Annotated in this window: 379 protein-coding genes, 3 tRNA genes, 1 other RNA gene and 4 pseudogenes (2 of these 387 cut by a window edge); 219 read left to right on the top strand and 168 right to left on the bottom strand. The window is 68.1% G+C overall.

Annotated features, from left to right (window positions below; genetic code table 11):
• Nucleotides 1–400: the beginning of a cation:proton antiporter domain-containing protein gene (locus tag AC1G9L_RS15865; protein ID WP_019800938.1), read on the bottom strand. The gene continues 866 nt to the left of window position 1, outside the view; the window shows 400 of its 1,266 coding nt (coding positions 1–400); it begins with the start codon at nt 398–400; the stop codon falls past the left edge of the window.
• 171 nt (nt 401–571) lie between these two features.
• Here AC1G9L_RS15865 and AC1G9L_RS15860 point away from each other — a divergent pair, with 171 nt between their 5' ends.
• From AC1G9L_RS15860 to AC1G9L_RS15850, 3 genes are all read left to right on the top strand, one after another.
• Nucleotides 572–1,696, top strand: a complete 1,125-nt coding sequence (locus tag AC1G9L_RS15860; protein ID WP_481069478.1) for a dipeptidase — start codon at nt 572–574, stop codon at nt 1,694–1,696.
• Between the two features lie 465 nt (nt 1,697–2,161).
• Nucleotides 2,162–4,219, top strand: a complete 2,058-nt coding sequence (gene fusA, locus AC1G9L_RS15855; RefSeq protein WP_481069477.1) for an elongation factor G — start codon at nt 2,162–2,164, stop codon at nt 4,217–4,219.
• Nucleotides 4,220–4,348: 129 nt separating this feature from the next.
• Complete coding sequence (locus AC1G9L_RS15850) at nt 4,349–4,831, top strand: hypothetical protein (protein WP_481069476.1); 483 nt, start codon at nt 4,349–4,351, stop codon at nt 4,829–4,831.
• Nucleotides 4,832–5,065: 234 nt separating this feature from the next.
• Here AC1G9L_RS15850 and AC1G9L_RS15845 read toward each other — a convergent pair whose 3' ends face one another.
• A complete protein-coding gene (locus AC1G9L_RS15845) occupies nt 5,066–6,622 on the bottom strand; it encodes an alpha-N-arabinofuranosidase (RefSeq protein ID WP_481071164.1) in 1,557 nt (518 codons plus the stop codon).
• A gap of 408 nt (nt 6,623–7,030) precedes the next feature.
• Between AC1G9L_RS15845 and AC1G9L_RS15840 the strand changes: the two genes are divergently transcribed.
• Nucleotides 7,031–8,095 carry an aldose epimerase family protein gene (locus tag AC1G9L_RS15840; RefSeq protein ID WP_481069475.1) on the top strand — a complete coding sequence of 355 codons (1,065 nt, stop codon included), beginning with the start codon at nt 7,031–7,033 and terminating at the stop codon, nt 8,093–8,095.
• A gap of 27 nt (nt 8,096–8,122) precedes the next feature.
• On the opposite strand, the gene AC1G9L_RS15835 is transcribed toward AC1G9L_RS15840, so the two are convergent.
• Together AC1G9L_RS15835 and AC1G9L_RS15830 are read right to left on the bottom strand one after the other, a co-directional pair.
• A complete protein-coding gene (locus AC1G9L_RS15835) occupies nt 8,123–9,046 on the bottom strand; it encodes an IS110 family RNA-guided transposase (RefSeq protein WP_481069474.1) in 924 nt (307 codons plus the stop codon).
• A gap of 293 nt (nt 9,047–9,339) precedes the next feature.
• Nucleotides 9,340–10,134, bottom strand: coding sequence for a cytochrome c biogenesis protein CcsA (locus AC1G9L_RS15830; protein ID WP_019801594.1), 795 nt, complete (start codon nt 10,132–10,134; stop codon nt 9,340–9,342).
• A 105-nt stretch (nt 10,135–10,239) separates the two neighbouring features.
• Here AC1G9L_RS15830 and ffh point away from each other — a divergent pair, with 105 nt between their 5' ends.
• The 8 genes from ffh to rplS all read left to right on the top strand — a co-directional run bounded on the left by ffh (nt 10,240) and on the right by rplS (nt 17,258).
• Complete coding sequence (ffh, locus tag AC1G9L_RS15825) at nt 10,240–11,619, top strand: signal recognition particle protein (protein WP_019801595.1); 1,380 nt, start codon at nt 10,240–10,242, stop codon at nt 11,617–11,619.
• 22 nt (nt 11,620–11,641) lie between these two features.
• A complete protein-coding gene (locus AC1G9L_RS15820; protein ID WP_481069473.1) occupies nt 11,642–12,916 on the top strand; it encodes a hypothetical protein in 1,275 nt (424 codons plus the stop codon).
• A 79-nt stretch (nt 12,917–12,995) separates the two neighbouring features.
• The gene (locus tag AC1G9L_RS15815; protein ID WP_481071162.1) at nt 12,996–14,060 is read left to right on the top strand and encodes an NAD(P)H-dependent flavin oxidoreductase; all 1,065 of its coding nucleotides are present in this window, start codon (nt 12,996–12,998) and stop codon (nt 14,058–14,060) included.
• The gene (locus tag AC1G9L_RS15810; RefSeq protein WP_019801315.1) at nt 14,057–14,857 is read left to right on the top strand and encodes an aminotransferase class IV; all 801 of its coding nucleotides are present in this window, start codon (nt 14,057–14,059) and stop codon (nt 14,855–14,857) included. Before AC1G9L_RS15815 ends, AC1G9L_RS15810 begins: the two co-directional genes overlap by 4 nt.
• 174 nt (nt 14,858–15,031) lie before the next feature.
• Nucleotides 15,032–15,292, top strand: coding sequence for a 30S ribosomal protein S16 (gene rpsP, locus AC1G9L_RS15805; protein WP_010342240.1), 261 nt, complete (start codon nt 15,032–15,034; stop codon nt 15,290–15,292).
• A gap of 43 nt (nt 15,293–15,335) precedes the next feature.
• A complete protein-coding gene (rimM, locus tag AC1G9L_RS15800) occupies nt 15,336–15,848 on the top strand; it encodes a ribosome maturation factor RimM (protein WP_019801316.1) in 513 nt (170 codons plus the stop codon).
• A gap of 79 nt (nt 15,849–15,927) precedes the next feature.
• Complete coding sequence (gene trmD / locus AC1G9L_RS15795; RefSeq protein ID WP_010342238.1) at nt 15,928–16,710, top strand: tRNA (guanosine(37)-N1)-methyltransferase TrmD; 783 nt, start codon at nt 15,928–15,930, stop codon at nt 16,708–16,710.
• Between the two features lie 131 nt (nt 16,711–16,841).
• Entirely contained in the window at nt 16,842–17,258 is a 417-nt protein-coding gene (gene rplS, locus AC1G9L_RS15790; RefSeq protein ID WP_010342237.1) for a 50S ribosomal protein L19, read from the top strand.
• A gap of 256 nt (nt 17,259–17,514) precedes the next feature.
• On the opposite strand, the gene AC1G9L_RS15785 is transcribed toward rplS, so the two are convergent.
• On the bottom strand, nt 17,515–18,975 hold the full coding sequence (locus AC1G9L_RS15785; protein WP_019801318.1) for an MATE family efflux transporter: 1,461 nt from the start codon (nt 18,973–18,975) through the stop codon (nt 17,515–17,517).
• 515 nt (nt 18,976–19,490) lie between these two features.
• Here AC1G9L_RS15785 and AC1G9L_RS15780 point away from each other — a divergent pair.
• On the top strand, nt 19,491–19,898 hold the full coding sequence (locus tag AC1G9L_RS15780) for an RNA-binding S4 domain-containing protein (protein ID WP_010342235.1): 408 nt from the start codon (nt 19,491–19,493) through the stop codon (nt 19,896–19,898).
• A gap of 420 nt (nt 19,899–20,318) precedes the next feature.
• Here the strand turns inward: AC1G9L_RS15780 and katG are convergent, their stop codons facing one another.
• Nucleotides 20,319–22,574 (bottom strand): catalase/peroxidase HPI, encoded by a 2,256-nt coding sequence (gene katG / locus AC1G9L_RS15775; RefSeq protein WP_019801319.1) that lies wholly within the window; start codon nt 22,572–22,574, stop codon nt 20,319–20,321.
• A gap of 248 nt (nt 22,575–22,822) precedes the next feature.
• Between katG and AC1G9L_RS15770 the strand changes: the two genes are divergently transcribed.
• Nucleotides 22,823–23,518, top strand: a complete 696-nt coding sequence (locus AC1G9L_RS15770) for a helix-turn-helix transcriptional regulator (protein ID WP_481069472.1) — start codon at nt 22,823–22,825, stop codon at nt 23,516–23,518.
• A 57-nt stretch (nt 23,519–23,575) separates the two neighbouring features.
• A complete protein-coding gene (locus tag AC1G9L_RS15765; RefSeq protein ID WP_481069471.1) occupies nt 23,576–24,235 on the top strand; it encodes a glutathione S-transferase family protein in 660 nt (219 codons plus the stop codon).
• A 658-nt stretch (nt 24,236–24,893) separates the two neighbouring features.
• On the opposite strand, the gene mutS is transcribed toward AC1G9L_RS15765, so the two are convergent.
• Nucleotides 24,894–27,506 carry a DNA mismatch repair protein MutS gene (gene mutS, locus AC1G9L_RS15760; RefSeq protein ID WP_481069470.1) on the bottom strand — a complete coding sequence of 871 codons (2,613 nt, stop codon included), beginning with the start codon at nt 27,504–27,506 and terminating at the stop codon, nt 24,894–24,896.
• 144 nt (nt 27,507–27,650) lie between these two features.
• On the opposite strand from mutS, the gene AC1G9L_RS15755 reads away from it, so the two are divergent.
• The 4 genes from AC1G9L_RS15755 (at nt 27,651) to AC1G9L_RS15740 (ending at nt 35,114) form a co-directional block, all read left to right on the top strand.
• Nucleotides 27,651–29,138 carry a tyrosine-type recombinase/integrase gene (locus AC1G9L_RS15755; RefSeq protein ID WP_481069469.1) on the top strand — a complete coding sequence of 496 codons (1,488 nt, stop codon included), beginning with the start codon at nt 27,651–27,653 and terminating at the stop codon, nt 29,136–29,138.
• 57 nt (nt 29,139–29,195) lie between these two features.
• Nucleotides 29,196–29,834, top strand: coding sequence for a helix-turn-helix transcriptional regulator (locus tag AC1G9L_RS15750; RefSeq protein ID WP_481069468.1), 639 nt, complete (start codon nt 29,196–29,198; stop codon nt 29,832–29,834).
• Nucleotides 29,835–29,912: 78 nt separating this feature from the next.
• Nucleotides 29,913–30,308, top strand: a complete 396-nt coding sequence (locus AC1G9L_RS15745) for an H-NS histone family protein (RefSeq protein WP_481069467.1) — start codon at nt 29,913–29,915, stop codon at nt 30,306–30,308.
• Nucleotides 30,309–30,764: 456 nt separating this feature from the next.
• On the top strand, nt 30,765–35,114 hold the full coding sequence (locus AC1G9L_RS15740) for a hypothetical protein (protein WP_019799383.1): 4,350 nt from the start codon (nt 30,765–30,767) through the stop codon (nt 35,112–35,114).
• Nucleotides 35,115–35,224: 110 nt separating this feature from the next.
• On the opposite strand, the gene AC1G9L_RS15735 is transcribed toward AC1G9L_RS15740, so the two are convergent.
• From AC1G9L_RS15735 to AC1G9L_RS15715, 5 genes are all read right to left on the bottom strand, one after another.
• Nucleotides 35,225–35,965: a DNA/RNA non-specific endonuclease gene (locus AC1G9L_RS15735; RefSeq protein ID WP_019799384.1), complete on the bottom strand. Its 741-nt coding sequence runs from the start codon at nt 35,963–35,965 to the stop codon at nt 35,225–35,227.
• A 303-nt stretch (nt 35,966–36,268) separates the two neighbouring features.
• Nucleotides 36,269–37,459 carry a reverse transcriptase family protein gene (locus AC1G9L_RS15730; protein WP_481069466.1) on the bottom strand — a complete coding sequence of 397 codons (1,191 nt, stop codon included), beginning with the start codon at nt 37,457–37,459 and terminating at the stop codon, nt 36,269–36,271.
• 159 nt (nt 37,460–37,618) lie between these two features.
• Entirely contained in the window at nt 37,619–38,890 is a 1,272-nt protein-coding gene (locus AC1G9L_RS15725) for a phosphoribosyltransferase-like protein (protein WP_481069465.1), read from the bottom strand.
• 104 nt (nt 38,891–38,994) lie between these two features.
• Complete coding sequence (locus AC1G9L_RS15720; protein ID WP_481069464.1) at nt 38,995–40,002, bottom strand: DUF4917 family protein; 1,008 nt, start codon at nt 40,000–40,002, stop codon at nt 38,995–38,997.
• A gap of 352 nt (nt 40,003–40,354) precedes the next feature.
• Nucleotides 40,355–40,879 carry a hypothetical protein gene (locus tag AC1G9L_RS15715; RefSeq protein ID WP_481069463.1) on the bottom strand — a complete coding sequence of 175 codons (525 nt, stop codon included), beginning with the start codon at nt 40,877–40,879 and terminating at the stop codon, nt 40,355–40,357.
• Between the two features lie 314 nt (nt 40,880–41,193).
• Between AC1G9L_RS15715 and AC1G9L_RS15710 the strand changes: the two genes are divergently transcribed.
• From AC1G9L_RS15710 to AC1G9L_RS15700, 3 genes are all read left to right on the top strand, one after another.
• Entirely contained in the window at nt 41,194–41,862 is a 669-nt protein-coding gene (locus AC1G9L_RS15710; RefSeq protein ID WP_481069462.1) for a hypothetical protein, read from the top strand.
• 157 nt (nt 41,863–42,019) lie between these two features.
• Complete coding sequence (locus AC1G9L_RS15705; RefSeq protein ID WP_481069461.1) at nt 42,020–42,253, top strand: hypothetical protein; 234 nt, start codon at nt 42,020–42,022, stop codon at nt 42,251–42,253.
• A gap of 91 nt (nt 42,254–42,344) precedes the next feature.
• On the top strand, nt 42,345–43,412 hold the full coding sequence (locus AC1G9L_RS15700) for an ankyrin repeat domain-containing protein (protein ID WP_481071160.1): 1,068 nt from the start codon (nt 42,345–42,347) through the stop codon (nt 43,410–43,412).
• Between the two features lie 242 nt (nt 43,413–43,654).
• On the opposite strand, the gene AC1G9L_RS15695 is transcribed toward AC1G9L_RS15700, so the two are convergent.
• Complete coding sequence (locus AC1G9L_RS15695; RefSeq protein ID WP_019799389.1) at nt 43,655–44,716, bottom strand: hypothetical protein; 1,062 nt, start codon at nt 44,714–44,716, stop codon at nt 43,655–43,657.
• A gap of 326 nt (nt 44,717–45,042) precedes the next feature.
• Between AC1G9L_RS15695 and AC1G9L_RS15690 the strand changes: the two genes are divergently transcribed.
• Nucleotides 45,043–45,384, top strand: coding sequence for a hypothetical protein (locus tag AC1G9L_RS15690; RefSeq protein ID WP_481069460.1), 342 nt, complete (start codon nt 45,043–45,045; stop codon nt 45,382–45,384).
• Between the two features lie 43 nt (nt 45,385–45,427).
• Entirely contained in the window at nt 45,428–46,213 is a 786-nt protein-coding gene (locus tag AC1G9L_RS15685) for a hypothetical protein (RefSeq protein ID WP_481069459.1), read from the top strand.
• Nucleotides 46,214–46,270: 57 nt separating this feature from the next.
• Here the strand turns inward: AC1G9L_RS15685 and AC1G9L_RS15680 are convergent, their stop codons facing one another.
• Both AC1G9L_RS15680 and AC1G9L_RS15675 read right to left on the bottom strand, forming a co-directional pair.
• Entirely contained in the window at nt 46,271–46,654 is a 384-nt protein-coding gene (locus AC1G9L_RS15680) for a hypothetical protein (protein WP_481071158.1), read from the bottom strand.
• Between the two features lie 509 nt (nt 46,655–47,163).
• Nucleotides 47,164–48,165: a hypothetical protein gene (locus AC1G9L_RS15675; RefSeq protein WP_481069458.1), complete on the bottom strand. Its 1,002-nt coding sequence runs from the start codon at nt 48,163–48,165 to the stop codon at nt 47,164–47,166.
• Nucleotides 48,166–48,647: 482 nt separating this feature from the next.
• Between AC1G9L_RS15675 and AC1G9L_RS15670 the strand changes: the two genes are divergently transcribed.
• From AC1G9L_RS15670 to AC1G9L_RS15645, 6 genes and pseudogenes are all read left to right on the top strand, one after another.
• Nucleotides 48,648–49,130 carry a RadC family protein gene (locus AC1G9L_RS15670; RefSeq protein ID WP_019799392.1) on the top strand — a complete coding sequence of 161 codons (483 nt, stop codon included), beginning with the start codon at nt 48,648–48,650 and terminating at the stop codon, nt 49,128–49,130.
• A gap of 91 nt (nt 49,131–49,221) precedes the next feature.
• Nucleotides 49,222–49,902, top strand: a complete 681-nt coding sequence (locus AC1G9L_RS15665) for a thermonuclease family protein (protein ID WP_019799393.1) — start codon at nt 49,222–49,224, stop codon at nt 49,900–49,902.
• Between the two features lie 198 nt (nt 49,903–50,100).
• Entirely contained in the window at nt 50,101–51,126 is a 1,026-nt protein-coding gene (locus AC1G9L_RS15660; RefSeq protein ID WP_481069457.1) for an SMEK domain-containing protein, read from the top strand.
• A pseudogene (locus tag AC1G9L_RS15655) lies at nt 51,127–52,184 on the top strand (XVIPCD domain-containing protein); the annotation flags it as partial.
• A gap of 291 nt (nt 52,185–52,475) precedes the next feature.
• Nucleotides 52,476–52,811 (top strand): hypothetical protein, encoded by a 336-nt coding sequence (locus tag AC1G9L_RS15650; protein WP_267109197.1) that lies wholly within the window; start codon nt 52,476–52,478, stop codon nt 52,809–52,811.
• 39 nt (nt 52,812–52,850) lie between these two features.
• Entirely contained in the window at nt 52,851–53,309 is a 459-nt protein-coding gene (locus AC1G9L_RS15645) for a type II toxin-antitoxin system PemK/MazF family toxin (protein WP_481069456.1), read from the top strand.
• A gap of 311 nt (nt 53,310–53,620) precedes the next feature.
• Here AC1G9L_RS15645 and AC1G9L_RS15640 read toward each other — a convergent pair whose 3' ends face one another.
• The 6 genes from AC1G9L_RS15640 to AC1G9L_RS15615 all read right to left on the bottom strand — a co-directional run bounded on the left by AC1G9L_RS15640 (nt 53,621) and on the right by AC1G9L_RS15615 (nt 58,967).
• Nucleotides 53,621–54,121, bottom strand: a complete 501-nt coding sequence (locus AC1G9L_RS15640; RefSeq protein WP_481069455.1) for a hypothetical protein — start codon at nt 54,119–54,121, stop codon at nt 53,621–53,623.
• A gap of 45 nt (nt 54,122–54,166) precedes the next feature.
• Nucleotides 54,167–55,558: a tyrosine-type recombinase/integrase gene (locus AC1G9L_RS15635; protein WP_019799213.1), complete on the bottom strand. Its 1,392-nt coding sequence runs from the start codon at nt 55,556–55,558 to the stop codon at nt 54,167–54,169.
• A 590-nt stretch (nt 55,559–56,148) separates the two neighbouring features.
• Complete coding sequence (locus AC1G9L_RS15630) at nt 56,149–57,135, bottom strand: hypothetical protein (protein WP_481069454.1); 987 nt, start codon at nt 57,133–57,135, stop codon at nt 56,149–56,151.
• Nucleotides 57,136–57,202: 67 nt separating this feature from the next.
• Complete coding sequence (locus AC1G9L_RS15625) at nt 57,203–57,655, bottom strand: hypothetical protein (protein ID WP_209248999.1); 453 nt, start codon at nt 57,653–57,655, stop codon at nt 57,203–57,205.
• A gap of 108 nt (nt 57,656–57,763) precedes the next feature.
• Nucleotides 57,764–58,627, bottom strand: coding sequence for an ImmA/IrrE family metallo-endopeptidase (locus AC1G9L_RS15620; RefSeq protein WP_019799214.1), 864 nt, complete (start codon nt 58,625–58,627; stop codon nt 57,764–57,766).
• Between the two features lie 19 nt (nt 58,628–58,646).
• Entirely contained in the window at nt 58,647–58,967 is a 321-nt protein-coding gene (locus AC1G9L_RS15615; protein WP_022558645.1) for a helix-turn-helix domain-containing protein, read from the bottom strand.
• Nucleotides 58,968–60,204: 1,237 nt separating this feature from the next.
• Between AC1G9L_RS15615 and AC1G9L_RS15610 the strand changes: the two genes are divergently transcribed.
• From AC1G9L_RS15610 to AC1G9L_RS15595, 4 genes are all read left to right on the top strand, one after another.
• On the top strand, nt 60,205–60,642 hold the full coding sequence (locus tag AC1G9L_RS15610) for a hypothetical protein (protein WP_019799216.1): 438 nt from the start codon (nt 60,205–60,207) through the stop codon (nt 60,640–60,642).
• Between the two features lie 59 nt (nt 60,643–60,701).
• Nucleotides 60,702–61,826, top strand: coding sequence for a DUF4062 domain-containing protein (locus AC1G9L_RS15605; protein ID WP_019799217.1), 1,125 nt, complete (start codon nt 60,702–60,704; stop codon nt 61,824–61,826).
• A 31-nt stretch (nt 61,827–61,857) separates the two neighbouring features.
• On the top strand, nt 61,858–62,358 hold the full coding sequence (locus AC1G9L_RS15600; protein ID WP_481069453.1) for a hypothetical protein: 501 nt from the start codon (nt 61,858–61,860) through the stop codon (nt 62,356–62,358).
• 103 nt (nt 62,359–62,461) lie between these two features.
• Nucleotides 62,462–63,352 (top strand): MobA/MobL family protein, encoded by an 891-nt coding sequence (locus tag AC1G9L_RS15595; RefSeq protein ID WP_481069452.1) that lies wholly within the window; start codon nt 62,462–62,464, stop codon nt 63,350–63,352.
• 224 nt (nt 63,353–63,576) lie between these two features.
• Here AC1G9L_RS15595 and AC1G9L_RS15590 read toward each other — a convergent pair whose 3' ends face one another.
• Both AC1G9L_RS15590 and AC1G9L_RS15585 read right to left on the bottom strand, forming a co-directional pair.
• A complete protein-coding gene (locus AC1G9L_RS15590; protein WP_019799219.1) occupies nt 63,577–63,969 on the bottom strand; it encodes a hypothetical protein in 393 nt (130 codons plus the stop codon).
• Nucleotides 63,970–64,006: 37 nt separating this feature from the next.
• Nucleotides 64,007–64,318, bottom strand: coding sequence for a hypothetical protein (locus tag AC1G9L_RS15585; protein WP_019799220.1), 312 nt, complete (start codon nt 64,316–64,318; stop codon nt 64,007–64,009).
• Nucleotides 64,319–64,486: 168 nt separating this feature from the next.
• On the opposite strand from AC1G9L_RS15585, the gene AC1G9L_RS15580 reads away from it, so the two are divergent.
• From AC1G9L_RS15580 to AC1G9L_RS15565, 4 genes are all read left to right on the top strand, one after another.
• A complete protein-coding gene (locus AC1G9L_RS15580) occupies nt 64,487–64,834 on the top strand; it encodes a helix-turn-helix domain-containing protein (RefSeq protein WP_429003227.1) in 348 nt (115 codons plus the stop codon).
• Nucleotides 64,835–65,176: 342 nt separating this feature from the next.
• Entirely contained in the window at nt 65,177–66,817 is a 1,641-nt protein-coding gene (locus tag AC1G9L_RS15575; protein WP_481069451.1) for a MobA/MobL family protein, read from the top strand.
• Between the two features lie 783 nt (nt 66,818–67,600).
• Nucleotides 67,601–68,404: a hypothetical protein gene (locus AC1G9L_RS15570; RefSeq protein ID WP_481069450.1), complete on the top strand. Its 804-nt coding sequence runs from the start codon at nt 67,601–67,603 to the stop codon at nt 68,402–68,404.
• A 586-nt stretch (nt 68,405–68,990) separates the two neighbouring features.
• Nucleotides 68,991–70,919, top strand: coding sequence for an alpha-L-fucosidase (locus AC1G9L_RS15565; protein WP_481071156.1), 1,929 nt, complete (start codon nt 68,991–68,993; stop codon nt 70,917–70,919).
• 261 nt (nt 70,920–71,180) lie between these two features.
• On the opposite strand, the gene galA is transcribed toward AC1G9L_RS15565, so the two are convergent.
• From galA to AC1G9L_RS15545, 4 genes are all read right to left on the bottom strand, one after another.
• On the bottom strand, nt 71,181–73,742 hold the full coding sequence (galA, locus tag AC1G9L_RS15560; RefSeq protein WP_481069449.1) for a beta-galactosidase GalA: 2,562 nt from the start codon (nt 73,740–73,742) through the stop codon (nt 71,181–71,183).
• Nucleotides 73,739–74,914, bottom strand: a complete 1,176-nt coding sequence (locus tag AC1G9L_RS15555; RefSeq protein WP_481069448.1) for a glycoside hydrolase family 53 protein — start codon at nt 74,912–74,914, stop codon at nt 73,739–73,741. Before AC1G9L_RS15555 ends, galA begins: the two co-directional genes overlap by 4 nt.
• Before the next feature lie 16 nt (nt 74,915–74,930).
• Nucleotides 74,931–77,633, bottom strand: coding sequence for a TonB-dependent receptor (locus AC1G9L_RS15550; RefSeq protein WP_481069447.1), 2,703 nt, complete (start codon nt 77,631–77,633; stop codon nt 74,931–74,933).
• A gap of 327 nt (nt 77,634–77,960) precedes the next feature.
• A complete protein-coding gene (locus AC1G9L_RS15545; protein ID WP_481069446.1) occupies nt 77,961–78,854 on the bottom strand; it encodes a LysR family transcriptional regulator in 894 nt (297 codons plus the stop codon).
• 101 nt (nt 78,855–78,955) lie between these two features.
• Here AC1G9L_RS15545 and AC1G9L_RS15540 point away from each other — a divergent pair, with 101 nt between their 5' ends.
• From AC1G9L_RS15540 to AC1G9L_RS15525, 4 genes are all read left to right on the top strand, one after another.
• A complete protein-coding gene (locus tag AC1G9L_RS15540; RefSeq protein ID WP_481069445.1) occupies nt 78,956–79,963 on the top strand; it encodes a YeiH family protein in 1,008 nt (335 codons plus the stop codon).
• A 121-nt stretch (nt 79,964–80,084) separates the two neighbouring features.
• The gene (locus AC1G9L_RS15535) at nt 80,085–80,732 is read left to right on the top strand and encodes a DUF4142 domain-containing protein (RefSeq protein ID WP_019800446.1); all 648 of its coding nucleotides are present in this window, start codon (nt 80,085–80,087) and stop codon (nt 80,730–80,732) included.
• Nucleotides 80,733–81,002: 270 nt separating this feature from the next.
• Nucleotides 81,003–81,992, top strand: a complete 990-nt coding sequence (locus tag AC1G9L_RS15530) for a cation diffusion facilitator family transporter (RefSeq protein ID WP_019800447.1) — start codon at nt 81,003–81,005, stop codon at nt 81,990–81,992.
• A 319-nt stretch (nt 81,993–82,311) separates the two neighbouring features.
• Entirely contained in the window at nt 82,312–83,235 is a 924-nt protein-coding gene (locus tag AC1G9L_RS15525) for an IS110 family transposase (RefSeq protein WP_481069444.1), read from the top strand.
• 33 nt (nt 83,236–83,268) lie between these two features.
• Here AC1G9L_RS15525 and AC1G9L_RS15520 read toward each other — a convergent pair whose 3' ends face one another.
• Nucleotides 83,269–85,332 (bottom strand): 3-hydroxyacyl-CoA dehydrogenase NAD-binding domain-containing protein, encoded by a 2,064-nt coding sequence (locus AC1G9L_RS15520; RefSeq protein WP_019800038.1) that lies wholly within the window; start codon nt 85,330–85,332, stop codon nt 83,269–83,271.
• A gap of 239 nt (nt 85,333–85,571) precedes the next feature.
• Between AC1G9L_RS15520 and rpoE the strand changes: the two genes are divergently transcribed.
• From rpoE to recO, 9 genes are all read left to right on the top strand, one after another.
• The gene (gene rpoE, locus AC1G9L_RS15515) at nt 85,572–86,192 is read left to right on the top strand and encodes an RNA polymerase sigma factor RpoE (protein WP_010340494.1); all 621 of its coding nucleotides are present in this window, start codon (nt 85,572–85,574) and stop codon (nt 86,190–86,192) included.
• A complete protein-coding gene (locus AC1G9L_RS15510; RefSeq protein WP_481069443.1) occupies nt 86,189–87,151 on the top strand; it encodes a sigma-E factor negative regulatory protein in 963 nt (320 codons plus the stop codon). Before rpoE ends, AC1G9L_RS15510 begins: the two co-directional genes overlap by 4 nt.
• A gap of 90 nt (nt 87,152–87,241) precedes the next feature.
• Nucleotides 87,242–88,774 carry a DegQ family serine endoprotease gene (locus AC1G9L_RS15505; protein WP_481069442.1) on the top strand — a complete coding sequence of 511 codons (1,533 nt, stop codon included), beginning with the start codon at nt 87,242–87,244 and terminating at the stop codon, nt 88,772–88,774.
• 173 nt (nt 88,775–88,947) lie between these two features.
• On the top strand, nt 88,948–90,738 hold the full coding sequence (lepA, locus tag AC1G9L_RS15500) for a translation elongation factor 4 (RefSeq protein WP_019800425.1): 1,791 nt from the start codon (nt 88,948–88,950) through the stop codon (nt 90,736–90,738).
• A gap of 101 nt (nt 90,739–90,839) precedes the next feature.
• The gene (gene lepB, locus AC1G9L_RS15495; protein ID WP_019800426.1) at nt 90,840–91,640 is read left to right on the top strand and encodes a signal peptidase I; all 801 of its coding nucleotides are present in this window, start codon (nt 90,840–90,842) and stop codon (nt 91,638–91,640) included.
• A 20-nt stretch (nt 91,641–91,660) separates the two neighbouring features.
• On the top strand, nt 91,661–92,038 hold the full coding sequence (locus AC1G9L_RS15490) for a DUF4845 domain-containing protein (RefSeq protein WP_010340596.1): 378 nt from the start codon (nt 91,661–91,663) through the stop codon (nt 92,036–92,038).
• Nucleotides 92,028–92,708, top strand: a complete 681-nt coding sequence (rnc, locus tag AC1G9L_RS15485) for a ribonuclease III (protein WP_026143959.1) — start codon at nt 92,028–92,030, stop codon at nt 92,706–92,708. The genes AC1G9L_RS15490 and rnc overlap by 11 nt, the downstream gene beginning before the upstream one ends.
• Nucleotides 92,705–93,610, top strand: a complete 906-nt coding sequence (gene era, locus AC1G9L_RS15480; RefSeq protein WP_010340598.1) for a GTPase Era — start codon at nt 92,705–92,707, stop codon at nt 93,608–93,610. Before rnc ends, era begins: the two co-directional genes overlap by 4 nt.
• Nucleotides 93,611–93,897: 287 nt before the next feature.
• On the top strand, nt 93,898–94,764 hold the full coding sequence (gene recO, locus AC1G9L_RS15475; protein WP_481071155.1) for a DNA repair protein RecO: 867 nt from the start codon (nt 93,898–93,900) through the stop codon (nt 94,762–94,764).
• Nucleotides 94,765–95,088: 324 nt separating this feature from the next.
• Here recO and AC1G9L_RS15470 read toward each other — a convergent pair whose 3' ends face one another.
• On the bottom strand, nt 95,089–95,799 hold the full coding sequence (locus tag AC1G9L_RS15470) for a response regulator transcription factor (RefSeq protein ID WP_481069441.1): 711 nt from the start codon (nt 95,797–95,799) through the stop codon (nt 95,089–95,091).
• A gap of 149 nt (nt 95,800–95,948) precedes the next feature.
• Between AC1G9L_RS15470 and rlmD the strand changes: the two genes are divergently transcribed.
• The 8 genes from rlmD (at nt 95,949) to AC1G9L_RS15430 (ending at nt 102,991) form a co-directional block, all read left to right on the top strand.
• Nucleotides 95,949–97,295 carry a 23S rRNA (uracil(1939)-C(5))-methyltransferase RlmD gene (gene rlmD, locus AC1G9L_RS15465; RefSeq protein ID WP_019801894.1) on the top strand — a complete coding sequence of 449 codons (1,347 nt, stop codon included), beginning with the start codon at nt 95,949–95,951 and terminating at the stop codon, nt 97,293–97,295.
• Between the two features lie 69 nt (nt 97,296–97,364).
• Entirely contained in the window at nt 97,365–97,889 is a 525-nt protein-coding gene (locus tag AC1G9L_RS15460) for a CYTH domain-containing protein (RefSeq protein WP_019801895.1), read from the top strand.
• A 118-nt stretch (nt 97,890–98,007) separates the two neighbouring features.
• The gene (locus AC1G9L_RS15455; RefSeq protein WP_481069440.1) at nt 98,008–98,682 is read left to right on the top strand and encodes a DsbA family oxidoreductase; all 675 of its coding nucleotides are present in this window, start codon (nt 98,008–98,010) and stop codon (nt 98,680–98,682) included.
• 265 nt (nt 98,683–98,947) lie between these two features.
• Nucleotides 98,948–99,955 carry a beta-N-acetylhexosaminidase gene (gene nagZ, locus AC1G9L_RS15450; protein ID WP_019802268.1) on the top strand — a complete coding sequence of 336 codons (1,008 nt, stop codon included), beginning with the start codon at nt 98,948–98,950 and terminating at the stop codon, nt 99,953–99,955.
• Complete coding sequence (locus AC1G9L_RS15445) at nt 99,955–100,509, top strand: hypoxanthine-guanine phosphoribosyltransferase (RefSeq protein ID WP_010342284.1); 555 nt, start codon at nt 99,955–99,957, stop codon at nt 100,507–100,509. Before nagZ ends, AC1G9L_RS15445 begins: the two co-directional genes overlap by 1 nt.
• A gap of 91 nt (nt 100,510–100,600) precedes the next feature.
• Complete coding sequence (locus AC1G9L_RS15440; RefSeq protein WP_019802267.1) at nt 100,601–101,347, top strand: S-methyl-5'-thioinosine phosphorylase; 747 nt, start codon at nt 100,601–100,603, stop codon at nt 101,345–101,347.
• An 88-nt stretch (nt 101,348–101,435) separates the two neighbouring features.
• Nucleotides 101,436–101,642: a transcription antiterminator/RNA stability regulator CspE gene (cspE, locus tag AC1G9L_RS15435; protein WP_003488188.1), complete on the top strand. Its 207-nt coding sequence runs from the start codon at nt 101,436–101,438 to the stop codon at nt 101,640–101,642.
• Between the two features lie 98 nt (nt 101,643–101,740).
• A complete protein-coding gene (locus tag AC1G9L_RS15430; RefSeq protein ID WP_481069439.1) occupies nt 101,741–102,991 on the top strand; it encodes an FAD-dependent oxidoreductase in 1,251 nt (416 codons plus the stop codon).
• Between the two features lie 550 nt (nt 102,992–103,541).
• On the opposite strand, the gene pdeM is transcribed toward AC1G9L_RS15430, so the two are convergent.
• From pdeM to AC1G9L_RS15410, 4 genes are read right to left on the bottom strand one after another with little or no spacing between them, the layout of a single operon-like run.
• Nucleotides 103,542–104,192, bottom strand: a complete 651-nt coding sequence (pdeM, locus tag AC1G9L_RS15425; protein ID WP_481069438.1) for a ligase-associated DNA damage response endonuclease PdeM — start codon at nt 104,190–104,192, stop codon at nt 103,542–103,544.
• A complete protein-coding gene (locus AC1G9L_RS15420) occupies nt 104,182–106,728 on the bottom strand; it encodes a ligase-associated DNA damage response DEXH box helicase (RefSeq protein WP_481069437.1) in 2,547 nt (848 codons plus the stop codon). Before AC1G9L_RS15420 ends, pdeM begins: the two co-directional genes overlap by 11 nt.
• Complete coding sequence (locus tag AC1G9L_RS15415) at nt 106,725–108,317, bottom strand: ATP-dependent DNA ligase (RefSeq protein ID WP_019801065.1); 1,593 nt, start codon at nt 108,315–108,317, stop codon at nt 106,725–106,727. The genes AC1G9L_RS15420 and AC1G9L_RS15415 overlap by 4 nt, the downstream gene beginning before the upstream one ends.
• Entirely contained in the window at nt 108,314–109,318 is a 1,005-nt protein-coding gene (locus AC1G9L_RS15410; protein ID WP_481069436.1) for a ligase-associated DNA damage response exonuclease, read from the bottom strand. The genes AC1G9L_RS15415 and AC1G9L_RS15410 overlap by 4 nt, the downstream gene beginning before the upstream one ends.
• A 96-nt stretch (nt 109,319–109,414) precedes the next feature.
• Here AC1G9L_RS15410 and AC1G9L_RS15405 point away from each other — a divergent pair, with 96 nt between their 5' ends.
• On the top strand, nt 109,415–111,070 hold the full coding sequence (locus AC1G9L_RS15405; protein ID WP_481071153.1) for an acyl-CoA dehydrogenase family protein: 1,656 nt from the start codon (nt 109,415–109,417) through the stop codon (nt 111,068–111,070).
• 1,025 nt (nt 111,071–112,095) lie between these two features.
• Here AC1G9L_RS15405 and AC1G9L_RS15400 read toward each other — a convergent pair.
• The 7 genes from AC1G9L_RS15400 to AC1G9L_RS15370 form a co-directional block, all read right to left on the bottom strand.
• A complete protein-coding gene (locus AC1G9L_RS15400; RefSeq protein ID WP_010342294.1) occupies nt 112,096–112,458 on the bottom strand; it encodes a hypothetical protein in 363 nt (120 codons plus the stop codon).
• Nucleotides 112,455–113,000 (bottom strand): bactofilin family protein, encoded by a 546-nt coding sequence (locus AC1G9L_RS15395; RefSeq protein ID WP_010342295.1) that lies wholly within the window; start codon nt 112,998–113,000, stop codon nt 112,455–112,457. Before AC1G9L_RS15395 ends, AC1G9L_RS15400 begins: the two co-directional genes overlap by 4 nt.
• Nucleotides 113,001–113,104: 104 nt before the next feature.
• Entirely contained in the window at nt 113,105–114,814 is a 1,710-nt protein-coding gene (locus AC1G9L_RS15390; RefSeq protein ID WP_481069435.1) for a sensor domain-containing diguanylate cyclase, read from the bottom strand.
• 129 nt (nt 114,815–114,943) lie between these two features.
• Entirely contained in the window at nt 114,944–115,297 is a 354-nt protein-coding gene (locus AC1G9L_RS15385) for a hypothetical protein (protein WP_010342297.1), read from the bottom strand.
• Between the two features lie 413 nt (nt 115,298–115,710).
• Entirely contained in the window at nt 115,711–115,893 is a 183-nt protein-coding gene (locus AC1G9L_RS15380) for a hypothetical protein (protein ID WP_481069434.1), read from the bottom strand.
• A 7-nt stretch (nt 115,894–115,900) separates the two neighbouring features.
• A complete protein-coding gene (locus AC1G9L_RS15375; protein WP_010342298.1) occupies nt 115,901–116,242 on the bottom strand; it encodes a hypothetical protein in 342 nt (113 codons plus the stop codon).
• Nucleotides 116,243–116,364: 122 nt separating this feature from the next.
• Nucleotides 116,365–117,540 carry an acetyl-CoA C-acyltransferase gene (locus AC1G9L_RS15370; RefSeq protein ID WP_019801371.1) on the bottom strand — a complete coding sequence of 392 codons (1,176 nt, stop codon included), beginning with the start codon at nt 117,538–117,540 and terminating at the stop codon, nt 116,365–116,367.
• Between the two features lie 203 nt (nt 117,541–117,743).
• Between AC1G9L_RS15370 and AC1G9L_RS15365 the strand changes: the two genes are divergently transcribed.
• On the top strand, nt 117,744–120,569 hold the full coding sequence (locus AC1G9L_RS15365) for a S8 family serine peptidase (protein WP_481069433.1): 2,826 nt from the start codon (nt 117,744–117,746) through the stop codon (nt 120,567–120,569).
• A 117-nt stretch (nt 120,570–120,686) separates the two neighbouring features.
• Here AC1G9L_RS15365 and AC1G9L_RS15360 read toward each other — a convergent pair whose 3' ends face one another.
• Nucleotides 120,687–121,787: a Glu/Leu/Phe/Val dehydrogenase dimerization domain-containing protein gene (locus AC1G9L_RS15360; RefSeq protein WP_010342303.1), complete on the bottom strand. Its 1,101-nt coding sequence runs from the start codon at nt 121,785–121,787 to the stop codon at nt 120,687–120,689.
• A 466-nt stretch (nt 121,788–122,253) separates the two neighbouring features.
• Nucleotides 122,254–122,571 carry a YXWGXW repeat-containing protein gene (locus AC1G9L_RS15355; protein WP_041500459.1) on the bottom strand — a complete coding sequence of 106 codons (318 nt, stop codon included), beginning with the start codon at nt 122,569–122,571 and terminating at the stop codon, nt 122,254–122,256.
• A 218-nt stretch (nt 122,572–122,789) separates the two neighbouring features.
• Between AC1G9L_RS15355 and AC1G9L_RS15350 the strand changes: the two genes are divergently transcribed.
• The 5 genes from AC1G9L_RS15350 to AC1G9L_RS15330 all read left to right on the top strand — a co-directional run bounded on the left by AC1G9L_RS15350 (nt 122,790) and on the right by AC1G9L_RS15330 (nt 129,679).
• Complete coding sequence (locus AC1G9L_RS15350; protein ID WP_481069432.1) at nt 122,790–126,353, top strand: methylmalonyl-CoA mutase family protein; 3,564 nt, start codon at nt 122,790–122,792, stop codon at nt 126,351–126,353.
• Between the two features lie 165 nt (nt 126,354–126,518).
• Entirely contained in the window at nt 126,519–127,001 is a 483-nt protein-coding gene (locus tag AC1G9L_RS15345; protein ID WP_481069431.1) for a nuclear transport factor 2 family protein, read from the top strand.
• Nucleotides 127,002–127,318: 317 nt separating this feature from the next.
• The gene (locus AC1G9L_RS15340; RefSeq protein ID WP_481069430.1) at nt 127,319–128,377 is read left to right on the top strand and encodes an HDOD domain-containing protein; all 1,059 of its coding nucleotides are present in this window, start codon (nt 127,319–127,321) and stop codon (nt 128,375–128,377) included.
• A gap of 168 nt (nt 128,378–128,545) precedes the next feature.
• Nucleotides 128,546–129,409 carry a hypothetical protein gene (locus AC1G9L_RS15335; RefSeq protein ID WP_019799129.1) on the top strand — a complete coding sequence of 288 codons (864 nt, stop codon included), beginning with the start codon at nt 128,546–128,548 and terminating at the stop codon, nt 129,407–129,409.
• Nucleotides 129,410–129,427: 18 nt separating this feature from the next.
• Nucleotides 129,428–129,679, top strand: a complete 252-nt coding sequence (locus AC1G9L_RS15330; RefSeq protein WP_019799130.1) for a hypothetical protein — start codon at nt 129,428–129,430, stop codon at nt 129,677–129,679.
• A gap of 56 nt (nt 129,680–129,735) precedes the next feature.
• Here AC1G9L_RS15330 and AC1G9L_RS15325 read toward each other — a convergent pair whose 3' ends face one another.
• Nucleotides 129,736–130,224, bottom strand: a complete 489-nt coding sequence (locus tag AC1G9L_RS15325; RefSeq protein WP_019799131.1) for a pyridoxamine 5'-phosphate oxidase family protein — start codon at nt 130,222–130,224, stop codon at nt 129,736–129,738.
• 333 nt (nt 130,225–130,557) lie between these two features.
• On the opposite strand from AC1G9L_RS15325, the gene AC1G9L_RS15320 reads away from it, so the two are divergent.
• The gene (locus AC1G9L_RS15320; RefSeq protein WP_043095198.1) at nt 130,558–130,731 is read left to right on the top strand and encodes a DUF1328 family protein; all 174 of its coding nucleotides are present in this window, start codon (nt 130,558–130,560) and stop codon (nt 130,729–130,731) included.
• Nucleotides 130,732–130,834: 103 nt separating this feature from the next.
• On the opposite strand, the gene AC1G9L_RS15315 is transcribed toward AC1G9L_RS15320, so the two are convergent.
• Nucleotides 130,835–131,002: a hypothetical protein gene (locus AC1G9L_RS15315; RefSeq protein ID WP_019799133.1), complete on the bottom strand. Its 168-nt coding sequence runs from the start codon at nt 131,000–131,002 to the stop codon at nt 130,835–130,837.
• Nucleotides 131,003–131,135: 133 nt separating this feature from the next.
• Entirely contained in the window at nt 131,136–132,536 is a 1,401-nt protein-coding gene (locus AC1G9L_RS15310; RefSeq protein ID WP_481069429.1) for a trypsin-like serine peptidase, read from the bottom strand.
• Nucleotides 132,537–133,266: 730 nt separating this feature from the next.
• Here AC1G9L_RS15310 and AC1G9L_RS15305 point away from each other — a divergent pair.
• Nucleotides 133,267–136,179, top strand: coding sequence for a TonB-dependent receptor domain-containing protein (locus tag AC1G9L_RS15305; RefSeq protein ID WP_019799135.1), 2,913 nt, complete (start codon nt 133,267–133,269; stop codon nt 136,177–136,179).
• A gap of 152 nt (nt 136,180–136,331) precedes the next feature.
• Here AC1G9L_RS15305 and AC1G9L_RS15300 read toward each other — a convergent pair whose 3' ends face one another.
• Complete coding sequence (locus tag AC1G9L_RS15300; protein WP_481071151.1) at nt 136,332–137,930, bottom strand: outer membrane protein assembly factor BamB family protein; 1,599 nt, start codon at nt 137,928–137,930, stop codon at nt 136,332–136,334.
• Nucleotides 137,931–138,436: 506 nt separating this feature from the next.
• Here AC1G9L_RS15300 and AC1G9L_RS15295 point away from each other — a divergent pair.
• A complete protein-coding gene (locus AC1G9L_RS15295) occupies nt 138,437–139,243 on the top strand; it encodes an SGNH/GDSL hydrolase family protein (protein WP_481069428.1) in 807 nt (268 codons plus the stop codon).
• 96 nt (nt 139,244–139,339) lie between these two features.
• On the opposite strand, the gene AC1G9L_RS15290 is transcribed toward AC1G9L_RS15295, so the two are convergent.
• On the bottom strand, nt 139,340–140,050 hold the full coding sequence (locus AC1G9L_RS15290) for a S4 domain-containing protein (protein ID WP_019800024.1): 711 nt from the start codon (nt 140,048–140,050) through the stop codon (nt 139,340–139,342).
• 68 nt (nt 140,051–140,118) lie between these two features.
• Complete coding sequence (locus tag AC1G9L_RS15285; RefSeq protein WP_010342317.1) at nt 140,119–140,616, bottom strand: M48 family metallopeptidase; 498 nt, start codon at nt 140,614–140,616, stop codon at nt 140,119–140,121.
• Between the two features lie 116 nt (nt 140,617–140,732).
• Here AC1G9L_RS15285 and AC1G9L_RS15280 point away from each other — a divergent pair, with 116 nt between their 5' ends.
• Complete coding sequence (locus tag AC1G9L_RS15280; protein ID WP_019800023.1) at nt 140,733–141,266, top strand: DUF2058 family protein; 534 nt, start codon at nt 140,733–140,735, stop codon at nt 141,264–141,266.
• Nucleotides 141,267–141,373: 107 nt separating this feature from the next.
• Nucleotides 141,374–141,640 carry a DksA/TraR family C4-type zinc finger protein gene (locus AC1G9L_RS15275; RefSeq protein WP_010342319.1) on the top strand — a complete coding sequence of 89 codons (267 nt, stop codon included), beginning with the start codon at nt 141,374–141,376 and terminating at the stop codon, nt 141,638–141,640.
• Between the two features lie 22 nt (nt 141,641–141,662).
• On the opposite strand, the gene AC1G9L_RS15270 is transcribed toward AC1G9L_RS15275, so the two are convergent.
• The 8 genes from AC1G9L_RS15270 to AC1G9L_RS15235 form a co-directional block, all read right to left on the bottom strand.
• A complete protein-coding gene (locus AC1G9L_RS15270; RefSeq protein ID WP_019800022.1) occupies nt 141,663–141,908 on the bottom strand; it encodes a DUF2789 family protein in 246 nt (81 codons plus the stop codon).
• Between the two features lie 104 nt (nt 141,909–142,012).
• Nucleotides 142,013–142,591 (bottom strand): mechanosensitive ion channel domain-containing protein, encoded by a 579-nt coding sequence (locus AC1G9L_RS15265; RefSeq protein WP_019800021.1) that lies wholly within the window; start codon nt 142,589–142,591, stop codon nt 142,013–142,015.
• A gap of 93 nt (nt 142,592–142,684) precedes the next feature.
• Nucleotides 142,685–143,479 (bottom strand): EAL domain-containing protein, encoded by a 795-nt coding sequence (locus tag AC1G9L_RS15260; protein WP_010342323.1) that lies wholly within the window; start codon nt 143,477–143,479, stop codon nt 142,685–142,687.
• A 242-nt stretch (nt 143,480–143,721) separates the two neighbouring features.
• A complete protein-coding gene (locus AC1G9L_RS15255; RefSeq protein ID WP_010342324.1) occupies nt 143,722–143,922 on the bottom strand; it encodes a hypothetical protein in 201 nt (66 codons plus the stop codon).
• Nucleotides 143,923–143,938: 16 nt separating this feature from the next.
• Entirely contained in the window at nt 143,939–144,265 is a 327-nt protein-coding gene (locus AC1G9L_RS15250; protein ID WP_019802439.1) for a YkgJ family cysteine cluster protein, read from the bottom strand.
• Between the two features lie 319 nt (nt 144,266–144,584).
• Nucleotides 144,585–145,943, bottom strand: coding sequence for an Hsp70 family protein (locus AC1G9L_RS15245; RefSeq protein ID WP_019802440.1), 1,359 nt, complete (start codon nt 145,941–145,943; stop codon nt 144,585–144,587).
• Between the two features lie 121 nt (nt 145,944–146,064).
• Nucleotides 146,065–146,535 carry an FKBP-type peptidyl-prolyl cis-trans isomerase gene (locus AC1G9L_RS15240; protein ID WP_010342327.1) on the bottom strand — a complete coding sequence of 157 codons (471 nt, stop codon included), beginning with the start codon at nt 146,533–146,535 and terminating at the stop codon, nt 146,065–146,067.
• Nucleotides 146,536–146,660: 125 nt separating this feature from the next.
• Entirely contained in the window at nt 146,661–147,617 is a 957-nt protein-coding gene (locus AC1G9L_RS15235) for a cation diffusion facilitator family transporter (protein WP_010342328.1), read from the bottom strand.
• 90 nt (nt 147,618–147,707) lie between these two features.
• Here AC1G9L_RS15235 and AC1G9L_RS15230 point away from each other — a divergent pair, with 90 nt between their 5' ends.
• Nucleotides 147,708–148,049, top strand: coding sequence for a zinc ribbon domain-containing protein YjdM (locus tag AC1G9L_RS15230; RefSeq protein WP_017908239.1), 342 nt, complete (start codon nt 147,708–147,710; stop codon nt 148,047–148,049).
• Nucleotides 148,050–148,113: 64 nt separating this feature from the next.
• On the opposite strand, the gene AC1G9L_RS15225 is transcribed toward AC1G9L_RS15230, so the two are convergent.
• The gene (locus tag AC1G9L_RS15225; protein ID WP_019800490.1) at nt 148,114–149,202 is read right to left on the bottom strand and encodes an N-ethylmaleimide reductase; all 1,089 of its coding nucleotides are present in this window, start codon (nt 149,200–149,202) and stop codon (nt 148,114–148,116) included.
• A 257-nt stretch (nt 149,203–149,459) separates the two neighbouring features.
• On the opposite strand from AC1G9L_RS15225, the gene AC1G9L_RS15220 reads away from it, so the two are divergent.
• Entirely contained in the window at nt 149,460–150,662 is a 1,203-nt protein-coding gene (locus AC1G9L_RS15220) for an MFS transporter (protein ID WP_019800491.1), read from the top strand.
• 6 nt (nt 150,663–150,668) lie between these two features.
• Here AC1G9L_RS15220 and AC1G9L_RS15215 read toward each other — a convergent pair whose 3' ends face one another.
• Nucleotides 150,669–151,814, bottom strand: a complete 1,146-nt coding sequence (locus AC1G9L_RS15215; protein WP_481069427.1) for a tetratricopeptide repeat protein — start codon at nt 151,812–151,814, stop codon at nt 150,669–150,671.
• Between the two features lie 444 nt (nt 151,815–152,258).
• Here AC1G9L_RS15215 and AC1G9L_RS15210 point away from each other — a divergent pair, with 444 nt between their 5' ends.
• From AC1G9L_RS15210 to AC1G9L_RS15190, 5 genes are all read left to right on the top strand, one after another.
• Entirely contained in the window at nt 152,259–152,714 is a 456-nt protein-coding gene (locus AC1G9L_RS15210) for a PA2169 family four-helix-bundle protein (protein ID WP_041500455.1), read from the top strand.
• Between the two features lie 140 nt (nt 152,715–152,854).
• Entirely contained in the window at nt 152,855–153,475 is a 621-nt protein-coding gene (gene thpR / locus AC1G9L_RS15205) for an RNA 2',3'-cyclic phosphodiesterase (RefSeq protein WP_019799032.1), read from the top strand.
• On the top strand, nt 153,472–154,071 hold the full coding sequence (locus AC1G9L_RS15200; RefSeq protein ID WP_019799031.1) for a hypothetical protein: 600 nt from the start codon (nt 153,472–153,474) through the stop codon (nt 154,069–154,071). The genes thpR and AC1G9L_RS15200 overlap by 4 nt, the downstream gene beginning before the upstream one ends.
• A gap of 74 nt (nt 154,072–154,145) precedes the next feature.
• The gene (locus tag AC1G9L_RS15195; protein WP_010342339.1) at nt 154,146–154,331 is read left to right on the top strand and encodes an oxidoreductase-like domain-containing protein; all 186 of its coding nucleotides are present in this window, start codon (nt 154,146–154,148) and stop codon (nt 154,329–154,331) included.
• Between the two features lie 122 nt (nt 154,332–154,453).
• The gene (locus tag AC1G9L_RS15190; protein WP_481069426.1) at nt 154,454–155,878 is read left to right on the top strand and encodes a virulence factor family protein; all 1,425 of its coding nucleotides are present in this window, start codon (nt 154,454–154,456) and stop codon (nt 155,876–155,878) included.
• Between the two features lie 337 nt (nt 155,879–156,215).
• On the opposite strand, the gene mprF is transcribed toward AC1G9L_RS15190, so the two are convergent.
• Nucleotides 156,216–158,780: a bifunctional lysylphosphatidylglycerol flippase/synthetase MprF gene (gene mprF / locus AC1G9L_RS15185; protein WP_209231644.1), complete on the bottom strand. Its 2,565-nt coding sequence runs from the start codon at nt 158,778–158,780 to the stop codon at nt 156,216–156,218.
• A 473-nt stretch (nt 158,781–159,253) separates the two neighbouring features.
• On the opposite strand from mprF, the gene AC1G9L_RS15180 reads away from it, so the two are divergent.
• Both AC1G9L_RS15180 and AC1G9L_RS15175 read left to right on the top strand, forming a co-directional pair.
• Nucleotides 159,254–159,946 (top strand): DUF998 domain-containing protein, encoded by a 693-nt coding sequence (locus tag AC1G9L_RS15180; RefSeq protein WP_481069425.1) that lies wholly within the window; start codon nt 159,254–159,256, stop codon nt 159,944–159,946.
• The gene (locus tag AC1G9L_RS15175) at nt 159,943–160,287 is read left to right on the top strand and encodes a RidA family protein (RefSeq protein ID WP_010342343.1); all 345 of its coding nucleotides are present in this window, start codon (nt 159,943–159,945) and stop codon (nt 160,285–160,287) included. Before AC1G9L_RS15180 ends, AC1G9L_RS15175 begins: the two co-directional genes overlap by 4 nt.
• 211 nt (nt 160,288–160,498) lie before the next feature.
• Here the strand turns inward: AC1G9L_RS15175 and AC1G9L_RS15170 are convergent, their stop codons facing one another.
• From AC1G9L_RS15170 to gloA2, 17 genes are all read right to left on the bottom strand, one after another.
• Nucleotides 160,499–161,575, bottom strand: a complete 1,077-nt coding sequence (locus tag AC1G9L_RS15170) for a class I SAM-dependent methyltransferase (RefSeq protein WP_019802543.1) — start codon at nt 161,573–161,575, stop codon at nt 160,499–160,501.
• 21 nt (nt 161,576–161,596) lie between these two features.
• The gene (locus tag AC1G9L_RS15165) at nt 161,597–162,379 is read right to left on the bottom strand and encodes a DUF1295 domain-containing protein (protein WP_481069424.1); all 783 of its coding nucleotides are present in this window, start codon (nt 162,377–162,379) and stop codon (nt 161,597–161,599) included.
• Nucleotides 162,376–162,921, bottom strand: coding sequence for a DUF2878 domain-containing protein (locus AC1G9L_RS15160; RefSeq protein ID WP_481069423.1), 546 nt, complete (start codon nt 162,919–162,921; stop codon nt 162,376–162,378). The genes AC1G9L_RS15165 and AC1G9L_RS15160 overlap by 4 nt, the downstream gene beginning before the upstream one ends.
• Nucleotides 162,918–164,231, bottom strand: coding sequence for a class I SAM-dependent methyltransferase (locus AC1G9L_RS15155; RefSeq protein ID WP_019802345.1), 1,314 nt, complete (start codon nt 164,229–164,231; stop codon nt 162,918–162,920). The genes AC1G9L_RS15160 and AC1G9L_RS15155 overlap by 4 nt, the downstream gene beginning before the upstream one ends.
• Complete coding sequence (locus AC1G9L_RS15150) at nt 164,228–165,097, bottom strand: DUF1365 family protein (protein ID WP_019802344.1); 870 nt, start codon at nt 165,095–165,097, stop codon at nt 164,228–164,230. Before AC1G9L_RS15150 ends, AC1G9L_RS15155 begins: the two co-directional genes overlap by 4 nt.
• Nucleotides 165,094–166,347: an FAD-dependent oxidoreductase gene (locus AC1G9L_RS15145; protein ID WP_019802343.1), complete on the bottom strand. Its 1,254-nt coding sequence runs from the start codon at nt 166,345–166,347 to the stop codon at nt 165,094–165,096. The genes AC1G9L_RS15150 and AC1G9L_RS15145 overlap by 4 nt, the downstream gene beginning before the upstream one ends.
• Complete coding sequence (locus tag AC1G9L_RS15140) at nt 166,344–167,321, bottom strand: acyl-CoA desaturase (protein WP_481069422.1); 978 nt, start codon at nt 167,319–167,321, stop codon at nt 166,344–166,346. The genes AC1G9L_RS15145 and AC1G9L_RS15140 overlap by 4 nt, the downstream gene beginning before the upstream one ends.
• A gap of 832 nt (nt 167,322–168,153) precedes the next feature.
• Complete coding sequence (locus AC1G9L_RS15135; RefSeq protein WP_481069421.1) at nt 168,154–168,942, bottom strand: anti-sigma factor; 789 nt, start codon at nt 168,940–168,942, stop codon at nt 168,154–168,156.
• The gene (locus AC1G9L_RS15130; RefSeq protein WP_019801198.1) at nt 168,939–169,496 is read right to left on the bottom strand and encodes a sigma-70 family RNA polymerase sigma factor; all 558 of its coding nucleotides are present in this window, start codon (nt 169,494–169,496) and stop codon (nt 168,939–168,941) included. Before AC1G9L_RS15130 ends, AC1G9L_RS15135 begins: the two co-directional genes overlap by 4 nt.
• A gap of 58 nt (nt 169,497–169,554) precedes the next feature.
• Entirely contained in the window at nt 169,555–169,926 is a 372-nt protein-coding gene (locus tag AC1G9L_RS15125; protein ID WP_019801199.1) for a hypothetical protein, read from the bottom strand.
• 88 nt (nt 169,927–170,014) lie between these two features.
• Entirely contained in the window at nt 170,015–170,803 is a 789-nt protein-coding gene (locus AC1G9L_RS15120; RefSeq protein ID WP_019801200.1) for a hypothetical protein, read from the bottom strand.
• A gap of 90 nt (nt 170,804–170,893) precedes the next feature.
• The gene (gene rnfB, locus AC1G9L_RS15115) at nt 170,894–171,304 is read right to left on the bottom strand and encodes an Rnf electron transport complex subunit RnfB (RefSeq protein WP_081481952.1); all 411 of its coding nucleotides are present in this window, start codon (nt 171,302–171,304) and stop codon (nt 170,894–170,896) included.
• Nucleotides 171,305–171,412: 108 nt separating this feature from the next.
• Nucleotides 171,413–172,003 (bottom strand): hypothetical protein, encoded by a 591-nt coding sequence (locus tag AC1G9L_RS15110; protein ID WP_481069420.1) that lies wholly within the window; start codon nt 172,001–172,003, stop codon nt 171,413–171,415.
• 4 nt (nt 172,004–172,007) lie between these two features.
• The gene (locus AC1G9L_RS15105) at nt 172,008–172,610 is read right to left on the bottom strand and encodes an HAD family hydrolase (protein ID WP_481069419.1); all 603 of its coding nucleotides are present in this window, start codon (nt 172,608–172,610) and stop codon (nt 172,008–172,010) included.
• A gap of 93 nt (nt 172,611–172,703) precedes the next feature.
• Nucleotides 172,704–174,770, bottom strand: a complete 2,067-nt coding sequence (gene metG, locus AC1G9L_RS15100; protein WP_019799558.1) for a methionine--tRNA ligase — start codon at nt 174,768–174,770, stop codon at nt 172,704–172,706.
• Between the two features lie 209 nt (nt 174,771–174,979).
• Nucleotides 174,980–175,432: a DUF2147 domain-containing protein gene (locus AC1G9L_RS15095; protein ID WP_010342365.1), complete on the bottom strand. Its 453-nt coding sequence runs from the start codon at nt 175,430–175,432 to the stop codon at nt 174,980–174,982.
• Nucleotides 175,433–175,558: 126 nt separating this feature from the next.
• The gene (gene gloA2 / locus AC1G9L_RS15090; protein WP_481071149.1) at nt 175,559–175,948 is read right to left on the bottom strand and encodes an SMU1112c/YaeR family gloxylase I-like metalloprotein; all 390 of its coding nucleotides are present in this window, start codon (nt 175,946–175,948) and stop codon (nt 175,559–175,561) included.
• Nucleotides 175,949–176,134: 186 nt separating this feature from the next.
• Here gloA2 and mmuM point away from each other — a divergent pair, with 186 nt between their 5' ends.
• Nucleotides 176,135–177,073, top strand: a complete 939-nt coding sequence (gene mmuM / locus AC1G9L_RS15085; RefSeq protein WP_019799560.1) for a homocysteine S-methyltransferase — start codon at nt 176,135–176,137, stop codon at nt 177,071–177,073.
• A 582-nt stretch (nt 177,074–177,655) separates the two neighbouring features.
• Here the strand turns inward: mmuM and AC1G9L_RS15080 are convergent.
• The 9 genes from AC1G9L_RS15080 to trxA form a co-directional block, all read right to left on the bottom strand.
• The gene (locus AC1G9L_RS15080) at nt 177,656–179,530 is read right to left on the bottom strand and encodes a DUF885 family protein (protein ID WP_019799561.1); all 1,875 of its coding nucleotides are present in this window, start codon (nt 179,528–179,530) and stop codon (nt 177,656–177,658) included.
• Nucleotides 179,531–179,729: 199 nt separating this feature from the next.
• Nucleotides 179,730–180,503, bottom strand: a complete 774-nt coding sequence (locus tag AC1G9L_RS15075) for a queuosine precursor transporter (RefSeq protein ID WP_019800974.1) — start codon at nt 180,501–180,503, stop codon at nt 179,730–179,732.
• Between the two features lie 5 nt (nt 180,504–180,508).
• The gene (locus AC1G9L_RS15070) at nt 180,509–181,186 is read right to left on the bottom strand and encodes a DUF502 domain-containing protein (RefSeq protein ID WP_019800973.1); all 678 of its coding nucleotides are present in this window, start codon (nt 181,184–181,186) and stop codon (nt 180,509–180,511) included.
• Between the two features lie 96 nt (nt 181,187–181,282).
• Nucleotides 181,283–181,777, bottom strand: coding sequence for a hypothetical protein (locus AC1G9L_RS15065; RefSeq protein ID WP_481069418.1), 495 nt, complete (start codon nt 181,775–181,777; stop codon nt 181,283–181,285).
• On the bottom strand, nt 181,774–182,607 hold the full coding sequence (locus AC1G9L_RS15060) for an FAD:protein FMN transferase (protein ID WP_481069417.1): 834 nt from the start codon (nt 182,605–182,607) through the stop codon (nt 181,774–181,776). Before AC1G9L_RS15060 ends, AC1G9L_RS15065 begins: the two co-directional genes overlap by 4 nt.
• Nucleotides 182,600–183,118: an FMN-binding protein gene (locus AC1G9L_RS15055; RefSeq protein WP_019802365.1), complete on the bottom strand. Its 519-nt coding sequence runs from the start codon at nt 183,116–183,118 to the stop codon at nt 182,600–182,602. Before AC1G9L_RS15055 ends, AC1G9L_RS15060 begins: the two co-directional genes overlap by 8 nt.
• A 92-nt stretch (nt 183,119–183,210) precedes the next feature.
• Nucleotides 183,211–184,134, bottom strand: coding sequence for a DUF6662 family protein (locus AC1G9L_RS15050; protein ID WP_019802364.1), 924 nt, complete (start codon nt 184,132–184,134; stop codon nt 183,211–183,213).
• Nucleotides 184,135–184,259: 125 nt separating this feature from the next.
• A complete protein-coding gene (locus AC1G9L_RS15045; RefSeq protein ID WP_019802363.1) occupies nt 184,260–184,730 on the bottom strand; it encodes a DUF4442 domain-containing protein in 471 nt (156 codons plus the stop codon).
• Between the two features lie 155 nt (nt 184,731–184,885).
• Entirely contained in the window at nt 184,886–185,746 is an 861-nt protein-coding gene (gene trxA, locus AC1G9L_RS15040) for a thioredoxin (protein ID WP_343229407.1), read from the bottom strand.
• A 154-nt stretch (nt 185,747–185,900) separates the two neighbouring features.
• Here trxA and AC1G9L_RS15035 point away from each other — a divergent pair, with 154 nt between their 5' ends.
• The 8 genes from AC1G9L_RS15035 (at nt 185,901) to rlmH (ending at nt 194,151) form a co-directional block, all read left to right on the top strand.
• A complete protein-coding gene (locus AC1G9L_RS15035) occupies nt 185,901–186,524 on the top strand; it encodes a DUF998 domain-containing protein (protein WP_481069416.1) in 624 nt (207 codons plus the stop codon).
• 223 nt (nt 186,525–186,747) lie between these two features.
• Complete coding sequence (gene leuS / locus AC1G9L_RS15030) at nt 186,748–189,390, top strand: leucine--tRNA ligase (protein WP_019800965.1); 2,643 nt, start codon at nt 186,748–186,750, stop codon at nt 189,388–189,390.
• Between the two features lie 127 nt (nt 189,391–189,517).
• The gene (locus AC1G9L_RS15025; protein WP_010340434.1) at nt 189,518–190,132 is read left to right on the top strand and encodes an LPS-assembly lipoprotein LptE; all 615 of its coding nucleotides are present in this window, start codon (nt 189,518–189,520) and stop codon (nt 190,130–190,132) included.
• Between the two features lie 101 nt (nt 190,133–190,233).
• Entirely contained in the window at nt 190,234–191,268 is a 1,035-nt protein-coding gene (holA, locus tag AC1G9L_RS15020; protein WP_010340435.1) for a DNA polymerase III subunit delta, read from the top strand.
• Nucleotides 191,269–191,342: 74 nt separating this feature from the next.
• Nucleotides 191,343–192,035 carry a nicotinate-nucleotide adenylyltransferase gene (gene nadD, locus AC1G9L_RS15015; RefSeq protein WP_481071147.1) on the top strand — a complete coding sequence of 231 codons (693 nt, stop codon included), beginning with the start codon at nt 191,343–191,345 and terminating at the stop codon, nt 192,033–192,035.
• 56 nt (nt 192,036–192,091) lie between these two features.
• Nucleotides 192,092–192,511, top strand: coding sequence for a ribosome silencing factor (gene rsfS, locus AC1G9L_RS15010; RefSeq protein WP_019801677.1), 420 nt, complete (start codon nt 192,092–192,094; stop codon nt 192,509–192,511).
• Entirely contained in the window at nt 192,504–193,658 is a 1,155-nt protein-coding gene (locus tag AC1G9L_RS15005; protein WP_481069415.1) for a J domain-containing protein, read from the top strand. Before rsfS ends, AC1G9L_RS15005 begins: the two co-directional genes overlap by 8 nt.
• A 22-nt stretch (nt 193,659–193,680) precedes the next feature.
• Nucleotides 193,681–194,151 (top strand): 23S rRNA (pseudouridine(1915)-N(3))-methyltransferase RlmH, encoded by a 471-nt coding sequence (gene rlmH / locus AC1G9L_RS15000; RefSeq protein ID WP_010340439.1) that lies wholly within the window; start codon nt 193,681–193,683, stop codon nt 194,149–194,151.
• A gap of 136 nt (nt 194,152–194,287) precedes the next feature.
• Here rlmH and AC1G9L_RS14995 read toward each other — a convergent pair whose 3' ends face one another.
• Entirely contained in the window at nt 194,288–197,011 is a 2,724-nt protein-coding gene (locus AC1G9L_RS14995; RefSeq protein WP_481071145.1) for a TonB-dependent receptor, read from the bottom strand.
• Between the two features lie 889 nt (nt 197,012–197,900).
• On the opposite strand from AC1G9L_RS14995, the gene AC1G9L_RS14990 reads away from it, so the two are divergent.
• A complete protein-coding gene (locus tag AC1G9L_RS14990; RefSeq protein ID WP_481069414.1) occupies nt 197,901–200,930 on the top strand; it encodes a TonB-dependent receptor in 3,030 nt (1,009 codons plus the stop codon).
• A gap of 426 nt (nt 200,931–201,356) precedes the next feature.
• Here the strand turns inward: AC1G9L_RS14990 and AC1G9L_RS14985 are convergent, their stop codons facing one another.
• Nucleotides 201,357–202,034 carry an energy transducer TonB gene (locus tag AC1G9L_RS14985; protein ID WP_481069413.1) on the bottom strand — a complete coding sequence of 226 codons (678 nt, stop codon included), beginning with the start codon at nt 202,032–202,034 and terminating at the stop codon, nt 201,357–201,359.
• Nucleotides 202,035–202,141: 107 nt separating this feature from the next.
• On the opposite strand from AC1G9L_RS14985, the gene AC1G9L_RS14980 reads away from it, so the two are divergent.
• Nucleotides 202,142–202,225: non-coding RNA, sX9 sRNA (locus AC1G9L_RS14980), on the top strand.
• A gap of 198 nt (nt 202,226–202,423) precedes the next feature.
• On the opposite strand, the gene AC1G9L_RS14975 is transcribed toward AC1G9L_RS14980, so the two are convergent.
• Nucleotides 202,424–203,161: an SIMPL domain-containing protein gene (locus AC1G9L_RS14975; RefSeq protein WP_010340442.1), complete on the bottom strand. Its 738-nt coding sequence runs from the start codon at nt 203,159–203,161 to the stop codon at nt 202,424–202,426.
• 132 nt (nt 203,162–203,293) lie between these two features.
• Here AC1G9L_RS14975 and AC1G9L_RS14970 point away from each other — a divergent pair, with 132 nt between their 5' ends.
• The 4 genes from AC1G9L_RS14970 to tldD all read left to right on the top strand — a co-directional run bounded on the left by AC1G9L_RS14970 (nt 203,294) and on the right by tldD (nt 210,995).
• Nucleotides 203,294–203,860 carry a Maf family nucleotide pyrophosphatase gene (locus AC1G9L_RS14970; protein ID WP_481069412.1) on the top strand — a complete coding sequence of 189 codons (567 nt, stop codon included), beginning with the start codon at nt 203,294–203,296 and terminating at the stop codon, nt 203,858–203,860.
• Nucleotides 203,860–205,350, top strand: coding sequence for a ribonuclease G (rng, locus tag AC1G9L_RS14965; protein WP_010340444.1), 1,491 nt, complete (start codon nt 203,860–203,862; stop codon nt 205,348–205,350). The genes AC1G9L_RS14970 and rng overlap by 1 nt, the downstream gene beginning before the upstream one ends.
• Before the next feature lie 124 nt (nt 205,351–205,474).
• A complete protein-coding gene (locus AC1G9L_RS14960) occupies nt 205,475–209,368 on the top strand; it encodes a YhdP family protein (protein ID WP_481069411.1) in 3,894 nt (1,297 codons plus the stop codon).
• Nucleotides 209,369–209,552: 184 nt separating this feature from the next.
• The gene (gene tldD, locus AC1G9L_RS14955) at nt 209,553–210,995 is read left to right on the top strand and encodes a metalloprotease TldD (protein ID WP_104609472.1); all 1,443 of its coding nucleotides are present in this window, start codon (nt 209,553–209,555) and stop codon (nt 210,993–210,995) included.
• A gap of 156 nt (nt 210,996–211,151) precedes the next feature.
• Here the strand turns inward: tldD and yjgA are convergent, their stop codons facing one another.
• On the bottom strand, nt 211,152–211,748 hold the full coding sequence (yjgA, locus tag AC1G9L_RS14950) for a ribosome biogenesis factor YjgA (RefSeq protein ID WP_019802490.1): 597 nt from the start codon (nt 211,746–211,748) through the stop codon (nt 211,152–211,154).
• Between the two features lie 95 nt (nt 211,749–211,843).
• Between yjgA and pmbA the strand changes: the two genes are divergently transcribed.
• The 4 genes from pmbA to AC1G9L_RS14930 all read left to right on the top strand — a co-directional run bounded on the left by pmbA (nt 211,844) and on the right by AC1G9L_RS14930 (nt 216,673).
• Nucleotides 211,844–213,208: a metalloprotease PmbA gene (gene pmbA / locus AC1G9L_RS14945; protein ID WP_481069410.1), complete on the top strand. Its 1,365-nt coding sequence runs from the start codon at nt 211,844–211,846 to the stop codon at nt 213,206–213,208.
• Nucleotides 213,209–213,524: 316 nt separating this feature from the next.
• On the top strand, nt 213,525–213,902 hold the full coding sequence (locus tag AC1G9L_RS14940; RefSeq protein ID WP_010344465.1) for a DUF4870 domain-containing protein: 378 nt from the start codon (nt 213,525–213,527) through the stop codon (nt 213,900–213,902).
• A gap of 172 nt (nt 213,903–214,074) precedes the next feature.
• Nucleotides 214,075–215,502, top strand: coding sequence for a DUF1800 domain-containing protein (locus AC1G9L_RS14935; protein ID WP_481069409.1), 1,428 nt, complete (start codon nt 214,075–214,077; stop codon nt 215,500–215,502).
• A 37-nt stretch (nt 215,503–215,539) separates the two neighbouring features.
• A complete protein-coding gene (locus AC1G9L_RS14930; RefSeq protein WP_481069408.1) occupies nt 215,540–216,673 on the top strand; it encodes a DUF1501 domain-containing protein in 1,134 nt (377 codons plus the stop codon).
• A gap of 84 nt (nt 216,674–216,757) precedes the next feature.
• Here the strand turns inward: AC1G9L_RS14930 and AC1G9L_RS14925 are convergent, their stop codons facing one another.
• On the bottom strand, nt 216,758–217,852 hold the full coding sequence (locus AC1G9L_RS14925; protein WP_209248285.1) for a M35 family metalloendopeptidase: 1,095 nt from the start codon (nt 217,850–217,852) through the stop codon (nt 216,758–216,760).
• A 257-nt stretch (nt 217,853–218,109) separates the two neighbouring features.
• Here AC1G9L_RS14925 and AC1G9L_RS14920 point away from each other — a divergent pair, with 257 nt between their 5' ends.
• Entirely contained in the window at nt 218,110–219,666 is a 1,557-nt protein-coding gene (locus AC1G9L_RS14920) for a GH39 family glycosyl hydrolase (RefSeq protein ID WP_481069407.1), read from the top strand.
• 191 nt (nt 219,667–219,857) lie between these two features.
• Here the strand turns inward: AC1G9L_RS14920 and AC1G9L_RS14915 are convergent, their stop codons facing one another.
• The 5 genes from AC1G9L_RS14915 to AC1G9L_RS14895 all read right to left on the bottom strand — a co-directional run bounded on the left by AC1G9L_RS14915 (nt 219,858) and on the right by AC1G9L_RS14895 (nt 225,272).
• Nucleotides 219,858–220,739 (bottom strand): polyprenyl synthetase family protein, encoded by an 882-nt coding sequence (locus AC1G9L_RS14915; protein WP_481069406.1) that lies wholly within the window; start codon nt 220,737–220,739, stop codon nt 219,858–219,860.
• Nucleotides 220,729–220,992 (bottom strand): exodeoxyribonuclease VII small subunit, encoded by a 264-nt coding sequence (locus tag AC1G9L_RS14910; RefSeq protein ID WP_010344458.1) that lies wholly within the window; start codon nt 220,990–220,992, stop codon nt 220,729–220,731. The genes AC1G9L_RS14915 and AC1G9L_RS14910 overlap by 11 nt, the downstream gene beginning before the upstream one ends.
• Before the next feature lie 31 nt (nt 220,993–221,023).
• A complete protein-coding gene (tilS, locus tag AC1G9L_RS14905; protein WP_481069405.1) occupies nt 221,024–222,367 on the bottom strand; it encodes a tRNA lysidine(34) synthetase TilS in 1,344 nt (447 codons plus the stop codon).
• Nucleotides 222,368–222,999: 632 nt separating this feature from the next.
• The gene (locus AC1G9L_RS14900; protein ID WP_481069404.1) at nt 223,000–223,569 is read right to left on the bottom strand and encodes a WG repeat-containing protein; all 570 of its coding nucleotides are present in this window, start codon (nt 223,567–223,569) and stop codon (nt 223,000–223,002) included.
• Nucleotides 223,566–225,272, bottom strand: coding sequence for an alkaline phosphatase (locus AC1G9L_RS14895; RefSeq protein ID WP_019801733.1), 1,707 nt, complete (start codon nt 225,270–225,272; stop codon nt 223,566–223,568). Before AC1G9L_RS14895 ends, AC1G9L_RS14900 begins: the two co-directional genes overlap by 4 nt.
• A gap of 152 nt (nt 225,273–225,424) precedes the next feature.
• Here AC1G9L_RS14895 and AC1G9L_RS14890 point away from each other — a divergent pair, with 152 nt between their 5' ends.
• The 3 genes from AC1G9L_RS14890 to AC1G9L_RS14880 all read left to right on the top strand — a co-directional run bounded on the left by AC1G9L_RS14890 (nt 225,425) and on the right by AC1G9L_RS14880 (nt 228,208).
• Entirely contained in the window at nt 225,425–226,765 is a 1,341-nt protein-coding gene (locus AC1G9L_RS14890) for a cation:dicarboxylate symporter family transporter (RefSeq protein ID WP_019801732.1), read from the top strand.
• Between the two features lie 7 nt (nt 226,766–226,772).
• Complete coding sequence (locus AC1G9L_RS14885; protein ID WP_481069403.1) at nt 226,773–227,609, top strand: class I SAM-dependent methyltransferase; 837 nt, start codon at nt 226,773–226,775, stop codon at nt 227,607–227,609.
• A gap of 119 nt (nt 227,610–227,728) precedes the next feature.
• Complete coding sequence (locus tag AC1G9L_RS14880) at nt 227,729–228,208, top strand: acyl-CoA thioesterase (RefSeq protein WP_010341292.1); 480 nt, start codon at nt 227,729–227,731, stop codon at nt 228,206–228,208.
• Between the two features lie 22 nt (nt 228,209–228,230).
• On the opposite strand, the gene AC1G9L_RS14875 is transcribed toward AC1G9L_RS14880, so the two are convergent.
• The 3 genes from AC1G9L_RS14875 to AC1G9L_RS14865 form a co-directional block, all read right to left on the bottom strand.
• The gene (locus AC1G9L_RS14875; RefSeq protein ID WP_481069402.1) at nt 228,231–228,980 is read right to left on the bottom strand and encodes a nucleotidyltransferase domain-containing protein; all 750 of its coding nucleotides are present in this window, start codon (nt 228,978–228,980) and stop codon (nt 228,231–228,233) included.
• Nucleotides 228,981–229,258: 278 nt separating this feature from the next.
• The gene (locus AC1G9L_RS14870; RefSeq protein WP_481069401.1) at nt 229,259–230,095 is read right to left on the bottom strand and encodes a C40 family peptidase; all 837 of its coding nucleotides are present in this window, start codon (nt 230,093–230,095) and stop codon (nt 229,259–229,261) included.
• A 107-nt stretch (nt 230,096–230,202) separates the two neighbouring features.
• Nucleotides 230,203–230,745 (bottom strand): C40 family peptidase, encoded by a 543-nt coding sequence (locus AC1G9L_RS14865; RefSeq protein ID WP_481069400.1) that lies wholly within the window; start codon nt 230,743–230,745, stop codon nt 230,203–230,205.
• Between the two features lie 109 nt (nt 230,746–230,854).
• Here AC1G9L_RS14865 and AC1G9L_RS14860 point away from each other — a divergent pair, with 109 nt between their 5' ends.
• The 6 genes from AC1G9L_RS14860 to AC1G9L_RS14835 all read left to right on the top strand — a co-directional run bounded on the left by AC1G9L_RS14860 (nt 230,855) and on the right by AC1G9L_RS14835 (nt 236,997).
• Nucleotides 230,855–231,334: an FKBP-type peptidyl-prolyl cis-trans isomerase gene (locus AC1G9L_RS14860; protein WP_017909247.1), complete on the top strand. Its 480-nt coding sequence runs from the start codon at nt 230,855–230,857 to the stop codon at nt 231,332–231,334.
• A 142-nt stretch (nt 231,335–231,476) separates the two neighbouring features.
• A complete protein-coding gene (locus AC1G9L_RS14855; RefSeq protein WP_481069399.1) occupies nt 231,477–232,718 on the top strand; it encodes a DUF418 domain-containing protein in 1,242 nt (413 codons plus the stop codon).
• Between the two features lie 169 nt (nt 232,719–232,887).
• A complete protein-coding gene (gene gorA, locus AC1G9L_RS14850; protein ID WP_481071143.1) occupies nt 232,888–234,237 on the top strand; it encodes a glutathione-disulfide reductase in 1,350 nt (449 codons plus the stop codon).
• 88 nt (nt 234,238–234,325) lie between these two features.
• Entirely contained in the window at nt 234,326–235,261 is a 936-nt protein-coding gene (locus tag AC1G9L_RS14845) for a DMT family transporter (RefSeq protein WP_481069398.1), read from the top strand.
• Nucleotides 235,258–235,644, top strand: coding sequence for an MGMT family protein (locus AC1G9L_RS14840; RefSeq protein ID WP_481069397.1), 387 nt, complete (start codon nt 235,258–235,260; stop codon nt 235,642–235,644). Before AC1G9L_RS14845 ends, AC1G9L_RS14840 begins: the two co-directional genes overlap by 4 nt.
• Nucleotides 235,645–236,340: 696 nt before the next feature.
• Entirely contained in the window at nt 236,341–236,997 is a 657-nt protein-coding gene (locus AC1G9L_RS14835) for a rhomboid family intramembrane serine protease (RefSeq protein ID WP_019801459.1), read from the top strand.
• Between the two features lie 174 nt (nt 236,998–237,171).
• Here the strand turns inward: AC1G9L_RS14835 and AC1G9L_RS14830 are convergent, their stop codons facing one another.
• Together AC1G9L_RS14830 and AC1G9L_RS14825 are read right to left on the bottom strand one after the other, a co-directional pair.
• Nucleotides 237,172–239,184 carry a M13-type metalloendopeptidase gene (locus AC1G9L_RS14830; RefSeq protein ID WP_019801458.1) on the bottom strand — a complete coding sequence of 671 codons (2,013 nt, stop codon included), beginning with the start codon at nt 239,182–239,184 and terminating at the stop codon, nt 237,172–237,174.
• Between the two features lie 237 nt (nt 239,185–239,421).
• A complete protein-coding gene (locus tag AC1G9L_RS14825) occupies nt 239,422–241,521 on the bottom strand; it encodes a M13 family metallopeptidase (RefSeq protein ID WP_481071141.1) in 2,100 nt (699 codons plus the stop codon).
• Nucleotides 241,522–241,723: 202 nt separating this feature from the next.
• Between AC1G9L_RS14825 and AC1G9L_RS14820 the strand changes: the two genes are divergently transcribed.
• Nucleotides 241,724–243,316 carry a phytoene desaturase family protein gene (locus AC1G9L_RS14820; protein WP_481069396.1) on the top strand — a complete coding sequence of 531 codons (1,593 nt, stop codon included), beginning with the start codon at nt 241,724–241,726 and terminating at the stop codon, nt 243,314–243,316.
• A gap of 182 nt (nt 243,317–243,498) precedes the next feature.
• Here AC1G9L_RS14820 and AC1G9L_RS14815 read toward each other — a convergent pair whose 3' ends face one another.
• Together AC1G9L_RS14815 and AC1G9L_RS14810 are read right to left on the bottom strand one after the other, a co-directional pair.
• Nucleotides 243,499–246,390: a TonB-dependent receptor plug domain-containing protein gene (locus AC1G9L_RS14815; RefSeq protein WP_481069395.1), complete on the bottom strand. Its 2,892-nt coding sequence runs from the start codon at nt 246,388–246,390 to the stop codon at nt 243,499–243,501.
• Between the two features lie 644 nt (nt 246,391–247,034).
• The gene (locus AC1G9L_RS14810; protein WP_019800913.1) at nt 247,035–249,032 is read right to left on the bottom strand and encodes a prolyl oligopeptidase family serine peptidase; all 1,998 of its coding nucleotides are present in this window, start codon (nt 249,030–249,032) and stop codon (nt 247,035–247,037) included.
• Nucleotides 249,033–249,459: 427 nt separating this feature from the next.
• Here AC1G9L_RS14810 and apbC point away from each other — a divergent pair, with 427 nt between their 5' ends.
• From apbC to AC1G9L_RS14795, 3 genes are all read left to right on the top strand, one after another.
• On the top strand, nt 249,460–250,311 hold the full coding sequence (gene apbC, locus AC1G9L_RS14805; RefSeq protein ID WP_481069394.1) for an iron-sulfur cluster carrier protein ApbC: 852 nt from the start codon (nt 249,460–249,462) through the stop codon (nt 250,309–250,311).
• A gap of 129 nt (nt 250,312–250,440) precedes the next feature.
• Nucleotides 250,441–251,013, top strand: coding sequence for a dCTP deaminase (gene dcd / locus AC1G9L_RS14800; RefSeq protein WP_019801387.1), 573 nt, complete (start codon nt 250,441–250,443; stop codon nt 251,011–251,013).
• Nucleotides 251,014–251,053: 40 nt separating this feature from the next.
• Nucleotides 251,054–251,581, top strand: a complete 528-nt coding sequence (locus AC1G9L_RS14795) for an RDD family protein (protein ID WP_481069393.1) — start codon at nt 251,054–251,056, stop codon at nt 251,579–251,581.
• A gap of 132 nt (nt 251,582–251,713) precedes the next feature.
• On the opposite strand, the gene AC1G9L_RS14790 is transcribed toward AC1G9L_RS14795, so the two are convergent.
• The 3 genes from AC1G9L_RS14790 to AC1G9L_RS14780 are packed head-to-tail and all read right to left on the bottom strand — an operon-like array spanning nt 251,714 to nt 252,988.
• Entirely contained in the window at nt 251,714–251,881 is a 168-nt protein-coding gene (locus tag AC1G9L_RS14790; RefSeq protein ID WP_003467495.1) for a LiaI-LiaF-like domain-containing protein, read from the bottom strand.
• A 28-nt stretch (nt 251,882–251,909) separates the two neighbouring features.
• A complete protein-coding gene (locus AC1G9L_RS14785; RefSeq protein ID WP_019801384.1) occupies nt 251,910–252,317 on the bottom strand; it encodes an HIT domain-containing protein in 408 nt (135 codons plus the stop codon).
• An 8-nt stretch (nt 252,318–252,325) separates the two neighbouring features.
• Complete coding sequence (locus AC1G9L_RS14780) at nt 252,326–252,988, bottom strand: dienelactone hydrolase family protein (protein ID WP_019801383.1); 663 nt, start codon at nt 252,986–252,988, stop codon at nt 252,326–252,328.
• A gap of 156 nt (nt 252,989–253,144) precedes the next feature.
• Between AC1G9L_RS14780 and rimO the strand changes: the two genes are divergently transcribed.
• Nucleotides 253,145–254,533, top strand: a complete 1,389-nt coding sequence (rimO, locus tag AC1G9L_RS14775; protein ID WP_019801382.1) for a 30S ribosomal protein S12 methylthiotransferase RimO — start codon at nt 253,145–253,147, stop codon at nt 254,531–254,533.
• A 42-nt stretch (nt 254,534–254,575) separates the two neighbouring features.
• On the opposite strand, the gene greB is transcribed toward rimO, so the two are convergent.
• Nucleotides 254,576–255,082 carry a transcription elongation factor GreB gene (gene greB, locus AC1G9L_RS14770; RefSeq protein WP_019801381.1) on the bottom strand — a complete coding sequence of 169 codons (507 nt, stop codon included), beginning with the start codon at nt 255,080–255,082 and terminating at the stop codon, nt 254,576–254,578.
• A 108-nt stretch (nt 255,083–255,190) separates the two neighbouring features.
• Here greB and AC1G9L_RS14765 point away from each other — a divergent pair, with 108 nt between their 5' ends.
• Nucleotides 255,191–256,630 (top strand): rhomboid family intramembrane serine protease, encoded by a 1,440-nt coding sequence (locus AC1G9L_RS14765; protein WP_481069392.1) that lies wholly within the window; start codon nt 255,191–255,193, stop codon nt 256,628–256,630.
• Between the two features lie 45 nt (nt 256,631–256,675).
• Here AC1G9L_RS14765 and AC1G9L_RS14760 read toward each other — a convergent pair whose 3' ends face one another.
• On the bottom strand, nt 256,676–257,956 hold the full coding sequence (locus AC1G9L_RS14760) for a hypothetical protein (protein ID WP_019801976.1): 1,281 nt from the start codon (nt 257,954–257,956) through the stop codon (nt 256,676–256,678).
• A gap of 255 nt (nt 257,957–258,211) precedes the next feature.
• On the opposite strand from AC1G9L_RS14760, the gene AC1G9L_RS14755 reads away from it, so the two are divergent.
• On the top strand, nt 258,212–258,814 hold the full coding sequence (locus AC1G9L_RS14755) for an NUDIX domain-containing protein (protein WP_019801977.1): 603 nt from the start codon (nt 258,212–258,214) through the stop codon (nt 258,812–258,814).
• Nucleotides 258,815–258,943: 129 nt separating this feature from the next.
• On the opposite strand, the gene AC1G9L_RS14750 is transcribed toward AC1G9L_RS14755, so the two are convergent.
• Both AC1G9L_RS14750 and AC1G9L_RS14745 read right to left on the bottom strand, forming a co-directional pair.
• Entirely contained in the window at nt 258,944–259,396 is a 453-nt protein-coding gene (locus AC1G9L_RS14750; RefSeq protein WP_019801978.1) for a GFA family protein, read from the bottom strand.
• A gap of 58 nt (nt 259,397–259,454) precedes the next feature.
• On the bottom strand, nt 259,455–260,960 hold the full coding sequence (locus AC1G9L_RS14745; protein ID WP_481069391.1) for a helicase HerA-like domain-containing protein: 1,506 nt from the start codon (nt 260,958–260,960) through the stop codon (nt 259,455–259,457).
• A gap of 332 nt (nt 260,961–261,292) precedes the next feature.
• Between AC1G9L_RS14745 and AC1G9L_RS14740 the strand changes: the two genes are divergently transcribed.
• The gene (locus AC1G9L_RS14740) at nt 261,293–262,891 is read left to right on the top strand and encodes a transglycosylase SLT domain-containing protein (RefSeq protein WP_481069390.1); all 1,599 of its coding nucleotides are present in this window, start codon (nt 261,293–261,295) and stop codon (nt 262,889–262,891) included.
• Between the two features lie 579 nt (nt 262,892–263,470).
• On the opposite strand, the gene asd is transcribed toward AC1G9L_RS14740, so the two are convergent.
• Nucleotides 263,471–264,316 carry an archaetidylserine decarboxylase gene (gene asd / locus AC1G9L_RS14735; RefSeq protein ID WP_019802076.1) on the bottom strand — a complete coding sequence of 282 codons (846 nt, stop codon included), beginning with the start codon at nt 264,314–264,316 and terminating at the stop codon, nt 263,471–263,473.
• On the bottom strand, nt 264,313–264,963 hold the full coding sequence (locus AC1G9L_RS14730) for an SCO family protein (RefSeq protein WP_010340523.1): 651 nt from the start codon (nt 264,961–264,963) through the stop codon (nt 264,313–264,315). Before AC1G9L_RS14730 ends, asd begins: the two co-directional genes overlap by 4 nt.
• Nucleotides 264,964–265,042: 79 nt before the next feature.
• Between AC1G9L_RS14730 and prmB the strand changes: the two genes are divergently transcribed.
• The 8 genes from prmB (at nt 265,043) to AC1G9L_RS14690 (ending at nt 274,568) form a co-directional block, all read left to right on the top strand.
• Nucleotides 265,043–265,969 carry a 50S ribosomal protein L3 N(5)-glutamine methyltransferase gene (gene prmB, locus AC1G9L_RS14725; RefSeq protein WP_019802077.1) on the top strand — a complete coding sequence of 309 codons (927 nt, stop codon included), beginning with the start codon at nt 265,043–265,045 and terminating at the stop codon, nt 265,967–265,969.
• A 10-nt stretch (nt 265,970–265,979) separates the two neighbouring features.
• Entirely contained in the window at nt 265,980–267,083 is a 1,104-nt protein-coding gene (aroC, locus tag AC1G9L_RS14720) for a chorismate synthase (protein ID WP_019802078.1), read from the top strand.
• Nucleotides 267,076–268,110 carry a 2-hydroxyacid dehydrogenase gene (locus AC1G9L_RS14715; RefSeq protein WP_481069389.1) on the top strand — a complete coding sequence of 345 codons (1,035 nt, stop codon included), beginning with the start codon at nt 267,076–267,078 and terminating at the stop codon, nt 268,108–268,110. The genes aroC and AC1G9L_RS14715 overlap by 8 nt, the downstream gene beginning before the upstream one ends.
• Before the next feature lie 100 nt (nt 268,111–268,210).
• Nucleotides 268,211–269,236 carry an aspartate-semialdehyde dehydrogenase gene (locus tag AC1G9L_RS14710; RefSeq protein ID WP_019801711.1) on the top strand — a complete coding sequence of 342 codons (1,026 nt, stop codon included), beginning with the start codon at nt 268,211–268,213 and terminating at the stop codon, nt 269,234–269,236.
• Nucleotides 269,237–269,704: 468 nt separating this feature from the next.
• Entirely contained in the window at nt 269,705–270,628 is a 924-nt protein-coding gene (locus AC1G9L_RS14705) for an IS110 family transposase (protein ID WP_481069388.1), read from the top strand.
• Nucleotides 270,629–270,824: 196 nt separating this feature from the next.
• Complete coding sequence (locus tag AC1G9L_RS14700; RefSeq protein ID WP_481069387.1) at nt 270,825–272,918, top strand: motility hub landmark protein FimV; 2,094 nt, start codon at nt 270,825–270,827, stop codon at nt 272,916–272,918.
• Between the two features lie 217 nt (nt 272,919–273,135).
• On the top strand, nt 273,136–273,909 hold the full coding sequence (gene truA, locus AC1G9L_RS14695; RefSeq protein ID WP_481069386.1) for a tRNA pseudouridine(38-40) synthase TruA: 774 nt from the start codon (nt 273,136–273,138) through the stop codon (nt 273,907–273,909).
• Nucleotides 273,906–274,568: a phosphoribosylanthranilate isomerase gene (locus AC1G9L_RS14690; protein ID WP_019801754.1), complete on the top strand. Its 663-nt coding sequence runs from the start codon at nt 273,906–273,908 to the stop codon at nt 274,566–274,568. The genes truA and AC1G9L_RS14690 overlap by 4 nt, the downstream gene beginning before the upstream one ends.
• A gap of 34 nt (nt 274,569–274,602) precedes the next feature.
• Here AC1G9L_RS14690 and AC1G9L_RS14685 read toward each other — a convergent pair whose 3' ends face one another.
• Nucleotides 274,603–275,496, bottom strand: coding sequence for a LysR family transcriptional regulator (locus tag AC1G9L_RS14685; RefSeq protein WP_481069385.1), 894 nt, complete (start codon nt 275,494–275,496; stop codon nt 274,603–274,605).
• Nucleotides 275,497–275,593: 97 nt separating this feature from the next.
• On the opposite strand from AC1G9L_RS14685, the gene trpB reads away from it, so the two are divergent.
• The 5 genes from trpB to AC1G9L_RS14660 all read left to right on the top strand — a co-directional run bounded on the left by trpB (nt 275,594) and on the right by AC1G9L_RS14660 (nt 281,509).
• Nucleotides 275,594–276,811: a tryptophan synthase subunit beta gene (gene trpB / locus AC1G9L_RS14680; protein ID WP_010342995.1), complete on the top strand. Its 1,218-nt coding sequence runs from the start codon at nt 275,594–275,596 to the stop codon at nt 276,809–276,811.
• Nucleotides 276,812–276,955: 144 nt separating this feature from the next.
• Nucleotides 276,956–277,759 (top strand): tryptophan synthase subunit alpha, encoded by an 804-nt coding sequence (trpA, locus tag AC1G9L_RS14675; protein ID WP_481069384.1) that lies wholly within the window; start codon nt 276,956–276,958, stop codon nt 277,757–277,759.
• Between the two features lie 335 nt (nt 277,760–278,094).
• Entirely contained in the window at nt 278,095–278,985 is an 891-nt protein-coding gene (accD, locus tag AC1G9L_RS14670) for an acetyl-CoA carboxylase, carboxyltransferase subunit beta (RefSeq protein ID WP_010342997.1), read from the top strand.
• Nucleotides 278,986–279,109: 124 nt separating this feature from the next.
• Nucleotides 279,110–280,453 (top strand): phosphoglucosamine mutase, encoded by a 1,344-nt coding sequence (glmM, locus tag AC1G9L_RS14665; protein ID WP_017915479.1) that lies wholly within the window; start codon nt 279,110–279,112, stop codon nt 280,451–280,453.
• A 117-nt stretch (nt 280,454–280,570) separates the two neighbouring features.
• Nucleotides 280,571–281,509 (top strand): 2-oxoglutarate and iron-dependent oxygenase domain-containing protein, encoded by a 939-nt coding sequence (locus tag AC1G9L_RS14660; protein WP_019801728.1) that lies wholly within the window; start codon nt 280,571–280,573, stop codon nt 281,507–281,509.
• 147 nt (nt 281,510–281,656) lie between these two features.
• On the opposite strand, the gene AC1G9L_RS14655 is transcribed toward AC1G9L_RS14660, so the two are convergent.
• Nucleotides 281,657–282,466 carry an SDR family NAD(P)-dependent oxidoreductase gene (locus tag AC1G9L_RS14655; protein ID WP_481069383.1) on the bottom strand — a complete coding sequence of 270 codons (810 nt, stop codon included), beginning with the start codon at nt 282,464–282,466 and terminating at the stop codon, nt 281,657–281,659.
• Between the two features lie 112 nt (nt 282,467–282,578).
• Here AC1G9L_RS14655 and tpiA point away from each other — a divergent pair, with 112 nt between their 5' ends.
• The 25 genes from tpiA to pnp all read left to right on the top strand — a co-directional run bounded on the left by tpiA (nt 282,579) and on the right by pnp (nt 308,783).
• Nucleotides 282,579–283,340, top strand: a complete 762-nt coding sequence (gene tpiA, locus AC1G9L_RS14650; protein ID WP_481069382.1) for a triose-phosphate isomerase — start codon at nt 282,579–282,581, stop codon at nt 283,338–283,340.
• A 62-nt stretch (nt 283,341–283,402) separates the two neighbouring features.
• The gene (secG, locus tag AC1G9L_RS14645) at nt 283,403–283,828 is read left to right on the top strand and encodes a preprotein translocase subunit SecG (RefSeq protein WP_010343004.1); all 426 of its coding nucleotides are present in this window, start codon (nt 283,403–283,405) and stop codon (nt 283,826–283,828) included.
• Between the two features lie 50 nt (nt 283,829–283,878).
• Nucleotides 283,879–283,963: transfer RNA gene (locus AC1G9L_RS14640), tRNA-Leu, on the top strand.
• Between the two features lie 107 nt (nt 283,964–284,070).
• A complete protein-coding gene (locus AC1G9L_RS14635) occupies nt 284,071–284,427 on the top strand; it encodes an NADH-quinone oxidoreductase subunit A (protein WP_010343005.1) in 357 nt (118 codons plus the stop codon).
• Nucleotides 284,418–284,972 (top strand): NuoB/complex I 20 kDa subunit family protein, encoded by a 555-nt coding sequence (locus tag AC1G9L_RS14630; RefSeq protein WP_010343006.1) that lies wholly within the window; start codon nt 284,418–284,420, stop codon nt 284,970–284,972. Before AC1G9L_RS14635 ends, AC1G9L_RS14630 begins: the two co-directional genes overlap by 10 nt.
• Before the next feature lie 33 nt (nt 284,973–285,005).
• Complete coding sequence (locus AC1G9L_RS14625) at nt 285,006–285,755, top strand: NADH-quinone oxidoreductase subunit C (protein WP_010343007.1); 750 nt, start codon at nt 285,006–285,008, stop codon at nt 285,753–285,755.
• A complete protein-coding gene (locus AC1G9L_RS14620; protein WP_017912135.1) occupies nt 285,752–287,059 on the top strand; it encodes an NADH-quinone oxidoreductase subunit D in 1,308 nt (435 codons plus the stop codon). The genes AC1G9L_RS14625 and AC1G9L_RS14620 overlap by 4 nt, the downstream gene beginning before the upstream one ends.
• Nucleotides 287,056–287,583 (top strand): NADH-quinone oxidoreductase subunit NuoE, encoded by a 528-nt coding sequence (gene nuoE, locus AC1G9L_RS14615; RefSeq protein WP_010343009.1) that lies wholly within the window; start codon nt 287,056–287,058, stop codon nt 287,581–287,583. The genes AC1G9L_RS14620 and nuoE overlap by 4 nt, the downstream gene beginning before the upstream one ends.
• Nucleotides 287,584–287,588: 5 nt before the next feature.
• On the top strand, nt 287,589–288,932 hold the full coding sequence (nuoF, locus tag AC1G9L_RS14610; RefSeq protein WP_010343010.1) for an NADH-quinone oxidoreductase subunit NuoF: 1,344 nt from the start codon (nt 287,589–287,591) through the stop codon (nt 288,930–288,932).
• Complete coding sequence (gene nuoG / locus AC1G9L_RS14605; protein WP_371184553.1) at nt 288,929–291,178, top strand: NADH-quinone oxidoreductase subunit NuoG; 2,250 nt, start codon at nt 288,929–288,931, stop codon at nt 291,176–291,178. The genes nuoF and nuoG overlap by 4 nt, the downstream gene beginning before the upstream one ends.
• Nucleotides 291,175–292,266: an NADH-quinone oxidoreductase subunit NuoH gene (gene nuoH, locus AC1G9L_RS14600; RefSeq protein ID WP_019799029.1), complete on the top strand. Its 1,092-nt coding sequence runs from the start codon at nt 291,175–291,177 to the stop codon at nt 292,264–292,266. The genes nuoG and nuoH overlap by 4 nt, the downstream gene beginning before the upstream one ends.
• 3 nt (nt 292,267–292,269) lie before the next feature.
• The gene (gene nuoI / locus AC1G9L_RS14595) at nt 292,270–292,758 is read left to right on the top strand and encodes an NADH-quinone oxidoreductase subunit NuoI (RefSeq protein ID WP_010343013.1); all 489 of its coding nucleotides are present in this window, start codon (nt 292,270–292,272) and stop codon (nt 292,756–292,758) included.
• A 9-nt stretch (nt 292,759–292,767) separates the two neighbouring features.
• Nucleotides 292,768–293,415, top strand: coding sequence for an NADH-quinone oxidoreductase subunit J (locus tag AC1G9L_RS14590; protein ID WP_019799028.1), 648 nt, complete (start codon nt 292,768–292,770; stop codon nt 293,413–293,415).
• A complete protein-coding gene (gene nuoK, locus AC1G9L_RS14585) occupies nt 293,412–293,717 on the top strand; it encodes an NADH-quinone oxidoreductase subunit NuoK (protein ID WP_017908131.1) in 306 nt (101 codons plus the stop codon). The genes AC1G9L_RS14590 and nuoK overlap by 4 nt, the downstream gene beginning before the upstream one ends.
• A gap of 7 nt (nt 293,718–293,724) precedes the next feature.
• Nucleotides 293,725–295,926: an NADH-quinone oxidoreductase subunit L gene (nuoL, locus tag AC1G9L_RS14580; RefSeq protein WP_019799027.1), complete on the top strand. Its 2,202-nt coding sequence runs from the start codon at nt 293,725–293,727 to the stop codon at nt 295,924–295,926.
• A 20-nt stretch (nt 295,927–295,946) separates the two neighbouring features.
• A complete protein-coding gene (locus tag AC1G9L_RS14575; RefSeq protein ID WP_010343018.1) occupies nt 295,947–297,449 on the top strand; it encodes an NADH-quinone oxidoreductase subunit M in 1,503 nt (500 codons plus the stop codon).
• A 36-nt stretch (nt 297,450–297,485) separates the two neighbouring features.
• Nucleotides 297,486–298,961, top strand: coding sequence for an NADH-quinone oxidoreductase subunit NuoN (nuoN, locus tag AC1G9L_RS14570; RefSeq protein ID WP_019799026.1), 1,476 nt, complete (start codon nt 297,486–297,488; stop codon nt 298,959–298,961).
• A 208-nt stretch (nt 298,962–299,169) separates the two neighbouring features.
• Nucleotides 299,170–299,246: transfer RNA gene (locus AC1G9L_RS14565), tRNA-Met, on the top strand.
• A 206-nt stretch (nt 299,247–299,452) separates the two neighbouring features.
• The gene (gene rimP, locus AC1G9L_RS14560) at nt 299,453–300,058 is read left to right on the top strand and encodes a ribosome maturation factor RimP (protein ID WP_019799025.1); all 606 of its coding nucleotides are present in this window, start codon (nt 299,453–299,455) and stop codon (nt 300,056–300,058) included.
• Complete coding sequence (gene nusA / locus AC1G9L_RS14555) at nt 300,055–301,566, top strand: transcription termination factor NusA (RefSeq protein WP_010343021.1); 1,512 nt, start codon at nt 300,055–300,057, stop codon at nt 301,564–301,566. The genes rimP and nusA overlap by 4 nt, the downstream gene beginning before the upstream one ends.
• 95 nt (nt 301,567–301,661) lie before the next feature.
• Entirely contained in the window at nt 301,662–304,370 is a 2,709-nt protein-coding gene (gene infB / locus AC1G9L_RS14550) for a translation initiation factor IF-2 (protein WP_481069381.1), read from the top strand.
• 113 nt (nt 304,371–304,483) lie between these two features.
• Complete coding sequence (gene rbfA / locus AC1G9L_RS14545) at nt 304,484–304,897, top strand: 30S ribosome-binding factor RbfA (RefSeq protein WP_481069380.1); 414 nt, start codon at nt 304,484–304,486, stop codon at nt 304,895–304,897.
• Nucleotides 304,898–305,118: 221 nt separating this feature from the next.
• Nucleotides 305,119–306,045 carry a tRNA pseudouridine(55) synthase TruB gene (truB, locus tag AC1G9L_RS14540; RefSeq protein WP_420007442.1) on the top strand — a complete coding sequence of 309 codons (927 nt, stop codon included), beginning with the start codon at nt 305,119–305,121 and terminating at the stop codon, nt 306,043–306,045.
• 204 nt (nt 306,046–306,249) lie between these two features.
• Complete coding sequence (gene rpsO / locus AC1G9L_RS14535) at nt 306,250–306,510, top strand: 30S ribosomal protein S15 (RefSeq protein WP_003467392.1); 261 nt, start codon at nt 306,250–306,252, stop codon at nt 306,508–306,510.
• A gap of 164 nt (nt 306,511–306,674) precedes the next feature.
• Nucleotides 306,675–308,783 carry a polyribonucleotide nucleotidyltransferase gene (gene pnp, locus AC1G9L_RS14530; RefSeq protein ID WP_019799235.1) on the top strand — a complete coding sequence of 703 codons (2,109 nt, stop codon included), beginning with the start codon at nt 306,675–306,677 and terminating at the stop codon, nt 308,781–308,783.
• A 265-nt stretch (nt 308,784–309,048) separates the two neighbouring features.
• On the opposite strand, the gene AC1G9L_RS14525 is transcribed toward pnp, so the two are convergent.
• Both AC1G9L_RS14525 and AC1G9L_RS14520 read right to left on the bottom strand, forming a co-directional pair.
• Nucleotides 309,049–310,392, bottom strand: coding sequence for an EAL domain-containing protein (locus AC1G9L_RS14525; RefSeq protein WP_019799234.1), 1,344 nt, complete (start codon nt 310,390–310,392; stop codon nt 309,049–309,051).
• A 108-nt stretch (nt 310,393–310,500) separates the two neighbouring features.
• Complete coding sequence (locus AC1G9L_RS14520; protein ID WP_019799233.1) at nt 310,501–310,821, bottom strand: DUF3175 domain-containing protein; 321 nt, start codon at nt 310,819–310,821, stop codon at nt 310,501–310,503.
• Between the two features lie 543 nt (nt 310,822–311,364).
• Here AC1G9L_RS14520 and AC1G9L_RS14515 point away from each other — a divergent pair.
• The 6 genes and pseudogenes from AC1G9L_RS14515 to AC1G9L_RS14490 all read left to right on the top strand — a co-directional run bounded on the left by AC1G9L_RS14515 (nt 311,365) and on the right by AC1G9L_RS14490 (nt 320,377).
• On the top strand, nt 311,365–315,708 hold the full coding sequence (locus tag AC1G9L_RS14515; protein WP_481069379.1) for a DEAD/DEAH box helicase: 4,344 nt from the start codon (nt 311,365–311,367) through the stop codon (nt 315,706–315,708).
• Nucleotides 315,709–316,154: 446 nt separating this feature from the next.
• Complete coding sequence (locus AC1G9L_RS14510) at nt 316,155–317,810, top strand: methyl-accepting chemotaxis protein (protein ID WP_481069378.1); 1,656 nt, start codon at nt 316,155–316,157, stop codon at nt 317,808–317,810.
• Between the two features lie 81 nt (nt 317,811–317,891).
• Nucleotides 317,892–318,377 (top strand): annotated as a pseudogene (locus AC1G9L_RS14505) (CHASE3 domain-containing protein); the annotation flags it as partial.
• Nucleotides 318,378–318,656: 279 nt separating this feature from the next.
• A pseudogene (locus AC1G9L_RS14500) lies at nt 318,657–319,574 on the top strand (methyl-accepting chemotaxis protein); the annotation flags it as partial.
• An 11-nt stretch (nt 319,575–319,585) separates the two neighbouring features.
• Entirely contained in the window at nt 319,586–320,107 is a 522-nt protein-coding gene (locus tag AC1G9L_RS14495; RefSeq protein ID WP_019801870.1) for a chemotaxis protein CheW, read from the top strand.
• 84 nt (nt 320,108–320,191) lie between these two features.
• On the top strand, nt 320,192–320,377 hold the full coding sequence (locus AC1G9L_RS14490) for a hypothetical protein (RefSeq protein WP_481069377.1): 186 nt from the start codon (nt 320,192–320,194) through the stop codon (nt 320,375–320,377).
• A gap of 188 nt (nt 320,378–320,565) precedes the next feature.
• Here AC1G9L_RS14490 and AC1G9L_RS14485 read toward each other — a convergent pair.
• Nucleotides 320,566–320,641: transfer RNA gene (locus tag AC1G9L_RS14485), tRNA-Ala, on the bottom strand.
• Nucleotides 320,642–320,876: 235 nt separating this feature from the next.
• Here AC1G9L_RS14485 and AC1G9L_RS14480 point away from each other — a divergent pair.
• Nucleotides 320,877–321,281 carry an H-NS histone family protein gene (locus AC1G9L_RS14480; protein WP_010344215.1) on the top strand — a complete coding sequence of 135 codons (405 nt, stop codon included), beginning with the start codon at nt 320,877–320,879 and terminating at the stop codon, nt 321,279–321,281.
• Nucleotides 321,282–321,347: 66 nt separating this feature from the next.
• Here the strand turns inward: AC1G9L_RS14480 and rnd are convergent, their stop codons facing one another.
• Nucleotides 321,348–322,433 (bottom strand): ribonuclease D, encoded by a 1,086-nt coding sequence (rnd, locus tag AC1G9L_RS14475; protein ID WP_481069376.1) that lies wholly within the window; start codon nt 322,431–322,433, stop codon nt 321,348–321,350.
• A gap of 151 nt (nt 322,434–322,584) precedes the next feature.
• Here rnd and AC1G9L_RS14470 point away from each other — a divergent pair, with 151 nt between their 5' ends.
• The 3 genes from AC1G9L_RS14470 (at nt 322,585) to AC1G9L_RS14460 (ending at nt 325,969) form a co-directional block, all read left to right on the top strand.
• Entirely contained in the window at nt 322,585–324,438 is a 1,854-nt protein-coding gene (locus AC1G9L_RS14470) for a formylglycine-generating enzyme family protein (protein WP_481071140.1), read from the top strand.
• Nucleotides 324,439–324,494: 56 nt separating this feature from the next.
• Nucleotides 324,495–325,403 carry a M48 family metalloprotease gene (locus AC1G9L_RS14465; protein ID WP_019801378.1) on the top strand — a complete coding sequence of 303 codons (909 nt, stop codon included), beginning with the start codon at nt 324,495–324,497 and terminating at the stop codon, nt 325,401–325,403.
• A 119-nt stretch (nt 325,404–325,522) separates the two neighbouring features.
• Nucleotides 325,523–325,969, top strand: coding sequence for a DUF6491 family protein (locus AC1G9L_RS14460; protein ID WP_481069375.1), 447 nt, complete (start codon nt 325,523–325,525; stop codon nt 325,967–325,969).
• 27 nt (nt 325,970–325,996) lie between these two features.
• Here the strand turns inward: AC1G9L_RS14460 and AC1G9L_RS14455 are convergent, their stop codons facing one another.
• The 6 genes from AC1G9L_RS14455 to AC1G9L_RS14430 form a co-directional block, all read right to left on the bottom strand.
• Complete coding sequence (locus tag AC1G9L_RS14455; protein WP_481069374.1) at nt 325,997–326,362, bottom strand: hypothetical protein; 366 nt, start codon at nt 326,360–326,362, stop codon at nt 325,997–325,999.
• A gap of 42 nt (nt 326,363–326,404) precedes the next feature.
• Nucleotides 326,405–326,611, bottom strand: a complete 207-nt coding sequence (locus tag AC1G9L_RS14450; RefSeq protein WP_010344221.1) for a CopG family transcriptional regulator — start codon at nt 326,609–326,611, stop codon at nt 326,405–326,407.
• A 144-nt stretch (nt 326,612–326,755) separates the two neighbouring features.
• On the bottom strand, nt 326,756–327,034 hold the full coding sequence (locus AC1G9L_RS14445; protein ID WP_010344222.1) for an oxidative damage protection protein: 279 nt from the start codon (nt 327,032–327,034) through the stop codon (nt 326,756–326,758).
• Nucleotides 327,035–327,075: 41 nt separating this feature from the next.
• On the bottom strand, nt 327,076–328,137 hold the full coding sequence (gene mutY / locus AC1G9L_RS14440) for an A/G-specific adenine glycosylase (protein WP_019801375.1): 1,062 nt from the start codon (nt 328,135–328,137) through the stop codon (nt 327,076–327,078).
• A gap of 165 nt (nt 328,138–328,302) precedes the next feature.
• Nucleotides 328,303–329,670: a signal recognition particle-docking protein FtsY gene (ftsY, locus tag AC1G9L_RS14435; protein WP_481069373.1), complete on the bottom strand. Its 1,368-nt coding sequence runs from the start codon at nt 329,668–329,670 to the stop codon at nt 328,303–328,305.
• A gap of 355 nt (nt 329,671–330,025) precedes the next feature.
• Complete coding sequence (locus AC1G9L_RS14430; protein ID WP_017911046.1) at nt 330,026–330,733, bottom strand: AraC family transcriptional regulator; 708 nt, start codon at nt 330,731–330,733, stop codon at nt 330,026–330,028.
• A 172-nt stretch (nt 330,734–330,905) separates the two neighbouring features.
• Here AC1G9L_RS14430 and AC1G9L_RS14425 point away from each other — a divergent pair, with 172 nt between their 5' ends.
• The 22 genes from AC1G9L_RS14425 to AC1G9L_RS14320 all read left to right on the top strand — a co-directional run bounded on the left by AC1G9L_RS14425 (nt 330,906) and on the right by AC1G9L_RS14320 (nt 369,437).
• Nucleotides 330,906–331,847 (top strand): 4-hydroxyproline epimerase, encoded by a 942-nt coding sequence (locus tag AC1G9L_RS14425; protein ID WP_019802475.1) that lies wholly within the window; start codon nt 330,906–330,908, stop codon nt 331,845–331,847.
• Nucleotides 331,844–332,944: an NAD(P)/FAD-dependent oxidoreductase gene (locus AC1G9L_RS14420; RefSeq protein ID WP_295861505.1), complete on the top strand. Its 1,101-nt coding sequence runs from the start codon at nt 331,844–331,846 to the stop codon at nt 332,942–332,944. The genes AC1G9L_RS14425 and AC1G9L_RS14420 overlap by 4 nt, the downstream gene beginning before the upstream one ends.
• A complete protein-coding gene (locus tag AC1G9L_RS14415) occupies nt 332,941–333,189 on the top strand; it encodes a (2Fe-2S)-binding protein (protein WP_010343411.1) in 249 nt (82 codons plus the stop codon). Before AC1G9L_RS14420 ends, AC1G9L_RS14415 begins: the two co-directional genes overlap by 4 nt.
• Nucleotides 333,182–334,552: an FAD-dependent oxidoreductase gene (locus tag AC1G9L_RS14410; protein ID WP_481069372.1), complete on the top strand. Its 1,371-nt coding sequence runs from the start codon at nt 333,182–333,184 to the stop codon at nt 334,550–334,552. Before AC1G9L_RS14415 ends, AC1G9L_RS14410 begins: the two co-directional genes overlap by 8 nt.
• Complete coding sequence (locus AC1G9L_RS14405) at nt 334,549–335,454, top strand: dihydrodipicolinate synthase family protein (RefSeq protein WP_010343407.1); 906 nt, start codon at nt 334,549–334,551, stop codon at nt 335,452–335,454. Before AC1G9L_RS14410 ends, AC1G9L_RS14405 begins: the two co-directional genes overlap by 4 nt.
• 1 nt (nt 335,455) lies before the next feature.
• Nucleotides 335,456–337,066 (top strand): aldehyde dehydrogenase family protein, encoded by a 1,611-nt coding sequence (locus AC1G9L_RS14400; RefSeq protein WP_481069371.1) that lies wholly within the window; start codon nt 335,456–335,458, stop codon nt 337,064–337,066.
• Entirely contained in the window at nt 337,063–338,271 is a 1,209-nt protein-coding gene (locus tag AC1G9L_RS14395; RefSeq protein WP_019801093.1) for a M24 family metallopeptidase, read from the top strand. Before AC1G9L_RS14400 ends, AC1G9L_RS14395 begins: the two co-directional genes overlap by 4 nt.
• An 82-nt stretch (nt 338,272–338,353) precedes the next feature.
• Complete coding sequence (locus AC1G9L_RS14390; protein WP_019801094.1) at nt 338,354–340,186, top strand: DUF885 family protein; 1,833 nt, start codon at nt 338,354–338,356, stop codon at nt 340,184–340,186.
• Complete coding sequence (locus tag AC1G9L_RS14385; protein WP_019801095.1) at nt 340,183–342,012, top strand: DUF885 family protein; 1,830 nt, start codon at nt 340,183–340,185, stop codon at nt 342,010–342,012. The genes AC1G9L_RS14390 and AC1G9L_RS14385 overlap by 4 nt, the downstream gene beginning before the upstream one ends.
• Nucleotides 342,013–342,526: 514 nt before the next feature.
• The gene (locus tag AC1G9L_RS14380; RefSeq protein WP_019801466.1) at nt 342,527–344,098 is read left to right on the top strand and encodes an amino acid permease; all 1,572 of its coding nucleotides are present in this window, start codon (nt 342,527–342,529) and stop codon (nt 344,096–344,098) included.
• Nucleotides 344,095–344,259 carry a hypothetical protein gene (locus AC1G9L_RS14375; RefSeq protein WP_481069370.1) on the top strand — a complete coding sequence of 55 codons (165 nt, stop codon included), beginning with the start codon at nt 344,095–344,097 and terminating at the stop codon, nt 344,257–344,259. Before AC1G9L_RS14380 ends, AC1G9L_RS14375 begins: the two co-directional genes overlap by 4 nt.
• On the top strand, nt 344,256–345,278 hold the full coding sequence (locus tag AC1G9L_RS14370) for an IS5 family transposase (RefSeq protein WP_019798968.1): 1,023 nt from the start codon (nt 344,256–344,258) through the stop codon (nt 345,276–345,278). Before AC1G9L_RS14375 ends, AC1G9L_RS14370 begins: the two co-directional genes overlap by 4 nt.
• Nucleotides 345,279–345,452: 174 nt before the next feature.
• Nucleotides 345,453–347,765 carry a S9 family peptidase gene (locus AC1G9L_RS14365; RefSeq protein ID WP_481069369.1) on the top strand — a complete coding sequence of 771 codons (2,313 nt, stop codon included), beginning with the start codon at nt 345,453–345,455 and terminating at the stop codon, nt 347,763–347,765.
• 347 nt (nt 347,766–348,112) lie between these two features.
• A complete protein-coding gene (locus AC1G9L_RS14360; protein ID WP_019801860.1) occupies nt 348,113–348,421 on the top strand; it encodes a flagellar basal body protein in 309 nt (102 codons plus the stop codon).
• Nucleotides 348,422–348,571: 150 nt separating this feature from the next.
• Nucleotides 348,572–350,938, top strand: a complete 2,367-nt coding sequence (locus AC1G9L_RS14355) for a Tat pathway signal protein (protein ID WP_481069368.1) — start codon at nt 348,572–348,574, stop codon at nt 350,936–350,938.
• Nucleotides 350,939–351,271: 333 nt separating this feature from the next.
• Entirely contained in the window at nt 351,272–354,100 is a 2,829-nt protein-coding gene (locus AC1G9L_RS14350) for a TonB-dependent receptor domain-containing protein (protein ID WP_019801590.1), read from the top strand.
• A gap of 5 nt (nt 354,101–354,105) precedes the next feature.
• On the top strand, nt 354,106–358,446 hold the full coding sequence (locus AC1G9L_RS14345) for an Ig-like domain-containing protein (protein ID WP_481069367.1): 4,341 nt from the start codon (nt 354,106–354,108) through the stop codon (nt 358,444–358,446).
• Nucleotides 358,443–360,038 carry a family 43 glycosylhydrolase gene (locus AC1G9L_RS14340; protein ID WP_481069366.1) on the top strand — a complete coding sequence of 532 codons (1,596 nt, stop codon included), beginning with the start codon at nt 358,443–358,445 and terminating at the stop codon, nt 360,036–360,038. The genes AC1G9L_RS14345 and AC1G9L_RS14340 overlap by 4 nt, the downstream gene beginning before the upstream one ends.
• A 386-nt stretch (nt 360,039–360,424) precedes the next feature.
• The gene (locus AC1G9L_RS14335; protein ID WP_481069365.1) at nt 360,425–362,275 is read left to right on the top strand and encodes an Svx/AvrXca family virulence/avirulence protein; all 1,851 of its coding nucleotides are present in this window, start codon (nt 360,425–360,427) and stop codon (nt 362,273–362,275) included.
• A gap of 326 nt (nt 362,276–362,601) precedes the next feature.
• The gene (locus tag AC1G9L_RS14330; protein WP_481069364.1) at nt 362,602–365,016 is read left to right on the top strand and encodes a beta-L-arabinofuranosidase domain-containing protein; all 2,415 of its coding nucleotides are present in this window, start codon (nt 362,602–362,604) and stop codon (nt 365,014–365,016) included.
• A 492-nt stretch (nt 365,017–365,508) separates the two neighbouring features.
• A complete protein-coding gene (locus AC1G9L_RS14325) occupies nt 365,509–368,385 on the top strand; it encodes a TonB-dependent receptor domain-containing protein (RefSeq protein WP_019799287.1) in 2,877 nt (958 codons plus the stop codon).
• 110 nt (nt 368,386–368,495) lie between these two features.
• Nucleotides 368,496–369,437 carry a glycoside hydrolase family 43 protein gene (locus tag AC1G9L_RS14320; RefSeq protein ID WP_481069363.1) on the top strand — a complete coding sequence of 314 codons (942 nt, stop codon included), beginning with the start codon at nt 368,496–368,498 and terminating at the stop codon, nt 369,435–369,437.
• A 43-nt stretch (nt 369,438–369,480) separates the two neighbouring features.
• Here AC1G9L_RS14320 and AC1G9L_RS14315 read toward each other — a convergent pair whose 3' ends face one another.
• A complete protein-coding gene (locus tag AC1G9L_RS14315; RefSeq protein ID WP_481069362.1) occupies nt 369,481–370,503 on the bottom strand; it encodes an Ldh family oxidoreductase in 1,023 nt (340 codons plus the stop codon).
• A gap of 739 nt (nt 370,504–371,242) precedes the next feature.
• Here AC1G9L_RS14315 and AC1G9L_RS14310 point away from each other — a divergent pair.
• A complete protein-coding gene (locus tag AC1G9L_RS14310) occupies nt 371,243–371,755 on the top strand; it encodes a hypothetical protein (RefSeq protein WP_481069361.1) in 513 nt (170 codons plus the stop codon).
• A gap of 243 nt (nt 371,756–371,998) precedes the next feature.
• Here the strand turns inward: AC1G9L_RS14310 and htpG are convergent, their stop codons facing one another.
• Nucleotides 371,999–373,903, bottom strand: coding sequence for a molecular chaperone HtpG (gene htpG, locus AC1G9L_RS14305; protein ID WP_019799692.1), 1,905 nt, complete (start codon nt 373,901–373,903; stop codon nt 371,999–372,001).
• Nucleotides 373,904–374,125: 222 nt separating this feature from the next.
• Here htpG and rsmD point away from each other — a divergent pair, with 222 nt between their 5' ends.
• The 4 genes from rsmD to AC1G9L_RS14285 all read left to right on the top strand — a co-directional run bounded on the left by rsmD (nt 374,126) and on the right by AC1G9L_RS14285 (nt 376,397).
• Nucleotides 374,126–374,731 carry a 16S rRNA (guanine(966)-N(2))-methyltransferase RsmD gene (gene rsmD, locus AC1G9L_RS14300; protein ID WP_481069360.1) on the top strand — a complete coding sequence of 202 codons (606 nt, stop codon included), beginning with the start codon at nt 374,126–374,128 and terminating at the stop codon, nt 374,729–374,731.
• Nucleotides 374,728–375,234, top strand: a complete 507-nt coding sequence (gene coaD, locus AC1G9L_RS14295; RefSeq protein ID WP_019801822.1) for a pantetheine-phosphate adenylyltransferase — start codon at nt 374,728–374,730, stop codon at nt 375,232–375,234. Before rsmD ends, coaD begins: the two co-directional genes overlap by 4 nt.
• A gap of 40 nt (nt 375,235–375,274) precedes the next feature.
• Nucleotides 375,275–375,769, top strand: coding sequence for a hypothetical protein (locus AC1G9L_RS14290; protein ID WP_010342035.1), 495 nt, complete (start codon nt 375,275–375,277; stop codon nt 375,767–375,769).
• Between the two features lie 130 nt (nt 375,770–375,899).
• Nucleotides 375,900–376,397, top strand: coding sequence for a hypothetical protein (locus AC1G9L_RS14285; protein WP_019801823.1), 498 nt, complete (start codon nt 375,900–375,902; stop codon nt 376,395–376,397).
• Here the strand turns inward: AC1G9L_RS14285 and AC1G9L_RS14280 are convergent.
• Nucleotides 376,394–377,338, bottom strand: a complete 945-nt coding sequence (locus AC1G9L_RS14280; RefSeq protein WP_481069359.1) for an SDR family oxidoreductase — start codon at nt 377,336–377,338, stop codon at nt 376,394–376,396. The two genes, AC1G9L_RS14285 and AC1G9L_RS14280, sit on opposite strands and share 4 nt — an antisense overlap.
• Before the next feature lie 346 nt (nt 377,339–377,684).
• On the opposite strand from AC1G9L_RS14280, the gene AC1G9L_RS14275 reads away from it, so the two are divergent.
• Genes AC1G9L_RS14275 through AC1G9L_RS14265 form a run of 3 tightly spaced genes read left to right on the top strand, consistent with a single transcriptional unit; the run spans nt 377,685 to nt 380,662 of the window.
• Entirely contained in the window at nt 377,685–377,969 is a 285-nt protein-coding gene (locus tag AC1G9L_RS14275) for a YfhL family 4Fe-4S dicluster ferredoxin (protein WP_017908325.1), read from the top strand.
• A complete protein-coding gene (gene ggt, locus AC1G9L_RS14270; protein ID WP_481069358.1) occupies nt 377,966–379,723 on the top strand; it encodes a gamma-glutamyltransferase in 1,758 nt (585 codons plus the stop codon). Before AC1G9L_RS14275 ends, ggt begins: the two co-directional genes overlap by 4 nt.
• A 45-nt stretch (nt 379,724–379,768) precedes the next feature.
• A complete protein-coding gene (locus tag AC1G9L_RS14265) occupies nt 379,769–380,662 on the top strand; it encodes an MBL fold metallo-hydrolase (RefSeq protein ID WP_019802469.1) in 894 nt (297 codons plus the stop codon).
• A 15-nt stretch (nt 380,663–380,677) separates the two neighbouring features.
• On the opposite strand, the gene AC1G9L_RS14260 is transcribed toward AC1G9L_RS14265, so the two are convergent.
• From AC1G9L_RS14260 to AC1G9L_RS14240, 5 genes are read right to left on the bottom strand one after another with little or no spacing between them, the layout of a single operon-like run.
• Nucleotides 380,678–382,111, bottom strand: a complete 1,434-nt coding sequence (locus tag AC1G9L_RS14260) for a heavy metal sensor histidine kinase (RefSeq protein ID WP_481069357.1) — start codon at nt 382,109–382,111, stop codon at nt 380,678–380,680.
• Nucleotides 382,108–382,791: a heavy metal response regulator transcription factor gene (locus tag AC1G9L_RS14255; protein ID WP_019799564.1), complete on the bottom strand. Its 684-nt coding sequence runs from the start codon at nt 382,789–382,791 to the stop codon at nt 382,108–382,110. Before AC1G9L_RS14255 ends, AC1G9L_RS14260 begins: the two co-directional genes overlap by 4 nt.
• Nucleotides 382,788–385,940: an efflux RND transporter permease subunit gene (locus tag AC1G9L_RS14250; RefSeq protein ID WP_019799563.1), complete on the bottom strand. Its 3,153-nt coding sequence runs from the start codon at nt 385,938–385,940 to the stop codon at nt 382,788–382,790. The genes AC1G9L_RS14255 and AC1G9L_RS14250 overlap by 4 nt, the downstream gene beginning before the upstream one ends.
• A complete protein-coding gene (locus AC1G9L_RS14245) occupies nt 385,937–387,139 on the bottom strand; it encodes an efflux RND transporter periplasmic adaptor subunit (protein ID WP_481069356.1) in 1,203 nt (400 codons plus the stop codon). The genes AC1G9L_RS14250 and AC1G9L_RS14245 overlap by 4 nt, the downstream gene beginning before the upstream one ends.
• 3 nt (nt 387,140–387,142) lie before the next feature.
• Entirely contained in the window at nt 387,143–388,630 is a 1,488-nt protein-coding gene (locus AC1G9L_RS14240) for an efflux transporter outer membrane subunit (protein ID WP_481069355.1), read from the bottom strand.
• A gap of 187 nt (nt 388,631–388,817) precedes the next feature.
• Here AC1G9L_RS14240 and AC1G9L_RS14235 point away from each other — a divergent pair, with 187 nt between their 5' ends.
• Complete coding sequence (locus AC1G9L_RS14235; RefSeq protein WP_481069354.1) at nt 388,818–390,548, top strand: glycoside hydrolase family 9 protein; 1,731 nt, start codon at nt 388,818–388,820, stop codon at nt 390,546–390,548.
• A gap of 25 nt (nt 390,549–390,573) precedes the next feature.
• On the opposite strand, the gene upp is transcribed toward AC1G9L_RS14235, so the two are convergent.
• From upp to AC1G9L_RS14190, 9 genes are all read right to left on the bottom strand, one after another.
• On the bottom strand, nt 390,574–391,206 hold the full coding sequence (gene upp, locus AC1G9L_RS14230; RefSeq protein ID WP_010342021.1) for a uracil phosphoribosyltransferase: 633 nt from the start codon (nt 391,204–391,206) through the stop codon (nt 390,574–390,576).
• Between the two features lie 137 nt (nt 391,207–391,343).
• A complete protein-coding gene (locus AC1G9L_RS14225; RefSeq protein ID WP_481069353.1) occupies nt 391,344–393,518 on the bottom strand; it encodes a methyl-accepting chemotaxis protein in 2,175 nt (724 codons plus the stop codon).
• Nucleotides 393,519–393,867: 349 nt separating this feature from the next.
• Nucleotides 393,868–394,200 carry a non-heme iron oxygenase ferredoxin subunit gene (locus tag AC1G9L_RS14220; protein ID WP_017915885.1) on the bottom strand — a complete coding sequence of 111 codons (333 nt, stop codon included), beginning with the start codon at nt 394,198–394,200 and terminating at the stop codon, nt 393,868–393,870.
• Complete coding sequence (locus AC1G9L_RS14215) at nt 394,197–394,733, bottom strand: GNAT family N-acetyltransferase (RefSeq protein ID WP_019799167.1); 537 nt, start codon at nt 394,731–394,733, stop codon at nt 394,197–394,199. The genes AC1G9L_RS14220 and AC1G9L_RS14215 overlap by 4 nt, the downstream gene beginning before the upstream one ends.
• 101 nt (nt 394,734–394,834) lie before the next feature.
• The gene (locus AC1G9L_RS14210) at nt 394,835–396,085 is read right to left on the bottom strand and encodes a SufS family cysteine desulfurase (RefSeq protein WP_019799168.1); all 1,251 of its coding nucleotides are present in this window, start codon (nt 396,083–396,085) and stop codon (nt 394,835–394,837) included.
• Nucleotides 396,082–397,344 (bottom strand): Fe-S cluster assembly protein SufD, encoded by a 1,263-nt coding sequence (gene sufD / locus AC1G9L_RS14205; RefSeq protein WP_019799169.1) that lies wholly within the window; start codon nt 397,342–397,344, stop codon nt 396,082–396,084. The genes AC1G9L_RS14210 and sufD overlap by 4 nt, the downstream gene beginning before the upstream one ends.
• Complete coding sequence (gene sufC / locus AC1G9L_RS14200; protein ID WP_209031706.1) at nt 397,341–398,108, bottom strand: Fe-S cluster assembly ATPase SufC; 768 nt, start codon at nt 398,106–398,108, stop codon at nt 397,341–397,343. The genes sufD and sufC overlap by 4 nt, the downstream gene beginning before the upstream one ends.
• A gap of 165 nt (nt 398,109–398,273) precedes the next feature.
• Nucleotides 398,274–399,716, bottom strand: a complete 1,443-nt coding sequence (gene sufB / locus AC1G9L_RS14195; protein ID WP_019799171.1) for a Fe-S cluster assembly protein SufB — start codon at nt 399,714–399,716, stop codon at nt 398,274–398,276.
• 15 nt (nt 399,717–399,731) lie between these two features.
• Nucleotides 399,732–400,190, bottom strand: coding sequence for an SUF system Fe-S cluster assembly regulator (locus AC1G9L_RS14190; RefSeq protein ID WP_017913833.1), 459 nt, complete (start codon nt 400,188–400,190; stop codon nt 399,732–399,734).
• 195 nt (nt 400,191–400,385) lie between these two features.
• Here AC1G9L_RS14190 and AC1G9L_RS14185 point away from each other — a divergent pair, with 195 nt between their 5' ends.
• Both AC1G9L_RS14185 and AC1G9L_RS14180 read left to right on the top strand, forming a co-directional pair.
• Nucleotides 400,386–400,853, top strand: a complete 468-nt coding sequence (locus tag AC1G9L_RS14185) for an SET domain-containing protein (protein ID WP_010342011.1) — start codon at nt 400,386–400,388, stop codon at nt 400,851–400,853.
• Between the two features lie 97 nt (nt 400,854–400,950).
• Entirely contained in the window at nt 400,951–401,496 is a 546-nt protein-coding gene (locus AC1G9L_RS14180) for a type 1 glutamine amidotransferase domain-containing protein (protein ID WP_010342010.1), read from the top strand.
• Nucleotides 401,497–401,631: 135 nt separating this feature from the next.
• On the opposite strand, the gene AC1G9L_RS14175 is transcribed toward AC1G9L_RS14180, so the two are convergent.
• From AC1G9L_RS14175 to AC1G9L_RS14155, 5 genes are all read right to left on the bottom strand, one after another.
• Nucleotides 401,632–402,228, bottom strand: a complete 597-nt coding sequence (locus AC1G9L_RS14175; protein ID WP_019799172.1) for a DUF1439 domain-containing protein — start codon at nt 402,226–402,228, stop codon at nt 401,632–401,634.
• Nucleotides 402,229–402,317: 89 nt separating this feature from the next.
• Nucleotides 402,318–402,617: a DUF3861 family protein gene (locus AC1G9L_RS14170; protein ID WP_010342007.1), complete on the bottom strand. Its 300-nt coding sequence runs from the start codon at nt 402,615–402,617 to the stop codon at nt 402,318–402,320.
• A 94-nt stretch (nt 402,618–402,711) separates the two neighbouring features.
• Nucleotides 402,712–403,278: a M23 family metallopeptidase gene (locus tag AC1G9L_RS14165; RefSeq protein ID WP_481069352.1), complete on the bottom strand. Its 567-nt coding sequence runs from the start codon at nt 403,276–403,278 to the stop codon at nt 402,712–402,714.
• Nucleotides 403,279–403,282: 4 nt separating this feature from the next.
• Nucleotides 403,283–403,978 carry a DUF533 domain-containing protein gene (locus tag AC1G9L_RS14160; RefSeq protein ID WP_019801214.1) on the bottom strand — a complete coding sequence of 232 codons (696 nt, stop codon included), beginning with the start codon at nt 403,976–403,978 and terminating at the stop codon, nt 403,283–403,285.
• 144 nt (nt 403,979–404,122) lie between these two features.
• Nucleotides 404,123–404,521: an HU family DNA-binding protein gene (locus AC1G9L_RS14155; RefSeq protein ID WP_026143706.1), complete on the bottom strand. Its 399-nt coding sequence runs from the start codon at nt 404,519–404,521 to the stop codon at nt 404,123–404,125.
• A 290-nt stretch (nt 404,522–404,811) separates the two neighbouring features.
• Between AC1G9L_RS14155 and AC1G9L_RS14150 the strand changes: the two genes are divergently transcribed.
• Together AC1G9L_RS14150 and AC1G9L_RS14145 are read left to right on the top strand one after the other, a co-directional pair.
• Entirely contained in the window at nt 404,812–405,243 is a 432-nt protein-coding gene (locus AC1G9L_RS14150; RefSeq protein ID WP_481069351.1) for an OsmC family protein, read from the top strand.
• Nucleotides 405,244–405,469: 226 nt separating this feature from the next.
• Complete coding sequence (locus AC1G9L_RS14145) at nt 405,470–406,075, top strand: glycine zipper 2TM domain-containing protein (protein WP_010342001.1); 606 nt, start codon at nt 405,470–405,472, stop codon at nt 406,073–406,075.
• 98 nt (nt 406,076–406,173) lie between these two features.
• Here the strand turns inward: AC1G9L_RS14145 and AC1G9L_RS14140 are convergent, their stop codons facing one another.
• Complete coding sequence (locus tag AC1G9L_RS14140; protein WP_481069350.1) at nt 406,174–407,052, bottom strand: PhzF family phenazine biosynthesis protein; 879 nt, start codon at nt 407,050–407,052, stop codon at nt 406,174–406,176.
• A 207-nt stretch (nt 407,053–407,259) separates the two neighbouring features.
• The gene (locus tag AC1G9L_RS14135) at nt 407,260–407,409 is read right to left on the bottom strand and encodes a PhzF family phenazine biosynthesis protein (protein ID WP_019800514.1); all 150 of its coding nucleotides are present in this window, start codon (nt 407,407–407,409) and stop codon (nt 407,260–407,262) included.
• A gap of 222 nt (nt 407,410–407,631) precedes the next feature.
• Between AC1G9L_RS14135 and AC1G9L_RS14130 the strand changes: the two genes are divergently transcribed.
• From AC1G9L_RS14130 to AC1G9L_RS14110, 5 genes are all read left to right on the top strand, one after another.
• Nucleotides 407,632–410,241 (top strand): bifunctional aspartate kinase/diaminopimelate decarboxylase, encoded by a 2,610-nt coding sequence (locus tag AC1G9L_RS14130; RefSeq protein ID WP_481069349.1) that lies wholly within the window; start codon nt 407,632–407,634, stop codon nt 410,239–410,241.
• Nucleotides 410,225–410,677 (top strand): hypothetical protein, encoded by a 453-nt coding sequence (locus AC1G9L_RS14125; protein WP_481069348.1) that lies wholly within the window; start codon nt 410,225–410,227, stop codon nt 410,675–410,677. Before AC1G9L_RS14130 ends, AC1G9L_RS14125 begins: the two co-directional genes overlap by 17 nt.
• Nucleotides 410,674–412,029, top strand: coding sequence for a UDP-N-acetyl-alpha-D-muramoyl-L-alanyl-L-glutamate epimerase (gene murL, locus AC1G9L_RS14120; protein WP_481069347.1), 1,356 nt, complete (start codon nt 410,674–410,676; stop codon nt 412,027–412,029). The genes AC1G9L_RS14125 and murL overlap by 4 nt, the downstream gene beginning before the upstream one ends.
• A complete protein-coding gene (gene murD, locus AC1G9L_RS14115; protein ID WP_481069346.1) occupies nt 412,010–413,446 on the top strand; it encodes a UDP-N-acetylmuramoyl-L-alanine--D-glutamate ligase in 1,437 nt (478 codons plus the stop codon). Before murL ends, murD begins: the two co-directional genes overlap by 20 nt.
• 79 nt (nt 413,447–413,525) lie before the next feature.
• Entirely contained in the window at nt 413,526–414,329 is an 804-nt protein-coding gene (locus AC1G9L_RS14110; RefSeq protein WP_481069345.1) for a dienelactone hydrolase family protein, read from the top strand.
• A gap of 200 nt (nt 414,330–414,529) precedes the next feature.
• Here the strand turns inward: AC1G9L_RS14110 and AC1G9L_RS14105 are convergent, their stop codons facing one another.
• Complete coding sequence (locus AC1G9L_RS14105; protein ID WP_209246454.1) at nt 414,530–415,528, bottom strand: polyprenyl synthetase family protein; 999 nt, start codon at nt 415,526–415,528, stop codon at nt 414,530–414,532.
• Nucleotides 415,529–415,809: 281 nt separating this feature from the next.
• On the opposite strand from AC1G9L_RS14105, the gene AC1G9L_RS14100 reads away from it, so the two are divergent.
• From AC1G9L_RS14100 to AC1G9L_RS14080, 5 genes are all read left to right on the top strand, one after another.
• Nucleotides 415,810–416,334, top strand: a complete 525-nt coding sequence (locus AC1G9L_RS14100) for a single-stranded DNA-binding protein (protein ID WP_010341990.1) — start codon at nt 415,810–415,812, stop codon at nt 416,332–416,334.
• Nucleotides 416,335–417,141: 807 nt separating this feature from the next.
• A complete protein-coding gene (locus tag AC1G9L_RS14095; protein ID WP_481069344.1) occupies nt 417,142–418,038 on the top strand; it encodes a hydroxypyruvate isomerase family protein in 897 nt (298 codons plus the stop codon).
• 30 nt (nt 418,039–418,068) lie between these two features.
• On the top strand, nt 418,069–419,754 hold the full coding sequence (locus AC1G9L_RS14090; protein ID WP_019799361.1) for a GMC oxidoreductase: 1,686 nt from the start codon (nt 418,069–418,071) through the stop codon (nt 419,752–419,754).
• On the top strand, nt 419,754–420,326 hold the full coding sequence (locus AC1G9L_RS14085; RefSeq protein WP_019799360.1) for a gluconate 2-dehydrogenase subunit 3 family protein: 573 nt from the start codon (nt 419,754–419,756) through the stop codon (nt 420,324–420,326). Before AC1G9L_RS14090 ends, AC1G9L_RS14085 begins: the two co-directional genes overlap by 1 nt.
• 43 nt (nt 420,327–420,369) lie before the next feature.
• Nucleotides 420,370–421,113, top strand: a complete 744-nt coding sequence (locus AC1G9L_RS14080; protein ID WP_019799359.1) for a 3-keto-alpha-glucoside-1,2-lyase-like domain-containing protein — start codon at nt 420,370–420,372, stop codon at nt 421,111–421,113.
• Between the two features lie 27 nt (nt 421,114–421,140).
• Here the strand turns inward: AC1G9L_RS14080 and AC1G9L_RS14075 are convergent, their stop codons facing one another.
• From AC1G9L_RS14075 to AC1G9L_RS14055, 5 genes are read right to left on the bottom strand one after another with little or no spacing between them, the layout of a single operon-like run.
• Nucleotides 421,141–421,419: a c-type cytochrome gene (locus tag AC1G9L_RS14075; protein WP_019799358.1), complete on the bottom strand. Its 279-nt coding sequence runs from the start codon at nt 421,417–421,419 to the stop codon at nt 421,141–421,143.
• A gap of 36 nt (nt 421,420–421,455) precedes the next feature.
• Complete coding sequence (locus AC1G9L_RS14070; RefSeq protein WP_481069343.1) at nt 421,456–422,310, bottom strand: sugar phosphate isomerase/epimerase family protein; 855 nt, start codon at nt 422,308–422,310, stop codon at nt 421,456–421,458.
• Between the two features lie 19 nt (nt 422,311–422,329).
• Nucleotides 422,330–423,454: a Gfo/Idh/MocA family oxidoreductase gene (locus AC1G9L_RS14065; RefSeq protein WP_019799356.1), complete on the bottom strand. Its 1,125-nt coding sequence runs from the start codon at nt 423,452–423,454 to the stop codon at nt 422,330–422,332.
• Between the two features lie 11 nt (nt 423,455–423,465).
• Nucleotides 423,466–424,683, bottom strand: a complete 1,218-nt coding sequence (locus AC1G9L_RS14060; protein WP_019799355.1) for an MFS transporter — start codon at nt 424,681–424,683, stop codon at nt 423,466–423,468.
• A 27-nt stretch (nt 424,684–424,710) separates the two neighbouring features.
• Nucleotides 424,711–425,763, bottom strand: a complete 1,053-nt coding sequence (locus AC1G9L_RS14055; RefSeq protein ID WP_019799354.1) for a TIM barrel protein — start codon at nt 425,761–425,763, stop codon at nt 424,711–424,713.
• A gap of 99 nt (nt 425,764–425,862) precedes the next feature.
• Between AC1G9L_RS14055 and AC1G9L_RS14050 the strand changes: the two genes are divergently transcribed.
• Nucleotides 425,863–426,870, top strand: coding sequence for a substrate-binding domain-containing protein (locus tag AC1G9L_RS14050; protein ID WP_019799353.1), 1,008 nt, complete (start codon nt 425,863–425,865; stop codon nt 426,868–426,870).
• A 293-nt stretch (nt 426,871–427,163) separates the two neighbouring features.
• Nucleotides 427,164–427,967, top strand: a pseudogene (locus AC1G9L_RS14045) (alpha/beta hydrolase family protein); the annotation flags it as partial.
• Between the two features lie 102 nt (nt 427,968–428,069).
• Here AC1G9L_RS14045 and AC1G9L_RS14040 read toward each other — a convergent pair.
• The gene (locus AC1G9L_RS14040; protein ID WP_481069342.1) at nt 428,070–428,492 is read right to left on the bottom strand and encodes a hypothetical protein; all 423 of its coding nucleotides are present in this window, start codon (nt 428,490–428,492) and stop codon (nt 428,070–428,072) included.
• Nucleotides 428,493–428,632: 140 nt separating this feature from the next.
• Nucleotides 428,633–430,399: an oligopeptide:H+ symporter gene (locus AC1G9L_RS14035; RefSeq protein ID WP_019799349.1), complete on the bottom strand. Its 1,767-nt coding sequence runs from the start codon at nt 430,397–430,399 to the stop codon at nt 428,633–428,635.
• Between the two features lie 710 nt (nt 430,400–431,109).
• On the opposite strand from AC1G9L_RS14035, the gene AC1G9L_RS14030 reads away from it, so the two are divergent.
• From AC1G9L_RS14030 to AC1G9L_RS14020, 3 genes are all read left to right on the top strand, one after another.
• Nucleotides 431,110–433,068 carry an OPT family oligopeptide transporter gene (locus AC1G9L_RS14030; RefSeq protein ID WP_019801881.1) on the top strand — a complete coding sequence of 653 codons (1,959 nt, stop codon included), beginning with the start codon at nt 431,110–431,112 and terminating at the stop codon, nt 433,066–433,068.
• A 454-nt stretch (nt 433,069–433,522) separates the two neighbouring features.
• On the top strand, nt 433,523–435,592 hold the full coding sequence (locus AC1G9L_RS14025; protein ID WP_019801880.1) for a prolyl oligopeptidase family serine peptidase: 2,070 nt from the start codon (nt 433,523–433,525) through the stop codon (nt 435,590–435,592).
• 331 nt (nt 435,593–435,923) lie between these two features.
• Nucleotides 435,924–437,168, top strand: coding sequence for a DUF819 family protein (locus AC1G9L_RS14020; protein WP_019800703.1), 1,245 nt, complete (start codon nt 435,924–435,926; stop codon nt 437,166–437,168).
• 210 nt (nt 437,169–437,378) lie between these two features.
• Here AC1G9L_RS14020 and AC1G9L_RS14015 read toward each other — a convergent pair whose 3' ends face one another.
• Both AC1G9L_RS14015 and AC1G9L_RS14010 read right to left on the bottom strand, forming a co-directional pair.
• Entirely contained in the window at nt 437,379–438,572 is a 1,194-nt protein-coding gene (locus AC1G9L_RS14015) for a Tle-like phospholipase domain-containing protein (protein WP_019800702.1), read from the bottom strand.
• Nucleotides 438,573–438,606: 34 nt separating this feature from the next.
• Nucleotides 438,607–439,374 carry an ankyrin repeat domain-containing protein gene (locus AC1G9L_RS14010; protein WP_019800701.1) on the bottom strand — a complete coding sequence of 256 codons (768 nt, stop codon included), beginning with the start codon at nt 439,372–439,374 and terminating at the stop codon, nt 438,607–438,609.
• Nucleotides 439,375–439,748: 374 nt separating this feature from the next.
• On the opposite strand from AC1G9L_RS14010, the gene AC1G9L_RS14005 reads away from it, so the two are divergent.
• Nucleotides 439,749–440,435 carry an HAD-IA family hydrolase gene (locus AC1G9L_RS14005; RefSeq protein ID WP_481069341.1) on the top strand — a complete coding sequence of 229 codons (687 nt, stop codon included), beginning with the start codon at nt 439,749–439,751 and terminating at the stop codon, nt 440,433–440,435.
• Between the two features lie 277 nt (nt 440,436–440,712).
• On the opposite strand, the gene AC1G9L_RS14000 is transcribed toward AC1G9L_RS14005, so the two are convergent.
• From AC1G9L_RS14000 to nfi, 5 genes are all read right to left on the bottom strand, one after another.
• Nucleotides 440,713–440,937, bottom strand: coding sequence for a CstA-like transporter-associated (seleno)protein (locus AC1G9L_RS14000; protein ID WP_019799854.1), 225 nt, complete (start codon nt 440,935–440,937; stop codon nt 440,713–440,715).
• The gene (locus AC1G9L_RS13995; RefSeq protein ID WP_010341968.1) at nt 440,937–443,018 is read right to left on the bottom strand and encodes a carbon starvation CstA family protein; all 2,082 of its coding nucleotides are present in this window, start codon (nt 443,016–443,018) and stop codon (nt 440,937–440,939) included. The genes AC1G9L_RS14000 and AC1G9L_RS13995 overlap by 1 nt, the downstream gene beginning before the upstream one ends.
• 858 nt (nt 443,019–443,876) lie before the next feature.
• Nucleotides 443,877–444,344, bottom strand: coding sequence for a hypothetical protein (locus tag AC1G9L_RS13990; RefSeq protein ID WP_010342081.1), 468 nt, complete (start codon nt 444,342–444,344; stop codon nt 443,877–443,879).
• Nucleotides 444,345–444,707: 363 nt separating this feature from the next.
• Entirely contained in the window at nt 444,708–445,577 is an 870-nt protein-coding gene (locus AC1G9L_RS13985) for a pirin family protein (RefSeq protein WP_019799855.1), read from the bottom strand.
• Between the two features lie 322 nt (nt 445,578–445,899).
• A complete protein-coding gene (gene nfi / locus AC1G9L_RS13980; RefSeq protein ID WP_481069340.1) occupies nt 445,900–446,616 on the bottom strand; it encodes a deoxyribonuclease V in 717 nt (238 codons plus the stop codon).
• 224 nt (nt 446,617–446,840) lie between these two features.
• Here nfi and gpmA point away from each other — a divergent pair, with 224 nt between their 5' ends.
• On the top strand, nt 446,841–447,590 hold the full coding sequence (gene gpmA / locus AC1G9L_RS13975) for a 2,3-diphosphoglycerate-dependent phosphoglycerate mutase (protein WP_010342084.1): 750 nt from the start codon (nt 446,841–446,843) through the stop codon (nt 447,588–447,590).
• A gap of 36 nt (nt 447,591–447,626) precedes the next feature.
• Nucleotides 447,627–447,878 carry an SHOCT domain-containing protein gene (locus AC1G9L_RS13970; RefSeq protein WP_019799857.1) on the top strand — a complete coding sequence of 84 codons (252 nt, stop codon included), beginning with the start codon at nt 447,627–447,629 and terminating at the stop codon, nt 447,876–447,878.
• 136 nt (nt 447,879–448,014) lie between these two features.
• Here the strand turns inward: AC1G9L_RS13970 and AC1G9L_RS13965 are convergent, their stop codons facing one another.
• The 3 genes from AC1G9L_RS13965 to AC1G9L_RS13955 form a co-directional block, all read right to left on the bottom strand.
• Nucleotides 448,015–448,737, bottom strand: a complete 723-nt coding sequence (locus AC1G9L_RS13965; protein WP_481069339.1) for a 4'-phosphopantetheinyl transferase family protein — start codon at nt 448,735–448,737, stop codon at nt 448,015–448,017.
• A gap of 135 nt (nt 448,738–448,872) precedes the next feature.
• A complete protein-coding gene (locus tag AC1G9L_RS13960) occupies nt 448,873–450,855 on the bottom strand; it encodes a glycoside hydrolase family 127 protein (protein ID WP_481069338.1) in 1,983 nt (660 codons plus the stop codon).
• Between the two features lie 29 nt (nt 450,856–450,884).
• Nucleotides 450,885–452,288, bottom strand: coding sequence for an MFS transporter (locus tag AC1G9L_RS13955; protein ID WP_019799939.1), 1,404 nt, complete (start codon nt 452,286–452,288; stop codon nt 450,885–450,887).
• Nucleotides 452,289–452,476: 188 nt separating this feature from the next.
• On the opposite strand from AC1G9L_RS13955, the gene AC1G9L_RS13950 reads away from it, so the two are divergent.
• Nucleotides 452,477–453,295, top strand: coding sequence for a helix-turn-helix transcriptional regulator (locus AC1G9L_RS13950; protein WP_010341214.1), 819 nt, complete (start codon nt 452,477–452,479; stop codon nt 453,293–453,295).
• A 237-nt stretch (nt 453,296–453,532) separates the two neighbouring features.
• Here the strand turns inward: AC1G9L_RS13950 and AC1G9L_RS13945 are convergent, their stop codons facing one another.
• The 3 genes in view from AC1G9L_RS13945 to AC1G9L_RS13935 are tightly spaced (at most 28 nt apart) and all read right to left on the bottom strand, a layout consistent with a single transcriptional unit that may run on beyond the window.
• Nucleotides 453,533–454,609 (bottom strand): protein-glutamate methylesterase/protein-glutamine glutaminase, encoded by a 1,077-nt coding sequence (locus tag AC1G9L_RS13945; RefSeq protein WP_010341213.1) that lies wholly within the window; start codon nt 454,607–454,609, stop codon nt 453,533–453,535.
• Between the two features lie 28 nt (nt 454,610–454,637).
• Nucleotides 454,638–455,444: a CheR family methyltransferase gene (locus tag AC1G9L_RS13940; RefSeq protein WP_010341212.1), complete on the bottom strand. Its 807-nt coding sequence runs from the start codon at nt 455,442–455,444 to the stop codon at nt 454,638–454,640.
• A gap of 12 nt (nt 455,445–455,456) precedes the next feature.
• On the bottom strand, nt 455,457–456,336 hold the 3' portion of the coding sequence (locus AC1G9L_RS13935) for an EAL domain-containing response regulator (RefSeq protein ID WP_481069337.1). Its footprint extends 392 nt past the window's final position; only the last 880 of its 1,272 coding nucleotides appear in the window; its start codon lies off the right edge, out of view; it ends in the stop codon at nt 455,457–455,459.

Here is a 456,336-nt window from a genome sequence, read left to right as displayed (position 1 = left end):
TGGCCGAGAACAGCCCCGGCACGTGCAGCAGCCACGGCGCCAGCACGAACGCCAGCACGAACGGCACGGCGATGCCGGCCAGCGACACGCCCATCGCGCTGCGGTAGCGCGTGCGGAAGTGGTCGCCACGGAAATCGGTGCCGACCAGGAACATGTACAGGCCCACGCCGAACTGCGCGGCCACGTACAGCATGTCCAGGGTCGGCTTGGGAAACAGCGCCTGCTGCAGGTCCGGCAGCAGCGCACCGAACAGCGATGGGCCCAGCGCGACGCCGGCGATCATCTCGCCGACCACCTGCGGCTGGCCCAGGCGCCTGGCCAGCAGGCCGACCAGCCGGCACACCAGCAGGATCACCGCCGCCTGCAGGAAGAAGTACACCGACATCTGCGGGGTGGTCATGGGCGGCCGTCCTGGAAGTGTCGGCGGATGATAGGAGGCCGGCGCTGCGAAATCCATGCGCGCGCCGCGTCACGTGGTGGGGCGGGGCGCGTTTGCGGTATGGTGCCTCGCGCGCCGCGCGCCTGTTACGCACGCAGGCCGACAGCGCAGGACGCACCGGAGGACGAAGCGATGAGCACGGGATGGACGCGGCGGCAATGCCTGGGTGCCGCTGCCGCAGGCGCAGTAGCCGGTTTGCTGCCTGGGGCCGCCATCGCAGGCGCTGCCAGTGCGAGCGATGCCGAGGCGCTGTATCGGCGTGCGCTGGTGCTCGACGCCAATGCCCTGGCCTCGATCGGGCAGGTGTTCGATGGCCCGGATGTGCCGCAACTGCTGCAGCAGTTGCACGACTCCGGTGTGTCGGCGCTCAAGACCACGCTGGGCGGTGCCGCCGGCGACTTCGAGACCGCCGTGCAGGACATCGCCGCCGCGCAGGCGCTGGTCGAGCGCTATCCGCAGCACTTCCTGAAGGTGCTGCAGCCGGCCGACCTGCGCCGCGCCAAGCGCGACGGCCGCGTCGCGTTGATCTTCTCCTTCGAGTCGGCGGCGATGCTGGAGGACAAGCCCGCGCGCATCGACCTGTTCCGCCAGCTCGGCGTGCGGGTCATGCAACTGACCTATAACCGCACCACGCCCTTCGGGGTGGGCTGCCTGGATGGGGGCACCGGCGGCGTCACCGCGCTCGGCCGCGACGCCATCGCACGCATGAACCGGCTCGGGGTGGCGCTGGATCTCAGCCATTCCAACCTGCAGACCACCCGCGACGGCATTGCGCTGTCGCAGCGTCCGCCGGTCATCACCCATGCCGGTTGCGCCGCGGTGTTCGCGCATCCGCGCAACAAGCCGGACGCCGAACTGCGCGCGCTGGCCGACAAGGGCGGGGTGATGGGCGTGTACATGCTGCCGTTCCTGACCGAGGACAGCCGCCAACCGCAGCTGGCCGACTACATGCGCCACCTGCTGCACGCGCTGGACGTGTGCGGCGAGGACCATGTCGGCATCGGTACCGATTCGCTGTTCTTCCCGATCACCGAGCAGGACCGGCGCGCCTTCGAGGAAGACCTGGTGCAGCGCCGTCGCGACGGCATCGGCGCTCCGGGCGAGAACCGGCTGCCGTATCTGCCCGACGTCAACACCCCACGCAAGCTCGAACGCGTCGCTGACGCGCTGCTGCGCCAGGGCTACAGTGCCCGGGTCGCCGAAAAAGTGCTGGGAGCGAATTTCGAGCGGGTGTTCGGCGAGATCTGGGCCGCCTGACGCTGCGGAATGGCGCAATGGCGCGCTGGCACTTGTCTCGCGTGACGCCATGCCGTCGTTCCACGCAGCGTTCCCGACCGTTCCAGCAGCGCTGCGGCGCATGCATTGACCGCGATCTCGCGCAGGTTCAGACTTCCCGCTCTCATTCGCACCCGATCGTCCTGCCGCCATGGCCCACGCACCGCTGCTGATATTGCCCAACGCCCTGCGCGTCAGCGCAGGCCGGGTGCGCCTGCCTGAAGGAGTGGTCGACGCCGTGCGCTAACGCCGGCCATCGCCGATCCGCCGCAGACAAGCACCCGATGGGTGCTTTTTTATTGCCTGTTTTTCGCTGTTCCACCGTTCCGACACGCCAAGGAGAACGTGCCATGCACTACGCCGCCGAACCCGAAACCTAGCCGCATGCCCGCCTCGCCAACCGGGGCATGCGGCGTCCCCCGTGTTGGCAATTGCGGAACCTATCTCATGAACACGCACACCCTTTCCCGCTGGCGCAATCTCGGCATCATCGCCCACATCGACGCCGGCAAGACCACCCTCACCGAACGCCTGCTGTGGGCCACCGGCGCGATCCATCGCATCGGCGAAGTCCACGATGGCGCCGCCACCACCGACTTCTCCGAGATCGAGCGCGCCCGCGGCATCACCATCGGCGCGGCCGCGGTACAGGCGCAGTGGGCGCCAGCCGGGCAGCCGGCGCATCGCCTGACCCTGATCGACACCCCCGGGCACATCGATTTCGCGATCGAGGTGGAACGTTCGCTGCGCGTGCTCGACGGCGCGGTCGCGGTGTTTTCCGCGGTCGACGGCGTGCAGCCGCAGTCGGAGACCGTGTGGCGGCAGGCGCGTCGCCACGGCGTGCCGATGCTCGCCTTCGTCAACAAGATGGACCGCGCCGGCGCGTCGTTCGATGGCGTGCTGGCGCAGTTGCGCGGCAAGCTTGACGCGACGGTGTGGCCGGTCGGTGTGCCGTTGCCGGGCGCCTCCGGTTTCGACGGCTGGAGCGATCTGGTCGGCGGCCGCCTGCTGACCTGGGACGACGCGGGGCAACTGCACACGCGCGCCTGGAACACCGAGGAGGACGCCACGTTCGCGGATGCACGCGAGCAGTTGATCGCTGCGGTGGCCGAGCACGACGAAGCACTGGCGCAGGCCTATCTCGAGGAACGCGCGATCGACGCCGGATTGCTGCGCGCGGCCTTGCGCCGGGCCACCCTGGCCGGCGCCGGCGTGCCGGTGCTGGCCGGCTCGGCGTTCAAGGGCAAGGGCATCGAGCCGCTGCTGGACGCGATCGTCGACTGGTTGCCGTCGCCGCTGGACCGCCCGCCGGTAGCCGCCCGCGCCGACGCCGATGCCGGTGCCGAAGACGGGCACGAGACGTTGCTGGCGCCGGATCCGTCCGGTCCGCTGGCGGCGCTGGTGTTCAAGTTCGCGCATACCGCGCAGGGACCGCTGGCGTTCGTGCGCGTGTATTCGGGCACCTTGCGCGTCGGCGACACGGTGTGGACCTCGCATGCGCGGCGTCCGCGCCGGGTCGGGCGGCTGGCGGTGGTGCAGGCGCAGCGCACCCACGACGTGGCGCAGGCCCAGGCCGGCGAGATCGTTGCCGTGCTCGGCTGGAAAGATGCGGTCAGCGGCGAGACGCTCAGCGGCGTGCAGGCGCGGTGGGTGCTGGAACGCATCCGCACACAGCCGCCGGTGCTGGCGTGGCGGCTCGGCGCGGCCAACGCGACCGAGCTGGTGCGGCTGGGCCAGGGCCTGGCGCGGTTGGCGCAGGAGGATCCGTCCTTCCGCGTCGACAGCGATCCGGAGACCGGTGAAGCGGTGATCTGGGGCATGGGCGAACTGCACCTGGAGGTGATGGTCGAGCGCTTGCGCAGCGAGTGGCACGTGGACGTGCGCACCGGCGCGCCGCGCGTGGCCTACCAGGAAACGCCGCGCGCGGCTGCGCTGGGCGTGGCGGCACGGCTGTCCAAGCAGAACGGCGGCCAGGGCCAGTTCGCGCAGGTGGTGCTGGATGTGCTGCCGCGCGCGGACGGTGCAGTCACCTTCGTCGACCGCAGCCGCGGCGGGGTGGTGCCGAAGGCCTTCGTTGCCGCCACCGAGAAGGGTGCGCGTGCGGCGCTGGCGCAAGGTCCGCTCGGTCATCCGGTGGTCGGCGTGGAGGTGGTGCTGGTCGATGGCCAGGCGCACGCGGTGGATTCGTCGGACCTGGCGTTCCAGCGCGCGGCATCGGACGCGGTGAAGGCGGCGCTGGCGCAGGCTGGCACGCAGTTGCTGGAGCCGGTGATGGCGGTGGCGATCGACACGCCGGCGAACAGCGTGGGTGACGTGCTCGGCGATCTGCAGCGGCGTGATGGACGCGTCGTGGCGATCGAAGAGCGCGGCTCCCGTGCCGAGGTGGTCGCGCAGGCGCCGCTGGTGCAACTGCAGGCCTATACCACCGCGTTGCGTTCGCTGACCCAGGGACGCGCATCGGCGAGCATGACCTTCGACGGCTATGCGCCGGTCAAGGCTGCGTGAGCCGGATCGCCTGCTGGCGATGCGGCAGGAGGACGAGGAGCCGGTTCGCCGGCTCCTCTTTTTTTGTCCGCGCTTGCGTTGGCGCCGCGATCCGGGCTTCATAGCCGGCCCCGATCGCCGGAGCCACCCATGCATCGCCGTCTTGCCTTCCTCACTTTGCTCGCGCTGTCGCCGACGCTCGCCGCCGCGCAGCCGCCGGCATGCGCGACGCCGCTGCAGATGGCCGAGCGCCTTTACAAGGCGCGCGATTTCTACTGGCAGCCGCAGAACCTGGACGGCTTGCTGACGCCATCCTTTGCGCATGCGCTGCAGGCCGACCAGCGCTGCGCGGCGCGCGAGGGCGTGTGCCGGCTGAACTTCGATCCGTGGACCAGCGCGCAGGACGGCGACATTCAGGGCGCGCCGACCTTCACCCTGGTCTCGGGCGGTTCGCAGGCCACCGTGGTGGAGGTGCGCATGGACTACCGCTTGGCGTTCGGCGGTCGTGCCGCGCGGGCGCAGTCGGTCAAGATCGAGCTGCAGCGCCGCGGCAACGGTTGCTGGGCGGTCAGCGACCTGATCGCGCCGGACGGGCAGTCGCTGTTCGCGCTGCTGACCGATCCGGAGGACTAGGGGCGCGGAGCGTCACGCGACCCAAGGAATCCAAATCCTTCTGCTGGGAGAAGGGCTGTGCGTCGTGCGGATGGCTGCATGCGCCCTCAATGTGCGGAGGTGATGGGTGCGCTGGCAGGTGGGTCTGTCCTGCTACAGGCTATTGGGGAGGAGTGGATGTGCTGCGCGCACGTACCCTCACCCCAACCCCTCTCCCGGGGGGAGAGGGGCTAGGAGCGTGACAGCGGCCTGGGGCTACTGCAGCTTCAGCATCACGATCGCCTTGGCCGGCAACACCACCTGCAGCGTGTCGCCTTGCAGGCGGGCACCTGCGAACGCGGACGGGCGCACCGCCTGCGGCTGGGCGAAGGTGTTGAGTGCATCGATGGTCGGGGCGGTCAGGATCTGCCCGTCGACGCTGCGCGCCTGCACGCCGTCAACCTGCACCGCGATGTCGGCGCTGCGGTTGGGGTCCAGATTGGTCAGCGCCACGTACACGTGCCCGTCCTTGGCACGCACCGCCGAGCCGTGCACCGCCGGCACCGTGTAGCCGGCATGCCGGTAGTCCGGCGTCGTGATCTGCAGCGGCAGCGCGGTCGCGTCCTGGTAGGGCTTGTACAGCATGAACACGTGGTAGGTCGGCGTGAGCAGCATCCTGTCGCCGTCGGTGAGGATCATCGCCTGCAGCACGTTGACCATCTGCGCGATGTTGGCCATGCGCACGCGATTGGCATGCTGGACGAAGATGTCCAGGTTGAGCGAGGCCACCAGTGCGTCGCGCAAGGTGTTCTGCTGGCGCAGGAAACCCGGGTTCACGTCGGGCAGGCCCTTGTACCAGGTGCCCCATTCGTCGACCACCAGGGCGACCTTCTTGTCCGGGTCGTACTTGTCCATGATCGCGCTGTGCTTGGTGATCAGCTCGTCCATCAGGAGTGTGCGCGACAGCGTCTCGATCCAGGCCGTCTCGTCGAAGCTGGTGGAGGAGGCGCGCGGCGGCCAGCCGCCGGGGATGGTGTAGTAGTGCAGGCTGAGGCCATCCATGAACTTGGTGGCCTCGCGCATCATCACCTCGGTCCAGTGATAGTCGGCATCGCTGGGGCCGGGTGCGATCTTCATGATCTTCTGGTCGGCCGGCGCCTTGACGAAGGTCTGGTAGCGGCGGAACACGTCGGCGGCGTATTCGGCGCGCATGTTGCCGCCGCAGCCCCACAACTCGTTGCCGACGCCGAAGAACGGCACCTTCCACGGCGCCTGGCGGCCGTTGCGGCGGCGCTGTTCGGCCAGGGTCGAGCGCGTGGGCGCGGTCATGTACTCCACCCACTGCGCCATCTCGTCCGGCGCCGCGTCGCCGACGTTGCCGGCCACGTAGGCCTGCGTGCCGAGCAGTTCGGTGAAATCCATGAACTCGTGGGTGCCGAAGCTGTTGGGTTCCTCCACGCCGCCCCAGTGGGTGTTGACGCTGGTCGGGCGCTGGTTGCGCGGACCGATGCCGTCGCGCCAGTGGTATTCGTCGGCGAAGCAGCCGCCGGGCCAGCGGATGTCGGGGACATCCAGAGCCTTCAGCGCGGCGACCACATCGTTGCGGTAGCCGCGGGTGTTGGGGATCTTCGAGTCCGGGCCGACCCAGACCCCGCCGTAGATGCCGGTGCCCAGGTGCTCGGCGAACTGCCCGAACAGGTGGCGCGACACCGCGGCACCAGGGCGGTCGGCACGCAGGGTGCCGCGCACCTCGACGTCGGCGGCCTGGGCCAGCGTGGCGGCCAGCGCCAGGCCGAGCGTCGCGGCGATCAGCGGCAGCCGCCGCCACTGCAACGCACGCTGCTTCAGGAAACGGGGCGAACGCATCGGGAACTCCTTGTCGGGTAGGGCGGCGCTGTCGCCAGCGTCGCGTGGAAGCGACGGCCGGCAGGCGGCCACGACGTGGCGCCAAACCGATGCCGCATTCGGGTGGCGCAACCCCGGCGCGCATCGCCTCCGCGCCTGTCCCCGGTTGCCCCTGTCCCGAGCATAAAAGAGACGCGCAGAGCGGACCAATGTCCGAATGCGCTGCCGCCATATCCGAATTGCAATACGCGGCACTGCCCCCCGCGCAGCCCGGTCCGCGAGTGTGCGCGCTATCGCACAGCGCACGGCCGCTGCTCGCGCAGCGATGGCCGCGCCGCGTCCCCGCTGGTTATGCTGCGGACCCCGCGCATGCGCACCGACTTCCAAGGCTCCTGCATGTCCTCGCTCTTCGGTCATCTTCCCGACGGTACCGCCATCCAGCGCATGGTCCTGGACAGCGGCGACGGCCTGCGCGCCGAACTGCTGACCTACGGCGGCCTGCTGCGCAGCCTGCGCCTGCACGGCGCGCATGGCGAGACCGAGCTGGTGTTGGGACTGCCGACGCTGCAGGACTACCTGCACGACCCGGCCTACCTGGGCGTGCTGGTCGGCCGCTTCGGCAACCGCATCGCCGGCTCGGCCTTCACCATCGATGGCCGGCACTACGCGGTCACCGCCAACGAGGGCGCCAACCACCTGCACGGCGGCGCGCTGGGCTTCGGCCGGCGGGTATGGACGGTGCTGGCGCAGACCGAGCGCACGTTGCAGTTGCGCTACGACTCGCCGGCGGGCGAGGAGGGCTACCCCGGCAACCTCTCGGTCGAGGCGACATACCGCATCGAAGGCCGCTGCCTGAGCGTCGAGTTTGTCGCGCAGACCGACGCGTCGACCCCGCTCAATCTCACCCATCATCCCTATTTCAACCTGGCCGGCGACGCCGCGGTGCCCGCCGCGGCGCAGTGGCTGCGGGTGCCGGCCGACCGTTACCTGCCGGTCGGCGATGCGGCGCTGCTGCCGCGTGGCGATGTCGCCACGGTGGCCGGCACGCCGTTCGATTTCTGCCAGGCGCGGGCCATCGCCGACAAGGACATCGCCGCCGATCCGCAGCTGTCGCTCAGCGCCGGCTACGACCACTGCCTGGTGCTGGCCGAGGGCCACGACTGCACCGCGCTGCTGTATTCGCCGCACAGCGGCGTGGCCATGCGCATCGCCAGCCCGATGCCGGCCGTGCAGCTGTACGAAGGCCAGGGCCTGGACCGGCAGCATCCGGCGCTGGGCCGCGGCATCTGCCTGGAGCCGCAGGGCTACCCGGACGCGCCGAACCAGCCGGGCTTTCCCGATTGCATCCTGCGCCCGGGCCAGGTCTATCGGCACCGCATCGTGTATCAGTTCGCCGACGTTGGCCGCGACGCGGAGTGGGCGGCGGTGGAGGCGGCGCTGGCGGAGCAGGGCGGCGGTTGATGCGAGGGACGTCGTAGGAGTCAACTGTCATGCACCTGCGATGACAGGAGGAGCGTACGGGGCCTGATCGCGCGCGATGGCATTGAGCCAGCGCAGGAACTTGTGCATGCAGGCGACGATGGCGACCTTGGCCGGCTTGCCCGCTGCGCGCAGACGTGCGTAGGTGTTGGCCAAGGGGGATTTGGCGCGGATGCTGGCCCAGGTGGCCATGTACAGCACGCGCCGCACGTCGGCACGTCCGCCTTTGATGCGGCGCTGGCCTTTCCAGCAGCCGCTGTCGTGATTGAACGGGGCCAGCCCGACCAGGGCAGCGAGCTTGCGTGGCGGCAGCGTGCCCAGCTCTGGCAACCGCGCGGCCAGAACCGCGCGCAGGATCGTCCCGAGCCCAGGCACCTTGGGTAGGCTCGAGCAGGTCTTGCCCTGCTGCTCGATCTCCTGCGTCAACGTCTGGATCTGCTGGTTCAGCAGGGCGATCACCTCTCGGCAACGGTGTTGCACCTTGGCGCTGGTGATGTGCTCCAGGCGCCGCCGATGGGCATCACGCTGGCTCACCAGGGTGGCGCGCAGGTCCAGCAGTTCGCGAAGAGACTGCTGGTGCCCGGGCACCACGGGCGTGGGGGTGGTCGGGATGTGCTGGGCGGCGATGGCCAGCAGGCGCGCGTCCAGGGCATCGGTCTTGGCATGCAGGCCCAAGGCCTGGGCGAGCTTGCGCGGACGATCGGCGGCCATCCGCACTGCCGGCAGGTCCGCCTCTCGGAGCACCTGCAGCACGGCATGTTCGTAGCCGCCACTGGCTTCCAGCACGATCCGCTCGCAGCCCAGCTCGGCCAGGCGTTGGGCCAGCGCACGCTGCCCCTGTGGCGTATTGGGTTGGGTCCAGGCCTGCTCGTCCGGCAGGACATGAATGACCAGTTCGGCCTTGGATACATCGATCCCGACATGGCGTCGCATAGACGTTCTCCGCAGTAGACTTATGGACGAGAGCGCTCCTGCCGATGCCCATGCTTGTGGAGTTCGAGCTCGTCACTCGGGCAACTGTTCGGGCTTGTCAGGCAGGAGAACCGGAGTGCGGCGGCGCTGACTCCTACTCGTGCTTGCTGGCACTGCGGCTAAACGGCCTGCCGCACTCCGCTCTCACCTGCAACGATAGACCCTTATTTGACACAAGCGGCTTCAGCCGCGACCGGGCCGTTCCCGGTATCACCGGTCGCGGCGGAAGCCGCTTCTACGGGAAGACGGGGCCGCTACTGCGCGTGCCCCAGCACCAGCTCGATCACGAACTTGCTGCCGAAGAACGACAGCAGCAGGAGCACCATTGCCGCCAGGGTCCAGTGCACCGCCTTGACCCCACGCCAGCCATAGCGCCAGCGGCCGAACAGCAGCGCGCCGAACACGATCCACGACAGCACGCTGAGCACGGTCTTGTGCACCAGCCGCTGCGCCAGGAAATCCTGCACGAACAGCACCCCGGTCAGCAGGGTCAGGGTCAGCAGGATGAAGCCGACCACGATGGTGCGGAACAGCAGCGTCTCCAGCGCGGTCAGCGGCGGCAGCGCGCGCAGCCAGGGATGGAAGTCGCGGCGTCGCAGCGCGCGTTCCTGCAGCCACAGCATCACCGCCAGCAGGGCGGCGATGCCCAGCGTGGCGTAGGCCAGCAGCGCCAGCCAGGCGTGCAGCTGCAGCCGCCAGTCCAGCACCGGCGCCGGCTCGTGGCCGTAGCCGTGATAGGCCAGCAGCAGCGCCGCCGACAGCGGGAACACCACCACGCCCAGCGCGGCCATGCGCCCGCTGGCGCCGACCAGCGTGGTCATCAGCGCCATGCCCAGGCTGACCAGCGACAGCGCGGCGAAGAAATGCATGTCCGGGCCACCGGCGGTGTGCAGGGCGACCTGCACGTGATAGCCCGCATGCAGCGCCACTGCCGGCAGCGCCGGCAGCAGCCACGCCCGGCTGCGGTCCACCCGGTCGCGCACCACCGCGGCGATCAGCAGGCCGGTCGCGGACAGGTACAGCAGGGCGGCAAGGACGGTGATGAGCATCGCGCCAGTTTCGCATATCGGGCCCGCCGCCGTGATGGCGGCACCGGGGATCGCCGGCGCGCCCGGCTATAATCGACGGCCGTTTCCCGTCCGCGACCCGCCCGCATGTTCGAATCCCTCACCCAACGCCTCTCCGGCACCATGCAGCGCCTGCGCGGCCGCGGTCGCCTGACCGAGGAGAACATCCGCGAAGCCACCCGCGAAGTGCGCATCGCGCTGCTCGAGGCCGACGTCGCCCTGCCGGTGGTGCAGGCGCTGATCGAGCGCATCAAGGTGCGCGCGGTCGGCCAGGAAGTGCTCAAGAGCCTGACCCCGGGCCAGGCGCTGATCAAGGTCGTGCGCGACGAGCTGACCGCGGTGATGGGCTCGGCCGCCAGCGAGCTCAACCTCAACGTGCCGGCGCCGGCGATCGTGCTGATGGCCGGCCTGCAGGGCGCGGGCAAGACCACCACGGTCGGCAAGCTGGCCAGGCACCTGAAGGAAAAGCGCAAGAAGAAGGTGATGGTGGTGTCGGCCGACGTGTACCGCCCGGCCGCGATCGAGCAGCTCAAGACCCTGGCCGAGCAGGTCGGGGTGCTGTTCTTCCCGTCCGAGGCCTCGCAGAAGCCGGTGGACATCGTCCGCGCCGCCATCGCCGACGCGCGCAAGTCCTTCGTCGATGTGCTGCTGGTCGATACCGCCGGCCGCCTGGCCATCGATGCGGCGATGATGGAGGAGATCAAGGCGCTGCACGCGGCGATCGCCCCGGTCGAGACCCTGTTCGTGGTCGACGCGATGACCGGCCAGGACGCGGCCAACACCGCCAAGGCGTTCAGCGAGGCGCTGCCGCTGACCGGCGTGGTGCTGACCAAGACCGACGGCGACGCCCGCGGCGGCGCGGCGCTGAGCGTGCGCTACATCACCGGCAAGCCGATCAAGTTCATCGGCGTCGGCGAGAAGCCGGACGGCCTGGACGTGTTCCATCCCGACCGCCTGGCCAGCCGCATCCTCGACATGGGCGACGTGCTGTCGCTGGTCGAGCAGGTCGAGCACCAGGTCGACAAGGACAAGGCGCAGAAGCTGGCCGAGAAGGTCGCCAAGGGCAAGAAGTTCGACCTCAACGACATGCGCGACCAGCTCGAGCAGATGCAGAACATGGGCGGCCTGTCCGGGCTGATGGACAAGCTGCCGGGCATGGGCCAGATCCCCGAGCACCTCAAGCAGCAGGTCGCCGGCAACAAGGACGTGCCGCGGATGATCGCCATCATCGGCTCGATGACCAAGAAGGAGCGGCGCAACCCGGGCCTGCTCAACGGCTCGCGCCGCGCGCGCATCGCCCGCGGCTCCGGCACCCAGCCGGCCGACGTCAACAAGCTGATGAAGCAATATCAGCAGATGGAAAAGATGATGAGCAAGATGGCCGGCGGCGGTATGAAGGGCCTGATGCGCGGCATGAAGGGCATGCTCGGCGGCATGGGCGGCCGCGGCGGCCTGCCGTTCCGCTGAGCCTGCAGCCACGGCACGCGTGGTGAGCGCGTCCGCCGGCACGCGCGTGCTGCGTCTGGCCCTCGCGCTCGCCCTGGCGCTGCACGCGGCCTCCGGCTGGGCGGTGCTGCCGGCGACGCTGGTGTACTGGGTGCTGGTGGTGCTGGTCGCCGCCGCAATCGATCACGCGATGGCGCGCCGCACGGTCGGCAGTGCCGCGGCGGCGTCCATGGACTCCGTCAGTGGCGAGGCCGGCGCCGCGCCCGCACCGGCGCGGTTGCCGCCGCCAGCGCAGCCGGTCATCCGACCTGCGGCGCTGTGCGCGCGGCCGTCCGGTCCGCGCCAGTGGCGCCGCCATATCGATGACATCGTTCCGTTCCCCGAGGAGCGCTTCCCGCGCCAGGGCATCTGCACCACCTCCGAACTGGTGCTGTACGCCGGCGATGCGCTGGTGCTCGCCTTCCATCCTGCTGCCGACGGCCCCGCGCAGTGGCGCTGCGACGTGCTTGCACCGGGCGCGACCCAGCCGCAATGGCTGGACGTGGCGGCGGACGTCGAGTGCGTGGTGCCGATCGCGCAGACCGGCGTGTACTCGATCGGCATCGGCCAGGCCGAACTGCATGTACCCGGTACGGTGGCGCTGTGGCGACGCGTGCCGGAACCGGAACGGCTGGCGTGGCCGGTGCAGCCGCTGCGCGGCGCCCCCTTGGTCTATGCGCAGCGCTCTGACGGCACCCTCGCCATCGATGACGCGCCGGCTCTGGATGCATGGCCGCTGGCGCAGTTGCCGCTCCGTTGCGTGGCACCCGCGCCGGCGGGAGCCGCGTTGCTCTTCGCCAGCGTCGATCGGAGCTGGGATGTGCCTGGAGCATCCGACGCCGCGGTGGCGGATCCAGCGGATGGCGCGATCGTGCATCGCCACTTCCTGCGGCTGAGCCAGGGTGACATCCTGGTGCTCGAGGCGGTGTGGACATCCGCCCTCTTCGGCCAGCCACTGCCGGTGCCCGGCGGCACCCGTCCGACCGACGGCGAACTGCGGCTGTTCGCGCTGTTGCACGGGCCGCAGCTGGCGGCCTTGCATTCGTCCGCGAATGCGCCGACATGCGTGGAGGTGGTCTGTCCGGTCGACGGGCTGTATTGCCTGGAATTGTGGTTGTCCGGCCCGGCGTCGTGGCGCGATCGTGCTGTGGAGACGTTGGTCGATCTGCGGCTGTGGGGCGCCTTCGTGCAGCGCCCGGCGCGGCTGCGCGCTTTTTCCCTGCAACAGGTGTGGGTCGGCGATCGAGGTCGGGAATGTCTGCCGGTGCCGGTGCCGTGAGCGTCGCCGCGTCGGTAGCACGGCGGCCCGGAGGCAGCGCGGCTAACATGGCGATTCCTGGAATCGCGGAGCACGCATGATGGAGCGCCTGGCGCGCGTGGAAGCCTTTCGGCAGGGCTTCGGCCTGCGCCTGCCGATCCTGCTCAGCCCGATGGCCGGCGCCTGCCCTGTGCCGTTGTCGGCTGCGGTCGCCGCGGCCGGCGGCATGGGCGCGATGGGCGCGGTGCTGTCCGCCCCGCAGGACATCGGGGCGTGGATGGACGCGCTGCGCGCCGCCGGCGGCGGGCCGGCGCAGGTCAACCTGTGGGTGCCGGATCCGCCGCCCGCGCGCGATGCCGCCGCCGAGGCCGAGGTACGCGCCTTTCTCGCTGCGTGGGGGCCGCCGGTCGAGGTGGCGGCCGGCGATGCGGCGCCGGCCGATTTCGACGCCCAGTTCGAGGCCTTGCTGGCGGCGCGGCCTGCGGTGGCCTCGTCGATCATGGGCCTGTTCCGCCCGGATCAGGTGCAACGCCTGCGGCAGGCCGGGATCGCCTGGTTCGCCTGCGTCACCACCCTGGAAGAGGCGCTGGCCGCGCAGGCCGCCGGCGCCGATGCGGTGGTCGCGCAGGGGGGCGAGGCCGGCGGCCACCGCGGCGCCTTCGAACCCGCCAGCGCCGAGCGGCAACTGACCGGGCTGTTCGCGCTGCTGCCGCGGCTGGCCGACCATCTGCGGATCCCGGTGATCGCCGCCGGCGGCATCGGCGACGGCCGCGGCATCGCCGCCGCGCTGACCCTGGGCGCGAGCGCAGTGCAGATCGGCACCGCCCTGCTGCGCAGCCCGGAGGCGGCGCTGGCGCCGGCCTGGGCGGCCGCGTTGGCCCAGGCCGAACCCGAACAGACCACGTTGACCCGGGCCTTCTCCGGCCGCCTGGGCCGCGCGCTGGTCACCGACTACGTGCGTGCCGCCGCCGCGCCGGACGCGCCGCCGCCGCGGCCGTATCCGGTGCAGCGCGGGCTGACCGCACCGATGCGCCAGGCCGCGCAGCGTGCCGACCGCCTTGCGGCGATGCAGGCCTGGGCCGGGCAGTCTGCCTGGATGGCGCCGGCCGAGCCGGCTGGCACATTGGTCGCGCGCTGGTGGGCGCAGGCGCAGGCCCTGCTGTGACATCGCAAGTCTTCCACCACGGGCAGCCTGCCGGCGCCGAACTGCTGGCCGCGGCCGCGCTGGTGAACTACGGGCATTTCAGCACCATGCAGGTGCGCAATGGTGCCGTGCGTGGGTTCGATCTGCATCTGCAGCGGTTGCAGCAGGCCAATGCGGCGCTGTTCGGGAGTGCGTTGCCGCATGAGCGCGTGCGCGACGAGCTACGCGCGGCGCTGGCCGCCTTCGGCACTGGCGACGCCTCGCTGCGCGTCACCGTGTTCTCGCCCGCATTCACGCTGCGCCGGGCCGGTGCCGACTGCGCCGTGGAACTGCTGGTGTCGCTGGCGCCACCGGCACAGGCCGAGGCGGCGCCGCTGCGGCTGCGCAGTGGCGTATTGGCCCGGGAGACGCCCCACATCAAGCACGTCGGCACCTTCGCTGCATTCCACCAGCGCCGCCTCGCGCAGCAGGCCGGCAGCGACGATGCGCTGTTCGTCGACGCGCAGGGGCAGGTGGCCGAAGGCCCGACCTGGAACCTGGGGCTGTGGGACGGGGCCTGCCTGCACTGGCCGCAGGCTCCGGCGCTGCGCGGCACCCAGGAGCGGCTGCTGCAGGCTGGCTTGGCGGAGTTGGGTGTGGCCCAAGAAGTGCGGCCACTGTCGCTCCATGAAATTGGGCCCGACGTGGCTGCCTTCACCTGCAACGCCCGCGGGCAGCAGGCGGTGGCGGCGGTGGACGCGCGCGCGCTGCGCCCGGCCGGGGATCTATTGGCCATGCTGGAGGCCGCGTTGCACACCCAGCCCTGGCAGGCGATCTGAGCACTCCGTGGACGGCCATCGCGGCACGGCTGCCGCTCCTGGCGAATCCCCAATCTCGAATCCCCAATCCCGCGGCCGCAGGCCACGGCCCAGACTTGGCAGAGCAGGGGCCGGCCGCTATAATCGCCGGCTCACCGCGCCATCCTGGCGACTGGGCAACACCGGAAACTCACCATGGTCAAGATCCGCCTCACCCGTGGCGGCGCCAAGAAGCGCCCCTTCTACCACATCATCGTCACCGACGTGCGCAGCGCGCGCGACGGCCGCAACATCGAACGCGTCGGTTACTACAACCCGGTCGCCCAGGGCGCCGAGCCGCGCGTGGTGCTGGACCTGGCGCGCGTCGACCATTGGGTGTCCAATGGCGCGCAGCTGACCGACAAGGTGCGCAACCTGTACAAGGAAGCCACCAAGAACCAGGCCGCCGCGGCCTGATTCCGCGGGCCGCGCATAGCGCGCGGCCCTTGCGTTTGCGCCAATGAAAGACAGCCAGCGCCGCATCCTGCTCGGTCGGGTCCTCGGCGCGTTCGGCATCCGTGGCGAGGCCAAGCTCGAGTCCTGGACCGAGCCGCGCCTCGCCATGTTTCGTTATCAGCCCTGGATCGTGCGCAAGCCCGACGGCAGCGAGAGCAGCCTCACCGGCGTGCGCGGCCGGGAGTCCGGCAAGTACCTGATCGCCACGCTGCCCGAGGTCACCGACCGCGACGCCGTGGAAGCCCTGCGCGGCACCGAGATCTACGTGGCGCGCAGCAGCCTGCCGCCGCCGCGCCCGGACGAGTACTACTGGGTGGACCTGGAAGGCCTGGACGTGCGCACCGTCGACGGCGTGGCGCTGGGGCAGGTGTCGCACCTGTTCTCCACCGGTGCCAACGACGTGCTGGTGGTGCGCGGCGACCGCGAGCGGCTGGTGCCGTTCGTGCAGCCAGACTACGTCAAGTCGGTGGATTTCGAGGCCAACCTGGTCGTGGTCGACTGGGACCCCGAGTTCTGAGCGAAGCGGCCATGCGGCCGCCTTGGCTTTTGCTTTTGCTTTTCCCATTCCCCATTCCCGACTCTCTATTCCCAGCTTCATGCGCATCGACGTCATCAGCCTGTTCCCCGAGTTCGTCGCCCAGTGCGCCGGGTTCGGCGTGGTCGGGCGTGCACAGGAGCGGGCGCTGCTGGACCTGCACGGCTGGAACCCGCGCGACTACGCCGGCGGCGGCTACCGCAAGGTCGACGACCGCCCGTTCGGCGGCGGCCCGGGCATGGTGATGATGATCGAGCCGCTGCAGGCCTGCCTGCAGGCGGTGCGCGACGCCGATCCACAGCCAGCGCCGCTGATCTACCTGAGCCCGCAGGGGCGGCCGCTGACCCAGGCCAAGGCCCGCGAACTGGCCGCGTTGCCGCGGCTGCTGCTGCTGTGCGGGCGCTACGAGGGGGTGGACGAGCGCTTCGTCGCCGCCGCGGTGGACGAGGAAATCTCGATCGGCGACTACGTGCTGTCCGGCGGCGAACTGGCTGCGGCGGTGCTGGTGGATGCGGTGACCCGGCTGCAGGAGGGCGCGCTGAACGACGCCGAATCCGCCGCCCAGGACAGTTTCGAGGGCCCGGACGGCCTGCTCGACTGCCCGCACTACACCCATCCGCGCGAACACGCGCTGGGCGAGGTGCCGGCGGTGCTGCGTTCCGGCAACCACGCCGCGATCGCCCGCTGGCGGCGCATGCAGGCGCTGGGGCGGACCTGGCTGCGGCGCCCGGAGCTGCTGGACGAGGCCGCGCTGAGCGCGGCCGACCGGCGCCTGCTGCAGGAATTCCGCCAGGAGCGGGAGGCGGCGCAGGCCGCCGAACAGGAAAATCCATCCAGGCCCTAGCCATTGCCGCCGGGCTGGGTTAAAATGCCCGGCTTTCCGGCCAGTGCGTTCCGTGCTTGGCCCATCCGATATCGCGCAATCGCCGTGCGGCGACTGCCGGACCACCTCACCAGACACAAGCGGTGCCCACCATGAGCAAGCTCAACAAGACCATCCTGGCCGACTTCGAAGCCGCCCAGATCCAGCGCAAGCTGCCGGAGTTCAACCAGGGCGACACCGTCGTCGTCAACGTCAAGGTGAAGGAAGGCAACCGCGAGCGCGTGCAGGCCTACGAAGGCGTGGTGATCGGCACCAAGAACGCCGGCCTGAACTCCTCGTTCACCGTGCGCAAGATCTCGCACGGCTACGGCGTCGAGCGCGTGTTCCAGACCCACAGCGCCACCATCGACTCGGTCGAAGTGAAGCGCCGCGGCAAGGTCCGCGCCGGCAAGCTGTACTACCTGCGCGGCCTGGAAGGCAAGGCTGCCCGCATCAAGGAAGATCTGGCCGCCGCTGCGCAGGCCAAGGTCGCCCGCCAGGCCGCTGCTGCCGCCGCCAAGGCAGAGTAATCCCCGGCGACCAATCGGTCGCTGCCGCAACGGCCGCCTTCGGGCGGCCGTTTGCGTTTGTGGCGTCGGCCATTGTTGTTGGCTCGGTATGTTAGCCAAGGCCGCGCGCGCGGTGCTCTGTAGGAGCGGCTTCAGCCGCGACAAGCTCGACCGGATCAAGGCCGATCCAGGCGCGTAGCCGCCATGGCTTTGCGGGGAATGCCGTCGCGGCTGAAGCCGTTCCTACACGAGGATGGTGCGATACGCGGACAGGCACTCAGCGCGCCGGATCCTGCGCCACCGCCACGTCGGCGACCGGCGCCGGCGGCTGCACCGGCACTTCCGCCGGATGCGCCACCGTCTCCGGCGGCGCGGGCGCCAGCATCCGCGCGGTGCGCCAGTTGCCCCAACGGTAGTACGCCAGCGACACCAGCATCGCGCAGGTGGCGCTGGTCGGGAAGCTCCACCACACCGCATCGGCGCCCAGTTGCGGCTGCAGCAACTGCGCGAACGGCACGCGGATGCCCCACAGCGACAGCGCCAGGATCAGCAGCGGCGGGATCACCGCACCGGTGGCGCGGACCACGCCGGAGATCACGAAGGTCACCCCGAAGAACAGAAACGACCACACCGCGATGTGGTTGAGATGGCGCGCGATCTCCAGCGCCGCGCTGTGCGGCGGCAGGAACAGCGCCAGGGTCCAGCGGTCGAACAGGATCAGCGGCGCGATCAGTGCGCCGGTCAGCAGGAAGTTCAACAGCACGCCCTTGCGCGCAGTCGCCGCGACGCGGTCCCAGCGCTGCGCACCGACGTTCTGCGCAGCCATCGACGAGCAGGCCGCACCGATCGCCATCGCCGGCATCTGCAGATAAGCCCACAACTGCAGCGCCGCGCCGTAGGCCGCGGACGTGTCGGTGCCGTAGCCGTTGACCAGGGCGATCATCACGATCATCGCCAACGAGATCAGCACCATCTGCAGGCCCATCGGCACGCCCTTGACGATCAGCGCACGCAGGATCGGCAGGTCGAGCCGGAACAGCTGCGCGTCGCGGCGGCCCAGCCACAGCACGTGGCGCTTGTGCCGCAGGTACAGCAGCAACCCGGTCAGCGACACCGCCTGCGCGATCAGCGTGGCCCAGGCCGCCCCGGCGATGCCCAGTTTGGGGAACGGCCCCAGCCCGAACAGCAGCAGCGGGTTGAAGCCGATGTCCAGCACCACCGACAGCAGCAGGAAGCGGAACGGCGTGCGCGAATCGCCGGTGCCGCGCAGCGCCGCCGACAGGAACGCGAAGGTGTACAGCAGCGGCATCGCCAGGAAGATCACCCGCAGATAGGCCTCGGCCAGCGGCAGCGACGCCGCCGGCGTGCCCATCGCCGCCAGCAGGTGCCGCGCCAGCCACCAGCCGCCGGCGGCGATCAGCACCGAGATGCCGATGAAGAAGGTGGCGCTGGTGCCCATCACCCGCCGCGCCTGGGCCACGTCGCCGCGGCCCATCGCCTGGCCGATCAGGATGGTGGCGGCCATGCCGATGCCGAACACCGAGCCGATCAGGAAGAACATGATGCTGTTGGCGTTGGCCGCGGCGGTGAGCGCCGCTTCGCCGAGATAGCGGCCGATCCACACGGCATTGACCGAGCCGTTGAGCGATTGCGCGATGTTGCCGGCCAGGATCGGCAGCGAGAACAGCAGCAACTGGCGGCCGATCGGGCCTTCGGTGAGCGCAGCGGGCTTGGTCATCGCGGGTCGGGAGCGAGCGTGAGCCGGCCACACTAGCACCGACGGATGGCGCTGGGCGATGGGCGGAATGGGATCTGCAGCGTTCGTGCAGCAGACTGGCTGTGGGGCGGGCCTGCGCCGCCCCAAGGCGCGTGGCGTGGGCTGTCACGCGTGGCGGCCGGTCCTGCCCGAGTCGCGGTAGTGCGCTTGCGCCGAGGATGGACGTACGTTCGGCATGGATCGCATCATTCGCTTGGCGTGGGTGTGGATCAAAGCCAGCGCCAGCCTGGGACAGTAAATCTGGGTGAGCCACACCCACGGTGCGCCTGCCTCGAGTTCGCTCGCTACCTGCCAACGCATTCATCCTGAAGGGGCGTGTCCCTGCGGACGCGGTGCTTGCATTGGCGCGATCGCATCGCCATCTGTGCGGAAAGACCTGCGCGCCGGCCATCCACTCTGCCGGTGCCATGGTGTCCGATCCGGCGGCGTCCTCTGGCTGCCTGCAACCCCAACGTGAGTGGATGTCGAGCAACGTAATGAACGAACCTGTCGTGCAAGCTGCCTCGGTGCGCCTGGATGTCTGGCTATGGGCCGCGCGCTTCTTCAAGACCCGCAGCCTGGCCAAGCAGGCCGTGGAAACCGGCAAGGTGGACGTGGCCGGGCAGCGGCCCAAGTCCTCGCGCGCAGTGCGCGTGGGCGAGCAGGTGCGGGTGCAGCGTGGCGATGAGCTGTTCGAGATCCAGGTGCTGGGGCTGAGCGATACGCGCGGTCCTGCCAGCGTGGCGCAGGCGCTGTATCAGGAAAGCGAAGCGTCGCGCGAGCGCCGCGCGCAGTTGCGCGCGCAGCGCAGCGCCGAGCGCAACGGCTACCAGGCACCGGAGGGCAAGCCGGACAAGCGCGCGCGGCGCCTGATCCGCGCGCTCGGCGATCTGGACGCGCTGTAGCCGAGCGTGCTGCGTCGCCCGCGCGGCTGGCCGGCAACGCGCATGGGGGACGTGGGGAGGCTGGCATGCTGTTGGTGCGGCGACGCTTCCTGAGCGCTGCCGTCGCGGCTGAAGCCGCTCCTACGGGACGCGTTGCGTCCTTGTGGAAGCGACGTCGATCGCGACGATCGGCGTCTGCCTGGGCTGCCCAGCAGTCGGGACTGAAGTCCCTCCCGCACGTGCGATCGTGTTTGCGATCGGCCAGACCGCGTAGGAGCGGCTTCAGCCGCGACGCCGTCAGCCCGCGAAAGATCCGCTGCAGTCTCTGCCTCACGTCGATGCGCCGCGGCCGCCACCGCCACCGACGACATCACACAGACGACAACGCCCCGGCGAGCGGGGCGTTGTCGTCATGCAGGCAGGAGACGCGGGGCGCCGCTCTCAGGCGGCCAGGTCGAAGCGATCCAGCTGCATCACCTTGGTCCAGGCGGCGACGAAGTCGCGCACGAACTTCGCCTGCGCGTCGGCGCTGGCGTAGACCTCGGCCACCGCGCGCAGTACCGAGTTGGAGCCGAACACCAGGTCGGCGCGGGTGCCGGTCCACTTCAACGCGCCGCTCTTGCGGTCGCGGCCTTCGTAGACGTCCTTCATTTCCGAGGTCGCCTTCCACTCGGTGCCCATGTCCAGCAGGTTGGCGAAGAAGTCGTTGCTGAGCACGCCCGGGCGATCGGTGAACACGCCATGCGCGGACTGGCCGCTGTTGGCGCCGAGCACGCGCAGGCCGCCGACCAGCACGGTCAACTCCGGCGCGGTCAGGGTCAGCAACTGCGCCTTGTCGATCAGCAGCGCTTCGGCCGACAGCGCGTAACGGCGCCTGGCGTAGTTGCGGAAGCCGTCGGCGATGGGTTCCAGCACCGCGAACGATTCCACATCGGTCTGTTCCTGCGAGGCGTCCATGCGGCCGGGCACGAACGGCACCTGGACGGTCTGGCCGGCCAGCTTGGCTGCCTGTTCCACCGCGGCGACGCCGCCGAGCACGATCAGGTCAGCCAGCGAGATCCGCTTGCCGCCGCTCTGGGCGCCGTTGAACTGCGTCTGGATGCGCTCCAGCGTGGCCAGCACCTGTGCCAGCTGCGCCGGCTGGTTCACCTCCCAATCCTTCTGCGGGGCCAGGCGGATGCGCGCACCGTTGGCGCCGCCGCGCATGTCCGAGCCGCGGAAGGTGGAGGCCGCGGCCCAGGCGGTGGACACCAGTTGCGCCACGCTCAGCCCGGAGTCGAGCAGGGTCTTCTTCAGTGCGGCGATATCCTGCGCGTCGACCAGCGGGTGGTCCACGGCCGGGATCGGGTCCTGCCACAGCAGTTCTTCGGCCGGCACGTCGGGGCCGAGGTAGCGCGCACGCGGACCCATGTCGCGGTGGGTCAGCTTGAACCAGGCGCGGGCGAAGGCATCGGCGAACTGATCCGGGTTCTCCAGGAAGCGGCGCGAGATCTTTTCGTAGGCCGGGTCGAAGCGCAGCGCCAGGTCGGTGGTGAGCATGGTCGGCAGGTGCTTCTTCGACGGATCGTGCGCGTCCGGGATCACCGCTTCGGCGTTCTTGGCCACCCACTGGTGCGCGCCGGCCGGGCTCTTGCTCAGTTCCCAGTCGAACTTGAACAGGTGCTCGAAGAATTCGTTGGTCCACTGCGCCGGCTTGGTGGTCCAGGTGACTTCCAGGCCGCTGGTGATGGTGTCGCCGCCCTTGCCGCTGCCGAAGCTGTTGGACCAGCCCAGGCCCTGGCTCTCCAGGTCGGACGCTTCCGGCTCGGCGCCGACGTGGTCGGCCGGGCCGGCGCCATGGGTCTTGCCGAAGGTGTGACCGCCGGCGATCAGCGCCACGGTCTCTTCATCGTTCATCGCCATGCGGCCGAAGGTGTCGCGGATGTCCTTGGCCGCCAGCAACGGGTCGGGATTGCCGTCCGGGCCTTCCGGATTGACGTAGATCAGCCCCATCTGCACCGCGGCCAGCGGGTTCTCCAGGTCGCGGGTGTGGCGCACTTCGCTGTCGTCGTCCTTCACCAGCACGCCGTGCGCCTCGTCCACGCCCGGCGAGCCGTGCGTGTAGCGCTCGTCGCCGCCCAGCCACTTGGTCTCGCGGCCCCAGTACACGTCCTGGTCCGGCTCCCAGGTGTCGGCGCGACCGCCGGCGAAGCCGAAGGTCTTGAAGCCCATCGATTCCAGCGCGACGTTGCCGGTGAGGATCATCAGGTCGGCCCAGGAGATGGCCTGACCGTACTTCTGCTTGATCGGCCACAGCAGGCGCCGCGCCTTGTCCAGGCTGACGTTGTCCGGCCAGCTGTTGAGCGGGGCGAAACGCTGCTGGCCATGACCGCCGCCGCCACGGCCGTCGCCGGTGCGGTAGGTGCCGGCGCTATGCCAGGCCATGCGCACGAAGAGCGGGCCGTAGTGGCCGAAGTCGGCCGGCCACCAATCCTGCGAATCGGTCATCAGCGCGTGCAGGTCGCGCTTGAGCGCTTCGAGATCGAGCTGCTTGAACGCCTTGGCGTAATCGAACTGCGGATCCAGCGGGTTGGAGCGGGTGGAGTGCTGGTTGAGCAGGTCCACGCGCAACTGCTTGGGCCACCAGTCGCGATTGCTGGTGCCGCTGCCGCTGCCGCTGGCAGCCTGGTGGAACGGGCATTTCGATTCGCTGGTCATGGGAGGCTGCCTCTGTCTCGATGGACGATGTGGTGGCGTGGCGCCGCGATCATACGGCGGCGCTGCGGTGAAACTGGAGACACGATAGGCGCAAGTGTCCATCTATAGAATTCGAATTCTTCTAATCAATCGATAGTTATTGGCTATCGCTGCATTCGATGGAATGGCTGGCCGCTTGAACCTCGGGGCACGTGTCGCTGTATCCGGCCCATGTGCGCTGGGCCGGCGGCGCTCGCTATCCTGTCGCGATGACCCAACGCGCCACCCGTCTGCTGCGCCTGCTCGATGCCCTGCGCGGGCGCCGCCGGCCCGTGGCCGGGGCGCAGCTCGCCGCCGACCTGGGGGTGAGCCTGCGCACGCTGTACCGCGACATCGCCAGCCTGCGCGGGCAGGGCGCCGACATCCTCGGCGATCCAGGCGTGGGCTATGTGCTGCGCCCCGGCTTCCTGCTGCCGGAACTGAACTTCAGCGAGGACGAACTGGAAGCGCTGACCCTGGGCGCGCGCTGGGTGGCGAGCCAGGCCGACCCGGAGCTGGCGCAGGCCGCGCAGCGCGCCATCGCCCGGATCGGCGCGACGCTGCCGGCGCCGTTGCGGCTGGCGCTGGAGACCAGCGGGCTGCTGGTGCCGGCGGCCACGCCCGCGCAGCCGGCGGCGCCATGGTTGCCGGTCCTGCGCCGCGGCATCCGCCTGGAGCACGTGCTGCACCTGGACTATGCCGACGCCGGCGGCAGCGCCTCGCAACGGCGCGTCTGGCCGTTCGCGATGGCCTTCCTGGGCGGCTACGGCATGATCGAGGCGTGGTGCGAACTGCGCGGCGACTTCCGCCATTTCCGCGCCGACCGGGTGCTGGCGCTGCGCGACGATGGCGAGCGCTACCCGACGCGGCGGCATCAGTTGATCCGACGCTGGCGCGCCGCCACCGGGTACGGCGTCGGCTCCTGACAGCAGGTGTCAGCAGGGCACGCGCAGACTGCGCGACGTCCACCACGGAGTCCGACCATGTCCCACGATCTTGTGCTCTACACCCACCCCATGTCGCGCGGCCGCATCGCGCGCTGGATGCTCGAAGAAACCGGCCTGGCGTACCGCGCGCAGATCCTCGACTACGGCACCGGCATGAAGGCGCCGGCGTATCTGGCGATCAATCCGATGGGCAAGGTGCCGGCGCTGGTCCACGGCACCACCACCGTCACCGAGAACGCGGCGATCTGCGCCTACCTGGCCGACCTGGTGCCGGAGCGGCAACTGGCGCCGCCACCGGGATCGCCGGCGCGGGGCGATTACTACCGCTGGCTGTTCCTGCTGGCCGGACCGGCCGAGGCATTCCTGACCGCCAAGCAGCACGGCACGCTGGCACCGGCGCACAGTGCCGGCTACGGCCATGGCGAGGATCTGCTGGACATGCTGGAGCAGGGTGTCGCCGGTCGCGAGTACCTGGCCGGCGACCGCTTCAGCGCGGCCGACCTGTATGCCGCCGCGTTCCTCGGCTTCTACACGCGCATCGGCGTGCTGCAGGCGCGGCCGGCGTTCGTCGCGTTCGCGCAGCGGCACATGGCGCGGCCGGCGGCGCAGCGGGCGGCGGCCATCGACGATGCGTTGCTGGCGGCGCATCCGAATCCGTTCATGCCGCGTCCGAGCGCCGTGCCGGCGAGCGCCTAGTGGAATGTGGGATTACTGGCGGTTGGGGGTGCCGTGTGTCCGGACCCTCACCCCAACCCCTCTCCCGGTGGGAGAGGGGCTCTAGCGCCTTCCTTCTCCCCTCGGGAGAAGGTGCCCCGAAGGGGCGGATGAGGGTACGGGCGCAGCCTCGTGGTCCTGACGCGGCGAGACGCTTCGCGCCGTACCCTCACCCCAACCCCTCTCCCGGGGGAGAGGGGCTTTGGCGTTTCCCTTCTCCCATTGGGAGAAGGTGCCCCGAAGGGGCGGATGAGGGTACGGGCGCAGCCTCGTGTGTCCTGACGCTGCGAGACGCTTCGCGACGTACCCTCACCCCAACCCCTCTCCCGAGGGGAGAGGGGCTTCGGCGCTTCCCTTCTCCGCTCGGGAGAAGGCGCCCCGAAGGGGCGGATGAGGGTGCGGGCGCAGCCTCGTGCGTCCTGGCGCTGCGAGACGCTTCGCGGCGTACCCTCACCCCAACCCCTCTCCCGAGGGGAGAGGGGCTTTGGCGCTTCCCTTCTCCCACTGGGAGAAGGTGCCCCGAAGGGGCGGATGAGGGTGCGGGCGCAGCCTCGTACGTCCTGGCGCTGCGAGACGCTTCGCGCCGGACCCTCACCCCAACCCCTCTCCCGGGGGGAGAGGGGCTAAAGCCGCAGGCCGCCTACAGCAGCGACTTGAGTCGGTACAGCGCTTCCAGCGCCTGCTTGGGCGTGAGTTCGTCCGGATCCAGTGCGGCCAGCGCCTCCTGTGCGGCGGACGGCGTGGCCGCGAACAGGCCGAACTGCTGTGGTGCGTCCAGCGCCTGCGGCGCCATCTGCGAGGCGTGGCTCTCGCCGCCGCGTTGTTCCAGTTCCGCCAGGCGTCGCCGCGCCTGCGCCACGGTGGTCCGGGGCAGGCCGGCCAGCGCCGCCACCTGCAGGCCGAAGCTGCGGTTGGCCGGGCCGTCCTTGACCGCATGCATGAACACCAGGCGGTCGCCGTGTTCGACCGCGTCCAGGTGCACGTTGGCGATGCCGCTGGGGCCGCCTTCGACCGATTCGTCGGCCAGCGCGGTCAGTTCGAAATAGTGCGTGGCGAACAGCGTGTAGCAGCGGTTGTGGTGGGCGAGGTGACGCGCCACCGCGTCGGCCAGGGCCAGACCATCGTAGGTGGAGGTGCCGCGGCCGATCTCGTCCATCAGCACCAGCGACTGCGCGGTGGCGTGATGCAGGATGTAGCTGGTCTCGGCCATTTCGACCATGAAGGTCGACTGGCCGCGCGCCAGGTCGTCGCCGGCGCCGATGCGGGTGAGGATGCGGTCGATCGGGCCGATCACCGCGCGCCGCGCCGGCACGTAGCTGCCGATGTGCGCGAGCAGCACGATCAGCGCGTTCTGGCGCATGTAGGTCGATTTACCGCCCATGTTCGGGCCGGTAATCACCAGCATGCGTCGATCCGGGTGAAGGTCCAGGTCGTTGGGTTCGAACGGCTGCTCGCGCACCGCTTCCACCACCGGGTGGCGGCCGCGTTCGATGCGCAGGCAGGCGCCGGTTTCGAGTTCCGGCTGGGTCCAGTCCAGCGCCTGCGCGCGTTCGGCGAAGCCGGCCAGCACGTCGAGTTCGCTGAGCGCGGCGGCGGCGCGCTTGAGTGGCTCAAGGCGCTCGCCCAATGTGTCCAGCAACCCTTCGTAGAGCAGCTTCTCGCGCGACAGCGCGCGCTCGCGCGCCGACAGCACCTTGTCCTCGAAGTTCTTCAGTTCCTCGGTGATGTAGCGTTCGGCGTTGGTCAGGGTCTGGCGCCGGCTGTAGTGCACCGGTGCCTTGTCGGCCTGGCCCTTGCTGATCTCGATGTAGTAACCATGCACGCGGTTGTAGCCGACCTTCAGCGTGGCGATGCCGCTGTTGGCGCGTTCGCGCGCTTCCAGGTCGATCAGGAACTGGTCGGCGTTGGTGCTGAGCCGGCGTAGCTCGTCCAGTTCGGCGTCGTAGTCGGCGGCGATGACGCCGCCGTCGCTGAGCTTGAGCGGTGGCTGCTCGGCGATCGCCGAGGCGAGCAGGTGCGCGATCTCGTCGTGCTGGCCCAGTTCCGCCGCCAACGCCGCCAGCCGCGGCGAATCCAGCGGCGCCAGGATCGCGCGCACCTTCGGCAGCAGGCCCAGGCCGTCGCGCAGGGTGGAGAAGTCGCGCGGGCGCGCCGAACGCAGGGCGACGCGGGTGAGGATGCGTTCGACGTCGCCGAGCGCGCGGAACGCCTCGCGCAGTTCGGCGTCGGCGCCGCGGTCGATCAGCGTGCCGACCGCGTGGTGGCGCTGCACCAGCACCTCGCGCAGGCGCAGCGGACGGTGCAGCCAGCGCCGCAGCAGGCGCCCGCCCATCGGCGTGACCGTGCTGTCGAGCACGCCGAGCAGGGTGTTGCGGGTGTCCCCGTCCACGCGGGTGTCCAGTTCCAGGTGGCGTCGCGTGGCCGCGTTCATCGCGATCGCCTCGCCGGCGGTCTCCATCGCGATCGCGGTCAGGTGCGGCAGGCGCTGTTTCTGGGTCTCCTCCACGTAGCCGAGCAGGGCACCGGCGGCGGCGGTGGCGCGTGGCTTGTCGTCGATGCCGAAGCCGCTCAGATCGTGCAACTGGAAGAACGCCAGCAACTGGCGACGGCCGCTGTCGGCATCGAACAGCCACGGCGGCCGGCGGCGCACGCCGCGGCGCTCGCGCAGGAATTCCGGCCACTGGTCCTCGTCGGGCACCAGCAGTTCGGCCGGCTCCAGCCGCGCCAGCTCCGCTTCCAGCGCGTCCTCGCTGTCGACCTCGTTGACCAGGAAACGGCCGCCGGCCAGGTCGGCCCAGGCCAGGCCGTAGCCGTGCTTGTTGCGTGCGATGGCCATCAGCAGGGTGTCGCGGCGCTCGTCCAGCAGCGCCTCGTCGGTGACCGTGCCGGGGGTGACGATGCGCACCACCTTGCGCTCGACCAGGCCCTTGGCCAGCGCCGGATCGCCGATCTGCTCGCAGATCGCCACCGACTCGCCCAACGCCACCAGCCGTGCCAGGTAGCCCTCGTAGGCATGCACCGGCACCCCGGCCATCGGAATCGGTGCACCGCCGGAACTGCCGCGCTGGGTCAGGGTGATGTCCAGCAGCCGCGCGGCCTTGCGCGCGTCGTCGTAGAACAGTTCGTAGAAATCGCCCATGCGGAAGAACAGCAGCAGGTCCGGGTACTCGGACTTTGCGGCGAAGAACTGTTTCATTAACGGAGTGTGCTCCGCTGCGCTCCCGGGACTTTGGTTCTTCTCTCGATTTTGCATCAGATTCAATGAGTTAAAAAATTTTTGACAAGCTGGTTGAGGACAAGTATGGACAGGCGAGGCCAAGTCAGGCCAGCTAGCTGTAGCTCCCGCGTAGCTCTGTGATCTAACGTGCGTCGTGTCGACCCAATCTTGGAGCTACACATGGAGACTAAGCAGCCCAAGCGCGTAGCGCTGACCGCCACGATGGTCAAAGAACAGCTGTCCTTCGCTCGCATCCCTGTGATCAGCGACGCCGGCAAGGTCGTCAAGTTTGCCCCGAATTCGGATCAGAAGCGCTATGTCATTTTCGACGGCCACCGGGATGCTCCCGTAGGCTTTGGTGTGGCGGTCAATCGAACTGGCATGAGCTACATCCTCCAACGGCGGGTAGGCAGCCGGGTGTTGAAGGCGACCATTGGAAGTTGCAGAGATCTGACATTGGCCAAGGCTCGTGAGGAAGCGAAGATCACATTGGAGAGGATGCGCGCAACCGGACAGAGTCCTGCCCAAAGCAAGCAACTGGAAAAAGAAGAGCTGCGAGTCGCATCGATGACGCTGGCAGAGTGCTTTGCGATGTATCGCCGTCATCTGTTGGAGCGAGCCAAACCTGCTAAGCCCAGTAGCTTGAGAGGGCTGGAACAGGCCGAGAAGCGTTTGGATAGGCCTAAGATCCAGCTTCTTGCTTGCCAAATCGGCGAGCTGATCCATGAGCAGCGGATCTTGGATGCGTTCGATGAGATCGCAAGGGGGAGAAGGAAGCTGGTCGATGGCACAAAGCGCGCCAATCCTAAGTCAAAGGTCTACGACACCCCAACGCTTACGACAGCAGAATTGACTTTTCGATGGGCCAGCCGAGCCGTGAGCTACTGCATGGAGAGAGAGAAGCGCATCGCCGCCAACGCCAACCGCTCTTCGTCTTTGCAAATGAACCCGTTTGGGGTTCTGCACGAGGAAGGGCGCTATCGCACTCGCGAGCAGTTGGAGGCGCACTACGAAGTCAGCCGAGCGCGGAACCCGTTGCAACTGCGCGATGGCTCATTGGGGCGATTCCTCACGGCGCTTTGGGAGAGGCGCAAAGTCGACAACTACAGAACGGCGTGCGACTACCTGCTGCTGACGCTTCTTTGGGGCACCCGGCGTGGGGAAGCTGCCCCTTTGCGGTGGCGCCACAGGATCACTAAGGACGAGGCTCTGATCAACTCTTGGGTCGATTTGGATGCGGGCTGGGCTTCCTTCTTTGATACCAAGAATGGTGCCACACATATGCTTCCACTAGCCCCAGGAGCGCGACGGATCTTGATGTTGAGGGAAGAGGCTTCTCGGAAGGAAGCAAGCCCCTGGGTCTTCCCCGCGCGAAGCAGCCGTGCAATGCAGGGGCATTATTTGGACAGCAAAGCCATCTTGCAGGGGCTGAAGGTGAGTGGTGAGATCGAGGAGCTTCGAACGCATGATCTGCGCCGGACCTTCGCGACCGTAGCAGAGGAGGTTACGTCCTACGCCGTGGTCAAGCGGCTCCTCAATCACCGAAATCTGCGTGATGTAACGGGACGCTACTCCAAAGTGGACGATGTCCGTTTGCTGGAAGAGATCACGCGCGTGGAGAAGGTATTGCTTAGTGCGGAGCCTATCGTATCCACTATGCTCATTTGATCCTGACGGCTGGGGCTTGAAGGTGAGGTGGTTGCGGCTACAGAATGGACGAAACACATGGCCGATGAAGAGGCCAATTCCGAGATGCCTGAGATGTCGCCCGTCCCAGTCCGGTTGACCGAACGGACTGCCAAACGCCTCACTTCTGAGCAGTTGGAAGAGGTGCGCAGACGCTTGGCCAATCGTCACCCAGACAGCGATTTTAATGCCGCAGAAGCAGCGATCTACACAGGTCGCAGCACTAAGACCTTAAAGCGCGCCATCGATGCAGGTGTTGGACCGGCGAGGTCTAAGAACCCTGACGTCACGGGACGCATGGCCACCAATCGCCACACGCGGTATCGCAAATCAGACCTAGATGCTTGGCGACTAGGGCTCGTCTCGTTCGCGACGCAATTTCGAACCTTCGACGACCTGACCATGGAATCGCCTTGGATCGTTCAAGATGATGTTGTCTTGGGGCACTTGCTTGATGCGAAAGATTTGGATGCAATAATTAAAATTTTGGGGGAGGATGCAGTTGCCTTCTTTCGCTTGGATGGGGCGCTACGCCTACGCTGGTCTGACGCCGGGCTGCGATTGTGCTATGAGTCAGAATTCAGGTCCGTCACAGAGCACACACTTGACGAATTTAAAGCTTCTGCAGAACGTCATGAACTCAGGCGGGACACTAGAGCGCCAAGTTCAGCGGGTTAAAGAAAGTCAGTTATACAGGCGCCTGCGCTGTCTTTGTGCGGGAATTGTATGAAGAAAAATATTTGACAAAGGAAATTTGTGAGTAAGAAGTCACTCGAATCCATCACTTCTGCTAAAGCCAAGCTCGAAGAAGAACTCCGTAAGCTTGAAGAGCAAGAAGCCCAGCTGCGGCAAGATCAGGCTACCGAGGCTTTCACCGAAGTGGTGAAGCTGCTTGGCGAGTTTGCTGAGTATTTCAACCCCAAGCAGCGCTCGGAAATTGCCGGCTTTGTGATCAATGGTGCGGCAAAGCCCAAGAAGGCAGTCAGCGCGAAAAAGGAAGTGGCTCCTAAATACTGGCTTCCGCATACTCAGGAAATTTGGTCTGGTCGCGGACGTACGCCCCTGGCGTTCAAGGCTTGGGAAGGAACTTCGGCTTATCAAGAGTGGAAAAAGAATCACCCGGACGAAAAATTTCCCAAGTATCCGGGTTGATCTCCTCGGTGGGCAGTAGAGCATAGTGTGGTTTGCTCCGCTTCTCAGATTTTTCTGACCCCATCATGCGAACTCATCTGATAGGTCTTTGAAGCTAGCCAAGCTAATCTTTCCCCATCGTCCAGGCCACTTCACTCACCATGGCATGGTTGGGGGACGGAGGCCAGAACCTCCACCTAAGCGCCGACGATCAAAGGCCCCGAATTCGGGGCCTTTGCTTTTCGCTCGACCAAGGTTGTGATACCGACACTGCCCGTGCCAACCAGCTCCTCTAAGTCAGTGATCGAGAAGATCCTATTCTTCCAACCTACCCAAACTTCTTGCGTTCAGCACGATGCGGCTGGTGGCCTTTCCCATCCCTAAGCTCTATCTTTGCTCAGAGCCCACCACCAGCAAGCTGAGACGGCATGCCCGCGCGCCGCTTGAAAACGATACGACGAAGGAACTCGTAATCATATGGCAATTACCGACACCGCTGTCGTTCGCTCTTTCTTTGATCTGCCGGATGAAAAGGTTGAAAGCATAGAGACCGCCGAGTTTCTGGCCAACTTTCAGGGGGGGCGCAAGATCGATTGGGCCAATCTGTTGGAATCCGATCGGGTGTTGATCGTTTCCGAAGCCGGAATGGGCAAGACCTTTGAATGCAAGAAAATGGCGGAATCTCTGTGGGGCGAGGGACGCACTGCATTCTTTGTGGAGTTGTCCGCGCTTGCTTCGCTTTCAATCGAAGACGGATTCTCCCCTGAGGAACAAACTCGTTTTGATAGCTGGAAGTTGGCCCAGACAGAGCGCGCGATATTCTTTTTTGACTCGATCGATGAGTTGAAGTTGACGCTTTCAAGCTTTGAGCGCGCAATCAAGTCTGTCGCTAAATCACTTGCGGGGCATCTGGGGAGAGCCACGATCGTGATTACCACTCGGCCTATTCCGCTTGATCGCGAGATCATTGCCAAGCATCTCCCGGTTCCGGTGGTCGAAGTGCAGATGGATCCAGAGGTCGCCTTCGCGAGTATTGCGATGCGCGAAAAAATGCAAGAAACACAGGAAGATAAGACCCCGAAGTGGAGAAATGTCGCTCTCGCACCGCTCAGCGAAGAGCAAATGCGGGCAATGGCCAAGACCGCTGGTGTTACAGATCCAGATAAGTTATTTAAGGAAATTAGTTCGCGAAACGCACACGACTTCGCGCGCAGGCCGCTGGACTTCCTTGAGTTGTGCGGTGACTGGAAGGAGAACGGCTACATCCGTTCGCACAGCGATCAGGTGGATACGGCGATTGAGATCAGGCTGCGTCCGAACAACACGCGTCGTGAGCGCGTTTCATTGGAGCCCGTCAAAGCACGCGAAGGCGCTGCACGCCTGGCGCTCGCTGCCCTCTTAGGACGCAAGTTCAATATCTGGCATGGCCAAGGGGGAGACCGGGCCTCGGGGGACGGCGCTCTTGATCCCGCAAAAGTGCTTCCGGATTGGACAGGCGACCACCTCGATACCCTGCTCGAACGTGGGCTTTTTGGGTTTGCCAACTATGGTCGCGTGCGCTTTTACCACCGATCGTCCATTGAGTTCTTGGCGGCCGAGCGACTTCGCCAACTTAGAGAGAGAGGGCTTCCAAATCGTGAGGTTGCGCAGCTGCTCTTCGCACGCACGCATGAGGGTGAGCGCATCGTAAAGCCAGCAATGCGCCCTGTTGTGGCGTGGCTAGCTCCGCATGACGCCTTCATACGTGAAGAGGTCATCGAGCACGAACCCGAACTGTTTCTCCACGCAGGCGACCCTGAGTCGCTCGATGTGCCGCTTCGCCGCGCCGCACTGGAAGGCTATGTCAATCGCTTCGGCAAAGGCGGGTGGCGCGGCCAGGCCGTGCCTAGCCTTCAAGTCGAGCGCTTCGCGTTGAAAGATCTCACGGCAGATGTGGCGCGCCTCTGGAAGAGCGGCATCGAAAATCCAGAGGTTCGAGACACCTTGCTAGGGCTGATCGGCTGGGGACATATGGAGGAGAACGCGGATCTAGCCCACGAAGCTGCGGTGGATGCCGAAGCCGAGATGGGTAGCCGCATCAGTGCCCTCTTAGCACTATCCCGGCTCGATGATCCGCGACTTTTTTCACTGCTCGATGAGGTCGCTGCCGGCGTGCCTGGCTGGCCACCTACTCTCGTCGATCGCGTGGTGATTGAGTTCTTTCCGAGCAGAATGTCTGTCGAGCAACTCATGCAGATCTTCGGCAGGCAAGGCTCGAAAAGCCGAACCTACTCGGGATCAATCACCTACTTCACCATTGTCGTGGAGCGCTCTCACTTCGATGCCGATACGCTTCTATTGATGCAGAAGCAGATATCTATTCTGGTCAATGCGGGACTGACTTGGGACAAGTCGCTCTATCGATTGCAATCAAGGCGCCAGGATCTGGTCCCGGCGCTGCTGGCAGTTTGCTTGCGGCGCCTAAGCGATCATCGGTGCGATGCGGGGTTGATCAGGGGCATTGCTCTCTCGCTCTTGCTTACGGTCAATAGCTATGAAACTAGGGACGAGGTCAAGGACCTACGTGTAGCTCTGAGTGAAGCGCCCAACTCGGTTCGCTCTGGCGTGTTCTGGGCACAAGACGTCATCGCGCGTAAATACCACCCAAAAAGTGAGCGAAGCACGCAGCCTCGGCTCCATCACTTGCGATGGGAGTGCGGCTACCAACCCGTTTTGCAGCGCGACGAGCCGTGGGTGTTGGCGGCAATTGCAGATCCTCAAAAAAAGTCTTGGGATCGCGCACTTGCATTGGAAGTTGCTATCGAGTGGACGCCGCATAAGTCCGATCCTGACAGTTGGATCGCTCAACTAAGCGCAGCATCTGCCGACGCGCACGACTTGGAGGCAAGGATTGAAGCCTTCCAAAGCGCCTACCTCAGGCGCGGCGAACTCTCTGAGTGGGAGAAAGCGGCCGCTGAGAGCGAGGAAGCCCGTCGCAGGAAGCATGCGGAAGGGGCTGCAAGCTGGCAGCAGTTCCATCGTGAACTTCGCGAAAGCCCTGACGTAGCTTTTTCAGATGCCCGCGTCGAGAACACGTTATGGGACTTCTGGCAAGTCATGAAAAACGACCGCAGTGCACGCTCGCAAGCGGGATGGAATCGCGGTTTCATCGAAAGGATGTTGAGCAAGGAGCTTGCAGGCCGCTTCCAGAAGGCGTTTGCTGCGGCTTGGCGCCGTGAGAAGCCTACGCTTCGATCTGAGCGTGATGAGGAACACAAGAACACGACGCTAGTTATTTGGGGGATGGGTTTGGCAGGAGTTTATGCCGAGGCGGAAGATCCTGCTTGGGCAGCCAAGCTAAGCGCTGAGGAAGCTGAGCTAGCCTGTCGCTACGCGCTTCTGGAACTCAATAGTCTTCCCCCCTGGCTCGAGCAGCTAGCGATCCGACACCCCGTTGCCGTAGACGCTGTAATCGGGCGTGAATTGTCAGAAGAGCTAGGGAGGAATGCTGACCCGCACAGCATGCTTCTGCAATACGTGCGGCGCAGCGCGGACTCGGTGGCGCATCTTCTCTTGCCCCGGGTTCGAGCTTGGGCGCACAGGGCCGTTGCAAAGCAGCGTCTAACCGATATCCAGCGGCGCAACATTGGGAACGCCGCTGACTTCCTGCTCGTGCATGGGTCGCCAGAAGACGCCGCGCTTCTTCGCAGAGCGGCGATCGCTGCGACGACTGGAAGGCCTGATCCCAAGAACATCGACCTTTGGTTGCCAATCTTGGGTCGCCTGGATGCCGAAGCGTTCGTTGACACGTTAGAGCAGCTCTCTAAACCGGTCACGCCCTCCAAGGACTCGAAAGTCGTCAAGTGGATTGGCGCGCTCTTCGGACACCACGCGAGCCTTGGCACCGGCTCTATGGGTGAACGGCCCGACTTCATTCTTCGACTGCTACAGCTAGCACACCGCCATGTGCGCAGAAAGGACGACGACCTAGTCGAAGGCGTGCGATCAGTCGGTAACCGCGAGAACGCCGAGTATGCACGATCAGGCTTGTTCAACGCCCTAATGGAGATGAAGGGAGAGGAGGCTTCGCGAGCGAAACTGAGCTTATCAGGCGATCCTGAGGTCGCGCACTATCGTGACCGAATCATCGCGCTTCGCCGAGAAAAACTTGCGGAAGAACTCGACGCAGAGGTGCTGACTGAGCGCGAGGTCAGGGAACTGGAAACGAAGCTCGAGATCTCCCCCAGAACGCGTCAGCAGATGGCCCATGTGCTGATCGGACGCCTCGATGAGATCGAAGACAATCTTTTCCGAGACTCATCGCATCGCGAGGGCTGGGCTCTCTACGATAAAGAACGTCTATTGAGGCGTGCCTTATCAGCGGAGTTTGAGCGCCTTGCTCGTGAAAGTTACATCGTTACACAAGAGGGCGTGACAGGTGATGAGAAGGAAACCGACATCCGGCTGGTGTCGAAGTCCGACCCATCAATCCAAGCTGTTATCGAGCTAAAAGTCGGAGAGAACGGCTACAGCATTGTAGATTTCCAGAAGGCGCTTCGCGAACAGCTTATGGAGAAGTATTTGCTGCCAGAGCAGCGACGCGTGGGTGCCTTGGTAATCTCGTGGAAGGGCGATAAGACTTGGGATGATCCGGTCACTGGCGATGAGGTCGGCTTCGATGAGGTGATCAGGCGCCTTAACAGCGAAGCACAAGAGCTGGCGGCGACGCTTGGTAGCGACGCGTTTCTTACAGTGCGTGGCCTTGACCTGGGCCCCCCAAAGTTTGCCGCCAAGGGCAAGACGCTTAAGAAGGCTAGCAAGCAGCCAACAAAAAGGCAGAAGCCGTAGGAGATCTTCTGCCGCTTCAATGAGGATCCTAACAGCTACGCGATCGCCTGTTACGCCAACTACCGGCAAGCCCAGGGCTCGCTTGAACCTTGGGCTTGCCGGTAAGGCCATCAGCTCAGATCGCAATTGCTCGGCAGTGCCCACGTTGTCGCAGGCAGCATGTTCTTGACAGCAGACGATGCGGTGATGCCGACATTGCTGGCGCCGATCAGTTCTTCCAGGTCAGCGATCGACACGATGTAGTCGTCGAGGCTGCCCAGGCCGGTCTGGTTCGGGATGATCCAGCTGATGGCCTTCTCAGCGCCCGTGCTTGGGTCCGTGGTGATGATCGTCTTCCAAAAGTATTCCGGCGTGCGGATGCCGTGGCTGGACAGGAAGTAGTCGTTCGAAGTGTCGCCGAACACCACCCCGCCGTAGACCTTCACTGGCCGGATATCGCGGTAGCACTCGGCGACGTTCTCCGCGCTCACCCAAATTCCCTGGTTAAAGCCCGATACCTGAGGCACGATGTTCGACATCAAATTGGCGCGAACGATGTAGGTCGAGTTGTAGTCCATGTGGTTGGACGTGACCAAGTGGCCGCGATCGTAGCCCGAGCGAACGCTCGCATAAGACTTGGTCGACGTCTGGCCGCCACAGCCGCTCGGAAGCGTCGTGTCGAGCTTGAAGTCGGACGGACGCGCGGCAGACCCGGTGTCGGCGTTGAGCGAGTATTCGTATCGTGTGGCCGTGTGCTCGGTGCAGTCGTAAGTCAGGATGAAGCCACCCTTGTTGAGCGTGACGACCTGGGCCTGCGCTGCTGCGCTGGCAGTGGTGAACAGGAAGACGGCGAGGAAGATCCGGAATCGCATAGCACTTCTCCATGTGGTTGGGCAGGCCGCACGAACCCAGCACGCACTGACAAGGGCCGTGCCTGTTGAGAGACGCGCGAGTTGACGGAGGTGGAGCAGACAGCCGAAACCGGCTCGGTGCCGGTGTGATGGGAGATACGACAACCGCGCCCCTTTGCCACGGAGTGGCACGCGGTTGCGACATGTATCTAACAGCACGCTAAGCGGGTCAACCGCAAATTGGCTAAGGTGTGAACTAGCTCGCGAAGATGAAAATTGTCAACATGCAGCCATCAAATCGCCATGGACACGCTGTTGGGCTGCTCAGGATGGCCAGGGAATGCCAGCTAAACGTTGTTGAATCTGTTTGCCATAACTTGGTTCTATCTGGGCCGCATAAGCCGCCAACCCTTGCAGGTAGTGACGAAGTCCTGAAACCGACGCAAAACCCCGCTTTTGAGCGTGGTTGACGGGGCCATTAGGCTTTTCCAAGAAAAATATGTGCTGGCGTAAGCGCAATCGGAACTCGCGCGTTAGGCGCGGTTCTGGACCATTAACGAGCAAGCCAAGCACGATCTTTTTGGCGCCGGGCGGCACAATACGCATCTTGGCCGCGTTGGGGTGAAGCCCTTCGCAATGAAGAAGCTGGTAGACCGCCCTCATCAGTTCAATGCATGTAGCGCGAGAAGATATTGCGTCTGTTGAGAGCGTGATGTCATCAGCATAGCGGCTATAAAAAAAGCCCTTCTTCTTCGCAAGTTCGCGAAGCTTCTCATCAAAGGACTTCATGACCAAATTTGATAACATTGGGCTTGTTGGCGCTCCCTGTGGCAAGTAGCCTTGATGAAACGCGTCATAGCTTTTTATGACCGTGCTTGAAATCCAAATAGGCTTTTCGTCGTCAAAAGCCTGTAGAGTGTCATTGCTCTTTAAACGGAAGTTCACCCAGTTTTTTCTGTAGCGGCCGCGACTTATTCGCGTGCAGAGCCTGGTAAGCTCAAAAGCGACAAGCGCTTGGTAGCCTAAGCGCCTAAAAACACGATAGACACTTATTTCATTAATGGAGTCAAAGAAGTTGCGCACATCAATCTTGATGAGCCACCGACTTTGGCAATGAAGTGTCGTAGCCTCTACGAGCGTAGATTTTTCAAGAAAGGCGACACTGGCGCTGTCAACTTCGCACTTTTGAAGAATGCGTTTGTTTATCCAGCGCTGTACGGTCATTAGGGCAGGGCTAGGGACGCTGATGTTGCGGTAGCGCTTCTGGCCGATTTTGGAGCGCTTTTGAATTCTGAAAGAGCGATAAGGCTCATTTTTAGAGCGCGAAACTGCCGCTCTGAGAACGTTGTAATTAATAGATGTGTAATGTGCTAGATGACGAAGAGAGAATATAGGCGGTAGCTTGGCATTGGCTTGCCGTGTAATTGAAGCAACTTGGATTGCCGCTTCGACCACGGACGGAGCCTGCCCGGGGGGTGCATGCTTTCGATAAAGTTGAGGACGCCAGTCCGACATCTACTTTGACCTGCTTCTGGTGATGGATCGCGCATCCTGAGGTAAGACCCCGAGCCGCCCGCGTAGCGGCAGGAGGCGTGATGCGTCAGCGGCAAAGCGGGTGCTACTTCAAAGAGACGCAGTAAGCTGCGCTCCGACAAACGCGTCAGCGCTAGATGTCTAGACTGGCGCCCTCAACTGTCTAGGATAGTAGTCGTTTTTTGGCTCTGGGGGAACTGTTGGTTTCTGTCTAGAAATCGGATGTTTGCGAAGTTCTCTTTGGCCCTGCTCCGTAAGGCGATGCTCGCTTGTAATCCATTTAAGATCTAGCAACGCCTCTATCGCGGACTGAACTTCCGGAATGGTGAGCGATGTTCGTCCCGCAATGACTTCTATCTGCCTTTTACGCGACCTCAGCGCCGCTAGCACCAGTAGGCGTTTAGCTGCTGGGAGCGAGACCCCAGCTGTCATACCAGAACAGGCAAAGCGTTCATGTCCTATTCTTACCAAGGCTTCGTCAATATCGGCCTTGGTGGTCAGGGTGCTGGAAAATGTAGATCTAGCAGCAGCGGTGACGCGCTTCGGGAACAGCGGGAATTGAATAGGCTTTCGTTTGGATGCCTCTATGAAGATGCGCGGCACATTATTTGGTGCGCCATGCGCAAACGCGATAAGTGCCCCCGTTCCTCCAAAGCCCAAGGCCTCGGTGGCGTCGTGATTGCCGGGATCTCGATCAATGCAGAGTTGACGAATTTCTTCCGCTTCGTTTCCTGAAAACGAAGAAGCAATCGTCGGACAAGGAACTACCAAGGAGACCTTAGGGTTGCACTTATGTGCTTCAACGCGTTGTCTGCCCGTGTCAGTTGCTGAGTAGGCAATGACCTCAAATGTGATTCCTTTTCGTGCTCTGGATGAGTGCCAGCTTCGCACTGACCAAGTCGACCAAGCAGCATTCAAGAAATGCTCCATCTGCTCGCCGCTTCCGATGAAGTCGGTCATGACAATGAAGCGACGCATATTATTTTTTCGAATTTGGCCAGGGTTAGGATGATTGAGGAACCTTCGCTCACTACGGTAAAGCTCAGTAATAAGCTGAGCAATGATCCCCTCACTGCCGACTCCTGGCACCCAGGTCAGCACAGGGTCAATGGCTCGAAAAGTAGAGATCGCCCTCCTGATCTTGCCCCGAGTTTGCTTAAAAAGTGGTAGCGCCATCTTTGTCTTTGGGTGCTTGCGGACCTCTCGCTCGGCATAGAGCCCAACTGGAGCGAGCGCTGGGAGTTCCGCTAATCGTGCTAACGCCAAGTTGTGGAGCCCATTGACAAACTCGTCGCTTGAAACCAAAAGCATGCGGCGCAGCATTTCAACCAAAATGACTTGCTCGTCGGGCGGGAATTGGGCAAGCCAGCCAGACGTGGATTCGGCAGCAATGAAGTCAGTGTTCCGAGCCACAAGTTCTCCGGAATAATGCAACTAAGTAGAAAGGACGCCAAAAGAGAAGGAGGATATTTCTTCAGTGTGTGTTGAACTGACGGGAGCACCTTGTTTGACGCTAACTAGGCAGTGCGACCTGCAATGTCGGGTCGGAAAGATTGCCAAGGGTTGGCAGTGGAAGCATCAAAAAAGGAGACATCGCATTCTTGTTTACCCATGAAGGCTGTCGCGTTGGCTTTCACGCGTCGATTGCTGTCAGAGTTCTCGTCTCCGTAAATGCTCACCAGCACCGAAGACACTGCGCTCCCACGGATTTTCTCGAAAATGTGACTGTCATTGTCGTCCAATGAGTGACCCAAAATAACAAGTGTTCCCCTTATCTTGCCTAGTGCTGTGTAGCAGGCTTTCAGATAGGGGTTTCGGACGATTTTTTGAAGTTTCTTTTTTGCGCTTGGCTCGGAAACAAAGAGCGGGAACTTGCCCTCTTCAAGTGATTCACGGACTTGGTTGATGAGTGGGTAACGTTCGGCGTAGTGAAGTTTGTCGATGTGAATTTGCCCGTCTGTGATGTGGAGTGCGCCATGAAGAAAGTGGACATTCTGCATTGTGTTTCCATCACTCCAACGTCCCCATCTGAATCCATCATCTGTTTTCCATTGTTGACCTGGTGTTTGGCGTAAACGCGCCCAGTAAAGAAGAAAATCGTAGTTGAGCGTGAAGACCTGATCGAATCGAGAAAGGAAGATCCGTGCGCTAAGATACTCGTTATCAGAAATAAAGTCTGGTCGACTTGGATGAGTTCGCGAGATCACATCTATAAGTGCTTCTTTGAGCTTGCTAAGGTCCTGCTGAAATCCATCCAAGAGCGGGCTTTGTGGGTGGTAAGCTCGAACAACCGTCGAAGCCGTTGTTAGGCTCCGCGCAACGGCCTCGAAGTCGTAGGTATCCAAATCCTGAAAAAGCCCGCGTAGCGTTTTCTCACTTTCGCCGAATTCAGCTGAATTATAGAGATTGGCGTAGTTAAAAATGTTATCTCGGCAGGCTCTTGAAAAGCCGTTTCCTAATAGAATTGATACCGGGCCTCTATCGGTGACAAGTGACAGCGCTTCATCGTAAGTAGGTAAGGTCATATTTCAATAGTAATTGATAGAGGAAATGCCCGCACTAGATTCTGTCTACGAGTGTCCACAGTAGATAGGCGTGGTTGGTGTAGTTCACTGGTCTAATGTCAGGGTTAGAACCTACCGAGGTCTTGGTTGGGCGCTCGCATCTTGAAGCGACCATGTTGGTTCATTCGGGAGGAGGAATGTATTCTCGGTGGCACAAGGGCGCACACGCGTTCAGAACTGGGGGCCACGTTGGATGCTCGATCGATTTTCGTTGGAGCGATCTGGCGCCAGACCAATCATGCGGCGCAGTGTCTCCCGAAACAGCATAGGCCACCTCTCGGTGGCCTATGCGCGGTCAGTCTCGGCGTTCGTTTTACTGCGGCGGCGCAGTTTTGGGCGTAGGGATCTTGTAAGACGTGATGAAATTTCCATCCTTGTCATAGACCACCACGATAGTGGTGATCGCGTCGCGGTAAACAATAGTCGCATTGCAAGGGCAACTGGCGGAAGCCGTCACCATGCCCATCGGCTGGTTCTTTTCGTCGTTGACTGCAATCAACTGCTGTTCCGAAGCTGTGCCGATGGGGAGAACCGCATCAACTCCCGGCGTAGCGGTCATGACAGTGATCACTTCATCTTTCAATGAGTTGATCTGAACGAATTTCAGACCCGCCTTTTCGAAGGTGTAGACTTTAAACAACGGGGACAAGCTGACATTCTTTTTGCCAACGGGCACACGCTCGCCCATGCCTTGGATCACGTCCGCGCTGTTGAGTTGGTTGCTGGCTCCGCTTGCATGGGCACTGGTTGCAGCGATAGCGGCCAGGAACGAAATTGCCAAAATAGATTTACGCATACTCTCTAACTCTCTAATCCATGAGGGAGCGGAGCCGAGCATCGTGAAACCGATATGGTGGCTCCATCCATTCGGTAAGCCATTGCTTCGCCAAGATGGCGATCAGCCACCAGACTCTAGACCCCCATCACGGTCTGCACAACGGACTGACCAGCATTTGTCTACAGGTCGATCCATTTAACTGATGCAAGGTGAATAGATGTCTTGCCAACTCACTTGTTAGCCCGGCCGAAGTGGGATTTGGAAGGCAAGTTGGGAATGAAGTCTGGGTGAGAAATTTTGAGTATCGTGGTTGCGAGATGGCGCCGGAATATAGCTTTGTGTGGCCATCATGCGTGCGAATGCTGGGAGAGACGATGACCAATGTCAGCAAGGCCGACAGCTTTGAGGAAGGGTTCCTTCGAGCAGCACTTGAAGTCATCGCTGGGCGTGATCAGCGCCACGCCATCATCAATGCCCGAGACTTCCTCAGTCTGCGCAAGATGCTCGACCGATCCCCGGGCACGACGCGCTTCACGCAGCCGATGGCCGAGTTTTACCTCAGCATCCCAAGACGCCAATTCGACAAGATCAAACGAGAGCACGGCAATCCCTTTGCCATGAGCAACAGCAGGCCAAGATCCATCACCAAGGTGGACTTGTTGAGGTGGTATGCCCAAGTCACCAAAGCTCGCGAGCAGATCCAGGAGCCCATCTCGGGAAAGTTTGGGCGAACGGGACAGGGCATTCCCTTCATCGTGATCCGCGAGTCGGCTGGCAAGATCAAGAGTGTGATCTCGCATGCCGGGATCACGGGGGTCGATATGAGTGCGATTGAAGAAGCTTTCGAGCAGGGAGCAACGATCCTGGCTCTGACCATCGATCAAGCCTTGGCGCTACCCTGGCAATCAAGCTCTGAGAAGAGGCGCTGGCGAAACGCCTACCGGTTGCATCTGACTACGGTCCATGCAGCCCGGATGGCATTGCTCGATCGCCAAGAACTGGACGAAGGCACAACCCCCGCTCAGCGCGGTCGGTCGCCCTAAGGCGCATTGACTGCCTGATGGATCTCGCCGCCAGGACGACCGGCGGCGAGATGAACGCTTGTTCAGCGATCCGGGACGATTTGGTCCTGTAGCGATCTGTGCCCGATGCATAGATTGCGTTCCGACGCTTGGCGCGTTGCCAAACACGGAGAGCAAGATGAAATACATCATCGAGATCAATGCGACTGTCCAAGTCGCCCACTACATGACAGTCGAAGCAAGCTCGCCGCAGGAAGCGCTCGCTCAATGCGATGTCAACAAAATTGCGAACAGCGACTTCAATTTCGAAGAGTGGTTCAGCGCTCCCGAGATCCACCGTGTCGAAGATGAGACCGGCGCGCTCATTGCGTGCGACTACGAGGATGGAGTTCCTAACATCGACGATCTGTAAATCCCATTTCGGCCTGTCTAATCAACTGATGCTGGCACGCTCGATCTTGACGAAAGGCGTGATGGCCTTAGATTGGAGGGAAGGAGATGAAATGGATCAGGCAATTAAAAAGAGGATTAGACAGGGGGTGAAGCAGGGAAGCGAGGCGTATGTGCAGTCACTTTGTGAGGCTCAGGATGATGCTGATGCTGCGGCACGCTACGCCATTGATGTGGCGATCACGAGCGACAAAGAAGGCTTGGTTGATCAACTGGTGCCACTGCTGTCAAAGTCATTTGAGGTCTATCCGCTTGATGTGGCTGCTAGGGCAGGATCACTGCGAGCGGTCGAGCAGCTTATGGCGTTTTGCGATGCAGAGGATGACGAGGCATTGGTGCTTGCTGCCAGGCACGGCCATGTGGAGTGCGTCAAGCTCCTGCTCAAAGATTGTAATCCGCTGCAAGGCGACTCCCAAGCCTTGTTTGTAGCAGCGCTCAACGGCCACGCCGATGTCGTTTTCCAGTTGCTGTTGTGCTCGGATGCCAAAGCAGCCGGCAGCCGCGCGATCCTTGCTGCTTGCAGTGAAGGCCACTTGGATGTGGTCAAGCATCTGCTGCCGTTCTCGTCCAAAATTCTTTGCGCGCAATATGGCGTTGAGGAGGCGGCGAAGAACAATCGTGCTGAAGTCGTTGAGTTCCTGATCGAAGCTGGCCTTCCTGACCCCGAAGACACCTTCTCGTTGGGGCTTAACGCCGCTGCTGCCAAAGGCTATGAAGAGCTGGTGCGGACGATACTTTGGGCGATCGTCAGAACAGGTCATGCACCACGCGACTTTGGTCGGAGAGCAATGCTGACTGCGGCAAGCGCTGGCAATGCATCAATCGTTAAGTCCGTTTTGGAGTTCGCGAACAAGGCCTGCTATCCGGAGGGTGGCTTGGTTGCAGCGCTTCGAAAGGGTCATGATGAGGTGGCGGATGTGTTGGTTCGCCGAGTGAACTTAGATCATGTGCGGGACCTAATCGCAGATGAAGAGCTTGAAGCCAAGCTTGATGAGGCGATTGCCAGAGTTGATGCAGCGAAGCAGCACAGAGAGCTTCAATCCAACGAGCGCAAGAGAGTTGCGCAAAGCGGTGCGTCAGAGCCAGTAATGATGAACTCATCTCGTAGCGTGCGCTTTTGAGTTAGATCAGAGAGTCACCTGCGACGCTGGCGTTTTGTGAGGTGCGATGCAAAGCGCCCTCGAACAAGCTTGTGCAAAAGGAGAGAGGCTTTGGTGCTTTGGGTTTGGAGCCGGCTGATTGAGACATGGAGCAAGCGCGTGCTCCTGCTTGCTTGGTCCGCACGCTGCAGTGTTAGGAATTGCCTCGAAGCGGGTGTGTTTGCAGGCTTCTAGGTGGCGATGGCTTTCGCCGTTGCCATCGTTCACCTCGACGACCACAGCGCTTGGTGGTTGGCGTCTCGCAGCACGAGCGCTCCCTCGTCTGTCACTCGCACGCTGCCGGCGGGAGCATTCCATGGCGCAACCCATAAGATGCGTCCTTCCGCATCACGGACCGAAAAAAGCCCCTCTCCGCTCAGTGCACACCGTGTATTTTTGGTTTGGCCCGTAGGGCTGCGCCAGACGGCTTTGTGAAGTCCATGGAGGTCGTAGACGGCCAACCCTCCATTGATCTCGTGGATTGCCACGTAGCGACCATTGCGTGAGAGTAAGAACCCGCCAGGGGGCATGCTTTCGCCGCATTGCAGGCGCTCGCCAAGATTTGACTGCTGCGCATTGGCAGCCTCGGCAATGCAGTAGACGAAGCGCCGCTGGCCGCCTGCCTTCTCATGGTCAGCGTATACCCCCACTACGTAGCCCAGGGCGCTGTATTGCTTGGCGTTCGCATCCTCGCAGGCATCGTAGGCCACCCGCACTGGCGCATTGCGTCCGACGATGCCGATCGCGCTCTTTGTTGCACCTATCTGAGGGTTGGTGAAGCCGATCGCCAGAGCTAAATCGCTGCCTTCGATGCGCCACTTGCCCGCGCCCGACACGCCCGTCAAGATCGACTTCTTGCTGTTTGCGACAGCCCAGAGCGATGCGCCGGTGAGCGACTGTTCTGCGATCGGCATGATATTCATCGGGGTCGGGCCGGCGAACGTTGTTCCCGAGTCGAAGAAGCTCTCTTCCCAGATCAGGCGCTGTTGGGTGCCGTTGACGACTAGCAGCTCAAGCGTCCTGTGCCGATCGCAAAACTCGGCGGCTCCTTCGAACGCGCTGTACAGGTTCATCACGGTGTTCTTCAGTTCGACCACCGAGTTGGTCACGTCCACGCCGGCCTCAAGTGCCTGGGTGACCCGGCCAACCGTGGTAGTAGCGTCTGTGAGCCTGCCGGGTGACGGGGCTGCGAGTTCTTTCTCCAGCTGTTTGGTGTCGTTTTGCTTCTTGGGCTGCTTTTTCGTCTTTTCCGGCGAGGAGACGTCCTTACTGCCTTTTTTGGCCATAGCGCAAATCCTTGGAAGATGGCGTGGTCCATGCGGAGCGTATTGTTCGTGGATAGGATCGCGGTGGGGCAGGTGGCTCCTTGGCGGCCGTGGATGACATCTGCATGCTAGCGGCGCCTGGGCAGGTGCACTACCCTACAGATTGTGAATTCATGTGTGGCCGAGACAACAACTCTCGGGTGCCACTGCGGTGTAACTTGGTCCGAAGGAGGAGCGTGTAGGCAGGTGGCTGGTGCTAGTTTTCTGTTGTAGACCGATAGCGAGGTGGGGCGCTGGTTTCCAGCGGCCTACCGGCTCCGTCACCACCAGTCCCATACCTTTATCCCATGGATACTGTGATCACCCCAGACGGCCGCTACCTCATCATCCGAGACAGGCTATGGCGAACTGCCAATCCTGGCCTGGGGGAGCAGGAGAAGCAACGCCTGGTCAACGAGCTGATGGACGCCCGCCGGGCCGTCAAGGCAGCTAAGGCCTCCGGGGATGCCGACGCTCTGGCAACCGCTCGCCGAACAGTAGACAGCGCGAAGAGGGGATTGGGCGAACGGGGCCCAGCTTGGTGGACCAATGGAGAGCCCGACTGGAACCGACACATGGTGAAAAACACGCCCTATGCTGAGTGGTTCACCCAACGAAAAAAAGCGCGCCCAACGAGTTGTAGGATGTAGGCTCGAATGCACCCACACGAGTAACCTCAGGGACATTTGAGCAATGGCAAGGAACAAGCCCATCGATTTCCCCGTGCTGCTTGTCGAGGCAGATACAACAGGTGTCACCCGTAACGATCCGATCATTCACATCATGTGCGTATTGGTGGAGAAGGGGGAAGACGGCAAAGCTTTTCCTTCAGCTGCTTATACCGGTTACCAAGAGGTTGACAAGCTCTCCTCGGAAGAAGCGTTCAAAGCACATGGCATCTCAAACGAACGCTTGAAAGGCGAGAGGCTCGATCTAGAGCAGATCTCTGGCCTGGTTGCTCAAGCCGGATCCATCGTTTCCCGGAGCCCGCGATTCAATGCTAAAAAGCTTCACGCGCTCGTCCCTGAGTGCCTAGAGAAGCGGTGGTTTCCTTACCCCCACCGGATTCAGAACTGGCGGTGGGAACATTTTCCGGCCGTCGCTCGCATGGCGATCATGTGTGGCCAAGTGGAAAACGATGGCTACGGAACCATCCATCACCTGTCCGAGCTACTTGAGATTGAAGCCAACTCATACGAAGTGGTATTCGATGAAGATGGACCGCCAACACTGACCGTCAAGTTTGGAAGGCGCAAAGTGCTGGAGTGTTTTCCGGGGGCATTGTTGAAATGCGTAGAAGGAGATCGCTTCCGGTTTCATGGGAAGGAGGGCTATGACTTCGTCACCGCCTATTGTGACTCGGGCGATGCCAATCGTGATCGTGCCTTTCGCTTGCAAACCACCCCAGCGAACCTAGCTTTGTCTGGCACTCGGGCCTACCTGCAGAAGATTAAAGGCAGTGAATACTCAATCGGATAGGTGGGATTAGTCCGGCTTTTCCTGGGCCTTACCCTTCTTGTGCGTTATACGTAAGACCTAACGGCCACCCTGAAACTTGAAGGTGAAGCGGACGGCGGATGCGGCACTCTCCCCACTGATCGGCGCGGGCGTAGCATCGGTCAGCGTCAACATGCCATCGGCAACTGGGACCGGGGTGCCCAGCGTAAGGTCCATCTCCTTGGACCAGCCGCCGCCAAGCACGGTCGCCCTAACGACTAGCCTGCCGGCCTGGATGCATTGAACGTCGGCCGGGCAGCGGCTGTCTTCAATGACGCGATCAGGACGGACCCTGGGACCATCAACCGCCGCAATCTCTCCCAGGCGAACAGGGCCTTCAATGGGGCGGCTTGCGACTGAGCCACCTGCCGCGCACCCGGCAAGTGATAGGGCCATCAGTGCTGCAAGTGCTTCCACTCTCATCCAAAAGGTCCGGGCAGCTTTTCGTGGTTCGATTTGCATGGCAGGGGTGGCTCCGAAGATGGCCTGAGTGTCCCACAGCTTTGCAATCCAAGGCTGAGATGCGCACCAGAGGCGATGAACTTGAACGCCGTAGGTATGAGCACTCTCGGTAAGCGGAGGCTCACGGCACCAGCAAGCCAGCAGCCGGCAAAGCGTGTTGAGCCTAACTTCCCTTTACCGACCGGTGAACCAATCTGGGCCGATGTTGCCACCGCCAAGTTTTGTGAAATTTTGGGGCTTAAGCAGTCTGCGTCGTTGTTCAAGCTTTTCCTGCCGCATGTGCGGTCACTGAGGAAAGCGACATGGCAAAGGGCAATGGTGGTGCAAGTGGAGATACCCGCGGGGTTAGTTCCAAGGGCGATCCCGGAGCCAGGCAACGGCGTGGTCAAGGAGGCGCGGGCGGATGGCCGTCCACCAAGCCCGGTGTGCCATCGGGCGGCAACCGTAGCAATGCACCTCCGAAGCGTTGATCAGGGGGCAATCAACCAAGAAGGGAGCAGGACGCCTCTTGGCGGAGCCGGAGCTGGATACCGGTGCCTGTGCCGCTCCCACCATCCCAGATAGGCCTCTCGCCAGCCGGTGCGGTCCAGGTGGCCTATGGCGGTGGGGTGGTCAGGCATAAGCAGGCGCAACAGGAGAGCCGCAATCAAGTAGGGCTCGAGCAAGTCCGCCGAGTCGTCAAGGTCGGCGGGCTTCGCTTTGGGCGTCCAGAGCTGGGTGTGAACCAACGTCCTGAATGCTGCGCGGGACAGCGGATCCTTGCCGCTTCGCAATCGTCGGATGAACCGATCGCCCACGCCTAATCTTTTCCCGGACAGTTCGGTCTGAGCGCCCATCTCGGCAATGGTGAGCGGCCGTTCCGGCCAGTCACCTGTGCGCTCGTATTGGCCAACTGCGCCGATGAAATCCACGAGCCGCGCGGCAGGGTCAGCCGGAGTATGGCGACGCCGGCTAGGCGGCCCAGGGCGTGCCAGCAGCACACCAAATCTAGGAAGGCCAGCCATGGCATCTGGCAACTTCGCTCGGGCGATCCAGTGCCCTATTTCATGGTCTACCGCCGCCAAAAAAGAAAGCGCCATATGGGCGCGTCGGGTTAGGGCAAGGTCGACCGTAGTCCGCTGAGGGGCCGTTTGATCTAACACGGGGCCACGGATACCTGCCACTGCCAACGGCGCGCAGTAGGCAGGCCCCAGTTCGGACTCAGGTCCAACTTCGGCAAGAAAGCCAGGGGTGTCTGTATCCGCCAACCGGCAGAGCCGTTCGTCTGACGCGTCAAGCATGGCAACCAACTCGCGCGTTGCGGGCGCGCTGCGTTCGTCGAGCAATCCCATGCCATAGAGCATGATCGCTGAGTGCCCCTTGGGCATGTTTTCCTTGAACCCTTTGATCTCGACATCGGTAATGCCACGCTTCTGGAGCGTTTGCAGCCTTAGCGAATCAGCATGCGCTTCCACTTGTTCGCGCTTGGCCATAAGAGCTGCGTAACCACGGCCTCGGCGAAACGTCATATGGCTCAGACCCGTTGCGTGCTCAAGGAACGCGGCAGGTGCCATGCCCGCAAGCAGGCGGTTGACCTCAAGGTGGAGAGCAGAGAGCACAGGGATGAAACCAGCGTTGCCCAGTTTCCCCTGGGAAGCCGATCTTGCCATAGTCTGGATCGACGATGTCTGCGCCGTGTTTCTCTTTCGGCCGCAGGACGCTCAAATGGTTATGCGTCATGCCTTGATAGAAATCGTTGAGCGATGGGTTGCTTGCAGCACCAGCGCTGGGCCTCTGAAAGGGACCTTAGCTTCGCTGTCCCGACCGCAAGGACGAGCCTCCTTCTCGCCGCTATTGCTTTGTTGCGGCCCTTCGCTGCGCGCCGCCAGCGGTGCTCACTCCCGGGTGCGGTCGAGCCTAATGCTTCGCCTGCCGGTTCCCACGAGGCGCATAACGCGCTGGTGGAGAAGAACCGATGAAGCGCACCGCCCAGGACCGCACGGCCCAATACCAACTCCAGATGGACGAGGAGGGCATCCTGCTCGCAGCAGCCATCATTCTGGAACAGCGTCTCCAGAGGCAAGGCCGGATCCACAACCCCATCCACGCCGGGAGCTACTTGGTCGCCCGCTGCGCCCATCTGCCTCATGAAGTCTTCGGCGTCGTCTTCCTGGATACGAAGCACCACATCTTGGCAACCGAGCACCTCTTCAACGGCACCATCGACGGCTGCGAAGTCCACAGCCGAGTCGTCGCCAAGCGAGCCCTGGATCTCAACGCGGCCGCCGTCATCCTCTTCCACAACCATCCGAGCGGCAACCCGGAGCCCAGCGACGCCGACCGCCAGGTCACGGAGCGGTTGAAGCAAGCGCTGCGCCTCTTTGATATCCGAGTCCTCGACCACCTGATCATCGGCGGCCACCAGCACACCAGCCTGGCAAGCAGGGGGTGGGCATAGCCCTCCCTCTCTTTGCGCCTTCCCGCTAAAGTGCCTGGTTCATTGCGACCTGGCACCAAATCCAGGGCAGTCTCGAAAGGAAGTGGTGTAGGTGTTCAGAGCTTTGGTGTTTTTGGTTTTTGTGCTCGCCGCATCGTCAGTGGGAGCCGCAGAGCTGGTTGGGCGCGCGACCGTCACAGACGGCGACACGCTCACCATAGCGAAAAAGCGGATCCGCCTATGGGGCATCGACGCCCCGGAGAGCACGCAGCAATGCAGCACACAGGATGGGCATTCTTGGCCCTGTGGCCGACGGTCCGCCGCAGCGCTGGACGGCTACCTGTTGGACAAGACCGTTCGTTGCCAACCCAAGGACACGGATCGCTATGGCAGGGTAGTCGCGGAGTGCTTCGTCCAGGGGCAATCCGTCAACCGCTGGATGGTGCACTCGGGCTGGGCGGTGGCGTATCGGCAATACGCCACAGCGTTCATTGCCGACGAAGCCGACGCGAAGCAGCATCGGCGCAACCTCTGGCAGGGACCCTTCCAGATGCCCGCCGACTACCGGCGCGGCAAGCGCGAGCAGGCGACTCACCAGGCTCAGGTAGCCACGCCGCCGGTGTCCAGCGGATGTCGCATCAAGGGCAACATCTCCCGCCAGGGCAAGAAGATCTACCACGTGCCTGGCCAACCGGACTACGAGCGCACCAGCATCGACCTGAGCCGTGGCGAGCACATGTTCTGTAGCCCTGAGGAGGCCATACGGGCAGGGTGGCACCCGGCAAAGCGCTGATGCCTCTGGCGCGGCAGGCGTCGGTGAGAGGGGCGGAACACTCGCCACTTTGTCTGCCCAAGTTGCGGGCGATTGCCGTAATGTCTGTATAGGAAAAAGAAGCGCTCCTGCGTTCTTATGGAGTTGCAGCTTTGATAGCCAGCTGTGGCAACTTTGTGTGTAATCTATTTGGGGCGTTGATTGATGATTAGTCGAGGATTGTATATTGGCGAGATTGTAGATGAGTTCGCTTCAATCGCTGCTCAGGTTAAGGTGCGCAATAAGCTTGGCCTTACCGACCTATCAGTGTTCTGTGAAAACTATTTTAGGGACGTTCTCAACTGTTTATTGGGGGCTAATTTCGAAAATCTGAATAAGGATATCCCAAATGCACCCGCTCTCGATTTGGGAGATCGCAATAAAAAGTTGGCGGTCCAGATTAGTTCCGCTGCAAACGCGAGCAAGGTGAACTCCACACTTTCGGGGCTTACCCCGGATATAAAGTCGATATATACAGAGTTTTTTGTGCTTTCCATTGGTGGGAAACAAAGCACTTACGCCTTGGACGAAAAATTGACAGGTCCGGTAAACTTTACGGTTGCCAATATTTGGGATATGGACACACTTGCCCACAAGGTCATCGATCTGGAAATTGACAGGCTCGCGGATTTGCACCGTTTGGTTAGAAGGAACTCCGCGAAAGTGCGCGTGGAACTTGAGATACCAGACGAAAATGGTGATTACCCGAGCAATGGTTACGGTCAGTGGGAGCCGAGGATTGAGCCCGCGATAGGCAATGGCGCGGCCTTTGTCGAGTTCACGGCTGCCGAGGGGGGCGTCAAAGTGCAGGAGGTCGATCACGCGGAGATAGAGTGTGGGCTGAAAGTTTTGGGCGCCGAACTTGCGCGTCTCCCACGTGTCTCGCGAGAATTCCTCGTGTCCCTAATTGAACGGCGGGAGTCGAAGTATTCGGCGCACTTCGATGATAGTTGGATCCACCTGCTCTATGATAAGGTTAAGCGGGAATTCAGAGGGCCGGACCTGCGTGATGAACTGGCAATACTTGAGCACGCTGGTTTTGTCGAAATTAGGGGTATAGACGCTCGTTACGATGCTTCACCGGAGATTGGCGTCTGTCTTTCCCGTCAGAGTGAGGCATTGGCAATAGGGCTGCTAGGCTTTGTAAAGGTAAAAGGCCTTAATCTCAGGAACGTAATAGGTGCGGGTGATCTCTCTCAGTTTTAGGAGAGCCATGCTGCTCAGCGCGGGCAGGACTACGGGTCGGCGTTCCTGCCGCCGTGGAAAGTGCTCGTGCCAAGCAGGACCAGGTGCAAGGTCACGATGGTCAGACCTACCAGCGCAATGAGGCCGGGCAGTGGCTTGGGAAGGACGGGGTGGCCATCGGCAACCTGGCGGTGGAGTTGGAACTCACCAATCAGATGCGCCAACCCTCACTGGAAAGCGCGCAGGAGACCTTGGCGGCCATTGAGGCTCGTCCTGCGCCCACCGCTGAGCAGATGGAGCACAACGAGCTTTTGCATCGCTACCGCGCTGCAGGCGTGGACCTCAATGCTCAGGAAAACAACTTAGAGGCGGTCAAACTCGCCACTGAGCGCACGAAAGAAGCCGAAGGCCTCACTGGTCCGACGATGCAGCAGCTAAAGCCGAACGAGCAGGGGCAATACGGCTACGACAGCCCGATCGTGCACTACCGGGTCGGGCAAGATGGCGTGGCCCATCAAGTCGCATTGACCACGCCTGAGGAGTTGCGTCAGGCCAAGGCCGAACTCAGCCAGCCCGCCATGGCGCATGTGCCAACGCTGGCGACGGTCTCGGTGACCGCGCCAACCCGCAGTAAAGAGCAGGAAGCCGAGCCGGCGCAGGAAAAGGCACCGCCTGGTCCATTGCTGGCCGACAACCCCGCTCACCCAGACCATGCGACCTACCAGACGATCCATTCCTGGGTAAAGGGCACCGGGAACTGGAACGAGGAAGAAAGCCGCAATGTCTCAGCGGCGCTTTACAAGCAGCAAGCAGAGGATCCTCTGATCAAGCGGGTGGACCGGGTGAATGGCGCTCTGGGTAAGGACGGAGCTGAGAACGTGCTGGCGGTCTACGCGCCGTTTGGCGACAAATCCCCGTTCTTCCATGCCCGTGTAGACGGACGGGAAGCAGCCCAGCAGCCAGCCGAGCAGAGTCTGCAGCAGGCGGAGGTCATCAAGCAGGACCAAGTGCGTCAGCAGCAGGTGGAGATGACCCAGAAGCAAGCGCAAGAGCAGGCAGCGCCAACTCGGACGATGTGAAGCAGGGCGACGGATGCGCGTCCATGTCCGCTTCCGCGCAGAGGATGCTCGGTTCCTCAGGCGCACCTGATCACGACCTTCATGGCGTCACCCGTCGAATTTCCCCGTCACCACGAGACAGTGTTCGGACCTGATGAAGGCCGTTTACCGCAACAGTCTGTGCCGCAATGCTTCCATAAGGACGTTACAATTACAAAAGAAGCGTTCAATAACGAATTTGTAGCTGCCTATTGCGGACTAAGTTAGAGTGGTGTAGCATGTGCTTCGTTACCCTAGCACAGCGACCACCCCATGGCCCTTCAAGCTTCTGACATGCTTTTCCTGCGGCGGGCCTTAGAATCATTTATTGAAACAAGTGTGCAGCGCGTGGCCTACTCGGGCGACATGCATTTTCGTTACACACTTTCTGCTGATGATGTGAAAAACATTACAGGACGCCAGCGCATGCATGGCGGCACTGTTAACGAATACGTCGAGTTTTTCCGCCACCATAATGTTAAGGCTCAATACAATGAGCGGTTTTCGGCATTTGAGATCGAACTGGACTTGAATCGTTGTGTTTTGGACCAGAGTCAAGCAAAACAATTGTCAGCTGCTATGGCGCTGTTCCGCGCCGAACACGGATGAGTCCGCTGGACCATGCCATTTTGATGAAAGGAGTTGGGCATGGTGAAATACAGCCCGATTGTTGGCGAAATCGTTGAGTGTGACTTTGGCAAAACCATGGACCCAAGGCCTACGCCGATATTCAATGGTATTATTCTTAACGAGATTCGTAAGCGTCGACCTGCTGTGGTCCTTAATGGGAAGCTTCCCAACGGCTGCTGTCTGGTCGTACCGATCTCGTCGACTGGAAATCCTGGTTGTGTGACCCGTGGCTTTCATGTGCCGCTTGGTCAACATCTGTTCCCTGAAGATATCTTTGACAGGCGTGATCGTTGGGCAATCGCTGAGTGCATGACTCATGTCAGCAAGGAGCGGCTGTATGGCTACTATGCTGGCGGTCAAGCTCGTAAGGTTGCCTTGCCCCGCGAAGTGGTTGCTGACATTCAGCGCGCGATGATTCGTTCTCTGAACGGACTCTCTTTGCTGGCCCCCGCTGAGCCATGCGTGGAAGCGGTGTAGGGGACCGAGTGCGGAGTAGCCGAGGTTAACGAATTTATCGCTTGAAGGGGCCTGGCGCCAGTGGTATGATGACGGCATAGCCCTTGAGGCCGTGCAATACCTATAGCTTGTGTGGTTCCAAGGCGCCCGGCACTCGCTGGGCGCCTTGCTATCTGAGCAAGGGGAGGGCTTGACAGCGCTTCCCTGCTGGCTTACATTGGGGTCATTGCCCTTGAGGCCGTGCAGCACCCAATGCCTTTAAGGCCGAAAAAGCCCAGCTTTCGCTGGGCTTTTTTTGTTTGACTTCCTAAGTCAGAGAACTAGCGCTGGGGTCATAGCGCCACGTAGGTGGTGTTCTCGGCCTTCTTGCCGCCCGGGTCTTCCCAGGTAACGAGTGCGTTGTAGGCGGATGGGCTATCAAGGTAGATGGCGGCATAGAACGAAATCGAAGAACCAGGCTCCAAGACGGGCGCAGGAAACTTAGAGTCGTAATCTGTCCCGGCAATGGGATCGTGCTCTTCCTTCCCGGCAAGGATCTTGACTTGCACGTTGCGTGCTTGTGCTGATCCTACATTCGCCACGCGGAAGCGGTAGGTCTTATTGTCACGGTAAAGATCGAGCTTCACGTGTGCTGATCTGCTACCAGCATCGCTGGAAATCAGAAGTTCTAGCTGCTTCTCATGCAAGGCGGCGGTCGCACGATTTTGGCGAAGTTGCGCGTCTTCCAACTGATCCATCCGCTTGCGCTGCGCGCTTTGACGAACGAGGGCCAGCACGGCTGGCACTACCGCAAGCAAGGCGATAAGTAGCGTTAGAACCTCGAATCTCGACATGGTCTTCCTTTCGGGCTAAGTGGTGGCAGGATCTTGCAAAGGCGATCATGGATACACCTTCGCTCCCTTCCTCAGCCGCTCTCTGAACTGCCCGCGCACATAGCTCGGCAGCGTCACAGCGGGCTGATAGTGGCCAAGCGCTTCGACTTGGATCTTCCGAGTGTTGCCGGCTGATTTGTGGACATAGTTGTCCTGCAGAACTGGCGCTTTCTTGTTGAGGGCATGACCTGTGATCAATGCAATGTGCTCAACTCTCACGCCCTTCGCGTCGAGTTCTGTGGCAAGCGTATGCCGGAAAGCATGCGATCCGATGCCTTTGCCAAAGCCTAAACCCTTCAAGTAAGCGGCAAACTGGTTGACGAAGCCCTGGCTGTAGCGACCATTGGGTTCACCCGTCTTGCGGCAAATGCCGGCAGACAAGTTGGGGAAGAGGCGCTTGTGGCCACTTGCCTTGATGTCGGCCAGGAAGTCGAGAAGGCCCGCCTGGATGAGGGCGTCGTGGATCGGCACTTTGCGGATCGCGCTCTTGCCTTTGAGGCTCTGCCGGCTTCGCTTGCCCGCGCTTTGCGCGAGATCTTCGTCAACGGTCTTCTGTATCGAGAAGCACCACACGCCTTGATCTTGGACAATGTCAGCCACTTTGAGCTGCGCGATCTCATTGATCCGAGCGCCCGTGTAAAGGGCAATGAGTGGGCACCACCAACGATGCGGGTATTTTTTGGCCCAAGGGAGGAAGGTCTGGGGGTTGAAGATCTTTTGGATCTCTTCTGGCGAGAGCAGACGCTCGGGCTCGTCCTGATCAGCCAGGAGTTCTTCTCTGGCAGGCTTGAACGCATCCATTGGTGACTGCGGGATGGCACGCGCCTTGACTAAGGTGTTGAAGAAGGACGCGAGGAAGCGCCGGTGCAGTTCTAATGTGGCATTGGCAGGCTGCGCCCGGCCCAGACGTTGACCTTTGGCGATCAATGCTTCGACGCTCAACCACTGATGCTTGGGGTTGGTCATGAAGTCTTCGGGTGCCCAGCGCAGCAGATCCCACATCTGGTAGATATGCGTGTGATCAATCCGGGCAACGGAGGTGTCGCCACTCACACGTTGCAGGATGGCAAGCGTGCGGCGATAGGCCTCGATCGTGGTGGTGCGAAGGTTCTGCCGCTCCTTGTCTTTGAGGAAGTCGTCGACCTCTTCAGAAAGGAGCCGCGCCGGAGTGGCCAGGGGTAGAGGTTCGGGATATCGAGTTCCGGATCGGCGAAGCCGGCGGAGCTTCTCATGATGGTCGTAGGTTGCTTGGACCAGATCTTGAAGGTGAAGCGCGCCAGCCCGGTCTTGAACGACGATATTTGTGAATTCTACTTTGCCGATGCGAATGCTTCGGATGGATAACTGACCTTTGGGCTGTTGCAAATATTGATGAAGTTGGGAGTGTTTGAAGTGCATCTACGATCCAATGATGAGGAGGTAGACGTTTGATAAGGGGAGGGGATTTTCTGTCAATGATAAAATAGGACAGAAATTCCGCGTTGATGATTGCCTAAGGTGGTCTCGCTAATTACTGTTCAAACACCTTAATTTTCACTTTGACTTTGATAAGTGATTTTATCGAGGAGCTATATACGTCAATGATTGCGACTGTATAAATGAGCTTGAAACCATCAATGCGCGTGTAGTGTTTAAAAGTAACAAAAGGGCATAAAGCGAGAGAAATCTCACGTAAATAAAATGAACGTCAGATAAATAGGGTGGTGCTTGCCTCATCTAATAATTCTTAAGAAGGCAGTTAGGCAATCCCATTTTGACTCAGCCGGGGCAATGAAAAATGGGCGGATGGTGTCGCAGGATGTGTGACATAACTCGGCTGAAATCACTGCCCAGGATGACTCTTGGCCAATTGGCTGACGCAAGCGATAGCCAGCGGTACGGTGGCTTCAGAGTTAATCTATTTGGCGTGTTAGTTGCCATCTTCGGAGGTTGAATATTTGTCCGAGCGCGCGCGGGGCATCTACGCTGTTTACGCTGTGTGGTTCTGATCACATCCCGTTTCTAGGCGCACTTTGAGGCCTGCTGATCATGGCATTGACGGCGGTAGCGCCCTGCGGTTTTGCCTGGATACTATTAAAAGACTGGACAGAGGCTAGGTTGATGCACTCGAAGTCCGGCGTAAGCCCTACGCCACCTTTGTCGTCCACAACAACAATAGCGCCCATTTCTATAAGCTCTGGCAAAAATGCTTTAATGACCATGCGCGGAACCAATAGCCACCCCCCAGTGCTTCCGTGCAACGCCCCACTTACGATCTCTACGAACCCTAAACGCGGTCCCCCTAGGCGATGCGAATACTGACGAAGTTTGTAGACCTCGCTCAGAAAGCATGCCTCGTCTAGATGGTTAAGTGGGAGAGTCGTTGCGGATCCATTGTGATAGACCATGTAGTGCACCCAGTTGATCTCTTCAACGAGTGCGTTGATATGCTCTTTCGACAAAGATACAAGTCGTTTTGCTGCTGCGAGTGTATTCGGGTCTTTGTCAAATATCTTATATGAAGGTATCCCAGTCTTTGCCATTAAACGGCAAGTAAAAGCCAGCAACATGGTGAATTGGTAATGGCCATTCGATGATTTCGCTGGTCCCCTTCGCACGGATAAAAGGTGCTCATCTTCGGCAGGATCTAGTTTCTTGGCCTGAAAAATGGCAACTTTCGCGCACTCGTCATCATGGCCAATGACGAGACAAAAATCGGCCCCTGTAGCGGTTTCGCTCAATGGCGTCTGGGCCCCGCCGTTCTTCCGAAATGTTCCAAATCGAAAATCCGCGTTGGTGCCCGAGGTTTGACCTTCAAAGGCAGCGAGTAATGGAGCCGCTATCGCCGTTCCGCTTAGGATAGCAGTGCTGTAGCTCTCCTCGTCATAGTCTTGTACGCCTGCAATAGTCTTGATGCGCTGCATGGTCCAAAGGAGCGCCAAGTGCATGGGGTCGGTTGGTGTCGTATTAGAAGAGATGCCATCGCTCGATCCCATGGGGAGACCTCTATTTGAAAGAGCGAACATAGCATTGTCGCGTCCGAGGAGCGAGTTACCAGCTACGCTACAAGCTCTCTCGATAGATGCGCAGCGCGTCGGGGTAACGACGACCAATCGCTTGCAGAAGCTTCCCACCACCGAAAACGGCGCCCTCGCCCTCATCTTGAAAGCATTGGAGCAAGCGATCAGACCAGTCAGATGGGATGCATTCTGTCGTTATGATTGGACCGGCTAAAAGTGAGCTTAGAACACAATCGCCTTTCTTCCCGGCAAGGCCTTCGTAGCTTTGTAGCGCGTCAAGCAATGAAACTTGCGTTGCAAGATCCGCATCCATCAAGACATCCATGAAGCGTGATCTCTTCCGTTCGTTTTCGAGCGCAAACGCGATATACCAAGTCCACTCGGCCCAGAAGTGTCCTAAGGTCTCAAATCGAGCAGACTCGCTTCCTGCTCGCCACGCTCGCCAGCTGGTGTCTCCTTCAAGAACGACCCCGTCGCCAGCGCGGGTCAGACTCATGCCAAATGGCTCGATGGTATCGTTAGCGTCTTGCAAGCTTGGGAAAAACATTTCGGGCCTCCATCGAATATCCTTTGGTAGGCTAAAATTGATGCTTGTCAAGAGTGCTCAGTATTTCCAGGGCGCCCAGACTCTTGAGCCCCTAGGCATGATCAAGAGCGTTAGGGTGTAGTCGAATTGGTCCGCACTGATCTTCATTTCTTTAAGACTGAGCCCATCTTCTGCATGCTTGAACCAAACGCGTGCAGGAAGCTCCACACCCAGTCGTTCGTGCACGATCTCACTATTAGCAGCAAGAGTGTCCTCACCAATAGCAATGGCCTTCTGCCGCGCACGAAAAAACGCGCCGCCAGCCCGTGCTGATCGGCTCGAAATGGACCAATTGATGAAGCCATCGGTGTGTGAGATGAGCAGGGCGCATTGGTCAGTGTGGTCGATCCAGCGCAATGCAGCAGCAGTCAGTGATACGCCATATTTATCGGCGCACTGAGCGAGCACCTCAAAGTCGGCGCCTTCCTGTGTGCTTTGGCGGAAGTCATCTAGGGGCATAAGCAGCGTCGCCGCAAAGGCGTTGGCCTGGGCTTCCATCGACGCCTCTTGCTCTGTCAGGCTCACCATGTCCTGCGTGGCGCACTGAAAGCCGTCGATGCGGTCTTGTCGATGCAGCAGGTAGTGGCCAAGCTCGTGAGCTTGCGTGAAGCGGATGCGACCAGCTGATTTCAATGTCTGGTTGTAAAGCAGCATCCACTTGCTACGCGTGTCATTCGGGAAAAGTGCGCCTTCAAACGACTTGATATCAGCCGATTCGACATTGGTGATCGCGTCACGCCATCGAAAGATCTCCGCTGCTCCCTTGGCCAGAGCAACGACGTCAACTGGAAAGCGAGGATCCCCATGCGCCGCTGACACCGTGTTGAGCAAATGCGTCAGGCGGTAAGCGGCCTTGGAGGGAGTAAGCGCGTCGGAGTTCATCGGCCAATCCTTGGCAGGGTCAAGACTTCTTGAAGGTTTCCATGATCCTACGCATCTGCTCCTTGGCCGACGCGTCAAGCTCGCCGTAGTTCCTAAAGAACGCCTGGTCTAGATGTCGCTCCTCAGGACTTGTCGCTTCCTCGTCTAAAAAATACGACACATCCATGGAAAGCGCCTTGGCGAGAGCGGCGAGCTTCTCAACCGACGGGCGAGGGGACTCTCGGTTCTCCAACTCCCACAAGTAGCTCTTGCTCATGCCAGCAGCCTCAGCGAGCGAATCGAGTGTGAACCCCTTTTCTCGTCTTAGGTTCTTGATTTTATTGCCAAAAATAGTGGACATAGACGGTTCCTTGGAGGCCGGCACAGCGCCAAGTGCCACTATACCGAACAAAAGCTTTGACAGGAGCGAACGATGCAGGCAAGATCGTCCTGAAATTCGCCACACCGAACAAAAAATATCGCTATAAAAACCGAGACTCAGTTCACATTTTGCTCGGCATCCGTGGTAGAGTCCAAAGCAAAAGGGCCCGACCGGAAGGTCGAGCCCTAGATACAGGGGGTATAAATTTTCTCAACACAACATGCAGTGTTCGAAAGTCACTGCTGAAGCTAAAAACCTCACCTGTAAGGCGTTCGGCCGGTGGGGTCTTTGAGATTGGCTGCCTCGCAAACAGCCGTAAAAGTATAGCTCTCTTCAAAAGAGTGTCAATACACCAGTCTTGAAGTTGTCGGATGAGCGCCCTCTACCAGAGGACTACGGCCGTGTCTACGACGACCGCTCCCCCTCGTCCTGGCTACAAGCTCATCTTCCGGGCAGTCATTACCTTGAAGAACGGCAAGAAGCTCCACGCTTCTGCTGCGGGCTTGAAAGCTTGGCCGATCTGGGTTCCCGACATCTAGTCGGGTGATGTGCGGGGCAGCATCGCTGCCCCGCCTTCAAGGGTCAGGACCTGTCGGCCTCTGTACTTTCTTCCTCAACTACCGAGAACTTCAATGGCTACAAATCCACCGAAAGGCGACGGCCACCGCAATGGCGCGGTGCGCAACCGGTCGCAAACCCAGACCCCGGCAGGCAATTTCGTCAAGCGCGACACCAGCACTGGGCGTTTCATGGATGTCAAAGCGGACAAGCTCCCTTTCAAAGGCGTGCGTAAGGAAAAGTAAGTAGCGGTCGGTGGTGCTTTGGCGCCACCGACCTCCTAATAACTTGTCAATCTACGGAGAAACGCTTTGCCAAACTTCATCGTCAACAAAAACGCGCAAGCCAACGGCGATCACGAGGTGCATAACACCACCACTGGGTGCACCTTCATGCCGCAGTTGGCTAATCAGATCAATCTTGGGTCTCACACCAGCTGTCACCAGGCCGTGGTTTACGCAAGGTCCAATTGGCCGCAAAATCGCATCAATGGCTGTTACTACTGCGCAAATGCGTGTCATACCAGCTAATACTTGACCTTAGGGTGCCGGTGATCATCGGCACCCTCTTTACTAATGCGTGGGAAAGGCTTTTAGCTCGGTGGTAAAAACGTGGCAGTAAGCCGTTCCATCTATTCCTCTGGCTACTCAGGTGACTTATGGACAATTGGTTGGCGAAAGCGGTAATCGGCGGCGTGGTGGCTTCACCGGTGATTTACCTAGCACATTGGGCTTGCGGCAAGGCAATCTTTTGGAACGATCGCCTTGGCCTCGCCATCAATCGGGCTGAAATTCGCAAGATCGAGTATCTTGGCCAGGACAAATTCCATGTCACGCAGTTCTTGCTTATCCAAGTTCTTTGCTGCTTTGGGATTTTAGGTATTGCCATCATGCTTGCTCCGCTAGCCTTCATGACGGGCGGCGCCAAGTGGATCGTGCCAGGCCTGGGGTTGCTGGGCCTTTCGATCTATGGATGCGTGGTCTATCCGTTGGGCATGATCGTGCGTCTTCGGAAGGGCGAGGCCTACATCAAGCGCCAGCAGGCCCTGATCGAGAAGGCAGAGCGTCGCTTGGATCTGACTTCCCAGAAGGCCTAGCCTTCATCTGAGGGATGCTGCCACTTGGATATCGTCCGCTGTCTGCACGGAGGTTCGGCATGAAGGTGTTCATCAGCTCACTGATTTCTGGCATGGAAGCTGAGCGGGCGGCAGTCAAGCACGCCATCGAGGTTCTCGGTCATCAAGCCATCATGGCCGAGGACTTCGGAGCGCGGGCAAGCTCCCCTCAGGTCGCATGCCTCAATGGGGTGCGCGAGGCAGACCTTGTCATCCTCGTCCTTGGGCCGCGCTATGGCGCCAAGCAGGCAGGAGGCATCTCGGCAACCCACGAAGAGGTGCATGAGGCCCGGGGCCGTAAGCCACTCTTGATGTTCGTGCAGTCGGGCATGGAAGCCGAACCGGATCAAGCAGACTTCATTAGAGAAATCGGCAATTGGCAAGGTGGTCAGCTCTGGGATGGCTTTGTCTCAGCGGATGACCTGGGGCAAAAGGCAACTCGCGCCATCCATCGGTTCCAGCTGACGCAGGCCGTGGCGCCCCTCGATCCCACAGGATTGCGCGATCGCGCACTGGCGCTCTTCCCCCGGATCGAGCGCGGCTATCAGCAAAGTGGCACGGTCTTGCAACTGGCTGTTGCGGCAGGACCTGACACAACAGTGCTTCGCCCCGCCGAGATGGAAGCACAGCCCCTTCTGGAGGCCATGCAACAGCAAGCACTCTTCGGAAGGCCAGCCATCTTCGATAGAAGCTTAGGGATGCAGTCGCGATTGGACGGCGAAGCCTTGGTCTTGTTCCAGGAAGGGCATCGTAGTGATGGGGCGTCGATACGGCTCTGGCCGAATGGGGATGTTCTGCTGAGCTTGCCCTTGCCACCTCCCGAGCGCGGCATGGGGCTATCGGTCGTCTTGGAAGAAAGCGTCGCTGAGAAGCTCGAAGCGGCGATCGCCTATGCCGCTTGGCTTCTGGGTCAGATTGACCCTACCGAACGGCTTACCCACGTGGTGCCGGCAGTGCGATTGATCGGAGAGCATGCCGGCGCTTGGAGGACTCGCGCTGAGCACGACGCCAGCCCGAACAGCATGCAAGTGCCTTGGCGACAGGGTGAGCACCAAGAGCCCAGTTTTCTTTCGCCACCCCATCAAGTCAGGCAGGCGCTGTCCATGGACGCGCAGCGCATCGTGCAGGACTTAGTCGTGCTCTTGCGCCGCCGCTGGATCAACTGACACCCAACATGACGTCAACCGGGAGAAATCGATGAGCATTCCCGCACAAGCTTTTGCAGATCGGCTTCCCAATGACCTATCACCTGGCAGCATCTTTCTGTTCCGAGAGAGTTGGGCAATGCTGGTCAACAATCAGCATCAAGAAACCGAGCCTGTTCTCGCTTTCTTGATGCTCCAAGGCGAGCGCGCAGGCTGGCTTCTTAAGGTAGGAGACGGCATGGGTCCATGTCTGACTCTGGCCGAGCCGTTCGGATGGTTCGCATCAGTGAAAGAGGGGATACCCCCAGCACATGATGTGGTGGATACCGCATCACTATCACTTACGCCAGATGGACCGGTGGTGGTTGGTCAGATCCACAGCCAATGGGGAGACGGCGACAAGATCGCCTTTCGCATGGACGGACAGCCCCTTGGTGACCATCCCCGTGGCGCGGTCAAGCGCTTTGCTACATGGAGCGCTGAGCTTTGCCATCCAACCCGTCCATTCGTCAGCTTGGGACGCATCTTTGAGGTCGATCGAACTGCTCGCTAGTTCCATCAGTTAGGCAACGAAAAGCAGCAAAAAATAGTGATCCCAAAAGCCTTGCGCTTCTCAAAATCTAGAGAAAGTGTTTCTCCAACATCAGGAGAATCGCATGGCCATTTACCACACCCGCATCAAGACTTACAGCCGAGCAAAGGGGCACTCTGCGATCGCAGCCGCCGCCTATCGCGGCGGCTATTTGCTCACCGATCCCAAGTCAGGTGCGCGCCATGACTACCGGGGTAGGGGCGGCATCATCCAGTCGCGTTGCCTGGCGCCACCTGGTTCGCCGGCATGGGTAGATGACCCACAGGCGCTTTGGGCGGCTGCAGAAGCGGCGGAGCGACGGCACAACAGCACGGTGTGCCGCGATTTTGCCATTGCGCTGCCACACGAACTTGATGACCCCAAGCGCTGGGAGTTGGTGGTTGATATCGCGCATCGCCTGATTGAGCGCTTTGGCTTTGCTTTGCAAGCGAGCCACCATCGACCGACGAAGGACGACGCGCGCTACTTCTATTGCCATCTGCTTGCGACAACTAGGCGCATGGAAGCCTCTGGTTTAACGCAGAAGACGCGCATTCTAGATGGGCGCATCAACGGTCTAGCGGAAATCCAGTGGATTCGCGCGATGATCGCTGAGCGCATCTATGCACATATTGCCCAGGCCGGCATTGGCGATGCGGTTGAGCATCGAAGCTTGAATGACCGCTTAGAAGCGATGCGAGGCAACGGGATCTTTGTCCAAGGGCAAGCAAGCTTTGAGCAGCTTCTGTCCCGCTATCGCCAAGAGGGGCGGCTGTTGAGCGTGTCGGATGACCAAAGGGCGGAACAGGCCCATCGAGAGCGCCAAGGACTGGGCATGGACACTTCTGCTGTTGAGACCTCGGTGGCGAGGATGCCTATCATGCCGGCATCCGTTGGTAGACTCAGTTCAAGTAGGGACGACGAAGCTCGGTTAGCAGCCCAGGGAGATCCACACGACCATCAAGATACGCATTGAGGGCATTCGTCATGTGCTGATCAACGCCAAAGCCAGCCGCGTTTTGTTGAGCGATCCAGGTCTCCACGTGCTCTTGGCGCGTTTGGCTTTCTTGCGGGTCGAGGGGCCTAGCAGGGGAGTGGACGGCAGAAGGCATGGTGACGAATCCAGTGTTGAGGTCCTTCGATTCGTAGCAGAGAACACTTCGCCGTCAAGCCCGGGCACCTCGCCTGGTGATTGCTAGGTCAGAGCTTCAAGTTCTCATTGATCGCTTGACTTACAAGCTCGTACCACTTGTTCATCTCCGTCTCGTTGCCAAACTTGATCGTCCACACCGGATGATCGATGTCTCGGACATTGAGCGTGAGCGTGCCCTCATGACGTGAGTTGTGCCAATGCTTTTCCCAAGCACGCACATCGCTGAACTGATAATTTTTGATGTCCCGGCCGGACCGCAACTTCACTGCTGAGCGAGCGGTAGAAAGCGCAATGTCGGTGTTCTTGTAGCCGTAGTAGCGCTGAAAATTCTCTTGAAAGTCAGCGCTTGCGCGTCGCGTTTTCAGCGTCTTGCTCATGGCGAGTGCGATCAAGGTGCCAGCGCCGAGCGCGAAGAAAAACAGCAGGTTCCAAATCGTCATGAGCGTTCCTTGTTGGGACTAAGGGCAAACGTTTGCGTCACTGGATACGACCGGTGACCTTCCAGATGCCTCCGATTTCGGCAAAGGTGTAGATCCCGTCCAACTCGTTCCCGAAGTCGTGCCCAGTTGCTTGAACTTTGGCGCTCACGTCGCACGAGTAGCTCGGTGCGCTTTCCGACTTCTCACACCTACTGCTTTCGAAGTCGCGGATCTTCGCGTTATCGCTGCCTTCCTCTTTCATGTATTGCAAGAAGGCTCGCTGTCGTTGGTCCTTGGAAGGCCCACCGCCTGAGCAACCAGCCAAGAAGACGATCAACATCCCGACAACGGTAAGGCGTGCGTTGCGCATACAAAGTTCCTAAGAGTGAGAGGGCGATGACTCGGCAATGGCGAGCTTGAACTTGACGCGCTGGCATGTTACTGAAAAAGTAACAGACACGACAAGTAGGAGGCGCCATGCTCGTTCGTCACATTGCATGCTTGTGGTCACCTTTTGGATCCGAACGACGACGCTCGCTTGATCTTTGCCAAACGTTTGCGGGAGGCGCGCCTTGCTGTTGGGCTGGCCCAAGAAGCCCTCGGCGGGGCGGTCGGGATATCCGCTGAGGTGGCCCGCACACGGATCAGTCGCTACGAGAACGCCGTCAACGAGTGCGACTTACGCACCGCTAAGCGCCTTGCCAGCGAACTGGACATGCCACTGGCTGCTCTATACGCAGAGACCCGCGAGATTGCCGAGGCCGTCACTGCGCTGACCAAGCTTTCCATAGATGAGCAGCGCAAAGAGGTCGCCCGATTGCAGCGCAAAGCTGGAATCAAAAAGCCGACATCGGCAGGCGCCGGCAAGCGTGGCAAGAAAAAATAAATTGCAGTTGTTTATCTATCGTTCATGTTCATAAAGGGGCCGTTGCTGGTCTCTTTGGGTGTCGACGCGAGTGCTTTGGTTGCGAGCGTTCGCCTCGCATACGGCTAAACCCCAAATCTGAAAGCAAGAGCGCACTGATGGTTTTCGATTCTCGAAAACCGTGCGCCGCCGACAGGTCGTCGGTGCGGTGGCCGTTGGCCACCTCGTTGATCGGCTTACGCCGCTCAACAGATCAAAAAACCCTGAGATTTTAGGCACACAAACGCCACTGCCATCGGCGCCTAGACAACTCGAAGATGCTCTTGTTTTATGTTTTCTCCACAAACATGAATAGGGGCCTAGATGGCTATTTATCACTCACACATGAAATCTTTTGGTCGCGGCAAAGGCGACTCATCCGTCGCGGCAGCAGCTTACCGAGCGGGCTTTGATCTGGTCGACGAGGCCACAGGTCTGCGCCACGGATACTCGCGCCGTTATGGCGTTGCCTTCGCGCAAATGCTTGCACCCAAGGGCTCGCCCAATTGGTGCCAAGACGCCGAGAAGTTCTGGAACGCAAACGAAGCGGCTGAGACCAGAAAGAACGCGATCGTGGCTCGCGAGGTGGAGGTCGCGCTCCCGCAAAGCCTCACCGATGAGCAGCGTAAGGATCTGGCATTGAGCCTTGGGCAACTGCTGGTCGATCGCCACCAGGTTGCTGTGCTGGTCGCAGTCCACTTGCCCAGTCGCGATGGCGACCGGCGCAACCACCATGTCCACCTTCTGATGTCTTCGCGCCAAGTTGGACCGGGTGGCTTCGGTGAGCGCGCAGGAACGGAGTTCGACGCCAGGCAAGGGGAGGGCACACGCGCAGTGCGAGCGCTTCGCAAAGAGATTGCGGCCGAGATCAACCGACACCTTCGAAGAGCGGGCATCCAGAAGACTGTCGACCCAAGAACTCTCCAAGCCCAGGCCCGGGAAGCGGCCATGAAGGGAGACTTTGAGCGCGCCCGGGAACTAACGCGCCGCCCTGGCAAGCACATGGGCAAAGCGAAGGTTGCGCTGATGAGAAAAACCAACTTCACCGCAGAAGTGCGGGGCCGGCACGGGGCAGACGCAGCCATTGCGCTCTCGAACATCGTTGCTGCGCACATGAAAGCCAGTGGGACGCTTGTGCAGCCAGTGCCGCCGTCACACAGTCACGCGTCAGCGCTTCGGGACCGATCTAAGGCACAGAGTTCGTCAGGGGGCAAAAGGCACCTCGCGCAGCCTAGAGCGCGGGCGGCGGGGCGCTTGCAACAGATCAAAGAACGCTTGGCTCGCCAAGCTGCCCCCCGCCCAGGGCTTTACACGCCTTACAGTGGACAAGCTCGACATCTTGGTCGCGTGACGAGGCTTGCTCGCTCCTCGGGCCGACCAGACTCAGAGGTGCTCAATGCCGAAGCGCAGCTGATCGAAGACTGGCTGGAAGCCCAGCGAGAGGTAGCGCAGCAGTCTTTGGAAGTGCTTCGGCAGATCCCCGGCATCCAAATTGAGCCGGAGTTCGAGCGCGCTTACGCCACGCTTGTTTGCCGGCGAGTCGATAGCTACCCCACTAAACCGTTCCTCTTCGAAGACACCGAGATGTTGGCCCGCTCAATCAACAAGTATGCGCACACCTTGGTGCGGCCTTACAAAGCGCGCATGGCAGTGCTCGATGCGCAGGCCAAGCTTGCCGAGCAAGAGAACCACCCAGATACCAAAGTGGTCGCGAGGGCCCGGCAGCGTGTGGCGCGAGCCAAGTTGCATGTATCCCCTCGGATCCAGGCGATCCAGGAGTGGCGGATCAAGCAAGCTAGGAAGGTGATGGTCGAAGCGGCTGAGGCTTTAGAAAAGAACTTCAAGATCCAGCCGATCGAAGTGCTGACGCCTGAGACAACGATTGGGGATGTGCCTTTGCATGATGGCGAGGCTGGAGTAGCGCATTGGGAGTTGAAGTTTCGTCCTCCGAAGCCATCGATGTAGGACGGAAGCGCTTAAAGATTAGTTGTGTAAAGCATCAAGACTACTTCTTCCGAAGGGGTAGTCCTGATTGCTTATTCACATCTGACAGTTTGCTTTGCATGAGCCCTCGTGCTGTTGGCCAAGCCCTGTGCCCTTGGCACTGATCTGTTCGGGAACAGCGTGATCAAGGTGTTTGAATGTTTCCAGTTGACGGGTCTTTTCAAGTTCACCTGCGCCCAGCGCGAGATAGCGGGTGGATTCTATGTCTGATGCAGCAAGCGTAAAATAAGGAACGTAAGAAAAATGCTCCGGTTTCCCGGAGCATTTTTTTTGATCCGCCTAAACGGCGTTGAACGATGCAACTCAGTTTGATGAGTGGCTTTTTACTTTCTAAACCGACTAAACGTCGTAGAAGCTACTTCATTTCAATCCCCACGTATGGGGCAAGTGAGTATCTCATTTCAAGCCCCACGTATGGGGCAAGTGAGCATCTCTGCTCACAAAGGCAATCGATGTTTTGTTGCCGATGCATTCAAGCTATGGTGTAAAAGAGCTTTGTCAAGTGTTTCGGCATGAAATAATTTGAAGAAATATATGGGATCCGTCTATGGCGATCTTTTTGGTCTAGAGACTGTGTCGGCATGGCTTGAAAGATACGCCTTGCCGCTTGAATATATTGGAGTGCTAACCTAGCTATCAGTCAGTAGCCATGACTGCGCGATCAGCTCACTAGTATTTGAGCCGCGTTCTGCCGTTTTTTAATGATCTGCCGCTGGACCTCTGGCAGGCAGAAGGAGGTGATCAATGAAGATTGCACTGTTTCAGTTGCGTGCGCAGGAAGTAGAGAAGGTATCGGGAAATAAAGCGGCTGCGCAAATAAATGAGTTGCTGAGTGTTCTAAGCTCTCATGCAAAAGTCGATCTTGCCGTGTTTCCAGAACACTTTCCCTTCGCAGACAAAAAAGCCGATCTTGAGATTGATGAAGCAAGAAATCTCCTCAAAAAGGTTGGATCCGAAATTCCCTTTGTGGCAGGCGGCTATGTTATGGAAGGCGCGACTCTCCGGAACAGCATTTTTCTGACGAAAGGCAAACTCAGTCTTGATTACTATTTCAAGCGTGTTCCTTGGCGGAAAGAGGGTGTGGTCGGACAGGGTGCGAAGATGTGGAGCTTGGGACGCCGCCGCCTTTTCCCAATGATCTGCTCAGATGTCTGTGAGCCTTGGAATAAGGCCAAGGGTCAAACAGCCAAGATGATGGCTGAGGCACTGCACCTGGGGGTGAGTAAAGGCTGCCCGATCATCGTGCCCACCTTCGGCGCGGATTTGCGAGAGCCTTATTGGACTGAACCCTTATCAGCATGGGCCAAGGCCTTAGGCACGCCTATTGTCGTGGTGGCCGTTGCTGGGGTAAGTGAGGGCAGCTTCAAGGAGCTTGGTGAAGAACGGCGCTACGGGGGTGGGGGAAGCGGGGTGTATTGGCCAGATGGCACGGTTTGGCCTCCCAAAGCAGAGTCCGTGAAACGGGGGATCTACATTGTGGATCTTGCGCAGCCCCAACGCGGGCAATTCACCGAGTTGCCCGAGAGCGGACATGTAGCTCCCATGTAGCTCCAGCACACGGACTGGCCCTCAAGACTGCGCAAAATCACCTGAAATCGCCTATCTGGCCAGCTCACAAAAGTAATGTTTCATCAGCGGGGTGTGCTCCGCTGCGCTTCCGGGGACTTGGGTCTTTTCTCGATTCTGCATCTGATTCAGTGACTTAATGAATTTCGGGGTGACGGTCCGTGGACAAGTATGGACGGGTGCCCGCAGCAAATGACAGCGCGGCGCGGCGCCAGCCCGGTGCGTGGTTCGATGCGCCACCTGCCGATCCACGGTGCAACGTCGGGGCCGCACCGTTTCCACGGGCAACGGCAGGAAGGCCAAGCGCGAGACAGCGAATGTCCGGTGCGGACGCAGCATGTGCAATGCCGAGTCCGCAGAAACTGCGTGCGAGTCGTCTCGGCGCCAACTGCAATTGTCCGTAAAAAAGTGGATCGGCGACAGCACGCAGTGCAATTCCCGAGCACGCGGCGGCGGACCGGCCACACGGTGACGCTGTGTCCGTTGAACGACCGTGTGTCGCTTCGGGCAGGACTGTTTCGCCGTTGGAAAAGCTAAGATCCGGGCTTGTGTAGAGCCGGAGGCGTCCATGATCGATCGTCGTACCTTTCTTGCCACGGGTGTCGTGGCCGTCGCCGCGGGCTTCAGCGCATCCGCCGCCCAGATCGTGGCCGCGCCGCGCCCGAAAGGACCGGCACCGTGGGGCGCCGTGCCAAGCGCGCGGCAGCTGCGGTGGCACCGGTGGGAGCAATACGCCTTCGTGCATTTTGCGATGAACACCTTCACCGACAAGGAATGGGGTTACGGCGACGAAGATCCGCGCAGATTCGATCCCAGCGATTTCTCCGCCGATCAGATCGTCGCCGCGGCCAAGGCCGGCAACCTCAAAGGGATCATCTTCACCGCCAAGCACCACGATGGCTTCTGCCTGTGGCCGACGCGCCTGACCGAGCATTGCATCCGCAATTCGCCCTACAAGAACGGCAAGGGCGACATCGTCGGCGAAATGGCCGCGGCGTGCCGGCGTGCCGGCCTGGCCTTCGGCATCTATCTCTCCCCCTGGGATCGCAACCACGCCGAGTATGGACGTCCCGGCTATCTCGACTATTTCCGCAAGCAGATCGTCGAGCTGTGCACGGGTTATGGTGACTTGTTCGAGTTCTGGTTCGACGGCGCCAATGGTGGCGACGGTTACTACGGCGGAGCGCGCGAAACCCGCAAGATCGATGCCCCCGCCTACTACAACTGGCCGCGGATGATCGAGCTGGTCCACCAACACCAGCCGATGGCCTGCACCTTCGACCCGCTGGGCGCAGATATCCGTTGGGTCGGCAACGAGGAGGGCGTGGCCGGCGATCCGTGCTGGCCGACCATGCCCAATGCGCCTTACACGCAGGAAAACGGCAACGCTGGCGTGCGTGGCGCGGCCCTGTGGTGGCCTGCGGAAACCAACACCTCGATCCGCCCGGGCTGGTTCTACCATGCCGACGAAGACGGCAAGGTGCGCAGCCCGGAGAATCTGGTGCGCTACTTCGATACCTCGGTCGCGCGCGGCACCAACATGAACCTCAATCTTCCGCCGGACCGACGCGGCCGCATCGCCGACCATGACGTCGCGGTGTTGAAGAGCTTCGGCGACGCGATCCGCGCCAGCTTCGCCATCGATCTGGCCAAGGGCGCCAAGGCCAGCGCCAGCGCGTCGCGCGGTCCCGGGTTCGAGCCGGAGCGTGTGCTCGACCGCCAGCCGGACAGCTACTGGTCCACGCCGGACGACGTCACCACGCCGACGCTGACGCTGGAACTGTCGGCGGCGCAGAGCTTCGACCTGATCCGGCTGCGCGAATACCTGCCGCTGGGCGTGCGTGTCACCCGCTTCGCGATCGAAGCCGAGGTGGATGGGCAATGGCAGCGCCTGGCCGAAGCGCAATGCATCGGCGCGCAGCGGATCCTGCGGCTCGATCGTCCGGTCGCCGCGCGCCGTGTGCGCCTGCGTGTGCTCGAGGCACCGGTCTGTCCGGCGATCAGCGAATTCGCGCTGTTCCGCGCGGTGGCGCCGGTTGCGGTCGCGCGGCCCGCGACGAACGCGCCGGACGTGCTGTCCACCGCGGGTTGGCGCATCGTCGCGGCCAGCGCGCCGGGAGCGGAGAAGTTGCTCGACGACGATGCCGGCACGATCTGGGTCGTGCCCGCTCCCACGCCGGGCCATCCCGTGCAGGTGACCATCGACCTCGGTGCGCTTCGCCAGGTCGCCGGCTTCAGCCTCACCCCCTCGCGCACGGTGATGAACGGTGCGGCGCCGCCGAAGGGCTATCGCGCAGAAAGCAGCGAGGATGGCCAGCACTGGCAGCCGGCCGGCGGCGGCGAGTTGTCCAATATCGCCTACGCGCTCTCCACCCAGCGGCTGAATTTCCCTGAGGTCCGGCAGATCCGTTACCTGCGGTTGTCGTTCGCCGAAACGGCGCTGCCCGCCGAGCGGCTGGCGATCGCCGGGATCGGTGCCTTCTCGCGCTTGCGATGACGGCTGGCGCTCCCTCGCCGCGATGCGCGGTGGGGGAGCGGGCATCGCTGGGGCGATGCAGCTTCGTGGGTGCAGCGATGCTGGCGAGGCGTCGTAGATCGGCTTCGGAATGAAGCGTCAGCGGCTTCACTTCATTGTGCGTAGCGCGTGTGCCGACCACGGCTTGGGCGGGCGTAGTCGGCGCGCCAGTGCCGTATAGGATCACCTAGTCGCCGCGCATGACGATGGCGCCGCGTAGCTTCTTGAAACCACGCGGCCGCCTCAGGCGACGAACGGCCGCGGCCTGGTGCGCACACTCTTCAGCGCCAGCCGCGCAGGCGCCAATCCGGGCGCGGTCGCTTCCAGTGTCAGCGTGCCGGCATCGCGCGTGGTCTGCAGCAAGGCCATGCACAGGCCGTTGAAGGCGCGGCGCTGGTCGGCCTTGTCGGGTTCGTGGCTGGACGGGTCGCCGTTGCCCACGCCGATCAGGCGGCCGGGGCCGCGGACGGCGAAGCGCACGGCGTCGCTGGCGGTGGGCACGACGCGGCCCTTGGCATCGACGATCTCCACCGCGACCACGGCCACGTCCTCGGCGTCGGCCAGCAGATTCGCCCGTTCGCAGCGCAGGCGTACCGCGGCCGGGACGCCGACGGTCTCGCGGAGTTGGGTCAGCACCTGCTTGCCGTCACGGTAGCCGCGCGCTTCGATGCGGCCCGCCGCGTAGCGCACGCGCCACTCGACGTGGCCGTAGGCCGGCACCTGCTGCAGGCCCTGGCTGACGCCATTGACCAGCAGTTCCACCGCGTCCAGGTTGCTGTGGCACCACACGTCGACCATGCCGTTGTCGCGCTCCTCCAGCAGGCCGTCCCAGTTCCAGTGCGGGAACAGGTGCAGCACCGGCGCGGCGGTCCATTGCGCGCGGTAGTACCAGTAGTTGTCCTTGGGGAAACCGCAACTGTCGAGGATGCCGAACTGCGAGGCCACGTTCGGCCAGCGGTTGTACGGGGTCGGCTCGCCGCGGTAGTCGAAGCCGGTCCAGACGAAGCCGCCGGCGATGTACGGGCGCTGCGCAACATAGCTCCACCAGGCTTCGGCGCTGCTCGCCCACCAGGGGTAGTCGAGGTCGTAGGCGCGGGCATAGCCGCGCACGTCGTCGGTGCGGTAGTTGCCACGCACGCCGACGGTGCTGCCGGTCTCGCTGCCGTAGACCGGGATCTGCGGATGGCGCGCATGGAAGGCATCCATCTGCGTGGTGCGGTAGTTGAAGCCGACCACGTCCACGACCTGGCCGACGCCGTCGTCGAAGCCCTTGTCCATGGCGAAGGTGGTGGGGCGGCTCGGGTCCAGGCGCCGCACCAGGCGCTGCATGCGCGCGACGATGCGCGCGCCGCGCGCGGTGACCATCTGCGGCTCCTCGTTGCCCAGCGACCACAGCATCACGCAGGGATGGTTGCGGCCGCGCCGCACCATCGACGTCAGTTCGGCCATGGCCTCGTCGTCGGAGGACATGCGCCGGGTCTCGTCGATCAGCAGCAGGCCCAGCCGGTCGCACAACTCCAGCACCGCCGGCGAGGCCGGGTTGTGCGCGCTGCGGTAGGCGTTGCAGCCCATCGACTTGAGCTGGCGCAGGCGCCATTCGTGCAGGCGGTCGGGAATGGCGGTGCCGACGCCGGCATGGTCCTGGTGGTTGTTGGTGCCGTGCAGCTTGTAGGCCGCGCCATTGAGCAGCAGGCCGCGCTGCGGATCGAACTGCAGGCGGCGCACGCCGAAGCGGGTGGTGGTCGCGTCGCAGGTGCGGCCGTCGCCGAGCAGGCGCGTGGACAGCGTGTAGCGTTGCGGGTGTTCCGGCGACCACGGCGCGGGCGCGCCCAGGTCCAGGGTCTGCTGCACGCGCTGCACTACGCCGGGCTCGACCGTGATCGGCGCGGAGCTGGCCTGGGCGACGATGCGCCCGTCCGGCGCGCGGATCACCGAGACCACGCTGCACTGCCGCGGCGTCGCGCCGTGGTTGCCGAGTTCGGTCTCCACCAGCGCCTGCGCGTCGCCGCCGTCCCAGGCGCTGCGCACGTACACGCCGTCCATCGGCACGTGCAGCGCGTCGGTGGTGCGCAGCCAGACGTGGCGGTAGATGCCGGCGCCTTCGTAGAACCAGCCTTCGCCGAGCGTGGCGTCCACGCGCACGGCGATGATGTTCCTGGCGCCGTAGTCGAGCACGTCGCTGAGATCGACTTCGAAGCCGCAGTAGCCGCTGCCGTTGCGGCCGACGATGTGGCCGTTGCAGAACACGATGCAGTCGCGGAACACGCCGTCGAATTCCAGGCTGATCCGCTTGCCCAGGTCTTCCGCCGGAATCTCCAGCACGCGCCGGTACCAGCCGATGCTGGTCTGCGGATCGGTGCGGCCCAGCGGCATGTAGCCGTGCGCGGCGGCCGGGTCTTCGCCGTTGACCAGGGTGGAGGTCGGATCCTGGCGCGGCGGCAGCGCCACCGCCCAGTCGTGCGGCAGGTCGATGCGCTCCCAATCGCTGTCGTCGAAGCCGAGCAGGGCCGCATCGGCGGTGTCCTTGCCGGCCTTGGCGTAGGTGCGCTGGAAGGTGCCGAAATTGAAGTCGCGGGCCGGATCGTCGGCGTTGCCGAGATGGAAGCGCCAGCCGCCGTCGCACAGCAAGCGCTGGCGCGGAGCATCGTCGTCCAGATCCAGCGAGAGCGGCGCAATGGCATCGCTGCCGGTGGGCGTGGCGGCCAGCGCGGCCGGCGCCAGCGCCGCGGCGGCGCCGGGCACCGCCACCTGCACGCCGCCGGCGACCAGCGAGCGCAGCAGGTCGCGGCGGCTCAGTTCGATCATGGCTGCGCGTCCTGCACCGGCGCGGCCCCCTTGCCGGCCGTCGTGGCCGGCGCCGGTCGGTAGGCGTGCTGCATGAAGCCGATGCCGGGCAGCAGCTCGTTGCCATGGCGGAAATCGAAGAAGCTGGCGTTCTCCCACGAGGAGCCGACGCCCCAGCGGGTCTTGCAGGTGTTGCTGGTCCAGGCCGGTTCCCAGTACACGACGCCGCTGCCGCCGTTGTCGACCACCAGCTGCGTGAGGTCGACCAGGTAGTTCAACTGGCCCTGTGGGGTGGCCGGGTAGCCCTTGATCAGTGAGTCGGCGCCGAGCAGGTTGGGCGAGGGGTCGCCGCTTTCCAGCGTCCACGGATAGGCGGTCTCCACCACCATCACTTCGGCCGGATAGCGCTGGCGCAGGCGCTTGATGGTGGCGCCAAGCTGGTCCATGGTCTCGCGCGACCACTTGCGGTAGTAGCTGATGCCGATGAAGTCGAAGTCGTGCACGCCGGCCTTGGCGGCGTCGGCGAACCACGGCTCCACGTTCTCCGGCTGGGCGATATGCAGCATCACCTTGGGCTTGATCGACGAGCGCGCGCCGGCGTCGCGCACCGCCTTGATGCCGGCGTTGAACAGCTTGGCGTTGCGGGTCCAGTCGATCGGCCGGCGCTTGTCCCAGGGCTGGCTGTCCATCAGGTCGGAATTACTCTCGTTGCCGACCTGCACCAGTTCCGGCATCAACCCGGCGCGGTCCAGCGCGCTGAGCGTGTCGTAGGTGAAGCCGTACAGCGTGCGCGCCAGTTCGTCCTGGTCGGTGATGTTGGCCCAGGCCTTGGGGATCAGTTGCTTCTCGCCGTCGGCCCAGTCGTCGGAGTAGTGGAAGTCCAGCAGCACCTGCATGCCCTGTGCGCGCGCGCGGCGGATGGTCTTCTTGACGTCGCTCAGGTCGCTGTAGCGGGTCCAGCGCGCATCGTTCCACAGGCGCACGCGCACCAGATTGGCGCCGTGCGCGTGGAACAGCTCGAACGGGTCGCGCACCGCGCCGTGGTCGCGGTACTGCACGCCGCAATCCTCCATCTCGTTGACGTAGGACAGGTCGGCGCCGAGGTACAGCGTGCCGGCGCCGGCCAGGGGCGCGGCGAGGGCGGTGGCGAGGGCCAGCGCGAGCGCCGGCAGCCAGGTGCGTCTGGATCGCATGCGGGTCTCCACCGGCTCAGAACGTGTAGGTCGCTTCCAGGGCGAAGCGGCGGCCGAACAGCTGGTAGCCGCCATCGTCCTGGTTGGCGAGCCGGTTGCGCTTGTTGTCGCTGTAGGCGCGCAGCGGTTCGTTGGTCAGGTTGCCGACCTGGAACTTGAAGCCCAGGTGCTCGCTGTAGCGCCAGGCCAGGCTCAGGTCCACCGTGCCTTCGCTCTCCAGTCGCGCCAGTCGCGCCGCGTTCCAGCCGTACACCACGGTGTAGGGGCTGTGGTACTTGTAGCCGATCCGCGCTTCGAACTTGCTGTTGTTGTACCAGAGGTCCAGCGTGCCGGTGTTGCGCGCCAGGCCGCTGAGCGGCAGCGGATTGTCCGCCGGCGAGAACTCGTGCAGGTTGGATTCCACGTACGAGTAGTTCGAGTAGATGCCGAAGTTCTCCATGTGCGGGATGAAGAAGAACGGGGTCTGGAAGGTCAGCTCGGCACCGTTGATGTAGCCGCCGCCGCCGTTGAACGGACCGCTGATCAAATAGTCGCGGCCGTCGATGGTCTCGTGCTGGGTCTTGTAGCCGATGCTCGAATCCACCCACTTGCGGTACAGCGCCAGGGCCGCCAGCGCTTCCTTGTGGAAGTACCGCTCGTAGGACAGGTCGAGCTGAGTGGCGCGGAACGGATTGAGCTGCGGGTTGCCGCCGCTGCCGGTGAGCTGGCCGACGGTGGTGTTGGGGTCGTCGAGCGCACGCCCGGTGCGAAGTTCGTCCAGCGGCGGCCGCGCCATCACCTTGGCCACCGACACGCGCAGGATGCGCTCGGGATCGATCAGGAAGTTGACCGTGGCGCTGGGCAGCACGTCGGTGTAGGTCTTGCCGGCGCTGCTCGGCTGCACCACGCCGCCGACGGTGTCGTAGCCATGGCTGTCGGTGTCGGTGTGGACCACGCGCACGCCGGCGTTGCCGGTGACGTCGACGCCGAACCACTGCGAACTGAACACCGCCTTGGCGAAGGCCTCGCGCACGTTCTCCTCGACGTTCCAGTGATCCAGGCGCTGCTCGGTGGCCAGACTCGGATCGAAACCGCCGAAGCCGAGCTTGGCGATCGCGTCCAGGTCGCCGCCGGTCAGGGTCGGCACGTTGAGGTCCGGCATCGTCACCGGATAGATCAGGTCCTGGTAGGCCGAGATCGGCTGGCTGTAGCCGGACTGGAAGCTGGTGAAGTGGCGGTTCTGCTTCTCGCGGCGTGAGGCGCGCGCGCCGAATTCCAGCGCGGTGACCGGCGAATCCTCGATCGCGCGGCTCACGCTCAGCGCCAGCGCGGCGATGCGGTCGCGCAGTGCCTGCGGCTCGGTCTGGCCGCTGATGCCCCATTCCGGCGCGTCGGAACTGGTGCTGATGGTGGGGGTGACGCCATGACGGAAGTCGAACGACACCGTGTCCGGGTTGCTGCCGAAACGCACCGCGCGCCAGTCGTTGTCGCGCTTGGCCTGCGAGAACGACAGGTCACTGCCCAGCGTCCACACGTCGCCGCTCCACTTGGCGTTGAGGCCGCCGGCCGCCAGCGTCTTGACCTCGTTGTAGTTGGCGATGACGTGGTCCACCTGGAGGTTGGAATTGGCCAGGGTGCCGGCGACGACGTCGCCGTCGACGATGGTGTAGGACGAGCCCGGGGTGGTGTACGGATTGCTGGCCGAGTAGATGCTGTAGCCGAGGTTGTTGAACCAGTTCTGGCGCTGGTCCTCGTCGATGCGGATGCGCGAGTACAGGCCGTCGAGCTTGAGTTCCAGGTTGCCCGAGCGCCACTGCACGGTGCCCATGGCGCCGGTGCGGGTCTGCTCGGTCAGCTTGAGCTGGTCGGCCGCGCCCCAGGGGGTGTAGTCGACCTTGCCGTCGCCATCCACGTCGCGTGCGTTGCTGGCGTCGGTGTAGCCCCAGGTGCCGATCGAGACGCCGGCGTTCTTCTGCTTCTGGTAGGTGGCGCCGAGCGCGACCGCCAGGTTGTCGTTGATGCGGTGGATCCAGCTCGCGCCCAGGCGCTGGCCCCACGGCGAGTAGTCGCGCGCGTCCTTGGCCTCGTCGTAGTAGACCGGGCCGGCGGTGGCGACGAAGGTCGGGCCGGTGTGATCGAGCGGGTTGATCGTGGAGATGTCCACGGTGGCGGCGATGCCGCCGGCGATCAGGTCCGCCGACGGGGTCTTGTAGACCTTGACCGTGGAGACGATCTCGGTGGGGAAGACTTCCCAGCGCACCGCGCGGTTGGGTTCGGAGGAGGCGATCTCGCGGCCGTTGACCGTGCCCATGGTCATGCGCGGGCCGAGGCCGCGCACGGTGGCCAGGCTTTCGTTGCCGCGGTCGCGGGTACCGTTGACGCCGGGCAGGCGCACCAGCGCCTCGGCCACGGTGACGTTGGGCATCTGCCCCATGTTGTCGGCGGAGATGACCTCGACCACGTGGTCGTCGAGCTGCTTGGCCTGCACTGCCTGTTCCAGGCTGGCGCGCTGGCCGACCACCATCACGTTGTCCAGGGTGACCGGCTGCTGGCCGGTCTTGGCGTCGGTCGTGGAATCGGGCTTGGCGGGTGGCGTGGCCGCGGGATCGGCGCTGGTGCTCTGCGCGTGCGCGGCGAAGCTGCCGGACAGGGCCAGGACGATGGCCGCGCCCAGCAGGGTGCGGGCGGCAGGGCGGTGCGCGCGCCGGCCGAGCGGGCGACGGGACTGTTCCAAAGGCATTTTTGTTCCCTCCCAGGACAAAAAGTGACCGAGCAAGTTGGCGTGGGCCGGAGATGTCCGGCCCGGGAGGCATCGGCAGGGCGCCGTGCATGTCTGCGGGCTGTCCCGATCGCTGTCCTCGATGACGTGTCCGTCGACACGGCGGGGCATGCGCGGCATGTCCGGCGGCGGCGCCGTGGACATCCCCTTTCCGCTGCCCTGGCGCGCGAGAGACCGGGAGCGAGGATAGAAGCGACAGGCATTCCATTCCAATGAAGCATTTGCCGAGGGCTATCTCGTTTTGGAATGGATGTCGCGCGTCGCGTCTCGCTCCTCGCCACGCCACGCTCAGGCCGTGGTGGGCTGCGCCTGCAAGTCGAGCAGGGCGGCGGCCGCCGCGCCCAGGCCGCGTTCGCGGTGGCGCAGGACATGGAAGGTGCGTTCGGCCAGCGTCACCTCGATGCCCTGCAGGCGGCCGCTCTCCAGCCACGGCGCCGCGGCCAGTTGCGAGATCGCCGCCAGGCTGCGCCCGGCCTGTACCGCCGACAGCACCGCTTCGTTGGAGGGCAGGGACAGGGCCACGCGCAGGCGTTCCGGGGCGATGCCGGCATCGCGCAGCGCCGCCTCGAACGCCGAGCGCGTGCCCGAGCCAGGCTCGCGCATGATCCAGGTGCTGTCGGCGACCAGCCGCGGCAGCCCGGGGCGGCGGCGCCCGGCCAGCGGGTGGTCCGGTGCGGCCACCACGCGCAGCCGGTCGTGGTCCAGCGCCGAACTCAGCAGTTCGGGGGCCTGCACGCGGCCCTCGACGAAGCCCAGTTCGGCGCGTCCCTCGCGCACCGCGCGCGCCACGCTGTCGGTGTTGCCCACGCTCAGGCGGATCTCGATCTGCGGATAGCGCGCATGGAAGGCCATCAGCCGGGTCGGCAGCCAATAGCTGGCCACGGTCTGGCTGGCGTGCAGGTCGAGGGTGCCGCGCAGCACGCCGCGCCACTCGCTCAGCGCCAGTTCGGCCGCACGGCTGCGCGCCAGGATCGCCTTGGCGTCCTCGCAGAACGCCGCACCGGCCGCGGTCAGCGCCAGGCCGCGGCCGACCCGGTCGAACAGCGCCACCCCGTACTGCTGCTCCAGCGCCTTGATCGCGGCACTGGCGGCCGACGGCGTGCGGTGGGCGGCCTGCGCGCCCAGGGTCAGGTGCTGGCGCTCGGCCACCGCCACGAACAGCGCGAGTTGTTCCAGGGTCATGGGGGAATGTTCGGATGAGCAGAATGAACTGTGCGCAATTATGCGATGGATCGGAACGGTTTGCGGGCGCAGTCTGTCGCCACTTCATCCGGATGACGCCCATGCACGCGCCACTGCACCGACCTTCCACCCTGCTGCCCGGGCTGGCCCTGGCCATCGGTGTGGCGGCCTTGGCCTGGCTTGCCGAGCGCGCGCAACTGCAGTGGCTGGGCCGGCGCTGGATCGATGCGCTGGTGTTCGCGATCGTGCTCGGCACCTTGCTGCGCACGGCGTGGCGCCTGCCGCCGTCCACGCACGCCGGCATCGCCTTCGCCGCCAAGCTGCCGCTGGAACTGGCCATCGTGCTGCTCGGCGCCTCGGTCGGGATCGGCGCCATCGGCGCGGCCGGCGGCCTGTTGCTGGCTGCCATCGCCGCGGTGGTGCTGCTGGCGATCGCCATTGGCTACGGCATCGGTCGCGCGCTGGGCCTGCCGTCGCGGCTGGCCACGCTGGTTGCCTGCGGCAATGCGATCTGCGGCAATTCGGCGATCGTGGCGGCGGCGCCGGTGATCGACGCCGACTCCGACGACGTCGCTGCAGCGATCGCCTTCACCGCGGCGCTGGGCGTGCTGGTGGTGTTGCTGCTGCCGCTGGCGGTGCCCGTGCTGGGCCTGGACCAGCGCCACTACGGCATCCTCGCCGGCCTGACCGTGTACGCGGTGCCGCAGGTGCTGGCGGCGACCGTGCCGGTGGGCGCGCTGAGCGCGCAGGTCGGTGCGCTGGTCAAGCTGATGCGGGTGCTGATGCTCGGGCCGGTGATGCTGCTGCTGGGGCTGGTGCGTGGTGGATCATCGACACAGCGGCGCCCGGCGCACGCGCTGGTGCCGTGGTTCGTGGTCGGCTTCGTCGGCATGATGGGCCTGCGCGCGCTGGGCGTGCTGCCGGCCTTGCTCATCGAAGCGGCGCAGTCGCTGTCGCTGCTGTTCACCCTGGTGGCGATGGCCGCGCTGGGACTGTCGGTGAATCTGCGCACGGTGCTTGCGTCCGGCGGTCGCGTCTTGGCGGCCGGCACGCTCTCGCTGCTGGCACTGGCCAGCCTCAGCGTGTTGCTGCTGCGCTGGTTGCCGTAGGCGCGGGCGCCGCAGTCCACGTGCATCTGCAGCATTTCGCATCGCCTGCACCCACGTTCAACCAAGCGCTCACGAAAGGTCGCGGAGCATGGCGATACCTGCCATGCAAAAGGAGATTGTCATGCGTCATTCCCGTTCCGCGTTCTCTCTGGCGCTGATATCGGTTCTCGGCGTCGGTCTTGCGCATGCGCAGACCGATACGTCCGGCCAGGCCGGCAGTGCCGATCCCGGCGCGATGCAGCAGCAAACGCCGTCGACCTCTGCCGCGCAGACGTCGACCGGCATGCAGGGCGCGCAAGGCGCGCGCGCGTCCGCGCTCAACGAAAAGCAGGCGCTCGGCGTGCTGTCGGCGATCAACACCAGCGAGATCAACGCCGGCAACCTGGCCTTGCAGAAGCAGGTCAAGGGCCCGGTGCGCGACTACGCCATGCAGATGGTCAAGGAGCACTCGGACAACAACGCCAAGATCGCGCCGTGGGGTCCTGATGCGAAGGCCGCGCCGGCGCAGCAGCAGATGCAGAAGGCCAAGGCGGAGGCCGGCAAGCTGCAGGCCCTGGACGGCGATCGCTTCGAACAGGCCTATGTCATGGCGATGGTCAAGGATCACCAGGCCGCCCTGCAGATGCTCGACAGCACCCTGATCCCCGCTGCGAAGACCCCGGACGTGGCCGCGCATCTGCGCACCACGCGCACCCACGTGGCCGAGCACCTGGCCAAGGCGCAGCAGCTGCAGAGCGCCGGCGCGCCATCGGCGACGCGGGCCCGTTGAGCGCCGTGCGGGTCTCGGCCGCCATGCCGAGATCCGCGCTTTCATGCGTCGCGCCCCTTCCTTGGCCAGCGTGTGGCAGGTCGGGCCGCGACCAGACTTGCTGAGCCCGGCATCTGGTGTGCCTGGTTGCCGTGTCCTTGCGGTCCATCGGCTGCACAAGAGCGAGTGCCGCTGTCGAAAGGTATTGCTGTCGAACGGTGTAATAGTCTCCGCGCAGGCGGCGGCCTAAGGTAGCGGCCATCTTCCTTCGCATCGCCGCCGGGTCGCCCCATGGGCCACGATCACAGCCACGCCCCTACCGAAATCCGCCACGAGCGCCCCCTGTGGTGGGCGCTCGGCCTCACCGCGCTGTTCCTGGTGGTGGAGGTCGCTGGCGCCTTCCTCACCAACAGCCTGGCGCTGCTGTCCGATGCCGCGCACATGGCGACCGATACGCTGGCGCTGATGATCGCGCTGATCGCGGTGCGGCTGAGCCGGCGCCCGCCCGATGCCAAGCGCAGCTACGGTTACGCGCGGCTGGAGGCGCTGGGTGCGCTGGTCAACGGCGCGCTGCTGTTCGTGGTCGCCGGCTACATCCTGTGGGAGGCGGTGCAGCGCTTCCGCCAGCCGCAGGAGATCGCCACCGTCGGCATGCTCGGCATCGCCGCGTTCGGCCTGCTGATCAACCTGATCTCGATGCGCCTGCTCAAGGCCGGCAGCGGCGAGAGCCTCAACATGAAGGGCGCCTACCTGGAAGTGTGGAGCGACATGCTCGGCTCGGTGGCGGTGATCGTCGGCGCGCTGGCGATCCGCGTCACCGGCTGGAAGCTGATCGATCCGATCCTGGCGGTGCTGATCGGCCTGTGGGTGCTGCCGCGGACCTGGGTGCTGCTGCGCGAAGCGGTCAACGTGCTGCTGGAAGGCGTGCCCAAGGGCGTGGACCTGGATGCGGTGCGCGGTTACCTGCAGGCCGCGCCCGGCGTGGCCAGCGTGCACGACCTGCACGTGTGGGCGCTGGCCTCCAGCACCCCGGCGCTGACCGCGCACGTGGTGGTGGCCGATGGTGCCGACGCCGACGCATTGCGCGCCGCGCTCTGCGATGGCCTGCACGCGCAGTTCGATATCGACCACATCACCCTGCAGATGGAAGCCGGCCATTGCGGCGCCACGCCGTGCGGCGCGCCGGCGGCGAGCGAGGGTGGTGGCCACGGTCATCACGGGCATGGCCATGACGATCATGCGCATGCCCATGGGCATGCGCACGGGCATTCGCATCCGTGATTGGCGCTGCTGCGCGATGACGTTCGTGCAGGCGCAGCGCGCGTCTTTCGTTGGGAGTTGGTCGCCGGCGTTTACCGGCGATGCAGGTCGCGGTTGAAACCGCTTGTGTCAAATAAGGGTCTATCGTTGCAGGTGAGAGCGGAGTGCGGCAGGCCGTTTAGCCGCAGTGCCAGCAAGCACGAGTAGGAGTCAGCGCCGCCGCACTCCGGTTCTCCTGCCTGACAAGCCCGAACAGTTGCCCGAGTGACGAGCTCGAACTCCACAAGCATGGGCATCGGCAGGAGCGCTCTCGTCCATAAGTCTACTGCGGAGAACGTCTATGCGACGCCATGTCGGGATCGATGTATCCAAGGCCGAACTGGTCATTCATGTCCTGCCGGACGAGCAGGCCTGGACCCAACCCAATACGCCACAGGGGCAGCGTGCGCTGGCCCAACGCCTGGCCGAGCTGGGCTGCGAGCGGATCGTGCTGGAAGCCAGTGGCGGCTACGAACATGCCGTGCTGCAGGTGCTCCGAGAGGCGGACCTGCCGGCAGTGCGGATGGCCGCCGATCGTCCGCGCAAGCTCGCCCAGGCCTTGGGCCTGCATGCCAAGACCGATGCCCTGGACGCGCGCCTGCTGGCCATCGCCGCCCAGCACATCCCGACCATGCCCACGCCCGTGGTACCTGAGCACCAGCAGTCTCTTCGCGAACTGCTGGACCTGCGTGCCACCCTGGTGAGCCAGCGTGATGCCCATCGGCGGCGCCTGGAGCACATCACCAGCGCCAAGGTGCAACACCGCTGCCGAGAGGTGATCGCCCTGCTGAACCAGCAGATCCAGACGTTGACGCAGGAGATCGAGCAGCAGGGCAAGACCTGCTCGAGCTTACCCAAGGTGCCTGGGCTCGGCACGATCCTGCGCGCGGTTCTGGCCGCGCGGCTGCCAGAACTAGGCACGCTGCCGCCACGCAAGCTCGCTGCCCTGGTCGGGCTGGCCCCGTTCAATCACGACAGCGGCTGCTGGAAAGGCCAGCGCCGCATCAAAGGTGGACGTGCCGACGTGCGGCGCGTGCTGTACATGGCCACCTGGGCCAGCATCCGCGCCAAATCCCCCTTGGCCAACACCTACGCGCGTCTGCGCGCAGCCGGCAAACCGGCCAAGGTCGCCATCGTCGCCTGCATGCACAAGTTCCTGCGCTGGCTCAATGCCATCGCGCGCGATCAGGCCTCGTACGCTCCTCCTGCCATCGCAGGTGCATGACAGTTGACTCCTACGTGTAATCGCCTGAGCGTCTCAGACCACCGGTTCGCGCAACGCCGGCGACTCCCAACCCGGGCGTGGGGCGAAACGCTCGCCGTAGCGCGTGTGCAGGGCGCGCAGACGTGCCAGCAGGACATCGGCGCCGGCAGCGCGGATGTACTGGATCGGGCCGCCGCGGAACGGGGCGAAGCCGGTGCCGAAGATCACGCCGGCATCGAGCAGGTCGGCATCGGCGACCACGCCCTCGTGCAGACAGGCCACCGCTTCGTTGAGCAGCGGCAGGATGAGGCGATCTTCCAGGTCGTCCGGCGCGCGGTAGTCCTTCGGCAGTTCGGGCTTCTTGGCACGGCCGTTCTCCCACGCGTACAAGCCCTGACCGTCCTTCTTGCCGCGCTTGCCCGGCTCCACCGTCTGCAGCGCCGCCGGAATCGGCAGGCCCAGGAACGGCGCCAGCTCGGCACCGACGCCGGCGGCCACGTCCAGGCCCACGGTGTCGATCAGTTCGATCGGCCCCATCGGCATGCCGAACTTGACCGCAGCCTTGTCGATCGCCGGGCCGGGAATGCCCTCGGCATAGGCGGTGGCTGCTTCCAGCATGTACGGGAACAGCACGCGGTTGACCAGGAAGCCGGGGGTGCCGGCCACCGGCACCGGCAGCTTGTCGATCGCCTTGCAGAAGGCGGCCAGCCGCTTCTGGTTCTCCGGCGCCAGGCCGTCGTGGCAGACGATTTCCACCAGCGGCATCTGCGCCACCGGATTGAAGTAGTGCAGGCCGCCGAATTGCGCCGGGCGCTGGATGTGCTCGCGCAGTTCGGTCAGCGGGATCGAGGAGGTGTTGGTGCTGAGCAGCGCATTCGGCTGCATGCGCGGTTCCAGGGACTGATACAGCTCGCGCTTGGCCTGCGGGTTCTCGATGATCGCCTCGATCACCAGGTCGGCGCTCGGCACGCCGTCGCCGGCCAGGTCGCCCTTCAGCCGTGCCGCCACCGCCGGGCGCTTGCTGTCGTCCTTGACACGCTTGGCGAACAGGTCGCCGGCGCGGCTCAGCGCCCCGTCGATGAAGCGCTGCTCGCGGTCCTGCAGGGTCACCTCGAAGCCCTTGTAGGCCGACCAGGCGGCGATGTCGCCGCCCATCACCCCGGCGCCGACCACGTGCACGTGGCGGATGCCGTGCTCCTTCCCGCCCAGCGCCTTGAGTCGCTCGGTGAGGAAGAAGATGCGGATCAGGTTGCGCGCGGTCGGGGTGCTGGCGAGCTTGACCACCGCCTTGCGTTCGGCGTCCAGGCGCGCCTGGATGCCGCTGCCGCCGCTGCGTTCCCACACCCCGATCAGCGCGTACGGCGCCGGGTAGTGTTCCTTGCGCGCCTTGCGCGCCACCTGCTTGCGCATCTGCGGCGCCAGCAGCTTGCGCGCCGGCCAGGTATTGGTGGCCCAGGCGGTGGCGCGCTGCTTGAAGGGACGGGTGCTGCCGGACAGCGCCAGCGCCACCGCGGTATCGGTGAGCACGGCGGGCGCGGCGACCTTGTCGACCAGGCCCATCGCACGTGCCGCCGAGGCCGACACGGTGCGCCCGGTGAGCATCAGGTCCATCGCCGCCGGCGCGCCGATCAGCCGCGGCAGGCGCGCGCTGCCGCCCCAGCCGGGGAAGATGCCGAGCTTGGTCTCGGGCAGGCCGATGCGGGTGGCCGCATCGCTGGAGGCGACGCGGTAGCGGCAGGCCAGGGCGATCTCGGTGCCGCCGCCCATGCAGAATCCGTGGATCGCCGCGACCGTGGGGCAGGGCAGCTCGGCCAGTTTCTGGAAGGTGGCCTGGCCGCGGCGGATGGCGTCGTTGACGGTGCCGCGGCGGTCGAATTCCTGGAATTCCTTGAGGTCGGCGCCGGCGATGAAGCCATTGTCCTTGGCCGAGCGGATCACCACGCCCTTGGGCGGATCGATGGCGATGCGCTCGAGCAGATTGCCCAGTTCCAGCAGCACGTCCTGCGACAGCGCATTGACGGGCGCGTCCTGGCGGTCGAGGCTGAGCACGACGATGCCGTCGCCGCGGATGTCCGCTTGCCAGTGACTGAATCGGAGCCCGTCGAAGCCTGAAAGCATGGGGAGGACCATCCGCTTGTGTATGGAGAAGATCGTTATCATCCAGAGGTTGTTTCCGTCGCGTCAAATCCCAATGCAGGGGAATTGAGGCGCGTCCCGCGACCGCTGGCCTTGCGCCAGCCTAACGGAACGCCGGTTAACGTCGTGGGGCGGCGATCCGCTGAGGGGCGCTGAACTTTTTTCCGAATTGGCGGTCAGAGGGTCCGACGTAGGTTGGGCTGACAGGAGTGCGGCCCGCTATGGCCGATGTCGAAACACCCCAGGAGCTGGACCTGGAACTGGTCCGGCGTGTGCAGCGCGGCGAGAGCGCGGCGTTCGATGTGCTGGTGCGCAAGTACCAGCACCGGATCGTCGGCCTGATCGGGCGCTACATCGCCGACTGGAGCGAATGTCAGGACGTGGCCCAGGACACTTTCATCCGCGCCTACCGCGCGATCGGGAGTTTCCGCGGCGACGCCCAGTTCTCCACATGGTTGCACCGGATCGCCGTGAACACCGCCAAGAACTACCTGGTCGCGCACAACCGCAGGCCGCCCACCGACGATGTCGACGTGCTCGATGCCGAGCAGTTCGACAGCGGCACCCGGCTGCGCGACACCGACACGCCCGAGCGCGAGCTGATGCGCCAGGAACTGGAGCGCACGGTGATGAAGGCGGTCGACGCCTTGCCGGAAGAGTTGCGCACCGCCATCACCCTGCGCGAGGTGGAGGGCATGAGCTACGAGGACATCGCGCAGAAGATGGGCTGCCCGATCGGCACCGTGCGTTCGCGGATCTTCCGCGCCCGCGAGGCCATCGACGCCGAACTCCGTCCCCTGCTGGATACCGACAGCGCCACCCGTGAGCGACACCGCGTATGACCGATAGCACGCCCTTTCCCAAGCCAGTGCCGGCGCCCGACAGCGCAGCGCCGGACAAGTTCGAGCTGCACTACCGGCAGCAACTGTCCGCGCTGATCGACGGCGAACTGCCGGCCGACGAAGCGCGCTTCGTGCTGCGCCGGCTGCAGCACGACGAGGAGTTGTCCGGCTGCCACGAGCGCTGGCAGCTGTGCGGCGACATCCTGCGCGGCCGCGTCAGCGTGCCGGCGCCCAGCGATTTCAGTGCCCGCGTGCGCCAGGCGGTGGCCGCCGAAGCGCAGCAGGCCGCGCGTGCCGATGCCGCCAGCGCCGCCGGCAAACGCCGCAACTGGCGCTGGGGCGGCAGTGCGGCCCTGGCTGCTTCGGTCGCGGTGCTCGCGCTGTTCGTGACCCAACGTCTGCCGCAGACGCCCGAGGCGTTGCCGCCGGCGCAGGTCGCCGATACTACCGCGCCGACCCCAACGCCGGCCGCCACCACACCCCAGGTCCCGACGCCTGCGCCGGCGCCCGCCGATCCGCAGGGCGATCTCGCCGCCGCCGTCGCCGCCGCGCCGGCAATGGCGATCGCCGCCAATCGTCGCCAGGAGGCGGCCGCGGCGGCGCGACGCGAGGCCACCCGTAGCGAACAGGCGGTGCGCACCCGCAACGCCCCGGACGAGCGCGCCTACGCCGCCGCGGCGCCCGCCAAGCCGCAGGCCAAGGCGTCCGCACAGCCCCCGTTCGTGGCGCCGGTCGCCGCGCCGACCATGGTCGCGCAACGCGCCAACGATCCGTTCGGGCACCCCGCCGCGCCGTTGCAGGCCCGGCCGTGGCCACGCTCGACCCTGCCGGCCGCCGACGCCGGTGGTGAATTCACCGCCAGCTTCCCGCGCAGCGGCGCGGACCCGGCGGCGTTCTATCCGTTCGAACCCCGCCTGCCTGCCGACGCGGCGACCAACCCGCCGCCGCAGCAGCCCTGAACCCCGCGCGCCGGTCTCTCGTCCCGGCGCGTGGTCCCCGTTGCTTCGTCCCCTCGTTGTTCCCCTTCCCGAACCGGAGGCTCGCGTCCGATGACTCACCGTATCCGCCACCATCTGTTGGGCCTGCTGGCGCTGACCGTGCCGCTGGCTGCCTGTGCGCAGCAGCCCAGCCCCAGTGCCGCCAGCGCCCCGCCGCCGGCCGCGCAGTCCGCGCCGGCGCCGCAGCTGGTCGGCAACCTTCCCGACTTCACCCGGCTGGTCGAGCAGGTCGGCCCGGGCGTGGTCAACGTCGAGACCACCATCAGTCGCCGCGCCGCGGCCGCGCGTTCGGGCGGCGGCATGCCCGACGACGACCAGATGCCCGAGTTCTTCCGCCGCTTCTTCGGGCCGGACGGCATGCCGGGCATGCCCGGGCAGCCGCGCGGCGGCACGCCGGACGACGACGGCCCCGCGGGCCGCTCGATGGGTTCGGGCTTCATCATCTCGCCCGATGGCTACGTGCTGACCAACCACCACGTGGTCGACGGCGCCAGCGAGGTCAAGGTCAAGCTCACCGACCGCCGCGAGTTCACCGCCAAGGTGGTCGGCAGCGACCAGCAGTACGACGTGGCGCTGCTGAAGATCGACGGCAAGAACCTGCCGACGGTGCGCATCGGCGACTCCAACCTGCTCAAGCCCGGCCAGTGGGTGGTGGCGATCGGCTCGCCGTTCGGCCTGGACCACTCGGTCACCGCCGGCATCGTCAGCGCCACCGGCCGCAGCAATCCCTACGCCGACCAGCGCTACGTGCCGTTCATCCAGACCGACGTGGCGATCAACCAGGGCAATTCCGGCGGCCCGCTGCTCAACACCCGCGGCGAGGTGGTCGGCATCAACTCGCAGATCTTCTCCGCCTCCGGCGGCTACATGGGCATCAGCTTCGCGATCCCGATCGACCTGGCGATGAGCGCGGTCGAGCAGATCAAGAAGACCGGCAAGGTCACCCGCGCCCAGCTCGGGGTCATGGTCGGTGCCATCGATTCGCTGAAGGCGCAGGGCCTGGGCCTGCCGGATACCCGCGGCGCCCTGGTCAACCAACTGGTGCAGGGCAGCCCGGCGGCCAAGGCCGGGCTGGAAGTGGGCGACGTGATCCGCACGGTCAACGGCACCGAGATCGGCGCCTCCAGCGACCTGCCGCCGATGATCGGCGCGATGCAGCCGGGGGCCAAGGTGCGCCTGGGCATCCTGCGCGACGGCAAGCCGCGCGAGCTGACCGTGCAGTTGACCGCGCTGGCCGACGACGCCCAGCCCAACGCCGGCCCGGTGGTTGGCGACAACGCCGCCCCGGCCACCGGCGCCAATGCGCTGCTCGGCATCGACGTGGCCGACCTGGACGCCGCCACCCGCCAGCAGTTGGGGGTGGAGCCGGGCAAGGGCGTGCGCATCACCGCGGTGACCGGCCGCGCCGCGCGCGACGCGCAACTGGTGCCGGGCATGGTGATCCTGCAGGTCGGGCGCACCCCGGTCGGCAGCGTGGCGGCCCTGAACCAGCAGCTGAGCGCCTACAAGAAGGGCGACGTGGTGATGCTGCTGATCCGCGTGCGCGACACCACCAGCTTCGTCGCGGTGCGCGCCGGCGGCTGATCCCGCGCGCCCGGCGCAGGCCGGGCGCCATCCCGGGCGCCGATCCAGACGGGTCGGCGCCCCGGGGCAGGGGCGAATCCGGCGGCCGTCACCAGCGGCCGCCGGCCATGCGATAATGGCCCGTTATCCTGACGACGGTCCTGGCCGCCGCCCACCTCATGTCCTCTGATTCGATGCGGAACATCCGCAACTTCTCCATCATCGCCCACGTCGACCACGGCAAATCGACCCTGGCCGATCGCATCATCCAACTCTGCGGCGGCCTGCAGGCGCGCGAGATGGAAGCGCAGGTGCTCGACTCCAACCCGATCGAGCGCGAGCGCGGCATCACCATCAAGGCCCAGTCCGTGTCGCTGCCGTACACCGCACAGGACGGGCAGGTCTACCACCTGAACTTCATCGACACCCCTGGCCACGTCGACTTCTCCTACGAGGTCAGCCGCTCGCTGGCCGCCTGCGAGGGCGCGCTGCTGGTGGTGGACGCGGCGCAGGGCGTGGAGGCGCAGTCGGTGGCCAACTGCTACACCGCGGTGGAGCAGGGCCTGGAAGTGGTGCCGGTGCTGAACAAGATCGACCTGCCCACCGCCGACATCGACCGCGCCAAGGCCGAGATCGAGGCGGTGATCGGCATCGACGCCACCGACGCGGTGGCGGTCAGCGCCAAGACCGGGCTGAACGTGCGCGACGTGCTGGAGGCGATCGTGCACCGCATCCCGCCGCCGGTGCCGCGCGACACCGACAAGCTGCAGGCGCTGATCATCGACTCCTGGTTCGACAACTACCTGGGCGTGGTCTCGCTGGTGCGGGTGATGCAGGGCGAGATCAAGGCTGGCGACAAGCTGCTGGTGATGTCCACCGGCCGCACCCACCAGGTCGACAACGTCGGCGTGTTCACGCCCAAGCGCAAGGTGCTGCCGGCGCTGCGCGCGGGCGAGGTGGGCTGGGTCACCGCCAGCATCAAGGACGTGCACGGCGCGCCGGTCGGCGACACCCTGACCCTGGCCGGCGACCCGGCGAGCAAGCCGCTGCCGGGCTTCCAGGAGATGCAGCCGCGCGTGTTCGCCGGCCTGTTCCCGGTCGATGCCGAGGACTACACCAACCTGCGCGAGGCGCTGGACAAGCTGCGCCTGAACGACGCGGCGCTGCGCTTCGAGCCGGAAAGCTCCGAGGCGATGGGCTTCGGCTTCCGCTGCGGCTTCCTCGGCATGCTGCACATGGAGATCGTGCAGGAGCGCCTGGAGCGCGAGTACAACCTGGACCTGATCAGCACCGCGCCGACCGTGGTCTACGAGGTGCTGAAGACCGACGGCAGCATCATCAGCATGGACAACCCGGCCAAGCTGCCGCCGGTGAACATGGTCGAGGAGATCCGCGAGCCGATCATCCGCGCCAACATCCTCACCCCCGAGGAATACATCGGCAACATCATCAAGCTGTGCGAGGAAAAGCGCGGCAGCCAGATCGGCATCAACTACCTGGGCAGCCAGGTGCAGATCAGCTACGAACTGCCGATGGCCGAGGTGGTGCTGGACTTCTTCGACAAGCTCAAGTCGGTCAGCCGCGGCTACGCCTCGCTGGACTACCACTTCGTGCGCTTCGACACCGGCCCGTTCGTGCGCGTGGACGTGCTGATCAACGGCGACAAGGTCGACGCGCTGTCGCTGATCGCCCACCGCAGCCACGCCGACCGCCGCGGCCGTGAACTGTGCGAGAAGATGAAGGACCTGATCCCGCGGCAGATGTTCGACGTGGCGATCCAGGCCGCGATCGGCTCGCAGATCATCGCCCGCACCACGGTCAAGGCGATGCGCAAGAACGTGCTGGCCAAGTGCTATGGTGGCGACGTCTCGCGCAAGAAGAAGCTGTTGGAAAAGCAGAAGGAAGGCAAGAAGCGCATGAAGCAGGTCGGCCGCGTGGAAATCCCGCAGGAAGCCTTCCTGGCCGTGCTGCAGATGGACAAGTAGCTGGGAGTCGTGAATAGGGAATGGGGAATGGAAAGAGCGCATGCTCTTGCCTTCCCGATTCCCCGTTCTCCATTCCCGATTCCCATTCCGAAGGAATACGAATGAAATGGTTTGAAATCGCGCTGGTGGTCCTGACCTTCGCCACCGGCATCATCACCCTGCTGGACAAGCTGTTCTTCGCCAAGCGCCGCGCCGCGCGGGCCGGGTTGCTCGACAGCGAGCCGGTGATCGTCGACTACTCGCGGGCGTTCTTCCCGGTGCTGGCGGTGGTGCTGATCCTGCGCAGCTTCATCGCCGAGCCGTACAAGATCCCGTCCAGCTCGATGATGCCGAACCTGCTGGTCGGCGATTTCATCCTGGTCAACAAGTTCTCCTACGGCTTCCGCCTGCCGATCACCAACCAGAAGATCATTTCGGTCGGCGAGCCCAAGCGCGGCGACGTGGTGGTGTTCAAGCCGCCGCACAAGCCGGACGAGAACTGGATCAAGCGCGTGATCGGCCTGCCGGGCGATCGCATCGGCTTCCACGGCGACACCCTGTACATCAACGGCACGCCGATGAAGTACAAGGTCATGGGCGAGTACGTCGGCAAGGGCAAGGGCGCGGAAATGACCGGTGCCACGCTGCTCACCGAGTACCTGCCGGGCCGCACCCACACCGAGCTGGAGTGGATCGACCGCAACAATCCGGCCGGCCAGGGCGACTGGGTGGTGCCGCCGGGCAAGTACTTCGTGATGGGCGATAATCGCGACAACAGCGAGGACAGCCGGTTCTGGACCCAGACCCATTTCCTGCCCGAGGAGAACCTGCGCGGCAAGGCGTTCCTGATCTGGCTCAATTGCGAAGGCTGGTTTTGCAGCGGCAGTTTCGATCCGTCGCGGATCGGGACGACCATTCAGTGACTTGCGTGAGGGGAAGCGCGATGAAGCACAAGCAAAGTGGCATGACCTTGACCTCGTTCGTGATCGTGCTGGCGGTGGTCGGATTCTTCGTCTACATCGGCATGAAGCTGTTCCCGATGTACATGGAGTTCTACGCGGTGCGCTCGGCGATGAAGGGCCTGGCGACTGAGGCCGGCAGCGCCGAGATGGATCCGTCGCAGGCCAAGGCCTCGCTGTTCCGGCGCCTGGACATCAACAATTCGGACAACGTCAAGCCCGGCGACGTCACCTTCGAGCGCACCGATACCGGTGTGAAGATGCACGTGGCCTACGAAGTGCGCCGCCCGCTGATCGCCAATCTGGACGTGGTCGGCAAGTTCGACGCCACCCAGGACCTGACGACGCGTGGTGGCCAGTAAGACCATCCTGCGCGGTGACCGCATCGGTCACCGCTTCGCCGAGCCGCAGTTGCTGGCGCAGGCGCTGACCCATCGCAGTGCCGGCGCGCCGCACAACGAACGTCTGGAATTCCTCGGCGACGGCATCGTCAACCTGCTGATCGCCGAGGCGCTGTACCAGCGCTGGCCCAAGGCCGACGAGGGCGCGCTGACCCGCGCCCGCGCCGAGCTGGTGCGCGAGGCCTCGCTGGCCGCGATCGGCCGGCAACTGGAGCTGGGCGAACGCCTGACCCTGGGCCCGGGCGAGATGAAGTCCGGCGGCCATCGCCGCGATTCGATCCTGGCCGATGCGGTGGAGGCGGTGGTTGCGGCGATCTACCTGGACGCCGGCTTCGAGACCTGCCGCGCCACCATCCTGCCCTGGTTCGAGGCCGCGCTGGCGGCGCTGCCGGTGGGCAAGGTGGAGAAGGACGCCAAGACCCGCCTGCAGGAATGGCTGCAGGCCCGGCAGCGGACCCTGCCGGCCTACGAACTGATCAGCGAGACCGGCGACGACCACGCCAAGCTATTCCGGGTACGCTGCGTACTCGCCGAGCCCGCCCTGGTGACCGAGGGCGAGGGCACCTCGCGGCGCCTGGCCGAGCAGCAGGCCGCCGCCGCCGCCATCGAGCAACTGGATTCGAGCAAGTGAACGAACAAGCCACTCCCCCTTACCGCAGCGGCAGCGTGGCCGTGATCGGCCGCCCCAACGTGGGCAAGTCCACCCTGACCAACGCCCTGGTGGGCGCCAAGGTCAGCATCGTCTCCAACCGGCCGCAGACCACCCGGCACCGGCTGCTGGGCATCGCCAGCTTCCCGGCCGGTCAGTTGCTGCTGGTCGATACCCCGGGCCTGCACCGCGAGCAGAAGCGCGCCATGAACCGGGTGATGAACCGCGCCGCGCGCGGCTCGCTGGAGGGCGTGGACGCCGGCCTGCTGGTGATCGAGGCCGGGCGTTGGGATGAAGAGGACACGCTGGCGTTCAACGTGCTCAGCGACGCCGGCATCCCGGTGGTGCTGGTGGTCAACAAGGTCGACCGGCTCAAGGACAAGACCGCCCTGCTGCCGTTCCTGCAGCAGGTCAGCGAGGGCCGCAGCTTCGCTGCGGTACACCCGATTTCCGCGCTCAAGCGCAAGGGCCTGGAGGCGCTGGTGCGCGACCTGCTGGCCTTGGTGCCGGAAGCGCCGCCGATGTTCGGCGAAGACGAGATCACCGACCGCAGCCAGCGCTTCCTGGCCGGCGAACTGGTGCGCGAGCAGTTGATGCGCCAGCTCGGCGAGGAACTGCCGTACGCGACCACCGTGGAGATCGAGCGCTTTGCCGAGGACGGCGCGCTGCTGCGCATCGGCGCGGTGATCTGGGTCGAGCGCGAAGGCCAGAAGGCGATCGTGATCGGCAAGGGCGGCACCCGCCTGAAGGACATCGGCGCCAAGGCCCGCCAGCAGATGGAGCGCCTGTTCGGCGCCAAGGTGTTCCTGGAGACATGGGTCCGCGTGCGCGAGGGCTGGTCGGACGACGAGGCGGCGTTGAAGGCGTTCGGGTACGGGGAGTAAAGCCGGGATTCGGGATTCGGGATTCGGGATGACCAGCCTGCGGCTGTTGCAAGCCGGAATTCGGGATTCTCTGAGGGTGCGCAGCGCATCTGGCGTTTTGTAGGAGCGGCTTCAGCCGCGACAGGCTGTCCCGGTAACGCGCGTCGCGGCTGAAGCCGCTCCTACAAAGAAACGCGGCCCTTTCTTGCGTGGTCCCGTTTAACTCGGTATAGCACCGCTTCCCGCGCATCCGCACGCGTTCCGTTCTCGGGCCGCTGCTTTTGCGAATCCCCAATCCCCACTCCCGAATCCCCGCCTTGATAGAGCACGAACCCGGTTTCGTCCTGCACGCCCGGCCCTGGCGCGAGACCAGCCTGCTGGTGGAGGTGCTGAGCGTGCACCACGGCCGGCTCGGGGTGCTGGCGCGCGGCGTGCAGGGGCCGAAGAAGCAGGCCTTGCGCGCGGCGTTGCAGCCGCTGCAGTCGATCCGCTTCAGCGCGCAGCGCCGCGGCGAACTGGCGCAACTGCGCGCGGCCGAGGCGCTGGATGCGGCGCCGCGGCTGAGCGGCGAGGCGATGCTGGCCGGCTTCTACATCAACGAACTGACCCTGCGCCTGGCCCCGCGCGACGACCCGGCGCCGGACCTGTACCTGGCCTATGCGCGGGTGCGCGCACGGCTGGCGGCCGAGGCACCGCTGGCCTGGTCGCTGCGCTGCTTCGAGCGCGATCTGCTGGAGGCGCTGGGCGTGGGCTTCGACCTGCGCCACGACGGCGACGGTGAGCCGATCGACCCGGCCGCGCGCTACGTGCTCGACGCCGAACACGGACCGCGCCGGTTGTTGAGCGACCGCGGCCACGACCAGCGCAGCGGCATGGCCACCGGCCGCGCGCTGCTGGCCCTGGCCGACGACACCGAACCGGTTGCCGAGGATCTGCCCGGCCTGCGCCGCGGCATGCGCGTGGTGCTGCTGCATCACCTCGGCGGGCGCGGCCTGAAATCCTGGGAAATGGTCGAGGACCTGGCACGGCAGCGCAGCGCGGCCGCCGCTGAGGCGCCGGAGCCGGCAGCGCCCGCGGACGCCGGTATGGACTGCACGTCCGACGCGACGGCGGAGTCCACCGTGGAAGGGACGAAGGTGCCGCCGTCCGCGGCGTCGCGAGCGCCGCGGCCATAACGGTACTCAGGCGACCTGGGTTCCGCACACGTCAACCAGGTGCACGTTTCTCTGTAGGAGCGGCTTCAGCCGCGATGGCCGTTCCCGGTAACGCCTGTCGCGGCGGAAGCCGCGCCGACGGGAGATTGGAGATGCACCTCGGTCACGCCATCACGCACCATCGCCGTCGCATGAAGCGATGACGGCAGGTGGGCGAGGGCGGTCGCGGCTTGCACCGCCCTGGCAACGTCCGGGAGCGCGCGGATCGCAACCGAGGCCGCGTCTCCCCCCAGCCCAGGCGGACGCCGATCGGCATCCCCAATCCCCAATCCCCAATCCCGGCTTTCAGTGCAACAACGCCGCCACCGCCTCGCTGAACTGGTGGCGGGCCTGCGAGGAGGCCGGGTCGCCATGCAACTGGCGCACGGCGCGCGCCAGGCGCGCGGCGCCGACGAAGCCGCAGCTGGCCTGCAGCCGGTGCAGGTGGTTGCGCACGGCCTGGTCGTCGCTGAGCTGCAGGGCCGAGGCGACCGCGTCGCGGGTGCCGGGCAGCTCGGCCAGGAACAGCTCGCGCAGCGCGATCAGATGCGCGCGCTCGCCGTTGAGCGCGGCCAGCGCGGTGGTCTCGTCCCAGTCCAGGGTCGGCTCGGCAGTCCCCGGCGTGCCGCCGGATTGGCCGCGCGCCAGCAGCCGGCGCACCGATTGCAGCAGCCGTTCGGTGCTGAGCGGCTTGAGCAGCACGTCGGCGAACCCGGCATCGAGCAACTCCGCGCGAACGGTGCCGCTGGCGTCTGCCGTGTGCGCCAGTCCGAGGGTGCCGGGGCGCTGCCGCTGCAACTGGCGCAGCAGGTCGCTGCCGCTGCCGTCGGGCAGGTTGGCGTCGATCAGCCACAGGTCGTGGGCCTGCGTCTGCGCGCGGTCGAGGGCGCTGGCGACGGAGTCGGCCAAGTCCACCTGCGCCGGCAGCGCCTGCAGGGTCGCGTCGAAGAAGGCGCGGCTGATCGGGTCATCTTCGACGAGCAGCAGTCGCGTTACCGGGTCCTGGGTCGATGCCATGCTGAGCCTCCATGCGGCGTGGTCGCATCCCGCGCGGTGGCGCGCGTGCGTGCGCCACTTTGCCTCGCCGGCGCGGCAATCGCAAGCCGGTCCCGGCCCGGCCCATCTGCGACAATAGCCGCCCTTTTCCGCCCGCAGCCTGTTGCCACGTGGCCCGATCCAGAAACCGTCTCGACCGCACGCCCTTCCAGACCGACATCGCCGACCTCAGCCATGATGGCCGCGGCGTGGCCCGCCGCGAGGGCGACAAGGTCGCCTTCGTCGCCGGCGCGCTGCCTGGCGAGACCGTCCTGGCCGAACCGACCGCGCGCAACCGCCACTTCGACGAGGCGCGCACCGTGCAGGTGCTGCAGGCCTCGCCGCAGCGGGTGACGCCGCGCTGCCCGCATTTCGGCGTCTGCGCCGGCTGCGTGCTGCAGCACCTGGCCGAGGACCAGCAGATCGTGGCCAAGCAGCGGGTGCTGACCGAGAACCTGGAGCGCATCGGCCACGTGACGCCGCAGGCGGTGCTGCCGGCGCTGACCGGCGCGCCCTGGGGCTACCGGCGCAAGGGCCGCTTTTCGGTGCGGCGGGTGGAGAAGAAGGACAAGACCCTGGTCGGCTTCCGCGAGCAGGACCCGCGCTTCGTCGCGGACCTGTCGGTCTGCCACACGGTGATCCCGCAGATCGGTTTCAAGGTGACCGCGCTGGCGGAACTAGTGGAGAGCCTGGACGGCAAGCGCGACATCCCGCAGATCGAGTTCATCGCCGGCGACGCCGCGGTGGCGCTGACCTTCCGCCACATGCAGCCGCTGAGTGCACGCGACCAGGACGCGCTGATCGCCTTTGCGCAGCAGCACGATTTCGCCATCTTCCTGCAGCCCGGCGGCGTGGACAGTGTACATCCGCTGTATCCGCAGGAGGTGCCGCTGTCGTTCCGGCTGCCGCAATGGGACGTGGAGCTGGCGTTCCGGCCGCTGGACTTCATCCAGGTCAATGCCGCGCTCAACGAGAAGATGATCGCGCACGCGCTGGCGCTGCTTGACGCGCAGCCCGGCGACCGGGTGCTGGACCTGTTCTGCGGCCTGGGCAACTTCACCCTGCCGCTGGCGCGCACCGTGCGCGAGGTGGTGGGCGTGGAGGGCGACGCCGGGCTGGTGGCACGGGCGCGGGAGAACGCGCAGCGCAACGGCCTGGACAATGCCCAGTTCTTCGCCGCCGACCTGACCCAGGACCAGCGCCAGGCGCCATGGATGCGACAGGGCTTCGACAAGCTGCTGCTGGACCCGCCGCGCTCCGGCGCGCTGGAGGTGCTGCAGCAACTGCCGCTGAAACAGTTCCAGCGCATCGTCTACGTCAGTTGCCATCCCGGCTCGCTGGCGCGCGACGCCGGCTACCTGGTCAACGAACAGGGCTTCGTGCTCAAGGCCGCCGGCGCGATGGACATGTTCCCGCATACCGCGCATGTGGAGAGCATTGCGGTGTTTGAGAAGCCGGGAATGGGGAATCGGGATTAGGGATTCGTCACGGCGGCTGCGCGCGCGGTTTAAGCTTTTTCCATTCTCCTTTCCCCATTCCCGATTCCCATGGCCATCGAAATCGAACGCAAATTCCTGGTGACCGGCGAGGGCTGGCGCGCGGCGGCGCATGCGGTGATGCCGATGGCGCAGGGCTATCTCAACGACCAGGCGGCGTTGGCCAGTGGGGCGCAGAAGGCGTCGGTGCGGGTGCGGGTGCAGGGCGAGGCCGCGTTCCTCAATCTCAAGTCGCGCGAGCTCGGGCACACCCGCCAGGAGTTCGAGTATCCGATTCCGCTGGACGATGCGCGCGCGCTGCTGGCGCTGTGCGTGGGCGGCCTGATCGACAAGCGCCGGCATCTCGTGCAGTACCAGGGCCACCTCTGGGAAGTGGACGAGTTCCTCGGCGACAACGCCGGGCTGGTGGTCGCCGAGATCGAGCTGGACAGTGCCGATGAGGCATTCGCCAGGCCCGACTGGCTCGGCGCCGAAGTCACCGACGATCCCCGGTACTACAACGTGGCGCTGGCGAACTGTCCATTCTGCGAATGGACGGGATTGGGGAGTCGGGATTCGGGATTGGCAAAAGCGTAAAGCCAAACGCCGCGCGCGGCCCGCTTTTGCGAATCCCCACTCCCCAATCCCGAATCCCCGCTTCTCGCAGCGATCCGGCTTATGCTTTTTGCGAATCCCCAATCCCCAATCCCCGCTCATGCGCATCGATATCTGGTCCGACGTGGTCTGCCCCTGGTGCTGGATCGGCAAGCGCCGGTTGCAGCAAGGTGTTGCGTCGCTGGGCGCGGAGGCGCCGGTGCTCGAGATCCACTGGCATCCGTATCAACTGGATCCGGATGCCGGTATCGAGCCGGTGCCGTTGCGCGAGGCCTATGCGGCCAAGTTCGGTGGTGCGGCGCGCACCGAGCAGATCCTGGCGCAGACCCAGGCCACCGCGCGTGCCGAAGGCCTGCCGTTCGACTTCGGCCGCGGCCAGGTGCGGGTGACCACGCTGCCCGCGCACCGTCTGCTGTGGCTGGCCGCGCGCGAGGGCGATGTCGATGCGGTCGCCGAGGCGCTGTTCCATGCGCACTTCGCCGAGGGCCGCAACCTGGCCCAGGTGCAGACGCTGTGCGAGGCCGGCGCCGCGGGTGGGCTGTCGGCGGCGCGGGTGCAGGCGCTGCTGGACGGCGACGAGGGCCTGGACGAGATCGAGGCGGAATTGCAGCAGGCGCAGGCCATGGGCATCCGCGCGGTACCCACCTACGTGATCGATGGCTGCCAGGCGCTGCAGGGCGCGCAGCCGCCGGAGGTGTTCGCCGCCACCGTGCGCGGCCTGCTCGCTGACGCCCAGGCGGGCCACGATTGCGGCCCGGACGGCTGCGCGGTCTAGACGTCCCGCGCCAGACGTCGTCGCAGGAGGCAACGGGCCGCAAGGCCGCCTTGCGCGCGTGAACCGGGCGAACGGCAGCGCGGCGCGGCCCTGCTGCGCCGCGCTGCTGCGCTGCGCTGCGCCTCGCCGCGCGTGCCCTCAACTCGGACGCGTTCATTACCGCGACGTGTCAGCTGACAGAGGGCCGACCTGCCGCCGACGCCGGCATCTGCGACAATGCCGGCCCACAGGCGCCTGAACCGCGCCGGCAGGAGGAATCCCCCGCATGCTCGCGATCGGCGTTGCCGGTACCGAACTCACCGCGCAGGAGCGCGACTGGCTGCAGCACGATGCGGTGGCCGGCGTAGTCCTGTTCAAACGCAATTTCGCCTCGCGCGCGCAGGTGACCGAACTGAGCGCGGCGATCCGCGCCGCGGCGCCGCGACCGCTGCTGATCTGCGTGGACCAGGAAGGCGGGCGCGTGCAGCGCTTCCGCGAGGGCTACAGCGCGCTGCCGCCGCTGCAGGGCTTTGGTGCGCTGTATGCGCGCGATCCGGCCGCGGCGCTGCAGATGGCCGAGCAGCACGCCTGGCTGATGGCCAGCGAAGTGCGCGCCAGCGGCGTCGACCTCAGCTTCGCCCCGGTGCTGGACCTGGCCCGCGGTAACCGCGCCATCGGCGACCGCGCCTTCAGCGACGATCCGCAGGTGGTCGCCGCCTTCGCCGGAGCCTATGTGCGCGGCATGCACAGCGTCGGCATGGGCGCCACCCTCAAGCATTTCCCCGGCCACGGCACCGTGCTCGAGGACACCCACGTCGACGACGCCGAGGACCCGCGGCCGCTGGAGACCCTGCGCCAGGAAGACCTGGTGCCGTTCGCCGCCGGCATCGCCGCCGGCGCCGACGCGGTGATGATGGCGCACGTGGTCTATCCGCAGGTGGCGCCGGAACCGGCCGGCTACTCGCCGCGCTGGATTCAGCAGATCCTGCGCCAGGAACTGGGTTTCCGCGGCGTGGTGTTCTCCGACGACATCGGCATGGCCGCTTCGTTCGCCGCCGGCGGCGTCGCCGCGCGGGTCACCGCGCACCTGGATGCCGGCTGCGATGTCGTGCTGGTCTGTCACCCGGAACTGGTCGAAGACTCGCTGCAGGCCGTGCACGACCGCCCGCTCAATACCGCCGCGCTGCTCGGCCTGATCGGCCGCGGCGGCCTCGGCTGGGACGGCCTGCTGGCCGACGCCCGCTACGGCCACGCCCAATCCCATCTCCTCTCCACCTTCGGAAAAACCGCCTGATGTCCACTCTCACCATCGCCCAGGCCCTGGCCCAGGCCGACCTGCTGGTCGATCGCCCGCGCATTGACCAGGCCATCGCCCAGATGGCCGACGCCATCGCCGCCGACTACCGCGGCGAAACCCCGGTCTACCTGACCATCATGCACGGCGCGCTGCCGTTCGCCGGCCAGCTGGCGCTGGAACTGGGCAGCCGCGGCCAGGACCTGCAACTGGACTACCTGCACGCCACCCGCTACCGCGGCGAGACCGTCGGCGGCGAGCTGGTGTGGAAGCACCGCCCGGCCACCGCGCTGTACGGCCGCCGCGTGCTGCTGCTCGACGACATCCTCGACGAAGGCCTGACCCTGAAGGCGGTGCGCGAGTGGTGCCTGGAGCAGGGCGCCACCGACGTGCGCATCGCCGCGCTGACGGTCAAGCGCCACGACCGCTGCGTGCCCGGGGTGAGCGCCGACTACATCGGTGTCGAGGTGCCCGACCGCTACGTGTTCGGCTTCGGCATGGACGTCAACGAGGCCCTGCGCAACCTGCCGGCGATCTACGCGATGAAGGAGTAAGCGGGCAGGCGAGCTTCGCCTCCGCCGCCGTCGTTTGCCGCTGCCGGCGCGCGTCGCCGGCGCAGGCGTTCCCTTCCGTTCGAGGATCCGCATGGACAACATCGCACTGGCCGTCATCGGCGGCACCGGCGTCTACAAGCTCGCACAGCTCGACGACGTGCAGACCCACGAGGTCGAAACGCGCTACGGCGCGCCCTCCGGCCCGGTGCGGGTCGGCACGCTGCTCGGCCATCGCGTCGCCTTCCTGGCCCGCCACGGTGAAGGCCATTCGCTGCCGCCGCACAAGATCAACTACCGCGCCAACCTTGCTGCGCTGCAGCAGATCGGCGCCACGCGCGTGCTCGCGTTGAACACGGTGGGCGGCATCACCAAGCGCTTCGGCCCGCGCGTGCTGGCCTGTCCAGATCAGCTTATCGACTACACCTGGGGGCGCATCTCTACCCTGTGCGAGGAGCCGGGCAGCGAGGTGCTGCACGTGGATTTCGGCCATCCGTATTCGCCGCTGCTGCGCAGCAAGATCCTGGCCGCCGCGCGCGTCACCGGCACCGCTCTGGTCGATGGCGGTTGCTACGCCGCCACCCAGGGCCCGCGCCTGGAAACCATTGCCGAGATCGCGCGGCTGCGCCGCGATGGCTGCGACCTGGTCGGCATGACCGGCATGCCCGAGGCCGGGCTGGCGCGCGAGCTGGGCCTGGACTACGCCTGCCTGGCGATCGTGGCGAACTGGGCGGCCGGCTGCGGCGACGCCGAGGAGATCACCCTGGCCGAGGTGCTGGCCAACGTCGAGGCGGCCTCGGTCGGCCTGCCGGAGCTGGTGGGGGAACTGGCGCGCGGGTGATTGTCTTCGCTGCGCAAGCTTTGCATACTCCGCCGGTGCGGCTGCCGCACAACCACCACCCATTCACTGCAAAAGGTCTCGCATCACCATGCCGAACGGTACCGTCAAGTGGTTCAACGACGCCAAGGGATTTGGTTTTATTTCTCCGGAAGACGGTAGCGCCGATGTGTTCGCGCACTTCTCCGCGATCAACTCCAAGGGCTTCCGCAGCCTGCAGGAAGGACAGCGTGTCAGCTACGACGTGACCCAGGGTCCGAAGGGCGCGCAAGCCTCGAATATCACGCCGGTCGAGTAAGCGCTCGCGTTGACTCGGTTGTGCCTTGAACCCCGCTTCGGCGGGGTTTTTTGTGGGAGACGCCGCCGCTGCGGTGGCGTTCGCAGACAGTGGATGCAATGAAGCAAGGACTGCAGATCGGGATCGTCGGGTATGGCACCGCGGGCCAGGCACTGGCGCTGCTGCTGGCGCGCGACGGGCACCGCGTGCAGGTGTTCGAGCGCGCCGCCGAGCCGGGGCCGGTCGGTGCCGGCTTCCTGCTGCAGCCGACAGGCCTGCAGGTGCTGTGGCGGATCGGCCTGCTCGAGCAGGCGCTGGCCTACGGCGCGCCGGTGCACCGCCTGTACGGCGAGACGCCGTGCGGACGCGCGGTGATGGACATGCGCTATCGCGACCTGGACGCGCGCCTGTTCGGGCTGGGCATGCAGCGCGGCGCCTTGTTCGCGCTGCTGGTGCAGGCCTGGGACGGCTACGCCACCTTGCAGCGCGATACGCGCATCGTCGCCATCGACGACACGCTGCGCCGGGTGCAGGACCAGCACGGCCGCTGGCACGGGCCGTTCGACCTGGTGATCGCCTGCGATGGCTCGGCCTCGACGCTGCGTGGGCAGGTGCAGGCGACGCGGCTGGATCGGGTCTATCCCTGGGGCGCGTTGTGGTGCCTGCTGCCGCGCGGCGACTGGGCCTTCGCCGACGAACTGCGCCAGCGCTACGTGGCCGCGCGCAAGATGATCGGCCTGCTGCCGGTGGGCACGCGCCCGGGCGATGCCGAGCCGCGGGTGAGTTTCTTCTGGAGCCTGCCGACCGCCGACTTCGACGTCTGGCAGGCGCGCGGCATGCAGCCGTGGCTGGAGGAGATCGCGCAGCTGTGGCCGCAGGCGCGCGAACGCCTGGCGCAGATCGACGCACCGGCGCAACTGGCGCGGGCCAGCTACCGCGACGCGGTGCAGCGGCACTGGTACCGCGGCCGCCTGGTCCTGGCCGGCGATGCCGCACATGCGATGAGCCCGCAGCTGGGGCAGGGCGTCAACATGGCGCTGATGGACGCCTGGGCGCTGAGCGAGAGCCTGCGCACCGCGCCGGACATCGACGCGGCGCTGGCGCGCTACCAGGCGCAGCGGCAGGCGCACGTGGCGGTGTACCAGTTCTGGAGCCGCTGGTTGACCCCGCTGTTCCAGTCCGAGCGCGACCTGGCGGCGCGGCTGCGCGACGTGGGCATGCTGCCGGCCGGGCGCATGCCGGGGGGGCGCGGACACATGCTGCGCGTGCTTAGCGGCACCCAGCACGGCTGGTTCGGCAAGCTGGCGTTGGCGCCGGAGTTTTTCGCGGCGTTGCAGGACGCGGTGACGCGACGCGTGGCGCTGCCGTAGGCGGCGAGATCGCGGACGCGGTTGGACGCGAGCTTCGGTGATTCGTCGCGGCGACGGCGCGTGCAGAGCGCAACGCAGCGAGCACGGTCCGACGGCGATGGTGCCGTGGTGTCGTAGAGCGGCTTCAGCCGCGACCGGGCTTTATCGGGAAAGCCCGGTCGCGGCTGAAGCCGCTCCTACGATAGTTGGCAGGGCATCCGTGGTTCTGCGGTTGTTCTGTGTTTGCACTTGCAACACGGTCGTGCCGTGATTCGCCAATCTTGTGTGGGAGGGGCTTCAGCCCCGACACCCTTCAGTTGGTCGCGTCGGGACTGAAGTCCCTCCCGCACCAGGGCAGTGCATTTGTTGCTTTGATCACGGCCATGGGCTGCCCGGCGCGATACCTAAGCGTGGTTACCAACACTCGCGCGATGTTTGCGATTGCACTGTGGGAGGGGCTTCAGCCCCGACGCCTTTGAGTTGGACGCGTCGGGACTGAAGTCCCTCCCACAGCACGGCAGCGCACCGGCCAGGTCGGTTGCAGTCACGACCAGTTGCCACCGCGCCCGATCTACGCCGTCGCCACTGGAAGGGCGAAGGCCGCACCTTCGACGCAGGCGACCAGGCGCTCGCCCGGCGCCAGCACCGGGGCGACGCCGGCGGTGAAGTGCGAGAACGCCGGCAGCACGGTCATGCCATCGCGCAGCCAGAACGCCGGCCAGCGCGGGCGCAGGCCGGGCAGTTTGGCCAGCGGGTGCAAGTGTCCGCACAGCACATGGCGCTGCGCATCCGTCACCGGATCGTGGCGCAGCACGAACGGACCGTCCTCCACCTGCGCGCCGAGCAGGGCGATGTCGAGCCCGGCGCCGGCCAGGGCACGGTCGTGGTTGCCGGCGATCGCCGCCACGCGCAGCTGCGGATGCTGTGCGCGCCACGCATGCCATTGTCGTTGCCAGTCGGCATCGGGCGCGGCGCCGTGCAGCACGTCGCCGAGGATCCACAGTTCCGCCGCATCCTGTGCCTGCAGCAGGGCCGACAGCCGCGCCAGGTCGAGCGCGGTGCCGCCGCGCGGCAGGCCGATGCCGGCGCGGCGGAAGAGGTCGGCCTTGCCCAGGTGCAGGTCGGCGATCAGCAGCCGCCGCCGCGCCGGCCAGTACAGCGCGCGGTCGCCTAGCAGGCGCATCGGTTCGCCGGCCAGCAGCCAGTCCAGTTCAGCGCGCATGGCGTTGCTCCAGTTGCGCCGCCGCGCGCATCACCCGCGCCTTCCAGTCCTCGGTGCTGAGCTGGCCGCGGATACTTTCGGCCCACAGCGGGAACGCCAGCGGGGTGAGGCTGCGCGGACTGTGCAGCGCCAGCTCGCGCGCGGCGCAATCGTCCAGGGTGGCGGCCAGCCGGGTCAGTTCCATCTGGCCCTGCAACACCTCGCGCTCGGCCTGCGCCAATAGCAGGTGCTCGGCATCGAAGCGGCTCAGCACGTCGTACAGCAGGCCGCTGGAGGCCTGCAATTGGCGCAGGCTGCGCGGCAGGCGGCCGGGCAGGCTCGGCGGCAGCAGGCCGGCGACGCGGGCGATCTCGCGGAACTGGCGGCGCGCCAGTTCGCCCAGGTTGAGGCTCTCGCGCAGATCCTCGAACAACTGCGCCGGACTCAGCAGTTCGCGCAGCAGTGCCGCGTCGATCGGCGCGTCCTCCGCCGGCGACAGCACGAAGCCATAGTCGTTGGCGGCGAAGCTGAAGGTATTGCGCTGCCGTCGGCCCCAGCGCAGCGCCAGCAACGCGGCCAGGCCTTCGTGCACCTGGCGGCCGGCGAACGGATACACGAACAGGTGCTGGCCGTCGCGGGCGCGCACGCGCTCGGCCAGCAGCCGCTGCGGCGCGGGCAGGTCCGACAGCGCGCGCTGCAGGCCGAGCAGCGGCGCCAGCGTGCGCAGTTCGGCCTCGCCGCGCGGATCGGCGAACACCGCCTCCACCTCGCGGCCCAGTTCCGAAGACAGCGGCATGCGCCCGCCCATCCATTTGGGCACACTGCCGTCGCCGCCCTTGGCCAGGCGCACGTAGGCGGTCATGTCCTCCAGTCGCACCAGTTCCAGCAGGCGCCCGGCGAACTGGAAGCGGTCGCCGCGGCGCAGGCGGCCGACGAACTGCTCCTCCACCGCGCCGAGCCGGCCGCCGCGCAGGAAGCGCACCGCGACGCTGCCGTCGCTGGTGATGGTGCCGATCGACAGGCGATGGCGCAGGGCGATGCGACGGTCGTGCACGCGGTACCGGCCGTCGGCGTCCAGCACCACCTTGCGGTAGTCCGGATACTGCGCCAGCGCGCGCCCGCCCTGCACGACGAACTCCAGCACGGCCTGCCAGGTCGGTGCGTCCAGCGTGGCGAAGGCGGCGGTGCCGCGCACTTCGGCATACAGCGCATCTGCATCGAAGCCGCCGCCCAGCGCGCAGGTGATGCAGTGCTGCGCCAGCACGTCCAGCGACAGCCGTGGCGACGGCCGCGATTCGATGCGGCCATGGGCGATGGCGCGGCGCGCCGCGGCGTATTCGACCAGTTCCAGCGCGTGCGAGGGCACGCACAGCACGTGGCCGGCCTCGCCGGGGCGGTGCTTGGCGCGGCCGGCGCGCTGCAGCAGCCGCGCCACGCCCTTGGGGCTGCCGACCTGCAGCACCTGGTCGACCGCGGGGAAGTCCACGCCCAGGTCCAGGCTCGAGGTTGCCACCACGCAGCGCAGGCTGCCGTCGCGCAGGCCCTGCTCGGCGGCACTGCGCAGGGCGGGATCCAGCGAGCCGTGGTGCAGCGCCAGCGTATGCGCCTCTTCCGGCCACACCGAGGTCAGCGCCTGGTGCCACAGCTCGGCCTGCGCGCGGGTGTTGGTGAACAACAGGCTGGTGCGCACCGCGAAAAGCTTTTCGAGCACCCGCGGCAACTGCGCCAGGCCCAGGTGGCCGGCCCAGGGAAAGCGTTCGCCGACCGCCGGCGCCAGCGTCTCCAGGGTCAGTGTGCGCGGCTTGACCCCGGCCACGATCGGCGCCTGCGGCAGGTGCGGCAGCAGCACGTCGCGCGCCTCGTCGAGGTTGCCGAGCGTGGCCGACAGGCCCCAGGTGCGCAGCGCCGGCGCCCAGCCGCGCAGCCGCGCCAGGCACAGCTGCAGCAGCACGCCGCGCTTGTTGCCGAGCAGTTCGTGCCACTCGTCGACAATCACGCAGCGCAGCGTCGCCAGTTGCGGTGCGGTATCGGGATAGGACAGCAGCAGCGCCAGCGATTCCGGCGTGGTCACCAGTACGTCGAGCTTGCCGCTGCGCGCCAGGCGCTTGTCGCGCGCGCTGGCATCGCCGGTGCGCAGGCCGATCTGCCAGTCCAGGCCCAACGCCTGCGCCGGTTCGCGCAGCGCACGCACGGTGTCGGCGGCAAGCGCGCGCAACGGCGTGATCCACAGCACCTTGAGGTCGCGCTGCGCCTGCCGGCGCGTGCGCGGCGGCGAGGCGGTCTTGGCAGTCGCGCTGGCGCCGTCGCCGCGGGCGGGCTTCTGTTTGGCGGCGGCCGCCTGCGCCGCGGCCTGCGCACGCAGGCCCTCCAACAACGGGCCGCCGAATGCGGCCAGGGTCTTGCCGCTGCCGGTGGGCGTGTGCAGCAGCCCCGAGCCGCCGTCCAGGTAATGTCCCCACAACGCGCGCTGGAACGGCAGTGGTTGCCAGCCCTGCTGCGCGAACCAGGCGTACAGCGGCGCATCGGCCGGGCGCCGCCGCGCCGCCGATCCGCTCATCGCGCCAGCGCCTGCAGCGTGCTCAAGCGGTCGGCCTCGGCGAACGGCTTGTCGTGTCGCCAGCGCAGGATGCGCGGGAAGCGCACGGCGATGCCGGACTTGTGCCGGCTGCTGCGATTCACCGCCTCGAAGCCGAGCTCGAACACGTGATACGGCGTCACCGCACGCACCGGGCCGAAGCGCTCGGTGGTGTGTGCACGGATCCAGCGGTCCAGCGCCAGGATCTCGCTGTCGTCCAGGCCGGAGTACGCCTTGGCCACCGGCACCAGTTGCTCGCCATCCCACAGGCCGAAGGTGTAGTCGGTGTACAGCGTGCTGCGCCGGCCGTGGCCGGCCTGCGCATACAGCAGCACCGCGTCGATGGTCAGCGGCGCCACCTTCCATTTCCACCAATCGCCGCGACGGCGGCCGGACTGGTAGGGCGACGTCGCACGCTTGAGCATCAGCCCTTCCACACCGCGCACGCGCGCATCCTCGCGCAGCGTTGCCGCCTGCTCCCACGTCGTCGCCTGCACCTGCGGCGACAGGGTCAGGCGCGGATCGGCGTGCGCTTCCAGCAAGGCCTGCAGCTGCGCGCGGCGCTGCTGCAGCGGCTGCTCGCGCATGTCGTGGCCGTCCAGTTCCAGCAGGTCGTAGGCGAGCACGCGCGCCGGCGTATCGGCCAGGGTCTTGGCGCCGGGCTTGCGGCGCTGGATGCGGGTCTGCAGGGCGGTGAACGGCAGCGGCGCATCCTCGCCCCCGCGCCACGCCAGCAGTTCGCCGTCGATCACCGCATCGCGCGGCAGCGTCGCCGCGGCGGCTTCGATTTCCGGGAAGCGCCCGTCCAGGCGTTCCTCGCCACGCGACCACAGCGCCACCTCGCCGTCGCGGCGGATCAGTTGCAGGCGGATGCCGTCCCACTTCCATTCCAGCAGCCAGTCGTCGAGGGCGCCGAGCGTGGCGGCCTCGGCTTCCAGCGGCGAGGCGAGGAAGAACGGGTAGGGCTGCTGGCGGTCGCTGGCCAGCACCTCGTCGGACAGCAGTTGCTCCAGCGCCTGCGGCGTCGGCGACCAGGCGCCGAGCATGCGCTGGGCGATGCGCGCGATGTCGATCCCCGACATCGCCGCAAGCGCCTGCTGCACCAGCCGCTGCGACACGCCCACGCGCAACGCGCCGGTCAGCAGCTTGTTGAACAACAGTCGTTCGTCGAAGGCCAGGCTGCGCCAACCCGCCACCACCGCGGCGCGGCGCGCGGCGTCGTCCTGTGCGGCCACCGGCAGCAGGCGCTCCTCGATCCAGTCGCGCAGCGGTGCCGGGTCCGGGGTTTCCGCCGGATCGTCGAGCAGCAGGGTCAGGGTTTCCGCCAGATCGCCGACGTGGTCGTAGCTGTCGTCCACCAGCCAGCCGGGCAGGCCGCTTTCCTGTGCGATCCACTCGCGCAGTTCGCGGGTGTTGGCGATACGCCGCAGTTTGCCGCCGCTGAGCAGCCAGATCGCCCAGGCCGCGTCGGCGGGTGGCGCCTGCTCGAAGTACGCCACCAGCGCGGCGCGCTTGTCCAGCGTCGCGGTGCTCTGGTCCAGTTGCCGATACAGCGCAGCGAAGCGTTTCATTCCTCGCCACCGTAGTCGGTGCGGAAGGCCTCGGCGGCGACGCCGCGTTCGTTGAGCGCGCGGATGATCGCGTCGGTGTTGCCGTGGGTCGCAATCACGCGCCGCGCGCCGGTCTCGTCGATGGTGCGCAGCAGGTCGGGCCAGTCCGCATGGTCGGAGACCACGAAGCCGCGGTCGTAGTTGCGCCGGCGGCGATTGCCGCGCAGCCGCATCCAGCCCGAGGCGAAGCCGAGCTGCGCGTGGCGGAAGCGGCGCAGCCACGGGCTGCCGGCGGCCGAGGGCGGCGCCAGCACCAGCTGCCCGGCGTAGTCGGCGCGCTTGTCCAGTTCGGACACCGTCAGCGTGTCCAGCATCGCCACGCCGGCCTCGCGGTACACCGCCACGCCGGCCGCCACCGCGCCGTGCAGCAGCGCCGGCTGGTCGTCCCAGGGCTGCAGTTCGGCGAGCACGCGCTGCGCCTTGCCCAGCGCGTAGCAGAACAGCACCGCGGCTTCGCCGCGCGCGCCACACTCGCGGCGCCAGGCGACGATCTCGCGCGCCACCTCGCTGGTGTCCGGCCAGCGGTACACCGGCAGGGCGAAGGTGGCCTCGGTGATGAAGGTGTCGCAGCGCACCACCTCGAACGGCGCGCAGGTCGGATCGGGTTGGCGCTTGTAGTCGCCCGAGGCGACCCAGACCTCGCCATCCACTTCGATGCGTACCTGCGCCGAGCCGAGCACATGCCCGGCCGGATGCAGCGACACCTGCGCGCGGCCGAGCGTGAAGCGGGTGCCGTAGTCGTAGGCGCGATAGGCCTGCTCGCCCAGGCGCCAGCGCAGGATCGGCAGGCCGGCGGCGGCGCAGTGGTATTCGCCCATGCCCGAGCGCGCGTGGTCGCCGTGGCCGTGGGTGATGACCGCGCGCGGCACCGGCCGCCAGGGATCGATATGGAAGTCGCCGGCGGGGCAGTACAGCCCTTCCGGGCGCAGCACCACCAGGTCCTGGGAAGCGGCATTCGGCATGGGCGCCACTGTGTCCAAGCCGGTGTGCAGGAGATGAGAATCCGCCACGCGCGTTCGCGGCCGCGCGACGGATCGGCCACAATGCGTGCAGCGCTTCTGGGAGGGAGATGCATGCACACGGACCTGCCGGCGTTCGCCACGCATACGGTCGACAACCAGCCGCCACCGTTCGAACCGCGCGATCTGTGGGCCGACGATGCGGTGCTGCGTGAGGCCTGCGCACGCGAGGGCGCAAACGGCTTCGCCGCGACGCTGGCGCAGTACGGCGTGCTGGCCGGCGATGCGCTGTATCGGCTCGGCTTCGACGCCAACCGCGACCGACCGCGGCTGCGCACGCACGATCGCTACGGCCACCGCATCGACACGGTCGAGTTCCACCCGGCCTATCACCAGTTGCTGGATGCGGCCAAGCGGCATGGCGTAGCCGGACTGTCCTGGCACGCCCCGCAGCCGGGCGCGCATGTGGCGCGCGCGGCGCTGAGCTACCTGCACCACCAGGCCGAGGCCGGCACCAGTTGCCCGCTGACCATGACCCACGCCGCGGTCGCGGTGCTGCGCCAGGAGCCGGCCTTGCGCGAATGGGCCGACAAGGCCGCCGCGCCGCACTACGACCCGCGCGATGTGCCGATCGCCGACAAGGCCGGCATCACCCTGGGCATGGGCATGACCGAGAAGCAGGGCGGATCGGACGTGCGCCGCAACGCCACCGTCGCCACGCCGCTGGACGGCGCCGGCGCGTACAGCCTGGTCGGGCACAAGTGGTTCTTCTCCGCGCCGATGTCCGACGGCTTCCTGGTGCTGGCGCAGGCGCCGGGCGGCCTGACCTGCTTCCTGCTGCCGCGGCGCCTGCCCGATGGGCAGCTCAACGCGCTGCGGCTGATGCGGCTGAAGGACAAGCTGGGCGACTGGTCCAACGCGTCCAGCGAAGTCGAGTTCGCCGGGGCCTGGGCGCAGCGGGTCGGCGAGGAAGGGCGCGGGGTGGCGCGGATCATCGGCATGGTGATGCTGACCCGGCTCGACTGCATGCTCGCCGCCGCCGCGCAGATGCGCATGGCGCTGGCGCAGGCGCTGCACCATGCGCGGCATCGCGTCGCCTTCGGCAAGCGATTGGTCGAGCAGCCGCTGATGCGCAACGTGCTCGCCGATCTGGCCCTGGAATCGGAAGCCGCCACCGCGTTCGCGCTGCGCGTGGCGCGCGCAGTGGACGCGGCCGACACCGACGCCTCGGAGGCGGCGTTCGCGCGCATCGCCACCGCGCTGGGCAAGTACTGGCTGTGCAGGCGCGCGCCGGCCTTCGTCAACGAGGCGCAGGAATGCCTGGGCGGCGCCGGTTACGTGGAGGAGTCGATCCTGCCGCGGCTGTACCGGCAGGCGCCGCTGAATTCGATCTGGGAGGGCAGCGGCAACATCCAGTGCCTGGACGTGCTGCGTGCGCTGGTGCGCGAGCCGGCCACCGGCGCCGCGGTGCTGGCGGAACTGCAGACGGCGGCCGGCAGCGACCCCGCGTACGACGCGGCGCTGGACGCACTGCGCGCGCCGCTGGCCTGCCACGCCGAAGTGGACGAGTACGGCGCAAGGCGCCTGGCCGAACGTATCGCGCTGGCCTTGCAGGCCGCACTCCTGCTGCGCAGCGCCAGCCCAGCTGCCACTGCGTTCGTGCGCAGCCGCCTGGCCGGCGCGCACGGCCTGGCGTTCGGCACGCTGGAGCCGGGTGTGCCGGTCGAGGAACTGCTGGTGCGGGCGTTGCCGTAGGCGCGCGGCATGGCAGCCCAGCGTGCCCTCGGCGTGTGGAAAGCGGGCTAGCCGGCACTTCCTTCTCCCTTCGGGAGAAGGTGCCCCGCAGGGGCGGACGCGGGTGCGGCAGCCCGCGCAGTCGAGCAGCAAGTGCAGCGATCACCGGCGTGGCGTGGCCGTACCCTCACCCCAACCCCTCTCCCGATGGGAGAGCGGCTAGGCCGCTGCACCGAGAGCGTGGAACACGGTGGCCCATCGCGCTTTCGTCGGGTGGAAGCGGGCTAGCCGGCACTTCCTTCTCCCTCCGGGAGAAGGTGCCCCGAAGCGGCGGATGAGGGTGCGACAGCCAGCGCAGTCGGGCAGCAAGTGCAGCGATCACCGGCGTGGCGTGGCCGTACCCTCACCCCAACCCCTCTCCCGAAGGGAGAGGGGCTAGGCCGCTGCACCGAGAGCGTGGAACACGGCGGCCCATCGCGCTTTCGTCGGGTGGAAGCGGGCTAGCCGGCACTTCCTTCTCCCTCCGGGAGAAGGTGCCCCGAAGGGGCGGATGAGGGTGCGACAGCCAACGCAGTCCGGCAGCAAGTGGAGCGATCACCGGCGTGGCGTGGCCGTACCCTCACCCCAACCCCTCTCCCGAAGGGAGAGGGGCTAGGCCGCTGCGCCGCGGGCGTGCAGCACGGCGGCCCATCGCGCTTTCGTCGGGTGGAAGCGGGCTAGCCTGCACCTCCTTCTCCCTTCGGGAGAAGGTGCCCCGAAGGGGCGGATGAGGGTACGGCCGCCAGCGCAGTCGGGCAGCAAGTGCAGCGATCATCGGCGTCGCGCGACCGTACCCTCACCCCAACCCCTCTCCCGACGGGAGAGGGGCTAGGCTCTTGCGAATCCCGAATCCCGAATCCCGAATCCCGAATCCCCAATCCCCAATCCCCAATCCCCAATCCCCAATCCCCAATCCCCAATCCCCAATCCCCAATCCCCAATCCCCAATCCCCAATCCCCAATCCCCAATCCCCAATCCCCAATCCCCAATCCCAGCGCCACAGGCGCTAGTGCCTCCCGCGCTTCCCACCCCGCACCGGCGTCGCCTCCACCGACAGCGTGAAGCTGCGTTCCTCGCCGTCGAGCATGGCGCCGACGCCGACCAGTTGGCGCTTGATTTCCTCGCCGCGGCCGTTGCGAATGCTGACCAACACGGTGTATTCCCACGCGCTGCCGTCGTCCGGGTGGCGGATGCTGCCCTCCACCCGCAGCGGCACCAGCGCCGACGGCGCCGACTGCTGCAGCACCGCCGAATCGAAGCGCAGATGGTGCTTGCACGCCGGGCAGACGCTGGCGCTTTCGAGGATGGTGGCCTTGCAGTGCGGGCAGGTCCGGGTTGCCCCCGGACTGCCGGGACGCGGGCTGCTCATGCGCCGGCGTCGGACTCCGCGGGCTTGCCGCCCTTGCGGGCATGCTTGTCGTCGTCCCAGCCGAAGTCGGCCTGGCCGCGCATGCGCGAGCCGGCGGCCACGGTCAGTGAGCCGGCTTTGACGTCGCCGATCAGTGCGCCGGAGGCGAGCAGTTCCACCCGCGAGGCGGATTCGATGTTGCCCTCCAGCTCGCCGGCGATGACCACCTTGTCGGCGCGCACGCCGCCGCTGAGCTTGGCGCCGGTCTCGATGGTGAGGTCGCCCTGCACGTTGACGTCGCCCTTGAACTTGCCGGCGATGCGGATGTGCCCGGTGCCCTCGATCTTGCCCTCGATGCTGATGTCGGCGGCGATCAGCGATTCCTTCGCGGCGGGTGCCGGCGCAGGGGCGCGGGCGGCAGGGGCGGCGGCCGCGACCGCGGCGAGCGGTTCGCCCTGGGCGGCATCGCCCGGCGGGCGCGGCTCCGGCGGCAACGCGCCGTTACCGGGAACGGGCGGCAGGCCATCCTTGCGCGCGGGACCCTGGTCTTTCCAGATGGACATGGGCTGTCGTCTCCAGTCGGGGGAAGCGCGACTATCGCCGCTCTATCGCGTCGGTTTTGTGACGCTTTCTTCAAAACGGCGGCCCGACCGCGACCGCCGCCGGTTCAGCCCATGCCGTCCAGCGCCGGGTCGTAGGCCTGTACCTGGTTGCGGCCGCAGCGCTTGGCCCGGTATAGCGCCGCATCGGCCTTGCGCAGCAGGGTGGTGGCGACCACGCCATCGCGCGCATAGCTGGCCACGCCGATCGACATGGTCACCGCCGGCAGCGCCTTGCCGTCCACGGTTGCGCTCAATTGCTGGGCGGCGCTGCGGATCTGTTCGGCGATGGCCTGCGCCTGTTCCGGCCCGGTCTCCGGCAGGATCACCGTGAACTCCTCGCCGCCGTAGCGGCAGGCGATGTCCTCGCCGCGCAGCCGCGTCGACAGCATCTGCCCGACCGCGGCCAGCAGGGCGTCGCCGCCGCCGTGGCCGTGCAGGTCGTTGAACTGTTTGAAGTGGTCCACGTCCAGCATCAGCAGCGACAGCGGCATCTGCCGGCGTCCGCAGCGGGCCAGTTCGTGGTTGAGCGATTCTTCCAGGTAGCGCCGGTTGAACAGGCCGGTGAGCGGGTCGCGGATCGACTGCAGGCGCAGCGACTCGCGCAGCCGCAGGTTGCTCAACGCCAGCGACAACTGCTCGGCGGCGGCCTCGGCGATGGCGATGCGCGGCAGCGGACCGGTGCCGCGCCCGGCCAGGAACACGAAGCCCAATTGCGTGCCCTGCGCGGACAGCGGAATGCAGGCGGTGCTGGCGCCGGCGGCGTAGGGATCCTCGCGCAGATGCGCGCAGGCCGAATCGTGGCCCTGTGCGTGCACGAAATGGCTCTTGTCGCGACGCAAGGCCCAGCAGTCCTGCGGCGCCACAGCAGGCTCGCTGCCAACCGGCGGCTCGCCCCAACTGACGATCTCCTCGGCGCGGTCGCGCGAGGCGCGCAGCAGGTAAACGCTGCCGCCGGTGTCGGGCATCAGTGCGGCGAGCAGGCGTGCGGTCACGGTCAGTGCCTCGGCCGGCTCCACGCAACTCTGCAGCAGGCCGGTATAGCGGCTGAGCGCGTTGAGGTCGGCACTTGTGCGCTCCAGCTCGGTGATGCTGGCTTCCATTTTCTCGTTGGCGACCGAGGCGGCCTGTTCGGCGTTGCTGCGGTTGCGCAGTTCGCGGAACAGCAGCGCGTAGACCACGCCGACGCTGCCCAGGCCGAACGGAATGCCGGCCAGGGCCAGCGCCAGCAGCATGTCCGAACTGCGCTGGTTGGACAGGTCGCGGCGCTGCAGCAATTGCTGCTCCACGTCGATCATCTGCTGCACCTGATCGCGGATCGCGCTGGAACTCTGATACACGCTCGGCGCCATCGCCCGCTGCAAGGCTTCCAGGCCGTCGCGCTGGTATACCGCCAGCATCTGCCGCATCTGCGTCAGGCGCGTGTTCATCAGTCGCTCCAGCGTCTGCACATTGGCGATCTGGACCGGATTGTCGGAGACCAGCTTGCGCAGTTGCGCCAGTTGCCGTGGCACGCGCTCGGCACTGTCGTAATAGAGGGTCAGGAAGGCTTGGTTGTTGGTCAGTTCGTAGCCACGCAGCGAGGACTCGGTCATCAGCAAGGTGGCTTGCACCTCGTCGATGTTGCGCAGGACTTCATGGGTGTGGGCGACGCGTTCGGCATCGGAGATCGAGCGCTGCGCGCCTGAGAAGACACCGAAGCCGATCAGCACGAAAACCGCAGCGGAGAACAGGAGGGCTAGGCGGGTCCTGGCCCGCACGCGAAGAAGGATCGGCATCGCAAAAGTCTACTGTGACGGCGCAAACGCCTTGGACCGGCGTCACAAAAAAAGACCTCCTCTACCGGTGCGCCGCGGCACGCGCCGCGCCGCAGCTGCCGCCCCCGCACAGGCGGGGGCGGCGGTGACTCAGCGGTGCTCGCGGTCGCCGTTGTGCGGATCTTCGTTGGCGTTCTCGCGGGCCTTGTCGGCAACCTTCTGCGCGGCCTGGGCGGTGGCCTCGCTGGCATCTGCCGCCATTTCCTTGGCCGCGGCCGAGGCATCCTGCACCGCATCGGAGTTGGCGGCGCGGTGCGCGGCGTCGCGTGCGTCGGCGGCCACTTCGCGCCCGGCCTGCGCGACCTGGCCCGCGGCCTCCTTGGCGGCCTCGCCGGTCTGCTCGGCGGCGACCTTGGCGTCGCGTTGCGCCTGCTGCGATTCGGGACCCTGGCAGCCGGCCAGTGCGAGGGCGCCCAGCAGGGCAACGATCGGGGTCTTGTTCATGCGGCTTCTCCGTCCACGGGTGGGTGACGCGGCGCAGCCTAGGCGGGCGCGCATGCAGCCTGCGTCAAGGCGGGGCCGTGGCGCTGGACAGTGTTCAGGAAGGCGCTGCCGCTGGTGGGGGAGGTGCTGCGGGTGCGGAGTCAGCCACGGCGATGCGCGCCCTAGCAGTCGTATGCCGACGATGCGTGCAATGCAGATGCCCGGCGTTCGCGCGTACATGCCCGCCCTTGCGCGGCGCATGGCGGCAGTGCCCATCGACCACGTCGCTCGCCATTGGCGTCCAGCAGGTCGCGTGGCCGTAGCCGGCGGTGCGGCGCGTGGGTGCGGGTCATGCGTACAGCGCGCACGCGCACAACGCGATGGCGACGCAATGGCACCGAAAATCCTGCGGGACGCGTGTTCGCGAGGCGACGTCAGCGGCGGAAGACGGTGCGGCATTCGCGCGAGGCGAACATGCGTGCGTCGTTGCACTCGCCGCCCTTCGTGACACGCTGTGCCGGCACGCTGGTGGCGCCGCTGCCGCGTTCCTCGGCAAATACCAGGCAAAGAAAAAGCCGCTGGCGGACCAGCGGCTCTTTCAGGACTGCAAAAAGCAAGAAGTGATTACTTCTTGGCTTCCTGAGCAGCGTCCTTCGCCTTGTCGGCGGTGTCTTCCGCAGCCTTGGCGGTGTCGGCAGCCTTGTCGGCAGCGGCATCGGTCGGGGCAGCGGCGGCAGCGGCCGAAGCGTCGGCAGCGGTGTTGGCGGCGGTCGCGGCGGTGTCGGCAGCGGCCTGAGCGGCGTCGGCGGTCTGGGCGCCGGCGGCAGCCGACTGGTCGGCAGCAGCCTGGGCGTCGGTGGCGGCTTCGTTAGCCGACTGCGCGGCGTCCTGGGCCTGCTCCTGCTTCGAGCACGCGGCCAGGGCCAGACCCAGGGCCATTGCGATCAGCAGCTTGTTGATGCTCATTGTGTCTATCCTCGTCGTTTAGTTAGGCAACGCGCGAATGCGCGCCCTCAACATGATGACAAGCCAAAGTCGGCTGTCAAGCGCACGCGCATTCATTTTTGTGTTTCAGGGGTTAATTCCAATCAAATCAATTCGATGGCGATGGCCGTCGCTTCACCGCCACCGATGCACAGCGTCGCGATTCCGCGGCGGCCGCCACGGCTGCGCAACGCATTTAGCAATGTCACCAGCAGGCGCGCGCCGGAGGCGCCGATCGGATGGCCGAGCGCGCAGGCGCCGCCGTGCACGTTGACCTTGGCGTGGTCCAGGCCCAGTTCCTTGATCGGCACCATCGCCACCACGGCGAAGGCTTCGTTGATTTCGAACAGGTCGACCTGGTCCAGGCTCCAGCCGACCTGGTCGAGCAGCTTGCGGATCGCGCCCACCGGTGCGGTGGTGAACCACTCCGGCGCCTGCGAAAAGGTCGCGTGGCCGACGATCCGCGCCAGCGGCGCGACGCCACGGCGTGCGGCCTCGTCGGCGCCCAGCAGCACCAGTGCGGCGGCACCGTCGGAGATGCTCGAGGAACTGGCCGCGGTGACCGTGCCGTCCTTCTTGAACGCCGGCTTCAGCGCCGGGATCTTGGTCACGTCGGACTTGCCCGGCTGCTCGTCGCTGTCGACCTGCACCTCGCCCTTGCGGGTGGCCACGGCGACCGCAACGATCTCGTCGGCGAAGGCGCCATCGCGCTGTGCGGCCTGCGCGCGCGTCACCGATTCGATCGCGAACGCGTCCTGGTCCTGGCGGCTGAAGCCGAACTTCTCCGCGGTGGCCTCGCCGAACACGCCCATCGCCTGGCCGTCGTCGGGATTGGTCAGGCCGTCCCACGCCATGTGGTCGACCGCCTGGAAGTTGCCGTAGCGGTTGCCGGTGCGCGAGTTGGGCAGCAGGTGCGGCGCGTTGCTCATCGATTCCATGCCCCCGGCGACGACGATGCTGGCCGAGCCGGCCTTGATCAGGTCGTGGCCCAGCATCACCGCCTTCATGCCCGAGCCGCAGACCTTGTTGATGGTGGTGGCGCCGGTGGCGTCGGGCACGCCGGCCGCGCGCGCGGCCTGGCGCGCCGGAGCCTGGCCGAGGTTGGCCGGCAGCACACAGCCCATGATGACTTCGGAAACGTCGGCGGCGGGGATGCCGGACTGCTCCAGCGCGGCGCGGATGGCCGCGGCGCCCAGCGTCGGCGTGGGCACGCCGTTGAACTGGCCCAGGAACGCGCCGATGGCGGTGCGCTTGGCCGCGGCGATGACGATCTCGGTCATGGCAAACCCTTACGAAAGTGGTGTTCCGATTATCTGCCGCGGCGCGGGTTCTGCCAAATCGCAGGGACCCGGGGCGGCCGTCCCGTGGGCGATGTTTCGGTGTAGATTGGCGTGGGTGATCGCCGTCGCCGACGGCCGATGAATGGGAATGGCACCGGACGGTGCGGCAGATCAAGGGAGAGGGGAACGACATGCGGGCATTGATGACACGGTCGCTGCTGGCAGCCGCGGTGGCGGTTGCGCTGACCTCGTGCGGTGGCGGCGGCGGCGGTGGCGGCAATCTGGTCCACGGCAGCCCGCCGCCCACCTCGCCGCCACCGACCTCGCCGCCGCCGCCCCCACCGCCGCCGCCGACGTCGCCTCCCCCGACTTCGCCGCCGCCGCCCCAGCCGGCGTTCGACGCGCACCTGACCCTGACCAATACGCTGGCCGCGCACAACGCCGGCTACGACGGCAGCGGTTACCGCATCGGCGTGGTCGATACCGGCGTCAACCGCAACCATCCGGCGCTGGCCGGACGGGTGGTGTCGAACCTGATCTACGTCGATCCGAGCCAGAACAACACCAAGGTCGACGATGTCGACGGCCACGGCACCACCGTGGCGCAGCTGGCGGCGGGCAAGTCGGTCGGGCAGTGGCCGGGCGGCATCGCGCCGGGCGCGCAGATCGTGTCCGCGCGCATCATCTCCGACACGCCGCCCAAGGACGACGGCAGCGGCAGCGGCAACCAGGTCAGTGGCGGCCTGGGCCTGACCCAGGTGCACCAGGACCTGATCAATGCCGGGGTCAAGGTGATGAACAACTCCTGGGGCGGCATCTACTGGACCGACCTGAATTCGACCAACGCCATCGCCGACGAGTACCGCCCGTTCGTGCTCGGCAACGGCGGCCTGGTGGTGTTCGCCGCCGGCAACGAATCCAAGGCCACGCCCTCGGACATCGCCTCGCTGCCCAGCAAGGCCGGCCCCAATGGCACGCTGCCTGCGGCGGACCTGGAGCGCGGCTGGCTGGTGGTGGCGGCCACCGATTCCACCACCGGCACACAGCTGGCCTCGTATTCCAACGCCTGCGGCGCGGCGATGCGCTACTGCCTGGTCGCGCCCGGCACCGAGGTGTTCGTCGATCCCAAGGCGACCACGTCCACCAGCAACCCCGACTACTACTACGGCAGCGGCACCTCGTACGCGGCGCCGCTGGTGTCCGGTGCGGCGGCGCTGGTCTGGCAGGCCTTCCCGTACTTCACCAACGACCTGGTCCGGCAGACCCTGCTCGGCACCGCCACCGACCTGGGCACGCCGGGCGTGGATGCGACCTTCGGCTACGGCCTGCTCAACGTCGGCAAGGCGGTGCAGGGACCGGGCCGATTCGACTGGGGCGACGTGACGGTGGGGTTCACCGGCAGCTCGACCTGGGCCAACGATATCGCCGGCAGCGGCGGCCTGATCAAGCAGGGCAGCGGCACGCTGACCCTGAGCGGCACGCAGAACACCTACAGCGGCGACACCCAGGTGCAGGGCGGCACGCTCAGCGCGGCCAGCCTCGGCAGTTCCAACGTGGCGATCAGCAACGGCGCGACCTTCATCGGCACCGGCGCGCTCGGCGGCAGCGTCGCCAATGCCGGCACCTTCCAGGTCGGCGCGGCCACCCTGAGCCTGAGCGGCAACTACGTGCAGAGCAGCAACGGCCGCCTGGCCCTGCTGGTCGGCGACAAGCTCTCGGTCGGCGGCAGCGCCGTGCTGCAGGGCGGTTCGCTGTACGTGCTGGGCAAGCGCGACTACGTGGTCAACAACACCGCGTACACGGTGCTGCAGGCCAATGGCGGGCTCACCGGCACCTTCGCCTCGGTGACCACGCCGTCGAACGTGTTCCTGACCTCGTCGCTGTCCTACGACGCCACCAGCGCCTCGATCACCGTGCAGTCGCTGAGCGTCACCGCTGCCGCGGCCAGCTTCGGCAACATCACCGCCGCCACGCTGGCCTCGGCGACGCGCGTGGATGCGGCGTTCGCGCAGCTCAACACGCAGTTGAGCCAGGCTCCGGCCACGGTCGACGGCGCCCTGCTCAAGGCGGCCGGCGCGGTGCAGCAGTCGCCCAGCGTGGCAGCGGCGTCGGCGACGCTGCGCAGCCTGTCCGGCGAGGCGCATGCCGCGGCCACCGCGATGACCTTCGACACCATGGACCTGCAGCGGCGCGCGCTGTCCAGCCGCTTCGACACGCTGGTCGACCAGCCGCGCGCGGTCGGCGCCTGGAGCCAGCGCCTGGGCGAGACCGGGCAGGGCAGCTTCGCCGGCAGCGCGTTCCAGCTCGATGGCTGGCTGATGGGCCAGGACCTGCGCCTGAGCGAACACGCGGTGGCGGGCTTCGCCTTCGGCGAAAGCCGCGCCAACGACGCCGGCGGCCTGGACCGCAGCCGCAACCGCCAGGTGCAGGGCCAGGCGTACCTTGGCGCGGTGGCCGGCGACGCCTACGCGCTGGCGCAACTGGGCACCGGCCAGTACCAGCGCGAGCTCGACCGCAGCCTGCTGCTCGGCGACGCTGTCGCCGACGCGTCCAGCCGCTATGCCGGTCGCTTCCTGTCTTCCAGCGTCGAGGTCGGCTATCGGCTCGGACGCGGCCCGACATGGCTGACGCCGTATGCCGGCGCCGACTACAGCCGCATCGACAGCGATGGCTTCCGCGAACAGGGTGGCGATGGCTTCGGATTGATGGCCGGTGCCGCCAGTTCCTCGCGCAGCCAGGCGCTGGCCGGCCTGCGTGGCGGCGTCGGCGGGCGCGGCTGGTCGCTGCAGGGCTACGCCGAGTGGCAGCAGACGCTGGCCGCGCAGGGCCTGGACCGGCAGGCCAGCTTCGTCGGCGTGAACGCCTGGGCGCCGCTGGTGGACCTGCAGCCGGCGCGTTCGGGTGGCCTGTTCGGCGCCAGCCTGCAGACCCGCTGGAACGGCGGGCTGCTGGGGCTGGGCTACGACCAGCGCTTCGGCCCGCGTGGCGACGACCGCGCGGTGTCGCTGCGCTATCGCCTGGGCTTCTGAGTCCGGGGACCCGGCCCGGCGCGTGCGGCGCCGGTGCGGGGTCGATCCGTCAAGCAGGGCCGGGACGTCCCGGCCCTGCGATCTGCGGTCCGCCTGCGGTGCAGGCGGTGCGCGGCGTCACTCGCCGCGCAGATGGCCCATCGAGCGCGGCGCGGTGCGGCCCAGCGGCAGCTTGAGCTTGCCGATCGCCTGCATGCGCGCCTCGGCAATGCGGTCGGCGGCCTGTTGCGGCGGAATGTTCTCGCGCTCGGACAGGTCGAAGATCTTGCCGAGGTTGTGGTACATGCTGCGGATCAGCCGCATCGCGCGTTCGCGGTTGTAACCGTCGATCTCCAGCGACACGTTCATCACGCCGCCGGCGTTGACCGCGTAGTCCGGCGCGTAGAGGATGCCGCGGCGGTGCAGTTCCTCGCCGACCGCGGGATTGGCCAACTGGTTGTTGGCGGTACCGCAGACGATCTTGACCTTGAGCCGCGGCAGCTTGGCCTCGTCGAGCGCGCTCTCCAGCGCGCACGGGGCCAGCACGTCGGCGGCAACGTCGTAGATGTCGTCCGGGTCCACCGCCTCGGCGCCGTACTCGGCCACCGCGCGTGCGACCAGCGCCGGATCCAGGTCGGTCACGTACAGCTTGGCGCCGCGTTCCTTGAGCAGCTTCACCAACTCCATGCCGATGTGGCCCAGGCCCTGCACGGCGATGCTGGTCTTGCCGATCTCCTCGTGGCCGAACTTGCGTTGCAGCGAGGCCATCAGCGCCTGCAGCGCGCCGTAGGCGGTGAACGGGGCCGGGTCGCCGGAGCCGCCATGCACCTGGTGCACGCCGGTGACGTACTCGGTCTCCAGGTAGATCTGCTCCATGTCGTTGACGTCGGTGCCGACGTCCTCGGCGGTGATGTAGCGGCCGCCCAGCGAATCGACGTAGCGGCCGAAGGCGCGGAACAGCGCTTCGGACTTGTCGCTCTTCGGGTCGCCGATGATCACCGCCTTGCCGCCGCCGATGTTGAGCCCGGCCAGCGCGTTCTTGTAGGTCATGGTGCGGCTGAGCCGCAGCGCGTCCTGCAGGGCGGACTCGGTGTTGGCGTAGGGGCGCATGCGCACGCCGCCCAGGGCGGGGCCGAGCACGGTGTTGTGGATGGCGATGATCGCCTGCAGTCCCACGTCGCGGTTGTGGCAGAAGACGACCTGTTCGTGGCCGGTGTTGGCTAGCGTTTCGAAAAGCATGGGGGCTCCGCTGGCGTTGCAGGTGTCGGGCACCATGGTCCAGGACCGTGCCTGGGGGTGGCGCAAAACAAAAACGCGACGGTTCCGGAACAGGCCCTGAGCGTCGCGATGGCGGCATTTTAAAGCAATTGCCGCGCGCCGGTGCGATGGCGTGGTGGCCGGGCTGTGCGGGCATCTCGCGGCGCTGTGCGACGCCACCGGCGGTGTGCGCGCGTTCGCCGAGGGGTGCGTGCGTGGCGGGAGAGGGCGGTTTTGGCGCGGGGCGCACAGGGGCGGGCGGCGCGATGTGGCCCGGGCCGGTCCTGCGGTCGCGGTGACCGACGCCGGTGCCGTGGGAGGGGGCGCACGTTGGCGCCATGGGCGGCAGTGGTTGTTGACGCCTTGCCGCGGCCCTGCATGCCGCGGCGGCGTCGTCCGCGATCGCCGCCTGCACGGCGATCGCGGGCCTCGTTTGGGGGAACTGGGACTAGTGACGTGCCCAATAGCCGGCGTGGAAGCGATAGGCGGGGCCGTAGTGCTCCCAGCGCGGGCCGACGTAGACGTAGCCCGGCCGTTCCACCACGTAGCGGCCGGCGACCCAGACGTGGCGGTGGCCGTTCCACCGCCAGTAGCCGGGCATCCACACGTAACCTGGCCGCACCACCACCCGTTCCACGATCGGCGGCGGTGGCGCGGTGCGGACCGACAGTTCCACCACTTCGCGCGCCTGCGCGGGCGCGGCGGCCATGCCGCCGGCGAGCGCGCCGCCGAGCAGGGTGGCCAGCAACAAGGGACGAGCGAACATGCGATGTCTCCGAAGGCATCGGCGGGGTGCCGACGCGGGAGGAAACGCCGCGACCGGCATGTGTGTTGACGCGCGGCCGCGGGCGTATTCATGCAGCGGATAGCCAGGCGCGACGTCGCGTACGCGGTTTGCCGCCCGCGTGCGGATGCTGCAGCGCAACCTGCCCGTGTCGCGCTGCGCGCCTAGAATCGCGGCATTCTCTTTTCGATGTCCGCACGATGAGCCTTCCCGCGTCCCGCGTTCCGTTGCCGCAGACCGACGCCAGTCCCCTGCGTTTCGTCACCGCCGCCAGCCTGTTCGACGGCCACGATGCAGCGATCAACATCATGCGCCGCCTGATCCAGGCGCAGGGCGCCGAGGTGATCCATCTCGGCCACAACCGCAGCGTCGAGGACGTGGTGCGCGCGGCGCTGCAGGAGGATGCCGACGCGATCGCGCTGTCGTCCTATCAGGGCGGCCACGTGGAGTACTTCAAGTACATGGTGGACATGCTGCGCGAGCGCGGCGCCGCGCATATGCGGGTGTTCGGCGGCGGTGGCGGCACCATCACCCCGGAAGAGATCGCCGAACTGCAGGCCTACGGCGTGGAGCGCATCTACCACCCCAACGACGGCATGAAGATGGGCCTGGTGGAGATGATCGAGGACGTGGTGGCGCGCGCCGGGCACGGGCGCGAGACCGCGGCGCAGGCGCGTGGCGCGACGCCGGCCGGCTCCCCGCTGCCGGACATCGACGACGAGATCGGCATCGGCCGGATGCTGTCGGCGATCGAGGACGGGGCGTTTTCGGAGGCGGAACTGGCGCTGTTGCGCAAGCAGTGGCAGTCCGGCACGGCGTCCGCGGCCGAGCCGCGCAGCCGGCGCACCGCGCCCGTGCTCGGCCTGACCGGCACCGGCGGTGCCGGCAAGTCCTCGGTCACCGACGAACTGCTCAACCGCTTCCTGGCCAGCTTCCCGCAGATGCGCATCGCGGTGGTGTCGGTGGACCCCAGCCGGCGCCGCACCGGCGGTGCGCTGCTCGGCGACCGCATCCGCATGAACGCGCTGCGCAGCCCGCGCGTGTACATGCGCTCGATGGCCACGCGGCGCCAGCACGCCGCCACCAACCGCGTGCTGAAGGACTGCATCGCGCTGCTCAAGGGCATCGGCTACGACCTGGTGATCGTGGAGACCGCCGGTATCGGCCAGAGCGATTCGGAGATCGTCGATCTGGTGGATTTCCCGGTGTACGTGATGACCAGCGACTACGGCGCGCCGAGCCAGCTGGAGAAGATCGACATGCTCGACTTCGCCGAACTGGTGGTGTTGAACAAGTACGACCGGCGCGGCGCCGAGGACGCGTTGCGCGACGTGCGCAAGCAGTGGCGGCGCAATCGCGCGGCGTTCCAGCTGGAGGACGAGGCGGTGCCGGTGTACCCAACCATCGCCAGCCAGTTCAACGACCCCGGCGTGAGCTGGATGTTCGTCAATCTGTGCCGCCTGCTGCGCGACAAGCTGACCGCGCAGGCCGATGCCGCCGCTGGCCCGCCGGCACACTGCGATTTCCGCCCGCAGCTCGACACCACGCTGAAGGAGCCGCGCGCCACCGTGCTGATCCCCGGGGCACGCGTGCGCTACCTGTCCGAGATCGCCGAGCAGGGCCGGGCGCTCAATGCCGCGGTGCTGCGCCAGGCCGAGGCCGCCGACCGTGCGCAGGCGTTCTGGCAGGCGCTGCACGAACTGCAGGATCCGCAGTTGCCGGCGCAACTGGAACTGTATGCGGCGCAGGATCTGCTGCCGGCGTCGCGTGCATCCGCCGAGGCGTCCGACGTTGACGTGGACGCGACCCTGCTGTTGCTGCGCCAGCGCTACAACGATGCCTTGCAGTCGCTGTCCAGCGAATCGCTGAAGCTGCTGCGCGAGTGGCCGCAGCGGCTGAAGTCGATCACCGATCCGGTCACAGAATACGCGGTGCGCGGCAAGTCGATCCGGGTGGAGAACTACCGGGAGTCGCTGAGCCACCAGTCCATTCCGAAGATCGCCGCGCCGCGCTACAAGAGCTGGGGCGAACTGCTGACCTTCCTCGGCAAGGAGAACCTGCCCGGCAGCTATCCGTATACCGGCGGCGTGTATCCGTACCGGCGCACCGGCGAGGACCCGATCCGCATGTTCGCCGGCGAGGGCACGCCCGAGCGCACCAACCGGCGCTTTCATTACCTGAGCGTCGGCCAGCCGGCCGCACGCCTGTCCACCGCCTTCGACAGCGTCACCCTGTACGGCGAGGACCCGGCGCCGCGCCCGGACATCTACGGCAAGATCGGCAACTCCGGGGTCAACATCCCGACCCTGGACGACATGAAGAAGCTGTACTCCGGCTTCGACCTGTGCGCGCCGACCACCAGCGTGTCGATGACCATCAACGGCCCGGCGCCGATGATCCTGGCGATGTTCATGAACACCGCCATCGACCAGCAGGTGGAGAAGTATCTGAAGGCCGACGCGCAGCGCTGGGCGCAGGCCGAGCAGACCCTGGCGCGCCTGTTCGAGGGCCGCGAACGCCCGCGTTATCACGGCGAACTGCCGCCGGGCAACGACGGTCTCGGCCTGGCCCTGCTCGGGGTCAGCGGCGATCAGCTGGTGGATGCGCAGACCTATGCGCAGATCAAGGCGCAAACCCTGTCCAGCGTGCGCGGCACGGTGCAGGCCGACATCCTCAAGGAAGACCAGGCGCAGAACACCTGCATCTTCAGTACCGAGTTCGCGCTGCGCATGATGGGCGACATCCAGCAGTATTTCGTCGAGCAGAAGGTGCGCAATTTCTACTCGGTCTCGATCTCCGGCTATCACATCGCCGAGGCCGGCGCGAACCCGATCAGCCAGCTCGCCTTCACCCTCAGCAACGGGTTCACCATCGTCGAGTACTACCTGGCGCGCGGCATGCACATCGACGATTTCGCGCCGAACCTGAGCTTCTTCTTCAGCAACGGCATGGACCCGGAGTACACGGTGATCGGCCGGGTGGCGCGGCGGATCTGGGCGCGGGCGATGCGCGAGCGCTACGGCGGCAATGAGCGCAGCCAGATGATGAAGTACCACATCCAGACCTCGGGTCGTTCGCTGCACGCGCAGGAGATCCAGTTCAACGACATCCGCACCACGCTGCAGGCGCTGTACGCGCTGTTCGACAACTGCAACAGCCTGCACACCAACGCCTACGACGAGGCGATCACCACGCCGACCGAGGAAAGCGTGCGCCGTGCGGTGGCGATCCAGATGATCATCAACAAGGAAATGGGGCTGAACTTCTGCGAGAACCCCTGGCAGGGCAGTTTCATCGTCGAGCAGCTCACCGATCTGGTCGAGGAAGCGGTGTACAAAGAGTTCGAGGCGATCAGCGAGCGCGGCGGCGTGCTCGGCGCGATGGACACCATGTACCAGCGCGGCAAGATCCAGGAAGAGAGCCTGTACTACGAACACAAGAAGCACGACGGCAGCCTGCCGCTGGTCGGGGTCAACACCTTCCTGCCCAAGGAGCATGCCGGCGAGACCGCGACCGAGATCGAGCTGATCCGTTCCACCGAGCAGGAAAAGGACCAGCAGATCGGCAACGTGCGCGACTGGCAGCAGCGCCGCAACGCGCTGGCGCTGGCCGCCGACGGCGCCGGCATGGGCACGCTGCAGCGCACCGCGCGGGAGCGCCGCAACGTGTTCGCGGCGCTGATGGAGGCGGTCAAGACCCACAGCCTTGGCCAGATCAGCCACGCGCTGTACGAGGTGGGCGGCGAGTATCGGCGCAACATGTAGCGCCCACGGGTGCAGGCGCCGCCTTTGCCGTCGTCGGCGAGCATGCCTGCCGCGCGCTGCGGCAGGCGTGCGTCGCGCACGCGGTCGCGTGCCCGCATGCGGCCGTGTTGCGGCCGCTGTCGCGACAGGCCCATAGTGGCGTATCGACACACGGGGAGCTTGCCGATGAAAGCCTGGGGAGCGTTGTGGCTGTTCGCATGCACGGCGGTGGCCGGCGCGGCGGAGCCGGCCGATGACGGCGCGGCGGGGCCGCTGTTCGACACCGTCGCGGCGCTGGATCAGCGCCTGTTCGATGCCTACAACCGCTGCGACATGGCCGTGTTCGAGTCGATGTTCGTGCCGGACGTGGAGTTCTACCACGACACCGGCGGCGTCACCCGGGATCGCGCGAGCGTCGTCGACAACACGCGCAAATGGATCTGCGGCAAGGTCCGCCGCGAACTGCTTCCCGGCACGTTGCGGGTCTACCCGGTCAAGGACTTCGGGGCGATCGAGGAAGGCGAACACCGCTTCTGCGAACTGGCCAGCGGCCGCTGCGAGGGCATCGCCAAGTTCGTGATGGTGTGGCGCCAGGACCCGGACGGCTGGAAGCTGACCCGGGTGCTCAGCTACGGCCATCGCACGGTGTCCGCGCCGGCGCCGCACTGAGCGCGCCCGGTCCCGCCGCCGCCGAGAGGCGAGTCGTCGTGCGTCCCTGGGCCTGGACCCGGATCGGCCGCGCACATTGCGCGGTGCGCTGTGGACATCGGCGTTGCAACTGGACGGCGCGCTGGTGGGCGCTGCGGCACGCCGCTTGCTTGCCACCGGCTTGTGCGATCGCGCGCTGTCCATGGCCACCTGACGGAGGTCGGCGGCCGCGTGACGCCGACGTTGCGCAGAAACCCGCGCGGCGTGCTTGAATGACATGGCGCGCCGCATGGGCGCGCACCGGTGGCCGGGCGCGGGGACCTGGCGATGTTTTGCGGATGACGACGATCGTGCCGATCATGTGGATTGCCATCAGTGCGGGTGTGCTGGTGCTGGGAGCCGGGCTCTGGTGGTGGTTGCGCCGTGGCGAAGGCGATGCGGCCGAGGCGCCGCAGGCGCGCGTCGGCGCCGACGATGCCGGCCTGCCCGACACGCCGGCGGCGTCTGCACGCACTGCGCCAGTCGCGCCTGTCGACGCCGCGGAGCAGGGCATCGACCCGTTCGCCGACCCGGCCCTGCTCGACCTGGAGCCGGTGCCGGACGCCGCGATCCTGGCGCGGCTGTGCGAACTGGCGTTCGCCGGTCGACCGGTCAATGCATCGGCCGCGGTCGCGCCGGCGGTCATGGCTGATGCTGCCGCGGTGCTGGCGCGTATCGACGCGCATCCGCGCTATACGCCGCGCCGCCCGCATCTGCTACCGCAGCTCACCCGCGCGATCAACGATCCGGCCGCCGGCGCCCATGCCATCGCCACGATCCTCGGTCAGGATCCGGCGCTGGCCGGCAATCTGCTACGCATCGCCAACAGCGTCGTCTACCGCCGCCATCCCGAGCCGATCGAGAACCTGGAGCGGGCGGTGGCCCTGCTCGGTACGGAGGGCCTGCGCCAGATCGTGCTGGCGGCGCTGCTGCAGCCGGTGATCGTCGACGACGGCAGCGTCTTCGGCCGCTGTGCGGCGGTGCTGTGGGAACACACCCTGCTGTCGGCGCATGCCGCCTCCCAGGTCCCGGACCGCGAGGATGCGAACGCCGCGCAATTGCTGGCGCTGTTGTGCGGGCTGGGCGCGGTCTCGGTGGTGCAGGTGCTGCGCGATGTCCATGCACGCCACGCCGAGGCAGCCCCCACGCCGGCGGCGATGACCGAAATGCTGGAGGCGTGGTCGGCGCACTGCGCCAAGGCCATTTCCGCCGACTGGGGGCTGTCGCCACGGGTGCAGCGCGCCCTGGAAGAGCAGTCGGGCGACGCCGATGTCGCCACCATGAGCCCGCTCGGGCTGGCCCTGCGCCGGCATCGCGCCGCCGCGGCCGCCCAACTGGCGGTGCGCTATCGTCGCTAGTCGCAACAGGCGCACGATCGGACGGCACAGGCGACACGTGCAAGGGCTCGGTAGACGACGCAAGACGCGTTACGGCGCAGGGCGCGATCGCAACGGGCTGCTGCGCGGTGCGGTGCTGGGCGCGCAGCGCGAGGGCAGGTGCGGATGAGTGCCGGCGCACAACCCTCCATGCCCTGGGCGGCGCCGCCTTGGCTCGATCTGCTGTTCCGTGGCGTCCGCGGCGTCCTGATGAGCGTGGGGGCGCTGGCGATGCTGGCCGGCTGCTTCGCCCTGGCGCACCTGGTCACGTCCTCGCTGGAGCCATTCCTGGCGATGCTGCTATTCCCGCTGGCGGCCTTGGTCACGGTCGCCATCCACGAAGGCGGGCATGTGCTGGCGGGGCGGGCGATCGGCATGACCGTGTGCCGGGTGCACGTGGGGCCGCTGCAGTTGCTCGCGCGCCGTCGCGGCTGGCGGATCCGCTGGCAGCGCCAGCGTCCGGGTGACAACGCGGGCAGCGTGATCGCGGTGCCCAACCCCTACGCGGCGGTGCGCCGGCAGTATCTGTTGCTGATCGCCGGCGGTCCGCTGGCCAATCTGCTCGCGGCGGCCGGGTGCGGACTGCTGGCATGGCACCTGGGACTGGGCAGCTCCAGCGGCGCGTTCTGCACCGGCGCAGCGGTGTTCAATCTGGCGGCAGGCCTGGTCAATCTGGTGCCCTCGCAGAGTCCGAGCGGGGCCAGTGATGGTCTGCAATTGTTGCGACAGGCCCGCCCGCGCGATTCTGACGCCCTCGTCGACGTACTCGCTGAACTCAACGGCCTCTCATCGCGCGGCGTCACCGCGGACAAGTTGCCGGCACACCGCCTGGCCCTGCTCGCGGACGGCGATGGCTGGTTTTTCTATGTCTGGTTCACGCTGAAAGCCATGCAGAACCGTGGCGAGTGGACGCAAGTCGCGGCCCTGCAGCCGGACTTCGAGGCGCAGGTCGCGACCCTGCCCGCGCCGGTCGCCGAATCCTGGCACAGCATGATCGCGCTGCTGCGATGCTAACTCGCGTTCTCGCGGGCCATGGCCGGTGAGGACGCTTCCGATCCCCTGGATGCGGCGCTGACGGCCGACCTCGACTGGGCGGTGCCGGCGTTGCGGCCGCGCTGCCAGGCGCTGATGGCGGCGCGGCGTGGCGACCAGCCTGCCGCACTCGCTGCATTGGCGCGTGCCGAAGCCTTGGCCGAGAACGACGTGGACGCGGCGACGCGACAGTGCGAACGCTCGCTGCGTGAGGCCATCCGCCAGCGTCTGCCGGTCGCGTCCGTTCCCTGATGGTATATCTGCCAGCCGGCGAACGGCCGGCTGGCGTGCATCGCGTTAGGTGCCGCTCAGCGCAGCGGCACGTCGGCGACCTTGTCGTGATAGTCCTGCTTGGGATCGATGCCGAACAGCACCTTGATGCCGGCCAGCAGGCTGGAGCCGTTGAGCCAGATCTGCGCGTGATCCGGATCCAGGCGCAGCAACGCCAGCTTGGGATCTTCCTTGCCCTGTTCGTACCACGCTGCGACGTAGCCGTTCCACAGCCGCTCGATCACGGCCTGGTCGTTGTCGACGCTGAGGGTGCCGCTGATGCTGGCGAACAGATCGTGGCCCTTGGCGCTGAACGCCGCGATCACCCGCTGGCTCTGCGTCAGCTTCTGCACCAGCGCGTTGTCCTTGGAGGTGAAGAACCAGATCGGGCCGCCGCGATCGCCTTCGAACTGCGCGGTCATCGGGCGGGCGTGGCCGTCCTCGACGCCGTCCAGACCCAGCATCACGGTGCGGTCGGACTTCAATGCCTTCCAGAATTTCTCTTCCAGTTCCTGCGGGCTGGCCATGCGGATCTCCGAGCGGGCGACAGTGCCCGCCTGCACTGTGCCGGGCGGCGCGCGCGCGGTCCGTGACGGGAGGGTGGAGGCGATGTGCAGAGGCGGTGCGTGCACGCGCAGGTTGCCGCGCCTGTTGCCGCAGTGTTGCCGCAGTACTGTATCGCGAACATGAAGGGCGTGCTGCAGCATGCGCGGTGGCGATGCGTGCACGGCGCGTGCACCCGTGTTTCACCGCGTGCGCATCCCGCGCTGGCTAGTCTCCCGCATCAGCGCCGGCCATTTGCCGGCGCCAGTGCACGCCGCGATGGCGTGCGCATGTCCTCGTTTCGGGAAGACCGCATCATGATCAAGTGGGCCATCATCATCGCCATCATCGGACTCATCGCCGGCGCGCTCGGCTTCAGCGGCGTGGCAGGCGCGGCGATGGGCGTCGCCAAGTTCCTGTTCTGGGCCGGCATCGCCATCGCCCTGGTGCTGTTCGTGCTGGGCACGATGCTGGCCAAGAAGGTCGACTGAGCGCGAGACCGGTCATGTCGCGTCGATGCAGGTGCGTCGCGCGACAGGGGCAACGGATGGAAGCGTCCCGCTGGGCGGCGGGTGCCTGCCGTTCCGCGATGGCCTAGGCGTCGCTGGCGGTGTCGGCGTCGTTCGGTGCGGCGTCGCCGTCCGCAGCAGGCTTGGCGGCTGCGGCACGCGCTTCGCGCTTGCGCGCTTCCTTTTCTTCCTGCTGTTTCTTCTTGGCCAGCTCGCGCTGACGTTTTTCGAAAGAGTAATTGGGCTTGGCCAATGCGCATCTGCCGGTAGGGGAATGCGTCGAGTGTAGCCGGTGTGTGCCACCGCGTGCGAAACGGACAGGCCGCCCGTGTGAGACGGCCTGTCCTAGGCGCAGGTGCGGGAGTACGGCCCTCCCGGACCTTGGCTTACGGGCTCAGGTACTGCTGGATCGACGAATACACGTCGGCGAAGCGCGAGTAGTAGTCCGGATCGCTCGGCGCGCTGCAGTACGAAGAGCCGCCATACAGGCCGCCGCGCAACTGGTAGGCGCCGCTGCTGTTGACGGTGAACAGGCCGGAGCCGGACGAGCCGCCTTCGGTAACGCCGGTGCTCCACTGCACGCGGTACAGCGGCGACTTGCCGTCGATGGAGCTGGACAGCGCGGTGACCTTGCCCAGCGAGTACTTCTTGACGTCGCCGGCCGGGTGGTGGATGCCCTCGATCGCGGTGCCGGTGGAGCCGATCGCCGAACTGCTCCAGCCCGCGTAGAACGCGCCGCTCGGCGGAGCGCTCTTGAGCTCGAGCAGCGTGGTGTCGCGGGTGGTGTTGGTATAGCGCAGGTAGGCGCCGCCGCCGAGCGTGGTGTAGTTGGAATTGACCGTGGAGCCGCCGCAGGTGGTGGCGTCATAGAACCAGTAGGTCTGCAGCGTATTGGCCACGGTCTGGGTGCTGATGCAGTGCGCCGCGCTCCAGAACATCGCTTTCTTCGGCGAATTGCTGTTGTTGAGCAGGGTGCCGGTGCACAGGTAGGTGCTGCCGCCGCTGGTGAAGGTCATGCGCGCCACCGACTTGGCCGCCGAGGTGAAGCCGGAGGTCGGATTGGCGCGGCAGACGATGTCGCGCTCGCACGAATCGCTCTCGCCGATCATCGGCCGCATCATCGTGTCGCTGGCCACCGGGCTGATGTCCAGGTGCGAGAGCTGCGGGATCTTCAGCGCGAAGCCCTGCGGGTACTGGCCGGCCGGCAGTTCGATCTCCACCACCATGCGTGCGCCGGCGATCACCGCCGACCAGCCGGGCTGGCTGCCGGCGAAATCGGCGCCGCTCTGCTGGAACACGCGGCCATCCTCGCCGGCGAAGCGCAGCGTCGCCTTGCGCGGATCGCCGGGCTGGGCGCCGCTGCCGCTGAGTTGCAGCGCTGCGCGCAACGCCTGCGCATTGGTCGAGACGATCTCGAAGCTGGTGACCTGCGCGCCATTGGGCAGGGTCTGCCAGGACAGGCGGCGCAGGTTGATGTCGGGCTTGGCGACGTCGCGGGAGAAGCCGATCTGCAGCGGCTGGCCGTTCTTGACCTGTTGCCCGCGTGCCTGCTTCATCGCTGCCGCCTTGGTGCTGTCGGGCGCGGCCAGTTCGATCAGGCGCGGTGCGTGTGCGCTGCCCGGAGTGAGGCTGCGCAACTCGGCGCCACCGAGCGCGGCGGCATCCGGGCGGGCTTCGACCGGGGCGGAATCCATTTCGGCTGCTGGGGGAATGGCAGCCATGGCGACGGGGGACAGACTGGCGATGCCAGCCAGCAACGCCAGGTACAACGCATGCTTGCGATTCATCGATCTTCCTTTTGCGAAGAGGGACGAGACCATCCGGCAGGGGACCGGATGCCATTGCACCCGAGTTCAGGGTGCCTGCCGAGGCTACGGGCGACGCCCCCGCGATTGCGTGCCAGGCGTCACGCTCGGAAGGCCGGTTTCGTAGACAGCTGCTCACATTGCGTGTGATGGCGCGAAAGAAGCGCTCGCGCTGCTGGCATGTCGGTGCGTTCCATCATGCCGCGCAGTGGATGCGAGGCGGCGCGATTTGCGTGGTGACGCGGCGACGGCGGTGGCAGCGCGACACGGCCGTCTTTCCCATGCGACAGGCGTTCGCCAGGCGATGGTGCGCCTTCGGCGTCGCCTGGCGTGTCTGCTTGCGCGCCCCTTCGCCGCAGCGCCAAGACCCCTTGGGAGCTCCCGGACCGGCGGACTCGGAGTAGCTGCAACCTTTCTGTAAGCTTTCCGGCAAATTTCAGTAGATTCAATTACTTAAATCGATCCGCGTTGTGCTGCAACGCAGCTTGCATCGATTCAAATTCGGCCTATAACGCTGGCGTCACATATATGAACTTTTTGTTCGTGTATGCACCGCTTCGCGGACGGCCCGCGCGAGGCCAGGGGGCTAGGGCGGGCTCGGCACATCTCGAACATCGATCGCTCCTGTGGGGGGAGACCAGTGAACAGAATCGCTTTCCGGCGTGGACTCATCGCCAGTTCCGTTGCGCTCGCCCTGTGGGCGCCCTCTGTCATGGCGCAATCCGCGCCCGATGACGCGGCCCCGCCCAGTGGTGCCGGCAAGGCCGACAAGCCGGTCGAACTCAAGGCGGTGACGGTCACCGGATCGCTGATCCCGCGGGTGGAGGTCGAAGGCCCTGCGCCAGTGGTCACCATCACCGGCGAAGAGATCAAGAAGCAGGGCTACACCACGCTGTGGGAGTTCCTCGACTCGCTGCCGCAGGTGGGCCAGCAGGTGTCCGACCCGGCCTCCTGGGGCTCCAGTTCGGTCAATGCGCGCTCGGTGAACCTGCGCGGACTCGGCCCCGGGTTCAGCCTGCTGATGATCGACGGCCATCGCGTGGTCGACTACCCGCAGCCGCTCAACAAGCAGAGCAACTTCCAGAACTTCAACAACATCCCCACCGGGATGATCGATCACATCGAAGTGCTGGCCTCCGGCGCGTCGTCGATCTATGGCTCGGATGCGGTCGCCGGCGTGGTGAACGTGATCCTGAAGAAGGACTACCAGGGCAACCAGTTGCAGGTCACCCTGGGCGGCGCGACGCGCGGTGGCCGCGACTACGGCGACATCAACTTCGTCGGTGGCCGCGCGGGCGACAACTGGCACGTGACCTACAACCTGGAGCACTCCAACCGCAGCGCGCTGTGGGGCATGGACCGGCCCTACCAGGATTCCGTGGCCGACGCGGGCTACGGCGCCTGGGGGCCGGCCTCGCGCATGTTCGGCTACCAGTACGATGCCGCCGGCGCGATCGCCCTGTCGGCCACCGACGCCAACGGCCGCTACATCACGCCGCCCGCCGGCACCTGCGACAAGTTCACCAACTCGCGCCTGACCCAGTCGCACTCGGTGACCACCAACGGCACCCAGGTCACCGGCGTCACCGACAACGGCTTCTACTGCGCGCAGCCGGCGCTGTTCCAGAACTGGGTGCTGACCCCGGGCAGCATCAGCAACAGCGGCTATCTGGCGGGCGAGTACGACTTCCAGAACGGCCTGCAGTTCTACGGCTCGGCCGCGCTGTACCAGACCGTGGGCATCTCCAACACGCAGCTCAACGTGTTCAGCGCCGGCCCGTTCTACGACCAGACCACCGGGCAGACGGTCAACCAGGTGATCCGCCAGCTGACCCAGAAAGAGATCGGCGTCAGCGCCAACACCTACGACCGCGAGCGCAACTGGAACCTGCAGGCCGGCCTGCGCGGCACCGTGTTCGACGGGCGTTTCAACTGGGACCTCAACCTCAACACCCAGAAGTACATCGTCCGCGAGGAGTTCACCGGCTACAACGCGCAGGCCACCAACAACTTTTTCCTCGGCCAGCAGCAGGGCACCACCGCCGACGGCCTGCCGATCTACGCGTTCAACTGGCAGCAGTTCTGGAACCCGATCACCCCGCAGCAGTACGACCAGTTCGCGGTGACCGGCGTCAACACCGCTTCGTCCTGGCTCGACCAGGCGCAATTGCGCGTCAACGGCGACCTGTTCAAGCTGCCCTGGGCCGATCGGTCGGTGGGCTGGGCCGCGGTGTTCGAAGCCGCGCACAACGGCTTCAAGCTGTCGCCCGACCCGCGCGCGGCCGATCCGTCCACGTTCCAGAACCCGTTCGGCGCCTATCTCACCGGCGCCGGCACCCGCCAGCGCTTCTCGCTGGGCACGGAGTTCCGCTTGCCGGTGCTGGACACGGTGACCTGGACGCTGTCCGGTCGCCTGGACAAGTACAACGACGCCAGCCGTGCCGACATCGCCCGTACCTGGGGCTCGGGCCTGGAGTGGCGTCCGTACGACGGTTTGCTGCTGCGCGGCAGCTACGGCACCAACTTCAAGGCGCCGGACATGCAGGCCATCTACCTCACCGGTTCGACCTCGCCGGTGGGCTTCTATGCCGACCCGCTGCAGTGCGTGAACGCGATCAAGGCCGGGCAGAACAACAACACCTGGTGCAACAGCGTGCAGCGCCCGACCTCGCAGTACTACACGCTCTACACCAACGGCAGCCGCCTGCTGCTGCCGCAGACCGGGCACTCCTGGACCTACGGCTTCGTCTGGCAGGTACCGGGCGTGCAGGGGCTTTCGGTGTCGGCCGACTACTGGAACATGGGCGTGGACAACGCCATCCAGTACCTGGGCCAGGACACCGTGCTCGCCGACGAGGCAGGCTGCCTGACCGGCCTGAAGCCGAACGGCATCTCGGGCCTGTCGCCGTACACGGCGCACGTGGCCGGATCGGAGTACTGCCGGATGGTCACCCAGATGGTGACGCGCGATGCCAACGGCCAGATCGTGTCGGTGCAGTCGGGCCCGATCAACGAAGCCTCGCTGTACGTGGCCGGCGTGGATGCGACGCTGGACTACAAGTTCCACACCGATGGCTACGGCGATTTCCGCGCCGGCATCAACTACACCAACAACCTGTCGTACAAGCAGCGCGTGCTGGCGTCGGATCCGTTGCAGAACACCCGCTACCAGAACGTGGCCAGCCGCATGACCTGGATCGCCGACTGGACCAAGGGCCGTTGGAACGTGTCGATCTCCGGCGTGCGCAACGGCCGGATGCGCGCACCCAACTACGCCGGCTGCGACGTGCTGCCCAACGGCATCCAGCCCAGCATGGTCACCGTGTCCAATGGCGGCGAGACGATCTCCACTGGCGTGTGCCAGGTCACCCAGGATGGCAACCAGGTCACCGTGCAGGACACCACCTACCGGGGCCATGCACCGGCGTGGATCACCTGGAACGGCTCGGTCGGCCTGCAGATCACCCCGGATCTGCATGCAAAGCTCGCCGTGTCGAACATCTTCGACAAGGTCGGTGCGATTCCGTACTACGCCGGCGGCTTCGAGTTCGTCACCACCGGGCAGACCGCGAGCGAGTACAACGGTCGGGAAATGTTCCTGACCCTGGACTACACGTTCAACTGAGCAAGACGTCGATAGGCCGGCGGGCTTCGTGGAAGCGAAGCCCGCCGGCTTTTTTTGCGCACGCGAGGCGATGCGCTCCAGCCAGATGCGACATCGCCCCTCCCGCTTGCGCAGGAGAGGCGATGGACGCGTTACGGCAAGCGCGGCTGCGCTCAGCGCCGGTTCGACGGCACGAACTTGTACAGCTTGTTGACCCCTGTGCCGAAGTTGAAGCGGCTGTAGCCGGCGCCCCAGTACACCGCACCATCGACGATCGCCGGTGCGCTGGAGACCGAACCGCCGGCGTCGAAGCTCCACAGGGTGGCGCCGGTCTTGGCATCGAGCACGGTCATCGCGCCGGACATCGAGCCGGCATAGACCAGGCCCGGCGACGACGCCAGCGGGCCGCGGCCGCCGGCGCCGAACGCGGTCTGCACCGGATCGGTGCCCGGCACCTTGACCTGCCAGAGGATCTTGCCGCTCGCCGCATCCAGCGCGGCCCAGGAGCCGGCGTTCCAGGTTTCGGTGTTGCCCGGCGCCAGCGTGTACGGCGTGTGCTCGTTGTTGTTGATGGCCACGTACACGCGACCGGAGAACGGATCCACCGACGAGCCCCATTCGATGCCGCCGGCGGTGCCGCCCGGGCCGACCTGGGTCGACCACACGGTCTGCCCGGTGTCGGCGTCGAACGCCCAGTACACGCCGCTCTTCTGGCCGGCGCCGACCAGCGCCTGCGGCTTGCCGTTGCGGATCGCCGTGAACAGGTTGGCGCCGCCGCCGCTGAAGTCGTAGTCCGGTCCCTGCGGGTCCTGGCACAGGCCATTGGTCGGCGCGACCAGGCACGACAGCGACCAGGCGTCGGCACCCTGCAGGCGGCGCGTCCACACCGGCTTGCCGCTGCGCATGTCCAGCGCCAGCACCGAGTCGACGTAGTTGTCCGGCGCCATGCACGCCAGTTGCGCGGTTTTGTCGCCGTTGGCGTTCTTGACGCAGCTGGCGACCTCGGTCGGCACCGAGTAGTTGTTGCCGGTGGTGGCGTAGACGCGCTGACGCAGCGGATCGATCGCCAGCGTGCCCCACACCGATGCACCGGTGTAGCCCTCCGGCGCGGTGCGGAAGCTCCACAGCAGCTTGCCGGTCTTCAGGTCCAGCGCAGCGACGCTGCCGCGGAAGGTGTACTTGTAGCCGGCGCTCAGCCCGCCCCAGTCACCCGAGGACACGCCGACGTACACGCGGTCGCCGTAGATCACCGGCGAGGCGGTGATGCGCGCCTGCGGATTGGGCTCGACCAGGGTCTTCCACAGCAGCTTGCCGGTGGTCTTGTCGATCGCCAGCACGGTGCCGCTGGCCTGGTCGCCGACCAGCACGCTGTCGCGCGCGATCGCCGGGCTGTTGCGCGACAGCGAGCCGGCGATGCCGGTGTAGTCGGACAGCTTCACCTGCCACACCGCCTTGCCCAGCTGGGTGTCGATGCGATACAGCTGGCCGCCCCAGTCGGGCACGTACAGCGCCGTACCCTGCACGGTTGGGGTGGCCGAGACGTCGCCTTGCGTGGTGAAGGTCCACGCGGTCTTCAGGCGCGCCGCGTTGAACGGGGTGATCTGCCATTCGCCGGGCGCGAAGCGGGTGTTGAGGAAGCCACCGCCGGCACTGTCCCAGAGGCTGTGCGTGGCGAACGGCGTGCCGCCGGAGAAGGCGCTGTGCCATTGCGCGCTCGCGGCGCTGGTGTCGGTCGCCGCCGCTGCAGTGCCTGCGGACTGCGCCATCGCCATTGCGCTGAACATCAAGCCGGGAATCAACGCCAGCCGCAGGCGGGTGAGGTTCTGGTGTGCATCACGCGTTTTCATGGATGTCCTTGGGGCTTGGGAGTGAGGATCCCCCCGTCACGTCCGCGGCCATCCTAGAAGCGGAAATCCTTGTGTGTCATGTACTTACGAAAAAGTTAGGGCGTTCGCAAAAGGTTGCGGCGATAGCGAAAAACGATGGCGACGGCATCGCGCTGTCATCGGCGCGGCACGCGCGTGACGCATGTCGGTGCACGGTGCGATGGCGGTCGCAGCCCTGCGTTGCAAGGCATCGACCGTGCGCCACGATGCACATGGCGACGGAGCGCAGCGATATGCGCCATCGATGCTGTCGGCGATCGCCGCAGCGTGAGCACGGGCTGAATCGCATGCGATACGACGCAGTCGCGGCGGCGCTGCGGCAGCGCCGCATGGGCAATCCGGAGGGTTGGTTACACTGTGCGATCACCGTTGTCCGCACAAGGAATGCCTCGATGAAATGTCCCTCGCTGTTGTCCCTCGCCATCGCGCTGTGCGCCACTGCCGCCGGCGCCGTGCAGGCGGCAACGCCCACGTCCACCGCGGCGCTGGAGGGCAAGGTCGATGCGCTGTACACGCGTGCGCCGGACACGCTCAAGCCAGACGAAGTGAAGGCGATGCAGCAGCGCCTGCTGGACTGGGCGCAACTGCAGCGCTATCGCGCCGACAATGCCGCGCTGCCGGCGCCGGCCGCGGACGCGCCGCGCGTGGTGTTCTACGGCGATTCCATCACCGACGCCTGGGGCCGCCGCGAAGGCACCACGTTCTTCCCCGGCAAGTCCGCCTACGTCAACCGCGGCATCTCCGGGCAGACCACTGCGCAGATGCTGGTGCGTTTCCGCCAGGACGTGATCGACCTGAAGCCGGCGGTGGTGGTGATCCTGGCCGGCACCAACGACCTGGCCGGCAACACCGGGCTGTCCACGCTGGAGATGATCGAGGACAACTTGCGCTCGATGACCGAACTGGCCCAGGCCCACCACATCAAGGTGGTGCTGGCCTCGGTGCTGCCGGTGACCGACTATCCGTGGCGCCCGGGCCTGCAGCCGGCGCAGAAGGTACGTGCGCTCAACAGCTGGATGCAGCAGTACGCGCAGCAGCAGGGCGCGGTGTATCTGGACTACTACAGCAAGCTGAGCAACCGCGACGGCGGCATGGACAAGACCGTGGCCATCGACGGCGTGCACCCCAACAACGCCGGCTATGCGGTGATGGCGCCGCTGGCCGAGCAGGCCATCCAGCGCGCGCTGGCAAAGCCCTGAGCACGCACGCTCCTAGCCCCTCTCCCCCGGGAGAGGGGTTGGGGTGAGGGTACGGCCGCCGGCAACAACGATCGGCGAGGCCGCACCCGCACTCCCTCAGAACCGCTCGCCCTCCGGCAGATAGCGCCACTCGCCCGGCGCCAGCTTGCCCAGCGAAATCCGGCCGATGCGCAGGCGGCGCAGCCCGCTCACCTGCAGTCCGACCTGCGCGCACATGTCGTGCAACTGGCCCGGCTGCACGTGCTTGATCGCAAAGCGCAGGCGCTGTTCGCTCTGCCAACTGACCTTGCACGGCGGCAGCGTGCGCTGGCCATGGCGCAGGCCGTGCGCGAGCCGGTGCAGGCCATAGGGCTGCAAGGTGCCGCTGACCTCCACCACGAATTCCTGCTCCAGCGTGGCCGCGTCCTCGCTCAGCCGCCGCAGCACGCGGCGGTCCTGGCTCAGTACCAGCAATCCGCTGGCCTCGGTCGCCAAAGGCAGCGGCAGACTCAGGCGCAGGAAATGGCGCTTGAGCACACGCATGTCGCTGGCATCCAGCGCGCTGCGGGTGCCGGGCGTCGCCAATGCCAGCGCATCCTCTGCGCGGATCCCGGCCGGCTTGTGCAGCAGCAGCGTGACCGGCTGCGCCGGGCCGAGTTGCGCGTCGGGCAACAGCGCCACCTGCTGGGTGGTGATCGGCGTCTGCGGTTCCTCGACCACCACCCCGTCCACGCTGACCCAGCCGCCCTCGATGTACTGCTGCGCCTCGCCGCGCGAACACGGCAGCAGGGCGGCGAGATGCTTGTCGAGACGGACGGGGCTGGACATCGGCAGTACGCGATCGGTCGGGGGCGGCAGTGTACGGGCGCCGGCGGGCGCCCGCACGCGATGGCATCTCAGTGCTCGCCCAGTTCCAACTGGGTCAGGTACAGGCGCAGGTCGAATTCCAACTGGTGGTAGTCCGGCGTCATGTGCGCGCACAGCTGGTAGAAGGCCTTGTTGTGCGCGCTTTCCTTCAGATGCGCCAGTTCGTGGGCGACGATCATCGGCAGGAACGCCGCCGGCGCGTCGCGGAACACGCCGGCGATGCGGATCTCGCGGCTGGCCTTGAGCTTGCCGCCCTGCACCCGTGACACCGTGGTGTGGGTGCCCAGCGCGTGCTTCACCGCCTGCAGGCGGTTGTCGTAGATCACCTTGTGCAGCGGCTCGGCGCTGCGCATGCAACGGTCCTTGAGCGCCTGCGTGTAGTCGTACAACTGGCGATCGGTGCGGACCGTGTTGGCCTCGGGGTAGCGTCTGCGCAGCCAGTCGCCCAGGCGCTGGCGCGCGATCATCTCGCGGACTTGGTCCAGGACATGGGGCGGGTAGCCGACGAGATAGCGCAGGGTCTCCATGCCGCCACCTTAGCGTGCCGCGTGCGTCAGGGCATCCGACACCCGTGCCTTCGCGGGCGGCTGCCGGCGCTGCGGGTATCATGCGGCTCCCGAATCCGAGTCCGTGGACGCTTCCGATGCGCAATCCCCTGCAGGAGCAACTGCTCAAGGCCGGCCTGGTGAAGAAGAGCCAGGTGGCGCAGGTCGCGCGCGAGCAGGCCAAGGCGCGCCAGGGCAAGACCCCGCCGCCGCCCAGCGCCGAGCAACTGGAGAGCGAGCGGCTGCGACAGGAGCGCGTGGAACGCGACCGCGCCCTGTCCGCCGAACGCAACGCGCAGGCGCGTGTGCAGGAGCAGCGCGCGCAGGCGCGGCAACTGGTCGAAAGCCACGCGCTCAAGGCCGACGGCGAGATTGACTACCACTTCACCGATGCCGGCAAGATCCAGCGGCTGCGCGTGGATGCGGCGCTGCGCGCGCAGCTGATCGCTGGCAGCGTGGTGATCGCGCGGCTGGATGCCGGCTACGTGGCGGTGCCGCGCGCGGTGGTGGAGAAGATCTTCGCCCGCGATCCGTCGACCATCGTGTTCGATGCGCTGGCGGCAACGCCGGCCAGCGGCGAGGACGATCCGTACTACAGCCAGTTCAAGGTGCCGGACGACCTGATCTGGTGACTGCGGCGCGGCGCCGCATGAACGTCTCGGCCAGGTGAAGCCGGCGTGCATTGCATTTGCCGGTGCCGGCCGCATCATCCAGGCAAGGCAACAGTGCGGAGACGACCATGGCCACTGGGTGGGCAGGCGACGGCGCGGTGCAGGACCAGATCGATGCGACCGTCGAGGATGCGATCAAGCGGGCACGCAGCCAACTCCCGCAGGGCCCGGGGCTGAGCCACTGCGAGGACTGCGATGCGCCGATTCCCGAGGCGCGACGCAAGGCGGTGCCGGGCGTGCGCCTGTGCGTGGCCTGCCAGGACGCGCAGGACCGCGCACAGCACGAGCACAGCGGCTACAACCGCCGCGGCAGCAAGGACAGCCAGCTGCGTTGATGCTCCAGCCGGCGCGGTCGGGTCAAGGCTTGGGCTGCGCGTGCAGCGCGATGTTGAGGTGATCGACCACGATCGCCCAATCGGCGTCTTCCAGGCGCTCCTCGCGCAGCAGTTGCGCCTGCGCGGGCGTCCAGAACGGGGCCTCTTCCAGGCGCATGCCATCGGGCAGCGGCGCATGCTGGGCGATGAACTGGCGGATCTCCGGCTCGCTGTTGGGCAGGCCGAGTTGGGCGAAGAGGTCGGCGAACGGATGAATGATGGGTTCCATGCAGTACCTGGTCGGGAAAGGGGAGATCGCCGCGCCAGGCGGCTGGCATCGACCATACCGGCTGCGTCATGTGGATGGCGTCAGCATCGCGGATGGTGGGGCGCTCAGCCCAGTCCCGGCGGCACCGGATGGCCGCGCCAGCGGCGGGTGCTGCGCTGGAAGAACAGGCTGTTGGGGATCTGCAGCACGCTCTCGCCGTCGCCGTCGCGTTCCTCGCGCAGCGTCGTGTAGATCAGGTTGATGTCGATCACCTGGCCTTTCAGGCCGGGCTTCTCGCCGTTCTCCAGCAGCTCGATGTGATCGTGCAGGCGGAACGGGCGGGTGGTGAAGATCAGCAGCGTGCAGAAGATGTTGGACAGCACGCTCCAGGCGGCGAAGAACGCCACCGCCGCGACCGCGGCGAAGCCGGTGAAGGCGGTCCACAGCACCGTGCCGGACACGCCGAAGCGGTCCAGGATCAGCAGCAGTGCTGCCGCGTAGATCACGAAGCCGCTGCCGCGGCGCGCCATCATCACCAGCTCCGGCGGCAGCGCGTAGTGCTCGCCCAGGCGCCGGATCAGCCGCCGCAACACGGTTCGCAGCAACCAGGCCGCAAGCACGATCAGCACGATCTGCGCGCCGGGCACGATCACGTCGAGCCAGCGGTGTGTCCACGGCGGCAGCAGGGTATGGAGCGAGGGCATTGCACTTCGGAACACGCAGGGGAGGCGCGATGGTCGCAAGCGTGGTCGCCGCGGGCAAGTCGTGCTGGCGTGCGCTGTGCGGCAGCGCGTCGCTCAGTCGGCGCGTTCCAGCGCGTCCCACTGCGCCTCGGTGACCTCGGGCAGCGCCTCCAGCGCCGGTTTTGCGAACAGGTAGCCCTGGTAAAGGTCGATGCCCAGCGCACGCAGTGCGCGGTACTCCTCGGGCGTTTCCACGCCCTCGGCGAGGATGCGGCAGCCCAGCGGCGCGGCCATCGCGACGATGCCGCCGACGATGTGGCGGCGTGCGGCACTGGCGTCGATGCCGCGGATCAGCGCCATGTCCAGCTTGATCAGGTGCGGCTGGAAATCGGCGAGCAGGTTCAGGCCGGAGTGGCCGGCGCCGAAATCGTCGATCGCGGTGAGGAAGCCGCGCTGCGCATAGTCGCGCAGGATGCGCACGACCTTGGGCAGGTCGGCGACGCGTTCGGATTCGCTCATCTCGAAGATGAGGTCGCCGGTCGGTACGCCGAAGTGCTCGGCCGCCTTCAGGGTCAGGCGGATGCAGGTCGCCGGCTCGTACACCGCGTTGGGGATGAAGTTGATCGACAGGCGCGTGCGCAGGCCCAGCTGCGCGGCGGTGGCGATGGCCTGCACCCGGCAGGTCTGATCGAAGCGGTACATCTGCTCGGGGCGGACCCGCGCCAGCACCGCCGCCGCGCCGCTGCCGTCCTCGCCGCGCACCAGCGCCTCGTAGGCGTAGATCGAGCGGGTGGCGGCATCGACGATCGGCTGGAACGCCATGCGCACGACGAAATCCAGCGGCTCGCCATCGCGGCAGTTGCCGCAGGCGGGCTGGCCGAGTTCGGCGGACAGAGAGCGCAGGAGCATGCCGAGCCGAGACCTTGGAAGAGATCGCAGTATGCGCTTTCGGTGTGAAGGCGGCGCCGTGCTTCGGGCCGGTGCTGGCTCCGGAAGACGCCGCATCGGGACTGGCCGGTGCGGGCGTCGACCACAACCGGAGGCGTCGTCGTGGCGTGCCGGGCGCCGCGCCATCGTTTGGCGCGGACCGGCGTCCACATCCTCGCGGCATCCTGCGCAGGCACGCGCCATGGCGGCGCGCGCCGGTGGCGCTAGCCGGCGTCGGCGACGTCGACCTTCTTCAGCACGCGGGTGGTGCCGAGCACCTCGACGCGGCCGCCGGCCTGGTGGAAGGCGGCCAGGTCGGCCTCGATGCGCTCGCGGCTGAGGCCCTTCTGCGCCTTGTCGGCGGCGCTGGCGCCGCGTGCGTTCCGTGCGCTGGGCGAAGCGGTGGTGCTGGTCGGTCGTGCCATGCTGGAACTCCTGCAGTCAGTACATCGTCAGGGGAATGCCACGGGTCAGTTGCTCGTGGTGGGTGCGGCGGATCTCGCGGCAGTACGGGCCGGCCATCGCGAACTTGCGGCAGACCGCCGGGCGCTGCGCATAGATCGAGCAGCACATGCGCGCGCCGTCCACCGCCACGCACCAGCCGTCCTCGTCGCGCGCCATCACGTGCAGGCCCTCGCGGGTGTATTCGGTGAGATGCTCGGGGACCTGGTCGTCTGGCATCACCAGCACGGTCAGGCGGCAGCAGATCGCGTCGCAGCGGTCGCAGGTGATGGCCGGGTCGGCCGCTTCCCGCATCGGCTCGCTCATGCGCAGCCGCCGCGAGCCGGGCGTGCCGGCCGGCGGGGTGGCTGGAGCGGCGACGCCAGGCGCTGGGCCTGGAGCGTGGCAGGGGCGGGAGACATGGCGCTCCGAAGGATCCGGCCTGCAGCAGGACGGAGGGTGGCGCGAGAAGGAAGCGAGTCGGGCGACAGGAACGGCCGGACGAGACGCGCGTAGCGACGTGACGCTGAAGCGTGCCGCCATGCTACGCCAGTCGCGCCGCCACAGTATGAACAACGTCGGCCGCAGGCAGTGCGCCGGCCGAGCACGGCCTGTCGCTGGGCGCCCCCGCCAGGCCCGTGCTGCGCTAGTCCTGCGCGGCGGCCAGCGCCAGGCCCTGCACCACGCCGAACGAAGGATCGCCGTGGACCAGGCGCGCCTGCGGGAACGCCGCGGCGACCAGGCGCTGCAGATAGCCAGCGCGCGACATGCCGCCGGTCAGGAACACCGCGGCCGGATCGCCGCCGATGTCCTGGCTGACCTGCGCCAGCAGCTCCTGCAGCGCCTCCAGGTAGCTGCGTGCGGCCTGCACCAGTTCCTCGGCCTGCACCTGCACCTGCAGCCCGGCTTCGATGTAGTCCAGCGTTTCCTCGTGCCGCTCAGCGTCGCTGAGGCGGATCTTGCTGCGCTCCACCGCGCGGTACAGGCGCGCGGTGTTGCCGGGCTCCTGCAGCGCCTGCAGGCGTGTGTCGTAGGGGGCGGGCACGCCGTCGTAGCGGTGCTGGCGGAAATCGCGCTGGCGGGTGGTGTCCTGCACCATCGCCGCTTCGACGTAGTGGTGCGAGGGCACGCGGGTGATGCCGCGGCCGAACTGCGGCATGAATCCGGCCAGGCTCAGCGCCAGGTCGATGTCGGTGCCGCCGCGCGGGATGCCCCAGGCGCGGTGCACCTGCGGCGCGGCGTCGCCGCCGACACTGGCGTAGGCGATGTCGGTGGTGCCGCCGCCGATGTCGACCACGACCGCGGCGTGGCGCTCGCGGCTGACCGCGTGGTAGTGCATCGCCGCGGCGGCCGGCTCCTCCAGGAAGGCGACGTCGTCGAAGCCGGCAGTGATCGCCGCGCCATGCAGGATCTCCAGCGCCTGCGCGTTGCCGGCCTCGCCGATCGAGCTGCGGAACTGCACCGGGCGCCCGAGCAGGGCGCGGCGCACCTGCACGCCCAGTTGCTGCGAGGCGGTCAGGCGGATGTGTTCGAGAATGTGCGCGGCGATGCCGGTGATGGTCTGGCGCGCGCGCGGGTGCAGGTTGTAGCCCAGCATCGACTTGGGGCTCTGCACCAGGTTGCCTTCGCCCTCGACGAAATACGCGTCCAGCGCGTCGTCGCCATACACTGCGTTCTGCAGCAGTGCCGCCGAACTGCGTGGCTCGCGCATCTGCGTTTCCATCCATTGCCGGCGCACCACCCGGATCGCATCGCGGCGCAACGCGTCGGGGCTGCGTTCGCGCCCGGCGGCGAGCGCATCGCGGCGGCCGGATTCGATCAGCTCGTCCACCTGCCGTTCCAGCGCCGGCGTCAGGTCGAACTCGGCCGGGTCGCGCATCACCTCGGGGAAGTACACCGTGGTGCGGAACTGCTGCTGCGCGCCGAAGTCGATCGGCACCACGCGGCCGTCGATCACCGCGGCGGCGGCGGAATTGCTGGTGCCGAAGTCGATACCGAGGCGCATGACGGTGCCGGGGGCGGGAGGGCCGCGCACTGTGGGGCAAGCCGCGGCGCGACGCAAGCGCGGCCCGGAACGCACGAGGCCCGCATCGGCGGGCCTCGTGGGGAACAGGAAATCGGGCCGCTTACAGCGCGGCGCCGGCGTGGCCCTGGTTCTTTTCCTGCTCGGTGGCCTCGCGCACGCCGGCCACTTCCACCGCGAAGTGCAGCACCTGCCCGGCGAGCGGGTGGTTGCCGTCGATGGTCACCAGTTGCTCGCCGACCTCGGTGACCGTGACCAGCAGCGGGCCCTGGTCGGTCTGCGCCTGGAACTGCATGCCCGGCGCCAGCGACGCGGCATCCGGGAACGAACCACGCGGCACCTGCTGCACCAGTTGCTCGTGGCGCGGGCCGTAGCCTTCGGCCGGGATCACGTCGGCCTTGACCGACTCGCCGGTGCGCTTGCCGGTCAGCGCCTTCTCCAGGCCCGGCACGATGTTGCCGGCACCGTGCAGGTAGCTCAGCGGATTGTCCGGCGAGGACTGGTCGATCACTTCACCGGCATCGTCGGTGAGAGTGTAGTGGATGGTGGCGACAAGCCCATTGGCGATCTCCATGGGAAACCTCGTTCAGTGAGTAAGGGGGATACGCCGGCACAGTCACAGCGCGATGAGAGGGGTGCTACCCGGCTACCCTAACGAAAAGCGGCGCAGGGCCGCAAGTCGCACTGGCCCGCGCCCATTCAGGCCGGCGGCGGCTGACGCAGCGCGGTGCGCCGGGCCAGCCAGGTCTCCGGGGTCTGCGGCTTGACGAACAGCGCCTGAAGCTCCGGGTGCTCGGCGCGCGCGGCGGCCTCGATGCGCTCGATGCACGCCTCGATCTGCGCGGTGCTGCGCTGGTCCTCGAACTCGGCGCTGAGCGCGGCCACCACCTGGTCCGGCCCCATCTGCACGCTGAGCACGCCGTTGACCGCGCGCACGTCCGGATCGGCCGCGGCGATGCGCCGCAGCGCGTCGCCGAGCGGGCGCGCCGCCGGCTCGCCGATCAGCAGGCCCTTGGTCTCGCGCGCCAGCACGAAGGCCGAGCAGGCCAGCACCGCGGCGATGCCGACGGAGGCGACGCCGTCCAGTTCCGGCATGTCCAGCCACTGCGCGGCGAGCAGCCCGGCCAGCGCGATCAGCAGGCCGATCAGCGCCGCGCTGTCCTCCACCAGCACGGTGAACAGGCTCGGATCCTTGCTCTCGCGGAATGCCTGCACGTAGCTCAGGCGGCCCTTGCGCGCGCGGAACTCGCGCAGCGAGACCCACCACGAGCCGCCCTCGAACAACAGCGACAGCCCCAGCACGATGTAGTTGAGAGTGTGGTCGCTGGCCGGCTGCGGATCGCGGATGTGGGCGATGCCCTCGTACAGCGACACCCCGGCGCCGAGTGCGAACACCAGCAGGGCGACGATGAAGCTCCAGAAGTACAGCTCGCGCCCATGCCCGAACGGATGGGTGGCATCGGCTGGGCGCGCGGCGCGGCGCAGCCCGTACAGCAGCAACAGCTCGTTGACCGTGTCCACCAGCGAATGCACGCCTTCGCTGAGCATCGCCGAGCTGCCCGAGAGCCCGGCGGCGACGAACTTGGCGATGGCGATGGCGAGATTGCCGGCGAGCGCGGCGTAGATCGCGAGACGGGACCCGGACGAGGCGGACATGAGATTCCTGCGGCTGGCGCGGCCGCACGGCGGCACGGGGCGGGCGGCTACAATAGGCGGCTCGCCGTCGTCGCCGTATCAAGGACTCCCATGCCCGCCGCACCCGCCTGCCCGCAATGCACCCTGGAAAACACCTATGTCGACGGCGCCAACTGGGTGTGCGCGGACTGCGGCCACGAGTGGCCGGTCGCGGCCGACGCCGCCAACGACGCGGCGACGGTGGTACGCGACAGCAACGGCAACGTGCTGCAGGCCGGCGACACGGTGGTCGTGATCAAGGACCTGAAGGTCAAGGGCTCGTCGATCCCGCTCAAGCAGGGCACGGTGATCCGCGGCATCCGCCTGGTCGAGGACGATGCCGAACATATCGAAGGCAACTCGGACAAGATCAAGGGCCTGGTGCTGAAGACCTGCTTCCTGCGCAAGGCGTGAGCGGGCCAGCGCAACTGCAGCGCCCGCTGCGGCGGCACCGTTGCGGTGCCGCCGCAGGACGCGATCAGTCCAGCGTCGGGTAGTCGGTGTAGCCCTTGGCGCCGCCGCCGTACAGCGTGTCGGCGTCCACCTGGTTCAACGGGGCGTCGCGGCGCAGCCGTTCCACCAGGTCCGGGTTGGCGATGAACGGGCGACCGAACGCCACCGCGTCGGCGCGGCCGGAGGCCACGGCGTCTTCGGCCAGCGCCTTGTCGTAGCCGTTGTTGACCAGCCACGGGCCATGGAACTTGGCGCGCAGCGCCGCATAGTCGAAGGCGATGTTGTCGCGCGGGCCGCCAGTGGCGCCTTCGATCACGTGCACGAAGGCCAGACCCAGCGGATCCAGGCGTTCCACCGCGCGCTCGAACAGCGGCTGCGGGTCGCTGTCGCGCGCATCGTTGGCCGGGGTCACCGGCGACAGGCGCACGCCGGTACGGTCGGCGCCGATCTCCTGCGCCACCGCCTCCACCACTTCGAACAGCAGGCGGGTGCGGTTCTCGATGCTGCCGCCGTAGGCGTCGTCGCGGTGGTTGCTGCCGTCGCGCAGGAACTGGTCGATCAGGTAGCCGTTGGCGGCATGTACTTCCACGCCGTCGAAGCCGGCGGCGATGGCGTTGCGGGCAGCGCGGCGGAAGTCCTCGATCAGCCCGGGGATCTCGTCCAGGCGCAGCGCACGCGGTGCGGAAACATCGGTGAAGCCCTCGGCGGTGAAGGTCTTGGCGTTCGCGCGCAGCGCGCTGGGCGCCACCGGCGCGGCGCCGTCCGGCAGCAGGCTGACGTGCGAAATGCGGCCGACGTGCCACAGCTGCAGCACGATCTTGCCGCCGCGGCGGTGCACCTCGTCGGTGACCGTCTTCCAGGCCGCGACCTGCGCTTCGCTGTAGATCCCCGGGGTGTCCTTGTAGCCCTGGCCCATCGGGCTGATCTGGGTCGCCTCGGCGATGAGCAGGCCGGCGCTGGCGCGCTGGCCGTAGTACTCGGCGGCCAGCGGCGAGGGGATGCGGCCTTCGCCTTCGGCGCGGTTGCGGGTCAGCGGCGCCATCACGATGCGGTTGGCCAGTGCGATCGCGCCCAGGCGCAGCGGCGTGAACAGCGGGGAAGCGGTATCGGTCATCGGTGGGTCTCTCGTTGTGGAGTGGGGCGGGCGACCCTACAGCGGGGCGCTGCAAGGCGATGTGCGTGTAGGACATGGGGACGCGCGCGGCGGTTTCGCGGTGGCGCCATGGGACAGTGCGTTGCCTCGGCGGCACCTTTGCGCACCTGGTCGGCCGGCCCTGACGGCTGGGCCACGCAACGCGGCGTTGCGCATGTAGGGCTGCAGGAGTTGCTGCAATGCACAATAATGGGCGGCCCTTCTCTTGGGACGTGCGCATGACCTCATCCGCCACGGCGCCGCTGTCGCGGCGCGGCTACGTGCTGATCCTGTTCGCGCTGGCAATGGGCGGTTTCGCGATCGGCACCAGCGAGTTCTCCACCATGGGCCTGATGCCGTACATCGGCCGTGGCCTTGCGATCGATGCGCCGCAGGTCGGCCACCTGATCAGCGCCTATGCGCTGGGCGTGGTGGTCGGCGCGCCGCTGCTGGCGATCCTGGGCGCGCGCTGGCCGCGGCGCGATCTGCTGCTGGCGCTGATGGGCTTCTATGCGTTCGGCAATCTGGCCAGCGCGGTGGCGCCGGACTATCACAGCATGCTGGTGGCGCGATTCGTCGCCGGACTGCCGCACGGCGCCTATTTCGGCGTGGCGACCCTGGTGGCCGCCTCGATCGGCCCGCCCGACCAGCGCGGTGCCGCGGTCAGCCGGGTGCTGCTGGGCCTGAACCTGGCGGTGCTGGTCGGCAACCCGCTGGCGACCTGGCTCGGCCAGGTGGCGCAATGGCGCTACGCCTATGCCCTGGTCGCGGTAATCGCGGTGTTGACGGTGCTGCTGGTGTGGCGCCTGTTGCCGGCCGATCCGCAGGAGGCGCGGCCCTCGCCGTTGCGCGAGTTGCGCGCCTTCAACCGGACGCAGGTGTGGCTGGCGCTGGGCATCGGCTCGATCGGCTTTGCCGGCATGTTCTGCGTCTTCAGCTATCTGGCGCCGACCCTGATGGAGGTCACCGGCGTGTCCGAACACTGGATTCCGGTGGCGATGGCCGCGTTCGGGCTGGGCGGACTGCTCGGCAACCTGGCCGGCGGCTGGCTGTTCGACCGCATGCAGTTCCGCGCGGTACCGCTGGTGCTGCTGTGGTCGCTGGCAGTGTTGCTGGCGTTCCCGCTGGCGGCGATCTCGCCGTGGGCGGTGCTGCCGGCGGTGGTCGCGGTCGGCAGCATGGGCGCCTTGGCGCCGGTGCTGCAGACCCGCCTGATGGATGTGGCCAGCGACGCGCAGACCCTGGCCGCGGCCTCCAACCATGCCGCGTTCAACCTGGCCAACGCGCTGGGGCCGTGGCTGGGCGGTATCGCGATCGGCGCCGGCCTGGGCTGGACCTCCACCGGCTATGTGGGCGCGGCGATGGCCGTCGGCGGCCTGCTGATCTACCTGTGGGCGCGCCACGCGGCACGGCGTGCGGCCTGCGCGCCCGCGGCTGGCTAGGGTGCGCTAGCGCAGCGGTCGCGCCGTGGAAGACAGCCTGCGCAGCGCGTCCAGCTTGCCCTGGTAGCGCGGTTGCGTGGCCGGATCGGCGTGGGCCATGGCCTCGCGCAGCGCCGCGGTGGCGCGGCGGGTGTCGCCGCTGTGCAGGTAGGCGCGGGCCAGGGCGAAGTACAGCAGGTGGGCGCCGTCGTACAGGTGCAGGGCATGCCGGTAGTAGGCGATCGCCGCGGCGTAGTCCTGGCGCCGCTCCGCCTCATTGCCGAGCAGGTATTGCTGGAATGGGTCGCGTTGGCGCACCTGTTCCATCTGCCGCTGCAGCGCGGCCTCGCGGGGGCTGTCGCCCATGCGTCGGGCCAGAGCCACGGCATTGGACAGTGCCGGCAGGTGCTCCGGATCGATCTCCAACGCCTTGGCGTAGTCGCGTGCGGCGGCGGCGCTGTCGCCATCGCGCATCGCCAGCACGCCCTGATTGTTCCAGGCCCCGGCGAAGCGTGGGTCCATCTGCACGGCCATCGCCAGATGCGCGCGGGCGCCGTCGAGATCGCCGTCGACCATCAGCTCGGCGCCGCGGTTGTTGTAGTAGTGGGCGAGGGCGCGGCGGTCGGAAATCGGCTGCGGCCCGCGCCGGTCCATCAGCACGCTGCGGTCCAGGTCGATGCTGCCGCGGCCGCTGTCCACGCGCACGCCTGCGTTGACGTGGCCGACGTTGTACAGCGCATTGCCGTCCTCGTACCAGCTCAGCACGCGACGCACTTCCTGGACCTGCGCCTGCAGCCCGATGTCGCGCGCCATCGCCACGAACAGCAGGGTGAAGGACAGGCAATTGACGCGACGGGTCGCGTAGCTCTCGGCGACGCTGTGGGTGGCCTTGGGGTCGTATTGCAGGTTCAGGCCGTTGGCGTCGAAGGCCAATGCCACCAGTTGCTGCAGGCGGTGCTCGGCGTCGGCGTTGCGCTCGATGCGTTGCTGGAGCAGCGCGTGCAGTGCCGGCGGCAATTGCAGGATCTGCTCCGGCGTCGGCATCGGTGCGGCGGTTGGCGCTGGGACTGGCGCGGCAGCCTGTGCCGCTTCTGCCGCGTACGGCGGTGGCATCGGCGGCGATGGGGCGGCCGCAGCAGTGGCGAGCAGGGCGAACGCAGTCCAGGCGAACATGACGCACCTCGCGGCGCCCTGCAGTGGCGAGGGCTCGTCAGCACTATAGGCCTTTGACCGCGGTGCCGGGAGGCCGTCGTGGCCGCGCCGACGGGCGGTCCTGGACCGGCACGCTCGGTGGCAGTCATCCACAGCCACTGTGGACGATCAGGGGGCAATCATGTGGATAAGTCGCGTTCGGCGAAGCGCCGCAACACGCGCAGACAGGATGGTGAAAATTTCACCACATGCCTGACTGCGCGCAGTTCCCAATGAACGCATGTTCACCACCGGCAATGGCGCGTGACGAACAAGGGCGAACGGCTCACGTGCGCTTTATGCCGTTCTGCCCAGCATCGCCAACACCACGCAACGCGGCAATTCTCTCGACCGCGCCGTGCGATATCCAGGTCCACCCCGCGTGCCCGTTGCGCGATATCGCCGGCTTCGCCACAGGAGTTTTCAATGAGCATCCAGAGCAAGACCACGCACAGCCTCAACGACCTCATCGCCATTTCCCGCGACGGCAAGGACTTCTACGAAGAAGCCGCCAAGAAGGTGGGCGACGCCGAGTTGTCCGCGCTGTTCCTGCGCATCGCCGGCGTCAAGTCGGACATCGTGAGCAGCCTGAGCGCGGTGGTGCAGTCGGTCGGCGGCAAGCCGGAAGAGCACGGCACCATGGTCGGCAGCATGCAGCAGATGTACGGCAAGGTCCGCGCCGCGCTGGGCGACACCAAGTACGGCTATGTCGCCGAACTGGAAGAGTCCGAGGACCGCCTGCTGAAGGCCTTCAACGAGACCATCGCCGACGCCGACACCCCGGTGGCCGCGCGCGATGCCGCCACCCGCCTGCTGCCGGAAGTGCGCGCCTGCCACGACGTGATGCGCACCCGCAAGCACGCGATGAAGAACGCGGCCTGACCGCCGTCCGCCGCCGCCCGGCGCGCCGCCATCGCGGCGCTGCCCGGGCGGCGTGCGGGATCTGCAGCGATCAGGCGCGCTTGCTACCATGCGTGCTCGACCGCTGCCCGATCCGTTTGCGGCGTTTGCCGCTTCACTCCATGTATCCCGATGCTGCGCCCAATGGCGCCCAGTTCTCGCTCGGCTTCGACGCGCCCGCCGCGCGCGAAAGCCTGTTCTTTGCGTTGTTGCCGGACGCGCAGACCGCGCAGGCGGTGCATCGCCTCGGTCATCAGCTCTGCCACGACCATGGATTGCGCGGCCGCGCATTGCCGCCCGAGCGGCTGCATGTGACCTTGCAGTATCTGGGCGAATACGCCGGGATTCCGCCACGCTTGCTGCAGCAGGCCTGCGCCGCCGGGCAGGCGCTGGCGGCCTCGCCATTTGACCTCGCATTCGACCAGGTGGTGACCTTCGACAGCCGCGCGCGCAGCCGGCCGTTGGTGTTGCGCGGCGATGCCGAGCCCCAGCCGCTGCAGGCCTTGCGCCAGGCGCTGCAGCAGCAACTGGCCCGGCACGGTGTCGCCGCACGTGCCGACGGCGCCTATCTGCCGCACATGACCCTGGCCTATGTCGAACAGCCGCTGGCCCCGCAGCGCGTACCGGCGCTTTCCTGGCAGGCGGCGTCGCTGAGCCTGATCCGCAGCGTGCAGGGCCAGGGCCGTTACCTGCACGAAGCGAGTTGGCCTTTACTGGCCGATCCCGGGCAGAGCGGCGCATGAGCGCGGCGCCGCTGACCCTGCCCGATGCGCAATGGGCGCAACTGCGGGCGGCCTACGCCGAGCCGCCGCGCGCCTATCACCATTTCGGCCACGTCGAGGCGGTGCTGGCGCACTTTGCCGAGGTCGCCGCCGACACCGGCTGGGGACAGCCACGCGAGGTTTACCTGGCGGTGCTCTATCACGATGCGGTATACCGCGCCGGCCGCGGCGACAATGAAGCGCAGTCGGCGCGCCTGGCCGAGGCGGCGATCGCGCAGTGGCTGCCGGATGCCGGTGTGGACGCGGCGCGGGTCGCCGCGCTGATCGAACTCACCGCGCGTCACGGGCAACTGACCGTCGCCTCGGTGGATGCGGACGCGGCGCTGTTCCTGGACTGCGACATGGCCATCCTCGGCGCCACACCGGAAGCCTTCGCCGCCTACGATCGCGCCATTGCCGAGGAGTATCGAGGGGTGGTGCCGGGCTGGCTGTACCGGCGCAAGCGCCGCGCCTTCCTGCGCACCGTGCTGGCGCAGCCGCGCATCTTCCTCAGCGAGCGCTTCCACGCACGTTACGACGCGGCCGCACGCGCCAACCTGCGACAGGCGATCGGCTGAGCAGGCGCGGGCCACCCGGCGCCGCCTTCTTTTACACTGCCGCGCCGGTCCGTCCGGCCGCCACCACTAATCCCATGTCCGACCCTGCCGCCAACGCCGATCCCCGCCCGCAGGCGCCGCTGCCGCCAGCCCCCAGCGACTGCTGCGACAGCGGCTGTCCGCTGTGCGTCTACGACCTCTACCACGAGGAACTGGAGCGCTACCGGCAGGCGCTGGCGGCCTGGCAACTGCGCCACCCTGGCGCCGACGCGGATGGCTGACAGGGCTGCCGGTGCAGGCGATGGCCCGGGTCCGGCGTACCTGGCATGAACCGCAGCGCGCGCCGCGCTTCGCGCCGCCGCCGTTCGGGATTATCTTTAACGCGCCTTTTCAGGATGGCTGGATGATGCAGAAGCGTGGCGGTTGGGTGTGGGGATGTGCACTGGGTGGACTGCTTGTGGCCGGCATCGCCGGTGCGGCGCCGGGCGCTGCGGCCGCCGCCGCGCCGAGCGCCGGTGCGCCGGCGACATCGCCGGAAAAGCTCAGCCATGGACGCTTCGAGCAGGTGCCGGTGCTGTTGCCCAAGGGCAACGCGAAGCGCGTGGTGCTGTGGTTCGCTGGCGGCAAGCATGCCGATGCCGAGCGCACGCGCCAGATCGAGGCGCTGCGCGACGACGGCGCGATGGTGGCGGTGATCGACAGCGCGCACCTGCAGGCGGTGCTGGCCAAGATCGACGGCACCTGCGGTTTCTCTGCCGGCGACGTGGAGAACTTCTCGCGCTACGTGCAGGCCTATTTCCACGTGCCGACCTATCACCTGCCGTTGTTGGTCGGCGACGGCGACGGCGCCGCGCTGGCCTACGCGGTCGCCGCGCAGGCGCCCAAGCATCTGCTGGCGGGCCTGCTGACCGAGGATTTCTGCCCGGTGCAGGTGCTCGACGACCAGATCTGCGGCGCCGGCATCACCGCGCCGGCGCGTGCGCTGCAACCGACGGCGCTGCCGGTGCCGTGGCTGGCGGCGCTGGACGCCAAGAGCCGGCGCGACCGCTGCACCCAGCAGAGCGATGCGTTCCTGCAGAAGGTGGCGCAGGCGCGGCAGTTCCGCCGCAGCGCCAGCGGCGACGCGCTGCCGGGGCTGCGCGCGGCGGTGCGTTCGCTGGGCGACCGGCCCGGCGTCAGCCTGCCGCCGACTCCGGCCGACCTGGCCGGGCTGCCTGTGGTCGAAGTGCCGGCCGCCGCGGCGGCCTCCGACGCCGACAACGGCAACGTGTTCGCGATCTTCGTCTCCGGCGACGGCGGCTGGGCCGGGCTCGACCAGCAGGTCGCCGGCGCCCTGGCCAAGGCCGGCATCCCGGTGGTGGGCGTGGATTCGCTGCGCTACTTCTGGAGCGAGCGCACGCCGCAGGGCTTCGCCACTGACCTGGATCGCATCTACCGCCACTACAGCCACCTGTGGCAGCGCGGACGGGTCGTGCTGATCGGCTTCTCGCAGGGTGCCGACGTGCTGCCGGCGGCCTACAACCAGTTGCCGGAGGCCATGCGCGACCAGGTGCAGCTCACCGCCTTGCTGTCGGTGGGCAAGACCGCCGACTACGAGTTCCACGTGTCCAACTGGATCAGTTCCGGCGACGACGGCCTGCCGATCGCCCCGGAAGTGGCGAAGATGCCGCCGGCGCAGACCCTGTGCATCTACGGGCAGGACGACGACGACGCGTTGTGCCCGGACCTGCCCAAGGGCGGGGCGCAACTGGTCAAGCTGCCGGGCGACCATCACTTCCAGGGCGACTACGCCACGCTGGCCAAGCAGATCCTGCAGCGGATTCAGTAGACGCCGGGATTGGAGAGTCGGGATTGGGGATTGGGGGCTGGTCGCGCGTGCGGGCTTGTCCGCTCGCGCCGTCGTAGGAGCGGCTTCAGCCGCGACGCGGACCGCTGAAACATCGGTTCTGCAAGGCGGCGAGCGAGGTTGGCCGCCGCCGGGCACTCCATGGGCAGTCGTACCCTCACCCCAACCCCTCTCCCGGTGGGAGAGGGGCTTTGCTTTTTCCTTCTCCCATCGGGAGAAGGTGCCCCGAAGGGGCGGATGAGGGTACGGCGCGAAGCCTCGCAATGTCCCGGCAAAGGGATAGCCAGGCCAATCCCCAATCCCAACTCCCCAATCCCGGCTACTCAGGCTTGCGCGGATCCAGCGAGATCAACCGGGTCACATCCAGCAGGGCGGCCGGCAGGTGCATGCCGCCGGGGGCGGCGAGGTAGCGGGTGCGCCAGGCGGGGGCGAACTTGGACTTGAAGCGGCGCAGGCCGGTGAAGCCGTAGAAGCGTTCGCCGTGGCGCACGATCAGGTTGCCGAAGCGGTTCCAGCGCCCGGCCAGGCGGTGCTGGGCCAGGCCCGACAGCGGCGCCATGCCCAGCGAGAAGCGCTTGTAGCCCTGGTCGCGGCCCCACAGGAACAGCTCGATGAACAGGAAATCCATCGTGCCCTTCGGCGCGTCGGCGATGTGCCGCATCAGGTCCACCGACAGCTCGTGGCCGGCCGGCGCCTGCCACAGGTTGGCGAAGGCCACGACCTTGCCTTCGAACTCCACCACCGCAATCGGGAAGCGGCGAAGGTAGGCGGGGTCGAAGCTGCCCAGCGAGAAGCCCTTCTCGGCGCCGGCCTTGTCTTCCAGCCATTGCTGCGAGACCTCGGCCAGCACCGGCATCAGCGCGTCCACCGCGTCGGCTTCGACGATGCGGAAGCTGAGCCCGCTGCGCTTGCCGCGGTTCCAGGCCTGGCGCAGGTCGGCGCGGTCGCGGCCCTCCAGGTGGAAGCCCTCCAGCGACACCATCGCTTCCTCACCGAGCTTCACCAGGGTCAGGCCCAGGTCCAGGTAGGTCTGCCAATGCTGCTCGCCGACCTGATAGAACACCGGGCGCAGGCCCATGCGGTCGGCTTCCTCGCGGAAGCGCCAGATCAGCGCGCGGGCCACTTCCGGGGTGCCGACCGGGTCGCCCATCGCCACCAGCGAGCCGCCGTAGCGCTGCATCATCACGAAGCCGGGGCCGTCCTCGGCCTGCAGCAGCGCCTTGTCGCCGGTCAGCACCAGGCAGGCCTGGGTGTCGGTGGCCTCGGCCAGCACCGGCGCCAGCGCGTCCAATTGCGCGCCATCGGCCGGCGGCAACGGCGAGCGGGTGCTGTGCAGCAGCCGCGCCAGCCCGAACACCACCACCGCCACGCTGACCAGCAGCACCGCGCGCAGTGCACGCGGTGCGTTGGCCGAGGTGGCGAACTCCCACCACAGCTCGTTCTGGTATTCGACGTGGCTGTAGACGAAGAACAGCAGCCAGATCGTCGCGATCAGCACCAGGCCTAGATTGCGCAGCCACGGCCACGACCAGGCCTCGTCGAGCAGCGCGCCTTCGCGGTAGAACTCGCGGCGCGCGCCCCACAGGCCGACCGCCACCACCAGCGAGGACAGCGCCACCGAGACGTGGCCGCCGCGCAGCCAGGCCGGCAGCGGCAGCAGCACGCAGATGCCGATCGCCAGCACCCAGGCCGCATGGCTGCGCCGCTGCAGGCCCTGGCCGATCAGCAGCAGCACCACGCCGCCGAGGCTGGCCAGCAGGTGCGAGGTCTCCATGATCGACAGCGGCGCCATGTCCTGGCGGCGCTTGGGCGTGGGCAGGGTGCCGTCGATGACCAGCGCCGCGCCGACCGCAAACACCGCCAGGGCGATGATCTGCGGCAGCCACGGGCGCAGCGTGCGCCAGGCCACGCGCACCCCGCCGGCACTGGCGGCCAGCGGCCGGCGCAGGCCGGACAGCGACGCCATCAGCACCGACAGCAGCAGCGGCACCACGTAGTAGGTGATGCGGTAGATCAGCGCCGCCGCCAGCACCGCCGCCGGCGCCACGCCGGGCAGCAGCTTGAGCAGGCTCCACTCGAACACGCCCAGGCCGGCCGGCACGGTCGAGACCAGGCCCGCCACCACCGCGACCAGGTACAGGCCGACGAAGCCGATGTATTCGATCCCCGATTCGTTGGGCAGCAGCACGTAGAACGCGGCGCTGGCCAGGCCCAGCTCGACCACGCTCAGCGCGGTCACGCCCAGCGTGGTGCGCCGGTCCGGCAGCCACAGTTCGTGACTGCGCCAGCGCAGGGTGCGGCCATCACGACCGGCCAGCAGCAGCATCGTGGCGAAGCCGACCAGCAACGCGATGCCGATCGCGCGCACCGCGGTCGCGCCGACCGGCAGTGCCAGCGCCGCGGCGGCCGGTTCCAGGGTCAGGGCCAGCGCCAGCAGCAGCCAGGCGCCGAACACGAAGCCGAGCGTGCTCATCAGCACCACCTGGCCGATCTCGGCCAGGCTCAGCCCGACCCGGCCGTAGCCGCGCAGGCGCACCGCGCCGCCGGTCAATGCGGCGAAGCCCAGGGTCTGCCCGACCGCATGCGCCAGGAACGCGGTGATGCTGATCCGCATCGGGTGCAGCTTGCGCCCGCTGCGGCGCAGGCCGACGGCATCGAAGCCGATCAGGCAGGCGTAGCTGCTCAGGCCCAGCAGCAGGGTCAGGACGATCTGCGTCAGGCTCAGCTGGTTGAAGGCGTGACGGATCGCACTGTAGCCGTGCGTGCTGAACTCCGTGGCCAGCGCATGCAGCGCCAGGGCCAGGATCGCCAGGCTGGCCAGCACCGGCAGCGCACGGCGCCAGCCGGGCGTGGACGCGGGAGCGGAGGGCGCGGCGTCGGTCATTGCGGGCGGGCGGCGGCAAGGCGCCGCGGCGCGCGGCGCATGGTGCACGACGGGGCCGGAGCGGAACTGCGGGCGAAACGGAGACGGGCCATCGCGATACCGGTTGAATGAAAGCGTGTCACGAACATGGAGGGGCTGCGAAACGGAGGCCGGGACGCGGTAGGTAGGGGGCTGTGGCGAGGCCGGTTGCCCCGACGCGCCGCGCACCACATCCAGGCAGGGCGGCGATCAGCGGCGCCAGACGATCCCGCACGGACGGCGTGGGGCCATCCGCGGCGGTACCGCGTCGCGTGCGCACTACATCCTCCCTCATCACTGCCGTTCCTCCACCGCACATCGCACGCCCTAGGCTATACCGGCGGCGCCGGCGACGCGCATGATAGTGGAATCGTACGTCGCCACGGCGTCGGGGACCGCGGCGGGGCGTGACCGACGCGTGTGGCGACGGTCCTTGTCGGTTCCGGAGCCTGTCGATGCCGCTGTCCGCGTTTCCCCTTTCCGCGCCGCCGCGCTGGACGCGCCTGGCCGGTGCCACGGCGCTGCTGCTGGCGCTGCTGTTTCTCGGTGTGGCGGTGGCGCTGCAGGTTTTGCGCGCCGATCTGCAGTGGCAGCAGGCCACGCTCAGCCAATACCTGCATGGACCCGGCGGCCTGGTACTGCGCACTGTCTACGTCCTGCTGGCGGCGGCTGTGATGGCCTTGGCGGCTGGCCTGTACGCGCAAGCGCCGCCACGCGCGCGCAGCGGCGCGCCGGTGCTGCTGTTCGGTGGCGCCGCGCTGGGGTTGTGCGGGGTGGCGATCGGCGACAGCTACCTGCCGCAGTGCGCACCGCTGCTGGCGCCGCTGGTGCACGGGCTCTCCGCGCAGACCGCGTTCCTGTGCGCGACTACCGCGATGCTGCTGCAAAGCGCATGGCTGCGCGGGCAGGCGGCATGGAAGGGCCGCGCCGGGCCGTTGCTGCTGCTGGCGGTGCTGGCGTTCGCGGCCTTGTGGCTGCATGTGCTGTGGCGCGCGCCGCCGCGCGGCCTGACCCAGAAGCTGGCGATCGTCCTGATCCTGGCCTGGCTGTTGCCGGTGGCGTACCGCGTGTGGCGGCCGGCGCCTGCAGCCGCGGCGCAATCGCGCGACAATGGCGCGTTCTTCCCACTACAGGACAGCGCATCATGATCCAGCGTTTCGATACCGGCCCGCGCATGTCGGAAATGACCGTGCACAACGGCGTGGCCTACCTGGCCGGCCAGATCGCCGAGGACACCAGCGCCGACATCGCCGGCCAGACCCGCGAAGTGCTTGCCGCGATCGACCGGCTGCTGGCGCTCGCCGCCACCGACAAGAGCCGGATCCTGCGCGCGGAGATCTACATGACCGACCTGGCAGAGTTCGCCGAGATGAACAAGGTCTGGGAAGAATGGGTCAGCCCCGGCAACACCCCGGCCCGCGCCACCGTGCAGGCCAAGCTGGCCGATCCGGCCTGGAAGATCGAGATCGTCATTACGGCCGCCGCTTGAGCGGCCGGGATTCGTGATTGGGGATTGGGGATTCGTCTTGCCTGCCATGACGTCGCTTGCGTATCCTCTGATCCGCGTAGGAGCGGCTTCAGCCGCGACAGGCATTACCGGTAACGCCCCTCGCGGCTGAAGCCGCTCCTACACAGGAGCGATCAGGCGGCAGCACGCCGCCTTTGCCAATCCCCAATCCCGACTCCCCAATCCCGGCACTTCAGCGCCTGACAAACCGGTAATGCGCCACACCCCACTGCTGGCCCTGTTCGTAGCCGAACAGTTCCGCGCAGGCCATCCAGAACATGCGCCAGCGTTGCCACCAGATCTTGGCGTCGGCGCCGTAGGTGGCCTGCAGCACCGGCATCAGCGCGTCGCGGTGGCGGTCCTGGTTGTGCAGCCAGGCGTTGGCGGTCTTCTCGTAGTGCTGCCCGGACAGCAGCCAGCGGCGTTCGATCGCCAGGTCGTCCTGGAACTGCAGCAGGGTGTCGGCCGCGGGCATCAGCCCGCCGGTGAAGAAGTGCCGGCCCATCCAGTTGTCCTCGCCCTGCACCTCGAACGGGTAGGCCAGGTCGCGATGGCAGAAGATGTGCACGAACAACCGCCCGCCCGGCACCAGCCAGTGGCTCACCCGCTTGAGCAGTTCGCGGTAGTTGCGCATGTGCTCGAACATCTCGATCGAGACCACGCGGTCGTAGCTCTCGGTCGGCAGGGTCAGGGTGTTGGCGTCGTGGGTGATCACCTTGACGTTGTTCAGCCCGCGCGTGCGGCACTGCGCTTCGATGTGCTCGCGCTGCGGCCGCGAGTTGGACACGGCGGTGATGCGCGCGCCGGGGAACTGCTCGGCCATCCACAAGGTCAGCGAGCCCCAGCCGCAGCCCAGTTCGAGGATGCGCTGGCCATCGCGCAACTGCGCGCGTTCTCCATACAACTGCAGCATGCGTTCTTCGGCCGCATCGAGGTCGGGCGTGGTCGCGTCCCAGTAGCAGCTGCTGTACTTCAGGCGCTTGCCCAGGCACAGCTCGAAGAAACGCGGCGGCACTTCGTAGTGCTGTCGGTTGGCCGCGTCGGTCTCGATGGCGATGGCGCTCTCGCGCAGCGATTCGATCAGCAGGCGCTGGCGTTCCCAGGCCGCGTCGGCGCCGCCGGCGCGCTCCTCGCGCAGGCGCTGCGCGCACAGCCGGCGCATCGCCGCGCGCAGCATGGCATCGGGCAGCAGGCCGGATTCGGCCAGGCGTGTGGCCAGCGGTTCGGCCGGCGCGGCGGGCGGGGAAGAGGTGGCGAAAGTGCTGGACATCGGCGGATCTCCTGGCGCGGCTCAGTGCCGCGGCGGCATGGGGAAGAAGGCGCTGGTGCTGCGCTGGTAGTCGGCGTAGTCGCGGCCGCGCGAGCGCAGGGCCTGCTGTTCGGTGTAGGGAATGCCGGTGACGCGGTACAGGAAGGCGAACATCAGCAGCGGCCCGAGCGCGGCCACGCCGACCCACAGCGCGCCGCTGCCCACTGCCAGGAACACGTAGGCGAACCAGTGCACGAATTCGAAGAAGTAGTTCGGATGCCGCGAGTAACGCCACAGGCCTTGGCGGCAGGTCTTGCCCTTGTTCGCCGGGTCGGCGCGGAACGCGGCCAGTTGCCGGTCGGCCAGGCTTTCCCCGCCCACCGCGACCAGCCAGGTCGCCACTGCCAGGGTGGTCCACACGCTCCACTGCGGCTGCGGATTGTGCGCGGCCACCGACAGCGGCACCGCGAACGCCAGCACCACCAGCGCCTGGCCGAGGAAGAACGCCAGGAACTTGCGCTGGTCGCCGTGCCAGTGCTCGCGCAGGGCGCGATAGCGGCCGTCCTCGTGCGCATCGCCGAACACGCGCACGCCCAGGTGCCAGGCCAGGCGCGCGCCCCACAGCCCGCCCAGTGCGGCGGTCAGTACCCGCGGCAGCAATGCGCCGTCGGCGCGCCAGGCGCAGTACACCGCAGTCAGCGCCATGCATGCCGACCACAGCACGTCGACCACGCCGGCGTTGCGGGTATGCCGCTGCCAGGCCCAGCCGGCGAGCATGACCAGCACGGTGAAGATGCCCACATGCAGCAGCGGCCAGGCGTTCATCGCGCCGCTCCGGTGGCCGGCAGCGCCGGCGTGGCGACCATCAGGCGGCGTGTCGCCAGGCTAAGCAAGGTCAGCGCCGCGGCCCAGCCGACGGCCAGCGCCAGCAGCGCCTGCGGCAATGGCTCAACCAGCGTCACTGCCTGCCAGCCGCGCGCGGCCAGCACATAGCCCAGCGGGCCGGCGGTAGCGCCGAACAGCGCCGCACGCCAGGGATGGCGCATCACCCAGGCCAGCGAATGCTGGAAGGTCAGCGCGAAGCCGGCCCACAGCGCCAGGATCCACAGCGGCGGCCACGGCGCCGGCGGCGCGGCGGCGTAGCGCACCCAGTCGCCGGCGCGCATGGCGGCATCCACACCGGCACCGAGCGGCAGCGCCAGGGCGATCAGCGTGGCGTCGCCGCGGGCACGACGGCGCGGCTGCAACTGGTACAGCGCGAACAGCGCCAGCGCCGCCGGGCCTGCCCAGGCCAGTCCGTGCGCGGCGCCGACCACCGCGGCCAGCCACAGCCCCTGCAGGGCCAGGTAGTTGACCAGGTTGCTCATGCGTCGCCCGCCAGTGCCGGGGCGAACTGCGCCGGCCGCGCGCGCGGCTTGCTCAGCCACAGGTGCACGTCGCCGATCGAGCGTTCCAGGAAGCCGCCTTCGCAGTAGGCCAGGTAGAACTCCCACATGCGGATGAAGCGTTCGTCGTAACCGAGCGCGCGCACCTGCGGCAGCCTGGCCAAGAAGCGCTCGCGCCAGGCGCGCAGGGTCAGCGCGTAGCTGGGGCCGATGTCTTCCAGGTTGAACAGGCGCAGGTCGCTGGCGCGGCCGATCGCACCGGTCATCGCCGCCACCGAGGGAATGAAGCTGCCCGGGAAGATGTGGCGCTTGATGAAGTCCACCGACTTGAGCGCCTGCGCGTAGCGGTGATCCTCGATGGTGATGGCCTGGATCAGCGCCTGGCCATCGTCCTTGAGCAGGCTGCCGACCTTGCCGAAGTAGGTGTCCAGGTACTGGTGGCCGATCGCCTCGATCATCTCGATCGAGACCAGGCGGTCGTAGCGGCCATCCAGATCGCGGTAGTCGCGCAGCAACACCTCGACCCGGTCCGACAGCCCGGCGGCGGCGATGCGCTGCCGGGCCAGTTCGTACTGCTCGCGCGAGATGGTGGTGGTGGTGACGCGGCAGCCATGGTGCTTGGCCGCGTGCAGCGAGAAGCCGCCCCAGCCGGTGCCGATCTCCACAAGATGATGATGCGGCTGCAGATCGAGTTTGGCGCAGATGCGCTGCAGCTTGCGCTCGGCGGCGCGTTCCAGCGCCGCTTCGCCCAATGCGGCATCGGTATCGCGGAAGATCGCCGAGGAGTACATCAGGTTGCGATCCAGGAACAGCTCGAACAGCTGGTTGCCCAGGTCGTAGTGCGCGGCGATGTTGCGGCGGCTGCCGGCACGGGTGTTGCGCGCGAACGCGTGCAGGCCGCGCATCGCCAGGCCGCCAAGCCGGGCCAGGCCGGTCTCCATCGCGTCCAGGCGGTCGCGGTTGCGCACCAGCAGGCGCACCAGCGCGACCAGGTCGTCGCAGTCCCACAGCCCATCCATGTACGCCTCGCCGACGCCGACGCTGCCGTTGAGCGCGGCCTGGCGGTAGAAGCGCGGATCGTGGATGCGCAGATGCGCCTGCAGCGCGTCGGCACCGGCGCCGGCATCGCCCAGCGTGGTCAGCGTGCCGGCTTCCTCGATGCGCAGCTGGCCGTCGTGCAGGCCATCGAGCGTGGCGAGCAGGCGCTTGCGCAACAGGCGGTCGAGCCCGCGTAACGGCGGTGCGGCCGGGGTCAGCGCGGCGGCGGAAGAGGGCGCGTGCGGAGCGTTCATCGGCGTTCTCGCGGAAGGGAGTGGTCGGGGTGGTCGTGCACCGGGTTGCCGCGCAGCCACAGCCGCAGGGCCTGCCAGTGGATCTTGGCCATGACCTGCAGGGTCATCGCCGGATAGCGCAGCAATGCCTGCGCCAGGCTGGCGCCGTCGAGCGTGCGGCGCTGCAGGACGAGGGTGGCGTCGAAGCGCCGCCGCACGGTTGCGGGCGCAGGATCGAGCACGTCCATGTGCACGCGCAGGTGCGCACCGGGTTCGCTGAAGCGCCAGGCATAGGTGTGCGCCATCGCCATGAACGGCGACACATGGAAGCGCTTGGCTAAGCGCCAGGCGTGGGTGGCGCCATGGCTGCGCGCCTCGGCCATCGGCAGCACGTAGGCGTGGCGCTGCCGCCACGGCGTGTTGGTGATCTCGGCGACGATGCTGTGCAGGCGCTGCTGCGCGTCGTGGCAGTAGTAGAACGTGACCGGATTGAAGCAATGGCCGAAGTAGCGCAGGTGGGTGAGCATGCGCACCGGGCCGAGCGGGCGTTCGCCGGTGTGCTGCTGCACGCGGTCGCGCACCGCTTCGTCCAGCGGCTGTGCGGGGTCGCCGAGGTAATCGCTGCGGCGGAACTCGGCCAGGTTGCGCCGGTTCACCGACCACAGCCAGCGCCGCGCGAACACCTGCTCCAGTTCGTCCAGGTCCAGGTACAGCAGGAACAGCGGATAGCGGAACGCCAGCGCCTTGGGTGCGTAGCGGCGATGCCGCACCCAGCCGGTGTACACCGCGCTGTGCAGGCCGTGCAAGGTCGTGCCCGCCGCCGCCGACGTTGTCGAGACGGCGCCAGCCGGCGGGGCGGACACGGCAGCACGGCGCATCAGGGTCATGACCAGGGTACCCCCAGCGCGGCGGCCACGTCGATCGCGCTGCGCAGGCCGTCCTCGTGGAAGCCGAAGCCCCAGCCGGCGCCGGCGAACCAGGTGTTGCGCTGGCCCTGGATCTCGTTCTTGCGCGCCTGCGCCGCCACCGATGCCTCAGTTTGCAGCGGATGCCGGTAGCGCATGCGCCGCAGCACCTTGGCCGGATCGATCGCATCGCTGCGGTTGAGGCTGACGATGAACGGCTGCGGCGACTGCAGCGACTGCAGTGCGTTCATCCAGTAGCTGACCGTACACGGCGCGTCCGGATCGGCCGGCACGTGCGCGTTCCAGGCGGCCCAGGCACGTCGGTCGCGCGGCAGCACGCGCGCGTCGGTGTGCAGCACGGTCTCGTTGTCCTGGTAGCCGATCGCGCCGAGGATCGCGGTCTCGGCGTCGCTGGGATCGGTGAGCAGGCGCAGCGCGTCGTCGGCATGACAGGCCAGCACCGCATGGTCGTATTGCTGGGTGTCGGCATCGCAAGCGATGGCGACACTGCCGTGCGCGGTGCGCTGTATGGCGTGCACCGGCGTGCCCAGCCGCTCGCGCACCCGCCAGCGGCTGCGCAGCGCGCGCACGTAGCTGTTGGAGCCGCCGCGCACCACCCGCCATTGCGGACGGCCGCTGACCTGCAGCATGTGGTGGTTGGCCATGAAGCCGATCAGCTGACGCATCGGGAAGTCGAGGATCTGCCGCGACGGCGAGGACCACAGCGCCGAGGCCATCGGTACCAGGTGCGCGTCGCGGAACACCTGGGAGTAGCCGTGGCGCTGCAGGAATTCGCCGAGGGTGAGCTGCGCCAGGGAGGCGTCGTGCAGCACCTGCGGCGCCTCGCGGTAGAACCGCCGCAGGTCGCGCAGCATGCGCCAGAAGCGCGGTGACAGCAGGTTGCGGCGCTGGCAGAACAGCCCGTCGAGCGTGCCGGCGTTGTACTCCAGTCCGGTGCGTTCCTCGTGCACCGAAAAACTCATCGTGGTCGGCTGCGACTCGACTCCCAGCCGCGCGAACAACGCGCTCAGCAGCGGGTAGTGCTCCGGATTGAACACGATGAAGCCGCTGTCCACCGCGTATTCCGCGCCGTCCAGTTCGATCGCATGGGTATGGGTATGGCCGCCGAGATAGTCGGCCGCCTCGTACAGCGTCACCTCGTGGCGCTGCGACAGCAGCCACGCTGCGCCAAGGCCGGCGATCCCCGAGCCCACCACCGCGATCCGGCTCATCGGGCACGCGCCTGTGCGCGCACCAGCCCGGCCGGCACCGGCTTGAGCTCGCGGATCACGCGTGTCCACGACAGCGCCTTCAGTCCGTACCAGGTCAGGTCCAGCTCCCACCAGCGGAAGCCCTGGCGCGCGGCGCCGGGGAAGAAATGGTGGTTGTTGTGCCAGCCTTCGCCGAAGGTCAGCAGCGCTAGCCACAGGTTGTTGCGGCTATCGTCGCGGGTGTCGAAGCGGCGGCTGCCGAAGCGATGCGCCAGCGAGTTGATGGTGAAGGTGGCATGGAACAGCGCCACGGTGGAGACGAAGAAGCCCCACACCAGCAACTGCGGGCCATCGGTGCCGAGCTGCGGCACGTGCCGCTGCAGCCACCCGCCGAGCAGGAACAGCGCCAGCGCCAGCAGCACCGGCAGCAGCAGGTCGAAGCGGTCGAGGAAGCGCAGTTCGGGGAAGCGGCGCAGGTCCGGGATCGCCTCCCAGTCGGTGCGGAAGCCGCGCGGGGTCAGGAACCAGCCGCTATGGCTCCACCAGAAGCCGTGCTGGCGCGGCGAATGCGGATCGGCCGGGGTGTCGGTGTGGCGATGATGGTTGCGATGGTGCGCGGCCCACCACAGCGGCCCGCGCTGCACGCAGGTGGCGCCGATCGCGGCGAACAGGAACTGCACCGGGCGCGAGGTCTTGAACGCGCGGTGGGCGAAATAGCGGTGGTAGAAGCCGGTGAGCGCGAACATGCGTATCGCGTACATCGCCACCGCCATGCCCACGGCGAACCACGACACGCCGACCCAGAACACGCCCAGGCACGCCAGATGCAGGCCGATGTAGGGCGCGGCGCGCAGCCAGTCGATGCGGTCGGCGCGCGCCGGATCCAGTTCGATCTCGGCACTGGTGTCGAACCAGCGGCGCAAGGTGCGCAGGATGCGGCCACGCGGCGCAGGCGGCGATGGGGAGGAGCTGGGTTCCGGAACGGGACTCGGCACAAGCGCGTCTCATTGGGGGACTTGGGGAGCGATACGGGTGAAACCGGAAGACGGATGCACCCAAGTCGCATTTCCCCTGCACGGCTGCGGGCGTGGCATCGCGGCCACGACGGTGCAGCGCAGGCGTCGCGCGAAATCGGAAGATCTGGCTGTCGCGCGGATGCGCGACGGCGGCGGCGATGTTGCCTGCGCACGAGTAGTTGGCAGGTGAATGCGCGCCGGGTTCTTGCAGATGAGCACGGCACGGACTGCCTGGGGCGCGCAAGGCGCCTGGAGCTGCCCCTCTCCCACCGGGAGAGGGGTTGGGGTGAGGGTACGGCGCGAAGCCCTCGCGCATCCAACTTGCGCCACCGGACGCTCTACGAGGCTTCGCCCTTACCCTCATCCGCCCCTTCGGGGCACCTTCTCCCGACGGGAGAAGGGAGTCCATGGTCCCGGTGAGAGAAGGGTTGTCTACGGTGCGAGTTGCAGCGTGCTAAGGCGTATTGCCCCTCTCCCATCGGGAGAGGGGGTGGGGTGAGGGTGCGGCGCGAAGCGCCTCGCGCATCCAACTTGCGCTACCGGACGCTCCACGAGGCTTCGCCCGTACCCTCATCCGCCCCTTCGGGGCACCTTCTCCCGACGGGAGAAGGGAGTCCATGGTCCCGGTGAGAGAAGGGTTGTCTACGGTGCGAGTTGCAGCGTGCTAAGGCGTATTGCCCCTCTCCCATCGGGAGAGGGGTTGGGGTGAGGGTACGGCGCGAAGCGCCTTACGGAATCAGGCCCACGAGGCTTCGCCCGTACCCTCATCCGCCCCTTCGGGGCCCCTTCTCCCTATGGAAGAAGGGGTTGTCTACGGTGCGAGTTGCAGCGTGCTGATGCCGCCCTTGGCCACGACCGGGCCGGTGGCCACGCCGCCGGGCGCGCCGCCGGGCGGTTCCATGGTCACTGCCAGCACCGCGCCGTCGCTGAGCATGGGCATCAGCGCATCGGGGATGCGCGCCACGCGCGCCTTGGCCTCATCGAACACGCCCATCGAGCGCGCCTTGCCGTCGGCCGGGATCAGCCACAGCTCGGGCACGCGCGCGCTGTCGTGGGTGCCGCCCAGCGGGGTGAGGGTGATGCTGCGCTTGTCGGCGTCCATCAGCGCCACGTAGCCGGGCTTGCCGTCGTCCTGCATCAGCGTGGAGGTCATCGCGATGCCGCTGGGCTTGGGCGTGGTGGTGGCGACCGGTGGCGGCTGCGCGGCCGGCGGCGGCACCGGCGCACGCGCCAGCAGCAGCGCCAGCAGGCAGGCGGTGGCGGTGGCGAAGCCGCCGGCGCTGAGCCAGCGCCAGGTCCGCACGCTGTCCCAGAACCCAGGCGCAGCCGGCCGCGCGCGCGGCGCCGGCGCATCCAGGCCCAGCGAGGCGCGGATACGCACCCACACGCGCTCGGGCACCTCCACCGGCGCGATCTCGTCGGCCAGCGGCATCAGGTGCTGCTGCCACTGCAGCACCGCCTCGGCGAAGGCGCGGTCGCTGTCGATGCGCGCTTCGGCGGCGCGGCGCTCCTGCGCGTCGAGCACGCCGAGCACGTATTCGCCGGCCAGCACGTCGCGCGGCGGCGGGGTTTCCTGCGGATCGGGCACGGAGGCGTTCATCGTTCCAGGCACGCTTTCAGTTTGGCCAGGCCGCGGCGGATCCAGCTCTTGACCGTGCCCAGCGGCGTGCCGCTGCGGTGGGCCAGTTCCTCGTAGGTGATGCCCTCGAAGAACGCGGTGCGGATCAGTTCGCCGCGCGGCGGCTCCAGTTCGCCCATGCACACGTCCAGGCGCCGGCCGGCGACCCGCCACTCGGTGTCGGCGAGCGGATCGCGGCCTTCGTCCTGCAGTTCACCGGCGTCGTCCAGCGCCACCGACTGCCGCGCCGGGGCGCGTGCGCGCAGATGGTCGATGGCCTTGTTGCGGGCGATCATGGTCAGCCAGGTCAGGCCGCGCGCGCGCTGCGGGTCGAACTGCGCGGCCTTGCGCCAGACCGAGGAGAACACTTCCTGCAGTACGTCCTCGGCTTCGCCGCGCTGCGGCACGATGCGCAGGCACACGCCGAACAGGCGCGAGGCGGTGGTGCGGTACAGGCGTTCGAACGCAGCGCTGTCGCCGGCGGCGGTGGCGACCAGCAATTGTCCTGCTTCGTCGTGATCGGGCGACTCGGTCATGCCGGGAGACGGTGGCGAAGGTCGGCGCGATGCTACAGGCTTTCGCCGCGGCCGTCGCTCAGGCGCGCTGGCGCCGCCACAGGATGAGCGCGGCGAGCAGCAGGACGATCTCGAACGCGGCCAGGCCGGTCGTGGTCGGGCCCACCGGCCACAGCCGCAGCAGGCTGGCGCTGCGGTAGAGCACGATGGGCACGTAGAACGCCAGCGCCAGGAGCAGGCCGGTGCGCAGTTGCCCGGTGCGGGCGAAGTAGCCGAACAGGAAGGCCATGCCCAATTGCAGGCCGCCGTAGATGACCAGGTATTCGGACTGGCCGGAGCGGTCAAGGCCGACATAGCCCACCGCCGCGGCGGTCTGCGCCGGCAGCAGCGTGCACCAGACGGCCAGGAGCGCGTACAGCGCAGCGTTGAACCACAGGTAGGCCTTGGCCATGAGGTGTCCTCGTCGATGCGCGGGCGATGCGCAGGCATGGTTGTAGCGGGTGCGGCGATGGCCGGCGTGAATGCGCTGGCGGTGCGGCTCAGCGCGCGCTGCATTGCGCGACCAACGGTTGCTGCAGCGCCTGCTCCCAGGCGCCGGCATCGGCCTGGCCGCGCAGGCGTTCGGGGAATTCGATGCGCACGGTCGGGTAGCGGCCGCGCGCGTCGCGGATGTTGCCGACGCCGCGGAACTCCAGCAGGCGCCGGTCCTGGCGTGCATAGGCGACGCTGAGGTCGGGCAGTAGCGTGCCGTACCAGGCGGCCAGGCTCAGGGTGTAGCGCTGCACCTCGGCATCGGCCGGGCCGGGCGTGATGCGGAAGTCGAGCGTGCGCAGTTCACTGGGCAGCACGAAGGCGATGCGCTGCGGCGCGCCGCTGCCCAGGCTGTCCCAGCGCTGGCGCAGGTAGGCGTCGAAACCGGCGTCGATCACCTGCGCCTGCTCGGGCTTGGGCAGTGGCGCACGCCGCTCGGCCTGGCCCTTGGCCTGGCTGAACATCTCGCGCCCACCGCCGCTGCGGCGCACGCCCTCGCGGTAGCCGCTGCGCGCATCGATCAGTTCGAAGTCCGGCGCGGCGCTGCCGTCGTCCACGCGCTTGCGTGCGAATGCGCTGCCATCGGCGCACTGGTACAGCACCACGCGCGCGCCATCGTCGCGGACCCAATGGCTTTCGCGGTACAGCACCTGCTTGCTGTCGGCGGCATAGGCGATGCCCTCGTAGTGCAGCATCGCCCTGGCCGGTGCCGCGGCGACGAGCGCGGCGGTACTCAGCACCAGCGCCAGCGGCAGGTGCGGTCGGGTGAACGGGAAGGCGGCGGTCGACGTCGGCATGCACGGCGCTCCGGTGGGATGACACCAGGACATACGCGGCCGGCGCCGATCCGGATGCGCCCGCGGTGGCGGCCGCGTGGCGCGGGCGTCTCAGCGCAGGACGATGCAGTCCACCGGGCAGGCCGGCAGGCACAGTGCGCAGCCGGTGCACAAGGGTGCCAGCACCGTGTGCATGTGCTTGGCGCCGCCGACGATGGCGTCCACCGGGCAGGCCTGGATGCACTTGGTGCAGCCGATGCAGTCGGCCTCGACCACCCACGCCACCTGCGGCGGCGTGTGCGTGCCGCGGCTGCGGTCGTAGGGCAGGACGGGGACCCCGAGCACCCGCGCCAGGGCGCGCGCGCCGGCGTCGCCGCCGGGCGGGCAGCGGTCCACCTGCGCCGTGCCGGCGGCCATCGCCTCGGCATAGGGGCGACAGCCGTCGAACCCGCACTGGCCGCATTGGGTCTGCGGCAGCAGGCGATCGAGACGTTCGAGCAGGGCGTCGTGGGTGGGCGTCATGGCGGAGGCGGCGCGCGGCGGCGCTCGGCGTGGAGCAGAGGCGAAAAAGCGGAAACGCCAGCGTGGCGAGCCGGCACAGTGTAGCGCGGCGTCCGCTGCGGCCCGAGCCTAGCGCGCGCTGTAGGTGTTGATCACGACCTGGACCGCGGTGCCCGGCGCCGGCGTGGCGGGCGCGTCCTGGGCACGGTCCAGCACGATCCGCACCGGCTGCCGCTGCACGCGCTGGACATGGTTGCCGGCCTGCGCGGCGCTGTCGAGCGCCGCGTCCGTGTCGGCGCCGATCGCCTGGACGTGGCCGACCCAGGCGCTCTCCGCATCGCCGGCCAGGCGCACCTGCGCGGTCTGGCCGACCCGGATCGCCGGCAGCACGTCCTCGCGGAACCGGACGATCACCACGGTCGCGTCGTCCGTGGGCGCATGCGTGGAGACGGCGGCCGGCGCGCCGGGCCTGGCGCCCCCGGCGCGCGACGCCGGCGTCGCCACCCAGGCGTCGTCGCTGCGCGCCGCGGGGTACATGCGCCACCCCCACGCGCTGACGGCGAATCCGATGCCGAGCAGGAGCGCCAGCGCCACGATCGACAAGGCGACGACCGCGCTGCGGTCGCGCGGTGGCGTCGCCGCGGCGTCGCTGCGTGCCGCGGAGGCGGCCGCGCGCTGCGCAGCGGACGGCAGGGGCGGCGGTGTCTGGCGCGGCGTCATCGATTCAGGCGATCCGGCGCCCGCGGTACCAGCGCTCGTGCGCCAGCGCCAGCATCGGCCGGTCCTCGCGGCTGTCGCCGTAGGCGTAGATGCGCGGATAGGCGTTCAGGTCGTACTGCATGCGGATCAGGGCGGCCTTGCGCGGCCCGCAGTCGCCGTGGCGATAGCGGCCGGTCAGGCGCCCGTCCTGCACTTCCAGGCGATTGCAGATCAGGTGCAGCGCATGCTGCTTGCACCAGGGGTGCAGATACAGGTCCAGCGAACCGGACACCACCGCCACGCTGTGTCCCTGCGCCTGATGCCAGGCGATCCGCTGCAGCATGTCCGGCCGCAGCAGCGGCGGCAGCGCCTCGTGCGCATAGCGCTCGGCTTCGCGGGCGATCTCGTCTGCGTCGCGTCCGGCGAACACCAGGTGGGTGACCCGCGTGCGCAACGCCGCCGCCGACACCAGCCCCAGCCGATAGCCGGCCAGCCAGGGCCCGACCGTCCAGCGCGCCTGCGCCTGTTGCGCCGGCGTGGCCACCCGCCGCAGGAACCCCGAATAGGTATCGGCGGTGGTGACCGTGTGGTCGAAGTCGAAAAGGGCGAGGGAGCTGGGATTCGGCATTGGGGATTAGGGATTCGCAACAGCAGCGCATGGGCTCGACTGGGCCGAGGTGTGCTCAACCAATCCCCAATCCCGACTCCCCAATCCCGGCCGTCAACGCACCGGCATGCCCGGCTGCGCGCCGCTGTCGGCGTCGAGCAGGGCCAGGGCGCCGCCGTCGAAGCCGGCCGACAGGATCATGCCTTCGCTGAGGCCGAAGCGCATCTTGCGCGGGGCGAGGTTGGCGATGAATACCACGTTGCGGCCGACCAGCTTTTCCGGCTCGCCGTAACTGCCGCGGATGCCGGAGAAGATCTGCCGCTTGCCCAGCTCGCCGGCGTCCAGTTCGAAGCGCAGCAGCTTGTCCGACCCTTCGACGAACTCGCAGGCCAGCACCTTGCCGATGCGCAGATCGAGCTTGGCGAAGTCGTCGATGCCGATGTGGCCGGGATTGGGGATTGGTGATTGGGGATTCGCAGCGACCTTCGTTTCGGTCTTGGCCGGCGCCGGCTTGGCTGCGGCGGGAGCGGGGGCGAGGGTGTCCTTGGAGGCGTCGGTCATGGCGTCGAGCAGCTTTGGGTCGAGACGGGTGAACAGGGGGACGTAGGGCTGGATGGTGTGCGCCAGCAGCGGGGCGTCGAGGTCGTCCCAGGCGGTGAGCGGGGCCGACAGGAAGGCCTCGGCCTCGGCGCAGGTGCGCGGCAGCACCGGCTTGAGCGCGGCGGCCAGTACCCGGAACAGGTTCAGGCCCTGCGTGCACACCGCCTGCAGTTGCGCTTCGGCGCCGTCCTGCTTGGCCAGCACCCAGGGCTTGTGTTCGTCGATGTACTTGTTGGCCTCGTCGGCCAGGGCCATGGTCTGGCGGATCGCGCTGGCCGGGTCGTTGCGCTCGTAGGCCTCGCGGATCGGCGCCAGCGCGGCGACGAAGCGCGTGTACTGCGCCGCATCCGGCAGCGCGTCGGCGAGCGTGCCGCCGAAGCGCTTGTCGATGAAGCCGGCGCAGCGGCTGGCCAGGTTGACGAACTTGCCGACCAGGTCCGCATTGACCCGCGCCACGAAGTCGCCCAGGTTCAGGTCGAGGTCGTCGACGCCGCCGGAGGACTTGGCCGCGAAGTAGTAGCGCAGCGCTTCCGGCTCCAGGCCCACGTCCAGGTAGGTGCGGGCCATCACGAAGGTGCCGCGCGACTTGGACATCTTGGCGCCGTCGACGGTCAGGTAGCCGTTGACGTGCAGCCGGGTCGGCGCGCGGTGGCCGGTGCCGTGCAGCACTGCCGGCCAGAACAGGCCGTGAAAGTTGACGATGTCCTTGCCGATGAAGTGGTGCAGTTCGGTGGCGGTGCAGGCGGCCAGGTGCGGCTCGAAGGCTTCGCCCAGGCTCGCGCACAGGGTCTGGAAGCTGCTCAGGTAGCCGATCGGCGCGTCCAGCCACACGTAGAAGTACTTGCCCGGCTGGCCGGGGATCTGGAAGCCGAAGTAGGGCGCGTCGCGGGAGATGTCCCAGGCGCGCAGGCCGCCTTCGCTGTCCAGCCACTCCATCAGCTTGGCCTTGACCCCGGGCAGGGCGACGTCGCCGGCCAGCCAATCGCGCAGGAAGCCGTCGAAGCGGCCGACCTCGAAGAAGAAGTGCTCCGAATCGCGCAGTTCCGGCGTGGCGCCGGAGATCACCGACTTGGGCTCCTTCAGCTCGGTCGGCGCATACGTGGCGCCGCAGACCTCGCAGTTGTCGCCGTACTGGTCGGCGCTGCCGCAGTTCGGGCAGATGCCCTTGATGTAGCGGTCGGGCAGGAACATGCCCTTGGCCGGGTCGTAGAACTGCGCCACCGAGCGCCGCGCGATGTGGCCGCCGGCATCGAGCCTGGCGTAGAACGCCTCGGTCAGGGCGCGATTGGCGTCCGAGTTGGTCGAGTCGTAATGGTCGAAGGCCACGCCGAACGCGGCGAAATCGCGCTCGTGGCTGGCCTGGATGGCGGCGATGAAGTCTTCCGGGGTGACCCCGGCCTTCTCCGCGGCCAGCATGATCGGCGTGCCGTGGGTGTCGTCGGCGCACACGAACCAGGTGCGGTCGCCACGCAACCGCCGCGCGCGCACCCAGATGTCGGCCTGGATGTAGCCGACCAGATGCCCCAGATGCAGCGGTCCGTTGGCATAGGGCAGGGCGGTGGTGACGAGGGCGGTGGTCATGGCGGCCGGCGTTTCTGGGGGCCGGGGATTATTGCATGGAGCTGGGAGTGGGGAATCGGGAATGGGGAATCGCAAGAGCGGCCACTCGCGACCCGATGGCCTACGAAAAAGGCGCCTTTGCAGGCGCCTTGTCGGAGTGGGGTGGTCTCAGGCCGGCGGATGCCGTGCTTTACGATTCCCGATTCTCCACTCCCGATTCCCGGCTTCCGTCACTCCCTGATCCAGGTCTGTGTCCGTCCCAACGCCTCGATGCCGATGTAGCCGCGCATCTGCAGCTTCTTGCCGCCGTCGGTGAGGGTGATCTTGGCCTTGTAGGTCTTGCCCTTGGCCGGGTCCAGCACCGAGCCGCCGTCCCACACCGCGGTGCCGTCGGGCTTGAGGCCCCACAGGATGGTCATGCCCTTGATCGGCTTGCCCTTGCGCTCGCCGTCGCACTTGTCGCACATCGGGTTGGGGCCGTGGTTGGATTGCAGGATCTCCACCACCTTGCCGCTCAGCGTGCCGTTGCCGGCCTGTTCGATCTGCACGATCGACTTGGGCTTGCCGGTTTCGTCGTCGATGGTCTGCCAGCGGCCGACCGGCGAGGTGTCGGCGGCGTGCGCCATGAATGCCGCCGCGCTCAGCGGCAGGGCCAGCATCAGGGTCTTGAAGCTCGTGCGCATGTTCCCCTCCCGAGGGATGTCCGGTGCGGCCGGCGCGATGCCGGCCTGATCCGACTGTATACCCAAGCGTATGGTGCTGGGAATCCGCACTGCGGCATGCGGTTCAGCGTGGTCGGCGGCCGGCGTTCAGCCGTTCTCGTACAGTTCCAGCGGCAGGTCGTCGGGATCGGCGAAGAAGGTGAAACGGCGGCCGGTGTATTCGTCGACGCGGATCGGTTCGACCGCCACGCCGTGCGCCTGCAGGTGCGCGACGGCGGCGTCCAGGTCGCGCACGCGCAGCGCCAGGTGGCGCAGGCCGCAGGCTTCCGGGCGGCTCGGCCGCGGCGGCGGGGTCGGGAACGAGAACAGTTCGAGCTGGCTGCCGTCAGGCAAGGCCAGGTCCAGCTTCCAGGAGTCGCGCGCGTCGCGATAGACCTCGGCGATCACCGGCAGGCCCAGGAGGCGGCAATAGAAGTCCTTCGAGCGCGCGTAGTCGGAGGCGATGATCGCCACGTGGTGCAGGCCGTCGAGGGTCAGCGGCGACGTCATCGCGGCGCCCTCGCGCAGCAGGCGTGGGTGGTGGCAGTGCACGCAGGTGGCGCGGCGGTGGTGTCGTGCGCAGTCGGCAATAGGATCAATGGCATGGCGGCAGCATAGCGCAGCGTCGCGACCGTGCCGCCGCGGTCTGCGACACTGCGCATTCCGTCGCTGCGAGGCTACGCCATGCCGCACAACCCGCTCGCCGCGCTGCTGGCCGAGGACCGTTGCCTGGTGCTCGATGGCGCGTTGGCCACCGAACTGGAACGGCGCGGCTGCGATCTGCGCGATCCGCTGTGGTCGGCGAAGATCCTGCTGGAACAGCCGGACCTGATCCGCCAGGTGCACCGCGACTATTTCGCCGCCGGTGCGCAGTGTGCGATCACCGCCAGCTACCAGGCCACGCCGCAGGGGTTTGCCGCACGCGGGATCGATCTCGTGCAAGCGCAGCGCTTGATCGCGCGCAGCGTCGAACTGGCGCAGCAGGCGCGGCAGGCGCATCTCGCGCGGCATCCGCAGGCGGGGCCGTTGCTGGTTGCCGGCTCGGTGGGTCCGTATGGCGCCTTCCTGGCCGACGGGTCCGAGTACCGTGGCGACTACGCGGTGCCGCAGGCGGCATTGCGGGACTTCCACCGCCCGCGCATCGCCGCGCTGGTGGAGGCGGGCGTGGATCTGCTGGCCTGCGAAACACAGCCGTCACTGGTGGAAATGGCGGCCTTGCTGGAGGTGTTGGACGCATTTCCGCAGATCGTCGCCTGGTTCACCTGCACGCTGCGCGATGCGACGCATCTCAGCGACGGCACGCCGTTGCGCGAGGTGGTGGCGTTGCTCGACGGCCATCCGCAGGTGGTCGCGCTCGGCGTCAACTGTGTCGTCCCGTCGCTCGCTACCGCGGCGTTGCGTCACTTGGCGACACTGACCCGCGTGCCGCTTGTGGTGTATCCGAATGCCGGCGAGCGCTACGACGCCGACCGCAAATGCTGGCAGGCCGACAGTGCCGATGCCGGCACCCTGGCCGACCACCTCACCGCCTGGCGTGCCGCCGGTGCGCGCCTGATCGGCGGTTGCTGTCGCACAACGCCGCAGGACATCGCGCAGCTGACGCTGCGTCTGGCAGCGGCATAACGATAAGGCGGATCGTTTGCACCCCGCAGCACGATCTCTTCGCTGGCGATGGTCCAACGAACGTCGGCGCTGGTCGGCCGCCTCCGGCTCTTGTGGGAGGGACTTCAGTCCCGACGCATTGCAGTGAAATGCGTCGGGACTGAAGTCCCTCCCACAAGGGGGCCGTGCGCTGGTCAATGCTCTGATGGAACTGGCCTGCTATCCGCACCGAGTGGAATGGAGGCAACGGGACGGCGATGAAACCAATCGACCGTCGTTGCAGTTCCCACTGCCGTCGCGGTGCGATTGCAGCAACTCGGCATACCGGTCATTGCACTGTGGGAGCCCCTCCCACAACGGGTTCATGCGCGGCCAATGCCCTGATGGACTGGCCTGCTATCCGTACCAAGTGGGATGGGCGCAACGGGAGGGCGATGGCGCCGCCGCCGATGCGGCCTTTCGTAGGAGCGGCTCTTGTCCCCTTTTCGGGGATCAGCCGCGACCGGGCTTCGCCAGGAATGCCCCGTCGCGGCTGAAGCCGCTCCTACAAAAACCCCCGCGACGCATCAGGCCGCGTGCCCCGCGAGCGAAGCGGCGCCCCGCTTACCCCTTCTTGCTCGCCACCCAGCGCTCGATCTTCTCCTGCAGCACGTTCAGTGGCACCGAGCCGTCCTTCAGCACTTCGGCGTGGAACTCGCGGATGTCGAACTTGTCGCCCAGTTGCGTGCGGGCGTAGTCGCGCAACTGCAGGATCTTCATCTCGCCGATCTTGTAGGACAGCGCCTGGCCGGGGATGGCCATGTAGCGCTCGGCCTCGGCTTCGGCGTCGGTGCGGCTGGTGGCCGAGTTCTGCAGCATGTAGTCGATCACCTGCTCGCGGGTCCAGCCCTTGCTGTGCAGGCCGGTGTCCACCACCAGGCGGATCGCGCGCCACAGCTCGTTCTGCAGGTAGCCGAAATAGTTGTACGGGTCCTGGTACAGGCCCAGGTCCTTGCCCAGCGACTCGGCATACAGGCCCCAGCCTTCGATGAAGGCGGTCTCGCCGCCGAAGCGGCGGAACTTGGGCAGGTTGGTCAGCTCCTGCTGCAGGCCGAGCTGGAAGTGGTGGCCGGGAATGGCCTCGTGCAGGTACAGGTCTTCCGCATCCCAGGTCTTGCGGCTGGGCAGGTCGTAGGTGTTGACGTAGAAGATGCCGGGGCGGCCGTCCTCGCTGGGGCGCATGTACGAGCCGCTGGCCGCCGACTGCGCGCGGTACGGTTCCACCGGGCGGATCTCGAACGCAGCCTTGGGCTTGAGCGAGAACATGCGCGGCACCGCCGCGTCGACCCGGCCCTCCAGGTCGCGGTAGTAGCTCAGCAGTTCGTCCTCGCTCCTGAAGCTGAAGCGCTTGTCGGTCTGCATGAACTTGAAGAACTTCTGCATCGAGCCGCGGAAGCGCACCTGCTTCATCACCGCCTGGATCTGGCCCTGGATGCGCGCCACCTCGTCCAGGCCGATCTGGTGGATCTGGGCCGGGGTCAGGTCGGTGATGATGCTCTGGCGCACGTTCCAGGCGTACCAGGCATCGCCGCCGGGGAGGGCGCCGACGCCGGCGGTGCTGCGCGTGGCCGGCAGGTACTCGGTGGCGATGAAGCCGCGCAGCGAGCGGTAGGCGGGCATGATGCGGTACTCGATCATGCGCTTGTATTCGGCGGTGATGCGTTGCTTCTCGGCCTCGGGGATGTCGGCGGGCAGGTTGCGCACCGGGCCCCAGAACAGGCTCTCCTCGGCGGTGGGCTTGATGATCGCATCCAGCTGCGGCAGCACCTTCTCCATCAGCGCGCGCGGCTGCACCACGCCGGCCTTCATGCCCTCGCGCATGTTGGCGATGGCCTGGTCGAACAGCGCCGGGATGCCGACCGCGCGCCGCGACCAGTTGTCGTAGTCCTTGACCGTGTGGAACGGCTGCGCGCCGGTGCCGGAGCCGAGCATCACCATGATGCTGCCGACGTTGTAGAACTGGTTCACCGGCTGCATCCAGCTCGGGTACTTCTCCGCCTCCAGCGCGTTGCGCGCGTCGCCGACGAAGATTTCGTAGCTGAGCAGGTCCTGCCCGGTCAGGCCGTCCTTGCCGATCGCCTCGGCCTTGCCCAGCCACTCCACGGTGAAGTCGTGCGACTGCTGGCGGAACGCGGCCGAGAGGAAGTTCGGCAACTGGTCGTTGTAGCGGCTGTCGCCCTGGAAGGTGGCCTGCAGCGGGTTGAGCTTGAGCGAGGCTTCCCAGTAGTCGTCGTACAGCTTGTTCAACTGCTGTGCCTTGGTCAGCACCACCGGGGCCGGCGCTGGCCGCGCCTTGCGGGCCTTGCTCGCCTTGGCGCGGGTCTGCGCGGTGGTCTGCTTGGTGGTCTTCTTCTTGGCCGCGTCCGCCGGGGCCGCCAGCGACAGGCTCAGGGCGGTGGCGATGGCGAGGGACAGCAGGCGGGAAAAGCGGGGCGGCATTGCGGGCTCCAACGACAAGCGAGCGGGGAGCTTGCCCGATCCGCACCGCCGAGGCCACCCATGGCCGCTGCCCGCGGGCGCCCACCACCCTGTCGCGGGCGGGCGCCGTGGCGCGACGGGCCAGGCGGCAGCGGCCTCTGCGGCGCTGCACGATGGCCGCGCGCGAGGGCGTGCGGGGCGCTCGCGCGTGTGCCGGCGTTCAGTCGGCGGCGGCTTCCTCGCGCAGTTGCTCGGCGCGCTCGGGGGTCAGATAGTCGGTGATCAGGCGCCGCATCAGGTACAGCAACGGGATCAGCAGCACCGCCAGCAGCATCTTGCAGATGTAGTTCAGCGTGCTCACCGCCAGGAACAACTGCATCGACCAGTGCTGCGGGCCGAGCACGAAGGCGATGTAGATCACCACGAAGCTGTCGATCAGCTGCGAGACCGCGGTGGAGCCGGTGGCGCGCAGCCACACGTGCTTCTCGCCGGTCACGCTGCGGATGCGGTGGAACACCGCCACGTCGATCAGCTGGCCGGCCATGAACGCGACCAGCGAGCCGGCGATGGTCCACATGCCCTGGCCGAACACCGCGGCGAACGCGGCCTGATAGTCGGGCACGCCCTGGTTCTGCGCGGCGGTGACCCAGAACCCGGCCGGGGCCAGCGCGATCGCGGCGAAGGCGAACAGGAAGCCGTAGCCGATCAGCGCCACCGCCAACCAGGAGATGAAGCGCACGCCGCGGCGGCCGAAGAACTCGTTGATGGTGTCGGTGAGGATGAACACCAGCGGCCACAGCAGGGTGCCGGCGGTGAAGTTCATCGAGCCGGTCTGCCCGAACAGGTTCCAGTTCAGCGGGGCGATGCCCAGGGTGTCTTCCAGGGCGAAGATCTTGACCCCGATGAACTCGGCCAGCGCGGCGTTGACGCAGAAGAACGCCGCCAGGGCGATGAACAGACGGACCGCGCGATCGTCGAGCGTGCCGCGGCGCATCGGCGTCAGCGGTCCACGGTCCGGGTGAACGGCACGCTCTCCGGCGCCACCGCGCCGCCGGAGATGATGAAGCTCATGGCCTGGTCCACGCTCCAGTCGGTGGGCGTGAGCAGTTCCACCGGCACGATTTCCAGGTAGCCGGAGGTCGGATTGGGCGTGGTCGGCACGTACACCGCGGCCAGCTCGCGGCCGGTGCCGTGTTCCTTGATGACCCGCGTGACCAGGCCCACCGACTTCATGTCCCGGTGCGGGAAGTCGATCAGCACCACGCGCTGGGTGCTGCCGGGCTGAGTCTGCAGGATGTCCACCAGCTTGCGCACGCTGTCGTAGACCACGCTGGCCAGCGGGATGCGGCGCATCACCGCCTCGAACCAGCGCAGCAGGCGCTGGCCGATCATGCGCCGGCTCAGGAAGCCGACCAGCAGGATCACCGCCAGGGTGGCGATCAGGGCGATGGTGTTCTGCACCCACTGCGCAGTGGCCCAGCCCAGCTCGCGCGGGAACGAGGCGGCGATGCGCACCGACAGCGGCACCACCCAGGGGCTGCTGATGCCCGAGAGCAGCACGAACACGAACTTGACCACGACCCAGGTCAGCCAGATCGGCAACAGGGTCAGCAGGCCGGTGAAGAACAGCCGTTGCAGGGACGGGCGGGGAGCGGGGGCGGCGAGATCGGGCGACATTTGCGTAGTGTAGCGGCGCCTCGCGTCCACCGCTGCGGTTGAGGAGGTGGTGCCGGGACCGTGTGCAGGTGGGATTGAGGAAGCGGGCCGCGACGGCTATCGCTGCGGCGCGCCTGGCGTGCGCGGCGTGGCGGCCGCAAGCGGCCGCCGATGGCGCCGGCGTGCACGCAGGGCATGCCACAGGAACAGCGGCAATGCGGCGAGGCCGACGCTCCAGTGGATCAGGCTTGCCAGGGCGCGCAAGGCGTCGTCGCCGACGTAATACAGGCAGTAGCCGCTGAGCACCAGCACGCCCAGCAGCGCCAGCAGGGCCACGCCAATCCAGCGCTGCCGGCGCTGCCCCCAGCCGCGCACAACGTGGACGACCAGCAGGCTGCCCACGCCGAGCAGCAGTGCCGGGATCGCCGCACCGTGCAGGCGCAGGGTCCAGGGTTCGGCCGGGTTCGCTTCCGGCCCGAACAGACCCTGGGTCCTGCCGAAGTAGTGCAGCAGCAGCCAGGCGACGCCGCTCAGCCAGAGCGTGGCGCCGCTCCACTGCAGCAAGCGGCGCTGCCAGCGCGCCAGCCGCGCGCTGTGCAGGTGCGCGCTCATGCCGCCGCCGCCGATGCGGGTTGGCGGACCAGGAAGCCGCCATGTTCGGCAAGGATGGCCGTGGCCAGCGCGGGCGCGTCGAGCGCGACCTTGGTCATCGCGTCTGCGAGCGCGCAGGTGCGGGCGACCACACTGACCGCACCGTCGGCGAGGACCGCGGCCCGGTCTCTGTCCAGATGCGGCGTGCAGACGCGGCCACGGTGGCGCCGGCGCATGTGCAGGTTGGCCGAGCTGGCCATGGCACGATCGGTCAGCCGCAGCACGCCGCCGAGGACATGGTCGGTGCTGCGCAACTGCACCATGGTCTCGCCGATCACGCGCAGGTCGCCGCCGGCATTGACGGTGGCGGTGTCCACGCCGGCGCGCAGCAGGCGATCAATGGCGCGATCGACCGCGAACCCCTTGGCGATGCCGCCCAGGTCGATCAGCATCGGCCGATGGCAGACGACCCGGTCGGCGCCGAGGAGTTCGATGTCGGCGCTGGTGCCGCGCATGCGGCGCAGGTCGATGCCGGACGGCCGCGGCAGGAAGCCGGCGGCGACCAGGCGCGCACCGACCGCGACGTCGAACAGGCCGGCGCTGCGTGCGAACAGTTGCTTGGCCAGTGCCAGGACCTGGACGGTGGCTGGATCCACCAGCACCGCGGTACCGGTGCGCGCTCGGCGCAGGGCGGCGAGGTCGCTGCCCTCGTCGTGAAAGGACATGCGCGCATGCACATGGGCGATGTCGGCGAAGGCGGCGCTGGCGGCGTCCGCGGCAGCGGTCGGCACGCATACTTCGACGAAGGTGCCGAGCAGCGGCTTGCAGCGGCGCAGCAGCGGCTCAGCCATGCGCCAGGACCAGCGCATAGGTCGCGAGCACCCGTCGTACGCCGTCGGTGACGTGTTTGGACGAGAGCGTGGCGCCGGAGATGTTGCGCACGTCCTGGCCCAGTTGCAACGGTGCGCCGGCCTGCTTGCCGACGAACTGGGCGCGCCAGCTGGGCTCGCGGACCTGCTGTCCGTAGGTCTCGCGATAATCCAGGATCTCCACGTCCGTGACCGCGCCGGCAGCGTTCAGCGCCACCGCGAAGGTGATGAATTCGTGTTTGCCGACCACCCGGTCGACGATCAGCCAGCCGCCGCCGGAGGCGCGCCAGGCATTGAGTTGCGGCGACAGCGGCGAGACCCCGGCGGCCTTGGTGATGGCGGCCATCTGCGCCGCATCCAGAGTGCGCGGCTGCGCGACCAGCGTCTGTCCGGGGAACAGTTGCGCCTGGGCCTGTTCCACCGACAGGTAGGTGGTGGCGTAGGCGGGGGCGATGAGCGCGACGAGGGGCAGGGCGATGAGGCGATGCGACATGGGAGGACCCGACAGGTGCCAGCGTGCGAGGCGCGAACGCCGTGGCGGCCGGTGCTGGGCGCGGCCGCCAGGCACGGATCGGGCGCGGCGGCTCAGCCGCCGGACCCGCCGCCGAACGGAATGCCGAACTTCAGCGCGATCTCGCGACGCTCGTGCGAGCGCAGGAACAGGTGGTCGCCGACATAGGCACCGTCCTGATAGCCGCTCGGGTCGCCCCAGACCTGTTCCAGCCAGCCCGCGGTGAACCAGGCCTTCTTGCCGCCGTAGTGCAGGACCGGGCCGAGCCAGTAGACCGTGTGTTCGTGCACATGGAAGTGTCCGATCTCGTTGTGGTTGCGCAGCTCCAGGCCGGCGGACCAGTTCTGCTGGAAGCGGTAGCTCAGGCCGACGCTGTTGTTGAAGTCCAGCTCGCTGCTGTAATCGCGTTCGCCGTCGAAGCGGATCTTCTCGGCCTCCAGGAACAGGTTGTAGGCGAGCACGACACGGTCGTCGTAGAAGTTCTTCTGCAGCAGCAGGCCGGTTTCCAGACCGTAGCTGCCGTCGTACTTCAAGCCGTTGTGGTAGTCGCGCAGGTTGTATTCCGGCTCCACATACAGCGCCAGTCCGTAGCCATCCGTGTACGGGCTCTTGACCCGGTAGATGAACTCCGCGGCGACGCTCTGGAAATAGCTGCCGTGCCGGGTGAAACCGGTGCCGCCATTGGGATCGTCGTCGTCCGGCGCGCCATTGGCGGCAATGTGCACGCCGTTGAGGTAAAGCGCGCCCTGCAGGCGGTCGGTGAAGCCGTACTCGATCTCCGTCAGCGCGTCGGTCGCCTCGAAGCTGCCGAAGGCGCGTTGCGAGCGATCGCGGAAGGCCTGCTCGAATTCGAAGGTGCCGGCGGGCGTGGTGTCGGTCGTGTAGGTACGCGTGAACAGCCCTTCCCCGGCCTTCGCGGCGTGGCTGGCCGGCAACAGCAGGCAAGCCGACAGGAGCGCCAGCGGCCAGGTCGGCCGTGCGCGTGCGTGATGGTGCATGCGTCATCCCCCAAAGATGATGAGTTCAAGAATCGTTCTCATTGTCTTTTGTGGAATGTCGGAAATTTGTCGGATGGCAGGGCGCCGAGGCCGGTGGCAGGCCGCGCGCCGAGTCCGCTGCAAGGCTAGACGGACGCCGCGCCGTCGCGTGCCGGCGGCTTGCGGCGGACATAGAGTTGCTTGCGCACGCGCGCCACCACCTCGCCCTGGGCGTCGACCACGTCGGTCTCGAACCAGTGCAGGTGCTTGTCGCCGCCGGCGGTGGCGGCGCGCAGTTCGTCCAACAAGGCCTGGTCCAGGTGGAATTGCGCGCTGACCGTGCCGCGGCCCGGGCGCACGAACTCGATGCTGCCGGCCTTGTCCCAGACGTAGTAGTCGCGCCCCAGGTTCTGCATGGTCAGCAGCATCCAGAACGGGTCGGTCATGGCGAACAGGCTGCCGCCGAAATGGGTGCCGACGTAGTTGCGGTTCCACGGACGCATGCGCAGTTCGACCCGCGCATGGCGATAGTCGGCGCTCAGTTCAGTCACATGGATACCGGCGCACAGGAACGGCGGCCACAGGTTCAGGCCCAGGCGGAACAGCGATGGCTTCATCGTGCGGGAGGGGGCGGAAACAGAGAACACGAGCCTACCAGACGCCTGCGTATGGTGCATCGGCAGGGCGCCTGTTTCGCGCTGGCGCGCCTGACCGGCCGCCGCGACGGCGTCGGCGGCGCACGTGGCCCGCCAACGCCAGTGCCGCGGCCGCCTCAGAACAGCAGGGCGGACATCTTGCGGCGGTACTGCCCCACGAGGTCCTCGTCCTCGATCACCCGGAACGCGTCGATCAGCGCCTTCTTCGGCAGGCCGTCCTCGAACGTGCGGTCCTGGCGGAGCATCTCCAGGAACTGCTCCAGCGCGGCCGCGTCGTCGCCGCCGACCAGGTGGCGCACGCCCAGCAGGTAGCGCGCCTTGAGGTCGGCCGGATCCTGCGCCAGCGTGGCCTGCAGGGTCTCCAGCGGCGGCGCGGCCTGCAGCGCGCCGACGAAGCCCAGCCGCGCCCGCGCCCGCACCGCGCGCTCGTCGGTGGCCAGGTTGGCCGGCAGCGCGTCGATCAGGGTCTCGGCCTCGGCGGCGGCGCCGACCTTGACCAGGGCCAGGGCCAGATCCAGCTTCAGCTCGTCCTTGTCCGGCTCGGCCGCCACCGCCTCGCGCAGGCGCTGCACCTCGGCCTGTGGATCCAGCGGCGCGGCCGGCACGTCCTCGGCCGGCTCCTGCGCCGCCAGCGGCACGATCCCGTGCTGGGTCAGGAACTCGCGCAACTGGCCTTCGGGCAGAGCGCCGGGGAAGCCGTCGACCAACTGTCCGCCCTTGACCAGGAACACCGTCGGCACCGAGCGGATCTGGAACGCCGCCGCAATCTGCTGCTCCTGGTCCACGTCGACCTTGGCCAGGACGAAGCCGCCGTTGTACTCGGCGGCCAGTTTTTCCAGGATCGGGCTCAGGGTCTTGCACGGGCCGCACCAGGGCGCCCAGAAGTCCACCAGCACCGGCGTCTGCAGCGAGCGCTGCAATACATCGGCTTCGAAGGTCTCGGTCTTGGCGTCGAAAACGTGGGGCGTGTCGGACATGGGCGGCGTCATCGCAGTCGAGAAGACGCTCTGTATGGAGGCGCGGCGGCGCCGATGCAAGGGCGGCGGCGTCGCGCCACGGATGCCGGCTGTGGCCGCAGCGGCGACAATGCCGGGTTTCGGGCGCCATGCCGGCGCGAAAGGACGGGAACGGATGGGCGAGGTGAGCGAACGGGTGCTGCTCTGGATCGGGCCGCTGCTGGCGGTGGCGGCGGTGGTGGCGATGCTGGGCTTCGGTGCGGTGCTGCCCGGCTATCTGCCGTGGTCGCATCCGCTGGCCCTGCTCGGCGCGCGCGGCATCCCGCATGCCTGGGCGTTCAACCTGCTGGCATTCGTGTTGCCCGGGTGCCTGGCGATGGCGCTGGCGCTGCGGCTGCTGCGCCGCGCCGGCCGCCAGGCGCCCTGGTCGCTGCGGGTGGGCGGGCAACTGCTGCTGTTGGCCGGCCTGGCCTTCGCCGGCATGGGGCTGCTGCCGCTGGACCCGACCGACCTGGAGGCGCGCGCGACCCAGTTGCATGCCAGCGCCTGGTTGCTGTGGGTGGTGGCCCTGGTGGCAGCCGCGGCCCTGCTGGGGCTGGGCGCGCGCCGCGATCCCGCCGCGCGCGGCTGGGCTGCGCTGGCGCTGGGGATGGCGTTGCTGGTGGCGCTGGGGGCGTTCGCGCTGGACCGGTTGCTGTCGCCGGCGCTGGCGCAGCGGCTGGTGTTCCTGCTGTGGTGGGGCTGGCTGGCACTGCTGGCGTGCTGGCCTGGACCCCGGGCGGTCGCGCGCCGCGGCTGACCCTGCCGGGCTTGCGCAGTTGGCCGGTGCGGCGGGCGCTGTCGTAGCCGGGGGCCGGCAACGCTCGCCCGCGGCGCCGACGCCGCTGCAGCGGCGGTTCCTGCGCCTGCTGGCGCGTGCGCGGGCGTTGCGCGCCACTGCCGTCCGTCGCCGGGATTGGAGCGGCTTGCCGCGCTACGGTACCCTTGGCCGCTTTGTTGCCGCCTGGCCCTTGCCCGTTTCCATGTCCGCCGTCGAGCCCACCGCCTACGACCCGCAGCAGGTCGAATCCTCCGCCCAGCAGTTCTGGGACGCCACCCGCGCCTTCGAGGTCGACGAGACCTCCGACAAGCCCAAGTTCTACTGCCTGTCGATGCTGCCGTACCCGTCCGGGGCGCTGCACATGGGCCACGTGCGCAACTACACCATCGGCGACGTGATCAGCCGCTACCAGCGCATGAACGGCAAGAACGTGCTGCAGCCGATGGGCTGGGACGCGTTCGGCCTGCCGGCCGAGAACGCGGCGATCAAGAACAAGACCGCGCCGGCGAAGTGGACCTACGCCAACATCGACCACATGCGCAGCCAGCTCAAGTCGCTGGGCTACGCCATCGACTGGTCGCGCGAGTTCGCCACCTGCCGGCCCGAGTACTACGTGCACGAGCAGCGCATGTTCACCCGGCTGATGCGCAAGGGCCTGGCCTACCGCCGCAACGCGGTGGTGAACTGGGACCCGATCGACCAGACCGTGCTGGCCAACGAGCAGGTCATCGATGGCCGCGGCTGGCGCTCCGGCGCGCTGGTGGAAAAGCGCGAGATCCCGCAGTGGTTCCTGCGCATCACCGACTACGCGCAGGAGCTGCTGGACGGCCTGGATCAGCTGCCGGGCTGGCCGGAATCGGTCAAGACCATGCAGCGCAACTGGATCGGCCGTTCCGAGGGCCTGGAGATCCAGTTCGACGTGCGCGACGCCGACGGCAGTGCGCTGGACCCGCTGCGCGTGTTCACCACGCGCCCGGACACGCTGATGGGCGTGACCTTCGTGTCCATCGCCAGCGAGCACCCGCTGGCGCTGCACGCGGCCAAGTCCAATCCTGAGCTGGCCGCGCTGCTGGCCGAGCTGAAGCAGGGTGGCGTCTCCGAAGCCGAACTGGAAACCCAGGAAAAGCGCGGCATGGCCACCGGCCTGACCGCGGTGCATCCGATCAGCGGCGAGCAGGTGCCGGTGTGGGTCGCCAACTTCGTGCTGATGGGCTATGGCACCGGCGCGGTGATGGCGGTGCCCGGCCACGACCAGCGCGATTTCGAATTCGCCAGCAAGTACGCCCTGCCGATCCGCCAGGTGATCGCGCTGAAGGCGCCGAAGAACGACGACGAGCGCAGCTACGATCCGAGCCGCTGGCAGGACTGGTACGGCGACAAGACCCGCGAGCTGGAACTGGTCAATTCCGCAGAGTTCGACGGGCTGGATTTCCAGGGCGCGTTCGAAGCGCTGGCCGAGCGCTTCGAGCGCAAGGGCCAGGGCCAGCGCCGGGTCAACTACCGCCTGCGCGACTGGGGCGTCAGCCGCCAGCGCTACTGGGGCTGCCCGATCCCGGTGATCTACTGCCAGAGCTGCGGCGCGGTGCCGGTGCCGGAAGATCAGTTGCCGGTGCTGCTGCCGGAGAACGTGGCGCTGAGCGGCACCGGCTCGCCGCTGAAGACCGACCCGGAATGGCGCAAGACCACCTGCCCGCAGTGCGGCGCGGCGGCCGAGCGCGAGACCGACACCTTCGACACCTTCATGGAGTCGAGCTGGTACTACGCGCGCTACACCTCGCCCGGCGCCAAGGACATGGTCGACAAGCGCGGCAACTACTGGCTGCCGGTGGACCAGTACATCGGCGGCATCGAGCACGCGATCCTGCACCTGATGTATTTCCGCTTCTTCCACAAGCTGCTGCGCGACGCGCGCCTGGTGGACAGCGACGAGCCGGCGACCAACCTGCTGACCCAGGGCATGGTGATCGCCGAGACCTTCTACCGGCAGAACCCGGACGGTTCCAAGGACTGGATCAACCCGGCCGACGTGGACGTGCAGCGCGACGACAAGGCTCGGGTGATCGGCGCGGTGCACCGCGGCGACGGCCAGCCGGTGCTGATCGGCGGCACCGAGAAGATGTCCAAGTCCAAGAACAACGGCGTGGATCCGCAGGCGATGGTCGGCAAGTACGGCGCCGACACGGTGCGCCTGTTCTCGATGTTCGCTGCGCCGCCGGAGCAGTCGCTGGAGTGGAACGAGGCCGGCGTGGACGGCATGGCGCGGTTCCTGCGCCGGCTGTGGGCGCAGGTGCACAAGCATGTCGCCGACGGCGCCGCGCCGGCGCTGGATCCGGCCGCGCTGGACGCCGAGCACAAGGCGCTGCGCCGCAAGACCCACGAGACCATCGGCAAGGTCGCCGACGACTACGGCCGCCGCCACAGCTTCAACACCGCCATTGCCGCGGTGATGGAACTGACCAACGCGCTGGCCAAGTTCGACGACGCCGGCGATCAGGGTCGTGCGGTGCGCCAGGAAGCGCTGGAAGCGGCGGTGCTGCTGCTCAACCCGATCACCCCGCACGCCAGCCACGCGCTGTGGCAGGCGCTGGGCCATCCGGCGACGCTGCTGGAAGACGTACCGTTCCCGCAGCCGGACCCGGCCGCGCTGGTGCGCGACGCGGTGACCCTGGCGGTGCAGGTCAACGGCAAGCTGCGCGGCACCATCGAGGTCGGTGCCGATACACCGCGCGAGCAGATCGAGGCGCTGGCCCAGGCCGAGCCGAATGCGGCCAAGTTCCTGGAAGGCCTGAGCATCCGCAAGATCATCATCGTGCCGGGCAAGATCGTGAACCTGGTGGCGGCGTGAGCCGGCGCGCCGCGGCGGCCGCATCGCGGCCGCACGGTGCGGCATCAGGTCTCAACCCGCGTTCACGCGGCGTGCGGCAGGCTAGCGGCCTGTTGCCGCGCCCAGCCGGCTCCTCCAGACTGTGTCCATGACCCGACTCCTGCTCGCTCTCGTCTTCGCGGCGTCCCTGACCGCCTGCGGTTTCCACCTGCGCAACAAGCTGACCCTGCCGGCCGACACGCCGTCGGTGAAGGTGGTGTCCTCGGCGCCGTACAGCGAGCTGGCCAAGCTGCTCGAGCGCGGCCTGCGCGCGGCCGGCGCGCAGATCGCGCCCAAGGACGTCAACACCGGCGTGGCCCGCCTGGAAGTGCTGTCCGAGCGCTGGGGCGACCTACCGATCGCGCTCGACGCCGAAGGCCGCGCCCAGGAGTACAGCCTGCGCTACGCGGCGATCTTCGTGTTCCGCCGCGCCGACGGCAGCGTGCTGGTGCCGCAGCAGGTGATCGAGCTGTCGCGCGACTACGTGTCGCCGCCGACCGACGCCACCGGTACCTCCACCGAGCGCGAGATCCTGGCCGACGAACTGCGCCGCGAGATGTCGGCGTCGATGCTGCGCCGGATCGACAGCGTGGTGCGCGCGCAGGTGCGCGACGGCAAGGACGTCAACGCCGCGCCGCCGTCGACCGACGGCACGCCGGTGGAAGGCAAGCCGGCCGACGCCACGCCGGCCGCAGACAAGCCGGCGACCACGCCGCAGCCTTGAGCCTCGCCCTGCTGCCTTCGCCGCCGCCCGCGGCGGCCGCGCCGTTCGCTGCAGGCGCGCAGCGTTGGCCGCATTCGCCTGCAGCAGCGTAGGCTGTCGCCATGGAACTGCGTCCCGAACAACTCGCTACCCAGCCGGCGTCGCAGCCGCTGCAGCCGGTCTACCTGATCGCCGGTCCGGAAACCCTGCGCGTGCTCGAAGCCGCCGACGCGGTCCGCGCCCGCGCCCGCGCTGCCGGCATCGGCGAGCGCGAAGTGTTCGACGCCGACGGCCGCGACTTCGACTGGGGCCAGCTGTATTCCAGCTTCAACGCCCCCAGCCTGTTCAGTGCGCAACGGCTGATCGAACTGCGCCTGCCCAGCGGCAAGCCCGGCAAGGAGGGCGGCGAGGTCATCAGTGCGTTCTGCGCCGATCCGCCGCCGGACGTGGTGCTGCTGATCACCTGCAATGAATGGAGCAAGGCGCACCAGGGCAAGTGGGCCGACGCGGTCGGGCGCATCGGCACCATCGCCGTGGCCTGGGCGATCAAGCCGCACGAATTGGGCGACTGGATCGAGCGGCGCCTGCGCAGCAAGGGCCTGCGCGCCGACGCCGGCGCGGTGCAGCGCCTGGCCGAACGGGTGGAAGGCAACCTGCTGGCGGCGGCGCAGGAGATCGACAAACTGGCGCTGCTGGCCGATGGCCAGGGCCTGGACGTGGCGGCGATGGAGTCGCTGGTCGCCGACGCCGCCCGCTACGACGTGTTCCGCCTGGCCGAAGCGACCCTCGCCGGACAGGCACCGGCGGTGCGGCGCATGCTCGCCGGCCTGCGTGCCGAGGGCGAGGCGGTGGCCGCGCTGCTGCCGATCCTGATCAAGGAACTGCTGCGCACGGCCGCACTGGCCAAGGTGCAGGCCGCCGGCGGCAACCTGGCCGCGGAGATGAAGGGGCAGGGCATCTGGGAGTCGCGGCAGGCCCCGTTCAAACGCGCCCTGCAGCGCCACGCCGAACCGCGCCGCTGGGAACGCTTCGCCGCCGAGGCCGGCCGCATCGACCGCATCGCCAAGGGCCGCGCCGACGGCGACGCCTGGATCGCCCTGGAGCGCCTGCTGCTGGCGATCGCCGAGGCGCGGGCGGTGCGGTTGTTGGTGGTATGACGGCCGGGATTGGGGATTCGGGATTGGGGATTGGCAACAGCGGCGATCCCGAGCGGGCGGCTGATGCATCCCGAATCCCCAATCCCGAATCCCGGCCTCTCGCCCTCATCTACGGCGGCACCTTCGATCCCATCCACAACGGCCATCTGGCGATCGCGCGGGCGGCGCGGGATGCGGTCGGGGTGCCGGTGCGGATGATGCCGGCGGCCGATCCGCCGCATCGGCCGGCGCCGGGCGCCGATGCGCAGCAGCGCTGCGCGATGCTGGCGCTGGCGATCGCCGACACGCCGGGGCTGGTGCTGGACCTGCACGAGGTGCGCCGTGCGCAGGCCCGACCCGGGGTGGCGTCCTACAGTATCGATACGGTGCGCGAGCTGCGCGCCGAGCTCGGCACCGACGCGCCGCTGGCGCTGCTGATCGGCAGCGACAGCTTCGTCGGCTTCAACGGCTGGCGTGAGTGGCGGGCGCTGCTCGAGGCCGCGCACCTGATCGTCGCCGACCGCGCCGGCAGCGGCTGGGAGCGGGCGGTGCCGGCGGAGCTGGCGCAGGCGGTGGCCGGACGCTGGGCCGACACGCCGCAGGCGCTGACCCGCGCACCGGGCGGCCGGCTGTGGTGCCTGCGGCAGCCGCTGCGCAGCGAATCGGCCAGCCTGGTGCGGGCGCGCATCGTCGCCGGCGAGGACTGGGTGGCCTTGCTGCCGGCACCGGTGGCGGCCTATATCCGCGACCACGGCCTGTATGCGTCGGGCGCCGGTCCCGCTGGCTGAATACGCGTCCTGCCGGGGTCGCCTATAATTCGCCCCATTCCATCGAGTTCGCCGCTTTGTCCAGTCAAGCCCACGTCATCAAGACCCAAGTCCCCAATCCGCCGCCGCCGCTGCCGGTCCTGCTCGCCCACGTCCGCGAGGCAGTCGAGGAACTCAAGGCCAAGGACGTGGCGGAAATCGACGTGCGCGGCAAGTCCAGCGTCACCGACTACCTGGTCATCGTCTCCGGCACCTCCACCCGTCACGTCAAGTCGATCGCCGACGAAGTCATCAAGTACGCCAAGCGCCTGGACGTCATGCCGCTGGGCGTGGAAGGCGAGCGCGAGGCCGAGTGGGTGCTGGTCGATCTCGGCGACGTGGTGGTGCACGTGATGCTGCCGCGGGTGCGCGAGTTCTATGCGCTGGAGCGGCTGTGGACGGTCGGCGACCAGCCGCCGGGCGACGACGACGGCGACGACGCGGCACGCGATGCCTAAGCGCCAGGCCGGCCTGCCGGCGGGTGGGTCCGATATCGCGCAGTCCGTACGGATCCGGGCTGGGACCGACACCGCTGCGCAGCCGCTGGCCACACCGGCGCGCAAACGCTTCGATGCGCTGATCGAACGCCTGGAGCGAACCCGCGAGGAACTGCGCGACTGGCGCGAGGCGCTGCCTCGCTGGGAACAGCGCTTCCATGCGCAGGTCGAGCCGCTGCTGCAGGCGCGCGACGCCGCGCAGGCACAATTGGTCCACGACCTGGACGCCGCGCATGCCATGCACAAGCTGGGCAAGCGCGAGCGTGCGGACGTGTCCGAGACGCTCTGCGCGCTGGCCGCGCCGCTGCTGGAGCAGCCCGGATTCGACGCGCTGAAGCCGATCCATGCACGCCACCGCGGCGCGCAAGGCGAGGGCGGCGACAGCATGCAGGACGCCGCGATGCAGGCGGCGCTCGCCGCCGAGTTCGGCCTGACCATCGAAGAATTGCAGCACCTGCCGTCACTGGAAATGCTGTACGCGCAACTGCAGCAGCGCCAGCACCAGCAGCGGGCGCATGCGGACGGACGCGCGCAGCGGCATGCCAAGCGCCGTCGCGTCGGCGCGGGCTCCGCGGCCGCGAGCGGTGCCGATCCGCAGCAGGCGCGGCGCGCGCTGTACCGCAGCCTGGTCGCGGCGCTGCACCCGGACCGCGAACCCGATGCGCGGCAACGCGAACGCAAGACCGCGCTGATGCAGGAACTCAACCGCGTCTACCGTCAGGACGATCTGCTGGGTCTGCTGGAACTGCAACTGGAGATCGGCCAGTTGGACCACGCCGGCGTCGCGTCCATGGCCGAGGAGCGGATCGGCGACTACGCCGCGATGTTCGCCACGCAACTGCAGCAGGTCGAGCGGGAGCTGGCGCAGGTGGTCGATGCGTTCGTGGCCGACTACGGGCTGGCCCTGGAGCGCCGCCCGCAGCCGCGGCGCCTGGATGCGCTGATGGCGCAGATCAAGCGCCAGTTGCAGGACGAGATCGCGTATTTCGACGAGGACCGGCGCGCGCTGCAGCAGCCGTCCACGCTCAAGCAGTGGTTGCGCGAGCAGCGTACGGCGCTCGAGGCGCAGGACGCCGCCGCGGCTGCTTGCGTGGCGGAGCGCGGATGATGCGTGCGCGGCGGTCGACGGGATGAAGGCGCGCCTCATCGCCACCGGCGAGCGCGCCCCGGCCTGGGTGGCGCAGGGCTTCGCCGAGTACCGCAAGCGGCTCTCGCACTGGCTGCCGCTGGATCTGGTCGAGATCGAACCCGGCCTGCGTGGCAAGGGTCGCGATGCGCAGCGCGCGATCGAGGACGAAGGCCGTCGGGTCCTGGCGGCGCTGCCGAAGAACGCGCTGGTGGTGGCGCTGGACGTGCCCGGCAAGCAACACAGTTCCGAGCAACTGGCGCAGCGCATGGAGCACTGGCGCGGACAGGGGCGCGATCTGGCGTTCCTGATCGGCGGTCCCGAGGGGCACTCGCCGGAGGTGCTGGCGGTGGCCAGCGAATCCTGGTCGCTGGGGCCGCTGACCCTGCCGCACATGCTGGTGCGGCTGGTGGTGGCCGAGCAGTTGTACCGTGCGGCGGCGATGCTGGCCAATCATCCCTACCATCGCGCCTGATCGCTGATCGCTGATCGCTGAGCGCGTGTGCGCGGCGGCAAGGCGTGCGTGATGCCGAAACTTGCGCGCCGCTCAGGCAACAAAAAAGCCCGGGCTTGCGCCCGGGCTTTTTCTTATCGCTGTGCGACGCTCGCGATCAGTTGAACGTGTACTTCGCGCCCACCGTGAAGTAGCGGCCGATCGCGCCGCTGAAGTGCAGCGGGTTGTAGTTGACCGCACCGTAGGTGGTCGGATCCAGCGGGGCGATCCGGTCGAACACGTTCTGCACCGACGCGTTCAGTTCGAACGCCTCGGTGATGTTCCAGCGGCCCGACAGGTCGAAGGTGGTGAACGAGGCGATCTTCTTGACCGGCGTACCGTCCGCATAACTGAACAGGTAGTCGCCGCCGCGCTGGCCAACGTTTTCCATCTTGGAAATGTAGTTCGCCACGCCGCTGACGCTCCACGGACCCTGGCGCCAGGTCGTACCGAAGTTGATCCTGTCCTTCGGCGTGCCGACGCAATTGGTCACGTCGCAGTTGCCATGGGTGCCGAGATAGTCGGCAGTGCTGCCGGCATCGGTACGTTCGAACTTCAGCAGGTGGCTCCACTGCAGATCCATTTCCAACTCGCCAGGCCCGATGTCGAAAGTCTGACGGATATCGGTATCGATGCCGCGGACCCGCGACGAGGAGGCGTTCACATAAGCGGTGTTGACCGCCAGGATGCTGCCGGTTCCCGGAATGCCGTTGATCAGGTCGCTGTCGCGCACGACATTGCCCGCTGCGATCGCAGAGGCGGTATCGCTGGCAGCGATTTCGTCGGTGCGCTTAATTTCCCAGGCGTCCACCGTCAGAGATGTGCTCCGGGTCGGCTGCAGCACCATGCCCACCGAATAGCTTTTGGACTCCTCAGGCTTCAGGTTGGGATTCGGTGTGGTGATGATGGCGACCGAGCGCGCATTGCAGTTGGCTGGCGTGTTCTCGGCTGCGCAACGCACCGGATCCGTCGCATTGGAGAACGCCGCAAGTCCTCCCTTGCCGTTTTCTGCAGGATTGGGCGCGCGGAAGCCTTCAGCGTAGGAAGCGCGCAACGCGATCCAGTCGGCCGGAGTCCACTTCACGCCCAGCTTCGGCGTGGCCTTGCCGTCGCCGCCGTCGTACTTGTCGTAGCGCAGCGCCGCGGACAGTTCCAGTTGCTCCAGCACAGGCGCCGACAGTTCCACGTAGCCGGCATATACGTTCTGGACGCCGTCATAAGCCGAATAGCCGAGGCCGATGATATCGCCGACGTCGGTGTAGGTCTGCGGGGTGAGGCTGTTGCTGGTGCGGCGCCACTCGGTGCCGATTGCCAGGCCCAGCGGGCCGCCCTTCAGATCCATCAGGCTGCGCGAGACGGTGGCGTTGAACGAATCCAGGCTGGACTTGGCGCGCGCGCTGATGGTCGGTGAAATGTAGTCGTACAACGCCTGCGAGTTGAGGTTGGCGTTGTCGCCGATCCGCCAGGTGCCGGCCGGGCAGGCCGGGTTGCCCAGCACGCAGCGCACGGCGCTGTAGCGCAGAAAGCCGGTACGCGTACTGGTCAGGTCCGTGCCGGAGTGCAGGTAGCCGGTGTCGTAGCTCCAGTCGCCCCAGTTGCCTTTTACCCCGACCAGGACGCGGTTGAACGCGTTGTTGTTCTCGGTGACCCGCGGACCCACGTCCCAGGCGCTGTAGCGCACGCGCGCGGCGTAGGGCAGCGGATTGTCCGGATGGCCGGCGTAGAGCACGGTGGCGCCGGCACCGCTGTTGGCGTTGACCGTATTGCCAGGGTAGCCCCAGCCGCCGGAGACGCCCGACGGCGTATTGGAGAAGGTCGTGTCCTTCTTCGAGTAGCCGATCTCGGTGTAGATCTCGCCGCCTTCGCCGAACGCGAAGCTGGCGCGGCCGAACACGTTGACGTACTTCTCCTCCGGCGCCAGGTCGCGGAACTGCTGAGCCGGATCCCACAGGCAGCCCTGCGCCTGCGCCGTCGCGTCGCTCTGGCCCGGAATCGTGGTCAGGCCTGCGCAACCGGGCAGCGCGACCAGTTGCCCGTTGTTGTCGAACACCGAGCCGTTCGGGCCCACGCCGCCGCTCCGGCCGCCGTTGAGGAAGGCGCCGCCCAGGAACTGCGCATCGTTGCCGTAGCCCCAGCGCCGGATGTCGCCGGTGCCGATCCACTTTCGGTCCTTGCGGTCGCTGATCCTGATCGCGTCGGTCTTGCCCACGTCCAGGCTGAAGAACGCATTCCAGCCGTCTTTGGCGAGATCGCCGGTACCGGCGGTCAGGGTGGCCTTGCGCGCATCGCCGTCGCCGTCGCCGGAGAGGCCGTAGGAACCGCGCAGGATCGCGCCCTGGAAGTCGCTGCGCAGGATGATGTTGACCACGCCGGCGATCGCGTCAGAGCCGTAGATCGCCGAGGCGCCGTCCTTCAGCACTTCGACCCGCTCGACCGCGTCCAGCGGGATGGTGCTCAGGTCGGTGAAGACTTTCTGGCCGTCGTCGGCCAGGCCATAGGTGGCCATGCGCCGGCCATTCAACAGTACCAGGGTGGATCCGGCGCCCAGGCCGCGCAGCGAGATACCCGTACCACCGCCGGCGAAGCCATTGCCGAAGCTCTTCGGGATCGAGCCGGAACCATCGGAGGTCAAGGTCTGCAGGTACTCGCCCAGCGAGGTCTTGCCGGTGCGATCGATCTCCTGGCGGGTCACCACCTGCACCGGCGACGGGGTCTCGGTGTCGGTGCGCGGGATGTTGGAGCCGGTGACCGTGATGCGGTCGAGGTTGGTGGCCGCTTCCTGGGCGAAGGCCGTGGGGGCGGCCACGCATGCAAGGACGCTGGCGACGGAGGCGCAAAGCAACTGCCGGCGGGTTGCACGCCGAGGGGACAGGGTGTTCACAGTTTCTCTCCTAACTGGGAAACGCACGTATTTATATGTATGCACCACAAAGGGGCGGCTTGGCGCTGCCCTCGATGCATCTGGATGGATTTGCCGTGAAAGGATCGTCAAATTTTTGGAAAGAACCCTCGTCGAATGAGGGCTTTATGCCACTCATCCCAGTTTTTACGCGCAGGAGCACCTGATTGTTGTCGCAATGCTGGGGGGCGTAATCGTGCCTCGCGATGGTGCGGCCTCTGCGCCAAAACGATGCATGGCGGTGTCTGCGGCGCGGCTGGGCGCGCCATGGACGTCCTCGATCGCACCGGCGGGTCCGATGATGCGCGCCGCACGTTGAGGCAGTCCCGTGCCGACACTGTGTTGCTGGCCTACTTGCGCTGGCCAGTTCGTTCCCGGGTTGTCCTGTCCCCTTCGACGATGCCCTTCATGGGGCAGCTTCCAAACGTCTCTGCGCTTCGCTCGTCGACAGTGCTGGGCGCTTGGTGTCGCCTTGGCCGCCGATTCGCGCAAGCCGACCGCGCGCAAAGTGCGGCTGGGAATGATCTTTCGCATGCGGACATTGGCTTGCCTGAGGTCGGCCGTGTGGTTGCGAACGCGGCTTCTATCCCAAGGAAAACATGCGCTTATCCCACTGTTGCGGCGGGTGCTCTGCTCCCTCTTTAGCCACTTTGTGTGAAAAAGTCATGAGCCAGGAGTTGCAATCGCGTGGAAATTTTGTTCTAAATTAATCTCGCGTTAAGAAATTAGTTTTGAACGAAACAAATTTTCGTTAAAGATTTCTTAAATTCCACGCCAACGCTGTATCCGACAGCCGAGGTTCTTCACGTTCCGTTAGGGGGAGAGAGGACAGATGTCCAAGCACTATCCGAGCCGTGTCATGCGTCGTAGCGTACTGGCCGTGCTTTTGGGGGCAGCACTCACGCAGGGCGTCGTCCACGCGCAGAGCACCACTGGTTCCATCTATGGCGCTGCGCCGGCAGGCGCCACCATTACCGTGCAGAGCGATACCGGCCTGACCCGCACGGTTCCGGTCGATAGCGCCGGGCGCTTCAACATCGGCTCGCTGCCGGTCGGCACCTACACGGTCACCCTGAACAAGGACGGCCAGGCCGTCGATACCCGCAAGGGCATCGGCCTGCGCGTCAGCTCCGGTACCGAGGTCTCCTTCACCAAGTCCGATAGCACCGCCACGCTCGATACGGTCACCGTCAGCGCCAGCAACGTGGCGCCGGTGGACGTCACCACGGTCGACTCGCGCACGGTCATCACCGCCGAGCAACTGCAGCGCCTGCCGCTGGCCCGTTCCGCCGAGGCGATCGCCCTGCTGGCGCCGGGCGCCGTGGCCGGCAGCGGCTACTTCGGCAACGCGGTGTCCTTCGGTGGCGCCGGCGTGTCGGAGAATGCCTACTACGTCAATGGTTTCTCCACCGGCAACCCGATCAACAACATCGGCGGCGTCAGCCTTCCGTACGGTGCAATCGACCAGCAGGAGGTCTATACCGGCGGCTACAGTGCGCGCTACGGCCGTTCCGACGGCGGCGTGATCAGCCAGATCGGCAAGCGCGGCACCAACGAATGGCATTTCGGCGGGCAAGTACTGTGGCGACCGCGCGGCACGTCGGAATCGCCGAAGGACGTGTACTACCCGGAAGGGGCGTTGCCCAGCGGCTACAACTATCAGGATGCCTCGCTACCTGGCACCCTGTACCGCTCGCGTAAGGACAACCCGACTTGGAGCAACGTATACAGCGCCTATGCCGGCGGCCCGTTGATCGAGGATCGCCTGTTCGTGTTCGTCGCGGCCGAGCAGGAGAAGATCGACAGCGTGGCGACCAACTCGTCCGACAGCAGTGTCCTGGCGCGCAATCACTCGAGTCAGGAAAAGCCCAAGGTCTATGCGAAGGTCGACTGGAACATCAACGACAGCAACATCCTCGAGCTGACCGGCATCAAGAGCAACGATCGTACCGGCGGCTACTACAACGCGTTCGACTACGACACGCTGTCCGAGGGCGCGCGCAACACCGCCGTCGAACCGAACATCGTCAAGAAGAACAGCACCTTCTACATCGGCAAGTACACCAGCTATCTGACCCAGGACCTGACCTTCAGCGCCACCTACGGCAAGAGCACCTACGAGAACAAGGACTACCCGGGCATCGTCAGCCCGGACCCGTACCTGAGCGGCGTGGTCTTCCAGGATCCGGCGACCAACGGCGGTACGCCGATCCGTAACGGCCAGGGCGCCCGCAACTTGCTCGATGGCAAGGACAACACTCGTGGACTGCGCCTGGATTTCGACTACCGCCTGGGCAACCACGATCTGGCCTTCGGTATCGACAACATCTACTACCAGGCCGAAAACGAAGGTCAGTCGATGACCGGCCCTGGCTACTCCTGGTACTACGCCAAGTCGTCCAGGCCGACGTCGCCGATCAGCTCGGCGCTGGGCGTGGGCGCGCCGGGCGGTCAGGGCTACTATGTTCGCCGGCTGATCTTCAGCACCGCCACGTCGATGACGGTCAAGCAGAAGGCCTACTTCCTCGAGGATCGTTGGCAGGTCAGCGACAACGTGCTGCTGTCGCTGGGCCTGCGCAACGACAAGTTCGTCAATAGCAACAGCGATGCCGAGCCGTACGTGGACAGCGGCAACCAGTGGGCGCCGCGTCTGGGCGCGACCTGGGACGTGCATGGCGATTCCACGCTGAAGGTCTACGCCAACCTGGGTCGTTACTTCCTGGCGCTGCCCAACAGCGTGGCGATCCGCGGTGCCTCGGCGTCGACCTACACCAGCGAGTACTTCACCTACACCGGCATCGATGCCAAGGGCAACCCGACCGGCTTGCGCCCGCTCGGCCCCGGCCCGGTCTCTTCCAACGGCGAGTACGGGATCGCCCCGGATCCGCGTACCTTCACGCCCACCGACCTGAAGTCGATGTACCAGGACGAAGCCATCGTGGGCTTCGATCAGGCGTTTGCCGAAAAGTGGACCTTCGGCGCGAAGGCCACCTACCGCAAGCTGCAGTCGGCCATCGACGATGTGTGCGATCCGGACCGCATGAGCGCCAAGCTGGAATCGTTGGGAGTGGATCCGAGCACGGTCAACATCCCGGGTTGCATCCTGTTCAATCCTGGCAGGACCAACAGCTTCAGCCTGGCCAACACCAGTGGCGGCCGCACCGACTTCACGATGAGCAAGTCGGATTGGGGCTTCGACAGCTCGGCCAAGCGTAATTACGCGGCGGTCAACCTGTATCTGGAGCATGCGTTCGACGGCAAGTGGAGCACCCGTGTGGACTACACATGGTCGCGCAACTTCGGCAACACCGAAGGCCAGTTGAAGTCCAACATCGGCCAGACCGACGTGTCCAAGACCCAGGACTGGGATGCTGCGGCGCTGATGGCGTGGGCCGGCGGCTACCTCGCCAACGATCGCCGTCACCAGTTGAAGATCTATGGTGCCTACCAGATCGCGCCGGAGTGGATGGTGTCTGCCAACCTGCGCATCCAGTCGGGGACGCCGCGCGATTGCCTGGGTTACTTCAGCGCCAACGGCGTGGATGAGAGCTCGACCGCGGGCGATCCAGTCGGCTACGGTTCGGCCTACCATACCTGTGCTGGCAGTGCATCGCGGCCCGGCGATGCGGGTCGTACTCCGTGGACCAAGCAGATTGACCTGGGTGCGATCTATCGCCCGGCGTTCGCGGACCAGAAGTTGGCGTTCGGGTTGCAGGTGTTCAACCTGTTGAACGAACGCAAGCCGCTGCAGCAATACGCCACCTGGGAGGCGAACCCGAACACGGTGCTCAACACCTATGGCATGGGCAACTACTTCCAGACCCCGCGTTACCTGCAGCTTTCGGTGTCCTACGACTATTGATCCAGGTTTGACGCCGGGCGCGGCGTCAGCGTGACCGTTAGGCCCGCCCCCTTCCGAGGGGGGCGGGCCTTTTCTTTGAGCGCAAGGGCTGCGTGGGGATCCAGCGTCTGTGGCAACCGCCGACACCATGAGGTCGGGGTTGCCGTGCGACGAGGCGTGCGCGGTGATCGTCAGCGCGGATTGGCCGGCAGCAGGCGCGGCAGACGTGGCGGTAGGGGGGCGGACAAGCGGGGGGGCGGCCTCGCGCTCCCGCTGGGAGGCGCGGCGTCGCGGTGTTCCCGCGGGCGGTCTTATGGGAATCGCCATGCGGCAGGTGGTCGCGCCGGGAACCCGGCGCGCAGCCAGGTCGATGGACTGGAGCGAGGCTCTAGCCGTGTGGTGACAATGATCGGCGCGCGAGGCGCCGGTCATTGGTGTCGAGGCGTGTCAGCGATCCATCGAAAAATCGACCGGCACCAGCCCGTACGCCTGCACCGGCGTGCCGTTCTGCAGCGCCGGCTTGAATGCCCAGCGCTTGAGCACCTGGTCGCGGGCGGCCTGGTCCAGCACCCGGTGGCCGCTGCTCTTCTCGATGCTGACCTGCAGCGGCTGCCCGTCGGTGCCGACCAGCACCCGCAGCAGCACGCTGCCCTGCAGGCGATCGCGCAGCGCGTCGCGCGGATACGGCGGGGCCGGCGCGCGCAGGTACTGCAACTGCATGCCGTCCACCGGCGCGCTCACGCTCGCCGGCGGCAGGCTGGGCGCGGCGATGCTGGGCGTGGGGTCGACGTTGGGCGCGCTGTCCAGCGCCACCGGGCTGCTGTCGGCCGCTGGCGCCGGTGCCGGCGTCGAGGTCGGCACCGGCACCGCAGTGGGCGTGCGCGGCTGCGTCGGCACCTGTTTCTCGAGGGTGGGAATGGTCGGCGGCGGTGGCGTGACCTTGACCACCACCGGTTGCTGCCAGGGCGGCTGCACCTGTGCCGGTTCCGGTGGCGCGGTCACGTGCGAGAGCGGAAGCAGCAGCAACAGGGCGGCCAGCACGTGCAGGGCGATCGCGGTGCTGTAGGCCAGGACCCGGGACAGGTCGATGCGGAAGGACGGGGCGGGGAGTTGCGTGCGAACCATGGATCCACCTCTGCGATAGGAGTGTCGTGGACTGCGGTACGGCTAAGAGCGGCTAACAAACCTACTGCGCAGCCGCCAGGCGGGCGCGGACGGTGCTCGGAATCCTCATGTACCACTCGTACACTCGTACACTGCGGTTCCTCCGCGCCGTCCACACCCGTCTGGCGGCTGCTCGTGACGTTTTGTCAGCCACTCTGAACGCACGGGCGCGGCGGATGGGGTCAGCGCGCCCGTCCGCGTTTCGACAGTGCGCCGGTCGCGGTGGCTTTGGCAAGATGGGCAGGGGGCAGCGCTGGCCGCGATGGCGACGCGATCAGGGGGCTGCCGCAGCCGGAAACGACGACGGCGCCCGCAGGCGCCGTCGCGAGGTGTGGCCTGGGATAGCCCGCTTACTTGCCCAGTTCGAACACCACGTCCAGATTGACCGAGACGCTGCTCTCGCCCGCGGCGACCGGGGTGTCGGCCTCGGCCTTCATCGCCATCGCGCGCATCATCGGCATCGGCGGGCGCACCCCGCCGCTGCTGCCCTCGGAGATGCTGACGATGCGCCGCACGCGCAGGCCAAGCGCCTTGGCGTAGCTCTGCGCACGCGCCTGCGCTTTCTTCAGCGCATCGACCCGGGCCTGGTCGTACAGCGGTTCGGGGTCGTCGATCTCGAAGGTGGGGCCGTTGATCTGGTTGGCGCCCTGCGCGGCCAGCGCGTCGAGCACCTTGCCGAGCTTGGCGATGTCGCGCACTTTCAGGTTGACCGAGTTGCTGGCCTGGTAGCCGATGATCTGTGGGGCCTGGTTCTCGGCGTACTTGTACTGCGGATTGAGGCTGACCCCGCTGGTCTGCACGTCCTTGTCGGCGATGCCGGCGGCGCGGATCGCGGCCAGCACCTTGGTCATCTGCTCGGCGTTCTGGCGCATCGCCGCGGCGCTGTCGGTGGCCTGGGTGACCACGCCGGCCGAGATCGCAGCAACGTCCGGGGCGCGCTTGGCCTCGGCCTGCGCGGCGATGTTGAGAAGGGTGCCGTCGGCGGGCACGGCATAGCCGGGCGCGGCGGATTGGGCGTGGGCGGTCATCGTGCCTCCTAGGGCGAGGGACAGGGCCAGCAGCAGCGGGCGGACGGACAATGCGCGCATCGGGGTTCTCCTTGAAGAATGGGGCGAGGGTGTTGCCGCGACGATGAACGCGTCGTGATCTTCACCGGGGTTGAAGCGATCGTCACGCCATCGGCGTTCGTTCAGCCAGTCCGCTCGGGTTATCCTTCGGCCATGCTGTATCTCGCGTCCCGTTCCCCTCGCAGAAACGAACTGCTGACCCGCCTCGGCGTGCCGTTCCGGATCCTCGATCTCGAGGTGCCGGAAGTGCGCGCGGCCGACGAGTCGGCGCAGGCCTACGTGCGCCGCGTGGCGCTGGACAAGGCCCGCGCCGGCTGGGCGCAACTGGCCGATGCCGCCGATGCGGTGGTGCTCGGCGCCGACACCGAAGTGGTGCTGGACGAGCGCGTGTTCGGCAAGCCGGCCGACGCCGAGGACGCCGCGGCGATGCTGGCGGCCCTGTCCGGACGCACCCACCAGGCGATGACCGCGGTGGCCCTGGTCGCCGCCGGCCGCGAGGAGGTGGTGCTGGTGCCGACGGCGGTGACCTTCGCCGAGTTGTCCGCGCGCGACATCGCCGACTACGTGGCCAGCGGCGAGCCGATGGGGCGGGCCGGTGCGTATGCGATCCAGGGCGGCGCCGAACGCTTCGTCAGCCGTCTCGACGGCAGCTATTCCGGGGTGATGGGCCTGCCCCTGCACCAGACCCACCACCTGCTGCGCACCTTCGGAGTGCTGTGATGTCGCAAGAGATCCTGGTCAACGTCACACCACGCGAGACCCGGGTGGCCGTCATCGAGAACGGCATGCTGCAGGAGCTGCACATCGAGCGCGGCTGGCGCCGCGGGGTGGTCGGCAACATCTACAAGGGCCGGGTGCAGCGGGTGATGCCGGGCATGCAGGCGGCCTTCGTCGAGGTCGGGCTGGAGCGCGCGGCGTTCCTGCATGCCAACGACGTGGTGCGGCCGGCGCCGGTCGGCAACGGCGACACCGAGGAGGCGACGCCGCTGCCGGTGTCGGCGGCGGTGCCGATCGTGGAACTGCTGCGCGACGGCCAGGACATCGTGGTGCAGGTGGTCAAGGACCCGATCGGCAGCAAGGGCGCGCGGCTGACCACCCAGATCAGCATCCCGTCGCGCTACCTGGTGCTGCTGCCGCAGTCGCGGGTGATCGGGGTGTCGGCGCGGATCGAGGACGAGGCCGAGCGGCAGCGGCTGAAGACCCTGGTCGCCGACCTGGCCGCCAGCCACGGCGGCTTCGGCTACATCATCCGCACCAATGCCGAGGGCCAGCCGGCCGAGGCGCTGGCCGAGGACATCGCCTACCTGTCGCGGGTCTGGAACGTGGTCGAGCGGCGCGGCCGCGACGGCGCCCCGGCCAGCATCATCTACGAGGACCTGAGCCTGCCGCTGCGCGCGGTGCGCGACCTGATCCGCAAGGACGTGGAGAAGGTCAAGGTCGATTCGCACGAGACCTTCGAGCGGCTGCAGGCCTTCGTCGCCAAGTACATGCCGGTGCTGGCCGAACGCCTGGAGCTGTACACCGGCGACCGCCCGATCTTCGACCTCTACGGGGTCGAGGACGAGATCGCCCGCGCGCTGGACAAGCAGGTGCCGCTGAAGTCCGGCGGCTACCTGGTCATCGATCAGACCGAGGCGATGACCACCATCGACGTCAACACCGGCTCGTTCCTGGGCCAGCGCAACCTCGAGGAGACGGTGTTCCGCACCAACCTGGAGGCGGCGCAGGCGGTGGCGCGGCAACTGCGGCTGCGCAACCTCGGCGGCATCATCATCATCGACTTCATCGACATGGACGACGCCGAGCATCGCCGCCAGGTGCTGCGCACGCTGGAGAAAGCGCTCTCGCGCGACCATGCCAAGACCACGGTGTACGAGTTCTCGCCGCTGGGCCTGGTGGAGATGACCCGCAAGCGCACCGTGGAGAGCCTGGAACGGCAACTGTCCGAACCGTGCCCGGAATGCAGCGGGCGCGGCTCGATCAAGACGGCCGAGACCGTGACCTACGAGATCTTCCGCGAGATCACCCGCGCGGTGCGCCAGTTCGACGCGGCGCGGCTGCTGGTGATCGCCTCGACCAAGGTGGTGGCGCGCATCACCGACGAGGAATCGGCGGCCGTGGCCGAGCTGGAGGAATTCCTCGGCAAGACCATCCGCTTCCAGGCCGACGAACAGTACCTGCAGGAGCAGTTCGACGTGGTGTTGTTGTGAGGCAGGGATTCGGGATTGGGGATTGGGGATTGGTTGAGCGGCTCGGTCGCGACCGGTTGCCGTCCGCGCGCATCGCGTTGGCTGTTGCGAATCCCCAATCCCCAATCCCCAATCCCGGCACCTGATGCATCCCCCCCTGCGCCGCCGCTTGCGTCTGGCTCGCCGTTTCGCGTTCTATGCGATGGCGATCGGGCTGGTATGCGTGGCCCTGGCGGTGGGGGCGCTGAGCCAGGCGCTGCCGTTCGTGGAGCAGCATCCGCAGCAGGTGGCGGCGTGGCTGAGCGAACGCGCCGGGCGGCCGATCCGCTTCGACCGGCTGGAGACGGCCTGGACCCGGCGCGGTCCGTTGCTGCGCCTGGACGGCCTGCGCATCGGCGCCGGCGAGGGCGTGCGCATCGGCCAGGCCGAGGTGCTGGTGTCGATGTACGCGGGGTTGCTGCCCGGGCGCTCGTTCACCGAGCTGCGCCTGCGCGGGCTGGCGCTGACCCTGCTGCGCGCCGACGACGGCAACTGGAGCGTGCAGGGCCTGCCGACCTCGGGGCAGGGCGGCGATCCGCTGGATGCACTGCAGGGGCTGGGCGAACTGCAGGTCATCGATGGCCGCCTGCGCGTGCACGCCCCGTCGCTGGGCCTGGAAGCGCAGGTGCCGAAGATCGATCTGCGGATGCGCGTGAACGGCGAGCGCCTGCAGGTCGGCGTGCAGGGCTGGAGCGATCTGCAACAGGCGCCGCTGACCGCGGTGCTGGAGTTGGACCGACACAGCGGCGACGGCCAGGCCTATCTGGCGGTGCGCCCGGCGGAGCTGGCCGGCTGGGCCGGCCTGCTGCATGCCGCCGGGATCGAACTGCAGGGCGGCGTCGGCGAGGTCCAGGGCTGGCTGGACCTACAGCAGCGCCGTGTCGCCGGGGTGACCGTGCAGGCCACGCTGCGCGATCTGCGGCTGCGCGGCGCGCCGCTGGCCGACGGCCGCACCCGGCCGTCGCTGGCCTTCACCACCTTCCGCGCGATGGCGCGCTGGCGCCAGATCGACGGCGGCTGGCGGCTGGATGCGCCGCAGCTGCAGTTCGGCCAGGCCGGACAGCCGCTGCAGCGCCTGGATGGGCTGACCGTGGCCGGCGGGCGCCATTTCGCCCTGTTCGGCGACCATCTCGACGTGGCGCCGCTGATCGCGGTGGCCGGACTCAGCGACCGCCTCTCGCCCAGTCTGCGCAGTTGGCTGTCGGTGGCGAAGCCGCGCCTGCAACTGACCCAGGTGGCGGTGAGCGGGGTGCCGGGCGGTCCGCTGTACGGCCAGGGCCGGCTGGCCGAGCTGGCGTTCGCGCCGGCCGGCGGCGCGCCCGGTGTGAGCGGGCTGCGCGGCCGCTTCGACGGCGATGCGCAGGCCGGCGAACTGGCGCTGGAGGCCGGCAGCCCGGTCCGCGTTGACTGGCCCAGCGGCTTCGGCGTGGTCCACCAGGTCCAACTGGCCGGGCGCATCGTCGCCTTCCGCGACGGCGCCGGCCTGCGCGTGGCGACCCCGGGGTTGCGCGTGCAGGGCAGCGACTACGGCGCCGACGTGCGCGGCGGACTGCGCTTCCAGGACGACGGCTCGCGGCCGTGGATCGACCTGGCCGCCGACCTGCAGGACGCGCCGGTGGTGGCGGCGAAGAAGTTCTGGGTGCACTCCAAGATGAGCAAGGCCGCCACCGACTGGCTCGACGCCGCGTTGCAGGGCGGGCGCCTGCGCGACGGCCATGCGCTGGTCTCCGGCGACCTGGACGACTGGCCGTTCGCCGACCACAACGGCCGCTTCGAGGCGACCGCGCGGCTGGAGGACGCCAAGGTGCGCTTCCAGCACGACTGGCCGGCGGTGGAGAACGTGGACGCCAGCGTCGCCTTCATCGGCAACGGCTTCGAGGTGCACGGCCGCGGCAGCATGGGCGGGGTGCCGGTGGAGCAATTGTCGGCGGCGCTGCCCGACTACAAGGAAGGTCAGCTCAGCGTGCTGGCCAGCACCCGCGCCGAGACCGGCAAGCTGCTGGCGATGCTGCGGCAGAGCCCGCTGCGCGCCCGCTACGGCGACACCCTGGATGCGCTCAGCGCCTCGGGGCCGGCCGATGTCACCTTCGACCTGCTGCAGCCGCTGCGTGCCGGTGTCGGCACCCACCACCTGCGCGGCACGGTCGACCTGCTCGGCGCGCACATCGCCGACAAGCGCTGGGACCTGGCGTTCGACGATATGCGCGGCAGCGCCGATTACAGCGATACCGGGTTCGCCGCGCAGAAGCTGAGCGTGGCCTACCAGGGCCACCAGGGCGAGCTGGCGCTGCGCGCCGGCGACGGCGTGCAGGATCCGCAGCAGGCCTTCGAGGCGGCATTGAGCGCGGCGCTGGACGCCAACGAACTGCTCGACCGGGTGCCGGAAATGGCCTGGCTCAAGCCCTACGTGCAGGGCCGCTCGCGCTGGAACATCGGCGTCGGCCTGCCCAAGACGCCCGACGGCGGTGCGCAGCCGCCGACCCGGCTGCAACTGCGCTCGGACCTGGTCGGCACCGAGCTGTTGATGCCGGCGCCGATGGACAAGGCGCCGGCGACGCCGCTGGCGACCTCGGTCAACGTGCCGCTGCCGGTCGGCAGCGGCCGTATCGAGGTGGCTTTCGGCAAGCTGATGGCGCTGGCCGCGCGCAGCCAGGGCGGCAAGACTGGCGTGCGCGTGGTGATGGGCAGCGATCACGTCGCCGACGAACCGCCGGCCAGCGGCCTGGTGGTGAGCGGGCGCACCGCGGCGCTGAACGCCATCGACTGGATCGGCGTGGTCAGCCGCCCCGATCCGAACGCCGCCGCGGCCAACGGCGGCGAAGACCCGATGCCGCTGCGCCGCATCGACATCCTTGCCGATCATCTGCTGTTGCTGGGCGGGGTGTTCGACAGTACCCGCCTGCGCCTGCTGCCGCAGGCCGACAGCATCGACGTGCACCTGGACGGCCCGGCCCTGGCCGGCGACCTCAGCGTGCCGACCAAGGACGGCGGCGTGCTCGGCGGGCGCCTGGCGCGGGTGCACTGGCGCTCGGCCACGGCCGCGTTGCCGGCGGCGGACGGCACGCCGACCGCGGTGGTCGCCACGCCCGCCGACAGCGGCGTGGCCGGCAGCGCCGGCCCGGTCCCGGCCGGCCCGTTCGCCGACAGCCTGGACCCGGCGGCGATCCCGGCGCTGGCGCTGGACGTGGACGACCTGCGCTTCGGCGCGATGACGCTCGGCGCGGCCTCGCTGCGCACGCGCAAGCTCGCCGACGGCATGCAGGTGGACCAGCTGCACCTGCGCTCGGACAAGCAGAAGATCGACATAAGCGGCGACTGGCGCGGCAAGGGCGCCACCGCCCGCACCAGGCTCAACGCCAGCGTCGACAGCCGCGACCTGGGCGAGTTGATGCAGAACCTGGACTTCGGCGGGCAGGTGCGCGGCGGCGAAGGCCAGCTGACGCTCAGCGCCGCCTGGCCGGGCACGCCGTCCGGCCTGCAGCTGGCCACGGTGCAGGGCCAGCTCGACGTGGCCGCGCGCAATGGGCAGTTGCTGGAACTGAACCCGGGCGCCGGGCGCGTACTCGGCCTGCTCAGCGTGGCGCAACTGCCGCGGCGGCTGATGTTCGATTTCCGCGATTTCTTCTCCAAGGGGTTCGCCTTCAACCGCATCGACGGCCAGATCCGCTTCGGCGACGGCATGGCGCGCAGCGACAACCTGGTCATCGATGGCCCGGCCGCGGAGATCAAGGTGCGTGGCGCGGCCGACCTGCGCGCCCAGCAGTTCGACCAGACCATCGACGTCAATCCCAAGTCCGGCAACCTGCTGACCGTGGTCGGCGCGGTGGCCGGCGGACCGGTCGGCGCGGCGGTCGGCGCCGCCGCCAACGCGGTGCTGGGCAAGCCGCTGGGCAACATCGGCGCGCGCACCTACCGGGTCACCGGGCCGTGGAAGGATCCCAAGGTGGACGTGATCGAGCGCGAATCGGCGCGGTCGCCGGCGCCGTCGGGTACGCCCTAGATCGCGCGCCGTCCGCAGGAGCGGCTTCAGCCGCGATGGGGCATGACCGGTAACGCCCGTCGCGGCTGAAGCCGCTCCTACGAGGCGATAGGGGTGACGGCACAGAGACCCACGGCGCGCTGTCCATTCCCGTGCGGTGCCGCCCCCGCTTGCGCTGCGCGCCTTCCTCCCCCATGTTGAGCCCATGAACGATCACGCCCTGAGCCTCGCCGAAACCCGCCTGTTGCTTCCCGCCGGCCTGGATGCCACCAGCCTGGAGCGCGCCTTCGGCACGCTGCTCGGCCCCGGCATCGACTTCGGCGACCTGTATTTCCAGCATTCGCGGCGCGAGAGCTGGAGCGTGGAGGACGGCATCGTCAAGGACGGCGCCCACTCCATCGAGCAGGGCGTCGGGGTGCGTGCGATTTCCGGCGAGAAGACCGGCTTCGCCTATTCCGACGACATCCACCGCGACGCGCTGCTGGCCGCGGCGCAGTCGGCGCGGGCCATTTCCCGCGACGGCGGCGCGCAGCCGGCGCACGCGCTGCAGCGCGGCGGCGGCCGCGCGCTGTATCCGGCGCTGGATCCGGTGGACGCGATGGACAACGCGCACAAGGTGGAGCTGCTGCGGCGGCTCGACCAGTATCTGCGCGCCGCCGACCCGCGCGTGCAGCAGGTGATGGTCAGCCTGTCCGGCGGCGTGGACACGGTGCTGGTGGCGCGCAGCGACGGCGTGCTCGCCGCTGACGTGCGCCCACTGGTGCGGCTGAACGTGCAGGTGATCGTCGAACAGCAGGGCCGCCGCGAATCCGGCTATGCCGGCGGCGGCGGCCGCTACGACTACACCACGCTGTTCGCCGACGGCCGCCCGGAAGCCTTCGCCCGCGAGGCCCTGCGCCAGGCGCTGGTGAACCTGGAGGCGGTGCCGGCGCCGGCCGGGGTGATGCAGGTGGTGCTGGGTCCGGGCTGGCCCGGCGTGCTGCTGCACGAGGCGGTCGGCCATGGCCTGGAAGGCGACTTCAACCGCAAGGGCACCAGCGTCTACGCCGGCCGCATCGGCCAGCGCGTGGCCTCGCCCGGCGTCACCATCGTCGACGACGGCACCCTGGACGGCCGCCGCGGTTCGCTCAACGTCGACGACGAGGGCACCGCGACCAACTGCACCACCCTGATCGAGGACGGCGTGCTGGTCGGCTACATGCAGGACACGCTCAACGCGCGGCTGATGGGCGTGGCGCCGACCGGCAACGGCCGCCGCGAATCGTTCGCGCACCTGCCGATGCCGCGCATGACCAACACCTACATGCGCGCCGGCCAGCACGATCCCGAGGAGATGATCCGTTCGGTGAAGAAGGGCCTGTACGCGGTCAACTTCGGCGGCGGCCAGGTCGACATCACCAGCGGCAAGTATGTGTTCTCGGCCACCGAGGCCTACCTGATCGAGGACGGCAAGGTCACCGCGCCGGTGAAGGGCGCCACCCTGATCGGCAACGGCCCGGAGACCATGCAGAAGGTGCGCATGATCGGCCACGACCTGGCGCTGGACGAAGGCGTCGGCGTCTGCGGCAAGGATGGGCAGAGCGTGCCGGTGGGCGTGGGCCAGCCGTCGCTGCTGATCGACGGGCTGACTGTGGGCGGGACGGCTTAGGGGCCGGCAGTGGGGATTCGGGAATCGGGAATCGGTAAAGCGGGCGCCGCGGTGCGCTGCGGCAGTGCCGGCCTGACGGGTAGGTTCATTGCGCGCCGCGCTCGCTTGGCTGGGAGTGGGGCGGCGGCCGTGCGTGGCAGCCGGCGGCGCCGCGCCTCAGTCGCGCGTGTCGTCGAACGCCGTGTCGTCGTCGGCTTCTTCGGATTCCGACTCTCCATTCCCCATTCCCGACGCGCCACCCAGGATCATCTCGCGCAGTTCCCGGAACAACTCGCGGTAAGCGTGCGGCGGCTTGTTCTTCAGCCGTTCGTCCTTGGCGTTGCGGACCAGCTGGCGCAGCCGCTGGCGGTCGGCGTCGGGGTGTTCGGCCAGCAGTTCGGCCAGCGCGGTGTCGCCTTCGGCGAGCAGTCGTTCGCGCCAGTCCTCGACCCGGTGCATGGCCGCCACTTCGCGGCGCGCGCTGTCGCTGTTGACGTCCATCGCCTCGCGGATCGCTTCCAGCACCGCCTCGTCCTCGCGCCGCATCTGCTTGGCCAGGAACGCCAGCTGCCGCTTGTGCGCGATGTGCGAGGTGATGCGCTTGGTCTCGGCGATATGCGGCAGCAGCGACTCGGGCACCGGCAGCTTGGCCAACTGCGCCGGGGTCAGCGCCACCAGCTTCTCGCCCAGGCTCAGCACTTCCAGCGCCTCGCGGCGTTGCTGGCTGCGGCTTTCGCCGCGGAATTCACCGGTGTCTTCGTCGCGTCCGCGCATGCTCGTACTACTCGATCGGGCTGGAAATCAAATCAACACATCCGGCCAGGACGGCCGGACAGGGGCGAAGGGATTCGCACAACAAGGATAAAGCATTGAACGCGATCACCCCCGATTTGCACCGCGACGACAGCCAGCAGCGCCTGGAGCGCCTGTCCGACATCGCTGAGCGACTGCTGGCGCGCGCCCGCGCGCTCGGCGCCAGCCAGGCCGAGGTCAGCTGCAGCGAAGACCGCGGGCTGGACGTCAACGTGCGCCTGGGCGCGGTGGAGACCGTGGAGTCCACCCGCGACCGCGGCATCGGCGTCACCGTCTACTTCGGCCAGCGCAAGGGCAGCGCCAGCACCGCCGACCTGCACGAGTCCAGCCTGGAGGCCACCGTGGCCCAGGCCTGCGCCATCGCCCGCTACACCGAGGACGATGTGGCCGCCGGCCTGGCCGAGGCGGCACTGATGGCGCGCGAGCAGCCGGATTTCGACCGCTGGCATCCGTGGCCGCTGCAGGCCGAGGAGGCGATCGACCTGGCGCTGGCCTGCGAGGCCGCCGGCCGCGACGCCGATGCGCGCATCAGCAACTCCGACGGCGCCTCGGCCGGCACCAGCGAGAGCCTGTCGGTGTACGCCAATTCGCATGGTTTCATCGGCTGCGAGCGCAGCACCCACCATTCGCTCGCCTGCACGCTGATCGCCGGGCAGGGCGACGGCATGCAGCGCGATGGCTGGTACAGCAGCGCGCTGGCGCGCGAGGACCTGGAGCGCGCCTCGGCGATCGGCCGCCGCGCCGCCGAGCGCACGGTGGCGCGGCTGCAGCCGCGCTCGCTGCCGACCGGCGAGGTGCCGGTGCTGTTCGCGCCGGAAATGGCGCGCTCGTTGATCGGGCATCTGCTCGGCGCCGTGTCCGGCGGCGCGCTGTACCGCCGCGCCAGTTTCCTGCTCGACAGCGCCGGCACCCGCCTGTTCCCGGAGTGGTTCGCGATCGACGAACGGCCGCACCTGCGCCGCGGCCTGCGCTCGGCCGCCTTCGACGGCGAGGGCGTGGCCACCCGCGACGCGCCGCTGGTGCGCGACGGCGTGCTGCAGCGCTACGTGCTGGGCAGCTATTCGGCGCGCAAGCTGGGCCTGCAGACCACCGCCAATGCCGGCGGCGTGCACAACCTGCAGGTGGCGGCCAACGCGGTGGACCTGCAGGCCATCCTCAAGGGCCTGCCGCGCGGCCTGCTGGTCACCGACCTGATGGGCAACGGCGTCAACCCTGTGACCGGCGATTACTCGCGCGGCGCCGGCGGATTCTGGATCGAGAACGGCGAAATCGCCTATCCGGTGGACGAGATCACCATCGCCGGCAACCTGCGGCAGATGTTCCAGGACATCGAGGCGGTGGGTGCCGATATCGACGTGCGCTCGCACGTGCACATCGGCGCGGTGCTGGTCGGCCGGATGACGGTGGCCGGCAACGACTGAGGGCCGCGACACGCGCCGCGAAGGGTGGCGTCGGCAACGTCGCACGCCCCGGGGCGTGGGCATCGCGCACCATGCGTTGGTGCTGCAGGCGCTGGCGGCACTGCACCTGTGAATCATGGCGAGGGGCTGCGCCTGATCGCCGCGACGCTGCGACGGGGGCGAGCGCGATCCGCTGCCGTATGGGCCGATGGACCGGCGCGGCGCCCGGCGTGGCGCGCGTCCCGCTGTGCCAGCCTCGCTTGACAGCGCTGCGCGGGCCGCCGAGAGTGACGCGCCAAACGTCTTGTCCCCTCACCACCAAAGGAACGGAATACCGATGAGCGAATTCGACAACGTCACCGCCCCGCCGCCGCCGCCGGCCTCGGCAGGCCCCCAGGAAGACCGCACGGTCGCGCTGATCACCCATCTGTCGGGGATCCTCCTCGGGTTCATCGTGCCGCTGATCATCTGGCTGGTGAACAAGGACAACCCGGCCAAGTCCTTCCTCAACGATCAGGCCAAGGAAGCGCTGAATTTCCAGATCACCATCGCCATCGCCTACGTGATCTGCATGGTGCTCAGCGTGATCATCATCGGCGGTTTGCTCGCGCCGGTGGTGTGGGTGGTGAACCTGGTGCTGTGCATCCTGGCCGGCATCAAGGCCAACGAAGGCGTCGCCTACCGCTATCCGTTCGCGCTGCGCCTGATCAAGTAAGCGCACCTGCGAGGCATGTCCGAAGGCCCGGCCGTTGCGCCGGGCCTTTTTTGTGCCCGCACTGCGCGCCGGCGGGAGAGCACAGAGCGGCCGAGCGTCACGCCGCCTCCGGCCGGTCAACCGCGGCCCGAGCGGTGCGTTTGCAAGGCTGTCGCCATCACCGGAGCGCCGCATGATCCGCCGCGAGAGCTTGAGCGCCGCCAACCGCTTCGGCCTGGGCGCCCGTCCCGGGGAACTGGCCGCCATGGGCGAGCCGCGCGACTGGCTCGCCGCGCAATTGCAGTCGCCCCCATTGGCGGCGGAGTTGCAGGGCCTGCCCGACAGCCTGGCCTACCTGCGCCGCGAGGCCGACTACCAGCGCGAACGCCGCCAGGCGCGGCAGCAGATGGCCGGCGATCCGCAGCAGGCCGCCCGGCAGGCGCAGCAGGCCGCGCGCGGGCTGTACCGGCAGGCACAGGCGCAGGAACTGGCGGCGCGCTACCGGGTCGCGGTGGCCAGCCCGGCCGGCTTCGCCGAGCGCCTGGTGCAGTTCTGGTCCAATCATTTCGCGGTCTCGGTCGACAAGCGCGCAGCCGCGCTGTACGCGGCGCCGATGGAACGCGAGGCGATCCGCCCGCACTGCATGGGTCGCTTCGCCGACCTGCTGCTGGCGGTGGAGCGGCACCCGGCGATGCTGCGCTACCTGGACAACGCCAATTCGGTCGGCCCCGACTCGCTGCTGGCGCAACGCGCGCAGCGCCGGGCCATGCGCATGGATCCCGAACGCCCGGCGCGCCGCCTGGGGCTCAACGAGAACCTGGCGCGCGAGATCCTGGAACTGCACACCCTCGGCGTGGACGGCGGCTATACCCAGGCCGACGTCACCGAACTGGCGCGTGCGATCACCGGCTGGGGCGTGCCGGCCCCGCGCGATGTCGAGCAGGGCATGCCCGAGACCGCCTTCGTGTTCCGCGCGCCGGCGCATGCCGCCGGCAGCCGCCTGGTGCTGGGCCGGCGCTATGCCGAGGACGGCGTGGCGCAGGGCGAGGCGATCCTGACGGCGCTGGCGCGGCACCCGGCCACCGCGCAGCACGTCTCGTTCAAGCTGGCCCGGCACTTCGTCCGCGACGATCCGCCGCCGGCGTTGGTGCAGCGCATGGCCGACGCCTGGCGGCGTAGCGATGGCGACCTGCGCCACGTCTACCGCGCCCTGATCGACAGCCCCGAGGCCTGGGACGCGCAGGCGCGCAAGTTCAAGCCGCCGCAGGATTTCGTGGTGTCGGCACTGCGCGCCGGTGGTTCCTGGCCTGAAGCGCCGCCGCAGCAGAAGACCGTGCTGACCCTGCTGGCGCGGATGGGGCAGCCGCCGTTCACCCCGCGCTCGCCGGCCGGCTATGCCGACGTGGCGGCGGAATGGAGCGGCGCCGACGCGCTGTGGAAGCGCGTGCAGGCCGCCGAGGCGCTGGCCGGGATGGCCCCGGGCGATCCGCTGGCGCTGGCCGCGACCGCGTTCGGCGATGGTCCGGATGCGGACACGCTGACTGCGGTGCGGCGTGCCGAATCGCCGCGCGAAGGCGTGGCGGTGCTGCTGGCCAGCCCGGCCTTCCAATGGCGCGCCTGAGCGGTGCGCGGTCCGATCCGCGATGGGAGAAGCTCCGATGCAACTGACACGCCGTCGTTTCCTTGCCGCCAGCGGTGCGGCCACCGTGTTGAGCCTGTGGTCGGGCAGCGGCCTGGCCGCGCCGGGCGCCGACACGCGCCTGCTGGTCGTGCTGCTGCGCGGCGCGCTGGATGGACTGCACGCGCTGGTGCCGACCGCCGATCCCGACTACGCACGCCTGCGCGGCGCACTGGCGCCGCAGCAGAGCCTGGCCCTGGACGGCAGCTTCGCGCTGCACCCGGCGCTGGCGTTCGCGCACGCGCTATACGCGCGCAAGCAATGGCTGCCGGTGGTGGCGGTGGCGCCGCCGTATCGCGAGCGCTCGCACTTCGAGGCGCAGGATTGTCTGGAGAATGGCACCGCGCGGCCCAGCGGCGCCTCCAGCGGCTGGCTCAACCGCTGCGCGCTGGCTCTGCATGGCGCCGAGGCGGTGTCGGTGAGCGCGGTGACGCCGCTGATCATGCGCGGCCCGGGCGCGGTCACCAGCTGGTCGCCGCCGCTGCCGAGCGCGGTCAATCCGATCCTGCTGCAGCGCCTGCAGCCGCTGTATGCCGCCGATCCGCAGCTGGCGGGCGATTTCGCGCGCGCGCTGCGCGAGCAGGGCATGCAGGTGGACAGCGACAAGGGCGGGCAACTGCCGCAGGCGATGAGCGCGGCGGCCAGCTTCATGGCCAAGCCCGACGGGCCGCGGATCGGCTTCGTCGAGAACGCCGGCTGGGACACCCACGGCAACCAGGCCGCGGTGCTGCAGCGCAAGCTTGGCGAACTGGATGCGGGGCTGCGCGCATTCCACGACGGCGCGCAGGCCTGCTGGTCGCGCAGCGTGGTCGCGGTGGTGACCGAGTTCGGCCGCACCGCGGCGGTGAACGGCACCGGCGGGACCGACCATGGCACCGGCGGCGTGGCCTTCCTGGCCGGCGGCGCGGTGCGTGGCGGGCGCATCGCCGGAGACTGGCCCGGCCTGTCGCCGCGGGCCTTGAACGAGGGCCGTGACCTGCGTGCCACCAGCGACCTGCGCAGCCTGTTCCGGCACGTGCTCGCTACGCATCTGGGCGTGTCCGAGCGCGCGCTGGACACCCAGGTGTTTCCCGGCAGTGCGGGATTGTCGAGGTTGGAAGGATTGGTGGCCTAGTCCACCAAGGCGTGCGGCACGGGCCGCACGTGAACCGGGCGCCGACGACGGGTCGGCGCCCGGACACTCACCGGCGCAGCGGACTCAGTTCTGCGACGGATTGTTCTCGGCGAAGTACTCGTGGCTGTCGGCGTTCTTCACCGCGCGCGCCGGATTGCTGGTGGCCAGGCTCTTGGCCGCGCTCTGGCCGTAGGCGTAGTCCTGGGTGCCGGCGACCACGCTGAAGTGGCTCATTTCGTGGATCAGGGTGCCGGCCTTGGAGTCGGTGCCGGTCACCGGCGCACTCCAGAACGCATTGCACACGTAGATCTGGTACGGCTGATCCGGATACACGTAGGCGTAGGAGCTGTCGCTGCAGCCGCAGTTGATGGTGATCTGCCCGTTGTTCTGGTCGATCGCCGAATCGATGTTGACGAAGTTGGAGGTGGCGGTGCTGTAGCGGCTGGCGTTGTAGGCGCCGAACCAGGTGGTGTAGCGCGCGCCGGTGCTGCCGCCGTTGAGGTAGGTCTTGGCGTTCTGCGAGTAGGTCCGCGCCGCGCTCACCGCGCTGCCGATGGTGCTGATCTGGCTGGTGCTGCACGAGGCGTAGTTGATGCCGTTGACTACCGCCTGCGGGCCGACCATCAGGTCGTTGCGCACCGCGCGGCCGCGGCCGCCGTCCAGCCACACCGTCAGCGGCGCGCTGGACAGGGTCTGCGGCTCGCCGTCGGCGCGCAGCATGCGCGCGCCATCGGCGAACGCGGCGCCCTGCAGCGGCGCGTCGAGGCGGATGCTGTAGGTGCCGCTGCGGGTCAGGTCGTAGGCCTGGCCGAGATCGATCTGCGCCTGGCGCGTTTCGCCCGGCTGCAGCACCACCATGTCCTCGGCACGCGGCGCGGCGCGCTTGACCAGGCGCCCGACGTAATCCACCGGCTTGCCGTCGCGCTGGACCTGGAACAGCGCGTTGTCGAGATCGCCCAGCGGCAGTTCCCACTTGGGCACGCGCGCGACCTGCGCGCCGGTGTTGCGGACGGTCACCGCCATCTGGCCGCGCTGCTGGCCGTCGGCGTCGGCGACCGGGGTCAGTTCGACCTGCAGCGGTGCGGGCGTGCGCGTGAGTTGCGATTGCGCGGTGGCTGCCGAGATGATGCCGACCAGGCTGAAGCCGATCGCTGCCGAGATCCGGGATGCGTGTTTCATGCAGTCTCTCTCCGTCGAAAGTGGGCGCCCCATGACAGGGGCCGAAGCAAACTAGCCCGGTGCCGCGCGCGTGCGCGCCCGACGCGCGTTTGTCTTCGATTTCGTCCAGCGAAGCGCGCGCCAGGTCTCACTATCGGCGTCACCGAGGTGCGCGGCGCCACGTTCGATGCATCGCGATGACGCGTTGCCTGAGCGTCGATGAACGCACCGTCGCGGCGATGCTAGAGTCGGCGTCCACCTCATGCAGGGGAAACGCCATGCGATGTCTGCGCCTGCTCTCGGCCATTGTGGTGGCCGCGTGGTCGTGCGTGGCCTTCGCCGCGCCGGTCACGCCGCGCGCGATCGTGCTGGACGTGCAGGAGCCGACCACGCCGCGCGATCGCTTCTACGATCTGTCGGTCGGCGCGGACTATCCGGGCACGCTGCGGCGCGAGGATAGCTTGGCGCAACTGCGCACCGCGCATGACGAACTGGGGTTCCGCTACGTGCGCTTCCATGCGATCTTCCATGACGTGCTGGGCACCTACCGCGAGGTCGACGGACAGCCGCGTTACGACTGGAGCGGGATCGATCGTCTGTACGACCGCCTGCTCGGCATGGGCATCCGCCCCTTCGTCGAACTGGGGTTCACTCCGGAGGCGATGAAGACCTCCGACCAACACATCTTCTATTGGAAGGGCAACACCTCGCACCCGCGGCTGGACCGGTGGACCGGGCTGGTGGACGCCTTCGTGCGCCACCTGCGCCAGCGCTACGGCGAGGACGAAGTGCGCCGCTGGTATTTCGAGGTCTGGAACGAGCCCAACCTCGCCGGCTTCTGGGAAGGCGCCGATCAATCCGCCTATTTCGCGCTGTACGCGGCGACTGCGCGCACGCTCAAGCGCATCGATCCGCAGTTGCGGGTGGGCGGCCCGGCCACCGCGGGCGCGGAGTGGGTGCCGGCGTTCATCGCCCAGGCGCATGCGATGGGCGCGCCGGTGGACTTCATCACCACTCATACCTATGGCGTGGACGGCGGCTTCCTGGACGAGCACGGCCAGAGCGACACCAGGCTGTCGCCTGCGCCGGATGCGATCAGCGGCGACGTGCGCCGCGTGCGTGCGCAGATCCAGGACTCGGCGATGCCCGGGTTGCCGTTGTACTTCACCGAATGGAGCAGCAGCTACACGCCGCGCGACCCGGTGCACGACAGCTACCTGAGCGCGGCCTACATCCTGAGCAAGCTGCGCGCGGTGGAAGGAGTGGTGCAGGGCATGAGCTACTGGACGTACAGCGACCTGTTCGAGGAACCGGGGCCGCCGACCGCGCCGTTCCAGGGTGGGTTCGGCCTGCTCAACCCGCAGGGCCTGCGCAAGCCGGCGTACTTCGCCTACCGGTATCTCAACGCGCTGGGCGAACGTCAATTGCGCAATGCCGATCCGCAGAGCTACGCGACCTACGACGACGGCGTGCTGAAGGTGCTGGCCTGGGAGTTCGTCGCGCCGCACCAGGACAAGAGCAATCGCCCCTATTTCACCCAGGTGCTGCCGGCCGCGCCGGCGCCGCCGCTGCGCCTGCAACTGCACGGGCTGGCGCCGGGCGCCTACCGCGTGGCGATCCGCCGCACCGGTTTCGACGCCAACGATGCCTACAGCGCCTACCTGCGCATGGGCGCGCCGACGACGCTGAGCGCGACGCAGCTGCGCCGCTTGCAAGCGTTGACCGCCGATGCGCCGGCGCTGCGACAGGTCCGGGTGCGCCGCGATGGCCGCGCGCAGCTCGACGTGCCGATGCGTGCCAACGACGTGGTGCTGCTGGAGCTGCGTCCGCGCTGAGCGCGTGTCCTTTCTGTCGTGGGCACGGTGCTCGCGCCGATTGGCGCGGGAGCAACCTCGGCCGCGCTTGCAGCCACGCATTTGTGGCTCGGGCGTGCGCTGCGCTCCGCCTGCACAGCAGCCTGCTGGCGTCGTGTGCGTCCGAGCGGCTTGCGCGTGTCGCACGCCGGCACGCGTGCAGGCGCAGTGCGCTAGTGCGCGCGATCGACCGCGAGCCGCGCCAGTGCCGCCAGCGCATCGGCGGCGTCGCCGTAGCCGTGCAGGCTGTCGCGCATCGCCTGCGCCAGTTCGGCCAGCTTGGCCTTGGCGCCGTCCATGCCCAGCAGGGCCGGGTAGGTGGATTTGGCCTGCGCCGCGTCCTTGCCGGCGGTCTTGCCGAGCTGTTCGGAGCTGGCTTCGACGTCGAGGATGTCGTCGCGCACCTGGAAGGCCAGGCCCAGCGCGGTGGCGAAGGTATCCAGCTGCGCGAGCGCGGCGGCATCGGCGCCGCCGCCGAGTGCGCCCAGGCGCACGCTGGCGCGGATCAGCGCGCCGGTCTTCAGCGCATGCATGCGTTGCAGGTCGGCCAAGGCCTGCACGCGGCCGGTGGCGTCGATGTCCAGCGCCTGCCCGCCGCACATGCCGGCCGCGCCGGCGGCCTCGGCCAGGGTCTGCAGCCACTGCACGCGCAGCGTCGGCGCCGCGTCCTCGGCATTGGCCAATAGCGCGAACGCCAGGCTCTGCAGCGCGTCGCCGGCGAGGATCGCGGTGGCTTCGTCGAAGGCGATGTGCACGGTCGGCTGGCCGCGGCGCAGGGCGTCGTCGTCCATCGCCGGCAGGTCGTCGTGCACCAGCGAGTAGGCGTGGATCAGTTCCACCGCCAGCGCCGGCGCGTCCAGGCGCGCGGCGTCGGCGCCGAACAGCGCGCCGCTGGCGTAGACCAGCAGCGGGCGCATGCGCTTGCCGCCGCCGAGGGTGGCGTGGCGCATCGCCGCGTGCAGGCGCTGCGGCGCCAGCGTGGCCGCCGGCAACTGCGCCTGCAGCCCGGCTTCCACCCGCTCGCGCCAGCGTGCGAACGCCGCCTCAGCCGCCATGGGGCGGCACGGAGTCGAAGGGTTCGGCGCTGTCGGGCTGCTCGGGATCGCTGAGCAGGCGCACGCGCAATTCGGCCTGCTCCAGCGCCTGCTGGCATTGCCGGTACAGGCCCACGCCGCGCTCGTAGGCGCTGAGCGACTGTTCCAGGCTCAGGTCGCCGGCTTCCATCTTCTCCACCAGCACTTCCAGTTCTTCGAGCGACTGCTCGAAGCGGGCGACCGGGGAGGCATCGTCTTGGGGCTTCTTGGGCATGGCGAAAGTGTGCGCGGCGGCGGCAGCAGGGTCAATGCGAGACGCGTGCCGGCGCCGGCAGCGGATCCAGTTCCAGGCGTGCAGCGTGCGCCTGTAGCCAGTCATGCAGTGGCGCGGCCAGCAGGTCCGGTCCGGCGGCCAGCAGTTGCGTGGCATCGAACAGCAGCGGCAGACGCATGCGCTGCCACGGCGGCAGCGCCTGCGTCTGCAGCAGGTGCTTGAGCGACTGCGACTGCGTGCGTCCGGGCAGGCGCAGGCGTTCGCCGCCGCGGCGCGCGCGCACCAGCAGCGGCGTGTCGAAGGCCAGTGCGGTCTCGGCCCGCAGGTGCAGACGGCGGCCATCGGGCAATGGCAGCGGAGTGCGGCCGTCCCAGTGCGCCTGCCAGTCGGCCGGCCAGGGAGCGAGGTCGCGCTCGGCGTACAGCGTGTCGCGCCAACTGTGCACGCAGGCGCCATGCCAGGCGAACTGCGCCGCTGCGTCGGCGCGCGGTTGCAGCAGGTCGCGTTCGATCGCGACCAGGCCGGCCGCCGGCAACGGCGGCAGCCCGGCCTGCGCGACCCAGTGGCGCAGTACGCGTGCGCGTCGCGCCGCGGGCAGGGCGCGCAGCGGGGCTAGCGGCAGCGGAGCACCCGGGGCGTCCTGCAGCACATCGAGCGCCGTGCGGTCGCCCGCCTCCAGCAGTGCACTGGCGTCGGCACATAGCCGCGCGCTGCGGGCGAGGGCGGCGTCGGCATGCGGCCAGCGCTGGCGCAGCAGCGGCAGCACCTGCAGGCGCAGGAAATTGCGGTCGAAGCCGGGGTCGGCATTGCTGGGATCGTCGATCCACTGCAGGCCGTGCCGCTGCGCATAGGCATGCAGCGCAGTGCGCGGCTGCGCCAGCAGCGGCCGCCACAGGCGGCTGCCGGCGAAATCGGACAGCGCCTGCATCGCTGCCAGGCCATCCGGGCCGGAGGCGCGCAGCGCACGCAGCAGGAAGGTCTCGGCCTGGTCGTCGCGGTGTTGCGCCAGCGCCAGCCACTCGCCGGGTTGCAGCGCCTGCGCGAAGGCTTGGCGCCGTGCTTGCCGCGCTGCCGCTTCCAGGCCATCGCCGCTGTCGCGCGGCACCTGCACCCGCACCACCTGCAGCGGCACCGCCAGCGCGTTGCACACAGTTGCGCAATGCGCGGCCCAGGCATCGGCGTCGGCATGCAGGCCGTGGTGCACGTGCAATGCACGCAGGCCGGCGTCACGGTAGGACGGTTGTTGCGCGAGCAGGTGCAGCAGCACGGTCGAATCCAGCCCGCCGCTGAGGCCGAGCAGCAGCGGCGCCGGCGCCGGATCGGGCAGTGCGGCGGCGAGTGCGGACAACGGCGGTGTATAGGCATGCGGTGGCATCGCGTCACTGTAGACGCAAGCGCAGGTCAGCGCGAAGCGTGGCATGGCGATGTCTTTGCGCTTGATAGCGTTGTGGGGGGACTTCAGTCCCGATGCCTTTCAGTTCAATGCGTCGGGACTGAAGTCCCTCCCACAAGCGCAATTGTCGGCAATCGTGGCTGTCCCGGATGCTTGCTCAGCCCGGTGCCCGCTCGATGTCGGCCGCCAGCACGCGACGACTGGCTTGCCGCTAGCACGCGACGGCACTTGAAGCCGCACAACGTGCGTTGACCACTGTGGGAGGGACTTCAGTCCAGATGCTTTTCAGTTCAATGCGTCGGGACTGAAGTCCCTCCCACAAGGCAGTTGTCGGCACTCGGGGCTGTTCCGCATGCTTGCTCAGCTCGGTGCCCGCTCGATGTTGGCGGCCAGCACGCGATGACTGGCCTGCCAGCGCGCGACGACGCTTGAAGCCGCGTAACGTGCGTTGCCCCCCTGTGGGAGGGACTTCAGTCCCGACGCGAGGATGTCTCACCTCGCGGAGGATGCGCTTCCCGCGACATTGCGGGAGATGCAGTAAGAGATGCGTTGCAGAGGACCAGCCATGTCGGCGCTTCTGCGACAACGCGGCCATGCCGCACACGATCATCGGCTCAGCGCTTGGGCGCCGGCACCTCGCGGTTGTGGCGATCGATGGAGTACCAGCGGCCGCCCTGCATCGGCGTGTGCCCATCGGCGTCGGGCGTGCCGGGGCGGCAGCCGTCGCAGACCGCGGCGACACCGTGCTCGAACGGCCAGGCGAAGTCGTGGACCGGCGCGATCACCTCGCGCAGTTGCCGATCGTAGAAGCCGATCCGGCCATTCAAAATGCCGCGGGTCAGGCCTTCGGCGAAGCCATCGGGGCCGTTGTCCCAGGTGATCACCGGCAGGCTGCGACCATCGGTGCGGACGTAGTAAAAGCGCGTGCCGACGCTCAGCAACGCCAGCCCGTCACGGTCGAAGTGCAGGCGCCGCAGCGCCTGCGGCGTCAGCGCCAGGTGCTCGTCGGCGCCGAGCTTGCAGCCCGGCACGACGTCGCGGTCGGTGGTCGGATCGCCGAGCCGGCAGGCGTCGTCGGGCTGCGCCTGTGCCTGCACAGCGACTGTGGTTGCCGACAGCGCGAGCAACGCCGCTGCCGCATGCACGCGGCCACGGCGCCACGGCCGGGGCAGCAATCGGCTCACTGCGCGGTCGCAGCGCTGGTCATGAACGCCGCCGGCTTGGGCAGTTCCACCGGCACGCCGTCGCCGTTGCAGGTGCCGGCCTGGCACAGCCGCGCGCGCAGGGTCGGCGTGGCCTGCACGATCACGTGGTAGATCACGTTCTCTTCCAGGCTGCCGCGGAACGCATTGCTGCCGGGGCCGCGCGCCCAGATGCCGACGTCGTCGCCGCCGTGGGTCTCGGCCTTGGTCGGCACCAGCGCTTCCTGCATGAAGTCCGGGCTTTCGGTGTCGACATGGGTCAGGTCGGGACGGCCGTTGGCCGGCTCGAAATTGCTCGGCGCATGCGGGAAGGTCTTGATCCCGGCCGGCTGCTGGTTGCTGGCGCCGGTGTAGCCGGGGCCGTTGGCGTAGCTGAGCGTGGCGTAGGGTTGGCCGTTGCCGTCCAGCGCGAGGTCGCCGGTGTTGGCGTCCTCGCCGCTGGTGCCGCGCACCTTGCCCAGGATCGGGTTGCCGCGCTGCGGGTAGCCGACGAAGTTCAACGTGTGCGAGTGGTCGGCGGTGACGATGATCAGCGTGTCCTCGGCCGAGGTCGCCTCCGCCGCGGCCTGCACCGCCTGCGACAGGGCGATGGTCTCGTCCAGCGCGCGGTAGGCGTTGCCGGCGTGGTGCGCGTGGTCGATGCGGCCGCCTTCGACCATCAGCACATAGCCGTTCTTGTCCTGCGACAGGGTGCGGATCGCGGCCTTGGTCATCTCGGCCAGGCTCGGGTCGCCATTGGCGCTGCGGTCGCGGTCGTGGTCGAACTGCATGTGGTCCGGCTCGAACAGGCCCAGCAGCGCCGGCGCGTTCTGCGCCGCTTCCAGTTGTCCGCGGGTCCACACGTAGGCGCCCTGCGGATGGCGCTGGCGCCATTCGCCGACCAGGTCGCGGCCGTCCAGGCGCAGGCCGACCTTGTCGTCGTACTCCGGGTCGCGCTGCTCGACCGTGGTGAACTGACCGCGGCCGCCGGCCAGCATCACCTGCGGGCCGCGCCCGAAGCGCGCGCTCACCATCTGCTGGGCGATGTCGCGGCAGCCTTCGGCCACCGCCTTCTCCGGCAGGTCGGCATCGCTCTCCCAGTTGCGCTCGGGCACGTGCGCGTAGGTCGCGGCCGGGGTGGCGTGGGTCAGCCGGGTGGTGGTGACGATGCCGGTGCCCATGCCGGCGCTGTCGGCCAATTCCAGCCAGCTCAGCAACTGCTTGCCGAGGCTGTCGGCGCAGGCGTCGCGCTTGCCGGCGGACACGCCGATCGCGCCCATGTGGGTCTTCACCCCGGTGGTGATCGAGGTCATGGTGCCGGCCGAATCCGGCGTCTGCGAATCGGTGTTGTAGGTCTTGCTCAGCGCGGTGGCCGGGAACGCCTCCCACGACAGCTGGTTCTCCTCGCCGGAGGCGCCCTTACGCTGGCCGTCGAGGATGCGCGCGGCGGCGACCGTGGTCAGGCTCATGCCGTCGCCCAGGAACAGGATGACGTTCTTGGCCTTGCCGCGCATCGCACCATTGTTGGCGGCCTTGGCGGCGCCGCTGCGGTACCACCAAGCCGGGGTCTCGCCGGCCGGATGGGCCACGGCGGGGACGGCGATCGGCGCGACGTTGGCGCTGGCGGCCGGCGCGTGCGGCGTGCTGGCGCAGGCGCCCAGCAGCAGGGTGGAGACGGCGGCGAGAGCGGAAACGGGAAGGCGCATACGCAGAACGGGTCCTGAACAACGAAGTCCCCCGCATTATGCCGGCTGCGACAAGGCACGCCGATGACATCGCGCCTTTCCAGCCATGGCGTCGTCGCTGCTGCCGGGGTGCGCTATCGTGCGAAACCCCCCGATCTCTCTGGACAGCGTCGATGAAACTGGTGACGGCCTGGTTACGCATTCCGTTCTGGCAGCGCGTGGTCGCCGGCTTCCTGCTGGGCGCCCTGGCCGGCTGGGCGCTGGGCCCGACCGCGGAGACCTGGTTCAAGCCGCTGGGCGATCTGTACGTCACCCTGATCAAGATGATCGCGGTGCCGCTGGTGTTCTTCGCGGTCATCAACGCCATCTCGGCGCTGCACGGGCAGCAGTCGGTGGCCAAGCTGGGCGGGCGCACCTTCCTGTGGTTCGTGGTCACCGCGGCGCTGGCGGTCGGCGTCGGCCTGGCCGTGGGCACCGTGCTGCAGCCGGGGGCCGGCCACCTGGGCCTGCGCGTGGACAGCGCCTGGAAACCGGGCGACGTGCCCAGCCCGGTGCAGGTGCTGCTGGACGTTGTGCCGTCCAACCCGTTCTATGCGCTGACCGGCATCGGCAAAGACACCAATGCTGCAGGCGAGAAAGTGCTGGCGGCCGGGCGCGGTTCGATCCTGCCGGTGATCTTCTTCGCCGCGCTGCTCGGCTTTGCCATGGTCAAGCTTGGCGAGCGCGTGGCCGAGGCGCGCAAGCTCACCAAGCAGATGAGCGAGATCATGATCCAGGTCACCCGCTTCGTGCTGGAGATGACCCCGCTCGGCACCTTCGGCCTGATCGCCGCACTGGTCGGCGGCTACGGCTTCGGCAAGCTGCTGCCGTTCGGCAATTTCGTGCTGGCGCTGTACCTGGCCTGCGCGATCCACATCGTGGTGGTGTACAGCAGCCTGCTGCTGGTGCACGGGCTCAACCCGTGGAAGTTCTTCCGCGGCGCCGCGCCGGGCATGCAGGTGGCCTTCGTCAGCTCCTCCAGTTTCGCCGCGATGCCGGTGGCGCTGCGCTCGATCACCCACAACCTCGGCGTCAACAAGGACTACGCGGCGTTCGCGGTGCCGCTGGGCGCCAGCATCAAGATGGACGGCTGCGGCGCGATCTTCCCGGCGCTGTGCGCGGTGTTCATCGCCCAATACACCGGCGTGCCGCTGACCGCCAACCAGTATTTCGTGGTGCTGATCGCCTCGGTGCTGGGCAGCTTCGGCACCGCCGGCGTGCCCGGCACCGCGGTGGTGATGGCCACGGTGGTGCTGAGCGCGGCCAACCTGCCGCTGGAGGTGATCGGCTATCTGTACGCCATCGACCGCGTGCTGGACATGATGCGCACCATGACTAACGTGACCGGGCAGATGCTGGTGCCGGTATTGGTGGCCAAGGAAACCGGTCTGCTCGACCGCAGCATCTACGAAGCCGCCTCAAGCAATGTCGGCCTGGAAGATCCGCCGGTCGACGGTTCCGGCCAGGTGCGTTGATGCTGCCGTGAGCACGCCTGTCGAGCGCCTGCGTGTGCAGCTGCGGCAGTTGCCGGAGTTGACGCTGCGCGAGGGCGTGCTGGTGCACGACGCATTGCCGGACGACCCGTTCGAGCAGCGCTATCTGGACGTGCGCCGCCGCGAAGGCCGTCTCTACAGCGACGCGCAGGTGCGCACGCTGCCGCAGCCGCCCGGCGCGCTCGGCGCCAGCCACGAATGGCGGGTGCGTGCCGAATCGTGCCGGCGCCTGCTGCGCCACCTGCGTGCGCGCGGCGGCGACGGGCCGCTGCTGGAACTGGGCTGCGGCAACGGCTGGCTGTCGCATTGCCTGGCCAGCGGCCTGCAGCGCGAGGTCTGCGGCGTGGACGTCAATCGCACCGAACTTGCCCAGGCGGCGCGGGTGTTCGCCGACGCGCCGCGGCTGAGCTTCGTCGCCGGCGACATCCTGCGCCTGCCGCTGCCGGCGCAGCGGTTCGATGTCGTGGTGGTGCCGGCCTGCATCCAGTACTTCGCCGATCCGCGTGCGCTGATCGCACGCTTGCTGCGGCTGCTGCAGCACGATGGCGAACTGCACATCCTCGACAGCCCGTTCTATGCCGACGCCGAGCAGGCCCGAGCCAGCGCCGCGCGCAGCCTGCGCTACTTCAGCGACCTGGGCTGCGCGGAACTGGCGCAGCAGTACCACCAGCACACCGACGCAGTGCTGGACGGCATCGTGCTGCGCCGGTTGTTCGACCCCCGACGGCTGTCGGTGCGCTGCCTGCGCGCGCTGCGCTGGCGCCAGCCGCATTTTCCGTGGCTGTGCATCCGCAAGCGCGACAACCTGGCGCTGGCCGCGGCGTAGTCGACCCCATCGGCCGGCCGGCACAGCGCCGCCGTGACCGCAGGCCATTGCGGTGCCATTGCGATTGGCGGCGTCGGCGCATGGCAGACTGCCGCCTTCTTCCCCTGCATGGATTCCCGATGAGCGGCACGCAACGCGAACTGACCTTCCGCTTCCTGGCCGAACCGATCGACGTCAACTACGGCGGCAAGGTCCACGGTGGCGTGGTGATGAAGTGGATCGACCAGGTCGGCTACGCCGCCGCGGTGGGCTGGAGCGGCCACTACAGCGTGACCGTGGCGGTGGGCGGCATCCGCTTCGTGTCGCCGATCCGCATCAGCGACATGGTCACGGTCAGCGCCAAGCTGGTCCACACCGGTACCAGCAGCATGCATTTCGCCATCGAGGTGCGCGCCCGCGACCCGATGGGCGGCGAGCCGCGCCTGTGCACCCATTGCATCATCGTGTTCGTGGCCCTGGATGGCGTCGAAGGCCGGCCGACCGCGGTCCCGGCCTGGCATCCGGATACCCCGGAAGACCACCGCCTGGCCGAGTACGCGCAGAAGGTTATGGAGCTGAGCAAGGGCATCGAGGACACCATCGCGCATTACCACGGCTGAGGGCGCGCGCCCGCGCGCTGGCTCAGGCGCGCCAGTCCGCCGGCGCGGTGCGGCAGTCGCCGTCGAACAGGCGGCCGCCGTGCGCGGCCAGTTCCTGCTTCGCCAGGGCCAGCACCGGCGCGCAGTCGGCGCTGGCGAACAGCGTGGCGAAGGCCTGCTCGAAGCGCGCGCCCACCGCCGGATCCATCCGTACCAGCAGGCGCGGCACCCACTTGCCGCTGCCGTACCAATGGCCGCGTCCGCGCAGCGCCAGTTCCGCCAGGCGCGGATGCAGCAATGCGCCGATCGCGACGATCTCGGCGGTGCTGCGCTCTCCGCACAGGTCGTCGATCAGGTCGGTGATTTCGTAGCGCAGCGCGTCCCGTTGCGCCGGCGTCAGCGGCAGCGGCCCGGCCTGCAGTCGCGCGGCGACCTGGCCTTGCAGGGCACGTGCAGCGTCGGTCGCGGTGCCGACGATGGTGCCCTCGGCGACCATGTGCAGCAGGCTGGGACGGCCGCGGGCCGCATCGTCATCGACGAACCAGGCCAGCGTACCCGGATCGTGCACGAAGGCCTCGACCGGCACACCCTCGGCCACGAACGATTCGCGACGTGCCGCCGGCAGGCTGTCGTAGACCACCACCAGATCGATGTCGGACAAGTGCGTACCTTCGCCGCGCAGGATCGAGCCGGCGGCGAAGCCGAAGGCCGCGCCGGCATAGCGGGTGGACAGCAGCGACTGCGCGATCGCCAGTGCCTGGGCGGGCGTGGGCAGGGCGGGAGTGAGCAACATCAGCGCAGCGCCTGCCGGTGCGGCCAGGATGCAACCCGGCGACGGTGGTCATGGGCGTGGCAGGGGCGCAGGGTGGGCGAGGGAGGTGGTGTCATCGACATTCCGGTGACGCGATCGAGGCGGGCCAGCGTAGCGTGCCGTCGGGCAAGGCGGGGGCGGCAATGACGCAGCCGGTGGACAGCGCGGCATCGCAGCGGCAATCCGGCGACACCCGGGCGCAATAAAAAGGGCCGCTGTCGCCAGCGGCCTTTCTTCGCATTGCGCACAGACGGGGTGGCTTACATCGCCACGCGGCGCGCCTGCACGAACTTCTCGCCCCAGTAGCCGGAGGTCAGCGTGTCCACGCGCACGTCCTTGCCGCGGCTGGGGGCGTGCAGGAAGCGGCCCTCGCCGACGTACAGGCCGACGTGGTCGACGCGGCCCTTGCGGCCGAAGAACACCAGGTCGCCCGGGGCCAGCGCGTCGCGGTCCTTGATCAGCTGAGCGTTGGCCTCGCGGGCCATCTCGCGCGACACGCGCGGCAGTTCGATGCCCAGCGCGGTGCGGAACACGTAGCCGACCAGACCGCTGCAGTCGAAGCCTTCGGTGTCCTCGCCGCCCCAGCGGTACGGGGTTCCCAGCAGCGCCATAGCGCGCTTGAGCACGGACTGCACCTTGTCGCCGCCCGGCACCACGCCTTCGCGCGGGACCGGCTGGGACACGTCGTAGTTGGCCAGCAGGCGGCTGATGTCGCCGGCGAACATCGCCGAGCGGTCCATCAGTGGAATGGTGTCGTTGGCGGCCAGGTGCGGCAGCAGGGCGGCCAGCGTGGCGCTGGCGGCGGCGTCGGCCTTGCTGCGCGCCGGCGCGGGGGCCTGGGCGGCGGTGGCCGGCTTGGCCGAGGCAACGGAAGTGGAGGTCTGTGCGGTCGCCGGGGCGGTGGTCGCTGCGGCGCCTACCTGGGCCGGGGCGGGGGCGACGGTCGCGATCGCTTCCGGGACGACGGTGTCGGCGGGAGCGGTCTGGGCCAGAGCCGGGAGGGCCGAGAAACAGAGCGAGGCGGTGCATAAGAGGCGGAAAGCGGTCCGGCGGGGAACGGCGGGCTTGCCTGGAGAGGTCTGGGCTTCGGTCGTCACGCTTGGATCACAAAATAAAACGATGAGGGATCATGCCTTGTAGACAGAAACAGGAAGTTCAAATAAGGTTAAAATTTCGTAATTATGAATGTGGGTGAAATCACAATTCAGTGCAAAACCCGTTTTGCGCCGGTGTAGTGGTCCTGCCAGTAGGCCCCGTCCAGCGAATCCAGGCGGACGGTCCCGCCGGTGCTGGGGGCATGCACAAAACGGCCTTCGCCGACATAAATTCCGACGTGCGTCACATTCCCTGCGCTGCCGAAGAACACCAGATCCCCGGTACTCAGGCGCTGCGGGTCGATCCGCGGCCCCTGCACCGCGGCCAGCTCGCGCGAGGTGCGCGGCAGCCGCAGGTCGAGCATGTCGCGATAGACGTAGGCGACCAGGCCGCTGCAGTCGAAGCCGGATTCGGGGGTATTGCCGCCGTAGCGGTAGGGGGTGCCGACCAGGCCCAGCGCGCGCATCAGTACCGCGTTGGCCGCGCCCGGGTCGGCCGGTGCCACCTGCGGCCATTCGCGCACCGTCACCGGCGCCGGCCGGGTGTGGCGGACCTCGTGGCGTCCGCAGGCCGCCAGCGCCGCGGCGCACAGCAGCGGAAGCCACCACGGGAACGCGCGGCGGCCGCGCGGCGAAACTGGCGTGTTGTGCATGGAGCCGGGATAATGCGCGACCTCAGAAGGCCGCCATCATGGCGGCGCTCCCGGCGGCCGACAAGCCGCCCATCCCGTCTGCCCCCGGCAGCCACAGCGCAGAGTGCACATGAAGATCGAAAAAGACCGCGTCGTCCGTTTCCACTACACCGTTTCGGAAGTCGGTCAAGAGCCGATCGAAAGCTCCAAGGACCGCGATCCGCTGGTGATCCTGGTCGGCCACGGCAACATCATCCCGGGCCTGGAGAACGCGATGATGGACAAGGCCGCCGGCGACAGCTTCGGCGTCGACGTGGCCGCCAAGGACGCCTACGGCGAATACCGCGAGGGCCTGAGCCAGCGCGTGCCGAAGAAGCATTTCGGCGCGGTCAAGCTGCAGCCGGGGAGCCAGGTGGTGCTGCAGACCAACTTCGGACCGCGCGCGGTCACCGTGCAGAAGGTCGGCATGAGCGTGGTCGACGTCGACCTCAACCACCCGATGGCCGGCAAGGACCTGCACTTCGACGTCGAGATCGTCGACGTGCGTGAGGCCAGCGCCGAAGAGATCGAGCACGGCCACGTGCACGGCGACGGCGGCCACCACCACTGAGTGCGTTGATGGCGGTACCGGTCGCGCCGGTGCCGCCAGCCCTGGCGCCGCGCGCAGCGGCGCCGTCGCGCCGCTGCGGACGCCGGCGGCCTTCCTGATCGCGGCGAGGGGACATTCGCCGGCCTTCCGTCCGGTGCCCGCCTTGGCTTCCTCCGCCCCCGTGTTGCAGCCCGTCGCGCCCGCCGAGCGCATCGCCACGCTGGACGTGCTGCGCGGCTTCGCCCTGCTGGGCATCCTGCTGATGAACATCGAGGGCTTCGTCGGTCCGCTGGACGCGGCGATGACCGGCCTGGATCCGACGCTGCGCGGCGCCGACCGCATCGCCGACGCCCTGGTCTACATCCTGGTGCAGGGCAAGTTCTACACCTTGTTCTCGCTGCTGTTCGGCATGGGCTTTGCGGTGATGGCGCAGCGCGCCGAGACCGCGCGACGGCCGTTCGGTGGCTTCTTCCTGCGCCGCAGCGCTGGGCTGCTGCTGATCGGCCTGCTGCATGCCGTGCTGCTGTGGTCCGGCGACATCCTGGTCAGCTACGCACTGCTGGCGTTCATGCTGCTGGCGTTCCGCGAGGCGCCCACGCGCTGGCTGCCGGGGATGGCGCTGGTGGTGTACCTGTTCGCGCCTGCGCTGTGGCTGTTGATCGGCGCCGCCGCCTGGGCGGCGCAGGCCGATCCGCACGCTGCAGCGCAGTGGCATCGGGACATGGCCGAGCAGGCGCAGCACGGCGCGGCGGCGCTTGCGCAGCAGCGCGAGGTGTTCGGCCACGGCAGCTACGCCCAGGCCACCGCGCAGCGCGCGCGCGACCTGGTCGAATCGCTGAGCGGGCTGCTGTTCAATGCGCCGACCATCTTTGGCATGTTCCTGCTCGGCGCCTGGTGCGTGCGCAGCGGACTGGCCGCGCAACCGCAGCGCTTCCCGCGGCTGCTGGCGGTGCTGCGCTGGGGCGTGCTGCCGCTGGGGCTGGCGCTGATGCTGCTGAGCTTCCGGCTGGAGCCGTGGATGGACCCGGCGCGGCTGGATCTGCGTCTGACCTTTGCTTACGCCCTGGCCAGCGTCGCCAGCGGGCTGATGGCGCTGGGCTATGCGGCCTGGCTGGTGCGCGCCGCAGCGGCGTTGCAGTGGCTGGCGCCGGCCGGGCGCATGGCGCTAAGCAACTATCTGCTGCAGTCGCTGGTGTGCACCACGTTGTTCTACGGCTACGGGTTCGGCTATTTCGAACAACTGCCGCGCGCCTGGCAGATCCCGTTCGCGGTCGTGCTGTTCGCGCTGCAGGTGGCGTTGTCGCACTGGTGGCTGCAGCGGTTCCGTTTCGGCCCGGTGGAGTGGTTGTGGCGGTCGGCCAGCTACCTGCGCTGGCAGCCGATGCGCCGCCGCGACGCAGCCTGAGCGCAGGCGCTGCGGCGGCGTCCTCACATCTGCCGCGCGGCCGCCCATGGCATGCTCCGCGGCGACCGAGACATGCGACAGGACAGCCGATGGACGATGTGAGAAGCCGATACGGGTTCGCCAGCGACGCCACTGCACCGCGCGCCGAGCGTGCGCCGTGAGCGGGCCGATCCGCGATTACGACCTGCTGGTGCTGGGCGGTGGCTCCGGTGGCCTGGCCACCGCGTTCCGCGCCGCCAGCCACGGCGCGCGGGTGGCGATCCTGGAGCCGAGCGCGCTCGGCGGCACCTGCGTCAATGTCGGCTGCGTGCCGAAGAAGGCGATGTGGCTGGCGGCGGACCTGGTCGAGCGCATCGACCTGGCGCGCGCGGTCGGCTTCGCCATTCCCGAGGCCACGCTGTCCTGGGCCGAAATGGTGGCGCATCGCCAGGGCTATATCGGCAATATCCACGCCAGCTACCGGCGGCGTCTGGATGCCGACGGCGTGGTGCTGATCCCGCGGCGCGGCCGGCTGGTCGATGCGCATACCGTCGAATGCGACGACGGCGTGCGGGTCAGCGCCAAGCACGTGGTGATCGCCACCGGTGCGCATGCGCTGCGGCCGCAGATCGAAGGCGCCGAGCTGGGCCTGGTCTCGGACGACTTCTTCAATCTGTGCGAGGCACCGCCGCGGGTGGCGATCGTCGGCGGCGGCTACATCGCGGTGGAACTGGCCGGGCTGTTGCAGGCGCTGGGCAGCCGGGTGGAGCTGTACGTGCAGGGCGAGCGCCTGCTGGAGCGGTTCGACGCGGAACTGGCGCGGCAGCTCGCCGACAATCTGCGCCACCAGGGCGTGCGCCTGCATTTCGGCTATCGCGCCAGCGCCCTGCGCCGCAGTGGCGATGGCCTGTGCGTGGTCGATGCGCAGGGGCAGGCCGGCGACAACGTCGACAAGGTGTTCTTCGCGATCGGACGCCGCCCCAACACACGCGATCTCGGCCTGGAAGCGCTGGGCGTGCGCCTGGGCGACAAGCACGAGATCGTGGTGGACGACTACCAGAACACCGACGTGCCGGGGCTGTATGCGATCGGCGACGTGGCCGGCAAGGTCGGCCTGACGCCGGTGGCGATCGCCGCCGGGCGCAAGCTGATGGATCGCGTGTTCGGCGACCGGCCGCAGGCGCGGCTGGACTACGAGAACGTGCCCAGCGTGGTGTTCTCGCATCCGCCGCTGGGCCAGGTGGGGCTGGGCGAGGAGCAGGCGCGCGAACGCTACGGCGCCGATGCGGTGACTGTGTACCGCAGCAACTTCCGGCCGATGCTGCAGGCGCTGGCCGATTCGCCGCAGCGCAGCCTGTTCAAGCTGGTGTGCGTTGGCGCAGACGAACGCGTGGTCGGCGTCCATCTGCTCGGCGATGGTGCCGACGAAATCCTGCAGGGGTTCGCGGTGGCGTTGAAGCTGGGTGTGACCAAGCAGCAACTGGAAGACACCGTGGCGATCCATCCGACCTCGGCCGAGGAAGTGGTGCTGATGCGCTGAAGCCGCGGCGATCCGACGGCGGGTTGGCCGTCGCGCCGTAGAATGGCGGCATGCACGTGTCCTCTTCTCCCTGCCGCGGCGCTGCGCGATGAGCGCGCCCGGCACGTCCGCCCCCGTTGCTCCCTCTGCCACACAGGCCAGCCTCGGCGGCGTGCTGCTTGCCGCGGGCGGCGCGATCGCGTTTTCCGGCAAGGCCATCATCGTCAAGCTGGGCTACCGCTATGGCGTCGATGCGGTGACCCTGCTGGCCTTGCGCATGCTGGTGGCGCTGCCGTGCTTCGCGGCGATGGCGCTGTGGGCGGCGCGCCGCGCGCCGCCGCTGCAGCCGGGCGACCGCTGGCGGATCGTCGCGCTGGGTGTGCTCGGCTATTACCTGGCCAGCTTCCTGGATTTCCTCGGCCTGGCCTACATCACCGCGACCCTGGAGCGGCTGATCCTCTATCTCACCCCGACCCTGGTGCTGCTGATCGGCGTGCTGCTGTGGCGGCGGCGTCCGCAGCGTCGGCAGTTGTGGGCGCTGGCGTTGAGCTATCTGGGCGTGCTGCTGGCGTTCGGCCACGACCTGCGCATCGGCGGCGCGCGCACCGCCTGGGGCAGCCTGCTGGTGTTCGGCAGCGCGCTGGCCTATGCGGCGTATCTGGTCGGCAGCGGCCAACTGGTGGCGCGGGTCGGTGCGGTGCGGCTGACCGCCTACGCCAGCCTTGTCGCCTGCGCGCTGTGTATCGCCCAGTTCCTGCTGCTGCGGTCGCTGCACGCGCTGGTCATGCCGACGCCTGTGTACGCGCTGTCGCTGCTCAACGGCACGCTGTGCACGGCGGTGCCGGTGCTGGCGACGATGCTGGCGGTGCAGCGCATCGGCTCGGCGCTGGCGTCGCAGATCGGCATGCTCGGCCCGGTCTCGACCATCGTGCTCAGCGTGCTGCTGCTGGGCGAGGCGATGGGGCCGTGGCAGATCGCCGGCACCGTGCTGGTGCTGGGCGGGGTGCTGCTGGTGTCGCGGCCGGCGCGGGCGGGGCCGGCATGAGCCCGCGGCGGCCGCCCGCTGCGAATGCGTCGGTGCCGGCCGCGACGACGGCGGCCGCCGAGGCGCACGCGCGGATCCTGGCGACGATCCGGGCGATCCCGCCGGGCCAGGTGCGCGGCTATGGCGAGGTGGCGATGCTGGCCGGGTTGCCGGGGCGCGCGCGCCTGGTGGCGCGCCTGCTTGGCGGCAACACCGACGCCGCGCTGCCCTGGCACCGGGTACTGCGCAGCGACGGCCGCATCGCGTTCCACGAAGGCTCGCGTGGGCATCGCGAACAATGCCAGCGCCTGCGCGCCGAAGGCGTGGTGGTGCAGGGCGGGCGGGTGAAACGTGCGCCTAAGCCGGCGCGGGATCTCGATGCCGAGGTGTGGGGGCCTAGGTAGCGAGGCGCACCAGAACTGCGGCGGACCGTGTCTCGAAGAGCAGAAGAGGCCGGCTGTGAATGGCGTAGCCCCTCTTCCCCCGGGAGAGGGGTTGGGGTGAGGGTAGGAGCGCGAAGCGCATGCGGTGTTTCGACTGCACGAGGCTTCGCCCGTACCCTCATCCGCCCCTTCGGGGCACCTTCTCCTGGAGGGAGAAGGAAATGCCAAGCCCCTCTCCCTCTGGGAGAGGGGTTGGGGTGAGGGTAGGGCGCAAAGCGCATGCGGTGTTTCGACTCCACGAGGCTGCGCCCGAACCCTCATCCGCCCCTTAGGGGCACCTTCTCCCAAGGGGAGAGGGGAATGCTAAGCCCCTCTCCCTTCGGGAGAGGGGTTGGGGTGAGGGTAGGGGCGCGAAGCGCATGCGGTGTTTCGACTCCACGAGGCTGCGCCCGCACCCTCATCCGCCCTTCGGGGCACCTTCTCCCGGTGGGAGAAGGGAGGTTCAAGCCCCTCTCCCTGCGGGAGAGGGGGGGGAGGGTAGGGCGCGAAGCGCATGCGGTGTTTGAACTGCACGAGGCGCCCTCATCCGTCTCTTCGGCGCACCGCGCTCGCAATTTCTTGGAAGAGGAGCATTGGTCGTGGAATGCCAGCCACGCTGGTTGGAGTTCAGCCTCCAGCGAGCGGCTATGATGGGGGGCAGTTGCCACGGACCCGACCATGTTTCCCAGACTTCCGCCCGTCACTCAAGCGCTGCTGATCGGCAACGTCGTGGTGTTCCTGCTGCAGATGCTGCTTGGCATGAATACCTTCGAGCCCTTCATGCTGTGGCCGATCGGTGCGTTCGATGCGTTTTCGCCCGGGCAGAACTTCCAGATCTGGCAGTTGCTGACCTACGGCTTCCTGCACGACGACTTCATGCACCTGCTGTTCAACATGCTTGCCCTGTACATGTTTGGCGGTCCGCTGGAACAGACCTGGCGCGAGAAGCGCTTCCTGACCTACTACCTGGTCTGCGTAGCCGGCGCCGGCCTGTGCCAATTGCTGGTCGGCTGGTGGATGGTCAGCAACGGCATGCCGGCGCTTCCGGTCTTGGGCGCCTCGGGCGGCATCTTCGGCCTGCTGCTGGCGTTCGGCATGCTGTTTCCGAACCAGCGGGTGGTGTTGCTGTTCCCGCCAATCCCGATGAAGGCGCGCACCTTCGTCATCGTGTTCGGCGCGCTGGAACTGCTGATGGGCTTCACCGGCTGGCAGCCGGGCGTGGCGCATTTCGCGCATCTGGGTGGCATGCTGTTCGGTTGGCTGATGATCCGCTACTGGCGCGGCCAGCCGCCGTTCGGCAAGCGCAAGCCGCCGCGTCCGCGCATCGTGCGATAGCGCACGCCGGCCTCCGCGCGCAGGTATCGCAGCGCGCAGCGCCCTCGCGTTGACAGCCGCCTGCGGGCAGCGCAGGCGCCGAAGACACGTTTTCCAGACCCCTGAACGCAAGACGGCGCGGTTGCCCGCGCCGTCTTGCTGTGTGCCTGGCCGGCGGCTAGCGCCGGCACCTGCTCACGGCCACAGGTGGATCTGCTCGGCCTCGCTGCGCACCATCGGCTGGCCCGGCTTGCAGGTGAAGGTCGCGGCGAAGGCAGGCAGGTTGGCCAGCGCGCCGTTGGTGCGCCAGCGGCCGGGCGCGTGCACGTCGGCGGTGACCCGCTGCACGGCTTCGTTCGGCGACAGCTGCTGCGCCCACAGGCCGGCCCAGGCCTTGTAGAACGCCTGCTTGCCGGTTTCGTTGGCCGTCGGCTGCGCGGCGCTGTAGGCCTGCCAGGCCAGTTCGACGCTGCCGATGTCGGTCAGGTCCTCGTCCTGGGTCAGCGGGCCGTTGACCTTGGCGCCCTTCACGCCGGGGAAGTCGTAGGCGCCGTACTGCGCGGCGGTGCGGGCCGCCAGCGCGTTCCAGGCGCTCTTGTCTTCCGGAGTCCACCAGTTGCGCAACTGGCCCTGTGCGTCGACCTGGCTGCCCTTGCTGTCGATGGCGCCGATCAGCTCGTGCGCGACCATCGCGCCGTAGGCGCCGTAAAGCGCCGCGGCGTCGCCGCCGGCCGCGTACACCGGCGGCTGCAGCACCGCGGCGGTGACGATCAGGCGGTTCTGGGCGATGTCGTAGGTCAGCGCCGGCTGCTGCGGCAGCACGTCCCAGCGGCGGTCGGCGTTGCCCTTGCCGATGCGCTTCATCTCCTCGCGGTGACGCCAGGTGGAGGCGATCAGCATGTTGCCGCCGAAGCTGCCGCGGCCCATCGGCTGCAGGGTGTAGTCGAGGTCGCGGCGCGGCGCGCCGACTTCGATCTTCAGCGCGGCCAGCTTGGCCTGCGCCTCGGTGCGCGCCGGCTCGCTCAGCCAGGTGCTGCGCTTGACCGCGGCGATCTGCGCGTCGCGCACCTGGTCGGCGATGGTCTCGGCCTGGCGGCGGGTGTCGGCCGACAGGTAGCGCGCCACGTACTCGCGGCCCAGCATCGGGCCGGCGGCGACGTTGATCGCGTCCAGCACCTGCGCCCAGCGCGGCGGCGGTGCGACCTGGCCCTGCAGAACGCGGCCGCGGAACTCGAAGCTGGCGTCGCGGAAGCTCTTGGACAGGTACGGCGCCATCGCATCGCCCACGCGCCAGCGCAGGTAGGCCTTCCACTGCTCGGGCTTGATGCTGACGATCATGCCGTCGAGCTGCTTGAACATGTCCGGGTCGGCCATCGACACCAGATCGTCGTTGACGCCCTGGGCCTTGAGGAAGGCGTCGAGCTGCAGGTTGCGGTACTGCTTGTTCAACTCCTTGGTGGAGATCGGCGCGTAGTTGTTGAACGGGTTGTTGATGCCGGCCAGCGACTTGGCGCTGCGCGCCAGCGCGGTCTCGATCTGCAGCACCGATTGCGCGTCGGCCTCGAGGCGGTCGGCCGGGGTGCCGGTCAGGGTCAGGATCTGCTTGACGTAGGTGCGGTAGCGGCCCATCAGCGCCATGGTGTCGGCGTCGGTGCGGGTGTAGAAGGCCGGATCGGGCAGGCCCATGCCGCCCTGCATGAAGTAGCCGATGTGGCGGTCCAGCGCCTTCAGGTCGACGTCGGCGCCGAAGTTGAACGCGACCGGGATGCCGATCTGGTGCAGCGCGGCGATCGAGGCCGGCACGTCCTTGGCCTTCTTGATCGCATCGATGCGGCCGAGCAGCGGCGCGATCGGGTTGGAGCCGTCCTTCTCGACGGCGGCCTCGTCCAGGCCGCTGGCCCAGAAGTCGCCCAGCGCCTTCTGCACCGCGTTCTGCGGCGACTGCATGGACGCATCGAGCAGGTCGCGCTGCTGTTGCTGCGCGCGCTCGGCGAGCTGGCCCAGCGCGGTGACCGCGCCGGTCTGCGGCACCGGGTTCTGCTTCAGCCAGTCGGCGTTGGCATCGTCGTAGAAGTCGCTGCAGGCGGCGCTGATCGGCGGGGCCTTGGGCGCGGCGGCGCGCTTCTTCTTGGGCGCGGCATCGGCGGCGGAGGCGAGGGCGATCAGGCCGAGGGCGACGGCGAGGGCAAGCGGACGGGCATTGGGCATCGGGAACGCATCCGGTCAGGATTAAAGTCGGCGGAGTTTAACAAGCCGCGGTGTGCAACTGTGGCGATGACGTGCGACGTCGTCCCCATCGGATTCAGCGAGCGACGCTGGCAAGCACGGGCGGCGCTGGCCGCACGGGGCGATCGGCAGCGCCGCCACTGTCGCAGGCCGGCCGCCGCGCAAAGAAAAGGCCCGGACATGCCGGGCCTTTTCGCGGAACGGCGGTGACGCTGCCGCTTACCAGATCACCACGCGCTTGTCGCCGCTGCGCACCATCGGCGCGCCCGGCTTGCACTGGAACGCGGTGGCGAAGGCCTCCAGGTTCGACGGCGCGCCGATCGCACGGAACTGCGCCGGGGCGTGCGGGTCGGTGGTCAGGCGCACCATCGCGTTCTGCGGGGTGTACTTGGTGCGCCACACGGTGGCCCAGTTGATGAAGAAGTTCTGGTCGCGGCTCATGCCGCCGACCTTCGGGTCGTCCTTGCCCTCGGTGGCCTTCTTCATCGCGTCGTAGGCGGTGGTGATGCCGCCCAGGTCGGCGATGTTCTCGCCCAGGGTCAGCTTGCCGTTGACGTGCTTGCCGTCGACCTCGTAGCCGTCGAACTGCTGGACCAGTTTGCCGGTGAGCGCGGAGAACTTCTTGGCGTCGGCCGGGGTCCACCAGTTCTCGAAGTTGCCGGTCGGCCCGAAGCGCGCGCCCTGGTCGTCGTAGCCGTGGGTCATCTCGTGGCCGATCACCGCGCCGATGCCGCCGTAGTTGAATGCGTCGTCGGCCTTGGGGTCGAAGAACGGCGGCTGCAGGATCGCCGCCGGGAACACGATCTCGTTCTGCAGCGGGTTGTAGTAGGCGTTGACCGTCTGCGGGGTCATGCCCCACTCGGTCTTGTCCACCGGCTTGCCGATCTTGCCCAGGTTGTACTTGTAGTTGAACGCGGTGGCGGCGCGCACATTGTCCAGGTAGCTGTCGCGCTTGGTGGTCAGGCTGCTGTAGTCGCGCCACTTGTCCGGGTAGCCGATCTTCGGAGTGAAGGTCTTCCACTTCTCCAGGGCCTTGGCCTTGGTCTCGTCGCTCATCCAGGTCAGCTTCTCCAGGCGCGCCTTCAATGCCTGGCTCAGGTTCTCGACCAGTTGCTGCATCTTGGCCTTGTCGTCGGCCGAGAACGCGACCTTGACGTACATCTGGCCCATCGCCTCGCCGGCGCCGTTCTCGATGCTGCCGAGCACGCGCTTCCAGCGCGGCTTCATCTCGGCCTGGCCGTTGAGTTCCTTGCCGTAGAAGGCGAAGTTTTCCTGCGCGAAGGCATCGCTCAGGTACGGCGAGGCGCTGTCCACGGTGTGGAAGCGCAGGTAGGCGCGCCACACCGACGGGTCGGTGTCGCCCAGCGCCTTGCTCACTTCTTGGTGGAAGGCCGGGATCGCCAGCGAGAACTTCTCCGGCACGGCCACGCCCTGCGATTCGAAGAACTTGGTCCAGGGGAAGTTCGGGGTCAGCTTGTCGGCCTCGGCCGGGGTGACCGGGTTGTAGGCAAGCTCGGCGTCGCGCGAGAGCTGCTCGCTGGACTTGGACACCTTGGCCAGGCGGGTTTCCAGCGCCACCACGTCCTGCGCCTGCTTGGCCGCGTCGGCGGCCGGCACGCCGGCCAACTCCAGCACCTTGGCCACGTGCGCCTGGTAGGCCTTGAGCTTGTCCTGCTTGTCGGCGTCGACGTAGTAGCTGCGGTCGGGCAGGCCGAGGCCGCCCTGCATGGCGTAGGCCATGTTCATCGTCGAATTCTTGAAGTCGGCTTCCGCGCCGAAGCCGAACAGGCCGTTCTCGCCCTTGGCCGCGCTCTGTCGCAGGTACTCGGCGATCGCCGGGCCGTCCTTGAGGCCGTCGATCGCGGCCAGGTCGGCCTTCAGCGGCTCGATGCCCTGGGCGTTGATCTTGGCTTCGTCCATGCCCGAGGACCAGAAGTCGCCGACGATCTTTTCCACGCCCTGCGGGTTGGCGGCGGCAGCGGCCTGTTCGGCGAGCTGGTGCTGCACGGCCACCGAGCGCTCGTCCAGGATCGAGAACGCGCCCCAGCTGCTGCGGTCCTTGGGAATCTCGTTGGCGGCCAGCCACTTGCCGTTGACGTAGCCGTTGAAGTCGTCGCAGGCGTTCTTGCCGGCGTCCAGATCGTTGATGCTGAAGGCGTTGTAGGCCGGCAGCTTGCTGGTGTCGAGCTTGAGCTCGGCGGGCGCTGCGGCCGGGGCGGCGGCCGGCGCGGGCTTGGCGGCGTCGGCGGCGGGCGCGGCGTTCTCGGGCTTGTTGCAGCCGGTGAGCGCGGCGCTCACGGCCAGGGTCAACAGCAGCATCTTGGGATTGCGAAGGGTCACAGGCAGGCTCCAGGCCGACGTGGATAAAAAGGTGGCCCGTCCGGGCCGTGGCGAGACTCTACGCCGCCGCGGGAGGTTTCAGGGGTGTCGAAGGTCATGGGCGGCCGCGCGCGTTGGGCCGTGGGACGGCCGCGTCGCCTGCCGGTCGGCAGGCCCGCCGGCGCTGGCTTACCATGCGGCCATGACCCGTGAATCGCCATGCGATGCCCTGATCGTGGGCGCCGGCCACAACGGCCTGGTCTGCGCCGCCTACCTGGCGCGGGCCGGTTGGAAGGTGACGGTGCTGGAGCGGCGCGGCGTGGTCGGCGGCGCCGCGGTGACCGAGGAGTTTCATCCCGGGTTCCGCAACTCGGTGGCGTCCTACACGGTGTCGTTGCTGCAGCCCAAAGTGATCGCCGACCTGGATCTGGCCGGCCACGGCCTGCGCATCGTGCCGCGCCGGCGCAACAACTTCCTGCCGTTGCCGGATGGACGTTATCTGCTGACCGGCGCCGGCCACACCCAGGCCGAACTGGCCAAGTTCTCCGCGCGCGACGCCGCGCGCCTGCCGGCCTACGAGGCGCGGCTGGAGGGCATCGCCGATGTGCTGCGCGCGCTGGCGCTGCAGCCGCCGCCCAATGTCACCGACGGCGGCTGGCTGCAGGCGCTGCCCGAACTGCTGCGCGCCGGCCGCCTCGGCCGCCGCCTGCACGCGCTGGACGCGGAACTGCGCCAGGATCTGCTGGACCTGTTCACCATCTCCGCCGCCGAGTATCTGCAGCGCTGGTTCGAGAGCGATGCGGCGCAGGCGCTGTTCGGCTTCGACGGCATCGTCGGCAACTACGCCAGCCCGTACACACCCGGCTCGGCCTACGTGCTGTTGCACCACGTATTCGGCGAGAGCAACGGGGTCAAGGGCGCCTGGGGCCATGCGCTGGGTGGCATGGGCGCGATCACCCAGGCGATGGCCCGCGCCGCGACCGCCGCCGGCGCGCAGATCCGCACCGAGGCCAGCGTGCGCGAGATCCTGGTCGAGGACGGGCGTGCGGTCGGCGTGGTCACCGAGCAGGGCGAGCGGCTGCGGGCGCGGCACGTGGTCGCCAACGTCAACCCCAAGCTGCTGTACGAACGCCTGCTCGATCCGGCGCACGTGCCGGCCGCCACGCGTGCGCGCATGGCGCACTGGCGCTGCGGGTCGGGCACGTTCCGGATGAACGTGGCGCTGTCGCGCCTGCCCAGCTTCAGCGCGCTGCCAGGGCCGGGCGACCATCTCACCGCTGGCATCGTGCTGGCGCCGAGCCTGGACTACATGGACCGCGCCTATCACGATGCGCGCGCGCACGGCTGGTCGCGTGAACCGATCGTCGAACTGCTGATTCCCAGCACCTTGGACGACAGCCTGGCGCCGCCGGGCCAGCACGTGGCCAGCCTGTTCTGCCAGCACGTGGCGCCGCAGTTGCCGGACGGGCGCAGTTGGGACGCGCACCGCGAGGAGGTCGCCGACCTGATGATCGCCACCGTCGAGCGCTACGCGCCGGGCTTCGCCGCTTCGGTGCTGGGCCGGCAGGTGCTGAGCCCGCTGGACCTGGAACGCACCTTCGGGTTGGTCGGCGGCGACATCTTCCATGGCGCGCTGAGCCTCAACCAGTTGTTCAGCGCGCGGCCGATGCTCGGCCAGGCGGCGTACCGCGGTGCGATTCCCGGTCTGTTCCTGTGCGGCTCCGGCACCCACCCCGGCGGCGGCGTGACCGGCGCGCCCGGCCACAATGCGGCGATGGCGCTGCTGCGCGGCTGAGGTGTAGAAGGCGCGCGGTTTGCGCCCGCAAAAGCGCGTGTTTGGAGGTGGCGTGCGCGATCCGCACTCTATACAGGTCGGGGACTTGGTTGTGCGTAGCTGCCAAGGATCCTCGCGCGAATGTTCCAAACAAAAAGGGGCGGCCAATGGCCGCCCCTCCGATCGCTCCCGAACAGCAATGCTTAGAACTTGTACTGCACTCGGGCGAACAACGTGCGGCCGTACCAATCGTACTGCGACGCGTACAGCGGAGTATTGCCGTAACGCGTGCCGGCCCCGGTGGAAATCAGGTCCGGCGCCTTGTCGAACAGATTGCGCACGCCGACCATGATGCCCCAGTCGCCTTGTTCGTAGGAAACGGACGCATTGTGCAGGACCTGCCAACCGGCCTTGATGTCGCGCGTCGCGTTTTGATACCCCTGGTAGGTGAAGGTGGGGTCCAGATCGAGATTGCGAGTACTGCTGACATAGCTGGCCTGGTAGCTGAAGGTCCAGTCCCCGCGCTTCAGATCCGCGGACATCAGGCCCACGGTCTTCGGTCGGCCGATGTAGCCGACTTGGTTGCTCGAGGTGAGCCCGCTTTCCGCCGCGCTGTCGAACAACTGCAGCACGTCTTCCATCGTGTACGTGACCTGTGCCTCCAGCGACAGCTTGCCGAAGGAGAAGTCGTTGTCGTAATTCATCTGCAAGTCGTAGCCGCGGGTACGCTCGCGGTTGATGTTGATGTACTTGTTGTAGATGGTGGTGATGGTGTTCGGCGAGGCGGGATCGGTCGGGCTGTTACGGACGAACTGATTGCAGAACGCGTTCGGATACACCGCCGACCCATAGCAGCCATTGATGATGTCGAACTCGTTGAGCTGCGAGATCTCGCCCCGGATGTCGTAGTCGAAATAGTCGACCGCCACGCTCAGGTTGGCGAACTCGGGCGTCCATACCATGCCAAGCGTCTTGGCCTTGGAGGTCTCCGGCTTCAGAGTGCCCTGGCCGCCACGGCCGTACACGGTCGCAGATCCGCCGCCGCCCGCGTAGTCCGAGGGGATGCCAGCAGCCGCACAGTTCTTCTGGATGAAGGTGTTGTTGCTTTCACCCCACAGGATGCACGGGTCGATCGTTGTCTGCGACTGGTAACCCGTCTGATCGCCAAGGTACAGCTCGTACAGTCCCGGCGCCCGATACGAAGTGCCGATGCTGCCGCGCACGCGCAGGGACGGAATGATCTGCCAGTTCAGGCCGGTCTTCCATACTTCGTCCGAATCGGCGACGGAGTTGTACTTGAACGCGCGGCCGGACAGGTTGACCGAGAGCGATTCGATGCCCGGCTTGTTCTTGAGCAGCGGGACGTCGAACTCCACGAAGGCTTCGCGCACATTGTCCGTGCCCTTGGTCTCCTGCGCGGAACTGTAGCCCCAGATGTCGCCCGACGTGGTCAACGCATCGGGTTGGTCGTCGATCTTGGTATGCCGATACTCGACACCGAACGCCGCGCCGACATCACCTGCGGGGAGCGCGAACAGGTTGCCGGTGACCACGGCATTGACGATGGCCTGATCGTAGATGGTGTTGCCCTTGGTGTTGACGCCGATGGCGTTCTCCAGCTCACGCATGCGTTCGCCGCTGAGGAAGCCGGGATCGAAGTAGTTCACCGGTGCGTCGCTGTCGACATACGCCAGATCGCCCGTGCGCGAGGTCTGGATGTCGTTGTGCCGGTATTCGCCGTCCGAACGCGAGTAGCTCGCGTTGATCTCCCAGCTCCAGCTATCGCTTCCCTTGAAGGCCCCGTCGAACTTGGTGCTGCCGTAGAAGTAATCGACGGTGATCTTCTGATCGTCGCGGTACGGCATGATCGGCTGGTAGAAGTTGCCGTCCGTTTCGTTGGCGACGACGGGGAAGAACTGCCTGTAGCTGTGCGCGGTAGTCTCGCGACGGTTGTACAGCCACTGTGTCTTCCAGTTGAAGCTATCGAACCCAAAATCGCTGGCGCCGTACAGGCTGATGCGCTCGCGCTGGTTGATGGCCTGCGTCGTGTTGTAGAACGGGAAGTTCAACACGTCCTCATAGTAGGCCTGCGGCGAGTTGGCGTAGGTTCTGGAAGGACGGGGGCGCGGTCGGTAACCAGCGAACGGACCCACAGTGCTGCCGTCCGGCGACGGGACATAGCGGATGGCCGAATTGAAGTAGTTGATAATGGTGTTGGCGTAGAGGTTGCCCGACGAACATCCGCCAAGGTTGGTGCCGCCGATGATCGAGCGGTCCTCGCGGTCGATGCGCTTGCCGTCGGTGCCCCAGATCCGGTCCTGGGCACATCGCAGGAAGTCGCGGTCGCCGAACTCCAGGGCATTGAGTCGATCCCATTGCACGGCACCGATGATGCTGCCGTTACTGAAATCTTTGCCTGCAGCGAACGATGCCGAGAACTGCTCGCCTCCGCCATGCTGCGGCACGCTCATGGTGTAGTCCATGATCGGCTTGTCGATGCTCTTGCGGGTGATCAGGTTGACCGCGCCGGCGACAGCATCCGAGCCGTAGATGGACGACGAGCCGTCCTTGACGATTTCGATGCGCTGCAGGATGACCTTGGGGATGACGTTCAGATCGAACGAACCGACCTGGCCGCGCGTGCCGGCCGGGCCGGGGCGCTGACCATCCAGCAGGATCAGCGTGCGGTTGGCGCCCAGGCCGCGCAGCGACACTGTCTGTACGCCGGTGCCGCCTTCGACGACGAACCCACCGAACTGGTTGTTGATCTGAGTGGAGCTGGCCGCCGCGGCGGAGGTCTGCAGAAAGTCGGCCACGTCGAACTTGCCGGCCGAGATGCTCTTGTCGATCGAGATGACTTGGACCGGCGAGGCGGTCTCATATTCCGGACGCTTGAGCAGCGATCCGGTCACAGAAACGGCATCGAGTTCCTTGGTCTTGGCGGCCTCTTTGGAGGTGGCCTTGGCTTGGTCGTCGGCACCAGCCTGACCATTGGCCGGATTGTCCTGCGCAAAGGTGGGCGCGGCTTGCAACGCTGCGATCACGGCAATTGCCAGCGGCATCCGCCGCAGCCCGTTGGTCGAAGTTCTGAACATTCCTTCCTTACTCCCCTATTTAAATACGAAGTGAAGCAGTTGTTACGGCTTGGTTAAGCGAATGTACTGCTGCGGCGCTAGCGATGCAACATCCGCTGAACAAGAAAATTTGCGACATACGACTGTTACATTTCCGTCGTGATCACCCGGAAAGTCGACGATGGGGATCAGCTTTCGGTTCGCCGGCTCGGGGTGAGCTCACTTGAGGTGACACGACGCTCGGCACTTCTTCCGCGCGGCATCATGGAGATGCGTTTGTGGCGGTTCGGTGCCGTCAACTTCGGGAAAGTTGCTGCCTATTGTTACGATCTTTGCGTATTGCAGCCTGTTGCTGGCAGTTGATATGGCGATGGCGTCAAGGCGTTGCACGTGCCTGGCGCGCACGCGTTGCCATGCGTCTTGCGCTCATTTGGCGCGCCGCGGTCGGAAGAGAAAGGGGGGACGGGAGCGCTATCAGGGTTCGGGGGCGTCGCACATCAGCAGATTCGCAAAGGGTGCCGTGCGATGGCGTACAGACGGCGCTCGACCATGTGCGCTTGCTTGCGTCGCGGGATGGATCGCTGGCCTCCCGGGGCACAGACGTGCGCCCGGGGGCAAGATGCCGTTCAAGACGTGATGTCTCTCGAGCGGCTGGCGTCAGAGTTTCAGAGGCCGCCAGGGCCGCAGTCGTTCTTCAGGAAGTCCTGGATCAAGCCAAGGGTCTGTCTCTGTTGGCCTGGGTACCAGGGCAGGCTGTGCGGCTGATCCGGGATCAGCGCGAACTTGGCCGGGACGGTGTCCTTGACTGCCTCGTAGAAGTCCTTGGCATGGAACGATGGAGTGCGCACATCGCGGTCTCCTACGAATAGCAGTACGGGGATTGTGGCATTGGCCGTGTTCTGCATCGGGTCCATGCCCTTCAGCGTCTTTCCTTGCAGGATGCGTTGCAGGCGGTTATCGCTCCAGGAGGTGCTGAGTTTCCCCAGGTTGGTGACCGGTGCACCGGCGATGGCGCACTGGTATGGCGATGGCTTGCGGACGGTGGCCGCGGCCGCTGCGAAGCCGCCGTAGGAATAGCCGAAGATCGCCACCCGGTCCTTGGACGCAAAGCCTTGCGAGACAAGCCAAGCCGCACCATCGTCGTTGTCATCCGACATTTTCTGGCCCCATTCTCGGTCTCCGGCTACCCAGAGATCGCGTCCAAGACCTTGGGTGCCCCGGTACTGGGGCCGAAGGACGGCGTAGCCGCGCGACGTAAGCAGTGGTACCCACCCGGAAACATCCCATCCCATGTAGTCGCGGGCCCATGGGCCGCCATGCGGGTTGATGACTGCCGGACCGGCTGGATCTCCCTGCTTCCAGCCTGCGGGAAGGTCCAGGATGGCTGGAATCTTGCGCCCGTCGCGTGCGGTGTAGCTGACCCAGCGTTCTTGCAAGGAAAAGCCGTTCTTGCCGATCCAGGGCCTGGAACTTCCCAGGGATGTGACGGTCTGCTTGTTGATCAGCAAGTGATAGCTGGGTGGCTGGTCGGCGCTCTGCGCGGTGAAAAACACCTTGGAGAGATCATCGGTGTAAGCGCCCAGGGCGATGCTCTGACCGGGGAATGCTTTTTTCAGGCTTTCCTGAATCGACTTCAAGGTCGGATCCACGTAAATGGACTCGCGCGTCGGGCCATCCACGGTGAAACCCACGACTTTATTGAAGTTGCTCGACTGCGTGCCGAAGATCAGGCCTGCGATGGAGAAGTTCTGGTCGGCCACGACCGGATCGGGATCATATTTGCGCTGTAGCGGATCGTAGAGGCGCACTTGCGCCTTGTCGGAGAACTGATCGGTCAGGATGTAGTACTTTCCGGTCGCATCGTCGATGCCCAGCACGTCTACTACGTTGCGGGCGGAAATCTTGGTTGTCAGCGGCGCATGCACCGAGAACTGGCCCGATTTCGGATCGAGCAGCAGGACCTGCTGTTCGTAGTCGCCGCCGGTTCCGTCGATCTGCTGCTTCGCCAGTACCTTGCCGGTGCGATGGTCGAACAGCGACGGGACCGCGCGCGAATCGCCACGAAACAGCAGTTCGGTCTGCCCGGTTTTGAGATTGTAGAGGTAGTAGCTGGAAGATAGGCTGACCTCGCTCAGTTGCTGGATGACCACGCGGTCCGGGTCCAGCGGCAGCATGTCCACGAGCGACGCCGTGCCGCTCAACTCCAGGCACAGCTGTGTATCGGCGCTGATGCCGACCTTGCGCGCATTGTCCGCAAACGCTTCCTTGAAGTCCTTCTGGTTGTCTCCTGTCAGATAGGTCTTGGACACGAAGGTCCGGGTGGAACCCGTGGAGTTGCCTTCGCCGCAGCCGCCGAGGCGTCCGGTCCATTCCTGTCGTGCCACGGTCAGGATCTTGTCGGCCTTCAAGGCGTAAGCGGAAATGAACTTCATCCTGTCGCCGGAAGGCGTGACCACGGTGGGGCCCTTGGACAGCGCCGAGGTGTCCCATGTCGCCAGCGCGGTTTCATCCGGATTCTGCGGCGATGGGATCAGGCCCACGATGCGCTTGCCGTCGGGGCTCATCGTCACCGACTGAAGCGCGGGCAGCCGAGCCAGATCCTCGATCGGAATCGGCTGGATGGCCTGCGCCGCTGTGCTGGCCAACAACGTGGCGACGCCCATGGCGAGGCTCCAATGCCGCGCCGAGTTAACTCTTGTCATGCAACATTCCCCAGGTGATGAACGAGCCAGACGTCTGCGCGACTGCGCATATATGAACATTTTGTGAATATATCAGAACGCGTTAGCTGCGCACTCTACAAGCGGTCCCTGGCCGCCAAGGAGTGCCGTTGGTCCTGCCGTCGTCGAGATGACTTCGTATGCCGTTCGAGCGCAGGGAGAAACGGAGCACGCTTGGACGGCTGATCGACGCGGCTTCGGCAGGCGTCGCCTCACCGCGCGAAGGCGGTGCTGGCTGCCCAGGTGTCGGCGGCTGCCGACCCTGTCCTTGTATAGTCGTCGTGCCAATCGCGGGCATCGCGCGATCTGCCTGGCTTACATGCGAGTGCAGTGCGCGGATGTTCGCCCATTTCCGTTGACGAGTTTCCCGATGACCGAACGCCCGCGTCTCCCCGCCCACGCCGTCCAGCCCAAGCTCGCCCCGCACCCGCGCATCCGCAACGTAATCGCCGTCGGCTCCGGCAAGGGCGGGGTGGGCAAGTCCACCACCGCCGTGAACCTGGCCCTGGCCCTGCAGCGCCAGGGCGCGCGCGTGGGCGTGCTGGATGCCGATGTCTACGGCCCCAGCGTGCCGGCCATGCTCGGCCTGAGCGGGCGCCCGGACAGTCCGGACGACAAGAGCATCGAGCCGATGCGCGCCTTCGGCATCGAGGCGATGTCGATCGGGCTGCTGGTGGACCAGGACACGCCGATGATCTGGCGCGGCCCGATGGCGACCTCGGCGCTCACCCAACTGTTCGCCGATACCCTTTGGGACGACCTGGACTACCTGCTGATCGACCTGCCGCCCGGCACCGGCGACATCCAGCTGACCCTGGCGCAGAAGATCCCGGTGGCCGGTGCGGTGATCGTCACCACCCCGCAGGACATCGCCACGCTGGATGCGAAGAAGGCGCTGAAGATGTTCGAGAAGGTCGAAGTGCCGGTGCTGGGCATCGTCGAGAACATGGCGGTGCATACCTGCAGCCAGTGCGGCCATGTCGAGCACCTGTTCGGCGAGGGCGGCGGCCAGCGCATGGCGCAGCAGTACGGTGTGCCGCTGCTGGGGTCGCTGCCGTTGGCGATCGCGATCCGCGAGCAGGGCGATGCCGGCACCCCGGTGGTGGCCGCGGCACCGGACTCGGCCGCGGCGCAGGCCTACCTGGGCACCGCGCAGCGCCTGACCGAGGAACTGCGCAAGCGCCCGCGCGCCGCCATCCCGATCGCCGCGGCGTTGCGCTGAGCGGCGCGCGGCGCCTGCCGCGAACGCCCTGCACCGGATAGAATCGCCGGCTATTGCGGCCGGCTCCCTTCGCCGGCTGCGTTCCCGGCGCGCAGGCTGCGGCCGCCGCCACCGCATCAGGAAAGCCCCATGAGCATCAAGAGCGACCGCTGGATCCGCCGCATGTCTGAACAGCACGGCATGATCGCGCCCTACGAGCCGGGCCAGGTCAAGCAGCTCGACGGCCAGCGCATCGTCAGCTACGGCACCTCCAGCTATGGCTACGACGTGCGCTGCTCGCGCGAGTTCAAGGTGTTCACCAACATCAACTCGACCATCGTCGACCCCAAGCATTTCGACCCCAAGAGCTTCGTCGACATCGAGGCCGACGAGTGCATCATCCCGCCCAACAGCTTCGCGCTGGCGCGCACGGTGGAATTCTTCCGCATCCCGCGCGACACCCTGGTGGTGTGCCTGGGCAAGAGCACGTACGCGCGCTGCGGCATCATCGTCAACGTGACCCCGCTGGAGCCGGAGTGGGAAGGCCACGTGACCCTGGAATTCAGCAACACCACGCCGCTGCCGGCGCGCATCTACGCCAACGAAGGCGTGGCGCAGATGCTGTTCTTCCAGTCCGATGCCGACGACGTCTGCGAGACCAGCTACAAGGACCGCGGCGGCAAGTACCAGGGCCAGACCGGCGTGACCCTGCCCAAGACCTGATCTCTCACTCCCTTCTTTTCGACAGCACAAGGAGCGCGCAATGAACGACCCCAATCCCTATCAGGCCCCCGACGCGGCATTGCCGCCGGCGCTGCCGGGCACCGCCGGCGGCGAGGTCCTCGCCGGCCGTGGCGAGCGCCTCGGTGCGGCGCTGATCGACGGCGTGATCTCGCTGGCGACGTTCCTGCCGGTGGCGGCGCTGACCGGCTACTTCGGTAAGGTCATGGAGGCCGCGCGCAGCGGCGTGCAGCTGCCGTTCCTGACCACGTTCGGCTACGGCGTGCTGGGTATCGTGATCTTCCTGCTGGTGCAGGGCTACCCGCTGGCCAAGAGCGGCCAGACCTGGGGCAAGAAGCTGCTGTGGATCCGCATCGCCGACCTGGACGGCGGGCAGCCGCCGTTCTGGCGTCTGATCGCGTTGCGTTACCTGCCGACCCAAGCGATCTCGCTGGTGCCGATCGTGGGCAGCATCTATGTGCTGGTGGACACGCTGTTCATCTTCCGCCAGGACAAGCGCTGCCTGCACGACCTGATCGCCGGCACCCGCGTGGTCAACGTCCGCCGCTGAGCCCGCAGTCGCGACACGGCGCCCCTGCCTTTGCAGGGGCCGCTCCCGAAAGCAGCTAGCGCGACGTAGCAGCTAAGATTGGGGAATCGCTTTCGCGAATCCCCACTCCCAAATCCCCAATCCCGGCTCCACCTACTTGCCGCGGCCGAACAGCATGCCGACGCCGACCGCGACCAGGATCGCCGGCCACCAGGTGGCGATCAGCCGGCCCAGGCTCAGGTTGGTCCAGCCCAGATTGTTGGCCAGGAACACCAGGCCGATCACGATCAGCACGATGGCGGCGATCACATTGGATTTCATGGAGGCGCGGCTTCCGTAAAAAGGGCGCCTATCGTAGCCGCTGGCGCCATGCCGCAACACGCGCCTGCAGTTCTTCGGCCGGCAGCCGCTGTGCGGTGCCGCTGCCCCACACCGGGCCGGGCCAGGCGGCATCGCCCGGATGCCGCCCCAGCACGTGCACGTGCAGTTGCCGCACCACGTTGCCCAGCGCGCCGATGTTGAGCTTGTGCACGCCCGGCTCCTGCCGCAGCAGCTGCGAGAGCTGGTTGATCTCGACCAGCAGCAGGCGCTGCTGGCCGCCGTCCAGGTCGATCCACTCGCTGGCCTCGGCTACCCGTGGCACCAGCAGCAGCCACGGGAAGCGCGCGTCGTCCATCAGCCGCACCTGCGACAGCGGCCCATCGGCGACGAACGCGCTGTCGGCCTGCAGCCGCGGGTCGAGGACGAAGTCGGCCATGCCGCGGCTCAGCCCACGTGCTCGGCGAGGAACGCCAGGCTGCGTTCGCGGGCGAGGTCGGCGCTGTCGGCGTCGTAGTGGTTAGGATCCACATGGCGGTCGAAGCCGTGCCCGGCCGGGTACACGAAGGTCTGCATCTGCGGCAGCTTTTCGCGGTGCTGCTGGATCGATTCGGCCGGGATGCTGCCGTCCTGCGCGCCGAAGTGGAACAGCACCGGCGCCTGCGGCGTCTCGTCCAGGAACTGGGTGCTGTGGCCGCCGTAGTAGCTGACCGAGGGCAGGCCCAGGCGCAGCGCCGACAGCAGCGCGACGCTGCCGCCCCAGCAGTAGCCCAGGGTGCCGACCTTGCCGGCCGGCGCCAGCGCCTGCGCGGCCGCCTGCACGATGTCCAGCGCGCGGTCGAAGCCGAGCGCGCCGACCAGTTCCAGGCCCTTGCGCACGCCGTCCTGGTCGTAGGCCAGCTGCGCGTCCTTCTCGACCGGATCGAACAGCGCCGGCGCCAGCACCTCGTAGCCGTGCGTGGCGTAGCGGTCGGCGACCTCGCGGATGTAGTCGGTCACCCCGAAGATTTCCTGGATGACGACCAAGCCGCCGCGCGGCGTGCCCTCGGGCAGGGCGTGCCAGGCGGAAACCTGGCCGTGAGCGGTGTCGAGCGTGGTCCAGTGGCCCATAGCGGCATTCCTGTGGCGTGGGGGAAGCGGCGGATTATCCATGGCCCAGGCTAAGCCGGGGTGAGCGGGCGCACACCGGGCCGGGCCACGTCGGCGGCCCCGGCCCGGTATACTTCGCGCGCTGTTTTTCTCCCAGGCCCCCGGACCCCGGCCCCAATGTCTCTCGCGACCCCCAAAGTCGGCTTCGTCAGCCTCGGCTGCCCGAAGGCCCTTGTCGATTCCGAACGCATCCTCACCCAACTGCGCGTGGAGGGCTATGCGATCGTGCCCAGCTACGACGCGGCCGACGTGGTGGTGGTCAATACCTGCGGCTTCATCGATTCGGCCGTGGCCGAGTCGATGGAGGCGATCGGCGAGGCCATGGCCGAGAACGGCAAGGTCATCGTCACCGGCTGCCTGGGCAAGCGTTCGGAGCAGATCCGCGCGGCCTATCCGGACGTGCTGGCGGTCTCCGGTCCGCAGGACTACCAGAGCGTGATGGAAGCGGTGCATGCGGCGCTGCCGCCGCGCCACGATCCGTTCGTGGACCTGCTGCCGCGCGCGCGGGGCGCCGAGGACGACATCGGGGTCAAGCTGACGCCGCGGCATTACGCCTACCTGAAGATCTCCGAAGGCTGCAATCACCGCTGCAGCTTCTGCATCATTCCGTCGATGCGCGGCGACCTGGTGTCGCGCCCGGTCGACGAGGTGCTGCGCGAGGCCGAGCGTCTGGTCAAGGGCGGGGTGCGCGAGCTGCTGGTGGTGTCGCAGGACACATCGGCCTATGGCGTGGACCTGAAGTACGCCGAGCGCGAGTGGCGTGGCCGCAGTTATCAGACGCGGATGAAGGCGCTGTGCGAGGGTCTGTCGGAACTGGGCGCGTGGGCGCGCCTGCATTACGTGTATCCGTACCCGCACGTGGACGACGTGATCCCACTGATGGCCGAGGGCAAGCTGCTGCCGTACCTGGACATCCCGTTCCAGCACGCCAGCCCGCGCATCCTCAAGCTGATGAAGCGGCCCGGCGCGGTCGAGCGCACCCTGGAGCGCGTGCAGCGCTGGCGCGCGCTGTGCCCGGAGATCACCCTGCGTTCGACCTTCATCGTCGGCTTCCCCGGCGAGACCGACGCCGAGTTCGAGCAGTTGCTGGAGTTCCTGGACGCCGCGCAGCTGGACCGCGTCGGTGCCTTCGCCTATTCGCCGGTGGAAGGCGCCAGCGCCAATGCGCTTCCGGATCCGGTGCCGGAGGAACTCAAACAGGAGCGGCTGGCGCGCTTCATGGAGCGGCAGGCGGCGATTTCCGCCGCGCGCCTGGAAGCCAAGATCGGCAGCGTGCAGGAATGCTTGGTCGACCTGCTGGAGGACGGCATCGCGGTGGCGCGCTCCAAGGCCGATGCGCCGGAGATCGACGGCCTGGTGCATATCCAGAACGGCGGCGAACTCGGGCTGAAGCCGGGCGATCTGGTGCAGGTCGAGATCACCGATAGCGATGAGCACGACCTGTTCGGCGATGCGTTGCCGGCGCAGGCGTCGTCGGCAACGCCGCTGGATCTGCGGGTGCTCTGAGGCCGCAGACGGCGGCACGTGTGGCGCCCTGGCGCCGCGCGCTCACGGCGTGGCGTAGTCCACCGCCACCACCACGAAGCTGTGGCGGCCACCGGGCAACTGCGCTTCCACTTCGTCGTCGACGCGCTTCTTCAGCAGCGCCCGCGCCAGCGGCGAATCGATGCTGATCCAGCCTCGCGCCGCGTCGGTCTCGTCCGGGCCGACGATGCGGTAGCGGCGCAGTTCGCCGCTGTCGGCGTCCTCCAGTTCGATGTGCGCGCCGAAGAACACCGCCTGCGGGTCCGACGGCGCCTCGGCGACCACGCGCAGCGCTTCCAGGCGCTTGCTCAGGTAGCGCACGCGGCGGTCGATCTCGCCCAGTTGCTTCTTGCGGTAGGTGTACTCGGCGTTCTCCGAGCGGTCGCCCTCGGCCGCCGCCGCGGCCAGCGCCTTGACCACTTCCGGGCGGCGCACCCGCCACAGCTCGTCCAGCTCGGCCTTGAGCCGGGCATGGCCTTCCGGGGTGATCAGGGCTGTGCTTTTTTCGGCAGGGGGACGCCAACGGCTCATCGGTACGACTGCGGTGGAGCGGGGTGGCGATGCTAGCGCGTGGCTGCGGCTTGCGCACCCGCAGGCGATCGCCGAAGCTGGCGCCGCCCAGCATACGAACGTCGCCCGATGCTGATCCTGCCGCTGCACAAGCCGCTGTCGCGGGAGAATTTTCCGCTGGTCACGCTGCTGCTGATCCTGCTCAACGTCGCGGTCTACGTCGGCTGGCAGCGCCACGACGGTGCGCCGCTACGGCAGGCGCTGCGCGTTTACCTGGACTCCGGGCTCGGCGCGCTGGAAGCGCCGGCCTATGCGTGTTATCTGGAGGGCAGCGGTCAGCGCGATGCGCTGGCACGGCTGCAGCAGGTGCCGGCGGCGGAGTGGACCGCGTTCGTCGGCGCCGCCACCTTGCACGACGTGCGTTTCGTGCAGGCCATGCGCGACGGCAGCGCCTTCGCCGACGCCGATGCACGGCAGGCCTGGGCGCCGCTGCGCGCGCGCTACGACACGCTGCTGCAGCGCGTGTTCACCCTGCGCCACGTACAGCGCAGTTCCGAATTGGCGCCGGCACGCATGCTCAGCGCCGCGTTCCTGCACGCCGACGCCATGCACCTGATCGGCAACATGCTGTTCCTGCTGGCGCTGGGCACGCTGCTGGAAGGCGCGATCGGCGGCTGGCGGTTCCTGGCGGTGTACCTGCTCGGTGCATTCGGCGCCAGCGCGGCCAGCCTGTGGTGGCGCTGGGGCGAGGCCGGCGCCGGTCTCGGCGCCTCCGGGGCCATCGCCGCGCTGATGGGCGCGTTCTGCGTGGTCTGGGGGCGGCGTCCGGTGCGCTTCTTCTACTGGGCGGCGGTGCTGTTCGACTACGTGCGCGCCCCGGCCATCGTGCTGCTGCCGCTGTGGCTGGGCTGGGAGTTGTACAACCTGCTGCTCAACGGCGATGCCGGCATCGGCTTCGACGCGCATGCCGGCGGGCTGGTGGTCGGCGCGCTGCTCGGTGCCGTGCTGGTGGCGAGCGGGCAGACACGCGAGGCGTTCCTGCGCGACGATGACGGGGTGCCGGCCGACGACCGCTGGGACCGCGCGCAGGCGCATCTGGGGCGGATGGAGCACGTCCAGGCCGGCGCGCTGCTGGACGCGCTGGCGGCGGAGGCGCCGCAGCGCTTCGATGTGGCGCTGGCGCGCTATCGCGTGGCCGCCAACGCCGGCCAGGTCGCGACGGCGCGGCTGCGCGCGTTGGACGTGCTGCGCCTGGCGGCGCCGTCCGTGCAGGAGGCGCAGCAGCAGGCGGCAGTGCTTGCCGCGGCTGGTGATCTGGACGCGCCGACGCGTGCGGCGTTGTTCGCGCGCTGGATGGCGCTGGGGCTGCTGGCCGAGGCGGAGACGCTGCTGGCGCAGGATGCGGTTTCGCCGCGCGAGCAGCAGGCGCAGGCCTGGTTCCGGCTGGCGCTGGGCCATGGCGAACGCCAGGCCACGGCGGAGTGGCGGCGCGTGCTGGAGGCGCTGGTCGCGCGCTATCCGGACCTGCCGCAGGCGGACAAGGCGCGGTTCCTGCTCGCCAACGCGTGAGGGAGCTGCCCGGCGCGGAAGCGGGGCGCCTTGTCGCGCCCCGCGCTAGACCGGCGCGATCGTCACCGCGCGCAACGCCGCCTGCAGCTTGCTGCGTTGCATCTCGTCGTCGCAGCGGTTCAGCGCATCCTCCAGCAGGTCGCGGGCCTGCGCGTCTTCGCCGAAGCGTTCGGCCAGCAGCAACGCGGCCTGCAGCGACCAGGCGCTGCGTTCTGGCGCCTTCGGCCAGGCGCGTAGTGCGGCCTGCAGGCCGTCGGCGGCGAGCCGGAACTGTCCGGCCGACTGCGCGCGTTCGGCCAGCAGCGTGGCCTGTTCCGGCAGCAGCGGCGCGAAGTCGGGATCGGTGTCCAGCGCTTCGCGCTGCAGCGCCAGCGCCCGGCGTTCCTGCTTTTCCTGCAGCAGCCGGTGGATGTACTGGCGGGTATGCTCGCGGCGTTCGTCGTGGCGCGCACTGCCGCGCAGCAGGCGCTGGTACAGCTCGTGCACGCCCAGGCTCACCGCGCGGCTGCGCACTTCGCTGCACAGCACCTGCAGGGCGTCCTCGGTATGACCGTCGCGCACCAGTTGTTCGGCCTCGTCGAGCACGCGCTGGTCCGGGTCGTGCCGGCCGAACGCACCTGCCGCGTCGGCGGCCGGTTCGTAGCCCAGCACCGCGTGATACTGGTAGACCAGATAGCCCATCAGGTGGAAGGCGGCGAACAGGCCCCAGATCGTCACCACGGTGACCGCCAGGTCGGCGACCAATGGCGGCAGGGCGCGCTGCAGCCAGGCGGCGGCGCCCAGCGCGCTGGCCTGGATCACGAACAGCAGGCCGAACGCCGCCAGGTACGGCCAGCCGATGCGCAGCGCCAGGCCGATCGATACGGCCGGGTTCAGTGCGCGGCGCAGGCTGCCGTCCATCGCCAGGGAAATCAGGAAGCCCGGCTGCAGCAGCACCACCGCCAGCAGCATCAGCAGGCCGCCGACCGGTCCGGTCAGCAGCAGCGCCGCGAATACGGCCACGCCAAGCACGATCATCAGCGCAAACAGCCGCACGACCACGCCGTCGCCGATGTCGAACCCGCGTTCCGGCGCGTCCAGGTAGCCGTCGGCGGTTTGGCGCAGGATCTCGAAGGCGTACTTGTAGATCGCCAGGCTGGTGACGATGCTCAGGATCCAGCCGATGCCCGGCAGCAGGCCCAGCAGGCTGCACAGGGTCAGCGCGATCAGCGCGTACAGTGCGCCGCCGTGTAGCGGATACAGCGCGATGGCGCGGGTGCGCGCCCAGAACGGCTCGGGTGTGCTGCGATGTGCGCGGCGTGCGCCCGCGCGTCGACGGTCTTCCATGACGCCCCCTGTCTACGAAGTGCGACGATTGTGCGGGTCGGCGGCGGCGCGCGCAATCGGGGGTCGCCGGGCACACCTGTGGTGGGGCCGCGGGTTGCCATGCCGCCATTGTGTGGTCGACTGCGCAACGCGCGTTCCGCCCCGCTGTCGCCATGCGCCGGCTCGCTACACTGCGCCCGAACGTGGACAGCGCGATGCCAGGCCGATGGTCCTGCATACGCGCTGCGCCTCCCCCATTTCCCCTTGGAGCTTCGCTTGGATTCTTCCTTCGTTTCCGCCAACCCGCGCGTGCGCGTCACCAACATCGAGGTGCTGTCGGACAACTGGTACGTGCTGCGCAAGGTCAGCTTCGATTTCCAGCGCCACGACGGCAGTTGGCAGGCGCTCACCCGCGAGGCCTATGACCGCGGCAATGGCGCGACCATCCTGCTGTACAGCCGCGCCAAGGGCACGGTGATGCTGACCCGCCAGTTCCGTTTGCCGACCCTGCTCAACGGCAACCCCGACGGCATGCTGATCGAGGCCTGCGCCGGACTGCTCGATCGCCACGATGCGGAGACGTGCATCCGCAAGGAGACCGAAGAAGAGACCGGCTACCGGATCGAGAACGTGCGCAAGGTGTTCGAGGCGTTCATGAGCCCGGGTTCGGTGACCGAGCGGCTGTACTTCTTCGTCGGCGAATACGTCGACCGCGACAAGGTCGGCGCTGGCGGCGGCGTGGCGGCCGAAGGCGAGGAGATCGAGGTGCTGGAGCTGAGGCTCGACGCGGCGCTGGCGATGATCGACAGCGGCGAGATCGCCGACGCCAAGACCATCATGCTGTTGCAATACGCCAAGCTGCACGGGCTGCTGGCCTAGCGTGGCGTTGTCGGTTCTTGTCTCTGCGCGTGGCATCGCCAGGATCGAAGGCCGTTCCTAACCGCGCATCCAGCGTTCTGAGCGCCGGGCCTGTCGATCGCTGGTGGCGACGGTGTGCGGCAGGCATGCTCAGGTGTCAGCGATGACCCATTGCACGTCCGGCACCCACGCCTGTCGCCATCGGGCCATTTTTGCTTCGGCATCCAGCCATTGCGGGGACACCGGCACTGCAGCCCCCAGTGCCGGCGTCTTGTTCAGACAGCCGGCATTGACGGCACCGTAAAGCCGCCCCTGGTGCTCGAACGTGACCGCGACCAGCACCCCGCACTGGCGGCACAGCTGGAATTGGGCGGCCTCTGCGCCCTGGCGATAACGATGCACGGCCTCGGCATGCGTGGCCGTCAGTCGCAGTGTGCCGGCGGGATCGGAAACGTATGCCGCACCATGCTTCTGGCAGAAGCTGCAGTCGCAGGCGCGCGGATGGATGTCCCCGGCCGCTTGATCCGTCGAGAACGCGACGGTCAGGCCGCCGCAGTGGCAGCTTCCCTGGAGCGTTGTCGGCTTGTCTGGCCGCGACATCATTGCAAGGCGCTCATCGCGTTGCTGTCCATGCTGGAGCTTCCTTTGGCGTCGGCCGCGCTCAGCGCTTGCCGCCGAAGATGCTGCCGAAGATGCCGCGCACGATCTGCTGGCCGATGCGGTTGCCGATGGTGCGCGAGGTCTGCTTGGCCATCGCCTCCAGCATGCCCTGGCGGCGCTTGGTGCCGAACACCGCGTCCTTGACCGCCTGGCCGAAGCCGCTGTCCTGCGCCTCGTCCTGTTCGCGGGTGCGTGCCGGCGGCGCGGCGCTGCGGTCGGCGCTCTGCTCGACGCGACGCGCCAGCAGTTCCGCCGCCGATTCGCGATTGACCGGGGTGTCGTAGCGCGCGCCGACCGGGCTGCCGGCGCGCACCTGCGCGCGCTCGGCCTCGGTGATCGCGCCCATGCGGCAGCGCGGTGGCGCGATCAGGGTCTGCTGCACCGGCGATGGCACGCCCTTGTCCTGCAGCGTGGACACCAGCGCCTCGCCGGTGCCGAGCTGGGAGATGGCCTTGGCCACATCCAGCTTGGGATTGGCCACGAAGGTCTCGGCGGCGGTGCGCACCGCCTTCTGGTCGCGCGGCGTGTAGGCGCGCAGCGCGTGCTGCACGCGGTTGCCGAGCTGGCCGAGGATGCTGTCGGGCACGTCGTCGGGGAACTGCGAGCAGAAGTACACGCCCACGCCCTTGGAGCGGATCAGCCGCACCACCTGCTCGATGCGCTGCACCAGCGCCGGCGGCGCGTCGTCGAACAGCAGGTGCGCCTCGTCGAACACGAACACCAGCTTGGGCTTGTCCAGGTCGCCCACTTCCGGCAGTCGCTCGAACAGTTCCGACAGCAGCCACAGCAGGAAGGTCGAGTACAGCCGCGGCTTGAGCACCAGTTGCGCGGCGGCGAGGATGTTGATGGTGCCGCGGCCGTCGGGCGCGGTGCGCATCAGCTCGGCAAGGTCCAGCGCCGGTTCGCCGAAGAAACCTTCGCCGCCGTCCTGGGCCAGGCGCAGCAGCGCGCGCTGGATCGCCGCCACCGACTGCGCGCTGACCAGGCCGTATTCGGTGGAGATGTCCTTGCGCTCTTCCACCACCAGCGCCAGCAGCGCGCGCAGGTCGTCCATGTCAAGCAGCAGCAGGCCGCGGTCGTCGGCCAGCTTGAACACGATGTCGAGCACGCCGGCCTGGGTGTCGTTGAGTTCCAGCACGCGCGCCAGCAGGGTGGGGCCCATCTCGCTGACGGTGGTGCGCACCGGATGACCGAGCTGGCCGTACAGATCCCAGAACACCACCGGGTTGGCGGCCGGCGCGTAGTCGGTCACGCCGATTTCCCTGGCGCGCTGCAGCACCTTCTCGCTGCCGTCGCCGGGCATCGCCAGGCCGGCCACGTCGCCCTTCACGTCGGCCAGGAACACCGGCACGCCGATCCGCGAGAAGCCTTCGGCCAGGGTCATCAGGGTCACGGTCTTGCCGGTGCCGGTGGCGCCGGCGACCAGGCCGTGGCGATTGCCCAGGCGCGGTTGCAGCAGCACCGCGATGTCGTCGGTCACGCCTTTGCCTAGCAGGATCGGGTCCATATCGGGGTCCGCAATGAGATGCCTGGATTCTAGAGCGTCCGCGGGATGGCTGAACGCGTACGTGTTGTCCTGGGCGCGTCGCGGTGCCGCGCAGACGCCGGCATGGCCGCCAAAAGCGGTCTTTGCCTTGTCTGGCCGTTCGCTGCTGCAACGCCGATACGTCCCGCCGCAAACGGCGTTGCCCGGGTTCGCACGCGATGCCCGTGCTGCAGCGCGGGATGCCCGTCGGCCATGAACGTCGGCCCGCCGCGGGCCGGGTCGCGGCCGCGGCGACCTTGCCGCAATGTGACGGCGGGGGCTACCCTGCGGCCTTTCCGTCGCCGCGTCCCACCATGCCCCTTCCGTTCCGCTTCACCCATGCGTGGCCCGTCGCGGCTGCCGTGGCGCTGACCTGCACCGCTCCTGCCGCCCATGCCCGCGTGTCCGCCCGCGACCAGGCCGCCATCGCTGTCCTCGACCAGCGCCTGGCCGCCGCCGAGAAGCGCTATAACGACGCCATGGTGCTGGTCGGCAACAGCGACCCCAAGGGCACCCAGGAAAGCGACGCCGCGCTGGAGGACATCGAGGACGTGATCCAGGCCTGCATCAAGCAGCGCGGTTGTGAGGTCGGCACCTATCTGGGCGCGTACAAGCGCCTGCTCAAGGCCAAGGCCGATGCGCAGGGCCAGGCCAGCGATGCCGATGCCGCCGACGACGACTCCGCGCCGCTGCAGGCCGACCCCGACCACATCAGCCCGCTCGCCGCCGACGTGCCGGAAGCCGCGCGCGCGGCGCGCCTGCTCAACGACAAGCGCCACGCCTTCGATTCGATGGTGGAGTACAACCCGGCGGTGCAGGCCGGCATCCGCCGCTGGCTCACCGACATGCGCCCGGCGTTGATGAGCAGCTACGAGAACTACCAGAACCTGCGCGCGGTCATGTGGCCGGAATGGGAGAAGCGCGGCCTGCCGGAAGCGCTGCTGTTCGGCATCATCGCCAAGGAATCCAACGGTCGCGTGCACGCCAATTCGCGGGTGGGCGCTGCCGGGCTGATGCAGTTCATGCCGGCCACCGGGCGCCGTTTCGGCCTGGGCCCGGACGGTACCGGCTTCGACACCCGCTACGACGCGCGCAGCGCCGCCGAGGCGAGTGCGGTCTACATCAACGAGCGCTTGGCCGAGCTCAACCGCAGCGTCGAACTGGCCCTGGCCGGCTACAACGGCGGCGAAGGCCGCGCCGCGCGCGTGTTCAACCAGATGCCCGGCCGCAGCTTCTGGGACGCATCGGTGTACAACCAGTTCCCGGCCGAGACCAAGGACTACGTGCCGATGGTGATCGCCGCGGCGTGGATCTTCCTGCACCCGCAGCAATACGGCGTGGCCTTCCCCAAGATCAATGCGCAGCCGGCCACGCTGCGCCTGGCCAAGTCCACCACCATCTACGAACTGACCATCTGCCTGGGCAGCGACGGCACCCGCGACGGCTACATGCGCGCGCTGCGCAACCTCAACCCGCGCTACGAGCCGGACGGCTGGATCCCGGCCGGGGTGACCATCAACGCCACCACCAAGATCGTCGGCCTGTACAACCGCTACTGCGTCAGTGGCCCGCGTGCCGACCTGGCGCGCGCGCTGATCACCGCCGATGTCACCGCCGCGGTGCGCAGCGGCAGCCCGGCGCCGGCCGCCGACCTGACCGGCAACGTGGCGGTAGGCGACGTCAGCCCGGTCGCCGGCGTGCCGACCACGGTGGCCACCGGCCGTCCCGCGCCGGCCAAGCCCAAGCAGAAGCAGATGCGCAACTACCGCGTGGCCAAGGGCGACACCCTGGGCCGGATTTCCGACCGCCACGACTGCGACCTGAAGGAACTGGCCAAGGCGAATGGCTTGCGTGCGCCGGGTTATGCGCTGAAGCCGGGGCAGTCGTTGAAGCTGGTGGGCTGCGAGAAGTAAGAACGTGCACTCCTTCTCCCACCGGGAGAAGGTGGCGCGCAGCGCCGGATGAGGGTCGGGCCACTCGCAGTCTTAGGCGTGTGGCGTTACCGCCATCCATTGCAGGTAGGTGGCCCGTCCACCGCCAATGCGTCGGGACTGAAGTCCCTCCCACAGTAGCGGTCGCCGCAGCACTGGCTGTTAGAACAAGCGCGGACCAATCCCTTCTCCCCCCGGGAGAAGGTGGCGCGCAGCGCCGGATGAGGGTGCGGCAGCCGCAGCGCCGGCGAGCGGCTTTTTCAGACATCCATCGCGAGCTCGCGGTCTCTCAGCGCCAATGCGTCGGGGCTGAAGTCCCTCCCACAGTGGGGCGGGCGCCGCAGCACTGGTTGTGAGGGACAAGCGCTGCCCAATCCCTTCTCCCCCCGGGAGAAGGTGGCGCGTAGCGCCGGATGAGGGTGCGGCGGCCGCAGTGCTGGCGCGTGTGCCTTTTCAGCCCCCATTGCAAGCCTGCGGTCTCTCACCGCCAGCGCGTCGGGACTGAAGTCCCTCCCACAAGGGTGTCTCTGCACAAAGGGGCCGCAGCGCGGCCCCCACACCTCAGCGCACCAACCGCGCCAGCGCCTGCCCCAGCCGCACCGGCGATTCCGCTTTCAGCGCCGGGTCGAACGCGGCCACGCCAGGCGGCAGCAGCACGATCACCGTGGAGCCGTAGTTGAAGCGCGCCATCTCCTCGAACCGCTGCAGGGTGATGCCCTTGCCGCGCCAATCCTTGCGGGTGATGCGGTCGGCGTAGCGCGGGATCTCCACGCCGCTCCACACGGTTTCCACGCCGGACACCAGCAGCGCGCCGACCATCACTGACACCATCGGGCCGAAGTCGGTGTCGAAATGGCAGACCAGGCGCTCGTTGCGCGCGAACAGGCGCGGCACGCTGCGCACCGCATCGGTGCCGACGCTGAACAGCCGCCCCGGCACGTGCACGGTTTCGCGCAGGGTGCCGGTCCACGGCATGTGCACGCGGTGGTAGTCGCGCGGCGACAGGTACACGGTGGCGTACAGGCCGTTGGCGAACGGGGCCGCCGCGGCGTCGTCGCCGAGCAGTTCGGCGGCGGTGAAGGACTGGCCCTTGGCCTGGAAGATGCGCCCGTCCTCGATCCGGCCGAGCTGGCTGATGCGCCCGTCGGCCGGCATCAGCAGCGCCTGCGGGTCGGGGTCGGCGACGCGTGCCCCGGGCTTCAGCGCACGGGTGAAGAAGGCATTGAAGGTCGGGTAGGCGGTCGCGTCCGATTGCGCAGCCTCGCTCAGGTCCACGCCGAAGCGGCGCACCACCGTGTCGATCAGCCACTGCTTCAGTCCGGGCCGCGACGAATAGGCCAGGCGCCGCGCCAGCGAGGACAGCAGCCGGTGCGGCAGCACGTAGGTCAGGCGGGTGGTCAGGCTCATGGGGCGGTGGCCTTGGTCAGGGCCTGCAGGTCGGCGGCGATCGCGGCGGCATCGAACGGCGGGCGGATCAGCCCGGCCTGGCGGCCCTGCGGGTCGAGCACCGCGATCGCGGCGGAGTGGTCCATGCTGTAGTCGTTCGGGTTTTCGGCGTAGTGCTTGCCCGGCACCTTCTGGAACACGAAGCCCAGCGCGGTGGCGAAGCGCTCCAGTTCGGGCACGTCGGCGGTGGCGGCGATGGTGTCCTTGTGGAAGGCGTGGGCGTACTCGCCCAGCCGCGGCAGGGTGTCGCGCTGCGGGTCGACCGAGACGAACAGCACGCGCGGGCGCAGCGTGTCCGGCAGCGTCTCCCATTGCTTCTGCGCGCGTGCCAGGTCGGCCAGGGTGGTGGGGCACACGTCCGGGCAGGCGGTGAAGCCCAGGAACACCAGGGTCCAGTGGCCCTTGAGCTCGCCCGGCACCAGCGGCGTGCCGTCGGTCTGGCGCAGGTGGAAGTCGGGCAGGGGGCGCGGCTGCGGGTACATGCGCACCGTGCGGGTTTCCGGCCAGGCCGGGGCGGCGCTGCCGCCGAAGTACTTCTGGGCCAGCAGCAGCCCCAGGCCGGCGGCCAGGGCAACCACCAGGACGATGCCGAAGGTGCGGTTGAACATACTGATTTCCCATGCAACGAACGCTCATCATAGCGGCCGGGCCTCTATAATCGGGGGCCGAATTGCCTTGCCTGTTGCCATGACTGCCGACGCGGCCGCCGAACTCCACACGATCATCGACCTGATCCGCTACGGCACCAGCCGTTTCAACGCCGCCGGGCTGAGCTTCGGCCACAGCTACGACAACGCCCTGGACGAGGCCACGCAGCTGGTGCTGCACGCGCTGCACCTGCCGCACGACCTCGGCCCGGCCTACGGCAGCGCGCGGGTCACCACGCCGGAGAAGGCGCAGGTGCTGGCGCTGTTCGAGCGCCGCATCGCCGAGCGCATCCCCGCCGCCTACCTCACCGGCGAGGCCTGGTTCGCCGGGCTCAGCTTCAAGAGCGATGCGCGCGCGCTGGTGCCGCGTTCGCCGATCGCCGAACTGATCGAGGCCGGCTTTGAGCCGTGGCTGGCCGGCCGCCCGGTCGAGCGCGCGCTGGACCTGTGCACCGGCTCGGGCTGCATCGCCATCGCCATGGCCCACTACAACCCGAACTGGCTGGTGGACGCGGTCGACATCAGCGACGAGGCGCTGAGCCTGGCCGCCGAGAACAAGGAGCGGCTGCTGGCCGACAACGTCGAACTGGTCAAGTCCGACCTGTTCGCCGGGCTGGGCGGTCGCCGCTACGAGCTGATCGTGACCAATCCGCCCTACGTCACCCATGCCGAGACCGACGCGCTGCCGCCGGAGTACGCGCACGAGCCGGAGCTGGGCCTGCGCGCGGGCGACGACGGCCTGGACCTGGCGCTGAAGATCCTGCGCGACGCGCCGGCGCACCTGAGCGAGGACGGCCTGCTGATCTGCGAGGTCGGCGAGTCCGAGCGCGCGCTGGCGCAGCTGCTGCCGGAAGTGGATTTCGCCTGGGTCGAGTTCAAGGTCGGGCAGATGGGCATCTTCGCGGTGGAGCGCAGCGAACTGCTCGCGCACCACGCGCGCATCGCCGCGCTGGCCGCGGACCGGTGACGCAAGCGATATGAGCGCGAACAGTTTCGGCAAGCTGCTGACCGTCACCACCTTCGGCGAATCGCACGGGCCGGCGATCGGCTGCGTGGTCGATGGCTGCCCGCCCGGACTGGAACTGGACGCCAGCGAATTCGCCCACGACCTGCAGCGCCGCGCCACCGGCAAGAGCCGGCACACCTCGGCGCGGCGCGAGGCCGACGCCATCGAGATCCTGTCCGGGGTCTACGAAGGCCGCACCACCGGCACTCCGATCGGCCTGCTGATCCGCAACACCGACCAGCGCAGCAAGGACTACACCGACATCGCCCGGCAGTTCCGCCCGGGCCATGCCGACTACAGCTATTGGCAGAAGTACGGCATCCGCGATCCGCGTGGCGGCGGGCGCTCGTCGGCGCGCGAGACCACCATGCGCGTGGCCGCCGGCGTCATCGCCAAGAAGTGGCTGGCGCAGCGCTACGGCGTGCGCGTGCGCGGCTACCTGTCGCAGCTCGGTCCGCTGCTGCCGCAGGGCTTCGCCTGGGACGCGGTGGAGGACAACGCGTTCTTCTGGCCGCACGCGCCGCAGGTGCCGGAGCTGGAGGCGTACATGGATGCGCTGCGCAAGTCCGGCGATTCGATCGGCGCGCGCGTCACCGTGGTCGCCGACGGCGTGCCGGCGGGCTGGGGCGAGCCGATCTACGGCAAGCTCGACGGCGAACTGGCCGCAGCGATGATGAGCATCAACGCGGTCAAGGGCGTGGAGATCGGCGACGGCTTCGCCGCGGTGACCCAGAAGGGCACCGAACACCGCGACCTGATCGCGCCGGATGGCTTCCAGTCCAACCACGCCGGCGGCGTGCTCGGCGGCATCGCCACCGGCCAGCCCCTCGTCGTCTCGGTGGCGTTCAAGCCCACCTCCAGCCTGCGCCTGCCCGGCGCCACGGTGGACGTGGACGGGCAGGCCGTGGACGTGATCACCACCGGCCGCCACGACCCCTGCGTCGGCATCCGCGCCACCCCGATCGCCGAGGCGATGATGGCGCTGGTGCTGATGGACCAGGCGCTGCGGCACCGCGCGCAATGCGGCGACGTCGGCACGGTGACCCCGCGCATCCCCGGCGGTGGCGATGGCTGAGTCGCGGCCGCGGGTGTGGGTCAGCCAGCCGCTGTTCGACGACGTCGTCGCACGGCTCGGCGAGTATTGCGCGCTGACCACTACCGCGGACGTGACCCGGTATTCGCCGCAGGACCTGGCCGCCGCACTGGCGCCGCTGGACGGCGCCCTCGTCACCCTCAACGAACGCATCGGCGCCGCCGAGATCGCCGGCGCGCCGCGGCTGCGCGCCATCGCCAACGTCGGCGTCGGCTACAACAATCTGGACCTGGACGCGCTCAGCGCGGCCGGCATCGTCGCCACCAACACCCCCGACGTGCTCACCGAGACCACCGCCGATCTCGGCTTCGCCCTGCTGATGGCCGCCGCGCGGCGCGTCGGCGAGGCCGAGCGCTGGCTGCGCGCAGGGCAGTGGCAGCAGTGGTCGTTCCAGACCATGCTCGGCGCCGATGTCCACGGCAGCACCCTCGGCATCCTCGGCATGGGCCGCATCGGCCAGGCCATCGCGCGCCGCGCCGCCGGCTTCTCGATGCGCGTGCTGTACCACAACCGCAGTCGTCTGCCGGACGAGGTGGAACGCGCGCATCGCGCCGAGTACGTGGGCTTCGACGCGTTGCTGGCACGCGCCGATCACCTGTTGCTGGTGCTGCCGTACAGCACGAAGTCGCACCACATCGTCGACGCCGCCGCGCTGGCGAAGATGCGGCCGACCGCGACGCTGGTGAACATCGCCCGCGGCGGCCTGGTCGATGAAGTCGCGCTGGCCGACGCGCTGGCCAACGGGCGCCTGGCCGCGGCCGGGCTGGACGTGTTCGAAGGCGAGCCGGCGATCCGTCCGGAGCTGCTGGCGCTGCGCAACGTGGTGCTGACCCCGCATATCGGCAGCGCCAGCGTGGCCACGCGCCGCGCGATGGTGGCGCTGGCGGTGGACAACCTGCTCGCCGCGCTGGGCATCGGCGCCGACGCCGGACGCCCGCCCAATGCGCTGAACCTGGACGCGATCGCCGCGGCCGGCGGCGCGCGGGCGATCGCGGACAAAAAACGATAGGGAGCCTGCGGGCCCGCGCGCGACGCGCACGGCAGGTTCCCCGAATCCACGTGGCAGTGCGGCTGTTCCTCCCCTTCTTTTTCTGCGGATCGAATCTTCCATGAGCAATGCAACCCGTCGTTTCAACGTCGCCGTCGTCGGCGCCACCGGTGCCGTCGGCGAAACCATGCTGAGCATCCTCGCCGAGCGCGATTTCCCCGTCGCCACGCTGTACCCGCTGGCCTCCGAGCGCTCGGCCGGCGGCCAGGTCGAGTTCAAGGGCCAGAAGGTCACCGTGCTCGACCTGGCGACCTTCGATCCGAGCGGCGTGGACATCGCGCTGTTCTCCGCCGGCGGCGGCATCTCCAAGGAATACGCGCCGAAGTTCGCCGCGGCCGGCGCGGTGGTGATCGACAACTCCTCGACCTTCCGCTACGACGACGACGTGCCGCTGGTGGTGTCGGAGGTCAACCCGCATGCGCTGAAGCAGCGTCCGCGCGGCATCGTCGCCAATCCCAACTGCTCGACCATGCAGCTGATGCCGGTGCTGGCGCCGATCCACAAGGAATACGGCATCGAGCGCATCAACGTGGCCACCTACCAGTCGGTGTCCGGCGCCGGCCGCTCGGGCATGGAGGAGCTGGGCAAGCAGACCGCGCAGCTGCTGGCGTTCCAGGACATCGAGCCGCAGAAGTTCCAGGCGCAGATCGCCTTCAACCTGATCCCGCACATCGACGACTTCCAGCCCAACGGCTACACCAAGGAAGAGATGAAGCTGGTGTGGGAGACGCAGAAGATCCTCGAGGACAGCAGCATCCTGGTGAACCCCACCGCGGTGCGCGTGCCGGTGTTCTTCGGGCACTCGGAGGCGGTCAATATCGAGACCAAGCGCAAGATCACCGTCGAGCAGGCGCGCGCCCTGCTGGGGCAGGCGCCCGGCGTGGAAGTGGTGGACGAGCACAAGGCCGGCGGCTATCCGACCCCGGTGACCCATGCCTCGGGCAAGGACCCGGTGTTCGTCGGCCGCATCCGCGAGGACTTCTCGCACCCGCGTGGCCTGAACCTGTGGGTGGTGGCCGACAACATCCGCAAGGGCGCCGCGCTCAATGCGGTGCAGCTGGCCGAGCTGGTTGCCCTGGAGGGCTGAGCGGTAGGGATTCGGGAGTCGGGATTCGGGATTGGCAAAAGCTGTGCAGCGTGATTGTTCCAAGGCTGCGTAGCGCCCAATGTCCCGGCTATCACGCAACGGCCAGCGGCACGTGCCCTGGTCGTTGTCGTATCCGGCGTCCCGCGTCGTGTTGCGAAGACAGCACCGCGGGTGAGATGACCGGCGCCCACCTTAGGAGCGGCTTCAGCCGCGACGCAGCGTTCCCGGGAAAGCCATCGCGGCTGAAGCCGCTTGTGTCAAATAAGGGTCTATCGTTGCAGGTGAGAGCGGAGTGCGGCAGGCCGTTTAGCCGCAGTGCCAGCAAGCACGAGTAGGAGTCAGCGCCGCCGCACTCCGGTTCTCCTGCCTGACAAGCCCGAACAGTTGCCCGAGTGACGAGCTCGAACTCCACAAGCATGGGCATCGGCAGGAGCGCTCTCGTCCATAAGTCTACTGCGGAGAACGTCTATGCGACGCCATGTCGGGATCGATGTATCCAAGGCCGAACTGGTCATTCATGTCCTGCCGGACGAGCAGACCTGGACCCAACCCAATACGCCACAGGGGCAGCGTGCGCTGGCCCAGCGCCTGGCCGAGCTGGGCTGCGAGCGGATCGTGCTGGAAGCCAGTGGCGGCTACGAACATGCCGTGCTGCAAGTGTTGCGGCAGGCCGACCTGCCCGTGGTGCGGATGCCTGCCGATCGTCCGCGCAAGCTCGCCCAGGCCTTGGGCCTGCATGCCAAGACCGATGCCCTGGACGCGCGCCTGCTGGCCATCGCCGCCCAGCACATCCCGACCATGCCCACGCCCGTGGCACCCGAGCACCAGCAGTCTCTTCGCGAACTGCTGGACCTGCGTGCCACCCTGGTGAGCCAGCGTGATGTCCATCGGCGGCGCCTGGAGCACATCACCAGCGCCAAGGTGCAACACCGCTGCCGAGAGGTGATCGCCCTGCTGAACCAGCAGATCCAGACGTTGACGCAGGAGATCGAGCGGCAGGGCAAGACCTGCTCAAGCCTACCCAAGGTGCCTGGGCTCGGGACGATCCTGCGCGCGGTTCTGGCCGCGCGGCTGCCAGAGCTGGGCACGCTGCCGCCACGCAAGCTCGCTGCCCTGGTCGGGCTGGCCCCGTTCAATCACGACAGCGGCTGCTGGAAAGGCCAGCGCCGCATCAAAGGCGGACGTGCCGACGTGCGGCGCGTGCTGTACATGGCCACCTGGGCCAGCATCCGCGCCAAATCCCCCTTGGCCAACACTTACGCGCGCCTGCGCGCAGCGGGCAAGCCGGCCAAGGTCGCCATCGTCGCCTGCATGCACAAGTTCCTGCGCTGGCTCAATGCCATCGCGGGCGATCAGGCCTCGTACGCTCCTCCTGCCATCGCAGGTGCATGACAGTTGACTCCTACAGGACAAGCAGCGTTGCAGTGCTCGCTGGGCACCGATCCCGCAAGGGGAGGAGAGGCCGCTTGCGCACCCCGCGCAAGCGCACGCCCCGCCGCTGCAATGCCCGCAACGAATCCCCAATCCCAAATCCCAAATCCCCGCTTCATATATATTGATGGACATGACTCCAAGGGGCAGGGGCGGGATGCGCCTACAACCACGTGTGTTCCATCGCCGCAGCGACGCTGCGGTGTCCACCGCGCGCGGGCTGCGCCATGTCTGTCGCGCCGCCGCGGCGCTGCTGTTGCTGGCCTGCAGCCAGGCCGCGCTGGCGCTGGGCCTGGGCGATATTCGCGTGCTGTCCAAGCCGGGCGAGCCGTTCCTGGCCGAGATCCCGGTGATCTCCAACGAGCCGGGCGAACTGGAGCGGGCGCGGGTGGCGCTGGCCTCGCCGGCGACGTTCGCGCGGGTGGGACTGGAGCGTCCGCAAGGCCTGGTCAGCGATCTGCAGTTCCGTTTCACCCAGACCCGCAAGGGCCGCGCGGTGATCCAGGTCAGCAGCCGCATGCCGGTCGACGTGCCGTCGCTGAGCTTCCTGATCGAGGTCGATTGGGGGCAGGGGCGGCTGATCCGCGAATATTCCGCGCTGATCGACGCACCGAATACCGCGGCGGCGATCGACGCGCCGGCGATCGATGCGCCGGCCGCGGCGCAGCCGTCCGACCGCATCGCCCGCGAAACGTCCACCGCGGCGCCAGCGCCTGCAGCCGCCGCGACGCCGGCGACGCCGAGCGCCCGGCCCGCCGCTGCGCCGCGTCCGGCGCCGGCGCCGGCGCCTGCGGCCGCGCCCGGCGATGCGCTGGCGCCGGTGCGCGCCGGGCAGACCCTGTCGCAGATCGCCGGGCAACTGGCGCGCGGCAACGGTCATTCGCTGGACCAGACCATGGTCGCGCTGCTGCGCGCCAATCCGGATGCCTTCATCCGCGGCAATCTCAACCTGCTCAAGCAGGGCGCGGTGCTGCGCACCCCACGCGAGGAGGACCTGGCCAGCCTGGATGCCGCCGCGGCCGAGGCGGTGGTACGCGAGCAGGCGGCGCAATGGCGCCAGGCGCGCGCGCCGGTGCTGCAGCCGGCCCAGGCGCAGCAGGACGCAGCGACGGCGCAGGCCGCAGCCAAACCGGCCGCCACGGCGCCGGCGGCCGCGTCCGGCGCGCGCCTGGAAATCGCGCCGGCGGTGCCGGCGACGCGCCGCGAGGCGGGAACCAAGTCCGGCACCGGTGCCGGCGACGAAGGAGACATGGTGGCGACCCAACAATTGCAGCAGGCGCGCGAAGACCTCGCGGCACGCGATGCCGAGGTCCAGGAACTGCGCTCGCGGGTGGAGCAACTCGAAAAGCTCAAGGCCCAGCAGCAGCAACTGATCGCGCTGAAGGACAGCGACCTGGCCGCGGCGCAGAAGCGCCTGGCCCAGGCCGGGAAGGCGGCGCCAGCGGCCGCGCCCGCGCAAGCGCCGGCCAATGACGGGTTCCCGCTGTGGCTGTGGGGCGGGCTGAGCCTGCTGGTGCTCGGCATCGGCGCCTGGCTGCTGTCGCGCCGGCGCAAGCCTTCGCCGCTGCCGCCGTTGCCGCGTGACGACGACGCCGCGCTGGCGGCAAGCGCCGCGGTGCCGGTGGTCGCGCACCGCGATGTCGATGCGCCGGAACTGCCGCCGCTGGAACCGGCCGAGCCGCTGGTCGAGGAGGCGTCGGTCGCCCGCGACCACGAGGCGTTGGAAGAGTGGGAGCGCGCCGACCATCTCGACCACGCTGCCGCCGATCACGCCGATCACCACGCCGCGCTCGACGACGACGCCTTCGAGCGCGTGCTGGCGCAGCAGTCGCTGCGGCAGGCGCCGGCCGATGCGCCGCTGTCCGCGGACAACGACGACGTCCATTCCGCCGACGTGTCCGACGCCCATCCGGAGGTCGCCCCGGCTGCCGAGTCCGCGGCTGAGGCGGCCTGGCGGCCGCCGTCGCCGGTGGTCGCAGTGCCGACCAGCGACGCCCGTGCCGGCAGTGATGCTGGCGGCGGCCGGCAGGAGCCGACCTGGCACCAGCCCGTCGCGCCTGCACCGGCACCGGCACCGGCCGAAGCACCGTCGCCGTATCCACCGGCGGGCCGCGAGCGCCTGGAACTGGCGGTGGCGTACATGGATCTGGGCGACAACGAGACCGCGCGCACCCTGTTGACCGAGGTCGCGGCCAGCGGCGACCCGGCCGCGCGCGCCGAGGCGCTGCAGTTGCTGGGGCGGCTGGACTGATGGCGGCAGGCGGCGCGCGGCGCGCTCGCCGCGGCCGTCCGGCCTGGAGCGGGACGGCCCTGCGGCAGTGTGTCCCCGGGCGGCGGGCGAACGCCGACGGCGCGTTCCGGGCCTGGCTGATGCAGTGCGGCGGCATTGCAGGCGCCCCGCGCCGGCCCGTGCACGCGTCGGCCGCAGTGCGCGCCGACGCCGATGCCGCATTGCAACGGAGGTCGCCATGCGCTACGCGCTAGGCGTGGAGTACGACGGCAGCGAATTCCAGGGCTGGCAGCAGCTCGGCGAGAGCGGCGGCCCCAGCGTGCAGGCGACGCTGCAGGCGGCGCTGTCGTCGGTGGCCGACGCCCCGGTGAGCGTGGTCTGCGCCGGCCGCACCGATGCCGGCGTGCATGGCGAATGCCAGGTGGTGCATTTCGATTGCGCCGCGCCGCGCCCGGCGCGCGGCTGGATGCTGGGTGCCACCGCGCGGCTGCCGCCCTCGGTGTGCGTGCGCTGGTGCGTGCCGGTGGCCGACGACTTCCATGCGCGCTTCTCGGCCCGCGCACGGCGCTACCGCTACCGCCTGCTCAACCGCCAGGTGCGCCCGGCGCTGTACCGGCAGACCCTGAGCTGGGAGCGGCGGCCGCTGCAGGCCGAGGCCATGCACGCGGCGGCACAGGCGCTGCTGGGCGAGCAGGACTTCAGTGCCTTCCGCAGCGTGCAGTGCCAGGCGCTGCACGCGCGCCGCGAGCTGCAGTCGATCGCGGTGACCCGCAGCGGCGAACTGGTCGAGATCCAGGTCCAGGCCAATGCATTCCTTCATCACATGGTGCGCAATATCGTTGGTTCCCTTGTCATGGTGGGAACGGGCGAAAAGCCGGTGTCCTGGATTGGCGAACTGCTCGCGGGACGCGACCGCCGCGTCGCCGGTCCGACGGCGCCGCCGCAGGGCCTGGTGTTTGTCGGTCCCCTCTATCCCGCCCATTGGACGCTTCCGGACGAGGTCACGCTATGAATCGCACGCTGTATCGCACCCGCATCAAGTTCTGCGGCATGACTCGCGCCGGCGACATCCGCCTGGCAGGCGAGTTGGGCGTGGACTCGATCGGGTTCGTGTTCGCCCATGGCAGCCCGCGGCGCGTGGCGCCGGCCGAGGCGCGGGCCATGCGCCAGGCCGCCGCGCCGATGGTGGACGTGGTGGCGCTGTTCCGCGACAACCCCAAGGACGAGGTGCGCGAGGTGTTGCGCACGGTGCGGCCGACCCTGCTGCAGTTCCATGGCGACGAGGACGACGGCTTCTGCCGCAGCTTCAACCTGCCGTACCTGAAGGCGGTGCCGATGGGTGGCGGCGAGATCAACGCGCGCACCCTGCAGCTGCAGTTCCCCAATGCCGCCGGCTTCCTGTTCGACAGCCACGCGCCCGGCGAAAGCGGTGGCTCGGGCAAGACCTTCGACTGGTCGCGTCTGCCGACCGGCCTGCATCGGCCGTTCCTGCTCGCCGGCGGCATCAATGGCGACAACGTGTTCGACGCGATCATCGGCACCCTGCCGTGGGGCGTGGACGTGTCCAGCGGCATCGAGAGCCAGCCTGGCATCAAGGACGGGCACAAGATGCGCAAGTTCGTCGAGGAAGTGCGCCGCGCCGACTGCCACGAGTTGAACACCAACTGCTGAGCGCGACGCGGCGCCATCGCCGGCGTCGCCGCGGTCAGCGCTGCAGTTCCTGCGTCAGCCACTGCGCCAGTGCCTCGACCCGCGGGTCCTGCACCTCGCGGCGCGTGCACAGCGCCCACTGCCCGCCGGTGGCGACGAAGCCCCACGGCGCCAGCAGGCGGCCATTGGCCAGGTCGTCGGCGACCAGCGGCTGCGGCGCGATCGCCACGCCGATCCCGGCCAGCGCCGCTTCCAGCAGGTAGTACAGGTGTTCGAAGCCGGTGCCGTAGCGCAACTGCGCCGGCGCCAGCCCCTGCGCCTCGGCCCAGGCCGGCCAGGCCTGCGGGCGCGACACCGTATGCAGCAGCGGCAGCCCTTGCAGCGCCGCCGGCGCGGCCGCAGCCAGGGCCGGGGCCTGCGGCAGGGCAGGGCTGAGCACCGGGCCGATCCGCTCCGGCGCCAGCACCCGGACCTGCCAGTCCGCCGGCCACGGCGCTTGGCCCAGCAGCAGCGCCGCGTCCAGGCCGTCCAGGTCGGCGGCGAAGTCGCCCTCGTGCGCGGACAGGTGCAGGGTCAGCGCCGGCAGGTCGCGCTGCAGCGCCTGCAGCCGCGGGATCATCCAGCGGGCCAGGATGCTGCCGGGGCAGCCCAGCACCAGCGCGGCCGGGCGCGCGGGGCGGCGCAGTTCCGCCACTGCCTCGTGCAACTGCGCGAAGGCGTTGCCGGCGGCCTCGCACAGGCGCGTGCCGGCCGCGGTCGGGCGGATGCCGCGGCCGTCGCGCTGCAGCAGCGGCAGTCCCAGCTCTTGCTCCAGTAGCCGCACCTGACGGCTGACCGCGCCGTGGGTGACATGCAGTTCCGCCGCCGCCGCGCCGACGCTGCGCAGCCGCGCGGCGGCCTCGAACGCGCGCAGGGCGTTGAGCGAGGGCAGGCGGCGCAGGCTGGTCATGTGATTTTTCCTGACAGGTTGCGTCAGACTTTATCGGTTTTTGTGCGCCGACGTGTGCGCTAAAGTGCAGGCCTGTCCTGTTGCCCCCGGTTGCGCCATGTCCTCTGTTCCCGTCAGCGACTTCCACGCCTATCCCGACGCCGCCGGCCATTTCGGCCGCTACGGCGGCCGTTTCGTCGCCGAGACCCTGATCGGCCCGCTGCAGGAACTGGCTGCCGCTTACGATGCCGCGCGCCAGGATCCGGCCTTCATCGCCGCCTACGACAAGGACCTGACCCATTACGTCGGCCGGCCCAGCCCGATCTACCACGCCGAGCGGCTCAGCCGCGAAGTCGGCGGCGCGCAGATCCTGCTCAAGCGCGAGGACCTGAACCACACCGGCGCGCACAAGATCAACAACACCATCGGCCAGGCGCTGCTGGCCAGCCGCATGGGCAAGACCCGCATCATCGCCGAGACCGGCGCCGGCCAGCACGGCGTGGCCAGCGCCACCGTGGCCGCGCGGCTGGGCCTGGAGTGTGTGGTGTACATGGGCGCTACCGATATCGAGCGGCAGAAGATCAACGTCTACCGGATGAAGCTGCTCGGCGCCACGGTGGTGCCGGTGCATTCCGGTTCGGCCACGCTCAAGGACGCGCTCAACGAGGCGATGCGCGACTGGGTGACCAACGTGCAGGACACCTTCTACATCATCGGCACCGTCGCCGGTCCCGATCCGTATCCGCGGATGGTGCGCGACTTCAACGCCATCGTCGGCCGCGAGGCGCGCGCGCAGATGCTGGCCGACTACGGTCGCCTGCCGGATGCGATCAGCGCCTGCGTCGGCGGCGGCAGCAACGCCATCGGCTTGTTCCATGCCTTCCTCAACGACGCCTCGGTGAAGATCTACGGCGCCGAAGCTGCCGGCGACGGCATCGGCAGCGGCCGCCATGCCGCCTCGATCGCCGCCGGTCGCCCGGGCGTGCTGCACGGCAACCGCACCTACGTGATCTGCGACGACGACGGGCAGATCATCGAGACCCATTCGGTGTCCGCCGGCCTGGACTACCCCGGCGTGGGCCCGGAGCACGCGTTCCTGGCCGACAGCGGCCGCGCCACCTACCAGGGCATCACCGACGACGAGGCGCTGGCCGCGTTCCACCTGCTGGCGCACACCGAGGGCATCCTCGCCGCGCTGGAGTCCAGCCACGCCGTGGCGCAATCGATCAAGCTCGCGCGCGAACTGCCCAGGGACGCGCTGGTGCTGTGCAACCTGTCCGGCCGCGGTGACAAGGATGTGCACACCATCGCTGCGCGCGAGGGGCTGACGCTGTAACGCTTTGTCCTTCTCCTTCGGGAGAAGGCGGCGCGGAGCGCCGGATGCGGGGCGGGCGCAGCCCCGCCCCGAATTCCGCACCGCTTCGCCTCTTCCCCTCACCCCAATCCCTCTCCCGGTGGGAGAGGGGCGCATAGGTCCCCCATGAACCGCCTCGCCGACACCTTTGCCCGACTCGATGCCCAAGGCCGCAAGGCCCTGATCCCCTTCCTCACCGCCGGCGATCCGTCGCTGGAGGCGACCGTGCCGGCGATGCATGCGCTGGTCGAGGCCGGTGCCGACGTGATCGAGCTGGGCGTGCCGTTCTCCGATCCGATGGCCGACGGCCCGACCATCCAGCGCAGTTCCGAGCGCGCGCTGGCGCGTGGCGCCGGCCTGCGTTACGTGCTGGAGACGGTCAGCGCATTCCGTCGCGATGACGCCACCACGCCGGTGGTGCTGATGGGCTACCTCAACCCGGTGGAGATCCACGGCACCGCGCGCTTCGCCGAGGAGGCGGTGGCGGCCGGCGTGGACGGCGTGTTGCTCGTCGACCTGCCGCCGGAGGAGTCGGCCGAGACACTGACGGTCTTCGCCGACGCCGGGCTGGACCTGATCGTGCTGGCCTCGCCGACCACCAGCGACGCGCGCATCGACCTGTTGTGCGAGGCGGCGCGCGGCTACCTGTACTACGTCAGCTTCGCCGGCGTCACCGGCGCCGACCGGCTGGATACTCGCGCCGCCGGCGATCGCCTGCGTCAGTTGCGCGCGCGCTGCCCGGTGCCGGTGGTGGCCGGCTTCGGCATCAAGGACGCCGCCAGCGCCAAGGCCATGGCCGCTGATGCCGACGGCGTGGTGGTCGGCAGCGCACTGGTCGCGGCGCTGGCCGAGGCCAGCAGCCCGCAGGCCGCGCGCGAGGCGGCCCTGGCGTTCCTGGTGCCGCTGCGGCAGGCGCTGGACGCGGGCTGAGCCACGCCCGGTGTGTTTGCGAACGCCCGTCTTGCGCGGGCGTTCGCGTTTTGCCGCACTGCCGCAAATGCGGTGCGTGCGGAGGATGCGGTACATGCATTGTTGGTCGGACGGCGCGCGCCGTCGCTGGCGCCCGCTTGCGTGTCGGCGATGCGGGATCGCGGCGATGCCGCATGTCCCGCGTTGCGCAGCCGCAGCAGCCGTCCTGGCGGCGGCCGCGCGGTACCGGCCGGCCCGGCCGCTCCATGCGCCACCGTCTGCAGGCCACCGGGGGGCCGAGTTAGACTGTCGCCCCTCTGCGGCTCTCGCGGCCGCCCAATGGATCGTCACATCGCATGAGTTGGCTCAGCAAATTGATGCCTTCGGGCATTCGCACCGACAGCACGCCCAGCAAGAAGCGCAGCGTTCCCGAAGGCTTGTGGGAGAAGTGCCCCAACTGCAGCGCCGTGCTGTACCGGCCGGAGCTGGAGGAGAACCTGGAGGTGTGCCCGAAGTGCGGCCACCACATGGCGATCCGCGCGCGCGCGCGCCTGGCCGCGCTGTTCGACGCCGACACCGCGCCGACCGAGATCGGTGCGCGCCTGGGCCCGACCGACGCGCTCAAGTTCAAGGACCAGAAGAAGTACGGCGAGCGCATCAAGGCCTCGCAGAAGAGCACCGGCGAATACGACGCGCTGGTGGCGATGCAGGGCCTGCTCAAGGGCCAGCCGCTGGTCGCGGCCTCGTTCGATTTCGCCTTCATGGGCGGTTCGATGGGCTCGGTGGTCGGCGAGCGTTTCGCGCTGGCCGCGGAAACCGCGCTGAAGATCGGTGCGCCGTTCGTGTGCTTCTCCGCCAGCGGCGGCGCGCGCATGCAGGAAGGCCTGTTCTCGCTGATGCAGATGGCCAAGACCTCGGCCGCGCTGGGTCGCCTGCGCGAGGCCGGCCTGCCGTACGTGTCGGTGCTGACCCATCCCACCACCGGCGGCGTCTCGGCCAGCTTCGCCATGCTCGGCGACATCAACATCGCCGAGCCGTACGCGCTGATCGGCTTCGCCGGCCCGCGCGTGATCGAGCAGACCGTGCGCGAGACCCTGCCGGAAGGCTTCCAGCGTTCGGAATTCCTGCTGGAACACGGCGCCATCGACCAGATCTGCGACCGCCGCGAACTGCGCGATCGTCTCTCCGAACTGCTGGCGCTGATGATGCGGCAGCCGGCCCCGGCGAAGAGCGAGGCGCTGGCGTGACCAGCGCCGGGATTCGGGATTCGGGATTCGGGATGCGTGGCGCCGCGCGTGCCCGGGTCACCGAGGTCGCTCGGATGCCGTGCGTTGAACGAATCCCGAATTTCGAATCCCGAATCCCGTTCCAATGAGCCAACGCAAATACTTCGGCACCGACGGCATCCGTGGCCGGGTCGGGCAGGGGGCGATTTCCGCCGATTTCGTGATGCGCCTGGGCAACGCGCTGGGCCGCGTGCTGGTCGCCGGCGGCACCGCGCGGCCGACCGTGGTGATCGGCAAGGACACGCGCATCTCCGGCTACATGTTCGAGTCGGCGCTGGAGGCCGGGCTGGTCGCGGCCGGCGCCAATGTGCAGTTGCTCGGGCCGATGCCGACCCCGGCGGTGGCGTTCCTGACCCGCACCCTCGGCGCCGACGCCGGCATCGTGATCAGCGCCTCGCACAATCCGCACTACGACAACGGCATCAAGTTCTTTTCCGCGCACGGCGAGAAGCTCGACGACGCCACCGAGCAGGCGATCGAGGCCGCGCTGGACGCGCCGTTCGCCACGGTCGAGTCCGAGCGGCTGGGCAAGGCGATGCGTGCGCGCGAGGCGATCGGCCGCTACATCGAGTTCTGCAAGGCCAGTGTGCCGCGCGGCTTCGACCTGCGCGGGCTGAAGCTGGTGCTGGACTGCGCGCACGGCGCGACCTACCACATCGCGCCGCTGCTGTTCCGCGAACTGGGCGCGGAGGTGATCGCGATCGGCGCCGCGCCGGACGGGCTCAACATCAACGCCGGCGTCGGCTCGATGCACATCGACAACCTCGCCGCCAACGTGCGCGAGCATGGCGCGCACCTGGGCATCGCCTTCGACGGCGACGGCGACCGCGTGTTGATGGCCGACGACCAGGGCAACCCGGTCGACGGCGACGGCCTGCTGTACGTGCTGGCTTGCGGCTGGCAGGCCAGCGGCCGCCTGCACGGCCCGGTGGTCGGCACGCTGATGACCAACTATGGCCTGGAACGGGCGCTGGCCGCGTTGCAGGTGCCGTTCCTGCGCGCCAAGGTCGGCGACCGCTACGTGCACCAGGCGCTGGTCGAACAGGGCGGGGTGCTCGGCGGCGAAGCCTCCGGGCACATGCTGTGCCTGGACCGCGCTACCACGGGCGACGCCATCGTCAGCGCGCTGCAGGTGCTGGAAGTGCTCAAGCGCTCGCGGCAGACCCTGCGCCAGGCGCTGGCCGGGCTGCAGAAAGTGCCGCAGCAGACCGTCAACGTGCGCCTGCAGCCGGGCGTGCGCCCGCTCGAGGCCGATACCGTGAAGGCCGCGCTGGCCGCGGCGCAGGCGGCGGTGCAGGGGCGCGGGCGCGCCTTCCTGCGCGCCTCCGGCACCGAACCGGTGGTGCGGGTCACGGTCGAGGCCGACGATGCCGCGTTGATGCGGCAGACCCTCGACGCCCTGGCCGAGGCGGTCCGTGACGCGGCGTGAGTCGATCGCCATTGCCATCTTCGTGATCGTCGCCAAGGCGGTCACGTTCTACCTGCTGTATCGCCTGCTGCGCTGAGCGCGGCGTTTGCTTCCTCTCACGAGATGACGGTTCCTGCCATGACTGCGCGCATTCCCACCCTCGACATCACCCGTTTCGACACCGACCGCGAGGCCTTCGTCGCCGAGCTGGGCGCGGCCTACCGCGAGTGGGGCTTCGCCGGCATCCGCAACCACGGCATCGCCCAGGCACAGATCGACGCGGCCTACGACGTGTTCAAGGCGTTCTTCGCCCTGCCCGAGGAGACCAAGCGCAAGTACCACCTGCCCGGCAGCGGCGGCGCGCGCGGCTATACCGCCTTCGGCGTGGAGACCGCCAAGGACTCCAAGCATTTCGACCTGAAGGAGTTCTGGCACATCGGTCGCGAGATTTCCGACGACTCCCCTTACCGCGCGGTGATGCCGCCAAACCTGTGGCCGAGCGAAGTGCCCGGCTTCCGCGCCCACGGCTACGGCCTGTACCAGGCGCTGGACCAGCTCGGCGCGCGCGTGCTGTCGGCGCTGGCCCTGCACATCGGCCTGCCCGAGCACTACTTCGTCGACAAGACCGATTCGGGCAACTCGATCCTGCGCCCGATCCACTACCCGCCGATTACCGCCGACGACATCCCCAACGTGCGCGCCGGCGCCCACGAGGACATCAACCTGATCACCCTGCTGGTCGGCGCCAGCGCCGCCGGCCTGGAAGTGAAGTCCAAGCAGGGCGAGTGGGTGCCGTTCACCTCCGACGCCGACACCATCGTGGTCAACATTGGCGACATGCTGCAGCGCCTGACCAACCACGTGTACCCCTCGACTACCCACCGCGTGGTCAACCCGCCGGGCGAGCAGGCACGCCAGCCGCGCTACTCGGTGCCGTTCTTCCTGCACCCGAACCCGGATTTCGTGATCGACGTGCTGCCGTCCTGCGTCAGCGCCGACAACCCCAGCCGCTATCCCGAGCCGATCACCGCGCAGTGGTATCTGGAGGAGCGGTTGCGGGAGATCAAGCTGAAGTGAGGCGGGGATTGGGGAGTCGGGATTGGGGATTGGCAAAAGCGGCATGCCCGCGATCTGTCACCCCGCTGGATTCGGAAGTGACAAAGGCGGGGGATACCCGTGATCTACCACCCCGCGCAGAACCCCGCTTTTACGAATCCCCAATCCCTAATCCCCAATCCCAGTACTTCTAATCCGTCCTGAGCCGCGGCCCATCAGCCGCAGCAGCAAGGCATTGGGCAGTAGTGCCGTGAGGCCGAGCAGGGCGCGGTAGACCGCGCCGGGGACCACCCGGACCTTGCCGCGTTCGGCGCCGTCGATGCCGGCGCGGGCCACGGCGACAGTCTGCAGCCAGATCCAGCGCGGCAGGGCGTTCATCTGTTCGCGGGTGCCGGTGACGTCGTGGAACTCGGACCAGGTGAAGCCTGGGCATAGCGCGCAGACGCCGACGCCGCGGTCGGCGTTCTCCAGCGCCAAAGATTCGCTGAAGCGCAGCATGAAGCTCTTCGCCGCCGCGTACAGGGTGTGGCCGTCGGCGCCGGGCACCAGGGCGGCGAACGAGGCGACGTTGAGGATGCGGCCGTGGCCGCTGGCGCGCAGCGCCGGCAGCAGCCGCCAGGTCAGTTCGCAGACCGCGCCGACCATCACCTGCAGGAATGCCGCGTGCACCGCCCAGTCCTGGGCGATGTAGCGCCCGGGCACGCCGTAGCCGGCGTTGTTGACCAGGATCCGCACCGCCAGCCCGCGCCGTTCGATCTCGGCCACCAGTGCGGCTGGCGCGGCCGGATCGGCCAGGTCGGCGACCAGCACCTCCACCGGCACCTGCGGCCGCAGTTCGGCGGCCAGCGCCTGCAGCTGTGCCTCGCGGCGCGCGCTCAGGATCAGCGGCACGCCGCGGCGGGCGTACTCGCGGGCGATCTCGCGGCCGATGCCGCTGGAGGCGCCGGTGATCAGGGCGTAGCCGGGGAGCTGGGTCATGGCGGTCTCTGCGCGTGGAGCGGGGCGGGGGAGGGTGGAACGGCGGGGACGATGCCGGCCCCTGGCGGCGCATCGGCTATCCTCTCGGCACTTTTTCGCCGGAGATGCGCCGATGCGACGCAAGATCGTAGCCGGAAACTGGAAATTGCATGGAACCCGCCACTTCGCCGCCGACCTGGTGCGGGAGATCGTCGCCGGGCTGCACGACGCCGATCACGACGTGGAGGTGGTGATCCTGCCGCCGCTGCCGTACCTGGGCGACCTGATCGAGCATTTCGAGGACCGGCTGCTGCGCTTCGGCGCGCAGGACGTCAGCAGCAACGAGAAGGGCGCCTACACCGGCGAGGTGTCGGCGGCGATGCTGGTCGATGTGGGCGCCGACTATGGCCTGGTCGGGCATTCGGAGCGGCGCCAGTACCACCAGGAGAGCAGCGAACTGGTGGCGCGCAAGTTCGCCGCCGCCCTGCACGCCGGGCTCGTCCCGATCCTGTGCGTGGGCGAGACCCTGGAGCAGCGCGAGGCCGGGCGGACCGAGGCGGTGATCGCCGCGCAGCTGGCGCCGGTGCTGGACCTGGTCGGCGCCGACGGCTTCGCCCGCGCGGTGGTGGCATACGAGCCGGTGTGGGCGATCGGCACCGGCCGCACCGCCAGCCCGGCCCAGGCGCAGGCGGTGCACGCGTTCATCCGTGGCGAAGTGGCGGCGCGCGATGCTAGAATCGCGGATTCGTTGCCGATCCTGTATGGCGGCAGCGTCAAGCCCGACAACGCCGCCGAGCTGTTCGCGCAGCCGGATGTCGATGGCGGGCTGGTGGGCGGCGCCTCGCTGGTCGCTGCGGAATTCCTGGCCATCGTGCGAGCGGCGGCCACCTGTTGAGCGAACGGCTGCCGCTGGCGGCCGCTCGTCCCCCAAGTCGTACTGTCCGGACGGATTTCGAAATGCTGATGGTCATCCTCAATGTGGTCTACGTGCTGGTGGCGATCGCGATGATCGCGCTGATCCTGATGCAGCGCGGCGCCGGTGCGGCGGCGGGTTCCGGGTTCGGTGCGGGCGCGTCCGGTACCGTGTTCGGATCGCGCGGCGCGTCCAACTTCCTGTCCAAGTCGACCAAGTGGCTGGCGGTGGTGTTCTTCGCCATCAGCCTGTTCATGGCCTGGTACGCCGGCCACAGCGCGCGTCCGGCCGATGCCAACCTGGGTGTGATGTCGCAGTCCGCCACCCCGGCGCCGGCCGCGCCGGCTGGCGAGCTTCAGGTGCCGCAGGCGCCGTCGGCCACCCCGGCTGCGCCCGCCGCCGCCCCGGCCGCCCAGCAGGCGCCGGAAAAAGCGCAAGAAAAGTCGCCTGCCCCGTCGCAGAAAGACTGAAGGCGGTTACAATATGCTGCGCGGCGGGATTGCCGCGCGGTTTTACGCAAGCCCAGGTGGCGGAATTGGTAGACGCACTACCTTGAGGTGGTAGCGACTTAGGTCGTAGGGGTTCGAGTCCCCTCTTGGGCACCATTGTTTGGCTACGGTTTCTGCGCGAAGGCATCACGCCCTCGCCCGGAGAATCGTCTATCCCATGCCTGCGCGGCACGCGCGCGGGCACAGGCAAGAGAGAATCGCGAGTGCTGGCCGAATATTTGCCGACCCTGCTGTTTCTGATCGTGGCCACCGGTATCGGCGTCGCGCTGATGCTGGTGGGGCGGTTCCTCGGTCCCCGGCGTCCCGACCTGAAGAAGCTCTCGCCGTACGAGTGCGGCTTCGAGGCCTTCGAGGACGCGCGCATGAAGTTCGACGTGCGCTACTACCTGATCGCCATCCAGTTCATCGTCTTCGATCTGGAAATCATCTTCATCGTGCCGTGGACGCAGGTGTTCATGGACCTGGGCGCTCGCTCCCTGGTCACCATGGGCCTGTTTGTCGGCATGTTGTTCCTCGGTTTTGTCTACGTGTGGAAGAAGGGAGCGCTGGAATGGGAGTGATTCAGACCCTGGATCGCCTGATGACCAACCCGATCCCGGAAGGGCGGGTGGACGACATCCTGCGTCCCGAAGGCGAGAACCCGCTGCTGGAGAAGGGTTACGTCACCACCAGCGTCGATGCGCTGCTGAACTGGGCGCGCACCGGCTCGATGTGGCCGATGACCTTCGGCCTGGCCTGCTGCGCGGTCGAGATGATGCACGCCGGCGCCGCGCGCCTGGACCTGGACCGCTACGGCGTGGTGTTCCGCCCGTCGCCGCGCCAGTCCGACGTGATGATCGTCGCCGGCACCCTGGTCAACAAGATGGCCCCGGCGCTGCGCAAGGTCTACGACCAGATGCCGGACCCGAAGTGGGTCATCTCGATGGGCAGCTGCGCCAACGGCGGCGGCTACTACCATTACTCGTATTCGGTGGTGCGCGGTTGCGACCGCATCGTGCCGGTGGACGTCTACGTCCCCGGTTGCCCGCCGACCGCCGAGGCCCTGGTCTACGGCATCCTGCAGTTGCAGAAGAAGATCTGGCGAACCCAGACCATCGCGCGCTGATTCCTCTTTCCTCAGAGAGCACGCCAAGCCCCCATGGCAGAGCAAGCATCTTCCTTTAGCGACCGACTCGGCGCCCGTTTCCCCGGCAGCCAGGTCTTCGTGGCCCTTCCGCGCGGCGAAGTCACCCTGGAAGTGCCGGCCGACGCCTGGCACGCCACCTGCCTGGCGTTGCGCGACGAGTTCGGTTTCGAACAGCTGTCCGACCTGTGCGGCGTGGACTACCTGGGCTACGGCAGCGACGAGTGGGATACCTCGGACGTGTCCTCGCACGGCTTCAGCCGTGGCGTCGAAGGCAAGGCCGTGGGCCGTTTCGCCTGGGGCGAGTTCCCCAGCGCCGAGACCAGCGCCGGCGTGCAGCCGATGCCGGTCCCGCAGCAGCGTTTCGCGGTGCTGGCGCAGCTGATCTCCTACCGCCACAACCAGCGCCTGCGCGTGCGTTGCTACGCGCCGAACGAAGACCTGCCGGTGGTGGCCTCGGTCACCGACATCTGGCCGGGCGCGAACTGGTTCGAGCGCGAGGCGTTCGACCTGTTCGGCGTGGTGTTCTCCGGCCACCCGGACCTGCGCCGCATCCTCACCGACTACGGCTTCGTCGGCCATCCGTTCCGCAAGGATTTCCCGCTGATCGGCAATGTCGAAGTGCGCTACGACGAAGAGAAGCAGCGCGTGATCTACGAGCCGGTGACCTCGGTGGAGCCGCGCGTGGGCGTGCCGCGCGTGATCCGCGACGATGCGCGCTACCAGACCGCGGCGGGCGAAGCACAGAAGGAGTCCGCCAAGTGAGCGAGTACCACCAGGCGCACGACGGGTTCGCCAGCAATCCTGCCGAAGCCAAGCAGGAAATCCGCAACTACACGATGAACTTCGGCCCGCAGCATCCGGCCGCGCACGGTGTGCTGCGCCTGATTCTGGAGATGGACGGCGAGACCGTGGTCCGCGCCGATCCGCACATCGGCCTGCTGCACCGTGGCACCGAGAAGCTGGCCGAGTCCAAGCCGTTCAACCAGTCGATCGGCTACATGGATCGCCTGGACTACGTGTCGATGATGTGCAACGAGCACGCCTACGTGCGCGCGATCGAGACCCTGATGGGGATCGAGGCGCCGGAGCGTGCGCAGTACATCCGCACCATGTTCGACGAGATCACCCGCATCCTGAACCACCTGATGTGGGTCGGTTCCAACGGCCTGGATCTGGGCGCGATGGCGGTGATGCTGTACGCGTTCCGCGAGCGCGAAGAGCTGATGGACGTGTACGAGGCGGTGTCGGGCGCGCGCATGCACGCGACCTACTACCGCCCGGGCGGCGTCTACCGCGACCTGCCGGACCGCATGCCCAAGTACCAGGAATCGCGCTGGCACAAGGGCAATGCGCTGAAGCGGCTCAACGCCGCGCGCGAAGGCTCGATGCTGGACTTCCTGGAGGAGTTCACCAACACCTTCCCGGCGCGCGTGGACGAGTACGAGACCCTGCTCACCGACAACCGCATCTGGAAGCAGCGCACCGTCGGCATCGGCGTGGTCACCCCGGAACAGGCCTACGCCTGGGGCATGACCGGCGCCATGCTGCGCGGCTCGGGCATCGCCTGGGATCTGCGCAAGAAGCAGCCGTACGCCAAGTACGACAGCGTCGATTTCGACATCCCGCTCGGCACCAACGGCGACTGCTACGACCGCTATCTGGTGCGCGTGGCCGAGATGCGCGAGTCCAATCGCATCATCAAGCAGTGCGTGCAGTGGCTCAAGGCCAACCCGGGCCCGGTCATGGTCGAGAACTTCAAGGTGGCGCCGCCCAAGCGCGCCGAAATGAAGGACGACATGGAAGCGCTGATCCACCACTTCAAGCTGTTCAGCGAAGGCTACTGCGTGCCGGCCGGCGAGACCTACTGCGCGGTGGAAGCGCCGAAGGGCGAGTTCGGTTGCTACCTGATGTCCGACGGCGCCAACAAGCCGTTCCGCGTGCACCTGCGCGCGCCGGGCTTCGCCCATCTGTCGTCGATGGATGCGATCGTGCGCGGCCACATGCTGGCCGACGTGGTGGCGATGATTGGTACCTATGATCTGGTGTTTGGTGAGGTCGACCGATGAAGGCGACAGGTAATTTCGAAGCGGCGCGCGACGTCGATCCGATGGTGGTGCTGAGCGACAAGACGCGCGCGCACATCGATCACTGGCTGAGCAAGTTCCCCCCGGACCGCAAGCGTTCGGCGGTGCTGCAGGGCCTGCACGCGGCGCAGGAACAGAACCAGGGCTGGCTGACCGACGAGCTGATCGCCGGCGTGGCCAAGTACCTGGAACTGCCGCCGGTGTGGGCCTACGAGGTCGCCAGCTTCTACTCGATGTTCGAGACCGAGAAGGTCGGCCGCAACAACGTCGCGTTCTGCACCAACATCAGCTGCTGGCTCAACGGCGCCGAGGATCTGGTCGCGCATGCCGAGAAGAAGCTCGGCTGCAAGCTGGGCCAGTCCACCGCCGACGGCCGCGTCTACCTCAAGCGCGAGGAAGAGTGCCTGGCCGGTTGCGCCGGCGCACCGATGATGGTCATCAACGGCCACTACCATGAGCATCTGACCAAGGACAAGGTCGACGAATTGCTGGACGGGTTGGAGTAACGGCAATGGCACAGCATCCCCACGCCCCCACCGGTCCGGTCGGTCCCGCGCCGCTGCCGCACCAGGTGGTGTACACCACGCTGCACTACGACACCCCGTGGTCCTACGAGAGCTACCTGAAGACCGGTGGCTACGCCGCGCTGCGCAAGATCCTCGAAGAGAAGATCCCGCCGGAGCAGGTGATCGAGATGGTCAAGCAGTCGAACCTGCGCGGCCGTGGCGGCGCCGGCTTCCCGACCGGGCTGAAGTGGTCGTTCATGCCCAAGGGCGCGCCGCAGAAGTACATCCTGTGCAACTCGGACGAATCCGAGCCGGGCACCTGCAAGGACCGCGACATCCTGCGCTACAACCCGCATTCGGTGGTGGAGGGCATGGCCATCGCCTGCTACGCCACCGGCTCCACGGTGGGCTACAACTACCTGCGCGGCGAGTTCCACCACGAGCCGTTCGAGCATTTCGAGCAGGCCCTGGCCGATGCCTACGCCAATGGCTGGCTGGGCAAGGACATCCTCGGCAGCGGCATCGACATCGACATCTACGGCGCGCTGGGCGCCGGCGCCTACATCTGCGGCGAAGAGACCGCGCTGATGGAGTCGCTGGAAGGCAAGAAGGGCCAGCCGCGCTACAAGCCGCCGTTCCCGGCCAACTTCGGCCTGTACGGCAAGCCGTCGACGATCAACAACACCGAGACCTACGCCTCGGTGCCGGCGATCATCCGCAACGGCCCTGAATGGTTCCTGGGCCTGAGCAAGACCAAGAACGGCGGCCCGAAGATCTTCTCGGTCTCCGGCTGCGTGCAGAAGGGCGGCAACTTCGAGGTGCCGCTGGGCACCACCTTCGACGAATTGCTGGAAATGGCCGGCGGGCTGAAGCCGGGCCGCACCCTCAAGGGCGCGATCCCGGGCGGCGTGTCGATGCCGGTGCTGAAGGCCGAGCAGCTCAAGGGCCTGCAGATGGACTACGACACCCTGCGCGCACTGGGCACCGGCCTGGGCTCGGGCGCGATCGTGGTGCTGGACGACAGCGTCTGCTGCGTGAAGTTCGCCTGCCGCATCTCGCAGTTCTTCCACAAGGAGTCCTGCGGCCAGTGCACCCCGTGCCGCGAAGGCACCGGCTGGATGCACCGCGTGCTGGAGCGCATCGTCGCCGGCAAGGCCACGATGGAAGACCTGCACCAGCTGCGCACCGTCGCCGGGCAGATCGAAGGCCACACCATCTGCGCCTTCGGCGAAGCGGCGGCCTGGCCGATCCAGGGCTTCCTGCGCCAGTTCTGGGACGAATTCGAGTACTACATCGTCAACGGTCATTCGATGGTTGACGGCAAGAAGCTGGAGGCAGCCGCCGCATGAGCGCGCAACCCAACAATCCCGGCGCGACCCCCGCGGTCGTGCCGGAAGGCCATGTGACCGTCGAGATCGACGGCCAGTCGCTGGTCGTGCCGAAGGGCTCGATGATCATCCAGGCCGCCGACAAGGCCGGCATCCCGATCCCGCGCTTCTGCTACCACGAGAAGCTGCCAATCGCGGCCAACTGCCGCATGTGCCTGGTCGACGTCGAGAAGTCGCCCAAGCCGTCGCCGGCCTGCGCCACGCCGGTCATGGATGGCATGAAGGTGCAGACCCGCAGCGACAAGGCGCTGAAGTACCAGCGCAGCGTCATGGAATTCCTGCTGATCAACCACCCGCTGGACTGCCCGATCTGCGATCAGGGCGGCGAGTGCGAACTGCAGGACGTGTCGCTGGGCTACGGCCGTTCGGTCAGCCGCTTCAACGAGCGCAAGCGCGTGGTGCCGGACGAGGACATCGGACCGCTGGTCGCCACCGAGATGACCCGCTGCATCCAGTGCACCCGCTGCGTGCGCTTCACCGCGGACATCGCCGGCACCTACGAGTTGGGTGGCATGTATCGCGGCGAGAACCTGCAGATCGGCACCTACGACGGCAAGCCGCTGACCACCGAGCTGTCCGGCAACGTGGTCGACGTGTGCCCGGTCGGCGCGCTGACCAACAAGGTGTTCCAGTTCCGCGCGCGGCCCTGGGAACTGGTGGCGCGCGAGTCGCTGGGTTACCACGACGCGATGGGTTCGAATCTGTTCCTGCACGTGCGCCGCGGCGAAGTGCTGCGCACCGTGCCGCGCGACAACGAAGCGGTCAACGAGTGCTGGCTGTCCGACCGCGACCGCTACTCGCACCAGGGCCTGTACGCCGAGGACCGCGCACTGCGGCCGATGCGCAAAGTCGATGGGCAGTGGCGCGAAGTCTCGTGGGCGGAAGGACTTTCCGCCGCGAGCGAGATCCTCAAGGCCAACCGCGGCGACGCGCTGGGCGTGCTCGCGCATCCGTCCACCTCCAACGAGGAGGGCGCGCTGCTGGCGCGCCTGGCCGAGGGCCTGGACAGCGGCAACCTCGACCACCGCGTGTACAACCGCGACTTCTCCGATGCCGCGCTGGCCGAGCCGTTCGCGCTGCCGCTGGCCGAGATCGAGCAGGCCGACGTGGTGGTGATCCTGGGCAGCAACCTGCGCCATGAACTGCCGCTGCTGCATGCACGCCTGCGCAAGGCGCGGATGCAGCGCCAGACCAAGGTGTATTCGATCAACCCGGTCGATTTCGACGTGGCCTTCGACCAGGCCGGCCGCCAGATCGTGGCGCCGTCGAAGTTCGCCGAGGCGCTGGCCGACGGCGCGCTGCGCGAAGCGGTGCAGGGCGCCGGCCGTGCGGTGCTGATCGTCGGCGCGCTGGCCGAGAACCATCCGCAGGCCGCGGCGCTGCGTGCCGCCGCGCGCGACTTCGCCGCCGCCACCGGCGCGGCGCTGTGCCGCATCCCGCAGGGCGCCAACGCGCTGGGCCTGGCGCGCTACGGTGTGCTGCCGCGCGGCCGCAACGTCGCCGCGATGCTGGCCGAACCGCGCAGCGCCTACGTGCTGTACGGCCTGGAGCCGGGGCTGGACTTTGCCGACGCCGCCGCCGCGCGCAGCGCGCTGGCCGGTGCCAAGGTGGTGGCGTTCAGCCACTTCGCCTGCGCCTCCACCCGCGACGTGGCCGACGTGATCCTGCCGATCGGCGCGCTGCCGGAAATCGAGGCGACGCTGACCAACCTCAACGGCAGCGAGCAGCGCACCCGCGCCGGCGGCAAGCTGCCGGGCGAGGCCCGCGAGGGCTGGCGCGTGCTGCGCGCGCTCGGCGGCGAACTGGGCCTGCCCGGCTTCGAGTTCATCGACCTGGCCGGACTGCGCGATGGCCTGCAGCCGCGCGAGGTCGCCGCGGCGAGCTCGGCGCAGCCGGCACGCCAGGACGAGGGCCTGGAACTGGCCGCCAGCCCGGCGATCTACCGCACCGATGCGGTGGTGCGCCGCGCGCAGGCGCTGCAGCAGCATCCGCTGAACCGCGCGCCGGGCGTGGCGGTGCATCCGGACGAGGCGGCGCGGCTGGGCCTGCGCGACGGGCAGATGGTCAAGGTCGGTACCGCGGCGGGTAGCGCCACGTTGCCGCTGGCGACGGACAAGCGGGTCGCGCCGGGCGCGGCCTGGATCGAAACGGGCCACGGCGCGACCGCGCCGCTGGGCGCCGGTCGGGTGACGGTGGTGGCTGCATGAACGAGATGCTGTTGAACGTGGTCGACCCGCTGCACCAGTGGTTCCTCGGCCTGGGCGCCCTCGGCGTGGTCCTGTGGATCGTGCTGAAGATCCTGCTGATCGCCATGCCGGTGATCATCTCGGTGGCGTTCTACGTGGTCTGGGAGCGCAAGCTGATCGGCTGGATGCACGTGCGCCACGGGCCGATGTACGTGGGCATGGGCATCTTCCAGGCCTTCGCCGACGTCTTCAAGCTGCTGTTCAAGGAAATCATCCAGCCCAGCAGCTCGCACAAGGCGATGTTCGTGATCGCGCCGCTGATCACCCTGGCGCCGGCCTTCGCCGCCTGGGCGGTGGTGCCGTTCGACGCCAAGCTGGTGCTGTCCAACGCCAACGCCGGCCTGCTGTACCTGCTGGCGATGACCTCGCTGGGCGTGTACGGCATCATCCTGGCCGGCTGGGCGTCCAACTCCAAGTACGCGTTCCTCGGCGCGATGCGCTCGGCCGCGCAGGTGGTCAGCTATGAGATCGCGATGGGCTTCGCCCTGGTCGGCGTGATGATCGCCGCCGGCAGCCTGAACCTGAGCACGATCGTGCAGGCGCAGGCGGGTTCGCACGGCTTGCTCAACTGGTTCCTGATCCCGCTGTTCCCGCTGTTCATCGTGTACTGGGTGTCCGGCGTGGCCGAGACCAACCGCGCGCCGTTCGACGTGGTCGAAGGCGAGTCGGAAATCGTCGCCGGCCACATGGTCGAGTACTCGGGCGGTGCGTTCGCGCTGTTCTTCCTGGCCGAATACGCCAACATGATCCTGGTCAGCTTCCTGGTCTCGATCTTCTTCCTGGGCGGCTGGCTGAGTCCGATCCAGGGGCTGGTCAACGCCGACATCTCGCCGTGGATCGACTGGGTGTGGAAGGGCGGTTGGCCGTGGCTGCTGATGAAGGTGCTGTTCTTCGCCAGCGCGTACATCTGGTTCCGCGCCAGTTTCCCGCGCTACCGCTACGACCAGATCATGCGGCTGGGTTGGAAGGTGTTCATTCCGTTGACGATCGTGTGGATCGCGGTGACGGCATTGATGGTGTTCTACGGTGTGATCCACAGGGGTGTGTAAGCGATGAATAAAGTCACCCATTACTTCAAGAGCCTGCTGCTGCTCGAGTTGCTCGGCGGCCTGTGGCTGACCTTGAAGTACACGTTCCGTCCCAAGTACACCGTGCTGTACCCGATGGAGAAGTTCCCGCAGTCGCCGCGCTTCCGTGGCCTGCACGCGCTGCGCCGCTATCCCAACGGCGAAGAGCGCTGCATCGCCTGCAAGCTGTGCGAGGCGGTGTGCCCGGCGCTGGCGATCACCATCGACTCGACCAAGCGCGAGGATGGCACCCGCCGCACCACCCGCTACGACATCGACCTGTTCAAGTGCATCTACTGCGGCTTCTGCGAGGAAAGCTGCCCGGTGGATTCGATCGTGGAGACCCAGGTGCTGGAGTACCACTTCGAGAAGCGCGGCGAGAACATCGTCACCAAGCCGCAGTTGCTGGCGATCGGAGACCGGCTCGAGGCCGAGATCGCCGAGCGCCGCGCTGCCGACGCTCCCTTCCGCTGAGGTTCCGAAATGGATTGGGTCAATATCGCTTTCTGGATCTTCGCCACCATCGCCGCGGTCGCCGCCGGCGCGGTGATCAGCGTGCGCAACCCCGTGTATGCGGTGCTGTGCCTGATCCTGACATTCTTCTCCATCGCCTGCGTGTGGCTGCTGGTGGGCGCCGAGTTCCTCGGCGTGACCCTGGTGCTGGTCTACGTCGGCGCGGTCATGGTGCTGTTCCTGTTCGTGGTGATGATGCTGGACATCGACACCGCCCGCCTGCGCGAGGGCTGGGTGCGCTACCTGCCGGTCGGCCTGGTGGTCGCGGTGGCGATGCTGGTGCAGATGGTCACCCTGATCGGGGTCAAGGCGCGTAGCGCCGCGCCGTTCCCGGCCGACAACGCCGCGGCCCAGGCCGCCGACACCTCCAACATCACCTGGCTGGCCAAGACCCTGTTCACCCAGTTCCTGCTGCCGTTCGAGTTCGCCGCGATCATCCTGACCGTGGCGGTCGTGGCCGCGGTGATGCTGACCCTGCGCAAGCGCACCGGCATCAAGACCCAGAACCCGGGCGACCAGTCGCGGGTCAAGGCCAGCGATCGCCTGCGCATGGTCAAGATGGACGCCGAGAAGCCCACGCTCCACACCCCGCCGGCATCGCAGGAGGGCCAGCCATGATTTCCCTAGGCCATCTGCTGGCGCTCGGCGCGGTGCTGTTCTGCATCGCCCTGGCCGGCATCTTCCTCAACCGCAAGAACGTCATCGTGCTGCTGATGTCGATCGAGTTGATGCTGCTGTCGGTCAACATCAACTTCGTCGCCTTCTCGCGCGAGCTCGGCGACGCCGCCGGCCAGTTGTTCGTGTTCTTCATCCTGACCGTGGCCGCGGCCGAAGCCGCCATCGGCCTCGCGATCCTGGTGACGCTGTTCCGTACCCGCCACACGATCAACGTGGCCGAAGTCGATTCGCTGAAGGGCTGACCTGCAGATGGAAATTACGCTCTCCAAGAGTCTGCTGATCGCGGTGGTGCTGGCCCCGCTGGTCGGCAGCATCATCGCCGGCCTGTTCGGCCGCCAGGTCGGCCGCAAGGGCGCGCAGTTCGCCACCATCCTCGGCGTCGCGGTCAGCTGCGCGCTGTCGTGCTGGACCCTGTACCAGCTGGTCGGGCAGGGCGCCTCGCCGTTCAACCAGAACCTCTACACCTTCTTCGAGGTCGGCAACTACTCGGCCCACGTCGGTTTCATGGTCGACCGCCTGACCGCGATGATGATGGTGGTGGTGACCTTCGTGTCGCTGCTGGTGCACATCTACACCATCGGCTACATGGCCGACGACCCGGGCTACCAGCGCTTCTTCAGCTACATCTCGCTGTTCACCTTCTCGATGCTCAGCCTGGTGATGAGCAACAACTTCCTGCAGCTGTTCTTCGGCTGGGAAGCAGTGGGCCTGGTGTCGTACCTGCTGATCGGCTTCTGGTTCAAGCGCCCGACCGCGGTGTTCGCCAACATGAAGGCGTTCCTGGTCAATCGCGTCGGCGACTTCGGCTTCCTGCTCGGCATCGCATTGGTGCTGTACGTGTTCGGCACCCTCGACTACTCGATGGTGTTCGCCAATGCCACCGGCATGGTCGGCGGCACCATCACCGTGTGGACCGGTTCCATCCCCGTCCCGTTCAGTGCCGAGGTCGTCCACCTGACCGATCCGTGGGTCTGGTCGGTGCCGACGATGATCTGCATCTGCCTGTTCATCGGCGCCATGGGCAAGTCGGCGCAGGTGCCGCTGCATGTGTGGCTGCCTGACTCGATGGAAGGCCCGACCCCGATCTCGGCGCTGATCCACGCCGCGACCATGGTCACCGCGGGCATCTTCATGGTGGCGCGCATGTCGCCGCTGTTCGAGCTGTCGCAGACCGCGCTGAATTTCGTGCTCTTCATCGGCGCCACCACCGCCTTCTTCACCGGCCTGATCGGCATCGTGCAGAACGACATCAAGCGCGTGGTCGCGTACTCGACGCTGTCGCAGCTGGGCTACATGACCGTAGCGCTGGGCGTGTCGGCGTACTCGGCGGCGGTGTTCCACCTGATGACCCATGCCTTCTTCAAGGCGCTGCTGTTCCTGGCGGCCGGCTCGGTGATCATCGGCATGCACCATGAGCAGGACATGCGCAAGATGGGCGGCCTGCGCAAGTACATGCCGATCACCTACTGGACCAGCGTGATCGGCACCCTGGCGCTGGTCGGCACCCCGTTCTTCGCCGGCTTCTATTCCAAGGACACGATCATCGAGGCGGCCCAGCTCCACGCCGAGGGTGCCCCGTTCTGGAGCATCGCCAACTACGGCTACATGGCCGTGCTGGGTGGCGTGCTGATCACCAGCTTCTACAGCTTCCGCCTGCTGTTCCTGACCTTCCACGGCAAGGAGCGCTTCCGCGACGCGCATGCGCACGACGTGCATGCCCACCACGACAGCGCCCACACCGACGCCGAGGCGCAGTCCCACGCGCACGATGCGCACGACGCGCATGCGCATGACGACCACCATGGTCATCATGGCGCGCACGAACCGCACGAGTCGCCGTGGGTAGTGACGGTGCCGCTGATCCTGCTGGCGATTCCGTCGATCGCGATCGGCTTCTTCACCATCGGCCCGATGCTGTTCGGCACCGACTGGGCAGGGCACCACGCCGCCGTGGCGATCAAGGGTCAGGCGGTCAGCTTCTTCACCGGCATCGTCGATTTCTACGATCCGGCGCGCGACACCGTCGGCGCGTTGGCCGAGGAGTTCCACGGCCCGGTCAAGTTCGCGCTGCACGGCCTCTACCAGGTACCGTTCTTCCTGACCCTGGCCGGCTTCGCCCTGGCCTGGATCCTGTACCTGTGGAAGCCGGAACTGGCGGCGAAGGCGCGCAAGACCTTCTCGGTGCCGGTGTGGATCCTCGAGAACAAGTACGGTTTCGACAAGCTCTGGATCGGCGGTTTCGCCGGCGGCGGCGTGCGCCTGGGCAAGGCGTCGCGCGCGGTGGATACGCATGTCGTGGACGGCGTCATGGTCAACGGCACCGCGCGCGTGATCGACCTGGCGGCCAACCTGCTGCGTCGCACGCAATCCGGTTTCCTCTATCACTACGCCTTCGCGATGATCGTCGGTCTCATTGCCCTGCTGGGCGTGCTGATGCATTTCTGGCGTTGACCTGTACGGAATAAGAACACGTGTCGAACTGGCCTCTACTCTCCATCCTGATCTGGCTGCCGATCATCGGCGGTGCCCTGGTGCTCGCCGTGCGTGACGCGCGTGCGGCGCGCTGGGCGTCGCTGCTGGTGGCGTTGCTGACCTTCGCGCTCAGCGTGCCGCTGCTTACCGGTTTCGACTACACCAGCGGCGCGCTGCAGTTCGTCGAGACCCACGCCTGGATCCCGGCGTACGACATCGGCTACAACCTCGGTGCCGACGGCATCGCGGTGGCGCTGATCGTGCTGACCACGCTGATCACGGTGCTGGCGCTGATCGGCGCCTGGGCCTCGATCGACAAGCGCGTCAACCAGTACGTGGCGGCGTTCCTGATCCTGGAAGGCGTCACGGTCGGCATCTTCGCCGCCACCGACGCGATGCTGTTCTACGTGTTCTTCGAGGCGATGCTGATCCCGATGTTCCTGATCATCGGCATCTGGGGCGGCCCGCGCCGCATCTACGCCGCGGTCAAGTTCTTCCTGTACACCTTCCTCGGCTCGGTGCTGATGCTGGTCGGGTTGATCTACCTGTACCTGAAGGGCGGCAGCTTCCAGCTCGCCGACCTGTACCAGCTCTCGCTCACGTCCAAGGAGCAGACCTGGCTGTTCTTCGCCTTCCTGATCGCCTTCGCGGTCAAGGTGCCGATGTTCCCGGTGCACACCTGGTTGCCGGACGCGCACGTGGAAGCGCCGACCGCCGGTTCGGTGATCCTGGCGGCGATCGCGCTGAAGATCGGCGGTTACGGTTTCCTGCGCTTCAACCTGCCGATCCTGCCCGACGCCAGCAACCAGTTGGCGTGGCTGGTGATCGCGCTGTCGCTGATCGCGGTGATCTACGTCGGCCTGGTCGCCCTGGTCCAGGACGACATGAAGAAGCTGATCGCGTACTCGTCGATCGCGCACATGGGCTTCGTCACCCTCGGCGCCTTCGTCGCCTTCGCCCTGGTCGGATCCGGCAGCGGCGACGCCGCACAGCTGGCGCTGCAGGGCTCGATGGTGCAGATGATTTCGCACGGCTTCGTCTCCGGCGCGATGTTCTCCTGCGTGGGCGTGCTGTACGACCGCATGCACACCCGCCGCATCGCCGACTACGGCGGCGTGGCCAACGTGATGCCGTGGTTCGCCGCGTTCGCGATGCTGTTCTTCATGGCCAATGCCGGCTTGCCGGGCACCAGCGGGTTCGTGGGCGAGTTCATGGTGATCCTGGCCAGCTTCCAGTCGCATCCGCTGCAGGCATTCGGTGCGGCGACCACGCTGGTGATCGGCGCGGCCTACACGTTGTGGCTCTACAAGCGCGTGTTCTTCGGCGAAGTCGCCAATGCGCACGTGGCCGAGCTGAAGGACATCAACGGCCGCGAGGCGCTGGTGCTGGGCGTGTTCGCGCTCGGCGTGCTGGCCCTGGGCCTGTATCCGAAGCCGTTGACCGACCTGATGGAGCCCTCGATCGCGAAGCTGGCGGCGCAGATCGCCACCAGCAAGCTGTAAGCGGCCGTCGAGCGTATTGATTCCAGAGATTTGATGATGACCACCCCTGCGCTGCTGCCTCTGACCACCGTCGACCTGCCGCCCCTGCTGCCCGAGCTGGTGCTGACCGCCGGTGCCTTCTTCCTGCTGATGCTCGATCTGTTCATCAGCGAGCGCAACAAGGCCTGGACCCACATCGTGTCGGTGGCGATCCTGGTCGCGGTGTTCGCGATGCTGCTGGCCGGCGTGGGCGGGCAGGGCGAGGTGTTCCAGGGCATGTTCGTGCGCGATGCCGCCGCCGACGTGATGAAGACGGTGATCGTCGGACTCAGCGCGCTGACCCTGATCTACGGCTGGAGCTACCTGCGCGAGCGCAAGCTGTACCAGGGCGAGATCCCGGTGCTGGTGCTGTTCGCCACGGTCGGCATGATGATCCTGGTCTCGGCCGGCAGCCTGCTGATGGTCTATCTGGGCCTGGAACTGCTGGCGCTGTGTTCCTACGCGCTGGTCGCCTCCAACCGCGACAACGGCATGGCCACCGAAGCGGCGATGAAGTACATCGTGCTCGGTTCGCTGGCCTCCGGCTTGCTGCTGTACGGCATGTCGCTGATCTACGGCGCCACCGGCACGCTGAGCCTGAGCGGCATCCACGAGGCGATCGGCAACGGCCGCGAGCACATGCTGCTGCTGACCGGCACCGTGTTCATGATCGCCGGCGTCGCCTTCAAGCTCGGCGCCGCGCCGTTCCACATGTGGCTGCCGGACGTCTACCAGGGTGCCCCGGCGCCGATCGCGCTATTCATCAGTTCGGCCTCCAAGCTGGCCGCGTTCGGCATGGCCTACCGCCTGCTGGAAGTGGGCGTGGGTCCGCTGGCGGCGCAGTGGCACTGGGTGATCGGCGGCCTGGCGGCGCTGTCGCTGGTGGTCGGCAACCTGATGGCGGTGGCGCAGAGCAACCTCAAGCGCATGCTGGCGTACTCCACGGTTTCGCACATCGGCTTCCTGCTGCTCGGCGTGGCCGGCGGCGGCGAGCGCGGCTATGCGGCGGCGCTGTTCTACGCGATCTGCTACGCGGTGATGTCCACCGCCTCGTTCGGCGCGATCATCGCGCTGTCGCGCAAGGGCTTCGAGGCCGAGAACATCGACGACTTCAAGGGCCTGAACGCGCGCAACCCGTGGATGGCGCTGCTGGTGCTGTGCATCATGGCGTCGCTGGCCGGTGTGCCGCCGTTCCTGGGCTTCTGGGCCAAGCTGGCGGTGCTGGGCGCGGTGGTCGCGGTGCCCGACCAGAACCTGTGGTGGACCGGCCTGGCCGTGCTGTCGGTGCTGTGCGCGGTGATCGGCGCGTTCTACTACCTGCGCGTGATCAAGGTGATGTATTTCGACGAACCGGTCGGTACGCCGCTGCCGGCCAACGACGACCGCGTGCTGGGCGTGGCGCTGGGCGTCAACGCGCTGGGCCTGCTGGCCTTCGGCCTGGCCTGGAGCCCGCTGATGGCGTGGTGCCAGCGCGCCTTCGCGCACCTGGCCTGATCGCGAAATTCGCGGGTTTCCCGCTGTGTTTCGCCAACGCCGCCGCAAGGCGGCGTTGGCGTTTTAGCATTCGGCGATGCGATTGCTGTTTCGTTTTCCATCGCGTGCGGTTATCATGGCGTCCTTCGATCGGCAGCGTCGCTACCGCATCGAGATGAAAATCAGGGCTTGCAATCGACGCACTGATTCTTCATAATTCCGCTTCTGCTGCGGGGTGGAGCAGTCTGGCAGCTCGTCGGGCTCATAACCCGAAGGTCGCAGGTTCAAATCCTGCCCCCGCTACCATCTTTGTCTGCAGCGGCAACCAGTGCATCGGTTGTCTGCGGCAGGAAAGTTTGGGCTTCGCGATGACGCATGTTCCCGTCGTCGCAACCGGAATCCAGCGTGACCGGAGTTTTACCGGACAAGGGGCCCAGAGGGCCCTTTGTCGTTTCCGGGGTCCGGGAAATGCACGCAATCGACTTTCTATTTTTTCAGATGCAAGGCAGGCTGTGAGCGACAAGGCAAACGAAATCGCGACTCTGCTGGGCCCGACCGTGGACGCGTTGGGCCTGGAACTGCTGGGCGCGGAATACCTGCCGGCCCCCGGCGGCGCCACGCTGCGCCTGTACATCGACGTGCCGCTGGCCGAGCAGCCCGAACGCGTGGTCAACATCGACGACTGCGAGCGGGTCAGCCGTGAGGTCTCGGCGCAACTGGACGTGGAAGACCCGATCAGCGGCAACTACACGCTGGAAGTGTCCTCGCCGGGCGTGGACCGGCCGCTGTTCAGCGCCGAACAGTTTTCCCGCCACCTCGGCGAATCGGCCAAGGTGGTGCTGAAGTTGCCGCAGCAGGGCCGTCGTCGCCTGCAGGGGCGCATCGTGCAGGCCGACGCCGCTGCCGGCCGCATCACCTTCGAGGTCGACGGCGCCGAACTGGCGGTGGACTTCGACAACATCGACAAGGCGCGGATCCTGCCCGACTGGGCGGCGCTGGGCCTGGCGCCGACCAAGCCGGGCAAGGGCCCGAAGCCGGCCGGCAAGAACGCAAAATCCAATAAGAAACCATCCAACGAACCGGCGGCCGACGAGGCTGCGCGCGGAGCGAAAGAATGAGCAAGGAACTGTTGCTGGTAGTCGACGCGGTGGCCAACGAAAAGGGCGTGCCGCGCGAAGTGATCTTCGACGCGATCGAGGCCGCATTGGCGTCGGCGGCGAAGAAGCGCTACCCCGACCAGGACGTGCTGACGCGCGTCACCATCGACCACAAGGACGGCACCTACGAGACCTTCCGGCGCTGGGAAGTGGTGGCCGACGACGTGGTGATGGAGTCGCCCGACCGGCAGATCCGCCTGATGGACGCGGTCGACGAGGCCGAGGGCGTGGATGTCGGCGACTACATCGAAGAGCAGATCGAGAATCCGGACTTCGGCCGCATCGCCGCGCAGGCCGCCAAGCAGGTGATCGTGCAGCGCGTGCGCGAGGCCGAGCGCCAGCAGGTGGTGGACGCGTGGAAGGATCGCGTCGGCGAGCTGGTCACCGGCGTGGTCAAGCGTGCCGAGCGCGGCAACATCTACGTGGACCTGGGCGGCAACGCCGAGGCCTTCATCCCCAAGGACAAGGGCATTCCGCGCGACGTGCTGCGCGCCGGCGACCGCGTGCGCGGCTACCTGGCCGAGGTGCGTTCGGAGCCGCGCGGCCCGCAGCTGTTCATCAGCCGCGCCGCGCCGGAATTCATGATCGAGCTGTTCAAGCTGGAAGTGCCGGAAGTGGGTCAGGGCCTGGTCGAGATCAAGGCCTGCGCACGCGATCCGGGCGACCGCGCCAAGATCGCGGTGCTGGCGCACGACACCCGCACCGATCCGATCGGCGCCTGCATCGGCATGCGCGGGTCGCGCGTGCAGGCGGTGTCCAACGAGCTCAACGGCGAGCGTGTGGACATCGTGCTGTGGAACGACAACCCGGCCAACTTCGTCATCAACGCGATGGCGCCGGCCGAGGTGCAGTCGATCATCGTCGATGAAGAGAAGCACTCGATGGACCTGGCGGTGGCGGAAGACCGCCTGGCCCAGGCGATCGGCAAGGGCGGCCAGAACGTGCGCCTGGCCAGCCGCCTGACCGGCTGGCAGCTCAACGTGATGACCGCCGAGCAGGTCGCGGCCAAGTCCGAGGCCGAGCAGGCCGTGGCCCGCCAACTGTTCATGGACAAGCTGGAAGTGGACGAGGAGATCGCCGCGATCCTGGTCGCCGAGGGCTTCAACTCGGTCGAGGAAATCGCCTACGTGCCGGTCGGCGAGCTGCTGGCGGTGGAAGGCTTCGACGAGGACATCGTCGAGGAATTGCGCGCGCGTGCCCGCGACGCGCTGCTCAACGAGGCGCTGGCCGCCGAGGAGAGCGACGACGACGGCGTGCCGGCAGCGGACCTGCTGTCGCTGCCGGGCATGGACGAGGGCACCGCCTACGCGTTGGCCAGCCATGGCGTGCGCACCAGCGAGGACCTGTCGGATCTGGCTGCCGACGAAATCCTCGAGTTCGGCATCGAGGACCTGGACAAGGACCGCGCCGCGGCCCTGATCCTGGCCGCCCGCGCCGAGGAGATCGCCCGCCTGGAGCGCGGCGAATGAGTCAGCGATGAATGCCGCCCTGACCCGATCAGGGCTTAGAATCCGCGCTACCTTCGCACGCGGCGAGGGGGCGCCAACCAGATCATAGGATCCGAATGTCGCAGCAAACCACCATCCGCAAGCTGGCCGAACTGGTGAACACGCCGGTCGAGAAACTGCTGGTTCAACTGGCCGACGCCGGGATGAAGTTCAGCGGTCCCGACCAGGTCGTCACCAGCACCGAAAAGATGAAGCTGCTGGGCTTCCTGCGCCGTACCCACGGCAAGACCGACAAGCCGGTCGAGGAAGAGGCCCAGGCGGCGCCGAAGAAGATCACCCTGAACCGGCGCAAGCTGCAGGAAGTGACGGTCAGCGCCGGGCGCAGCAAGACCACGGTCAACGTCGAGGTCCGGCAGAAGCGCACCTACGTGAAGTCGGCCGAGGACCTGGCCGCCGAGCGTGCGGCGCCGTCCGCGGGCGGACGGGTGGACGACGAGCGCGCCGAGATCCTGCGCAAGCTGGAGGAATCCAAGCAGCGCAACCTGGCCGAGCAGCAGAAGCTCGCCGAGCAGGACCGGGCGCGCGCCGAGGAAATCGAGCGCAAGCGTAGGGCCGAGCAGGAAGCGCGCGAGCGCGCCGAGGCCGAGCAACGCGCGGCCCAGGCCGCGCTGGAAGCCGAGTCGGCACCGCCGGCCGCGGCCCCGTCCGCGCCTGCCGCCGACCGCAACGCCGCCGCTGCGCCGCGCGCGCCGCGCCCGGCGGTGGCGCCGCGTCCGGCCGGTGCCGCGCATCCGGCCAAGCCGGCGGCGCCGCGCAGCGACGACCGCAACAACGCTGCCAACAAGCACAAGACCCGCGGCTCGCACGTGATGGTCGCCGGGGTCGAGGACGACGACAGCACCAGCCGCTTCGCCGGCCAGTTGCATCTGTCCGCGGCCGACCGCGCGCGCCGTTCCAACGTGCGCGGCAAGCCGCGCGGCGGCAGCCACAGCGGCGGCCGTCGCCAGGCCGAACCGTCGCGCAGCGGCGGCGGCGCGCACGGCTTCGAGCGTCCGACTGCACCGGTGGTGCGTGAAGTGGCGATCGGCGACACCATCACCGTGGCGGACCTGGCGCAGAAGCTCGCGCTGAAGGGCGGCGACGTGGTCAAGGCGCTGTTCAAGATGGGCGTGATGGCCACCATCACCCAGACCATCGACCACGACACCGCCGCGCTGGTCACCGAGGAACTCGGCCACAAGCCGACCCGCGCCGGCAGTGCCGACGCGGAGGACGCGCTGCTGGCGCACACCGAGGACGCGCAGGGCGAGAAGCTGCCGCGGCCGCCGGTGGTCACCATCATGGGCCACGTCGACCACGGCAAGACCTCGCTGCTGGACTACATCCGCCGCACCAAGGTGGCCTCCGGCGAAGCCGGCGGCATCACCCAGCACATCGGCGCCTACCACGTCGAGACCGACCGCGGCGTCATCAGCTTCCTGGATACCCCGGGCCATGCCGCGTTCACCTCGATGCGCGCGCGTGGCGCCAAGCTCACCGACATCGTGGTGCTGGTGGTCGCGGCCGACGACGGCGTGATGCCGCAGACGGTCGAGGCGGTCAAGCATGCGAAGGCGGCCGGCGTGCCGCTGATCGTGGCGGTCAACAAGATCGACAAGTCCGGCGCCGATCCGCTGCGGGTCAAGAACGAGCTGCTGGCGCAGGACGTGGTCGCCGAAGAATTCGGTGGCGACACCCAGTTCGTCGAACTCTCGGCCAAGACCGGCCAGGGCATCGACGTGCTGCTGGACGCGATCTCGCTGCAGGCCGAAGTGCTGGAACTGCGGGCGGTGGCCGAAGGCCGCGCCAGCGGCGTGGTGATCGAGTCCTCGCTGGACAAGGGCCGCGGCCCGGTGGCGACGGTGCTGGTGCAGCAGGGCGCGCTGAAGAAAGGCGACTACCTGGTGTGCGGCATCCAGTACGGCCGCGTGCGTGCGCTGTTCGACGAGACCGGCAAGCAGCCCGATTCGGCGGGTCCGTCGATCCCGGTGCAGGTGCTGGGCCTGTCCGGCGTGCCGGATGCCGGCGACGACTTCGTGGTCGTCGACGACGAGCGCCTGGCCAAGGACGTGGCGCAGCAGCGCGAGACCAAGCGCCGCGAGTCGCGTCTGGTGTCCTCGGCGGGCAGCCGCATGGAAGACATCATGTCGCAGCTCGGCAAGGGCGAAGGCCAGCTGTCGCTGAACCTGGTGATCAAGGCCGACGTGCAGGGTTCGGTGGAAGCGCTGAAGCAGTCGCTGACCGCGCTGTCCAACGAGCAGATCCGCATCAACGTGATCCACTCCGGCGTGGGCGGCATCACCGAGTCCGATGCGAATTCGGCGCTGGCGTCCAAGGCCACGGTGATCGGCTTCAACGTGCGTGCCGACGCCTCGGCGCGGCGCATCATCGAGACCAACGGCATCGACCTGCGTTACTTCTCGATCATCTACGACGTGATCGACCAGGTGAAGCAGGTGGCGTCCGGCCTGCTGGGCGTGGAGATCCGCGAAGAGATCATCGGTATCGCCCAGGTGCGCGACGTGTTCCGCAGCTCCAAGTTCGGTGCCGTCGCCGGCTGCATGGTCGTGGAGGGCGTGGTCAAGCGCAACAAGCCGATCCGCGTGCTGCGCGACAACACCGTGGTGTTCGAGGGCGAGCTGGAATCGCTGCGTCGCTTCAAGGAGAACGTCGACGAAGTGCGTAACGGCACCGAGTGCGGTATCGGCGTGAAGGCCTACAACGACGTCAAGGCCGGCGACCAGATCGAGTGCTTCGAGCGCATCGAAGTGCAGCGTACGCTGTAAGAGCTGGGAATCGGGAATCGGGATTGGGGAATGGGAGGAGCGGGGCGCTGCAGGTGCGTCGCTCGTCCCAGACCCTTCCCGATTTCTTTATTCCGAACAGAGAGATTTTCGCTATGCCCACCAAATCCTTTCACCGTACCGATCGTGTGTCCGCGCAGATCCGGCGTGACCTCGGCACGATCGTGCATGCGGCCGTGCGCGATCATGGCCTGCCGTCGGTCAGCGTGTCCGATGTCGAGGTCACCCGCGATCTGGCCCATGCCAAGGTGTTCGTCACCGCGCTGATGCAGGAACGCTCGGCCGAGGCGGTCAAGGGCCTGAAGGAACTGGCGCCGCAACTGCGCAGCGAGCTGGCGCGGGCGATGAAGCTGCGCCACGTGCCCGAACTGCATTTCCACTACGACGATTCGGTCGATCGCGGCGAGCGCATCGACAATCTGCTGCGCGACATGCCGGAACTGCAGCAGGAGCAGGACGACGACGGCCACGCCGCCGACGACGCCGACACGGCGCCGCGCAAGGACTGAGTCCGCTGCCGACGCCGTGGCGTCGGCGTCCAGTGTTTGAGTGCGGACACCGAATGCGAGCGCCCGTTTCGCAGTCGCGATCGCGGCGCTCTTCGATTCGTCACGGTTTTCCGCTGTCCCGTGCGTGCCTGCGTTTTCCGCCCGTGCCGTTCGACTTGCGCCATGCCGGGCCCGGATCCGCCACTCCCGACTCTTCAATCCCCAATCCCCGCCCGCACCCCATGCCCGTCTTCGGCCCGCGCCTGCCTCGTATCGTCTTCCGTCGCCTCGACGGCATCGTGCTGCTCGACAAGCCGATCGGCATGAGTTCCAACGCGGCGCTGCAGGCGGCGCGGCGGCTGTTCCGTGCGGAGAAGGGCGGTCACACCGGCAGCCTGGATCCGCTCGCCACCGGCCTGCTGCCGCTGTGCTTCGGCGAGGCGACCAAGCTGGCCGGGCTGCTGCTCGGCTCGGCCAAGGCCTACGAGGCGGAGGTCGTGCTCGGCGTCACCACCGACAGCGACGATGCCGAGGGCGCGGTGCTGCGCACCCGCCCGGTGCCGCCGCTGGACGCAGCGACCCTGGAGGCGGCGCTGGCACCGCTGCGCGGGCGCATCCGCCAGCGCGCGCCGATCTACTCGGCGCTCAAGCAGGGCGGCGAACCGCTGTACGTCAAGGCGCGCCGCGGCGAGGCGATCGAGGCGCCAGAGCGCGAGGTCGAGGTGCATGCGATCGACGTGCTCGCGCATGCCGGCGACCGCCTGCGCCTGCACGTGGCCTGCGGGTCCGGCACCTATATCCGCAGCCTGGCCCGCGACCTGGGCGAGGCGCTGGGCTGCGGTGCGCATATCGCCGCGCTGCGGCGGCTGTGGGTGGAACCGTTCCGCAACCCGCAGATGGTCACCCTGGAGCACCTGCAGCACCTGGCCGCGCAGGATCCGGCGGCACTGGACGCGCTGGTGCTGCCGCTGGCCGCCGGCCTGGCCGATTTCCCGCCGGTGCGCCTGGAGCATGCTGCGGCGCAGCGCTTCCGCATGGGCCAGCGGCTGCGCGATCCGGCCTGGGCGCCCGGCCTGGCCGCGGTGTTCGACGCCGACGGCGTCCCGCTCGGCCTGGGCCAGGTCGATGCGAGCGGGCTGCTGGCGCCGCAGCGCATGTTCAATCCGTGACCGCAAAACGGCCGCGGCGGACCGTGCCTGACTGTCGTTCAGTCATGACGCTGTCTTAACACCTTGTTCCCCCGGTCCGGGGCCGGTACAATTTCGCGGCCTTTCCGGCACGCTGCGCTCCGGCGCAATCCTTCGCAATCGGCGAGCCAGGCGGTGCGTCCTCTGCACGTTCCTGCCGGCCCCGCATCTCAGAGAAAAAACCTCATGTCCATCGACACCCAGAAAGTCATCGAAGAAAACAAGCGCGGCGCTGCCGACACCGGTTCGCCGGAAGTGCAGGTCGCCCTGCTGACCGCCCGCATCGAGCTGCTGACCGGCCACTTCAAGACCCACAAGAAGGATCACCACAGCCGCCGCGGCCTGCTGCAGATGGTCAACCGCCGCCGCAGCCTGCTCGACTATCTGAAGAAGAAGGATGGCGAGCGCTACAAGGCGCTGATCGAGAAGCTCGGCCTGCGTCGCTGAGTCAACGAACCCCACCGCGGCGCAGCGATGCGCCGCGGTTTTGTTTTGGGTAGTACCGTGGCCCGGGGATCGCTCCGCGCCACCGGCCGGATCCTCCCGGCCACCCGCCAGCGGCATGGGCCGTCAGCGGTCCATTTGCAGACAGCATCATCCAAGGAAACCCCGTGGCAAAAATCACCAAAACCTTCCAGTACGGCAAGCACACCGTCACCCTCGAAACCGGCGAGATCGCCCGCCAGGCCGGCGGCGCCGTCATCGTCAAGATGGACGACACCGTACTGCTGGTCACCGCCGTCGCCGCCAAGAGCGCGCGCGAAGGTCAGGACTTCTTCCCGCTGACGGTCGACTATCAGGAGAAGTTCTACGCCGGCGGCCGCATCCCCGGCGGCTTCTTCAAGCGCGAGGGCCGTGCGACCGAGAAGGAGACGCTGATTTCGCGTCTGATCGACCGTCCGATCCGTCCGCTGTTCCCGGAGGATTACAAGAACGAAGTGCAGATCATCGCCACGGTGATGTCGATGAACCCGGACATCGACGGCGACATCGCCGCGCTGATCGGCGCCTCGGCCGCCCTGTCGCTGGCCGGCACCCCGTTCAAGGGCCCGATCGGCGCCGCCAAGGTCGGCTACAAGAACGGCGAGTACATCCTCAACCCGACCGTGTCGGATCTGAAGGATTCGCAGCTGGAGCTGGTCGTCGCCGGTACCGCCAACGCGGTGCTGATGGTGGAGTCCGAAGCCGCGCTGCTGTCGGAAGAAGTGATGCTGGGCGCGGTCACCTTCGGCCATCGCGAGATGCAGAAGGTCATCAACGCGATCAACGAACTGACCGTCGAAGCCGGCACCAAGCCGTCCGACTGGGTCGCCCCGTCCAAGAACGAGGCCATGATCGCCGCGCTGAAGGAAGCCGTCGGCGAGCAGCTGGCCGCCGCGTTCCAGGTGCGCGACAAGCTGCAGCGCCGCGACGCCATCGCCGCGATCAAGAAGGACGTGCTGGCGCAGCTGGCGCCGCGCGCCACCGCCGAGAACTGGGTCGCCGCTGACCTGGCCAAGGAATTCGGCGAGCTGGAATACCAGACCATGCGCGGTTCGGTGCTGAGCACCAAGGTGCGCATCGACGGCCGTGCGCTGGACACCGTGCGTCCGATCAGCGTGCAGGCCGGCGTGCTGCCGCGTACCCACGGCTCGGCGCTGTTCACCCGCGGCGAGACCCAGGCGATCGTGGTCACCACGCTGGGCACTGCCCGCGACGGCCAGGTGATCGACGCGGTCTCCGGCGAGTACAAGGAAAACTTCCTGTTCCACTACAACTTCCCCCCCTACTCGGTGGGCGAGTGCGGCCGCTTCGGCGCGCCCAAGCGTCGCGAAATCGGCCACGGCCGCCTCGCCAAGCGCGGCGTGCTGGCCGTGATGCCGACCATGGAAGAGTTCCCGTACACCATCCGCGTGGTCTCGGAAATCACCGAATCCAATGGTTCCTCGTCGATGGCCTCGGTCTGCGGATCGTCGCTGGCGCTGATGGACGCCGGCGTGCCGGTGAAGGCGCCGGTGGCCGGTATCGCCATGGGTCTGGTGAAGGAAGGCAACGACTTCGTGGTGCTGTCGGACATCCTGGGCGATGAAGATCACCTGGGCGACATGGACTTCAAGGTCGCCGGTACCGCCGACGGCGTGTCCGCGCTGCAGATGGACATCAAGATCGAAGGCATCACCGAAGAGATCATGAAGCAGGCCCTGGCCCAGGCGAAGGCCGGCCGTCTGCACATCCTCGGCGAGATGTCCAAGGCGCTGACCACCCCGCGTGCGGAGCTGAGCGACTACGCGCCGCGCCTGCTGACGATCAAGATCCACCCGGACAAGATCCGCGAAGTGATCGGCAAGGGCGGTTCGACCATCCAGGCGATCACCAAGGAAACCGGCACCCAGATCGACATCCAGGACGACGGCACCATCGTCATCGCCTCGGTCAACGCGATCGCCGCGCAGGCGGCCAAGTCGCGCATCGAGCAGATCACCTCGGACGTCGAGCCGGGCCGCATCTACGAAGGCAAGGTCGCCAAGATCATGGACTTCGGCGCGTTCGTGACCATCCTGCCGGGCAAGGACGGCCTGGTGCACGTCTCGCAGATCTCCAGCGAGCGCGTGGAGAAGGTCGGCGACAAGCTGAAGGAAGGCGACGTGGTCAAGGTCAAGGTGCTGGAAGTCGACAAGCAGGGCCGCATCCGCCTGTCGATGAAGGCCGTGGAAGAAGGCGAGGGCGCGTCGGCCGAATAAGCCGCACGCTGCCAGCGTCGTTCCAGGAAAAAGCGGGCTTCGGCCCGCTTTTTTCTTGTCTGGCGTTTGTGCAGGCGCCGCGTCTGCGCGTGGCGTTCTCGTCGACGCCGGTGTGGGTCCCAGGGGGCGGGCACCTTCAGCTGCGACGGGGCATTACCGTTGGCGCTCTGTCGCGGCTGATCCCGAAAAGGGGACAAGAGCCGCTCCTACACAGGATGTCCGTTGAGGGCGTGGCCGGGACGCAACGCTCGATCGCCCGCGAGACTCAGCCGCCGCCGTCGCCGATCGCCGGGTAGCGCGCCAGATGCGCCGACAGCGGCCCGGGATGGGCGAGCTGGTAGCCCTGGCCGTAGCGCGCGCCCAGCGCCTGCAGCGTCGCCAGTTCGCTCTCGGTCTCGATGCCTTCGACGACCACGTCGGCATTGGTTTCGGCGGCGAAGGACAGGATCGCCAGCGCCAGCCGCTGCCGGCGCGGTTCGGCATCGATGCCGCGGGTCAGGGTCAGATCCAGCTTGATGATGTCCGGCGCCAGGTGCAGCAGGTGGCGCAGGCTGGCGAAGCCGGTGCCGGCATCGTCGAGGGCAATGCGCAGGCCCTGCCGTTGCAGCAGGCCGATGTGCTCGGACAGGCGCGGATAGTCCGGCGCCTGCAATTGCTCGGTGATTTCCAGCACGATCCGCGACAGGTCGTGGCCGTGCAGCAGCGCCTGCAACTGCGGATGCAGTAGCGTCTGCGCGGACACGTTGATCGCCAGGTACAGCGGCGCCGGCAACTGCGCCAGCAGCTCCAGCGCCTGGCGCGCGGCGGCCAGTTCCAGGTCCAGCGCCAGCCCGACCCGGCTGGCGTCGTCGAACCAGCGCAGCGGCGGCAGTGCCGGGTTGGCCGGAAAGCGCGACAGCGCCTCCACGCCGACGATGCGCTGCGAGGCCAGCGCCAGCACCGGCTGGGTCACGATCTGCAGGCGTGCGCCGGCGATGGTCTCGCGGATGCGGGTGGCGATCGCCGCCTTCTCGCGGAAGGCATGCTTTTCCACGTCCTGGCGGCGCGCGATGTCGGTCTGCAGCGCGGCACGGTCCATCGCCAGCGCCAGCGTCGCCCCGACCAGGGTCGCCAGCAGTTCCAGGGTGCGCACGTCCTGCGCGCTGTAGGCGTTGGGTTGCGGCGCCAACACCTTGAGCACGCCAATGCTGCGGTCGCCGTAGCGCAGCGGCACCACCAGCATCGAGCGCAGGCCGATGCGGCGGCAGGCCTCGCGGTCCACGCGCGGATCGATTTCCGAATCGTCGCAGCGCAATACCTGGCCGCTGCGCATGCACAGGCCGGACAGGCTGCCGTTGCTGGGCAGGCGCAGGCCGAGGTGGCGCTCGGCGACGCCGCTGGCCGACCAGTACAGCATGTCGTTGCCGTCGCACATCTCCACCACCGCGCCGTTGGAGCGGGTCAGTTCCTGTGCGCGGTGGGTGACCACGTCGACCACCTGCAGCGGATCGCCGCCGGCCGCGGCGATTTCGCCCTGCGCCAGGATGATGCGCGACAGCAGCGCCGCGTCGTCCTGCGTCGCGGCGGCAGTGTGCTGGATGAGGTCCGAAATGTCGGATGCCTTGGCCATGTCCGCATCATGTGGCACTGCGTTGGAGAACGGCAATCGGGCGGCGCGCGCCTCGCGTAGGCAGCGTGCGGAACTGCTCGCTCCATCACGCTGCGCGCGTGCCTGCGCTCAATCGCCGGCGCCATCCTTGCGCGGTTTGCCGTACAGGCTGCGCAACTCGTCCTTGGCCTGCTCCAGGATCTTGCGGCGCTGCTCCGGCAACTGGTCGCCGGCGCGATTGATGTAGAAGGTCAGCATCGACATGGCCGAGCGATACGGACCGGTGCGGCGGCGTGCGTGCAGGTCGGCCGACTGCTTGAGCGCGTGTGCGATCGCGGCCGGGTCGTTGCCTTCGAACACGTTCGGCGCGACGCCGAGCGACGGTTGCGCGTCGTTGCCGCGGCGCTGGCCGAGGTCGTTGCTGGAGAGGAACGGGCTGCTCTGTGCCATTGGTGATGCTCCTTGGCGATGGCTGGTGGAAAGGGACAAGGCATGCGCGATCCGGCAGGGCCGGACCCGATGGCGGATGCCGCCGCCATCGCTGCCATACGCCGCAAGGCGACGGCAGATCGACATCGAAGGGACACGGAGGCGGAGGCGACGCGAACACGCGCCGCCGCGATCGCGTGTACGGGATGGAGCGTCCCGCACGCGCGATGGGCGATGCCATTGTTCGTTGGTGTTGCCGTGCCGCATTTCCGTTCCCAGAAGCGAAGCTCATGCGTCATGCGCAAACGCTAGGCCGGGATACGTGATGCTGTCGACAACATAACCGCGCTCTGCGGAGCGAGTGGTAGACATTATGTCGTTCGATGAACGCTTAATAGAAAAGCCCGTAAAAACAGCGCTCGCGCGTGAATGCGCTTGATTGCCCAGATAACGTCACCATTTTCATTGCCGAGCCGATGGCGCGAGACAATCGCGTGGACAATATGCATCGGTGGCATCGTCGGTGCGCTCCGCATGCGTTGCGGCGGTGGCTTAGGAGATCGCATGTCGTTGGCGCAAACGCGCTTCCATCCCGCCGTGGCACGCTGGTTCGAGCAGCGTTTCGCTGCGCCCACGCCGGCGCAGGAACAGGCGTGGCCGGCGATCCAGGCCGGGCGGCATACGCTGGTGGCTGCGCCGACCGGCTCCGGCAAGACCTTGACGGCGTTTCTGGCCGCACTGGACGCGCTGGTGCGCGAAGGCCTGCGTGAAGGCGGCCTGCAGGACCGCACCCAGGTGCTGTACGTGTCGCCACTGAAAGCGCTTTCAAACGATATCCAGCTCAATCTCGAGGCGCCGCTGCAGGGCATCCGCGACGAGCTCGCGGCGCTTGGGTTGCCGGATGTGCAGATCCGCACGGCGGTGCGCACCGGCGACACGCCGCAGCGCGAGCGTGCGCAGGCGCGGCGGCGTCCACCGCACGTGCTGGTGACCACGCCGGAATCGCTGTACGTGCTGCTCGGCTCGGTGTCCGGGCGCGAGACGCTGCGGCATGTGCGCACGGTGATCGTCGACGAGATCCATGCGCTGGCGGCGAACAAGCGCGGCAGCCACCTGGCGCTGTCGCTGCAGCGCCTGCAGCAGCTGTGCGAGGTGCCGCCGCTGCGCATCGGCCTGTCGGCGACGCAGAAGCCGATCGAGGCGGTCGCGCGGTTCCTGGTCGGCAGCGCCGCGGTGCACGACGGCGTTGCCGACTGCGCCATCGTCGACATCGGCTATGCGCGCGCCCGCGACCTGGCGCTGGAGGTGCCGCCGACGCCGCTCAGCGCGACCATGTCCGCCGACCAGTGGCAGCAGGTGTATACGCGCCTGGCCGAGCTGGTGCGCGCGCACCGCACCACCCTGGTGTTCGTCAACACCCGGCGCATGGCCGAGCGCACCGCCCGGCACCTCGGCGAACTGCTCGGCACGCAGGCGGTGGCGGCGCATCACGGCAGCCTGGCGCGCGAGACCCGGCTGCTCGCCGAGCGCCGGCTCAAGGCCGGCGACCTGCAGGTGCTGGTGGCCACGGCATCGCTGGAACTGGGGCTGGACATCGGCGATGTCGACCTGGTCTGCCAACTCGGCTCGCCGCGCTCCATCGCCGCGTTCCTGCAGCGCGCCGGCCGTTCCGGACATGCGGTGGGCGGCACGCCGAAGGCGCGGTTGTTTCCGCAGTCGCGCGACGACCTGGTCGAGTGCGCGGCCTTGCTGGATTGTGTGCGTCGCGGCGAACTGGATGCGCTGCGCATGCTCGATGCGCCGCTGGACGTGCTCGCCCAGCAGCTCGTGGCCGAGGTCGCCTGCCAGGAGTGGGAAGAAGACGCGCTGTACGCGCTGGTGCGTGGCGCCTTGCCGTATGCGGCGCTGCCGCGCGCGCAGTTCGACGCGGTGCTGCGCATGCTCTGCGAAGGCTTCAGCACGCGCCTGGGGCCGCGCGCCGGCTACCTGCATCGCGATGCGGTGCATCGCCGCGTGCGCCAGCGCCGCGGTGCGCGGATGGCCGCGCTCACTTCCGGCGGCACCATTCCCGAGACCGGCGACTACAGCGTGGTGCTGGAGCCGCAGGCGCAGACCATCGGCACGGTCAACGAGGATTTCGCGGTGGAGAGCCTGGGCGGCGACGTGTTCCAGCTCGGCAACGCCAGCTACCGCATCCTGCGCGTGGAAGCGGGGCGGGTGCGGGTGGAGGATGCGCGCGGCGCGCCGCCCAATATTCCGTTCTGGATCGGCGAAGCGCCCGGGCGCAGCGACGCGTTGTCGCTGGGCGTGTCGCGGCTGCGTGCCGAACTCGAACAGGCGCTGCAGCAGGGCGGGGCGACCCAGGCGCTGCAGTGGCTGTGTGGCCCGCTGGCGCTGGACGCGGCCGCTGCGCAGCAGATCGTCGATTACCTGGGCCGCGCGCATGCGGCGCTGGGCGCCTTGCCGACCCAGCAGTGCATCGTGCTGGAACGCTTCTTCGACGCCACCGGCGGCACCCAGCTGGTGATCAACAGCGTCTACGGCAGCCGCATCAACCGCGCCTGGGGCCTGGCCCTGCGCAAGCGGTTCTGCCGCACCTTCAATTTCGAACTGCAGGCGGCCGCGACCGAGGACGCGATCGTGCTGTCGCTGTCGACCCGGCACAGTTTCGCCCTGGACGAGGTGGCGCGTTACCTGCGCGCCGCCTCGGCGCTGGACGTGCTGGTGCAGGCGCTGCTGGACGCGCCCCTGTTCGGCGTGCGCTGGCGCTGGAACGCCACCAACGCGCTGGCGCTGCCGCGCTTCACCGGCGGCCGCAAGGTCGCCCCGCAACTGCAGCGGATGAAGTCTGAGGACCTGCTGGCCACGGTGTTTCCCGACCAGGTGGCCTGCGCGGAGAACCTGGTCGGCGAGCGCGAGATTCCCGAGCACCCGCTGGTGGCGCAGACCCTGCGCGATTGCCTGGACGAGGCGATGGACAGCGCCGGCTGGCTGCAACTGCTGCACGGCATCGAGGCCGGCGCCGTGCGCGTGCTGGCGCACGAACTGACCGCGCCATCCCCGCTGGCGGCCGAGGCCCTGGAGGCGCGGCCCTATGCCTTCCTCGACGATGCACCGCTGGAGGAGCGACGGACCCAGGCGGTGCAGAACCGCCGCTACCAGGATCCGGACAGCGCCGACGATCTCGGCCAGTTGGACCTGCAGGCGATCGCCGCGGTGCGCGAGGAGGCCTGGCCGCAGCCGCGCAGCCGCGACGAGATGCACGAAGCGCTGCTCACGCTCGGCGTGGTGAGCGCGGACGAGGTCGCCGCGCAGCCGCAGTGGCGGCAGCGGCTGGAGGAACTGGCCGCCGACGCGCGCGCCACCTGCCTGCACGGTGTCGACGGCGCCGCGGCGGCGCTGTGGGTGGCGGCCGAGGCGCTGGCGGCGGTGGCGCCGCTGTACCCGCAGGCCAGTGCGCAGCCGGCCATCGCCGTTCCCGCGGGCTATGCGGTCGCCGACTGGGACCGCGACAGCGCGGTGCGCGAACTGCTGCGCTGGCGCCTGGCGGGGCTGGGGCCGGTCACCGCGCCCGCGCTGGCCGGGCCGCTGCACCTGCCGCTGCGCGAGGTGCAGGCGGGATTGCTGGCGCTGCAGCAGGACGGCTATGTGCTGGGCGGGCGCTTCAGCGCCGATGCCGACGCCGAGGAATGGTGCGAGCGCCATCTGCTGGCACGGATCCACCGCTACACCCTCGGCCGCCTGCGCCGTGAGATCGAGCCGGTGGCGCCGCGCGATTACGCGCGCTTCCTGTTCCGCTGGCAGCATCTGGACGCGGAGGGGCAGGTCGCCGGCGCCGAGGCGCTGGGCGCGGTACTGGCACAGTTGGAGGGCGTGGAGGTCGCGGCGCCGCTGTGGGAGGCCGAGCTGTTGCCGGCGCGGGTGCGCGACTACCGCCCGGCGTGGCTGGACGAGGCCTGCAGCGCCGGACGCACGCTGTGGACGCGGCTGCGCCCCGGCGCCGGCGGCGCCGCACCGACGCTGCGCAGCACGCCCATCCTGCTGCTGCCGCGGCGCAGCGCCGGCCACTGGTCGCGGCTGTCGCCAGCGCCGGAAGCCGGCGCGTTGGGCTCGCGCACGCGCAAGGTGGCCGACCATCTCGAGGCGCATGGCGCCTCGTTCTTCGACGAGATCGCCGAGGCGACGCGCCTGCTGTCCACCGAACTGGAAGCGGCGCTGGCCGAGCTGGTCGCCGCCGGCCGGGTCCATTGCGACAGCTACGCCGGCCTGCGCGCCCTGCTGGTGCCGCCCTCGAAGCGGCCCTCGGTGCTGTCGCGGCGGCGGCCGCGCATGGCGCTGTACGGCGGCATCCAGGACGCCGGACGCTGGGCGGTGCTGCGTGCCGACACCGAGGTCGACGACCCGGCCGCACGCAGCGAGGCGGTCGAGCACGCCGCGAGGACCCTGCTGCGCCGCTACGGCGTGGTCTGCTGGCGCCTGCTCGAGCGCGAGGCGGCGTGGCTGCCGCCGTGGCGCGAACTGCTGCGCGTCTACCATCGGCTGGAGGCGCGCGGCGAGATCCGCGGTGGGCGCTTCATCGACGGCCTGTCCGGCGAACAGTTCGCCCTGCCGGAGGCGATCGGCCTGCTGCGGCAGATACGCCGCCAGCCCGGCGACGGCCACTGGCTGTGCGTGGCTGCCGCCGATCCGGCCAATCTCCTCGGCAGCGTGCTCCCCGGCACGCGGGTACCGCGGCTGCCGGGCGCGCGCGTGCTGTACCGCGATGGCGTGCCGATGGCGAGCTGGGTCGGCGAGCGCTTCGAGCCGCTGCAGGACATGAATGCCGAGGAGCATGCGCATGCGCAGCGGCTGTTGCGCGGTGGCGCTGCCGCGGAACGGCGCACGCTTGTGGCACCGCAGATGGCGTGAAGGCAATGCGCCGCGCCCGCCCGCCACGATCGCGCTTGTGACATCGCGGCGCTGCTTTCACATTCTGTCTACAAATTAAAGGGGTTGGTATCCCACTTTGGCTCCGGTGCAAAACCGGGATGTTCTGCCATTGCAGAACAAGTGCGGCATCGGTGCGCTGCGACCCAAGTCTGCTCGGCTGCGCGTTGAGCACCGCAGCGCAATGCCTCTTGCGCATTCACGAATGTCGCGAAAGCGCTTGTCTTATGCGGGATTCCGCAATTTTCACGCGATTTAAAGGCGCCCTCGATTGCGCCGATAGCCCTCACGCATGACGTTGCAGCGCAGCGGTCCTCTGGCGACTCAGTCAGAGGCATCGCTCCGCGAGGCGCCGCGACACGCAGCCGGATGCATCGCCCGGCGCAGGCGGACACACACAAATCGGGGTACACACCATGTTGGGCAATATGAAAATCGGGGTCAGGCTGACGGCGGCATTCCTGATCGTGGCGGCGATCGGCGCCTGCATCGGCTGGGTCGGCATCCGCAACTCGGGCCGGATCAACGACTACGCCACCGCGCTGTACGAGCGCGAGCTGCTTGGCCTGTCGCACCTGAAAGAGGCCAACATCAATCTGATCAATGCCGGCCGCGCGCGCGCCAACCTGCAGTTGGCCAGCACCGCGGAAGACCGCGCCAAGCATGTCGCCAGCCTCGACAAATACACCGCCAAGGTGGTCGAGCATATGGACAAGGCCAGGACGTCGTTCGACGACCCGGCGACGCTGGCCAAGCTGGCCCGCTTCGACCAGGTGTGGAAGACCTACCTGGAGCGGCGCGGCCAGTTCGTCGAGTCGGTGATGCGCGAGCCGCTCCCGGAAGGCAACGCGCAGCTCGCGGAACTGTCCAAGGGCGTGCGCAGCAGCTCCGACGAACTGGATGCGCTGATGTCGGAACTGAGCGAGATCAAGGAGGCCAATGCCTCCAAGGCCAACGATGTCACCGACGAAATCTACGCCAGCAGCACCCGCACCATGCTCGCCATCGTGATCGGCGGCGTGCTGCTCGGCGTGAGCCTGGGCGTGTTCATCAGCCGCAGCGTGACCCGGCCGATCGGCAAGGCGGTCAGCGTGGCCAATGCGCTGTCCGAGGGAGACCTGAGCATGTCGATCGAGGTGCGCGGCCGCGACGAGACCGCGCAGTTGCTGCTGGCGATGCAGCGCATGGTCGAGAAACTGCAGCAGGTGGTCGGCGAGGTCAACGCCAGTGCGCAGAGCCTGGCCGGTGCGTCGGAGGAAGTCAGCGCCACTGCGCAGTCGCTGAGCCAGGCCTCGACCGAGCAGGCCGCCAGCGTCGAAGAAACCAGCGCCTCGCTGGAGCAGATGACCGCCTCGATCGCGCAGAACACCGACAACGCCAAGGTCACCGACGGCATGGCCGCGCAGGCGGCCCGCGAGACTCTGGAAGGCGGCAAGGCGGTGGTGGCCACGGTGGCGGCGATGAAGCAGATCGCGCACAAGATCGGCATCATCGACGACATCGCCTACCAGACCAACCTGCTGGCGTTGAACGCAGCGATCGAGGCCGCGCGCGCCGGCGAGCACGGCAAGGGCTTCGCGGTGGTGGCGGCGGAAGTGCGCAAGCTGGCCGAGCGCAGCCAGGTCGCCGCGCAGGAGATCGGCGAGGTCGCCGGTTCCAGCGTGGAGCTGGCCGAGCGCGCGGGGCAATTGCTGGAGACCATCGTGCCGAGCATCAAGAAGACCTCGGACCTGGTGCAGGAAATCGCTGCCGCCTCGCAGGAGCAGTCCTCCGGCGTCACCCAGATCAACGTGGCGGTGGTGCAGCTGAGCCAGATCACCCAGCAGAACGCGACCGCCTCCGAAGAGTTGGCCGCCACCGCCGAATCGATGAGCACGCAGGCCGTGCAGTTGCAGGAAAGCATGGCCTTCTTCCAGTTGTCGGCCGCCGCGCGCCGCGCCGCGCAGACGCTGGACGAAAGCGAAGCGCCGCTGCCGCTGCGCGCTGCGGGTTCGCGCTGGGCGCCGCGTGCCACCTCCGCTGCCGCGCGCCGTCCCGGTGCAGGCAATCGCGACCGCAGCGAAGCACTGCTGGGCCGCGCCTGATCCATTCCCTGGCGGCGCCGGTCGCGCCGCCAGTTCCGTGTCGCTGTCGTTGTCACAACTGCCCATTGCCGGGAGAGTGCCGTGCTGAAGAATCTCAAGATCGCCACCAAACTCTACGGCGGTTTCGCCGTGGTCCTGTGCATCCTGCTGGCGCTGGCCGGCGTGGCCTACTTCAACGTGTCCGCGTTGTCGCAGGCCAATTACTGGAACACCCACACCTACAAAGTGATCGCCGAAGTCGATGCTGCGCTGAGCAGCCTGATCAACATCGAGACCGGCACGCGCGGCTTCTCGCTGACCGGCGAGGACGCGTTCCTGCAGCCCTACCGCGACGGCGTCGCCAGCTTCGACAGCCACCTGCGCACCGCGCAGGAACTGACCGCGGACAATCCCAAGCAGCAGGAACGCCTGAACGCGCTGAAGCAGACCCAGGCGCAATGGCTCAGCCAGGCGGTGCATCCGCAGATCGCGCTGCGCAAGGACGTCAACCAGGGCCAGGCGACGATGGAGGCCTTGGCCGCCTCGGTGCGCGCTTCCAAGGGCAAGGGCTACATGGATGCGATGCGCGACCGCATGGCCGAAGTGCGCCGCGCCGAGAGCGAGTTGCTGGCTGTGCGCGCGGCCGAGGCCGAGCAACTGCAGCAGCGCACCAACCTCACCCTGATCGTGGGTAGTCTGATCGCGGCGCTGTGCGCGTCGGCGATCGGTTTCCTGATCGCGCGGTCGCTGATGAGCGAACTCGGCGGCGAGCCGAGCACGGTGATGGAAGTGGCCTCGCGGATCGCCCGCGGCGATCTCACCGTGCAGGTGCCGACCCGCCCCAACGACACCACCAGCGCGATGGTGGCGCTGCAGACGATGGTCGAGCGTCTGGCGGACGTGGTGGGCGAGGTCAATGCCAGTGCGCAATCGCTGGCCGGTTCGTCCGAGGAAGTCAGCGCCACCGCACAGTCGCTGAGCCAGGCCGCCACCGAGCAGGCCTCCGGCGTGGAGGAAACCAGTGCGTCGCTGGAGCAGATGACCGCGTCCATCGCGCAGAACACCGACAACGCCAAGGTCACCGAGGGCATGTCGGCGCAGGCGGCCAAGGAAGCGGTGGAGGGGGGTGAGGCGGTACTGGCCTCGACCCATGCGATGAAGCAGATCGCGCAGAAGATCGGCATCATCGACGACATCGCCTACCAGACCAATCTGCTGGCGCTGAATGCGGCGATCGAGGCCGCGCGCGCCGGCGAGCACGGCAAGGGTTTTGCCGTGGTCGCCGCGGAAGTGCGCAAGCTGGCCGAGCGCAGCCAGGTCGCCGCGCAGGAGATCGGCGAAGTCGCCGCCAGCAGCGTGGGCCTGGCCGATCGCGCCGGCAACCTGCTCGGCACCATCGTGCCCAGCATCAAGAAGACCTCGGATCTGGTGCAGGAAATCGCCTCGGCCTCACAGGAGCAGTCCTCCGGCGTCACCCAGATCAACCTGGCGGTGTCCCAGCTCAGCCAGGCCACGCAGCAGAACGCCGCGGCGTCCGAGCAACTGGCGGCGACCGCCGAACAGATGAGCACCCAGGCCGAATCGTTGCAGCAGGCGATGGGATTCTTCCGCCTCAACCGCGAACAGGACCTGGCCGCGCCACGCCGCGCTGCGCAGGTGACGCCCAGGCCGGCCGCCACCCGGCCGCTGCGCAACGCCGGCAAGGGCCTGCGCCCGCGCGCGCGGCCGGTGCCGGCCTACGCGCTGGCGGATGCGCCGGACGAAGGCCAGTTCGTCAACTTCTGAAGGGGAACACCATGCGCAACGATCGCTACGAGAGCGCGGCCGGAGACACGCCGCAGAGCGGCTGCCAGTTCCTGACCTTCCAACTGGATCGCGAACTGTTCGGGCTCAACATCGCCGGCATCCACGAGATCATCGAGTACCGCACGCCGACCCCGGTGCCGACCATGCCGGCCTGCGTGCGCGGGGTGATCAACCTGCGCGGCGCGGTGGTGCCGGTGGTGGACCTGCAGTCGCGGCTCGGCCGCGCGCCCAGCCAGGTCACCCGGCGCAGTTGCATCGTCATCGCCACCGCCGCCACCGACGAGGGCGGTGGCACGCAGTCCTTCGGCCTGCTGGTGGACGCGGTCAACGAGGTGCTGGAACTGCCGCCGCAGCAGATCGAGGCGCCGCCGGCCTTCGGCAGCGATATCCGCCGCGACCTGCTGCAGGGCATGGGCAAGCTGGAGGATCGGTTGGTGATCCTGCTGGACCGCGCGCGGCTGCTGCGCAGCGACGACATCGTCGAGGCCGGCACAGCAGCGCTGGCGGCGTGAGGTCCGCCACGCCGTGATCCATGCATCACGGCGGCCTCGTTAGGGTGGCCTGAAACGGGCATCCGCCCCAGCGAGGTGCAGACCATGGCAAAAAAAGACGAGACCACCCAGTCCGGCAAGCAGCAGGGCATCCACGAGGGCCGGCAGGACCGTGCCCAGGACGACACCGCCAAGCAGCGGCCCGGCCTGGAAGACCAGAAGCTGCGCGAGGCGCACGAGCGCGGCCCGCGTTCCGGCCAGGATGAGCCGGGGCAGGGCGCGCAGGACTGAGCGAAGTGGCGGCGGGAGCGCAGTGCTCCCGCTTCCCGTCCGTCAGGACGAAGGCTCGGGATTCCCGGCCAACGACGCATGGCCGACATCGCGCGATCGAGCGCATCCAAGTGCAAGACCGGCCAACAAAAAAGGCCAGAGAGCCCGATGGCTGTCTGACCTCGTTTGCACCGTCGAAGACGGTAAGATGGTGGAGCGGAAGGGGATCGAACCCTCGACCTTCGCATTGCGAACGCGACGCTCTCCCAGCTGAGCTACCGCCCCACATCAGACGCGTAGTGTAACTGGGCACGGGGCCGCATGCCAAGAGGGCAGTGCAACATCGGCCGCGCCGGGGCGGGGCCGGTCGGGCGCCAGCGCAGACGCGCTCAGCATGCTGTCTACAGCGCTCGCATGGAGTCGATATACTCGGCGGCCGAAATCTCCCGCAGTGATTTCGTTCCGGACGCAACATACCGTCCGCCTCATACCTTTTTACCTAAAGACAGGTCTTTTACACATGACGGAAGTTCGCAACTTGCAACAGATCGCCGAAGCCAAGGCCAAGCTGCAGGAAGAAATGCGCAAGCTGGAAGAGCAGGAGCGGCAGGCGCGCGAGGGCGAAACCAATGCGGCGCACGCCAATGTGCTGTCGCTGCTGGAGCAGTTCGCCGAGTTCTTCAGCGCCAAGCAGCGCAACGAGATCGCCGCCTACGTGACCAGCGCGGCGCCCAAGCCGGCCAGCAGCAAGTCCGCCGGTGGCCGCAGCGAGGTCAAGCCGAAGTACCAGTTGCCGCATACCGGCGAAACCTGGTCCGGCCGCGGCCGCACCCCGAAGGCGTTCGCCGCCTGGGAAGGCACCGCCGCCTACAACGAGTGGAAGGCGCGCCACCCGGATCTGAAGTTCCCGCTCTTCAAGTACTGAGCGAACGAAAAAGGCCAGGAATTCCTGGCCTTTTTTCATTTCCGATCGCGGCCCGGGCTCAGCCGCTCAGCGCGCGGCCGCCAGCAGCGGTTGCAGCCGCGGTTCCAGCTCGCGCCTGCGCCAGCCGGCCAGCGGCTGCGGCCATTGCGCGCTTTCCAGCAGGGCTTCCAGGTGCTTGCGCGAGGCCAGCAGGCCGTCGGGCAGGCCGAGTTCGGCGCTGCGCGCGGCCACCGCGTCCTGCAGCCGCTTCAGCGCGGCCTTGTTGTCGTCGCTGGCGGCCAGCGCCTGCGGCGCGTCGGCTTCGTCGGCCAGCGGCGTGGTCAGCGCCTGCCACAGCGCATCGCTGAGCTTGCGCGGCGCTTTTGGGTGTTTATCGAACAGCGCCAGCATGGCCGGTTGGTCCTGCGGCGGGAACCGCGCCAGGGTGGCGGCCAGTTCGTTGTCCAGGATCCAGCTGCGCGGCTTGTCGCTGTGCCGGGCCTGCGCGTCGCGCCAGCGCAACAGGCGCAGCAGGCGCAGTTGCGCCGGGCGGTCCATGAACTGCGCCGAGCGCATGCCCAGGTGCGGCCAGCGCTCGCCGTCGTCCTGTTCGACGGTGCCGAGCAGGCGTTCGCCGTCCTCGTGCAGCCAGTCGCTGCGCTCCAGGGTCTGCAGCCGCGCCTGCAGCGCGTCGTGCAGGGCGAACAGGTGGCGCACGTCGTCGGCGGCATATTCGAGTTGCGCCGGCGACAGCGGGCGGCGCAGCCAGTCCGAGCGGGTCTCGCCCTTGGCCAGGTGCACGCCGGTGATCTCCAGCACCAGCTTCTGGTAGCCCATGCCGGCACCGAGCCCGGCCAGGCCGGCGGCGATCTGGGTGTCGAACAACGGCCGCGGCAGGGTGCCGCAGGCGCACTTGAAGGCGACCAGGTCTTCGCTGGCGCTGTGCATGATCTTGAGGATGCCCGGATCGCTCAGCCACGGCGCCAGCGCCTGCGGCATGCCCGGGATCAGCGGATCGATCAGCAGGATTTCGTTGCCCACCGCCATCTGCACCAGCGCCAGTTGCGGCCAGTAGGTGCGTTCGCGGACGAATTCGGTATCCAGGCCGATACGGGCCGGCCGCTGCGCCAGCCGTTCGCTCAGCTCGGCGGGTTGCTTGATCCAGTAAGGCACGTGATTTCCGTTGACTGCAGGGTTTGCTCAGGCAGGCGAGAATAGCCTAACGTCGCTCCGCCGGCCGCACGGCGCGCCGGACGGGATGGCGTCGCAAGGTCCATGGTTCGGAGGAAAAGTGCGCAGCAGCGGCGTTGTGATGGTCTGGAGCATGCTCGCGGCGGCGCTGGTCGGCTGTGCGCGGCAGCCGCCGGCGCCGGCCGCCGAGACCGCGCCTGCGACCGCCGCGGCCATCGCCCCGGCGCAGTCGACACCGGCCAGGCCGGTGCAGGCACCCAGCGTCACCATCGGCGGCGAAGATGCGGCCGAGACCGTGGCGCACTGGCAACCGCCGTTGCCGACCCTCAGCCGCAGCGGCCTGCCGCAGGCACGACGCGAGGCGGCGCGCGCGCTGGCCGAGGATCGCCTGTTCGAGGACGCGCAGTCGGCGATTCCGCTGTACCTGGCGATCCGCAGCCTGGCGCCGAACGATCGCGCCGCCCAGGACGGCCTGCGCAAGGCGCGGCGGCGGTTGCTGCAGCTCGGCGCGCAGGCGCTGGGTGATCCGGATCTTTCCGAACGCACGCTCGAGCAGGCCACGCGCATCGCGATGGTGGCGCTGTGGCTGGATGCCGACGATCCGGCGGTGCGGCGCCTGCAACAGCGGGTGGAGACCGCCGCGCGGGTACTGGCCTACAACCGCGCCGGCGAGGAAGACCTGCGTGGCGGCCGCCTGGGCGAGGACGGCAACGGCGCCCTGGCCAATTTCCGCGAGGCGCTGCAGCTGGATGCGGACGACGACCGCGCACGGCAAGGCGTGGCGGCGGTGGAGAGCGCGTTGATCCGCCGCGCCGAGACGGCGGCAGCAGCCTCGGATTTCGCCGCCGCCGGCAGCTGGCTGGCACGCGCGGCGCGGGTCCGCGAGGACGCGCCCACGGTGCGCGATGCGCGCGTGCGGGTGGAGCAGGTGCGGGTGGCGCGCATCGCCGCCTTGCGCGATGCCGGGTTGCGCGATCTGGCCACGCCGGCGGGATTGAAATCGGCGCGCGAGCGCCTGGGCGACGTGCTGCGCATTGCCGATCCCGGCGACCCGGTGGCGGCGATGCTGCGCGAACGCATCGACCTGGCCACCCACTACGGCAGTTTCCGCCCCGGCCAGGTGTTCACCGACGGCATGCACGACGGCGGACGCGGCCCGCAGATGATCGTGGTGCCGCACGGCGGCTTCCGCATGGGCGCGGCCGAGAGCGAACCCGGCGCCTCGCCGGCGGAGATGCCGCAGCATTACGTGCGCTTCGACCGCGGCTTCGCCATGTCGATTACCGAAGTCACCGTGGCCGAGTTCCGCCGCTTCGTGGAGGCGACCAACGCGCGCCCGCGCGCCACCCGGCGTGGCCATTCCACCGTCTACGACGAGCGCAGCGGCAACTTCGTGCGCCGCAACGGCGTGGACTGGCAGTCCGATTACCAGGGCGCGCGCGCGGCGCCCAACAGTCCGGTGATGCACGTCAGCGTGCGCGACGCCGAGGCCTATGCGGCCTGGCTGTCGCAGCAGACCGGGCGCCATTACCGGCTGCCCAGCGAGGCCGAGTTCGAGTACGCCCTGCGCGCCGGCAACCGCGGCCGCTACCCCTGGGGCAATGCCGGCACGCCGCCGCGCGGCAGCGGCAACTTCACCGGCGGCGGCGACGGCTCGCCCAGCGGTCGGCACTGGCGCAACGCCTTCGTCGGCTACACCGACGGCTTCTGGGGCCCGGCTCCGGTCGCCAGTTTTTCCGCCAACGCCTGGGGCCTGCACGACATGGCCGGCAACCTCAGCGAATGGGTCGCCGACTGCTGGCATGCCAGTTACCGGCGCGCGCCGGCCGACGGCGCGGCCTGGTACAACCCAGGCTGCCGCTCGCGGGTGGTGCGCGGCGGCAATTGGGCCAACGCGCCCGAGCAGACCCGCGCGGCGTGGCGGCTGATGCAGGATTCGGACAGCACCAGCGCGCGCGTCGGTTTCCGCCTGGTCCGCGGCATTTGACGCGGCCGCGTCGGCGCCGACGCTAGATTGCCTCACCTGTCAGCGAGGGGAGTGGGATGAATGACGTCTTCGGCCGCCAGGGCGGCGAACCGGGCGGCCGCCGTGGGCCGCTGGGTGGGGTGCGCTGGCTGGTGCTGCTGGGCTTTGCGGTCTATGCCGGGTACTACTGGTTCTCCAACCGCAGCGAGGATCCGTATACCGGCGAGCAGGTGCTGATCGACCGCTCGTTGAACGTGGAGGACGAGAAAGCGCTGGGCCTGCAGGCCTATCAGGAGATCCTGGCGCAGGAACGGCCGCTGGACCCGCAGGCGCCGCAGGCGCAGCAGGTGCGGGCGATCGCGCAGCGGCTGATCGCCAAGGTCGACGTGGTGGAAGACGCGCTGGCCGCCGAACACGGCATGCAGGCGCAGCATGCGGCGCGCAGCTTCGACTGGGACGTCAACGTGATTCCGTCCGAACAGGCCAACGCGTTCTGCCTGCCCGGCGGCAAGATGGCGGTCTACACCGGCCTGTTTCCGGTCGCCGGCAATGCTGATGCGATGGCGGTGGTGATGGGCCACGAGATCGCGCACGCATTGTTGCGGCATGGCGCGCAGCGCATGGCCCAGCAGAAGCTGACCCAGATCGGGCAGATGGCCGGCGCCGCCGGCGGCCTGGACCCGCAACAGCAGCAGATGGCGATGGCCGCGATGGGCTACGGCTACCTGCTGCCGTACGCGCGCAGCCACGAGACCCAGGCCGACGAAGTGGGCCTGATGCTGGCCGCGGCGGCCTGTTTCGATCCGCGCGAAGCGGTGCCCCTGTGGCAGCGGATGAGCGAAAGCAGCGGCGGCCAGGCCCCGCCGGAGTTCGCCTCCACCCATCCCAACCCGGGCACCCGCATCCAGAACCTGCAGGCGCTGATGCCCAAGGCGCTGGAGTACCGGCAGCGCTTCTGCGAATCGGCGCGCAGCGCCGCGCGGTGACGGTGCGCGCCGTCACTGCGCGGCGCTGGCTGCCTTGGCGCTGAACGCCGTGCGTGCGCGTGTGCTCGCGTGCACGGCAGCGGGCGCATGATGCGCTCCACACCATCAGGAGCGCTGTCATGAAATGCCTGCTGCTGTCCTCTCTCCTCGCCACGGCCATGCTGGCCGGCTGCGCCACCAATCGCCTCAGCGACGACGAACGCCTGACCCTGTATCGCGCCCACGCCGGTGCGCCGGTGCGCGACTTCCAGTACTTCAACCGGCTCAGCGGCTGGACCGCGCTCGGCGACAGCGCACTGGCGGTGTGGACGCGGCCGAACCAGGCCTATCTTCTGGAATTCGCCGGCCCCTGTCAGGACCTGGACTTCGCCCCCAGCATCGCCATCACCCATTTCGGCAGCCAGGTCTCGGCGAAGTTCGACGACGTGCTGGTGCTCGGCGGCGGGCCCGGCGCGATCCGCCTGCCGTGCCGCATCGACAGCATCCGCCCGCTCGACGTCAAGGCGCTGCGCACTTCGGAGAAGGAACTGCGCGAGGCCAAGGTGCAGGAGCGGGCCGGTGGATGAGCCGGGCGCGGCTGCGCCGGCCTGGTCCTATTTCGACTTGGTGCCGTAGTAGAAGCCGGTGGCGGCCGAGACCAGGGTGACCACCGGGCCGAGCAGCACGGCGAAGTCCTTGATGTCCTGCACCCGGATGCCGCCCCAGGCGACCAGGATCAGCAGGCCGGCGACCACGATCCACAGCAGGCCGATCAGCAGGTAGGCGATGTGGCGCCTGGCCTGGTCCTCGTGCGGGCGCGGATCGTAGTCGTTGCCCAGTCGCGGCGCGACGACCGCGGTGTCGCCTGCGTCGGGATCGGTCAGGTCCAGCGTGTCGCTGCTGGCCTCCGGCATGGCCGGGACTGCCTGTGCGGAAAGACGGTCTTGCGCTGCCGCGTCCTGGCGTTGCGGGTCTGACATGGTGCGCTTCCTTGTGCGGCGTCAGCGATTGTCGCGTTGGGCCTATCTGCGGATGACTTCCCGGATCCGGCTGCCGTCCTCGATCAGGATTTTGCGGTTGGCCGCCTCGTTGTCGGCGAAGAACTTCTCCGCGTTGATCGCCCGGCGCAGCACGTCCACCACGGAGACTTTTTCCTTGGTCGCGAGCTGCTGCAGGAACTCGACCTGCTCGGTCGGCAGGTTGACGGTGATTTTCTTGAAGTCGCTCATGGTCGTTCCGCACGCCGATGACGAGGTGTCCCGATCATCGTAGGTGGCGAAATGCCGTATTTCAACCATATGCGGCATGAACGGGCAGCGGGGGCGCCGGCCTGGCGACCGGTCCCCGTGTCGGGCCTGGCGCGCGGCGCTCGTTCAGCCCTGCGGGTCGGGCGCCACGTAGCCGTCTGGCTTGTCGGCGCCGCCCTGGAACAGGAACTTCTCCAGTTCCGTTTCCAGGAACGCGCGGTGCTTGGGGTCGCGCGGCGACAGCCGGTTCTCGTTGATCAGCATGGTCTGGTGCGCCAGCCAGGCCTGCCAGCCGGCCTTGCCGATATGCGCGAACACGCGCTTGCCGAGCTCGCCGGGATACGGCACGTAATCGAGCCCTTCGGCGTCGCGTTGCTGGTACTGGCAGAAGACGGTGCGGGACATGGCAATTCCTGGCGGTGCGTGCGGCGGCGCGCGCTGGCGCGCTAGAGGCCGTCAAGCAGTTTGCGGATCGGTGCGGGCAGGCCCAGCGCCGACAGGTCGGCGCGCGCCACCCAGCGCAGGTCGGCATTGTCGCCCAGGGCATCGCCCATGGCGACCTTGCGCAGGCGCAGCGGCTGCAGGTGCAGGCGGTAATGGCTGAAGGTGTGCACGATCGGCGGCAGTGCTTCGGCATCGTCGTAGGCGCGCCCGCGCATCCAGCGCGCGTACCAGGCGCGCAGTTCGCTGTCGGTCTCGGCCTGGGGCAGGGTCCACAGCGAGGCCCAGATGCCGGTCGGCGGACGCCGCTGCAGCAGCAGGTCGCCGGCGGCGTTCTCCAGCAGCAGCGCCAGCGCCTCGCGCTCGGGCAGGGTCTTGCCCGGCTTGGGCGTGGGCAGCGCCTCGACCAGGCCGTCGCGGCGCGCCACGCAGTCGTCCTGCAGCGGGCACAGCACGCAGGCCGGGTTGGCGCGGGTGCACAGGGTGGCGCCGAAATCCATCTGCGCCTGGGTGTAGTCGGCCATGCGCCCGTCGGGCACGGCGGCCACGTGGTCGTGCGCGAGCGCCCACAGCGGCTTTTCCACCGCCGGCAGGCCGGGATAGCCGGCGATGCCGTGATAGCGGGTCAGCACGCGTTTGACGTTGCCGTCGAGGATCGGGAAGCGGTCGTTCCAGGCCTGGCTGAGGATCGCGCCCGCGGTGCTGCGGCCGATGCCGGGCAGCGCGTGCAGGGCCTCGAAATCGCGCGGCAGGTCGCCAGAGTGCAGTTCCACGCAGCGCTTGGCGGCGGCATGCAGGTTGCGCGCACGGGCGTAGTAGCCCAGCCCGGCCCATTGCGCCATCACGGCGTCGTTGTCGGCGGCGGCCAGGTCGGGCAGGGTCGGGAAGTGCTGCAGAAAGCGCAGGAAGTACGGGATGACCACCGCCACCTGGGTCTGCTGCAGCATGATCTCCGACAGCCACACCCGGTACGGACTGCGCGGATGCTGCCAGGGCAGGTCATGGCGGCCGTGGCGGTCGAACCAGGCGAGCAGGCGGGTGGGGAAGGTGTCGGGTGGCTGGCGCATGCTGGCAGGAACTCGTTCCTTCTCCCTCCGGGAGAAGGTGCCCCGAAGGGGCGGATGAGGGTACGGGCGAAGCCTAGTGCGGTTTGGGTAGCGCCAGTGCCGGCGTGGCGGGCTCCGCCGCACCCTCACCCCAACCCCTCTCCCGAGGGGAGAGGGGCTTTTGCGTCAGCCACCCAGGGCGTCGGGCAGCAATGCGTCGACGAAGGCCTCGGCGTCGAACACGCGCAGGTCTTCGGGGCGTTCGCCGATGCCGGCGAAGCGGATCGGGATGCCGAACTCGCGGGCCAGGGCGAACACCACGCCGCCCTTGGCGGTGCCGTCGAGCTTGGTCACCACCAGGCCGGTGACGCCGACCGCAGCGTGGAACTGGCGCAACTGCGACAGCGCGTTCTGGCCGGTGGTGCCATCGATGACCATCAGCACTTCGTGCGGGGCGCTGGGGTCGAGCTTGCCGAGCACGCGGCGGATCTTGCCCAACTCGTTCATCAGCCCGGTCTGGGTGTGCAGGCGGCCGGCGGTGTCGGCGATCAGCACCTCGGTGCCGCGCGCCTTGCCCGCTTGCAGCGCATCGAAGGCCACCGAGGCGGCGTCGGCGTTCTGGCCCTGCGCGATCACGGCGACGCCGTTGCGCTCGCCCCAGGCCTGCAGCTGCGCCACCGCTGCGGCGCGGAAGGTGTCGCCGGCGGCCAGCATCAGGCTGTGGCCCTCGTCCTTGAAGCGCTTGGCCAGCTTGCCGATGGTGGTGGTCTTGCCGACGCCGTTGACCCCGACGGTCAGCACCACGAACGGCTTTGCATTGCGGTCGATCTGCAGCGGCCTGGCCACCGGCTGCAGGATCGCCAGCAGGTCGGCGCGCAGCGCCTGCTGCAGCGCCCTGGCATCGGCGAACTCGCGCGCCTTCATGCGCTTGCGCAGGTTTTCGATCAGTGCGGTGGTGGCTGGGATGCCGACGTCGGCGGTGATCAGCGCGGTCTCGATCTCGTCGAGCAGGTCGTCGTCGAGCTTGGGATTGCGCGAGAACAGGCTGCCGACGCTGCGCGCGAAGCTGCTGTTGCGCAGCCGCTCGCGCCAACCGGGCTTGCCGGCCGGCGCGGCAGGCAGCGCGTCGCTGCGGACCAGGTCGGTGTCGGCTGCGGGCACGGACGCGGTGGCCGGTGCTGGAGCCGCGGGGGCGGGCGTTGGCGTCGGCACGCTCGGTGTCGGCACGGCGGCCGGGGCCGGCACATAGGCCTGCGGCGGCGGCGTGGGCGCAGCGGGCGGCAGCGGCGTCGGTTGCGGCTGCGGGATCGCGACCGGGGCAGGCGCCTGTACGGGATGTTCGGCGACCGGCGCGGACGTCGGCTGCGGTGTGGCGGCGGGTGCGGGAGCGGCGGGCGCTGCCTCAGCGGCAGGCGGCGCCGACGGCGCAGGCGCAGCGGGCTCGGCGCTTGCCGGCTTGGGGAAGGCGGCGGCCAGTTCCTCGATGCTGTAGCGCTGCGTGCGGCTCTCGCCGGCGTTGTCCTGGGGCTTGTTGCGGCGGAATAGGCTGACCATGGATGACGCGTGGACCGGAAACGAAGAATGCTACCACTTGCGACCTGAGCGGCCGGTGCAGCGGGGCGGGCCGGGATGGTGGGCGGGGGGGATGTGTGGGTCGTGAACGCGTGTACGTAAGTGCGGTTTTTATGCCTTTGATGGATCAACCGCAGCTGGGGCGTTCCCGGTGAGGCCAAGCTACCAGGGGCAAGCGCGGATGTGTCATGGTATTTCGATGCAATGGCTGCGCCGGACCCTCACCCCAACCCCTCTCCCGACGGGAGAGGGGCTATTGCATTCGTAGCGCCGCGATCTCAACGCCCGCATTCAGCAAAAAACGATTCCCCATTCCCCATTCCCCATTCCCAGCTCTTCACAGCTTGCCCTTCATCGACCGGTAGTCGCGCGGCGTCATGCCGACGGTGGCCTTGAACTGGCGGGCGAAGGCGCTCTGGTCGGCGAAGCCGCACAGTTGGCCGATGCTGGCGATGCTGTCGTCGCCGTGCAGCAGGCGCATCGCCGCTTCGATGCGCATCTTGGTCAGCAGCTGCTGCGGGGTCAGCTGGAACACGCGGCGGAAGTGTCGCTCCAGTTGCGCCACCGACAGCTCGGCCAGGTCGGCCAGGGTCTGCACGCGCAGGTTGTCGCCGTAGTGCGCCTGCATGTGTTCCATGGCGCGGCTGATGCGCTCGTAGGCGGAATGGCGGCTGTCCGGCTGGCCCAGGTCGCGGGAGATGCCGACCACGCCGATCACCTCCTCGCCCTCGCACAGCGGGCGCTTGAAGGTCAGGCACCAGCCGGGGGTGCGGTTCGGGAACAGGTGCACTTCCAGCTGGTTCTCGATCACCTCGCCGCACAGCACGCGCCGGTCCTGCATCAGGTAGCTGCCGCCCAGCGGCAGCGGGAACACGTCCGCGGCCGACTTGCCGATCAGGTCGGCGCGGTATTTCTTGCCCAGCCGCCGCACCAGGGTCAGGTTGACGTGGGTGTAGCGGCCGTCGCGGTCCTTCACGAAGAACACCACGTCCGGCAGGGCGTCGAACAGCGTCTGCAGTTCCAGTGCCGAAATCAGAGTGTCCATGGCGTTCACCTGCGGAAGTGGGCGGCGGTGCGGGCGCGCCGCCGCGCGTCCCCCGAATGCCGATGCTAGCGTAAGTCGGCGCCGGCGGGCGTCGCCGGGTTGTGCGAACTTCCGCATTGGCGACAGGCAAACGCTGCTAGCCGGCGGCGGTGCCGAATGTGAGCATGGCTCCATGCATACACTCGATGTCATCGACTCGCACAGCGCCGGCGAACCGACCCGTGTCGTCGTCTCCGGCTTCCCCGATCTGGGAACCGGTTCCCTGGCCGAGCGCCGGGAGCTGTTCCGCACGCGCTTCGACGCCTGGCGCAGCGCCATCGCCTGCGAGCCGCGCGGCTCGGACACCATGGTCGGTGCGCTGCTGCTGCCGCCGGTGGCCGCCGATGCCTGCGCGGCGGTGATCTTCTTCAACAACGTCGGCTACCTGGGCATGTGCGGGCACGGCACCATCGGCCTGGTGCGTACGCTGGCCGAGCTGGGCCGGCTGAGCGCGGGCACGCACCGCATCGAGACGCCGGTGGGCACGGTCGGCGTGGAACTGCACGCCGACGGTCGCGTCTCGGTCGACAACGTCGAGAGCTACCGCCATGCCACCGGCGTCGAAGTGCAGGTGCCCGAGTACGGACGCGTGCGCGGCGACGTGGCCTGGGGCGGCAACTGGTTCTTCATCACCGAACAGACGCCGTGCGCGCTGGAACTGCGCCACCAGCGCGCGCTGACCGCCTACACCGAGGCGGTGCGGCTGGCGCTGGAGGCGGCGGGCATCCGCGGCGCCGACGGCGGCGAGATCGACCACATCGAGATCAACGGGCCGGCGCCGGACGCCAGCGCCGATGCGCGCAACTTCGTGCTGTGCCCGGGCCTGGCCTACGACCGCTCGCCCTGCGGCACCGGCACCAGCGCCAAGCTGGCGTGCCTGGCCGCCGACGGCAAGCTGGCGCCGGGCCAGGTGTGGCGCCAGCAGGGCATCCTCGGCAGCGCGTTCGAGGGCAGCTACACGGCCGGTGCGCGCGGGGTACTGCCGCGCATCACCGGGCAGGCCTACATCACTGCGCGTGCGCAGTTGCTGATCGATCCGCAGGATCCGTTCGCCTGGGGCATCGGCGCCGCATGAGCGGTTTCGACCTGATCGTCGTCGGCGCCGGCATCGTCGGCGCAGCCTGCGCCGATGCGGCGGCGGCCGCCGGTCTGCGCGTGGCGATCGTCGAGTCGGGCAGCATCGGCGGCGGTTCCACCGCCGCGGCGATGGGGCATCTGGTGGCGATGGACGACGATCCGGCGGAACTGGCGCTGTCGGCGTACTCGCTGCGGTTGTGGGAAGAATTCGCGCCGCTGCCGGAGGCCGAGTTCAGCCGCTGCGGCACGCTGTGGGTGGCGCGCGAGGCGCGCGAACTGGAGGCGATTCCGGCCAAGATCCAGCGCCTGGCCGCGGCCGGCGTGCACGCCGAAGCGCTCGATGCGCAGCGCTTGTACCAACTGGAGCCGGCGCTGGTGCCGGGCCTGGCCGGCGGCATGCGCGTGGCCGCCGAGGCGGTGGTGTATCCGCCGCGGATGGCGCGCTACCTGGTCGAGCGCGCCTGCGCCGCCGGTGCGCAGCTGTACGCCGGGCGTCGCGCCACTGCGCTGGCCGATGCCGGCGTGCGCCTGGACGACGGCAGCGCGCTGCATGGCCCGGTGCTGGTCGCCACCGGCTGCGCGGTGCCGGAGCTGTTGCCGGAACTGCCGATGCGCGCGCGCAAGGGGCAACTGGTGATCACCGACCGCTACCCGGGTTTCGTCGCCCATCAATTGCTGGAACTGGGCTATGCCGACAGCGCGCACGGCAGCGACGGCAGCAGCGTGGCGTTCAACGTGCAGCCGCGGCCGACCGGGCAAATCCTGATCGGCTCCTCGCGCGAATTCGATGCGACCGACCGCACGGTGTCGATGCCGATGCTGCAGCGGATGCTGGAGCGCGCCTTCGCGTTCCTGCCGGGCCTGCGGCAACTGCAGGCGATCCGGGTGTGGACCGGCCTGCGTCCGGCCACGCCGGACGGGCGCCCGTACCTGGGCGCGGTGCCGGAGCGGCGCGATGTGTGGGTCGCGGCCGGCCACGAGGGCCTGGGCGTGACCACCGCGCTTGGCAGTGCGCGCCTGCTGCTGGACCAATTGCTGCAGCGGCCTGCGGCCATCGACCCGGCGCCGTACGCGCCGGCGCGGGCGCTGGCATGAGCGCGCGCATGCTGCGCCTGCAGGTCGACGGCCGCGATGTCGAAGTGCTCGACGGCAGCAGCGTGGCCGCGGCGGTGGCGCAGGTCGCCACGCATTTCCGCCGCTCGCGCAGCGGCCAGCCGCGTGCGCCGCTGTGCGGCATGGGCGTGTGCGCCGAGTGCCGGGTGCGCATCGACCGCGTCGGCCAGTTGCGCGCCTGCATCACCCCGGCGCGCGACGGCATGCAGGTGTGGACCGATGGCTGAGCCGCGCACCCATTACGACGTGCTGGTGATCGGCGCCGGCCCGGCCGGGCTGGCGGCGGCGCTGGCGGCGGCCGCGCATGGCCGGCGGGTCGGCCTGGTCGATCTGCAGGCGCGTGCCGGCGGGCAGATCTGGCGCCACGACGTGGCGCAGGCGCCGCCGCGCCTGGCCGCGCGCGCGCTGGCGCAGCTGGCGGCGAGCGCCGTGGCCTTTCTGCCGCAGACCCAGGTGCTGCTGGCGCAGGACCGGCAACTGCTCACCGATGGACCCGATGGCCCGCGCTGGCTGGGCTACGACGCGCTGGTGCTGGCCACCGGCGCGCGCGAATTGCTGTTGCCGTTCCCGGGCTGGACCTTGCCCGGGGTGACCGGCGCCGGCGGCGCCCAGGCGCTGGCCAAGCAGGGCTGGCCGCTGACCGGGCGGCGCGTGCTGGCCGCCGGCAGCGGGCCGCTGCTGCTGGCCTCGGCGGCGACGTTGCGCAAGCACGGCGCGCAGGTGCTGGGCATCGTCGAACAGGCGCCGTGGCGCGCGCTGGCCGCGTTCGCCGCGCAGCTGCCGCTGCGCTGGCCGGACAAGGCGCTGCAGGCGCTGGCGCTGCGCACGCAACTGGCCGGGGTCGGCTACCACGCCGGCAGCGTGGTGCTGGCCGCGCATGGCGAGGGCCGCGTGCAGGAGGTGGAGATCGACGGCCCGCGCGGCCGCCGCCGTCTCGCCTGCGATCAACTGGCGGTGGGCTACGGCCTGGTGCCGAACGTGGAACTGGCGCAACTGCTGGGCTGTCGCCTGGGCCGTAGCGGCGCGCATCCGTGCGTGGCGGTGGATGCGCAGCTGCGCACCAGCGTCGACGGCGTGTACGCCGCGGGCGAGGCGCTGGGCATCGGCGGGCGCGATTGCGCGCGGGTGGAAGGTGCCATCGCCGGTCATCTGGCCGCCGGCCAGGACGCAGCTGCGCAGGCGCTGCAACCGCAGCGGCGCCGCGCGCGCGCCTTTGCCGCACTGCTGCAGCGGCAGTTCGCGCTGGACCCGCGCATCCATGCGCTGGCCGCGCCGGATACGCTGGTGTGCCGCTGCGAGGACGTGCCGCTGTCCGCGCTGCAGGGCCATGCCGACCTGCGCGACGCCAAGCTGGCCTCGCGCTGCGGCATGGGCGCCTGCCAGGGCCGCATCTGCGGCAGCGCGCTGACCGAGCTGGGGCTGGCCGCGCGCGCCGCCGATTTCTCCGACGACGGCCGCCGGCCGCCGCTGTTCCCGGCGCGTCTGGACGCGCTGGCCCATCCCTGTCCGGATCCCGGTCCGGACGCCGCTTCCGTCGCGCCCTCGCGCGCGGCCTCCCTTCGCAACTCTCCACAAGGTGTACTTCCATGAGCAAGGCTTCCTTCTGGTACGGCGTGCTGCCGGCCATCACCACCCCGTTCAACGCCGACGGCAGCATCGACCACGCGTTCCTGGCCAAGCATGCGCAGCTCATGGTCGACGCCGGCTGCACCGCGATCGTGCCGCTGGGCTCGCTGGGCGAAGCGGCCACGCTGAGCTTCGACGACAAGCTGGCGATCCTGAAGACCCTGGTGCAGGCGGTCGACGGCCGCATCCCGGTGGTGCCGGGCATCGCCGCGCTGTCCACCGACGAGGCCGTGCGCCTGGCGCAGGCGGCCAAGCAGGTCGGCTGCGGCGGCATCATGGTGCTGCCGCCGTACGTGTATTCCACCGACTGGCGCGAAATGGGCGCGCACATGCGCGCGGTGATCGCCGCCACCGACCTGCCGGCGATCCTGTACAACAACCCGATCGCCTACAAGACCGACTTCAGCCCGGCGCAGATCGCCGAACTGGCCGCCGAATTCCCGAACCTGCAGGCGGTGAAGGAATCCTCCGGCGACGTGCGTCGCTTCGCCGCGCTGGGCGAGCTGCTCGGCGACCGCCTGGTGCTGCTGGTGGGCATGGACGATGCGATCGTCGAAGGCCTGAGCATGGGCGCCAAGGGCTGGATCGCCGGCCTGGTCAACGCGTATCCGAAGGAGTCGGTGAAGCTGTTCGAGCTGGCCCGCGACGGCGGCTACCCGGCGGCCAAGGCGCTGTACGACTGGTTCCTGCCGCTGCTGCGCCTGGACACCGTGCCCAAGTTCGTGCAGCTGATCAAGTTGGTGCAGCAGAAGGTCGGCCTGGGCAGCGAGCGCGTGCGCGCGCCGCGGCTGGTGCTGGAAGGCGCCGAGCGCGAGGCCGCGCTGAAGGTCATCGACCACGCCATCGCCACTCATCCCGGGCACTGAGATGAGCACGCAACCGCTGTTGCTGGCCGGCCATTGGCAGGCCTCGCTGGAAGAGCGCGGCAGTTTCCGCGCCGAGGATCCGCGCGACGGGAGCGAGTTCGGCCCGTCGTTCCCGGTCAGCGGCGCCGCCGATCTGGAAGCGGCGCTGAGCGCGGCGGCGCTGAGCGCCGATGCGCTGGCCGCGGCCGCGCCGGAACGTATCGCCGGGTTCCTGGATGCGTATGCGGACGCGATCGACGCCGACGTCGAGCGGCTGGTGGCGCTGGCGCATGCCGAAACCGGCCTGCCGGTGGAGCCGCGCCTGGCCAAGGTGGAGCTGCCGCGCGCCAGCGGGCAGTTGCGCCAGGCCGCGCAGGCGGTGCGCAGCCACAGCTGGGCGCAGCCGGTGATCGACACCGCGGGCGGGCTGCGCGCGCAGTTGGGGCCGCTGCACAAGCCGGTGCTGGTGTTCGGGCCGAACAATTTCCCGTTCGCGTTCAACGCGGTAGCCGGCAGCGATTTCGCCTCGGCCATCGCCGCGCGCAATCCGGTCATCGCCAAGGCGCATCCCTCGCATCCGGCCACCAGCCAGCGCCTGGCCCAGCTCGCGCACCAGGCGCTACTGGCGCATGACCTGCCGGCGGCGACGGTGCAGTTGCTCTACCACTTCGACAGCACGCTGGGCCTGGAGCTGGCCGGCGATCCGCGGCTGGGCGCGATCGGCTTCACCGGCAGCCGCGCCGGCGGGCTGGCGCTGAAGGCCGCCGCCGACCGCGCCGGCGTGCCGGCCTACGTCGAGCTGTCCAGCGTCAATCCGGTGTTCCTGCTGCCGGGCGCGCTGGCCGAACGCGGCGCCGCGCTGGCGCAGGAGTTCTTCGCCTCCTGCACCATGGGCAGCGGCCAGTTCTGCACCAACCCGGGCATCGTGGTGGTGCCCGAGGGCGAGGCCGGCGACGCCTTCGTCGCCGCGGCCACCGCGCATTTCGCCGCGGCCGCGCCGGCGCTGCTGTTCTCGCGCGGCGTGCTGGAGCATCTGCAGCGCAGCGTGGGCACGCTGCGCGATGCCGGCGCCACGGTGCTGGCCGGTGGCGAGGCCGGTGCCGGCCCCGGCCCCGGCCCCGGCCCCGGCTATCGGCATGCGCCGACCCTGCTGCAAGTGTCGGCCGAGGCGTTCCTGCAGCAGCCCGAGGCGCTGCAGACCGAGGCATTCGGCCCGGTCAGCCTGATCGTGCGCGGCGGCGGGTTGGGGCAGTTGACCGCCCTGGCGCGCAGCTTCGAGGGCAATCTCACCGGCACGCTCTATCGCGCCGCCGATGGCAGCGACGACATGGCCTTCGCCGCGCTGGCCGCGGCGTTGCGTCCGCGGGTCGGCCGCCTGATCTGCAACAAGATGCCGACCGGCGTGGCGGTGAGCCCGGCGATGAACCACGGCGGCCCGTATCCGAGCACCGGCCATCCGGGCTTCACGGCCGTCGGCATGCCCGCGGCGATCCGTCGCTTCGCCGCGCTGCACAGCTACGACGGCGTGCCCGATGCGCTGCTGCCGCCGTTGCTGCGCGACCGCAACCCTGGCGGCGTGCAGCGGCTGATCGACGGCAGTTGGAGCACCGCCGACGTGGAGCCGCGCGCATGAGCGAGCAGGCCCAGATCGGTGGGTTGACCCTGGAGCAGGCGCACGCACAAATGGCGCCGTGGCCGCACCGCGCGCCGGCGATCCAGCAGCAGGAGTACCGGCAGCGCCTGGCCAACGCGCGTGCGCTGATGCGCGCGCACGGCGCAGACGCGCTGCTGATCGGTGCCGGCGCTTCGTTGCGCTACTTCACCGGCGTGCCGTGGGGCGCCAGCGAGCGCCTGGTGGCGATGCTGCTCACCGCGGAAGGCGATCCGCTGCTGATCTGCCCGGCGTTCGAGGAAGGCTCGCTGGACGCGGTGCTGTCGGTGCCGGTGCGCAAGCGCCTGTGGCAGGAACACGAGGATCCGCACGCGCTGGTCGCCGAGGCCTTGCTGGAACTGGACGCGCAGAGCCTGGCGCTGGATCCGGGCGTGGCCTTCGCGGTGCACACCGGGCTGACGGCGGTGCTGGGCCGGATCGCGATCCGCGATGCGGCGGCGATCGTCGACGGCTGCCGCATGCGCAAGTCGCCGGCGGAGCTGGCGCTGATGCAGCAGGCCTGCGACATGACCCTGCAGGTGCAGCGTCTGGCTGCCGGGCTGATCCGCGAGGGCATCACCACCGCGGAACTGACCCGTTTCATCGACCAGGCGCACCGCGCGCTCGGCGCCGACAACGGCTCGACCTTCTGCATCGTGCAGTTCGGCCACGCCACCGCGTATCCGCACGGCATTCCCGGCGTGCAGGCGCTGCGCCCGGGCGAGCTGGTACTGATCGATACCGGCTGCACGGTGCAGGGCTACCACTCCGACATCACCCGCACCTACATCTTCGGCGAGCCCAGCGAGAAGCAGCGGCGCATCTGGCAACTGGAACACGATGCGCAGGCGGCGGCCTTCGCCGCGGTGCGGCCGGGCGTGGCCTGCGCCGTGGTGGACGAGGCCGCGCGCAAGGTGCTGCAGCGCGCCGGGCTCGGCCCGGACTACCAGTTGCCGGGGTTGCCGCATCGCACCGGCCACGGCTGCGGCATGAGCATCCATGAGGCGCCGTACCTGGTGCGCGGCAATGCGCTGGCGCTGGCCCCGGGCATGTGCTGCAGCAACGAGCCGATGATCGTGGTGCCAGGCGAGTTCGGCGTGCGCCTGGAGGATCACTTCTACGTCACCGAGGACGGCGCGCAGTGGTTCACGCCGCCGTCGCCGGCGATCGACCGGCCGTTCGCCTGATGCGCAGGGCGGCCGCCTGCCACGTTTGCGCGGCGGCCGCCGCGGTGTGTCACGGGCGCATGTCGCCCTGCGGAGTTCCACGATGAAGCACATCCGTCTGCCCGTCGCCAGCATCCTGGCGCTGGCCCTGCTGAGCGCCTGTCAGCCGTCGACACCGTCGGCGCCTTCCACGCCGGCGGCAACGGCGCCGGACAAGGCGTCCACCTCGCCATCGCACGCCTTCGCCGCGCTGCTCGATGCGCAGTGGCAGTACCAGCTCGAACACCATCCCGAGTTCGCCAGCATCATCGGCGACAGCCGCTACAACGACCGTTGGACCGACTATTCGCCGGCCGCGTTGGAAGCCGAACGCCAGGCGACCGTCGGGTTCCTGGCGCGCTTCGATGCGGTCGATGCCAAGGCGCTGTCGGCGCAGGAGCGGTTGAGCCTGCAGATGATGCAGCGGCAGTTGCGCGACCGGCTGGAGGCGATCGCGCTGAAGAGCGACGAGATGCCGCTGGAGCCGGTCGGCGGCATCCAGGTGGCGCTGCCTGGCTATGCGCAGGCGTTTCCGTTCGCCAGCGTCAAGGACTACGAGGACTACATCAAGCGCCTGCAGGCGATCCCGGCGCTGCTCGACCAGGTGGTGGCGCTGTCGCGCGCCGGCGCCAGGGACGGGTTGGTGCAGCCGAAGTACCTGCTCGAGCGCATTCCCGCGCAGGTCCGCGAGATCGCCGCGCCGGCCGGTGCCGACAGTCCGTTCGCGCTCCCGCTGCAGCAGTTCCCCGCGGCGGTGCCGGAGGCGGAGCGGCCGCGGCTGCGCGCGGCGATGATCGCGGCGATCGACCAGCAAGTGCGGCCGGCCTATCGCAAGCTGGCCGATTTCGTCGCCAACGAATATGCGCCGCAGGGCCGCACCCACGAAGGCCTGTGGTCGCTGCCCGATGGCGAGCGCCGCTACCGCTTTGCGATCCACACCCAGACCACCACCGAGCAGTCGCCCGAGCAGATCCACCAGACCGGCCTGGCCGAGGTCGCGCGCATCGAGGGCGAGATGGGCGTGATCGCCAAGCAGCTCGGCTACGCCGACCTGCCGGCGTTGCGCCAGGCGGTGGCCCATGAACGCAAGTTCTTCGCCAGTTCGTCCGAGCAGATCCTGCAGCGCTACCGCGACGACATCGCGCAGATGCAGCCGCAGTTGCCCAAGCTGTTCGGCACCTTGCCGAAGACGCCGCTGGAGGTGCGCGCGATGCCCGCGTTCCGCGCCACCGCGCCTGGTGCCGAGTACTGGCAGAGCGATGCGCAGGGCAGCAAGCCGGGGCTGGTGATGGTCAACACCAGCGATTACGCGCACCGTACCCTGGTCAACATCGAAGCCACCGCCTACCACGAGGGCGTGCCCGGTCATCACCTGCAGATCTCGCTGGCGCAGACCCTGCCGCTGCCGCCGTTCCGCCAGCAATCCAGCTACAACGCCTATGTGGAAGGCTGGGCGCTGTACGCCGAGCGGCTGGGCAAGGAGGTGGGCTTCTACCGCGATCCGTACAGCGATTACGGCCGCCTGGCCGGCGAACTGTTGCGCGCCAACCGGCTGGTGCTGGATACCGGCGTCCACTACAAGCGCTGGACGCGCCAGCAGATGATCGACTTCTTCCACGCGCATCCGTCCGACGACGAACCCAGCATCCAGGCCGAGACCGATCGCTACATCGTCTGGCCGGGCCAGGCGCTGGGCTACAAGCTCGGCGAACTGGACATCCTGGCGCTGCGCGAGAAGGCAAGGCGCGCGCTGGGTGATCGCTTCGACATTCGCGCCTTCCACGATGCGATCCTCGGCGGCGGCGCGATGCCGCTGGACCTGCTGGACGCGCGCATCGACGCCTGGATCGCCCAGGTCCAGGCCGGCGCTCCCGCCACTCCGGAGACTTCGCGATGAACGCTCATTCCCGACTGCGCACCGCGCTGGCCCTGGCCATCGCCTGCACCCTGGCCTGGCAGGGCGCCGCCCATGCCGCGCAGGCGAAGACCGCGGCGCCAGCGGCCGCCGCGCCTGCCGACGATGCCGGTGCGCGCTTCAAGGCGCTGTACCAGCGCGAATGGAAGTGGCGCCAGGAGCAATTCGCCGGCGCCGACGACGAAGACGCGCAAGGGCAGGCGGCCGATCACCTGCCCAAGGTCGACCCGGCCACCCAGGCGCTGCGCACCGCGTACTGGCAGCAGGTGCTGCGCGACCTGGACGCGATCGACCCGACACAGCTGGCGGCGCAGGACCAGGTGAACTACCAGGTCTATCGCCAGCAGTTGCAGGTGCTGCTCGACCAGCAGCGTTTCCGCGTCTGGGAAATGCCGTTCAACAGCGACTCCGCGTTCTGGAGCGACCTGGGATTCACTGCGCGCGCCACCCTGCGCAACCGCGAGGACTACCAGCGCTACCTCGGGCAGCTTGCCGACATTCCGCGCTACTTCGACGAGCAGATCGCCAACATGCGCGCCGGCCTGGCGCGCGGTTTCGCCCAGCCCAGCGTGATCCTGCAGGGCCGCGACCAGTCGATCGCCGAGGTCGCGCAGGCGGCGGGCGAGACCAATCTGTTCTACACCCCGTTCAAGCAGATGCCGGCGACGATCCCGGCGCCGTTACAGGCGCAGTTGCGCGCGCAGGCGCGCACGGCGATCGCCCAGCAGGTGGTCCCGGCCTACGCCAAGCTGCTGCGTTTCATGCGCGAGGAATACCTGCCCAAGGCACGCCCGGCGCTGGCCGCCGAATCGATGCCCGACGGCGCGGCGTACTATCGCGCGCAGATCCGCGAATACACCACGCTCGACCTCAGCCCCGAGCAGATCCACGCGGTGGGGCTGAAGGAAGTGGCGCGGCTGCGCAAGGAGATGGACCAGGCGATCGTCGACAGCGGCTTCAAGACCCCGCCCGGACAGCAGACCTTCCCGGCGTTCCTGCACTACCTGCGTACCGATCCGAAGTTCTACGCCAAGACCCCGGAGGAACTGCTCAAGGACGCGGCGTGGATCGCCAAGCGCGTGGACGGCAAGATCGGCGACTACATCGGCCGGCTGCCGCGGCAGCGCTTCGCGATCGAGCCGGTGCCGGCGGACCTGGCGCCGTTCTATACGGGCGGGCGCGGTGGCCCCGGCATCTACCTGGTCAATACCTACGACCTGCCGTCGCGGCCGCTGTACAACCTCGCTGCGCTGACCCTGCACGAGTCCTCGCCTGGCCATGCGCTGCAGATGCCGTTGGCGGCCGAGCAGGACAACCTGCCGGATTTCCGTCGCTACACCTTCATTTCCGCCTATGGCGAGGGCTGGGCGGTGTACTCGGAGTACCTGGGGCAGGAGATGGGGATGTACGACACCCCGTACGACCGCTTCGGCTACCTGACCTACCAGATGTGGCGCGCGTGCCGGCTGGTGATCGATACCGGCATCCATCACGACGGCTGGACGCGGGAACAGGCGCAGGCGTTCCTGCGCGACAACACCGCGCTCAGCGAGCACGAGGTGACCACCGAGGTCGACCGCTACATCGCCTGGCCCGGACAGGCGCTGTCGTACTACCTGGGCGAGCTGAAGATCCTGGAGCTGCGGCGCAAGGCGGAGCAGGCGCTGGGCGAGAAGTTCGACATCCGCGCGTTCCATGACGCGGTGCTGGAAACCGGTTCGGTGCCGCTGCCGGTGCTGGAGCAGCGCATCGACCGGTTCATTGCCGAGGGTGGGAAATCGCCTTGGTCGAAGGAGGCGGCGAAGTAATAGCCCCTCTCCCACCGGGAGAGGGGTTGGGGTGAGGGTCGGGGCGCGAAGCGCGTGCGGTGTTTCAGCTGCATGAGGCTTCGCCCGGACCCTCATCCGCCCCTGCGGGGCACCTTCTCCCGGAGGGAGAAGGGAAAAGCCGAGCCCCTCTCCCACCGGGAGAGGGGTTGGGGTGAGGGTAGGACGCGAAGCGCATGCGGTGTTTCAACTGCACGAGGCTTCGCTCGGACCCTCATCCGCCCCTTCGGGGCACCTTCTCCCGGGGGGAGAAGGGACATAAAAGCCCCTCTCCCTCCGGGAGAGGGGTTGGGGTGAGGGTCGGGGCGCGAAGCGCGTGCGGTGTTTCAGCTGCATGAGGCTTCGCCCGTACCCTCATCCGCCCCTTCGGGGCACCTTCTCCCGGGGGGAGAAGGGACATAAAAGCCCCTCTCCCTCCGGGAGAGGGGTTGGGGTGAGGGTAGGGAACGCCGCAGATCATCGAATCACCAGTGACACCAATCCAGCGGGAGACGCCATGGCCGCACAAGGCAAGTTCCACAAGCGTTTGAGCCTCACCGATCTGACCTTCATCGGCTTGGGCTCGATCTTCGGTTCCGGTTGGCTGTTCTCGGCCAGCCACGTCTCGGCGATCGCCGGGCCGGCCGGTATCGTCTCGTGGATCGCCGGCGGCGTGGCGGTGCTGCTGCTGGGGCTGGTGTACTGCGAACTCGGCGCGGCGTTGCCGCGTGCCGGCGGCGTGGTGCGCTACCCCGAGTATTCGCACGGTGTGCTGCTCGGCTGGCTGATGGGTTTCATCACCCTGATCGCCTTCTCCAGCCTGATCGCGATCGAAGTGGAAGCGGCACGGCAATACGCCGCGGCGTGGTTCCCCTGGCTCAACCAGGCCGGCAGCACCCATCCCAGCGTCGCCGGCTGGCTGCTGCAACTGGCGCTGCTGGTCGCGTTCTTCCTGCTCAACTACTACAGCGTCAAGACCTTCGCTACCGCCAACAACATCGTCAGCGTGTTCAAGTTCCTGGTGCCGGTGCTGGTGATCGTGCTGCTGATGGCGCATTTCGATGCGCGCAATCTGCACGTGCAGGGCTTCGCGCCGTTCGGTGCGGCCGGGGTGGAGGCGGCGATCTCCGCGGGCGGCATCATCTTCGCCTACCTCGGGCTCACGCCGATCGTGTCGGTGGCCAGCGAGGTGCGCGATCCGCAGCGCAATATCCCGATCGCGCTGATCCTGTCGGTGGCGCTGTCCACGGTGATCTACGTGCTGCTGCAGCTCGCCTTCCTCGGCGGCGTGCCCGCGCAACATCTGGCCAACGGCTGGGGCGGCATCGACAAGGCGTTCTCGCTGCCGTACCACGACATCGCATTGGCGCTGGGCATGGGCTGGCTGGCGGCATTGGTGATCTGCGACGCGATGATCTCGCCCAGCGGCACCGGCAACATCTACATGAACGCCACGCCGCGGGTGGTCTACGGCTGGGCGCGTAGCGGCGGCTTTATGCCGGTGCTGACCAAGGTGGACGCCGCCTCCGGCATCCCGCGTCCGGCGCTGTGGCTGAGCCTGGGCCTGTCGGTGTTCTGGACCCTGCCGTTCCCCTCGTGGGAGGCGCTGATCAACGTGGTGTCGGCGGCGCTGGTGCTGAGCTATGCGGTGGCGCCGGTGACCGTGGCGGCGTTGCGGCGCAGCGCGCCGGAACTGCCGCGGCCGTTCCGGCTGCGCGGCATGGTGCTGCTCGGGCCGCTGTCGTTCATCGTCGCAGGCCTGATCGTGTATTGGTCGACCTGGAGCACGCTGTCGTGGCTGCTCGGCCTGCAGATCGCGATGTTCGCGCTGTATGTGCTGTACCGCCTGCCCAACGCCGCCGGCCGCGCACGGCTGTGGCGGCAGGTGCGCGGCGTGCTGTGGCTGATCGTGTTCTTCGCGCTGGTGCTGGTGGTGTCGCGTCTGGGCACCTTCGGCGGCAGCGGCTGGATCGCGCATCCCTGGGACACGCTGTGCGTGGCCGCGATCGCCTTGGGTTGTTACCACTGGGGTGCGCGCAGCGGCCTGCGTCCGGAGGAGCTGGCGTTGGAAGAGGATGACGGGGAATGACCCGTCGCGTCTGGGTGTACGAAGAAACGGCGCTTGTCTCCTTTGTTGTGATTGGTTGCGACAGACGTTATCGGGAACGCCCGTCGCGGCTTAAGGGCACCTCTAAAAACCCCACCTTTGGCATCATTGGTCTGGAGAACACGCCGAGGACGCCACGATGATCAGCCTGTTTGCCGGCCACGAACGCGAAGCCAAGCGGCAGCAGATCGGCGATCCTCTGGCTCTGCTGTCACGGCATATCGACTTTGCCGGGATTGCTCACGCCGTAGACGCGAAGCTGTCCTTGGGTACCGGCAAGCGCGGCGGCCGTCCGGCTTGGCCGACGCAGATGATGATCAAGCTGCTGCTGTTGCAGCAGTTGTACAACCTCTCCGACGATGCGCTGGAGTATCAGGTGCTGGATCGGCGCAGCTTCCAGCAATTCCTTGGACTGGAACACAGCGGCAAGGTGCCCGACGCCAAGACGATCTGGGTGTGGCGCGAACGGCTCAAGACCAAGGATCTGATGGGCGACATCAGCACGGCGATCGGTGAGCAATTGCAACGTGCTGGGTTCATTGCCCGCGGCGGTCAGATCATCGACGCCAGCATCGTCAGCGCTCCGATCCAGCGCAACACGCGCGAGGAGAACGCGCAGATCAAGCAGGGCGATGACGTCGGCCAGGACTGGAGTGATGCCAAGCGTGCGCAGAAAGACGTGCAGGCACGCTGGACCAGGAAGCATGGGGTGACGTTCTACGGCTACAAGCTGCACGCCAGCACGGACCGCCGCTGGGGTTTCATCCGCCGCTACGACGTGAGCGCGGCCAACGTGCACGACAGCCGCCACTTCGAGCAGGTGCTGGACCCGGACAACACCGGCCGCACGGTATGGGCCGATAGCGGGTATGCCGATGCAGCGCGAGAAGCAGACCTGAAAAAGCGTGGTTACCGCCCCGCGATCCAACATCAAGGGCAGGCACGCAAGCCCTTGAGCGAGGCAGCAAAGCGCCGGAACCGTCGCATTGCCAAGGATCGGGTGTTCGGCGAGCACCCGTTTGCGCGCTTGGCCCAACAAGGCGGCAAGTTCGTACGCTGCATCGGCTTGGCGCGGGCAAAGGTGGTGATCGGGCTGAAGGTCGCCAGCCATAACGTGATGCGGCTGGCACGGCTACAGGAGCGGGCCATGGTGCCGGCGTGATCGGCTGAGGTGGCCGAGCGGCCACCTCAGCCTCCCAACCACCACGATCAGGCGCCGCTCTGGTGCCGTTGCGACAGATGCTGCCCCTGGCTCCAGGTCGTGGCAGGTTGTTCGAGGTGCCCTTAAGCCGCTCCTACGGAAACCAAGCACGTCATGAAATTTTTTGGAAACAGCATGAACAAGTTCGTTGTCTCCCTCGTCATGGCACTGGCCTGCTGTGCCGGCGCCGCCCACGCTGCGCCCAGCGTCGCCGATTACCAGCGCTCGCTGGGCCTGCGCGAGGCCTGGATCGGCCTGACCGAGAACGTGACCTGGCCGGCGCAGTGGCGCGACGATGGCGCGTTCTACTACCGCAAGACCGTGCCGGGCGGCTTCGCCTTCGTGGTCGAGGACGTGGCCAGCCAGCGCAAGCAGCCGGCGTTCGACCAGCAGCGGCTGGCGAGTGCGCTGAGCGCGGCGACCGGCACCGCCTATCCGGCGCTGCGCCTGCCGTTCGCGCGCTTTGCCTACGTCGCCGAGGGTGGCAAGGCGCAGGCGGCGATCGCCTTCGAGCTCGACGAACTGCCGTGGCGCTGCACCCTCACCACCTACGTCTGTGCGCACGCCGACAGCGGCCCGCAGCCGCGGCCGCGCGGTTTCGGCGTGGTGCGCGATCTCAGCGTGCCGGCCGACGCCACCCCGCGGCGCTCGCCGGACGGACGCTGGGACGCCTATGTCGACGGCAACGCGGTGATGCTGCGCGCGGTGGCCGACGGGCACACGCTGCGCCTGGCCGACGATGGCCGCAGCGACGATTTCTACGATCCGGAAACCATCGCCTGGTCGCCGGATTCGCAGCGGCTTGCGTTGTACCGGGTGAAGCCCGGCTTTCCCCGCCGCGTCACCCGGGTGGAGGCGGCGCCGCCCGACGGCGGCCAGCCGATCGTACGCACGCAGCTGTATCCCAAGCCCGGCGATGCGGTGGACATCGAGCGACCGGTGCTGTTCGACCTCGGCGCGCTGGCGCGCGGCGGCACGCCCAAGCGCCTGCCCATCGACGACGCGCTGTTCGCCAACCCGTACCAGCTCTCGCCGATCCAGTGGCGACGCGACAGCGCCAGCTTCGTGTTCGATTACGTGCAGCGCGGCTTCCAGCGCATGCGCGCGATCGCGGTGGACGCGGCCACGGGCCAGGCGCATGTGGCGGTGGGCGAGTACGCCAAGACCTTCGTGTACGCCGACCACAGCTATCACCACGATGTCGATGGCCTGGGCCAGGAGATCCTGTGGATCTCCGAGCGCGACGGCTGGCGCCACCTGTACCTGTTCGACGGCGTCAGCGGCCGAATCAAGACGCAGATCACCAAGGGCGAGTGGATCGTGCGCGACGTGCTGCGCGTGGACGATGCACAGCGGCGCATCTGGTTCACTGCCAGCGGCATGGATGCGGGCAAGGATCCGTACTACCGGCAACTGTTCGCGGTGGATTTCGACGGCGGCCACCTGACCCGGCTGACCCAGGCCGATGCCGACCACGACGTGACCATCGCCGACGACGGCCGCCATTACGTGGACGTGTACTCGCGTCCGGACATGGCGCCGGTGATGGAACTGCATGCCATCGACGGGCGCCTGCTGCAGGTGGTGGAACGCGGCGACATCCGCAAGCTGCAGGCCGCCGGCTGGCGCGCGCCACAGACCTTCGTCGCCAAGGGCCGCGACGGCAAGACCGACATCTGGGGCATGGTGGTGCGCCCGCGCGACTACGACCCGCACAAGAAGTACCCGGTGATCGAGAACATCTACGCCGGCCCGCACGACGCGTTCGTGCCCAAGACCTTCTGGCCGTTCGGCTACCACTCCGGCGGCGACAAGCAGATTGGCATGCAGGCGCAGGCCGACCTGGGCTTCATCGTGGTGATGATCGACGGCATGGGCACCGCCAACCGTTCCAAGGCCTTCCACGACGTGGCCTGGAAGAATCTCGGCGATTCCGGCTTCCCCGACCGCATCGCCTGGCACAAGGCGCTGGCCGCGCAGGATCCGTCCTACGATATCGGCCGCGTCGGCATCTACGGCGCGTCGGCCGGCGGGCAGAGCACGCTGGGCGCGTTGGAGCGTCATCCGGACTTCTACAAGGTGGGCGTGGCCTATGCGGGGTGCTACGACAACCGCATGGACAAGATCAGCTGGAACGAGCAGTGGATGGGCTGGCCGGTGGACGCCAGTTATGCACGCGCCTCCGGCGTGGACAATGCGGCCAAGCTGCGTGGCGACCTGCTGCTGATCGTCGGTGAGCAGGACAGCAACGTCGACCCGGCCTCGACCGGGCAGGTGGTGGACGCGCTGATCAAGGCCAACAAGGACTTCGATCTGCTGGTCGTGCCCGGCGGCGAACACACCGTCGGCCGCTCCACTGGCCCCATCGACTATGTGCAGCGTCGCCAGTACGACTTCTTCGTGCGGCATCTGTTGGGGGAGCCGACGCCGGCGTGGAATCGGCTGTAGGTGGGGCCGGGATTCGGGATTGGGGATTGGGGATTCGTAAAGGCGCGGTGGTTGCTGTTCCTGCGGGGTTTGGCTTTTCCCTTCTCCCCTCGGGAGAAGGTGCCCCGCAGGGGCGGATGAGGGTGCGGGATGCACTGATGGTTCGGAGGCATCGCGGCGCTCCCGGACCCTCACCCCAACCCCTCTCCCGAAGGGAGAGGGGCTTTGGCTAGCGGCGCCGACGCGCCCGCTCTTGCCAATCCCCAATCCCCAATCCCGACTCCCCAATCCCGACTCCCCAATCCCACCCTCAAGCCCCCGCCAACTCCGCCGATAACCCGGCAAGTCTCCCTGCGCCTCGACCCGCCATGACCACCATCGCTGCCAGTTCCTCGATCGCGCTGTCAGGCATGCGTGCGGCGACGTCCGGCTTGCAGGTGCGTGCCAACAACATCGCCAATCTCGCCACCGACGGGTTCCAGCGTTCGGTGCCGGTGAACCAGGCGACCGCCGGCGGTGGCGTGGTCGGCCAGGTGCAGCAGGCCGACGGGCAGGGCAGCGATCTGGTCGACGACATGGTCGGCACGCTGACCGAACGCACCGCGTTCCAGGCCAACGCGCGCGTGCTGCGTGCGGCCGACGACAGCATCGGCAGCCTGCTCGACCTGCTCGCCTAGGCCGTCGCCGACGCGTCGCGCTCCCGCAACGCAGCATCGCCGCGACCTCGCGGCTATGCGGTTTTCCGCATCCATCCTCGGCACAGCGCACAAGACGCTGCGGCGCGCGCAGCGCACGATGCGACGATCGCATTGCATCGGGGACGGTAGATGGATCGGAGAGATTTCCTGCGGCAGGGCCTGGCCGTCGGCGCGGTTGCCGGCGTGGAAGCGCTGGCCGGGCGTGCCGCCGCGGCACCCACGGCGGCCAGTGCCGCGCGTGCGCCCGCACCGCCGCAACTGCAGCCGCTGACGGCCGACGCGCTGGCCGGGCACACCCTGCAATGCCGTTTCGTCGAGGCCGGCGCGACCTGGGAGGTGTACGAAGACCTGCGCCAGCCCGACGGCGATCTGACCCTGCGCGGGCCGGGCGGGGCGCTGGTGCTGGGCAAGCGCACCGAAGCGGTGTTCCCGGCCGCGCAGGCGCCGTACTTCGGCATGGCCCTGGCGGAGGTGGCGATGGCCGATGCCGACCTGCTCGCCGACCGCCTGCTGCGCGATGGCGACCCGCGCGCCGACGAGGTGCGCGACGTGGCGCCGCCGCCGGCCTCGCAACTGGATCCCAAGGACTACAACGGGCGCCTGCCGTGGACCACCTTCGTCGGCACCCGCGAATGCGCCGACACCATGCCGGTGTATCCGGACGGGCGCACCCGCTGCTACCGCGCGATCCAGGCGTTCCCGGAACTGGGCAGGGACGAACTGGTGCGGCGCCGCAGCGAAGGCCTGCTCGGCGGCTGGATGCCGGCGGTGCGCAAGGTGGTGCCGGCCGGCGAGGGCCGCTACTACGACATCCTGCTGTTCGCCGACGTGCTGGCCGAGGATCGCTTCGTGGTGCAGACCTGGCACCGCAGCGCGCTGGTCGAGCACGGCAAGGTCAGCAAGGTGGTGTACGGCTACAGCTATCCCGACTACCCGCCGCGGCGCGGCCCGCGCAGCGCCGAGGATTTCTACCGCGGCCTGCTCGCCTTCGCCGGCTACTGGCAGGCGCAGCTCGCCGACACCGTGCAGGCGCAGACCCCGGACCCGAGCTGGCGCGACATGGCGCGCTTCGCCTTCGCCCGCGAACTGGTGGTGCGCCCGGGCGGCACCTATCCCAAGTACGGTGCGGTGGACCGCGACTACTACGGCAACGAGTACGACGGCTTCCAGGACACCTTCACCAGTTCGCTGTACGCCAACCTGGAGTGGGGCCGCTTCGCCCAGGCCGCGGCGGTGCTGGACGGCTATTTCAGTGACTTCGTGCAGGCCGACGGCATGGTCAACATGCGCGGCCCGGAGACCGGGCAGTTCGGGCTGACCCTGTCGCTGCTGGCGCGCTACCTGCGCTACACCGGCGATGCCGCGCTGCTGCGCAAGCACCGCGACAAGATCGCCGCCACCGCGCAGGTGCTGGTCGAACTGCACGACGCCAGCCTGCGCCTGCCGGCATCGGCACCGGGGCATGGCCTGCTCCACGGCTGGAACGAATCCGATGCCTGCCTGTTCCCCGATCCGCAGGTGTGGTGGAAGCCGTACTACGCCAACAGCGCGCTGACGGTGCGCGGCTGGCAGGACCTGGCGGCGGTGTGGCCCGGCATCGCTGGGCCGGGCGGGCAGGCCGCCGCGGCGCAATGGCAGCGCCGTGCGCAGCAACTCTCGGCGCAGCTGCTGCGCACACTGCGCGGCAACATCCGCCGCGATCTGCAGCCGCCGTATATCGGCCCGTTGCCGGGGGTGAAGCTGACCTTCCGCCAGTCGCTGCAGCAGGAACATCCCAGTGAGCAGGGCTGGCCGCACCGCGCCTATGCCGAACTGCTGCAGGCCGACGTGCTGCCCGACGACCTGGCGCACCTGGTCATCGACTGCGTGCGCGGCCACGGCGGCACCAGCCTCGGTGTGGTCGGCAACATCACCGCGCCGACCCCGGAGGCGCGCGACCTGCTCGGCTTCATCTCCTACGGCTACGCGCAGCAGTTGCTGCGCCTGGACCGGATCGAGGAATACCTGCTGTTCCTGTACGCGCACCGCTTCCACGTGCATACCCGCGGCAGCTGGACCGCGGGCGAGGTCAGCGGCATCACCGGCGGCATGCCGCTGTTCTGCATCCCCGCGCAGCTGACCATTCCGTTGCTGCTGCGCTGGATGCTGGTGTTCGAGGACAGCGCCGGCGAGGAACTGTTCCTGGCGCGGGCGGTGCCGCGCGACTGGCTGGGCAGCGGCGAGACGATCGCGATCGACGCGGCGCCGACGCGCTGGGGCAGGGTGTCGCTGGCGCTGCACGCGGATCCGGCAAGCAAGCGCATCGACGGCCGCGTGACGCTGCCGGCGCAGCGGCCGGCACGCACCTGGCTGACCCTGCGGGTGCCGGCCGGCACCCGCCTGCAGGAAGTGCGGCTGGATGGGCAGCCGGCGGCGCTGTCCGGGCCGCACAACGAGCGCGTACTGGTGCCGGCCGGCAGCGCGGCGACGGTGGCGATTTCGGCCGTCTACGGCTGAGTGGCGAAAAAGTCGGAAACGTCCCGCCGGCCTGTGGGGCAGTGCGGTATTCCGCACGTTTTCCCGATAAATACGACAAGACGCCGTGCGCGTCCTACGCGCACATTGTGACCGTGCAGTGAATGTCCAGGGGGAGATTCGTTGCACGTCACCGGGGACGCAGCGCATGGGTCGTGCGCGTCGCCGTGCAGGCGGCGTCGGGATCGTCCCGTCCGGCGGCGCATGCGTGGACACGTCCGTTTTCGTATCCGCCACACGCGCTGGCGACGGGGCGCCCGCCTGGGGAAGGGCGGCGCTCCGACGAACGCCAGGCTGCCGCTCAGGAGATTTCCGATGCCGTCTTTGCTCGAACGCGTTGCGCCGCTGCTCCCGTGTTCCTGGCGCGCCGCGCCGCAGCCCGGTCCGCTGGCCGCGGCCATCTGCACCGCCCTGGCCCTGCTCGCGCCGGCAGCGCAGGCGCAGGAGGCGCAGACCCAGGACACCCAGGCGACCACCCTGGAACGGATCAGCGTCACCGGCAGCCACCTGCGCCGCGTCGATGCCGAGACCGCCAGCCCGGTCATCACCATCGACCGCCAGCGCATCGAAGACAGCGGCCAGGACACCCTAGGCCAGTTGCTGCAGCAACTGCCGGCGATGGCCGGCAACATGCCCAACGTCTCGCTCAATTCCGGCTTCAGCCATGGCCGCGCGCTGGTGTCGCTGCGCAACCTCGGCCCCGAGCGCACCCTGGTGCTGGTCAACGGCCACCGCATGGCCGGGCCGGCCAGCAGTGTCTCGGCCGCGCCCGGCGTGGACGTCAACGCGATCCCGGCGGCAATGGTCGAGCGCATCGAGGTGCTCACCGACGGCGCCTCGTCGGTGTACGGCTCCGACGCCATCGCCGGCGTGGTCAACATCATCCTCAAGGACAAGTACGACGGCTTCGCCGCCACCGCCGATTACGGCCTGAGCACGCACGGCGACGGCAACCGCCGCTCGCTCGGGCTGGAGTGGGGCAAGACCTGGGAGCGCGGCGGGCTGATCCTGGGCGTGAGCCGCAGCTCGATGAACGCGCTGTACGACAGCGATCGCGACTACGCGCGCACCGCGCAGAACTACCTCAACGGCCAGGTGGTCGAACGCCGCGGCAACGGTACCCGCGCCTTCCTCAGCAACGGCAGCGTGCTGACCCCCAATGCCGACCTGCCGCCGGGCCAGGTCACCGCCAGCGACTTCCACACCTACAGCCAGGCGGTGGAAGGCTACAACTCCTACACCGGGCAATACCTGATCACCCCGGTGCAGCGCACCAACGCCTCGGCGCACGCCAGTTTCGACTTCACCCCGAACGTGCAGGGCTACCTGGACATGTTCTGGACCCGCAGCGAGACCACCTCGCAGCTCACCGCCTACGGCCTGGAACTGCCCAACGCCGCGCAGAACTACTACAACCCCTTCGGCAGCCAGCTCAGCCGCTACCTGCTGCGCTCGGTGCCGGCCAACACCCGCGTCTACACCTCCACGATGTACCAGACCAACATCGTCGCCGGGTTGCGCGGCAAGTTCGGCGACAGCAGTTGGCAGTGGGACGCGGCGGCCGGCTACGCGCACTACAAGGACACCCTGGTGCGCAATGGCTTCTCCATCACCTCGGCGCTGAACAACGCGGTCGGCGCCTCGTTCCGCGACACCGACGGCACCGTCAAGTGCGGCACGCCCGGCAACGTCATCGCCGGCTGTACCCCGATCAACGTGTTCAACCCGGACGATCCGGCCACCATCGCCGGGATCAAGGCCACCCAGAGCGCGGTCGATCTGATCGACGAGAGCACGATGAAATTCGCCGAGGCCAGCGTCAACGGCGATCTGTTCGCGATGCCGGCCGGTGCGGTGCAGGCGGCGTTCGGCCTGTCGTTCCGCAAGAACGGCTTCTCGCAGGGTACCAGCAACCCGGTGGCGGCGGCCGATGCGGAAGGCAACTGCGACTACAACGACGGTTGCATCATGAACCAGGGCCACGACGAGACCATCAAGGAGGCCTACGCCGAAGTGCTGGTGCCGCTGCTCAAGGGCGTGACCGGCGCGCAGGCGCTGAACCTCAACCTGGGCACGCGCTACTCGCGCTACGACTACTGGGGCAGCACCACCAACAGCAAGGTGGCGCTGGAATGGCGGCCGATCGACAACCTGCTGATCCGCGCCACCGGCTCGCAGGTGTTCCGCGCGCCGGCGCTGGGCGATCTGTACGGCTCGCCGTTCAACGGCGTGGTCGACGACGCCGGGACCTACACCGATCCGTGCAACGGCTACACCGGCGGCGGCAACCCCGCGGCCTGCGCCAACGTGCCGACCAACGGCAGCTTCGTCAACAGCTCGTCCTTCACCGTGCTCACCACCGGTTCGGCCAACGCGGGCTTTGCGATCAAGCCCGAGCAGGGCCGCTCCTACAACATCGGCGCGGTGTACGACCCAGGCTGGGCCGAGGGCCTGTCGTTGAACCTGGACAGCTGGCGCGTCACCCTGGACGACATGATCAACGGCACCGGCCTGGATCAGGTGCTGCAGAACTGCTACGACGGCCAGAGCGCCTATTGCCCGCTGATCAAGCGCGGCCCCACCGGGCAACTGGTCAGCGTCACCGTGCCGTTCGCGATCAACAGCGGCAAGGTCGACATCCGCGGCGACGACGTCGGCATCAAGTACGCCTTGCCGGAGACGGCGTGGGGCCGCTTCCGTGCCGGCGTCGATGCCACCTACCTGTCCAGCTACAAGTTCAGCGGCGATCCGCACAACTACGTGGGCGAACAATCCAGCTACGGCAACATGCCGCGCTGGCGCGCCAACTTCACGCTCGACTGGGACAACGGCCCCTGGCACGCCAGCTGGAACACGCGCCTGATCGGGCGCACCACCGTCGGCAGTGCCTACGAGGACTTCTGCGTCAATACCGCCGCCGACGGCAGTTGCGTGTACTTCCCGGTCGGCACGGTGACCTACCACGACGCCAGCGTGAGCCGGAAGTTCGAGAGCCTGCATACCACCCTGGCGCTGGGCGTGAACAACCTCGGCAATCGCACGCCGCCGCGCTACTACGGCTATGCCAGCGCGGCCAACACCGATGCGTTCACCTACGACACGCTGGGGCGTTACTTCTGGGCGCGGATCAGGACCGAGTTTTGAGTCGCATGCCCGTCCCTGGCGGCGCCGCATCGCGGGTGCGGCGCGGTGCCGCCGTTGTCCTGGGGTGCCTGCTGTGCGTCGCTGCCGCGGTGGCGGCAGCGGCCAACGCCGGCGATCAGTTGGACCGCGATGGCGAAGGCCTGCAGCCCAGCAACGCCGCGATCGGGATGCCGCGCTTCAGCGGCGATGCGCATCCCTTGCCGGACAGCGGCGTGGCGTTCGCGCCGGGGCAGGCGCAGGGCCAGTTGCAGCGCGTGTTCGCCGCCGACCTGGCGGCGGGTGCCGGCCGCGCGCCCGGCCGCGATTTCTGGATCGACCGCCTGCTGGCGCGGCAGGGCACCGGCGGCGGCTTCGGCGACAGCAACAACTGGCTGTTCACCCGCGGCCGCGCCGCCTACCTGTACACGCACAAGCCGGAGGAGCCTGGCTTCGTCGGCGACGTGGCCTACGTGCACAAGACCGGCCACGACGCGCTGTTCCGCCTGCAACTGGAGCGCGACGGCGTGCCGATCGCGCTGGTCGAGGACAGTGCGCAGCGGCGGCAGACGCCGAGCTATTTCAGCAGCGTGTACGCAGGCGGCGGCGTGCGCCTGCAACTGGTCAAGTTCATCAGCGAGCAGAACGTGGCGGTGGCCGAGTTCACCGTGTCCAGCACCGACGGCGCGGCGCATGCGCTGACCGCGCGTGCGGTCTCGCCGATGGCCACGCATCCTGACGGTGCCGAACTGACCGGCGCCTTCGTCACCCACAACGCCATCACCACGCTGTTCCCGCGGCTCTCCGGCGACGGCTTTGCGGTCGATGGCGCAAGCATCGCGCGGCCGCTGGCGGTGCCGGCGCATGGCGCCGCGCCGACGCTGAAGGTGCAACTGGGGCTGATCGCGCGCGAACTGCCGGCCGCACAGCAGGAATACCGGCGCATCGCCGCGCAGTCGTCGCAGCAGGCCTACCGCGACCACGTCGTCGCCTACAACCGCTGGTGGGCCGACAACCTGCCGTACCTGGACACGCCCGAGGACAATCTCGACAAGACCCTGTTCTACCGCTGGTGGTTGTTGCGCTTCAATTTCCTGGACGCGGCGGTACCCGGCAACGACTACCAGTTCCCGGTGGCGATCGAAGGCGTGCTCGGCTACGACAACGCCATCGTGCTCACCACCGGCATGTTCATCGACGACCTCAAGTACCTGCGCGATCCGCTCTACGCGTACGGCTCCTGGCTCGGCGCCGGCGAGACCGCCGGCGGCGGCAAATACGTGGACAATCCAGGCGCGCCGGAGAACTGGTCCAACTCCTACGCGCAGTACCTCAGCGCTGCCGCCTGGCGCGCCTACCAGGTGCACGGCGGGCCGCCGGCGATCGCCGGGCAACTGGCGCGCTACGCCAGCGACGACGTGGACGCGCTGCTGCGCGCCTACGACCGCAACGGCAACGGCCTGATCGAATACGACTGGGCGGCGATGACCGGCAACGACGCCGACGCGGTGTCCTTCGACTGGGCCAAGCGGCATGGCGCGCCGCGCATGGATCGCAGCGAGAGCGCGTACGTGTACGCCAATGCGCTGGCCGCCGCGCAGGCCGCGCAGTTGGCCGGCGATGCCGCCACGGCCACGCGCATGCAGGCGCTGGCGGCGAAGATCCGCCGCGCCGTGCTGGACGTGCTGTGGCAGGACCACAGTGCACAGGCCGACGGCATGGGCCTGCACGGCGACCTGCTCAAGCAGCGCCAGGCCGACGGGCCGCGCCTGCCGGTGGACTGGAAGGAAACCAACAACTATTACCCCTTCAGCGTCGGCCTGATGCCCAGGCACGGCGATGCCGACGACGACCCCAAGTACGTGCGCGCGCTGCGCCTGTTCGCCGATGCGCGGCAGTTCCCGCTGTTCCCGTTCTACACCGCCAACCAGGCCGATGCGCAGGCGCGCGGCGCCGGCGGCAGCAACAATTTTTCGGTGATCAATTCCACCGTGGCGTTCCGCCTGCTCGGCAGCGTGTTGCGCGATTACCAAAGCCCGTACCTGGACGCCTCCAGCTACCGCAGGCTGTTGTACTGGAACGCGTGGGCGCACTACATCGACGGCGACAACCGCTACCCGGACCAGAACGAGTTCTGGGCGCAGGGCAGCGCCGCCGATGGCGGCCGCATCGGCTATCGCTCGTGGATCCACCACACCCAGCTCGGCGCCACCAACTTCACCGTGATCGAGGATGCGATGGGTCTGCGCCCGCGCAGCGACGCCCTGATCGAGCTCTATCCCATCGACATCGGCTGGGGCCATTTCGCCGCCGACCGCCTGCGCTATCGCGATCGCGACCTGAGCATCGTCTGGGATCGCGATGGCCGCCACTACGGCGGAGCGGCGCCGAAGGGCTATTCGCTGTACCTGGATGGCCACCTGGCCTTCACCGTCGACCGCCTGGCGCACGTGCTGTACGACCCGGCCAGCGGCCGCGTGCAGGCGTTGCCGGATGTGGTCAATGCCGGTGCCGCGCAGATGCAGGTGCTGGCCGCGCATCGGCTGGCATTGCAGGCGCCGCAGCAGGTGCGGTTTCCAGGCCAGGCGCGGATCGGTGCGGTATTCGCCGATGCCGGGCTCGACATCGCGCTGCCGCCCGGCGCGCGCAATCTGGCGCAGGATGCGGCGGTCAGCGCGAGCTATGCGGCCGACGGGTTCCCGGCCACGGCCGCGGTCGACGGCAGCACCGCCAACGAACCGTTCTGGGGGACCGCCGGTTCGCCTGCCGCCAGCGACTGGCTGGAACTGGATCTGCAGCGCCCGCAGACCCTGGACGACGTGCGCGTGTATTTCTATCGCAGTTCGTCGCCGCCCGGCGAACAGCACGGCTTCCCGTCGGGCACGCGCGCCGGCTACGCGCCGCCGTGGCTGTACGTGCTGCAGTACTTCGACGCCGGCGTGTGGAAGACCGTGCCGGGCCAGGTGCGCGATGCGCCGATCGCACAGGGCAACCGCAACCGCATCCGTTTCCCGCCGCTGCGCGCGCAGCGCTGGCGCGTGCAGGTCACGCATGCCGGCCCGCTGCGCACCGGCATCAAGGAGATCCAGGCCTATGCCAGCGGCGTCCCGGCGCCGGCGGTGCACGGCAACCAGGCGCCGCAGGTCGAGGCCTGGCAGGAAGACGGCAGCAGTGCCGGCGGCGTGGTGCGCCTGGCCGGGCGGGTCGGCGACGACGCGCTGCCGAACGGCACGCTTTCCCTGCACTGGCGCATGCTGCAGGCACCGCCCGGCGGTGCGGCGTTGTTCGAGCAGCCGCAGGCGGCCACCACGCAGGTGCGCTTCACCGCGCCCGGCGCCTACACCCTGCAGTTGCAGGCCGACGATGGCGCGTTGCAAGGGCACGCCGAGGTCGCGGTGATCGTGGCAGCGGCCCCGGCCGGGCAGACCCTGCAGGTGCAGGGCGAGGCCACGCCGAGCGCGCAATTCACCGCCGGCCATCACCGCCTGCAGGCGCTCAACGATGGGCTGCTGCCGGCGCCTGACCAGGTGCCGGCCGCCGACCGCCGCTGGGGCAGTTGGGGGCGCGCGCAGCCGGCCTCGGTGTGGGTGCAGTACGAGTGGCCGCAACCGCAACGGCTGAACGCGGCGGCGCTGTATTTCTGGGACGACCAGCCGCAGGGCGGGGTGGCGTTGCCGCGCGCGTGGACGCTGCAATACCGGGACGGCACACAGTGGCGCGACATCGTCGTGCGCGGCGGCTATCCGGTGCAGGGCGATGGCGCGCCGAGCCGGGTGACGTTCGCGCCGGTGGTCACCACGGCCTTGCGCGCGGTGCTGCAGACCGCGACGCAGGGAGAAGGTCACTACGCGGTCGGCCTGGACGAATGGCAGGTGTTCGCCGAGCGTGCGGTGGCGACCGAAGCGGTGGACGTGCGCATCGCGCCCGGGCAGGCGCCGACGCTGCCGGCACGCATCGCCGGCTACTTTGCCGACGGCCGTTGGGCCTGGCTGGGCGTGCGCTGGTCGCAGGTCGATGCGGCGGCGCTGGCCGGCGAGGGCCGCGTGCAGGTGCAGGGCCTGGCCGACGGCGGCGTGCCGGTGACGGCCAGCATCTGGGTCCGCGCGACCGCGCCGGGCCAGCTCACCACCGTGCAGGCGCCGCCGCCGCTGCACGTGCCTGCGGGGCAGGCGCCGGTGCTGCCGGAACTGGTCTCCGTGCAGTACAACGACGGCTCGCGCGAGCGCGTGCCGGTGCGTTGGGCGCCGCTGGCGCCGGCCGCCTCTGCCAAGCCCGGTCGCCTGAGCGTGGTCGGGCAGGCGCAGGGGCGCGAGGGCAGCGGCGAGTTGCCGGTGCGGCTGGAGCTGGTGATCGAGGCGGAGGCGCCATGAGTCGCCAGCCGTTGCGCAGAGCCGCTGTGTGTCTGTTGCTGGCATGCGTTGGCTGCATCGGCCTGGTCGCGGCTGCCGCACCGGCAGTGCCGCGGTCGCGGCAGGTGCAGGCGCCGGGCAATCCGATCCTGGCCGACGGCCGCGACTATGCGGCCGATCCGGCGCCGCTGGTCGCCGACGGCAAGCTCTACATCATCGCCGGCCGCGACGAAGCGCCGCCGGAGCTCAACGACTTCGTCATGGACCGCTGGCAACTGCTGGTCACCGACGACGTCGGCAGCGGTCGTTGGACCTACTACCCGGCACTGCTGCGTCCGCAGCAGGTGTTCGCCTGGGCCGCGCCCGGGCATGCCTACGGCGCGCAGATCGTGCAGGGCCCGGACCGGCGTTACTACCTGTATGCGCCGGTGCAGGAAGCGCACTCGCGCAATGCCGATCCGTTCGCGATCGGCGTGGCAGTGGCCGACAGCCCAGTGGGGCCGTGGCACGACGCGCATCCGCAGGGACCGATCCTGTCGCAATCGCTGCCGACGCCCAACGCCATCCAGAACATCGACCCGACCGTGCTGGTCGATGACGACGGGCGTGTGTACCTGTACTGGGGCACCTTCGGCAAGCTGTTCGGCATCGAACTGGAACGCGACATGGTGACGCCGAAGGGGCAGCCAGTGGCGGTGACCACGCTGGACGGCTACTTCGAGGCGCCGTGGCTGTTCAAGCGCAACGGCGCCTACTACATGGCCTACGCCGGCAACCATGCCGGTCCGGATTCGGACTGCACGCCCACGCTGTACCACGCATGCATCGCCTACGGCAGCGCGCCGTCGCCGCTGGGGCCATGGACCTATCGCGGCGTGATTCTGCCGCCGGTGTCCTCGACCACCTCGCACTCGGGCATCGTGCAGTTCAAGGGACAGTGGTATCTGGTCTACCACACCGCCGACGCCAAAGGCGGCGGGCATTTCCGCCGCAGCGTGGCGATCGACCGATTGCAGTGGGACGACACCCGGCAGCCGGCGCGGATCCTGCCGGTGGTGGCCACGCGCCGGCCGCAGCCGCCGCTGCCGCCGCAGCGCAACCTCGCCCGCTATGCGCGGGCCAGCGCGTCCAACGGCCCGGACATCCCGCACCAGTACTGGATCGCCGCGCTCAACGACGGCCGGGTCAAGCGCAATCCGTTGCCGCCGCAGCTATGGGGCAGTTGGACGCCGCACAATCCACCGCAGCAATGGCTGCAGTACAGCTGGGCGCAACCGGTGACGCTGCAGGGCAGCCGCATCCTGTTCTGGGCCGATCATCCGCCGGGCGCGGACAGCGGCGTGGCGCCGCCGGCGCGCTGGCGACTCGAGTACCGTCGCGACGGCCGCTGGTGGCCGCTGGTAGAAAGTACGCGCGCACCCGTCGCCGGCCGCTGGCAGACGCTGCGCTTCGCGCCGGTGACCACGCGCTGCGTGCGCGCCGTGCTGGACGCCGCCGGCAGCGGCGAGCACTACGCGGCGCTGGCGGTGCAGGAGTGGGAGATGCTGGCGCCGCAGGCGCAGCGCCTGCCGCAGGCCACCGCCGCGGATGCGCAGCGCTGCGACGCGCCTTGAAGCGAGGCAGGGATGCCGATTGCGCCAACGTCGCCGACCTTCACGTGCGTTTCAGTGGCGAGCACGCTGCAGACATCGGCCGCAGTTGCCGGCCGCATCATGTTCCTGTCGTGACGCCAGTTTGATTTTCGGAATGTGTGCGGAATTAGCCCGATTCCGTGGGGATAACCGTAAGGTGGATTGCGTTTCGCTGCATTAGTCTGCCCACGGGCTAGCGATATGCGCGTGGCTGACGCCGCCTGTTGTCGGCGTTCTGCCGGCCGCGTTCCTCTACCGGCATGCCATCGGGGTGATGGCGGATCATCCATCACGGCAGGCTGTTGCAGCGCATCGCGTGTCGCTCGCCCAATCCATCCACTGTCATCGACCAAGAGGAGTGTGGAGCCGTGAAAATTGCTGCTTCTCGATTCGTGCGTCTGGTGTCCACGGTGTGCCTGTCGGCCGTTTTGGCGCTGGCTGCGCAGTATGCGCATGCGGCGGCCGCGGCCGCCTGCACCGCCGGTCACTGGATCGCCAATCCCGACGACACCGACATGCCGGCCGTTCGCTACGAAACCCAGCACTTCGCGTTCCGCTGGAAGGACGGACAAGCGGTTTCGCAGGACGACGTGACCTCCGCAGCCAAGGAGCTGGAGCTGATCTGGGACGACTACATGGGGCGCGTCGGGTTTCCCGAGCCGTACTGCAACACGGGAACGAAGTACAAGGTCAGCGTCTACCTCGACCACAGCTTCGGCCTGAACGGCGGTACTTCCGCCAGCGGCGGCATGGGCATGTGGATCAATCCGGACCAGTTGGGCTATCACTGGGGCCTGGCGCATGAATTGACCCATGGATTGCAGGGCAGTACCGGCGGCTTGCGCGATTCGCCGTACGTCGGCTGGATCTGGGAATCGCATGCCAACTGGATGGCGCATCAGTATTTCCACGACGACGTACAGTGCTCGGAGATGTTGGTGAACTACCCGCATCTCTATCTTGGCTCGACCCGCGACCGTTACTGCAACTGGCAATTCATGGAGTACCTCAAGGATCGTTTCGGTTACGCGATCATCAACGATCTGTGGGCCAAGGCGCCCAAGCCCGGCGATTCGCGCCAGGCCGATGCCGATCCGTTCTCGATCATCCGCGACAACATGGGCTGGAGCCAGTCGCAGCTCAACGATGTGCTGGGCCAGTGGGCCATGCACAATGTGACCTGGGACTACACCGACCCGGACGGTCGCGACCATGGCGCCGTGATGCGCCAGCAATACGGCAGCAATACCGCGTTCGATCCGGAAAACCTGGCCGATGAGACCAATCGCGATCGCGCACTGCGCCTGACCCAACTGGATCCGGTGCAGGGCCAGACAGGCGTCTACCAAGTGCCGTTCGACTGGGCGCCGCAGCGTTGGGGCTACAACCTGGTCCGGCTGGTTCCCGCCCAGGGCGCCGGGGCAGTCGTGGTGCGATTCCACGGCGACGTGCAGCAGGCATCGGCGGTCGACACCTTGCCTGGGCTGGCGAACGATCCCGATCGCATCGGTACGCCGGATTCGGATTGGCGCTGGGGCCTGGTCGCGATCGATGCCAACGGCAAGCCGCGCTACAGCGCGCTGCAGCAAGGCGCCGAGGCCTCGCTGCCGTTCCAGCTCCGCAGCGGCGACAGCGACCTGTATCTGGTGGTGATGGGGACGCCGAGCAAGATGCAGAAGATCAAGTGGGATCAGTCCTACTATTCGGTCTACCGCTACCCGTGGAGCGTCACGTTGGAGAACGCGTATCCGTCGGGCCAGCAGCCCGGTGCGCCGACGCCGACGCGCGTGGGCGGCCGTCACCCCAACGGCGGTGGCTGGGTCGCCCAGAACGCGTATGTCGCGTCGACCGCCTATGTCGGCCCGCATGCGCGGGTGCTGGGGGGCAAGGTGCTGGGCGATGCGCGCATCGAGGATCATGCGACGATCCTGGGCGGGCAGGTGCAGGACGGCGCCGTGGTCGGTGGGTTGAGCCTGCTGCAGGACGGGGTGACGGTGAAGGATCGCGCCCAGTTGCATACGGTGTTCAAGCCGGCGGGGGCGTTCGGCGGGTTCACGCTGTCCGGCTCTGCGCAGTTGCGTGGCGACGTCGAGCAGCGCGGCGCGTCGGCCAGCAAGGGCGTGTTCTACGGCTACGTCGATGCGGATACGGTGACCGATCCCGACTATGGCGCCGACCTGACCGACGCGGTGCCAGAGGTCACGGCGAAGCCGCAATGATCGACCGGCAATGACTGCCAGGCGGTGTCGCAGCGGATGCAAGGTGCATTCGCTGCGACACCGCCGCAGTTTCCCGGTGCCGTGCGCGTTCGCCGGCGCTGCCCGCAGGGCGTGGTCGCCTGTGGCAGGCGATGTGGTGATTCGGCAGAAATCCGCATCTGCACGCGTCAGTGGGGACAAGACGCGCTGTCACCCGGATGACACAGTGACCATGGATGCGCTGGTCGTTGCCCTGCGGCGTCGGCGCCCCGACATTTCACACAGGAGCAGTCCATGCCTCGATGCGTTTCTTTCCCGCATGCCGCCTCGCACGCGGGAGGCCGGCGATGAGCGGGCAGGGCACGCATCGGCATGGCGCCGCCTGCGCGCACGCAGCTGCCGACGCGGCCGGCGCCGCGCTGGATCCTTCGCGGCGCCGCTTCCTGCAATGGAGCGCACTGGCGGTGGCCGCCGGGCTGCTGCGCTTCCCGCTGGATGCCGCCGCGTCCACGCCCGGGCGGGTGCAGGCGCTGCCCCTGCAGCAGGTCACGCTGAAACCCTCGCTGTTCCTGGACTCGCTGCAGACCAACCGCCGCTACCTGCTGGAACTGGAGCCGGACCGCCTGCTGCACAACTTCCTGCAGTACGCCGGCCTGCCGCCGAAGGGCGCGGTGTACGGCGGCTGGGAGGGCGACACCATCGCCGGCCACACGCTGGGCCACTACCTCAGCGCACTGGCGAAGATGCATGCGCAGACCCGCGACCCGGTGCTGCGCGAACGCATCGACTACATCGTCGCCGAACTGGCGCGTGCGCAGGCGAAGGACCCGGACGGCTACGTCGGCGGCTTCACCCGCAAGAACGACAAGGGCGAGATCGAGGGCGGCAAGGCGGTGCTGGAGGACGTGCGCCGCGGCATCATCAAGGGCAGCAAGTTCAATCTCAACGGCAGCTGGTCGCCGCTGTATACCCAGCACAAGCTGTTCGCCGGCCTGCTCGATGCGCATGCGTTGGCCGGCAGCAAGCAGGCGCTCGAGGTGCTGCTGCCGCTGGCCGCCTACACCGCCGGCGTGTTCGACGCGCTCGACCACGCGCAGATGCAGACCCTGCTGGACACCGAGTTCGGCGGGCTCAACGAGTCCTATATCGAACTGGGCGCGCGCACCGGCGATGCGCGCTGGGTTGCCGTCGGCAAGCGCCTGCGCCACGAAAAGGTGATCGACCCGGCCGCGGCCGGGCGCGACGAACTGCCGCACATCCACGCCAACACCCAGGTGCCCAAGTTCATCGGCGAGGCGCGCCAGTTCGAGGTCGCCGGCGATGCCGATGCGGCCGCGGCGGCGCGCTTCTTCTGGGAGACGGTGACCGCGCACTACAGCTATGTGATCGGCGGCAATGCCGACCGCGAGTATTTCCAGGAGCCGGACACCATCGCCGCGTTCCTGACCGAGCAGACCTGCGAGCATTGCAACAGCTACAACATGCTCAAGCTGACCCGGCACCTGTACCAGTGGACGCCGCAGGCGCGCTACTTCGACTACTACGAGCGCACGCTGCACAACCACACGATGGCCGCGCAGCATCCGGCCACCGGCATGTTCACCTACATGACGCCGATGATCAGCGGCGGCGAGCGCGGTTTCTCCGACAAGTTCGATTCGTTCTGGTGCTGCGTCGGCAGCGGCATGGAAGCGCACGCGCAGTTCGGCGATGCGATCTACTGGCAGGACGCCACCTCGCTGTACGTCAATCTCTACATTCCCTCGCGGCTGGATTGGACCGAGCGAGATCTGGCGCTGGAACTGGACAGCGGCGTGCCCGACAACGGCAAGGTGCGCCTGCAGGTGCTGCGCGCGGGAGAACGCGCGCCGCGGCGCCTGCTGTTGCGGGTGCCGGCCTGGTGCCAGGGCCGCTACACGCTGCGCGTGAACGGCAGCCCGGCACGGGCCGCGCTGGTTGATGGCTACCTGACGCTGGAGCGCGACTGGCGCGCCGGCGACGTGATCGACCTGGACCTGGCCACGCCGCTGCGGCTGGAACACGCCGCCGGCGATGCGGACACCGTGGTAGTGATGCGCGGGCCGCTGGCGCTGGCCGCCGACCTGGGGCCGGTGAGTACACCCTACGACGCGCCGGATCCGGCGCTGGTGGCTGCGGCCGATCCGCTGCGCGGCTTCGCCGAACTGCCGCAGCCCGGTCATTTCCTGGCCAGCAGCACGCAGCCGCCGGGCCTGACCTTCGTGCCGTTCTACGCGCAGTACGAGCGCCGCAGTGCGCTCTATTTCAAGCGCATGGGCCCGACCCAGTGGGCGCAGGAATCCCAGCGGCGGGCGCGCCGCCAGGCCGAGCAGGACAAGCTGCGTGCGATCGCGGTGGACATGATCCAGTTCGGCGACGAAGCCTCCGAGCAGGCGCACCATTTGCGCAGCGACACCTCCTTCGGCGGCGCCTACCGCCGCCAGCAGTGCCGCGACGTGCGCGGCAAGGGCTTCGTCGAGTTCCGCATGCGCGGCAGCGCGCAGCCGCTGGCGCTGCGGCTGCGCTTCTGGGGCAGCGACAAGGGCCGCTTCAACATCCTGGTCAACGGCAAGCTGGCGGTGGAAGTGGCGGTGGAGCGCGGCCAGGTGATCGATTTCGTCGACCGCGACTACCCGTTGCCGCCGGAACTGACGCGCGATGCGCAGCCGCTGACCGTGCGCATCGAGCCGCAGCACGGCGACACCGCCGGCCCGCTGTTCGGCGGTTGGCTGATCCCGGCGTGACCGCAACCAGCGGCATCGCCGTGCGCAGCGATGGCAGTGTGTGCCTGCCGTGTCGTGTCTGCGCGACACAACGCCATGCCTCGTCACGAGCGCCGCATGCAGGCGCGCAGCCCCGCACGACCATGCATGATTCCGCATGCGAAACCGCGAATCGCGACAAGACGCGGGCGTGCGCACACGGCACAGTGTGACCGCGTGATGAAAATCTGATCGCATCGTCGTACCGGCCGTGGCGCCGGCGCGCGCCACCGGAGCGCCGCCATCGTCGTCGGACGTCATCGCAGGAGCGGGGAGCCGCGCACGGCCGTGCGCGCAGGAGATCGGCTTCCCCGTTGTGCGCCAGGCCGTCGTGGTCCGGTGCAGGCACGCCACCGCAGGCGCCGCGCAGGCGCCACCGTCCAGCAGGTCCGTTCGTCGGCATGGCACCGGCGTGGCGTCGTTCGGCCTGCGTTTTTCGCTGTTTTGTCTCGCCACTTTCCAGGAGCCCGCCCCATGTCGTTTCCGCAGCCACGCCCTTCCTTCCGTCATGCCGCGACGCCGCTGGCGCTGGCAGTCGCCACCGCCCTGTCGCTGGGGAGCGCAGGGGCGGCGCAGGCGCAGGAGGCGAGCGCCGACAGCGCCACCCAGACCCTGGACAGTATCGTGGTCACCGGCTCGCGCCTGCGCCGCGTCGATACCGAGACCGCCAACCCGGTGGTGACCATCAGTCGCGCGCAGATCGAAGCCACCGGCAAGGCCACGCTCGGCGACCTGGTGCAGGAACTGCCGTCGATCGCCGGCAACGCCACCAATCCCAACACCAACAACGGCGGCGGCACCGGCGCCTCGGTGATCTCGCTGCGCGGCCTCGGCGAGAAGCGCACCCTGGTCCTGGTCAACGGCACGCGCCTGGCCAGCAACGACGTCAATGCGATCCCGGCGACCATGATCGAGCGGGTGGAAGTGCTCAGCGACGGCGCCTCGGCGGTGTACGGCTCGGACGCGATCGGCGGCGTGGTCAACTTCATCCTGCGCAAGGGCTTCGACGGCGTCGAGGCCAGCACCGATTTCGGCACCAGTTCGCGCAGCGACGGCAACCGCCGCAACTTCTCGCTCACCGCCGGCAAGACCGGCGAGCGCGGCAGCATCGTCGCCGGCCTGTCCTACCACGACATCGACCCGGTCTCGGCCGGCGCGCGCGCGTATTCCAAGGACGCGCTATCGCTGATCGACGGGGTCGGGGTGAAGCAGGGCTCCTCGGCCACGCCGACCGGCAGCATCAGCTTCAACGACGGCTCTGCCGCGGCCAAGGCGCTGGCGGCCAGCAACGGCTGTTCGCGGGTCACCTTCAACGGCGGCAGCAGCAGCCCGACCAACTCCAGCCAGTACCACTGCTACGTCGCCTCCACCGATTCCTACAACTACCAGCCGTACAACCTGCTGCAGACCCCGCAGGAACGCACCAACGCCTTCGTGCTCGGCAGCTACCGCTTCAGCGACCACCTGGAAGGCTACGTCAACACCTATTTCAGCAAGACCACCTCGTCCTCGATCATCGCGCCGATCCCGATCTTCGCCAACGGCGACAACTTCCTGGTCTCCTCCGCCAGCTACTACAACCCGTTCGGGGTCAACTTCGGCACCGACCGCAGCACCGGCACCTCGTACAACAACTTCAACACGCGCGCCACGGTGCTGGGCAACCGCCGCTACGAGTACAACACCTACAATTTCCAGATCAATCCGGGCCTGCGCGGCAGCTTCGGCGACAGTTCCTGGCAGTGGGATGCCAGCCTCAACTACGGCAAGATCAAGCAGAAGTCGATCAACTACGGCTTCCTCGACTACGCCGGCTTCAATGCCGCGGTGGGGCCGTCGTTCCTGGCCGCCGACGGCACCGTCAAGTGCGGCAGTGCCGGCGCGGTGATCGCCGGCTGCACCCCGATCGACGTGTTCAACCTCAACGCCGCCAGCAACAAGGCCGCGCTGGAAGCGCTGGTGGTCAACCCGATCGTCACCAACGTCTATACGGTCAAGCAGTTCGAGGCCAACGCCAACGGCGAACTGTTCGCACTGCCCGCCGGCACCGCGAGCCTGGCCGTGGGTGTCTCCTATCGCAAGGAAAGCACCAGCACCGCCGCCGATCCGCTGTGGACCGGCGACGAGAACGGCATGTGCGGCGTGATCGAGTACTGCGCCTCGGTGCTCGGCGGCAGCTTCAGCGTCAAGGAAGCCTATGCCGAAGCGCTGTTCCCGTTGCTGGCCGGGTTGCCCGGCGTGCACTCGCTCAACCTGACCGTGGGCAGCCGTTTCTCCGACTACGACACCGTCGGCAGCAAGACCAACAGCAAGGTCTCGCTGGAGTATCGCCCGATCGAGAACCTGCTGTTGCGCGGCACCGCCTCGCAGGTGTTTCGTGCGCCCAACATCAGCGAGCTGTATGCCGGCGTGGCCGGCGACGCGCCGTCGGTCACCGATCCGTGCAACGGCTATACCGGCGGCCATGCCGCGGCCTGCGCCAACGTGCCCACCGACGGCAGCTACCAGCAGTCCGACAACCAGGTCGGCGCCAAGGCCTCCGGCGCGGCAGTGGCCGGCTACCAGCTCAAGCCGGAGACCGGCATGTCCTACGACTTCGGTGTGGTCTACGACCCGGGTTGGGTCGAGGGCCTGTCGATGAGCGCGGACCTGTGGAAGATCAACCTCAAGGACACCATCACCCAGGTCTCGGCGCAGACCGTGCTCAACCAGTGCTACGCCAACGACGCCAGCGCGTTCTGCGCGCTGATCCACCGCAACGACAACGGCACCATCAACTACATCGCCGAGCCCACCGTGAACCTCGGCAAGCTGTGGGCCAGCGGTGCTGATTTCAGCCTCACCTACCGCCTGCCGGACACCGCCTGGGGCAACTTCAGCGCCGGCCTCAACGGCACCTACGTGATCCGCTACGACATCAACCCCGACACCACCGACGCCAGCACCGTCACCATCCACAACGCCGGCAAGTACACCTACGCCTACGGCAACTTCCCGCGCTGGCGTGCACTGGGAACCTTGAACTGGAACCTCGGCGACTGGAGCGCGTCGTGGCGCGTCCGCTACATCGGCCGCACCGAGATCGGCAGCGCCGATACCCGCCAGAGCCTGTCGGCCGATGCCGACCAGCCCGCCGTGGTCCGCGACATCGGCGCCTACGTCTACCACAGCGTGCAGGTGGGCTATCAGGTCAAGCCGTGGAACACCCGCTTCGAAGTGGGTGTGGACAACCTGGCCGACCGGCAGCCGCCGCTGTACTACGCCAACAACGTCACCAACGCCAACACCGACGTGGCTACCTACGATCTGCTCGGCCGCTACTACTGGGCGCGGGCGACGGTGAAGTTCTGAGCGTGCCTTCCAGCAGTCCGACCCGGGACGTTGCAGCGCCCGTCGCAGGCGGGCGTCTGCGCAAGCGCAGCGTGATGTGGGGCTGCGCGCTGCTGCTGGCGGCCCCATGCATGGCGGCTGCCGGTGCCGGGCAGATCCGCCCCGGGGCGGTGTGGAGCGATCGCCAGGGCGTTGCCATCAACGCCCATGGCGCCGGCGTGCTGCGCGACCGCGACGGCGCCTACTACTGGTTCGGCGAATACAAGACCGCCGGCGCGGGCGGCAATACCGCCCAGGTGGGCGTGTCGGTGTATCGGTCGCGCGACCTGTTGCATTGGGACAACCGCGGCATCGCGCTGCAGGTGGCCGATGACCGGCAGTCCGATATCGCCAAGGGGGCCGTGATCGAGCGTCCGAAGGTGCTGTACAACGCAGCCACCGGCCGCTACGTGATGTGGTTCCACCTGGAGCGGCCAGGGCAGGGCTACAAGGATGCACGGGTGGGGGGCGCGATGGCCGAGCGGGTGGACGGGCCGTACCGCTACCTGCGTTCGTTCCGGCCCAATGGCCAGGAGTCGCGCGACATGACCCTGTTCCAGGACGACGACGGCAGCGCTTACCTGTTCTACAGCTCCGAAGGCAACGCGACGATGCATGTCACCCGCTTGCGTCCGGATTACCTGGACACCGAGCCGGCATTCGCGCGCATTTTCGTCGAGCGCTGGCTGGAGGCGCCGGCGGTGTTCAAGCATGCAGGGCGCTACTACTTCCTCGGTTCCGAATGCACCGGCTGGAAGCCCAATACGGCGCATGGCGCCACCGCGCCGTCGCCGACCGGACCGTGGACCGAGTTCGGCAATCCGGCCCTTGGCGAGGACGCGGCGCTGACCTTCCACAGCCAGAGCGCCTATGTGCTGCCTTGGCCGGGACGGCCAGGGCATTTCATCTATCTTGGCGACCGCTGGAATCCCGGCAATCCCATCGATGGGCGCTATGTCTGGTTGCCGTTGGCGCTGGATGGCCAGGGCTTCCGGATCGATTGGCGCGCTGCCTGGTCGCCTGCGCGGCACTGAGCGCAAGCGATGTCTGGCGCGCCCATGCCGTAGCCGCGCCGGTTTACTCCAGCAACGTCAGTAGGTCCCGATGCAGATCGCGCGGAATCCGCACACCCTCGTGGAGGCTGCGTGCTCGCGCCTCATAGCGGCGTTGCGAGGGCAGCCGCGCACCGGTGTCCTGGTAGGCGGCGAAGAACGCCTCGGCGCGTGCCATGTGCGTGACCCGCTCGGCGCCCAGGAACCGCGCCGGATCCAGCGCCAGAATCAGTTCGCCGTGGTAGGGCGCTGCGCCGGCACCGGCGTCGTGGGCCAGCGATTCGGCGCTGGTCAGGTCGCCGATCAAGGGCCCGGCGATCAGTTCGATCATCGCGGATAGCGCCGAGCCCTTATGGCCGCCGAAGGTCAGCATCGCGCCGCCGTCGGCGACCGCGGCCGGATCGGTGGTCGGCGCGCCCGCCGCGTCCACGCCCCAGCCTTCGGGAATCGGCTGGCCGGCGCGGCGGCGCAGCTCGATCTCGCCACGCGCCACCGCGCTGGTGGCGAAGTCGAACACGAACGGCGGCGCGTCGACGCGTGGCCAGCCGAACGCCAGCGGGTTGGTGCCCAGCAGCGGCGTGCGCCCGCCGGCCGGCGTGACCCAGGCGTGGCTGGGATTGCAGATCAGCGCGACCAGCCCGGCCTCGGTGATGCGTTCGACTTCCGGCCACAGCGCAGAGAAATGCACGCAATGGTTGATCGCCAGCGCCGCCAGGCCATTGGCATGGGTCTTCTCGATCAAAAGCGGCAGCCCACGCTCGAACGCCAGCAGCGAGAATCCACCGCGTGCATCGACCCGCACGATGCCGGGCGCATGGTCGTGCACGACAGGCTCGGCATCGCCCACCACCTTGCCGTTGCGCAGCGTCGCCACGCAGCCGAGCGTCCGGTACAACCCGTGAGAGGCGCAGCCGTCGCGTTCGCCGGCGACGATGGTGTGGGTGAGCGCCTGCACGTGCGCCGGGCTGAAGCCGGCGTGGGTCAGGATGCGTTCGACCAGGGTGGTGGCCTGGTCCAGGGACAGGGGGATGGTGTCGCTGGGGTTCATCGAAGAGGACGGTCCGGAAATGTCATGGATTCTCGCGCTCACGGCGCTTCGTGAGAAGCCTGGGAGCGCCACGCCACCTGGAGGCCCCATCTGCGCACCGAGCATTGCCGTGCCTACCCTGTCTCACATCCGAACCCACGAAACGACTGATCACTCAGGATGGCGCAGTTGACCTGATCAGGACGTTGAACGTTTCGCGTAGGCGAGGCCACTCATCTGGCGCCTGAAATTCCTTGACATCCATCCCTGAGCTCACTCGATAATTCGAGAGGGTCATCATAGGGTCTTGCAAGGATTTTGTCTGAGCGGGCAGTGCGGAGATTTCAATGCGCGCCGATACGCAATTCATGGCCTGGTGATCGATGAAGACGAAGGTTGCAAGATTTTTCGTAATCCCGAGTTTTCTTGTCGGGATGACCATGATTTTTGTTGTCAGGCCCTACATTTCGTGAATTTTAATTTCCGAAAGTCCTGGTGTTGCGAATTATTCGATCGGCAAGATCTACGAATATAATCAGCATGGGCATGTAGTGTTTTTGAGTTGGCTTGACCTTTTTCTGATGAACGCTGTGGCCGCCATAGGCCTCGCTTTCTTGTTGGTCTGCGGACTTTTGTTGAAATCAATGGAAAAAGATTTGATTTAGATTGCAAGTCGTTAGGCTGTGGTGTCTTTGGGTGGTCGAATGTGGCGGGAATTTTTGGATAATGGCAAGGAGGGGTGGGTGTGAGAAGTGCGCTAATGCTGGCTTTTGGCTTGATGATTTTTCCTTTTCTGGCGCATGGGTCATCTCCTTCAAATAGATCAATACAGAAGCTGTTCGACACATCGACGGCCGTGATCGCTGGAAAAGTCGTGGGAATTAATGGGTCGTGTCCTGAGGCGGGGTATTGCAATCCAATATATGTGGTATCACTTGAGCGGGAGACTATGTCGACATTGAAGTCGCCTGGGGTCTCCTCGGTAGGATATGATAAATTCTGCTCGAGTGTTCAACTGGAGATGGGTCAGACGTATACGGTGTTCTTGGAGTCCGCCAGTGAATTCAACACCGGTGATTCAAAAAAGTGCCCTCTCGTTGTCGATCTGGATGGTGTGTTCGAGAAAATTGGGTCTGACGTATATCGTGTTGGATCCCCGGAGGCGCAGCTGCTTGTTGACTTCGAGGGTAATAAATATTTGACCAATGCGGTTGTCGAGCCTGATTTTGAGAATTTACTTGAATCTCTGTCAGGTGCGAAAGGCTCGAAGTAGCTTCTTAAGTGGCCGTCTCTCAAGAGCCTCGCATCATCTTGTATGGCAAGCCTTTGCGTCGGCGGGAGCGTGCCCACCGGTTTATGCGGGCGGTGGCTGCAAAACCCATGCTGGAAGTGTTTTGCCGGCGAGGTGTTCTCCCGGCGAATCTGCCTCGCGGTTGCCGTTCGCTTACGCACGATCCAGAAAAAGCGAAGCCGGCGAGTCGCCGGCTTCGTTCTCTACACACGTCGCAATCAAGGCTTACACCGACAACTCCAACAACAACTTGTTGAGCCGACGCACATACGCCGCCGGATCCTTCAGGCTGTCGCCCGCCGCCAACGCCGCCTGATCGAACAGCACCTTGGCCAGGTCGCCGAAGCGCTCGCCGTCGGCTTCCGCGTCCAGCTTCTCGATCAGCGGGTGCGCGGGGTTGAACTCGAACACCGGCTTGCTCTCAGGCAGCTTCTGGCCGCTGGCTTCGAGGATCTGCCGCATCTGCAGGCCCAGGTCGCCCTGGCCGATGGCCAGGATCGCCGGCGAGTCGGTCAGGCGGTGCGAGACGCGCACTTCGGAGACGTCGTCCTTCAGCACGTTCTGGATGCGCTCGACCAGGCCCTGCTTGGCCTTGGCGGCTTCTTCCTTGGCCTGCTTCTCTTCTTCGCTGTCGAGCTTGCCCAGGTCCAGGTCGCCGCGCGCCACGTCGACGAAGGACTTGCCGTCGAACTCGGTGAGGTAGCTCATCAGCCACTCGTCGATGCGGTCGGTGAGCAGCAGCACTTCGATGCCCTTCTTGCGGAACACTTCCAGGTGCGGGCTGTCCTTGATCTGCGCGTAGCTCTCGCCGGTCAGGTAGTACAGCTTGTCCTGGCCTTCCTGCATCCGCGCCACGTAGTCGGCCAGCGAGACGTTCTGCGTGCCGTCGCTGCCGTGGGTGGAGGCGAAGCGCAGCAGCCCGGCGATCTTCTCGCGGTTGCCGAAGTCCTCGGCCGGGCCTTCCTTCAGCACCTGGCCGAAGTTCTTCCACACGCCCTGGTAGCGCTCGGCGTCGTCCTTGGCCAGCTTCTCCAGCATATCCAGCGCGCGCTTGGTCAGTGCCGACTTCATCGAGTCGATCACCGGGCCGGACTGCAGGATTTCGCGCGAGACGTTCAGCGGCAGGTCGCTGGAATCGACGATGCCCTTGATGAAGCGCAGATACAGCGGCAGGAACTGCTCGGCCTGGTCCATGATGAAGACGCGCTGCACGTACAGCTTGAGCCCGCGCGAGGCGTCGCGCTGGTACAGGTCGAACGGCGCGCGGCCGGGCACGTACAGCAGCGAGGTGTACTCCAGCTTGCCCTCGACCTTGTTGTGGCTCCACGCCACCGGGTTCTCGTGGTCGTGGGCGATGTGCTTGTACAGCTCCTGGTATTCCTCGTCCTTGATCTCGGTGCGCGGCCGTGTCCACAGCGCGCTGGCGCGGTTGACGGTTTCCCATTCCGGGGTTTCGGGCTTGTCCTTGTCCTCGCCGTAGTGTTCCTTGTGAAACTCAATCGGCAGGGCGATGTGATCGGAATACTTGCGCACGATGCCGCGCAGCTTCCAGCCGTCGGCGAAGTCCTTCTCGTCGTCCTTCAGGTGCAGCACGATGCGGGTGCCGCGCTCGGCCTTCTCGATGGTGGCGACCTCGAACTCGCCTTCGCCGCGCGAGGACCAGTGCACGCCTTCGCTGGCCGGCAGCCCGGCGCGGCGGCTGTACACGTCGACCTGGTCGGCGACGATGAAGGCGCTGTAGAAGCCCACGCCGAACTGGCCGATCAGGTGCGAGTCCTTCTTCTGGTCGCCGGACAGGTGCTTGAGGAACTCGGAGGTGCCGGACTTGGCGATGGTGCCCAGGTGCGCCACGATCTCCTCGCGGCTCATGCCGATGCCGTTGTCGTCGATGGTGACGGTGCCGGCCTCCTTGTCGAAGCCGATGCGGATGCGCAGTTGCGCATCGCCGTCCAGCAGCTCCGGCTTGACGAGCGCCTCGAAGCGCAGCTTGTCGGCGGCGTCGGAGGCATTGGAGATCAGCTCGCGCAGGAAGATCTCCTTGTTGGAATACAACGAATGGATCATCAGCTGCAGCAGCTGCTTGACCTCGGTCTGAAAGCCCAGGGTTTCTTTTTGGGTTTCCACGCTCATCGGTAGGTGCTCCATGAAGGATGGGCGGCCGGGCGGAGGAGGGCACGGCTCTGCCGGCGGACATGGTGGCGGCTGCGGCCGGCTTCAAGCGCTGGGCTGCGCATACGCGCGACACCGTGCTGGTCTATGATCCGGACCCCGTTTCCGCGCCGCCCGCTGCCCGCCGCCCATGCCGTTCCTGCGTTCCCCGTTCCGCCTGTCCCGGCACCTGCGAGGCCGCCGATGAGCCGTCCCGGCGGCGGTCAGGTGCGGATCATCGGTGGGCGCTGGCGCAACACGCGGCTGCCGGTGCCGGACCTGACCGGGCTGCGCCCGACTTCCGACCGGGTCCGCGAGACCCTCTTCAACTGGCTGCAGCCGGTCCTGCCCGGGGCGCGCGTGCTGGACCTGTTCGCCGGCAGCGGCGCGCTGGGGCTGGAGGCGGTGTCACGCGGCGCGGCCGCTGTGGTGCTGGTCGAACGCGATCCGGGCCAGGCGGCGCAGTTGCGCGCCACGGTCGCGCGGCTGCAGGCGCAGGACCAGGTGCAGGTGGTGCAGGGCGATGCGCTGCGCTGGCTGGCCGAGGCGCCGGCCGAGGCCCTGGCGGACATCGCCTTCGTCGACCCGCCGTTCGCCGCCGGGTTGTGGGACGCGGTGCTGCAACGCCTGCCGGCGCGGCTGGCGGCCGACGCCTGGCTGTACCTGGAGTCGCCGGCCGGGCAGGGGCCGGCGCCGCCAGCGCCCTGGGCGTTGTACCGCGAGGGCGGCAGCCGCGAGGTGCGCGCTGCCCTGTACCGGCGCACCGCTGCTACACTTCCCGGCGACCTTCACGCGGTACCCGACGCATGACCGTGGCCCATAGCCGCATCGCCGTCTATCCCGGCACCTTCGATCCGATCACCAACGGCCATATCGATCTGGTCAACCGTGCCGCACCGCTGTTCGAGCAGGTGATCGTGGGCGTGGCGCAGAGCCCGTCCAAGGGGCCGACCCTGCCGCTGGAGCTGCGCGTGTCGCTGGCCCGCGAAGCGCTGGCCGGGCACCGCAACGTGGAAGTGCTGGGCTTCGACACCCTGCTGGCGCATTTCGTGCGCTCGGTCGGCGGCGGCGTGCTGCTGCGCGGCCTGCGCGCGGTGTCGGACTTCGAATACGAGTTCCAGATGGCGAGCATGAACCGGCATCTGATCCCGGAGGTGGAGACGCTGTTCCTCACCCCGGCCGAGCAACACAGCTTCATTTCGTCCTCGTTGGTGCGCGAGATCGCGCGCCTGGGCGGGGACGTCTCCGGCTTCGTGCCGCCGTCGGTGGTGCAGGCGCTGGTTCAGGCCCGCCAGGCCGCCGCGCAGCGCTGAGCCGACCACCATTCACTGACGACACAGAGGGAGCCGTTCCATGAACACCACCGCACGCGCGTTGCTGATCGCTTCGCTGGCCCTGGGTTTCACCGCCTGCAAGAAGGAAGAGGCCGCCAAGCCGGCCGCCGACGCGCAGCCCGCGCTGACCGCCCCGGCCAAGGACGACGATGCCGGCTGGAAGAAGTACCTGCAGGAAGTGGCGATCCAGAACATGGGCAACGTCACCAACAGCCCGTTCCTGTACTACCTGCCGCCGGAATCGGATCCGGAGTTCCAGGCCAAGTACGAGCGCCAGGTCGAAAGCGCCACCACCGCCATCGGCCGCGGCATCCAGCCGGGCAACATGCTGGCGTTCGGTTCCTCGGCTTCGGCCAAGATGGCCGACCTGATCGCCGCCGCGTTCGCCAAGGTCGAGGCCAACAGCATGAAGGGCGTGCGCGTGGTCTACATCGGCGCCCCGGCCGACAACGCCCGCGTCGAAGCCGTGGTCAAGCCGACCGGCGCCGACTACATCTTCGTCGAAGCCAAGTAAGCCCCGCGCGGGCCGGCGCGCCGATGCGCGCCGGTTCCGCCATCCCGCGCCGCCCGCAACGGGCGGTTGCGTCGCGCCGACGTGCCGGATGCCGTCGCGCAGTTCCGCAGTTCCAGGCAGGGCACAGGCGATGCGGATCTTCATCACCGGCCCCACCGGCGCCGGCAAGACCACACTGGCGCGCCGGCTCGGCTGCCGCCACGGCATTGCCTGCCACGCGCTGGACGACCTGCACTGGGTGCGACGTCCCGAGGGGGATATCCGTCGCCCGCTCGAGGAGAAACTGCCGCTGCTGCAGCACATCGTCGACGGCGAGTGTTGGATCGTCGAAGGCGTGCAGTTCAAATGGGCCGACCTGGCGCTCGCACGCGCAGACCACATCGTGGTGATCGATGCGCCATCCTGGCGCACCACCCTGCAGATCGTGCTGCGGCTGGGCCGACAGTGGCTTGGCCTGGAGGCCGCCGCCTACCGGCCGACCCTGGCGCGGTTGCCGCAGATGCTGGCCTGGAGCCGCGACTACCATCGTGAAGAGCGCGCGCTGCTGCTGACCAAGCTCGCGCCGTTCCGCGCCAGGACCTTGCTGATTCGCCACAGCCGCGTGCGATTGCCACCGCCGCTGGACTAGCCGGCGGGCTGGCCGACCGGTGCCGATGAAGGTGCCAGGAATGCCTGCCGATGCGCCGCGATCCAGGCATCGATCGAACCGGGTTGAAAATCCCCAAGTCCGGGCTGCGCCTGCAGTGGCGCGGCTAGCAGCGCATCGGCCTGCTGCGGGGACGCGGCGAAGAAGCGGAACTTCGACGCCACCACGCGGCCGTGGCCGGCGCCTAGCGCCTCATCCACCTCGCGCTCGAACGCGTCCAGCGGCTGCGCGCGATAGCGCACCGCGCGGCCGAGTCCGGCGGTGAGCCGCTGCACCAGTTCCGGGCCGGTCAGGCTCTCGGTGCCGGCAATCCGGTAGCTGCCGCCGTCCACGCCCTGTCGCAGCAGCGCCAGCGCAGCCTCGGCGCAAGCATCGGCCGAGGTCCAGGCGATGCGTTGCGTGGCGGCGATCGGCGGCGCGAACATGCCATGCGCGACGATGTCGGCGCGCGCCGAGGGCTTCAGCAGGTTGTCCAGGTACAGCGTCGGCCACAGGACCGCGCCGGGCAGGCCGGCGCTGCGCGCCAGTGCTGCGAGCTCGGCATTGGTACGCAGGCTGGGTTCCGAGCACGGCGCCGGCAGCGGCGCGCTGCTCAGTTTCAGCACGAATGAGGTCAGTCGCGCCGCGCGCGCGGCGGCCAGCGCATGTCTGGCCCGCGCCAGCGTCGTCTCGCCGGGGCCGGCGGGAAACTGCAGGACCGCGTGGGCGGCGCCGCGGCTGGCCGCGAGCACTGCGGCAGGATCGTCCAGGTCGGCTTCGACTACCTCCGCGCCCAGCGCGCGCAGCGCCGCGGTGGCGGCGCCTGCGCGAACCAGGGCGCGGACGGCGAGGCCGTGCCGACGTGCGGCGCGGACCACGGCGGCGCCCTGCACGCCGTTGCCCAGATAGACGAGGAGGGGGCCGGAAAAGGGAATCGGGGACATGCGTTGGCTCCTGCTGGAGGGATCCGCCGCAGCAAGCCCGGTCGAAGGCGCCCACGGACAGACCCCGAGACGATGGACACGGGGACTGTCGGGGAATCGCGCGGTACGGCGCGAACAGAGCCTCTCCGCCAGCGCGGAGAAGGGCCGGGGCCTACCGAGACCAGGCCAGCCATTTTCGACGCAGCGACTCTAGGCGCGGCCAATGCTGTCGTCAATCGCCACGCGCCATGCGCTCCGCGGCTTCCGGCATGGTGGCGATACAGCGTTCCGCACCCCGGCGCCGCCTTCGCAGGGCCGTCCCGCCCCGATCCGGTAAACTGCCCGGGTCAGTGCCGAATTGCGCCACATGTCCCTCAAGATCAACGAGCTCTGCGTCAACTGCGACGTCTGCGAGCCGGCCTGCCCGAACCAGGCCATCGCCATGGGCGAGACGATCTACGTGATCGACCCGGCCCGCTGCACCGAATGCGTCGGCCATTTCGACGAGCCGCAGTGCGTGGTGGTGTGCCCGGTGGAATGCATCGACCCGGACCCGGCCATCCCGGAGACCCACGCGCAGTTGCTGGCCAAGCTGCAGCGCCTGCAGCGCGACCACCCCGAGTTGTACCCACAGGAGCCCCCCGCCGCATGAGAAGCCTCGTCCGCCGTGTCCTGCTGCTCGCCCTGGTCCTGACGCCGTCGGCGTGGGCCGAGGCGCCGGTCGCCGAGGCGACCGCCACCGTCCCGGCCGCGCACCCGCCCGGTGCCGCGATCGCCAGCGGCCACCGCCTGGCCACCGAGGCCGGCCTGCAGGTCCTGCGCGAGGGCGGCAATGCCTTCGACGCCGCGGTAGCGGTGTCCTCGACGCTGTCGGTGGTCGAACCGATCAGCTCCGGTCTCGGCGGCGGCGGGTTCTTCCTGCTGCACGACGCCAAGACCGGCAAGGACGTGATGCTGGACGCGCGCGAAACCGCGCCGGAATCGGCGACGCCGGCCGCGTTCCTGGACGCCAAGGGCGAGCTGGACCGCGACCGCTCCATCAACGGCCCGTGGTCGGCCGGCATTCCGGGGCTGCCGGCGGCGCTGGTGGAACTGGCGACCAAGCACGGCCGGCTGCCGCTGCGGCAGTCGCTGGCGCCGGCGATCCGCATCGCCCGCGACGGCTTCCCCGTCTACGCGCGCATGGCCGAGGGTTACCAGTCGCGGCGCAAGGTGATGGAGCGCTATCCTGGCACCCGCGAGGTCTACCTGCGCAACGGCCGCCCGATCGCCGTGGGCGACGTGTTCAAGCAGCCGGAACTGGCCAACACGCTGCAGCTGCTGGCCGACAAGGGCTTCGATGGCTTCTACCGCGGCGCCACTGCCAAGAAGCTGCTGGCCGGCGTGAAGCAGGCCGGCGGGCGCTGGACCGCCGAGGAACTGGCCGGCTACACGGTCAAGGAACGCACGCCGATCCGCTTCGACTACAAGGGCTGGACCATCACCACCGCGCCGCCGCCGTCCTCCGGCGGCATCGCCCTGGCCAGCATGCTGCAGATCCTGGAGGGCTACGACCTCAAGACCATGGACCCGGTGCATCGCGTGCACCTGACCGTGGAGGCCATGCGCCGCGCCTACCGCGACCGCACCTTCTTCCTGGGCGACCCGGATTTCACCCACGTGCCGCAGCGCATCCTGCTCAGCAAGGATTACGCGGTGGGGCTGCGCTCGACGATCAACCCGGAGAAGGCTACGCCCAGCGACCTGTTGTCGGGCCAGCCGACCCCGCTGGAAGACGACGAGACCACGCATTTCTCGATCATCGACGGCGAAGGCAACCGCGTCGGCGCCACCCAGACGGTCAACCTGCTGTACGGCTCCGGCCTGATCCCCAAGGGCACCGGCGTGCTGCTCAACAACGAGATGGACGATTTCGCGCTGCGTCCGGGCACGCCCAACGCGTTCGGGGTGATGGGCTACGCGGCCAACGCGCCCAAGCCGGGCAAGCGCCCGCTCAGTTCGATGTCGCCGACCTTCATGGAGAACCCGGACAAGGCCATCGTGCTCGGCACCCCTGGCGGCAGCCGCATCATCACCATGGTGCTGCTCGGCATCCTCGGCTACGACGACGGCCTCACGGCGCAGCAGGTCGCCGCGCTGCCGCGCTACCACCACCAGTGGCTGCCGGACGTGATCGAGGCCGAGACCGGCACCTTCGACGCGGCCACGGCAAAAGGCCTGGAAGCCATGGGGCACACGCTCAAGCTGCCTGGCGACACGGCCGAGGACGGCCACGGCTCCAGCCACGTCTGGGGCAACCTGCAGACCGTGGAATGGGACAAGCGCCGCAACGTGCTCAGCGGCGGCAGCGACCCGCGCAACGAAGTCGGCAGCGCCGAAGTGCTGCAGACTGTGCCGGCACCCTGACGCCCGCGTTTGCGAATCCCCAATCCCCACTCCTGAATCCCCGCCATGAAGCTCTGGTCCATCCAAGGCAACTCGCAGAAACTCGACGGCGGCGCGATGTTCGGCAATGCGCCCAAGGCGATGTGGCAGCAGTGGGCCACGCCCGACGACGGCAACCGCATCGCGCTGGCCTGCCGCGCGCTGCTGGCCAGCCCGCTGGCCGGCAAGACCGTGCTGTTCGAGACCGGCATCGGCGCGTTCTTCCCGCCGGCGCTGCGCGAGCGCTATGGCGTGCAGGAGGCGCGGCACGTGCTGCTGGATTCGCTGCAGGACGCCGGGTTCGCGCATACCGACATCGACGTAGTGGTGCTGAGCCACCTGCACTTCGATCACGCCGGCGGCCTGCTGGCCGCCTACTGCGAGGGCGCGGCGCCGGAGCTGCTGTTCCCCAACGCGCAGTTCCTGGTCGGCGCGGCGCACTGGCAGCGTGCGCTGCACCCGCATCCGCGCGACCGCGCCAGCTTCATCCCCGAGCTGCCCGGCCTGCTCGAGGCCAGCGGCCGGTTGGAGCTGGTCGACGGAGAATATTCGCGCGCGCTCGGCGAGGCGGTGCGGTTCCGTTTCAGCGACGGCCACACGCCGGGGCTGATGCTGGCCGAGATCGTCGGCCCCGGCCACGGCGAGGATGGCCAGGCGCACGGCGGGGTGGCGTTCTGCGCCGACCTGATCCCGGGCCGCTCCTGGGTGCACGTGCCGATCACCATGGGCTACGACCGCAACGCCGAGCTGCTGATCGACGAGAAGCGCGCGTTCCTGGAAGACGCGCTGGCGCGCGACGTGCGCCTGTTCTTCACCCACGATCCGGACTGCGCGCTGGCGCAGTTGCAGCGCGATGCCAAGGGCCGTTTCGTCACCGCGCACGAACTGCCGGCGCTGCAGGCGCGCGCGCTCGCCGCCTGAGCGCGGCGCTGCGGCTTACCAGCGCAGGGCGGCGTGCGCCGGTGCACCGGCCGCGGTGCTATCCAGCGCCACCGAAAACCCAATCGTGGTGATGCCGTCGCGGTGCTGCGCGAACACGCGCCCGCCGTGCATGCTCGCCACCGCCTTGACGATGGCCAGGCCCAGGCCGTGGCTTTCGCGGCTGTTGGCGCGCGCGGCGTCGCCGCGGTAGAAGCGGTCGAACAGGCGCTCCAGATGTTCCGGCGCCAGCGCCACGCTGGGATTGGAGAAGGCGATCAGCGCCTCCCCGCCGCGCTGCACGATCTTCACCACGATCGGCGCCGCGCCGGCCGAGTGCTGGATGGCGTTGTGCAGCAGGTTGGACAGCGCGCGCCGCAGCAGCGACTTCTCGACCGGCACCACCACGTCGCCGCGCATCTCCACCTGCAGGCCGGCCTCGTCCAGCAGCACCTCGAAGAACTCCACAGTCTTGCCGACTTCCTCGGCCAGCGACGCGTCCTCGCACTGCCGCGCGCGCTGGCCCTGTTCGGCGCGGGCCAGGAACAGCATGTCGGCGACGATCGCGCGCAGCCGCTCCAGTTCCTCCAGGTTCGACTGCAGCACCTGGCGCAACTGCTCGGCATCGCGATGGCGGGTCAGCGCCACCTGGGTCTGGCCGATCAGGCTGGCGAGCGGCGTGCGCAGTTCGTGGGCGACGTCGGCATTGAAGCTTTCCTGCTGCGCGTAGGCGGCATCGAGCCGATCGAACGCGGCGTTCAACGAGGCGCCCAGATCCTCCAGTTCGCGCGGCAGCCGCGGCAGGTCCAGGCGCCGCCGGTCGTGCGGACCGATGCGCTGGGCGTCGGCCGACAGCCGTTGCACCGGGCGCAGGCCGAGCTTGGCGGTCCAGTAGCCCAGCGCGCCGACCAGCGCGGTGCCGGCCAGCGTCACCAGCGCCAGGGCGATGTCGAAACGGCGCCGGGTCAGCGCGAACGGTGCGCTGTCCATCGCCGCGATCAGTTGCACCGGCGGGCGCACCGGCGTGGCCGGCAGCGCCTGGCCGATGGCCTGCCAGGCCTGCGGATGCGCATCGGCGATGCCCAGTGCCTGCGGATCGTCGATGCGTACCAGCCCGCTGTGGCCGCGTGTGGCCTGCGCCATCGCCTCGGCGCCGCGCCCGTAGCGGAGCGCCGGATCGGCGCTCCACAGCCAGAAGCGCAGGTCCGGTGCGCTGGAGAGGCTGGCCAGGCGGGTGCGTGCATGTGCTGCCAGATCCGGCGAGCGGCTGTTGACCAGCATGTACCGCACCGCGTCCATGTGCGAGCGCAGTTCCTCGCGCTGATGCCGGCGCAGTTCGTGCTCCAGCACCTGATGCAGCACCAGCCCGATCAGGGCGAAGCCGAGCAGCGCGGTGGCCGCGAACAGGCCGGCCAGGCGCAGCGCGATCGAGGGCCGCGCCGGTGCACTCACCCGCCCGCGTCCTCGCGTTCTTCCAGCACGTAGCCCATGCCGCGCACGGTGTGCAGCAGCGGGGCGTCGAACGGCACGTCGATCTTGGCGCGCAGGCGCTTGATCGCCACTTCCACCACGTTGGTGTTGCTGTCGAAGTTCATGTCCCAGACCATCTCGGCGATCGCGGTCTTGGACAGGATCTCGCCCTGGTGCCGGGCCAGGGCCGCCAGCAGCGCGAACTCCTGGGCGGTCAGGTCCAGCCGCTGCCGCCCGCGCACGGCCTTGCGGCTGATCATGTCGATCTGCAGGTCGCCCACGCGCAGCAGCGTGCTTTCCTGGGCGCGTCCGCGCCGCGCCAGCACCTGCAGCCGCGCCAGCAGTTCGATGAAGGAGAACGGCTTGATCAGGTAGTCGTCGGCGCCCTCGCGCAGGCCCTTGACCCGGTCCTCCACGCTGTCGCGCGCGGTGAGCATGATCACCGGGGTGGTCTTGACCGAACGCAGCGAGCGCAGGATGGCGAAGCCGTCCAGGCCCGGCAGCATCGCGTCGAGCACGATCACGTCGAAGTCGTAGTGCAGCGCCAGGTGCTGGCCGTCGATGCCGTCGTAGGCCACGTCGACCGTGCAGCCCTGTTCGCTCAGCCCCTGCTGCAGGTAGTCGGCGGTCTTGCGCTCGTCCTCGACGATCAGCACCTTCACGGCTGCAGCGCCTCGGGCGCGGCGATGCGGGCGCGCCGCGCCTGGCGCCGCTGCAGGTACCAGCCGTGCAGGCGGTCCAGGTACAGGTACACGATCGGCGTGCTGAACAGGGTCAGCAGTTGCGACAGCAGCAGCCCGCCGACCATGGCATAGCCCAGCGGCCGCCGCAGTTCCGAACCGGCGCCATGGCTGAGCATCAGCGGCAGGCCGCCGAGCAACGCGCACAGGGTGGTCATCATGATCGGCCGGAAGCGCATCAGGCAGGCCTCGAAGATCGCATCGCGCGAGGACAGCCCGCGCTCGCGCTCGGCATGCAGGGCGAAGTCCACCATCATGATCCCGTTTTTCTTGACGATGCCGATCAGCAGGATGATGCCGATCATCGCGATCACGCTCAAGTCGTAGCCGCCGGCCATCAGGATCAGCAGCGCGCCGACGCCGGCCGAGGGCAGGGTGGAGAGGATGGTCAGCGGGTGGATGTAGCTCTCGTAGAGCAGGCCGAGCACGATGTAGACCGCGACCAGCGCTGCCAGGATCAGGTACGGCTGGGTGCGCAGCGAGTCGCTGAACGCCTGCGCCGTGCCCTGGAAGCTGCCGCTGAGCGTGGCCGGCACCCGCAGTTGCGCCTGCGTCTTTTGGATCGCGTCCACCGCATCGCCCAGCGCCGCGCCCGGCGCCAGGTTGAAGGAGATGGTCACCGCCGGGAACTGGCCCTGGTGGCTTACCGACAGGTAGCCGGTCTTGCTGGTGTCGAGTGTGGCGAAGGTGGACAGCGGCACCTGCTTGCCGGTCAGCGGCGAGGTCAGGTACAGCCGCTGGAACAGCGACGGATCGCCCTGCAGCGCCGGCGTCACCTCCAGCACCACGTGGTAGCTGTTGAGCTGGGTGAAGTACTGCGCGACCTGGCGTTGGCCGATGGCGTCGTTGATCGTCGCGTCGATTTGCTGCGGGGTGATGCCGAAGCTGGCCGCGCGCTGGCGGTCGATGGTCAGGCTGGCGATCGGCGCGGCGTTCTGCTGGTCGGAGGCCACGTCGGTCAGTTGCGGCAGCGCCCGGAACGCCTTCAGCAACTTCGGCGCCCAGGTGTTGAGCTCGTCGAGGTTGGCGTCGGTGAGGGTGTACTGGTACTGGGTGCGGGCCATGCGCCCGCCGACGTTGATGTCCTGCCCGGCCTGCATGAACAGGGTCACGCCCTGCACGTGCGCCAGGCGCTTGCGCAGCCGCGCGATCACCTGGTCGGCGCTGGCGGTGCGGCCCGAATCCTTGGGCTTGAGCGCGATCGAGAAGGTGCCGGAGTTGAAGGTGCTGGCGCCGGTCTGCATGCCGAAGGACAGCACGTCCGGATCGCGGCGGATGATGTCGGCCAGTTGCAGCATGCGTGTGCGCATCGCCGCCGAGGACGAATCCTGCGCCGAATCGGCGGTGCCGGAGATGAAGCCGGTGTCCTGCTGCGGGAAGAAGCCCTTGGGCATCACCACGAACAGCGCCACGCTGGTGGCTACGGTCAGCAGGAAGCTGGCCAGGGTCAGCCGCGGATGCCGCAGCACCGTCTCCAGGCCGCGCCGGTAGGCCGCCAGCATCGCCTCGAAGCCGCGCTCGAACGCGCGCGCCAGGCGTCCCTGCGCCTGCTCGGCGTGCGGCTTGAGCAGGCGCGCGCACAGCATCGGGGTCAGGGTCAGCGACACCAGCAACGACACCAGGATGGTCAGGCTCACCGTCACCGCGAACTCGCGGAACAGCCGGCCGACGATGCCGCCCATCAGCAGCAGCGGGATGAACACCGCCACCAGCGACACCGAGATCGAGACCAGGGTGAAGCCGATCTCGGCCGCACCCTGCAGCGCCGCCTGCAATGGCGCCATGCCGTCCTCGATGTGCCGGTAGATGTTCTCCAGCATCACGATGGCATCGTCGACCACGAAGCCGACGGCGATGGTCAGGCCCATCAGCGACAGGTTGTCCAGGCTGTAGCCGAGCACGTACATCAGCGCGGCGGTGCCGAGGATCGCCAGTGGCACGGTCAGGCTCGGGATCAACGTCACCACCGCGCTGCGCAGGAACACGAAGATCACCGCCACCACCAGCACGATGGACAGCAGCAGGGTGAACTCCACGTCCTTGACCGAGGCGCGGATGTTCTGCGTGCGGTCGGCGAGGATCTTGACGCTGACGCTGGGCGGGATCGAGGCCATCAGCTTGGGCAGCGCGGCCTTGACCTGTTCCACCGTGTCGATGACGTTGGCGCCGGGCTCCTTGGTGATGGCGATCATGATCGCGCGGCCATCGACGATGCCGCTGTCGGCCGGTGCGGCGGCGCCGGCGTAGCCCCAGGCGGCGATCTTGGCGTTCTCCGGCGCGTCCACCGCGGTGCCGACGTCCCGCACGCGGATCGGTGCGCCGTTGCGCCAGGCCAGCACGGCGTCGTTCCAGGCCTGGCTCTGCAGCAATTGGTCGTTGGTGGAGACGGTGAAGGCCTGTCGCGCGCCGTCGATCGAACCGGTGGCCGCGTTCACCGTGGTGGTGGCGATCACCGAGCGGATGTCCTCCAGGCTCAGCCCCAGCGCCGCCAGCTTGGCCGGATCCACCTGCACGCGCACCGCCGGCTTCTGCGCACCGAACAGGTTCACGAGGCCGACGCCGGAGATACGCGAGATCTGCTGCGCCAGCACGTTGTCGGCGTAGTCGTCGACCTTGGTCAGCGGCAGCACCTGCGATTGCACCGCCAGGATCAGCGCCGGCGATTCGGCCGGGTTGATCTTGCGGAAGCTCGGCGCGCTCGGCAGCGCGCTCGGCAATTGCCCGGACGCGGCGTTGATCGCGGTCTGTACGTCGAGCGCGGCGGCGTCGATGTTGCGGTCCAGGTCGAACTGCAGCGTCACCTGGGTCGAGCCGAGCGCGCTGGTCGAGGTCATCTGGCTCAGGCCCGGGATCAGCGACAACTGCCGCTCCAGCGGCTGCGCCACGTTCGAGGCCATCGTCTGCGGGCTGGCACCGGGCAGGTTGGCCGAGACCTGGATGGTGGGGAAGTCGACCTGCGGCAGCGGTGCCACCGGCAGCAGCGGCCAGGCCACCAGGCCCAGCAACAGCAGCGCCATCGCCAGCAGCGTGGTGCCGATCGGGCGTTTGATGAAAGCGGCCGAGACGCTCACGCGTGCGCTCCCGCGGTGGCCGGCGTGGCGTGTCTGGCCGGCTTGGCGTCCACCACCTTCGCCCCGGGATGCAGCCGGTACTGCCCATCCACCACCACCCGCTGGCCGGCCTGCAGGCCCTGGCCGATCACCGTCTCGCCATCGGCCTCGTCCAGCACCTGCACCGGCTGGTCGCGCACGCTGCCGTCGCTGCCGATCACGTACACGAACTCACCGTCCTGGCTGCGCTGCACGGCCGCGCTCGGCACCACCAGCGCACCGCTGCGCATGCCCAGGGTGATGCGCGCATCCACGCTCTGCCCGGGCCACAGCGTGTGCGTGGGATTGGCGAAGTGCGCCTTCATCGCGATGGTGCCGGTGCTGGTGTCGATCTGGTTGTTGAGCAGGGCCAGCGTGCCGTGCGCCAGCACCTGTCCGCTGCCGTGGTCGACCGCGTCCACGCCCACGCTGGCCGGTGCGGCCTGCAGTGCGCGGTTGATCTGCTGGAACGCGCTTTCCGGCAGGGTGAACTGCACCGCGATCGGGTCGATCTGGTTCAGCACCACCAGGCCGCCGGCATCGCTGGCGTGGACGATGTTGCCCGGATCCACCAGGCGCGCGCCGGCGCGGCCGTCGATCGGCGCGCGGATGGTGGTGAAGTCCAGTTGCACCCGTGCGTTGTCGATCGCTGCCGCATCGCTCTGCAGGGTGGCGTGCAGTTGCGTCACCAGCGCCTTCTGCGTGTCCAGGGTCTGGCGGGTGGTGGCGTTGTCCTGCAGCAGTTGCTGGTAGCGCTGCAGGTCGGCCTGCGCATTGTCCAACTGCGCCTTGTCCTTGGCCAGTTGCGCGGTGGCCGCGGCCAGTTGCGCCTGGTAGGTGCGCGGATCCAGCCGCGCCAGCACCTGCCCGGCCTTGACGTCCTGCCCTTCGCTGAAGCCCACGGCGATCAGTTGCCCGTCGATGCGCGAGTGCACGGTCACCGAGGCGATCGGTAGCACTGTGCCGATCCCGGTCTGGCGGATCGGCACGTCCTTGCGCAGCACCGGCGCGCTGGTCACCGGCACCGGCGGCGTGGCCTTGGTCGGTGCGTGGCGCGGGCGCAACCATACCGCCAGCAGCAGTGCGACCAGCGCTGCGGCGGCGACGAATGGCCAGCGCCGCCGCGGCATGGCATGGCGCGGTGGCGGATCGGCGGGGCGGATGGGCGCGGCGGTGGACATGGGTTACTCCGGGAGGACAGGAGCCGGCGTGGCGCCCGGCGAGGCGCCGCGCACGGCGGGGAGACGGGTGCTGTCCCAGTCGCCACCCAGCGCGACCAGCAGCGCGACCTGGGCGCCGAACTGGCGCGCTTGCACTTGCAGCAACGTGCGTTGCGCTTCCAACGCGTTGGCCTGGGCGGTGATCACGGCGCTGTACAGGGTGGTGCCGGCGCGGTACTGGTCCATCAGCACTCGCTCGGCCTGCTGCGCGGCGTCGGCTGCGCTGCGCTGTTGCTGCTCCTCGCGCGCCAGTTCGCGCGTGGCCGCGAGCTGGTCCTCCACGCCCTGGAACGCGCTCAATACGGTCTGCCGGTAGGTCGCCGCGGCCGCATCGAAGCTGGCTTGCGCCTGCGCGCGTTGCGCGTGGCGGGCGCCGCCGTCGCACAGCGTGCCGGCCAGCGCTGCGCCCACCGCCCAGACCCGGTTCGGCACGCTCAGCAGCGAGGCCAGCCCGGCGCCGTCGTAGCCGCCGCTGGCGCTCAGCGACAGGGTCGGGAACCACGCCGCCACGGCCATGCCGATGCCGGCATTGGCCGCGGCCATGCGCCGCTCGGCGCCGGCGATGTCCGGGCGCCGCTGTAGCAGTACCGAGGGCAGCGCTTGCGGGGTCGGCGGCAGCGCCGGCAACGGTGCGTCGCTGGCCGCCAGCGAGAATTCGGCGGGGGTGTGGCCGAGCAATACGGCCAGCGCGTGGTCCAGTTGCCGGCGCGACAGCGCCAGATCGGTCGATGCGGCTTCGGTGCTGTGCAGGGTGGCCTCGGCCGCCGCCACATCGGCGGCGCTGGCGACGCCGGCGCGCACCCGCGCCTGGGTCAGCCGCAGCGCGTCGCGGTAGCCGGCCAGGGTGCGCTGGTACAGCGCCAGCGTCTGGTCGTCGAAGCGCAACTGCAGGTAATCGGCGACCACCGCGGCCTGCAGCGACAGCCGCGCCTGCGCCAGGTCGGCGGCGCTGGCCTGGGCATTGTCGCCGGCCTGTTCCACGCTGCGCCGGACCTTGCCCCAGAAGTCCGGCTCCCAACTGGCGCTGAGCCCCAGCGTATCGGCGTCGCGCAGGCCCGGCTTGGAGGTGACGGTGCGCTCGCGCGTGGCCGACGCCTGTACGCCCAGCGTCGGCGCCTCGGCCGCACGCGCGCTGCCGACCAGCGCCTGCGCCTGCCGATAGCGCGCCTCGGCCTGGCGCAGGGTCTGGTTGGCGCGGTCGGCCTGTTCGACCAGGGCGTCCAGCTGCGGATCGCCATAGCGGGTCCACCATGCCACCGCCGGGTCGGCCGCGGCCGGCGCGGCGGGCGTCCAGTGGCCGTCGGCCTCTTCGAACGGCTGCTGCGTGCCGGCTGGCGGCGCCGGGCGCACGTAGTCGGGGCCGGCCATGCAGCCGCCGAGCAGCAGCACACTCAGCAGCGGCACGAGCGGCGCCAGGCGGCGGGAAACGGGCGGCGGGAGCAGGGCGGTCACGGGGCGGCGCCGGCAGTGGGGACAGGCCGTCACCGTAGGCGCCGCATGGCGACCCCACGCTGACGCCTCGCTGACGACGCTGTCAGCAAGGCCGCCTGCGGCCGTTCCGCGCCGCGTTGCAGGCCACGCCCGACATGCCCGCGATTTGGCGCTTGCAGCCGTCATCCTGGCCGGCCAGTATCGGCGCATGAAACTGCCCCACGCCCTGTCCTGCCTGTTCCTCGCCTGCCTGTTGCTGGGCGGCTGCACTTCGCACGCCGACACCACGATGCCCTCGCCGATCCGCCTGAACCAGGTCGGTTTCCTGCCTGCCGCCAGCAAGCTGGCGGTGGTGCCGGATGGTCACGGCGACGCGTTCTCGATCGCGCGCGCCGACAGCGACGAGGTGGTGCTGCGCGGCACCCTCGGCACCGCCGCGGCGTGGCCGCCGGCACAGCAGACCGTGCGCATCGCCGATTTCTCCGCGCTGCGCACGCCGGGCCGCTACCGCCTGCAGGTCGACGGCCTGCCGCCGTCGGACAGCTTCGCCATCGGCGAAGACGCCTACAACGCGCTGTCGCGCGCCGCGCTCAAGGCCTACTACTACAACCGCGCCAGCACCGCACTGGACGGCACCTACGCCGGCCGCCACGCGCGCGCTGCCGGCCACCCGGACGACCACGTGCTGGTGCATGTCTCGGCGGCCTCGCCCGAGCGCCCGGCCGGCACCGTGATCGCCGCGCCCAAGGGCTGGTACGACGCCGGCGACTACAACAAGTACGTGGTCAGCTCCGGCATTACCGTGTACACGCTGCTGGCCGCCTACGAGCAGTTCCCCACCTACTTCAGCACGCATCCCGAAGGCATTCCCAACAGCGGCGGCGACGTGCCGGACATCCTGCGTGAGGTCGACTGGAACCTGCAGTGGCTGCTGGCGATGCAGGATCCGCACGACGGCGGCGTGTACCACAAGCTGACCAACCTGGACTTCGTCGGCATGCAGATGCCGGACCAGGCGCGCGCGCCGCGCTACGTGGTGCAGAAGAGCACCGCGGCCACGCTCGACTTCGCCGCGGTGATGGCCCAGGCCAGCCGCATCTACGCACCGTACGACGCGCAGTTCGGCGGCATCTCCAAGCGCATGCTGGAGGCGTCGCGGCGCGCGTGGGCCTGGGCGCAGGCGCATCCGGACGTGGCCTACCGGCAGCCGGACGACGTGCACACCGGCGCCTACGACGACACCGAGTTCGACGACGAGTTCGCCTGGGCCGCCACCGAGCTGTACCTGGCCACCGCCGACGACGCGTTCTACGAGGCGGCGATGGCACGCAAGGTCCCGGCCAGCGTGCCCGACTGGCGCCAGGTCGGCGGGCTGGCCTGGATGTCGCTGGCGCAGCACCGCGCGCGGCTGACCCCGCGCGCCGACCAGGCGCGCATCGCCGACGAGATCGAGGGCCTGGCCGATCACCTGGTGCAGGTGTGGCAGGGCTCGGCCTGGCGCGTGACCATGCGCGACGCCGACTTCCACTGGGGCAGCAACGCCACCGCGCTGAACCAGGCGATGATGCTGCTGCAGGCCTACCAGTTGCAGCACAAGCCCGAATACCTGCAGGCCGCGCAGTCGCAGCTGGACTACGTGCTCGGCCGCAATCCGTTGGGCCTGTCCTTCGTCACCGGCATCGGCGCGCGCTCGCCGATGCACATCCACCATCGCATCTCCATCGCCGACGGCGTGGCCACGCCGGTGCCGGGATGGCTGGTCGGCGGTCCGCAGCCGGGGCAGCAGGACGCCGACGCGTGCAAGCACGCCTACACGTCGTCGCTGCCGGCGCTGTCGTACCTGGACAAGGAATGCAGCTACGCCACCAACGAAGTGGCGATCAACTGGAATGCGCCGCTGGTGTACGTCAGCGCCGCGCTGCAGGTGCTGCAGCGCTGATCCACCACCGGCGCCGTGGCGCCGCTCAGCCCAGGCGGGTGCCGAAGATGCGGTCGCCGGCGTCGCCCAGGCCCGGCAGGATGTAGCCCTTGTCGTTGAGCCGTTCGTCGATGGCGGCGGTATACACCTCCACGTCCGGATGCGCCGCTTCCAGCGCCTGCAGGCCTTCCGGCGCGGCGACCAGGAAGATGCCCTTGATCCGCCGCGCGCCGGCGCGCTTGAGCATGTCCACGGTGGCGATCAGGGTGCCGCCGGTGGCCAGCATCGGATCCAGGATCAATGCGTCGCGTTCTTCAAGGCGGCCGGTGAGGCGTTCGAAGTAGGGCACCGGTTGCAGCGTTTCCTCGTCGCGCTGCAGGCCGACTACGCTGACCCGCGCCGCTGGAATCAGCGCCAGCACCCCCGGCAGCATGCCCAGCCCGGCACGCAGGATCGGCACCAGGGTGATCTTGGCGCCGGCGATGCGCTGCACCTGGGTCGGGCCGGCCCAGCCGTCCATGGTGTGGGTCTCGGTCTCCAGGTCGGCGGTGGCCTCGTAGCCGAGCAGGGTGCCCAGCTCGGTGACCAGTTCGCGGAAGCCCTTGGTGCTCAGCGCCGCGTCGCGCAACAGGCCGATCTTGTGCTGTACCAGCGGGTGGCGGACTTCGACGATCTTCATGGGCGCGCTCGCAAGGGGGAGGCGCACAGTGTGCCGCAGCCGGCTCCGGCGCCGCCAGGTGTCGGCGCCAGCGCATGTCGCGCGGATGGCCTGGGGCGCGCCGATCGTACGCGCCGCAGGCCATGCCGAGACACCACTCAGGCCGCGGGTTCGAGCGCCTCGGTGTGCGCTCGGCTGCGCAGCACGGTGCGCGCCATGCCCGGCGATGCGTTGCCGCCGGCCTCGATCTTGAACAGCGCCACCGCCTGGGTCAGCTGGCCCGCCTGCTCTTCCATCGCGCGCGCGGCGGCCGTGGCTTCCTCCACCAGCGCCGCATTCTGCTGGGTGGCCTCGTCCATCTGGGTCACGGTCTGGTTGACCTGCTCGATGCCGGCCGACTGCTCCTGCGAAGCGGCGGAAATCTCGCCCATGATGTCGGTGACGCGCTGCACCGACGACACGATCTCGTGCATGGTCTTGCCGGCCTGGTCGACCAGGGCCGAGCCCTCGGCGACGCGGGTGACCGAGTCATCGATGAGGTCCTTGATCTCCTTGGCGGCGTTGGCCGAGCGTTGCGCCAGCGTGCGCACTTCGCTGGCGACCACTGCGAAGCCGCGGCCCTGCTCGCCGGCACGGGCGGCTTCCACCGCGGCGTTGAGCGCCAGGATGTTGGTCTGGAACGCGATGCCGTCGATCACCGAGATGATGTCGGCAATCTTCTTGGAGGACGCCTCGATGCCGCTCATGGTCTGCACGACCTGGCCGACCACGTCGCCGCCCTGCGAGGCCACCGAGGCCGCACCGACCGCCAACTGGTTGGCCTGGCGTGCATGCTCGGCGTTCTGGCGGACGGTGGAGGTCAGCTCTTCCATCGACGCGGCGGTTTCCTCCAGGCTGGCGGCCTGCTGTTCGGTGCGGCGCGACAGGTCGTCGTTGCCGCTGGCGATCTCCCCGGCGGCGGCGCTGATGCTGCTGGCGGCGGTCTGGATGCGCGCGACGATGCCGGTCAACTGGTCGGTGGTGGCGTTGGCGTCCTCGCGCATCCGTGCGAACACGCCGTGGAAGTCGCCATGCATGCGGGTGGTGAGGTCGCCGGCGGCGATGGACTGCAGCAACGCCGACAGCTTGCCCAGATTGACGTCGCTGACCTCCATCATGGCGTTGAGGTCCTGCACCATCAGGCGGAAGTCGTGCTGGAAGCGCGCGGCATCGCCGCGCGTGCTGAAGTCGCCGGCCGCGGCCGACGCGGCCAGGCGCTTGATCTCGGTATTGATCGCCAGCAGGCTGGCCTTGGCCGCATCCATCGACTCGTGCAGCACCGCGCGGCTGCCGGGCAGGCGACGCGCGTCGCGGCGCAGGTCGCCGTTGGCGTACTCGTTGAGGATCTCCACGGCCTCGACGATGGCGTCCAGGTGCTCGAACATCATGGTGTTGATGCCCTTGCTCAGCTCGCCGTACACGCCCGGGAAGTCCTGCGGCATACGGTGGCTGATGTCCTTGTCGGCATGCAGCTCGATCATCAGCGCGGTTTCGCGGGAGAAGCGCTGCAACTGGGTCTGCATGCGGCCCATCGCGAGCAGCAGGCGGCCGGGTTCGTCGCGCGCGTCTGTGGCCACGTCGTTATCGAGGCGGCCCTCGGCGATGGCTTCGGCGGCGCGGGTGGCGCGGGCCAGCGGCACGGTGAGGCTGCGGGTGATCGTCCAGGCCAGCAGGCTGCTGACCAGCACCACTGCCAAGCCGCCAGCGATCAGCAGGAAGCGACCGCGCGCCATCACCGCGGTCGCATCGGCGTAGGCCTGTTCGCCGTTGTTGCGTTGCCAACTGGCGTAGGCGCTGATCGCCTCGCGCCAACGCTGAGTCGCCGGCGCGGCCTGCTGCAGCAGCACCTTCATCGCGTCGTCGGACTTGTAGGTCAGGCCCAGTTCCAGCACTTGCTGGTTGACCTCGCTCGCCTGCGCGTAGGTCCGGTTCATCTGCTCGCGCAAGGCGCGATCGCGCGCGCTGGTGGCGGGAATGGCGAACAGCTTGGTGCAGTATTCGCGATAACGGCGCAGTTCCGTCACCATGATCTTGGCGAAGGCGATGTTTTCCTCCTGCGTGGTCGGCAGCACGATGTTGCGCAACTGGATGCCGATGTCCGAACTGGCATCGAGCATTTCGTTGGTATAGACGATGCTGGACACGGTGCGGTGGGCGACGGTGTCCAACTGGCTGCGCGCCTGCGACAGGGTGACCAGGCCGCCGACCACCAGCCCGCAGGACAGCAGGATGAGCAGGCCGAAGGCGAAGGAGAGGCGCCGGGAAACGTTATAGCGATGCAGAAGAGCGGTCATGCTCTGGTCCTAGCAAGAGGGATGGGAGTACCAGGGATGGTCGCGGCACTTGTTTTGATACGAAATGCAACGAATATTTCACGCAATCGTGACGCAATTGCATATTCGTCTACCTCGTTTCCCATTAACGGCGAGGGCATCGGGATCTTTAATCGGATTGATCGAGATGCTCTTTCCATCTCAGTTGTGGATGTCTCACGCGTGCGCATGCACACGGCAAGTGCACGCGCCGTGAGGATGCGATTGGGATCAAGGCCGTGTCGACGCGCGTTCAAGGCGCAGGAGCATGCTGCGTCACGCTATCGCCAGGGGCGCGGCAAAGTGCGTCTTGCGGCGGAGTGGGGCGGCCTCAGCCGCGGTCGTCGCGGGTCCACAGCCCGCCGTGTTCGGACTTCACCGGAAACTTCGGCACCGGGCCGTAGGCCGGCGCGCACAGGGCGCGGCCGTCGCGCACGTCGAAGCGGGCGCCATGCAGCACGCACTCGATGCTGCCGGCAGCAGGGTCGAAGGTGCCGGGCGACAGCTCGTAGTCCTCGTGGCTGCAGCGGTCTTCCAGCGCATAGAACTGGCCGTCGAAGTTGAACACCACGATCGGCGTATCGGTCACCTCGTCCCACACCGTCTTCATTTCGCCCGGCAGCAGTTCGCCGTCGGCGCAGACGAAGGTCCAGGTCTCGCTCATGCGGCACCGCCCAGCGGCTTCTCCAGCACCTCGAAGCGCAGGTCTTCGCGCTTGGGCAGGCCGAAGCGCGCATCGCCGTACGGAAACGGCTTCTTGATGCCGGTGCGGCGATAGCCGCGGCGCTCGTAGAAGGCGATGAGTTCCTCGCGCAGGTCGATGACCGACATCCGCATCAGCGGCAAGCGCCACTCCTGCCAGGCGATGCGCTCGGCCTCGGCCAGCACGGTCTTGCCCAGGCCGCCGCCCTGCGCCTGCGGCTGCACCGAGAACATGCCGAAATAGCCGGCGCCGTCCTCGTCGGCGACGTGCGCGCAGGCGATCAGCACGCCGTCGCGCTCGGCCAGCAGCACCAGGCTGCGCGGGCGCAGGATGTCGGCGCGCAGCACCTCGCGGTCGATGCGGTTGCCGTCGAGCAGGTCGGCTTCGGTGGTCCAGCCGACGCGGCTGCTGTCGCCACGATAGGCCGAGGTGACCAGCGCGGCGATGGCGTCGAGATCGTCGACGGTGGCGGTGCGGAAGGTGAGCGTGTGCATGGGCCGATTTTAAGCCTGGCGGCCGGGATTCGGGAGTGGGGATTGGGGATTGGCGAAGGCGGAGCTTTACGAATCCCCAATCCCGAATGCCCAATCCCCGCTCAAACCAACAGCGTCCGCACCTTCCGCAGCGCCGCCACGAAACGCTCGATCTCGGCATGCGTGTTGTAGAACGCCAGCGAGGCGCGGCAGGTGGCGGCGACGCCGTAGAACTGCAGCAGCGGATGCGCGCAGTGCTGCCCGGAACGCACCGCCACGCCCTCCAGGTCGAGCAGGGTGGCCAGGTCGTGGGCGTGCGCGCCCTCGATCAGGAACGAGACCACCGCGGCCTTGCCCGGTGCGGTGCCGAACAGGCGCAGGCCGTCGATCCGCTGCAGCTCCTCGGTGAGGTGCGCGAGCAGTTCGGCCTCGCGCGCTTCCACGTGCTGCAGCCCGACCCCCTGCAGATAGTCCACCGCCGCGCCGAGGCCGACGAAGCCGGCGATGTTCGGGGTGCCGGCCTCGAACTTGTGCGGCGGGTCGTTGAACACGGTGCCGTCGAAGCTGACTTCCTTGATCATCTCACCGCCGCCCAGGAACGGCGGCATCGCCTGCAGGTGTTCGCGCCGCGCCCACAGCGCGCCGGTGCCGGTCGGGCCGCACATCTTGTGGCCGGTGATGGCGTAGAAGTCGCAGCCGATCGCGGCCACGTCCAGCGGCCGGTGCGGCGCGGCCTGGGAGCCGTCGATGACGCTGACGATGCCGCGCTTGCGCGCCTCACGGCAGATCTCGCGCACCGGGTTGACCGTGCCCAGCACGTTCGAGACATGGGCCAGGGCCAGCAGCTTGACGTCGGCGGTCATCGCCGCGCGCAGCGCGTCCAGGTCCAGCGCGCCGTCGGCGGTGATTTCGGCGACCTTGACCGTGGCGCCGGTGCGCTGCGCGACCAGTTGCCAGGGCACGATGTTGGCGTGGTGCTCCATGCGCGACACCAGGATGGTGTCGCCCGCACGCAGCCGCGGCAACGCCCACGAGTACGCCACCAGGTTCAGCGCGAAGGTCGCGCCGCTGCACAGCACCAGTTCGTCGGCGCGCACGTTGAGGAAGCGCGCCAGCCGGGTCCGTGCGCCTTCGTAGGCCTCGGTCGCCTCGCTGCCGAGCGCGTGCACGGCGCGGCTGACGTTGGCGTTGTGGCGACGATAGAACGCGTCGGTCGCCGCGATTACCTGCAGCGGCTTCTGCCCGGTGTTGGCGTTGTCGAAGTACACCAGCGGCTTGCCGTGCACTTCCCGCATCAGCAGCGGGAAGTCGCGGCGGACCGCGTCCCAGTCCGGCGCCTGCGGCGTGGCGGTGTGCGCGGCTGGCCCGTTCATGCCACGCCTGCGGCGCTGAGCGCCCGCTCCAGCCGTGCCAGCAGGCCTTCGCCCAGCGCCGGCGCCAGCGTGCCGACCGGCTCGCGGCAGAACGCGGCGGTCAGCAGCTGCTGCGCGCGTTCCTGCGGCAATCCGCGCGAGCGCAGGTAGAACAGCGCATTGGCATCGAGCTGGCCGACGGTGGCGCCGTGCGCGGCCTTGACCTCGTCGGCATCAATCACCAGCACCGGCTGGGTGTCGATCTCGGCGTCGGCGGACAGCAGCAGGTTCTTGTTCGACAGCGCCGCGTCGGTGCCGTCGGCACCGTGGCGGATATGAATGCCACCATGGAAGGCCACGCGGCTGCGGCCGGTGGCGACGCCGCGCCACAGCAGTTCGCAGGCGGTGTCGCGGGCGATGTGCTCGATGCCCAGGCGGGTATCGAGCTGGCGCCGGCCGTTGCCGAGCAGCACGCCGTTGGCGACCAGCCGGGCGTTGTTACCCTCCAGGCGCACATTCAGTTCGTGCCGGACCAGCGCGCCGCCCAGTTCCAGGTCCACGCGCCGGTACTGCGCGTCGCGCGCCAGCACCGCGTCGGTACGCAGCAGTGCGGTGACGCCGGCGGCCTCGTCCTGGACGCGGGCGTGGGTCAGTTGCGCGCCGGCGGCCAGGTGCACGTGCGCCAGGCTGTTGCTCAGGTGCGCGGCATCGCCGGCATGCAGGTGATGCTCGACCACGGCCAGCGCCGCGTCCTGGCGCAGTTCGATCAGGTGGCGATGGTGCCAGGCCAGGTCGGCCTCTGCGGCCGTGGAGACGAACACCAGGTGCAGCGGCAGTTCCACGCGCACGCCGGCGTCCACCCGCAGCACGCTGCCTTCGTCGGCAAGGGCAGCGTTGAGCCGGGCGAACACTTCGTCGCTGCGCTCGAAGCGGCGGCCGAGGAAGCGCATGGCATCGTCGCCGCGTTGCAGGATCGTCGACAGGCGCTGCAGTTCCACCCCGGCCGGCAGGCCGGACAGGTCCGACAGCGCATCGCTGGCGCGGCCGTTGACGAACACCAGGCGCGGCGCCGGGATGCCGTCGAGCAGCGCGGCGTCCACCACTGGCGCGCTCTGCGGCGCCGGGGCGAAGCTGCGCCGTTCCAGCGCACGCAGCGAGGTGTATTTCCAGGTTTCGCTGCGCGCGCCGGGCAGGCCGTCGCGCAGCGCCTGCTCCAGCGGCGCACGGCGCGCGCTATCGCCGTGGAATGCGGCGGCCAGCGAGTCGAGCAGGGCGCTCATTGCACTGCCGCCTCGGGCGCCACGCGCTCCTTCAGCCAGGCATAGCCGTGCGCTTCCAGTTCCAGCGCCAGTTCGGGGCCGCCGGTCTGCACGATGCGGCCGTCGGCCAGCACATGCACCACGTCCGGCTTGATGTAGTCGAGCAGGCGCTGGTAGTGGGTGATCACCACGAACGCGCGCTCCGGCGAACGCAGCGCGTTGACACCTTCGGCCACGGTCTTGAGCGCGTCGATGTCCAGGCCGCTGTCGGTCTCGTCGAGGATCGCCAGCTTCGGTTCCAGCACCGCCAACTGGAAGATCTCGTTGCGCTTCTTCTCGCCGCCGGAGAAGCCCTCGTTGACGCCGCGATGCAGCAGTTCGTCCTTGAGGTGCAGCACCGCCAGCTTCTGCCGGACCAGCTTGAGGAACTGCATCGAATCCAGTTCCGCTTCGCCGCGCGCCTTGCGCTGCGCATTGAGTGCGGCGCGCAGGAAGTAGGTGTTGTTCACGCCGGGGATTTCCACCGGGTACTGGAAGGCCAGGAACAGGCCGGCGGCGGCGCGCTCCTCCGGCTCCAGTTCGAGCAGGTCGGCGTCGTCGAAGCGCACGCTGCCGTCGGTGACGGTGTAGCCGTCGCGGCCGGCCAGCACGTTGCCCAGGGTGGACTTGCCGGCGCCGTTGGGGCCCATGATGGCGTGCACTTCGCCGGGCTTCACCTGCAGCGACAGGCCCTTGAGGATGTCCTTGCCGGCGACGGAGGCGTGGAGGTTTTCTATGGTGAGCATGGGGTAGTCCATCAGAATTCTTGATGTAGCCCCTCTCCCGCCGGGAGAGGGGTTGGGGTGAGGGTGCGGTGCGAAGCATCTAGCGGGTTTGGGTGCACGAGGCTGCGCCCGTACCCTCATCCGGCGCTTCGCGCCACCTTCTCCCGACGGGAGAAGGGAAGGGCGCTAGCCCACCGAGCCTTCCAGCGACACTTCCAGCAGCTTCTTGGCTTCCACCGCGAACTCCATCGGCAATTCGCGGAACACCTGCTTGCAGAAACCGTCGACGATCATCGACACCGCGTTCTCCTGGTCGATGCCGCGGGCGCGGCAATAGAACAGTTGGTCGTCGCTGATCTTGGAGGTGGTGGCCTCGTGCTCGACGGTCGCGGTCGGATGCTTGACCTCGATGTACGGGAAGGTGTGCGCGCCGCACTGCTTGCCGATCAGCAGCGAGTCGCACTGGGTGTAGTTGCGCGCGCCCTCGGCGCTGCGCTCCACCTTGACCAGGCCGCGGTAGGTGTTCTGCCCGCGGCCGGCGCTGATGCCCTTGCTGACGATCTTGCTCTTGGTGCGCTTGCCGACGTGGATCATCTTGGTGCCGGTGTCGGCCTGCTGGCGGTGATGGGTCAGCGCCACCGAGTGGAACTCGCCCACCGAATCGTCGCCCAGCAGCACGCACGAGGGGTACTTCCAGGTGATCGCCGAACCGGTCTCGACCTGGGTCCAGGTGATCTTGCTGCGCGCGCCGCGGCACTCGCCGCGCTTGGTCACGAAGTTGTAGATGCCGCCGCGGCCTTTCTCGTCGCCCGGGTACCAGTTCTGCACGGTGGAGTACTTGATCTCCGCGTCTTCCAGCGCCACCAACTCGACCACCGCCGCGTGCAGCTGGTTCTCGTCGCGCATCGGCGCGGTGCAGCCTTCCAGGTAGGACACGTAGGCCTTGTCCTCGCACACGATCAGGGTGCGCTCGAACTGGCCGGTGTGGCCGGCGTTGATGCGGAAATAGGTGCTCAGTTCCATCGGGCAGCGCACGCCCTTGGGGATGAACACGAAGCTGCCGTCGGAGAATACCGCCGAGTTGAGCGCGGCGAAGAAGTTGTCGCCGACCGGCACCACGCTGCCCAGGTACTGCCTGACCAGCTCCGGATGTTCCTTGATCGCCTCGGACATCGAGCAGAAGATCACGCCCTTCTCGGCCAGCTCCTTGCGGAAGGTGGTGCCGACCGACACCGAGTCGAACACCGCGTCCACCGCCACGCCGGCCAGCTTGGCGCGCTCGTGCAGCGGCACGCCGAGCTTGTCGTAGGTGTCCAGCAGCTCCTTCGGCACCTCGTCCAGCGAGGCGTACTTCGGGCCCTTGGGGGCGGAGTAGTAGCTCAGCGCCTGGAAGTCGATCGGCGCGATGTCCAGCTTGGCCCAGTGCGGCATCGGCATCTTCAGCCAGTGCCGGTAGGCGGCCAGGCGCCATTCGGTCATCCATTCCGGCTCGTCCTTCTTCACGGACAGGGCGCGCACGACGTCCTCGTTCAGGCCGGGCAGGAACGAATCGGATTCGATGTCAGTGACGAAGCCGGCGTCGTAGCGACGTCCCAGCCGGTCCAGGATTTCAGCGTTTTCGGTGGCCATGGGGCTGCCTACAGGTCAGGTGGTCGCGAACCGCACGGCGATGGGACGCCGTTTCGGATCGCCGGAGGGGGGGAGGGGGTGAAGCATCTGCGCCAGGGTCACGCCGCGCAGCGCGTCGGCGACCACGTCGTTGATCAGCCGCCAGTTGGAGCGCACGCCGCAGGTCTGGGCGATGCTGCACTGGCTGCCGTGGTGGCTGCATTCGGTGATCGCCAGCGGGCCTTCCATCGCCTCGACGATCTGGATCAGAGTGATGGCGTCGGCCGGCCGCGCCAGCCGATAGCCACCGCGCACCCCGCGCAGGCCCTCGACCAAGCCGGCCTGGGCCAGCGGCTTGAGCAGCTTGCTGACCGTGGGCGGCTCCAGCCCGGCCTGTTCGGCCAATTCGGTCGCGCTCAACACTTCGTTCGGACGCGCGGCGAGCACGGTCAGCACGACGGTGGCGTAATCGGTGAGCTTGGTGACGCGGAGCATGGCGACACGGTGGGAATTCAATGCGGACCGAAATTGTACTCTTTTGCGCCGCAGCGTCCAACTGGGCCATTCATCTCTTATTTCGATCGGTACGATCGGGCCGGAGCGGGGACGCGGTCGGCGGGCCGGCACGCGCGGACTTGGGATCGCAGGCGATGTGCGCCAGAATCTAGGCTTTCCTGTCCGGATCGCCGCATGCCCCGCAAGATCGCCGCCCGCAAGTCCCGCATCCATGGCAACGGCGTGTTCGCCGTGCTTCCGCTCAAGAAAGGCGAGCGGGTCATCGAGTACAAGGGCCGCCGACGCAGCCACGCCGAGGTCGACCGCGACGAAGCCGGCGACGTCGAGACCGGGCACACCTTCCTGTTCACCCTCAGCGACGACTACGTGATCGATGCCAACTACGAGGGCAACGACGCGCGCTGGATCAACCACAGTTGTGCGCCGAACTGCGAAGCGGTGATCGTCGAGGCCGAGGGCGACGACCGGCGCAAGGACAAGGTGGTGATCGAGGCGCTGCGCGACATCAAGCCCGGCGAGGAACTCACCTACAACTACGGCATCACCCTGGCCGAGCGGCACACGCCGCGGCTGAAGAAGATCTGGGAGTGCCGCTGCGGCGCGAAGAACTGCACCGGCACCATGCTGCAGCCCAAGCGCTGACGTCGCGTGCAGCCATGCACGCCGCGCCGACGCGCGGTTCACGGCACTGCCACCGGCGCGTTTCTACGGTGGGACTCCCCTACTCGAGGAGTGTCCCATGAGCGCAATGCCTTCCCTTGCCGGCAAGCAGGTGGCTGTCCTGGCCACCGACGGTTTCGAACAGTCGGAACTGCAGGAACCCAAGCGCCTGCTGGAATCCTGGGGCGCTCAGGTCGACGTGATCGCGCCGGGCGACGCGAGCAGCATCCGTGGCTGGAACAAGAAGGACTGGGGCGACAGCGTGCCGGTGGACAAGCGCCTGCAACAGGCCCAGGCCGGCGACTACGACGCGCTGGTGCTGCCGGGCGGTGTCATCAACCCGGACAACCTGCGCACCGAGCCGACCGCGATCGCCTTCATCCAGTCCTTCGCCAGCGCCGGCAAGCCGGTGGCGGCGATCTGCCATGGCCCATGGCTGCTGGCCGAGAGCGGGCTGGTGCGAGACCGCCAGGTGACCTCGTGGCCGTCGCTGAAGACTGACCTCTCCAATGCCGGTGGACGCTGGGAGGATCAGGAGGTGGTGGTGGACGGCAACCTGATCACCAGCCGCAAGCCGGACGACATTCCGGCGTTCGCGCAGGCGGTGGCCAAGGCGCTGGGCTGAGTCCCGGCAATTCGTCTGCGCCGCCGCGATGGTGGCGCAGTCGGGAAAACCTGGAAACAGGAACGGCGGCCAAGGCCGCCGTTTCTACGTGCACTGCTGGTAGCGGCTGCCGCCGCACCCTGGCCGTCGCGTGGGTTACTGCCCCGGAAGCATGCCCGCCGGCACCAGCTTGCCGATGTCCTGGTTGAAGCGCACCACCAGCGCGCCGTTTTCCACGCCGGCCGACTGGATCTGCACATCGCCCAGCATCGCGGTCAGGCGCGGGTCGAGCTTGTAGATCGGCTCCTTGCGCGCATAGTCCTCCAGCCAGGCATTGAGCAACTCCCGCGTATTGGCGTCGAGCTTGCCGCCGTTGGCGGCCGGGCGGAAGTCGTCGATGGTGGGGGATTGCAGGTGGAAGCTCTGGCTTTGCTGGTCGTAGCGCAGCGCGCTGGTCAGCAGGACCTGCCCCAGCGGCGTTGGCGCGCCGCCGCCCGTGGCCATGCTCAGGTCGAACTGCATCTTCAGGCGGTCGCCCGGCGGCAGACTCAGCTTCGGATCGCGGACGGTCATCTTGATCAGCCCGCCCAGCGCCTTGTGCGTCTGCGGGAAGCTGCCGTCCAGGTAATGCTGCACGTCGGCGGCGCCGACACTGACCTGGTGGCCCTGGATGGTCGGTTCGGCCTGGGCCTGGGTGGCGACGGCGAGCGCCAGCAGCGCCGCCGCGCGCAGGGTGAACGTGCGGAAGATCATCGGGAAGCCCTGGACGAACGAGAGGAATTCACCATAACGGTGGCCGGTGAATGCGCGATTAGCGGAACCGGCGGCGCGGGAGTCGTCGCTCAGGCGGCCGGCAGCGCCAGCCGTGCCAGCAGCGCGTCCAGCGCCGGCTGCAGCGGCGCCAGCAGTTCACGCGCCTCTCCCTCGCTGCGCTCGCCGAGGCCGCGCAGCAACTGCGTGCCGACGATCAGCGCGGCGCGCTCGTCGCCGCGCAGTCCGGGCTGGCGCTGTGCCGCCTCGAGCAGGCGCATCCAGTCCTGCCGACAGCGTGCCTCCAGTTCGATGGTGCAGCGGCCCTGGCAGGGCAGGCCGTCGTCCTGGATCGGGGTGACGGTGACGCGGTAGCGTTGGGAGGCGGTCATGGCAGTGGCGCACGCGGGGTGTGCCTCCAAGATAGGCGCGGTCGAGCGGGACCACGAGCCTGTCGCTCGCGACGCTCTGTTCCAGTGCGTCCGTTCAGCGTGCCGCGCGCAGCAGCGGCAGCGGATCGTAGGCGCCGCCTTCGGCGTAGACGCCGTAGTGCAGGTGCGGCGGCGTGCTGTGCGCGTTGCCGCTGTCGCCGACCGCGCCGAGCGGGTCGCCCGGTTCCACCAGGTCGCCGACCTGCAGCCCGGGCGCCCACGTTTCCAGGTGCGCGTAGTAGTGCCGCTGGCGGGCCGGCCCGAGCACCCAGACCTGGCGGCCGCCGAGGCCGCGGTCGGCGATGGCCACGACGATGCCGCGCGTCGCAGCCACCACCGGGGTGCCGCGCCTGGCGAAGATGTCCACGCCGGCGTGTTGGCGGTCGCGCCCGCGCGGCGCGCCGAAGGTGGCGGCCACGCGCCGCGGATCCACGCCTTCGACCGGCATGTGCAGGGCCGTCGGCGCCGGCGCGCGCGCCAACTCCCAGCCGACGCGCAGGCGCTGCACCCACGGATGCCGCCAGGCCCAGGCCGCGGCCACCGCCAGTGCGGCCAGCAAGGCCGCGCGCAGCAGTTCGCGGCGCAGGCGCTGCGCTGGCGAAAGCGTGGGCGCCGCGGCCATGCGCTCAGTCCGCGTGCAGGGCGGCCGCCTGTTCCTGCAGACGCTGCTTCAATGCGTCGTCGATGCCGAGCTGTCGTGCCAGTTCGTCCAGGTAACTGCGCTCCATGAAGCTCTGTTCGTCGGCGGCGAGCAGGCTGGCCAGATACATTTCCGCGGCCATCTCCGGGGTGGTCGATGCGCGCGCCACTTCGGCCGGATCCAGCGGCTTTTCCAGTTCCGCATGCAGCCACTGCTGCACGTCGGCGTCGTTGCCGTGGAGGCGGGCGAATTCGCCTTCGATCAGCGTCCGCTCGCGCTCGTCCAGATGGCCGTCGGCCTTGGCCGCGCCGACAAGAGCGCGCAACACCGCCTGGCTGTGCTGTTCGACTTCCAGCGGCGGCAGCCGGTCCAGCGTCTGCGGTTCGGGCGCGGCGGCGCCGAGTTGCTGGCGTCGGTAGTCGCCATAGGCGCGATAGGCCATCAGTCCCAATGCGGCCAGCCCGCCATAGGTCGCCAGCTTGCGCGTGGTGCGGTGCTTGCCGAGCAGCAGGCCGAGCGCGCCGCCGCTGAGGGCTCCCTTGCCGAAATCGGCGTTGAGCAGGCCGCCCAGGCCGCCGGTGCCGGCGGGTGCCGGAGCGGCAGCGCCGGTCTTGTCCGTGGCCTGGCCGGGAACGCCCTGCGCCGATTGCAGCAGTTGGTCGAGAAAGCCCTGTAGTTTCATGCAGGTGATCCGATCGAAGGGAAGCACCGGTATAGCGGTCGCGGCCTTAGCGGGCCGTCAATCCGGGCGCGCAGGCCGCGCAAAAAAAAACGAGACGGCCGGGGCCGTCTCGTCGGTGTGCTTGCCTGGATCAGGCGACGCTGCTCAGAGCGCGGCGTCCTTGAGCTTCTTCAGCGGGCGCACCTTGAGCTTGGTGGTGGCCGGCTTGGCGGCGAACCACTGCTCTTCCTTGGTGAACGGGTTGATGCCCTTGCGCTTCGGCTTGGCCGGCACGCTGACGGCGGTGATCTTCAGCAGGCCCGGCAGGGTGAACGAGCCAGCGCCCTTCTTGCTGACCGAACCGGCCACGGCGTGCTCCAGCGAGGCCATCACGGCGCGCACGTCCTTGGCGATCACGCCGCTGGTTTCGGCGATGTGGGCGACGAGTGCGGACTTGCTCAGCACGTCCTTGATCGGCTTGGGAGCGGCCGGCTTGGCGGCGGCCTTGGTCGCTACCTTCTTCACTGCCTTCTTCGGGGCAGCCTTTTTTGCGGTCTTTGCCATGATGTCCTGATTCCGTATTTGGTGGTTTGGGTCGCGCCGACCCCGTCGGCATGGCGAAATGTAGGGCATGTGCTACGCCGCGCCAATAGGCCGGAAGCAAAAAAACGCGAATATTCGCCGGGACTGGCGTCTTTTTCGCCGACGACGGCGCCGGCGCCGGCACTTCGCGTGGCGAGATGGCCGGGCATTTCCGCTGTCGCGCGTGCCCATCGCCGCTGCCAGGCAGAAGCACAAGCCCGTAACGCCGCCTCGCCTATGGTCCGCGCTCCACTCACCGACAGGAGCCTCGCATGGGCATTTCGCGTCACGCCACCGCGCATTGGGAAGGCGATCTCAAGACCGGCCAGGGCCGGTTGAACACGCCGCAGAGCGGCCTGCTGGAGAACACCCGCTATGCGTTCAACAGCCGCTTCGGCGAGGAGAAGGGCACCAATCCGGAGGAACTGATCGCCGCCGCGCACGCCGGCTGCTTCACCATGGCGCTGTCGGCAAAGCTGACCGAAGCCGGCTTCCCGCCGACCGCGCTGGACACCCGCGCCGACGTCGACCTGTCGATGGAAGGCGGGCCGCAGCTCTCGCAGATCCGCCTGAAGGTCAAGGCCGTGGTGCCGAACATCGAGGCCACGCGCTTCCGCGAACTGGCCGACGACGCCAAGCAGAATTGCCCGGTGTCCAAGGCGCTGAGCGCGGTGCCGATCAGCCTGGAAGCGGAACTGGGCTGAGCCCGGCGCGGCCCGGCGGCATGCCGGGCCGCGCGTGTTGCGGCGCACCGGCACGGTGTCGCCGCGAGGTGGCCATGCACATCGCTGCCGTACCGACTGCACGCATGGGCCGCCCGATGCTGTCGCGCCACTAAATGTAAGCGGCGCAACCGTCCCTATTCAGTCTGGTTTCACCGCCTCGGATCGAGCATGCAGTCGCGCGATCCACGCGCTTGGAACCATCGCCATGAACAAGCTCTCGACCCGTCTGTTGACCGCTGCGCTCGCTGTCGGCGTCATCGGCTCCGCCGCCGCGCAGGATTACGGTTACACCCGCTATGACGACTACCGCGACCGTGGGTATGCGTCCGGCACCTACGAATACGCGCGCGTGGTGCGCGCCGATCCGATCATGGTGCAGGTCAACGGCCCGCGCGAGACCACCGAGCGCTGCTACGACCGCCCGGCGTCGGGCAGCTACGCCAGCGACTACGGCTACCGCGGCACCGATGGTGGCCGCACCGCCTCGTCGGTGGTCGGCGGCATCGCCGGTGCGGTGCTCGGCAGCCGCGTCGGCGGCGGCAATGGCCGCTTCGTCGGCACCGCCGTCGGCACCATGCTCGGCAGCCTGGCCGGCCGCTCGATCTACGACACCAATGCCCGCGCCTATGGCGGCGGCTACGGTGGCGGCGTGGTCCGCGAATGCGAGCCGGTGTCCTATCGGACCGAACGCTACGACCGCGTCGACGGCTACGACGTGACCTACGAATACGGCGGCCGCTACTACCACACCCGCACCGCCTCGCCTCCGGGCGACCGCATCCGCGTCCGCGTCGACGTGCTGCCCGACTGACGTATTGCCCGACTAAACCAAAGGGCGCCTCCTTGCGAGGCGCCCTTTGTTTTGCACGTCCGTCGGCACCTGCGATGCAGGGCGCCGGCGACCTTCGATCAGGGCCAGTCGATGTGGCCTTCGATCACCGTCTGCACCTGGCCGCCGGACCACACCTCGCCAGTCTCGTCCACGTGCAGCGTCAGCAGCGCGTCGTGGCCGACTTCGCGGCCCTGGCTGGCGACGTAGCGGCCGCCGTTGCCGGGCAGGGCCTTGCTGTGATCCAGCCACGCCGCCAGCACCGCGTTGGCCGCGCCGGAGGCGGCGTCCTCGAAGCGACGGCCGTTGCCGACGAAGGCGCGTACGGCCAGCGCGTAGGTCTGGCCGCTGGCGCGCGCGTAGGCGAACACGCCCATGCTGGCGGTACTTTCGGCCAGGGCAGCGATCGCGTCCCAGTCCGGCGCCAACGCACGCAGTGCGGCTTCGTCGGCCACCTCGACCAGCCACCAGCAGCGGCCGCCGTCCATGCGCACTGGCGGCAGCGCGCCCAGGGGCCAGCCGCGCAATGCCGCCTGCAGGCGCGGATCTGCGGCATCGGCGATCTCGGCCACCTGCGCGCGCGGGGTGCGGATGGCGATGCTGCGTACTCCAGCATCCACATCGACGCGCAGCGGCAGCAGCCCGGCGATGCCGTCCTGCATCAGCACGCCGTCCCGCGGCGTGGCGATGCCGGCTTGCAGCGCGATGTGCGCAGTGCCGACGCTGGGGTGGCCGGCGAACGGCACTTCTTTCTGCGGGCTGAACATGCGCAGGCCGTAGCTGGCGTCCGGGCGCGTCGGCGCGAACACGAAGGTGGTTTCCGGCAGACGCGTCCAGCGTGCGATGGCCTGCATCGTGGCGGCGTCCAATCCATCGGCATCGAGCACAACGGCCAGCGGATTGCCGTTGCCGGCGTGGGTGGAGAAGACATCGACCTGGAAGAAGCGGCGTGCGGCCATGGCGGGAAACTCCGGACGGCGGTGGGGGAGGCCGGAGCTTACCAAGCGATCTTGTCGGCGATCACCGCTTGCACCAGGTTGCCGGTTCATCCCTCGGCGGCGGCACGGTGTCGCGGCGCCTGCACGCGGACTGCGTCCCTAAAGCGTGGCGACCGTCTGCGTGGGTGTCGATCCGCACCGGCAGCAGACCGGCATCGCACTGCTGGATCAGCACGCCGTCGCGGGCGTGGCCAGGCCGAGTTCGACGGCCGCCCAGGCCGCGCCGACGCTGTGGTGGCCTGCGAACGGCAGTTCTCCCTTGGGGGGGAAGAGGCGGATGCGGTCGTCCGCGCCCGCGCCGGGCGCCAGCAAGAGCACCGTCTCCGACAGGCTCGGCAGGCGGCCAGGCGCTGCATGCGCGGTGCGTCCAGGTTGGCGGCATCGCGCACCGCGCACAATGAAGTGCCCACCCCAGGCTGGCGGAAAAGACGCCCGGTTGCGCCTGGCGGCGCGCGCTCATCCGCGCTCCGTTGGCAGTAGAATCGGGGGTTCCGCTCGAGCATTCGGGCGTTTTCCCCACATCTCAGACACCCCCACTCCATGTCAGCTTCCTCTCCTGTCGATCGCTGGATCGTCCTCAAGTTCGGCGGCACTTCGGTGTCGCGTCGTCATCGCTGGGACACGATTGGACGGCTGGCGAAAAAACGCGCGGAGGAGACCGGTGCGCGGGTGCTGGTGGTGGTGTCGGCCTTGTCCGGTGTCACCAACGAACTGACCGCGATCGCCGACGGCAGCGCCGACAGCGCGCAGCGCGTGGCCGCGCTGGAGCAGCGCCACCGCGACTTCCTGGCCGAACTGGAACTGGACGCCGAGGCGGTGTTGGGCGAACGCTTGGCGGCGCTGCGCGGCCTGCTCGACGATCCGCGCGCGGCCGAGCGCACGCTGGATTGGCAGGCCGAGGTGCTGGGGCAGGGCGAACTGCTGTCCTCCACTCTCGGCGCCGCCTACCTGCGCGCCAACGGCCTGGACATGGGCTGGATGGATGCGCGGCAGTGGCTGGACGCGCTGCCGCCGCAGCCGAACCAGAGTGCCTGGTCGCGGCGCCTGTCGGTGTCGTGCCAGTGGCAGTCCGATCCGCAGTGGCGGGCGCGCTTCGTCGCCCAGCCCACGCGCATGCTGATCACCCAGGGCTTCATCGCCCGGCATGAGGACGGCGGCACCGCCATCCTCGGCCGCGGCGGCTCGGATACCTCGGCGGCGTATTTCGGCGCGCTGCTCGGCGCCAGCCGGGTCGAGATCTGGACCGACGTGCCCGGCATGTTCAGCGCCAATCCGCGCGAAGTGCCGGATGCGCGCCTGCTGACCCGCCTGGACTATTACGAAGCGCAGGAAATCGCCACCACCGGCGCCAAGGTGCTGCACCCGCGCTCGATCAAGCCGTGCCGCGATGGCGGCGTGCCGATGGCGATCCTGGACACCGAGCGCCCGGAGCTGCCCGGCACCAGCATCGACGGCAACGCCCGCACCGTGCCCGGGGTCAAGGCGATCAGCCGCCGCAACGGCATCGTGCTGGTGTCGATGGAAGGCATCGGCATGTGGCAGCAGGTCGGCTTCCTGGCCGACGTGTTCGCGCTGTTCAAGAAGCACGGGCTGTCGGTGGACCTGATCGGTTCGGCCGAGACCAACGTCACCGTGTCGCTGGACCCGAGCGAGAACCTGGTCAACACCGACGTGCTGGCCGCGCTGTCGGCCGACCTGGCGGAGATCTGCCGGGTCAAGATCATCGTGCCGTGCGCGGCGATCACCCTGGTCGGGCGCGGCATGCGCTCGCTGCTGCACAAGCTCTCGGACGTGTGGGCCACGTTCGGCAAGGAGCGCGTGCACATGATCTCGCAGTCGTCCAACGACCTGAACCTGACCTTCGTCATCGACGAGACCGACGCCGACGGGCTGCTGCCGATCTTGCACGCCGAGCTGATCGACAGCGGCGCGATGCCGGTGGAGGAGACCGAGGTGTTTGGCCCGCGCTGGCGCGAGATCGCCGGCACGGTGCGGCCGCGGCCGGTACCGTGGTGGCAGGGCGAGCGCGCGCATCTGCTGCGCCTGGCCGAGGCCGGCACGCCGCGCTACGTCTATCACCTGCCGACCCTGCGCGAACGCGCGCGCGCGCTGAAGGCGATCGCCGCGGTGGACCAGCGCTATTACGCGATCAAGGCCAACGCGCATCCGGCGATCCTGCAGACCCTGGTCGAGGAGGGCTTCGGCCTGGAGTGCGTCTCGCACGGCGAACTGCGCCGGGTGTTCGAGATCGTGCCGGAACTGTCGCCGCGGCGGGTGCTGTTCACCCCCAGCTTCGCGCCCCGCGCCGAGTACGAAGCCGCGTTCGCGCTGGGCGTGACCGTGACCGTGGACAACGTCGAGGCGCTGCAGCGCTGGCCGGAGCTGTTCCGTGGCCGCAGCCTGTGGCTGCGCATCGACCTGGGCCATGGCGACGGCCACCACGAGAAGGTCAACACCGGCGGCAAGGCCTCCAAGTTCGGCCTGTCGGCGACCCGCGTCGACGAGTTCGTCGAGGCCGCGCGCGCGCTGGACATCCGCATCGTCGGCCTGCACGCGCATCTGGGCAGCGGCGTGGAGACGGCGCAGCACTGGCGGCGCATGTGCGACGAGTTGGCCGGCTTCGCGCGGCGCATCGGCAGCGTCGAGATCATCGACATCGGCGGCGGCCTGCCGATCCCGTACAGCGCCGACGACGAACCGTTCGACCTGGACACCTTCGCGCAGGGCCTGGCCGAGGCCAAGGCGGTGCATCCGGCGTTCCGCCTGGCGATCGAACCGGGCCGCTATCTGGTCGCCGAATGCGGTGTGCTGCTGGCCCGCGCCACCCAGGTGATCGAGAAGGACGGTATCCGCCGGGTCGGCCTGGATGCCGGCATGAACACCTTGATCCGCCCGGCGCTGTACGACGCGTGGCACGACGTGGCGAACCTGAGCCGCCTGGAGCAGCCGGCCGAGACCGTGTTCGACGTGGTCGGGCCGATCTGCGAGTCCAGCGACGTGTTCGGCAAGCGCCGGCGCCTGCCGGCGGGCACCGCGCCCGACGACGTGATGCTGATCGCCGACGCCGGTGCCTACGGCTACAGCATGGCCAGCACCTACAACCAGCGCGAATTGCCCCGCGAGGAGGCGATCGATGCGCGCACGGACTGAGTTCGTCGCGGGCAGCGCCGCGGCCGGCGCGCTTGCGATGGTGGCTGCCACCGCGGTGGATCAGTCCGGCACGTCGCTGCCGTGGACCGACAGCCTGAAGTGGGCGCTGCCGGCGCTGGCTGCGGCCGCGGCTGGGGCGTGGCTGGCGTTGCGCTGGCAGAGCGGCGGGCCCGCGGCGAGCACCGGCGCGCTGGCCCTGCGCACCTCGCTCCTGGCCACGTTGGCCTACCTGCCGGCGCTGGCGCTGTATGTGCTGGTGGCCGTGCTGGCCTCCGCCGCGTCGGTGCCGGCCGGACAGCACTGGCAACTGCTGCTGATGGCCTTCGTGTTCGGCTGCCTGCCGCTGCTGTGGGCCGCCTTGCCGTTTTCGATGCTCGAATTTCTTCTGTGCCGCCGCTATCTGCGGCACACCCGTGTGCTTGCAGGACGTCCATGACCGCTTTCGACAAACAGCAGATCGCCACCTTCCGCTTCGTGCGCTGCGGCTTCGACGCCGACAGCGGCGTGGCGCGCCTGGTCTATGCGTTCGACGACGGCCCGGAGCTGGTGGAGACCATCACCGTGCCCGGCGCGCCGTTCGCGCTCGACCCGGCGCGCGCGCAGGCGGCGCAGCGCGCCCTGCGCCTGCTGCACCTGATCGCCGGCGTCAGCTACTACAAGGCGGCGGTGCCGCCGCGCATCGTCATCGACGACTACGCCATCGATGCGGAGACCGCCGCGCTGCTGGACAGCGTGTACCTGCATGGCCTGGGCGAGTTCGCCTATCGCAACGGCCTGGACCTGCGTGGGCGCATCCGCTTCCCGGCTGCGGAGGCCGACGCGGCCTATGCCGCGGCGCTGGGGCTGCGCGACCAGGCGCTGGTGGCGATCGGCGGCGGCAAGGATTCGCTGGTCAGCATCGAAGCGTTGCGCGCGGCCGGCGTGGCGCAGACGGTGACCTGGATCGGCGGCTCGCAGCTGATCCGCGCCTGCGCCGAGCGCACCGGCCTGCCGACCTTGAACATCGGCCGCACGCTTGCGCCGGAGCTGTTCGAGTTGAACCGGCAGGGCGCGTGGAATGGGCATATCCCGGTGACGGCGGTGAACTCGGCGATCCTGGTGTTCGCCGCGGTGCTGCACGACGCCGGCCAGGTGGTGTTCTCCAACGAGCACTCGGCCAGCTATGGCAGCCAGATCGCCGGCACCGGCGAGGTCAACCACCAGTGGTCCAAGGGCTGGGCCTTCGAGCAGGCGTTCGGTGAGCAGGTGCAGCGCTACGTGGCCGCGGACCTGCGCTACTACTCGCTGCTGCGGCCGCTGTCGGAACTGGCGGTGGCGCGGCAGTTCGCCAAGACCGACCACTACGACGCGCATTTCTCCAGCTGCAACCGCAATTTCCACATCCTAGGCGAGCGCCCGGCGCACCGCTGGTGCGGGGTCTGCCCGAAGTGCCATTTCGTGTTCCTGGCGCTGACGCCGTTCATGCCGAAGACGCGGCTGGTGCGGATCTTCGGCCGCAACCTGCTCGACGACGCCGGCCAGGCCGGCGGCTTCGATGCGCTGCTGGAGTTCCAGGACCACAAGCCGTTCGAGTGCGTCGGCGAAGGCCGCGAGTCGCGCGCGGCCATGGCGGCGCTGGCAGCGCGCGCGGAATGGAAGGAGGACGCGCTGGTGGCGCGCTTCATCCGCGAGATCCAGCCGCAGCTCGACCCCGCCGACCTGCGCGTGGAGCCGTTGCTGGAACTGGACGCGCAGCACCGCATCCCCGCCGACCTGTGGGAACGCGTGCGTGCGAATTTCGCAGCTTGAGACGCAGCGCGTCGCGCTGTGGGGTTGGGGGCGCGAGGGCCGTGCGGCATATGCGGCGGTGCGTGGCTGGGAATCGGGAATCGGGAACGGGGAATCGCCAAGCGCGCTGCCGCTGACGGTGTTCTGTTCGGCTGACGAAGCGGCGGAGATCGCCGCGCTGCACGATCCTGTGTTGCATGTCGAGACCGAGGCCACTGCCGAGCGCCTGGCCGCGTTCGATGTGGTGATCAAGTCGCCCGGGATCAGTCCGTACCGGCCCGAGGCGCAGGCCGCCGCGGCGCGCGGCACCCGCTTCATCGGCGGCACCGCGCTGTGGTTCGCCGAGCACGCCGGTGCCGACGGGGTGGTGCCCGGCAGCGTCTGCGTCACCGGCACCAAGGGCAAGAGCACCACCACCGCGCTGCTGGCGCACCTGCTGCGCGCCGGCGGCCACCGCACCGGCCTGGTCGGCAACATCGGCGTGCCGCTGCTGGAAGTGCTGGCGCCGATGCCGCCGCCGCAGTACTGGGCGATCGAACTGTCCAGCTACCAGACCGGCGACGTCGCCCGCAGCGGCGCACGGCCGCAACTGGCGCTGGTGCTGAACCTGTTCCCCGAGCATCTGGACTGGCACGGCAGCCAGGCGCGCTACATCGCCGACAAGCTCGAGCTGGTCACCCATGCGCGGCCGCGCATCGCCCTGCTCAACGCCGCCGATCCGCAACTGGCCGCCCTGCAACTGCCCGACAGCGAGGTGCGCTGGTTCAACCGCGAGGACGGCTGGCACATGCGCGGCGAGGTGGTCTACCGCGGCGACACCGCGGTGTACGACAGCGCGCAGGCGCCGCTGCCGGGCCGGCACAACCGCGGCAACCTGTGCGCGGTGCTGGCCGCGGTCGAGGCGCTGGGCCTGGATGCGGCGGCGTTGGCGCCGGCGGCCGATCGTTTCCGGCCGCTGCCGAACCGGCTGCAGACCCTGGGCACGCGCGACGGCGTGACCTATGTGAACGACTCGATCAGCACCACCCCGCATGCCAGCCTCGCGGCGCTGGAGTGCTTTCGCGGGCGGCGCATCGCGCTGCTGGTGGGCGGTCACGACCGCGGCCTGGACTGGCAGGATTTCGCCGCGCACATGCGCGATGGCGGGGCGCCGCTGGAGATCGTCACCCTGGGCGCCAACGGCCCGCGCATCCATGCGCTGCTGGCGCCGCTGGCCGCCGCCGCCGGCTTCGGCCTGCATGCCGCGGCCGACCTGGCGGAGGCAGTGGCGCTGGCACGCGCGGCATTGGGCGAGCAGGGCGGCGTGGTGCTGCTGTCGCCCGGCGCGCCCAGCTTCGGCGCCTACCGCGACTACGTGGCGCGCGGCCGCCATTTCGCCGCGCTGGCCGGGTTCGACCCGGACGCGATCAGCGCCATTCCTGGGCTGGGCATCGCCTGAGCCGCGTCGCCTCGGCGCACACATCGCGCTGGCGGCGCCTTGCGTACACTCCCGCGCGGGTTCCCACGGGAGAAGGGCGATGCGCACACGTTCGATGATGCGGTGGACCGGGTTGCTTGGATTGGTCTTGGCGCTGCCGCTGCCGGCCTGGGCCGCGATGCAGGCCAAGCCGGTGGAGTGGCAGGTCGGCAAGGACAGTTTCAGCGGCGTGCTGGTCTACGACGATGCCGACCACGACAAGCGCCCGGGCCTGGTGATGGTGCCGAACTGGCGCGGCGTTAACGATTCCGCGGTGGAGAAGGCCAAGCGTCTGGCCGGCGACGACTACGTGGTGCTGGTGGCCGACGTCTACGGCAAGGGCAAGCGCCCGGCCAACGATACCGAGGCCGGGCAGTTCGCCGGTGCGCTGAAGAAGGACCCGGCGACGCTGCGCGCACGCGCATTGGCGGCGGTGGCGGCGCTGAAGGCGCAGGCCGGCAAGGCGCCGCTGGATCCGGCCAAGATCGGCGCGGTCGGTTTCTGCTTCGGCGGCACCACGGTGCTGGAACTGGTCCGTGCTGGTGCGCCACTGGCCGGCGTGGTCAGCCTGCATGGCGGCCTGGCCACCGCGGCCCCGGCGGCCGCCGGCAGCGCCAAGGCACCGGTGCTGGTGCTCAACGGCGCCGACGACAAGAGCGTGAGCCGCGACGACATCGTCGCCTTCGAGCAGGAGATGAACCGCGCCAACGCCGACTGGCAGTTCGTCAACTTCAGCGGTGCCGTGCACTGCTTTGCCGAAGCCGACGCCAACAGCCCGCCGGGCTGCCAGTACAACCCCCGCGCGGCCAAGCGCGCCTACCGGATGCTCGAGGACTTCTTCGAGGAGCGGTTCGGGCGGGAGTAGGGCGGTGCCTCCGGGATTCGGGAGGTGCCTCGCGCTGCGCGCTTGGCGGGATTGGGGATTGGTAAAAGCGGCCCTTCGGCTGCCGTCTAGCTGACCGGTTGGTGTGGCGAGCCCGCAGCGTGTCGGGCGTAAGCCAAGCCGCCGTTGCGAATCTCGAATCCCGACTCCCCAATCCCATCCGGCGCGCCCAGCGCGCCGGATCAATGCTTCCGCGACACCGCGTACCGCGCCAGCCCGCGCAGGGCGGCCACGGCCTCGTTCTCCGGCAGGCCGTCCAGGGCGCGCTCGGCGGCGGCGGCGTAGTCGGCCGCGCGGCGGCGGCTGTAGTCGATGCCGCCGCTGGCTTCGATCGCGGCCAGCACCTCGGGCATCGCGCTGGCGTCGCCCTGTTCGACGATCTGGCGCAGGCGCGCGCGGGTGGCGTCGTCGGCATGGGCCATGGCATGGATCAGCGGCAGCGTGGCCTTGCCCTCGGCCAGGTCGTCGCCCAGGTTCTTGCCGAGGTCGGCGGCGTCGGCGGTGTAGTCGAGCACGTCGTCGGCGATCTGGAACGCATAGCCCAACTGCATGCCGTAGTCGTACAGTCGCTGCTGCACGTCCTCGCTGGCGCCGGAGGCCAGCGCGCCAAGCCGGGTGCCGGCGGCGAACAGCACCGCGGTCTTGCGCTCGATCACGCGCAGGTAGGCGGCTTCGTCGGTGTCCGGATTGTGCACGTGCAGCAGCTGCAGCACCTCACCCTCGGCGATGCGGTTGGTGGTGTCGGCGAGCAGGCGCATCACCGCCATGCTGTCCAGTTCCACCATCAGCTGGAAGCTGCGCGAGTACAGGAAATCGCCGACCAGCACACTCGGCGCATTGCCCCACAGCGCGTTGGCGGTGCTGCGGCCGCGGCGCAGATCCGATTCGTCCACCACGTCGTCGTGCAGCAGGGTCGAGGTGTGGATGAACTCGATGATCGCCGCCAACTGGTGCTGCATCGGCCCGCCGGCGCCACAGGCGCGGCCGGCCAGCACCACCAGCATCGGCCGCAGGCGCTTGCCGCCGGCGGAGACGATGTGGTCGGCGATCTGGTTGATCAGCACGACGTCCGAGGCCAAGCGGCGGCGGATCAGGGCGTCCACCTCGGCCATGTCCGGCGCGGCGAGCATCTGGATCTGGGGCAGGCCCAGGGCGGAGCTGGGGGATTCGGCGATGCTCATGCGGACAGGACTGGAAACGTGCGCAAAGTATAGGGTGCGCGGCCACATCCGTCCCGCGGTAGGGCGGCGCCGGGGCCCGAAGGCTTGCCCCAGCTGGCTTTGCAGCGCCCTTCGGGGCGCGCGCAGGCAGGATTCCGACAGGCCGATGCGGCGTTTTCCGGGGCGCCGGCGGGCGCCTGGCGCAGGCCGGCCCAGCCCGGCAATGTTAGGATTGCTTCCCGAAATCTTCTTTACCGCTCTGCGCGCCCCCGGCCCGCGGAGACCCCAGACGGAAGCAGCTCATGGCCCGCGGCATCAACAAAGTCATCCTCGTCGGCAACCTCGGCAACGATCCCGACACCAAGTACACCCAGGCCGGCATGGCCATCACCCGCATCAGCCTGGCCACCACCAGCGTGCGCAAGGACCGCGACGGCAACCAGCAGGAACGCACCGAGTGGCATCGCGTGGTGTTTTTCGGAAAGCTCGGTGAGATCGCCGGCGAGTACCTGCGCAAGGGCAGCTCGGTCTACGTCGAAGGCTCGATCCGCTACGACAAGTACACCGGCCAGGACGGCGTGGAGAAGTACTCCACCGACATCGTCGCCGATGAGATGCAGATGCTCGGCGGCCGCGGCGAGGGCGGTGGCGGCGGCATGGGCGGCGGCGACCGTCCGCAGCGCTCGGCGCCGCCGCGCCAGGAGCGTTCCGGCATGGGCGGTGGTGGCGGTGGCGGCGGGCAGGATTACGCGCCGCGTCGTCAGCAGCCGGCCCCGCAGCAGTCCGCACCGATGGACGACTTCGCGGATGACGATATCCCGTTCTGATTCTTGGTGGTTCTGCGATGCAGACAAACCCCGGCAAGCCAGTGTGCTTGCCGGGGTTTTCTTTTTGCACGAGATGGTTTCCTTTGTGCGGGCCTGGGTTCTGTGTTCTGCGCGGAGAGGGTGTAAACGAGGGGCGATGGGCAATCGGGGTGAGCCCAAGCGTGCGTGCACGCGGCGAGTGTCCCGCTGTTCTCGCCTTCGCTGAACCGCGTTGATCGCCGAGCGCGGCTTCGCATGCCATCGCCTCGCGCAACACCTTGGCGCGGTGTCTCGTGCCGAATGCATGCTGTCGCTCATGCAGGCCGGCGTGGCCGGACGGACCAGGCGGCGTAGGAGCGGCTTCAGCCGCGACCGCTTTCCCGGGAAAGCCTGTCGCGGCTAACACCGCTCCAACGAAAAAGCACATTGGCGGCGCTTGCCGCTACGCCACGATCCACGCTCAATGAATGCGCGTGGCGGCGTGGTAGGGATGCCTGAGACGCCCAGTCGAATCCGCCATCCCAGCCACCTTGCAGGCAGTCGAACGCCATGGGAGTGCGGCTTCACCGGCTTGTCGCCATGCTTCGCTGCGTGACCATGTCACGCGCATGGTCGCCAGCTCTTCGCTGCATATCCGCTCGGCTACCTCCTCGTGCAACGCCGGGCTCCATCCTCGTCATGCGGCGATCAACGCGACGACGTTGTGCCATGCAGCATGGGTTTTCGTGCACCGCGTCTTGCAAAAAACTCATTTCCTCCCGTATGGTTCAATCGATTGAATAGCGGCGATTCTTCAGCGTTTGAACCGGTTGGGAGGCCGGAAGGTGGATGTCTATCCATTCGATCGTACCGGCGCCGGCCTCGGGGTTCACGAGGCGAGACGCGCTGCGCATGGCGGTCGCCGGGAGCCTTGGCCTTGGGGCAGTGGGCATGTTGCCGGCACTCGCTGCCGCCACGCCGCTCAAGGGCAACCTGAAGCAGTCCGTCGCCCGCTGGACGTTTCCGCAGGTGTCGGTCGCACAGCTCTGCCAGGTGGTGAAGGGCCTCGGGTTTGCCGCCATCGATCTGGTAGGGCCGGCGGATTGGCCCACGCTGAAGGCGCACGGAGTGCACAGCGCGATGTGCAACGGCGCGGAACTCGGCCTGGACAAGGGCTTCGCCGGCCGCCAGTTCCACGATGAGCTGGTCGCGCGCTACACGCGGCACATCGACCTGGTGGCCGATGCCGGCTACCGCAACCTCATCTGTTTTTCCGGCAATCGGAACGGCATGGATCCGCAGGAAGGCATGGCCCACGCCGAAGCCGGGCTCAAGCGCATCCTCGGCCATGCCGAGAAGCGCGATGTCGTGCTGGTGATGGAGCTGCTGAACTCCAAGGTCGATCATCGCGACTATCTGTGCGATCACTCGGCCTGGGGCGTGGAGCTGTGCCAGCGGATCGGCTCGGACCATTTCGGCCTGCTGTACGACATCTACCACATGCAGATCATGGAGGGCGACATCATCGCCACCATCGGCAAGCATCACGCGTGCTTCAAGCATTACCACACCGCCGGCGTTCCGGGCCGGCACGAGATCGGGGACGCTCAGGAGCTCCACTATCCCGCCATCTGTCGCGCGATCCGCGACACCGGTTTCGATGGTTATCTTGCCCAGGAATTCGTTCCCACGGCGCCGGATCCCGTCGGCTCGCTGCGCGAGGCGATCCGCCTCTGCGACGTCTGAAACGCTATCCACCCAGGTGAAGTAGAACCCATGGCAGACAATCATTACGACGCCATCGTCGTTGGCTCGGGAATCAGTGGCGGTTGGGCGGCGAAGGAGCTGACCGAGAAGGGACTCAAGGTCCTGATGCTGGAACGCGGACGCAACATCGAGCACGTCAAGGACTACGTCAACGCGATGAAGGAGGCGTGGGACTTTCCGCATCGCAACCGCCCGACCCAGGCCATGAAGGCCGCTCATCCTGTGCTGATGCGCGATTACGGCCTGGTCGAGAACCTGCAGGGGATGTGGGCCGACGAACAGGAGTCGCCCTATACCGAGATCAAGCGATTCGACTGGTTCCGCGGCTACCACGTGGGCGGCCGCTCGCTGATGTGGGGACGGCAGAGCTATCGCCTGTCGGACCTGGATTTCGAGGCGAACCTCAAGGACGGCATCGCCACCGATTGGCCGATCCGTTACGCCGACATCGCGCCCTGGTACGACCACGTGGAGAAGTTCGCCGGCATCGCCGGCACGCGCGAGGGACTGGACGTGTTGCCGGACGGCGAGTTCCTGCCGCCGATCCCGCTGAACATCGTCGAGAAGGACGTCGCCGCGCGGATCAAGAAGGCCTTCGGCGGCACCCGACACCTGATCCACTCGCGCACCGCCAACATCACCCAGCCCAAGGTCGAGCAGGGCCGCGTCAACTGCCAGTACCGCAACAAGTGCATCCTTGGCTGTCCCTTCGGCGCCTATTTCTCGACCCAGTCGGCCACGCTGCCGGCGGCGATGAAGACGGGCAACCTGACCCTGCGGCCGTTCTCGATCGTCAAAGAAGTGCTCTACGACAAGGACCGCAAGCGCGCGCGCGGCGTGGAGATCATCGACGCCGAGAGCGGACAGACCTACCAGTACACGGCCAAGGTCGTCTTCCTCAACGCGTCCTCGTTCAACTCGACCTGGCTGCTGATGAATTCGGCCACCGACGTGTGGGACGGCGGCCTGGGGTCGTCGTCCGGCGAGCTCGGGCACAACGTGATGGATCATCATTTCGGCGCCGGTGCTTCCGGCCGGGTCGAGGGCTACGAGGACAAGTACTACTTCGGCCGTCGTCCCTGCGGCTTCTACATTCCGCGGTTCCGCAACATCGCCGCGGACAAGCGCGGCTACCTGCGCGGCTTCGGCTACCAGGGTGGCGCCAGCCGCACCGGCTGGTCGCGCGAGATCGCCGAACTGAACATCGGCGCCGACCTGAAGGAGGCGCTGACCCTGCCGGGCGACTGGCGCATCGGCATGACCGGCTTCGGCGAAATGCTGCCCCACCACGACAACGCGATTCGCCTGGATCCGCAGCGCAAGGACAAATGGGGGCTGCCGGTGCTGGCGATGGACGTGGCCATGCGCGAGAACGAAAAGGCCATGCGCAAGGACATGGCTGCCGACGCCGCCGAGATGCTGGAGGCGGCCGGCGTCAAGGACGTGAAGATGCACGATTCCGACTACGCGCCTGGCAAGGGCATCCACGAGATGGGCACCGCGCGCATGGGCCGGGATCGCAAGAACTCCGTGCTGAACCAGTACAACCAGGTGTGGGACGCGCCGAACGTCTACGTGACCGACGGCGCCTGCATGACCTCCAGCGCCTGCGTGAATCCTTCGCTGACCTACATGGCGCTGACCGCACGGGCCGCCGATCATGCGGTGCGCGAACTGAAAGCGGGGAACCTGTGATGGAACGTCGCGAACTGCTGAAGATGATCTTCGCCGCCACGGGCGCGGCCATGGTCGGCCTGCCCGCGCTCGTGCATGGCCAGGCACCGGCCGCTGGGGCGAAGGCGCTGTTCACCGCCGCGGATATCGGCACCCTGGACGAGATCGCCGAGACCATCCTGCCGCGGACCAAGACGCCGGGGGCGAAGGACGCCGCCGCCGGCGCGTTCATGGCGAAATTCGTCACCGACTGCTACACCGCCCGGCAGCAGGCGACGTTCCGCGCCGGTCTGGCGGAGATCGACAAACGTGCCGGCGGCCGATTCGTCTCGCTCGCGCCGCAGGCGCGCACCGAGTTGCTGCGCACGCTGGATGCGGAGGCCAGGGCGCACGCCATCGACGTGACCGATACCGGCACCGCCGAATCGGCGGACGCGATGCCGCATCCCTTCACGATGATCAAGCAGCTGACCATCTTCGGTTTCTTCACTTCCGAGATCGGTGCGACCGACGTGCTGCGCTACGTTGCCGTGCCGGGCCGCTACGAGGACATCACCTATGTCCACGGCACGCCTGCCTGGGCAACCAGTTGATGCACCGCCACGCTTCGCCATCCCTTCCTTGCCTGGAAACACGATGACCAGATCCCTGCTGATGGCGGCCTGCCTGCTGGCCACCGCGCCTGCGTTGGCGCAGGCCGACGCCGACCCCGCGCGCGATCCGACCAAGACCGAAGTGTGGAAGCCCGTGCCCGCGATGGTGGCCACGCCTGCGGGCCGCGCGCCTTCCGACGCGATCGTGCTGTTCGATGGCAAGGATCTGTCGGCCTGGGAGTCGGAGCAGGGCGGACGCGTGCCCTGGAACGTCGCCGACGGCGCAATGACCGTGGTGCCGGGCAGCAAGGGCATCCGCACCAAGCAAGGCTTCTGCGACATCCAGTTGCACGTGGAATGGCGTACGCCCACCGCGACGCGCGGATTCGATGGCCAGCAGCGCGGGAACAGCGGCATCTTCCTGCAGGAACGCTACGAGTTGCAGGTGCTCGACAGCTACGACAACCCCACCTATGCCAACGGCCAGGCCGGTGCCATCTACAAGCAGGCCATTCCGCTGGTGAATGCCTCGCGTGCGCCGGGCCAGTGGCAGGCGTACGACATCATCTGGAAGGCGCCGCGCTTCTCGCAGGGCGGCGGACTCACGTCGCCCGCCCGCATCACTGTCCTGCACAACGGCGTGCTGGTGCAGAACGACACGGTGCTGTCGGGCAAGACCGAGTACATCGGCGCGCCGTCGTATGCGCCGCATGCCTGCGCACCGATCCTGCTGCAGGAGCACGACTCCAAGGTCAGCTACCGCAATATCTGGGTGCGCGAACTGTAGGGGCCGCGCCCAGTCGACACGGGTCGCCTACTGCGCCAGGAAGCTGGCAAGGTCGTCCACGTCCTGCTGCGACAGCTGCGAGAACGGCGGCATCAATCCGCCGCCGTTGCGGATCTTGTCCTTGATCTGCGCGAGCTGCAGTCGCTTGCCCACGTCGGTCAGCGCAGGGAAGGTGGGCGGGACGCCGGCGCGATTCGCACCGTGGCAAGCCGTGCAGTGGTTCGCGTAGAGCTGCGCGCCGGCCGTCGGGTCGCCCTTGGCCCACGCCGTGCTCGCCAGCGTCGTCCCCATCAGCACCACGGTCATCGTCAGGATCCTGTTCAAGCGGGACTCCTCTGCTGACTACCGCGGCTTGGCGGCGGGCAGGTGTTCACGCAGGTACTCGGCCCCGGTCTTGATGACGGTGGCCGGGTCGCGCGGCTGGTCGTGCTCGATGATGTACCACTGCACGCCGCTCCCCGCCGCGGCAGGCAGGATCGCGCTCCAGTTCAGGACGCCCTTGCCGACCGCGGCGAAGCCGCCTTCGTCTGCGGCCTGGCCTTTCGGTGCGTTGTCCTTGGCATGAACCGCGAACATGCGGCCCTTGAACTTGCCCAGCATCGCCGCCGGGTCGTAGCCCGCACGCGCGACCCAGGCCAGGTCCAGCTCGCTCTGGAGGTCGGGGCCCGCCGCGGCGAACAGCACTTCCAGGCCGGTCTTGCCATTGAAGTCGACCAGTTCGAAATCGTGGTTGTGATAGGCCAGGCGCATGCCCTTGGCGCGCACCTGTTTCGCGAGCTGGCCCAGTTCCTTGCCCAGTGCGGTCCAGCCTGCGGCATCGGTGGGGCGCTCCTTCTGGTCCAGGTAAGGCACCACCAGCGTCGTGTTGCCGATCGAGCGGTTGAAGGCCACCGCGCCGTCCAGGTCCTTGCGCAGGTCGGCCAGTTGGACGTGCGAGGAGATCGCCTTGATCGCATACTTGTCCAGCAACTGCTTGAGTTCCACCGCGCTCACGTTCTGCGTGCCGACCGTTTCCACCGCGCCCACGCCCGCGTCGTGGACGATCTTCAACTGCTGGTCGAGCGAGCCGGCGTTGCGCAGCGTGTACATCTGCACCGCGATGGGGGCCTGCGGACCGGCGACGTCGTGTGCGAAGGCGGGCAGGGCCACGAGGAGCAGCAGTGCGAGGGTTGCGGTTCTGCGTGTCGGTGTGTTCATCAGGAAGTCCTCCCGGGAGTCAGTCGATGGATGTCCAGCCGCGTGTCCTGGCCGATGCGATGACGCGATCGACGATCAGCGCCGAGCGCAGCCCGTCGTCGAAGGTGGGCAGGCCGTCCGGCCGCTCGCCTGCGATGGCGCGGTAGGTGTCGGCGACGAACGCCTCGAAGCAATCGCCGTAGCCCTGCGCGTGCCCGGCCGGCAGCGTCGCCAGCCGGCGTTGTTCGGTGCTGCCGGCACCCGGCCCGCGCACGAAGATCTCCTCGCGCTGGTCCGGCCGGCCGATCCAAAGACGCTCTGCGTCCTCCTGGTCGAACGCGACACTGGCGCTGGCGCCATCGATCTCGAACCAGAGGCGATTGCGGCGCCCTGCCGAGACCTGGCTGACCGTCAACGAGGCCAGCGTGCCCGCGCCGGTTCTGAGCATCGCCATGGCGACGTCTTCGCTCGCGACCGCCTGCATCGCGCCGCCCGCGGCCGGCGTGGTGAAGCTCTGTCCGGTGTTGGTGCCGCGCTCGGCGATCACCGTCGCGAATGCCGCACTGACCTCGGCGAAGCGCTCGCCGCTCACCCATTCCACCAGGTCGCACCAGTGCGAGCCGATGTCGGCGAACACGCGCGATGTGCCGCCCAGGGTCGGGTCCACGCGCCAGTTGTTGCTGGCCGGGTCCAGCAGCCAGTCCTGCAGGTAGCTGCCGTGGATCAGGCGCAGCGGCCCCAGTTCGCCCTGGGCGATGCGGGCGCGCGCCTCGCGGACCACTGGGTGGTAGCGGTAGACGAAGGGCACCGTGGCGACCAGCCCGGTCGCGCGGGCCAAGGCCGCCAGCGCCCGCGCATCCTCCAGCGTCGTGGCCAGCGGCTTCTCGCAGATCACGTGCTTGCCGGCGTCCAGCGCCGCCTGCGCCATGGCGCGATGCAGATGGTTGGGTGTGCAGACGTGCACGACCTGCACCTGCGGATCGGCGACCACCTCCTCGATATCGCGATAGGCATGCGGGACATCCCACGATTGCGCCACCTCGCGTGCGCGCTGCGGGGACGAGGCGGCGACGCCGCGGACCGAGGCGCCGGCCAGCAGTGCCGCGCGACGGTGCACGGCGCCGATCATGCCGGTGCCGACGATGGCGATTCCAAGCTTGGGCATCGGTGGGATCCTCAAGACGCGGAAGGGGCAGCCGCGACGGCGGGCCGGTCGCGGAACAGCAGCAGGAAGGCGACCAGCACCACCAGCGCCACGCCGGCCGGGAACAGCCAGATCTGCCGCCAGTCCGGGCCCGCCGCGGTGGTGTAGTGCTCCACCACGGCGCCGGACAGGAAGGTGCCGATCAGCATGCCTACGCCGTACGTGGCCAGGGTGATGAAGCCCTGTGCGCTGCTGCGCGCGGCGGGGCCGGCATGCGCATCGGTGTAGATCTGGCCGGTGACGAAGAAGAAGTCGTAGCAGATGCCGTGCAGCACGATGCCGATCACCAGCAGCGAGAAGCCGCCGCCCGCATCGCCGAAGGCGAACATCGCATAGCGCACCACCCACGCCGCCATGCTCACCGCCAGCATGGTCTTGACTCCCAACCGCACGAACAGGAACGGCATGGCCAGCATCAGCAGCACTTCGGACACCTGGCCCAGCGATTGCAGGCCGGCCGCGCCGCGCACGCCGAGATCGTTGAGGTAGGGGTTGGTGAAGTTGTAGTAGAACGCCAGCGGGATGCAGATGGCGATGGACGCCAGGAAGAACACCAGATAGGAGCGCGACTTGAGCAGCCGCAGCGAATCCAGCCCCAGGATCTGCCCCAGCCCGGCGTCGCGCTGTCGCGCCAGCGGCGGCGTATGCGGCAGGGTGAAGGCATACAGGCCCAGGGCCAGCGAGGCCATCGCCGCCATCCGGAAGGTCAGCTCGAGCCGATGCGCCTGCTCCCAGCCCAGCCAGCCGATCAGCACGCCGGCCACGATCCAGCCGACGCTGCCGGCGACCCGTACCGGCGGAAACTGCTTTTCCGGCGCCTGCATGTGCCGCATCGCCACGCTGTTGGCCAGTGCCAGCGTCGGCATGAACAGCAGCATGTAGCCCATGACGCAGGCGAAGAACACGCTGAAGTCGGTCGCCGTGGACGCCAGCCACATCAGCACCGCACCGGCGAGGTGCAGCACCCCCAGGATGCGCTGCGCCGCGAAGTAGCGGTCGGCGATCAGGCCGACCAGGAACGGCGCGACGATGGCGCCGATGGACTGGCTGAGGAACGCCGTCGCCACCTGGCTCGCGCTGGCGTGCAGCGGCCCCTGCACCAGGTAGGTCCCCAGGGTCACGAACCAGGCGCCCCAGATGAAGAACTGCAGAAACATCATCGCGCCCAAGCGCGACATGGTGTGCGTCATGGCGTCCCCTCCCAGGGCGGCAATGGCTCAGGTCCCCAACATGCGGCGCAGCGCTGCCGGATCGGCACCGCTGCCGGCGAAGTCGTCGAAGGCGCGTTCGGTCACGCGGATGATGTGGTCGCGAATGAACGCGGCGCCTTCCCGCGCCCCGTCTTCCGGATGCTTCAGGCAGCACTCCCACTCCAGTACCGCCCAGCCCGGGAAATCGTATTGCGCGAACTTGGAGAAGATCGCCTTGAAATCGACCTGGCCATCGCCGAGCGAGCGGAACCGCCCCGGACGATCGATCCAGTCCTGGTAACCGCCGTAGACGCCGCTGCGCGCACTGGCCCGGTACTCCGCGTCCTTGACGTGGAAGATGCCGATGCGCGCGTGGTAGCGATCGATGAAGCCCAGGTAGTCCATCTGCTGCAGCAGCAGGTGGCTGGGGTCGTACAGGATCTTGGCGCGTGGGTGCTGGTCGACCACGTCGAGGAAGCGCTCGAAGGTGGCGCCGTCGTGCAGGTCCTCGCCCGGGTGGATCTCGAAGCACAGGTCCACGCCGCAGGCGTCGAAGACATCCAGGATGGGGCGCCAGCGCCGGCCGAGTTCGGCGAAGGCTTCTTCCACCAGCCCGGGCGGGCGTTGCGGCCATGGATAGAAATAGGGCCAGGCCAGCGCGCCGGAAAACGTGGCATGCGCCGTCAGCCCCAGGCGCTGGCTGGCCTTGGCGGCCAGCTGCAGCTGCTCCACGGCCCAGGCCTGGCGGGCGGCGGGGTTGCCGCGCTTGTCCGGCGGTGCGAATCCGTCGAACAGGCCGTCGTAGGCGGGGTGCACCGCGACCAGTTGTCCCTGCAGGTGGGTGGACAGCTCGGTGATCTGCAAGCCGTGCCCGGCCAGCATGCCGGCGAGGTCGTCGCAATACGCCTGGCTGTGCGCGGCCTGGGCCAGATCGAACAGATGGGGCGCGCTGGTCGGGACTTGTAGGCCAGAATAGCCCAGGCCCGCGGCCCATTCGGCCAGCGTGTCCAGGCGATTGAAGGGAGGTGTGTCGGCGATGAACTGTGCCAGGAACAGCGCCGGACCCTTGAGCGTCTTCAACGTGATTCGCCCTCATGCAATCGATTGAATCATCCTAGCATGGGCCCCCCGCAAGACCCGTTGTGCACTGCACAGCAGAAAGAAGAAGAGCTCAGATTCATGGCCACAACCATCTACGACATCGCAAAGCACGTCGGCGTCACTGCGGGCACGGTGTCGCGGGCGCTGTCCCGGCCGGAAAAGGTCCTGCCCGCTACACGCGCGCGCATCGAGCAGGCCGCCGCCGCGCTCGGCTATGTCCCCAACACGGTGGCCAGGACGCTCAAGACCCAGCGCAGCGGCAAGCTCCTGGTCACCGTCCCGGACATCGCTAATCCCTTCTTTGCGCAGATCCTGCAGGGCGCGGAGGACGCCGCGCAGGCGGTCGGCTACGCCGTGCTGCTGGGCGATACCCAGCACCAACCCGATCGCGAGGAGCGCTACGCGCAGATGCTCCGGCGCAACGAGGCCGACGGCCTGATCGTGCTCGGCCACCGCCTGCCGCCGACGGCGCGCGCGATCGTCAAGCAGCGGGGTGCCGCCGCGCCGGTGGTCAACGGCTGCGAGTTCGACCCGGCGCTGGGCATTCCCAGCGTGCACATCGACAACGCGGCCGCCGCGGGCGCCGTGATGGACCACCTGTACGGACTGGGGCACGCGCAGATCGCCGCGGTCGGCGGCCCGCCCGACAATCCCCTGCATCAGCAACGCCTTGAAGGGGTCCGGGCCTGCGCCAAGGCGCACCGCCGCCTGCGCAGCCTGACCGTCGTGCCGGGCGATTTCTCCGTCGAATCCGGCCATGCGGCGGCGCTGGCGCTGCTGGGCCGTGCGCCTGCGCCGACCGCCATCTTCTGCTTCAGCGACCAGATGGCGCTGGGGGCCCTGGCGGCCTGTCGGGACCTGGGCATCCGCGTGCCGGACGACCTGTCCATCGTCGGCTTCGACGACCTGGCGTCGTCCCGCTACCTCACCCCCCCGTTGACGACGATCAGGCAGCCCATGCGCGACATCGGGGTTCGCGCGGTCAACCTGCTGCTCGCCATCATCGAGCGAGGGGACGTGCCACCGCAGCAGACGCTGGATTTCAGCTTGATGGTGCGCGGGTCGACCGGCGCGCCGAGGAGGTAGGTGACGGCGGGGATGTGGGGGCGATCGGTTCGATTGGTGCGCGCCGCCGTTTCCGTGGCAGATCAAGGGAGCGCGTTCCCGAGCTGCTGGCCTTGCTGGTTCTCGGCCCTGACGCCGCCGGAGGTCGGTGCCAATGAGCAGTACACCCGTGCCGAGATCCTGGATGTATATAGCGGACATCGGAGGCCCCTGGTAAGCACGTCGAAAGTGAAGCGCGCGACCTTCTACAGCGATGTTCAAGGCAAGATTCGCTTCGCCGCGGGCGCCGATTCGGACAACGGCAACAAGCTTTGGCCGAGGTGCGGCCGATCGCACTGCGGGCGCGGGATGGAACACAATTGCACGGCTTCGTCACCCTGCCCGTCGCCGCTGTGTCCGGCAAGGTGCCGATGGTGGTGATGCCGCATGGAGGACCGTTCGGCGAATTTGACTCGGGCATGTTCGACGGTGACGCCCAAATCCTGGCCGCTGCTGGCTATGCGGTGTTGCAGGTCAACTATCGCGGTTCCGGCAACTACGGCCGGGCGTTCGAACAGGCAGGCGCGCTGCAATGGGGCGGTACCATGCAGGACGACGTGACCGATGCCACGCGCTAGGCGATCGCGCAGGGCATTGCGGATCCTGGTCGCATCTGCATGTACGGCGCCAGTTATGGCGCCTATGCATCGTTGATGGGCGTGGCGAAGGAGCCTTCGCTGTACCGATGCGCGGCAGGCTATGTGGGTGTCTACGATCTGCCGATGATGTACGCCAAGGGCGATATTCAGCGCAGACGGTCTGGCGAAACCCACCTGCGAGAATGGCTGGGTCCAAGCGATGCGCTGACGGCGGTATCGCCGGTGAATCTAGCCGACCGGATCAAGGTGCCGGTGTTCCTGGCCGCGGGTGGCGAGGACGAGCGCGCGCCGATCGAACACACCCGAGAGATGGAGGCCGCTCTGAAGCGGGCGGGGGTGCCAGTGGAGACGCTGTATGTGGCGACAGAGGGTCATGGCTTCTACACCGAGGAACATCGTCGCGAGTTCTACACCCGGTTGCTGGCATTCCTGAGCACGTCGCTGGGCGGTGCGCAGGCGGCGCCGGCGGAAAAGCTGTAAGCAGCGGTCGCATGACGATGCGGCCGAGGCGCCATGCGCCACGGCTGCGTGACATCAGCGCTGTCAGCGGCTGCTCCGGACAGCGCTGATACCCGCTTGGGCTTAGTAGGTCAGTGTGACCAGCTGGCATTTGGAGGTCTTGCCGCCGTCGTAGTCGTAGATGACGCGCAGATTCGCCCCCTTCGAATTGACCAGCGGCAGCAGGATCTGCCAGCGGTTGGGCGTTCCCTCCGGCTCTTCGCGGACCTTCTTGAGGATTTCCGACTCCAGATCCGACGGTGTGTTGATGCCGTCGGCCGGACCGCGATCCCGGACCCGGCTGTAGAAATGGTAGCCGTTATCGGTCCATTGCTGCGGCAGCATCCTGTTCCAGGCCGAATTGGTCACCTGCTTCCACGGCTGGTCGATATTGCCGCTGAGCCGCAACGGGTAGGGGCATGCGGCCTGAACCGATGCGCAGCTGCCGCAGAGTAGTGCGAGGCCGGCCAGGCCCCGCGCCGCCAGGCGTTTCCAGTGTGTCTTCATTGCGATCTCCCTCGTGAGCACGGACGTGATGCGCCGGATCCTGATCGGACCGGGCGCCTGCAGGTTGCACCTGCCATTGCATGACGCGGGAAAGGCAACGGTTGTGAATCGCGGCGGTGCGGGCTCGGTCGCGAATCCGCTCAACGCATTCCATGCATCATCCGCCGCAGCAGCGGCGCGGCGAGGAAGGCCAATACCGCGCAACCCACGCCGATCCACAGTAGCAGCCAGAACAGGTGTGCGTACTTGGCCGCGGCGTCGGCGACGTTGAGGGTCTGGCCATCCGGCACCTCGATCGCGGCGAGTTTGCCGAACAGCGCCGCCAGCGCCTCGGAGAATGCGGTGGCCAGGAACCAGGTGCCCATCATCAGGCTGACCACGCGCGGCACCGCGAGCTGGGTCACCGCCGACAGGCCGACCGGCGACAGGCACATTTCGCCGGCCTCCAGCACGAAGTAGGCCAGCACCAGCCACCACACGCTGGCCATCTGTCCCGTGGCGCCGACCTGTTGCGCGGCCAGCGCCAGCGGCACGAAGGACAGCCCGGCCAGCAGCAATCCCAGCGCGGACTTGGTCGGCTTGGACGGCTCGCGTCCGCGTTGCGCCAGCCATGCCCACAGCGCGGCGAACAGCGGCGCCAGCAGCACCAGGAACAGCGCGCCCAGGTAGGTCAGCGAGCCGGCGGTCTGCGGCAGCACCAGGCAGTCGCGGATCAGGAACAGCAGCATCAACGCGCTGACCGCGACGAACAGCCGCCGCGGCGCCGACGAGCCAGGACGGCGGTCGGACAGCGAGGCCGCCAGCACGAAACCCAGCGGCGCCAGCAGCAACGAGGCGATCGACCAGGGCAGGGGCGTGCCGCCGCGGATCACCAGCGACGGCACGATCTCCTTGGTCATCAGCCGGTCGGTGAAGGTGACCCACGAGCCGTAGGTCTGCTCGTACAGGGTGAAGTACACCAGCGCCATCGCGATCAGCACCATCAGCGCGATCATCTGCTGGCGCTGCACCGGGGTGCATTGGGTGCCGGTGAACCAGGCGAACCACAGCAGCACCGCGCCGAGCACCAGCAGCATCAGCAGCAGGGCCAGGGAAATTTCCCCGCCCAGGCTGAAGGCGCCGTTGGCCGCGGCCCACATCAAGGCGGCCACCGGCAGCACGCCCAGCACGGCGCACAGGTAGATCGCCCATTCGCGCGGCACACCGAGCACGCGCTCGCGCAGCAGCGCCGGCTGCGCCGGTTCGGCGTGGCCGTGCAGGTATTTCTGGCCCCACAGGAACATGCCCAGGCCGAGCAGCATGCCGATGCCGGCCGCGCCGAAGCCGTAGCGCCAGCCGTAGGCCTCGCCGAGGAAGCCGCAGACCAGCGAGGCGAACAGGGCGCCGAGGTTGATGCCGGCATAGAACAGCGAGAAGCCGGCATCGCGGCGCGGGTCGTCGGCCGGGTACAGCTTGCCGACGATGGTGGAGATGTTGGGCTTGAGGAAGCCCACGCCCATGATGATCAGCGCCAGCGACAGATAGGTCACGCCCAGGGAGGCGGTATCGCGCACCACCTCGCCGTTGATCCGGGCGGCGGCGTGGCCCTCGAAGGCCATGCCGATGTGGCCGAGCACCAGCAGCAGGCCGCCGAACACCACCGCCTTGCGCATGCCCAGCCAGCGGTCGGCGAGCAGCCCGCCGAGCACCGGCACGCAGTACACCAGGCCGCCGTAGGCGCCGAGCAGGTCGAGCCCGGCGTCGTCGCCGAACAGGTGGTACTTGGTGAGGTACAGCAACAGCAGCGCCTTCATGCCATAGAAGGAGAAGCGCTCCCACATCTCGGTGAAGAAGCAGACGTAAACGCCCTTGGGATGGCCGAGGAAATCGTCGCGCGCGTCGCGCAGCGGCAGGGAGGACACGGACACGGCGACTCTCGGCGCAGGAAGGCAGCGGCGGAGTATAGGGGCGCCGGCGCTCGCTGGAATGGCGGTGGGCGGCATGGGCGGCATGGGCGGTGCGGCGGTTCAGCGGGGGCCGAACCCTCACCCCAACCCCTCTCCCGGGGGGAGAGGGGCTTGCTGCCGTTCCCTTCTCCCATCGGGAGAAGGTGCCCGGCAGGGGCGGATGAGGGTTCGGCAGGGGAAGTGATGGCACAGACTGCGCTGTGTGTTGCCGTACCCTCACCCCAACCCCTCTCTCGGTGGGAGAGGGGCTTGCTGCCGTTCCCTTCTCCCATTGGGAGAAGGTGCCCCGCAGGGGCGGATGAGGGTTCGGCAGGGGAGGTGATGGCACAGACTGCGCTGTGTGTTGCCGTACCCTCACCCCAACCCCTCTCCCGGGGGGAGAGGGGCTTGCTGCCGTTCCCTTCTCCCACCGGGAGAAGGTGCCCCGCAGGGCGGATGAGGGTTCGGCAGGGGAGGTGATGGCACAGACTGCGCTGCGTGTGCCGGACCCTCACCCCAACCTCTCTCCCGGCGGGAGAGGGGCTCTTGCTGCATCAGCTTCTGCAAATCCTCAATCCCGAATCCCCAATCCCGGCCCCCAGGCATGTGCCACAAGCTGGGCGCCGCGAGGCTGGACTTGCCCGGCCCCAGACGCTAGCGTGCAAAGCGTTTTTGTCGTTTCAGGGGTAACCATGAACAACGCTGCCGCGCCGCGCCAGCTCACGTTCCGTGCCGTGGTGCTGGCGATCGTGCTGGCCGTGGTGCTGTCCGCCGCCAATGCCTACCTCGGCCTGTTCGCCGGCCTGACCATCGCCACCGCGATTCCGGCGGCGGTGGTGTCGATGGGCGTGCTGCGCCTGCTCGGTGGCGGCTCCATCCTCGAGAACAACATCGTGCAGACCGGCGCGTCGGCCGGTTCCTCGATCGCGGCGGGGGTGATCTTCACCATCCCGGCGCTGGTGATCATGGGTTACTGGCCGGACTTCAAGTACTGGTGGGTGCTCGGCATCGCCGGCATGGGCGGCCTGCTCGGGGTGCTGTTCTCGGTGCCGCTGCGACGCTCGATGATCGTCGAGGATCCGCTGCCGTTCCCGGAAGGCAAGGCCGCCGCGGAAGTGCTCAAGGCCGGCGAGAACCCCGGGCCGGGGCTGAAGATCCTCGGCCTGTCGGCGGCGATCGGCGGGCTGGTCAAGCTCGGCGCGGCCAGCGGCCTGAAGGTGATCCCGGATACCTGGGCGCAGGCCGCGTACATCGGCAGCAGCAAGATGGTCGGCTACGTCGGCACCAATCTGTCGCCGGCGCTGCTGGGCGTGGGCTACATCGTCGGGCTCAACGTCGGCATCGTGGTGTTGTCCGGCTCGATCCTGTCGTGGCACATCGCCATTCCGCTGTACCAGCAGTTCTTCATGGGCTCCGATCCGGCGCTGGCACAGAGCCTGGCCAATGCGCCGGCGGCCGAGGCCGCGTTCGGCATCTGGTCGGCCAAGGTGCGCTACCTGGGCGTGGGCGCGATGCTGATCGGCGGCGTGTGGACGTTGTTCTCGCTGCGCAAGTCGCTGCTGTCGGGCGTCAAGAGCGGTTTCGCCGCGGCGCGCAAGAGCACCGGCGGCGCCGCGGTGGCCGAGACCGATCGCGACCTGCCGATGAAGTGGATGCTGGTGGCGCTGCTGCTGTGCACGCTGCCGCTGCTGGGCCTGTACCAGGCCATCGTCGGCCAGTGGCATGTCAGCGTGCCGATGACCCTCATCATGATCGTCGCCGGCTTTTTGTTCGTGTCGGTGTCCGGCTACCTGGCCGGCCTGATCGGGTCGTCGAACAATCCGGTCTCCGGCATCACCATCTCCACCATCCTGTTCGCCTCGGCGGTGCTGGTGCTGCTGCTCGGGCGCGATTCGCCGATCGGCGCGGTCGCCGCGATCATGATCGGTGCGGTGGTGTGCTGCGCCGCGGCGGTCGGCGGCGACAACCTGCAGGATCTGAAGGCCGGCTACCTGGTCGGCGCCACGCCGTGGAAACAGCAGCTGATGCTGGCGATCGGTGCGTTCTCGTGCGCGCTGATCATGGCGCCGGTGCTGAATCTGCTGGCCCAGGCCTACGGCATCGGCGCGGCCACGCCGCAGCATCCCAATGCGCTGGCGGCGCCGCAGGCCACGTTGATGGCGTCGGTGGCCAAGGGCCTGTTCGGCGGCGAACTGCCGTGGACCATGATCGGCATCGGTGCCGGCGTCGGCGCGGCGATCATCGCCCTGGACGAGTGGCTGAAGAAGACCGGCAAGCGCTTCCGCGTGCCGGTGCTGGCCGCGGCGATCGGCATCTACTTGCCGCTCGAGCTGATGGTGCCAATTTTCCTCGGCGGCCTGCTGACCCATCTGGTCGAGCGCTTCCACAAGATCCGCGCCGACGACGAAGAGGGCCGCGACCGCGTGCACCGCCCGGGCACGCTGTTCGCCGCGGGCCTGATCACCGGCGAAGCGCTGATGGGCATCGCCATCGCGGTGCCGATCGTGGCCTCGGGCCGCGCCGACGTGCTGGCGCTGCCGGAAGCATTCCACCTCAACCAGTGGTACGGCCTGGCGCTGCTGGCCTTCGTCGGCTGGCTGCTGTACCGCACCGGCCGCAAGGGCGAAGCCGCGGCCACGCCGCGCGCGTAACCGGCGCAACGGCCTCCTGCAACGCAACATCCGAAGCCCGGCTCACGCCGGGCTTCGTGTTTGCGGCCGAGCCCGCGCACAGCGTGCCGCAGCAGTTTTTCGTCGGCTGGTCCGCGCCGCGGCAGCGCCGAGATCCAAGAACGAATCGCACTGAATGGCGCGTGCTTCACCACCAAGGCCAGCGTCGTCACCGGCCTCCTGCGCTTCGCCAAGCCGACGCATCGCACTATCAATACCGATCCCCTCGCACCCTGCCGCGCGTACGGACGTGGTCCGCCCGCTGTCCACCACCGGGCCAGTGCGAATCTTCGTAGTCCCCGCCGAGCCAGGGCCTCGCTCTTCCCAATCTCCAATCCCGATTCCCCATTCCCAGCTCTTCCATGACTTCAGTCCTTTGCGCCACGCCCACCACGGCCCCTACCATCGACGTTTTGCCGTGTTCCGGAGACACCCGATGACCCTGCGCTACGCCTTGCTGCCCCTGGCCCTGCTGACTGCGCTGCCCGCGCTGGCCGCCACCCGCGGTTTCGAAGTTCGCGACATGGTCGCGCTGGACCGGGTGTCCTCGCCGCTGCTGACGCCCGACGGCGGCACGGTGATCTTCGCCAAGCGGCAGATGGACAAGGCGCTGGAGAAATCCAGCACCAGCCTGTGGCTGCGCGACCTGCGCACCCGCGATGCGGCGCCGCCGAAGCGGCTGACCCCGGAAGGCTGGAACGTCAACTCGCCGGAACTGTCGGCCGACGGCAAGACCGTGTACTTCCTCAGCGCCAAGTCCGGCCGCCAGCAGCTGTACGCGCTGCCGCTGGCCGGCGGCGCGCCGCGCCAGCTCACCGATTTCGCGCTGGACGTGGACAGCTACCGCATCGCCCCGCAGGGCGACCGCGTGGCCTTCAGTGCCGGCGTGTTCCAGGATTGCGGCTCGGACCTGGCCTGCACGCAGAAGCGCCTGGACGCCAAGAAGCAATCCAAGGCCACTGGTGTGGTGTTCGACCAGTTGTTCGTGCGCCACTGGGATACTTGGAACGACGGCCGTCGCAACAGCCTGTTCGTTGCGCCGCTGCCGGCCGGCGCCAAGGCCAAGCCGGTGGCCGGCGCCTCGGCGGTCAGCGTGACCCTGGCCGGCGACATCCCCTCCAAGCCGTTCGGCGGCAGCGAAGACTACACCTGGGCGCCGGACGGGCAGTCGCTGGTCGCCAGCGTGCGCGTGGCCGGCCGCGAGGAACCGTGGTCGACCAACTTCGACCTGTACCGGCTGGACGCCGCCGGCAAGGCCGCGCCGGTCAACCTGACCGCGGCCAATCCGGCGTGGGATGCCGGCCCGGTGTTCTCCGCCGACGGCAAGACCTTGTTCTACCGCGCGATGAAGCGCCCCGGCTTCGAAGCCGACCGCTTCGGCCTGATGGCGATGGACGTGGCCAGCGGCAAGACCCGCGAGATCGCCCCGCAGTGGGATCGTTCGGCCGGCGAGATCGTGCTGTCGGCCGACGGCAAGACCGTCTACACCACTGCCGACGACATGGGCCAGCACCCGCTGTTCGCGGTCGACGTGGCCGATGGCAAGGTGCGCACCGTGGCGGCCGACGGCAGCGTCGGCGCGCCGGTGCTGGCCGGCAATACGCTGGCCTTCACCCGCAACAGCCTCAAGAGCGGCGACCAGATCGTGGTCGCCGACGCCGATGGCCAGCAGCCGCGCGCCATCACCCCCAGCGCCGGCGAGATGCTGCCGGACGTGAAGTTCGGCGACTACGAGCAGTTCTCGTTCAAGGGCTGGAACAACGACACCGTGCACGGCTACGTGGTCAAGCCGTACAACTACCAGGAAGGCAAGAACTATCCGGTCGCGTTCCTGATCCACGGCGGCCCGCAGGGCAGCTTCGGCAACGGCTGGAGCTATCGCTGGAACCCGCAGACCTATGCGGGGCAGGGCTACGCGGTAGTGATGATCGACTTCCACGGTTCCACCGGCTACGGCCAGGCCTTCACCGATGCGATCAGCCAGCACTGGGGCGACCGCCCGCTGGAAGACCTGCAGAAGGGCTGGGACGCGGCGCAGAAGCAGTACGGCTTCCTCAACGGCGACAAGGCCTGCGCGCTTGGCGCCAGCTACGGCGGCTACATGGTCTACTGGATGGCCGGCAACTGGAACAAGCCGTGGAAGTGCCTGGTCGACCACGACGGCGTGTTCGACAACCGCATGATGGGCTATGCCACCGAGGAGCTGTGGTTCAGCGAGTGGGAGAACGGCGGCACGCCGTGGCAGAACCCGGCCGGCTACGAGAAGTTCAACCCGATCCTGCACGTGGACAAGTGGAAGGTGCCGATGTTGGTGATCCACGGCCAGCAGGATTTCCGCATCCCGATGGAGCAGGGCCTGGCTGCGTTCGGCGCGCTGCAGCGCAAGGGCATCGAGTCCAAGTTCCTGTATTTCCCGGACGAGAACCACTGGGTGCTGAAGCCGCAGAACAGCATCCTCTGGCACGACACGGTCAACGGCTGGCTGAAGCAGCATATCGGGGAGTGAGGGGACCTGGGGCTCGGGTTTTCCGGGCCCCGTCCTGGGTCATGGCCCAGGTCCGGGGATTCGGGATTCGGATTTTTCCGCGACCCCAGTAATCCGGTAGCCCTTGTGGGAGGGGCTTCAGCCCCGACGCTTAACCAATGAAGCGTCGGGGCTGAAGCCCCCCCCCCCCCAAAAAAAAAAACAACAGGGCGCTTGCAGCGCGTCGCTCCTGCGAATTCACCCGCACTCCGGTGCTTCTTTCGATCTTTGTTTACACCTCCAAACCTCCAAACCTACAGCAGCGGCTAACGAATCCCGAATCCCCATTCCCGAATCCCCGCCATAAAGCCCGATGCCCTCGACGCCCCTGATCACCAACGACATCGTCATCTTCGGCCTGATCGCCGCCACCCTGGGTGCGGTGTTCTGGACCGCGGCGCGGCCGTCGGGATTCTGGAAGCGCTTCTACGGCTTCGTGCCGGCGCTGTTGCTGTGCTATCTGATTCCGGGCATCTACAACACCGTCGGCCTGATCGACGGACAACACAATTCGCTCTACAACCCGGTCGCGCGCGACGTGCTGCTGCCGGCGGCGCTCGTCCTGCTCACCCTCACCGTCGACCTCAAGGGCATCCTGCGGCTGGGGCCCAAATTGGTGGCGATGTACCTGGGCGCTTCCTTCAGCATCATGCTCGGCGCTGTTGTGGCGTTCCAGATCATGAAGTGGCTGCACCCGATCACCGTGGCCGGCGACACCTGGGCCGGCATGGCGGCGTTGGCCGGCAGTTGGATCGGCGGTGGCGCCAACATGCTGGCGATGCGCGAGGTGTTCCAGGTCGATGCCACCACCTTCGGCCAGTTCGCGGTGGTCGACGTCGGCGTCGGCTACGTGTGGATGGCGCTGCTGATCTTCCTGGCACAGCGTGCGCCGGCCATCGACGCGCGCACGGGCGCAGACACCCGCGGCATCGACGACCTCAAGCAGCGTATCGCCCACTTCCAGGCCCAGCACGAACGCGTGGCCAGCCTCACCGACCTGATGCTGATCGTCGGCGTGGCCTTCGGCGCGGTCGGCCTGGCGCATGCGATCGCCACCCCCACGGCGGCGTGGTTCGACGCGAACGTGAGTTGGGCCAAGCAGTTCAGCCTCGGCTCGCCGTTCGTGTGGGTGGTGGTGCTGGCCACCACCTTCGGCCTGCTGCTCAGCTTCACCCGCGCGCGCACCCTCGAGGGCGCCGGCGCCTCGCGCATCGGCACGCTGCTGCTGTACTTCCTGATCGCCTGCATCGGCATGCAGATGGACCTGCTGGCGCTGTTCGACCGCCCCTGGATCTTCGCGCTCGGCCTGATCTGGCTCATCGTGCACGTCCTGCTGCTGCTGGCGCTGGGCAAGCTGCTGCGGGTGCCGTTCTTCTATTTCGCGATCGGCTCGCAGAGCAACGTCGGCGGCCCGGCTTCGGCGCCGGTGGTGGCGGCCGCGTTCCATCCGGCGCTGGCCCCGGTCGGCGTGCTGCTGGGCACGATGGGCTATGCCACCGGCACCTATCTGGCCTACGTGGTGGGCATCGTGCTGCGCGCGATGGCCGGCGCCGGCTGAGTCACGCGGGCGCGCCACCGCAGGAGGCAAGCGTTTGTGCCGACCGCTTCAGGCGAGCGTTGCGGTGGGGTTCCGCGTGCTGCGGCTCTCACCCACAAGTTTTCCTATCGGATGACCCTGGCTCGCAGCATGCCTGTCGCTTTCGCCGTCCTGGTCTGATTCGGCAGGCGTCCTCGCGGACGCCTGCCATGACCCAGCCCGTGGCGGCGATTACTGCATCGCCACGCTGCGCTGCCGTTCTTCCTGCTGCTGCGGCGGCGCCTGCAGGTTCTGCTGCTGCAACTGGCCGACGTTGGCCTGCGACGGCTCGTGGGCCGCGTCCGCGGTCTGCACCTGGCTGCGCAGGTGCGCCGGGTTTTCCGGCTGCCCCTGGACCGCGAACAGGCGGTCGCCATCGCGGCTGGGCAGGACCTGGTCGATACGCTGCAGGCCGTCCTGGCCGGCGCGCGCGGCCACGCTGGCAGCGGTGTTGAGGAATGCCGCATCGTCGTGCAGGCCGAGCCGGTCGCGTTGCCCGTCCAGTTGCACCACCGCGTCGTTGAACAGGCGGCTGCCGGTCGACAGGCCGGCCGATTGCGCTTGCCCCTGGCTTTGCGCCTGCAGGTCCTCGGCCTTCATCACCGAGTCGATGCCGTGCAGGTCCAGGCGATGCTTGAGCATCATGCCGGGGACCAGGCGCTGGCCGAACGACAGCGGGTCCGGTTCCGGCAACTGGATCTGGTGGCCGGCGGCGTCGGGCATCAGGCCGCGGGTGAGCAGGTTGTCCTCCTGCAGATAGGTCAGCAGTTCGTTCTTGACGTGATAGCCGCGGATCAGGCCGTCGGCGGCATAGGCCTTGGCGGCATCGGCGTCCAGGCCTTCGCGCTCCAGGGTCTTGTTGTTGACCCCGGCGGCATTGAAGGTCACCGCGGGCACGTCGTTGACCATCGACGAGGCCGCGGCCAGGCCGCCGCCCAGCGAGTGCCCGGAGATCAGCAGATTGTCGCCGAAGGCCTGCTTGGCCTGGCTGCCGAGCTGGATCGCCGAGGCGTACTGCGCGTCGGAAAAGCCCAGGCCCTGGCCGATATTGTGCTTCCAGTCCTTCAGTTCGTCGGTGCCGCAGAACCCCAGCACCACGTTGCCCTGCGGGTTGCGGTAGAACGCGGCGTCGAAGCCGCTCTTGGCATCGTGCTGCAGGCTGGGGTCGATGCCGGCGCGCTGCAGCGCGGCGTCGTCCATCCGCGACCAGCCGTCGGGCAATGCGGCGAAGGTCTCGGCGCCGCCGGCGCGGCGCTCGGCGGCGGTGTGGTAGAGGTCCTGCAGCAGTGGCGGCAGCTGCCGGTCCACCGCCTGCGGCTGCTGGCCGCGGACGGCGTCGGAGAAGGAGGTGGACGGATCGGACGGGGAAAGATCGTTCTGGTTCATGCGCGGCTCCGTGCGAATGTGGCGACCGACCGCGTCAGCGGCTCGCTTCCAACGGGATGGCGTGGGCGCTCAGCCAGGCGCGCACGTCGTTGCGGACCTGCTGCGCGTTGGCGTTGAGCAGGCGCTCGGGCGTGTTGAAGAAGTACGCCTGGAAGGTCTTGCCCTGGGCGTTGCGCAGGCTCGGATCGACCCCGGCCTGCAGCAGCTTGGGCACCCACGGGTTGCCGGCGCTGCTCTGCGCGGCCAGGTGCAGCAGCGAGTTGCCGGTGGCGTCGACCCGTTCCGGATCGGCGCCGGCCTTGAGCAGCATTTCGATCTGCGCGTCGCGCTTGCTCTGCACGGCGCGGAACAGCGGCGTCCAGTTCGCGCGCGCACTCACCGGGTCGACCGGGGCGCCGTGCTGCAGAAGAATCTGCAGGTATTGCGGGTCCTTGGCCATGGCGGCCATGTGCACCACGGTTTCCTGGTCCATGCCCGGCAGCGACGGGTCGGCCCCGGCGTCGAGCAGCGCCGCCAGCGCGCGCGGCTGTTCGTTCCAGATGGCCCATTCGAGCAGGGTGAGGTTCTGGTCGCCATGCGCGGACAGGTCCGTGCTCGGCGCCAGGGCGGCGATGCGGGCGACGTCGCCGCGCGCGATGGCAGCGGCGATGTCGGCGAGTGCGGGGTCGCGGAAGGCGACCGAATGATCCTGCAGCGAGGCTGACATGGCGGAATGCTCCTTGGCGCCGGACTGTGCGGCGCAACTGACCGAGAAGAACAGCGAGGTCGCGAGTGCGATCAGGGCGGGGACGGGCGTACGCATGCAAGGCTCCTTTCCTGTTCGCGGTCCTGGGATGACGGCGCACGTCCTGGCGCCGCTGTCGATCCTAGCAGTGGTTTGCCGGGGTTTCGCGGCAGTTTTGTGACGTTGTCTGCGGATCTTGGGCGGCGTTCCGTTCGGTGCCGGGTGGTTTAACCGGAAACAAACGCTTGCCAGTCCGAATGTCGCCACGGCAGCGTTGCCGTCGCGAACGGGCAGGGCGTACAGGCGCCGCCAATGCGCAGACGCGTGCGCGCGTGCGTCCTGCGCGCGTCATGCGCATCCGTAGTCGGCCTGCGTGCCGCCGCTGTCGACGCCACACAGGCGAGGGACATGCGTGCGGCGGCATAATGGCGGTTTTCCCCAAGGAGCGCGCGATGACGGCGACCCCCTTCGACCTGTTGATCAGCGATTGCGACGGCGTGCTCGTCGACAGCGAAGTGCTGGCCGACCGGGTGATGCTCGATGCGCTGGGCGCCTATGTGCCGCGGGTCGAACTGGAACAGTTTCTCGCCGGCAGCTTCGGCCTCACCGCGCAGGAGATCGTGCAGCGCGTGCAACGGCAGTACGCGCTGGACCTGCCGCCTGGGTTGTGCCAGGAGATCCGCACGCGCTCCGAAGCGCTGATTGCGGCCGAAGTGCAGCCGATCGCCGGCGTGCGCGAGGCCTTGCTGGCGTTGCCGCTGCCGCTGGCGGTCGCCTCCAACAGCATGCGCGAGAGCGTGGTCGCCTCGGTGGCGCGCGCCGGCCTGGCCGAGCGCGTCGGCGAGCGCATCTTCAGCGCGGACATGGTGGCGCGGCCCAAGCCCGCGCCGGACGTGTATCTGCTGGCGGCGAATACGCTGGGCGTGGCGCCGGAACGCTGCCTGGTGATCGAGGACAGCGCCACCGGCGCGAGCGCCGCGCTGGCCGCTGGCATGACCGTGATCGGCTTTACCGGCGCCGCGCACATTCCCGCCGGGCACGCCGCGACCCTACGCCAGCTCGGCGTGGCCGCGGTGATGGAACACATGCGCGAGTTGCCGCAGACCTATGCGGCGTTGGTGCGTGACGCGGCGGCTTGAAGGGCGGGGAATGGGGAATCGGGATTCGGGAATGGGAGGTTTTCGGCGAGTGCCAGCATCGCGGAAAGTCGTTCTGTCCGTAGGAGCGGCTTCAGCCGCGACGCATTACCGGTAACGCGTCGCGGCTGAAGCCGCTCCTACAACAGCGATGCCGCGATGCCTTTGCCGGGCATCGCCGCGTTCAGAACGAGAGCCGTCGTGTGATCCGGTCGAATGGTCAGGCGCCCTCAGGCGCACCGCCACCAATCCCCAATCCCGACTCCCCAATCCCCGCCTTTCAGCAACAGCGAAACCCGCTCTTGCCGCCATACCGTGCTTCCTGGCGCTCGCGGAAGAAGGTCTTGTAGTCCATCGGCTCGCGGTCCGGGTGCTTTTCCAGCATGTGCCGCACGTAGTTGTCGTAGTCGGGGATGCCGCAGCACAGCCGCGCGGTCTGCACCAGGCGCCGCCACAGCCGGCGGTGCGCCTGGTACTGGCTGACCGGAACCAGTGCGCCGCCCATTACAGGTCCGCCATCTGGTGCGGCTGCAGGGCCACGTACGCGGTCTCGCGGTCGCTGCGCTGCGGAGTGCGGCGGGCGACGAGGATGGTCTTGATCGCGTACACCAGCACCGCGAACACCACGCACAGGAACAGCACGGTCAGCCCGGTGTTGACGTAGGCGTTGGTGACGATCTGCTGCATCTGCGCCACCGACTTGGCCGGTGCGGTGACGGTGCCGCTGGCGATGGCGTCCTGGAACTTGTGCGCCTGCGCCAGGAAGCCCTGCGACGGGTTGGCGTCGAAGATCTTGATCAGGCCGGCATAGGTGGTGCAGATCAGCAGCCACACCGCCGGCACCGCGGTCACCCACGCGTAGCGGTCGCGCTTCATCTTGAACAGCACCACCGTGCCCAGCATCAGCGCGATGCCGGCCAGCATCTGGTTGGAGATGCCGAACAGCGGCCACAGCGTCTGGATGCCGCCGAACGGATCGACCACGCCGGTGTACAGCAGGTAGCCCCACAGCGCCACGCAGCCGGCGGTGCCGATGATGTTGGCGGTCCACGACTCGGTCTTCTTCAACGCGGGGATGAAGTTGCCGAGCAGGTCCTGCAGCATGAAGCGGCCGGCGCGGGTTCCGGCGTCCACCGCGGTGAGGATGAACAGCGCCTCGAACAGGATCGCGAAGTGGTACCAGAAGGCCATCATCGCGTCGCTGCTGTTGGGGATGGCCTGGTGCAGGATCTGCGCGATGCCCACCGCCAGCGTCGGCGCGCCGCCGGCGCGATGCAGGATGGTCGGTTCGCCGATCGCCGCGGCGGTGGCCGTGAGTTGCTCCGGGGTGATGGCGAAGCCCCAGGTGGTGCTGATGTGGTGCGCGGCGGCGGCGACGTCGGCGCCGATCACCGCGGCCGGGCTGTTCATCGCGAAGTACACGCCCGGGTCGATGATCGAGGCCGCCACCAGCGCCATCACCGCCACGAACGATTCCATCAGCATGCCGCCGTAGCCGATGTAGCGCATGTGCGACTCGTTGGCGAGCAGCTTGGGCGTGGTGCCCGAGGAGATCAGCGCATGGAAGCCGGACACCGCGCCGCAGGCGATGGTGATGAACAGGAACGGGAACAGGCCGCCCTTCCACACCGGGCCGTCGCCGCTGGCGGCGAACTGGGTCAGCGCCGGCATCTTCAGCTCCGGCATCACCACCAGGATGCCGATCGCCAGGGCGATGATGGTGCCGATCTTGAGGAAGGTGGACAGGTAGTCGCGCGGCGCCAGCAGCAGCCACACCGGCAGCACCGAGGCGACGAAGCCGTAGCCGATCAGCATCCAGGTGATCTGCGTGCCGGTGAAGGTGAAGGCCGGGCCCCAGGTGGGATCGGCGGCGACCTTGCCGCCGAACCAGATCGCCGCCAGCAGCAGGATCAGCCCGACCACCGAGATCTCGCCGATCTTGCCGGGGCGGATGTAGCGCATGTACACGCCCATCAGGATCGCGATGGGCATGGTCGCGATCACCGTGAACATGCCCCAGGGGCTTTCCGCCAGCGCCTTGACCACCACCATCGCCAGCACCGCCAGGATGATGATCATGATCAGGAACGCGCCGAACAGGGCGATGGTGCCGGGCACCTGGCCCATTTCCTCGCGCACCAGGTCGCCGAGCGAGCGGCCGTTGCGGCGGCTGGACAGGAACAGCACCATGAAGTCCTGCACCGCACCGGCGACCACCACGCCGACCACCAGCCACAGCAGGCCGGGCAGGTAGCCCATCTGCGCGGCCAGCACCGGCCCGACCAGCGGCCCGGCGCCGGCGATGGCGGCGAAATGGTGGCCGAACAGCACGTGCTTGTTGGTCGGCACGTAGTCCAGGCCGTCGTTGTTGAGCACGGCCGGCGTGGCCCGGGTGGGGTCGAGCTGCATCACCTTGTCGGCGATGAACAGGCTGTAGAAGCGATAGGCGATCAGGTAGATCGACACCGCGGCCACCACGATCCACAGCGCATTGATGTGTTCGCCGCGGCGCAGGGCGATGGTGCCGAGGCAGAACGCCGCCAGGATGGCGAGTGCGGCCCAGGCCAGCTTGGAAAACCCTTTCATGCAGAACGCTCCCCCAAAGATTGCCGCAAGGGTCGCCCCGATGGCCTGGAGGGTCAATGGCGGGGGCGGCCAGGGGCCTAGTACTTTGGTCGTAGAAGAAGCCCCTCTCCCTCCGGGAGAGGGGTTGGGGTGAGGGTCCGGAGCGAAGCCCTCGCGAATCCAGCCTGGGCTTTCGGACGCTGCATGAGGCTGCGCCCGTACCCTCATCCGCCCCTTCGAGGCACCTTCTCCCGAGGGGAGAAGGGAGGTCATGGCTGCGAGCAGAGAAGGAGTCGCCGCAGCGCGCTTTAGCCCCTCTCCCTCCGGGAGAGGGGTTGGGGTGAGGGTACGGGGCGAAGCCCTCGCTGATCCAGCCTGGGCTTTCGGACACTGCACGAGGCTGCGCCCGGACCCTCATCCGCCCCTTCGGGGCACCTTCTCCCGAGGGGAGAAGGGATGTCATGGCTTCGAATAGATAAGGAGCCGTCGCAGCACGCTTTAGCCCCTCTCCCTCCGGGAGAGGGGTTGGGGTGAGGGTACGGAGCGAAGCCCTCGCAAAACCATCCCGTGCTGTCGGAATGTGCAGCTTCCAACCGTGGGTGAACCTGCCGGCGCGCGACAAGATGACCACGCCGCGCTACTAGAAGTTCGCGCCCGAACGCATCCCGGCGGCGCAGCCAGCGCCGGTTGCCGGCGCAGACGCTGGCGGTTCTGGGTGGCGGCGACCTGCTGCAACTGCAGGCCGGTGTGCAAGGCGCGCGCCCTCTCTGCGGCGTCGTGCCATCCGTCGCAGGAGCGGCTTCAGCCGCGGCGGGCGCTCCCGGGAACACCTGTCGTGGCTGAAACCGCTCCTACGTCATGTCTCGAACCTGCGGGCCTTCAGCGCTCCAACGCCAGGCTCGACTGGCGCATGTCCAGGCCCTGCACCAGCGACTGCAGGGTCTGCAGTTCCTGGGCGTCGGCGGCATCGATCCACACCTGTGCGTACTGGTCCTTCTTCAGTTCCGCAACCGTGATGCGGCGTGTGGCCTGGTTCGGCAACTCGACGCCGCCCACATCCGGCCGGTACCAATACACGGCTTCGCCGGCGATGGCGCCCTTTTCCTCGCGCAGCGTGCGCTGCAGCGGAATGTTCGGGTCGCGCGCGGTGAGCATCATGCCCAGCACCTGACGTCCGTCGGCATCGCTGGCGCGGCAGACGATGAAGCCCTTGTCGCTGCGCTCGCTCCATTGCAGCTTGCTCTGCGGCGGCAGCGGTGGGCAGTTCTGTGCCTGCTGCGCGGTGGCGGCAGCGGCGGGCAACGCCGCCGCAGCGGTCAGCAGCGCCTTGCGCAAGAGTGTCTTCATTCGCGATGTTCCCCATACGCCGCGATGCGACGCGTTCGTTCCATACGCACGCCTGCGGCGTCGTCTGCGGGAGCGCCCATCCTGTGCGGGATCCCGGCAGTGCATCCCCCGACGCAGTGCGTGTCCCGTGTGCGGCCACGCGCACGCGGCCGCGCCTGCACCATAGCCCAGCGTGGCCGCGCTGACAATTGGGATGCGGATTCCGGAATATCCGTACGCGTGGTATGGCGTGGCAACACCCGCCCGGCTGCGCCGCCACGCAGGTGTTTAAGGGGGTGCGGCGACGGTGACAGAGACGGGAGAGGGGCGAGCGGCCGCGCAGACCGCTTGCCCTGGCCGCCCGATGTGGCGGCGACCGGTGTGTCAGCGGCCCGGTTCGGGCAACGGGATGAATTCCTGGTCGTCGCCCGGGATCGTCCCGAAGCGGCCCTCGCGCCAGTCCTGCTTGGCCTGCTCGATGCGTTCCACCGAACTGGAGACGAAGTTCCACCACAGGTGGCGCGGGCCATCCAGCGGTTCGCCGCCCATCAGCATGGCCTTGAGCGGGGTCTTGGCACGCAGCCGCCCGCGCGCGCCCGGCTCGGGCAGGACCAGGTGCCGCGCCGGAATGTCCACGCCGTCCAGCTGCGCCTCGCCCTCCAGGATGTACAGCGAGCGCTCGGCATGCCGGGCATCCAGGTCGAGTTCCGCGTCCGCCTCCAGGTCCAGGGCCACGTTGAGGGTGTCGGCGAACACCGTCACCGGCGATTCCCCGCCGTAGGCGCGGCCGGCGATCACCCGCAGCCACACGCCGTCGCGGCGCTGCTGCGGCAGGCTGGCGGCGGCATGGTGGTAGAACGCCGGCGCGGTCTCTTCCGCCGATTTCGGCAGCGCCACCCAGGTCTGCATGCCGTGCAGCGGGTGCGCGTGCTCGCGCAACGCGGTCGGCGTGCGTTCGGAGTGGGAGATGCCGCGGCCGGCGGTCATCCAGTTGACGTCGCCGGCGCGGATCACCTGGTCCGAGCCGAGCGAATCGCGGTGGCCGATCTCGCCGGACCACAGGAAGGTGACCGTGGCCAGGCCGATGTGCGGATGCGGGCGCACGTCCACGCCATGGCCCGGCTCGAACACCGCCGGCCCCATGTGGTCGATGAAGACGAACGGGCCGACGCTGCGCGCCTGCACGCTGGGGACGGCACGACGCACTTCGAAGCCGCCGATATCGTGGACGCGGGGGGCGATGAGGGTGGGCATGCGGACGCTCGCAGTCGCAAAAACGGAAGCGAAGCTTCGCATGCGCGGACGGTCGCGGTGCGGCGCCATGGCAAGACGGACTGTCCCGCATGCGTTCATGCGCCGCGGGCCGATCCGCGACGCGTTCGCGCCATGTCGCACCGTGATGCCGGCGTCCCGGAATCGTATGGTGCGAAGTGCGCACGCTTCCTGTCTGCGACGTGGCGGCGGGCCTGTGCATCATCGGCGCCGCATCGCGGCCGGTCGCACGCGCGAGCGCATGACAGGTGGCGCAGCATCGATCCTTCGATGATCTGCGCAGCCGCCGGCCACCGCGCCTGGTTCAGAACAGCGACGTGGTTTCCGCGGCCGGCGCCGGCATCTCGCCGCGGCGCGAGGCCAGCCGGTCGGCCAGCCGGGTCGGTTCCGGCAGGCGATAGCCGCGCAGGTAGCGCTGGGTCCAGTGCAGCGCGCTGTCCACCGCCACGCGGTGGCCGGGCGAAACGATCAGCGGATTGCAGCGCAGCTTGCTGCGCAGCGCCCAGCCGACCACCTCGCCGCGGTGCACGATGGGGCTGTGGTCGCCGGCCTGCGCGCCGGGTTCCTCGAAGCGACCGGCCAGCAGGGTCTTGGCCACGCCGATGCTGGGCAACCCGGTGACCACGCCGAAGTGCGCGGCGATGCCGAGCCGGCGCGGATGCGCGATGCCCTGGCCGTCGACGAACACCAGGTCCGGGCGCTGCCGCAGCAGGCCCAGCGCGGCCAGCAGCGCGGGAAGTTCGCGGAAACTCAGCAGACCGGGCACGTAGGCCATCGAGGTGGGCACGCGGGCGATCTCGGACTGGTGCAACTGCAGGGTCTGCGCATCGAGCAGCACCGCCGCGGCACGGGTGACCTGGCCATCGTCCTCGAAGCCGACGTCGAAGCCGGCCAGCCAGCGCGGCGGGTCGGGCACCTCGTCCTGCAGGCTGACCTGGCGCGCCAGCGTCGCCTGCAGCGCGCGCGCCTGCACGATGCTGCCGTCCCAGTCGCCGAACACGGGGTGCGAGGAAGGTTCCATGCGCTGATGATCGCGCCGTGTTCGTGGTTGGCGTGTGGAGGGGCGGGAATCGGGAATCGCGACGGCTTGGTTCTCCAGCAAGCCGAACGGCCAAGCGCCGCCTGCTGGTCAGCGCCGCACGGGAGTCCGCTTCAACGATTCCCCATTCCCGATTCCCCATTCCCAGCCAAGAGCTACAATCCAGGGCTGCACCATCCACGCATCCCCCAACGGAGACCGTCGCAGTGACCCGCAAACTCGTACTGTTGCGCCATGGCCAGAGCCAGTGGAACCTGGATAACCGCTTCACCGGCTGGGTCGATGTCGACCTGACCGAGCAGGGCCGCCAGGAAGCCGTGGCTGCCGGCCGGCTGATGCGCGAGGAGGGCCTGCAGTTCGACGTCGCCCATACCTCGGTGCTCAAGCGCGCCATCCACACCCTGCAGGGCGCGCTGAAGGAACTGGACCAGGACTGGCTGCCGGTGCACAAGAGCTGGCGTCTCAACGAGCGCCACTACGGCGGCCTGCAGGGCCTGGACAAGGCCGAGACCGCGGCCAAGCACGGCGAGGACCAGGTCAAGATCTGGCGGCGCTCCTACGACATCCCGCCGCCGCCGATGGATGCCGAGGATCCGGGCCATCCGCTGCACGACCGCCGCTACGCCACCCTGGACCGCAATGCGCTGCCGGCCACCGAGTCGCTGGCGACCACGCTCGAGCGTGTTCTGCCGTACTGGCACGACGCGATCGCGCCGCAGCTCAAGGCCGGGCAGACCGTGCTGGTCACCGCCCACGGCAACTCGCTGCGTGCGCTGTACAAGTATTTGAACGACGTGTCGCGCGAAGAGATCCTCGAACTCAACATCCCCACCGGCATCCCGCTGCTGTTCGAACTGGACGATAGCCTGCAGGTGCAGTCCTACCGCTACCTGGGCGATCCGGAAGCGGCCAAGAAGGCCGCCGAAGCGGTGGCCAATCAGGGCAAGGCGAAGTAAGCGTCAGGATCGGCGCGCAATTGGCAGGAGAAGGCGATGGGTGGATTCAGCATCTGGCACTGGTTGGTGCTGATGGTCATGCTCGGCATTCCGTTGCTGATCGGCGGGGTGGTGTGGATGGCGATCCGCGCGCAGCGGCGCCGGCCGGTGGCCGTGGCGGCGCCGCCGTTGCCGCCTGCCGCCTCGGTGGAGCAGCGCCTGCGCGCGCTGGAACAGTTGAAAGCGCAGGGACTGATCGACGCGGCCGAGTACGCACGCCGGCGCGAGCAGATCCTGGCCGCGCTGTAAGGGTATGACCCAGCGGCGGGCGGCGCATCGTCGCGCCTGCCGATACATCGCGCAGTGCGGTGGCGTGCGCTGCGCGGCGTGGCGCACCTGGCGCGTCTTGCCGCGTCAGCGCGGTCATGCGATCGCGCCGGACGCGCTACCAGACGCAGCTGGTGAGCAGCAGGCCCGGCTGCACGTCCACCCAGTGCAGGCGATGCTGCTGCCCGACCGTCAACGCCGGCGCCAGCGGCGTGGCAATGCGCGTGTCCAGGTGGCCGCTGGCCGGGTCGCAGCCTTCGATGCGCAGGGCGTCGAAGTCGAAGAAGCGGCCGACGGTCGCCGCCGTGGCCTTATAGAAACTTTCCTTCGCCGAAAAGCCCAGGGTCAGCGCATACGGCCAGCCGCGGACGCGCGCGAGCGCGGCCAGCGCGTCGCAGTCGCCGGCGTCCAGCGCCACGCTACTGATCGCTTCGAGTTGGTCTTCCGCCACTACGCGTTCCACGTCCAGGCCGATGCCGTGCGCTCCGGCGGATGCCGGCAGGGCGATGGCGGCCGCCAGGCCATCGGTATGCGAGAGGCTGCCGAGGAAGCCGGTGGGCCAGAGCGGTGCGCGGTCGGCGCCGATCGGCAGGTCGGTTGCGGCACTGCCGGCGGCGCGCAGTGCCGCAAGCGCCGCACGCCGCCCGGCCAGGTACTCGGCCTGGCGCTTGCGCACGCTGCGCGCGATCGACGCTGGCCGCTGCAGACCATGCCGATGAAAATCGTCGTCCTCGAAGGCCGCGGCATCGAACGCCAGCAGCCAGGCGTCCGGCACGGCAATGCGATGCGCGCCGAGGGCGAGGCGGGCGAACGGCGGGGCGGCGAGGGCCAGGGCATCCATGGCCCTAGCTTAGAGCCTGCGTTGGCCCGTGCGGTGCGTGCGCTGCGGCCAGTGATGCGCCGCAGGAGTCGTTGCTTCGCGAGCTGCGTCCGCCACGATCGAGCCGGATGCAGCGATACGTCCTGCGACGTGCCTTCAACCGTCGCTGGCGTCCACCCACACCCGCATCTCGCCTTCGCCGCGGTTGGCCCAGGCGAAGTAGGGCACAAAGGTCAGGGTCTGCGGCTGCCGCGCCGGCGGCGGCGCATCGTAGCGGTACAGCGGCGCGGCTGCGTCGACATCGCCATGCAGGCGTTCGCCGGTGGCCTGCAGCAGCACCTGGCCGTCCAGCGCGCCGCTGCCGGGCACGGCCTGCAGCGCGGCGCTGGCGGGCAGACGCAGCTGATGCAGGTCGGCGCCGTTGTCGGCCTGCTCCAGGCAGTACACCAGCGGCCCTCGCTGCACCGCGACCTTGCCGGCCAGGTGGCGCACGCGCGGATGCCCGCTGACCCGCATCGGCGGCATCGGCAGGCGCAGTTGCAGGGTGTCGCCGGACTGCCAGCGCCGGCGCAGCACGCAATAGCCATGCTGGCGGTGCGCCTCGATCGCCACCGGCTCGCCGTTGAGCAGCAACTGCGGCGCCTGGCACCAGTCCGGCAGGCGCAGCGCCAGCGCCGCGTCCAGCGGGGCGCTGCACGCCACGTCGAAGTCGATCGTGTCCTGCCACGGATACTCGCCGCGCTGGCGCAGGGTCAGGGTCTGCCCGCCGACCTCGAACCGCGCGTCGCTGCCGACATAGAGGTTCACGTACAGGGTGTCGTCGTGGCGGGTGTAGAGGTAGTGGCCGAGCGAGGTCAGTACGCGGGCGATGTTGGGCGGGCAGCAGGCGCAGCCGAACCAGCGTTGGCGCACCGGCTTCACATGATCGAAGGTGTGGTTGCCGTGCACGGTGGGCGGGTGCACTTCCAGCGGATTGACGTAGAAGAAGTGCCGTCCGTCCAGGGCCATGCCGCCCAGCACGGTGTTGTACAGCGCGCGCTCCATCACGTCGGCGTAGCGGCCGTCCGGTGCCAGCTGCAGCATGCGGTTGGCGAACATCATCAGCCCGATCGAGGCGCAGCTCTCGTTGTAGGCGGTGTCGTTGGGCAGGTCGTAGTCGACGCTGAAGGCCTCGCCGTAGCTCTGTGCGCCGATCGCGCCGGTCAGATACATCTGCCGCTGCGTGGCGTTGTCCCACATCCGCGCGCAGGCCGCACGCAGGGTGGCGTCGCCGCTGTGCCGGGCCAGGTGCGCCACGCCGGCATACAGGTACACGAAGCGCACCGCGTGGCCGACCGCGGTGTCCTGCAGCGCCACCGGCAGGTGCGCCTGGCTGTAGGCCTTGTCCTGGATCATCCAGGCCGGGCCGTGTCCGCCCCAGAAGAAAGTGTGGCCGCGCCTGGCGTACTCCTCGTCGTAGTAGTGCGGCGTGGTGCCGCGCTGTTCGACGAAGTAGCGCGCCAGCGTCAGGTAGCGCGCCTCGCCGGTGGCCTCGTACAGGCGCATCAGCGCCAGTTCGATCTCCGGATGCCCGGGGTAACCATGCAACTGCGTCGGGCCGGGGCCGAAGGTGGCGTCGATGTGGTCGGCGAGCCGGCACACGATGTCGAGCAGAGCGCGCTTGCCGGTGGCCTGGTAGTAGGCCACGCCGGCCTCGATCATGTGCCCGGCGCAGTACAGCTCGTGGCACTCGGCCAGGTTGGTCCAGCGCTCCTGCGGCGCCTTCACCGTGAAATAGGTGTTGAGGTAGCCGTCGGCCTGCTGCGCGGCGCCGATCAGTTCGATGGTGGCGTCGGCATCGCGTTCCAGCGCCGGGTCGGGATGCTGCGCCAGCAGGTAGGCCACCGCTTCCAGCCACTTGGCCACGTCGCTGTCCTGGAACACCATGCCGTAGAACGTGCCGTCGCTGCGGCCGGCGGCGATGCGGAAGTTCTCGATGGCGTGGCTGGGTTCGGCATCGGCGACGTTGTCGTTGAGCGCGTCCCACTGGTAGGGCAGCACCACCTCCTGCACCAGGCGCTGGTAGCGCTGCCAGAACGGATCGGCGATGCGCAGGTGGGCGAGCGGCAGTTCCGGGGACGACACGGGCGAATGCGGCATGGAGCGGAGATCCTGAAGAGTGGGGAAGGTCAGTGCACCGGGCGTGCGGCCAGGTCGGCGGCGATGCTCGCCAGCAGCGGCCGGCGCAGCCGGCAGCGCAGGATCACCGCGGCCAGCAGCAGGTGCAGGCCGGCGGGGATCAGGGTTTCCAGCAGGGTGATGGCCTGCAGCGAGGCGGGGCTCTGCTGCGCGGCGCCGGCGCGGTAGCCGGCGTAGACGAACAGCGCGCTGATCACCACCGCGCTCGAGGCCCAGGCCAGCTTGATGCAGAACAGGTTGAAGGCGAAGTTGATGCCGGAGGAGCGCACCCGGTTCTTCCATGCGCCGTAATCGTCGGCGAAGGCCATCAGCGAGAAGTGCAGCGGCAGCGCGAAGCCCAGCACCAGGCAATGCACGAAGATCACCCCGAGCCACAGCGTCTGCTGCGCCGGCCCGGTGGGCAGCCACCATTGCGCCACGCCGAACGCGGCCAGCGTCAGGTTGGTGTGCAGGTACAGCGCCAGTGGGTCGAAGCGGCGGCACAGCGCGTTGACCACCATCGCGCCGAGCACGGTGGCCAGCGCCACCATCGCGAAGAACAGCGAGGCGTAGCCGCTGCTGCCGCCGAGCACGTAGGTGATGAAGTACAGATAGGCGCCGCCGCGGATGTTGTAGACGTTGATCAGCAGGAACGACATCAGCAGCACCAGCCGCAGCTGGTCGTTCCGCAGCAGGCCGCGCAGGTGTTCGCCGATGCCGGCGCCGCCGAGCAGGCTGACCGGCACGCGCTCGCGCACGGCGAAGAAACAGCACAGGAACATCGCCACCGCCAGCGCCGCCAGTACGCCCACGCCGAGCTGGTAGCCGCGCGCGGCGTCGCCGTTGCCCAGTTCCCGCACCAGCCACGGCAACCCCACCGACACCAGGAAGCCGGCGATGCCGCACAGCACGAAGCGCCAGGATTGCGCCGAGACCACGTCGCGGTGGTCGCCGGTCATGCTGTTGATCAGCGCGCAGTAGGGCACGTTGATCGCGGTGTAGCACAGCGACAGCAGAAAGTAGCTGGCGAAGGCGTAGGCGATCTTGGCGCCGGCGCTCAGTTGCGGCGCGCTGAAGGTCAGCACGCAGGCGATGCCGATCGGCACCGCGACCCATAGCTGCCAGGCGCGGAAGCGGCCCCAGCGGCTGCGGGTGCGGTCGGCGATCAGGCCCATCACCGGATCGGACACAGCGTCGGCCACGCGCAGCACGGTGAACAGGGTGCCGACCACCGCCGGGGTCAGGCCGAACACGTCGGTGTAGAAGAAGGTGAGGAAATTGGCGATCAGGCAGGTGACCACCGTGCCGCCGGCATCGCCGAGGCCGTAGCCGAACTTCTCCAGGCGCGACAGGCGCGGCGTGGTCGCGGCCGGCGCGGCATCTGTGGCGGCGTGGCCGATGGCGGTCGCAGTCAACGGGGCGGCTCCTGGCGCGCGCGGTCCGGCGCCAGCGCAACGTCGCATGGCCGCGCAACCGCGACAAGAGTCTGTGCGGTATAAAACCGGTACGATTCCGACCAAGGTCGCCGGGCTGCGCGCGCGTGGTGACGTTCATTGGATTGCTGCAGTGCAGCGTGCTGCGCGCACGGGGAGACGTTTCCGACATGCTTGAATTGACCGTCGCCTACCCGATCCGGGTCCAGAACGGAGGCCTGTTCATTTCCCGCGGGGTGGGCGCGCATCCGGCGCGGGTGATCCAGTCCTACGAGTTGATCTTCGTCGAGCGCGGCATGCTGTCGATTCGCGAACAGGACAGCGACTTCCACGTCGGCCCCGGCGAGACGCTGCTGCTGTGGCCTGGCCGTGCGCATGCCGGCCTGGGCCAGTTCCCGGACGACCTGCGCTTCTATTGGGTGCATTTCGAACTGGAACCGGGCGCGGCGCAGGCGGACAACGCGGTGGCGCTGTCGATGCCGCAGCGCACCGCGATCCGCGATCCGGAGCGTTTCGTCGGCCTGTTCCGCTGGTTCCTGGCCGAGCAGGAGGAACGGCGCACGCTGCCGATGCTGGAGCCGATCGTGCTGTCGATGCTGCAATGCGTGGCCGGCGCCTGGCCGGATCCGCACGACTCCGAGCGCGCGGGCGTGGCGCTGGCGTACCGCGCCAAGCAACTGATCGGCACGCAGTTCCATACCGCGCTCACCGCCTCGTCGCTGGCCGCGCAACTGCACTGCAATCCGGATTATCTGGGCCGCATCTACCGGCGCAGCTTCGGCACCACGCTGACCGAGGCGATCCACCGCCAGCGCATCGCCTTCGCCGAAAAGCTGCTGCTGGTCAACACCTGCGCGGTCGACGATGTCGCGCAGCGCGCCGGCTTCAGCGACAGCGGCTACTTCCGACGCGTGTTCCGCCAGCGCCTGGGCATGACCCCCAGCGCCTACCGGCGCCTGTACTGCAAGGAGCACATCAATTCGGGGTGAGGGTGTTGCGGACCTGAGGCGCACGCCGCGCATTTCGATTTGCAGTTGCGCGCGTATCGCTCGGCTGTGCTGTAGGAGCGGCTTCAGCCGCGACGCGCTTTCATCGGAACGCTTCGTCGCGGCTGAAGCCGCTCCTACGATAAAAGCGGCTTTCGGCTCTAGCGCAGGGCTTTCATGGAAAGGCGCGGTCGCGGCTGAAGCCGCGCCTACGGTCCGCGCCTCGCCGCGCTGGCTGCACTAGCTCAGCTGCTGGCCGATCTCGCGCGCCATCGCGCTCAGCGGCAGGATCTTTTCGGCGCCGCCGCGCTTGATCGCTTCCTTGGGCATGCCGAAGACGACGCTGCTGTGTTCGTCCTGGGCCACGGTGCGCGCGCCGGCCTGGCGCATTTCCAGCAAGCCCACCGCGCCATCGTCGCCCATGCCGGTCATGATGATGCCCAACGCGTTGCCGCCGGCGGCGCGTGCGGCGGAACGGAACAGCACGTCCACCGACGGCCGGTGCCGGTTCACCGGCGGTCCGTCCAGCACCTCGACGAAATACTGCGCGCCGCTGCGACGCAGCAGCATGTGCTTGCCGCCCGGCGCGATCAGCGCGCGCCCCGGCACCACGCGGTCATTGTTGGCCGCTTCCTTCACCGAGATCTGGCACAGCGTGTCCAGGCGCGCCGCGAAGGCGGCGGTGAACTTTTCCGGCATGTGCTGGACGATGACGATGCCGGGGCTGACCCGCGGCAGCGCGGTCAGTACTTCCTCCAGCGCCTGGGTGCCGCCGGTGGACGTGCCGATCGCCACCACCCGTTCGGTGGTCTGCGACAGCGGGCGATTGCCCTGCGCGGGCAGGATCACGTCGGCGGTGTGCTTGATCTCCGGCTCCGCCGGCGCCGGTGCCGCACGCACCGACAGGCGCTTGACGTTGGCGCGCGCGGCGCTCTTCACCGTGGCGATCATTTCCTCGGCCGAATCGGTGAGGAACTGCTTGAGGCCGAGCTTGGGCTTGGTCACCACCGCCACCGCGCCGGCGGCCAGCGCGTCCATGGTCACCCGTGCGCCCTTCTCGGTGAGCGTGGAGCAGATCACCACCGGGGTCGGGCGCTCGCTCATGATCTTGCGCAGGAAGGTGATGCCGTCCATCTTCGGCATCTCCACGTCGAGCACGATCACGTCCGGCCATTGCTGGCGCATCTTGTCCATCGCCAGCAGCGGGTCGGCCGCGGCGGCGATGACCTCGATGCCGGGGGCGTCGTTGAGCACGGCGACCAGCACCTGGCGCACCACCGCCGAATCGTCGATCACCATGGCCTTGATCGTGGTCATGCGGGGTTCCCTCCTGGCACGTCGGCCTTCATGGTTTGCGGTACACCGACGGCGCGATCTGCACCACGTCGCCGTTGACGTCGTTGAGACTCTCGGAGTGGCCGATGCAGAAGATGCCGCCGCGCTTGAGCGTGCCGAGCACCCGCGCCACCACTTCGCGCTTGGTCTGGCCGTTGAAGTAGATCATCACGTTGCGCAGGAACACCACATCGAACTGGCCCAGGTTGGGCAGCGTCGCGTTGAGGTTGGCGTGCAGGAAGCGCACGTGGTCGCGGATGCGGCGGTCGATCAGCATGCTGCCTTCGTACTCGCCGCGGCCCTTGAGGCAGTAGCGCTTGAGCATGGCCGGCGGCATGTGCTCGATGCGCAGCAGCGGGTAGTGGCCGGTGCGCGCCTTGGCCAGCACGCGGGTGCTGATGTCGGTGCCGACCACTTCGTACGGGCGGCCCTGCAGGGTGTCGTCCAGCACCATGGCCATGCTGTAGGCCTCCTCGCCGCTGGAACTGGCCGCGCTCCAGCAGCGGAACGGCGCGCTGCCGGTATGCGCGGCGGCGACGCTGCGCAGCAGGTCGAAGTGCTTGGGCTCGCGGAAGAAGTAGGTTTCGTTGGTGGTCAGCAGATCGATCGCGGTCTGCACCTCGCCGCTGCCTTCGCGGCTTTCCAGCAGCTTGAGGTACTGGGTATAGGTCTGCAGCGAATGCGCCTTCAGGCGCTTGCCAAGGCGCCCGCACAGCATCGCCTTCTTGGCCGGCGAGATGGTGATGCCGGCGGCGTCGAAGATGAAACGCTGGAACCGGCCGAATTCCTGCTCGGTGATGGTGTCGTGGCTGGTCATGGATGTGGCCGGTCAGTGGGGGGAGGCAGCAGCGGGGGCGCTGGCGTTGCCGGTGAGGCCGTGTTCCTGCAGCAGGCGCTGGTGCTCCAGCAGCCAGGCGTGCAGCGCACCGCCGCCCAGCGGGCGCGCCAGCAGGTAGCCCTGGCCGAAGTCGCAGCCCAGTTCCTGCAGCAGGGTCCAGTCCTCCACCGTCTCGATGCCCTCGGCGACGGTGCTCAGGCCCAGCCGCTGGGCCATGCCCAGTGCCGACTCGAGCACCGTGCGCAGGTTGCGGCTGCGGTGCGCGTCGTGAACGAAGATACGGTCGATCTTCAACTCGGTGAAGGGAATGCGGGTGAGTTGCTGCAGCGAGGAGAAGCCGGTGCCGTAGTCGTCCAGCGACAGGCCGAAGCCCTGCAGCCGCAGCCGCGCCAGCATGCCCAGCGCGCTGCCGCAGACCAGCGAGCTTTCGGTGATTTCCAGCACCAGGTCCGACGGCGCCAGGCCGTGCTTGCGCAGCAGTCCCAGCAGTTCGTCCAGCAGATTCGGGTCCTGCAGCATGCGCGGCGACAGGTTCAACGCCAGGGTCAGCGGGAACCCGGCCTGTTTCCACGCCGCCATCCGCGCCAGCGCCTGGTCGGCGACGCAGGCGGTGAGCGCATGGATCAGGCCTTCGCGCTCGGCCACGGCGATGAAGCGGTCCGGCGCGATCGGCCCGGCGCTGGGATGGCGCCAGCGCGCCAGCGCTTCCACGCCACCGACCCGGCCGCTGCGCATGTCCACCTTGGGCTGGTAGGCGACCTCGATCTCGCCACGCTGCAGTGCCTCGCGCAGCATCGCCGCCATGGTCGCCTCGCCCGGGGCTTCGGCCTCGTTCCGCGGCGCCGGTGTCGGCGGCGCATGGGCGCGCAGC

This window comes from Xanthomonas sp. NCPPB 1132 (assembly GCF_056629235.1).
Note: the sequence above shows the minus strand (reverse complement) of the source record. Positions and strands in the feature narration are given on the sequence as shown.

Excerpts from the sequence above, each read along its gene's own strand:
- AC1G9L_RS15860 (WP_481069478.1), top strand. The coding sequence starts at position 572 with ATGAGCACGGGATGGACGCGGCGGCAATGCCTGGGTGCCGCTGCCGCA.
- fusA (WP_481069477.1), top strand. The coding sequence starts at position 2,162 with ATGAACACGCACACCCTTTCCCGCTGGCGCAATCTCGGCATCATCGCC.
- AC1G9L_RS15850 (WP_481069476.1), top strand. The coding sequence starts at position 4,349 with ATGCATCGCCGTCTTGCCTTCCTCACTTTGCTCGCGCTGTCGCCGACG.
- AC1G9L_RS15840 (WP_481069475.1), top strand. The coding sequence starts at position 7,031 with ATGTCCTCGCTCTTCGGTCATCTTCCCGACGGTACCGCCATCCAGCGC.
- AC1G9L_RS15835 (WP_481069474.1), bottom strand. The coding sequence starts at position 9,046 with ATGCGACGCCATGTCGGGATCGATGTATCCAAGGCCGAACTGGTCATT.
- AC1G9L_RS15830 (WP_019801594.1), bottom strand. The coding sequence starts at position 10,134 with ATGCTCATCACCGTCCTTGCCGCCCTGCTGTACCTGTCCGCGACCGGC.
- ffh (WP_019801595.1), top strand. The coding sequence starts at position 10,240 with ATGTTCGAATCCCTCACCCAACGCCTCTCCGGCACCATGCAGCGCCTG.
- AC1G9L_RS15815 (WP_481071162.1), top strand. The coding sequence starts at position 12,996 with ATGGAGCGCCTGGCGCGCGTGGAAGCCTTTCGGCAGGGCTTCGGCCTG.
- rpsP (WP_010342240.1), top strand. The coding sequence starts at position 15,032 with ATGGTCAAGATCCGCCTCACCCGTGGCGGCGCCAAGAAGCGCCCCTTC.
- rimM (WP_019801316.1), top strand. The coding sequence starts at position 15,336 with ATGAAAGACAGCCAGCGCCGCATCCTGCTCGGTCGGGTCCTCGGCGCG.
- trmD (WP_010342238.1), top strand. The coding sequence starts at position 15,928 with ATGCGCATCGACGTCATCAGCCTGTTCCCCGAGTTCGTCGCCCAGTGC.
- rplS (WP_010342237.1), top strand. The coding sequence starts at position 16,842 with ATGAGCAAGCTCAACAAGACCATCCTGGCCGACTTCGAAGCCGCCCAG.
- AC1G9L_RS15785 (WP_019801318.1), bottom strand. The coding sequence starts at position 18,975 with ATGACCAAGCCCGCTGCGCTCACCGAAGGCCCGATCGGCCGCCAGTTG.
- AC1G9L_RS15780 (WP_010342235.1), top strand. The coding sequence starts at position 19,491 with ATGAACGAACCTGTCGTGCAAGCTGCCTCGGTGCGCCTGGATGTCTGG.
- katG (WP_019801319.1), bottom strand. The coding sequence starts at position 22,574 with ATGACCAGCGAATCGAAATGCCCGTTCCACCAGGCTGCCAGCGGCAGC.
- AC1G9L_RS15770 (WP_481069472.1), top strand. The coding sequence starts at position 22,823 with ATGACCCAACGCGCCACCCGTCTGCTGCGCCTGCTCGATGCCCTGCGC.
- AC1G9L_RS15765 (WP_481069471.1), top strand. The coding sequence starts at position 23,576 with ATGTCCCACGATCTTGTGCTCTACACCCACCCCATGTCGCGCGGCCGC.
- mutS (WP_481069470.1), bottom strand. The coding sequence starts at position 27,506 with ATGCAAAATCGAGAGAAGAACCAAAGTCCCGGGAGCGCAGCGGAGCAC.
- AC1G9L_RS15755 (WP_481069469.1), top strand. The coding sequence starts at position 27,651 with ATGGAGACTAAGCAGCCCAAGCGCGTAGCGCTGACCGCCACGATGGTC.
- AC1G9L_RS15750 (WP_481069468.1), top strand. The coding sequence starts at position 29,196 with ATGGCCGATGAAGAGGCCAATTCCGAGATGCCTGAGATGTCGCCCGTC.
- AC1G9L_RS15740 (WP_019799383.1), top strand. The coding sequence starts at position 30,765 with ATGGCAATTACCGACACCGCTGTCGTTCGCTCTTTCTTTGATCTGCCG.
- AC1G9L_RS15735 (WP_019799384.1), bottom strand. The coding sequence starts at position 35,965 with ATGCGATTCCGGATCTTCCTCGCCGTCTTCCTGTTCACCACTGCCAGC.
- AC1G9L_RS15730 (WP_481069466.1), bottom strand. The coding sequence starts at position 37,459 with ATGTCGGACTGGCGTCCTCAACTTTATCGAAAGCATGCACCCCCCGGG.
- AC1G9L_RS15720 (WP_481069464.1), bottom strand. The coding sequence starts at position 40,002 with ATGACCTTACCTACTTACGATGAAGCGCTGTCACTTGTCACCGATAGA.
- AC1G9L_RS15715 (WP_481069463.1), bottom strand. The coding sequence starts at position 40,879 with ATGCTCGGCTCCGCTCCCTCATGGATTAGAGAGTTAGAGAGTATGCGT.
- AC1G9L_RS15710 (WP_481069462.1), top strand. The coding sequence starts at position 41,194 with ATGACCAATGTCAGCAAGGCCGACAGCTTTGAGGAAGGGTTCCTTCGA.
- AC1G9L_RS15705 (WP_481069461.1), top strand. The coding sequence starts at position 42,020 with ATGAAATACATCATCGAGATCAATGCGACTGTCCAAGTCGCCCACTAC.
- AC1G9L_RS15700 (WP_481071160.1), top strand. The coding sequence starts at position 42,345 with ATGGATCAGGCAATTAAAAAGAGGATTAGACAGGGGGTGAAGCAGGGA.
- AC1G9L_RS15695 (WP_019799389.1), bottom strand. The coding sequence starts at position 44,716 with ATGGCCAAAAAAGGCAGTAAGGACGTCTCCTCGCCGGAAAAGACGAAA.
- AC1G9L_RS15690 (WP_481069460.1), top strand. The coding sequence starts at position 45,043 with ATGGATACTGTGATCACCCCAGACGGCCGCTACCTCATCATCCGAGAC.
- AC1G9L_RS15685 (WP_481069459.1), top strand. The coding sequence starts at position 45,428 with ATGGCAAGGAACAAGCCCATCGATTTCCCCGTGCTGCTTGTCGAGGCA.
- AC1G9L_RS15680 (WP_481071158.1), bottom strand. The coding sequence starts at position 46,654 with ATGAGAGTGGAAGCACTTGCAGCACTGATGGCCCTATCACTTGCCGGG.
- AC1G9L_RS15675 (WP_481069458.1), bottom strand. The coding sequence starts at position 48,165 with ATGGCCAAGCGCGAACAAGTGGAAGCGCATGCTGATTCGCTAAGGCTG.
- AC1G9L_RS15670 (WP_019799392.1), top strand. The coding sequence starts at position 48,648 with ATGAAGCGCACCGCCCAGGACCGCACGGCCCAATACCAACTCCAGATG.
- AC1G9L_RS15650 (WP_267109197.1), top strand. The coding sequence starts at position 52,476 with ATGGCCCTTCAAGCTTCTGACATGCTTTTCCTGCGGCGGGCCTTAGAA.
- AC1G9L_RS15645 (WP_481069456.1), top strand. The coding sequence starts at position 52,851 with ATGGTGAAATACAGCCCGATTGTTGGCGAAATCGTTGAGTGTGACTTT.
- AC1G9L_RS15640 (WP_481069455.1), bottom strand. The coding sequence starts at position 54,121 with ATGTCGAGATTCGAGGTTCTAACGCTACTTATCGCCTTGCTTGCGGTA.
- AC1G9L_RS15635 (WP_019799213.1), bottom strand. The coding sequence starts at position 55,558 with ATGCACTTCAAACACTCCCAACTTCATCAATATTTGCAACAGCCCAAA.
- AC1G9L_RS15630 (WP_481069454.1), bottom strand. The coding sequence starts at position 57,135 with ATGGGATCGAGCGATGGCATCTCTTCTAATACGACACCAACCGACCCC.
- AC1G9L_RS15625 (WP_209248999.1), bottom strand. The coding sequence starts at position 57,655 with ATGAGTCTGACCCGCGCTGGCGACGGGGTCGTTCTTGAAGGAGACACC.
- AC1G9L_RS15620 (WP_019799214.1), bottom strand. The coding sequence starts at position 58,627 with ATGAACTCCGACGCGCTTACTCCCTCCAAGGCCGCTTACCGCCTGACG.
- AC1G9L_RS15615 (WP_022558645.1), bottom strand. The coding sequence starts at position 58,967 with ATGTCCACTATTTTTGGCAATAAAATCAAGAACCTAAGACGAGAAAAG.
- AC1G9L_RS15610 (WP_019799216.1), top strand. The coding sequence starts at position 60,205 with ATGGACAATTGGTTGGCGAAAGCGGTAATCGGCGGCGTGGTGGCTTCA.
- AC1G9L_RS15605 (WP_019799217.1), top strand. The coding sequence starts at position 60,702 with ATGAAGGTGTTCATCAGCTCACTGATTTCTGGCATGGAAGCTGAGCGG.
- AC1G9L_RS15600 (WP_481069453.1), top strand. The coding sequence starts at position 61,858 with ATGAGCATTCCCGCACAAGCTTTTGCAGATCGGCTTCCCAATGACCTA.
- AC1G9L_RS15595 (WP_481069452.1), top strand. The coding sequence starts at position 62,462 with ATGGCCATTTACCACACCCGCATCAAGACTTACAGCCGAGCAAAGGGG.
- AC1G9L_RS15590 (WP_019799219.1), bottom strand. The coding sequence starts at position 63,969 with ATGACGATTTGGAACCTGCTGTTTTTCTTCGCGCTCGGCGCTGGCACC.
- AC1G9L_RS15585 (WP_019799220.1), bottom strand. The coding sequence starts at position 64,318 with ATGCGCAACGCACGCCTTACCGTTGTCGGGATGTTGATCGTCTTCTTG.
- AC1G9L_RS15575 (WP_481069451.1), top strand. The coding sequence starts at position 65,177 with ATGGCTATTTATCACTCACACATGAAATCTTTTGGTCGCGGCAAAGGC.
- AC1G9L_RS15570 (WP_481069450.1), top strand. The coding sequence starts at position 67,601 with ATGAAGATTGCACTGTTTCAGTTGCGTGCGCAGGAAGTAGAGAAGGTA.
- AC1G9L_RS15565 (WP_481071156.1), top strand. The coding sequence starts at position 68,991 with ATGATCGATCGTCGTACCTTTCTTGCCACGGGTGTCGTGGCCGTCGCC.
- galA (WP_481069449.1), bottom strand. The coding sequence starts at position 73,742 with ATGATCGAACTGAGCCGCCGCGACCTGCTGCGCTCGCTGGTCGCCGGC.
- AC1G9L_RS15555 (WP_481069448.1), bottom strand. The coding sequence starts at position 74,914 with ATGCGATCCAGACGCACCTGGCTGCCGGCGCTCGCGCTGGCCCTCGCC.
- AC1G9L_RS15550 (WP_481069447.1), bottom strand. The coding sequence starts at position 77,633 with ATGCCTTTGGAACAGTCCCGTCGCCCGCTCGGCCGGCGCGCGCACCGC.
- AC1G9L_RS15545 (WP_481069446.1), bottom strand. The coding sequence starts at position 78,854 with ATGACCCTGGAACAACTCGCGCTGTTCGTGGCGGTGGCCGAGCGCCAG.
- AC1G9L_RS15540 (WP_481069445.1), top strand. The coding sequence starts at position 78,956 with ATGCACGCGCCACTGCACCGACCTTCCACCCTGCTGCCCGGGCTGGCC.
- AC1G9L_RS15535 (WP_019800446.1), top strand. The coding sequence starts at position 80,085 with ATGCGTCATTCCCGTTCCGCGTTCTCTCTGGCGCTGATATCGGTTCTC.
- AC1G9L_RS15530 (WP_019800447.1), top strand. The coding sequence starts at position 81,003 with ATGGGCCACGATCACAGCCACGCCCCTACCGAAATCCGCCACGAGCGC.
- AC1G9L_RS15525 (WP_481069444.1), top strand. The coding sequence starts at position 82,312 with ATGCGACGCCATGTCGGGATCGATGTATCCAAGGCCGAACTGGTCATT.
- AC1G9L_RS15520 (WP_019800038.1), bottom strand. The coding sequence starts at position 85,332 with ATGCTTTCAGGCTTCGACGGGCTCCGATTCAGTCACTGGCAAGCGGAC.
- rpoE (WP_010340494.1), top strand. The coding sequence starts at position 85,572 with ATGGCCGATGTCGAAACACCCCAGGAGCTGGACCTGGAACTGGTCCGG.
- AC1G9L_RS15510 (WP_481069443.1), top strand. The coding sequence starts at position 86,189 with ATGACCGATAGCACGCCCTTTCCCAAGCCAGTGCCGGCGCCCGACAGC.
- AC1G9L_RS15505 (WP_481069442.1), top strand. The coding sequence starts at position 87,242 with ATGACTCACCGTATCCGCCACCATCTGTTGGGCCTGCTGGCGCTGACC.
- lepA (WP_019800425.1), top strand. The coding sequence starts at position 88,948 with ATGCGGAACATCCGCAACTTCTCCATCATCGCCCACGTCGACCACGGC.
- lepB (WP_019800426.1), top strand. The coding sequence starts at position 90,840 with ATGAAATGGTTTGAAATCGCGCTGGTGGTCCTGACCTTCGCCACCGGC.
- AC1G9L_RS15490 (WP_010340596.1), top strand. The coding sequence starts at position 91,661 with ATGAAGCACAAGCAAAGTGGCATGACCTTGACCTCGTTCGTGATCGTG.
- AC1G9L_RS15470 (WP_481069441.1), bottom strand. The coding sequence starts at position 95,799 with ATGGCATCGACCCAGGACCCGGTAACGCGACTGCTGCTCGTCGAAGAT.
- AC1G9L_RS15460 (WP_019801895.1), top strand. The coding sequence starts at position 97,365 with ATGGCCATCGAAATCGAACGCAAATTCCTGGTGACCGGCGAGGGCTGG.
- AC1G9L_RS15455 (WP_481069440.1), top strand. The coding sequence starts at position 98,008 with ATGCGCATCGATATCTGGTCCGACGTGGTCTGCCCCTGGTGCTGGATC.
- nagZ (WP_019802268.1), top strand. The coding sequence starts at position 98,948 with ATGCTCGCGATCGGCGTTGCCGGTACCGAACTCACCGCGCAGGAGCGC.
- AC1G9L_RS15445 (WP_010342284.1), top strand. The coding sequence starts at position 99,955 with ATGTCCACTCTCACCATCGCCCAGGCCCTGGCCCAGGCCGACCTGCTG.
- AC1G9L_RS15440 (WP_019802267.1), top strand. The coding sequence starts at position 100,601 with ATGGACAACATCGCACTGGCCGTCATCGGCGGCACCGGCGTCTACAAG.
- cspE (WP_003488188.1), top strand. The coding sequence starts at position 101,436 with ATGCCGAACGGTACCGTCAAGTGGTTCAACGACGCCAAGGGATTTGGT.
- AC1G9L_RS15430 (WP_481069439.1), top strand. The coding sequence starts at position 101,741 with ATGAAGCAAGGACTGCAGATCGGGATCGTCGGGTATGGCACCGCGGGC.
- pdeM (WP_481069438.1), bottom strand. The coding sequence starts at position 104,192 with ATGCGCGCTGAACTGGACTGGCTGCTGGCCGGCGAACCGATGCGCCTG.
- AC1G9L_RS15420 (WP_481069437.1), bottom strand. The coding sequence starts at position 106,728 with ATGAGCGGATCGGCGGCGCGGCGGCGCCCGGCCGATGCGCCGCTGTAC.
- AC1G9L_RS15415 (WP_019801065.1), bottom strand. The coding sequence starts at position 108,317 with ATGAAACGCTTCGCTGCGCTGTATCGGCAACTGGACCAGAGCACCGCG.
- AC1G9L_RS15410 (WP_481069436.1), bottom strand. The coding sequence starts at position 109,318 with ATGCCGAATGCCGCTTCCCAGGACCTGGTGGTGCTGCGCCCGGAAGGG.
- AC1G9L_RS15400 (WP_010342294.1), bottom strand. The coding sequence starts at position 112,458 with ATGAGCAGCCCGCGTCCCGGCAGTCCGGGGGCAACCCGGACCTGCCCG.
- AC1G9L_RS15395 (WP_010342295.1), bottom strand. The coding sequence starts at position 113,000 with ATGTCCATCTGGAAAGACCAGGGTCCCGCGCGCAAGGATGGCCTGCCG.
- AC1G9L_RS15390 (WP_481069435.1), bottom strand. The coding sequence starts at position 114,814 with ATGCCGATCCTTCTTCGCGTGCGGGCCAGGACCCGCCTAGCCCTCCTG.
- AC1G9L_RS15385 (WP_010342297.1), bottom strand. The coding sequence starts at position 115,297 with ATGAACAAGACCCCGATCGTTGCCCTGCTGGGCGCCCTCGCACTGGCC.
- AC1G9L_RS15375 (WP_010342298.1), bottom strand. The coding sequence starts at position 116,242 with ATGAGCATCAACAAGCTGCTGATCGCAATGGCCCTGGGTCTGGCCCTG.
- AC1G9L_RS15370 (WP_019801371.1), bottom strand. The coding sequence starts at position 117,540 with ATGACCGAGATCGTCATCGCCGCGGCCAAGCGCACCGCCATCGGCGCG.
- AC1G9L_RS15365 (WP_481069433.1), top strand. The coding sequence starts at position 117,744 with ATGACACGGTCGCTGCTGGCAGCCGCGGTGGCGGTTGCGCTGACCTCG.
- AC1G9L_RS15360 (WP_010342303.1), bottom strand. The coding sequence starts at position 121,787 with ATGCTTTTCGAAACGCTAGCCAACACCGGCCACGAACAGGTCGTCTTC.
- AC1G9L_RS15355 (WP_041500459.1), bottom strand. The coding sequence starts at position 122,571 with ATGTTCGCTCGTCCCTTGTTGCTGGCCACCCTGCTCGGCGGCGCGCTC.
- AC1G9L_RS15350 (WP_481069432.1), top strand. The coding sequence starts at position 122,790 with ATGAGCCTTCCCGCGTCCCGCGTTCCGTTGCCGCAGACCGACGCCAGT.
- AC1G9L_RS15345 (WP_481069431.1), top strand. The coding sequence starts at position 126,519 with ATGAAAGCCTGGGGAGCGTTGTGGCTGTTCGCATGCACGGCGGTGGCC.
- AC1G9L_RS15340 (WP_481069430.1), top strand. The coding sequence starts at position 127,319 with ATGACGACGATCGTGCCGATCATGTGGATTGCCATCAGTGCGGGTGTG.
- AC1G9L_RS15335 (WP_019799129.1), top strand. The coding sequence starts at position 128,546 with ATGCCCTGGGCGGCGCCGCCTTGGCTCGATCTGCTGTTCCGTGGCGTC.
- AC1G9L_RS15330 (WP_019799130.1), top strand. The coding sequence starts at position 129,428 with ATGGCCGGTGAGGACGCTTCCGATCCCCTGGATGCGGCGCTGACGGCC.
- AC1G9L_RS15325 (WP_019799131.1), bottom strand. The coding sequence starts at position 130,224 with ATGGCCAGCCCGCAGGAACTGGAAGAGAAATTCTGGAAGGCATTGAAG.
- AC1G9L_RS15320 (WP_043095198.1), top strand. The coding sequence starts at position 130,558 with ATGATCAAGTGGGCCATCATCATCGCCATCATCGGACTCATCGCCGGC.
- AC1G9L_RS15310 (WP_481069429.1), bottom strand. The coding sequence starts at position 132,536 with ATGAATCGCAAGCATGCGTTGTACCTGGCGTTGCTGGCTGGCATCGCC.
- AC1G9L_RS15305 (WP_019799135.1), top strand. The coding sequence starts at position 133,267 with ATGGCGCAATCCGCGCCCGATGACGCGGCCCCGCCCAGTGGTGCCGGC.
- AC1G9L_RS15300 (WP_481071151.1), bottom strand. The coding sequence starts at position 137,930 with ATGGCGATGGCGCAGTCCGCAGGCACTGCAGCGGCGGCGACCGACACC.
- AC1G9L_RS15295 (WP_481069428.1), top strand. The coding sequence starts at position 138,437 with ATGAAATGTCCCTCGCTGTTGTCCCTCGCCATCGCGCTGTGCGCCACT.
- AC1G9L_RS15290 (WP_019800024.1), bottom strand. The coding sequence starts at position 140,050 with ATGTCCAGCCCCGTCCGTCTCGACAAGCATCTCGCCGCCCTGCTGCCG.
- AC1G9L_RS15285 (WP_010342317.1), bottom strand. The coding sequence starts at position 140,616 with ATGGAGACCCTGCGCTATCTCGTCGGCTACCCGCCCCATGTCCTGGAC.
- AC1G9L_RS15280 (WP_019800023.1), top strand. The coding sequence starts at position 140,733 with ATGCGCAATCCCCTGCAGGAGCAACTGCTCAAGGCCGGCCTGGTGAAG.
- AC1G9L_RS15275 (WP_010342319.1), top strand. The coding sequence starts at position 141,374 with ATGGCCACTGGGTGGGCAGGCGACGGCGCGGTGCAGGACCAGATCGAT.
- AC1G9L_RS15270 (WP_019800022.1), bottom strand. The coding sequence starts at position 141,908 with ATGGAACCCATCATTCATCCGTTCGCCGACCTCTTCGCCCAACTCGGC.
- AC1G9L_RS15265 (WP_019800021.1), bottom strand. The coding sequence starts at position 142,591 with ATGCCCTCGCTCCATACCCTGCTGCCGCCGTGGACACACCGCTGGCTC.
- AC1G9L_RS15260 (WP_010342323.1), bottom strand. The coding sequence starts at position 143,479 with ATGCTCCTGCGCTCTCTGTCCGCCGAACTCGGCCAGCCCGCCTGCGGC.
- AC1G9L_RS15255 (WP_010342324.1), bottom strand. The coding sequence starts at position 143,922 with ATGGCACGACCGACCAGCACCACCGCTTCGCCCAGCGCACGGAACGCA.
- AC1G9L_RS15250 (WP_019802439.1), bottom strand. The coding sequence starts at position 144,265 with ATGAGCGAGCCGATGCGGGAAGCGGCCGACCCGGCCATCACCTGCGAC.
- AC1G9L_RS15245 (WP_019802440.1), bottom strand. The coding sequence starts at position 145,943 with ATGCGCCTCGGTATCGACTTCGGCACCAGCAATTCCGCCGCCGCCGCG.
- AC1G9L_RS15240 (WP_010342327.1), bottom strand. The coding sequence starts at position 146,535 with ATGGAGATCGCCAATGGGCTTGTCGCCACCATCCACTACACTCTCACC.
- AC1G9L_RS15235 (WP_010342328.1), bottom strand. The coding sequence starts at position 147,617 with ATGTCCGCCTCGTCCGGGTCCCGTCTCGCGATCTACGCCGCGCTCGCC.
- AC1G9L_RS15230 (WP_017908239.1), top strand. The coding sequence starts at position 147,708 with ATGCCCGCCGCACCCGCCTGCCCGCAATGCACCCTGGAAAACACCTAT.
- AC1G9L_RS15225 (WP_019800490.1), bottom strand. The coding sequence starts at position 149,202 with ATGACCGATACCGCTTCCCCGCTGTTCACGCCGCTGCGCCTGGGCGCG.
- AC1G9L_RS15220 (WP_019800491.1), top strand. The coding sequence starts at position 149,460 with ATGACCTCATCCGCCACGGCGCCGCTGTCGCGGCGCGGCTACGTGCTG.
- AC1G9L_RS15215 (WP_481069427.1), bottom strand. The coding sequence starts at position 151,814 with ATGTTCGCCTGGACTGCGTTCGCCCTGCTCGCCACTGCTGCGGCCGCC.
- AC1G9L_RS15210 (WP_041500455.1), top strand. The coding sequence starts at position 152,259 with ATGAGCATCCAGAGCAAGACCACGCACAGCCTCAACGACCTCATCGCC.
- thpR (WP_019799032.1), top strand. The coding sequence starts at position 152,855 with ATGTATCCCGATGCTGCGCCCAATGGCGCCCAGTTCTCGCTCGGCTTC.
- AC1G9L_RS15200 (WP_019799031.1), top strand. The coding sequence starts at position 153,472 with ATGAGCGCGGCGCCGCTGACCCTGCCCGATGCGCAATGGGCGCAACTG.
- AC1G9L_RS15195 (WP_010342339.1), top strand. The coding sequence starts at position 154,146 with ATGTCCGACCCTGCCGCCAACGCCGATCCCCGCCCGCAGGCGCCGCTG.
- AC1G9L_RS15190 (WP_481069426.1), top strand. The coding sequence starts at position 154,454 with ATGATGCAGAAGCGTGGCGGTTGGGTGTGGGGATGTGCACTGGGTGGA.
- mprF (WP_209231644.1), bottom strand. The coding sequence starts at position 158,780 with ATGACCGACGCCGCGCCCTCCGCTCCCGCGTCCACGCCCGGCTGGCGC.
- AC1G9L_RS15180 (WP_481069425.1), top strand. The coding sequence starts at position 159,254 with ATGCCGCTGTCCGCGTTTCCCCTTTCCGCGCCGCCGCGCTGGACGCGC.
- AC1G9L_RS15175 (WP_010342343.1), top strand. The coding sequence starts at position 159,943 with ATGATCCAGCGTTTCGATACCGGCCCGCGCATGTCGGAAATGACCGTG.
- AC1G9L_RS15170 (WP_019802543.1), bottom strand. The coding sequence starts at position 161,575 with ATGTCCAGCACTTTCGCCACCTCTTCCCCGCCCGCCGCGCCGGCCGAA.
- AC1G9L_RS15165 (WP_481069424.1), bottom strand. The coding sequence starts at position 162,379 with ATGAACGCCTGGCCGCTGCTGCATGTGGGCATCTTCACCGTGCTGGTC.
- AC1G9L_RS15160 (WP_481069423.1), bottom strand. The coding sequence starts at position 162,921 with ATGAGCAACCTGGTCAACTACCTGGCCCTGCAGGGGCTGTGGCTGGCC.
- AC1G9L_RS15155 (WP_019802345.1), bottom strand. The coding sequence starts at position 164,231 with ATGAACGCTCCGCACGCGCCCTCTTCCGCCGCCGCGCTGACCCCGGCC.
- AC1G9L_RS15150 (WP_019802344.1), bottom strand. The coding sequence starts at position 165,097 with ATGACCCTGATGCGCCGTGCTGCCGTGTCCGCCCCGCCGGCTGGCGCC.
- AC1G9L_RS15145 (WP_019802343.1), bottom strand. The coding sequence starts at position 166,347 with ATGAGCCGGATCGCGGTGGTGGGCTCGGGGATCGCCGGCCTTGGCGCA.
- AC1G9L_RS15135 (WP_481069421.1), bottom strand. The coding sequence starts at position 168,942 with ATGAACGCCTCCGTGCCCGATCCGCAGGAAACCCCGCCGCCGCGCGAC.
- AC1G9L_RS15130 (WP_019801198.1), bottom strand. The coding sequence starts at position 169,496 with ATGACCGAGTCGCCCGATCACGACGAAGCAGGACAATTGCTGGTCGCC.
- AC1G9L_RS15125 (WP_019801199.1), bottom strand. The coding sequence starts at position 169,926 with ATGGCCAAGGCCTACCTGTGGTTCAACGCTGCGCTGTACGCGCTCCTG.
- AC1G9L_RS15120 (WP_019801200.1), bottom strand. The coding sequence starts at position 170,803 with ATGCCGACGTCGACCGCCGCCTTCCCGTTCACCCGACCGCACCTGCCG.
- rnfB (WP_081481952.1), bottom strand. The coding sequence starts at position 171,304 with ATGACGCCCACCCACGACGCCCTGCTCGAACGTCTCGATCGCCTGCTG.
- AC1G9L_RS15110 (WP_481069420.1), bottom strand. The coding sequence starts at position 172,003 with ATGACGCCGCGCCAGACACCGCCGCCCCTGCCGTCCGCTGCGCAGCGC.
- AC1G9L_RS15105 (WP_481069419.1), bottom strand. The coding sequence starts at position 172,610 with ATGCCGAATCCCAGCTCCCTCGCCCTTTTCGACTTCGACCACACGGTC.
- metG (WP_019799558.1), bottom strand. The coding sequence starts at position 174,770 with ATGACCACCGCCCTCGTCACCACCGCCCTGCCCTATGCCAACGGACCG.
- AC1G9L_RS15095 (WP_010342365.1), bottom strand. The coding sequence starts at position 175,432 with ATGCGCACGAGCTTCAAGACCCTGATGCTGGCCCTGCCGCTGAGCGCG.
- mmuM (WP_019799560.1), top strand. The coding sequence starts at position 176,135 with ATGCCGCACAACCCGCTCGCCGCGCTGCTGGCCGAGGACCGTTGCCTG.
- AC1G9L_RS15080 (WP_019799561.1), bottom strand. The coding sequence starts at position 179,530 with ATGCCGCCCCGCTTTTCCCGCCTGCTGTCCCTCGCCATCGCCACCGCC.
- AC1G9L_RS15075 (WP_019800974.1), bottom strand. The coding sequence starts at position 180,503 with ATGCGCCGCGGCACGCTCGACGATCGCGCGGTCCGTCTGTTCATCGCC.
- AC1G9L_RS15070 (WP_019800973.1), bottom strand. The coding sequence starts at position 181,186 with ATGTCGCCCGATCTCGCCGCCCCCGCTCCCCGCCCGTCCCTGCAACGG.
- AC1G9L_RS15065 (WP_481069418.1), bottom strand. The coding sequence starts at position 181,777 with ATGAGCGCGCACCTGCACAGCGCGCGGCTGGCGCGCTGGCAGCGCCGC.
- AC1G9L_RS15060 (WP_481069417.1), bottom strand. The coding sequence starts at position 182,607 with ATGGCTGAGCCGCTGCTGCGCCGCTGCAAGCCGCTGCTCGGCACCTTC.
- AC1G9L_RS15055 (WP_019802365.1), bottom strand. The coding sequence starts at position 183,118 with ATGTCGCATCGCCTCATCGCCCTGCCCCTCGTCGCGCTCATCGCCCCC.
- AC1G9L_RS15050 (WP_019802364.1), bottom strand. The coding sequence starts at position 184,134 with ATGCACCATCACGCACGCGCACGGCCGACCTGGCCGCTGGCGCTCCTG.
- AC1G9L_RS15045 (WP_019802363.1), bottom strand. The coding sequence starts at position 184,730 with ATGAAGCCATCGCTGTTCCGCCTGGGCCTGAACCTGTGGCCGCCGTTC.
- trxA (WP_343229407.1), bottom strand. The coding sequence starts at position 185,746 with ATGTCCGACACGCCCCACGTTTTCGACGCCAAGACCGAGACCTTCGAA.
- AC1G9L_RS15035 (WP_481069416.1), top strand. The coding sequence starts at position 185,901 with ATGGGCGAGGTGAGCGAACGGGTGCTGCTCTGGATCGGGCCGCTGCTG.
- leuS (WP_019800965.1), top strand. The coding sequence starts at position 186,748 with ATGTCCGCCGTCGAGCCCACCGCCTACGACCCGCAGCAGGTCGAATCC.
- AC1G9L_RS15025 (WP_010340434.1), top strand. The coding sequence starts at position 189,518 with ATGACCCGACTCCTGCTCGCTCTCGTCTTCGCGGCGTCCCTGACCGCC.
- holA (WP_010340435.1), top strand. The coding sequence starts at position 190,234 with ATGGAACTGCGTCCCGAACAACTCGCTACCCAGCCGGCGTCGCAGCCG.
- AC1G9L_RS15005 (WP_481069415.1), top strand. The coding sequence starts at position 192,504 with ATGCCTAAGCGCCAGGCCGGCCTGCCGGCGGGTGGGTCCGATATCGCG.
- rlmH (WP_010340439.1), top strand. The coding sequence starts at position 193,681 with ATGAAGGCGCGCCTCATCGCCACCGGCGAGCGCGCCCCGGCCTGGGTG.
- AC1G9L_RS14990 (WP_481069414.1), top strand. The coding sequence starts at position 197,901 with ATGTCCAAGCACTATCCGAGCCGTGTCATGCGTCGTAGCGTACTGGCC.
- AC1G9L_RS14985 (WP_481069413.1), bottom strand. The coding sequence starts at position 202,034 with ATGGTTCGCACGCAACTCCCCGCCCCGTCCTTCCGCATCGACCTGTCC.
- AC1G9L_RS14975 (WP_010340442.1), bottom strand. The coding sequence starts at position 203,161 with ATGCGCGCATTGTCCGTCCGCCCGCTGCTGCTGGCCCTGTCCCTCGCC.
- AC1G9L_RS14970 (WP_481069412.1), top strand. The coding sequence starts at position 203,294 with ATGCTGTATCTCGCGTCCCGTTCCCCTCGCAGAAACGAACTGCTGACC.
- rng (WP_010340444.1), top strand. The coding sequence starts at position 203,860 with ATGTCGCAAGAGATCCTGGTCAACGTCACACCACGCGAGACCCGGGTG.
- AC1G9L_RS14960 (WP_481069411.1), top strand. The coding sequence starts at position 205,475 with ATGCATCCCCCCCTGCGCCGCCGCTTGCGTCTGGCTCGCCGTTTCGCG.
- tldD (WP_104609472.1), top strand. The coding sequence starts at position 209,553 with ATGAACGATCACGCCCTGAGCCTCGCCGAAACCCGCCTGTTGCTTCCC.
- yjgA (WP_019802490.1), bottom strand. The coding sequence starts at position 211,748 with ATGCGCGGACGCGACGAAGACACCGGTGAATTCCGCGGCGAAAGCCGC.
- AC1G9L_RS14940 (WP_010344465.1), top strand. The coding sequence starts at position 213,525 with ATGAGCGAATTCGACAACGTCACCGCCCCGCCGCCGCCGCCGGCCTCG.
- AC1G9L_RS14935 (WP_481069409.1), top strand. The coding sequence starts at position 214,075 with ATGATCCGCCGCGAGAGCTTGAGCGCCGCCAACCGCTTCGGCCTGGGC.
- AC1G9L_RS14930 (WP_481069408.1), top strand. The coding sequence starts at position 215,540 with ATGCAACTGACACGCCGTCGTTTCCTTGCCGCCAGCGGTGCGGCCACC.
- AC1G9L_RS14925 (WP_209248285.1), bottom strand. The coding sequence starts at position 217,852 with ATGAAACACGCATCCCGGATCTCGGCAGCGATCGGCTTCAGCCTGGTC.
- AC1G9L_RS14920 (WP_481069407.1), top strand. The coding sequence starts at position 218,110 with ATGCGATGTCTGCGCCTGCTCTCGGCCATTGTGGTGGCCGCGTGGTCG.
- AC1G9L_RS14915 (WP_481069406.1), bottom strand. The coding sequence starts at position 220,739 with ATGGCGGCTGAGGCGGCGTTCGCACGCTGGCGCGAGCGGGTGGAAGCC.
- AC1G9L_RS14910 (WP_010344458.1), bottom strand. The coding sequence starts at position 220,992 with ATGCCCAAGAAGCCCCAAGACGATGCCTCCCCGGTCGCCCGCTTCGAG.
- tilS (WP_481069405.1), bottom strand. The coding sequence starts at position 222,367 with ATGCCACCGCATGCCTATACACCGCCGTTGTCCGCACTCGCCGCCGCA.
- AC1G9L_RS14895 (WP_019801733.1), bottom strand. The coding sequence starts at position 225,272 with ATGCGCCTTCCCGTTTCCGCTCTCGCCGCCGTCTCCACCCTGCTGCTG.
- AC1G9L_RS14890 (WP_019801732.1), top strand. The coding sequence starts at position 225,425 with ATGAAACTGGTGACGGCCTGGTTACGCATTCCGTTCTGGCAGCGCGTG.
- AC1G9L_RS14880 (WP_010341292.1), top strand. The coding sequence starts at position 227,729 with ATGAGCGGCACGCAACGCGAACTGACCTTCCGCTTCCTGGCCGAACCG.
- AC1G9L_RS14875 (WP_481069402.1), bottom strand. The coding sequence starts at position 228,980 with ATGTTGCTCACTCCCGCCCTGCCCACGCCCGCCCAGGCACTGGCGATC.
- AC1G9L_RS14865 (WP_481069400.1), bottom strand. The coding sequence starts at position 230,745 with ATGCACAACACGCCAGTTTCGCCGCGCGGCCGCCGCGCGTTCCCGTGG.
- AC1G9L_RS14860 (WP_017909247.1), top strand. The coding sequence starts at position 230,855 with ATGAAGATCGAAAAAGACCGCGTCGTCCGTTTCCACTACACCGTTTCG.
- AC1G9L_RS14845 (WP_481069398.1), top strand. The coding sequence starts at position 234,326 with ATGAGCGCGCCCGGCACGTCCGCCCCCGTTGCTCCCTCTGCCACACAG.
- AC1G9L_RS14840 (WP_481069397.1), top strand. The coding sequence starts at position 235,258 with ATGAGCCCGCGGCGGCCGCCCGCTGCGAATGCGTCGGTGCCGGCCGCG.
- AC1G9L_RS14835 (WP_019801459.1), top strand. The coding sequence starts at position 236,341 with ATGTTTCCCAGACTTCCGCCCGTCACTCAAGCGCTGCTGATCGGCAAC.
- AC1G9L_RS14830 (WP_019801458.1), bottom strand. The coding sequence starts at position 239,184 with ATGCCCAATGCCCGTCCGCTTGCCCTCGCCGTCGCCCTCGGCCTGATC.
- AC1G9L_RS14825 (WP_481071141.1), bottom strand. The coding sequence starts at position 241,521 with ATGCTGCTGTTGACCCTGGCCGTGAGCGCCGCGCTCACCGGCTGCAAC.
- AC1G9L_RS14820 (WP_481069396.1), top strand. The coding sequence starts at position 241,724 with ATGACCCGTGAATCGCCATGCGATGCCCTGATCGTGGGCGCCGGCCAC.
- AC1G9L_RS14815 (WP_481069395.1), bottom strand. The coding sequence starts at position 246,390 with ATGTTCAGAACTTCGACCAACGGGCTGCGGCGGATGCCGCTGGCAATT.
- AC1G9L_RS14810 (WP_019800913.1), bottom strand. The coding sequence starts at position 249,032 with ATGGGCGTCGCCACGTTGTTGGCCAGCACAGCGGCGCAGGCCATCCAG.
- apbC (WP_481069394.1), top strand. The coding sequence starts at position 249,460 with ATGACCGAACGCCCGCGTCTCCCCGCCCACGCCGTCCAGCCCAAGCTC.
- dcd (WP_019801387.1), top strand. The coding sequence starts at position 250,441 with ATGAGCATCAAGAGCGACCGCTGGATCCGCCGCATGTCTGAACAGCAC.
- AC1G9L_RS14795 (WP_481069393.1), top strand. The coding sequence starts at position 251,054 with ATGAACGACCCCAATCCCTATCAGGCCCCCGACGCGGCATTGCCGCCG.
- AC1G9L_RS14790 (WP_003467495.1), bottom strand. The coding sequence starts at position 251,881 with ATGAAATCCAATGTGATCGCCGCCATCGTGCTGATCGTGATCGGCCTG.
- AC1G9L_RS14785 (WP_019801384.1), bottom strand. The coding sequence starts at position 252,317 with ATGGCCGACTTCGTCCTCGACCCGCGGCTGCAGGCCGACAGCGCGTTC.
- AC1G9L_RS14780 (WP_019801383.1), bottom strand. The coding sequence starts at position 252,988 with ATGGGCCACTGGACCACGCTCGACACCGCTCACGGCCAGGTTTCCGCC.
- rimO (WP_019801382.1), top strand. The coding sequence starts at position 253,145 with ATGTCTCTCGCGACCCCCAAAGTCGGCTTCGTCAGCCTCGGCTGCCCG.
- greB (WP_019801381.1), bottom strand. The coding sequence starts at position 255,082 with ATGAGCCGTTGGCGTCCCCCTGCCGAAAAAAGCACAGCCCTGATCACC.
- AC1G9L_RS14765 (WP_481069392.1), top strand. The coding sequence starts at position 255,191 with ATGCTGATCCTGCCGCTGCACAAGCCGCTGTCGCGGGAGAATTTTCCG.
- AC1G9L_RS14760 (WP_019801976.1), bottom strand. The coding sequence starts at position 257,956 with ATGGAAGACCGTCGACGCGCGGGCGCACGCCGCGCACATCGCAGCACA.
- AC1G9L_RS14750 (WP_019801978.1), bottom strand. The coding sequence starts at position 259,396 with ATGATGTCGCGGCCAGACAAGCCGACAACGCTCCAGGGAAGCTGCCAC.
- AC1G9L_RS14745 (WP_481069391.1), bottom strand. The coding sequence starts at position 260,960 with ATGGACCCGATCCTGCTAGGCAAAGGCGTGACCGACGACATCGCGGTG.
- AC1G9L_RS14740 (WP_481069390.1), top strand. The coding sequence starts at position 261,293 with ATGCCCCTTCCGTTCCGCTTCACCCATGCGTGGCCCGTCGCGGCTGCC.
- asd (WP_019802076.1), bottom strand. The coding sequence starts at position 264,316 with ATGAGCCTGACCACCCGCCTGACCTACGTGCTGCCGCACCGGCTGCTG.
- AC1G9L_RS14730 (WP_010340523.1), bottom strand. The coding sequence starts at position 264,963 with ATGTTCAACCGCACCTTCGGCATCGTCCTGGTGGTTGCCCTGGCCGCC.
- prmB (WP_019802077.1), top strand. The coding sequence starts at position 265,043 with ATGACTGCCGACGCGGCCGCCGAACTCCACACGATCATCGACCTGATC.
- aroC (WP_019802078.1), top strand. The coding sequence starts at position 265,980 with ATGAGCGCGAACAGTTTCGGCAAGCTGCTGACCGTCACCACCTTCGGC.
- AC1G9L_RS14715 (WP_481069389.1), top strand. The coding sequence starts at position 267,076 with ATGGCTGAGTCGCGGCCGCGGGTGTGGGTCAGCCAGCCGCTGTTCGAC.
- AC1G9L_RS14710 (WP_019801711.1), top strand. The coding sequence starts at position 268,211 with ATGAGCAATGCAACCCGTCGTTTCAACGTCGCCGTCGTCGGCGCCACC.
- AC1G9L_RS14705 (WP_481069388.1), top strand. The coding sequence starts at position 269,705 with ATGCGACGCCATGTCGGGATCGATGTATCCAAGGCCGAACTGGTCATT.
- AC1G9L_RS14700 (WP_481069387.1), top strand. The coding sequence starts at position 270,825 with ATGCGCCTACAACCACGTGTGTTCCATCGCCGCAGCGACGCTGCGGTG.
- truA (WP_481069386.1), top strand. The coding sequence starts at position 273,136 with ATGCGCTACGCGCTAGGCGTGGAGTACGACGGCAGCGAATTCCAGGGC.
- AC1G9L_RS14690 (WP_019801754.1), top strand. The coding sequence starts at position 273,906 with ATGAATCGCACGCTGTATCGCACCCGCATCAAGTTCTGCGGCATGACT.
- AC1G9L_RS14685 (WP_481069385.1), bottom strand. The coding sequence starts at position 275,496 with ATGACCAGCCTGCGCCGCCTGCCCTCGCTCAACGCCCTGCGCGCGTTC.
- trpB (WP_010342995.1), top strand. The coding sequence starts at position 275,594 with ATGTCCTCTGTTCCCGTCAGCGACTTCCACGCCTATCCCGACGCCGCC.
- trpA (WP_481069384.1), top strand. The coding sequence starts at position 276,956 with ATGAACCGCCTCGCCGACACCTTTGCCCGACTCGATGCCCAAGGCCGC.
- accD (WP_010342997.1), top strand. The coding sequence starts at position 278,095 with ATGAGTTGGCTCAGCAAATTGATGCCTTCGGGCATTCGCACCGACAGC.
- glmM (WP_017915479.1), top strand. The coding sequence starts at position 279,110 with ATGAGCCAACGCAAATACTTCGGCACCGACGGCATCCGTGGCCGGGTC.
- AC1G9L_RS14660 (WP_019801728.1), top strand. The coding sequence starts at position 280,571 with ATGACTGCGCGCATTCCCACCCTCGACATCACCCGTTTCGACACCGAC.
- AC1G9L_RS14655 (WP_481069383.1), bottom strand. The coding sequence starts at position 282,466 with ATGACCCAGCTCCCCGGCTACGCCCTGATCACCGGCGCCTCCAGCGGC.
- tpiA (WP_481069382.1), top strand. The coding sequence starts at position 282,579 with ATGCGACGCAAGATCGTAGCCGGAAACTGGAAATTGCATGGAACCCGC.
- secG (WP_010343004.1), top strand. The coding sequence starts at position 283,403 with ATGCTGATGGTCATCCTCAATGTGGTCTACGTGCTGGTGGCGATCGCG.
- AC1G9L_RS14630 (WP_010343006.1), top strand. The coding sequence starts at position 284,418 with ATGGGAGTGATTCAGACCCTGGATCGCCTGATGACCAACCCGATCCCG.
- AC1G9L_RS14625 (WP_010343007.1), top strand. The coding sequence starts at position 285,006 with ATGGCAGAGCAAGCATCTTCCTTTAGCGACCGACTCGGCGCCCGTTTC.
- nuoE (WP_010343009.1), top strand. The coding sequence starts at position 287,056 with ATGAAGGCGACAGGTAATTTCGAAGCGGCGCGCGACGTCGATCCGATG.
- nuoF (WP_010343010.1), top strand. The coding sequence starts at position 287,589 with ATGGCACAGCATCCCCACGCCCCCACCGGTCCGGTCGGTCCCGCGCCG.
- nuoG (WP_371184553.1), top strand. The coding sequence starts at position 288,929 with ATGAGCGCGCAACCCAACAATCCCGGCGCGACCCCCGCGGTCGTGCCG.
- nuoH (WP_019799029.1), top strand. The coding sequence starts at position 291,175 with ATGAACGAGATGCTGTTGAACGTGGTCGACCCGCTGCACCAGTGGTTC.
- nuoI (WP_010343013.1), top strand. The coding sequence starts at position 292,270 with ATGAATAAAGTCACCCATTACTTCAAGAGCCTGCTGCTGCTCGAGTTG.
- AC1G9L_RS14590 (WP_019799028.1), top strand. The coding sequence starts at position 292,768 with ATGGATTGGGTCAATATCGCTTTCTGGATCTTCGCCACCATCGCCGCG.
- nuoK (WP_017908131.1), top strand. The coding sequence starts at position 293,412 with ATGATTTCCCTAGGCCATCTGCTGGCGCTCGGCGCGGTGCTGTTCTGC.
- nuoL (WP_019799027.1), top strand. The coding sequence starts at position 293,725 with ATGGAAATTACGCTCTCCAAGAGTCTGCTGATCGCGGTGGTGCTGGCC.
- nuoN (WP_019799026.1), top strand. The coding sequence starts at position 297,486 with ATGACCACCCCTGCGCTGCTGCCTCTGACCACCGTCGACCTGCCGCCC.
- nusA (WP_010343021.1), top strand. The coding sequence starts at position 300,055 with ATGAGCAAGGAACTGTTGCTGGTAGTCGACGCGGTGGCCAACGAAAAG.
- infB (WP_481069381.1), top strand. The coding sequence starts at position 301,662 with ATGTCGCAGCAAACCACCATCCGCAAGCTGGCCGAACTGGTGAACACG.
- rbfA (WP_481069380.1), top strand. The coding sequence starts at position 304,484 with ATGCCCACCAAATCCTTTCACCGTACCGATCGTGTGTCCGCGCAGATC.
- truB (WP_420007442.1), top strand. The coding sequence starts at position 305,119 with ATGCCCGTCTTCGGCCCGCGCCTGCCTCGTATCGTCTTCCGTCGCCTC.
- rpsO (WP_003467392.1), top strand. The coding sequence starts at position 306,250 with ATGTCCATCGACACCCAGAAAGTCATCGAAGAAAACAAGCGCGGCGCT.
- AC1G9L_RS14525 (WP_019799234.1), bottom strand. The coding sequence starts at position 310,392 with ATGGCCAAGGCATCCGACATTTCGGACCTCATCCAGCACACTGCCGCC.
- AC1G9L_RS14520 (WP_019799233.1), bottom strand. The coding sequence starts at position 310,821 with ATGGCACAGAGCAGCCCGTTCCTCTCCAGCAACGACCTCGGCCAGCGC.
- AC1G9L_RS14515 (WP_481069379.1), top strand. The coding sequence starts at position 311,365 with ATGTCGTTGGCGCAAACGCGCTTCCATCCCGCCGTGGCACGCTGGTTC.
- AC1G9L_RS14510 (WP_481069378.1), top strand. The coding sequence starts at position 316,155 with ATGAAAATCGGGGTCAGGCTGACGGCGGCATTCCTGATCGTGGCGGCG.
- AC1G9L_RS14495 (WP_019801870.1), top strand. The coding sequence starts at position 319,586 with ATGCGCAACGATCGCTACGAGAGCGCGGCCGGAGACACGCCGCAGAGC.
- AC1G9L_RS14490 (WP_481069377.1), top strand. The coding sequence starts at position 320,192 with ATGGCAAAAAAAGACGAGACCACCCAGTCCGGCAAGCAGCAGGGCATC.
- AC1G9L_RS14480 (WP_010344215.1), top strand. The coding sequence starts at position 320,877 with ATGACGGAAGTTCGCAACTTGCAACAGATCGCCGAAGCCAAGGCCAAG.
- AC1G9L_RS14470 (WP_481071140.1), top strand. The coding sequence starts at position 322,585 with ATGCTCGCGGCGGCGCTGGTCGGCTGTGCGCGGCAGCCGCCGGCGCCG.
- AC1G9L_RS14465 (WP_019801378.1), top strand. The coding sequence starts at position 324,495 with ATGAATGACGTCTTCGGCCGCCAGGGCGGCGAACCGGGCGGCCGCCGT.
- AC1G9L_RS14460 (WP_481069375.1), top strand. The coding sequence starts at position 325,523 with ATGAAATGCCTGCTGCTGTCCTCTCTCCTCGCCACGGCCATGCTGGCC.
- AC1G9L_RS14455 (WP_481069374.1), bottom strand. The coding sequence starts at position 326,362 with ATGTCAGACCCGCAACGCCAGGACGCGGCAGCGCAAGACCGTCTTTCC.
- AC1G9L_RS14450 (WP_010344221.1), bottom strand. The coding sequence starts at position 326,611 with ATGAGCGACTTCAAGAAAATCACCGTCAACCTGCCGACCGAGCAGGTC.
- AC1G9L_RS14445 (WP_010344222.1), bottom strand. The coding sequence starts at position 327,034 with ATGTCCCGCACCGTCTTCTGCCAGTACCAGCAACGCGACGCCGAAGGG.
- mutY (WP_019801375.1), bottom strand. The coding sequence starts at position 328,137 with ATGCGCCAGCCACCCGACACCTTCCCCACCCGCCTGCTCGCCTGGTTC.
- ftsY (WP_481069373.1), bottom strand. The coding sequence starts at position 329,670 with ATGGTCAGCCTATTCCGCCGCAACAAGCCCCAGGACAACGCCGGCGAG.
- AC1G9L_RS14430 (WP_017911046.1), bottom strand. The coding sequence starts at position 330,733 with ATGGACACTCTGATTTCGGCACTGGAACTGCAGACGCTGTTCGACGCC.
- AC1G9L_RS14425 (WP_019802475.1), top strand. The coding sequence starts at position 330,906 with ATGCATACACTCGATGTCATCGACTCGCACAGCGCCGGCGAACCGACC.
- AC1G9L_RS14420 (WP_295861505.1), top strand. The coding sequence starts at position 331,844 with ATGAGCGGTTTCGACCTGATCGTCGTCGGCGCCGGCATCGTCGGCGCA.
- AC1G9L_RS14415 (WP_010343411.1), top strand. The coding sequence starts at position 332,941 with ATGAGCGCGCGCATGCTGCGCCTGCAGGTCGACGGCCGCGATGTCGAA.
- AC1G9L_RS14410 (WP_481069372.1), top strand. The coding sequence starts at position 333,182 with ATGGCTGAGCCGCGCACCCATTACGACGTGCTGGTGATCGGCGCCGGC.
- AC1G9L_RS14405 (WP_010343407.1), top strand. The coding sequence starts at position 334,549 with ATGAGCAAGGCTTCCTTCTGGTACGGCGTGCTGCCGGCCATCACCACC.
- AC1G9L_RS14400 (WP_481069371.1), top strand. The coding sequence starts at position 335,456 with ATGAGCACGCAACCGCTGTTGCTGGCCGGCCATTGGCAGGCCTCGCTG.
- AC1G9L_RS14395 (WP_019801093.1), top strand. The coding sequence starts at position 337,063 with ATGAGCGAGCAGGCCCAGATCGGTGGGTTGACCCTGGAGCAGGCGCAC.
- AC1G9L_RS14390 (WP_019801094.1), top strand. The coding sequence starts at position 338,354 with ATGAAGCACATCCGTCTGCCCGTCGCCAGCATCCTGGCGCTGGCCCTG.
- AC1G9L_RS14385 (WP_019801095.1), top strand. The coding sequence starts at position 340,183 with ATGAACGCTCATTCCCGACTGCGCACCGCGCTGGCCCTGGCCATCGCC.
- AC1G9L_RS14380 (WP_019801466.1), top strand. The coding sequence starts at position 342,527 with ATGGCCGCACAAGGCAAGTTCCACAAGCGTTTGAGCCTCACCGATCTG.
- AC1G9L_RS14375 (WP_481069370.1), top strand. The coding sequence starts at position 344,095 with ATGACCCGTCGCGTCTGGGTGTACGAAGAAACGGCGCTTGTCTCCTTT.
- AC1G9L_RS14370 (WP_019798968.1), top strand. The coding sequence starts at position 344,256 with ATGATCAGCCTGTTTGCCGGCCACGAACGCGAAGCCAAGCGGCAGCAG.
- AC1G9L_RS14365 (WP_481069369.1), top strand. The coding sequence starts at position 345,453 with ATGAACAAGTTCGTTGTCTCCCTCGTCATGGCACTGGCCTGCTGTGCC.
- AC1G9L_RS14360 (WP_019801860.1), top strand. The coding sequence starts at position 348,113 with ATGACCACCATCGCTGCCAGTTCCTCGATCGCGCTGTCAGGCATGCGT.
- AC1G9L_RS14355 (WP_481069368.1), top strand. The coding sequence starts at position 348,572 with ATGGATCGGAGAGATTTCCTGCGGCAGGGCCTGGCCGTCGGCGCGGTT.
- AC1G9L_RS14350 (WP_019801590.1), top strand. The coding sequence starts at position 351,272 with ATGCCGTCTTTGCTCGAACGCGTTGCGCCGCTGCTCCCGTGTTCCTGG.
- AC1G9L_RS14345 (WP_481069367.1), top strand. The coding sequence starts at position 354,106 with ATGCCCGTCCCTGGCGGCGCCGCATCGCGGGTGCGGCGCGGTGCCGCC.
- AC1G9L_RS14340 (WP_481069366.1), top strand. The coding sequence starts at position 358,443 with ATGAGTCGCCAGCCGTTGCGCAGAGCCGCTGTGTGTCTGTTGCTGGCA.
- AC1G9L_RS14330 (WP_481069364.1), top strand. The coding sequence starts at position 362,602 with ATGAGCGGGCAGGGCACGCATCGGCATGGCGCCGCCTGCGCGCACGCA.
- AC1G9L_RS14325 (WP_019799287.1), top strand. The coding sequence starts at position 365,509 with ATGTCGTTTCCGCAGCCACGCCCTTCCTTCCGTCATGCCGCGACGCCG.
- AC1G9L_RS14320 (WP_481069363.1), top strand. The coding sequence starts at position 368,496 with ATGGCGGCTGCCGGTGCCGGGCAGATCCGCCCCGGGGCGGTGTGGAGC.
- AC1G9L_RS14315 (WP_481069362.1), bottom strand. The coding sequence starts at position 370,503 with ATGAACCCCAGCGACACCATCCCCCTGTCCCTGGACCAGGCCACCACC.
- AC1G9L_RS14310 (WP_481069361.1), top strand. The coding sequence starts at position 371,243 with ATGCTGGCTTTTGGCTTGATGATTTTTCCTTTTCTGGCGCATGGGTCA.
- htpG (WP_019799692.1), bottom strand. The coding sequence starts at position 373,903 with ATGAGCGTGGAAACCCAAAAAGAAACCCTGGGCTTTCAGACCGAGGTC.
- rsmD (WP_481069360.1), top strand. The coding sequence starts at position 374,126 with ATGAGCCGTCCCGGCGGCGGTCAGGTGCGGATCATCGGTGGGCGCTGG.
- coaD (WP_019801822.1), top strand. The coding sequence starts at position 374,728 with ATGACCGTGGCCCATAGCCGCATCGCCGTCTATCCCGGCACCTTCGAT.
- AC1G9L_RS14290 (WP_010342035.1), top strand. The coding sequence starts at position 375,275 with ATGAACACCACCGCACGCGCGTTGCTGATCGCTTCGCTGGCCCTGGGT.
- AC1G9L_RS14285 (WP_019801823.1), top strand. The coding sequence starts at position 375,900 with ATGCGGATCTTCATCACCGGCCCCACCGGCGCCGGCAAGACCACACTG.
- AC1G9L_RS14280 (WP_481069359.1), bottom strand. The coding sequence starts at position 377,338 with ATGTCCCCGATTCCCTTTTCCGGCCCCCTCCTCGTCTATCTGGGCAAC.
- AC1G9L_RS14275 (WP_017908325.1), top strand. The coding sequence starts at position 377,685 with ATGTCCCTCAAGATCAACGAGCTCTGCGTCAACTGCGACGTCTGCGAG.
- ggt (WP_481069358.1), top strand. The coding sequence starts at position 377,966 with ATGAGAAGCCTCGTCCGCCGTGTCCTGCTGCTCGCCCTGGTCCTGACG.
- AC1G9L_RS14265 (WP_019802469.1), top strand. The coding sequence starts at position 379,769 with ATGAAGCTCTGGTCCATCCAAGGCAACTCGCAGAAACTCGACGGCGGC.
- AC1G9L_RS14245 (WP_481069356.1), bottom strand. The coding sequence starts at position 387,139 with ATGTCCACCGCCGCGCCCATCCGCCCCGCCGATCCGCCACCGCGCCAT.
- AC1G9L_RS14235 (WP_481069354.1), top strand. The coding sequence starts at position 388,818 with ATGAAACTGCCCCACGCCCTGTCCTGCCTGTTCCTCGCCTGCCTGTTG.
- upp (WP_010342021.1), bottom strand. The coding sequence starts at position 391,206 with ATGAAGATCGTCGAAGTCCGCCACCCGCTGGTACAGCACAAGATCGGC.
- AC1G9L_RS14225 (WP_481069353.1), bottom strand. The coding sequence starts at position 393,518 with ATGACCGCTCTTCTGCATCGCTATAACGTTTCCCGGCGCCTCTCCTTC.
- AC1G9L_RS14220 (WP_017915885.1), bottom strand. The coding sequence starts at position 394,200 with ATGAGCGAGACCTGGACCTTCGTCTGCGCCGACGGCGAACTGCTGCCG.
- AC1G9L_RS14215 (WP_019799167.1), bottom strand. The coding sequence starts at position 394,733 with ATGCACACGCTCACCTTCCGCACCGCCACCGTCGACGATCTCGACGCC.
- AC1G9L_RS14210 (WP_019799168.1), bottom strand. The coding sequence starts at position 396,085 with ATGAACGGGCCAGCCGCGCACACCGCCACGCCGCAGGCGCCGGACTGG.
- sufD (WP_019799169.1), bottom strand. The coding sequence starts at position 397,344 with ATGAGCGCCCTGCTCGACTCGCTGGCCGCCGCATTCCACGGCGATAGC.
- sufC (WP_209031706.1), bottom strand. The coding sequence starts at position 398,108 with ATGCTCACCATAGAAAACCTCCACGCCTCCGTCGCCGGCAAGGACATC.
- sufB (WP_019799171.1), bottom strand. The coding sequence starts at position 399,716 with ATGGCCACCGAAAACGCTGAAATCCTGGACCGGCTGGGACGTCGCTAC.
- AC1G9L_RS14190 (WP_017913833.1), bottom strand. The coding sequence starts at position 400,190 with ATGCTCCGCGTCACCAAGCTCACCGATTACGCCACCGTCGTGCTGACC.
- AC1G9L_RS14185 (WP_010342011.1), top strand. The coding sequence starts at position 400,386 with ATGCCCCGCAAGATCGCCGCCCGCAAGTCCCGCATCCATGGCAACGGC.
- AC1G9L_RS14180 (WP_010342010.1), top strand. The coding sequence starts at position 400,951 with ATGAGCGCAATGCCTTCCCTTGCCGGCAAGCAGGTGGCTGTCCTGGCC.
- AC1G9L_RS14175 (WP_019799172.1), bottom strand. The coding sequence starts at position 402,228 with ATGATCTTCCGCACGTTCACCCTGCGCGCGGCGGCGCTGCTGGCGCTC.
- AC1G9L_RS14170 (WP_010342007.1), bottom strand. The coding sequence starts at position 402,617 with ATGACCGCCTCCCAACGCTACCGCGTCACCGTCACCCCGATCCAGGAC.
- AC1G9L_RS14165 (WP_481069352.1), bottom strand. The coding sequence starts at position 403,278 with ATGGCCGCGGCGCCCACGCTTTCGCCAGCGCAGCGCCTGCGCCGCGAA.
- AC1G9L_RS14160 (WP_019801214.1), bottom strand. The coding sequence starts at position 403,978 with ATGAAACTACAGGGCTTTCTCGACCAACTGCTGCAATCGGCGCAGGGC.
- AC1G9L_RS14155 (WP_026143706.1), bottom strand. The coding sequence starts at position 404,521 with ATGGCAAAGACCGCAAAAAAGGCTGCCCCGAAGAAGGCAGTGAAGAAG.
- AC1G9L_RS14150 (WP_481069351.1), top strand. The coding sequence starts at position 404,812 with ATGGGCATTTCGCGTCACGCCACCGCGCATTGGGAAGGCGATCTCAAG.
- AC1G9L_RS14145 (WP_010342001.1), top strand. The coding sequence starts at position 405,470 with ATGAACAAGCTCTCGACCCGTCTGTTGACCGCTGCGCTCGCTGTCGGC.
- AC1G9L_RS14140 (WP_481069350.1), bottom strand. The coding sequence starts at position 407,052 with ATGGCCGCACGCCGCTTCTTCCAGGTCGATGTCTTCTCCACCCACGCC.
- AC1G9L_RS14130 (WP_481069349.1), top strand. The coding sequence starts at position 407,632 with ATGTCAGCTTCCTCTCCTGTCGATCGCTGGATCGTCCTCAAGTTCGGC.
- AC1G9L_RS14125 (WP_481069348.1), top strand. The coding sequence starts at position 410,225 with ATGCGCGCACGGACTGAGTTCGTCGCGGGCAGCGCCGCGGCCGGCGCG.
- murL (WP_481069347.1), top strand. The coding sequence starts at position 410,674 with ATGACCGCTTTCGACAAACAGCAGATCGCCACCTTCCGCTTCGTGCGC.
- AC1G9L_RS14110 (WP_481069345.1), top strand. The coding sequence starts at position 413,526 with ATGCGCACACGTTCGATGATGCGGTGGACCGGGTTGCTTGGATTGGTC.
- AC1G9L_RS14105 (WP_209246454.1), bottom strand. The coding sequence starts at position 415,528 with ATGAGCATCGCCGAATCCCCCAGCTCCGCCCTGGGCCTGCCCCAGATC.
- AC1G9L_RS14100 (WP_010341990.1), top strand. The coding sequence starts at position 415,810 with ATGGCCCGCGGCATCAACAAAGTCATCCTCGTCGGCAACCTCGGCAAC.
- AC1G9L_RS14095 (WP_481069344.1), top strand. The coding sequence starts at position 417,142 with ATGTCTATCCATTCGATCGTACCGGCGCCGGCCTCGGGGTTCACGAGG.
- AC1G9L_RS14090 (WP_019799361.1), top strand. The coding sequence starts at position 418,069 with ATGGCAGACAATCATTACGACGCCATCGTCGTTGGCTCGGGAATCAGT.
- AC1G9L_RS14085 (WP_019799360.1), top strand. The coding sequence starts at position 419,754 with ATGGAACGTCGCGAACTGCTGAAGATGATCTTCGCCGCCACGGGCGCG.
- AC1G9L_RS14080 (WP_019799359.1), top strand. The coding sequence starts at position 420,370 with ATGACCAGATCCCTGCTGATGGCGGCCTGCCTGCTGGCCACCGCGCCT.
- AC1G9L_RS14075 (WP_019799358.1), bottom strand. The coding sequence starts at position 421,419 with ATGACCGTGGTGCTGATGGGGACGACGCTGGCGAGCACGGCGTGGGCC.
- AC1G9L_RS14070 (WP_481069343.1), bottom strand. The coding sequence starts at position 422,310 with ATGAACACACCGACACGCAGAACCGCAACCCTCGCACTGCTGCTCCTC.
- AC1G9L_RS14065 (WP_019799356.1), bottom strand. The coding sequence starts at position 423,454 with ATGCCCAAGCTTGGAATCGCCATCGTCGGCACCGGCATGATCGGCGCC.
- AC1G9L_RS14060 (WP_019799355.1), bottom strand. The coding sequence starts at position 424,683 with ATGACGCACACCATGTCGCGCTTGGGCGCGATGATGTTTCTGCAGTTC.
- AC1G9L_RS14050 (WP_019799353.1), top strand. The coding sequence starts at position 425,863 with ATGGCCACAACCATCTACGACATCGCAAAGCACGTCGGCGTCACTGCG.
- AC1G9L_RS14040 (WP_481069342.1), bottom strand. The coding sequence starts at position 428,492 with ATGAAGACACACTGGAAACGCCTGGCGGCGCGGGGCCTGGCCGGCCTC.
- AC1G9L_RS14030 (WP_019801881.1), top strand. The coding sequence starts at position 431,110 with ATGAACAACGCTGCCGCGCCGCGCCAGCTCACGTTCCGTGCCGTGGTG.
- AC1G9L_RS14025 (WP_019801880.1), top strand. The coding sequence starts at position 433,523 with ATGACCCTGCGCTACGCCTTGCTGCCCCTGGCCCTGCTGACTGCGCTG.
- AC1G9L_RS14020 (WP_019800703.1), top strand. The coding sequence starts at position 435,924 with ATGCCCTCGACGCCCCTGATCACCAACGACATCGTCATCTTCGGCCTG.
- AC1G9L_RS14015 (WP_019800702.1), bottom strand. The coding sequence starts at position 438,572 with ATGAACCAGAACGATCTTTCCCCGTCCGATCCGTCCACCTCCTTCTCC.
- AC1G9L_RS14010 (WP_019800701.1), bottom strand. The coding sequence starts at position 439,374 with ATGCGTACGCCCGTCCCCGCCCTGATCGCACTCGCGACCTCGCTGTTC.
- AC1G9L_RS14005 (WP_481069341.1), top strand. The coding sequence starts at position 439,749 with ATGACGGCGACCCCCTTCGACCTGTTGATCAGCGATTGCGACGGCGTG.
- AC1G9L_RS14000 (WP_019799854.1), bottom strand. The coding sequence starts at position 440,937 with ATGGGCGGCGCACTGGTTCCGGTCAGCCAGTACCAGGCGCACCGCCGG.
- AC1G9L_RS13995 (WP_010341968.1), bottom strand. The coding sequence starts at position 443,018 with ATGAAAGGGTTTTCCAAGCTGGCCTGGGCCGCACTCGCCATCCTGGCG.
- AC1G9L_RS13990 (WP_010342081.1), bottom strand. The coding sequence starts at position 444,344 with ATGAAGACACTCTTGCGCAAGGCGCTGCTGACCGCTGCGGCGGCGTTG.
- AC1G9L_RS13985 (WP_019799855.1), bottom strand. The coding sequence starts at position 445,577 with ATGCCCACCCTCATCGCCCCCCGCGTCCACGATATCGGCGGCTTCGAA.
- nfi (WP_481069340.1), bottom strand. The coding sequence starts at position 446,616 with ATGGAACCTTCCTCGCACCCCGTGTTCGGCGACTGGGACGGCAGCATC.
- AC1G9L_RS13970 (WP_019799857.1), top strand. The coding sequence starts at position 447,627 with ATGGGTGGATTCAGCATCTGGCACTGGTTGGTGCTGATGGTCATGCTC.
- AC1G9L_RS13965 (WP_481069339.1), bottom strand. The coding sequence starts at position 448,737 with ATGGATGCCCTGGCCCTCGCCGCCCCGCCGTTCGCCCGCCTCGCCCTC.
- AC1G9L_RS13960 (WP_481069338.1), bottom strand. The coding sequence starts at position 450,855 with ATGCCGCATTCGCCCGTGTCGTCCCCGGAACTGCCGCTCGCCCACCTG.
- AC1G9L_RS13950 (WP_010341214.1), top strand. The coding sequence starts at position 452,477 with ATGCTTGAATTGACCGTCGCCTACCCGATCCGGGTCCAGAACGGAGGC.
- AC1G9L_RS13945 (WP_010341213.1), bottom strand. The coding sequence starts at position 454,609 with ATGACCACGATCAAGGCCATGGTGATCGACGATTCGGCGGTGGTGCGC.
- AC1G9L_RS13940 (WP_010341212.1), bottom strand. The coding sequence starts at position 455,444 with ATGACCAGCCACGACACCATCACCGAGCAGGAATTCGGCCGGTTCCAG.